Origin of the sequence: Candidatus Microbacterium colombiense (assembly GCA_029203165.1) — a bacterium.
Classification (GTDB): Bacteria; Actinomycetota; Actinomycetes; order Actinomycetales; family Microbacteriaceae; genus Microbacterium; species Microbacterium colombiense.
Genome location: CP119308.1, coordinates 57345 through 508160, shown reverse-complemented (window position 1 = coordinate 508160; position 450816 = coordinate 57345). Strand labels below are relative to the sequence as shown.

Annotated in this window: 453 protein-coding genes, 4 tRNA genes and 4 pseudogenes (2 of these 461 running past the window's edge); 236 read left to right on the top strand and 225 right to left on the bottom strand. The window is 68.3% G+C overall.

Annotated elements, in window-relative coordinates; translation table 11 throughout:
* Together P0Y60_02565 and P0Y60_02560 are read right to left on the bottom strand one after the other, a co-directional pair.
* A protein-coding gene (locus P0Y60_02565; GenBank protein ID WEK61666.1) for a sugar ABC transporter substrate-binding protein crosses the window boundary here: on the bottom strand, positions 1-736 show its 5' portion. The gene continues 524 nt to the left of window position 1, outside the view; 736 of the gene's 1260 nt are visible here — the first part of the coding sequence; the start codon lies at positions 734-736; its stop codon lies beyond the left edge, outside the window.
* Positions 737-779: 43 nt separating this feature from the next.
* Positions 780-3272, bottom strand: coding sequence for a glycoside hydrolase family 97 catalytic domain-containing protein (locus tag P0Y60_02560; GenBank protein WEK61665.1), 2493 nt, complete (start codon positions 3270-3272; stop codon positions 780-782).
* A gap of 9 nt (positions 3273-3281) precedes the next feature.
* On the opposite strand from P0Y60_02560, the gene P0Y60_02555 reads away from it, so the two are divergent.
* On the top strand, positions 3282-5441 hold the full coding sequence (locus P0Y60_02555) for an alpha-galactosidase (protein ID WEK61664.1): 2160 nt from the start codon (positions 3282-3284) through the stop codon (positions 5439-5441).
* 136 nt (positions 5442-5577) lie between these two features.
* Here the strand turns inward: P0Y60_02555 and P0Y60_02550 are convergent, their stop codons facing one another.
* On the bottom strand, positions 5578-8289 hold the full coding sequence (locus P0Y60_02550; protein ID WEK61663.1) for a glycoside hydrolase family 97 catalytic domain-containing protein: 2712 nt from the start codon (positions 8287-8289) through the stop codon (positions 5578-5580).
* 217 nt (positions 8290-8506) lie between these two features.
* On the opposite strand from P0Y60_02550, the gene P0Y60_02545 reads away from it, so the two are divergent.
* The 4 genes from P0Y60_02545 to P0Y60_02530 are packed head-to-tail and all read left to right on the top strand — an operon-like array spanning position 8507 to position 10786.
* Positions 8507-8878, top strand: a complete 372-nt coding sequence (locus P0Y60_02545; protein ID WEK61662.1) for a PadR family transcriptional regulator — start codon at positions 8507-8509, stop codon at positions 8876-8878.
* Positions 8879-8880: 2 nt separating this feature from the next.
* Complete coding sequence (locus P0Y60_02540; protein ID WEK61661.1) at positions 8881-9252, top strand: DUF1048 domain-containing protein; 372 nt, start codon at positions 8881-8883, stop codon at positions 9250-9252.
* A complete protein-coding gene (locus P0Y60_02535; GenBank protein ID WEK61660.1) occupies positions 9249-10022 on the top strand; it encodes an ATP-binding cassette domain-containing protein in 774 nt (257 codons plus the stop codon). The genes P0Y60_02540 and P0Y60_02535 overlap by 4 nt, the downstream gene beginning before the upstream one ends.
* Positions 10019-10786 (top strand): ABC transporter permease, encoded by a 768-nt coding sequence (locus tag P0Y60_02530; protein ID WEK61659.1) that lies wholly within the window; start codon positions 10019-10021, stop codon positions 10784-10786. Before P0Y60_02535 ends, P0Y60_02530 begins: the two co-directional genes overlap by 4 nt.
* Positions 10787-10906: 120 nt before the next feature.
* Here P0Y60_02530 and P0Y60_02525 read toward each other — a convergent pair whose 3' ends face one another.
* From P0Y60_02525 to P0Y60_02510, 4 genes are all read right to left on the bottom strand, one after another.
* The gene (locus P0Y60_02525) at positions 10907-11827 is read right to left on the bottom strand and encodes a glycine betaine ABC transporter substrate-binding protein (GenBank protein ID WEK61658.1); all 921 of its coding nucleotides are present in this window, start codon (positions 11825-11827) and stop codon (positions 10907-10909) included.
* A gap of 84 nt (positions 11828-11911) precedes the next feature.
* A complete protein-coding gene (locus P0Y60_02520; protein WEK61657.1) occupies positions 11912-12922 on the bottom strand; it encodes a proline/glycine betaine ABC transporter permease in 1011 nt (336 codons plus the stop codon).
* Positions 12922-14226, bottom strand: a complete 1305-nt coding sequence (locus P0Y60_02515; protein WEK61656.1) for a glycine betaine/L-proline ABC transporter ATP-binding protein — start codon at positions 14224-14226, stop codon at positions 12922-12924. The genes P0Y60_02520 and P0Y60_02515 overlap by 1 nt, the downstream gene beginning before the upstream one ends.
* A gap of 351 nt (positions 14227-14577) precedes the next feature.
* Positions 14578-15789 (bottom strand): methyltransferase, encoded by a 1212-nt coding sequence (locus P0Y60_02510; GenBank protein WEK61655.1) that lies wholly within the window; start codon positions 15787-15789, stop codon positions 14578-14580.
* A gap of 87 nt (positions 15790-15876) precedes the next feature.
* On the opposite strand from P0Y60_02510, the gene P0Y60_02505 reads away from it, so the two are divergent.
* The 5 genes from P0Y60_02505 to P0Y60_02485 all read left to right on the top strand — a co-directional run bounded on the left by P0Y60_02505 (position 15877) and on the right by P0Y60_02485 (position 19711).
* On the top strand, positions 15877-16812 hold the full coding sequence (locus P0Y60_02505; GenBank protein WEK61654.1) for an ABC transporter ATP-binding protein: 936 nt from the start codon (positions 15877-15879) through the stop codon (positions 16810-16812).
* Positions 16805-17605: an ABC transporter permease subunit gene (locus P0Y60_02500; GenBank protein WEK61653.1), complete on the top strand. Its 801-nt coding sequence runs from the start codon at positions 16805-16807 to the stop codon at positions 17603-17605. Before P0Y60_02505 ends, P0Y60_02500 begins: the two co-directional genes overlap by 8 nt.
* 134 nt (positions 17606-17739) lie before the next feature.
* The gene (locus tag P0Y60_02495) at positions 17740-18126 is read left to right on the top strand and encodes a GntR family transcriptional regulator (GenBank protein WEK61652.1); all 387 of its coding nucleotides are present in this window, start codon (positions 17740-17742) and stop codon (positions 18124-18126) included.
* The gene (locus tag P0Y60_02490) at positions 18123-19025 is read left to right on the top strand and encodes an ABC transporter ATP-binding protein (GenBank protein ID WEK61651.1); all 903 of its coding nucleotides are present in this window, start codon (positions 18123-18125) and stop codon (positions 19023-19025) included. The genes P0Y60_02495 and P0Y60_02490 overlap by 4 nt, the downstream gene beginning before the upstream one ends.
* Positions 19025-19711, top strand: a complete 687-nt coding sequence (locus P0Y60_02485) for a hypothetical protein (GenBank protein WEK61650.1) — start codon at positions 19025-19027, stop codon at positions 19709-19711. The genes P0Y60_02490 and P0Y60_02485 overlap by 1 nt, the downstream gene beginning before the upstream one ends.
* Positions 19712-19842: 131 nt before the next feature.
* On the opposite strand, the gene P0Y60_02480 is transcribed toward P0Y60_02485, so the two are convergent.
* Complete coding sequence (locus P0Y60_02480; protein ID WEK61649.1) at positions 19843-20424, bottom strand: helix-turn-helix domain-containing protein; 582 nt, start codon at positions 20422-20424, stop codon at positions 19843-19845.
* Between the two features lie 74 nt (positions 20425-20498).
* On the opposite strand from P0Y60_02480, the gene P0Y60_02475 reads away from it, so the two are divergent.
* Positions 20499-21827 carry an MFS transporter gene (locus tag P0Y60_02475; GenBank protein WEK61648.1) on the top strand — a complete coding sequence of 443 codons (1329 nt, stop codon included), beginning with the start codon at positions 20499-20501 and terminating at the stop codon, positions 21825-21827.
* Between the two features lie 75 nt (positions 21828-21902).
* Positions 21903-22358: a GyrI-like domain-containing protein gene (locus P0Y60_02470; protein WEK61647.1), complete on the top strand. Its 456-nt coding sequence runs from the start codon at positions 21903-21905 to the stop codon at positions 22356-22358.
* Positions 22359-22373: 15 nt separating this feature from the next.
* Here the strand turns inward: P0Y60_02470 and P0Y60_02465 are convergent, their stop codons facing one another.
* The 3 genes from P0Y60_02465 to P0Y60_02455 are packed head-to-tail and all read right to left on the bottom strand — an operon-like array spanning position 22374 to position 26730.
* The gene (locus P0Y60_02465) at positions 22374-22592 is read right to left on the bottom strand and encodes a hypothetical protein (GenBank protein ID WEK61646.1); all 219 of its coding nucleotides are present in this window, start codon (positions 22590-22592) and stop codon (positions 22374-22376) included.
* A gap of 59 nt (positions 22593-22651) precedes the next feature.
* Positions 22652-24157 carry an ABC transporter ATP-binding protein gene (locus tag P0Y60_02460; protein ID WEK61645.1) on the bottom strand — a complete coding sequence of 502 codons (1506 nt, stop codon included), beginning with the start codon at positions 24155-24157 and terminating at the stop codon, positions 22652-22654.
* Between the two features lie 29 nt (positions 24158-24186).
* Positions 24187-26730 carry an ATP-binding cassette domain-containing protein gene (locus P0Y60_02455; GenBank protein ID WEK62844.1) on the bottom strand — a complete coding sequence of 848 codons (2544 nt, stop codon included), beginning with the start codon at positions 26728-26730 and terminating at the stop codon, positions 24187-24189.
* Positions 26731-27210: 480 nt separating this feature from the next.
* Between P0Y60_02455 and P0Y60_02450 the strand changes: the two genes are divergently transcribed.
* From P0Y60_02450 to P0Y60_02435, 4 genes are all read left to right on the top strand, one after another.
* Positions 27211-27840: a sigma-70 family RNA polymerase sigma factor gene (locus tag P0Y60_02450; GenBank protein WEK61644.1), complete on the top strand. Its 630-nt coding sequence runs from the start codon at positions 27211-27213 to the stop codon at positions 27838-27840.
* A complete protein-coding gene (locus P0Y60_02445; GenBank protein ID WEK61643.1) occupies positions 27837-28295 on the top strand; it encodes a hypothetical protein in 459 nt (152 codons plus the stop codon). Before P0Y60_02450 ends, P0Y60_02445 begins: the two co-directional genes overlap by 4 nt.
* Positions 28296-28344: 49 nt before the next feature.
* Entirely contained in the window at positions 28345-29907 is a 1563-nt protein-coding gene (locus P0Y60_02440; protein ID WEK61642.1) for a S8/S53 family peptidase, read from the top strand.
* 62 nt (positions 29908-29969) lie between these two features.
* Positions 29970-32393: a CHAT domain-containing protein gene (locus tag P0Y60_02435; GenBank protein ID WEK61641.1), complete on the top strand. Its 2424-nt coding sequence runs from the start codon at positions 29970-29972 to the stop codon at positions 32391-32393.
* A gap of 245 nt (positions 32394-32638) precedes the next feature.
* On the opposite strand, the gene P0Y60_02430 is transcribed toward P0Y60_02435, so the two are convergent.
* A complete protein-coding gene (locus P0Y60_02430) occupies positions 32639-33082 on the bottom strand; it encodes a hypothetical protein (protein ID WEK61640.1) in 444 nt (147 codons plus the stop codon).
* 95 nt (positions 33083-33177) lie between these two features.
* Here P0Y60_02430 and P0Y60_02425 point away from each other — a divergent pair, with 95 nt between their 5' ends.
* The gene (locus P0Y60_02425; GenBank protein WEK61639.1) at positions 33178-33735 is read left to right on the top strand and encodes a TetR/AcrR family transcriptional regulator; all 558 of its coding nucleotides are present in this window, start codon (positions 33178-33180) and stop codon (positions 33733-33735) included.
* 68 nt (positions 33736-33803) lie between these two features.
* Here the strand turns inward: P0Y60_02425 and P0Y60_02420 are convergent, their stop codons facing one another.
* On the bottom strand, positions 33804-34142 hold the full coding sequence (locus tag P0Y60_02420; GenBank protein ID WEK61638.1) for a hypothetical protein: 339 nt from the start codon (positions 34140-34142) through the stop codon (positions 33804-33806).
* A 32-nt stretch (positions 34143-34174) separates the two neighbouring features.
* Between P0Y60_02420 and P0Y60_02415 the strand changes: the two genes are divergently transcribed.
* A complete protein-coding gene (locus P0Y60_02415) occupies positions 34175-34720 on the top strand; it encodes a GNAT family N-acetyltransferase (GenBank protein WEK61637.1) in 546 nt (181 codons plus the stop codon).
* Between the two features lie 162 nt (positions 34721-34882).
* Here P0Y60_02415 and P0Y60_02410 read toward each other — a convergent pair whose 3' ends face one another.
* From P0Y60_02410 to P0Y60_02390, 5 genes are read right to left on the bottom strand one after another with little or no spacing between them, the layout of a single operon-like run.
* Positions 34883-35656 carry a DeoR/GlpR family DNA-binding transcription regulator gene (locus P0Y60_02410; GenBank protein WEK61636.1) on the bottom strand — a complete coding sequence of 258 codons (774 nt, stop codon included), beginning with the start codon at positions 35654-35656 and terminating at the stop codon, positions 34883-34885.
* Positions 35657-35693: 37 nt separating this feature from the next.
* On the bottom strand, positions 35694-36551 hold the full coding sequence (locus tag P0Y60_02405) for a class II fructose-bisphosphate aldolase (protein WEK61635.1): 858 nt from the start codon (positions 36549-36551) through the stop codon (positions 35694-35696).
* Positions 36548-37480 (bottom strand): 1-phosphofructokinase family hexose kinase, encoded by a 933-nt coding sequence (locus P0Y60_02400; protein WEK61634.1) that lies wholly within the window; start codon positions 37478-37480, stop codon positions 36548-36550. The genes P0Y60_02405 and P0Y60_02400 overlap by 4 nt, the downstream gene beginning before the upstream one ends.
* Positions 37477-38433, bottom strand: a complete 957-nt coding sequence (locus tag P0Y60_02395; protein WEK61633.1) for an ROK family protein — start codon at positions 38431-38433, stop codon at positions 37477-37479. Before P0Y60_02395 ends, P0Y60_02400 begins: the two co-directional genes overlap by 4 nt.
* 22 nt (positions 38434-38455) lie before the next feature.
* Positions 38456-39355 (bottom strand): SIS domain-containing protein, encoded by a 900-nt coding sequence (locus tag P0Y60_02390; GenBank protein ID WEK61632.1) that lies wholly within the window; start codon positions 39353-39355, stop codon positions 38456-38458.
* Positions 39356-39704: 349 nt separating this feature from the next.
* On the opposite strand from P0Y60_02390, the gene P0Y60_02385 reads away from it, so the two are divergent.
* Genes P0Y60_02385 through P0Y60_02375 form a run of 3 tightly spaced genes read left to right on the top strand, consistent with a single transcriptional unit; the run spans position 39705 to position 42881 of the window.
* Positions 39705-40949 carry an extracellular solute-binding protein gene (locus tag P0Y60_02385; GenBank protein ID WEK61631.1) on the top strand — a complete coding sequence of 415 codons (1245 nt, stop codon included), beginning with the start codon at positions 39705-39707 and terminating at the stop codon, positions 40947-40949.
* 31 nt (positions 40950-40980) lie between these two features.
* Entirely contained in the window at positions 40981-41952 is a 972-nt protein-coding gene (locus P0Y60_02380; protein ID WEK61630.1) for a sugar ABC transporter permease, read from the top strand.
* Between the two features lie 2 nt (positions 41953-41954).
* Positions 41955-42881 carry a carbohydrate ABC transporter permease gene (locus tag P0Y60_02375; GenBank protein ID WEK61629.1) on the top strand — a complete coding sequence of 309 codons (927 nt, stop codon included), beginning with the start codon at positions 41955-41957 and terminating at the stop codon, positions 42879-42881.
* Here the strand turns inward: P0Y60_02375 and P0Y60_02370 are convergent.
* A complete protein-coding gene (locus tag P0Y60_02370; protein WEK61628.1) occupies positions 42874-44013 on the bottom strand; it encodes an ROK family protein in 1140 nt (379 codons plus the stop codon). The genes P0Y60_02375 and P0Y60_02370 overlap by 8 nt on opposite strands.
* A gap of 180 nt (positions 44014-44193) precedes the next feature.
* Here P0Y60_02370 and P0Y60_02365 point away from each other — a divergent pair, with 180 nt between their 5' ends.
* Together P0Y60_02365 and P0Y60_02360 are read left to right on the top strand one after the other, a co-directional pair.
* On the top strand, positions 44194-45234 hold the full coding sequence (locus P0Y60_02365) for an ROK family protein (GenBank protein ID WEK61627.1): 1041 nt from the start codon (positions 44194-44196) through the stop codon (positions 45232-45234).
* A gap of 113 nt (positions 45235-45347) precedes the next feature.
* Positions 45348-45941 (top strand): short chain dehydrogenase, encoded by a 594-nt coding sequence (locus P0Y60_02360; GenBank protein WEK61626.1) that lies wholly within the window; start codon positions 45348-45350, stop codon positions 45939-45941.
* Between the two features lie 122 nt (positions 45942-46063).
* Here the strand turns inward: P0Y60_02360 and P0Y60_02355 are convergent, their stop codons facing one another.
* Positions 46064-46363: a chorismate mutase gene (locus P0Y60_02355; protein ID WEK61625.1), complete on the bottom strand. Its 300-nt coding sequence runs from the start codon at positions 46361-46363 to the stop codon at positions 46064-46066.
* Positions 46364-46424: 61 nt separating this feature from the next.
* On the opposite strand from P0Y60_02355, the gene P0Y60_02350 reads away from it, so the two are divergent.
* Positions 46425-47627: an AI-2E family transporter gene (locus tag P0Y60_02350; GenBank protein WEK61624.1), complete on the top strand. Its 1203-nt coding sequence runs from the start codon at positions 46425-46427 to the stop codon at positions 47625-47627.
* A 281-nt stretch (positions 47628-47908) separates the two neighbouring features.
* On the opposite strand, the gene P0Y60_02345 is transcribed toward P0Y60_02350, so the two are convergent.
* From P0Y60_02345 to P0Y60_02305, 9 genes are all read right to left on the bottom strand, one after another.
* Positions 47909-48829 (bottom strand): ABC transporter substrate-binding protein, encoded by a 921-nt coding sequence (locus P0Y60_02345; protein ID WEK61623.1) that lies wholly within the window; start codon positions 48827-48829, stop codon positions 47909-47911.
* Positions 48830-48930: 101 nt separating this feature from the next.
* The gene (locus P0Y60_02340; GenBank protein WEK61622.1) at positions 48931-49665 is read right to left on the bottom strand and encodes an ABC transporter permease; all 735 of its coding nucleotides are present in this window, start codon (positions 49663-49665) and stop codon (positions 48931-48933) included.
* The gene (locus tag P0Y60_02335) at positions 49662-50345 is read right to left on the bottom strand and encodes an ABC transporter permease subunit (protein WEK61621.1); all 684 of its coding nucleotides are present in this window, start codon (positions 50343-50345) and stop codon (positions 49662-49664) included. The genes P0Y60_02340 and P0Y60_02335 overlap by 4 nt, the downstream gene beginning before the upstream one ends.
* Complete coding sequence (locus P0Y60_02330; GenBank protein ID WEK61620.1) at positions 50342-51232, bottom strand: ATP-binding cassette domain-containing protein; 891 nt, start codon at positions 51230-51232, stop codon at positions 50342-50344. Before P0Y60_02330 ends, P0Y60_02335 begins: the two co-directional genes overlap by 4 nt.
* A 64-nt stretch (positions 51233-51296) precedes the next feature.
* Positions 51297-51599, bottom strand: coding sequence for a DUF427 domain-containing protein (locus tag P0Y60_02325; GenBank protein ID WEK61619.1), 303 nt, complete (start codon positions 51597-51599; stop codon positions 51297-51299).
* A 210-nt stretch (positions 51600-51809) separates the two neighbouring features.
* Entirely contained in the window at positions 51810-53249 is a 1440-nt protein-coding gene (locus P0Y60_02320; protein ID WEK61618.1) for an NAD(P)/FAD-dependent oxidoreductase, read from the bottom strand.
* Positions 53250-53504: 255 nt separating this feature from the next.
* Entirely contained in the window at positions 53505-54881 is a 1377-nt protein-coding gene (locus P0Y60_02315; protein ID WEK61617.1) for an MFS transporter, read from the bottom strand.
* 191 nt (positions 54882-55072) lie between these two features.
* On the bottom strand, positions 55073-56167 hold the full coding sequence (locus P0Y60_02310) for a beta-propeller fold lactonase family protein (GenBank protein WEK61616.1): 1095 nt from the start codon (positions 56165-56167) through the stop codon (positions 55073-55075).
* Positions 56168-56184: 17 nt separating this feature from the next.
* Positions 56185-57471 (bottom strand): adenylosuccinate synthase, encoded by a 1287-nt coding sequence (locus P0Y60_02305; protein ID WEK61615.1) that lies wholly within the window; start codon positions 57469-57471, stop codon positions 56185-56187.
* 224 nt (positions 57472-57695) lie between these two features.
* Here P0Y60_02305 and P0Y60_02300 point away from each other — a divergent pair, with 224 nt between their 5' ends.
* A complete protein-coding gene (locus tag P0Y60_02300; GenBank protein ID WEK61614.1) occupies positions 57696-58622 on the top strand; it encodes a DMT family transporter in 927 nt (308 codons plus the stop codon).
* A 52-nt stretch (positions 58623-58674) separates the two neighbouring features.
* Here P0Y60_02300 and P0Y60_02295 read toward each other — a convergent pair whose 3' ends face one another.
* A complete protein-coding gene (locus P0Y60_02295; protein WEK62843.1) occupies positions 58675-59352 on the bottom strand; it encodes a cyclic nucleotide-binding domain-containing protein in 678 nt (225 codons plus the stop codon).
* A pseudogene (locus P0Y60_02290) lies at positions 59338-59541 on the bottom strand (mechanosensitive ion channel). Before P0Y60_02290 ends, P0Y60_02295 begins: the two are co-directional and overlap by 15 nt.
* Before the next feature lie 177 nt (positions 59542-59718).
* On the opposite strand from P0Y60_02290, the gene P0Y60_02285 reads away from it, so the two are divergent.
* From P0Y60_02285 to P0Y60_02250, 8 genes are all read left to right on the top strand, one after another.
* Entirely contained in the window at positions 59719-60417 is a 699-nt protein-coding gene (locus P0Y60_02285; GenBank protein WEK62842.1) for a Pr6Pr family membrane protein, read from the top strand.
* A 350-nt stretch (positions 60418-60767) separates the two neighbouring features.
* On the top strand, positions 60768-61733 hold the full coding sequence (locus P0Y60_02280; GenBank protein WEK62841.1) for an AAA family ATPase: 966 nt from the start codon (positions 60768-60770) through the stop codon (positions 61731-61733).
* A 17-nt stretch (positions 61734-61750) separates the two neighbouring features.
* Entirely contained in the window at positions 61751-62638 is an 888-nt protein-coding gene (locus P0Y60_02275; protein ID WEK61613.1) for a DUF58 domain-containing protein, read from the top strand.
* Complete coding sequence (locus tag P0Y60_02270; protein WEK61612.1) at positions 62625-63113, top strand: hypothetical protein; 489 nt, start codon at positions 62625-62627, stop codon at positions 63111-63113. The genes P0Y60_02275 and P0Y60_02270 overlap by 14 nt, the downstream gene beginning before the upstream one ends.
* Positions 63104-64090 carry a VWA domain-containing protein gene (locus P0Y60_02265; protein ID WEK61611.1) on the top strand — a complete coding sequence of 329 codons (987 nt, stop codon included), beginning with the start codon at positions 63104-63106 and terminating at the stop codon, positions 64088-64090. The genes P0Y60_02270 and P0Y60_02265 overlap by 10 nt, the downstream gene beginning before the upstream one ends.
* Positions 64087-65142, top strand: coding sequence for a VWA domain-containing protein (locus P0Y60_02260; protein ID WEK61610.1), 1056 nt, complete (start codon positions 64087-64089; stop codon positions 65140-65142). The genes P0Y60_02265 and P0Y60_02260 overlap by 4 nt, the downstream gene beginning before the upstream one ends.
* Complete coding sequence (locus P0Y60_02255; protein WEK61609.1) at positions 65139-65888, top strand: hypothetical protein; 750 nt, start codon at positions 65139-65141, stop codon at positions 65886-65888. The genes P0Y60_02260 and P0Y60_02255 overlap by 4 nt, the downstream gene beginning before the upstream one ends.
* The gene (locus P0Y60_02250) at positions 65888-66991 is read left to right on the top strand and encodes a hypothetical protein (GenBank protein WEK61608.1); all 1104 of its coding nucleotides are present in this window, start codon (positions 65888-65890) and stop codon (positions 66989-66991) included. Before P0Y60_02255 ends, P0Y60_02250 begins: the two co-directional genes overlap by 1 nt.
* Before the next feature lie 15 nt (positions 66992-67006).
* Here P0Y60_02250 and P0Y60_02245 read toward each other — a convergent pair whose 3' ends face one another.
* The 4 genes from P0Y60_02245 to P0Y60_02230 all read right to left on the bottom strand — a co-directional run bounded on the left by P0Y60_02245 (position 67007) and on the right by P0Y60_02230 (position 70435).
* The gene (locus tag P0Y60_02245) at positions 67007-68002 is read right to left on the bottom strand and encodes a hypothetical protein (protein WEK61607.1); all 996 of its coding nucleotides are present in this window, start codon (positions 68000-68002) and stop codon (positions 67007-67009) included.
* A 66-nt stretch (positions 68003-68068) separates the two neighbouring features.
* Positions 68069-69037: an alpha/beta hydrolase gene (locus tag P0Y60_02240; GenBank protein ID WEK61606.1), complete on the bottom strand. Its 969-nt coding sequence runs from the start codon at positions 69035-69037 to the stop codon at positions 68069-68071.
* Positions 69038-69174: 137 nt separating this feature from the next.
* On the bottom strand, positions 69175-69882 hold the full coding sequence (locus P0Y60_02235) for a hypothetical protein (GenBank protein ID WEK61605.1): 708 nt from the start codon (positions 69880-69882) through the stop codon (positions 69175-69177).
* A gap of 58 nt (positions 69883-69940) precedes the next feature.
* Positions 69941-70435, bottom strand: coding sequence for a MarR family transcriptional regulator (locus P0Y60_02230; GenBank protein ID WEK61604.1), 495 nt, complete (start codon positions 70433-70435; stop codon positions 69941-69943).
* A gap of 62 nt (positions 70436-70497) precedes the next feature.
* On the opposite strand from P0Y60_02230, the gene P0Y60_02225 reads away from it, so the two are divergent.
* From P0Y60_02225 to P0Y60_02195, 7 genes and pseudogenes are all read left to right on the top strand, one after another.
* A complete protein-coding gene (locus tag P0Y60_02225) occupies positions 70498-70866 on the top strand; it encodes a VOC family protein (protein WEK61603.1) in 369 nt (122 codons plus the stop codon).
* 101 nt (positions 70867-70967) lie between these two features.
* On the top strand, positions 70968-72401 hold the full coding sequence (gene argG / locus P0Y60_02220) for an argininosuccinate synthase (protein ID WEK61602.1): 1434 nt from the start codon (positions 70968-70970) through the stop codon (positions 72399-72401).
* Positions 72402-72643: 242 nt separating this feature from the next.
* Positions 72644-73264 (top strand): TetR family transcriptional regulator, encoded by a 621-nt coding sequence (locus P0Y60_02215; protein ID WEK61601.1) that lies wholly within the window; start codon positions 72644-72646, stop codon positions 73262-73264.
* Entirely contained in the window at positions 73261-74082 is an 822-nt protein-coding gene (locus P0Y60_02210; protein ID WEK61600.1) for a hypothetical protein, read from the top strand. Before P0Y60_02215 ends, P0Y60_02210 begins: the two co-directional genes overlap by 4 nt.
* Positions 74079-75912, top strand: a pseudogene (locus P0Y60_02205) (YhgE/Pip family protein). Before P0Y60_02210 ends, P0Y60_02205 begins: the two are co-directional and overlap by 4 nt.
* Before the next feature lie 131 nt (positions 75913-76043).
* Positions 76044-78707, top strand: a complete 2664-nt coding sequence (locus tag P0Y60_02200) for a penicillin acylase family protein (protein ID WEK61599.1) — start codon at positions 76044-76046, stop codon at positions 78705-78707.
* 50 nt (positions 78708-78757) lie between these two features.
* Positions 78758-79519: an alpha/beta hydrolase gene (locus P0Y60_02195; protein WEK61598.1), complete on the top strand. Its 762-nt coding sequence runs from the start codon at positions 78758-78760 to the stop codon at positions 79517-79519.
* A gap of 133 nt (positions 79520-79652) precedes the next feature.
* On the opposite strand, the gene P0Y60_02190 is transcribed toward P0Y60_02195, so the two are convergent.
* The 7 genes from P0Y60_02190 to P0Y60_02160 form a co-directional block, all read right to left on the bottom strand.
* Positions 79653-79946 carry a hypothetical protein gene (locus P0Y60_02190; protein ID WEK61597.1) on the bottom strand — a complete coding sequence of 98 codons (294 nt, stop codon included), beginning with the start codon at positions 79944-79946 and terminating at the stop codon, positions 79653-79655.
* A gap of 802 nt (positions 79947-80748) precedes the next feature.
* Positions 80749-81138, bottom strand: coding sequence for a monovalent cation/H(+) antiporter subunit G (gene mnhG / locus P0Y60_02185; GenBank protein ID WEK61596.1), 390 nt, complete (start codon positions 81136-81138; stop codon positions 80749-80751).
* Positions 81135-81404 carry a monovalent cation/H+ antiporter complex subunit F gene (locus P0Y60_02180; GenBank protein WEK61595.1) on the bottom strand — a complete coding sequence of 90 codons (270 nt, stop codon included), beginning with the start codon at positions 81402-81404 and terminating at the stop codon, positions 81135-81137. Before P0Y60_02180 ends, mnhG begins: the two co-directional genes overlap by 4 nt.
* Entirely contained in the window at positions 81401-81985 is a 585-nt protein-coding gene (locus tag P0Y60_02175; GenBank protein WEK61594.1) for a Na+/H+ antiporter subunit E, read from the bottom strand. The genes P0Y60_02180 and P0Y60_02175 overlap by 4 nt, the downstream gene beginning before the upstream one ends.
* A complete protein-coding gene (locus P0Y60_02170) occupies positions 81982-83535 on the bottom strand; it encodes a Na+/H+ antiporter subunit D (GenBank protein ID WEK61593.1) in 1554 nt (517 codons plus the stop codon). Before P0Y60_02170 ends, P0Y60_02175 begins: the two co-directional genes overlap by 4 nt.
* The gene (locus P0Y60_02165) at positions 83532-84071 is read right to left on the bottom strand and encodes a Na(+)/H(+) antiporter subunit C (GenBank protein WEK61592.1); all 540 of its coding nucleotides are present in this window, start codon (positions 84069-84071) and stop codon (positions 83532-83534) included. Before P0Y60_02165 ends, P0Y60_02170 begins: the two co-directional genes overlap by 4 nt.
* On the bottom strand, positions 84071-87016 hold the full coding sequence (locus P0Y60_02160) for a Na+/H+ antiporter subunit A (GenBank protein ID WEK61591.1): 2946 nt from the start codon (positions 87014-87016) through the stop codon (positions 84071-84073). The genes P0Y60_02165 and P0Y60_02160 overlap by 1 nt, the downstream gene beginning before the upstream one ends.
* Before the next feature lie 222 nt (positions 87017-87238).
* Between P0Y60_02160 and P0Y60_02155 the strand changes: the two genes are divergently transcribed.
* A complete protein-coding gene (locus tag P0Y60_02155; protein ID WEK61590.1) occupies positions 87239-88732 on the top strand; it encodes a hypothetical protein in 1494 nt (497 codons plus the stop codon).
* Positions 88733-88790: 58 nt separating this feature from the next.
* On the opposite strand, the gene P0Y60_02150 is transcribed toward P0Y60_02155, so the two are convergent.
* Positions 88791-89852, bottom strand: a complete 1062-nt coding sequence (locus P0Y60_02150; protein WEK61589.1) for a LacI family DNA-binding transcriptional regulator — start codon at positions 89850-89852, stop codon at positions 88791-88793.
* Positions 89853-89912: 60 nt separating this feature from the next.
* On the opposite strand from P0Y60_02150, the gene P0Y60_02145 reads away from it, so the two are divergent.
* Positions 89913-91148 carry an MFS transporter gene (locus P0Y60_02145; GenBank protein ID WEK61588.1) on the top strand — a complete coding sequence of 412 codons (1236 nt, stop codon included), beginning with the start codon at positions 89913-89915 and terminating at the stop codon, positions 91146-91148.
* 37 nt (positions 91149-91185) lie between these two features.
* Complete coding sequence (gene nucS, locus P0Y60_02140; protein WEK61587.1) at positions 91186-91881, top strand: endonuclease NucS; 696 nt, start codon at positions 91186-91188, stop codon at positions 91879-91881.
* A gap of 21 nt (positions 91882-91902) precedes the next feature.
* Here nucS and P0Y60_02135 read toward each other — a convergent pair whose 3' ends face one another.
* Complete coding sequence (locus tag P0Y60_02135) at positions 91903-92241, bottom strand: response regulator (protein WEK61586.1); 339 nt, start codon at positions 92239-92241, stop codon at positions 91903-91905.
* A gap of 165 nt (positions 92242-92406) precedes the next feature.
* On the opposite strand from P0Y60_02135, the gene P0Y60_02130 reads away from it, so the two are divergent.
* Positions 92407-93072, top strand: a complete 666-nt coding sequence (locus tag P0Y60_02130; protein WEK61585.1) for an HAD hydrolase-like protein — start codon at positions 92407-92409, stop codon at positions 93070-93072.
* A 106-nt stretch (positions 93073-93178) separates the two neighbouring features.
* On the opposite strand, the gene P0Y60_02125 is transcribed toward P0Y60_02130, so the two are convergent.
* The gene (locus tag P0Y60_02125) at positions 93179-93385 is read right to left on the bottom strand and encodes a cold-shock protein (GenBank protein ID WEK62840.1); all 207 of its coding nucleotides are present in this window, start codon (positions 93383-93385) and stop codon (positions 93179-93181) included.
* Between the two features lie 676 nt (positions 93386-94061).
* On the opposite strand from P0Y60_02125, the gene P0Y60_02120 reads away from it, so the two are divergent.
* The gene (locus tag P0Y60_02120) at positions 94062-94847 is read left to right on the top strand and encodes a GntR family transcriptional regulator (protein WEK61584.1); all 786 of its coding nucleotides are present in this window, start codon (positions 94062-94064) and stop codon (positions 94845-94847) included.
* Here P0Y60_02120 and P0Y60_02115 read toward each other — a convergent pair whose 3' ends face one another.
* The 3 genes from P0Y60_02115 to P0Y60_02105 form a co-directional block, all read right to left on the bottom strand.
* Entirely contained in the window at positions 94848-95762 is a 915-nt protein-coding gene (locus P0Y60_02115) for a class C sortase (protein WEK61583.1), read from the bottom strand.
* Between the two features lie 91 nt (positions 95763-95853).
* Positions 95854-97338: a SpaH/EbpB family LPXTG-anchored major pilin gene (locus P0Y60_02110; protein ID WEK61582.1), complete on the bottom strand. Its 1485-nt coding sequence runs from the start codon at positions 97336-97338 to the stop codon at positions 95854-95856.
* Positions 97339-97381: 43 nt separating this feature from the next.
* A complete protein-coding gene (locus tag P0Y60_02105; protein ID WEK61581.1) occupies positions 97382-100645 on the bottom strand; it encodes a hypothetical protein in 3264 nt (1087 codons plus the stop codon).
* A 371-nt stretch (positions 100646-101016) separates the two neighbouring features.
* Between P0Y60_02105 and P0Y60_02100 the strand changes: the two genes are divergently transcribed.
* From P0Y60_02100 to P0Y60_02090, 3 genes are all read left to right on the top strand, one after another.
* The gene (locus tag P0Y60_02100; GenBank protein ID WEK61580.1) at positions 101017-101835 is read left to right on the top strand and encodes a shikimate 5-dehydrogenase; all 819 of its coding nucleotides are present in this window, start codon (positions 101017-101019) and stop codon (positions 101833-101835) included.
* A 127-nt stretch (positions 101836-101962) separates the two neighbouring features.
* Positions 101963-103807 carry a substrate-binding and VWA domain-containing protein gene (locus tag P0Y60_02095; protein WEK61579.1) on the top strand — a complete coding sequence of 615 codons (1845 nt, stop codon included), beginning with the start codon at positions 101963-101965 and terminating at the stop codon, positions 103805-103807.
* A gap of 7 nt (positions 103808-103814) precedes the next feature.
* On the top strand, positions 103815-104819 hold the full coding sequence (locus P0Y60_02090) for a hypothetical protein (protein ID WEK61578.1): 1005 nt from the start codon (positions 103815-103817) through the stop codon (positions 104817-104819).
* A 129-nt stretch (positions 104820-104948) separates the two neighbouring features.
* Here P0Y60_02090 and P0Y60_02085 read toward each other — a convergent pair whose 3' ends face one another.
* A complete protein-coding gene (locus tag P0Y60_02085; GenBank protein ID WEK61577.1) occupies positions 104949-106541 on the bottom strand; it encodes an amidohydrolase in 1593 nt (530 codons plus the stop codon).
* A complete protein-coding gene (locus P0Y60_02080; GenBank protein WEK61576.1) occupies positions 106538-107782 on the bottom strand; it encodes an MFS transporter in 1245 nt (414 codons plus the stop codon). The genes P0Y60_02085 and P0Y60_02080 overlap by 4 nt, the downstream gene beginning before the upstream one ends.
* Before the next feature lie 183 nt (positions 107783-107965).
* Between P0Y60_02080 and P0Y60_02075 the strand changes: the two genes are divergently transcribed.
* Together P0Y60_02075 and P0Y60_02070 are read left to right on the top strand one after the other, a co-directional pair.
* Positions 107966-108568 (top strand): TetR/AcrR family transcriptional regulator C-terminal domain-containing protein, encoded by a 603-nt coding sequence (locus P0Y60_02075; protein WEK61575.1) that lies wholly within the window; start codon positions 107966-107968, stop codon positions 108566-108568.
* A gap of 115 nt (positions 108569-108683) precedes the next feature.
* Complete coding sequence (locus tag P0Y60_02070) at positions 108684-110405, top strand: cytochrome c biogenesis protein DipZ (protein ID WEK61574.1); 1722 nt, start codon at positions 108684-108686, stop codon at positions 110403-110405.
* 9 nt (positions 110406-110414) lie between these two features.
* Here the strand turns inward: P0Y60_02070 and P0Y60_02065 are convergent, their stop codons facing one another.
* Positions 110415-111668: a sodium:proton exchanger gene (locus P0Y60_02065; GenBank protein ID WEK61573.1), complete on the bottom strand. Its 1254-nt coding sequence runs from the start codon at positions 111666-111668 to the stop codon at positions 110415-110417.
* 337 nt (positions 111669-112005) lie between these two features.
* Positions 112006-112611: a TetR/AcrR family transcriptional regulator gene (locus tag P0Y60_02060; GenBank protein ID WEK61572.1), complete on the bottom strand. Its 606-nt coding sequence runs from the start codon at positions 112609-112611 to the stop codon at positions 112006-112008.
* 94 nt (positions 112612-112705) lie between these two features.
* Here P0Y60_02060 and P0Y60_02055 point away from each other — a divergent pair, with 94 nt between their 5' ends.
* Positions 112706-113524: an SDR family oxidoreductase gene (locus P0Y60_02055; GenBank protein WEK61571.1), complete on the top strand. Its 819-nt coding sequence runs from the start codon at positions 112706-112708 to the stop codon at positions 113522-113524.
* 92 nt (positions 113525-113616) lie between these two features.
* Here the strand turns inward: P0Y60_02055 and P0Y60_02050 are convergent, their stop codons facing one another.
* Together P0Y60_02050 and P0Y60_02045 are read right to left on the bottom strand one after the other, a co-directional pair.
* The gene (locus P0Y60_02050) at positions 113617-114579 is read right to left on the bottom strand and encodes a LacI family DNA-binding transcriptional regulator (GenBank protein WEK61570.1); all 963 of its coding nucleotides are present in this window, start codon (positions 114577-114579) and stop codon (positions 113617-113619) included.
* Positions 114580-114663: 84 nt separating this feature from the next.
* Positions 114664-115110: a hypothetical protein gene (locus tag P0Y60_02045; protein ID WEK61569.1), complete on the bottom strand. Its 447-nt coding sequence runs from the start codon at positions 115108-115110 to the stop codon at positions 114664-114666.
* A 338-nt stretch (positions 115111-115448) separates the two neighbouring features.
* Here P0Y60_02045 and P0Y60_02040 point away from each other — a divergent pair, with 338 nt between their 5' ends.
* Entirely contained in the window at positions 115449-115730 is a 282-nt protein-coding gene (locus tag P0Y60_02040) for a hypothetical protein (GenBank protein WEK61568.1), read from the top strand.
* A 486-nt stretch (positions 115731-116216) separates the two neighbouring features.
* Here P0Y60_02040 and P0Y60_02035 read toward each other — a convergent pair whose 3' ends face one another.
* From P0Y60_02035 to P0Y60_02015, 5 genes are all read right to left on the bottom strand, one after another.
* Complete coding sequence (locus P0Y60_02035) at positions 116217-116537, bottom strand: hypothetical protein (protein WEK61567.1); 321 nt, start codon at positions 116535-116537, stop codon at positions 116217-116219.
* Between the two features lie 1019 nt (positions 116538-117556).
* Entirely contained in the window at positions 117557-118090 is a 534-nt protein-coding gene (locus P0Y60_02030; GenBank protein WEK61566.1) for a hypothetical protein, read from the bottom strand.
* A 134-nt stretch (positions 118091-118224) separates the two neighbouring features.
* Positions 118225-118701, bottom strand: coding sequence for a hypothetical protein (locus tag P0Y60_02025; protein ID WEK61565.1), 477 nt, complete (start codon positions 118699-118701; stop codon positions 118225-118227).
* Positions 118702-118742: 41 nt separating this feature from the next.
* Positions 118743-119093: a hypothetical protein gene (locus P0Y60_02020; GenBank protein WEK61564.1), complete on the bottom strand. Its 351-nt coding sequence runs from the start codon at positions 119091-119093 to the stop codon at positions 118743-118745.
* Between the two features lie 118 nt (positions 119094-119211).
* On the bottom strand, positions 119212-119685 hold the full coding sequence (locus P0Y60_02015; protein ID WEK61563.1) for a hypothetical protein: 474 nt from the start codon (positions 119683-119685) through the stop codon (positions 119212-119214).
* A gap of 252 nt (positions 119686-119937) precedes the next feature.
* Between P0Y60_02015 and P0Y60_02010 the strand changes: the two genes are divergently transcribed.
* The 6 genes from P0Y60_02010 to P0Y60_01985 all read left to right on the top strand — a co-directional run bounded on the left by P0Y60_02010 (position 119938) and on the right by P0Y60_01985 (position 126779).
* A complete protein-coding gene (locus P0Y60_02010; GenBank protein ID WEK61562.1) occupies positions 119938-121449 on the top strand; it encodes a mannitol dehydrogenase family protein in 1512 nt (503 codons plus the stop codon).
* Positions 121446-122450 (top strand): L-idonate 5-dehydrogenase, encoded by a 1005-nt coding sequence (locus P0Y60_02005; protein WEK61561.1) that lies wholly within the window; start codon positions 121446-121448, stop codon positions 122448-122450. The genes P0Y60_02010 and P0Y60_02005 overlap by 4 nt, the downstream gene beginning before the upstream one ends.
* A 41-nt stretch (positions 122451-122491) precedes the next feature.
* A complete protein-coding gene (locus P0Y60_02000; GenBank protein WEK61560.1) occupies positions 122492-123886 on the top strand; it encodes an MFS transporter in 1395 nt (464 codons plus the stop codon).
* A 79-nt stretch (positions 123887-123965) separates the two neighbouring features.
* Positions 123966-125195, top strand: coding sequence for a D-galactonate dehydratase family protein (locus tag P0Y60_01995; protein ID WEK61559.1), 1230 nt, complete (start codon positions 123966-123968; stop codon positions 125193-125195).
* On the top strand, positions 125185-125829 hold the full coding sequence (locus tag P0Y60_01990) for a bifunctional 4-hydroxy-2-oxoglutarate aldolase/2-dehydro-3-deoxy-phosphogluconate aldolase (GenBank protein ID WEK61558.1): 645 nt from the start codon (positions 125185-125187) through the stop codon (positions 125827-125829). Before P0Y60_01995 ends, P0Y60_01990 begins: the two co-directional genes overlap by 11 nt.
* A complete protein-coding gene (locus P0Y60_01985) occupies positions 125826-126779 on the top strand; it encodes a sugar kinase (GenBank protein WEK61557.1) in 954 nt (317 codons plus the stop codon). The genes P0Y60_01990 and P0Y60_01985 overlap by 4 nt, the downstream gene beginning before the upstream one ends.
* 125 nt (positions 126780-126904) lie before the next feature.
* On the opposite strand, the gene P0Y60_01980 is transcribed toward P0Y60_01985, so the two are convergent.
* Together P0Y60_01980 and P0Y60_01975 are read right to left on the bottom strand one after the other, a co-directional pair.
* Positions 126905-127597: an ABC transporter ATP-binding protein gene (locus P0Y60_01980; protein ID WEK61556.1), complete on the bottom strand. Its 693-nt coding sequence runs from the start codon at positions 127595-127597 to the stop codon at positions 126905-126907.
* Positions 127594-128664 (bottom strand): ABC transporter permease, encoded by a 1071-nt coding sequence (locus P0Y60_01975; protein ID WEK61555.1) that lies wholly within the window; start codon positions 128662-128664, stop codon positions 127594-127596. The genes P0Y60_01980 and P0Y60_01975 overlap by 4 nt, the downstream gene beginning before the upstream one ends.
* Before the next feature lie 165 nt (positions 128665-128829).
* Here P0Y60_01975 and P0Y60_01970 point away from each other — a divergent pair, with 165 nt between their 5' ends.
* A complete protein-coding gene (locus P0Y60_01970; GenBank protein WEK61554.1) occupies positions 128830-130014 on the top strand; it encodes a histidine kinase in 1185 nt (394 codons plus the stop codon).
* Positions 130011-130637: a response regulator transcription factor gene (locus P0Y60_01965; protein ID WEK61553.1), complete on the top strand. Its 627-nt coding sequence runs from the start codon at positions 130011-130013 to the stop codon at positions 130635-130637. Before P0Y60_01970 ends, P0Y60_01965 begins: the two co-directional genes overlap by 4 nt.
* 21 nt (positions 130638-130658) lie before the next feature.
* On the opposite strand, the gene P0Y60_01960 is transcribed toward P0Y60_01965, so the two are convergent.
* From P0Y60_01960 to P0Y60_01945, 4 genes are all read right to left on the bottom strand, one after another.
* Positions 130659-131639 carry an ester cyclase gene (locus P0Y60_01960; protein WEK61552.1) on the bottom strand — a complete coding sequence of 327 codons (981 nt, stop codon included), beginning with the start codon at positions 131637-131639 and terminating at the stop codon, positions 130659-130661.
* 66 nt (positions 131640-131705) lie between these two features.
* Entirely contained in the window at positions 131706-133121 is a 1416-nt protein-coding gene (locus P0Y60_01955) for an FGGY family carbohydrate kinase (GenBank protein WEK61551.1), read from the bottom strand.
* A gap of 59 nt (positions 133122-133180) precedes the next feature.
* Positions 133181-134335, bottom strand: coding sequence for an FAD-dependent oxidoreductase (locus P0Y60_01950; protein ID WEK61550.1), 1155 nt, complete (start codon positions 134333-134335; stop codon positions 133181-133183).
* Between the two features lie 29 nt (positions 134336-134364).
* On the bottom strand, positions 134365-135804 hold the full coding sequence (locus P0Y60_01945) for an amino acid permease (GenBank protein WEK61549.1): 1440 nt from the start codon (positions 135802-135804) through the stop codon (positions 134365-134367).
* 146 nt (positions 135805-135950) lie between these two features.
* Here P0Y60_01945 and P0Y60_01940 point away from each other — a divergent pair, with 146 nt between their 5' ends.
* From P0Y60_01940 to P0Y60_01915, 6 genes are all read left to right on the top strand, one after another.
* Positions 135951-136691, top strand: coding sequence for a GntR family transcriptional regulator (locus P0Y60_01940; GenBank protein WEK62839.1), 741 nt, complete (start codon positions 135951-135953; stop codon positions 136689-136691).
* Complete coding sequence (locus P0Y60_01935) at positions 136688-137347, top strand: HAD family hydrolase (GenBank protein WEK61548.1); 660 nt, start codon at positions 136688-136690, stop codon at positions 137345-137347. The genes P0Y60_01940 and P0Y60_01935 overlap by 4 nt, the downstream gene beginning before the upstream one ends.
* Positions 137348-137534: 187 nt before the next feature.
* Positions 137535-138392, top strand: coding sequence for a helix-turn-helix transcriptional regulator (locus P0Y60_01930; protein ID WEK61547.1), 858 nt, complete (start codon positions 137535-137537; stop codon positions 138390-138392).
* Between the two features lie 166 nt (positions 138393-138558).
* Positions 138559-139476, top strand: a complete 918-nt coding sequence (locus P0Y60_01925) for an ABC transporter ATP-binding protein (GenBank protein WEK61546.1) — start codon at positions 138559-138561, stop codon at positions 139474-139476.
* Positions 139477-139488: 12 nt separating this feature from the next.
* Entirely contained in the window at positions 139489-140544 is a 1056-nt protein-coding gene (locus tag P0Y60_01920) for an iron-siderophore ABC transporter substrate-binding protein (GenBank protein ID WEK61545.1), read from the top strand.
* Complete coding sequence (locus P0Y60_01915; protein ID WEK61544.1) at positions 140541-142673, top strand: iron ABC transporter permease; 2133 nt, start codon at positions 140541-140543, stop codon at positions 142671-142673. The genes P0Y60_01920 and P0Y60_01915 overlap by 4 nt, the downstream gene beginning before the upstream one ends.
* A 216-nt stretch (positions 142674-142889) precedes the next feature.
* Here the strand turns inward: P0Y60_01915 and P0Y60_01910 are convergent, their stop codons facing one another.
* The 4 genes from P0Y60_01910 to P0Y60_01895 are packed head-to-tail and all read right to left on the bottom strand — an operon-like array spanning position 142890 to position 149090.
* Positions 142890-143894 (bottom strand): hypothetical protein, encoded by a 1005-nt coding sequence (locus P0Y60_01910; protein ID WEK61543.1) that lies wholly within the window; start codon positions 143892-143894, stop codon positions 142890-142892.
* A complete protein-coding gene (locus P0Y60_01905; GenBank protein ID WEK61542.1) occupies positions 143891-144214 on the bottom strand; it encodes a PadR family transcriptional regulator in 324 nt (107 codons plus the stop codon). The genes P0Y60_01910 and P0Y60_01905 overlap by 4 nt, the downstream gene beginning before the upstream one ends.
* Before the next feature lie 47 nt (positions 144215-144261).
* Positions 144262-147231 (bottom strand): aminotransferase, encoded by a 2970-nt coding sequence (locus tag P0Y60_01900; protein WEK61541.1) that lies wholly within the window; start codon positions 147229-147231, stop codon positions 144262-144264.
* Complete coding sequence (locus tag P0Y60_01895; GenBank protein WEK61540.1) at positions 147228-149090, bottom strand: MOSC domain-containing protein; 1863 nt, start codon at positions 149088-149090, stop codon at positions 147228-147230. Before P0Y60_01895 ends, P0Y60_01900 begins: the two co-directional genes overlap by 4 nt.
* 323 nt (positions 149091-149413) lie before the next feature.
* On the opposite strand from P0Y60_01895, the gene P0Y60_01890 reads away from it, so the two are divergent.
* From P0Y60_01890 to P0Y60_01850, 9 genes are all read left to right on the top strand, one after another.
* Complete coding sequence (locus tag P0Y60_01890; protein ID WEK61539.1) at positions 149414-151039, top strand: ABC transporter substrate-binding protein; 1626 nt, start codon at positions 149414-149416, stop codon at positions 151037-151039.
* 4 nt (positions 151040-151043) lie between these two features.
* On the top strand, positions 151044-152015 hold the full coding sequence (locus tag P0Y60_01885) for an ABC transporter permease (protein WEK61538.1): 972 nt from the start codon (positions 151044-151046) through the stop codon (positions 152013-152015).
* The gene (locus P0Y60_01880; protein WEK61537.1) at positions 152012-152899 is read left to right on the top strand and encodes an ABC transporter permease; all 888 of its coding nucleotides are present in this window, start codon (positions 152012-152014) and stop codon (positions 152897-152899) included. The genes P0Y60_01885 and P0Y60_01880 overlap by 4 nt, the downstream gene beginning before the upstream one ends.
* On the top strand, positions 152896-153765 hold the full coding sequence (locus P0Y60_01875; protein ID WEK61536.1) for an ABC transporter ATP-binding protein: 870 nt from the start codon (positions 152896-152898) through the stop codon (positions 153763-153765). The genes P0Y60_01880 and P0Y60_01875 overlap by 4 nt, the downstream gene beginning before the upstream one ends.
* The gene (locus P0Y60_01870; protein ID WEK61535.1) at positions 153762-154514 is read left to right on the top strand and encodes an ATP-binding cassette domain-containing protein; all 753 of its coding nucleotides are present in this window, start codon (positions 153762-153764) and stop codon (positions 154512-154514) included. Before P0Y60_01875 ends, P0Y60_01870 begins: the two co-directional genes overlap by 4 nt.
* The gene (locus P0Y60_01865; protein WEK61534.1) at positions 154511-155554 is read left to right on the top strand and encodes a P1 family peptidase; all 1044 of its coding nucleotides are present in this window, start codon (positions 154511-154513) and stop codon (positions 155552-155554) included. The genes P0Y60_01870 and P0Y60_01865 overlap by 4 nt, the downstream gene beginning before the upstream one ends.
* A 40-nt stretch (positions 155555-155594) precedes the next feature.
* Positions 155595-156647, top strand: a complete 1053-nt coding sequence (locus tag P0Y60_01860) for a P1 family peptidase (GenBank protein ID WEK61533.1) — start codon at positions 155595-155597, stop codon at positions 156645-156647.
* Positions 156648-156716: 69 nt separating this feature from the next.
* On the top strand, positions 156717-157790 hold the full coding sequence (locus P0Y60_01855; protein ID WEK61532.1) for a C45 family autoproteolytic acyltransferase/hydrolase: 1074 nt from the start codon (positions 156717-156719) through the stop codon (positions 157788-157790).
* 20 nt (positions 157791-157810) lie between these two features.
* Entirely contained in the window at positions 157811-158830 is a 1020-nt protein-coding gene (locus P0Y60_01850) for a LacI family DNA-binding transcriptional regulator (protein ID WEK61531.1), read from the top strand.
* A 19-nt stretch (positions 158831-158849) separates the two neighbouring features.
* Here P0Y60_01850 and P0Y60_01845 read toward each other — a convergent pair whose 3' ends face one another.
* The 7 genes from P0Y60_01845 to P0Y60_01815 all read right to left on the bottom strand — a co-directional run bounded on the left by P0Y60_01845 (position 158850) and on the right by P0Y60_01815 (position 164294).
* The gene (locus P0Y60_01845; GenBank protein WEK61530.1) at positions 158850-159236 is read right to left on the bottom strand and encodes a GntR family transcriptional regulator; all 387 of its coding nucleotides are present in this window, start codon (positions 159234-159236) and stop codon (positions 158850-158852) included.
* Positions 159233-160279 carry a hypothetical protein gene (locus tag P0Y60_01840; protein WEK61529.1) on the bottom strand — a complete coding sequence of 349 codons (1047 nt, stop codon included), beginning with the start codon at positions 160277-160279 and terminating at the stop codon, positions 159233-159235. Before P0Y60_01840 ends, P0Y60_01845 begins: the two co-directional genes overlap by 4 nt.
* Positions 160280-160373: 94 nt before the next feature.
* Positions 160374-161174 (bottom strand): siderophore-interacting protein, encoded by an 801-nt coding sequence (locus P0Y60_01835; GenBank protein WEK61528.1) that lies wholly within the window; start codon positions 161172-161174, stop codon positions 160374-160376.
* Positions 161175-161238: 64 nt separating this feature from the next.
* Complete coding sequence (locus tag P0Y60_01830) at positions 161239-162342, bottom strand: magnesium and cobalt transport protein CorA (protein WEK61527.1); 1104 nt, start codon at positions 162340-162342, stop codon at positions 161239-161241.
* A gap of 53 nt (positions 162343-162395) precedes the next feature.
* Complete coding sequence (locus tag P0Y60_01825) at positions 162396-162812, bottom strand: hypothetical protein (protein WEK61526.1); 417 nt, start codon at positions 162810-162812, stop codon at positions 162396-162398.
* 390 nt (positions 162813-163202) lie between these two features.
* Complete coding sequence (locus tag P0Y60_01820) at positions 163203-163670, bottom strand: heme-degrading domain-containing protein (protein WEK61525.1); 468 nt, start codon at positions 163668-163670, stop codon at positions 163203-163205.
* 27 nt (positions 163671-163697) lie between these two features.
* Positions 163698-164294: a helix-turn-helix domain containing protein gene (locus tag P0Y60_01815; GenBank protein WEK61524.1), complete on the bottom strand. Its 597-nt coding sequence runs from the start codon at positions 164292-164294 to the stop codon at positions 163698-163700.
* A 125-nt stretch (positions 164295-164419) separates the two neighbouring features.
* Between P0Y60_01815 and P0Y60_01810 the strand changes: the two genes are divergently transcribed.
* Positions 164420-164986, top strand: coding sequence for a hypothetical protein (locus P0Y60_01810; GenBank protein ID WEK61523.1), 567 nt, complete (start codon positions 164420-164422; stop codon positions 164984-164986).
* A 10-nt stretch (positions 164987-164996) separates the two neighbouring features.
* Here P0Y60_01810 and P0Y60_01805 read toward each other — a convergent pair whose 3' ends face one another.
* Together P0Y60_01805 and P0Y60_01800 are read right to left on the bottom strand one after the other, a co-directional pair.
* A complete protein-coding gene (locus P0Y60_01805; GenBank protein ID WEK61522.1) occupies positions 164997-165221 on the bottom strand; it encodes a PLDc N-terminal domain-containing protein in 225 nt (74 codons plus the stop codon).
* A 118-nt stretch (positions 165222-165339) separates the two neighbouring features.
* Positions 165340-165422 (bottom strand) — tRNA-Leu (locus P0Y60_01800).
* A gap of 266 nt (positions 165423-165688) precedes the next feature.
* On the opposite strand from P0Y60_01800, the gene P0Y60_01795 reads away from it, so the two are divergent.
* Genes P0Y60_01795 through pknB form a run of 7 tightly spaced genes read left to right on the top strand, consistent with a single transcriptional unit; the run spans position 165689 to position 174546 of the window.
* Positions 165689-166405, top strand: a complete 717-nt coding sequence (locus P0Y60_01795) for a DUF3662 and FHA domain-containing protein (protein ID WEK61521.1) — start codon at positions 165689-165691, stop codon at positions 166403-166405.
* The gene (locus P0Y60_01790) at positions 166402-166926 is read left to right on the top strand and encodes an FHA domain-containing protein (protein ID WEK61520.1); all 525 of its coding nucleotides are present in this window, start codon (positions 166402-166404) and stop codon (positions 166924-166926) included. Before P0Y60_01795 ends, P0Y60_01790 begins: the two co-directional genes overlap by 4 nt.
* 7 nt (positions 166927-166933) lie before the next feature.
* Positions 166934-168235 (top strand): protein phosphatase 2C domain-containing protein, encoded by a 1302-nt coding sequence (locus P0Y60_01785; protein ID WEK61519.1) that lies wholly within the window; start codon positions 166934-166936, stop codon positions 168233-168235.
* On the top strand, positions 168232-169617 hold the full coding sequence (locus tag P0Y60_01780) for an FtsW/RodA/SpoVE family cell cycle protein (protein WEK61518.1): 1386 nt from the start codon (positions 168232-168234) through the stop codon (positions 169615-169617). The genes P0Y60_01785 and P0Y60_01780 overlap by 4 nt, the downstream gene beginning before the upstream one ends.
* Positions 169614-171068: a penicillin-binding transpeptidase domain-containing protein gene (locus tag P0Y60_01775; protein WEK61517.1), complete on the top strand. Its 1455-nt coding sequence runs from the start codon at positions 169614-169616 to the stop codon at positions 171066-171068. Before P0Y60_01780 ends, P0Y60_01775 begins: the two co-directional genes overlap by 4 nt.
* The gene (locus P0Y60_01770; GenBank protein ID WEK61516.1) at positions 171065-172816 is read left to right on the top strand and encodes a protein kinase; all 1752 of its coding nucleotides are present in this window, start codon (positions 171065-171067) and stop codon (positions 172814-172816) included. The genes P0Y60_01775 and P0Y60_01770 overlap by 4 nt, the downstream gene beginning before the upstream one ends.
* A gap of 38 nt (positions 172817-172854) precedes the next feature.
* On the top strand, positions 172855-174546 hold the full coding sequence (pknB, locus tag P0Y60_01765) for a Stk1 family PASTA domain-containing Ser/Thr kinase (protein WEK61515.1): 1692 nt from the start codon (positions 172855-172857) through the stop codon (positions 174544-174546).
* 27 nt (positions 174547-174573) lie between these two features.
* On the opposite strand, the gene P0Y60_01760 is transcribed toward pknB, so the two are convergent.
* From P0Y60_01760 to P0Y60_01750, 3 genes are read right to left on the bottom strand one after another with little or no spacing between them, the layout of a single operon-like run.
* Entirely contained in the window at positions 174574-175206 is a 633-nt protein-coding gene (locus tag P0Y60_01760; protein WEK61514.1) for a gamma-glutamyl-gamma-aminobutyrate hydrolase family protein, read from the bottom strand.
* On the bottom strand, positions 175203-175358 hold the full coding sequence (locus P0Y60_01755; protein ID WEK61513.1) for a hypothetical protein: 156 nt from the start codon (positions 175356-175358) through the stop codon (positions 175203-175205). The genes P0Y60_01760 and P0Y60_01755 overlap by 4 nt, the downstream gene beginning before the upstream one ends.
* A 29-nt stretch (positions 175359-175387) precedes the next feature.
* Positions 175388-176182: a class E sortase gene (locus P0Y60_01750; GenBank protein ID WEK61512.1), complete on the bottom strand. Its 795-nt coding sequence runs from the start codon at positions 176180-176182 to the stop codon at positions 175388-175390.
* Positions 176183-176275: 93 nt separating this feature from the next.
* Between P0Y60_01750 and P0Y60_01745 the strand changes: the two genes are divergently transcribed.
* Entirely contained in the window at positions 176276-176515 is a 240-nt protein-coding gene (locus P0Y60_01745; GenBank protein WEK61511.1) for a cell division protein CrgA, read from the top strand.
* Between the two features lie 295 nt (positions 176516-176810).
* Here the strand turns inward: P0Y60_01745 and P0Y60_01740 are convergent, their stop codons facing one another.
* Positions 176811-177698, bottom strand: a complete 888-nt coding sequence (locus tag P0Y60_01740) for a rhomboid family intramembrane serine protease (protein ID WEK61510.1) — start codon at positions 177696-177698, stop codon at positions 176811-176813.
* Between the two features lie 21 nt (positions 177699-177719).
* Positions 177720-178277: a peptidylprolyl isomerase gene (locus tag P0Y60_01735; GenBank protein ID WEK61509.1), complete on the bottom strand. Its 558-nt coding sequence runs from the start codon at positions 178275-178277 to the stop codon at positions 177720-177722.
* 169 nt (positions 178278-178446) lie between these two features.
* On the opposite strand from P0Y60_01735, the gene P0Y60_01730 reads away from it, so the two are divergent.
* Together P0Y60_01730 and P0Y60_01725 are read left to right on the top strand one after the other, a co-directional pair.
* On the top strand, positions 178447-178947 hold the full coding sequence (locus P0Y60_01730) for a DNA helicase (protein WEK61508.1): 501 nt from the start codon (positions 178447-178449) through the stop codon (positions 178945-178947).
* Between the two features lie 56 nt (positions 178948-179003).
* Positions 179004-179465 (top strand): YbaK/EbsC family protein, encoded by a 462-nt coding sequence (locus P0Y60_01725; GenBank protein WEK61507.1) that lies wholly within the window; start codon positions 179004-179006, stop codon positions 179463-179465.
* A gap of 16 nt (positions 179466-179481) precedes the next feature.
* On the opposite strand, the gene P0Y60_01720 is transcribed toward P0Y60_01725, so the two are convergent.
* Positions 179482-179904: an NUDIX hydrolase gene (locus tag P0Y60_01720; protein ID WEK61506.1), complete on the bottom strand. Its 423-nt coding sequence runs from the start codon at positions 179902-179904 to the stop codon at positions 179482-179484.
* 43 nt (positions 179905-179947) lie between these two features.
* Positions 179948-181546, bottom strand: a complete 1599-nt coding sequence (locus tag P0Y60_01715) for an amidohydrolase (GenBank protein WEK61505.1) — start codon at positions 181544-181546, stop codon at positions 179948-179950.
* 118 nt (positions 181547-181664) lie between these two features.
* Between P0Y60_01715 and P0Y60_01710 the strand changes: the two genes are divergently transcribed.
* On the top strand, positions 181665-182111 hold the full coding sequence (locus P0Y60_01710) for a hypothetical protein (protein ID WEK61504.1): 447 nt from the start codon (positions 181665-181667) through the stop codon (positions 182109-182111).
* A gap of 62 nt (positions 182112-182173) precedes the next feature.
* On the top strand, positions 182174-183289 hold the full coding sequence (locus P0Y60_01705) for a Xaa-Pro peptidase family protein (protein WEK61503.1): 1116 nt from the start codon (positions 182174-182176) through the stop codon (positions 183287-183289).
* Positions 183290-183362: 73 nt separating this feature from the next.
* Here the strand turns inward: P0Y60_01705 and P0Y60_01700 are convergent, their stop codons facing one another.
* Positions 183363-189383: a GH92 family glycosyl hydrolase gene (locus P0Y60_01700; GenBank protein WEK61502.1), complete on the bottom strand. Its 6021-nt coding sequence runs from the start codon at positions 189381-189383 to the stop codon at positions 183363-183365.
* A 190-nt stretch (positions 189384-189573) separates the two neighbouring features.
* On the opposite strand from P0Y60_01700, the gene P0Y60_01695 reads away from it, so the two are divergent.
* Complete coding sequence (locus tag P0Y60_01695) at positions 189574-190605, top strand: LacI family DNA-binding transcriptional regulator (GenBank protein WEK61501.1); 1032 nt, start codon at positions 189574-189576, stop codon at positions 190603-190605.
* Here P0Y60_01695 and P0Y60_01690 read toward each other — a convergent pair.
* Positions 190568-191497 carry a hypothetical protein gene (locus tag P0Y60_01690; protein ID WEK61500.1) on the bottom strand — a complete coding sequence of 310 codons (930 nt, stop codon included), beginning with the start codon at positions 191495-191497 and terminating at the stop codon, positions 190568-190570. The genes P0Y60_01695 and P0Y60_01690 overlap by 38 nt on opposite strands.
* A 147-nt stretch (positions 191498-191644) precedes the next feature.
* Positions 191645-193555: pseudogene (gene ilvD, locus P0Y60_01685) on the bottom strand (dihydroxy-acid dehydratase).
* Positions 193556-193632: 77 nt separating this feature from the next.
* Here ilvD and P0Y60_01680 point away from each other — a divergent pair.
* Positions 193633-194460, top strand: coding sequence for a helix-turn-helix transcriptional regulator (locus tag P0Y60_01680; protein WEK61499.1), 828 nt, complete (start codon positions 193633-193635; stop codon positions 194458-194460).
* A 25-nt stretch (positions 194461-194485) separates the two neighbouring features.
* Here the strand turns inward: P0Y60_01680 and P0Y60_01675 are convergent, their stop codons facing one another.
* A complete protein-coding gene (locus tag P0Y60_01675) occupies positions 194486-195091 on the bottom strand; it encodes a hypothetical protein (GenBank protein ID WEK61498.1) in 606 nt (201 codons plus the stop codon).
* Between the two features lie 202 nt (positions 195092-195293).
* On the opposite strand from P0Y60_01675, the gene P0Y60_01670 reads away from it, so the two are divergent.
* Both P0Y60_01670 and P0Y60_01665 read left to right on the top strand, forming a co-directional pair.
* Positions 195294-195674, top strand: a complete 381-nt coding sequence (locus P0Y60_01670; GenBank protein WEK61497.1) for a hypothetical protein — start codon at positions 195294-195296, stop codon at positions 195672-195674.
* Positions 195675-195884: 210 nt separating this feature from the next.
* Complete coding sequence (locus P0Y60_01665; GenBank protein WEK61496.1) at positions 195885-196337, top strand: hypothetical protein; 453 nt, start codon at positions 195885-195887, stop codon at positions 196335-196337.
* Positions 196338-196340: 3 nt separating this feature from the next.
* Here the strand turns inward: P0Y60_01665 and P0Y60_01660 are convergent, their stop codons facing one another.
* The 14 genes from P0Y60_01660 to dnaA form a co-directional block, all read right to left on the bottom strand.
* On the bottom strand, positions 196341-196637 hold the full coding sequence (locus P0Y60_01660) for a hypothetical protein (GenBank protein WEK61495.1): 297 nt from the start codon (positions 196635-196637) through the stop codon (positions 196341-196343).
* A gap of 77 nt (positions 196638-196714) precedes the next feature.
* Entirely contained in the window at positions 196715-197557 is an 843-nt protein-coding gene (locus tag P0Y60_01655; GenBank protein WEK61494.1) for a hypothetical protein, read from the bottom strand.
* Between the two features lie 382 nt (positions 197558-197939).
* Positions 197940-198012: transfer RNA gene (locus P0Y60_01650), tRNA-Ala, on the bottom strand.
* Positions 198013-198038: 26 nt separating this feature from the next.
* Positions 198039-198112 (bottom strand) — tRNA-Ile (locus P0Y60_01645).
* Positions 198113-198198: 86 nt separating this feature from the next.
* Positions 198199-199128, bottom strand: coding sequence for a DUF4097 family beta strand repeat-containing protein (locus tag P0Y60_01640; GenBank protein ID WEK61493.1), 930 nt, complete (start codon positions 199126-199128; stop codon positions 198199-198201).
* The gene (locus P0Y60_01635) at positions 199125-199814 is read right to left on the bottom strand and encodes a response regulator transcription factor (protein ID WEK61492.1); all 690 of its coding nucleotides are present in this window, start codon (positions 199812-199814) and stop codon (positions 199125-199127) included. Before P0Y60_01635 ends, P0Y60_01640 begins: the two co-directional genes overlap by 4 nt.
* A complete protein-coding gene (locus tag P0Y60_01630) occupies positions 199802-201070 on the bottom strand; it encodes a sensor histidine kinase (GenBank protein WEK61491.1) in 1269 nt (422 codons plus the stop codon). Before P0Y60_01630 ends, P0Y60_01635 begins: the two co-directional genes overlap by 13 nt.
* 145 nt (positions 201071-201215) lie before the next feature.
* Positions 201216-201620: a DUF3566 domain-containing protein gene (locus tag P0Y60_01625; protein WEK61490.1), complete on the bottom strand. Its 405-nt coding sequence runs from the start codon at positions 201618-201620 to the stop codon at positions 201216-201218.
* Positions 201617-204178 carry a DNA gyrase subunit A gene (gyrA, locus tag P0Y60_01620; protein WEK61489.1) on the bottom strand — a complete coding sequence of 854 codons (2562 nt, stop codon included), beginning with the start codon at positions 204176-204178 and terminating at the stop codon, positions 201617-201619. The genes P0Y60_01625 and gyrA overlap by 4 nt, the downstream gene beginning before the upstream one ends.
* 61 nt (positions 204179-204239) lie before the next feature.
* A complete protein-coding gene (gene gyrB, locus P0Y60_01615; protein WEK61488.1) occupies positions 204240-206330 on the bottom strand; it encodes a DNA topoisomerase (ATP-hydrolyzing) subunit B in 2091 nt (696 codons plus the stop codon).
* Positions 206331-206448: 118 nt separating this feature from the next.
* Positions 206449-206961, bottom strand: a complete 513-nt coding sequence (locus tag P0Y60_01610; GenBank protein WEK61487.1) for a DciA family protein — start codon at positions 206959-206961, stop codon at positions 206449-206451.
* A complete protein-coding gene (recF, locus tag P0Y60_01605; protein WEK61486.1) occupies positions 206954-208138 on the bottom strand; it encodes a DNA replication/repair protein RecF in 1185 nt (394 codons plus the stop codon). The genes P0Y60_01610 and recF overlap by 8 nt, the downstream gene beginning before the upstream one ends.
* A gap of 57 nt (positions 208139-208195) precedes the next feature.
* Positions 208196-209338 carry a DNA polymerase III subunit beta gene (gene dnaN / locus P0Y60_01600; GenBank protein WEK61485.1) on the bottom strand — a complete coding sequence of 381 codons (1143 nt, stop codon included), beginning with the start codon at positions 209336-209338 and terminating at the stop codon, positions 208196-208198.
* Between the two features lie 490 nt (positions 209339-209828).
* The gene (gene dnaA / locus P0Y60_01595; GenBank protein ID WEK61484.1) at positions 209829-211256 is read right to left on the bottom strand and encodes a chromosomal replication initiator protein DnaA; all 1428 of its coding nucleotides are present in this window, start codon (positions 211254-211256) and stop codon (positions 209829-209831) included.
* A gap of 319 nt (positions 211257-211575) precedes the next feature.
* Between dnaA and rpmH the strand changes: the two genes are divergently transcribed.
* From rpmH to P0Y60_01545, 10 genes are all read left to right on the top strand, one after another.
* Positions 211576-211713: a 50S ribosomal protein L34 gene (gene rpmH, locus P0Y60_01590; protein WEK61483.1), complete on the top strand. Its 138-nt coding sequence runs from the start codon at positions 211576-211578 to the stop codon at positions 211711-211713.
* Between the two features lie 6 nt (positions 211714-211719).
* On the top strand, positions 211720-212076 hold the full coding sequence (rnpA, locus tag P0Y60_01585) for a ribonuclease P protein component (GenBank protein ID WEK61482.1): 357 nt from the start codon (positions 211720-211722) through the stop codon (positions 212074-212076).
* Entirely contained in the window at positions 212073-212423 is a 351-nt protein-coding gene (yidD, locus tag P0Y60_01580; GenBank protein WEK61481.1) for a membrane protein insertion efficiency factor YidD, read from the top strand. Before rnpA ends, yidD begins: the two co-directional genes overlap by 4 nt.
* Before the next feature lie 3 nt (positions 212424-212426).
* Positions 212427-213497, top strand: coding sequence for a membrane protein insertase YidC (gene yidC / locus P0Y60_01575; protein WEK61480.1), 1071 nt, complete (start codon positions 212427-212429; stop codon positions 213495-213497).
* Positions 213494-213985: a DNA-binding protein gene (locus tag P0Y60_01570; protein ID WEK61479.1), complete on the top strand. Its 492-nt coding sequence runs from the start codon at positions 213494-213496 to the stop codon at positions 213983-213985. The genes yidC and P0Y60_01570 overlap by 4 nt, the downstream gene beginning before the upstream one ends.
* Positions 213986-214019: 34 nt before the next feature.
* Positions 214020-214643 (top strand): 16S rRNA (guanine(527)-N(7))-methyltransferase RsmG, encoded by a 624-nt coding sequence (gene rsmG / locus P0Y60_01565; protein WEK61478.1) that lies wholly within the window; start codon positions 214020-214022, stop codon positions 214641-214643.
* An 893-nt stretch (positions 214644-215536) separates the two neighbouring features.
* The gene (locus tag P0Y60_01560; GenBank protein ID WEK61477.1) at positions 215537-216463 is read left to right on the top strand and encodes a ParA family protein; all 927 of its coding nucleotides are present in this window, start codon (positions 215537-215539) and stop codon (positions 216461-216463) included.
* The gene (locus P0Y60_01555) at positions 216463-217425 is read left to right on the top strand and encodes a ParB/RepB/Spo0J family partition protein (GenBank protein WEK61476.1); all 963 of its coding nucleotides are present in this window, start codon (positions 216463-216465) and stop codon (positions 217423-217425) included. Before P0Y60_01560 ends, P0Y60_01555 begins: the two co-directional genes overlap by 1 nt.
* A 63-nt stretch (positions 217426-217488) precedes the next feature.
* Positions 217489-218937 carry a sugar porter family MFS transporter gene (locus P0Y60_01550; GenBank protein ID WEK61475.1) on the top strand — a complete coding sequence of 483 codons (1449 nt, stop codon included), beginning with the start codon at positions 217489-217491 and terminating at the stop codon, positions 218935-218937.
* Between the two features lie 9 nt (positions 218938-218946).
* Positions 218947-219282 carry a tryptophan synthase subunit alpha gene (locus P0Y60_01545; GenBank protein WEK61474.1) on the top strand — a complete coding sequence of 112 codons (336 nt, stop codon included), beginning with the start codon at positions 218947-218949 and terminating at the stop codon, positions 219280-219282.
* Between the two features lie 214 nt (positions 219283-219496).
* On the opposite strand, the gene trxA is transcribed toward P0Y60_01545, so the two are convergent.
* From trxA to P0Y60_01525, 4 genes are all read right to left on the bottom strand, one after another.
* Entirely contained in the window at positions 219497-219820 is a 324-nt protein-coding gene (trxA, locus tag P0Y60_01540) for a thioredoxin (GenBank protein WEK61473.1), read from the bottom strand.
* 66 nt (positions 219821-219886) lie between these two features.
* Positions 219887-220861, bottom strand: a complete 975-nt coding sequence (trxB, locus tag P0Y60_01535; GenBank protein ID WEK61472.1) for a thioredoxin-disulfide reductase — start codon at positions 220859-220861, stop codon at positions 219887-219889.
* A gap of 130 nt (positions 220862-220991) precedes the next feature.
* Complete coding sequence (gene murJ / locus P0Y60_01530) at positions 220992-222626, bottom strand: murein biosynthesis integral membrane protein MurJ (protein ID WEK61471.1); 1635 nt, start codon at positions 222624-222626, stop codon at positions 220992-220994.
* Positions 222619-224775: a DUF6049 family protein gene (locus tag P0Y60_01525; protein WEK61470.1), complete on the bottom strand. Its 2157-nt coding sequence runs from the start codon at positions 224773-224775 to the stop codon at positions 222619-222621. Before P0Y60_01525 ends, murJ begins: the two co-directional genes overlap by 8 nt.
* A gap of 106 nt (positions 224776-224881) precedes the next feature.
* Here P0Y60_01525 and P0Y60_01520 point away from each other — a divergent pair, with 106 nt between their 5' ends.
* The 3 genes from P0Y60_01520 to P0Y60_01510 all read left to right on the top strand — a co-directional run bounded on the left by P0Y60_01520 (position 224882) and on the right by P0Y60_01510 (position 229519).
* Positions 224882-226381, top strand: coding sequence for a methyltransferase (locus P0Y60_01520; protein WEK61469.1), 1500 nt, complete (start codon positions 224882-224884; stop codon positions 226379-226381).
* A 29-nt stretch (positions 226382-226410) separates the two neighbouring features.
* The gene (locus tag P0Y60_01515) at positions 226411-227466 is read left to right on the top strand and encodes an LLM class flavin-dependent oxidoreductase (GenBank protein ID WEK61468.1); all 1056 of its coding nucleotides are present in this window, start codon (positions 226411-226413) and stop codon (positions 227464-227466) included.
* Between the two features lie 97 nt (positions 227467-227563).
* Positions 227564-229519: a carboxypeptidase regulatory-like domain-containing protein gene (locus P0Y60_01510; GenBank protein WEK61467.1), complete on the top strand. Its 1956-nt coding sequence runs from the start codon at positions 227564-227566 to the stop codon at positions 229517-229519.
* A 47-nt stretch (positions 229520-229566) separates the two neighbouring features.
* Here the strand turns inward: P0Y60_01510 and P0Y60_01505 are convergent, their stop codons facing one another.
* From P0Y60_01505 to P0Y60_01455, 11 genes are all read right to left on the bottom strand, one after another.
* Complete coding sequence (locus P0Y60_01505; protein ID WEK61466.1) at positions 229567-231312, bottom strand: alkaline phosphatase family protein; 1746 nt, start codon at positions 231310-231312, stop codon at positions 229567-229569.
* Between the two features lie 93 nt (positions 231313-231405).
* Positions 231406-232449, bottom strand: a complete 1044-nt coding sequence (locus P0Y60_01500; protein ID WEK61465.1) for an ABC transporter ATP-binding protein — start codon at positions 232447-232449, stop codon at positions 231406-231408.
* Positions 232449-233249, bottom strand: a complete 801-nt coding sequence (locus P0Y60_01495) for an ABC transporter permease (protein WEK61464.1) — start codon at positions 233247-233249, stop codon at positions 232449-232451. Before P0Y60_01495 ends, P0Y60_01500 begins: the two co-directional genes overlap by 1 nt.
* Positions 233250-233251: 2 nt before the next feature.
* Positions 233252-234079 (bottom strand): ABC transporter permease, encoded by an 828-nt coding sequence (locus P0Y60_01490; GenBank protein WEK61463.1) that lies wholly within the window; start codon positions 234077-234079, stop codon positions 233252-233254.
* On the bottom strand, positions 234076-235158 hold the full coding sequence (locus P0Y60_01485) for a polyamine ABC transporter substrate-binding protein (GenBank protein ID WEK61462.1): 1083 nt from the start codon (positions 235156-235158) through the stop codon (positions 234076-234078). The genes P0Y60_01490 and P0Y60_01485 overlap by 4 nt, the downstream gene beginning before the upstream one ends.
* A gap of 40 nt (positions 235159-235198) precedes the next feature.
* Positions 235199-235669, bottom strand: a complete 471-nt coding sequence (locus tag P0Y60_01480; GenBank protein ID WEK61461.1) for a DUF3830 family protein — start codon at positions 235667-235669, stop codon at positions 235199-235201.
* Positions 235666-236424: a gamma-glutamyl-gamma-aminobutyrate hydrolase family protein gene (locus P0Y60_01475; protein WEK61460.1), complete on the bottom strand. Its 759-nt coding sequence runs from the start codon at positions 236422-236424 to the stop codon at positions 235666-235668. The genes P0Y60_01480 and P0Y60_01475 overlap by 4 nt, the downstream gene beginning before the upstream one ends.
* Complete coding sequence (locus P0Y60_01470) at positions 236421-237911, bottom strand: aldehyde dehydrogenase family protein (protein ID WEK61459.1); 1491 nt, start codon at positions 237909-237911, stop codon at positions 236421-236423. The genes P0Y60_01475 and P0Y60_01470 overlap by 4 nt, the downstream gene beginning before the upstream one ends.
* A 115-nt stretch (positions 237912-238026) precedes the next feature.
* Positions 238027-239052, bottom strand: coding sequence for an Lrp/AsnC family transcriptional regulator (locus P0Y60_01465; GenBank protein WEK61458.1), 1026 nt, complete (start codon positions 239050-239052; stop codon positions 238027-238029).
* Positions 239053-239223: 171 nt separating this feature from the next.
* Positions 239224-239865, bottom strand: coding sequence for a hypothetical protein (locus P0Y60_01460; protein ID WEK61457.1), 642 nt, complete (start codon positions 239863-239865; stop codon positions 239224-239226).
* A 128-nt stretch (positions 239866-239993) separates the two neighbouring features.
* The gene (locus tag P0Y60_01455) at positions 239994-242528 is read right to left on the bottom strand and encodes a metallophosphoesterase family protein (protein WEK61456.1); all 2535 of its coding nucleotides are present in this window, start codon (positions 242526-242528) and stop codon (positions 239994-239996) included.
* Between the two features lie 186 nt (positions 242529-242714).
* Between P0Y60_01455 and P0Y60_01450 the strand changes: the two genes are divergently transcribed.
* The gene (locus P0Y60_01450) at positions 242715-243008 is read left to right on the top strand and encodes a hypothetical protein (GenBank protein ID WEK61455.1); all 294 of its coding nucleotides are present in this window, start codon (positions 242715-242717) and stop codon (positions 243006-243008) included.
* Between the two features lie 13 nt (positions 243009-243021).
* Here the strand turns inward: P0Y60_01450 and P0Y60_01445 are convergent, their stop codons facing one another.
* Entirely contained in the window at positions 243022-243627 is a 606-nt protein-coding gene (locus P0Y60_01445; protein ID WEK61454.1) for a cyanamide hydratase, read from the bottom strand.
* Positions 243628-243675: 48 nt separating this feature from the next.
* Here P0Y60_01445 and P0Y60_01440 point away from each other — a divergent pair, with 48 nt between their 5' ends.
* Positions 243676-245103, top strand: a complete 1428-nt coding sequence (locus tag P0Y60_01440; protein WEK61453.1) for a CCA tRNA nucleotidyltransferase — start codon at positions 243676-243678, stop codon at positions 245101-245103.
* A 1-nt stretch (position 245104) separates the two neighbouring features.
* On the opposite strand, the gene P0Y60_01435 is transcribed toward P0Y60_01440, so the two are convergent.
* Positions 245105-245518 (bottom strand): PIN domain-containing protein, encoded by a 414-nt coding sequence (locus P0Y60_01435; protein ID WEK61452.1) that lies wholly within the window; start codon positions 245516-245518, stop codon positions 245105-245107.
* The gene (locus P0Y60_01430) at positions 245505-245834 is read right to left on the bottom strand and encodes a hypothetical protein (GenBank protein WEK61451.1); all 330 of its coding nucleotides are present in this window, start codon (positions 245832-245834) and stop codon (positions 245505-245507) included. Before P0Y60_01430 ends, P0Y60_01435 begins: the two co-directional genes overlap by 14 nt.
* 106 nt (positions 245835-245940) lie before the next feature.
* On the opposite strand from P0Y60_01430, the gene P0Y60_01425 reads away from it, so the two are divergent.
* The 3 genes from P0Y60_01425 (at position 245941) to P0Y60_01415 (ending at position 249397) form a co-directional block, all read left to right on the top strand.
* Positions 245941-247263: a GAF domain-containing protein gene (locus P0Y60_01425; GenBank protein WEK61450.1), complete on the top strand. Its 1323-nt coding sequence runs from the start codon at positions 245941-245943 to the stop codon at positions 247261-247263.
* Positions 247264-247377: 114 nt separating this feature from the next.
* On the top strand, positions 247378-248928 hold the full coding sequence (locus P0Y60_01420) for an aldehyde dehydrogenase (protein ID WEK61449.1): 1551 nt from the start codon (positions 247378-247380) through the stop codon (positions 248926-248928).
* 70 nt (positions 248929-248998) lie between these two features.
* The gene (locus tag P0Y60_01415) at positions 248999-249397 is read left to right on the top strand and encodes a DUF779 domain-containing protein (GenBank protein WEK61448.1); all 399 of its coding nucleotides are present in this window, start codon (positions 248999-249001) and stop codon (positions 249395-249397) included.
* 18 nt (positions 249398-249415) lie between these two features.
* Here P0Y60_01415 and P0Y60_01410 read toward each other — a convergent pair whose 3' ends face one another.
* The 11 genes and pseudogenes from P0Y60_01410 to P0Y60_01360 all read right to left on the bottom strand — a co-directional run bounded on the left by P0Y60_01410 (position 249416) and on the right by P0Y60_01360 (position 261050).
* Positions 249416-250171, bottom strand: a complete 756-nt coding sequence (locus P0Y60_01410; GenBank protein ID WEK61447.1) for an ATP-binding cassette domain-containing protein — start codon at positions 250169-250171, stop codon at positions 249416-249418.
* Positions 250168-250965, bottom strand: coding sequence for an ABC transporter ATP-binding protein (locus P0Y60_01405; GenBank protein WEK61446.1), 798 nt, complete (start codon positions 250963-250965; stop codon positions 250168-250170). The genes P0Y60_01410 and P0Y60_01405 overlap by 4 nt, the downstream gene beginning before the upstream one ends.
* A complete protein-coding gene (locus P0Y60_01400) occupies positions 250962-251822 on the bottom strand; it encodes an ABC transporter permease (GenBank protein ID WEK61445.1) in 861 nt (286 codons plus the stop codon). Before P0Y60_01400 ends, P0Y60_01405 begins: the two co-directional genes overlap by 4 nt.
* A complete protein-coding gene (locus P0Y60_01395; protein WEK62838.1) occupies positions 251819-252781 on the bottom strand; it encodes an ABC transporter permease in 963 nt (320 codons plus the stop codon). Before P0Y60_01395 ends, P0Y60_01400 begins: the two co-directional genes overlap by 4 nt.
* A gap of 51 nt (positions 252782-252832) precedes the next feature.
* Positions 252833-254044, bottom strand: a pseudogene (locus P0Y60_01390) (ABC transporter substrate-binding protein).
* 313 nt (positions 254045-254357) lie between these two features.
* Positions 254358-255053 (bottom strand): DUF1684 domain-containing protein, encoded by a 696-nt coding sequence (locus P0Y60_01385; protein WEK61444.1) that lies wholly within the window; start codon positions 255051-255053, stop codon positions 254358-254360.
* Between the two features lie 83 nt (positions 255054-255136).
* Positions 255137-255652: a DUF2087 domain-containing protein gene (locus tag P0Y60_01380; protein ID WEK61443.1), complete on the bottom strand. Its 516-nt coding sequence runs from the start codon at positions 255650-255652 to the stop codon at positions 255137-255139.
* Position 255653: 1 nt separating this feature from the next.
* The gene (locus tag P0Y60_01375; protein ID WEK61442.1) at positions 255654-256793 is read right to left on the bottom strand and encodes a hypothetical protein; all 1140 of its coding nucleotides are present in this window, start codon (positions 256791-256793) and stop codon (positions 255654-255656) included.
* Between the two features lie 183 nt (positions 256794-256976).
* Positions 256977-258104 carry a YcaO-like family protein gene (locus P0Y60_01370; protein WEK61441.1) on the bottom strand — a complete coding sequence of 376 codons (1128 nt, stop codon included), beginning with the start codon at positions 258102-258104 and terminating at the stop codon, positions 256977-256979.
* Between the two features lie 898 nt (positions 258105-259002).
* Entirely contained in the window at positions 259003-260085 is a 1083-nt protein-coding gene (locus tag P0Y60_01365; protein ID WEK61440.1) for a hypothetical protein, read from the bottom strand.
* Entirely contained in the window at positions 260082-261050 is a 969-nt protein-coding gene (locus tag P0Y60_01360; GenBank protein WEK61439.1) for a hypothetical protein, read from the bottom strand. The genes P0Y60_01365 and P0Y60_01360 overlap by 4 nt, the downstream gene beginning before the upstream one ends.
* A 161-nt stretch (positions 261051-261211) precedes the next feature.
* On the opposite strand from P0Y60_01360, the gene P0Y60_01355 reads away from it, so the two are divergent.
* The 4 genes from P0Y60_01355 (at position 261212) to P0Y60_01340 (ending at position 263679) form a co-directional block, all read left to right on the top strand.
* Complete coding sequence (locus P0Y60_01355; GenBank protein WEK61438.1) at positions 261212-261604, top strand: hypothetical protein; 393 nt, start codon at positions 261212-261214, stop codon at positions 261602-261604.
* Between the two features lie 89 nt (positions 261605-261693).
* Positions 261694-262704: a hypothetical protein gene (locus tag P0Y60_01350; protein WEK61437.1), complete on the top strand. Its 1011-nt coding sequence runs from the start codon at positions 261694-261696 to the stop codon at positions 262702-262704.
* Positions 262701-263300 (top strand): GNAT family N-acetyltransferase, encoded by a 600-nt coding sequence (locus tag P0Y60_01345; protein ID WEK61436.1) that lies wholly within the window; start codon positions 262701-262703, stop codon positions 263298-263300. The genes P0Y60_01350 and P0Y60_01345 overlap by 4 nt, the downstream gene beginning before the upstream one ends.
* Positions 263301-263322: 22 nt before the next feature.
* On the top strand, positions 263323-263679 hold the full coding sequence (locus tag P0Y60_01340; protein WEK61435.1) for a hypothetical protein: 357 nt from the start codon (positions 263323-263325) through the stop codon (positions 263677-263679).
* A gap of 39 nt (positions 263680-263718) precedes the next feature.
* On the opposite strand, the gene P0Y60_01335 is transcribed toward P0Y60_01340, so the two are convergent.
* Genes P0Y60_01335 through P0Y60_01325 form a run of 3 tightly spaced genes read right to left on the bottom strand, consistent with a single transcriptional unit; the run spans position 263719 to position 266084 of the window.
* Positions 263719-264834 carry a DUF6226 family protein gene (locus P0Y60_01335; GenBank protein ID WEK61434.1) on the bottom strand — a complete coding sequence of 372 codons (1116 nt, stop codon included), beginning with the start codon at positions 264832-264834 and terminating at the stop codon, positions 263719-263721.
* Positions 264831-265451: a class I SAM-dependent methyltransferase gene (locus P0Y60_01330; GenBank protein ID WEK61433.1), complete on the bottom strand. Its 621-nt coding sequence runs from the start codon at positions 265449-265451 to the stop codon at positions 264831-264833. The genes P0Y60_01335 and P0Y60_01330 overlap by 4 nt, the downstream gene beginning before the upstream one ends.
* Before the next feature lie 42 nt (positions 265452-265493).
* Positions 265494-266084 carry an Lrp/AsnC family transcriptional regulator gene (locus P0Y60_01325; protein WEK61432.1) on the bottom strand — a complete coding sequence of 197 codons (591 nt, stop codon included), beginning with the start codon at positions 266082-266084 and terminating at the stop codon, positions 265494-265496.
* Positions 266085-266235: 151 nt separating this feature from the next.
* On the opposite strand from P0Y60_01325, the gene P0Y60_01320 reads away from it, so the two are divergent.
* From P0Y60_01320 to P0Y60_01300, 5 genes are read left to right on the top strand one after another with little or no spacing between them, the layout of a single operon-like run.
* Complete coding sequence (locus P0Y60_01320; protein WEK61431.1) at positions 266236-267822, top strand: ABC transporter substrate-binding protein; 1587 nt, start codon at positions 266236-266238, stop codon at positions 267820-267822.
* Positions 267823-267832: 10 nt separating this feature from the next.
* Positions 267833-268894 (top strand): ABC transporter permease, encoded by a 1062-nt coding sequence (locus P0Y60_01315; GenBank protein ID WEK61430.1) that lies wholly within the window; start codon positions 267833-267835, stop codon positions 268892-268894.
* Positions 268891-269802 (top strand): ABC transporter permease, encoded by a 912-nt coding sequence (locus P0Y60_01310; protein WEK61429.1) that lies wholly within the window; start codon positions 268891-268893, stop codon positions 269800-269802. The genes P0Y60_01315 and P0Y60_01310 overlap by 4 nt, the downstream gene beginning before the upstream one ends.
* Positions 269799-270647 carry an ABC transporter ATP-binding protein gene (locus P0Y60_01305; GenBank protein WEK61428.1) on the top strand — a complete coding sequence of 283 codons (849 nt, stop codon included), beginning with the start codon at positions 269799-269801 and terminating at the stop codon, positions 270645-270647. The genes P0Y60_01310 and P0Y60_01305 overlap by 4 nt, the downstream gene beginning before the upstream one ends.
* The gene (locus P0Y60_01300) at positions 270640-271479 is read left to right on the top strand and encodes an ATP-binding cassette domain-containing protein (GenBank protein WEK61427.1); all 840 of its coding nucleotides are present in this window, start codon (positions 270640-270642) and stop codon (positions 271477-271479) included. The genes P0Y60_01305 and P0Y60_01300 overlap by 8 nt, the downstream gene beginning before the upstream one ends.
* A gap of 46 nt (positions 271480-271525) precedes the next feature.
* Here P0Y60_01300 and P0Y60_01295 read toward each other — a convergent pair whose 3' ends face one another.
* The 6 genes from P0Y60_01295 to P0Y60_01270 all read right to left on the bottom strand — a co-directional run bounded on the left by P0Y60_01295 (position 271526) and on the right by P0Y60_01270 (position 274689).
* Positions 271526-271897 carry a hypothetical protein gene (locus P0Y60_01295; protein ID WEK61426.1) on the bottom strand — a complete coding sequence of 124 codons (372 nt, stop codon included), beginning with the start codon at positions 271895-271897 and terminating at the stop codon, positions 271526-271528.
* Positions 271894-272385 (bottom strand): hypothetical protein, encoded by a 492-nt coding sequence (locus P0Y60_01290; protein WEK61425.1) that lies wholly within the window; start codon positions 272383-272385, stop codon positions 271894-271896. The genes P0Y60_01295 and P0Y60_01290 overlap by 4 nt, the downstream gene beginning before the upstream one ends.
* A gap of 115 nt (positions 272386-272500) precedes the next feature.
* Entirely contained in the window at positions 272501-272902 is a 402-nt protein-coding gene (locus P0Y60_01285; GenBank protein ID WEK61424.1) for a hypothetical protein, read from the bottom strand.
* A 9-nt stretch (positions 272903-272911) separates the two neighbouring features.
* Positions 272912-273814, bottom strand: a complete 903-nt coding sequence (locus P0Y60_01280) for an alpha/beta hydrolase (GenBank protein WEK61423.1) — start codon at positions 273812-273814, stop codon at positions 272912-272914.
* A 54-nt stretch (positions 273815-273868) separates the two neighbouring features.
* Positions 273869-274243 carry a hypothetical protein gene (locus tag P0Y60_01275; GenBank protein WEK61422.1) on the bottom strand — a complete coding sequence of 125 codons (375 nt, stop codon included), beginning with the start codon at positions 274241-274243 and terminating at the stop codon, positions 273869-273871.
* The gene (locus tag P0Y60_01270; GenBank protein WEK61421.1) at positions 274240-274689 is read right to left on the bottom strand and encodes a hypothetical protein; all 450 of its coding nucleotides are present in this window, start codon (positions 274687-274689) and stop codon (positions 274240-274242) included. Before P0Y60_01270 ends, P0Y60_01275 begins: the two co-directional genes overlap by 4 nt.
* 151 nt (positions 274690-274840) lie before the next feature.
* Here P0Y60_01270 and P0Y60_01265 point away from each other — a divergent pair, with 151 nt between their 5' ends.
* The 11 genes from P0Y60_01265 to P0Y60_01215 all read left to right on the top strand — a co-directional run bounded on the left by P0Y60_01265 (position 274841) and on the right by P0Y60_01215 (position 282326).
* A complete protein-coding gene (locus tag P0Y60_01265; protein ID WEK61420.1) occupies positions 274841-275179 on the top strand; it encodes a hypothetical protein in 339 nt (112 codons plus the stop codon).
* Positions 275180-275255: 76 nt separating this feature from the next.
* Positions 275256-275906, top strand: coding sequence for a GNAT family N-acetyltransferase (locus P0Y60_01260; protein WEK62837.1), 651 nt, complete (start codon positions 275256-275258; stop codon positions 275904-275906).
* Positions 275907-275930: 24 nt separating this feature from the next.
* Positions 275931-276260, top strand: a complete 330-nt coding sequence (locus P0Y60_01255) for a hypothetical protein (GenBank protein ID WEK61419.1) — start codon at positions 275931-275933, stop codon at positions 276258-276260.
* A 79-nt stretch (positions 276261-276339) separates the two neighbouring features.
* Positions 276340-277383 (top strand): iron-siderophore ABC transporter substrate-binding protein, encoded by a 1044-nt coding sequence (locus P0Y60_01250; GenBank protein WEK61418.1) that lies wholly within the window; start codon positions 276340-276342, stop codon positions 277381-277383.
* Positions 277380-278411 (top strand): iron ABC transporter permease, encoded by a 1032-nt coding sequence (locus P0Y60_01245; GenBank protein WEK61417.1) that lies wholly within the window; start codon positions 277380-277382, stop codon positions 278409-278411. Before P0Y60_01250 ends, P0Y60_01245 begins: the two co-directional genes overlap by 4 nt.
* Positions 278408-279460 carry an iron chelate uptake ABC transporter family permease subunit gene (locus tag P0Y60_01240; protein WEK61416.1) on the top strand — a complete coding sequence of 351 codons (1053 nt, stop codon included), beginning with the start codon at positions 278408-278410 and terminating at the stop codon, positions 279458-279460. The genes P0Y60_01245 and P0Y60_01240 overlap by 4 nt, the downstream gene beginning before the upstream one ends.
* Positions 279461-279614: 154 nt before the next feature.
* Positions 279615-279983 (top strand): 30S ribosomal protein S6, encoded by a 369-nt coding sequence (gene rpsF / locus P0Y60_01235; protein ID WEK61415.1) that lies wholly within the window; start codon positions 279615-279617, stop codon positions 279981-279983.
* A gap of 5 nt (positions 279984-279988) precedes the next feature.
* The gene (locus tag P0Y60_01230) at positions 279989-280504 is read left to right on the top strand and encodes a single-stranded DNA-binding protein (protein ID WEK61414.1); all 516 of its coding nucleotides are present in this window, start codon (positions 279989-279991) and stop codon (positions 280502-280504) included.
* Between the two features lie 56 nt (positions 280505-280560).
* Positions 280561-280815, top strand: coding sequence for a 30S ribosomal protein S18 (gene rpsR / locus P0Y60_01225; protein ID WEK61413.1), 255 nt, complete (start codon positions 280561-280563; stop codon positions 280813-280815).
* 11 nt (positions 280816-280826) lie between these two features.
* Positions 280827-281279, top strand: coding sequence for a 50S ribosomal protein L9 (gene rplI, locus P0Y60_01220; GenBank protein ID WEK61412.1), 453 nt, complete (start codon positions 280827-280829; stop codon positions 281277-281279).
* Positions 281280-281603: 324 nt separating this feature from the next.
* Positions 281604-282326 carry a GntR family transcriptional regulator gene (locus P0Y60_01215; protein WEK61411.1) on the top strand — a complete coding sequence of 241 codons (723 nt, stop codon included), beginning with the start codon at positions 281604-281606 and terminating at the stop codon, positions 282324-282326.
* A 168-nt stretch (positions 282327-282494) separates the two neighbouring features.
* Here the strand turns inward: P0Y60_01215 and kynU are convergent, their stop codons facing one another.
* The 9 genes from kynU to P0Y60_01170 are packed head-to-tail and all read right to left on the bottom strand — an operon-like array spanning position 282495 to position 290911.
* Entirely contained in the window at positions 282495-283772 is a 1278-nt protein-coding gene (kynU, locus tag P0Y60_01210) for a kynureninase (protein ID WEK61410.1), read from the bottom strand.
* Complete coding sequence (locus P0Y60_01205; GenBank protein WEK61409.1) at positions 283769-284800, bottom strand: amidohydrolase family protein; 1032 nt, start codon at positions 284798-284800, stop codon at positions 283769-283771. Before P0Y60_01205 ends, kynU begins: the two co-directional genes overlap by 4 nt.
* Positions 284801-284806: 6 nt before the next feature.
* A complete protein-coding gene (locus P0Y60_01200; protein WEK61408.1) occupies positions 284807-285331 on the bottom strand; it encodes a 3-hydroxyanthranilate 3,4-dioxygenase in 525 nt (174 codons plus the stop codon).
* Positions 285328-285792 (bottom strand): RidA family protein, encoded by a 465-nt coding sequence (locus P0Y60_01195; GenBank protein WEK61407.1) that lies wholly within the window; start codon positions 285790-285792, stop codon positions 285328-285330. The genes P0Y60_01200 and P0Y60_01195 overlap by 4 nt, the downstream gene beginning before the upstream one ends.
* On the bottom strand, positions 285789-286592 hold the full coding sequence (locus P0Y60_01190) for a fumarylacetoacetate hydrolase family protein (GenBank protein ID WEK61406.1): 804 nt from the start codon (positions 286590-286592) through the stop codon (positions 285789-285791). The genes P0Y60_01195 and P0Y60_01190 overlap by 4 nt, the downstream gene beginning before the upstream one ends.
* Positions 286589-287644 carry a 4-hydroxy-2-oxovalerate aldolase gene (gene dmpG, locus P0Y60_01185; protein WEK61405.1) on the bottom strand — a complete coding sequence of 352 codons (1056 nt, stop codon included), beginning with the start codon at positions 287642-287644 and terminating at the stop codon, positions 286589-286591. The genes P0Y60_01190 and dmpG overlap by 4 nt, the downstream gene beginning before the upstream one ends.
* Entirely contained in the window at positions 287641-288579 is a 939-nt protein-coding gene (locus P0Y60_01180; protein WEK61404.1) for an acetaldehyde dehydrogenase (acetylating), read from the bottom strand. The genes dmpG and P0Y60_01180 overlap by 4 nt, the downstream gene beginning before the upstream one ends.
* Positions 288576-289406 carry a fumarylacetoacetate hydrolase family protein gene (locus tag P0Y60_01175; protein ID WEK61403.1) on the bottom strand — a complete coding sequence of 277 codons (831 nt, stop codon included), beginning with the start codon at positions 289404-289406 and terminating at the stop codon, positions 288576-288578. Before P0Y60_01175 ends, P0Y60_01180 begins: the two co-directional genes overlap by 4 nt.
* Entirely contained in the window at positions 289403-290911 is a 1509-nt protein-coding gene (locus tag P0Y60_01170) for a 2-hydroxymuconic semialdehyde dehydrogenase (protein ID WEK61402.1), read from the bottom strand. The genes P0Y60_01175 and P0Y60_01170 overlap by 4 nt, the downstream gene beginning before the upstream one ends.
* Before the next feature lie 83 nt (positions 290912-290994).
* On the opposite strand from P0Y60_01170, the gene P0Y60_01165 reads away from it, so the two are divergent.
* From P0Y60_01165 to cofD, 11 genes are all read left to right on the top strand, one after another.
* Complete coding sequence (locus tag P0Y60_01165) at positions 290995-291963, top strand: LysR substrate-binding domain-containing protein (protein WEK61401.1); 969 nt, start codon at positions 290995-290997, stop codon at positions 291961-291963.
* 124 nt (positions 291964-292087) lie between these two features.
* Positions 292088-293701 (top strand): hypothetical protein, encoded by a 1614-nt coding sequence (locus P0Y60_01160; GenBank protein ID WEK61400.1) that lies wholly within the window; start codon positions 292088-292090, stop codon positions 293699-293701.
* A 96-nt stretch (positions 293702-293797) separates the two neighbouring features.
* Positions 293798-295300 carry a DHA2 family efflux MFS transporter permease subunit gene (locus P0Y60_01155; GenBank protein WEK61399.1) on the top strand — a complete coding sequence of 501 codons (1503 nt, stop codon included), beginning with the start codon at positions 293798-293800 and terminating at the stop codon, positions 295298-295300.
* 53 nt (positions 295301-295353) lie between these two features.
* The gene (locus tag P0Y60_01150) at positions 295354-296478 is read left to right on the top strand and encodes an ABC transporter ATP-binding protein (protein ID WEK61398.1); all 1125 of its coding nucleotides are present in this window, start codon (positions 295354-295356) and stop codon (positions 296476-296478) included.
* 55 nt (positions 296479-296533) lie between these two features.
* Positions 296534-297694, top strand: coding sequence for an ABC transporter substrate-binding protein (locus P0Y60_01145; protein WEK61397.1), 1161 nt, complete (start codon positions 296534-296536; stop codon positions 297692-297694).
* A gap of 2 nt (positions 297695-297696) precedes the next feature.
* Entirely contained in the window at positions 297697-299568 is a 1872-nt protein-coding gene (locus P0Y60_01140) for an iron ABC transporter permease (protein WEK61396.1), read from the top strand.
* Positions 299569-299719: 151 nt separating this feature from the next.
* The gene (locus P0Y60_01135) at positions 299720-300712 is read left to right on the top strand and encodes a TIGR03557 family F420-dependent LLM class oxidoreductase (GenBank protein WEK61395.1); all 993 of its coding nucleotides are present in this window, start codon (positions 299720-299722) and stop codon (positions 300710-300712) included.
* A complete protein-coding gene (gene cofE / locus P0Y60_01130) occupies positions 300709-301509 on the top strand; it encodes a coenzyme F420-0:L-glutamate ligase (GenBank protein ID WEK61394.1) in 801 nt (266 codons plus the stop codon). The genes P0Y60_01135 and cofE overlap by 4 nt, the downstream gene beginning before the upstream one ends.
* Entirely contained in the window at positions 301506-302519 is a 1014-nt protein-coding gene (fgd, locus tag P0Y60_01125; GenBank protein WEK61393.1) for a glucose-6-phosphate dehydrogenase (coenzyme-F420), read from the top strand. Before cofE ends, fgd begins: the two co-directional genes overlap by 4 nt.
* 7 nt (positions 302520-302526) lie before the next feature.
* Positions 302527-303210: a 2-phospho-L-lactate guanylyltransferase gene (gene cofC, locus P0Y60_01120; GenBank protein ID WEK61392.1), complete on the top strand. Its 684-nt coding sequence runs from the start codon at positions 302527-302529 to the stop codon at positions 303208-303210.
* Entirely contained in the window at positions 303207-304316 is a 1110-nt protein-coding gene (gene cofD, locus P0Y60_01115) for a 2-phospho-L-lactate transferase (protein ID WEK61391.1), read from the top strand. Before cofC ends, cofD begins: the two co-directional genes overlap by 4 nt.
* On the opposite strand, the gene P0Y60_01110 is transcribed toward cofD, so the two are convergent.
* Genes P0Y60_01110 through P0Y60_01100 form a run of 3 tightly spaced genes read right to left on the bottom strand, consistent with a single transcriptional unit; the run spans position 304306 to position 307132 of the window.
* A complete protein-coding gene (locus tag P0Y60_01110) occupies positions 304306-305085 on the bottom strand; it encodes an ATP-binding cassette domain-containing protein (GenBank protein WEK61390.1) in 780 nt (259 codons plus the stop codon). The two genes, cofD and P0Y60_01110, sit on opposite strands and share 11 nt — an antisense overlap.
* A complete protein-coding gene (locus P0Y60_01105; GenBank protein ID WEK61389.1) occupies positions 305082-306152 on the bottom strand; it encodes an iron chelate uptake ABC transporter family permease subunit in 1071 nt (356 codons plus the stop codon). Before P0Y60_01105 ends, P0Y60_01110 begins: the two co-directional genes overlap by 4 nt.
* The gene (locus P0Y60_01100; protein ID WEK61388.1) at positions 306152-307132 is read right to left on the bottom strand and encodes a putative F420-0 ABC transporter substrate-binding protein; all 981 of its coding nucleotides are present in this window, start codon (positions 307130-307132) and stop codon (positions 306152-306154) included. Before P0Y60_01100 ends, P0Y60_01105 begins: the two co-directional genes overlap by 1 nt.
* Before the next feature lie 230 nt (positions 307133-307362).
* Between P0Y60_01100 and P0Y60_01095 the strand changes: the two genes are divergently transcribed.
* Genes P0Y60_01095 through P0Y60_01070 form a run of 6 tightly spaced genes read left to right on the top strand, consistent with a single transcriptional unit; the run spans position 307363 to position 313236 of the window.
* A complete protein-coding gene (locus P0Y60_01095) occupies positions 307363-308328 on the top strand; it encodes an alpha/beta fold hydrolase (protein WEK61387.1) in 966 nt (321 codons plus the stop codon).
* Positions 308325-309731: a dihydroorotase family protein gene (locus P0Y60_01090; protein ID WEK61386.1), complete on the top strand. Its 1407-nt coding sequence runs from the start codon at positions 308325-308327 to the stop codon at positions 309729-309731. The genes P0Y60_01095 and P0Y60_01090 overlap by 4 nt, the downstream gene beginning before the upstream one ends.
* 1 nt (position 309732) lies before the next feature.
* Positions 309733-310707, top strand: coding sequence for an LLM class flavin-dependent oxidoreductase (locus P0Y60_01085; protein ID WEK61385.1), 975 nt, complete (start codon positions 309733-309735; stop codon positions 310705-310707).
* Between the two features lie 41 nt (positions 310708-310748).
* The gene (locus tag P0Y60_01080) at positions 310749-311576 is read left to right on the top strand and encodes an ABC transporter ATP-binding protein (protein ID WEK61384.1); all 828 of its coding nucleotides are present in this window, start codon (positions 310749-310751) and stop codon (positions 311574-311576) included.
* Entirely contained in the window at positions 311573-312406 is an 834-nt protein-coding gene (locus P0Y60_01075) for an ABC transporter permease (GenBank protein ID WEK61383.1), read from the top strand. Before P0Y60_01080 ends, P0Y60_01075 begins: the two co-directional genes overlap by 4 nt.
* Positions 312403-313236 carry an ABC transporter permease subunit gene (locus P0Y60_01070; GenBank protein WEK61382.1) on the top strand — a complete coding sequence of 278 codons (834 nt, stop codon included), beginning with the start codon at positions 312403-312405 and terminating at the stop codon, positions 313234-313236. Before P0Y60_01075 ends, P0Y60_01070 begins: the two co-directional genes overlap by 4 nt.
* An 86-nt stretch (positions 313237-313322) precedes the next feature.
* Here the strand turns inward: P0Y60_01070 and P0Y60_01065 are convergent, their stop codons facing one another.
* From P0Y60_01065 to P0Y60_01055, 3 genes are read right to left on the bottom strand one after another with little or no spacing between them, the layout of a single operon-like run.
* Positions 313323-313580, bottom strand: a complete 258-nt coding sequence (locus P0Y60_01065) for a type II toxin-antitoxin system RelE/ParE family toxin (protein WEK61381.1) — start codon at positions 313578-313580, stop codon at positions 313323-313325.
* Positions 313577-313846, bottom strand: coding sequence for a type II toxin-antitoxin system Phd/YefM family antitoxin (locus P0Y60_01060; GenBank protein ID WEK61380.1), 270 nt, complete (start codon positions 313844-313846; stop codon positions 313577-313579). The genes P0Y60_01065 and P0Y60_01060 overlap by 4 nt, the downstream gene beginning before the upstream one ends.
* Positions 313847-313875: 29 nt before the next feature.
* Positions 313876-314844, bottom strand: coding sequence for a YafY family protein (locus P0Y60_01055; GenBank protein ID WEK61379.1), 969 nt, complete (start codon positions 314842-314844; stop codon positions 313876-313878).
* A gap of 109 nt (positions 314845-314953) precedes the next feature.
* Between P0Y60_01055 and P0Y60_01050 the strand changes: the two genes are divergently transcribed.
* Positions 314954-315886: an alpha/beta hydrolase gene (locus tag P0Y60_01050; protein WEK61378.1), complete on the top strand. Its 933-nt coding sequence runs from the start codon at positions 314954-314956 to the stop codon at positions 315884-315886.
* Between the two features lie 57 nt (positions 315887-315943).
* Here P0Y60_01050 and P0Y60_01045 read toward each other — a convergent pair whose 3' ends face one another.
* Complete coding sequence (locus P0Y60_01045; GenBank protein WEK61377.1) at positions 315944-317020, bottom strand: ABC transporter substrate-binding protein; 1077 nt, start codon at positions 317018-317020, stop codon at positions 315944-315946.
* A 202-nt stretch (positions 317021-317222) separates the two neighbouring features.
* On the opposite strand from P0Y60_01045, the gene P0Y60_01040 reads away from it, so the two are divergent.
* Genes P0Y60_01040 through P0Y60_01020 form a run of 5 tightly spaced genes read left to right on the top strand, consistent with a single transcriptional unit; the run spans position 317223 to position 321540 of the window.
* Positions 317223-318227 carry an alcohol dehydrogenase catalytic domain-containing protein gene (locus tag P0Y60_01040; protein WEK61376.1) on the top strand — a complete coding sequence of 335 codons (1005 nt, stop codon included), beginning with the start codon at positions 317223-317225 and terminating at the stop codon, positions 318225-318227.
* 33 nt (positions 318228-318260) lie between these two features.
* Complete coding sequence (locus tag P0Y60_01035; protein WEK61375.1) at positions 318261-319460, top strand: CaiB/BaiF CoA-transferase family protein; 1200 nt, start codon at positions 318261-318263, stop codon at positions 319458-319460.
* Entirely contained in the window at positions 319460-320323 is an 864-nt protein-coding gene (locus P0Y60_01030; GenBank protein WEK61374.1) for an amidohydrolase family protein, read from the top strand. Before P0Y60_01035 ends, P0Y60_01030 begins: the two co-directional genes overlap by 1 nt.
* Positions 320324-320353: 30 nt before the next feature.
* The gene (locus P0Y60_01025; GenBank protein ID WEK61373.1) at positions 320354-321196 is read left to right on the top strand and encodes a hypothetical protein; all 843 of its coding nucleotides are present in this window, start codon (positions 320354-320356) and stop codon (positions 321194-321196) included.
* Entirely contained in the window at positions 321193-321540 is a 348-nt protein-coding gene (locus P0Y60_01020; GenBank protein WEK61372.1) for a hypothetical protein, read from the top strand. The genes P0Y60_01025 and P0Y60_01020 overlap by 4 nt, the downstream gene beginning before the upstream one ends.
* A gap of 440 nt (positions 321541-321980) precedes the next feature.
* Here the strand turns inward: P0Y60_01020 and P0Y60_01015 are convergent, their stop codons facing one another.
* Complete coding sequence (locus P0Y60_01015; protein ID WEK61371.1) at positions 321981-323339, bottom strand: hypothetical protein; 1359 nt, start codon at positions 323337-323339, stop codon at positions 321981-321983.
* A 102-nt stretch (positions 323340-323441) separates the two neighbouring features.
* Positions 323442-324425: a hypothetical protein gene (locus P0Y60_01010; protein ID WEK61370.1), complete on the bottom strand. Its 984-nt coding sequence runs from the start codon at positions 324423-324425 to the stop codon at positions 323442-323444.
* A 555-nt stretch (positions 324426-324980) separates the two neighbouring features.
* Between P0Y60_01010 and dnaB the strand changes: the two genes are divergently transcribed.
* From dnaB to P0Y60_00990, 4 genes are all read left to right on the top strand, one after another.
* Positions 324981-326324 carry a replicative DNA helicase gene (gene dnaB, locus P0Y60_01005; GenBank protein WEK61369.1) on the top strand — a complete coding sequence of 448 codons (1344 nt, stop codon included), beginning with the start codon at positions 324981-324983 and terminating at the stop codon, positions 326322-326324.
* A gap of 124 nt (positions 326325-326448) precedes the next feature.
* Positions 326449-326661: a hypothetical protein gene (locus tag P0Y60_01000; GenBank protein WEK61368.1), complete on the top strand. Its 213-nt coding sequence runs from the start codon at positions 326449-326451 to the stop codon at positions 326659-326661.
* A 59-nt stretch (positions 326662-326720) separates the two neighbouring features.
* Positions 326721-326969, top strand: a complete 249-nt coding sequence (locus tag P0Y60_00995; GenBank protein WEK61367.1) for an EamA family transporter — start codon at positions 326721-326723, stop codon at positions 326967-326969.
* Between the two features lie 113 nt (positions 326970-327082).
* On the top strand, positions 327083-327643 hold the full coding sequence (locus P0Y60_00990; protein WEK61366.1) for a dihydrofolate reductase family protein: 561 nt from the start codon (positions 327083-327085) through the stop codon (positions 327641-327643).
* A gap of 25 nt (positions 327644-327668) precedes the next feature.
* On the opposite strand, the gene P0Y60_00985 is transcribed toward P0Y60_00990, so the two are convergent.
* The 4 genes from P0Y60_00985 to P0Y60_00970 all read right to left on the bottom strand — a co-directional run bounded on the left by P0Y60_00985 (position 327669) and on the right by P0Y60_00970 (position 330776).
* Positions 327669-327896 (bottom strand): RNA-binding S4 domain-containing protein, encoded by a 228-nt coding sequence (locus P0Y60_00985; protein WEK61365.1) that lies wholly within the window; start codon positions 327894-327896, stop codon positions 327669-327671.
* A 53-nt stretch (positions 327897-327949) separates the two neighbouring features.
* Positions 327950-328711, bottom strand: coding sequence for a hypothetical protein (locus P0Y60_00980; GenBank protein WEK61364.1), 762 nt, complete (start codon positions 328709-328711; stop codon positions 327950-327952).
* Positions 328712-328786: 75 nt separating this feature from the next.
* A complete protein-coding gene (locus P0Y60_00975; protein ID WEK61363.1) occupies positions 328787-330136 on the bottom strand; it encodes a HAMP domain-containing sensor histidine kinase in 1350 nt (449 codons plus the stop codon).
* Entirely contained in the window at positions 330099-330776 is a 678-nt protein-coding gene (locus P0Y60_00970) for a response regulator transcription factor (GenBank protein WEK61362.1), read from the bottom strand. Before P0Y60_00970 ends, P0Y60_00975 begins: the two co-directional genes overlap by 38 nt.
* Before the next feature lie 95 nt (positions 330777-330871).
* Between P0Y60_00970 and P0Y60_00965 the strand changes: the two genes are divergently transcribed.
* From P0Y60_00965 to P0Y60_00950, 4 genes are read left to right on the top strand one after another with little or no spacing between them, the layout of a single operon-like run.
* A complete protein-coding gene (locus tag P0Y60_00965) occupies positions 330872-331291 on the top strand; it encodes a helix-turn-helix domain-containing protein (GenBank protein WEK61361.1) in 420 nt (139 codons plus the stop codon).
* A gap of 20 nt (positions 331292-331311) precedes the next feature.
* The gene (locus tag P0Y60_00960; protein WEK61360.1) at positions 331312-331758 is read left to right on the top strand and encodes a hypothetical protein; all 447 of its coding nucleotides are present in this window, start codon (positions 331312-331314) and stop codon (positions 331756-331758) included.
* Between the two features lie 14 nt (positions 331759-331772).
* Positions 331773-332018 (top strand): hypothetical protein, encoded by a 246-nt coding sequence (locus P0Y60_00955; protein ID WEK61359.1) that lies wholly within the window; start codon positions 331773-331775, stop codon positions 332016-332018.
* On the top strand, positions 332015-332347 hold the full coding sequence (locus tag P0Y60_00950) for a rhodanese-like domain-containing protein (GenBank protein ID WEK61358.1): 333 nt from the start codon (positions 332015-332017) through the stop codon (positions 332345-332347). The genes P0Y60_00955 and P0Y60_00950 overlap by 4 nt, the downstream gene beginning before the upstream one ends.
* 11 nt (positions 332348-332358) lie before the next feature.
* On the opposite strand, the gene P0Y60_00945 is transcribed toward P0Y60_00950, so the two are convergent.
* The 12 genes from P0Y60_00945 to P0Y60_00890 all read right to left on the bottom strand — a co-directional run bounded on the left by P0Y60_00945 (position 332359) and on the right by P0Y60_00890 (position 342648).
* Complete coding sequence (locus P0Y60_00945; protein ID WEK61357.1) at positions 332359-332742, bottom strand: PIN domain-containing protein; 384 nt, start codon at positions 332740-332742, stop codon at positions 332359-332361.
* Entirely contained in the window at positions 332730-332996 is a 267-nt protein-coding gene (locus P0Y60_00940) for a hypothetical protein (GenBank protein ID WEK61356.1), read from the bottom strand. The genes P0Y60_00945 and P0Y60_00940 overlap by 13 nt, the downstream gene beginning before the upstream one ends.
* A gap of 41 nt (positions 332997-333037) precedes the next feature.
* Positions 333038-333238, bottom strand: a complete 201-nt coding sequence (locus P0Y60_00935; GenBank protein WEK61355.1) for a CDGSH iron-sulfur domain-containing protein — start codon at positions 333236-333238, stop codon at positions 333038-333040.
* The gene (locus tag P0Y60_00930) at positions 333235-334278 is read right to left on the bottom strand and encodes an iron-containing redox enzyme family protein (GenBank protein ID WEK61354.1); all 1044 of its coding nucleotides are present in this window, start codon (positions 334276-334278) and stop codon (positions 333235-333237) included. The genes P0Y60_00935 and P0Y60_00930 overlap by 4 nt, the downstream gene beginning before the upstream one ends.
* A 114-nt stretch (positions 334279-334392) precedes the next feature.
* Entirely contained in the window at positions 334393-334842 is a 450-nt protein-coding gene (locus P0Y60_00925) for a carboxymuconolactone decarboxylase family protein (protein WEK61353.1), read from the bottom strand.
* 236 nt (positions 334843-335078) lie between these two features.
* The gene (locus tag P0Y60_00920; GenBank protein ID WEK61352.1) at positions 335079-335840 is read right to left on the bottom strand and encodes an aldolase/citrate lyase family protein; all 762 of its coding nucleotides are present in this window, start codon (positions 335838-335840) and stop codon (positions 335079-335081) included.
* Between the two features lie 33 nt (positions 335841-335873).
* Positions 335874-336671, bottom strand: a complete 798-nt coding sequence (locus P0Y60_00915; GenBank protein WEK61351.1) for a carbon-nitrogen hydrolase family protein — start codon at positions 336669-336671, stop codon at positions 335874-335876.
* Complete coding sequence (locus P0Y60_00910; protein ID WEK61350.1) at positions 336668-337585, bottom strand: LysR family transcriptional regulator; 918 nt, start codon at positions 337583-337585, stop codon at positions 336668-336670. Before P0Y60_00910 ends, P0Y60_00915 begins: the two co-directional genes overlap by 4 nt.
* Before the next feature lie 2 nt (positions 337586-337587).
* A complete protein-coding gene (locus P0Y60_00905) occupies positions 337588-339273 on the bottom strand; it encodes an ABC transporter ATP-binding protein (GenBank protein WEK61349.1) in 1686 nt (561 codons plus the stop codon).
* Positions 339270-340115, bottom strand: coding sequence for an ABC transporter permease (locus P0Y60_00900; GenBank protein WEK61348.1), 846 nt, complete (start codon positions 340113-340115; stop codon positions 339270-339272). Before P0Y60_00900 ends, P0Y60_00905 begins: the two co-directional genes overlap by 4 nt.
* A complete protein-coding gene (locus P0Y60_00895; GenBank protein ID WEK61347.1) occupies positions 340112-341065 on the bottom strand; it encodes an ABC transporter permease in 954 nt (317 codons plus the stop codon). The genes P0Y60_00900 and P0Y60_00895 overlap by 4 nt, the downstream gene beginning before the upstream one ends.
* 5 nt (positions 341066-341070) lie before the next feature.
* Positions 341071-342648, bottom strand: a complete 1578-nt coding sequence (locus tag P0Y60_00890) for an ABC transporter substrate-binding protein (GenBank protein WEK61346.1) — start codon at positions 342646-342648, stop codon at positions 341071-341073.
* 263 nt (positions 342649-342911) lie between these two features.
* On the opposite strand from P0Y60_00890, the gene P0Y60_00885 reads away from it, so the two are divergent.
* The 8 genes from P0Y60_00885 to P0Y60_00850 are packed head-to-tail and all read left to right on the top strand — an operon-like array spanning position 342912 to position 349309.
* Positions 342912-344378 (top strand): adenosylhomocysteinase, encoded by a 1467-nt coding sequence (locus P0Y60_00885; protein ID WEK61345.1) that lies wholly within the window; start codon positions 342912-342914, stop codon positions 344376-344378.
* On the top strand, positions 344375-345688 hold the full coding sequence (locus P0Y60_00880) for an amidohydrolase family protein (protein ID WEK61344.1): 1314 nt from the start codon (positions 344375-344377) through the stop codon (positions 345686-345688). The genes P0Y60_00885 and P0Y60_00880 overlap by 4 nt, the downstream gene beginning before the upstream one ends.
* Entirely contained in the window at positions 345685-346113 is a 429-nt protein-coding gene (locus P0Y60_00875) for a cupin domain-containing protein (protein WEK61343.1), read from the top strand. Before P0Y60_00880 ends, P0Y60_00875 begins: the two co-directional genes overlap by 4 nt.
* A 32-nt stretch (positions 346114-346145) precedes the next feature.
* Positions 346146-346994: an ABC transporter substrate-binding protein gene (locus tag P0Y60_00870; GenBank protein WEK61342.1), complete on the top strand. Its 849-nt coding sequence runs from the start codon at positions 346146-346148 to the stop codon at positions 346992-346994.
* Positions 346991-347857 carry an amino acid ABC transporter permease gene (locus P0Y60_00865; protein WEK61341.1) on the top strand — a complete coding sequence of 289 codons (867 nt, stop codon included), beginning with the start codon at positions 346991-346993 and terminating at the stop codon, positions 347855-347857. Before P0Y60_00870 ends, P0Y60_00865 begins: the two co-directional genes overlap by 4 nt.
* Positions 347854-348591, top strand: coding sequence for an amino acid ABC transporter ATP-binding protein (locus P0Y60_00860; GenBank protein ID WEK61340.1), 738 nt, complete (start codon positions 347854-347856; stop codon positions 348589-348591). The genes P0Y60_00865 and P0Y60_00860 overlap by 4 nt, the downstream gene beginning before the upstream one ends.
* A gap of 37 nt (positions 348592-348628) precedes the next feature.
* Positions 348629-348808 carry a hypothetical protein gene (locus P0Y60_00855; GenBank protein WEK61339.1) on the top strand — a complete coding sequence of 60 codons (180 nt, stop codon included), beginning with the start codon at positions 348629-348631 and terminating at the stop codon, positions 348806-348808.
* Between the two features lie 60 nt (positions 348809-348868).
* Positions 348869-349309, top strand: a complete 441-nt coding sequence (locus tag P0Y60_00850) for a hypothetical protein (GenBank protein WEK61338.1) — start codon at positions 348869-348871, stop codon at positions 349307-349309.
* A gap of 99 nt (positions 349310-349408) precedes the next feature.
* Here P0Y60_00850 and pnuC read toward each other — a convergent pair whose 3' ends face one another.
* Positions 349409-350113: a nicotinamide riboside transporter PnuC gene (gene pnuC, locus P0Y60_00845; protein ID WEK61337.1), complete on the bottom strand. Its 705-nt coding sequence runs from the start codon at positions 350111-350113 to the stop codon at positions 349409-349411.
* A 12-nt stretch (positions 350114-350125) separates the two neighbouring features.
* The gene (locus tag P0Y60_00840; protein WEK61336.1) at positions 350126-350644 is read right to left on the bottom strand and encodes a GNAT family N-acetyltransferase; all 519 of its coding nucleotides are present in this window, start codon (positions 350642-350644) and stop codon (positions 350126-350128) included.
* 222 nt (positions 350645-350866) lie between these two features.
* On the opposite strand from P0Y60_00840, the gene P0Y60_00835 reads away from it, so the two are divergent.
* Positions 350867-351118 (top strand): ribbon-helix-helix protein, CopG family, encoded by a 252-nt coding sequence (locus P0Y60_00835; GenBank protein ID WEK61335.1) that lies wholly within the window; start codon positions 350867-350869, stop codon positions 351116-351118.
* The gene (locus tag P0Y60_00830) at positions 351115-351492 is read left to right on the top strand and encodes a type II toxin-antitoxin system VapC family toxin (protein ID WEK61334.1); all 378 of its coding nucleotides are present in this window, start codon (positions 351115-351117) and stop codon (positions 351490-351492) included. The genes P0Y60_00835 and P0Y60_00830 overlap by 4 nt, the downstream gene beginning before the upstream one ends.
* 22 nt (positions 351493-351514) lie before the next feature.
* Here the strand turns inward: P0Y60_00830 and sigJ are convergent, their stop codons facing one another.
* Complete coding sequence (sigJ, locus tag P0Y60_00825; protein ID WEK61333.1) at positions 351515-352447, bottom strand: RNA polymerase sigma factor SigJ; 933 nt, start codon at positions 352445-352447, stop codon at positions 351515-351517.
* 127 nt (positions 352448-352574) lie between these two features.
* On the opposite strand from sigJ, the gene P0Y60_00820 reads away from it, so the two are divergent.
* Together P0Y60_00820 and P0Y60_00815 are read left to right on the top strand one after the other, a co-directional pair.
* On the top strand, positions 352575-353327 hold the full coding sequence (locus tag P0Y60_00820; GenBank protein WEK61332.1) for an NAD-dependent epimerase/dehydratase family protein: 753 nt from the start codon (positions 352575-352577) through the stop codon (positions 353325-353327).
* A 48-nt stretch (positions 353328-353375) separates the two neighbouring features.
* Positions 353376-353816, top strand: coding sequence for a hypothetical protein (locus P0Y60_00815; protein WEK61331.1), 441 nt, complete (start codon positions 353376-353378; stop codon positions 353814-353816).
* A 10-nt stretch (positions 353817-353826) separates the two neighbouring features.
* On the opposite strand, the gene P0Y60_00810 is transcribed toward P0Y60_00815, so the two are convergent.
* On the bottom strand, positions 353827-354744 hold the full coding sequence (locus P0Y60_00810; GenBank protein ID WEK61330.1) for a DUF808 domain-containing protein: 918 nt from the start codon (positions 354742-354744) through the stop codon (positions 353827-353829).
* A 155-nt stretch (positions 354745-354899) separates the two neighbouring features.
* Between P0Y60_00810 and msrB the strand changes: the two genes are divergently transcribed.
* Both msrB and msrA read left to right on the top strand, forming a co-directional pair.
* A complete protein-coding gene (msrB, locus tag P0Y60_00805) occupies positions 354900-355373 on the top strand; it encodes a peptide-methionine (R)-S-oxide reductase MsrB (GenBank protein WEK61329.1) in 474 nt (157 codons plus the stop codon).
* The gene (msrA, locus tag P0Y60_00800; GenBank protein WEK61328.1) at positions 355370-355915 is read left to right on the top strand and encodes a peptide-methionine (S)-S-oxide reductase MsrA; all 546 of its coding nucleotides are present in this window, start codon (positions 355370-355372) and stop codon (positions 355913-355915) included. Before msrB ends, msrA begins: the two co-directional genes overlap by 4 nt.
* Positions 355916-356012: 97 nt before the next feature.
* Here the strand turns inward: msrA and P0Y60_00795 are convergent, their stop codons facing one another.
* Entirely contained in the window at positions 356013-356813 is an 801-nt protein-coding gene (locus P0Y60_00795; protein ID WEK61327.1) for an alpha/beta hydrolase, read from the bottom strand.
* Positions 356814-356889: 76 nt separating this feature from the next.
* On the opposite strand from P0Y60_00795, the gene P0Y60_00790 reads away from it, so the two are divergent.
* Positions 356890-357177 carry a type II toxin-antitoxin system prevent-host-death family antitoxin gene (locus P0Y60_00790; protein WEK61326.1) on the top strand — a complete coding sequence of 96 codons (288 nt, stop codon included), beginning with the start codon at positions 356890-356892 and terminating at the stop codon, positions 357175-357177.
* Positions 357174-357602 (top strand): PIN domain-containing protein, encoded by a 429-nt coding sequence (locus P0Y60_00785; GenBank protein WEK61325.1) that lies wholly within the window; start codon positions 357174-357176, stop codon positions 357600-357602. Before P0Y60_00790 ends, P0Y60_00785 begins: the two co-directional genes overlap by 4 nt.
* 11 nt (positions 357603-357613) lie before the next feature.
* Here P0Y60_00785 and P0Y60_00780 read toward each other — a convergent pair whose 3' ends face one another.
* The gene (locus tag P0Y60_00780; protein ID WEK61324.1) at positions 357614-357979 is read right to left on the bottom strand and encodes a DoxX family protein; all 366 of its coding nucleotides are present in this window, start codon (positions 357977-357979) and stop codon (positions 357614-357616) included.
* A gap of 155 nt (positions 357980-358134) precedes the next feature.
* Between P0Y60_00780 and P0Y60_00775 the strand changes: the two genes are divergently transcribed.
* Positions 358135-358482 (top strand): helix-turn-helix domain-containing protein, encoded by a 348-nt coding sequence (locus tag P0Y60_00775; protein ID WEK62836.1) that lies wholly within the window; start codon positions 358135-358137, stop codon positions 358480-358482.
* 87 nt (positions 358483-358569) lie between these two features.
* Here the strand turns inward: P0Y60_00775 and P0Y60_00770 are convergent, their stop codons facing one another.
* A complete protein-coding gene (locus P0Y60_00770) occupies positions 358570-360036 on the bottom strand; it encodes a catalase (protein WEK61323.1) in 1467 nt (488 codons plus the stop codon).
* Between the two features lie 67 nt (positions 360037-360103).
* Positions 360104-360523 (bottom strand): Fur family transcriptional regulator, encoded by a 420-nt coding sequence (locus P0Y60_00765; GenBank protein WEK61322.1) that lies wholly within the window; start codon positions 360521-360523, stop codon positions 360104-360106.
* Positions 360524-360667: 144 nt separating this feature from the next.
* Between P0Y60_00765 and P0Y60_00760 the strand changes: the two genes are divergently transcribed.
* Together P0Y60_00760 and P0Y60_00755 are read left to right on the top strand one after the other, a co-directional pair.
* On the top strand, positions 360668-361066 hold the full coding sequence (locus P0Y60_00760) for a hypothetical protein (GenBank protein ID WEK61321.1): 399 nt from the start codon (positions 360668-360670) through the stop codon (positions 361064-361066).
* Positions 361067-361131: 65 nt separating this feature from the next.
* Positions 361132-361338 (top strand): hypothetical protein, encoded by a 207-nt coding sequence (locus tag P0Y60_00755; protein ID WEK61320.1) that lies wholly within the window; start codon positions 361132-361134, stop codon positions 361336-361338.
* Between the two features lie 7 nt (positions 361339-361345).
* Here P0Y60_00755 and P0Y60_00750 read toward each other — a convergent pair whose 3' ends face one another.
* The 10 genes from P0Y60_00750 to P0Y60_00705 form a co-directional block, all read right to left on the bottom strand.
* Positions 361346-363400: a hypothetical protein gene (locus P0Y60_00750; GenBank protein WEK61319.1), complete on the bottom strand. Its 2055-nt coding sequence runs from the start codon at positions 363398-363400 to the stop codon at positions 361346-361348.
* 163 nt (positions 363401-363563) lie between these two features.
* A complete protein-coding gene (locus tag P0Y60_00745; protein ID WEK61318.1) occupies positions 363564-364535 on the bottom strand; it encodes a glycoside hydrolase family 130 protein in 972 nt (323 codons plus the stop codon).
* 23 nt (positions 364536-364558) lie between these two features.
* Positions 364559-365401 carry a carbohydrate ABC transporter permease gene (locus P0Y60_00740; protein WEK61317.1) on the bottom strand — a complete coding sequence of 281 codons (843 nt, stop codon included), beginning with the start codon at positions 365399-365401 and terminating at the stop codon, positions 364559-364561.
* Entirely contained in the window at positions 365398-366294 is an 897-nt protein-coding gene (locus P0Y60_00735; protein WEK61316.1) for a sugar ABC transporter permease, read from the bottom strand. The genes P0Y60_00740 and P0Y60_00735 overlap by 4 nt, the downstream gene beginning before the upstream one ends.
* Positions 366295-366298: 4 nt before the next feature.
* Positions 366299-367570 carry an extracellular solute-binding protein gene (locus P0Y60_00730; protein WEK61315.1) on the bottom strand — a complete coding sequence of 424 codons (1272 nt, stop codon included), beginning with the start codon at positions 367568-367570 and terminating at the stop codon, positions 366299-366301.
* The gene (locus tag P0Y60_00725) at positions 367567-368595 is read right to left on the bottom strand and encodes a LacI family DNA-binding transcriptional regulator (protein ID WEK61314.1); all 1029 of its coding nucleotides are present in this window, start codon (positions 368593-368595) and stop codon (positions 367567-367569) included. Before P0Y60_00725 ends, P0Y60_00730 begins: the two co-directional genes overlap by 4 nt.
* Before the next feature lie 182 nt (positions 368596-368777).
* A complete protein-coding gene (locus tag P0Y60_00720) occupies positions 368778-369746 on the bottom strand; it encodes a squalene cyclase (GenBank protein WEK61313.1) in 969 nt (322 codons plus the stop codon).
* Between the two features lie 118 nt (positions 369747-369864).
* Positions 369865-370791, bottom strand: coding sequence for a DnaJ domain-containing protein (locus P0Y60_00715; protein WEK61312.1), 927 nt, complete (start codon positions 370789-370791; stop codon positions 369865-369867).
* A gap of 177 nt (positions 370792-370968) precedes the next feature.
* On the bottom strand, positions 370969-371613 hold the full coding sequence (locus P0Y60_00710) for a YigZ family protein (protein ID WEK61311.1): 645 nt from the start codon (positions 371611-371613) through the stop codon (positions 370969-370971).
* Between the two features lie 124 nt (positions 371614-371737).
* Positions 371738-372724, bottom strand: a complete 987-nt coding sequence (locus tag P0Y60_00705) for an aldo/keto reductase (GenBank protein WEK61310.1) — start codon at positions 372722-372724, stop codon at positions 371738-371740.
* Positions 372725-372922: 198 nt separating this feature from the next.
* Between P0Y60_00705 and P0Y60_00700 the strand changes: the two genes are divergently transcribed.
* Both P0Y60_00700 and P0Y60_00695 read left to right on the top strand, forming a co-directional pair.
* The gene (locus tag P0Y60_00700; GenBank protein WEK61309.1) at positions 372923-374419 is read left to right on the top strand and encodes an MATE family efflux transporter; all 1497 of its coding nucleotides are present in this window, start codon (positions 372923-372925) and stop codon (positions 374417-374419) included.
* A gap of 163 nt (positions 374420-374582) precedes the next feature.
* Positions 374583-375011 (top strand): hypothetical protein, encoded by a 429-nt coding sequence (locus P0Y60_00695; protein ID WEK61308.1) that lies wholly within the window; start codon positions 374583-374585, stop codon positions 375009-375011.
* 115 nt (positions 375012-375126) lie between these two features.
* Here the strand turns inward: P0Y60_00695 and P0Y60_00690 are convergent, their stop codons facing one another.
* Positions 375127-375603: an Lrp/AsnC family transcriptional regulator gene (locus P0Y60_00690; protein WEK61307.1), complete on the bottom strand. Its 477-nt coding sequence runs from the start codon at positions 375601-375603 to the stop codon at positions 375127-375129.
* 112 nt (positions 375604-375715) lie between these two features.
* On the opposite strand from P0Y60_00690, the gene P0Y60_00685 reads away from it, so the two are divergent.
* Positions 375716-376936: a PLP-dependent aspartate aminotransferase family protein gene (locus P0Y60_00685; GenBank protein WEK61306.1), complete on the top strand. Its 1221-nt coding sequence runs from the start codon at positions 375716-375718 to the stop codon at positions 376934-376936.
* Between the two features lie 48 nt (positions 376937-376984).
* On the top strand, positions 376985-377539 hold the full coding sequence (locus P0Y60_00680; GenBank protein WEK61305.1) for a hypothetical protein: 555 nt from the start codon (positions 376985-376987) through the stop codon (positions 377537-377539).
* Positions 377540-377569: 30 nt separating this feature from the next.
* Here P0Y60_00680 and P0Y60_00675 read toward each other — a convergent pair whose 3' ends face one another.
* The gene (locus P0Y60_00675) at positions 377570-378052 is read right to left on the bottom strand and encodes a hotdog domain-containing protein (GenBank protein ID WEK61304.1); all 483 of its coding nucleotides are present in this window, start codon (positions 378050-378052) and stop codon (positions 377570-377572) included.
* Between the two features lie 128 nt (positions 378053-378180).
* On the opposite strand from P0Y60_00675, the gene P0Y60_00670 reads away from it, so the two are divergent.
* On the top strand, positions 378181-378795 hold the full coding sequence (locus tag P0Y60_00670) for an ATP-dependent Clp protease proteolytic subunit (GenBank protein WEK61303.1): 615 nt from the start codon (positions 378181-378183) through the stop codon (positions 378793-378795).
* On the top strand, positions 378792-379385 hold the full coding sequence (locus P0Y60_00665) for an ATP-dependent Clp protease proteolytic subunit (GenBank protein WEK61302.1): 594 nt from the start codon (positions 378792-378794) through the stop codon (positions 379383-379385). Before P0Y60_00670 ends, P0Y60_00665 begins: the two co-directional genes overlap by 4 nt.
* A 159-nt stretch (positions 379386-379544) precedes the next feature.
* On the opposite strand, the gene P0Y60_00660 is transcribed toward P0Y60_00665, so the two are convergent.
* From P0Y60_00660 to P0Y60_00640, 5 genes are read right to left on the bottom strand one after another with little or no spacing between them, the layout of a single operon-like run.
* On the bottom strand, positions 379545-379916 hold the full coding sequence (locus P0Y60_00660) for a helix-turn-helix transcriptional regulator (GenBank protein WEK61301.1): 372 nt from the start codon (positions 379914-379916) through the stop codon (positions 379545-379547).
* 59 nt (positions 379917-379975) lie between these two features.
* On the bottom strand, positions 379976-380875 hold the full coding sequence (locus P0Y60_00655; GenBank protein WEK61300.1) for a helix-turn-helix transcriptional regulator: 900 nt from the start codon (positions 380873-380875) through the stop codon (positions 379976-379978).
* 57 nt (positions 380876-380932) lie between these two features.
* Positions 380933-381406, bottom strand: a complete 474-nt coding sequence (locus P0Y60_00650) for a MarR family transcriptional regulator (protein ID WEK61299.1) — start codon at positions 381404-381406, stop codon at positions 380933-380935.
* A 17-nt stretch (positions 381407-381423) separates the two neighbouring features.
* Positions 381424-382083 (bottom strand): GTP cyclohydrolase II, encoded by a 660-nt coding sequence (locus P0Y60_00645; protein ID WEK61298.1) that lies wholly within the window; start codon positions 382081-382083, stop codon positions 381424-381426.
* 27 nt (positions 382084-382110) lie between these two features.
* Positions 382111-382995, bottom strand: coding sequence for a DMT family transporter (locus P0Y60_00640; protein WEK61297.1), 885 nt, complete (start codon positions 382993-382995; stop codon positions 382111-382113).
* A 129-nt stretch (positions 382996-383124) separates the two neighbouring features.
* Here P0Y60_00640 and P0Y60_00635 point away from each other — a divergent pair, with 129 nt between their 5' ends.
* The 4 genes from P0Y60_00635 to P0Y60_00620 all read left to right on the top strand — a co-directional run bounded on the left by P0Y60_00635 (position 383125) and on the right by P0Y60_00620 (position 386570).
* Positions 383125-383961, top strand: a complete 837-nt coding sequence (locus P0Y60_00635; GenBank protein WEK61296.1) for a sulfurtransferase — start codon at positions 383125-383127, stop codon at positions 383959-383961.
* 113 nt (positions 383962-384074) lie between these two features.
* Entirely contained in the window at positions 384075-384752 is a 678-nt protein-coding gene (locus P0Y60_00630; protein WEK61295.1) for an acyl-CoA synthetase, read from the top strand.
* Positions 384749-385108: a hypothetical protein gene (locus tag P0Y60_00625; GenBank protein WEK61294.1), complete on the top strand. Its 360-nt coding sequence runs from the start codon at positions 384749-384751 to the stop codon at positions 385106-385108. The genes P0Y60_00630 and P0Y60_00625 overlap by 4 nt, the downstream gene beginning before the upstream one ends.
* Before the next feature lie 28 nt (positions 385109-385136).
* Positions 385137-386570 (top strand): MFS transporter, encoded by a 1434-nt coding sequence (locus P0Y60_00620; protein WEK61293.1) that lies wholly within the window; start codon positions 385137-385139, stop codon positions 386568-386570.
* Between the two features lie 189 nt (positions 386571-386759).
* Here the strand turns inward: P0Y60_00620 and purB are convergent, their stop codons facing one another.
* Positions 386760-388142: an adenylosuccinate lyase gene (purB, locus tag P0Y60_00615; GenBank protein ID WEK62835.1), complete on the bottom strand. Its 1383-nt coding sequence runs from the start codon at positions 388140-388142 to the stop codon at positions 386760-386762.
* Between the two features lie 23 nt (positions 388143-388165).
* Positions 388166-388678 carry a low molecular weight phosphotyrosine protein phosphatase gene (locus P0Y60_00610; protein WEK61292.1) on the bottom strand — a complete coding sequence of 171 codons (513 nt, stop codon included), beginning with the start codon at positions 388676-388678 and terminating at the stop codon, positions 388166-388168.
* A gap of 171 nt (positions 388679-388849) precedes the next feature.
* On the opposite strand from P0Y60_00610, the gene P0Y60_00605 reads away from it, so the two are divergent.
* Positions 388850-389113, top strand: coding sequence for a hypothetical protein (locus tag P0Y60_00605; protein ID WEK61291.1), 264 nt, complete (start codon positions 388850-388852; stop codon positions 389111-389113).
* On the top strand, positions 389110-390390 hold the full coding sequence (locus P0Y60_00600) for a hypothetical protein (GenBank protein WEK61290.1): 1281 nt from the start codon (positions 389110-389112) through the stop codon (positions 390388-390390). The genes P0Y60_00605 and P0Y60_00600 overlap by 4 nt, the downstream gene beginning before the upstream one ends.
* A gap of 91 nt (positions 390391-390481) precedes the next feature.
* Here the strand turns inward: P0Y60_00600 and P0Y60_00595 are convergent, their stop codons facing one another.
* The 3 genes from P0Y60_00595 to P0Y60_00585 are packed head-to-tail and all read right to left on the bottom strand — an operon-like array spanning position 390482 to position 391507.
* Positions 390482-390886 carry a phage holin family protein gene (locus P0Y60_00595; protein WEK61289.1) on the bottom strand — a complete coding sequence of 135 codons (405 nt, stop codon included), beginning with the start codon at positions 390884-390886 and terminating at the stop codon, positions 390482-390484.
* 34 nt (positions 390887-390920) lie between these two features.
* Positions 390921-391304: a type II toxin-antitoxin system death-on-curing family toxin gene (locus P0Y60_00590; protein ID WEK61288.1), complete on the bottom strand. Its 384-nt coding sequence runs from the start codon at positions 391302-391304 to the stop codon at positions 390921-390923.
* Positions 391301-391507 carry a ribbon-helix-helix protein, CopG family gene (locus P0Y60_00585; GenBank protein ID WEK61287.1) on the bottom strand — a complete coding sequence of 69 codons (207 nt, stop codon included), beginning with the start codon at positions 391505-391507 and terminating at the stop codon, positions 391301-391303. Before P0Y60_00585 ends, P0Y60_00590 begins: the two co-directional genes overlap by 4 nt.
* 100 nt (positions 391508-391607) lie before the next feature.
* Here P0Y60_00585 and P0Y60_00580 point away from each other — a divergent pair, with 100 nt between their 5' ends.
* The 4 genes from P0Y60_00580 to P0Y60_00565 all read left to right on the top strand — a co-directional run bounded on the left by P0Y60_00580 (position 391608) and on the right by P0Y60_00565 (position 396347).
* A complete protein-coding gene (locus P0Y60_00580; GenBank protein WEK61286.1) occupies positions 391608-392675 on the top strand; it encodes a histidinol-phosphate transaminase in 1068 nt (355 codons plus the stop codon).
* A gap of 104 nt (positions 392676-392779) precedes the next feature.
* The gene (gene pdhA, locus P0Y60_00575; protein WEK61285.1) at positions 392780-393907 is read left to right on the top strand and encodes a pyruvate dehydrogenase (acetyl-transferring) E1 component subunit alpha; all 1128 of its coding nucleotides are present in this window, start codon (positions 392780-392782) and stop codon (positions 393905-393907) included.
* Positions 393904-394884, top strand: coding sequence for an alpha-ketoacid dehydrogenase subunit beta (locus P0Y60_00570; GenBank protein WEK61284.1), 981 nt, complete (start codon positions 393904-393906; stop codon positions 394882-394884). Before pdhA ends, P0Y60_00570 begins: the two co-directional genes overlap by 4 nt.
* A gap of 125 nt (positions 394885-395009) precedes the next feature.
* Positions 395010-396347 carry a dihydrolipoamide acetyltransferase family protein gene (locus P0Y60_00565; GenBank protein ID WEK61283.1) on the top strand — a complete coding sequence of 446 codons (1338 nt, stop codon included), beginning with the start codon at positions 395010-395012 and terminating at the stop codon, positions 396345-396347.
* Between the two features lie 142 nt (positions 396348-396489).
* Here the strand turns inward: P0Y60_00565 and P0Y60_00560 are convergent, their stop codons facing one another.
* Positions 396490-397710: an ROK family protein gene (locus P0Y60_00560; GenBank protein WEK61282.1), complete on the bottom strand. Its 1221-nt coding sequence runs from the start codon at positions 397708-397710 to the stop codon at positions 396490-396492.
* 100 nt (positions 397711-397810) lie between these two features.
* On the opposite strand from P0Y60_00560, the gene P0Y60_00555 reads away from it, so the two are divergent.
* The 16 genes from P0Y60_00555 to P0Y60_00480 all read left to right on the top strand — a co-directional run bounded on the left by P0Y60_00555 (position 397811) and on the right by P0Y60_00480 (position 412412).
* Positions 397811-399154 carry an ABC transporter substrate-binding protein gene (locus tag P0Y60_00555; protein ID WEK61281.1) on the top strand — a complete coding sequence of 448 codons (1344 nt, stop codon included), beginning with the start codon at positions 397811-397813 and terminating at the stop codon, positions 399152-399154.
* On the top strand, positions 399151-400122 hold the full coding sequence (locus P0Y60_00550) for a sugar ABC transporter permease (GenBank protein ID WEK61280.1): 972 nt from the start codon (positions 399151-399153) through the stop codon (positions 400120-400122). The genes P0Y60_00555 and P0Y60_00550 overlap by 4 nt, the downstream gene beginning before the upstream one ends.
* The gene (locus P0Y60_00545) at positions 400122-401000 is read left to right on the top strand and encodes a carbohydrate ABC transporter permease (GenBank protein ID WEK61279.1); all 879 of its coding nucleotides are present in this window, start codon (positions 400122-400124) and stop codon (positions 400998-401000) included. Before P0Y60_00550 ends, P0Y60_00545 begins: the two co-directional genes overlap by 1 nt.
* 48 nt (positions 401001-401048) lie before the next feature.
* Positions 401049-402728 carry a glycoside hydrolase family 13 protein gene (locus P0Y60_00540; GenBank protein WEK61278.1) on the top strand — a complete coding sequence of 560 codons (1680 nt, stop codon included), beginning with the start codon at positions 401049-401051 and terminating at the stop codon, positions 402726-402728.
* A gap of 123 nt (positions 402729-402851) precedes the next feature.
* Entirely contained in the window at positions 402852-403838 is a 987-nt protein-coding gene (locus P0Y60_00535) for a zinc ABC transporter substrate-binding protein (GenBank protein WEK61277.1), read from the top strand.
* A complete protein-coding gene (locus tag P0Y60_00530) occupies positions 403835-404695 on the top strand; it encodes a metal ABC transporter ATP-binding protein (protein WEK61276.1) in 861 nt (286 codons plus the stop codon). The genes P0Y60_00535 and P0Y60_00530 overlap by 4 nt, the downstream gene beginning before the upstream one ends.
* A gap of 38 nt (positions 404696-404733) precedes the next feature.
* Complete coding sequence (locus P0Y60_00525) at positions 404734-405585, top strand: metal ABC transporter permease (GenBank protein WEK62834.1); 852 nt, start codon at positions 404734-404736, stop codon at positions 405583-405585.
* A gap of 62 nt (positions 405586-405647) precedes the next feature.
* A complete protein-coding gene (locus P0Y60_00520; protein WEK61275.1) occupies positions 405648-406064 on the top strand; it encodes a transcriptional repressor in 417 nt (138 codons plus the stop codon).
* An 89-nt stretch (positions 406065-406153) separates the two neighbouring features.
* Positions 406154-407143: a permease gene (locus tag P0Y60_00515; GenBank protein ID WEK61274.1), complete on the top strand. Its 990-nt coding sequence runs from the start codon at positions 406154-406156 to the stop codon at positions 407141-407143.
* Positions 407136-407930, top strand: coding sequence for a TIGR03943 family protein (locus P0Y60_00510; protein ID WEK61273.1), 795 nt, complete (start codon positions 407136-407138; stop codon positions 407928-407930). Before P0Y60_00515 ends, P0Y60_00510 begins: the two co-directional genes overlap by 8 nt.
* Positions 407920-409776: a hypothetical protein gene (locus P0Y60_00505; protein WEK61272.1), complete on the top strand. Its 1857-nt coding sequence runs from the start codon at positions 407920-407922 to the stop codon at positions 409774-409776. Before P0Y60_00510 ends, P0Y60_00505 begins: the two co-directional genes overlap by 11 nt.
* Positions 409777-409783: 7 nt before the next feature.
* Complete coding sequence (locus P0Y60_00500; GenBank protein ID WEK62833.1) at positions 409784-410500, top strand: DNA-3-methyladenine glycosylase; 717 nt, start codon at positions 409784-409786, stop codon at positions 410498-410500.
* 116 nt (positions 410501-410616) lie between these two features.
* Positions 410617-410853 carry a 50S ribosomal protein L28 gene (gene rpmB / locus P0Y60_00495; protein ID WEK61271.1) on the top strand — a complete coding sequence of 79 codons (237 nt, stop codon included), beginning with the start codon at positions 410617-410619 and terminating at the stop codon, positions 410851-410853.
* Positions 410853-411023, top strand: coding sequence for a 50S ribosomal protein L33 (gene rpmG / locus P0Y60_00490; GenBank protein WEK61270.1), 171 nt, complete (start codon positions 410853-410855; stop codon positions 411021-411023). Before rpmB ends, rpmG begins: the two co-directional genes overlap by 1 nt.
* 3 nt (positions 411024-411026) lie before the next feature.
* Positions 411027-411332: a 30S ribosomal protein S14 gene (gene rpsN, locus P0Y60_00485; protein WEK61269.1), complete on the top strand. Its 306-nt coding sequence runs from the start codon at positions 411027-411029 to the stop codon at positions 411330-411332.
* 255 nt (positions 411333-411587) lie between these two features.
* Positions 411588-412412, top strand: a complete 825-nt coding sequence (locus P0Y60_00480; GenBank protein WEK61268.1) for a DUF559 domain-containing protein — start codon at positions 411588-411590, stop codon at positions 412410-412412.
* Positions 412413-412502: 90 nt separating this feature from the next.
* Here the strand turns inward: P0Y60_00480 and P0Y60_00475 are convergent, their stop codons facing one another.
* Positions 412503-413324 (bottom strand): alpha/beta fold hydrolase, encoded by an 822-nt coding sequence (locus tag P0Y60_00475; GenBank protein ID WEK61267.1) that lies wholly within the window; start codon positions 413322-413324, stop codon positions 412503-412505.
* 207 nt (positions 413325-413531) lie between these two features.
* Positions 413532-414593, bottom strand: a complete 1062-nt coding sequence (locus P0Y60_00470) for an LLM class flavin-dependent oxidoreductase (GenBank protein ID WEK61266.1) — start codon at positions 414591-414593, stop codon at positions 413532-413534.
* A gap of 132 nt (positions 414594-414725) precedes the next feature.
* Between P0Y60_00470 and P0Y60_00465 the strand changes: the two genes are divergently transcribed.
* The 3 genes from P0Y60_00465 to P0Y60_00455 all read left to right on the top strand — a co-directional run bounded on the left by P0Y60_00465 (position 414726) and on the right by P0Y60_00455 (position 417862).
* A complete protein-coding gene (locus tag P0Y60_00465) occupies positions 414726-415310 on the top strand; it encodes a TetR/AcrR family transcriptional regulator (protein ID WEK61265.1) in 585 nt (194 codons plus the stop codon).
* 181 nt (positions 415311-415491) lie between these two features.
* Entirely contained in the window at positions 415492-415779 is a 288-nt protein-coding gene (locus P0Y60_00460) for an HU family DNA-binding protein (protein ID WEK61264.1), read from the top strand.
* Between the two features lie 97 nt (positions 415780-415876).
* Complete coding sequence (locus P0Y60_00455; GenBank protein ID WEK61263.1) at positions 415877-417862, top strand: cytochrome c oxidase assembly protein; 1986 nt, start codon at positions 415877-415879, stop codon at positions 417860-417862.
* Between the two features lie 3 nt (positions 417863-417865).
* On the opposite strand, the gene P0Y60_00450 is transcribed toward P0Y60_00455, so the two are convergent.
* The gene (locus P0Y60_00450) at positions 417866-418936 is read right to left on the bottom strand and encodes a hypothetical protein (GenBank protein ID WEK61262.1); all 1071 of its coding nucleotides are present in this window, start codon (positions 418934-418936) and stop codon (positions 417866-417868) included.
* A 115-nt stretch (positions 418937-419051) separates the two neighbouring features.
* Between P0Y60_00450 and P0Y60_00445 the strand changes: the two genes are divergently transcribed.
* Positions 419052-420449 (top strand): AAA family ATPase, encoded by a 1398-nt coding sequence (locus P0Y60_00445; GenBank protein WEK61261.1) that lies wholly within the window; start codon positions 419052-419054, stop codon positions 420447-420449.
* Between the two features lie 14 nt (positions 420450-420463).
* On the opposite strand, the gene P0Y60_00440 is transcribed toward P0Y60_00445, so the two are convergent.
* Together P0Y60_00440 and P0Y60_00435 are read right to left on the bottom strand one after the other, a co-directional pair.
* A complete protein-coding gene (locus tag P0Y60_00440) occupies positions 420464-421111 on the bottom strand; it encodes a biliverdin-producing heme oxygenase (protein WEK61260.1) in 648 nt (215 codons plus the stop codon).
* A gap of 82 nt (positions 421112-421193) precedes the next feature.
* Positions 421194-421508 (bottom strand): DUF2470 domain-containing protein, encoded by a 315-nt coding sequence (locus tag P0Y60_00435; protein WEK61259.1) that lies wholly within the window; start codon positions 421506-421508, stop codon positions 421194-421196.
* Between the two features lie 86 nt (positions 421509-421594).
* Between P0Y60_00435 and P0Y60_00430 the strand changes: the two genes are divergently transcribed.
* The 5 genes from P0Y60_00430 to P0Y60_00410 all read left to right on the top strand — a co-directional run bounded on the left by P0Y60_00430 (position 421595) and on the right by P0Y60_00410 (position 426222).
* On the top strand, positions 421595-422875 hold the full coding sequence (locus P0Y60_00430) for a serine hydrolase (protein WEK61258.1): 1281 nt from the start codon (positions 421595-421597) through the stop codon (positions 422873-422875).
* Positions 422876-422913: 38 nt separating this feature from the next.
* The gene (gene corA, locus P0Y60_00425) at positions 422914-423930 is read left to right on the top strand and encodes a magnesium/cobalt transporter CorA (protein WEK61257.1); all 1017 of its coding nucleotides are present in this window, start codon (positions 422914-422916) and stop codon (positions 423928-423930) included.
* Positions 423931-424050: 120 nt separating this feature from the next.
* Positions 424051-424626, top strand: coding sequence for an isochorismatase family protein (locus P0Y60_00420; GenBank protein WEK61256.1), 576 nt, complete (start codon positions 424051-424053; stop codon positions 424624-424626).
* Positions 424627-424788: 162 nt separating this feature from the next.
* Positions 424789-425439 (top strand): aquaporin, encoded by a 651-nt coding sequence (locus tag P0Y60_00415; GenBank protein ID WEK61255.1) that lies wholly within the window; start codon positions 424789-424791, stop codon positions 425437-425439.
* 48 nt (positions 425440-425487) lie between these two features.
* On the top strand, positions 425488-426222 hold the full coding sequence (locus P0Y60_00410; GenBank protein ID WEK61254.1) for a GPP34 family phosphoprotein: 735 nt from the start codon (positions 425488-425490) through the stop codon (positions 426220-426222).
* Between the two features lie 9 nt (positions 426223-426231).
* On the opposite strand, the gene P0Y60_00405 is transcribed toward P0Y60_00410, so the two are convergent.
* Positions 426232-427182 carry an NADP-dependent oxidoreductase gene (locus tag P0Y60_00405; GenBank protein WEK61253.1) on the bottom strand — a complete coding sequence of 317 codons (951 nt, stop codon included), beginning with the start codon at positions 427180-427182 and terminating at the stop codon, positions 426232-426234.
* Between the two features lie 86 nt (positions 427183-427268).
* On the opposite strand from P0Y60_00405, the gene P0Y60_00400 reads away from it, so the two are divergent.
* Both P0Y60_00400 and P0Y60_00395 read left to right on the top strand, forming a co-directional pair.
* A complete protein-coding gene (locus P0Y60_00400; protein ID WEK61252.1) occupies positions 427269-427919 on the top strand; it encodes a TetR family transcriptional regulator in 651 nt (216 codons plus the stop codon).
* A 12-nt stretch (positions 427920-427931) separates the two neighbouring features.
* Entirely contained in the window at positions 427932-429020 is a 1089-nt protein-coding gene (locus tag P0Y60_00395; GenBank protein WEK61251.1) for a Zn-dependent alcohol dehydrogenase, read from the top strand.
* Here P0Y60_00395 and P0Y60_00390 read toward each other — a convergent pair.
* The gene (locus P0Y60_00390; protein ID WEK61250.1) at positions 428966-429586 is read right to left on the bottom strand and encodes a hypothetical protein; all 621 of its coding nucleotides are present in this window, start codon (positions 429584-429586) and stop codon (positions 428966-428968) included. The genes P0Y60_00395 and P0Y60_00390 overlap by 55 nt on opposite strands.
* Positions 429587-429614: 28 nt before the next feature.
* Here P0Y60_00390 and P0Y60_00385 point away from each other — a divergent pair, with 28 nt between their 5' ends.
* The 5 genes from P0Y60_00385 to P0Y60_00365 all read left to right on the top strand — a co-directional run bounded on the left by P0Y60_00385 (position 429615) and on the right by P0Y60_00365 (position 433186).
* Positions 429615-430040, top strand: coding sequence for a hypothetical protein (locus tag P0Y60_00385; protein ID WEK61249.1), 426 nt, complete (start codon positions 429615-429617; stop codon positions 430038-430040).
* 88 nt (positions 430041-430128) lie between these two features.
* Positions 430129-430896, top strand: coding sequence for a GntR family transcriptional regulator (locus P0Y60_00380; GenBank protein WEK61248.1), 768 nt, complete (start codon positions 430129-430131; stop codon positions 430894-430896).
* Positions 430897-431021: 125 nt separating this feature from the next.
* Complete coding sequence (locus P0Y60_00375) at positions 431022-431408, top strand: hypothetical protein (protein ID WEK61247.1); 387 nt, start codon at positions 431022-431024, stop codon at positions 431406-431408.
* Positions 431408-432142, top strand: a complete 735-nt coding sequence (locus tag P0Y60_00370; protein ID WEK61246.1) for an RES domain-containing protein — start codon at positions 431408-431410, stop codon at positions 432140-432142. Before P0Y60_00375 ends, P0Y60_00370 begins: the two co-directional genes overlap by 1 nt.
* A gap of 237 nt (positions 432143-432379) precedes the next feature.
* The gene (locus P0Y60_00365) at positions 432380-433186 is read left to right on the top strand and encodes a sugar nucleotide-binding protein (protein WEK61245.1); all 807 of its coding nucleotides are present in this window, start codon (positions 432380-432382) and stop codon (positions 433184-433186) included.
* Between the two features lie 23 nt (positions 433187-433209).
* On the opposite strand, the gene P0Y60_00360 is transcribed toward P0Y60_00365, so the two are convergent.
* The 7 genes from P0Y60_00360 to P0Y60_00330 all read right to left on the bottom strand — a co-directional run bounded on the left by P0Y60_00360 (position 433210) and on the right by P0Y60_00330 (position 440076).
* The gene (locus tag P0Y60_00360) at positions 433210-434037 is read right to left on the bottom strand and encodes an SDR family NAD(P)-dependent oxidoreductase (GenBank protein WEK61244.1); all 828 of its coding nucleotides are present in this window, start codon (positions 434035-434037) and stop codon (positions 433210-433212) included.
* Between the two features lie 80 nt (positions 434038-434117).
* Positions 434118-434801 carry an SGNH/GDSL hydrolase family protein gene (locus tag P0Y60_00355; protein ID WEK61243.1) on the bottom strand — a complete coding sequence of 228 codons (684 nt, stop codon included), beginning with the start codon at positions 434799-434801 and terminating at the stop codon, positions 434118-434120.
* 149 nt (positions 434802-434950) lie between these two features.
* On the bottom strand, positions 434951-435874 hold the full coding sequence (locus P0Y60_00350) for a DUF1295 domain-containing protein (GenBank protein ID WEK61242.1): 924 nt from the start codon (positions 435872-435874) through the stop codon (positions 434951-434953).
* Between the two features lie 17 nt (positions 435875-435891).
* Positions 435892-437718, bottom strand: a complete 1827-nt coding sequence (locus tag P0Y60_00345) for an AMP-dependent synthetase/ligase (protein ID WEK61241.1) — start codon at positions 437716-437718, stop codon at positions 435892-435894.
* A 109-nt stretch (positions 437719-437827) separates the two neighbouring features.
* Entirely contained in the window at positions 437828-438874 is a 1047-nt protein-coding gene (locus P0Y60_00340; GenBank protein ID WEK61240.1) for an NAD(P)-dependent alcohol dehydrogenase, read from the bottom strand.
* 121 nt (positions 438875-438995) lie between these two features.
* Entirely contained in the window at positions 438996-439898 is a 903-nt protein-coding gene (locus tag P0Y60_00335; protein WEK61239.1) for a helix-turn-helix transcriptional regulator, read from the bottom strand.
* A 104-nt stretch (positions 439899-440002) separates the two neighbouring features.
* Positions 440003-440076: transfer RNA gene (locus tag P0Y60_00330), tRNA-Gly, on the bottom strand.
* Positions 440077-440177: 101 nt separating this feature from the next.
* On the opposite strand from P0Y60_00330, the gene dcd reads away from it, so the two are divergent.
* Genes dcd through P0Y60_00315 form a run of 3 tightly spaced genes read left to right on the top strand, consistent with a single transcriptional unit; the run spans position 440178 to position 441704 of the window.
* Positions 440178-440783 carry a dCTP deaminase gene (dcd, locus tag P0Y60_00325; protein WEK61238.1) on the top strand — a complete coding sequence of 202 codons (606 nt, stop codon included), beginning with the start codon at positions 440178-440180 and terminating at the stop codon, positions 440781-440783.
* A gap of 1 nt (position 440784) precedes the next feature.
* On the top strand, positions 440785-441261 hold the full coding sequence (locus tag P0Y60_00320; protein ID WEK61237.1) for a hypothetical protein: 477 nt from the start codon (positions 440785-440787) through the stop codon (positions 441259-441261).
* Positions 441262-441269: 8 nt separating this feature from the next.
* On the top strand, positions 441270-441704 hold the full coding sequence (locus P0Y60_00315) for a GNAT family N-acetyltransferase (GenBank protein ID WEK62832.1): 435 nt from the start codon (positions 441270-441272) through the stop codon (positions 441702-441704).
* Between the two features lie 91 nt (positions 441705-441795).
* Here P0Y60_00315 and P0Y60_00310 read toward each other — a convergent pair whose 3' ends face one another.
* Positions 441796-442632: a hypothetical protein gene (locus P0Y60_00310; protein ID WEK61236.1), complete on the bottom strand. Its 837-nt coding sequence runs from the start codon at positions 442630-442632 to the stop codon at positions 441796-441798.
* Positions 442633-442735: 103 nt separating this feature from the next.
* Here P0Y60_00310 and P0Y60_00305 point away from each other — a divergent pair, with 103 nt between their 5' ends.
* Entirely contained in the window at positions 442736-443302 is a 567-nt protein-coding gene (locus tag P0Y60_00305; GenBank protein WEK61235.1) for a MarR family winged helix-turn-helix transcriptional regulator, read from the top strand.
* Between the two features lie 18 nt (positions 443303-443320).
* Here P0Y60_00305 and P0Y60_00300 read toward each other — a convergent pair whose 3' ends face one another.
* Positions 443321-444244 (bottom strand): cation diffusion facilitator family transporter, encoded by a 924-nt coding sequence (locus tag P0Y60_00300; protein ID WEK61234.1) that lies wholly within the window; start codon positions 444242-444244, stop codon positions 443321-443323.
* A gap of 68 nt (positions 444245-444312) precedes the next feature.
* Between P0Y60_00300 and P0Y60_00295 the strand changes: the two genes are divergently transcribed.
* Both P0Y60_00295 and P0Y60_00290 read left to right on the top strand, forming a co-directional pair.
* On the top strand, positions 444313-444588 hold the full coding sequence (locus tag P0Y60_00295) for a DUF1778 domain-containing protein (protein WEK61233.1): 276 nt from the start codon (positions 444313-444315) through the stop codon (positions 444586-444588).
* A complete protein-coding gene (locus P0Y60_00290; protein WEK61232.1) occupies positions 444485-445081 on the top strand; it encodes a GNAT family N-acetyltransferase in 597 nt (198 codons plus the stop codon). The genes P0Y60_00295 and P0Y60_00290 overlap by 104 nt, the downstream gene beginning before the upstream one ends.
* 48 nt (positions 445082-445129) lie before the next feature.
* On the opposite strand, the gene P0Y60_00285 is transcribed toward P0Y60_00290, so the two are convergent.
* Genes P0Y60_00285 through P0Y60_00275 form a run of 3 tightly spaced genes read right to left on the bottom strand, consistent with a single transcriptional unit; the run spans position 445130 to position 448038 of the window.
* Entirely contained in the window at positions 445130-446536 is a 1407-nt protein-coding gene (locus P0Y60_00285; protein ID WEK61231.1) for an MFS transporter, read from the bottom strand.
* On the bottom strand, positions 446533-447093 hold the full coding sequence (locus tag P0Y60_00280; GenBank protein WEK61230.1) for a DUF3253 domain-containing protein: 561 nt from the start codon (positions 447091-447093) through the stop codon (positions 446533-446535). The genes P0Y60_00285 and P0Y60_00280 overlap by 4 nt, the downstream gene beginning before the upstream one ends.
* A 51-nt stretch (positions 447094-447144) precedes the next feature.
* Complete coding sequence (locus P0Y60_00275; GenBank protein WEK61229.1) at positions 447145-448038, bottom strand: Lrp/AsnC family transcriptional regulator; 894 nt, start codon at positions 448036-448038, stop codon at positions 447145-447147.
* A 221-nt stretch (positions 448039-448259) separates the two neighbouring features.
* On the opposite strand from P0Y60_00275, the gene P0Y60_00270 reads away from it, so the two are divergent.
* Positions 448260-449582 (top strand): MFS transporter, encoded by a 1323-nt coding sequence (locus P0Y60_00270; GenBank protein WEK61228.1) that lies wholly within the window; start codon positions 448260-448262, stop codon positions 449580-449582.
* Positions 449579-450816: the 5' portion of an amidohydrolase gene (locus tag P0Y60_00265; protein WEK61227.1), read on the top strand. The gene runs 430 nt beyond the window's last position; only the first 1238 of its 1668 coding nucleotides appear in the window; it begins with the start codon at positions 449579-449581; its stop codon lies beyond the right edge, outside the window. Before P0Y60_00270 ends, P0Y60_00265 begins: the two co-directional genes overlap by 4 nt.

Genomic DNA, 450816 nt, shown 5'->3' with positions numbered 1-450816 from the left:
GCGTCGGCGACGAGCCGTCGGCGACGAGGTCGGTCCAGAACTGGATGCCCTCCTGGGTCTTCGGGTCGTCGTACCCCGAGGCGCCGTCTTCGATGATGTGCCCTCCGGCCTGGGCGACCGTGTTGTAGAAGCCCTCCTGACGGTTCAGCGGAGCGGCGATCCCGTACACGCCGGCGTCGGCGTCGGTCAGTGCTGCGGACGCTGTCTTGACGTCGTCCCAGGTCCAGTCCGCGGTCGGGTAGTCGACCCCGGCGGCGTCGAAGAGCTCCTTGTTGTACCAGAGCCCGATCGTGTCGAAGTCCTTCGGGAGGCCGTACAGCTCGTCGTCCAGCGTGAACAGGTCGACCAGCGCTTCAGGGTAGACGCCGAGATCGACGCCGGCATCCTCGATCGCATCGCTCAACGGGAGCAGCTGGTCGTTCGCGGCGTAGACCTGGAACCGGTCGCCCAGCATCCAGAAGGCATCGGGGGCCGTGCCGCCCTGCGCGCCCACCTGCAGCTTGGTCCAGAAGTCGTTCCACGGGTTGACCTGCAGGTCGACGGTGATGCCGGGGTTCTCCTTCTCGAACGCGTCGATCAGGGCCTGCATCGTCTCGTCCTGGCTCCAGACCCCGTACGTCAGGGTCACGTCGCCGCCTTCGGCGTCACCGCCCGTCGTGGCGCCGGAGGAGCATCCGGCGAGCAGGGCGATGGCAGCGAGAGCCGCCACACCGGAGGCTGTGGTCGATCTGCGCATGTGTTCTTCTCCTCTAGGTCAGCCTGGCGTCTCTGCCAGGTCGTCAATCAGCGAGTCGCAGCGTGAGCCAGTCGACGTGCGTCTCTTCGGCCGCACCGGGGGAGGTGCGGAGTTCCAGGGTCGTGATGCCGTCGACGTCGATCTCGAAGGGTGTCGGGACGCTCCCGCCGGTGAGGGCGAAGCGTGCCACCACCTCGCCGTCGAGCACGATCTCGGCGTGCGCGTCGGCCGCCGGAGTCTCGTCGTCGACGGCCACCGATCCGGTCAGATGCCGCGGAGCACCGGGGATCGCGAACACGACCGACGATGACTGCGCGACACCGAGCCCGTCGGCGAACACCTCGCCGCGCACCGTGAGCGCGGCGCCGTCACGGGGATCGCCCCCACCGTTCGCGAGACCGCGCTCGACCGGACCGATCGCGTTGCTCGTCGACAGGAAGGCCGCGTCCGACAGGTCATGCGGTTCGCCGGCCAGCGGAGCGACGATCCGCACGTGAGAGACCACCGGCACCCCGTCGTGGCCGGGCTTCTCCAAGGTCGCGACCACGAGCGTGCCCGGAGCGACCGGCACCGTGGGGGCGGCCGACCAGGTGCGCTCGCTCACACGGGACGCCTCCCATCCGAGCGGAAGGCGGATGCTCTCGGCATCGGTGTCGATGATGACGCGGTCGCCGGTGAGCATGAGCAGCTCGTCGGCGCGGGTCGGCGCGGGCAGGGGGGTTCGGGCGGAGGCACGATGCACCTCTGCGCCGGCGGGCACGACGATCGCGACGAAGCCGCCCCGAGGGGCGAGCACGACATCGATCAGGCCCGCGGCATCCTGCAGGCGGTCCTCGACCAGGCCCCCCTCGCCGTCGCGGATGATCCAGACCTCGGCGGGGCCGTCGACCAACGCGCTCGGGTCGAATGAGACCGTGGCGCCACCGGGCTCCGCGCCGATGCAGCCGACGAACCAGCGGTCGCCGTGCCTCCGCGCGAGGGTCGCGTGCGTGTCTGGGTGCCCGTCGAGCAGCCGCACCTCGTGCCACGTCGGCGCCAGGTCAGCGAGGAACCGGGCGGCGAGCGGCCGCGTGCGGTACTGGTCGGGGTCATCCGCGAAGTGCGTGATCCCGCTCTCGTAGACGATGCCGAGCGCCAGTTCGTGGGCGTCGCTCGTCTCGCGCTCCGGAGCGCTGAAGGTGACGGGGGTGTAGTCCATCGACCCCACGACATTGCGCGTGAACGGCTGGATCACGTTGTGCGCCGCCGTGAGCGGGGTGCCGTAGAAGACGTAGTACTCCGCGCCGCGGATGCCCTCGTAGCTCACGACGTGCGGGTGGGTGCGCGCCCAGCCCCGCGGGATCACCGATCCGTGGAAGTTGACCGCGAGTCCGACTCGTGCCGATTCCTCGATGATCGCGTCGTACCAGCGGTAGCGCTCCTGCGCCTCCGACTCCATGAAGTCGACCTTGATGCCCGCGACGCCCCACGAACGCCAGAGCGCCAGCTTGCGCAGGCTCTCCTCGCCGTCGAGGTCACTCCACGAGCTCCACAGATGCACCTGGATGCCGTGGACGCTGGCATACGAGACCAGTTCCGGCACCCACGCCGCGTCCCATCCGCAGTCGACGAGCACGTGCTCCCAGCCCTGCTCGGCAGCGAAGTCGGTGAATCGCTTCTGCACGTCGAGGTACGCACCGGAGTACTGGCTCGACCACCATGACCATGCGGCGCGGCCGGGGCGGGCGACGAAGGCCTCGGAAGCCGCGGCCGGAGCGAGCTCGTCGACGAGGGTCGATGCGACGACCTCGGCCAGGGAGCCCGCGATGCCCACCCGCCAGGGGGTGAGGTGTGCGCCCTCGACCTCGATCAGGGCGTCAGCCGGCACGATCCGGAAGTGCTCGCCGTCGTATGCAGCATGTGCGCCCGAGGTGCGACCATTGATGTCCGCCTCGGAGATCAAGAGGAATCGGCCGGGCGAGACCTCGAGCAGCAGCGGGAACCCGTAGTCTCCGGAGGCGAGGCCGTCGAGGTCGGCGCCGTAGCGCGGCGTCTCGTACCAGGTCTGGTAATCGAGCACCCAGGCGCGCGACTCGGCGGCGACGATGACGCGGGTGTGCTCGGCACCCAGCCCACGGGCGTCGGCGGGAAGCCGATAGCGGAAGGCGAAGCCATCGGACGAGACGCGGATGACGACCGCCCACTCCCGCTCACCGGTGCGCAGCACGACTGTGGTCTCGATGTGCGTCCCGCTCTGTGCGCCGGTCGCCTTGCCGAACGCGGCCGTCCATTCCTCGCGCACCTCGCGCTCGGTCGACGTGACGATCCGGGCGCCCGCACCGAGGTCTGCGCCATCGACCTCGAGGCCGAGCGGCATCGTCGCGAGCATCTCGCCGGCGACGTCCCACACGAGCGTCGGGCGCTCAGCGGTGGCGGTGAGGACGGCACGGCGCTCGCCGTGGATGACGTCCACGACGGTCTCGGATAGGGCATGGGTCACGGGAAGGACTCCGTTGTCGATCGGGTTCGAGTTGCGGTCTTCGATGAGAATACGCATCATTAATTCATGACGTCAAGTATCAAACTTCACGATGCTCAGAAAGTCGAGAGCGCACCGGTGCATCTGCGCAACGGCGGCGTGAGCGTGCTGTTCGCGACCGATGCGTTCGGGGCGCCCTCGATCGTGCACTGGGGATCAGCGCTGCGCGACGCCGACGTCCCCGGCATGCTCGCCACCGCCGAGCCCGCCGTGATGAACAGCTCCTTCGACACCGCGCGGTCGTTCTCGATCGCCGCAGGCCGCGCGCACGGCTGGTCGGGCACCCCCGCGATCGAGGCGCACACCGGCGAGCGCATCCTCGACGGGTTCGCCCTGATCAGCGGCACGGGCGACGGTGAACGCGCGCGCTTCGTGCTGCGCGAGGCCTCCGCCTCGGTCGAGGTCGCCTTCTCATACCGGCTGGATGCGGCGGGCGTGCTGCACGCCGCGGTCGAGGTGTCGAACATCGGCGTGGATCAGCGAGTCGATGTGACGGCCGCCAGAGCACTGGTGCCGCTGCCGAGTCGCGCCGCGGAGATCCTGGACTTCAGCGGTCGATGGACGAACGAGCGCCTCCCACAGCGCGCCCCGATCAACGACGGCACCTGGGTGCGGTCGTCTCGCCGCGGCCGACCAGGGCATGATTCATCGTTCCTCACGCTCGCGGGCACCGAAGGCTTCCGCTTCCGGACCGGCGAGATCTGGGCGGCCCATGTGGCGTGGAGCGGCAACCAGGAGATGCTCGTCGAGCGCCTGCCCGAAGGGGCGGGCGTGCACCGCTCGACCCTCGGCGGCGGCGAGCTGGTGGATGCGGGCGAGATCGCGCTCGCGCCGGGCGAGACATACGCATCCCCCGAGATCGTCTTCATCTGGAGCGACGCCGGGATCGACGGCATCACCGCGCGCCTGCACACCTCGATGCGCGCCCGGCCGAGTCATCCGCAGACCCCGCGACCCCTGCTGCTGAACACGTGGGAGGCGGTGTACTTCGACCACGACCTCGAGACACTGACCCGACTCGCGACGACCGCGGCCGAGGTCGGGGTCGAGCGCTTCGTGCTCGACGACGGCTGGTTCCTCGGGCGTCGCGACGACCACGCCGGGCTCGGCGACTGGTCGGTCGACCCCGACGTGTGGCCGCAGGGCCTGAAGCCGCTGTCAGATCGCGTGCACGCCCTGGGCATGCAGTTCGGGCTGTGGTTCGAACCCGAGATGGTCAATCCCGACTCCGAGCTGGCCAGGCAGCATCCGGAATGGTTCCTGCAGGAAGAACCCTCGCTCGCCTGGCGGCACCAGTTCGTGCTCGACCTGTCGCGCGACGAGGTGGTGGAGCACCTGCTCGACCGGCTCGACCGCGTCATCGACGAGAGCGCCGTGGACTTCGTCAAGTGGGACCACAACCGCGACCTGCACGCCGCGATCGGCGCCGGTGGGGCGCGACGGGTGCACGCGCACACGCTGGGCTTCTACCGCCTGCTCGACGAGCTTCGCCAGCGGCATCCGAATCTCGAGATCGAATCGTGCGCGAGTGGAGGCGCCCGCACCGACCTGGGCGTGCTCGCCCGCACCGACCGCGTCTGGGCGTCGGACTGCAACGACCCGATCGAGCGACAGCAGATCCAGCGCTGGACACAGACGCTGCTGCCCCCCGAACTCATCGGAGCACACATCGGTCCGGGCGAATCGCACACGACCCACCGCCACGCCGACTTCTCGTTCCGTGCCATCACCGCCCTGTTCGGCCACGCCGGACTGGAGTGGGATCTGACGACCGCGACCGACGACGAGCGTGCCGCGATCACGACGTGGACGGCGCTCTACCGCGAGCTGCGCGGCCTGATCCACTCGGGTGTCACGGTGCGCGGTGACGACGTCGACCGGGGTGCCCTGCTGCACGGGGTCGTGGCGCCCGACGCCTCCGAAGCGGTGTTCGCCTGGGTGCGCGTAGAGACCAGCGGAACCGCGAACACGGCGCGCGTGCCGCTCCCCGGACTCGACGCGACGAGGCTGTACCGCGTGCGCGCCCGGGAGGAGATCGGTGCGGCCAGCCGCCACCAGGTGGCCGACCCCGCCTGGCTCCGCGCCGACGGCGATCTCACGCTCACCGGCGCTGCCCTGGCGCAGGGCCTCCCCCTGCCTCTGCTCAACCCCGGCCAGGCGATGCTGCTGCACCTGACCGCGGTGTAACCCCAGCCTCAAGAAACACGCTCAGCCTCAAGAAACACGCCCAGCCTCAAGAAACACCTCCCGCCGCGAGAAACACGCTCCTGCGTGATGTCTCGCCGCAGGAGGTGTTTCTCGCGACGGCCGCCCGTCGTCGCGGCTACTGCCGGACGACGATCCGGTCGACGTCGGGCCCCGTGCCACCGGCCGCATCGATCGTGATGGTGTTCGCACCCGCGGTCAGCGGCAGATGCACCGTCTGCGTGCTCACGTCGTTCGCGTTCGCCGTGACCGGGAACGCCACCGTGATCGGCGATCCGCCGTTGACGCGCACCTGAGCCGTACGAGCGGTCGCTGCCGTGTAGCGGATCTGTACGGTGGTCGATCCGGCCGTCAGCGCCTGCACGCCGGCGAACACCAGCGTCGACGCACCCGTGAGTCCCGTGACCTTCTGCCCGGAGCACTCCGCGCCCGTGCAGGAGGCCGTCACCGCAGTGCCCGTGCGGGTATTGCTCGCCGATTCGGCCTCATACGAGCGCAGCACGATGATGCGGTCGATGTCAGGCGCGTAACTCGATCCGCCGATCGTGATCGTGTTCGCGCCGGCCGTCAGCGTGACGGGCACCTCGACGTCGCGCACGATGTCCCATCCACTCGGGTTTCCCGCGTTCCCCTTGCCTGAGCGCGGCGGCGAGACCGTCTGCGCCGTGCCGCCGTTGACCGACACCGTGAACGAGCGGGGATCCTCGGCGAGGTATCCGACCCGCAGCACGTAGGCCCCGGCGACCGGCGCCTGCACGGCGTTGAACCGCACGGTCGCCCCGTTGCCGAGACTGCCGACCTTCGAACCACCCGAGCATCCGGGGCAGGACGCGACGCTGGCACCACCGGCGAGCGTGTTCCCACTCGCCTCCGCCTCGAGCACCCGGTCGCTCGTGCCGCTGAACGGCAGCGGGTTCGCGCTGATGTGCACCGTGAGTCCGCCATGCGCCCGGATCGGCACGGCCAGTGTCGTCGCCGAGGTCACCGAGAGCGTCTGCGTGACGATCTGGCGGTCGTTCGCACCGTCCTTGAACAGGGTCGCGGTGAACGTCCCTGCTCCGAGGAAGGTCAGCGGGATGCTGGTCGTGCGAGCCGCGTCAGCGACCGATCCGATGTACCACTCGCTGCCGGACCGTCGCGCGATCGTCGCGAAGTCGTCAGGGAATCCCTCCACGAGCTTGCTCTCGTCCCACACCGTGGGGACCGCGCTGAGCAGATGCCGCCCGACCCAGGTCTCGTACGCGGCAGCCGAGTCGGCGAAGTGCTGCATCGCCGAGCTGAACAACACGCTCTGAGCCAGTTGATGCGCGTGCGTGGTCAGCAGGTTCGGGTTCGAGAAGATGACCGGGGTCATGTCCATCCCGCCCACCGCATTGCGCGTGAAGGGGTAGGTCGCACTGTCGACGGCCGTCGGCGGACGCCCGTACTTGTACTGCTCGTTGCCCAGGATCGCCTCCGTGGTGATGATGTTCGGATAGGTCCTGTTCTCACCCGAGGGCTTGGTGCTGCCGTGGAAGTTCACGAGCACGTGCGCCTTCATGGCCGCCTTCGCGATCCGGTCGTACAGGGCCATCGTGTCGAGCCGGTCACTCTGCATGAAGTCGATCTTCACGCCGGCGACTCCGCGGTTCGCGACGGCCTGCATGGCGGTGTCGAGCTGCGCCTGGGTGAAGTACGACCCATCCCCGTTGACGTAGTCGCCCTTGTTCTTCCAGATGAAGATGCCGATGTCGCGCTTCTTGCCGTAGGCGACGAGTTGCTCGATCGATCCGTCGGCGTCGTTGTAGCAGCAGTCGACCGTGACGAACTGCATGTTCAGCTGTTCGGCGATGTCGATGTACTCCTTCTGGGAGCGCACCATGTCGTCGCCTTCCGAGGCTTTCTCCTCGTTCGACCACCACGACCACAGCGCCTTGCCCGGACGGATCCACGACGTGTCGGTGCCCGCCGCGGGCGCCGGGTTGAGGTCGGTGATGAGGCTGGTGTTGACGATCTCGTCGAGCGCGGAGCTCACCGCGATCGCACGCCACGGGGTCACGAACGATCCATTGGTCGCCACCTGGGTGGCAGCGGTCGACGTGTTGAAGACGTCGTTGTCCGGGCCGGGCAGTTGCACCTTGAGCGTGCGGTTGCCGTTGCCCTGCGCGTCGAGCCGCGTCGCCGGATACGTCGGGTTGACGTACACCGCCGCCTCGGAGATCAGCGCCCAGCGGGCGTTGTTCGCGATGCTCGCCAGGGTCGGCATCGAGAAGTGCCGGGTGCCCATCGATGCGGCCGACACGTACGGGTACGCATCTTCGTAGTCGCGGGCGCTGCGGTAGTCGCTCGCCCAGAGACCCGTGTCAGCGGGGAGGGCGAAGGTCGTCGCCTCGCGCGTGATGGTGGTGCTGCCCACGCCCGAGACCTCATAGCGGAAGGCGACGCCGTCGTCATGCGCCTGCACCACGACGGCGAGCTGGGCGCTCCCCCGGTGGTAGCGCAGGGTCATCTGATTGGCGGAGGAAGAGACCGACCCGTTGAAGTGCTCGACCAGCGTGTAGTTCTGCGTGACCGCGGTGTTGGTCTCCGAATCGAAGGCGAGTGAGGTCGAGAGGTCGGAGGCAGCGGTGACGACCCCCATCTTCGACGACGCGATCACGGTCACGCCGTCCTGAACGACGGTGTACGTGAGGGTTCCGTCGTTCTCATTGCGGACGGTGAGGGCGGTTCCCCCATCAGGAGATGTCACCGTGTGGTCCGTCACGGCCGCTGCCGGAGATGCCAGCACCAGCCCTCCGGACAGGACGAGTGCGGCCACCGTGGCCAAGGACAGACGTCTGAGTGCAGCCATCATGGCTCCTTCCGCCATCGCATCGTCGCGCTGGCGGGATTATCTTTCCAAGGTTAAGTTACATCGTCAAGTAAAAAGAAGTGGCACCACAGCTCCGCCATCCGCCACGCGCATCCGAAGAAGTTCAGTATTCAGTGTTGCTAAGTACCGGTACTCAGTGTTACTTTGTACCGGTACTCATCATCACTGAGTACCAACGGACGAAGGAGGGAGCACCATGGGAAAACAGATGACCGAGATGCTCAAGGGCACACTCGAGGGCATCGTGCTCGCGCTCGTGGCCGAGCAGCCGGCGTACGGATACGACATCACCGCACGACTGCGCGAGCACGGCTTCACCGACATCGCCGAGGGCACGATCTACGCCCTGCTGGTGCGGGTCGAGCAGCGCGGACTCGTCGACGTCGAGAAGGTGCCGAGCGAGAAGGGGCCGCCCCGCAAGGTCTACTCCCTCAATCCGCAGGGTCGCGCAGAGCTCGAGGAGTTCTGGAAGACCTGGGGGTTCCTCGCCGGACGCATCGAGCACCTCCGCGCGACCGGCACGACAGACACGACCGGCACCACACACACCACCAGCAAGGAGAACTGATCATGGCTGCCAGATGGATCGAAGCGCTCACCGGATCGCTCGAGCAGAAGAAGCAGTACCGCGACGCGAAGAAGCGTCTCGACGCCCTCCCCGAGCCGTACCGCGGCGCGGCCGAGGCGTTCGACCGATACTTCATGTACTACGGCGGCATCACCGACGGCGACACCCTCGTGCAGATGATCGCCGACCACGCCGACCTGTGGGAGCGCGCCGCGATCGACGGCACCCCGGTCAGCGCGATCGTGGGCGACGACCCGGTCGAGTTCGCCGAGAACTACACCCTCGCCTACGGCGGGAAGCAGTGGATCGACAAGGAGCGCGCACGCCTGATCACGGCCGTCGACAAGGCGAAGAAGACGGAGGAACGATCATGACGGAGGCAGCGATCTCGGTGCGCGGCATCGAGAAGTCGTACAAGGATCTGCACGTGCTGCGCGGCGTCGACTTCGACGTGCAGCGCGGCAGCGTCTTCGCCCTGCTCGGCTCGAACGGTGCGGGCAAGACCACGATGGTCCGCATCCTCTCGACACTGCTGACGGCGGATGCCGGCACCGCGGCGGTGCACGGGATCGACGTCGCCGCGAACCCGCTGCAGGTGCGCGAGAAGATCTCGTTGACCGGGCAGTTCGCGGCGGTGGACGAGATCCTCACCGGTCGCGAGAACCTCGTGCTCGTCGCGAGACTGCGCCACCTGCCGTCGCCCGCCGCCGTCGCCGATGAGTTGCTGACGCGCTTCCGCTTGACGGATGCCGCGTCGCGCAAGGTCGGCACCTACTCCGGCGGCATGCGGCGACGGCTCGACATCGCCATGAGCCTGGTCGGGCATCCCGAGGTCATCTACCTCGACGAACCGACCACCGGCCTCGACCCCGAGGGACGCATCGAGGTGTGGGACGTCGTCAAGGAGCTCGCGAACACCGGCACCACGGTGCTGCTCACCACGCAGTATCTCGATGAGGCGGAGCAGTTGGCCGACCGCATCGCGATCCTGCACGAGGGACGCATCATCGCGAACGGCACGCTCGCCGAGCTGAAGACGCTGCTTCCGGCGGCGAAGGTCGAGTACGTCGAGAAGCAGCCGAGCCTGGAGGAGATCTTCCTCACCCTCGTCGGCGCCCCGGTCACGAAGGAGGACGCAGCATGAGCACGCATTTCGTCGCCGACACCGCGACACTCACCGGCCGCTCGATGCGGCACATCTTCCGCAGCGCCGACACCATCATCACCACGGCGGTCACCCCGATCGCGCTGATGCTGCTGTTCGTCTACGTCTTCGGAGGAGCCCTGCGCCAGAGCACCGGCGCAGAGAACTACGTGAACTACCTGCTGCCCGGCATCCTGCTCATCGCGATCGCCTCCGGTATCGCCTACACGGCGTTCCGGCTGCTCACCGACATGCAGAGCGGCATCTTCGAGCGGTTCCACTCCATGCCGATCGCGCGATCCAGCGTGCTGTGGGCCCATGTGCTCACATCGCTCGTGGCGAATGGCATCACCCTGGCGATCATCTTCGGCGTCGGCTTCCTGATGGGATTCCGCACCGGGGCGAGCCCGCTGGCGTGGCTCGCGGCGATCGGCATCCTGCTGTTGTTCACCCTGGCCCTGACCTGGCTGGCGATCATCGCGGGCCTCAGCGCGAAGACGGTCGACGGGGCGAGCGCGTTCTCGTATCCGCTCATCTTCCTGCCGTTCATCAGCTCGGCCTTCGTGCCGACCGACACCATGCCGGGCCCGGTGCGGTGGTTCGCCGAGAATCAGCCGGTGACCTCGATCGTCAACACGATCCAGGCGCTCTTCGCCGAGAAACCGGTGGGGACCGACATCTGGGTCGCACTCGCCTGGTGCGTCGGCATCCTCGTGGTCGCCTACGTGTTCGCGATGCTCGCCTATCGCCGGAGGATCAGTTGATCGGCGCCGTGACCCCCGCCCCGAGGGAGGCGAATACCCCGAGGTAGGACGGATGCTGTCATCCACTCCTACCCCGGGGTATTCGCCTCCCTCCGTGCGTGCACGGAAGGGCTACTCAGGTCAGCTGGTGACGACCCAGTCGAACTGGTCGCCGTACTGCTCGAGCCATGCGTCGACGGCATCCGCTTCCTGGCCCTCGCCGAACTCGTTCACCACGAGGTCTTCCAGCGCGCCGTACTGCTCGTCGTCCAGCTGGATCTGCTTGATCAGCTCGGCCGCCTCGGGGAACTCCTCCGCGAAGCCCTTCGTGCCGAGGAAGTGCAGCCCCTCGGCCTCGCCCATCGCGCCCTTGGGGTCTTCGAGGTCCTTCACGGGGAACGCGTCGTTGGCCCAGAACGGACGCCACAGGGTCACGACGACATCCTCCTGCTTGTCGGTCGCGGTCTTCAGCTCGGTGAGCATCGCCGCGGTCGACGAGGTGACCAGCTCGTATTCGCCGTCGAGGCCGTACTCGGGCAGCATCTTCTGGGTCTGCTTCGTGAGGCCGGCGCCCGGCTCGATGCCGTAGATCTTGCCGTCGAAGTCGGCACCCTTGCCCTGGAGGTCTTCGATCGAGGTCAGGTCGGAGTACTCCGGCACCGCGAGCGTGAGCTTCGCGTTCGCGTAGTACTTGCCGAGGTCCTCGATGTCGTCGCCGTAGGTGTCCATGTACTCGGCGTGAGTGAGCTCGGGCCAGGCCGACGGGTACATGTCGACGTCGCCCTGCGCGAGACCGGTGTACAGCGGACCCGCCTCGGTGAGCGTCTTCATCTCGACCGTGTAGCCGATCTTCTCGAGCTGGTCCTGCAGCAGGTACGCCGTGCTCAGGCCGTCGGTCCACGAGGGCAGGAAGCCCAGCGTGATCGTGCCCTTGTCGCCCGAGCCGCTACCGCCGTCGCCCGTGCCTCCGCCGGTTCCGCCCATGCCGTCGCCGCTGCAGCCGGCGAGGGTGAGGGATGCTGCGACGCCGAGCGCCGCGATGGTGACGATGTTCTTCTTCATGGTGATCTCTTCCAGTTCCGTATGTGTGTGCTGTGTGTGTTGCAGGTGCGCCCGAAGGCGCGGGGGTCAGAGGGGCGGGGGGGGTCAGGGGGCGGCGACGGGAGCGCGGTGCGGGGATGCCGCATCCTGCTCCGCCCCGTCGACGCCGTCGTGAGCAGCGCCGTGAACAGCGGCGCCGTGAGCAGCAGCCTCGCCCGCAGCGGCTGCCGCGTCGAGTCGGCGCTGGTCGCGACGACGGGCGAGCAGGCCCAGCAGTGACGAGGAGTTCTGACCGGCCGCGCCCAGCGCCGCCGTCACCCGGTCGAGGAACACGGCGATGAGCACGACGCCCAGCCCCGCTTCCACACCCTTGGGGATGTTGATGGTCGAGATCGCCTCGACGACCATCTTCCCGAGTCCGTCTGCGCCCGCCATACCGGCGATGACAGCCATCGACAGGGCGAGCATGATGACCTGGTTGACCCCGGCCATGATGGTCGGCATCGCGAGGGGCAGCTGGATGCCGCGCAGGATCTGCCCCGGCTTCGCGCCGAACGCCTGCCCTGCCTCGACGGTCTCGGAGTCGACGCCGCGGATGCCGAGCTCGGTCAGCCGCACACCGGGAGGCAACGCGAAGATGACCGTGGCGACGAGTCCGGGCACCACGCCGATGCCGAAGAACACGATGGCCGGGATCAGGTACACGAACGCCGGCATGGTCTGCATGAAGTCGAGCACGGGCTTGAGCACCGCGCGCACCGACGCGTTGCGCGCCGACCAGATGCCCAGCGGCACCGCGATCAGCACGGCGACGATCGCGGCGACGAGCACCAGCGCGAGCGTCTGCATCGCGGGCACCCAGAGGTTCATGGCCACGATCAGCCCGAACGACACCACGGTGCCGATCGCGAGCTGCCACGAGCGCACGACCCAGGCGATGAGCGCGGCGAGCACGATGATCACGATGAAGTGCGGGCTCAGCAGCGCGCGAGTGAGCGCGTCGACGAGGAAGTTCACCACGAACGACACCACGTCGAGCAGGCCGTCGAGGTTGGTCTTGATCCAGTCGACGCCGGACGCGACCCAGGTACCGATCGGAATGCGGAAACCGTCCATCAGCGCACCTCCTCCGCGGTCGGGGCCGTGGGAAGCGGCTCGGCGGTCCACCCGTCATCCAGCACGGCGTCGATCTCGGCCTGCGGCATCGGGATCAGGGGCAGCGTCAGCTCCCCCGTCGCACCCGGTCCGGGGCCCAGGGCGGCGAGCAGGGTGATGCGGGGGATCACTCCGGTCAGCCGGCCTTCGGCATCCACCACCGCGAGCGGCAGCGGCGACTCGACCGACGGCACGAACAGATTCATGAGCACCTCGTCCTCGCTCACGCTCTGCGGCACGGGCTTGAGGATCGACGCGAGCGTCGACACCCCGTTGCGCACGAGCTTCACGGCCTCGCGGTCGGTGACGATACCCAGCAGCTTCCGGTCGCGGCCGGTGACGTAGGTCGCCGACATGAACGCGTCGCGCATCTGACGCAGGGCCGTGCGGGGACCGGCGGTCTCGGGGACGACGGGGCGGGCCCGCTCCATCACGTTGGCCGCGGTGAGCACGCGGGCGCGGTCGACGTCCTGCACGAACTGCTCGACGTAATCGTTCGCGGGGTCGGTGAGGATGTCTTCCGGGGTGCCGATCTGCACGATGCGACCGTCGCGCATGACCGCGATCCGATCGCCGAGGAACATCGCCTCGTTGAGGTCGTGGGTGATGAAGACGATGGTCTTCTGGAGCTTCTGCTGCAGTTCGAGCAGCTGCTCCTGCATCTCGCGGCGGATGAGCGGGTCGAGTGCGCTGAACGCCTCGTCCATGAGCAGGATGTCGCTGTCGGCGGCGAGCGCACGGGCGATGCCGACGCGCTGCTGCATGCCGCCCGACAACTCGGAGGGCAGCTTCTCGGCCTGCCCTTCGAGACCCACGAGGCCCAGGATCTCCTCGGCCTTCGCGAGGCGCTCGGCCTTGCCGATGCCCTTGAGCTCGAGCGGGTAGGCGACGTTCGCGGCGACCGTGCGGTGCGGCAGCAGGGCGAAGTGCTGGAACACCATCGAGATGCGGTCGCGACGGATCTCCCGCAGACGGGAACTCGGGATGCCGGTGATCGAGTCGCCGTTCACGACGACGGATCCGTCGCTCGCCTCGTGCAGACCGTTGAGCATGCGGATGATGGTCGATTTGCCGGAGCCCGAGAGGCCCATGATCACGAAGATCTCTCCGCGGTTCACGGTGAAACTGGCGTCGATGACGGCTGCTGTTCCGGAATCGGTGACGTCTGCTCTGCTCTCACCGGCCTTCAGTCGACGGACGGCGTTGCTCGGATTCTTCCCGAACACCTTGTACAGATTGCGCGCTTCAAGAGCGATTTCGGACACGTTTCCCCCGCGGCTCGCCTTCGGGTGGCTGAGCCTGCTTCGGTTACGCCCGGGTGATCCTCCCGGCCGTTTCGACATGATGCTGTGGCGGCGCGGACGGCGGATTTAGGATCCACCGCGATAGAGAATCGACCATACGCCCACGCCTCTTCGCAGCACAGCTCATCGAAAGAAGGACGTGACCGCGGACTGGTCTTCGGACCGTCAGGCCCGCATTCCAACGTAACGAAATGGCCGGTCAGGGGCAAATCCGGTGCGCGCGAGGGGCGGCGCTTTCACCGTCTGACCGGGGATTGCATAGGGTTCTGTCAGTGTTCCGTGCATCACCCCGACGGGCGCGTCGATGCGGCGTCAGCGGCGGCGGATGCTGCGCGTGACCGTGAACTTCGAGGTGCGCTGCAGCTGCTCGGTGGGACCGATCAGACGGGTCAGTTCGGGGCGATAGGCGAGGGAGGAATTGAAGACCGTGAGCAGCTCACCGCCCGGTCGCAGCACCCGGGCCGCGGCCCCGAAGAGCCTCGTCGCCGCGCCCGTGTGCACGCTGTTGCCGAGGTGGAACGGGGGGTTGAGCAGCACGACGTCGGCGCTCGCATCGGGCAGGTCCGACGCGGCGTCGTCGTGGGTGACCGTGATGCGGTCGGCGAGACCGTTGCGCGCAACCGTCTCGCGGGCCGAGGCGACGGCCGCGGCGGAGCGGTCGGTCGCGATCACGCGCACATCGGGGTGCGCCCGGGCGTACGCGACAGCCAGCACACCGGTGCCGCAGCCGAGATCGACGACGGTGCGCGCCGGGTGGGCGTTCACAACTCCGGAGAAACTGCCGCTGTCGGCCGGATTCGGCCCCGATTCGGCCGGATTCGGGGAGTTCTTGAGGAGTTGTGAACGGTCGGCGTCGAGCACCTCGAGCAGCACCCGCGTGCCGATGTCGATCCGAGGCCCCGCGAAGGCCCCGCCGTGCGCGACGACCGTCATGCCGTCATGCACCGCGGTGACCGGGTAGGGCGGAGCCGCCGGCACCTCCCGCGGCTCTTCGGCGATCACCAGCCGCGACTTGCGCTCGGCGCGCTCGGCCTGCACCCGGTCGAAGCTGCGACCCAGCACCTCGTTCTGCGTGAGCGTCATGTGCTTCACGCGTCCTCCGGCAATGAGCACCACGTCAGGCGCGGCCCATCGGGCGACAGCGTCGGCGATCTGCTCGAGCTCCGCGAGCCCCTTCGGCAGTTGCAGCAGCACGAGGCGGGCGCCGGTGAGCAGAGCCGCATCGAGTTCGTGGGGGCGGAAGCCGTCGAGTTCGAGCTGCTCGGCATTGCGCGCGAGCGCACGGCGCCCCGTCGCGAGATCCTGATGCACGCGGATTCCGTGCAGCCCCGCGTCGGCCAGTGCAAGCGTGATCGCCCCGTACTCGTCGCCGATCACGGCGATCTCGGTGCCGCCGAGCCCCCGCTCAGAGACGGCGGCGACAGCGCGCGCGATGAGCAGCAGGTCGGTCGCGTCGTGCGCCTGCAGGTTGTCCGCCTCGACGTCGGGCCAGCGGCGCAGGCGGCTGTAGGGGAACTCCGGCACCAGCCCACTGTACGCGGCGCACGCGCAGGCTCTTGACGCCGACCAGCCCCGTGCATACGCTCCGGAGAGCGGGAGAGGGACGGCACCATGAGCGCTGCGATCGAGATCACCGGGCTGCACAAGAAGTACGGCCACCACACCGCGCTGCACCGGCTCGATCTGCGCGTGGCGCCCGGCACGGTCTTCGGACTGATCGGCCCGAACGGCGCCGGCAAGACGACCACCCTGCGCACCCTGGTCGACATCATCCGACCGACCTCCGGCACGGCTCTGGTGCTCGGCGAGGATCCGCGGCGCGGCGGCGCGGCCCTCCGGCGCCGGATCGGATACGTGCCGGGCGAGCTGCATCTCGACGGTCGCGTCACCGGTCATCGCCTGCTCGCGTTCTACGCCGAGGTGTCGGGCCCGGTCGCTCCCGGCGCCGCGCAGCAGCTCGCGGAGCGGATCGGTGTCGATCTCACCCGCCCCGTGCACACCCTGTCGAAGGGCAACAAGCAGAAGCTCGGGCTCATCCAGGCGTTCATGCACCACCCGGAACTGCTCATCCTCGACGAGCCGACGAGCGGCCTCGATCCGCTCGTGCAGCGCGAGTTCCTGCAGATGGTGCGCGAGGCACGCGACGCCGGGCAGACCGTGCTGCTCAGTTCTCACGTGCTCAGCGAGATCCAGCAGACCGCCGACGAGGTCGCGGTGCTGGCCGACGGACGCATCGTGGCCGACGGGGATGTGGCGTCGCTGCGACTCGGCGCGGTGCGGCGGGTGCGTGCGTCGATCGCGTCAACGGATGCCGCCGGCATCCACTCCTCCTTCGCCTCGGTGCCCGGTTTCGGCGGGGTCGAGGCGCAGTCACGCGACGGCCTCGTGCACCTCTCCGGCACCGTCGACGGCGCGATCGATCCGCTGCTGAAGCACCTCGCCCGATTCGAGGTGCGTGACCTCACGATCGAGGAGCCCGACCTGGAGGAGTCCGTGCTGCGGCTGTACGGGGAGGCCGCGCAGGAGCGCGGTGACGGACATGAGTAGCGCGCTGCCGGTGTTCCGTCGCAGCATCCGCGAGTCGTGGCGTGGCGTGCTCGGCTGGTCGGTCGGCGTCGCCGCGGTGCTGTTCCTGTACCTGCCCCTGTACCCGAGCTTCGGCACCGGCGGGGAACTGCAGAGCATCATCGACGCACTCCCGAAGCAGCTGGTGCAGACGATCGGCTACGACCAGATCTCCACAGGCGCCGGCTACACGCAGAGCACGTTCTACGGCCTCATCGGGTTCCTGCTGCTGACGATCGCCGCGGTCATCTGGGGTGCCGGTGCGATCGCCGGTGCCGAAGAGTCCGGCCGCCTCGAACTCGACCTGGCCCACGGCATCGGTCGCGTCAGCTACGCCGCCGAATCCGCGCTCTCGGTGCTCGTGCGCCTGGCCTGGCTGGGCGCCTTCGCCGGGGTGCTGGTGTGGGTGATGAACGAACCGGCGAAGCTCGGCATCGATCCGCCGCGCATCATCGGGGCGAGCGCCGCCCTGGTCGGACTCGCGTTCCTCAGCGCCGCCGCCGGCCTCTTCGCGGGTGCGCTCACCGGGCGCAAGGTCTGGGCGACCGCTGTCGGCGCCGGGATCGCGGTGCTGGGCTACGTGTTGCAGGCCGTGGCGAAGCAGTCCTCCGACGTCGAGTGGCTGAACGCACTCTCGCCGTACGCCTGGGTATACCACCGGTCACCCCTGCTCGACGGTGTGGATCTCGGCGGTCTCGCGCTCGTCTGGGGGATCGCGCTCGTGCTCGCCGCGGCATCCGCCCTCGTGCTCGAGCGTCGCGACATCACGGCATAGCCCGCCGCACATCCGCCCGGGATCCGCGCGGATCATCCGCCCCGAAACTGTGCCCGCCACACACGCCCTTGACACCCTTCGGGTTGCATGGTTAGTTAGTCGAGTAAGTAACCCACTAACCGACCGGAGGACTCGTGATCGAAGAAGGCAAACCGCTCTTCCTCCAGATCGCCGAGCAGATCGAGGACTCGATCGTCGACGGCTCGCTCGCCGAAGAGGCGCAGGCTCCTTCCACGAATGAGCTCGCCGCGTTCTACCGCATCAATCCAGCCACCGCAGCCAAGGGAGTCGCCATGCTGACCGACAAGGGCGTGCTGTACAAGCGCCGCGGCATCGGGATGTTCGTGGCCGACGGCGCCAAGGAGATCCTCCTCGGCGAGCGTCGGGCCGTGTTCGCCGACCGCTACCTCGACCCACTCCTCGCCGAAGCCCGCACGCTCGGGCTCAGCGCCGACGACCTCGCGGACCTGCTCCGGCAGCGCGCCGCACACACCATCGCAGAAGGGAAGAACCCCGCATGACCACCGTCATCGAGGTGCAGAACCTCACCAAGCGCTACAAGGACAAGCGAGCGCTCGACGACGTCTCGCTCACGATCGAGGGCGGCGCGATCTACGGCCTGCTCGGACGCAACGGGGCCGGCAAGACGACGCTGATGTCGATCCTCACTGCTCAGAACTTCGAGTCGTCCGGCACCGTGCGCGTGTTCGGCGAGCACCCCTACGAGAACTCGCGCGTGCTCGGCCGCATCTGCTTCGTGCGAGAGAGCCAGAAGTACCCGGACGACGCCTATCCGAAGCACGCGTTCAAGGCTGCGAGCCTGTTCTTCCCGAACTGGGACCAGGCCCTCGCCGACGAACTCGTCACCGAGTTCCAGCTGCCCATGAAGCAGACGATCAAGAAGCTCTCCCGCGGGCAGCTGTCGGCGGTCGGCGTGATCATCGGCCTCGCCTCGCGCGCCGACCTCACGTTCTTCGACGAGCCCTACCTCGGCCTCGACGCGGTCGCCCGGCAGATCTTCTACGACCGGCTTCTCGAGGACTACGCGGAGCACCCGCGCACCGTCATCCTCTCGTCTCACCTGATCGACGAGGTCTCCAACCTCATCGAGAAGGTGATCGTGATCGACAACGGCACGATCCTCCTGAACGAAGACACGGATGCCGTGCGCGATCGCGCGGTGACCGTCGTCGGCGATGCCGCCACAGTGGACGCCTGGGTGGGCGGCCGCGAGGTGCTTCATCGAGAAGCGCTCGGCCGCGTGGCATCCGTCACCGTGCTGGGCGCACTGTCCACCGAGGAGCGAGCCGAGGTGACATCGGCGGGTCTCGACCTGGCGCCGGTGTCGCTGCAGCAGCTCATCGTGCGACTCACCCAGAAGGCCGACGCGCGGTCGGCCGTGAAAGAGGAGGTCCGCTGATGCGACGCACGCTCAACGTCATCCGCCTGCAGCTCATCAACCGGCAGACGTTCATCTGGGTCCCGCTGATCATCCTCGGTGCGGCGACGGCCCTCTCGATCCTCATCTACGCGATGATCCCGACCGACGGCCCGAAGTACGGCGGCGGGGGTCAGGCTCCCCTGTGGTACTTCTTCGCGATCGGCATCTCGGCCATGACGCTCACGTTCCCGTTCTCGCAGGCCATGAGCATCACGCGGCGGGAGTTCTTCGCGGGCACCATGCTCACGGCGATCCTGGGCAGCGCGTTCCTCGGGGTGATCTTCCTGATCGGCGGCGGGATCGAGATGGCCACGAACGGCTACGGCGTGAACGGCTACGTGTTCTACCTGCCGTGGCTGTGGCAGGCCGGACCGGTGGGGGCCTTCGTGGTCTACTTCACGCTCGCCCTGCTGCTGTTCGTCGTCGGCTTCACCGGCGCCACGATCTACAAGAGCTGGGGGCCGCTCGTGCTCACCGTCGTGGGTGTGGGGCTCGGGCTGGTGCTGGTCGGACTGGTGTTCCTCGCGACGCGGCTCGAGCTGTGGATGAGCGTGTGGCGCACGATCGGCGACCTCGGAGCCCTGGGCCTGGCCCTCTGGGGACTCGTCGTGGTCGCCGTGCTCACCGGGGTCTCGTTCCTCGCCTTCCGACGGGCGATCCCCTGAGCTCACTCGCCTGAGCTCACTCGCCTGGCGGGCGAAAGTCCGGATCATCCGCTCTCGGCGCGGCGCGTTCTCACGCGCCGCGCCGATCGCGTTGCGGATCGTCGCCGTTTCGGCACCCGCCCACACCGAGCTCAGATCCGGTCATCGGCGGCCAGGAGGTCGATCTGCCACGCACGACTGTCGGGGTCGCCGGCGTCATGCGCCTCGACCGCCTCGGTCATCACGTCTTCGATGCGCTCCACGAGTGCATCGAACTCGGCCCCGGTCAGTCGCACCGAGCGCTGGGAGAATGCCGCATGGGTCTCGGTGGTGCGCCCGCTGATGTACTCGGGAGTCCAGGCGAGCACGCGGCGCAGCATCTCGTGATGCTCCTCTGCGAGCGCGTTCATCATGACCCCACCGAGTACCTCGTCCGGCACAGGGTTCTCCGGCCCGCCGAGGCTCAGCGCCTGCTTGCGCAGGGCCCATACGCGATCGCGGCGGTCACGGGCGCGCTCCGGCGCCTCTTCGATCAGCCCCGCGTCGGCGAGCACCCGCAGGTGGAAACTCGCACTGTTGGCCGCGACACCCAGCGCCTCGGCGATGTCGGCCGCCCGCAGGTGCTCGCGCTGACGGAACAGATGCAGCATCTCGCGGCGGAGCGGATGCGTGTACGCCTTGAGCATGGCCGATGTCATCCACACCGGATCGGGTCGCTTCTGCTCCTCGCTCATGGCGCGAGTCTATCCGCACTCACAATTGCGCAATAAGACTTGCGCAATTGTTCTTGCGCATTTACTCTCAAGGCATGACCACCGTGACCGCGCACCGCCTGTGGCGCAACACCCGCTATCTGATCTGGCTCGTGAGCGACACGAGCAAGGGCATGGCCGCGGCACTGTTCGGATTCGCGATCCCCCTGCTGGCCCTGATCATCACGAACGACCCCGCCCAGGCCGGCATCGTCGGCGCCGCGGCGATGGTCGCCCGCCTGCTCGCGACGCTGATGGGCGGCATCCTTGCCGATCGGCATCCGCGCATCGCCCTGATGCTGTGGGGGTCGCTCCTCGGCATACTGCTCGCCGGCGCGTTCACGGCGCTCGCCCTCACCGACTCGCTCACCTTCGTGACCCTGCTGGTGATCGACGTGCTGCTCGCGGCGCGCAGCGGCCTGTTCGACGTCGCGGGCGAGAGTGCGATCAAGGAGATCGTGCCCGACGACGCCATGGGCCGCGCGCAGGCCGCGAACCAGGGCCGGGATGCCGCGCTGCAGCTCGCCGGCGGCCCCCTCGGCGGACTCCTGCTCGGCGTGGGCGGCTGGCTGATCGGCGTCGCCATGACCGTCTGTCATGTGATCGCCGCGCTCACCGCGTGGATGCTGGAGCGCGGCCGCTCGACCGCTGCGGGCGAAAACGGAGACGAAGCGCCCGCGCTCCGGCGCGCCGCGCTCGAACACGCCGCCCCCGCGGCAGATGATCCCGGTTTCGACACGGCATCCGTGTGGCGGGAGATGCGCGAGGGTTTCACCTGGCTGCTCTCGCGCCCCGATCTGGGTGGAGTGCTCGTGATCACCACGATGATCAACCTGGGGTTCAATGCCGCGATCACGACCGTGATCTACGCGTTGCAGCAGGACGGATACTCAGAACTCATGATCGGCACGATCTCGGCGGGGATCGGGATCGCGATGCTCGTCGGAGCGTTCGTGGCACCCCTGCTCGTGCCCCGCATCGGTGCCGGCGTGCTCACGATCGCCGGTCTCGCGGTCGCCGCCGTCGCCGTGATCGGGCTCTCGTTCGTGACGACTCCGTGGGCGATCATCGCCGTGCTCGGCGGCGCGGTGCTGCTGCTGCCGTCGCTCAACGCCGGGATGATGGGCTACTTCATGGTCGCGACCCCGACGCATCTGCTCGGTCGGGCAGGCAGCGCCGCGGGCGTGCTGGGCATGGGCGCGATGCCCCTCGCACCGCTGATCGCCGGCTTCGGCCTCACGGTTCTCGGTCGCGACGGGACGATCCTCATCTGCGCGGCGCTGTGTCTGATCGCGGTCGGCCTGGCCGTCGGCAACCGGGCCCTCCGCGCACTTCCGGTCGAATCACGCTGGGCGGAACACGCGAGGCAGTACGAGGTGGGCTGACGCGGCCGCCGCCGTGTCGGTGCGCTGGACTATCGTGGGCGCACCACCCTCCCCGCGGAAGAGAGCGAGACACCGATGTCCGAGATCGAGATCACCGAGAAGCCCCTTCCCGCCGTGCGGCTGGCGGCCCTCACCGAGACGGTGGCGACGCAGCCCGAAGTCGCCGGGGTCGTGGGCCCGCTGTTCGACCGCGTCGCCGACGCGCTGGCTCCGGCGGGAGCCTCGTTGGCGACACCGATCGCCGAGTACGACATGGACGAGAACGGCGTGCGCATCACGGCCGGCTTCGTGTACGACGGTCCGGCGCTCGACGGCATCGACATCGTGGAGTTGCCCGCCGCCGCGAGCGCCGTCACCGGCCTCCACCTCGGCGAGATGGCGACGATCGATCGGAGCTGGCAGGCACTGTACGACGCGATCACCGTACGCGGAGCCCACGCCGAGGGACCATGCCGCGAAGTGTACGTACGAGCGGAGTCCGAAGACCAGCTCGACTGGATCACCGAGCTGCAGCAGCCCGTCGTCAGCTGACCGCCCGGCCGGGCGTTACAGCGCGCCGGTGAGAGCCGCGATGCCGAGCAGCACCGACACCAGTGCGAGCACGAGGGCGATCGAGATCAGCACTACGTGCACCGTGAGGAACGGCGTCGCCTTGCCGTTCTCGTCGCGCGCACGCGGGTCGTTGGCAACGCGCTTGTAGAACCTCGGCCAGACGAGGGCGTTGAAGGCGGCGTTGAGAAACAGCACGATGGCGAGAGGGATCACCCCTCCACGGTATCGGCTCGTCGTCCGTGCCGTGGCGAGTCTGCCAGCGGCGACAAGAGTCAGTCCCAGTGGGCAAAAAGCAGCGTCGCGCGGCTGTGACGCACGCAGGCCGCGAGGATCTTCTCCCTTGTCTCACCGTCGAGAGTAGCGATCGATTCATCGAGGATCAGCACGTCAGGTTCGCGGAGCAGCGCTGCCGCGATAGACACCCGTGTTCGTTCCCCCGTCGATAGCCTCCATCCCCCTTCCCCCACGGGCTGCGCAAACCCCGCGGGCATGGTGTCCAACAGGCTGCCGAGCCCGAGCTCGATCATCAGCGCGCGAGCACGGGTTTGCAGCGAGTCGCTGGGCGGCCATTCGACCCCGCTCGCGACATTGAACAGCAGGCTATTTCCAAACATGTGGTCGTCGTCTGCCTGTAGAACGCGCGTGATGACGACACCATCGCGACGTCTGACAACTCCTCCGGTCGGCTCCCGCTCTCCGGAGAGGACCTCGCCGAGCGTCGTCTTTCCAAACCCCGAAGGGGCGCTGATGAGCAGTCGGTCACCGTCACGGATGACGATGTCCACCGGGCGCGTGAGCCCTTGGCCCAGTGCGAACGTCGCTGTCACGTGACACGCCTCGAGCAGCGTATCTTCGTCCCAGGAGTGCTGATGAACAGCGCCAGCCAGGGCGGCAATTTGGGAGACCTCGGACGACGTCACCGTGAAGCTCTCCAACTCGCGGAGGCCGTGCGCTGCGTCCATGGTCGCTGCTGTGTCCACGATCACGGCAGCGAGCCTCTCGATGCCGGAGGTGGCCAGGAGCGCTATCCCAATCCCGGCCGCGATGGTCCCCGGCGCCCCCGGATCGGATCCCCCCAGGAAGAGGATGAGGACAACCGCGACGAGCGCCGCGGTTGGCAGCACCGACGCAATGACGGCGACCGCATCCACTCGGCCGGCGAGCCGGCGGTACTCCTTCAGCTCAGCATCGATCTGCGTTGCACTCGCATAGCTCCGGTCGAGGATCTGGGTGGTCTCGAGCCCGAGCAGTCCCTCCATGGACTGCGCTGTAATAGACAGGCGCGACGAACGCCAGTCACGCCTGGCCCGGACCAGCGCTGCACCGAGGACCATCAACAATGCGACGGCGACGCCCACCGTCCCCACCATGAGAACGGGGAGTCCCGAGACGAGGATGAGGACACCGGCCGCCCCGACCTCGAGGCTCCCCAAGATCCAGCCGACGCTTGCGCGAGCGAGGAAGTCACCCACGACCTCTACGTCGAGCGCTTTGGACAGGGCCGATCCAGGCCCGATCGACTTCACCCGATCCGGGGACGCCGTTACTGAGGAGACGAGCGCCCGCCGTCGGTACAGCGTTCCTACCCGGGCCCCAAAGGTACCGGCAGCGGTGCCGGACGACGCTCGCAACAGGACGAAGGCGGCCATCAGTAAGGCGAAAATCCTCCAGTCCACCGCCTTGCCGTCGTAGAGGTTCGATCCAACCCATCCGACGGTGACAGCCAGGACCGCGATTGCGCACATCTCCAGCACGATGGAGACGACGAGCCATGACACGTTGACAGACCCACGGCGCACGACTCCACTCATGAGTCAACGGAGCTGTCAGGGGCGCCGTGTCGCGCGCTCACCGATGAAAGAGATGCGAGGTCGACGCGCTTCCATCCGTGAGGCCGTCGCTCGGAAGAGCGCGCAAGTCTGCGGAAACGGCTGGTCTCATCGGCAAGCAGTTTGCGAGGATCATCGAACTCCACCACTCGTCCACCCTCCATCACTACGACGAGATCGAACGTGGCAGCATCGGACATCTCGTGCAATGCGCAGAGCACCACTGATTCTGACCAGACTTCTCGTATGGCGCCGAGCGTGGCGGTACGTTGCTTTCGCGGCAACCCCCGCAGGGCCTCATCCAGCACGACCACCGACGCATCCGGTCGTCCAAGCGCTCGAGCCAGTCGCACTCGCTGTGCTTCACCGTCCGAGAGAAGCGCTCCTCCTTCGCCCACCTCCCGACGCGCAAAGGCCTCGGGATCGTCCACACCAACCAGAGACAACCGTGATTCCACAGACGAGGAGAGCCTCGACCCTGCAAACGCGACGTTGCTCCGCACCGTCGCTCCCCACAGCCACGCGGTCGGTGCCGCCCAACTTGATCCGGCGGTGTCTCGCCGGTCAGCGCGACTGACCGTTCCCGCACTGGTCTCCGTCGTTCCCAACACGACGGACAAGAGCGTCGACTTCCCAGATCCAGTCGCGCCCACCACCGCCACATGAGCACCGTGAGGAATCTTCAGGCTGACGTCGCGCAGGACATCGACAGATCCGTTTTGAACGTGAACCTCTTCCAGGACGATCGCCGACTCCGCGTCGAGTCTCGCAGTGGGGCACTGCCGTCCGATGCGTACCGCATTGAGCGGGCCGCTTTGCCGCAGCAGAGTTGAGCGCACAGAAGGGAACGTTTGCAAGACCTGTGCGCATGTCGAGCCCGCATCGATGATCAGAATCCCCAGCACCATCACCAGAAGAGTGAGCCCTGCGCTCTCGCCGGCGACATCGTGCAGGCACCAGGCGAGGGCGAGGACGGCCACAGAGCCCGCGATCGCTCGGGAGAGTCCGGTCAGGAAGTTCAGTCGCTGCAGTGCGCTCTGCCACCCCGCGGCGAGCACATCATGCTCAGCGAGAAGCGCGGACGCGACGCCCTTCTGATGGAGCGCTTGGGCTCCGAGCAGGGCATCCGACACTGGGCGGGCGAGACACCCGCTGAGGGTCTGCGCCCGAAGGTCCGCCTGCGCAAGAGCGCGCGAGAAGAGCCAGGGGATCGAAACGGCGGCGAGGAACAGCATGCTGACCGCAAGCATGGCTTGGGGGGCGGCGAGCATCACTACAGCCATCGCGATCGTGGCGATGAAAGCAGCAGTCAGGATCTGCATGGCGCGGCTCGGGAACTCTCGAAGGCGATGGGTGCTGTGAGCTCGGAACACGATGTCAGACACCGGCCGAGACCGGATGAACGACGCGGGGAGCTTGCTCGGCGCCCGCATCCATGCTCCACGCACGTGCACATCCAACTGTCGCCCGAGCGCAAGCGAGCCCACGGTGGCGACTCCCCGCAATACGGTCAGCCCCAGGATTATCGCGATCATCAGACCGAAATGCAGGCCGTCGGGACCGAGCATCGACCGGAACCCGAGGAGTTGAAGTGCGTTCGCGACGGCGGTTGCGAACGCGATGAGGATAAGCGCGACCGGCAACCAGCTGACCCGTTTCACCGCCTCAATCACAGTCCGATACGGATTCGGCTCCGGTATGGCCAACTCAGCACGCGTCTGCGGTTCCGCCGCGTCGGCGTTCCACGACTTGGCCCTCAGTAGAACGGCTCCGCGAAGAGTGACCTGCCCGCTAGAGACGTCGTCCGGGATGACACACGACCACGAAGAACGCTCCAGGCTCGTGCCCCGGGATACGACGTGCTCCCGCAGACGCGCATGCAGCACCGCGCTGCGCGTGAAGCGAGCACTGCCACGCTCCTCCGACCGCAACGCGGCGTCAAGGGCCGCGAGGCCGTGCGGCCCCTCATCTTGCAGCGCGAGCGCGACCAGATCCGCCGCAGAGTCGCGAGCCACTCCGACGGCAATCGCGCGCCTGAGAAGGCCCTCTCGAAACTCGGGCCCGCTCGCCCACGCGCGCCACATCTCCGTCGGCACTTCGAGGTCGTGTCTATACAACTCAGTCGCGAACTGTCTGGGTGGAAGACTTCTTCGACCCGACGCCGGGTCCATCAGGGCGACACGTCGCCGTCCGCGCCGCCAGGCCACCACGAAGTGAGCGAAGCCATCAGGGAGCACCGTCACGACGATCCCCGGAAAATACTCTTCCGGCACGGCGAGTATCTGCTCGGCCGGTACGACCATCTGAACCGCGTCGAGTCCGGCCGCCACCGCCACCGCCTCGATACTGTCGATGGAGGTTCCGTCGATTCCGGTGTTGCACATCGCGCGGAGACGCTCGTACGGCGCCGGAGCCGAGAATCCCCGCAGCAATGAGGTGAGGGCCGCTGGACCACAATCCAGCCACGATGTCTGAACGACCTCCGGCGGGTTTCTCCGATACCGTGCCACTCTTGCCTCCATCAGAAAATGAGACCGGGTGGCCCGCGCGCGAAGCGGCTCGACCACCCGGCTCCCCCACGACGGATGCGCAGGGGCTAAAGCTTCAGTAGTGAACGTCAGTTGGTCCTCGAGAAGGGCCCAGCCTTCACATCGGTCTTTGCCTGCATTGCACACCCCCTTTCACCTGTTTCACGGATCGCGCACCAAGGCGCGCGATGGTAGTCGAAAGCCAGTCGCCCCTCGAGCCCAGCCTTGGTCTTCGCCTCGGCTCTGGGCGTCACAGACCATGCCTCCCTGTCAACTGAATACCGCAATCCCCCGGTGTTGCCAACCCTTTTGAGGCATCCGATGCCGTGTGACGACATAGTGCCGTCTGACGATGGCATCGGATCATTCAGATGACGTGGTCGCATGATTGCCGCCCGAGGAGAGACCTGTTGACGCCGGATGTATCACCAAACCCTTGCCGTGCTCCTGGTAGGTGTGATCACAATGGGCTTCATGATCGACGGTGCACCCGGCGCCGCTCTCGATCCTGCATCGGACGACGGCACCGCTCGCTGGCAACGGGCCTCGGCCCTGTTCGATGCATGGCATGAGGGCGACGGTCACGCAATGGACGAGCTCGTGCGTCTCATGACGCCCGTGCTGTGGCACGTCGTGCGCGCCTACGGACTCGAACGCACACTCGCCGAAGACGTCGTGCAGACCACCTGGCTGCAGCTCGTACGGGGTCACGGATCGATCGCCGACTCGAAGGCCGTGTCCGCCTGGCTCACGACGACCGCCCGCCGCGAGGCCTGGAAGGTCGGCAAGGCACACGGCCGGATCGACACCGCCGACTCCGACGACCTCGACGTGCTCCTTCCGGAGCAGGCGTCCGCCGAAGAGCACGCCGCGATCGGCGATGAGAGACGGCGCCTCTGGATGGCCGTGCGACGCCTGGCCGAACGCTGCCAGCGTCTGCTGCGCGTCATCGCCTTCGAGGATCGCCCGGATTATGCGCGCCTCGCCGAGGAGCTCGCGATGCCGGTGGGAAGCATCGGTCCGACGCGGCAGCGCTGCCTCGCGAAGCTCCGCGACCTGCTCGAAGCCCCGACGGCCCCGACGCCATCGAGAGGTGTCGCATGAGCGAACATGAGGATGCCGAGATCTTCGCCCAGTTGCGCGCACTCTGGGCAGATGTCGACCCGGTGCCCGCGACCCTGATCGATCGGATGGTCGCCGCGGTCGCGGCAGACGGGTTGATCCACGAGTACGCGCTGCTGACCCTGGTCGAGAGTGAACTGGGTCCGGTGAGGGGAGATGCCGATGCGCTGACCCTGCAGTTCAGCGACGGCGTCACCAGCATCCTGCTGCATGTGACGACCTCGGCATCCGGACGCCGACGCGTCGACGGGTGGGTCGACACCGCGGCCGCCGAGATCGCGCTCGTCCAGGGCGAGAGGTCTCGCGCGACGGAGCCCGCCGAAACCGGACGCTTCTCCTTCGACGACGTACCACCCGGACTCACACGGGTGCATCTGACGACGACCGGCGTAGATGGGGGACCCCGCACGCTGTCGACGCCGCAGTTCGAGATGTAGACCGCCTTCGGGCATAGGGGCGGGGCCACCCGCACGGAGAGGATGACCGATGGAGCAGCCCAAGGGGTGGACGTGGAGAGACCGCGCGGAAGGCTCGATGCAGCGAGGGGCCGCGCTCGATCCGAGCCTCGAGCCTGTTGGCGGCATCCGAGCTTTTCCGACCGCGTACCTTCCGGAACGACTGTTGATCACGCAGGACCTCGACGACAACGAGGCCTTCGATCGTGAGATCCGCACGCTCCGCGATTCTGCGGACAGCTTCGGCTGGCTACTCGAGATCGAGCAGGGCGACGGCACCTTGCGCGAGCTCGTCCCCGGGGTGCCGGGTTTCCTGCGCGCGCGCCTGACCACGCCGGACCAACCGAGCCGCGGGGAGTCTCCGGTCGCACCGGATGCGTGGAGGGTTCTGCAGCGGGCACGCCGCATGTCGAGATCGACGATGCCGCGCACAAGCCTTGAGCACGTGCTCTCGATCGACCCCGTCGGGCTCAATCCCTTCAGTCATACGAACCCGTTCAGCCACACGAACCCGTTCAGCCACACGAACCCTGCGGGAGGAGAAAGGGGTGGGGGTGGTAGCGAGGACTACCTCGCCTCCGGTCGCGGGGGCCGACAGCCTGTGAGCTGGGTAGGGCCCGCACCCCAGCGGAAGTCCGCACCTCGCAGAGGACGCAGACCAGTCGTCGCCGTGCTCGACACCGGGTGCGGAGAGCACGAGTGGCTGCCGGATGACATCGTCACGCGTGACGTCACACTCGACGGGGCACCCGTCGGCGTGGTCGACGACGCAGACCCAGAGCGCTTCCCCGACCTGTACGGGCCGCTTGATGGCGGCATCGATCCGGTCGCCGGCCACGGCACGTTCATCGCCGGCATCGTGCGGCAGACGGCGCCTGACGCTGACATCCTCTCGATCCGTATGGCCGGGGGGCTGGGCGTCGTCGATGAGAGCACCTTCCTGACAACGCTCGCCCAGGTCATCGAGCTGCTGCGCAGACACCGCGAGGACCCGAAGACCGGTCATCCCATCGACGTGCTGAGCCTCTCCCTCGGCTACTACCACGAGACTCCGTTCGATGGACTCTTCACGCTCACCCTGAATGCCCTCCTGTCCACGGCACGGGAACTCGGATGCGTGGTCGTCTGTTCGGCTGGCAACGACACGATCGACCGACCCTCGTTCCCCGCGTCGCTGTGGGATTGGCCGGGCGCCGACAACGGGATCGGGCATGACACGAACGCTCCGCTTCTCGCCATCGGCGCACTGAATCCGTCGTCTCGGACGGTCGCGCTCTTCTCGAACGTCGGCCCCTGGGTCCATGCTTATGCGCCCGGAGCAGCCGTGGTGAGCACCTCTCCGACGTTCGTCGGCGGTGAACAGGCTTCGACGCGAGCCGACTTCGATGCGCTGCACCGCGAGACGATCGATCCCGACGACTATCGCGGCGGGTTCGCGGTATGGAGCGGGACTTCCTTCGCTGCTCCCTTCGTCGCGGGACGGATTGCCGCTCGCCTCGGCACTGTGCCGCTGAGAGGTGTCGGGTCGGAGGTAGCATCCGCAGCGGTCATCGATGTGCTCGCGGACCTTCCCCTCTCGAAGGGAGGCGCCTGAGCCGCAGCCCTCAGAGGTGATGGGTGCTTCCGCGGCGAGCGCACACCGGGCATGCTGATCAGATGATTCTGTCCTCTGAGGAACTCCACCGTCGCGGGGTCGAGGCAGCGAACGCACGTCGGTTCGATCGCGCTCGACGCGCGCTGGATCTGGCCGCTGCGCGTACCGAGGACCCTGACCTCCGTGCCCGCATCGATGGAACGATCGCGTACGTCCTCGACCAGACCGGTGAGCACTCCTCCGCGGAAGCGCTGTCGCGCGAGCTGCTCCGACGCGAGGGACTGAGTGCGAACACGATCGCGCTCTTGAGTGGCCAGCTCGGAATCCTCCTCATGCACGCCGGGAATCTCGACAGCGCCGACAAGCTGCTCACGCGCGCGATCGACACCATCCCTCGTGGGACGATCGAGTTCGCGAACCTCCTGATGAGCCGATCCATGGTCTTGATGCAACAGCATCATCTCGACCGGTGCGCCGCGGACCTCCTCGATGCAATCGAGGTCTTCGAAGCCACGAACGCCATGGAATCCCTCGCGAGAGCCCGCCACAACCTCGGCTACACCGCGCTCCTCCGCGGCGACCTCGTCGCCGCCCTCCAACTGATGTCCGAATCTCGCCCCGTGTTCGCCGAAACGAGCGAACTGGCCACGGCGATCAGCGACCTCGATCGCGCTGAGGTGCTTCGTGACGCCGGACTGACCACCGAGGCAGAAGTCCTGCTCGGCGAGGTAGTCAAGCGATTCGGCGCCCAGCGCATGCGGCAGGCGCGCGGGGAAGCTGAGTACCACCTCGCCCGCTCCCTCCTCCGCCACGACCTCGTCGCCGCCGAGCGCACCGCGACCGCCGCAATGCGTCGCTTCACAGCACTGCGCAGCGACGGGTGGGCCGCACGATCCGAAGCGCTGCGCCTGGAGGCACGCACCCGCGCGCTACCTGATTCACCACCACCAGCTGCGGATTTCTCGGTCGCCACCGCCGCGCTCGTGCGGAACGGATCTCACGCCGAGGCGACGGCACTGCGCATGGTCGCACGTCTCGCCGGCCACGGGCGAATGCCCAAGATCACTCAGGACGACCCCACCCCGCTCCAACTGCGAGCCCACGAAGTACGCGCGCTCCGTGCCGTGGGCCGGGGGCGCAACACCGAGGCTATGCGCGCCGCGGCCGACGGCCTCGACCTGCTCGCAGGATGGCAGCAGTCGTTCGGTGCGCTCGACCTGCAGGCCTCGGTGGCGATGCAGGGGAGCGAGCTCGTCTTCGCCGGGCTGACTGCCGCCGCCCGCACCCGCGATCCGGAGACGCTGTTCGCCTGGTCCGAGCGCGCACGGCACCTCAGCCAGCAGGTCGCGCCGCTACGCCCTCCGCACGACGACGCCCTCGCGACGGATCTCGCGGAGCTGCGGATGCTGCGCGCCGACCTCGCAGGTCACGACTGGACGACCGATGCCCGCGTGCGTGTGCTGCGCGATCGGGTGCGGGAACGGCAGTGGTCCTCGACCCGCTCCGGGGGCACGAACGAACGTGTCGACCTCGCCGAGACCACGGCGCTGCTCGATGCGGATACCGCGGTGCTCGCCTACGTGTTCACCGGCACGGCGCTGCACTGCGTCATGGTGACGGCATCCGCCGCGCGCATCGTCGACCTGTCGCTGTCACGCGTACGGGCGGCGCTCGATGGACTGCGCGCCGATCTCGATGTGGCCGCGCTCACCCGCGGCGGGCTGATGGCCGAGGTGATCGCCCGCTCGCTCGACGCACGCCTGGCCGTGCTCGATACCGAACTCGTGGCCCCCGTGCGGGGGTCGGCGCGGCGGCTGGTCGTGACCTCGCCCGGCATCCTGGCCGGAGTGCCGTGGGCGATGCTCCCCGGGATGCACGGCACCCCGTTCACCCTCGCGACGTCGGTGTCGCGGTGGAGCGCCGATCGTCGGCGCCCCCTCGAGGAGAGCAGTCGTATCGGATTCGCCGCGGGTCCGCGCGTGCCACGCGCCGGTGAGGAGATCCGGCAGGCCGCCGCGGCGTGGGGCGCATCCCCGGTGCAACTGCACGGACCGGAGGCGACCGTCACCGCGGTCACGGCACTCGCCGGCACCACCGATCTGCTGCACATCGCCGCTCACGGCCGACACGCGGTCGACAACCCGTTGTTCTCGGGCTTCGAGCTCGCCGACGGCACCCTGTTCGGCTACGACGTCGATCTGATCCCGACGGCGCCGGCGACGGTCATCCTGTCGGCGTGCGAGCTCGGACGCTCGTCGGTGCGATGGGGCGAAGAGGCTCTGGGCATGACGAGAGTGTGGCTGCACGCCGGCACCCGATGCGTGATCGCGGCGCCGGTCGTGGTGCCCGACGACGTGGCGAGCGAGTTGCTGAGCGCGGTGCACACCGAGCTCGCGCGCGGAGCGGATGCGGCGACAGCACTCGCACAGGCCTCCGCGGAGACCGGGCACCGCGCTCCGTTCCAGTGCCACGGCAGCGGATTCTGAACTTTTTCTCCATTCGGTGTATCACCGGGGAGGGTGCCCGCTCCTGATCTTCGGAAGGTGTCATGCGGAGGGCCCCGGAGGTACGGGGCGCAAGGGAGGCGCAACAACGGAGAGTCCTGTGCACTGGGGAGTGCGGGATGACACGGACATCGACTACTCAGAGGGACGCGCGGTATGCAGCCGCGGCACCCTCGCGAAGGCCTCGGCGTGTTGGGGACGCCGAGGCCTTCGTTCTGCCCCGGCGATCAGGATGCTGCCGCCCCGCCCTGCAGAGTCGTGATCTCCGCACGAGCGGCCGCCACGATCTCATCGTTGGTGTGCGCGTGACCCCAGAGCCCCCATCCACCGGGGGTCGCTTCGATGAGTGAGACCCAGGTGCGCTGAGCGAGCGAGTCGTCTCCCGCTGCGCGCGCGACGAGATCGGTCAGTCGTCGCACGACGGCGATCTGCTTCTCACGGTCGAGGGCTCCCGCGTTCGTCAGCACCTGCACCCGCACATGGTTCGAGGCGCCATCGACGTTGGAGATGCTGCCCTCGGGGAGCTCGTGCACGAATGCGGCGGTGTTGATGCGGAACATCGGGATGTCGGGCACCTGCTCGACGTCTTTCACCGTCGCCGCGGCCTCGACGGCGAGCGCGTGCACATCGGCGAAGGTTCCGACGGTGGCGTAGATATCGATCATGGGCATGGTGACGCTCCTTGCGGTCGGGACCCATCATGAATATGACGGTCGTCATAGACGATAGAATATGATTATCGTCATAGTCAAGAGAAGGAGGCGACATGGTCACCGACGCACGCGATCGCATGGTGCGCACCGCTGCCCTCCTCTTGGCGAAGCGGGGCCTCCAGGGAGCATCCTTCTCCGAAGTTCTCACCGCCTCGGGTGCACCGCGCGGGTCGATCTATCACCACTTCCCCGAGGGGAAGGACCAGTTGGTGACCGAGGCTCTCGCACTCGCCCAAGCACGCGCCTTGGCAGCACTCGAAGAGCATCGCGACCGACCCGCCACAGAGATCGCGCAGGCGTTCGTGCAGCTGTGGCGCGACGTGCTCGTCGCCTCCGACCACCAGGCAGGATGCGCGGTCGTCGCTGTCACGGTCGCCACAGAGGACCGGGCCCTCATCGAGACCGCGGCGGCCGTCTTCCGCGACTGGCAGGACACTCTTGCCGATCTTCTCCGCACGGGAGGCGTGTCCGCCGATCGCGCCGCCTCGCTCGCCGCGCTTCTCATCGCCGCGAGCGAAGGGGCGGTCATCGTCGCCCGAGCGCAGGGCTCACTCCAGCGATTCGACGCCGTCGCCGACGAGCTGATCGGCGCCGTCGCCTCAGCGAGCTGACCCCGTCGCACCTCACCCGCCCGCGCCCGACATGAAGGAGATCTCGACCAATCGCGCGATCGCCAGCCTCAGACACTCGTCGCACCGTTGATCACGACGGTCGTGGCGATCGTGGTGATCACCACGACGGCAAGCCCCGCTGTCGGCACCCACCAGGTCTCTTTGCCGCGCGCGTGGAAGACCAGGATGAGCACGCTGGACAAGACGACGCTTCCCAGACTCACCCACAACTGGGCCCGCCACGCTCCAGCCACGGCGTCGTACGCACACTCATCTCCGCATCCGGCGATGAGGAGCGTCTGCATCAGCACCCAGTAGCCTGCTGCTCCCGCGACCAGCACCTGCACGATCAGCAGGCCGAGAGCCACGGCGCGGGAAGTGGGGCTCTTGTGCACGGGCACCGTCATGACGGTAGACCCTACCCCGCGAGCAGCACCTCGTGACCGATCTCGCGGAGCGCGGCGACGGCATCGGCCCCGGCGACACCGACAGCGGACCGCACCCGCACCGCATGAGAAGCTGGACCGTGATCGAATTCCGGCCAGCCGACCCTGCCGATGCCGAGGACATGACCGAGGTGCAGAACGCAATCTATCGCGCGGGACTCCGGGCGAGCCCGGTCGATGTCGCTGTGATCAGAGAGCGTTACCTTGCTGTCGAGCACACCGTCGCGTGCACTGTCGCTGTTCAGGGCGGCCGCGTCGTCGGTTTCCAGTCACTCAAGCGGGCATGGCCGGACAACCCGTACGACGTGACCGTGGGGTGGGGGATCATCGGCACCCACATCCACCCGGATGCTGGACGCAGCGGCATCGGGCGCCGGCTCTTCGCCATCTCGCTGTCAGCGGCGAGGGCCGCCGGGCTGCGACACATCGACGCGACGATCGGTGCTGACAGCGCACCAGCACTGGCGTACTACTCAGCCATGGGCTTCGCCCCGTACCGAGAGGGAGACGGCGCCATCCCGCATCGCCTCGACCTCTAGGCGTACTGACGATTCCGTCGACGCGCCGTCACGCGACCTTCACACCAGGCCTTGTCGCCACGCACGCTCCGTGCTCAGCTCGACGAGATCGCCGACTTCTCCTGCCCGCGTCCCTCACGCGCAGGATGCAAGCCTGACCCGATCAAGCGCAGTCCGCGCTCCCTACCCCGCGAGCAGCACCTCGTGACCGATATCGCGGAGCGCGGCGACGGCATCGGCATCGGCCCCGGCATCCGTGAGCACGGTCGGGAAGAGTTCCACGCCGCCGACCGCCGCGAACGCGACGACGCCGAGCTTGCTGCCGTCCGTCACGACCACCGCGCGGCGGGCGCGCTCGGCCATCATGCGGTTCACGGCGGCTTCGCGCTCGTCGTGCGTGGTGGCGCCGGATGCGGCATCCATCCCGTTCACGCCGATGAAGGCGATGTCGAGTCGCACACCGCGCAGCAGCTGTTCCACGAAGGGCCCGACCAGTTCGTAGCTGCGCGAGTGGATGACGCCGCCCGTGACGACGACCTTGATGTCGGGGCGCGTGGCCAGCTGCGCGGCGATGTTGACCGCGTTGGTGACCACGGTGATGCCCGCGGCCAGGTCGTCGCGTGCGGCGAGCGCCGCGGCGATCGCCGTCGTGGTGGTGCCGCCCGACAGTCCGACGACCATGCCGGGTGAGACGAGGGCGGCCGCGGCCTGGGCGATGCTCGCCTTCTGGTGGGTGCGCAGGTGGCTTTTGTAGCGGATGGGCAGCTCGTACGCGACGGCCTGCGCCACCGCACCGCCGTGGGTTCGGGTGAGCAGACGCTGCTCGGCCAGAGAATCGAGATCGCGACGGGTGGTCGCGGCCGAGGCGCCGAACTGGTCCACCAGCTCATCGACCGTGACCTCGCCCGCCTCGGCGAGCTGGTCGAGGATCGCATTCAGGCGAGCGGCGCGCTTCATGACCGCCCCCGGAAGAGCGGCGGCAGGTCGCGGGGTCTCATCCCGCCACCGTATCGTCCTCGGCGAGGGCGAACAGGCGCAGCAGCCGCGCCGCCTCCATCGACAGCGCTTCGCGCGCCGGCACCAGGTACTTGCGCGAGTCGACCAGGCGGTCGTCGGCCGCGAGCACCGAGCGGACGGCGCGGGTGAAATGCCCGTTCAGATGTGTCGACACGTTGATCTTCGTCATGCCGGCGCGCACGGCATCGGCGAGCACGGCGTCGGAGACTCCGGATGATCCGTGCAGCACGAGAGGCACGGGCAGCGCGGCATGCAGGCGACGGATCAGATCGAGGTCGAGCGCCGCCGTGCGGTCGAGCATGGCGTGCGATGATCCGACGGCCACGGCGAGGGCGTCGACCCCGGTCGCGGCGACGAACGCTCGCGCCTCGTCCGGATCGGTGCGTACACCGGGCGCATGCGCACCGTCCTTCCCGCCGACCTCGCCCAGCTCGCCCTCGACGTAGACGCCCGCCGCGTGCGCGCGCGTCACGACCTCGGAGGTGACCGCCACATTCTCGTCGTAGGGGAGCGCTCCGCCGTCGAACATCACGGAACCGAACCCGAGGTCGATCGCCTCGTCGACCAGCTCCGGCCGCTCGGCGTGGTCGAGGTGCACCGCGACCGGGAGCACGGCGCGGCGGGCGATCGCGAGGGTCGCGAGTGCGATCGGCTCGAGTCCCCCGTGGTAGTCGGCGCAGTTCTGCGAGATCTGCAGGATCACCGGCAACTGCGCGAGCTCGGCCGCGCGCACCAGCCCCTCGGCGGTCTCGAGATGGATCACGTTGAACGCGCCGATCCCGCGGCCGTCGGCGGATGCGGTGGAAACGAGGTCGCGGGCGGAGACGAGGGTCACGAGAAGTCCTTCGGGACGGGGCGTGAGACACGCAGGTGTGAGGCGAGCTCGGCCCAGCGGGGGGAGATGTCGCCGGCGAGAGGCATCAGCACGGCAGCAGCCGACCAGGCCGTCGCTCGACGGAGGATCTGCTCGGCATCGCGCTCTCCCTCCGCGTAGAGCACGGTGCACGCCGCCACCGCGGCATCGCCGGCGCCGGTCGGGTTGCCCGCGAGCGGTTCATCGAGGCGGGCATGGACGAGGTCGGATGCCGTGACGGCCAGCATCCCCTCGGCACCGAGCGAGAGCAGCACGAGCTCGGTGCCGCGCTCGATCAGCGACCGCGCGCCGGCGACCGGATCGGCGATGCCCGTGGCCTCGGCGAGCTCGGCGCGGTTGGGCTTGAGGACGGATGCTCCCGCGTCGGCAGCGCGAAGCAGCGCGGGGCCGGAGGTGTCGACGATCACGGGTACGCCGGCGTCGCGGCCGACCCGGATCAGCAGCGGCAGCAGGCTCTCGGGGGCGCCGGGAGGAAGGCTGCCCGAGACGACCAGCACCCGTGCGCTCGGGAGGGAGTCGACGACCGCGGCGAGCAGCGCCCCCCACTCCTCGTCGCTCGGGTTGACGCCGCGCTCATTGATGACCGTCGTGTCGCCGAGTGCGGCATCGACCACCGCGATGCTGCGCCGCGTGTCGGCTGCGACCGGGATGAGCGAGTGAGGGATGCCGCTGCGCCGCAGTTCCTCAGCGAACTCGTCACCGGTGCGGCCGCCCACGGTCGTGATGGCGTGCACCGACGCACCCTGAGCGTGCGCGACCCGCGCCACATTGAGCCCCTTGCCGCCGGCGCGCACGGCACCCGCATCCGCGCGGTGCGTCTCACCGACCCTCAGACGCTCGACGTGCCAGGTGAGATCGAGGGCGGGGTTCGGGGTGACGGTGAGGATCATGCGACCTCCCGCGCCCGCAGCGCCGCCCCGAGCAGCCCGGCGTTGCCCGAGAGCTCCGCCGGCACGAGCACGGGCAGCCGGTGGAAGCTCAGCCTGGCCGCGAGTCGGGTGCGGAGCTCGTCGAACAGCGACCCGCCCGCCCGCGAGAGCCCGCCGCCGATGACCACAGCCTCGGGAGCGATGACCGCGGTGATCTGCGCGAGCGAGAGGGCGAGGGCATCGAGCGCCGAGTCCCAGATGTCCCTGGCCGCCGGGTCACCGGTCGCCGCACGGGCGATGACATCCTTCGCACCGTTCGGGGCGACGCCGGTGGCCTCGTGATAGCGGCGGGCGATGGCTCCGGCCGAGGCCACGGCCTCCAGGCATCCGCGTGCACCGCAGGGGCAGATCGGCCCCTCGGCGACGGGAGAGTGCCCGATCTCGCCGGCGTATCCCCCGGCGGTGTACGGCACGCCGTCGACCAGGATGGCGCCCGCGATCCCCGTGCCGATCACGAGCACCACGGAGTTCTCGTAGGCGCGGGCACCGCCGAGCAGATGCTCCGCCCAGCTGGCCGCGCGCACGTCGTGATCGAAGGCGACCGGGAGTCCGAGACCGCGGCTCGCCAGCTCGCGGAGGGGAGAGTCCTGCCACCCCAGGTTGCTCGCGAACACGCCGATCCCGGCATCCGCATCGACGATCCCGGGCACCACGAGCCCCGCGGCCTGCGGCACGACGGCGGGATACGCCGCACGCAGTTCGGCCGCCAGCACGCCCAGTCGCTCGATGATCGGCGCGGTGCGGTCGCCGTCGACGACCGGCGTCGGCGTGCGCCGCAGGCCGAGTGTCGTGCCGTCGGCGTCGAACAGCGCCGATTTGATGTCGGTGCCGCCCACGTCGAAGGCCAGCACCGGGGCGCCGGGGCCCAGCGTGCGCACGGCGGCGAGCGCCTCCCGCTCAGACCTGGTCATCATCGGTTCCGATCAGACGTCGATGTCATGCGTCCAGGATGACGGAACGGGTGAGGTTGCGGGGCTGGTCCGGGTCGAGTCCGCGCACGAGGGCGCGCTCGAGGGCGACCCGGTGCAGACGCACGAGGTCGGCCATCGGATCGATCGGATGCTCCACGAATCGTGAGCCTGTCGCCTCGACCTGCGCGGCGAGGCCCTCCGGCGCGGCGCCGAACTGCCAGGTGACGCGGCCGGGAGCGGCGATGGCGAGCGGACCGTGCCGGTACTCCATCGACGGGTACGACTCGGTCCACGACTGCGACGACTCCCGCATCTTCAGCGCCGCCTCATGGGCGAGCCCGACGGTCCATCCCCGACCCAGGAACGTGTACTGCTCCGCGTCGCGCAGCTCTTCGTCCTCCAGAGGCGCCGCGAGCACCGCGGCGGCATCCTCGATCGCGGCGGTGAGGTCTTCGCCGAGCGAGGCGCGGAAGAGCGCGAGCGCGGTGGTGGCGAAGCGTGTCTGCACGACCGACTGCTCATCGGCGAAGGGAAGCAGCACCGCGTCGTCGACGAGCGAGACGAGCGGCGACTCCGGGTCGCCGATCACGCCGATCGTCGGAACGCGCCCCTTGATCCGTTCCACCAGTTCGAGGACCTCGGTGGTGGTGCCCGAGCGGGTGAGTGCGACGACGGCGTCGTACCCGCGGTCGACGAAGGCCTCGGATGCCGCGAACGCATCGGTCTCGCCCTGCCCCGCGCTCTCGCGCAGGGCGGCGTAGGACTGCGCCATGAACCACGAGGTTCCGCATCCGACGACGGCGATGCGCGCTCCGGCGACCGGAAGAACAGCCTGCGCGTCGCGCAGATCGGCAGCCGCCGCCCAGGTCTCGGGCTGCGAAATGAGCTCTTCGCGCATGTGCGCGCCGGGCGACGATCCAGTCATCGAAGTGCCTTTCTGGTCAATCTTTGCGTGATTGTGATTGTTTTGGCCTGCAGTCGATCATAGTATGGCGTCCATGATCATCCGCAAAAGGATTTTCTTGATTTGTTTATTCGCCTGACAAATAATCGAACAAGTTTCATCACCCGGAGTCAAGCCCTATCGGCTCCGAACCCCGAGCTCGACCGGCTCGAACGATCGCAGATGCCACCCGGCGAAGCGATCACCACGCACTGTCGCGTGAAGTGCTTTGCGACTGTGCACCGCGCCCCCTCCACCCACAGCAGAGACCTCCTCACGGAGCGATCTCGGGTGGAGCGGCAACCCACACACAGTGAGGAATGCAACACACATGAAGAAGTCACTGCGATTCGGCGCTGTCGCTCTTGCGGCAACCGCCACACTCACGCTCGCTTCGTGCGGCTTCGGCGGCTCCACCGGCGACAGCGGCGACGCCGGCGGATCGACGACACTCGACCTGCTCGTGCCCAGCTACTCCGACGGGACCAAGGCGAACTGGGAGACCGTGATCAAGGGATTCGAGAAGGCGAACCCCGACATCAAGGTCAAGCTCGAGGTGCAGTCGTGGGACAACCTCGAGAAGGTCGTCTCCACCAAGATCCAGGCGAATGAGGCTCCCGACATCTACAACGGCGGTCCGTTCGCGGGCTTCGTCGGCGATGAGCTGCTCTACGAGGTCAAGGACGTCGTCTCGGATGACACCTACTCCGACTTCCAGGACTCGTTCCTCGCGAACGCCGAGGTCGACGGCACGGCGTACGCTCTGCCGCTGATCGCCTCCGCCCGTGCACTGTTCGTCAACAACGCCCTGCTCGACCAGGCCGGCGTCGAGGCGCCGACCGATTGGGACTCCCTGCTGGATGCCGCAACCAAGGTGTCGGCACTCGGCGGCGGCGTCGCCGGCTACGGCATGCCGCTCGGCTCCGAAGAGGCGCAGGCCGAGGCGGCCGTGTGGCTGTGGGGCGGCGGCGGTTCGTTCGGCGATGCATCCGACATCACGATCGACACCCCGGAGAACCTGGCCGGTGCCGAGCAGATCAAGAAGATGATCGACGCCGGTGCGACCCAGGCCGACCCGGGCTCGACGCAGCGCTCCCCGCTGATGGACATCTTCATCCAGGGCAAGATCGGCATGCAGGTCGGACTCCCGCCGACGGTGGGCCAGATCGCCGAGGGCAACCCCGACCTGGACTACTCCATCGTGCCGATCCCGACCAAGGACGGCTCGCCCTTCACGCTCGGTGTCATGGACCAGCTCATGGCGTTCCAGAACGACGGCGACAAGCAGGAGGCGATCAAGGCGTTCTTCGACTACTACTACTCGGCCGACGTGTACGTGCCGTGGGTGCAGGCCGAAGGCTTCCTCCCCGTCACCAAGTCCGGCGCCGAGCAGCTCTCCGGTGAGGAGGCACTCAAGCCCTTCCTCGACGTGCTGCCCGACGCGCAGTTCTACCCCTCGACCAACCCGAAGTGGTCCGCCACCGACGGCGCCTTCAAGTCGCTGTTCGGGCAGCTGCAGTCGAAGCCGGCACAGGACGTGCTGACCGAGATCCAGGCACAGGTCGACGCGGGCTGACGCCCGCCGATCGGAGAGGTTCGGGTACACCATGAGCCAGAAGACAGAGTCCTCGAACCTCGCGGGGGCGGCCACCGGCCGCCCCCGCACCCCGAGCGCCGACACCGCGAAGCGCGGTCGCCCCGGCGCGAAGGACCTCATCCAGGCGCTGCCCTGGATCGCACCCGCACTGGTGCTCATCATCGGCGTCGTGCTCTTCCCCGCCGGCGTGATGTTCTACAACTCGACGCGCGACATCTCGCTCTCGGGCCTCGACAAGGGCTCGGTCGGGTTCGACAACTTCGCCACGGTCTTCGCCTTCGCCGAGTTCTGGCCGATCTTCTTCCGCACGATCGTGTGGGTCGTCGCCGTGGTCGTCTTCACGGTCGTGATCTCGCTCGGTCTCGCGCAGATCCTGAACAAGGCCTTCCCCGGCCGGCAGATCGTGCGCATGGCCGTGATCGTGCCGTGGGCGGCATCCGTCGTGATGACGACGATGGTCTTCTACTACAGCCTCGAGCCGTACTTCGGGGTCTTCAACAAGTTCCTGTACGACATCGGACTCTCCTCCGACTCGGTCGGTTACGGGTGGACCAAGAACCCGACCACGGCGTTCATCTGGTCGATCGTGATCGCGATCTTCGTCTCGCTGCCGTTCACGACCTACACGATCCTCGCCGGGCTCCAGTCGGTGCCGGCCGATGCGATCGAGGCGGCGAAGATGGACGGCGCCGGCCCCACCCGCACCTACTGGTCGATCGTGCTGCCGCAGCTGCGCAGTGCGTTGGCCGTCGCCATCCTCATCAACATCATCAACGTCTTCAACTCGCTGCCGATCCTCAAGGTCATGACCGGATCGATCCCCGGATACGGCGCCGACACGATCATGACCATGATCTTCAAGTACATCGAGTTGCAGAAGAAGGTCGATGTCGCGAGCGCCCTGTCGGTGGTCGCCTTCCTGATCGTGATCCTGATCGTCGCGGCCTACGTGAAGATCGTCAAGCCCATGAAGGAGGTCTGATCGTGACCGTCACCGAGACAGAGCTCGTCACCACCGCAGGCCGCGGCGGCCGCAGCATCCCGCCGATTCCCGGACGCAAGCGCCGCTACACCGTCGATCAGGTCACCCTGCCGCGCGTGATCCTGCGCACCGCCGCCGGCTTCCTCGTGCTCGCGATCTTCGTACTGCCGTACCTCATCATGTTCTTCGGCTCCGTGAAGACGAAGTCCCAGATCCGCTCGGTCGACCCCACCTATCTCCCGACCGAGTGGCACTGGGAGAACTTCATCACGATGTGGTCGACGCCCGAGACTCCGTTGCCGTACAACCTGATCTCGACGATCGTCATCTCCGTGTTCGCGACGCTTCTCGTGCTGGCCGTCTCGCTGCCGGCCGCGTACTACACGGCGCGCTTCACGTTCCCCGGCCGCATGGTGTTCCTGTTCCTCGTGATCGTCACGCAGATGCTGCAGCCCGCCGTGCTGACCTCGGGTCTGTTCCGCCAGTTCACGACGCTGGGCCTGGGCGACACGTGGGTCGCCATGATCTTCATCAACGCGGCGTTCAACCTGTCGTTCGCCGTGTGGATCATGCACTCCTTCTTCGCAGGCATCCCGAAGGAGATCGACGAGGCCGCGCAGATCGACGGCGCCGGACGCTTCACGGTGCTCTTCAAGATCAACCTGCCGCTGGTATGGCCGGGCATCGTGACCGCGATCGTGTTCACCTTCGTGGCGTGCTGGAACGAGTTCGCGGCATCCCTCGTGATCCTGTCGACCGACAAGAACCAGCCGCTCTCGGTCGCCCTGACCAAGTTCGTGGGTCAGTACGAGACGAGCTGGCAGTACGTGTTCGGCGTCTCGATCGTCGCGATCCTGCCGGTGGTCATCCTGTTCATGCTGATCGAGAAGCGCCTCGTCGGCGGCCTGACCGCCGGCAGCGTCAAGTAGAGGGGCTCCACCGCACGCCGAGCACCGAGGTGAGCGCGGCCTGGGCGGCCCCCGCGGAGAGCGCGCCCCGCGTATCGGCATATCGCACGGGGACGACGGAGGTGCCGCGGGCCGGATAGTCCGCCTCCCGGCGCACGAGATCGAGGAAGCGATCCCCGAGCAGGGTGGCCGGGCCGCCGATCACCACCTCGGTGGGGTCGAGGAGGGCGCTGATGAGCTTGATGGCCCGGGCCAGAGCGCGAGCGCCCGCGTCGAGGTGCCGTTCATCGGCGGATGCGGCGAGCGCAGCGACCTCGTCGGGGTCCATCGCGTCGGTGAACTCCGCCCCGAGCAGGGCCGAGAGGGATGCCGCCGACTCCAGGCATCCGGTGCGACCGCATCGGCATTCCCGCGCCGTGTCGCCGAATTCCACCTGCACATGGCCGATCTCCCCTGCCCGATCGCGCGGGCCCGGTGCGAGTTCGCCGTCGAGCGTGACAGCCGCGCCGACTCCGCCGCCGAGGTGGATGAACAGACGGTAGCCCGAGGGGGATTCGTCTCTGCCGGCTTCCGCGATGGCTTCGGCGTCGACGTCGTTGATCAGCAGCACCGGGGCGCCGAGCAGTGCTTCGAAGCGGTCGGCGAGAGGCACGTCCTCCCAGGCGAGCTGCACGCTCTCGAGCACCGAACGGCCGTCGGTGGTGCCGGGCAGCTGCACGCCCGCGCCGATCACGCGGGAGCCGTACTCGGCGGAGACCGCGACGAGCGCGGCGTCCAGAGCCTCGTCGCGCGTCTCGGCCGTGTAGGAGACGCGGCGGGCATCGAGCTCGGCACCGTCCAACGCGACCAGGGAGACGAGCGCATGGGTGGGCTGGATCACGAGCACGAGGATCAGGTGGTGGCTCGCGTCGATGCTCAGGGTCGTCGCACGTTTTCCGCCCGTGCTGGCCGCCTGCTCGCCGTCGACGACGAGCCTGCTCGCGATGAGTTCGGCCACCAGGGAAGAGGCCGTCGCTGCGGTCAGCCCCGTCGCCCGGGAGATGCCCGCGCGCGTCTGCGTGCCGGGGCTCCGGAAGACGAGTTGCAGTGCACGCCGCAGGTTGGCGCGCCGAACGGATGCCTGGGTGTCGAGGGCATCGTCGCTGTTCAGCATGGGTTTCCGTTCCGGCACGCATCGGGCGAGCGCGATTGACAGATCGTATGGCACTCCGTACGCTCAGCGTAGTTAGTTTATTCACTGAACTTAGTGGTCTGCGCGCAGTCCGGTGAACAGTGTCGCCGCCTGCGAGGGAGCATCGTGCACTACCCCCAGATCATAGGACGCCCGCCGATCGTGAACTCGCATGCCCACGGCATCCGTCTTCGCAACCGCACCCTCGTGCTGCGCACCCTGATGCAGCACCCGACCGTCAGCCGCGCCGATCTCGCCCGTCTGACCGGGCTCGCGCGCCCCACCGTCTCGGAGCTCGTGAAGGGACTGCTCGACGAGGGTGTGCTCCGCGAGAGCGGGCAGAGCCGCGACCCGCGCCCGGGAAAGCCGGCCGTGATGCTCGAGTTCGATCAGCGCGCCGTGCAGGTCATCGCCCTCGATCTCAGCGCGACCGATCGCATCGAAGGGGCACTCGCCACCCCTGACGGACGCCTCGCCCACCGGCTCGTGCGGCCGACCGCCGGCGACCCCGGCCGCGCCGCTGCGGCGCTGGTGACCGAGCTCACCTCGCTCGCCGGCCACCCTCCGCTCGGGATCGGCATCGGCATGCCCACCGGAGCCCCCGCCCTGCTCGGGCTCGGCGCACTCCTCGCCGAGGCGAGCGATGCGCCCGTGCACGTGTTCGACGACGCCGACCTCGCCGCCGACGCCGAGCTGCGGTTCAGTCCGGTCGACACCGACTTCCTGCTCGTACGTCTGGGCGGCCGCATCGGCACAGCGATCAGGGCGTTCGCCGACGACGGCTCCCCCGTCGAACGTTCGACGGGAGCCCGCGAGCTCGCCCACGTGATCGCGGGTGGAGACCCGGGCGAGGACTGCCCCTGCGGACGGGTCGGCTGCGTGCACGCCTGGGCATCGGTGCCTGCGCTCACCCGGCGCCTGGAGCAGCAGCCGGATGCCGCACGCGACGACGTGCTCGCCGCCGCGGGTGGTCGCCTGGGCACCTCGCTGTCGGTCATCGCCGCCGCGGTCGACCTGCCGATGATCGTGCTGAGCGGGCCGGAAGCGATCGTGGACTCCGCCCTCGTCACCGCCGCGGCATCCGCCGTCGCCGCGGCGTCGCACCCCTCTCTCGGGCCGGTCGTGCGTGCCTCGGCTCTGACCCACGCCGTACTGCAGGGCGCAGCCGCCCGCGTGGTGGCGGCGGAGTTCAGCGCCCGCTGAGCTCGCGCCTGTTGAGCCCGGGCTCGTGGGATCCGGTCCGCGGGCCCGGTCGGGATGCGAGACTCGAGGAGGCGTCCGCGCGGATGCCGTGACCGACCGAGAGGGAATCCCGCATGAAGACACTCGTCATCGGAGCGACCGGCAGCATCGGCGCCGTCGTCGCGCGCACGTTCGACGAACGCGGACATGAGGTCGTACGGGCATCGCGCGGCGGCGACGTCTCGGTCGACGTGACCGACCCGGCATCCATCGCCGCGCTGTTCGCGCAGGTCACCGATGTCGACGCGGTCGTCGTGGCCGTCGGATCCGTGCCGTTCAAGCCCCTCCTCGAGCTCGACCGCGACGACTATGTGGCCGGCTTCACCGGCAAGACGCTCGCTCAGATCGAGGTCGTGCGCCAGGCGCTCGCGCACATCAACGACGGCGGCTCGATCACCGTGACGAGTGGCGTGCTCGCCCGCGAGCCCATCGCCACCGGCGCCGCGGCCGCCATGGCGAACGGAGCACTCGAGTCGTTCGTGATCACGGCCGCCGCCGAGGCGCCGCGCGGCATCCGCATCAACGCGGTCTCGCCCGATGTGCTCGCGAACTCCCCCGGCTACTTCGCCTCGTTCCCCGGGCACCGACCGGTCACCGACGAAGAGGTCGGCACGGCCTACGTGCGCGCGGTCGAGGGCGTGATCACCGGGCGCGTCCTGGCCGTCTGACCCGCTCCGGGTGACGAATCGCCGAGCGGATGACGGATCGCCGACGAATCGGACGAATCTCTCCGTGAATCGTCATCATCTCCGGGATCCGTCGCCCCGATGCGGTCGCGTCATGCCGAGGCTCAGCGGCCTTCGGCTGCTTCCGTGTGGTGGCGGATGACCTCGGCGACGACGAAGTTGAACCACTTCGCGGCGAACTCGGGATCGAGGTGCGCCTCTTCGGCGAGCGCTCGCAGACGGGCGACCTGCTGCTCCTCGCGGCCGGGATCGGATGCCGGCATCGCATGCTCGGCCTTGAGGTGGCCGACCTGCTGCGTGGCACGGAATCGCTCGGCCAGCATGAAGATGAGCGCGGCGTCGATGTTGTCGATGCTGGCGCGGAGTCGGAGGAGCTCGGACTGCGGGTCAGGTGCGGCGGTCATGCCCCTACTCTAGAGCCGTCAGAACCCGCGGTCCCGACGCGGGCACCGCTATCGTGAGCACATGAGCAACGAAGAGCCGTCGGCATCCGCGCCCGCCCAGAACGCGGCCGTCTCCGCCGAGACCGCCGATGCCGCCGCACCGGCCGCGGCATCCGTCGAGACGCAGGCACCGAGGCGCGCGGTCGTGATCGAGCCGATGACTCCGAGCAGATCGTTCTGGACGCGCATCGACCGCCCCTTCGTCTTCGGCTTCCTGGTGACGCTCGGTGGGCTCGCCGCCTTCGTGCTGGGCCTCGCGCTCACCAACCTCTCCACCGTGCTCATCTACATCGCCCTCGCCCTCTTCGGCGCGCTGGGGCTCGACCCGTCGGTGCGGTTCCTGGAGCGACGCGGTCTGTCACGCGCCATCTCCGTGCTCGTGGTGATCCTCGGCCTCATCGTGGTCGTCGCACTGATCCTCTGGATGGTGCTGCCGATCGTGATCGAGCAGATCGCCAGCTTCGTGCGCTCCGTGCCCGGGATGGTCCGCGACTTCCAAGCCAGTGACATCTACGCCACCCTGAACGATCAGTTCGGTGATCAGTTCCAGGGCATCGTCGCCGATGTGCAGAAGTTCCTCACCGATCCCGGCAACATCGCCAGCATCGGCGGCGGCGCACTGCAGGTCGGCGCCACCATCTTCAGCGGTCTCTCCGGGGCGATCATCGTGCTGGTACTCGTCCTCTACTTCCTCGCCTCGCTTCCCGGCATGAAGACGAGCCTGCTGCGCCTCGCTCCCGCGCGCGACCGTGCACGCGCCGCAGACATCACCGATCAGATCACCGACTCGGTCGGTGGCTACGTGATGGGAATGGTCGTCCTCGCATTCATCAATGCGATGCTGACGCTGGTGCTCTACATGGTCATCGGACTGCCGTTCCCGCCGCTCATGGCGACGGTCGCCTTCTGCATCACGCTGATCCCTCTCGTCGGATCGGTGATGTTCTGGGCCATCGGCACGGGCATCGCCCTGTTCACGAACCCGATCGGCGCGCTGATCTTCGGCATCGTCTATCTGATCTACATGCAGATCGAGGCCTACGTGATCACGCCTCGCGTCATGAACAAGGCGATCTCGATCCCCGGTTCGCTCGTCGTGATCGGTGCCCTCGCGGGAGGCACGCTGCTCGGACTGCTCGGCGCCCTCGTCGCGGTTCCGGTCGCGGCATCCATCCTGATCATCATCAAGCAGGTCTGGGTGCCGCGGCAGGACGCCCGGATCTAGCCCGTCGCCCGCCTTCGCCGCCTGCCCTGCCCGGTGCCCCTGCCCCCTGCCGTCGAAACCCCCGCCTGTCGTCGAAACCCCCGTCTAGATGCGCAGCTGCGCGGGGGTCTGGACACCACAAGGGGGTCTGGGCGACACAAGGGGGTCTGGGCGACACAAGGAGGTCGGGACGCGAAGAGCCGGCGCGCCCGAGGCCCCGACCCGACGCCCGAAGCCCGGGGCTGAACGCAGAAGTGCCCGGGGCCAGCGGCCCCGGGCACTTCGATGATGCGGTCAGGCGATCAGATCAGGCCCTGATCCTTGAGCCACTGTGCAGCGATGTCGGCCGACGACTTCTGGTCGACGGTGCTCTGCACGTTGAGTGCCACGAGCTCTTCGGCGGTCAGCTTGGCGCTGATCGCGTTGAGCACGTCGGACACGTCGTCGGCGATGTCGCTCGACACGATCGGCACGACGTTGGAGGCCAGGATCAGGTTCTCCGGGTCTTCCAGAGCAACGATGTCCTGCGTCTGGAACGACGGGTCGGCGGTGTAGATGTCGGCCACCTGGATCTCGCCGGCGAGCAGCGACTCGAGCGTGGTCGGACCGGTCGCCGAGAACGTCAGGTCGACGCCGTAGACCTCCTTGGCCGCGGCCGGGCCGTACGGGCGCTGCTCGAACTCCGGCGCCGCGCCGATCGTGACCGGGCTGGTGACCTTCGAGAGGTCGCCGATGGTCTTGAGGCCGTTCTCGTCGGCGAAGCTCTTGAGCACCGTGTAGGTGTCCTGATCGGATGCTTCGGCGAAGTCGAGTGCGGTCAGGCCGTCGGGCAGCACATCCTGCAGTGCCTTGTAGACGTCGTCGGGGCTGGTGACGTCGATGCCGTCCTCCGACAGGTACTCCGCGAGGCTGCCGGTGTACTCGGGGAAGACGTTGATCTCACCGGACTCGACCTCGGGCATGTACGCGTCGCGCTGTCCGATGTTGAGCTTCTTCTCGACCGTGAAACCGGCATTCTCGAGCGCCTGCGCGTAGATCTCGGCGATGATCTCGTTGGAGTAGTACGCCTGCGAGCCGACAACGATCGTGTCGCCGTCGCCCGATCCCGAACTCCCCTCCGAGGGGGACTCGAGCGGATTGCCACCGCAGGCGGACAGGACGAGTGTTGCCGCGGCGACCAGGCCGACGGCGAAGACGGAGCGCTTGCCTCGTGCTGTGAACATGGGATTCCTCTTCTCTGGGACTGCTGGGACTTCTCTGTGGTTGGTGCGGGCTGTGGTTGGTGCTGGCTGTGGTTGGTGCGGGCCGTGCTGGGGCTGCGCGCTCAGGCGGCGGCCGTCGCGGGGGCCGGTGCCGGTGTGAGCCGACGGGTGCGGCGACGCGCGGGACGCCCCGTGCGCAGGCCGCGCGGGACGGCGGCATGCTGAGCCGCGGCGAGGAGCAGATCGACGACGAGCGCGAGCACCGCGACGATGAGGGCTCCACCGAGCACCTGATCGAAGCGTCGCAACGGAATGCCCTGGATGATCGGATACCCGAGCCCGCCGAGATTCACATACGCGGCGATCGTCACGGTCGCGATGACCTGGAGCAGAGCGGAGCGGATACCGCCGACGAGCAGCGGGAGCCCGAGGGGAACCTCGACCTTCCAGAAGATCTGCCACTCCGTCATGCCCATGGCCCGTGCCGAATCGATCACGCGACGATCGATCGCCTCGAGACCGGTGTAGGCGCCCGCGAGCAGCGACGGGATCGCGAGCAGCACGAACGTGATCACCGCGGCCTGAGGCACCCGGAGCACACCGAGCAGGAGCACGAGCAGGATCATCAGGCCGAACGCCGGGATCGCGCGTGCGGCGCCCGAGACGGCGACGGCGATCTCTCGACCGCGGCCGGTGTGGCCGATGAGCCAGCCGAGCGGAAGCGCGATCGCCGCGGCGATCAGCACCGAGATCGCCGTGAGCGCGAGGTGCTGACCGAGCAGGACGGGCAGCGCGTAGCGGCCCTCCCACTGCGCGGGGGCGAACATCCAGGCGAAGGCATCCGCGAAGAGATTCATGCGGCGGCCCTCACGGGGACGGCGGCCCGCGCTGTGGAGACGCGGCTGGCGGCCGTGGTCCACGGCATCAGCGCACGGCCGATGAGCAGCAGGATCAGGTCGAGGATCAGCGCGATCACGACGACCGCGACGACACCCGCGAACACCTCGGCGATGATGCGCCGCTCGAGTCCGTTGGTGAAGAGGTAGCCGAGGTTCGTCACACCGATCAGGATGCCGACGGTGGCCAGCGAGATCGTGCTCACCGCCGTCACACGGAGCCCCGCCAGGATCACGGGCCCGGCGAGCGGGAACTCGACCGCCCAGAACCGGCGGAACGGCGCGAAGCCGGTGGCGGTCGCTGCCTGGCGGACGCCGTCATCGACCGAATCGAGTCCGTCGGACACGGCACGCACCAGGATCGCGATCGCGTAGATCGTGAGCGCGATCATGAGGTTGGCCTCGCTGATCGCCGAGTATCCGAGCGTCGCGGGCAGCAGGATGAGCAGCGCGAGCGACGGGATCGTGTACAGCAGACCGGTGAGCACGATGATCGGGCCCCGTACCAGGCGGTAGCGCCAGGCGACCCAGCCCAGCGGCAACGAGAGCACGAAGCCGATCACGATCGGCACGATGCTCTGGCGCAGATGCACGAGCGTGAGCTCGAAGATCAGGCCGAGGTTGTCGGTGACCCAGTTCACGGCGAGCCGTCCTGAGCGGCACCGGCTGTCGCGGCACCGGCTGTCGCGGCATCCGGAGCTTCGGCGGCATCCGGCGCACTGACGATCGCTCCCTGCGTGCGTCCCTCCGAGTCGACCACCACGGTGCCGTGGGGCGTCTGCTTCAGGTGCAGCGCGCGTCGTCCGCGGTCGGCACCGATGAACGCGGCCACGAAGTCGTCGGCCGGGTTCTCGATGATCTCGCTCGGACTGCCCACCTGCACGATGCGGGCGCCCTTGTCGAGGATCACGACCTGGTCGCCGAGCAGGAACGCCTCGTCGATGTCGTGCGTGACGAAGACGACCGTCTTGTCGAGCTCGTGCTGCAGACGCAGCGTCTCCTGCTGCAGATCGGCGCGCACGATGGGGTCGACCGCGCCGAAGGGCTCATCCATGAGCAGGATGTTCGGATCGGCTGCCAGGCCACGGGCGACGCCGACGCGCTGCTGCTGACCGCCCGAGAGCTGACTCGGGTATCGATCGGCGAGCGCCTGGTCGAGGCCGACGGTGTCGAGCAGGGTGCGCGCCCGCTTGTGTGCCTCGGGCTTCTTGACGCCGGTGAGTCGCAGGACGGTGGCGACGTTGTCGATCACCGAGAAGTGCGGCATGAGGCCCGAGTTCTGCATCACGTAGCCGATACGGCGGCGCAGCTGCACGGGATCACCCACGAGCACGTTCTCGCCGTCGATCTCGATGTCACCCGAGGTCGGTTCGACCATGCGGTTGATCATGCGCAGCAGGGTGGTCTTGCCACAGCCGGACGAACCGACGAACACGGTGGTCTTGCGCGACGGCAACACCAGGTTGAAGTCGTTGACGGCGACGGTGTCGTCGGGGAACTGCTTGGTGACGTTACGGAATTCGATCATGGCTGGTCTCCAGTCGGTCGATCGACGAGGCGTGCGTCGGCGCCGCGGCGCCGGCAGACGGAGGTCACTGCGAGATCTCGACGCTCGGGTCGAAGGCGACGAAGCCGGAGAAGTCCCTGCCGACGCGGTCGAATGCGGTGGGATACGGCGTCGGGTAGGACCAGGCGAGGTCCTTGTGGAGCGTGCCGTCGGCCTGGACGGAGAAGTACTGGGCCGCGCCCTTCCACGGACACGTGTACGGCGTGGGGCTCTCGACGAGCACACCGGACGTGATCGATGCGGGTGGGAAGTACCAGTTCCCCTCGATCTTCACGAGATCGCTCTCTGCTGCTTCGGCGATGACGGTTCCTGCGAGTACAGCCTTCATGGTCCTGCCTCCTCGGATTCGGGTTCGAGCGTATAAGAGGTCTGCGACATCCGCGCCGGGCTTGCGCGAAGCGTCGTCAATATGAGAAACAATCGGCTGCTCCGTCCAGGCGCGCAGAGATGACCCCGTGGGTCGTCTGCTGTTCGGAGCGGATGCCGGAACGGATGGCGCACAGCCCCGCCCGTTCCCGGCATCCCCGACCCCGTGAGGTCACGCCGACTGCCGCCCGTAGCCCTCGAGCAGGCGCAGCCAGACCTCGCTGATCGTCGGGTACGACGGCACCGCGTGCCAGAGCCGCGCGATCGGCACCTCGCCGACGATCGCGACCGTCGCCGTCTGCACGAGCTCGGCGACCTCGGGACCGACGAAGGTCGCACCGATGACGACGTCACGGTCGGTGTCGATCACGAGTCGCGCCTGCCCGGCGAAGCCGTCCTCGTAGAGGCTCGCTCCGGCGACCCAGCCGAGGTCGTAGTCGACGACCTCGATCGCGTGCCCCGCCTCGCGCGCGGCACGCTCGGTCAGACCGACCGAGGCGACCTCCGGGAACGAGAACGTCACCTGCGGAGCCGCTGCATGATCGGCAGTGGCGACGTGCCGCTGCCAAGGCCCGTCGAGCACGTCCTCACGCGTCGCCCGCGCCACGATCACGTCGCCGGCGGCACGCGCCTGATACTTGCCCTGGTGCGTGAGCAGCACGCGTCCGTTCACGTCGCCGACCGCATAGAGCCAGTCCGATCCGGGTACGCGCAGCGTGTCATCCGTCTCGATCCACTTGCCGGGCTCGAGACCCGCGATGTCGAGTCCGATGTCGCCGGAGCGCGGAGAGCGACCGGTCGCGGCGAGCACCTCGGCCGCCACGACGGTCGAGCCGTCGGCGAGGGTGATCGTGACTCCGTCGTCGCCGCGGTGCACCGAGGTGGTGCCGGTGCCGGTGCGCACGTCCACCCCCAGCTCGCGGAGTCCCGCTGCCACGCGCTCTCCGGCGAACGGCTCCATGGCGGCCAACAGCTCACCCCGGGCGATCAGGGTCACGGTCGAACCGAGAGCGGCATACGCCGTGGCCATCTCGACGGCGACGACGCCGCCGCCGATGACGGCGAGCGAATCGGGCAGATCCTCCGCGCTGGTCGCCTCGCGGCTGGTCCACGGCGACGACTCGCGCAGTCCGTCGATCGGCGGGATCACGGCATCCGATCCCGTGCTGATCGCGACCGCATGACGGGCATGCAGCACGCGCGTGCCGCCGTCGGCATCCGTCACGGTCACCTCGCGTTCGCCCGAGAGACGCCCATGGCCGCGAGCGAGATCGATACCCGCCGAGTCGAGCCACTTGACCTGCCCGTCGTCCGACCAGTTGCTCGTGAACGAATCACGGCGATCGAAGACGGCGCGCACATCGAGCTTTCCGGTGACCGCTTCGGCGGAACCCTTCACATGCTGCGCCGCACGGAGTGCCTGGGCCGAGCGCAGCAGCGCCTTCGACGGCATGCACGCCCAGTAGGAGCACTCTCCGCCGACCAGCTCGCTCTCGACGATGACGGCCGTCAACCCGCCCTGCACCGCGCGATCCGCGACGTTCTCGCCGACAGGCCCTCCGCCCAGCACGATCAGGTCGTACTCGTCGGTGCGTGTGTTCTCGTCGCTCATGCCCTCAGCCTCTCGTCACCGGTCGTCATGTTCAAGACCAACGTCGAAAGCAGGGGCGGATGTTCCCGCGCGGGTGGGCGCCCTGCGCGTGCGCGCTGCAGGGAGGTCGGGCGCCCTACGCGTGCGCACTGCAGGGAGGTGTGCGGGCGCCCTACGCGCGCGCACTGCAGGGAGGCGGTCGGGATGCAGGGCGAAACCCGCGTTTCCGCCCTGCATCCCGCACATATCCCTGCGTCACGTACGAGAATCCCTGCGTCACGCGCGCGAGCGGGGCGCGAGCCGGGGCGACAACACTGCCGCGGCGACCGCGATCGTCCCGGCGAGCGCGAACACCGCCGTGAACGGGTCGGTGACCGAGGCCAGCGTCGCGAAGAGGACTCCCGTGATCGCGAGCGCGAGTGCACTGCCGAACGAGTCGGCGACCGTCATGGCCGAGCTGTTGAACCCCTGATTTTCGGGCGTCGACATCTCGAGCGTCAGCGCGCTGGTCCGGGGACTCATGAACCCCATGCCCGTGCCGGCGATGATCCAGGCGACGATGATCACCGCGGCATCCGCTCGGAAGGCCGCAGTGACGAGGGCCAGGGCGATTCCGACGAGCACGAGCACCGTGCCGATCCGCACCGCGAGGATGCTCGACAGGCGAGCGCCCATACGCCCCTGCACGGTGGCCGCGACCGACCAGGCGAGGGCGCCGCCGGTCAGCGAGAGACCCGCGAGCGTCGGGGTCACCCCATAGCGGTCGGTGAGCAGATACGGGATGTAGACCTGGGTGCCGAAGAACGCCGCAGCCGCCAGACCGCGCACCAGCAGCACCGACGGCAGACCCCGGCGAGCGCGCAGAGTGCCCGGGGGGAGGAGCGGCCGCACCGCGATCAGGGCGATGACCACCGCGACCGCGGCCAGCAGGGGACCTGCTCCCGGCACATCTCCGAGCAGGTTCAGTCCGAGCACGGCGACGGCGGCCAGCACCGACCAGCCGAGTCGGCCGAACGCCCACGGTGTCGACGCGTCGCCATCGTTGCGCGAGAGTCCACGCAGCGCGGGGACCACCATGAGCAGAGCCACCAGCACGAGAACGACCACGCCGAGGAACACCCAGTGCCAGCTCCACAGCTCGGTCACGGCTCCCGCCACGGTCGGACCGATCAGCGAGGGCACGACCCACGCCGCCGCGAAACCGGCGAAGATCGCGGGCAGGAGTTCGCGCGGGTACACCCTTGCAACGACCACGTACAGCGCGACGGTGAGTGCACCGCTGCCGAGACCCTGGGCGAAGCGGCCGGCGACGAGGACCTCCATGCTCGGCGCGAAACCGGCGACGAGCAGTCCGATCACGAAGACGACGACCGAGGTGTACAGGGGCTCGACCGGTCCACGGCGATCGGCCCAGTTGCCCGCGGTCACCATGCCGATCACGCCGGTGGCGAGAGGGCCGGCGAAGGCGAGCGCGTACAGCCGTTCCCCACCGAGGTCGGCGCTGACCACGGGCATCACCGTCGTCACCGCCAGCGACTCGAACGCGCCGAGGAACACGAGGGCACACGCGCCGATCGTGATCCAGAGGTACGCCGCGCTGAGAATGCCCGGCGTGCGGCCCGTCGTCGGCGTCACGCCGGTTTCTGTCGTCATGGGTTCGACCGTAGAACCTCAACAAAGGTTGAGGTCAAGCGCCGCGGTTCACAACTCCTCAAGAAGCGTGCGGCGCCACCGGCCTGAGGCCCGGAAACACGGCGATCCGGCCGGCGCCGGCATCGGCAGGCGCGCATTCTTGAGGAGTTGTGAACGCGAGAGGGGCGTGCCTGAACGCGAGGGGGCGCGCCTCAGCGCACGGGAAGGAAGTGCGTCGGCGCAGGCACTGCGGCCTCATGCCGGATGCCGAGCGGCGCACCTGTGCGATCGTCGAGGTCGAGCAGGGTGATCGTGTCGGAACGCTGCCCCGCCACCAGCAGCTTGCCCTCGTACACGAGGTGGTGCCGCGGCCAGTCGACGCCCGAATCCGCCAGCGCGACCGACTCGAGAGACTCCCCACCGCCGCGCACACGCAGCGTCGCGATCGTGTTGCTGCCACGGAGAGCCGTGTAGAGGAACGCACCGTCGCGGGTGCGGGCGAGCTCGGCCGGGAAGTCCGCGCCGACCTGGGCGATCGGGCTCGACAGTACCGACGAGACCACGCTCCAGGTGCCATCGACGCCCGCGGCGAGCGTGAAGACCTCGCACGAGTACTCGGTCACCACATGCAGGTGCCCGCTGGGGTGCACGACCATGTGACGCGGTCCGGTGCCCTGCGGGAGCACGACCTCATGATCGAGGGCGAGCCCGCTCGCGTGAGCGCGCCAGATGCGCACGACGTCGAATCCGAGATCGGTGGTCGCGATCCGACCGTCCGGAAGGAACGCCGCGGCGTGCGCGTGCGACTCCCGGCCCTCCACACCGTAAGGATCGGATGCCGCGACGCCGACGCCGGCGGGAGTCGTCTCCGGTTGCGGTTCGCCGAGTAGGGCCGCACGGAGGGCAGCAGCCTTGTTGCCCGCATCCGCCACCGGACGCCCCTCGGCATCCAACGCGATACGCACCACGCGGCCGTCGCCGTAGCAGCTCGCGATCAGCGCAGAACCGTCGGGCGCGACGGCCACGTGGCACACGTACTGTCCGGCCTCGACCGGGTCTCCGAGCGGGGTGAGCGATGTCTCGCCGGTGCGCGCGAACGCCTGCACCGCAGCGTCGCCCTCCAGCGCCGCATACACGACGTCGAGGCGCGGATGCCGGGCCAACCACGACGGCGACGGCGTGTCCGTCACCGCGCCGCGGTAGGCGAGAGTCGAGGCCTCGCGGCCCGAGTCGCCGGCAAGCAATCCGATCCCCTCGGCGGAACCCTCCATGCCGGGGCCGTAGCCTCCCAGCCAGAAACGCGTCATCTCAGCGGCGCCGCGCGTCAGTCGAGCAGGTCGTGACGCACGACGACCTGGTCGCGCTCCGGGCCCACACCGATCACGGAGATGCGCGTGTTGCTCATCTTCTCGAGCGCCAGCACGTAGTCCTGCGCGTTCTTCGGCAGGTCGTCGAAGCTGCGCGCGACCGAGATGTCTTCGCTCCACCCGGGCAGGTATTCGAGGATCGGCGTTGCGTGGTGGAAGTCGGTCTGGTTCACGGGCACCTCGTCGAAGCGCTCACCGTCGACGTCGTAGGCCACGCACACGGGGATCTGCTCGAGTCCGGTGAGGATGTCGAGCTTGGTGAGCACGAGGTCGGTGATGCCGTTGACCCGGGTCGCGTAGCGCGTGATCGGGGCGTCGTACCAGCCCACCCGGCGCGGGCGCCCGGTCGTGGTGCCGAACTCGAAGCCGCGCGAGCGCAGCCAGTCGCCCTGCTCGTCGAACAGCTCGGTCGGGAAGGGGCCGGAGCCGACGCGCGTCGTGTAGGCCTTGACGATGCCCACGATGCGATCGAGCGAGCCCGGTCCGACGCCGGAGCCCGTCGCCGCGCCCCCCGCCGTCGCCGACGACGAGGTCACGAAGGGGTAGGTGCCGTGGTCGACGTCGAGCATGGTCGCCTGGCCGCCCTCGAACACGACGACTTCGCCGCGGTCCAGAGCCTCGGCGAGCAGGTAGCCCGTGTCGGCGACCATCGGACGCAGACGTTCGGCGTACGAGAGCAGGTCTTCGACGATCTCGTCGGTGGTGATGGCGCGGCGGTTGAAGATCTTCACCAGCAGGTGGTTCTTCTGGTCGAGGGCGCCCTCGACCTTCTGGCGCAGGATGTTCTCGTCGAACAGATCCTGCACGCGGATGCCGACACGGTTGATCTTGTCGGCGTAGGCCGGTCCGATCCCGCGGCCCGTGGTGCCGATCATGCGCTTTCCGAGGAAGCGCTCGGTGACCTTGTCGAGCGTGCGGTGGTACTGCGTGATGATGTGCGCGTTGGCGCTGACGCGCAGGCGCGAGACGTCGATGCCACGGGCCGAGAGCGCCTCGAGCTCGAAGAAGAGCACCTCGAGGTCGATCACGACACCGTTGCCGATCACCGGGTTCACGCCCGGGGAGAGGATGCCGGAGGGCAGCAGGTGCAGCGCGTACTTCTCGTCGCCGACGACGACGGTGTGCCCGGCGTTGTTGCCGCCGTTGAACTTCACCACCCAGTCGGTGCGCTCACCGAGCAGATCGGTGGCCTTGCCTTTTCCTTCGTCGCCCCACTGCACGCCGACGATAACGATTCCTGGCATGGGTGTCCCCCCTGCTTTCGCCGGGTTTGCACCGGCCGATGAGCTGGCCCTCTTCGGGCGATCCCATCTTATCGGCAGGCTCGGACGCCCCCTTCCGGTCGCGATATGACAGCCCACACGGCGGTGAGAGCTGACATATCGCGACCGGAGGATCGTCTGAAATGCGACGAGGGGTGTCACCTCCGCTGCTCGCCGATGTCGGACACCCCTGTCAGGATCGAAGGATGTCAGAAGTCCCCTCCGGTGCGCCCGGCCGCCCCGGCACGAAGACGCAGGGGCCGCTCGTGCTCGTCGCGGCCCTGGTCACGGTCGTGCTGTGGGCATCCGCGTTCATCGGCATCCGCGGCGCCGGCCCGCACTTCGATCCCGGTGCCCTGGCGTTGCTGCGCATGGCCGTGGGCAGCGTCGTGCTCGCGATCATCGCGGTGCGGCACGGCATCCGCATACCGGCGAAGCGGCACTGGTGGCTCATCGCGGTGTGGGGCGTCGGCTGGTTCTGCATCTACAACCTGGCCCTCAACGCCGCCGAGCGCACGCTCGACGCCGGCACGGCCGCGATGGTCGTGAACCTCGCACCCCTCATGGTCGTGATCTTCAGCGGGCTGTTCCTGCGCGAGGGCTTCCCGAAGCCGCTGGTCATCGGGGCGCCGATCGCCTTCCTCGGCGTCGTGCTGATCGGCATGAACTCCTCGACGAGCGCGGGGCCCGACATCACCGGACTGCTGCTCGCCCTGCTCGCCGCGGTGATGTACGCCGGCTGCACGCTCGTGCAGAAGCATCTGCTCAGCGCCGGGGCCGACGCGACGACGCTGACGTGGTTCGGCGCCCTCGCGGGGACCGTCGCCCTGCTCCCCTGGACGGGCAGCCTCATCGAGGCCGTGCAGACCGCCCCGCTCGACGCCACGCTCTGGGTCGTCTACCTCGGCATCTTCCCGACGGCGATCGCCTTCACGACCTGGGCCTACGTGCTTCAGCGCAGCAGCGCGGGCCAGACGTCGGCCACGACGTATGTGGTGCCGGCCGTCGCCATCCTGATGTCGTGGGCGATCCTCGGTGAGGTGCCGACACCGCTCATGTTCCTGGGCGGGGCGCTGTGCCTGCTCGGAGTCCTCGTCACACGCCTGCGCTGGGGGCACCGGACTCGTCGCTGAGAAGCACGCGGATCACCTGAGAAGCAGCCGGATCATTCGAGAAGCACGCGGATCAGCGCAGTCCGCTCTGCCCGCGCCCCGGCGACCGACGTTCCGTCACCGCCGCCCGCGAGAGCCCGAGCGCGGCGAGCGCATCGGCGGCGAGCTTGCGCTTGAGCTCCAGCGCCTCACCGATCTCCGCCGCCAGACGCGGGCGGGTGCGGATCAGCGCATCGACGGTCCCGAGCGGCACCGAGAGCACGGTGAGGATGTCGGACGCCACCGTGAGGGCCTGCGTGCGCTCGCGCGTCAGAGCCGTGTGGCCGATCAGGTCGCCGGGCTCGGCCGATCCGAAGTCGATCCGTCCCCCGTCCGCCTCCAGCGCGAGGGTGGCACGACCCGAGACGATGATCATCACGCGGTCGGGCACGATGCCCGACCGCAACACGATCTCGCCGATGCCGTACCGCTCGAGGCGGGAGGTCGCGAGCACCTCCTCGCGATCCTCGTCGCGCAGATGCAGTGTCGGTCCGACCCGCTCGATCGCCTCGACCAGTCGCGAGGGTTCGGCGATCGGGTCGCTGGAGTCGCCGTCGAGCGCGAATCCGCGCCGACGCGAGGCGTACCAGAGCCAGGAGAGGTAGAGGGAGAGCGCCCGTTGCGCCTCGGCGGGGGCGTGCACGGGGATCGTGACCTCGTACGCACCCTTGCCGAGGTAGTCGACCTCGGCGCGCTCGTCTTCCAGCCTCATCGGCAGCACATCGGCGATCTCGGTCAGCAGTGCCATGACCTCGTGCGGCGGATCGTCGGTGGTGAATGTCACCGTCGTCGTGGCGGAATACGTGCCGGTCGGTGCGCTCATGTTCGTGAACGACGCCCCCGACAGCGTCGAGTTCGGCACGATCTGGATGCTGTTGCCGGTCTGGATGTGCACCGCACGCCAGTTGACCTCGTGTTCGTGGTCACCTTCGCAGCGGTCTCGCTCATCCTGCCCCTGTCACGACGCCTCGGACCGACGCCCTTTGTGCAGGAGACTACCGATATTCCGGGATGTCGATCCAGCAATTTCCCTCGAAGGTCGTCTCTCCCTGCCCGCTACAGTGGCGGCGGAGGCATGATGACGACCTGGTGGCCCTTTCTGCGCATCGCCGCAGCCCTTCTCGGCACGGCGGCGCTGATCCGTCAGATCTCGATGTCGATCGACAATGCCCTGGCGGCGACGACCGCGTGGGGCAGCCACGTTCCCACCGTCGTGGCGAACTTCTTCAGCTACTTCACCGTGCTCTCCAACATCGGCGCCGTGATCACCTTCGCGATCGGTGCGATCTGGATGCTGCGCGCGCGGCGCGAGAACACGCCAGAGCCGCGGTGGCTCACGCTGCTCTTCGCCTGTGTCAGCACGTACATGATCGTCACCGGCATCGTCTACAACCTGCTGCTGCGCAACATCCCACTCGATGGCGTCTCCGAGGTGTGGACCAACGAGAGCCTGCACGTGATCATCCCGTTGCTCATGCTCGCCGATGTGCTCTTCGCTCCCCGCCGCCGCGCGCTCGGCTGGTCGGCGGTCGGGATCGCGGCGATCTTCCCGATCGTCTGGGCCGTGTACACCCTGCTGCGGGCGAACTTCATCACCGCCCCGCTCAGCGGCAACCCCTGGTGGTACCCCTACCCGTTCCTCGACCCGAACCAGGTGCCGGGCGGATATCTGGGAGTCGCGGGGTACATCGTCGGCATCGCGGTCGCGATCATCGCCGTCGCCGCCGGGGTCGTCTGGGTCGGCCGCCGCCGCGGCATCCGCGTCGCCTCCGAGTAGGCACACCTGCACGACCCGCACTCGGATGCACGACCGATGCGCGGGATCGGTCGTGCATCTGTTCTCCGGTCGTGCAAACGTGCCCGGGGCGGCCCGACGTCAGGCGCACCGATTACGCTGGTCGGCGGAGGGGCCGCGCGGCCCCGGTGTGGACGAGGGAGACGAAGAGAACGATGAACGAACCCGACCTGCACAATCCGCCGACGGCATCCGCACCGCCGCCTCCGCCCGCGCCTCCTGCCGCCGCATCCGCTCCCGCACCCGCCGCGCCCGCCGCTCCCGCCGCGCCCGCCGCTCCCGCCGCGCCCGCGCCCAGCGCACTCGCGAAGGATGCACCGACCGCGGCCGAGATGTCGCGCGCCGCCGAGGTTCTGAAGATCGTCTCCGACTCGTACTCGGCCAAGATGGTCGGCCAGGAGCGGCTGCGCACGAGCCTGCTCGTGTCACTCATCGCCGGCGGCCACATCCTGCTCGAGAGCGTGCCGGGGCTCGCGAAGACCACCGCCGCCAGCACACTCGCCGACACCGTCAAGGCCCAGTTCAAGCGCATCCAGTGCACCCCCGACCTGCTGCCCAGCGACATCACCGGCAGCCAGATCTACGACTCCGCGACGGGCTCGTTCCGCACGGTGCTGGGCCCGGTGCACGCGAACTTCGTGCTGCTCGACGAGATCAACCGCTCCAGCGCCAAGACGCAGAGCGCCATGCTCGAGGCGATGCAGGAGCACCAGACCACGATCGGCGGCGAGGTGCATCACCTGCCCAAGCCCTTCCTCGTGATCGCGACGCAGAACCCGATCGAGCAGGAGGGCACGTACGAACTGCCCGAGGCGCAGATGGACCGCTTCCTGCTCAAGGAGATCGTGGAGTACCCGAGCCCGGCCGAGGAGTTCGAGATCCTCAGCCGCATCGACTCCGGCGTGCTCGATCCCGACCGTCATGTCACCAGCGCCGTCTCCCTCGACGATGTGCACCTGTTGCAGGACGTCGCGAGTCGCATCTACGTCGACCCCGCGATCCGCAACTACATCGTGTCGATCGCCTACGTGACCCGCAACCCCGCGCCGTACATCGGCGAGGAGCGCGCACGCTTCATCAAGTACGGAGCCAGCCCGCGCGCCAGCATCGCTTTCCTGCAGGCGTCCCGCGCGCTCGCGCTGCTCAAGGGGCGCGCGCACGTGCTCCCCGAAGACATCCGCGAGCTCCGTCATCTGGTGCTGCGCCACCGCGTGCTGTTGACGTTCGAAGCCGACGCCGAGGGCATCCGCAGCGAGGAGATCATCGATCAGATCTTCGGCGCGGTGCCCACCCCCTGATCCCGGTTCTCCCGCACATGGCCAGTCTGATCGCGCAGGTGAAGAGCAAGCTCTTCATCCACTCGTCGCGCAAGTCGATGCACGCGCTCGACGGCGCCTACGCATCGCTGCTGCACGGACGCAGTCTCGACTTCGAGGATCTGCGCGCCTACGAGTACGGCGACCAGGTGCGCGACATCGACTGGCGCGCGACCGCCCGCCTGGGCACCCCGCTCGTCAAGCGCTCCCGGGCGACGCGCATGCACACCGTCATGTTCGTGGTCGACACGGGGCGCTCGATGACCGCCCTCGCCGCCGACGAACGGCCCAAGCGCGACCTCGCCGTGCTGGCGACCGGCGCGCTCGGCGTGCTGTCGCTGCGACACGGCGACGACTTCACCGCCGTCTACGGCGATGCCGCCCGCGTGCGCCGGCTGGCTCCCGGTCGCAGCGAGGGTGCGCTCGAGCACGCATTGCGCACGATCGACCGAGCCATCGAGCAGAGCACGGCCCCGAGTGACCGCGACGCGTTGCTCTCGTACGTCACCCGCACGATCTCGCGCCGGATGATCGTGGTCGTCGTCACCGACGAGACCCCGATCACACCGGAGACGGAGCGGATGCTGCGGCGCCTGCGCGTGCAGCACGATGTGCTGTGGCTCACGGTGCGCGACGCCGAACCGGTGCTCGATCACCCCACCGGACGCACCCGCAGCGATGTCGACAGCCGATGGCAGGTGCCCGACTTCGTGCAGGGCGACCTCGGCATCGTGCGCGAGCTGACCGCGCAGACGCAGGCCGAAGCCGTGCACCTCGCCGACGCCCTGACCCGTATGGAGATCAGCCATGCGGTGCTCGACGGGCAGGACGACGCGGTCGCGCAGCTTCTGCACCTGTTGAACCGGAGGTCGAATGCCCGGTTCTGATGAGCTCTACCCGCCGGCGCAGTACGGCTGGGGATGGATGCTGCTCGCCATCGGCATCCTCGTGCTGCTGGTCGCCGCCGCCTGGCTCGTGATCGTGCTGACGAGACCGCGCCGCGCCGTCGCAGCGCCCGGCTCCGGGGGACCGGTGCCGTCGACGGGCGACGTGCTCTCGCAGCTGCGCACCGAGTACCTCGACCGCATCCAGCGGATCGAGACCGACTACCGCGAGCGCCGGCTCACACCGCGCAACGCGAACCTCGAGCTGAGTCGGGTCGTGCGCACCTTCGTCAACGAGTACAGCGGGCTCGAGGCTCCCGTGCTCGCGCTCGACGATCTGAAGTCCCGCGGCGTGCACCCCGCGCTGATCGACGCGATGAGTCGTCATTACTACCCGAGCATCTTCCGCCAGGGACCACCGATCGATCCGATCGCCGGTGCCGCCGCGGCGCGAACGGTGGTGCACACGTGGCACTAGCGAACTTCTGGATGATCCTCGTCGCGATCGGCGTGGTCGTGGTCGCCCTCGGCGTCGGCCTGGTGCTGGGTCTTCGTCGGTCCGGTCGCTCCGCCGAGGCCGAGACCGCGCGCATCGCCCGCGCCGAGCGTCTGCGCGCATTGCCCAGCTTCCGCGACGCACTCCTGCGGCGCGTGCTCGCCCTCTCCGGCATCCTCGCGCTCGGTGCCGTCGCGGTGATCACGGCGGGGGTCGTGGCGGCGCGGCCGATGTCGTCGCAGACCGTTCAGCCGGTCAACACCAGCCGAGACATCATGCTGTGCCTCGATGTCTCCGGGTCGATGACCGAGGTCGATGTCGAGGTGTTGAGCGTCTTCGAGGAGCTGCTCGACGATTTCGAGGGTGAGCGCATCGGGCTGACGATCTTCAACAGCTCTCCCGTGCAGATCTTCCCGCTGACGGATGACTACGACTTCATCCGCACGCATCTGGCGAGCATCAAGGAGAGCTTCGACTACGTCGACGAGGTGCCCGAGCACTGGGTCGGCACCCTCAACGGCAACGGCGCCTCGCTGATCGGCGACGGGCTCGCGGCCTGCGCGATGGGGTTCGACCGCCTCGACGACGAGCGATCGCGCTCGGTCATCTTCGCCACCGACAACGAGGTGAACGGAGCCTCGATCGTGACGTTGGAGGAGGCGGCGGCGTATGCGAAGGACAAGGGTGTTCGCGTCTTCGCCCTGAACCCGGTGCAGGGCAAGGATGCAGAGGTCAGCGCCCAGCTGGCCGCCGCGGCCGAGGCGACCGGTGGCGCGGCGTTCGGGCTGCGTGACACCACGACCGTCGCCGACATCGTCACCCAGGTGCAGGAGCAGGAAGCCACCGCACTGCGCGGCGAGGCGCAGATCGTGTGGACCGATACACCGAACCTCTGGATCGTCGTGCTGTCGGTCGCCGTGCTGGGGTTCATCATCGTGGTCTGGAGGGTGCGACTGTGATCTTCCAGCCCGTCCTGCACCCTCTGCTGCTGGTGCTGCTGTTCGCGCCGATCGTCGCGCTCGTCGTCTGGCTGCTCGTGCGCGTCCCCCGCTCCTCGACGGGTGCGCCACCGCCCGCGTCGGCCGCGGTGCGGCACCGATCCCTGTGGGCGCTGCGTCTGGTGATGGTGCTCGCCTGCCTGGCGATGCTGTTGCGCCCCGGCATCCCGGGTGGCGCGACGCAGACGCTCGCGACAGACACCGACATCGTGCTCGTGGTCGACACCACCGCCAGCATCGTCGCCGAGGACTGGGACGGCGACCGTCCGCGTCTCGACGGCGTGCGGGCGGACGTGCAGGCGATCGTTCAGCAGTACCCCGGTGCGCGCTTCGCCCTGCTCACCTTCGATGCGGCCGCCGAGCTCCGGATGCCGCTCACGACCGACACCACTGCGGTCATGGGTTCGCTCGAGGTGCTCCGGCCCGAGGTGACGAGTCTGTCTCGCGGCAGCTCCATCGGCATCGCCGCCCCCCTCCTGGCCGAGACGCTGAAGAGTGCGGCGGAGTCGTCACCGGAGCGCTCGCGCATGGTGTTCTACTTCGGCGACGGCGAGCAGACCGTCGATTCCCCACCGGAGTCGTTCTCGGCGAGCACGAAGTACACCGACAGCGGCGCGGTCTTCGGCTACGGCACGGCCGAGGGCGGACCGATGCGCATCACCACGGGCGGCGTGGCCGGGGGCGGATCGGACTACATCGAGTACGAGGGCTCCGATGCCCTGTCGACGATCGACGAGACGAACCTGAAGCTCGTCGCGGGTCAGCTGGATGTCGAGTATCAGCACCGCACAGCGGATGCCGCACCGACGCTGCCCGACGCCCCGTCGACGACCACGAGCTACACCGAATCCGGGACGACCGGCAAGGTCACCGAGCTGTACTGGATCGCCGCGCTCGTGATCGTGGCGCTCCTCGGCTTCGAGCTCACACGGGCGACCATGCTCATCGCGCGGCTGCGTCAGCTCCGCGCCCCACGCCCCGACGGCCCGGCACGCAGAGGAGGCGCGCGATGACCCTCGACTCCTCGCACGTTGCCGCCGCGCTGCTCGCGTCGAACCGCCGGCGCCGCCGCATCCGCCGATGGATCGCGATCGGCACGCTGCCCCTCACTCTCGTCGCGCTGCTCTTCGTCGGCAAGCTGCTGAGCATGTACGCCTTCGCGCATCAGGCGATCACCGCCTACGTGGTCGATGACTACGCCGCATCCGAAGGGGCGGCCCGCGGGCAGGAGTTCCTGAACTGGTTCGAACCGTACAAGGCGCCGTTCAACGTGGGAACCGCGCTCGCGGGAGCCGAACAGTTGCCCGAGGCCCGGGCGAAGCTCGAAGAGGCGCTCGATCTCGCGCGCGGCCTCGAGGTCTGCGGCGTGCGCATCAACCTCGCACTCGTGGTGGAACGCATGGGCGATGCCGCCCGGGCGGACGGCGACGGCGCGGGTGCCGCGCAGCTGTATGCCGAGGCGCTCACGATCACGGTCGAGACGCCGGACGCATGCAACAGCGACGAGGCGCAGCAGCAGTCGTCCGACCCCCAGCGCGACATGTCCGAGACCCTCGACGAGGCGGAACAGCGTCTCAAGGAGAAGCAGCAGGAGCAGCAGCAGCCCCCGCCGGCCGAAGAGCCGGACGAGCAGGAGCCCCAGCCATCGGAGGACAAGCTGCAGGATCTGCAGGACAAGCTCGAACAGGGCACGCAGGAGCGGGATCAGCAGCAGAACAGTGACGACCCCGGCGGTTCGGGAACGGACAGGCCATGGTGATGGATCACGAGAAGCAGCGCGCGCGGTACATCGCTGGGACCGAGGGGGCGCCGCCCCTTCCCCCGCCCGGTGGATACAAGGGTGCGCGCCGACAGCAGGGTCCGGAATCCTGGGTTCCTCCCCTGCCCGTCACCGACCCTTCGGTTGCCGCCGAGAAGCAGCCCGCGAACGCCATCGGGTGGATCGCTCTGCTCGCCGCCATCCTGTTCGCGCTGATCCTGATCGGTGCACTGCTCGCCGGGGGCACCGATCTGCTCTACGGCGCGACGATGCTCGCCCTGCAGCTCGTGATCGTCGCGGTCATCGTCGCGGCGCTGATCTCGGCCCGCGGTCGACGACTCGGCGCTGTCGCCCTGGTGATCACGATCCTGTTCAACGTCGCGACCGTCGGCGGCATGAGCGCGCTGCAGACCTCGGCCTCGGGGAACTACGACGGGGTCAAGACCGAGCAGCAGAAGCACGAGGAGGCGTACCCCGGCATCAAGGGCACGGCGTCGCAGAACGTGCTGAACCAGCAGTCGCTCGAAGAGGTGCGGGCCGCGGCCGACAGCCTGTTCGCCGACATCCGCACGCGCCTGAGCGAACGGTTCGGGTACACCTGGGTGCCGGTGGGCGACGAGGACCTGCGCCCGGAGCGCAACGGCTACGGCGGGGAGTCGATGCTCTTCGAATACACCTCGGTCGGGTGGGCGACGAACGAGCCGATCCAGGATCCGGCGCGCAAGGCGGAGGTCATGCGCGTGATCGACGAGGTCGTCATCGAGCACGGACTGTGGAATCTGTACAGCTTCAACGATCCGGTCAACTCCAGCGTCGATCCCTCGATGATCGCGAAGCTCTACGGCAGCGACGACCCGCGCACCCAGCACACGTGGGAGTACTACACCGAGAACTACCCCGAGCCTCTGCGGTTCTACGCGAACATCTACGACCTCTCGAACGATCCGACCGGAGACTTCCTGGTCGCACGTGAGGCCCAGAACGCCCGCACGGGCGAGCCGTTGGAGGGTCTGCAGCTCGCCGTGATCGCCAGCGCCGTGCTGCGCGAGTCCGACCGTGCCGAATTCGAGAAGAAGCTGCAGGAGTACCCGGGGTTCGAGTGACCGTCGGGCCTCGCGTCAGTGCGCGAGGCGCAGCAGCATCCGCGCCACGGTGAATCGCATCTGCCCCCGCGGCGTGCGCGGGTCGTAGCCGAGCTGATCGATCACGGCGATGAGCCGGTCCTGCACGCTGGAGTGGTGACGGCCGAGGCGCACAGCGGCTGCACGCACGCTCTGCTCGTGGACCACCGCATCGAGCAGCTCCCGAGTGCGGGCATCGAGCCGCTCGAGCGCGGCGGCGTCGGGATGCATCGCCCCGGAGTCGGCCGCGGCGGCGATCAACAGGAAGGCACCGAGGTCTTCCGCATCGACGACCGGCTCCTCCGGCGAGGTCAACCGCACGGCGATCAGCGCGTCGGACCACGATCCCGCAAGCTCCGCCCCGGTTCCGGCGCTGCCGATGCCCAGGCGCAGATCGTCGGCGCCCTCCCAGGCCTCGGCGGGGGTGGCATCGGCGGCGATGATGGTGGCCCGGGTGAGCCCGTGACGCGTGGCGACCACGGCGGACGGATGCCGCAACGCCGGTGCCGGATCGGGCGGCGAGGCGATCACCCGCACCGCGCCCACGGGCAGCCGCAGCCGGCTCAGAGCGGCCGATCGTTCGCCCTCGCCCGCGAAGGAGCTGATCACCAGCTCGACCGCGCTCTCCGCGTCGCCGGTGCGGCGGGCACGCAGGATGCCGAGGGCGAGCGTGAGGCGCTCGAGGATCATCGCGTCATTCGTGTGCGGCTCTCCCTCGCGCTCGATCCAGGCGACGGCATCCGTCCCGCTGTCGCGCAGCATCCATCGCTCACCCGGATCGACGGGCTCGATGCGCACGCCGTCAGCGCGCACGCGGATGATCTGACGCGCATCGCGCTGCCCCACCGTGGCTCCGCTGAGCACCGCCGCACCCCGCAGCATGCTCTCGACGCCGACCGAGCGCGCCACGAGCGTGTCGAAGTAGGAGACGACCTTGAGGGTCTCGCTCGCATCCGGGTCGAGGGCGGTGAGCCGCCCCAGCAGATCTTGCATGTCGGGCTCCATCGCACGGGGATTCCACCCTATGGGGTCGACCGGCGACCCCATAGGGCATCGGAATCAGCCGAGCAGCCGGTTCACCCAGTCGTTCCGGGCGGCGAGCATCGCCTGGGCGACGGCGGCGTGCGGCGCGAACATATCGAATCCGTGGAATCCCCCGGCCCAGACGTGCAGCTCCGCCTGAACCCCGGCCTCCCACAGCTTCGTGGCGTAGGCGACATCCTCATCGCGGAAGACCTCGGCGCTGCCGCAGTCGATGAACGCGGGCGGGAGTCCGGTCAGATCGGTCGCGCGAGCAGGGGCGGCATAGATCGACACGTCGTCCGTGCCCTTGCGGTCGCCGAGCAGCGCGCTCCATCCGGTGATGTTGGAGCCGCGATCCCAGACGCCGATGCCGTCGATCTGCTGCGTCGAGACGCTCTCGTCGCGGTCGTCGAGCATCGGGTAGATGAGCAGCTGGCCGATGAGTGCCGGGCCGCGACGATCCCGGGCGAGCAGGGTCGTACCGGCGGCGAGGCCACCGCCGGCGCTGCCCCCGCCGATCAGGATGCGGGTGGCGTCGATGCCGAGCTCCGCCGCGTGATCGGCGGTCCAGACGAGCCCCGCGTAGCAGTCCTCCACCGGGTAGGGGTCGGGGAACTCCGGCGCCAAGCGGTACTCCACCGTGACGATGACCCCGTTGAAACGCTCGGCCCAGTCGAGGAAACCGACGACGCCGAGCCACCGGTTGCCGATGATCATGCCGCCGCCGTGCGTGTGGAAGAAGCCGGGGCCGGTGCCGGTGCGCCCCTCCTTCTCGATCACGGTGACGACGATGTCATCGCCCTCGTGACCGGCGATCGTGACGTCGCGACGGGTGAAGCCGCGGTCGGCGAGCACGGCGAAGATCTCGTCGTCGGCGCTCACCGGGTTCTGGCGCAGCAACGGGATCATCTCGGGCGTCAGCGTCGAGGGCAGCTGGTCGCCGACGAGGGCGAGTGCCGCCTCCAGTTCCGGGTCGAACGGAGGGCGGAGGGTCGTTTCGGTCATCAGAACTCCTTTGTTCTCGGTCGCCACGGCGGCGGCTTCCCGCCAGACTCCTGCACGTCGCCCCTGAGCGTAACCCGCCAGCCGCGGTCGATCCGCAGCGCCGGAGCCGCCGGTTGGCGGGGCCGTGTCGGCCGAGGTCAGGAGGAGAGGGCGAGGCCCGCGGCGAGCGCGAAGCCGAGCACGGTCGCGAGCCCCGTCGACTCCTTCGCCTTCTGCTGCGCCTCGGGGATCATCGAGTCGACGAGCATCACCAGCAGGGCGCCGGCTGCGAAACCGCTCGCCCCGGCGCGGAACTCGTCGCCCGTGGCACTGGCGAGGCCGAAGCCGGCGACCGTCGCGAGCGCGCAGATCACGGCGACACCGGCCCAGAGCCAGAGCACCCGCGAGCGGGCCATTCCGGACTGCAGCAGGTCGGAGGCCGAGCCGATCGACTCGGGCAGGTTGGAGACGAGGATCGCGACGACGAGCGCGACACTCACCGGTTCGCCCGAGGCGAGTCCGATGCCGAGGACGAGTTGCTCCGGGATGCCGTCGAGCAGTGCCCCGACGGCGAGCTGACCGCCGCCGGCCTGCTGTTTCGCCTTCGCCGCCCTGGCGTCGAGGATGCGGTCGGCGATGTAGTAACTCAGTGCCCCGGCGGCCACGCCGGCGACGAGCGGGATGGGACCGGCGAGCGCGAGGCCCTCCTCCCAGAGCTCGAAGGCGATGGATGCCATCAGGGCGCCTGCACCGAAGCCGAGGACGATGCCCAGCCACCGCGGGGGCCATTTCCGGAGCAACGCGAGCACCGCACCGATGAAAAGTGGCGCCGCCGCGACCACACCCCAGAGCACTGCTTCGGCCATGTCCTACCTCCGTGGGCCACTCTCCCACTTCGGCGGCCTGCTGTCAGGGACGACCCGCCTACCCGGCGTCGTCGGTGCTGTCGGGGTCGCCGCTGCCGGCGCCGCTGCCACCGCTTCCGGCGCGCAAGGAGGTGATCATGCTCTGCAGTGCCGCGAACGCGTTCGCCTGCTCGGTCGAGGTCATGCGTGCCAGCATCCGCTGCTCCACCGAACGCACCGCAGCGCTCGCCGTCGCCAGGCGGCGGCGTCCGCGCGGTGTGAGGCTGGTCGGCAGCACCTTGCCGACCGGAGCCTCGGACGGACGGGTCACGAATCCGTCGCGCTCGAGGTTCTGCAGGAGCACGTTCATCGACTGCCGCGTCACGAACGCACCGCGGGCGAGCGCGGAGTTCGAGAGCCCGGGGCGCTGGGCCAGCAGCTCGAGGCAGGAGTAGTGCGTGATCGTCATGCCGAGGGGCCGCAACACGTCTTCCATCGCGGAGCGGAGGGCACTCGATGCCTCCTTCAGCAGATAGCCGAGCGAGGTCTCCAGGTCGATGCCGTCTTGACTCATGTCAGTATTCTGACATAGATTGACTCATGTCAGAAAACTGACACCGAGAGCAAGGAACTCACATGCCCGTCACCGGCCCCGACTTCATCTCCCTTCAGGCACGCGACCTCGCCGCATCGCGGGCCTTCTACGAGAACTACCTCGGCCTCGTCCGCTCCCCGGCCGGCCCACCGCACGCCGTCGTCTTCGACACAGCGCCGATCGCCTTCGCCCTCCGCGACCTCGCCCCGGGAACCGACCTCGACTCCGTCAGCCAGCCCGGCATCGGCGCGGCCATCTGGCTGCACGCCACCGATGTGCAGAGCATCCACGACGCCCTGGTCGCCGACGGCCACACGATCGTCGCCGACCCGATCGACGGACCCTTCGGCCGCACGTTCACGTTCGCTGACCCCGACGGCTACCGGATCACACTGCACGACCGCGCCTGAGACACGGCCGCACCCTGGCCACGTCGCATGACGCCCGGTGCGCCGGGCCCGAGCGTCATGCGGCACAGGGCGACACGCCGCCCGCCGATAGACTGGGGAGCATGTCCAAGGTCCTCCAGTCCCTTCCCGTCGGCGAGCGCGTCGGCATCGCCTTCTCCGGAGGACTCGACACCTCCGTCGCCGTCGCCTGGATGCGCGAGAAGGGCGCTGTGCCCTTCACGTACACCGGCGACCTCGGCCAGTACGACGAAGACGACATCGCATCGATCCCCGGGCGCGCGCTGGAGTACGGCGCCGAAGCCTCGCGCCTCGTCGACTGCAAGACCGCGCTGGTCGAAGAGGGACTGGTCGCGCTGTCGTGCGGCGCCTTCCACATCCGCTCCGGCGGCAAGACCTACTTCAATACGACACCCCTTGGTCGCGCTGTCACCGGCACCATGCTCGTGCGTGCGATGAAGGAAGACGGCGTCGACATCTGGGGCGACGGCTCCACCTACAAGGGCAACGACATCGAGCGGTTCTACCGCTACGGCCTGCTCGCCAACCCGCGCCTGCGCGTGTACAAGCCGTGGCTCGACGCCGACTTCGTGACCGAGCTCGGCGGCCGCAAGGAGATGAGCGACTGGCTCGTCGCCCGCGACTTCCCGTACCGCGATTCGGCGGAGAAGGCCTACTCGACCGACGCGAACATCTGGGGTGCGACGCACGAGGCCAAGACCCTCGAGCACCTCGACGTGTCGCTCGAGACCGTCGACCCGATCATGGGCGTGAAGTTCTGGGATCCCTCGGTCGCGATCGAGACCGAAGACGTCACCGTGACCTTCGAGGCCGGTCGCCCGGTCGCGATCAACGGCGTCGAGTTCAGCGACCCCGTGGCATTGGTCATGGAGGCCAACACCATCGGCGGACGCCACGGCCTCGGCATGAGCGACCAGATCGAGAACCGCATCATCGAGGCGAAGTCGCGCGGCATCTACGAGGCCCCGGCCATGGCACTGCTGTTCATCGCGTACGAGCGTCTCGTCAACGGCATCCTGAACGAGGACACCCTCGCTACCTACCACGAGCAGGGCCGCCGCCTCGGCCGCCTCATGTACGAGGGACGCTGGCTCGAGCCGCAGTCGCTCATGCTGCGCGAGTCGATCCAGCGCTGGGTCGGCCTCACGATCTCGGGTACCGTCACGATCCGCCTGCGCCGCGGCGACGACTGGACGATCCTCGACACGGTGTCGCCGAACCTGTCATACGGCCCGGAGAAGCTGTCGATGGAGCGCGTCGGCGACGCCGCCTTCGGCCCGGTCGACCGCATCGGCCAGCTCACGATGCGCAACCTCGATATCGCCGACTCGCGGGCACGCCTCGAGCAGTACGCCGGACTCGGCCTGGTCGGCGGCGCGACGGGCGAGCTCGTCGGACGCGTGACGGCGGGTGAGTCCGGCGAGATCACCGGTTCCGTCGAAGAGGTCGACGAGACGCTCGCCGGGGCCGTCGACTCGGCATCCGAGGGCGCGGCCTTCGACTCCGGCACCGACTGACGTTTCTGCCAGAAGGGGGCGGGTGCTGCGGCATCCGCCCCCTTCTGCGTGCGTGGTCTCGCCCGGCGCGCGTTCATAACTCCTCAACGCCGGGCGGCTGGGATGCCGTGGCGCCCGCCGTTCCGGAGAATTCCGGCGACACTCCCCCGAAGTTTGAGGAGTTGTGAACGGCGGGCGTGGAGCACCTGTGAGTACGCCGAACTATCTTGCACATGGTTGTGCACTATAAGTACGATGGAGGCATGACAACCCGCGCACCCCGCCGCGATGCCGTCGAGAACCGCGCCGGCATCCTCTCCGCCGCCCGCACCGCCCTCGCCGTCGACCCTCATGCCTCGATCGACGTGATCGCCCGTACCGCCGGACTCTCCCGCCGCACGCTCTACGGCCACTTCGACGACCGCGAGGCCCTCATCCGCGAGCTCATCGCGCACGGAGCGCAGCGTTTCAACGCGATCGCCGCGACCGTGACCGATGCCGACGCCCGCCTCGCCCTCGCCCGCCTCGCCGCGCTTCTGTGGCAAGAGGCGGCGCACGTGCAGGTCGCCGCCGCCCTCGCGCTCGACGAAGCGCACGTCGAGCACACCGCCGCCGCCCTCGCCCCCCTGCGTCTCGCCCTCGCCGCCCTCGTGCAGCGAGGTCAGGAAGACGGCAGCTTCCGCACCGACCTCACGGCTCCCACGCTCGCGCGCCTGATCGAGGAGATGGCGCGCGCCGTGGTGTCGCGCACCGATGCGTCCAGCGCCCAGGCCGAAGGCATCGCCGTGCGGACAGTTCTGAGCATCGCCGGGCTCTCCTGGCACGAGGCCGAGGCACTGTTGACGGCGCATCCCGATGTCGCGACGCAGGAGGACGAAGCATGAGGATCACACTCCACAGCGTCGACAAGGGCCGCGCGCTCCCGACGACCAGCCTCGAGTTCCACAGCGGGGCCGTGCGCTACGCCCTGGCCGAGACCGAGCAGCGTCCGACCGTCCTTGGCCTGATCGCGAGCGGGCGGATGCGGCCGAACGCCGGTCGCGTGACGATCGACGACACTGCCGACGCGAAGGCCCTCCGCCGCCGTGTCGCCCTGGTCGATGCGCCCGACGTGAGCGATCCGCATGCCGACATCGCGCTGTCGGGCGTCGTCGGCGAAGAGCTGATGTTCGCCGGCGTGGGTGCGACGCCCGTGCACGCCCGACGCTGGCTCACGCAGCTCGGATTCGCTGAGCTGGCATCGGTGCCGATCGGCAACATCGACCCCGCGGTGCGCGTGCGCATCCTCTGCGAGCTGGCCGTGCTGCGCGAGGGCGTCGACGGTGTCGTGCTGGTGTCGCCGGACCGTCACGGGGGAACCCCCGACGGATGGTGGCGCATCGCCGCGGAATTCGCCGACCGCGGCTACGCCATGCTCGTGATCATCGGCGGATCCGCCGCCGTCGCCCTCGAACGGATGCAGGAGTTCGAGGCGATCAACGCCTCCGGCCCGCAGCCCAGGCTTGATGAGGTCGAGGCCGAGGTGGAGCCCCCGTCCGAAAACGGAGACGACTCTCCCCCGGATGAGCATGTCGCCGATGAACACGCCGACGCGGATGCCGTCGACCTCGGTTTCGACACCGACACAGACCCAACCCCAGCCCCAGCCCCAGCCCCAGACACAGACCCAGCCCCAGACACAGACACAGGAGCCGAACGATGAAGGTTCCCGCCATGATCGCCGCCGAGCTGCGGCGCCTCACCGCGAGCAGGATGGGTGTCATCGCACTCATCGCCCTCGTGTGCGTGCCGATCCTCTACGGCGGCCTGTACCTGTGGGCGAACCAGGACCCCTACGCGAAGTTCCCCGAGGTCCCTGTCGCCCTGGTGGTCGACGACGAGGGCGCGCCGGCCCCGACCACGGGCACGGAGGCGTCGAGCGACACCGTGAACTACGGCGAGGACGTGGCCGACAACCTGATCGAGGGCAACGCGTTCGACTGGCAGCGGATGACGGCCGACGAGGCCGCCGACGCCCTGCGCGACGGCAGCGTCGACTTCACCGTGACGATCCCCGCCGACTTCTCCTCCGCCCTCACCTCGGCGGCAGGCAATGACCCACATCAAGCCCGGATCGACCTCGAGACGAACGACGCGAACAATTACCTCGCCTCCTCCATGGGCACGCAGGCCGTCGAGAAGATCCGCAGCTCGGTGGCACAGATGGTCGGCAGCGAGGCCGCTGAACGTCTGCTCACGGGTCTCAGCGACGTGCGCGACAGTCTCGTGACGGCCGTGGATGGGGCCTCCCAGCTCACGGACGGCGCCGACAGCGCGGCATCCGGAAGCACCACGCTGGCCGACGGCACAGCGCAACTGGCCGACGGCACGACGAAGCTCGCCGCGGGCGCGCAGACCCTCGCCTCCGGCGCCCAGCAGGTGAGCGCGGGCAACCGGCAGCTCGCCGACACCGCCGATCGCGCGGGAGCTGCGGTGCAGCAGGCAGCCGATGCCCTGCCGCAGGTGCGCACCGACATCGAGGCCGCCCTGACCGAGCAGGGGCTCAGTGCCGACGAGATCGCCCAGGTGCTCGACGCGCTCGACCCCCTGGCCGCACGCCTGCAGGACGGCAACACCAAGGTGCAGACGGCGATCGGCAAGGTCGACCAGCTCGCGGCCGGTGCGGCATCCCTCGCCTCGGGTGCGTCCGACCTCGCGGGTGGCGCGAAGACCCTCGCGTCGGGAGCCGCCGCCGCGAACGACGGCGCCGCCCAGCTGCGCGACGGCTTGAAGACCCTCGCCTCAGGCACCGCCGAACTGCGCGACGGTCTGTCCGACGGGGTCGATGCGATTCCGGCATCCACCCCCGACCTGCGCTCCCAGCAGGCCGACACGATCGCCGACCCGGAGAAGGTGTCGAGCGACAAGGTCGCCTCTGCCGAGGACTACGGCGCGGGACTCGCCCCGTTCTTCGCCGCGCTCTCGGCCTGGATCGGCATCTACGCGCTGTTCCTGATCGTGAAGCCGATCTCGCGCCGGGCGATCACGGCGCTGCACTCGCCGATCCGCATCACGCTCGCCGGCTGGCTTGACCCCCGCCATGCTGGGCGCCGTGCAGATGGTCGGCCTGATGGGCGTCCTCGCGATCACCCTCGGCTTCACCTTCGACAACCCGATCGGCACGCTCGGTGTGATGATCTTCGCCTCGGCGACGTTCGCCGCGATCATCCTGGCGCTCAACGTGTGGCTCGGATCGGTCGGCCAGTTCCTGGGGCTCGTGCTCATGGTGCTGCAACTGGTGACCGCAGGCGGCACCTTCCCCTGGCAGACGCTGCCGGCCCCGTTGGCCGCGCTGCATCACGTGCTGCCGCTGGGCTATGTGGTCGATGCGATGCGCCAGCTCATGTACGGCGGGAACCTCGGCCGCGCCGGATGGGACCTCGCGGTGCTGGGCATGTGGCTGGTCGGCGCGCTGCTGCTCGCGATGCTCGGCGTGACACGCATGACGCACCGCCGCACGCTGCGCGATCTGCAGCCGAGCCTGATCGGGTGACGCTCCGTGCGCAGGGGACGACTCCCCTGCGCACGGACACCTGTGGGTATGATGCGAGGGCGCGTCCCGAAACGCGTGCTCGGACTCGGTGGAACCGAGTCCCTCGTTCTCCCCCGAAAGAGTTCTCGACGATGACGACAGACTCGCAGCCCGTTGCTGACGCACCCCGCCGTTCCTGGTGGCCACGGGTTGGGCGCATCGCCTTCCTCGTCGTGGCCGGCATCGTGGTCATCGCGGTCGCCGCCGCATTCTTCGTGACGTGGACGATCCAACGCTCGTTCCCTCAGACCTCGGGAGCCGTGACCTTGGACGGACTCGCAGCCGAGGTCACGGTGCAGCGCGACGACCGCGGCATCCCCACCATCACCGCCGACACGACAGACGACCTCTTCTTCGCCGAAGGATTCGTGCACGCGCAGGACCGCTTCTTCGAGATGGACTTCCGCCGCCACGTCACCGCGGGCCGTGTCGCCGAGATGTTCGGCGAATCCCAGGCGGGCACGGATGCGTTCCTGCGTACGCTCGGCTGGCGCAAGGTGGCCGAAGCCGAGGTCGCGGCGATGGACGAGAAGACCCTCGGCTACTACGAGGCCTACGCCGACGGCGTGAACGCCTACCTCGCCTCACGGTCGGGCGCCGAGCTCTCCCTCGAATATGCGGTGATCGGCATACAGAACCCGGACTACTCCCCCGAGCCCTGGGAGCCCGCGGATTCCGTCGCCTGGCTCAAGGCGATGGCCTGGGATCTTCGCGGCAACATCGAGGACGAGACCGAGCGCGCCCTGCTCGCCGCTGAGCTGGATCCCGGCGAGACCGCCGATCCCGACACCGCCGTCAGCACCTCACAGATCCTCGAGAAGCTGTACCCCGCCTACCCGTTCGAGGAGAACCCGGTCATCGTGCCGAAGATCTCGACGGTCCCCGCCGTCGAGACCGACGCGACCGCCGCGTTCACGACGCTGCAGGACGACGGCGGAGTGCAGCAGGCGAGCACGAGGGTGGAATGGGAGCAGACGTCGAGCGTCATCGAAGCCGCCGGCATGCTGGTCGGCGATCTCGGAGAAGGCATCGGATCGAACTCCTGGGTCGTCTCCGGCACCCTGACGGAATCCGGGATGCCGCTGCTCGCCAACGACCCGCACCTCGGATCGTCGCTCCCCTCCGTCTGGTATCAGGTGCAACTGAAGTGCTCGACCGTCGACGAGTCCTGCCCGTTCGACATGGGCGGATTCTCGTTCTCCGGACTGCCCGGCATCGTCATCGGACACAACCAGACCGTCGCCTGGGGGTTCACGAACCTCACGACGGATGTCACCGACCTCTACGTCGAGAAGATCGAAGGCGACCAGTACTGGCGCGACGGGGCACTCGTGCCGCTGGAGGAGAGCACCGAGACGATCAAGGTCGCGGGCGGCGACGACATCGAGTTGACCATCCGCTCCACCGTGCACGGCCCGATCATCTCGGGACTCACCGACGACTTCACCGCCCTCGCCGACTCCCCGGGCGGGGGACTCCTGGCCGGCGGCGCAGAGTCCGATGCGCCGGCGACCGAGGGGGTCGAGGGCGAGTACGCCGTGAGCCTGCGCTGGACCGCACTCGATCCCGGAACGGCCGCGACCTCGATCTTCGCGCTGTCGACCGCACAGACCTTCGACGACTTCCGCGCGGCCGCCTCACTGTTCGACGTGCCGGCGCAGAACCTCATCTACGCCGACACCGAGGGCAACATCGGCTACCAGGCGCCCGGCCGCCTGCCGATCCGCGGGGCAGGAGACGGATGGATGCCGCAGCCGGGGTGGGACAGCAGCTACGACTGGACCGGGTTCATCCCGTTCGAGGACCTTCCCGTGTCGTACAACCCGAGTTCGGGGTACATCGTCACGGCGAACAATGCGATCGTCTCGGACGAGTACGAGTACTTCCTCTCCAGGGACTGGGACTACGGGTATCGCGCGGCGCGGATCACGCACCTGATCGAGCGCAGTGCGGCGGCCGCGCCTCTGACCGCTCAGGACATGCGCGACATCCAGATGGACAGCGAGATGTGGATCGGCAAGCAGTTGGCGACCGCGCTGGGCGACGTCGAGGTCACCGGGGCCGGACCTCAGGAGGCGGTCGAGCTGCTGCGGTCCTGGGACGCGCAGAACACGGCATCCTCTGCGGCGGCCGCCTACGCGAACGTGCTCTGGTCGAACCTCGTGCAGAACATCTTCTCCGAGCGCGATCAGCCGCTGCCGATCAGTCATCAGAGCCGCCTCTTCACGGTGGTCTCGGCCATGCTCGACGACCCGTCGGATGCGCTGTGGACCAACGAGAACCTCGATGTGTCTGGCAAGGACGAGATGCTCGCACTGTCGGCCGAGCAGTCCTACGACGAGCTGTCCGCGTTGCAGGGGACCACGGTCGCGCGGTGGAACTGGGGAACCCTGCACTCGATCACCCTCCGCAGCTCCACACTGGGGTCGTCGGGCATCGCTCCCATCGAGGCGCTGTTCAACCGCGGACCTTTCCCGGTCAGCGGCGGAGCTTCGGTCGTGAACGCCACGGGATGGGAGCTCGGCGAGAGCTACGCGACCACGACGGTGCCGTCGATGCGCATGGTGATCGACATGTCCGACCTCGACGCATCCACCTGGAACCACCTCACCGGGGCCTCCGGCCATGCCTTCCACGAGCACTACATCGATCAGACGGAGGACTGGGCCGCCGGCATCCAGAAGCCCTGGGCGTTCTCCTCCGATGCAGTGGATGCCGCGACGATCGACACCCTGGTGCTGCGCCCGGCGGGTTGAACGGGCGCGCGGTCGGCGGGCCGCACAGGAATCTCGACTAGCGTTGACAGGTGCCGACCAGTTATCTCGCCCCGAAGGGCACCCCCGTCACGCTGCTCGAGTTCGAACACGGTGGATCGACACTGATCGCCGAGGCGTTCGGTGAGGGGCGGCACACGTTCCTGCTGCTGCACGGGATCGGCATGGGGCGCAGCGTCTACCTCGACGTCGTCCAGCGACTGCGCGGACGCGTGATCGCGCTCGACCTCCCGGGTTTCGGTGAAGCACCCGAACCCACGCGCACCCTCACGATGGAGCGACATGCCGACCTCGTCGCGGCATACCTGCGGCACGTCGATGCGGGACCGGTGGTCGTGATCGGGCACTCGATGGGGAGCCAGATCGCGGCGGAACTCGCAGCACGGCATCCGACTCTCGTCGAAGGTGTGGTGCTGGCCGGGCCCACCGTGAACAAGGCGGCCCGCAACCTCGGGGCGCAGGCGAGCTATCTGCTGCGCGATCTGGTCGGCGAACGCCCACTGGTGATCTGGCGCGGAGCGCGCGAGTACCTCCGGGGCGGGCCGCACCTGTTCCGCAAGATGCGCGCGACGATCGCCCACCAGCCCGAGAAGGCCTTCGCCCGCATCGATGCACCGGTGCTGGTGCTGCGCGGCGAGAGCGACCCGCTGGCACCGATGAGCTGGTGCCAGGAGATCATCGACGAGATCCCCGGCGCCGACCTCCAGGTCATCCCCGACCACGGTCACGGCACGCTGATCAGCGACTCCGAGCCGGCCGCGCGCCTGATCCAGGGCTTCGCCGACCGGCTGTAGGCGCGGCCCGCCCGCCCCGCCGTTCACAACTCCTCAAGACCAGACGGCCGCTCTGAGGCGGCTCGCGTGATCACGCAGTTTTTGCGGCCCAAGACTCCCGCGCTGAGCGACGCTTGAGGAGTTGTGAACGGAATCATGCCGTGAACCTCGGCCCAAGCGTCGAAATCACACCCTGCAACATGTCGCGAACCGTGCTGTCGTCCCGAAGGATCTCGGTCGCGAGCGGGCGAATGGTGACGTATCCGAGCCGCGCGGCGGCGATGTCGCGGCGCCGATCCTCCACCTGTTTCCCCCACCCCTCGTGGAACTCCCTGCTGTCGCACTCGATGATCAGCCATCCGTCCACCAAGAAGTCCACCCGCCCGACGCCGGGCAGCTGCACCTGCGTCTCGAAATCGACTCCGAGCGACCGCAGAAGCAGGCGCACATACGTCTCCGGACCCGACGCCGCTGAGGCATCCACCAACCTCGCCAGCGCTCGGAATCGCGAAGGAAGAGCGAGGAGGACCTCGTCGATCTGCTCCCGCGTCAGGACGCCATGATGAGCGAGGCTGTCGAGTGTCGCGAGGGCCGCTCGTGGCGCCTGGCACCGCATCGACTGCCTCACGGCGTCCATCAGCGACGCCGCGTGGAGGGGTGCCTCTGCATCTGCCACGGCATTCCAGTGCACCACCACATGCTGCGGGTCCCCGGGGCGGATCCGCGATGTCCCCGGTTCGACGAAGACGTGAGTCTTGCTGCAGCGGTGTACGAAGACGCCCAGAGTCTTGAGGAGCGACAAGCACGACAGCCGACCTCCGATACGGACGGCCTCGATCACTTCCGGATTCGCGGACGTGCGGAGGTAGCGATCTCTTCGCACACGGATCAGGTGACCACGACGAACGGCGTCGGTGATCTCCCGACCCGACATCCCCACGACACGCAGGTCGGCCCGTGTGAAAACTGTGCGGTCATACGTGTCTGCAACGCGCTGCGCGACGGACTTACTCTTCGGGGGCACCTCCGAAGTGTGCAGAACTCTGGGGTGAGCCGGGGCGCGAAACGCCCGATGCGCACAACCAGCTCGCGGCCCGTCGGTGTGCAGGAGGAGTGGTGCCGCTCAGGACTGGTTCACAACTCCTCAAAAACCGGCGCTGAGGGACTGACTTCGGGGCTGAGGCCGCCCATTCGCTGGAAGTTTGAGGAGTTATGAACTGACGGACGCAGGCCCCCGACAGCGCGGGCGACTAGCCGGCGGCGGGCGGGGTCTGCTTCGAATCGGCCAGCTCGTCGACGACCAGCACGCGCTGCTCGGTCGTGCCGTTGCGGTAGGCCTGGCGTCCGACCATGTGGGCCGAGAGCGGCGCGGTCGCGAACTGCATGAGCACGATCGGGGCGACCAGCACGAGACCGAGCAGGATGCCGCCGACGCTGCGCTGCGACAGTGCGATGGCGAGGCAGATGAAGACCAGCCCGAGCACCTGGGGCTTGGTCGCCGCATGCAGGCGTGAGGGCACGTCGCGGAAGTGCAGGAGTCCGACGGCTGCCGAGAGGCACAGCACCGCGCCGAGCAGGATGAGCACGAGCACCGCCACATCGATCACGGCGTCGGGGATCAGAAGGCCGAAGACGTTCATGGTGCCGTATTGTCCCTTCTCGCGACGAAGCGTGCGACCGCGATCGAGCCGAACACCCCGATCGCGGCGATGATCAGCAGTACCGGGATGTTGCGGGTGTGCCCGTTGATCGCCATCTCGGCACCGAGCACGCACATCACCTCGGTGAGCAGCACGTCGGAGGCGACGGCGCGGTCGAGGATCGAGGGCCCGCGCACGATCCGCACGAGCGTGAGGATGGCGGCGATGCCGAACACCACCATGATCGCGATCAGGAGCACGTTCATCGAGCACCGCCCTTCAGCGATCCTGCACGCTCGTCAGCCCGGAGAGCACGATATTGCGCCGGGCTTCCGAGTGCGCGCACGATGCGCCGCTCCCAGACCAGCACACCCTCGCGCTGCTTCTCGACGTCGCTCGCGTTGCGCACGCCGATCACGTGCAGGTACAGGATGCGGCGGTCGCGATCGGCTTCGACGACGAGCGACCCGGGGATCAGTGAGGCGGTGACGGCGACGTGCGTCATGACCAGATCGTCGGCGTAGCGCAGCGGTACCCCGATGATCGCGGCGCCAGGCTGACGGCGGAAGTCGAACACCTGGATGGTCACGTACAGCGCGCCCTGCAGCACTGCGAACAGGAACTGCACGACGAAGAGTGCCGCGTACCAGATGTTGATCCGTCCCGAGAGGGCGACGGTGGGCAGCCGGAAGACGCGCGTCACGAAGATCGCGACCACGAGTCCGGTGAGGAAGGACAGCACCGTGAACTGCGCCCACAACAGCATCCACAGCACGACGAGCCAGGCGAGGAACGGCAGCTGGGACCCGATGTCCCGCCAGAGGTGGCGCTTGCCCGCGGCGCTCATCCGTCGACCTCATCCTGCAGCTGCACCAGGCTGACCGGCTCGAGCAGCGTGGCACCGATGCGGTCGCAGAGCGCGTACAGCGGTCCGGCGAAGACCGTGAGCGCGACGGTGACCGCGACCATGCCCGCCGTGGCATACGTCATGATCTTCGGGATGCGGCGGCGCTCCTGCTGCTCGTCTGCCGCGGGTGCATTGCCCAGGTACGAGATGCGTCCTTCGGTCTCGCTCGAGTCCTCCTCCTCGCGCCAGAAGGCGAGGTTCCAGGCGCGCATCAGCGCGTAGAGCGTGAGCAGGGAGGTGACGATGCCGCCGACGATCAGCACGATCATGAGGGGCGTGCCGACGGATGCCGCGGCCTCGAAGAGCGCGAACTTGCCGATGAATCCGGAGAACGGCGGCAGTCCGCCCAGGTTGATCGCGGGGATGAAGTAGAGCACGGCGATCACCGGTGCGACTTTCAGCAGCCCCTTCACGCGAAGGATCGACGTACTGCCGGCGCGACGCTCCACCAGACCGACGGCGAGGAAGAGGGTGGTCTGCACGACGATGTGGTGAACGATGTAGTACACCGTCGCGCCGATCGCCGCAGGGGTCGCGATCGCCAACCCGAAGATCATGTAGCCGACGTGGCTGACCAGGGTGAACGACAGGATGCGTTTCAACTCGGCTTGTGCCACGGCGCCGAGCACCCCGACGATCATGGTTGCGAGCGCGATGATCAGCAGCAGGGTGTCGATGCTGTTGTCGGCGAAGAGCTGCGTCTCGGTGCGGATCAGCGCGTAAACGCCGACCTTCGTCAGCAGGCCGGCGAACACCGCGGTGACGGGGGCCGGAGCGGTCGGGTAGGAGTCGGGCAGCCAGAAGGACACGGGGAAGATGGCCGCCTTGATGCCGAACGCGACGACCAGCATCAGGTGCAGCACGAGCTGCGTCTCCTGCGGGAGCTCGGTCATCCGCTCGGCGATCTGCGCCATGTTCACGGTGCCGAGCGCCCCGTAGATCATGGCGATCGCGGCGAGGAAGAGGATCGACGAGACCAGCGACACGACGATGTAGACCGCGCCGGTGCGGATGCGCGACTCGGTGCTGCCGAGCGTGATGAGCACGTACGACGCGACGAGCAGGATCTCGAAGCCCACGTAGAGGTTGAACAGGTCACCCGCGATGAAGGCGTTGAAGATGCCCGCCGCGAGGATCAGGTATGAGGGGTTGAAGATCGAGATCGGGGTCTCGTCGGTGCCGTCCGCGACACCCTGGCCGATCGAGAAGAGGAGTACCGCGAGCAGCACGATGCTCGAGATCAGCACGAGGAGGGCGGCTAGCCGATCGACGTAGAGCACGATGCCGAAGGGCACCGGCCATCCGCCGACCGAGACCGCGAGCGGCTCACCGGCATCCACGGCCACGAGCAGCACGGCGGCGATCACCGAGACCGCTGCGAGGGTCAGTACGGTGACGGCGACCTGCAGACGGGCATTGCGCCCGAAGATGAGGGTGATGGCCGCGCCGAGCAGCGGCAGCCCGACGAGCAGGGGGACGAGCGCGGTCACGGGCGGTCCTCCTCATCGTTGCCGGTGTAGGGGCGGGACGGGAGGTCGGTGGGGGCGTCGTCCTGAATGGCGGAGTGGTCTCTCATGTGAAGCACGGTGATGGGAGCGGTCTGCACGCCCACGAAGTCGGTCGTGGCCTCGTCGTCGTCCGTGTCACCCTCGTCGTCCATGAGGTCTTCGTCGGCGTCGGTGCGCTCGCGCAGAGCGATGTCGGCCTCGTCGTCCTCGACCGTGTCGGCCTGACCGAGCTGCCAGGAGCGGTAGATGAGGGCGAGGAGGAACGCGGAGACGGCGAACGTGATGACGATCGCGGTGAGGGTGAGCGCCTGCGGCAGCGGGTCGCTCACATCGCCCTCGGCGTCGTAGAACGGCGCGTTACCGGGAACGCCCATCACGATCAGCAGCAGCAGGTTGGTCGCGTTGCCGAGCAGCAGGAAGCCGATGAGCACGCGGGTGAGGCTGCGCTCGAGCATCGCGTACACACCGCACGCGAACAGGATGGCCATGATCACGATCAGGGTCAGCGAGACATCCATCAGACGCTCACCCCCCGCTCACGCATGTCCTGCGCCTGACGGTCGACCTCGGCGCCGAGGCTGCGCAGCACGTCGAGCACGAGGCCGATCACGACGAGGTACACGCCGATGTCGAAGATGGTCGAGGTGACGAACTCCATGTGTCCGATGCCGGGGATCTCCCACTCCCAGAACGAACTGGTGAGCGGCGCGAGGCCGAAGAAGAGGGGGATGACGGCCGTGCCGACCGCGAGGATCAGACCCGCGCCCAGGAGGCGTCCGGCATCGGTCGGGGCTGCCGCGCCGAGCTCCCAGCGTCCACCCGCGATATAGCGCATGACCAGGGCCATTCCCGCGACGAGACCGCCGGCGAATCCGCCGCCGGGGAGGTTGTGTCCGGCGAAGAGCAGGAAGATCGACACGACGATGATCGTGTGGAAGAGGATGCGGACGATCACCTCGAGCAGGATCGACCGGTTCTCGGGTTTCATCTTCTGACCGCCCACGAGCCACGCACGGGGGCTGGCCTGGTTCTCGACGGTCTGGAAGCGGATGCCCTCGGTGGTCTCGACGAGCGGCCGGCTGCGCGCGGCCTTCCTGGTCGCGCGGGGCAGCGTGCGCGTGGCGGCGAGCAGGTCGGCGCGGTGGGTCACGAAGACGAGGGATGCCACGCCGGTCGCCGCCAGCACGAGCACCGACAGCTCGCCCATGGTGTCCCAGCCACGCAGGTCGACCAGGGCGACGTTGACGACGTTCTTGCCGTGTCCGATCTCGTAGGCGAGCTTGGGGAACGCCGCCGAGATCGGGTCGGCGACGCGGGACTGGGTGGCGACGACGGCGATCAGCGCCATCGTGAGGCCGACACCGATGCCGAGGAGAGCGCGCGGGATGCGGCCGACCGAGGCATTGTGCTCGCCCATGCGGGCGGGAAGCCGGCGCAGCACGAGGGCGAACGTGACCATCGTGACGGTCTCGACGAGGATCTGGGTGAGCGCCAGGTCGGGGGCGCCGCTCGTCGCGAACAGCGCGACCATGCCGAGCCCGGTGACCGACACGAGCACGACGCCGGTGTAGCGCTTCTGGGCACGGACGGCGAAGATGCCGGCCGCCGCCATGATCGGCGCCACCACGATCTGGGCAGGCGTGTGCCAGGCGGACAGCTGGAATCGGTCGATGTCGCTCGCCACGAGAGCCGTGACCTCCGCGGCGACGAACACCACGAAGATCGTGCCGACGTACACCGGCAGCGAACCGCGCTGGGTCAGGGTCGTGCTCAGCACGGACAGTCGGTCGACGCCGCGCACGACGAGGTAGTACACGTCGGCGGCGGTGAACGGGATGAGACGGGCCTTGCGGTCCCAACCGGTGCGGCGGGTCAGGAGGAACAGGCCGAATCCGAGCAGGATCGAGAGGATCGAGATGCCGAGCGCCGGTTCGAACCCGTGCCACAGGGCGAGGTGGCCGGGGCCTTCCGTCGCCTCCCCGGCGGCGTCGAGGCCCGGGGTGGCGGTCACCGCATATCCGTGCAGGGCGACGTCGAGCGCCGGGGCGCCGATGCCGGCGGCGAGCGTCGCACCGGCGAGGATGATCGGCGCCGAGAGGAAGCCCACCGGCGGGTCGGGCCATGCAGTGTCGGGCAGGCGGTCGCCGCGCTCGTCGCGCTTGGTCCAGAACGCTCCCCACAGGAAGCGGACGCCATATGCCGCGGTGAGCATGGAACCGAGAACCACGCCGATGATCGCGATCAGACCCCAGGGCGAGCCGGCCAGGGCGTCGTCGAGGAGGGCGGTGAGCGTCGACTCCTTCGCCACGAATCCGAGCGTGGGCGCCACGCCTGCCATGGACGCGACCGAGATGAATGCCGCGGTCGCCATGACCGGTGCCTGCCGACCGACCCCGGAGAGCTCGTTGATGTCACGGGTCGACAACTGCCGGTCGATGACTCCCACGATGAGGAAGAGCGCCGACTTGAACAGCGCGTGTCCGATCACGAGCGCGAGGCCGGCGAGAGCCGACGCCTGGGTGCCGTAGCCGACGACGATCGCGAAGAAGCCGAGCTGGCTGACGGTTCCGAAGGCGAGGATGCGCTTGAGGTCGGTCTCGCGCAGCGCCTGGATGCCGCCGAGCAGCATCGTGATGATGCCCAGGCTGATGACGATCGGGCGCCACGGGCCGCTGAATGCGAAGATCGGGGCGAAACGCGCGATCAGGTAGATACCGGCCTTCACCATCGCAGCGGCGTGCAGATAGGCGCTGACAGGAGTGGGCGCGGCCATCGCTCCGGGCAGCCAGAAGTGGAACGGGAAGAGCGCCGACTTGCTGATGGCGCCGATCAGGAGCATCACGATCGCGGCATCCACGATCGGACCGGTGGGCGCGAGCGCGAGGATCTCCCGGATGCTGGAGGTGCCGGCGTCGACGACCAGCAGCACGACGCCCACGAACATGACGAGCCCGCCGAGGGTCGTCACGAGCAGCGCCTGCAGCGCGGCACGACGGCTGGCCGCGCGCCGTCGGTAGTGGCCGATCAGGAGGTACGAGAGGATGCTCGTCACCTCCCAGAACATCACGAGCATCACGAGATCGTCGGTGAGGACGAGACCGTACATCGCTCCGGCGAAGCCCAGCAGCACTGCGGCGAACTGGCCGATTCCCGCGGAGTCGTCGTGGAAGTACCAGCGGCAGTACAGCAGCACGAGCGCGCCGACGCCGGTGACGATGAGCGTCAGCACCCAGCCCAGCACGTCCATGTTCATGGAGAGGTTCAAGCCGAGCTGCGGAATCCACTCGACCGACTCGAACGGCGTGGCCGCGGGGTCGAGCACCTGCGGCGTCATCACGAGCGCGTGCACGAAGGCGGCGGCGGGAACGAGCGCGGCGATCGCGAATGCCTGCGCGCCCAACCAGCGCACCAGCACGGGCATCAGCAGCGACCCGAGGAGGAACACGGCGAGGAGCGTCAGCATATACGCGGCTCCTTGGGGCTCGTCGGCCGGGAGGCGGCACAGGCGGGCAGGTCACCCCTAGTTTACCGGGCGATTGAGGCGTTGAGGTGCGCGGTCTTCGATCAGCAGGCGGTGAAATGGCTCGTTTCGCCGCCCTGACGCAACATTCTGCCTATCGAAATCGGCGAAAAGAGATCATTCAGACGGCATCTCGGCCCGGCGGGCCGTGGCAGAGTAGCGGGCATGACACGGGTGTGGGTGCGCGAGCTGACCGGGTGGCTCGCCGCCCTGGCTCTCGCCCTGATCGTGAGCGCTCAGGTCGCGGCATCCGCTCGCTCCGAGCTGCTGTTCCGAGACGGCGACTCCCTCATCGTGGCGATGTTCGCGCAGTCAACGCTGTCGGGTTCCCCCTCGCATTGGGCGATGTCGAGCGTGCTCTTCCTGCCCGAGACCGCCGTGTTCGCCGGCCTGGATCTGCTCCTGCCGTTCGATGTGAACGGCCTGCTCGCTGCCAACGCCGTCGTGAACCTGCTCCTGTTCTACGCGGCGCTGCGGATGGCGGCGGGCAGACGCCGCAGCGGCACAGCGCCGGTGGCGTGGACGCTGATCGCGACGGCGGCCTTCGGGGTGCTCGCGATGACCGAGACCTCCGCCTCGCGGGATGCCCTCGAGCTGGCCTCACTGCTGCTCACAACCACCTACTACTCCACGACGGTGATCGCGGTCGTGCTCGCGGTCGGACTGATCCGCCGATTCGTCGCGAGGGAGAAGCGCGGAATCGGCCTGCTCGTCGCCTTGGCGGCGGTGGCGACGCCGGCGACGCTCTCGAACCCCCTCTTCGCGGTCTGGGCGACCGTTCCGCTCGCGGTCGTCCTGGCGTTCCTGGCACGACGCCCCGCCTCCCGAAGACGGATGCTGCTGCCGCTCGCCGTCCTGATCGGCGGCACCGCACTGGGCTTCGTCGGACGCATTCCGTTCGCGGCATGGATCGCGAACACCGGGGCCGGTTATGCCCAACCCGAGCGCTGGGTCGAGTCCGTCGGGTACTACGCCGGACTCCTCGGCGACCGCCTGTCGACGCCTCTGGGCATCATCGGCACGCTCCTCACGGCGACGCTGCTCGTTCTCGCGGTGATCCGCTCGACCCGCGTCCAGGAACCGTCCGAACGCGTCGCCGCCCTGGCCGCATGGGTGATCCCGGTGCTCGTGCTCCTCGGCGCCATCGCGCTGGGCACCCACGCGGCCCGCTACCTCCAACCACTCGCGTTCGCCCCGGTGCTCGCGCTCGTCGCGGCCCCGCGTGCACTCCCGATCATCCGGGCCCGCCTCGTGGTCGCGGCCGCAGCCGTCGTGCTGGTGGTCGGATCCCTGGTCAGCATCCCTCGTCTTGCCTCCGCCGCTCAGGCAACCGATGCCGACCTCACCTGCGTGACCGACTGGGTCGACGCCTCCGGCCGCACGGGCGCCGGCCAGTTCTGGACCGTGCGGCTCCCCAAGCTGCACCTCGATGATCCGGCCCAGCTCGTACAGGTGGATCACCAGCTGAACGGATACGCCTGGTTGGTGAACCGCACCGATCTCGACGTCGGCGAAGTGTCGTTCCTGATCGAGGATGCGCAGACCGTGACCTGGCAGCTTCCGCTCGAGATCGAGCCCGATCGGGTCATCGACTGTGGGCGCTACCGGATCCTCGACTTCGGCTCGAGACCCCTGCCACTGGGCCCGCCGCACAGCTGAGCCCGCCACACAGCTGAGCCCGCCACAGAGCTGAGCCACCCGGCGCAGCGTCACCCCGTCATGAACGGGGCGGAGCCGTCGTCTCTCCGGCGCGGAACCGGCAGGTCAGGTGCTGCGTGATGCCCTGCTCGCCCCGCAGCATCCGGGCGACCTGCTCGCCCGCCGCTCGCCCCTTCTCGACCGCGGGTTGCACGCTCGTGGTGAGGGTCTGCGCGCCGAGGCCGTCGACCGCGATGCCGTCGAAGCCTGCCACGGAGACATCCTCCGGCACCCGCAGCCCCAGCTCCTCGGCGGCCCGGATCACGCCGACCGCGAGCAGATCGCTCTGGGCGAGAACGGCAGTGGGACGTGTCGCTGGATCTTCGAGCAGCATCCGTCCGACGATGAGCCCCTCGTCGATCAGGCTGCCGGCGGCCGAGATGGCCGGCGCATCCGGGAAGATCTCGCGCATGCCGGCGAGGCGGTCGATGGTCACGTCGACCGTGGCGGTCGCGAGACGCTCGTCGGTCAGCAGCCCCCGCTGACGCTCGGCATCCGGCGACAGCGTGACGAGCGCGACGTCGCGATGCCCGAGATCCCGCACATGCCGGGCGACATCCGCGGCGGCGGCGGTGTTGTCGAGGGTGATGCGCGGGATGCCGTCGCCCGCGTCGCCTTCGATCACCACGACGGGGAGCCCACGGCCGCGCACGACCTCCAGCGAGGCGCGCGTGCGTCCCGAGCATCCGATCAGCACGAAGGCGTCGACCGGTGCGCTGGCCAGGGCGGACCCGTCTTCGCCCGGCTCATCACGCATCAGCAGGATGCCGGCACTGAGCTCGGCCAGGCCATCGGTCAAGCCGTCCATCATCGCCGTCGTCACCGGATCGAGGAACGCGGCGCGGAGATGACCTTCCAGCACGACCGCGACGATCCCGCTGCGACCGCGACGCAGCGACGCCGCGCGGGGATCCGGACCCGCGTATCCGAGCTCGGCCGCCGCGGCGAGGACGCGTTCACGGGTGGCCGCGGCCACCTTGGCCTTGCCGCTGAAGACCACGGAGGCCGTCGAGGTCGCCACTCCCGCCTCGCGTGCGACATCAGCGATCGTCGCGCGCCGGGGCGTCTCATGACTGCTCATACTTCGAGGATAGCTCTCTTTCGTCACCCGGAGTCGAATCGATTCGATAAGCTGTGCGACATGGAACCCGTCCTCACTCGCTCCCAGTTCGTGCGCTGGCGCGCCGCCATCTTCGCGATCTTCTTCGCGAGCGGCCTCTCGATCGCCACCTGGGCGTCGCGCGTACCGAGCATCAAGGCCGACCTCGGTCTCGACAACGCACAGGTCGGGATGATCCTGCTGGGCATGGGCGCGGCTTCGATCATCGGCATCTCGACGAGCCCCGCGGTGATGGCGCGCACCGGTGCGCGGCGCGGCATGCTCCTCACCATCCTGCTCTTCGCGATCGGCATCACCCTCGTGGGCCTCGGGGCGACCGTCTTCACCTCGATCCCCGTCGTGCTCGCCGGCATGGTGCTGTTCGGCTTCGGCAACGGCAGCCTCGACGTGATGATGAACGTCGAGGCGACCGCGATCGAGCAGCAGATGGGCAAGACGATCCTTCCGGTGTTCCATGCGTTCTTCAGCTTCGGCACGGTCATCGGGGCCGGCATCGGCGCCCTCGCCGCACACCTCACGCTGACCGTGGCCACGCACGCCGCGATCATGGGCGCACTGATCGCGGTGCTCGGAGTGGTGTGCTTCACCCAGGTGCCGTCGCGCGAGGCCGCGCTCGATCCCGCCGAGACCGAGAAGCCGCACTGGCGCGAGCGGATGCACGTCGCGCTCGAAGCCTGGCGCGAGCCGCGCACCTACCTGTTGGGCGTCGTCATGCTCGGCATGGCGTTCGCCGAGGGCGGCGCGAACGACTGGATCGCCCTGGGCACCGAACAGGGGCACGGGTTCACCACCGGAACGGGCGCTGTCGCGCTGGCCGTGTTCTCGGTCGGCATGACCGTCGTCCGACTGTTCGGCGGGCCCCTCGTCGACCGCTTCGGCCGCGTCGTCGTGCTGCGGATCCTCGCGGTGGCCGCGGCATCCGGAATCCTTCTCTTCATCCTCGCCCCGAACCTTCCCCTGGTGCTCGTCGGCGCGGCACTGTGGGGCATCGGCGCCTCGCTCGGTTTCCCGCTGGGGATGTCCGCCGCGGCCGACGACCCCGCGAAGGCGGCCGCGCGCGTGAGCGCCGCCGCGACGATCGGCTACGTGGCCTTCCTCGGCGGACCCCCGGTGCTCGGATTCATCAGCGAGCACATCGGCCTGCTCAACACGCTGTTCATCCTCGTCGCGCTCGTCGTGGCGTCGGGTCTGTTCTCGGGCGCTGCCCGCCCGCTCCGCGCCGACGAGAAGACACCCGTAGCGGCCCCGGCGGACTGAGCGCATGCCGCACCCCGGATGCCGTTAGGCTCGACGGATGCGTCTCGTCATCGCCCGATGCTCGGTCGACTACACCGGTCGGCTCAATGCCCATCTCCCGCTTGCCACGCGCCTGCTCGTGCACAAGGGGGACGGGAGTCTGCTCGTGCACTCGGACGGCGGCAGCTACAAGCCTCTGAACTGGATGAGCCCGCCCTGCTCCCTCGCCCCCGAAGAGCCCGGCGAGGAAGAAGCGAGCGCCGGCGTCGTCGAGGTCTGGCGCGTCACCCACAAGAAGACGGGCGATGCGCTGCGCGTGCAGATCTACGAGATCATCCACGACTCCTCGCACGAGCTCGGCATCGACCCCGGACTGCAGAAGGACGGCGTCGAGGCAGACCTGCAGCGCCTCCTCGCCGAACAGGTCGACCGGATCTCCGAGGGCGCGACGCTCGTGCGCCGCGAGTACCCGACCGCGATCGGCCCGGTGGACCTCCTCGTGCGCGACGCCGACGGTGCAGCGATCGCCGTCGAGATCAAGCGTCGCGGCGACATCGACGGCGTCGAACAGCTCACCCGTTACCTCGAGCTTCTCGGCCGCGATCCGCACCTCTCCCCCGTGCAGGGCGTCTTCGCCGCGCAGGAGATCAAGCCTCAGGCACGCGTGCTCGCCGAGGACCGCGGCATCCGCTGTCTGGTGCTCGACTACGACGACATGAAGGGCATCGAGTCCGGCATCCCGCGTCTCTTCTGACCCGCCGCCAAGACGCCCCCGTCATCGCACCGGGATGAGCCGTCGCGTCGGGCCCTCCAGCCGCGCGATCGCGATCTTGACCTCGGACAGCTCGTGCTCGACGCCGCCGATCCGCTCCTCGACCCGATCGATCCGCTCCTCGATCCGGTCCATCCGCTCCTCGACCCGATCGATCCTCGCGTCGAGTCTGCTCTCCAGTGCCGCGAACTTCTCGTCGATCCGCGCGTCCATCCGCTCGAACCGCTCATCCATCTGCGCGAATCGCGCATCCATCCGGCTGACGATCCAGCCGCACGCGCTCACGAGGCCGACGATGATCGACACCGCGCACGCGAGCATCGTGATGACTTCCACCGACACGAACACCCCTCCATTCTCACGCGAGGGTCTGAGCCTGTCATGCCCCCGAGGCGGGGGTTGTCGCCTCTGACAGGGATGGGGGACAACCGGCTCGATCGCCCATCGGTGCAGGAGCACACCCGGAAGGGAGAGATCACCGGTCCGCCGTGCCCATAGGCTGGAGGCATGGCCTCTTCCCCCTACTCCTGCGTGCTGTGGGACGTCGACGGCACGATCGTCGACGCCTCGGTGGGCATCCTCCGCCGGCTCAACGTCGCTCTGACACACTTCGGGAAGCCGGCACCGACGCGGGAAGAGCTGACCCACTGGATCGGACCGCCCATGTTCCAGTCCTTCCAGGACCAGGCGGGCATGACGCCCGTCGAATCGGCCGAAGCGGTCGCGTTCTACCGCACGCTCGGCAAGGCCGACGGGTACACGACCGACGTCGCGACCTACCCCGGGGTGACCGGGCTGATCGAAGAACTGCACGCTGCGGGGGTGCCGCAGGCCACCGCGAGCTCGAAGCCGGAGAATCAGGTCGACGCGCTGATCGATCATTTCGGGCTGCGTCCGTCTTTCCTCACGACCGTCGGCGCGACCCCCGACGAGTCGACGCTGGCGTCGAAGACCGACATCGTGGCCGAGGCGCTGCGACGGCTCACGACACTCGGCGCCGACGTCTCGCGCCCCGTGCTCATCGGAGATCGTCACCACGACGTCGAGGGCGGCAACGCCAACGACGTGCCGGTGATCTTCGTCGAGTGGGGCTTCAGCGAGCAGCACGAAGGCGACGATGCGGCGTTCCGCGCATCCACCGTCGACGAACTACGCGCCCTGCTCCTGCGCTGACCGACGCGCGGCCGCACGTCTCGAACCAGGCCTGAAAGCACAGAACTCCCCGCCGGACGCCGCGATGATGCGGCTCCCGGTCGGGGAGTTCAGTGCATTGTCCGGCTCAGAGAGCGCGGATGTTCTCAGCCTGCAGGCCCTTGGGGCCCTGCGCCACGTCGAACTCGACTCGCTGGTTCTCTTCAAGAGACCGGTAGCCGGATGACTCGATGGCGGAGTAGTGCGCGAAAACGTCAGCGCCGCCGTCGTCGGGGGAGATGAAGCCGAAGCCCTTCTCCGAGTTGAACCACTTAACCGTGCCCTGGGTGCTCATGTACTGCCTGTTCTGCTGGGTGAAGAAGCCGACGCAGGGATGCCCCGACATCGCTAACGCTAGTGGAGGAGGCGCTGAGGGGAAGAGCAGGTGACAGAAGGTAACCCAAATGTTGCATGAGCGGAATCGGCGCGACACGCCCGGGCGGACCGGAGCCCAGCCTCGGACGCTCCGAAGGCGCCCGGAAAATGGTGTGGCCCTCACCGCGGGGGGAGCGATGAGGGCCGAAGACGACCGGAGGGTGCGTCAGATTCCAGCATAGACCCTCTTTTCAATCTTTGTCCCCCAAATGGGGGACAAAATCGAAAAATGATGCGAAGATGGTCGACAGCGGCCCCCTCGAATAGTCCATTGGGGACTGAACTACTCGAGAGGGCCCAATCGCATGCACGGATCGTCAAGCCTCTGGGGAAGGCTGCCCGTCTTCTGGGGATGACGGTGACGATCTGATCCCCTTGTGCATGCACCTTCACCATAGGGGAGGAAGCCCGAGCCCGCCATGGAATCTTGTTCCAGACGGCGGGGTCGGCGAAGGTCGGGGAACTGATCCGCAAGGATCGCAGGTTTCGGGAGGAGACAGGGCGAACAGCACGGAGGCACCTCCGTCGCCCGTCTCCCCCGAATCCGCGAGTTGTGGGCCTATCCAGACCACGATTTCGAATCTATGATGGCGCCTGTGTTGAGAGACTCCTCCCCGCAGTTCCGCGAAGTTTCGGGCAACGCCGACCGACGCAGACTGGCCCTTCTTCTCCGCGCGGCCATCGTGCGCGGAAACTTCCCCGATGGGAAGCTCCCCCGCGAGCACGAGTTGATGCGCGACTACGGCGCCAGCCGGGCGGTCGTGCGCGACGTGCTTCAAGACCTCAAGACCACGGGAGTGGTCAGCCGCGAGCAGGGCGTCGGAACGCATGCCGACATCGGTTCGGTGTTCGGTCTCTACGAGTTCCACGGTGTCGATGTCATTCCGGAGCAGTCCACCTATCCCCGCGTCGTCGATCGCACGATCATCGCCACCCCGCCCGTCGCACTGGTGCGGATGCCGGGTTGTGGTCCTCAGGTGCTGCGCGTGGAGTACCTCGCCGCCCCGGGCGACTACGCGAGTGCCGTGTCCACGAACTACTTCGTGCTGCCCAAGAGTGCGGCCCTGGAGACGGCGCCTTTCGGGCACAACATCTACCAGTTCCTGCACAACGGGGGCCTGACGCTCTCGTCGTCGGAGTTCCTCATCGGTGCGATGCTCGCAGACGAGTCGGTCGCCCGTCGGCTCAGTGTGCTTCCCCTGAGCCCTCTGCTCAGCCTGGAGCAGGTCATGTACGACGAGTCGGGAACTCCTCTGTGCTTCTCGACCGTCGCACTCCGTGCCGATCGGGTCGCGTTCTTCTCCCGTGTCGGACGAAGCGGTGACGGCGACGCTCTGCGACCACTGAACGAGAGCGTCGTTCCCGACCTCGGCTTCGGCTGATCAGCGACGCGTCGGGCGCGGTCGTGCGATGGTGAACGCGATGCCGAGCCCTCCGACGAGCACGGCGATCGCGTCCCATGGGATGCCCGGAGGTGCCGACGCCGCGAGCGCGGTCTCGGCATCCGCACCTGCAGCAGTGGTGACCCGTTCCCCTCGAACAAGCAGACGATGGGTGTTCACCCCGGTGGGCGTGCAGGTCAGGAGGGTGACGTAGTCGTGGCCCGCGACCTGGCGGAGGTGATCGCCGTCGTCCGGCAGGACGGTCTCGATGCGATCGACGCGATAGGTCAGGGTCTCCCCGGCGACCTCGATCGTGAAGAGATCGTCGATCCGCACCTCATCCAGTCGAGTGAACAGACTCGCGCCGGGGATTCCCGAGTGACCGGTCAGCACCGAGTGCGTCCCCGCCCCTCCGACAGGCAGACCAGAACCGTAGAGGTGCCCGATGCCGCGTGCCAGGGTGGCATCATCCGTGCCGTGATACACCGGGAGATCGACACCGATCGCCGGGATGCTGATCCGCGCCATCGGCGCATCGGCGCGCAATGACAGCTGCGAGAGGTAGTCCGTGCGCCCGTCTTCGAGATCGTCGGATCCGCCCTGCGCGTTCAGCACGTAGGGATCGCGCAGCGGGCCGTCGGGAAGGCTCGCGTTGTAGTCGACGGCATCGGCCCGGAGCTGAGCGAGCTCTGTCTCGCCGGTCAGGTCGACCACCTGCGCGTAGCCGGAGACGACGGATGCGTGGGTCAGATCGCTGATCCACGTCGCACCGGAAGGGTATGCGATGAGGCCGGCCCCGAAGACCACGACGAGGGCGACGACGACGCTGGTGGGCGACCACCGCCGTCCGGAGCGCGCGTGAGAACGCTGTTCCTCAGAACGACGTGGAGCATCGCTGACCACTGTATCGACCATCGCGCATCCTTCTCGATCGAAAGGTGAGGGGGCGGCCGGGGAGAAGGCCGCCCCCTCGGGTGACGGTGTGGGGTCCGTCACCAGTGGGAGATCACGCGTTCCGGCGTCGCTTGACGACGAGGAAGACGATGCCACCGGCGATCAGGCCGATGCCCACCAGGTACAGCAGGCCGGAGCCGGTACCGCCCGTGAACGGCAACTGGAAGCCGCCGTTGTGGGGCACGTTCGTCACGGTCAGATCGATGCCGGCTGCGGTCGTCGCCGCCGAGATCGTGAACTCGATCGGCTGCGCGAGGAGTTCGTATCCGTCCGGCGCCTGCACCTCGACCAGGAAGTACTGCAGGTAGCCTGCATCTCCCGGCGCGACTGTGGCGCCGTTGGCGAAGTCGCTGTAGCGCAGCCCGGCGATCGTGAGCGTACCGTCGGCGGCGGTCACCTCGAACTCGGTCTCGCCGTCGAGTGCGACAGGGTTCGTCTGCGCTGCGGCGTCGCTCGCGGAGGTGAAGACCTGGAACACGGCGCCGGTGAGCGGCGCGCTGTTCTCGCCGACCTTCTCGAGCGTGATGTTGCCCCAGCGCGTCTCGACCTCGGGGGTCGTGGTCGGACCGCCCGGTTCGCCGGGCTCGATGTCGAGGGAGGCCGCGTTCGGGTAGATGAGGGCCTGGTTCGCGATCTCGCCGATCGTGTTCACCGTGGTGACGATGTCGACGACGACCTGCGTCGTGTTGTTCTCGGCGAGCACCACCCGGCCGGCTGCGGTGAACTCCACCGTCACCGCGTTCGTGCCGGCAGTATGGACGATCGTGTAGTCGGTACCCTCGGTGATCGACGTGCCATCCGCGAGCGTCACCGTCGACGCCACGTAGTCGAGCTTCGGGTCGAGCACATCGACGATCCGGAAGCCGTCGATCGGATCGACGTTCGGGATGTCGGACGTGATCGTGAACGTGACGTGATCGCCCAGCTGAACCGCATCGGCATCCTCGACGGTCTTCGTCGCGGTGGTGATCGCGTTCTTCGGGTACACGTGCACGTCGTACAGCCACGCGTCCAGGTTCTCGGGATCCGTGAGCGGCACGGACACGAGGAACGGCGCCGACGGGGTCACCCCGGCCGGGAAGCTCGTCTCCTCGACCAGGTACAAACCGACGGGCAGACCGGTGAATGCCGCTTGGCCCGCGGCATCCGTCACCAGCGACGAACCTGTTGCCAGCGCGAACCCGGCGTCGGTGATCGAGCCCTCAGCGTCAGCCGCGTCGAATACATCCGACAGCGTGGAGGCGTCCGCCCATCCGCTGTTCGTCGACAGATCGATTCCGGTCACCTGCCGCACCTGGAACCCGACCCCGGCCAGCGGAGTGAGACCGGTCGTATCGACGGGTGTGCCGTTGTTCGGCAGGCCGGTCGGCGAATCGGGCGCCTGCAGCTTGTGCACCGTGATGGAGCCGATGGCGTCCGGATCGACCAGTGGTGCGGCCGACGCGGGTGCAGCCGCAGCCAGCCCCAGAGCCACCGCGATGGCCCCGGCCAGGAGACCGGCCCCGAGGCGCCGCCTCGTCGTGTTGATGGTTGTCATTTCTTCTTCCCCTCGTGTTCGGGTCTGGTGAGCGCGTGAGTGATCACGCATGTGGTTCGTGGATGTCGACGGATGCTCTCCGCCGCTGTCGCACGATGATGAAGGCTCCGGCGAGCGCGCCGGAGACGACCAGCGAGATGCCGATCAGATAGATGCCTGCGACGCCGGGGCCACCGGCATCGGGCAGGTCCAGGGCGGGAACGTCTTCGACGCGGATCGTCGCGACACCGTCGAGGTCGACCATGGTCACGTTCGTTCCGGCCGTGATCCCCAGAGTCACGTCTCCCGACGGTGCGACCGTGAAGGGAATCCGCTGCGACAGCAACGCGAAGCCGCCGAGCGCGCGCGTCTCTTCCAGCCAGTACGTCCCGGCTGTCAATGTCACGTCCCGGAACAGTCCAGTGACGGGAGCTCCGCCCGAGAGTGCGGGCGACAGAGGATCCACGAGCGCGATCCCTCCGGTCGCGGCGCCGAAGATCGCCCATTGTGAACCGTCCATGGGCACCACCGATCCCGTCGACGCTTCACCGACCTTCTGGATCTGCACGGGCGATGGTGTGATCTGGGTCGTCGTGCAATCCGTCGGGCAGGGCTGCGGAGGCGTCGGCTCGCCCGGCGTGCCGCCCGCGGCGGTGGCCACATTGCGCAGAGTCGATGACCAGGCATCGTCCCGCACCGTCACGCGGTAGGTGAGCGTCGCGGTGGCTGACGGCGGCAGCACGAACGGGCCGGCCTTCAGCACGTTTCCCGCCGGATCCGCCACCGGAACCGCTGCACCGGCAGTGATGGCCAGCTGCGCGGAGCCGGCGACGAAGACCGCGTCGTCGAGCACGTCGGAGAGGTCATCCGTCAACACGACCGCCGTCACCGGTGTCGCCGAGGTGTTCGTGGCGGTCACGCGGTACGTGATCTCGTCACCCGGTTGCACGGTCGACCCGGCATCGAGCGCATCAATGCCGCGGAACGCCTGTTTCACGATCGTCCACGTCGGGATCGGGATGTTGGTGAAGACGCACACGATGTGCGAACCCGGCTGGGTCGCCGGCGGCATCGTGACCGTACCGCTCGTTCCGTTTCCGTCTGCGATGACCGCACCGCCCGCGCTTGCGTTCCGGCATTCCCAACTGCTCCGGTAGTTCGCCGGCAACGTGCCACCGCTCGGAGTCTCCGTGATCGTGTACGTGCGTCCTGGCACTCCGACCACGGGGCCGGCGGACGCTGCCGGAGAACCCTGGAGCCCCGTACTCGTTCCCGACGTCGTTCCGCTGTTCCCCATCGCGACGCCGTTGCCGGTGATCGTCACCGTGAACTGATCGCCCGCCGTGTGGCGATCCGCGATGTTCTTCTGCGCGGTGATCGTGCCCGGCAGGCTGCACGAGGCGAGGTCGTTCACCGTGGTGTTCGTCGTGCCGTTCGGATTCTGGATGATCGCGTTCGAGACCGCTGCACCGGAGTTGGGATCGATGCGGGTCAGCACTCGGTTCGATACGCCGATGTGCTGCGTGTAGAGGTAGCCATCGCTGCCGAAGGCCATGCCCTGGAAGCCTGCGGTCGACGGTTCGAGGTTCGCGAGAGGCCGGGTCGTGGCCACACTGCCGTCCGTCGGGAGCGTCTCGATGACGAGAAGTCGATTCCCCGTCGGCGTTCCGTTGCCCGAGGAACTGGAGATGTACGCGCGACCCTGGCTGTCGAAGGTCAGGTCGCTGTAGGTCGATCCCGTGATCGGCGCCGGCAGACGGAACCGCTCACCGAGCGAGGTGTTCGTCGCCGTGTCGAAGGCGTAGAAGACCTGCTGGGATCCGTCGTTCGCCCCGACGTAGTAGAGCCCGTTCGACGGGTTGACGGCGCCCATGTAGAGAGTCGCCGCCGCCGCTTCAGGGATCGTGCCCGCCAGGTTCGAGGTACCGGTCGTCGTGTCGTAGCGGTACACCAGCTTCGATCCCGACTGCGACACCGCGAACGCGTACCGCCCATCGGCCGAGATGCCGAGACCGTTGAGCATGATCGGCAAGCCCGTCGCGAAGACCCCCTCCTGCACCGTCGCGCCCGTCGTGCGGTTGATCCCGAGGATCGCCGCCGTGGTCACGGTGGAGGTGACGCCGTAGACGACATCCGCCGTGCAGCGGAACCCCGCCGAGAACGCCGCTGTCGTCGTGCTCAGGTCGTTGGCCGGGTTGGGATCGCGCTCGTTGCCGATCACCCGTGCGGTGTTCGTGAGGAGACCGGTCGTTCCGGCGGCCACCGTGCCATTCACGGTGATCGTCTTGGTCGCACCGACCGTCAGTCCGGCGAGCGCGCATCGGAGAGTGCCCGTCGTGACCACGCACCCCGCTGTGGGAGAGGAACCACCCGTGATCACGCCAGGCAGGGGGTCGGTCACCTGGAAACCGGACGAGACGCCGGGGCCGTGGTTCGTGACAGTGAGGGTGTAGGTGATCGCCGCACCGGGCGCGTAGACCGCAGGGCCCGTCTTCACTATGCCCAAGTCGACGTCGATCCCGGCGACGGCCGTGCCGTCGTTGTTCGCGGATGCGGGTCCGGTGGTCGTCGAGAGGAGTGCGAACGTCGGCGCGGCCGATGTCGGATTCGCGATGGACACCTGGTAGATCGTTCCGGTGGTGTTGGCGGACAGCCCGATGTTCCCGTTCCCGTAGACCCACTGCGCCCCATAGGCCGTGTTGAGCCCGAGCCCCGTCGCCCAGGACGCGACCTGACCCGTCGTCGGATCGATGCGATACATCGCATCATTACTGAACATGCCCCAGAGGAATCCGTCCTTCCACACCAGGTCTGAGAGGTTCGGCACGGCGGCGGACAACGTGATCGCGGTCGCGGCACGCGTCGTCGTGTTGATCGCCCAGAGCTGGTTCGAAGAGGCCTGCGAGCCACGCACATAGAGCACGTGAGCCGTGGCACCCGATCCGAACGTCCCCTGGTTGAACACCTCTCCGACGGGAGGAGCGATCAGCCCTGACACGGCGCCGAGAGAGGTGACGACTCCGCCCTGTCCGATTCGAAGGAGGACCGTGCGCGAGCCGTCGTCGCGGCGCAGCCCGTAGAGATAGTTGTCGGTGGTGTTGTATCCGATCGCGTTGTAGCCGATGCCCGATACGGCGCCCTCAGGCTGGAAGGAGATCGCACCGGCGCCCTGAACCGCCGAGTAGAGGCGCGTCGGATCATCCTGGGCGACGAAGACGCGTCCCACGGACGGGTCGAACGGGTCTCCGGGTGCGGCGATGGCCGCGGTGGGCGACAGGAGCGCCGCCGATCCGAATCCGGCGACCGCGAACGCCGCCACCAGTGTCATCGCGAGCAGCCGACGTCGGGCCGTGACTCCTGTGCTGCCGCCGCGTCGGTCGCCGACTACGGCCGACCTCCATCGCGAATGCGCGCTTGTTCTCATGCTCTCTCCCCAGATCCGTTCCGCAGTCGAATGCCGGCATATCGGCATCCATGACGCCGCCAGCATCACTGCGTGCAAGAACGTATCCGCCGCGTCACCCCGCCGGGGCGGCGCCGAGGTATCGCCTTGGTTACGCCGGAATATCGTCCGGATTCATGCGGATGTTCAGAGAGATCAGCCAGTATTTCGGCCGCGCTCGCATCCCCCCTTCTGGGGGTTGGACAGCTCCTGCGCCGGGGCCGCCGGCGAGCTGCGCACGCGAGTAACCTGGGGCGGTGACCACGCTCAACAAGGACATGACGCTGTGCATCTCGCTCTCGGCGCGGCCGAGCAACAACGGCACCCGTTTCCACAACCACCTGTATGAGGCGCTCGATCTGAACTGGATCTACAAGGCCTTCGCGCCCACCGATCTGGCCCAGGCGATCGCCGGGGTGCGCGGCCTCGGCATCCGGGGCTGCGCGATCTCGATGCCGTACAAGGAAGACGTGATCGCGCTGGTCGACCGCATGGATGCGTCGGCGACGGCGATCGAATCGGTGAACACGATCGTGAACGACGACGGCGTGCTCACCGCGTACAACACCGACTACTCCGCGATCGCCCAATTGATCGAGCGGAATACCCTCGACGCCGCCTCGTCGGTCCTGCTGCGCGGTTCCGGCGGAATGGCGAAGGCGACGGCGGCGGCGTTCCGCGATGCCGGATTCGAGAGCGTCACGATCGTGGCTCGGAACGAGGAGGTGGGGCGCGGCCTCGCCGATCTGTATGGCTTCGGCTGGCGGGCCGACGTCGACGGCGTCACGGCGGACATCCTGGTCAATGTCACACCGATCGGCATGGCGGGCGGATCCGATGAGCATGCGCTGTCGTTCCCGCGCGAGGCGATCGCCGGGGCCTCCGTCGTGTTCGACGTGGTGGCGCTCCCGGCGGAGACGCCGCTGGTGAACGCGGGCCGCGCTGCGTCCAAGACCGTCATCACCGGCGCAGAGGTGGCGACCCTCCAGGCGCTCGAGCAGTTCGTGCTGTACACCGGCATCCGCCCCTCGCCCGCGCAGGTGCAGGCGGCCGAGGAGTACATGCGGGCGCAGTGAGCGCCCGCATGCCCCGCCTCGCAGGGCTCACACAGCTCCAAGAAGCGGCAAGCTGCAGGGGAGCACGGCGATCGTCTGACCGCACGTTCTCGTGCCGGGCCGCGAGATATCTGGGTAGCCTAGGCCCATGACCGCGCACCGCATCGCACGATCGTCGTCCGCTCGCCGCCGCACGCCCGCCGTGCTCGCGCTCACCGTGGTCACCGCCCTGGTGCTGGCCGCCTGCACCGGCAGCGACGACACCGGCACGACCGACGGCACCGGTCAGGGCTTCCCCGACGACGGCTGCACGCACATCACCGTCGCCACCTCGTCGGAGAAGGTCAACATGCTCGACGAGCTGGCCTCCGCCTTCAAGGACTCGCCCGAGCACAAGGGTCTCGACACCTGCGCCACGGTGCGGCCGACGAATGTGTCGTCGGGCAACGCCGCGCGATATCTCACCTCGGGCGACGAGTGGCCCTCGGACGACCCCGAACTGTGGCCGACACTGTGGTCGCCGGCATCCACCGTCTGGACCGACCGCGTCGCGGCTGCCGCCTCGCAGAACGTCGTCGGCGAGCCCGCGTCGTTCACCCGCACCCCCGTCGTGTTCGGCATGCCCCAGCCGATGGCCGAGGCGCTCGGCTGGCCCGACCAGCCCATCAGCATCACCGACCTCGAGGGCCTGTGCCAGGATCCTGCCGGCTGGGGCAGCGTGGGCAAGGACATCTGGGGTGCGTTCAAGATCTCGAAGACCAACCCCAACACCTCGACGACGGGCCTGTCGACGATCCTGATGCAGTCGTACGAGGCATCCGGCAAGGCGGAGGGTCTCACCTCGGCCGATGTGGATGCCGCAGCCGACTTCTCCCGCGTCTTCGAGGAGTGCGTGATCCACTACGGCGACACCACGGGCAACGTGCTCTCGACGCTCTACGACGAGACGCAGAACGGGGCGGACGGATCGGCCTACGTGTCGGCGGTGGCGCTCGAGGAGACCTCGCTGCTGAACTACAACACCGGAAACCCCGACTCGCACACCGTGCAGCCCGGCGAGACGCTGACTCCACCCAAGACCAAGCTCGTCGCGGTCTACCCGGAGGGCGGTTCGATGTGGTCGGACAACCCGGTCACCGTGCTCGGCGCCGACTGGGTGACCGCCCAGCAGCGCACGGCCGGCGAGGCGTTCGCCGCGTTCCTGCAGACGACCGCCGCGCAGAAGATCCTTCCGGACTTCGGGTTCCGACCGCTCGACGAGTCGGTGCCGCTCGGTGATCTGTTCACCGCGAACTACGGCGTCGATCCCGCGCAGCCGGCCGTCACCCTTCCGAAGCCCGACGTCGACGTGATCTCGACCGCGATCGACCAGTGGACCCAGGTGCGCAAGCCCTCATCGGTGCTGGAGCTCATCGACATCTCAGGCTCGATGGACGACCCGATCGGCGACGGACGCTCCCGCCTCGACGGCGCCATCGAAGGCGCGCAGACGACGCTGGGACACTTCCGCTCCAGCGACGAGGTCGGTGTCTGGGCCTTCACGACCGGGGTCTCCTCGCGTGCCGGTGAAGGCATCGAGGTGCTGCGAGACGTCACGGCGCTCGGTTCCGACGGCGAGAAGCTCGACTCCTCGCTCGCCGATCTCCGTTACGCCCAGCGCAACGGCACCCCGCTCTACGACGCGATCCTCACCGCCTATGAGGCCATGAGCGAGCGCGCGGAGCCGGGTCGGATCAACGCGATCGTGGTGCTCTCGGACGGTGAGGACACCGACTCGACGACCTCGCTCGACTCGCTGATCGCGAAGATCGGGAAGAGCTCGGGCGAGGGCGGCGGCGACGCGCCCGTGCGCATCTTCCCCATCGCCTACGGCGAGGGCGCCGACACCTCCGCACTGCAGCGCATCGCCGATGTCACGGGCGGTCAGATGTTCGACGCCTCGAACGCCGAACGGATCGACCTCGTCTTCGCCTCCGTCATCAACAACTTCTGAGGTGCGGATGAACATCGCCGCAGCATCCGGGAACAGCCTGGTCGACGACGCCCTGTCGGGCCTCCAGACGAACAGCGTCTACGTGTCGCCCGAGGTCGCCGGCGCAGCGAAACTGCAGGCGGCACTGGAGAGCACGGTGCCGGCCGACGGATCGATCGCCGTGGTCGTGCTGCCCGCGGATGCGAAGCTCGACAACCCCTACTCGACCTGGGTGCTCGACCAGATCACCGGGTCGTCGGGATACAAGACGGTCGTGATCGCGCTCGACGGCGACCTGCAGGCGGATTCGGTCGCGATCGACGGCGACGAGGCCATGCGCATCGCCAACCAGAACGAGACGGCGGCCGGGGGCGACGTGCAGACCGCGCTCACCGAGACCGTGCAGCAGATCTCCGCCGAGATGCCGGATGCTCCGTCCGGCGGCGACGGCGCGGCCGGACTGCTGGTGCCCGGCGTCATCGGCGGCGTGGTCGTCGTCGCCGTCGCCGTGACCGCCATCGGCGTGCTCGCCCGCCGGCGGCGCAGGGCCCCCGTCGCGATCGAGGGCGGCATGCCCCCGGCGATCCGCGCGCGCGTGGACCGCCTGCGCGAGCTGCGGGTCGACTACGCGGGACTTCCGGGCCATCCCGTCGCCGCGGAGACCGCCACAGGCATCGATGCGCTCGCCTCGCACGTCGAGCAGCTGTTCGCACGGCTCGGCGCGAAGGCCGGCGAGCACCAGAGCTCGCTGGCCGAGGCCGAGTACTCCGACAAGCTGGCACGGCTCGTGGCGGCGCTCGACCGCGACTACCTGCTCGATCTGCTCACGCATCCCGAGCTGTGGGACGCGCCGGACGAGCGCATCGGCGAGGTGCGCGAGGCTCTCACCGCAGTCTCGACGCAGATCGTCGACAACATCAAGCAGGTCAACGCGCGCAAGGGCCTGATGTTCCAGGTGTCGCTCGACTCGCTGATCGGACGCTCCGAGCTGCGCGATTGGGAGCGTCAGTTCAAGAGCAACTCCGGGGAGTGATGCGGCGTCGGGCCTAGCGCTCGTGCACGACTTCGGACCTCGGCCCCGACACCCCGCGCAAGCACCGGATGCCGCGGAGTGTCGGCCGCGGCATCCGAAGTTGTGCTCACCTGCCGCCCGGCGCCGCGGTCAGCGCTCGTACGCCGTGCGGCCCGCGATCACCGTGCGCACGACGTTCGCCGTGAGCAGCGACGCGGGCCCCGAGGCGAACGGGTCGGCGTCGAGCACGATGAAGTCGGCGGCGTACCCCTCGGCGATGCGACCGTGAGACCCACCCTCACCGATGGATGCCGCGGCATCGCGGGTCGCGTGCGCGATGGCTCGCCCGAGCGGCAGCGCGTACTGCGGATGCACCGCCGGCACACTCGTGTCCAGCGCCGACGCCCTGGTCGCCGCGACGTACATGTTCGCGAGCGCCTCGAGGGGCGCCGTCGGCGCGTCGGTCGAGAAGGCGAGCAGCGCGCCGGCATCCTCGTACTCCGGCCACGCGAACGCCCGATCGACCCGGTCGTCGCCGAGCTGGGCGGCCCAGTTGGCGAAGATCGCGGGGTCGGCGTGCACGGGCTGCATCGACGCGGTCACCCCGAGCCGCGCCATCCGCTCGGCCGTGCCCGGGGCCGCATACTCCAGGTGCTCGATCCGGTGGCGGCGGGGGATGCCGCCGTTCACCGCGATGGCGTGCTCGATCGCATCAAGCGCGAGCGTGCTCGCGTCGTCGCCGATCGCATGCATCGCGATCTGCAGCCCTGCGGCGTCGGCGGCGGCCACCACGGGCAACAGACGCTCGGCCGGCCAGATCGGACCAGCGTTCGATCCGTCGGCATACGGTGCTGTCATCGCGGCGGTGCAGGCGTCGATCGTGCCGTCGAGCACCAGCTTGATGCCGATGACCCGCACGCCGGCGCTCTGGGCGGTCGCCTGCGCTGCGGCACGAGCGACCTGCGCGAGATTCGCCTCATCGTCTCCGGTGTTGCCGACGAACCAGTGCGCCGCGATCCGCAGCGGGAGGGCGTCGCGCTCGGCCGCCCGCCCCAACGCCGCGAGTCCGAGCTCGTCGAACGCCATGTCGACGGCTCCCGTGACGCCGGCCGCGAGGTACGAGGCCACGACCCGATCGACGCCGGCGTCGCGCTGCGCGTCGGTGGCGGTCGCGTCGCGGTGAGCCCACGCGTACTGCTGCGCGGCCGTCTCGTAGAGCATGCCGGTGGCCTCGCCGTCGGGACCACGTTCGATGCGTCCGCCGATCGGATCGGGGGTGTCGCGGGTGATGCCGAGCTCGACCAGCGCCGCGGTGTTGACCCAGCAGGAGTGGTAATCGTTCGCGTCGAGATACACCGGGATGTCGACGACCACGGCGTCGATCATCGCGGCGGTCGGGGCGCCGCCCGGGATCGCGTCGAACAACCAGCCGCGCCCGCGCAGTGCGTCGGTGGCCGAGTGGTGCGCGGCCACCAGCCGCTCCTGGATCGCCACGAGCGATGCGGCATCCGTGAGGCCGACCTGTCCGAGTGCGTCGCCCAACATCAGCAGATGGGTGTGGGCGTCGATGAAGCCGGGCAGGACGGTGCGGCCGGCGAGATCGACGACGGCATCGGCGCCGGGAGCATCCACCTCCGCTCCGACGAAGACGAAGGTGCCGTGTTCGACGACGACGGCCTCGGCGGGGAGCCCCTCGCCCTCGTCGAGGAAGAAGCGGGCATTGCGGTACAGCGTGCGGGTCATGCGACGGTCGCCGGGATCGGGGTGTGCAGGGAGCGTTCCGCGCGAGTCGAGGCGAGCGCGACGGCTCCCGCCGGGATCGCCAGCACGAAGCTCGCGACACCGAGCGCGGTCGCGAAACCCTGGTAGCCGAGAAGGCCGACAAGCGCGGCGCCGATCACCGGGGTGAGCGCCGAGCCCACGAGGTAGACGGCCAGAAGAGGACCCGACCACCGACCGTCGGCGTCGAGCGCTGCGGAGGTCGCGACGAAGTACATGAACGCGATGGCATAGATCGTGTTCCAGGCGATGAACACGACGATGAACCCGGTCGGGTCGGTCACGAAGCCTTCGACGATCTTGAGCACGCCGCCCAGCACGAGCAGCACGATGAGCGGCACGGCGCGACCGAGGCGGGACCCGACGACCATGAGCAGGAGAGAACCGAGCAGACCCCCCGCGGTCGCTCCGCTGAGTGCGAGGCCGAGTCCCTCCGGGGTGAGTCCAGCCTGGTCGGCGCCCATGATCCCGGCCATGGCCCACAGCGAGTCTTCGCTCACCGCCCACAGCGCGAACACGACGAGCAGCACGAACCCGGCGATCGTGGTGGTGCGAGAGCGCGCCGGTGAGACGCGGACCGCGCCGGTGGGCGGCACCTCGATGGGCATGGCCTCGGCGACGGCGGCCGCAGCCTGCGGGTCGGCGACGGGAGCGGACGGCAGCCAGGCGGAGACGACGATGCCGATCACGCTGAACAGGGCGAGCGTGCCGAACACGTCGATCGGTGCGAGCCCGATCAGCGGGATGACCGCGAGCACGATCGTGATGATGCCGCGGTTGGCGAGTCCGTTGAACCCGGCGACGCGGTCGGGATTGCGGAAGGCGGCGAGCGCGGCCCCGGATGCGGCGACCGCACCACCGGCACCGATTCCGCCGATGAGCAGAGCGGGCACCATCACGGCGGGGAGGAACGCGGCGGCGGCGAATCCGAGCGCGGCGATCGCCAGGCCGGTGCGCGCGACGGCCAGGCGGCGCGGCCCGGCGCACAGTGGTGCGATGCTCAGTCCGGTCACGGCCGTGAGCAGCAGGGTCGCCGTCACGAGCCAGCTCGCGGTGAGCACATCGATGCCGAGGCCGGTCTGCGCGGCGGTGATCATGTAGGGCGAGAGGTTCACGCCGAGATAGCCCGCGATGCCGATCGCGAATGTGGCGGTGGCGGTGGGCAGTCGGAGCGGGACGCGGGTGCTCAGGTCGGTGATGGTCATGAGACTCCAGGAGGGGTGGGGCACGACGATGTGCGCGGAGGGTGGTGCTGGAGAGTGCGGTGGAGCATCCGATCCGAAAACGAATGGTGTTCGTAAACGAATGGTGTTCACTATTATGCACAGGAGGGGCACTCGTGGGAAGACCCCGATTCACGGAGATTCGATCGTCGAAGGAGAGGGTCCATGCCCCGGCCGTCCACCCCGCTGCTGTCCCCCGAGATCATCGGGGCGGCCGCCCTCTCGCTCTCGAAGGCGGGAGAGCCGTTCGGGGTCAACGCGATCGCACGTGAACTCGGCGTGCGCCCCTCCTCTCTCTACAACCACGTCGGGGGGATGGACGAGATCGTCGAGCTGATGCGCGGCCGGCTCGTGGAGGACTACCGCGTGGAACCGGACGAGGACCCGTGGGACGTGCATCTCGTGTCGCTCCTCCGCTCGCAGCGCCGGATGTACGCGGATCATCCGCTGCTGGTTCCGCTGCTCGTGGGCAAGACGATCACACACCCGGCCGTCATCGCCGCCTACGACGACCTGGCGACCGTGCTGCTCGACGGCGGATTCCCGGAAGAGGAGATCCTCGCGGTGATCGCCGTGATCGATGCGTTCGCCATCGGCTTCGGCCTCGACCTGGCCTCACCCGATGACGTGTGGCAACCGCAGGACGAGACCCGCACACTCGGGCGGATGCTCGACGGCGCCGAGCGCGGCACCGCGCGGTCGGATCGCACGTTCGAACTGGGGCTGGAGCTGCTCGTCACGTCACTGAGGACGCACCTCAAGGGATGAGCACGATTCGCACACGCGGGTTTTCTGACACCCGAAACCCGTATTCGCGCGCCACAGATCCAATCCGTTCCGCAGATCGTGACGAACAGCTGGCATCGACCATACGGGGGATCCCATGCTTGCTCTCATCGTCATCGGCTTCCTCGGAGGACTGATCACCGGCATCTCGCCGTGCATCCTTCCGGTGCTCCCGGTCATCTTCCTCACCGGCGGGGCGCAGTCCGCGCGCACCTCCACCTCCGACGACGGACCGCCACCCGCATCCCGCTGGCGGCCGTACTTCGTCATCCTCGGACTGGTCACCTCGTTCACGATCGTGACCTTGATCGGCTCGGTCATCCTGGGAGCGCTCGGACTGCCGCAGGACATCATCCGGTGGGTGGGCATCGGGGTGCTGATCCTGATCGGCGTGGGTCTGCTGATCCCGGCGGTCGAGCGACTGCTCGAGAAGCCCTTCTCCTGGATCCCCCAGCGCCAGGTGAACAACCAGCGCAACGGATTCGCGGTGGGCCTCGCCCTCGGCGCGGTGTTCGTGCCGTGCGCCGGTCCTGTGCTCGCCGCGATCATCGTGGCGGGATCGACGGGACGCATCGGCCCCGAGATCATCGCACTGACCCTGTCGTTCGCGATCGGTGTCGCCATCCCGCTCCTGGCCTTCGCCCTCGCCGGGCGAGGGCTGGTCGAGCGCATCCGCGCGTTCCGCGGTCGCGAGCGCGGCCTGCGCATCGCCGCCGGTGTCGCGATGATCGCGCTCGCGATCGGACTGGTCTTCAACGTTCCCGCCGCGCTGCAGCGACTGCTCCCGGACTACACCTCGACGCTGCAGGAGCAGCTCGCCGACAACGACCAGGTGCAGGACGCGCTCGACCTCGGCGGCATCGTGACCGACGAGAACAAGGATCTCGACAAGTGCACCAACGGCGCCGACGTGCTCGAGTCGTGCGGCACGGCCCCCAGCATCAAGGGGATCGAGTCGTGGCTGAACACTCCCGACGGGCAGGGCATCGATCTCGAATCGCTCCGGGGCAAGGTCGTGCTGATCGACTTCTGGGCGTACTCGTGCATCAACTGCCAGCGCAGCCTGCCCCATGTCGTGGCGTGGGATGAGGCCTATCGGGACGATGGCCTGCAGGTCATCGGCATCCACTCTCCCGAGTACGCATTCGAGAAGAACGCCGACAACGTGCGCGCCGGAGCAGAGAACTTCGGTATCGAGTATCCGGTCGCGCTCGACAACAACCTGTCGACCTGGACGAACTACCGCAACCGCTACTGGCCGGCGCATTACCTGATCGATGCCGAGGGCACCGTGCGGCACATCTCGTTCGGCGAAGGCCACTACGCCGCCACCGAGAAGCTCATCCGCGAGCTCCTGGAAGATGCCGACCCGGGCGTGCAGCTCCCGGCCGCGACCGACGTGAAGGACGACACTCCCGACATCACGGCGATCACCCCGGAGACCTTCCTCGGGTGGACCAAGCAGGTCAACTACGCCGGCAAGACGGACTACAGCGGAGGCGACGACACCTACTCCTTCCCGAAGGATCAGCCCGCCGACACCTTCGCGCTCGACGGCGACTGGACCATCGAGACTCAGTACGCCACGCCCACGGGAGACCAGGCGAACATCCGCCTGAACTACACGGCGGCGGAGGCGCGGGTCGTGCTCGCAGGCAAGGGCACAGTCACCTTCACGGTCGACGGCGGAAAGACGCAGACGATCGACGTCGACGGCACGCCTGACTCCTATCGCCTGCTGAAGGATGCCGCGACCACCGGCACGGTCGATCTCACCGTCGGCGCAGGCGTCGAGGTCTACTCCTTCACCTTCGGGTGATGCGGCACCTCACGGTGAGACCCGCTCCGCCTCTGCGCTCGGTTGCAGAGGCGGAGCGGTTGTCCGGAGGAAGGGTGCACGCAAGGTGGGGACGATCTCCCGGCGATTGATCACGAGCAGGATGACCGCGACGGCGATGTGGATGGCGGAGAGGACATATCTCCCTCCGGTGTCCGTCACGAAGAACTGCACGAGGAACATCGCGGCAAGAGACACGGCCGACCACAGGTGGAACCTCAACGCGATGATGATCGCGACTCCCATCACGGTCTGCGAGCCCGTGAGCACGAACTCCTCGATCTGGCGGGTGTCCAGCGGGAGGTCACCGCCGCCGCCACCGAAGTAGTGAGCGATCGGCAGGGAGCCCACGAGCAGGCTCCACTGATTGATCTTCGACGCGATGAGCGTGCCGATCGCTGCCGCTCCCCATCCGCGCAGCGCGAACATCACCGCGATGATGAACTCGGGCGCCTCGGACGCGAGAGGCGCGAGCCACTGCACCAGGAAATAGCTGTCGATGCCCAGCGAGGATCCGGAGGCGACCAATGCCTCGGCGAACGGCTCGGCGCACGCGAGGATGATCACCGCGGCCCCGACGAACAGGCTCATCACGGTCAGGCGACGCACACGGCCGGGCATCTCGGCGATGAGCTTGGCCGGTCCGACGAATTCCTCTTCCGCATCGCTGTGCGTCTGACTCGCTCTCCAGAGGTAGTACACGAACATGGCGATGAGCACGAGCCCGAACCAGATCGGGATGTGGCCGAGGAGGGGAATCGCGAAGGCGACGACGGCGAGCACGGCAAGGAAGCCCACATCCAGGCGAGACTCCTTCGGCAGCCGCAGGAACCGGGCGCGCGCGGGGTTTCCTCGCCGCAGCCCTCGGTTGGCGACGAGAAGGGCCACGATCACCACGAGCGGCCACCCGAATCCCAGCAGCAGTCGGTTCGAGCCCGTCATGTTGGCCGCGGCGAACTGCTCGTAGGCAGGTTCGGAGCCGGATCGGTAGGCGTAGTACAAGTCGACGGCGTACTCGGGAAGCACCGCGATGAGCGCGAGAATCGCTATCGCCAGCGCCCCGGAGATGTCCTTCTGAGCGGCCTCTGCCGCCCAGGCCAGCAGGAAACTGGCGGCGACGACGGCGGCACCGAAGATGAGGAGATCAACGACAGGGTTCAGGTGAATCCCCAGCACGCGCAGGACGATCGCCGGCGCGGCGATGAGAAGACAGACGCCGATACGGCGCAGAAGGGCGGAAGGCATGAAGCGACTCCGGTCGGTCACGACCGAAGCGGGTACAGCGAACTTCGGCCTGGGCGGGCCGAAGGTCTCGCTCATCCCCCGACACGACGCCGTACGGATGGGGTGCCGGGCGATCACCGTGAACGCCAGTATGTCGACACCTCCGCGGGCCGACCTGCACCCGGAGCTACTCCCCTTCGATGGAACCAGCCTGGCCGATGAGGCCGACCGAACCGGCTCCGGAACGCACATTGACAGGGTTTCGGCGCTCCGAACGCCGGTATCCCGGGGTAGCGGCGAGCAGATTCATATGATTTCGCCTTACCTCAACCGCGCCCCGGTCAGAATCCCTGGCTTGCTAGCCCGCCGCTTGCAGTCCTCGCCAGAAGATGTCGCTCGCGGTCATCACGAGATCATCGACCGGAACGCCGTCGAGCAGCCCGCCTGAGGCGAGGGTCGCGATGCCGTGGAAGGTCGCGAAGGCGGTGAGCGCGATGCGCTGCGCATCGCCGGGGCCGATCGCCCCGATCGTCTGGGCGGAGTCGACCACGCGCATCGTGAGCTCCATGGACGCGTGCCCGGCCTCGAGGAGCTCGGCGCGTGCGTCGGGGGCGTGCTTCAGGCCGAACATGAGCGACAACAGTGTCGGTTGCGCCAGCGCGAAGGCGACGTACCCTCGGGCGAGCTCGTCGAACCGGCGGCGTACTTGCGCCGCCGTCACGACGTCTCCGGATGCCGCCTCGGCGAGCGCGGCGCTCAGCCGGTGGAACCCGTCCTCGGCGAGCGCGTCGAGCAACGCCTGCTTGTCGCGGAAGTGCCGGCTCGGCGCCGCATGGCTGACACCGGCGTCACGTGCGAGCTGGCGCAGCGAGAGCGATTCGACGCCGTCGACCTCGATCGTCGTTCGGGCAGCTTCCAGCAGGGAACGACGCAGATCGCCGTGGTGGTAGCGCTGTTCGGGCACGAATCCATCCTACAAGCGATGTTGGCATTGACAACAAGAGGGCGAGGTGTGCACAATGATGTCACTGACAACATTGATCGGAAGAGGCAGCACCATGACGCTCGACCTTCGCGGGGGAACCGCACTCATCACCGGCGCGAGCTCGGGACTCGGCGTCGACTTCGCCCGCCGCTTCGCCGCCCGGGGATCCGATCTGGTGCTGGTCGCCCGCCGCGCCGACCGGCTGGAGGAACTCGCCCGTGAGCTGCGGGCATCCACCGGGGTCACGGTGGAGGTCGTGCCCGCAGACCTCGGAGTCACCGGAGCCGCATCCGCACTCCACGACGAACTCGAGCGCCGCGGCATCCGCATCACCTCACTCGTGAACAACGCCGGTTTCGGATCGCACATCGCGTTCGACCAGGCCGACCCCGCACGCACGCGCAGCGAGATCCAGCTGAACGTGCTGACGCTCGTCGAACTCACCCGAACCTTCCTGCCCCAGCTGCTCGAGGGCCACGGCGCACTCGTCACGGTGGCGAGCACCGCGGCATATCAGCCGACGCCGGGCATGGCCGTGTACGGCGCGACCAAGGCGTTCGTGCTCAGTTTCACCGAATCGCTCTGGGCCGAGGCCCGCGGCACAGGGCTCCGCGTGCTCGCCGTGAGCCCCGGCTCGACCAAGACCGAGTTCTTCGACGTGGTCGGCACGGACGCCGCGTCGGTCGGTCGGCAGCAGACTTCCGAGCAGGTGATCGACACGGCCTTCCGCGAATTGGACCGCGCGAACGGCAGGCCCAGCGTCGTCTCCGGCGGCGTGAACCACCTGCTGGCCCTGGCGACGAGACTGCTCTCGCGCCGGGCCCTCACCCGGATGAGCGCGCGACTGCTCGGCGAGGTGCGCTTGGGCGCTGACGCCCCACCACTTGCGTGAGGGGTCAAGACACGCCGTTGACGGGCATTCTGGCGCGGCGTTTCGTGACCCCTCACCGCGTTGGGTGAGGACTCGCACGAAGCGCTTTCTGGTCAGGCGCGCGGAGCGGCGGTCGACGCCCGCACGATCAGCTGCGAGCTGAGCGTGGCGACGTCGCTGATCACGACCCCCGCCATCGCCTGCAGAAGCAGATCGACGGCGAGCGCACCACTGCGCGCGATCGGCATGCGCACCGTGGTCAGCCCCGGGGTGACGGCGCCCGCCAGATCGATGTCGTCGATGCCCACGATGCTGATGTCGGCGGGGCAGCGGCGGCCGAGCTCGATCAGGCCTGCCTCCAGCCCGAGGGCCACGAGGTCGTTGTAGGCGACGACCGCAGTCGCGCCACTCGCTGCCGCCGGTGCGGCCGCCGCGCGGCCACCCTGGATCGAGGCGGCGTGATGGCTGAGTGGCGTGAGGCGGATGCCGTGGCGCTCGCACGCCCGCGCGATCGTGTCGGCGCGACGCAGGTCGGCCCAGGATCCGCGGGGGCCGGCGGCATAGGCGATGTGCGTGTGCCCGAGGGCGGCGAGGTGCTCGATGGCCTGACTCGGGCCGTGCTCGGTGTCCATCAGCACGCAGGAGGCGCCGTCGATCTGCCGGTTCACCACGACGTACGGGGTGTCGCCGACCAGGTCGAGCACATCGGCGTCGGGCAGGCGCGGCGAGCACAGCAGCATGCCGTCGAGCTTGCGTGCCTGCTCGATCTGCTCCCGCTCGCGCCGCAGGTCTTCGTCGGCGTCGAACAGCACGATGCGGTGACGGCCGTGCCACGCCTGGCCCTGGATCGCCTTGAGCAACGTGGCGTACACGGGGTTGGAGACATCGGGCACGACGACGCCGAGCGTGCGGGTCGCGGTGGCCGACTGCGGAGTCGCATATCCCAGGTCGGTCGCCGCTCCAAGCACCCGCTCCAGCGTGGCAGGGGCAAGGCGATCGGGTTCGCCGAAGGCGCGTGACGCCGTCGCGATGGACACGCCTGCGCGCTTCGCAACGTCGGTCAATGTCGCTGCCACTGTCGCCTCCCCCTCATCCCGCAATCCTATGATCGCGACCGAGCACGAGATTGCGAAACCTTTGTATCGGACCCGGTTCGAAGCTCAGCGCGACGGCAGCCCCAGGGCAACACGCATACGACGCGCAAGACGGAGCACCGCGTTCCGTCTCCCCACTGTCACCGGAAGCGAGATCATTGTCCACGCGGAGACCCGCTTCACCTCGATCATACGAATACTTCCGAACGGCGGCACAAAGCCGAGAGCGAACCCCACGACTCCGGTGTACTTATCGAAATCGACGGCCTCCACGTCTCCCTCTTCGAACCGGTGGACGCGCAGCCAGGAGGTGACGACGACGGAACCGGGACTGATCGTCATCCCTAGGAACAGGGAGCGAACGCACGCAGCCGCACTGATCGAAACGACCGACGCAGCAAGCCACCAGTGCTCTGACCCGAACGACAACAGCAAGAGGAATCCGCTCCAGAACCCGCCCACTATGAGAGCGAGAACCTGAGCCCCTCTCGCTGGAATCCTCACCTCTTCCATTTCTTACCTGCCCTGTTCTCGTGGTCAACGACTCATTCCTACGGCCACCCGCGGGTACCTTCGGACTCGGCACGGCGAACGGCTATGACCAGCCGATGATGCGCCGTTTCCCACAACAATGATGGCCTGTCTCCCTGCTGCACCATCTGAAGGCACAGTTACTCGAGGAGGGACTCTGGGCGCCGGTCGCGCCGGTTGCTGGCAGCCCGTCGAGGCCCTGTGCCCGCACCGAGCTCGGACCCGACCCAACGATTCAGCACCTCGGAAGTGCGACGCGCGGTTCGCCGATTGCAGACGTTCCCATGCAGCGGTACGGACTTACCGCTTCGCATCTCGGCATGGACGATGCCACTCTGAAGGACTCCCCCGCCGACCTGCCATCCGGTGACGAACAGGACCCCGAAATACGCCTCCTCCCGGAAGCGAGCGATGTCGGTCTTCTTGTAGACGCGGCGAGTCCACCACGACGTGACGATCAGCTCGTCCTCAGTGACACGAACCCCTGTGAATCGAAGACGCACCCAACACCACGTGCAGATCGCCATCAGCACGATCATCACGCCGATGACGAATCGGGGAATCTCATCGCCCGCCGTCATCAGCGCGATCAGCGGCGCTAGTCCGAAGAAGCATGTAGCCGGCACAAGTCGCCGTCCGCGCTCGGCGACACTCTGCTGGCGTATGGGGCTCGACCCAGGCCGCATACGCAATGAGCCTCCCTACTCGAAATCTATAGGCCAGCCGTTGTTCGTGCTCGAGGCATACACGGATATGGCCTTCGCGATTTCGTTCAACGTGTTGGCTACCGATTCGAGGTGGTAATACTGGGCCCGACGAGACATGCTCAACGCGTCAGAGACTAACTTGTGCCGTAGTTCTTGACCTTCCGCACCTTCGCTCCACGTGCAACTCCCCGCCAGGTCTGCCTGCAACCTATCCACGTCAACCAGCAACTCCCAGGCCTCGGTGGACGTCGCCCACTGCGGATCGGACAGAGGAGGTAATCGATACCCTTCCGACAAGCGATCCGCAAGGAGATCGACCTTTTCGAATCGTTCTCCGGTTCCAAAATTGCATCTGCAGCCTCACCAGAAAGTTAGCCTTGTTTACCCGATGGTATGTGCCCGCGATGTCGCTGTCGTCTCGGCCCGGTTCGCCACCACCGTGCCGATCGCGAACGCGCTCATACCCAACGGTTGACCGTAAGGGTCGTAAAGCTGCATCGCACCGTGATTCGTACCGTTGCCGGTCACGAGCATGTGCCCGAGCAGATTCGGATACTGCCACGACGGCGTCGCCCCCAACGTCACAGACACACCACCGGGCAGCGCGACCGACCGCGTCAGCGCTCCACCGATCTTCGTCGCAAACGGCACATCATCACCCGCGGCATACAGGTACGTCGTCGTAACGGCTGCGCCGAACATACTCATTCGGACCTCTAAGAGCCGCGATCTTCGAGAGTCGAGCCAAGTTCCAAACGTGCCCACGAGCTCGTCGTGGTTCGCAGTTCGATTCGGCAAGGTATGACCCCCTGCAGAAGAATCCTGTCCGGAGATGTATCGATGGATTCGAGGACAATCTCACCCATACCGGCCTCGTCATCGACGTCAAACGAATCCACTCCCCCGGCTCGGAATATCAGTTGACGTCTGACCCAACCAGTTCGTCGACTGCTTTCGCTCGCGCCGAAAATTATCCTGCGGCTCAGAAGCCTTCCCCGACTGAGATCAACGTACCCCGCAAGTGAGAGAATGCCGCACCGGAGATCGATCGTGGTGAGGTCGAATACAGGATCATCGATCTCGTCTAAGGATACTACGAACGGCGACATTGGATTACCTTAGGTAGCGGGCCGAAATTGGTGACACAAACTGCCGGTGGCAGTTAAAGAACGTGTAAAAGCGCATACTTCTGTGAGATCCTTTCACACGCGCACGCCAAGTATTTATCTGCCAATGCGACCGATTATTCCACCATTTATCGCCGTGAGGCTTCTGGTCGAAGTGAATACGAAAGCTTCGTTGTCCGACTTGGAAGGGACGCGCTGCGGTGGTGGAGCATGCGACTGTTCTGAGAATAGCCCCTGCACCGCCTCCGATCGCAGCATCCAGAACGGCGGTACCCGCGAGGCGCGGCCAACGGAATCGCTCGGAGAAACCGTTGCTGGCCGCATAGGTGGCTGCAGTACGCCAGAAACTCTCCCAATCCCACGCAGCCTTACCTGAGAGGTCGTTGCTTCCGATGGGGTCGGTGGGCCAGACGTAGTCGTTGTCTACGCCGCTCTCGAAGCTGATGCGCCTATCCGCGTCACGTACGAAAGCGGCCGTGGTTCGATCCGTTTATGGACGTTGCACGACGGCCCATGACATCGTATGCGAGAGCCAGGTCTCCTACCTTTATGGCGTTGCCCGTGACGTCGAACGCGGTGAGAACATTAGTCCGTTCACTCGGCGCGACCCGCGAGCTCGGGGAGCACCTTCAGCCCTGCAAGCGCAAAGTCCCGAAAGACACGCTCCAGCCGAGGGTCCTTCGCAACGGCCGTAAGGGTCTTTACTGCAAGCCCTTCGTTCCAGAAGTACGTCGCGTGCGCGGAGAGTATCCGCACCCCTGCGAGGGGATGATCCGTGAGAGATTCAATTTCTGCCCGACCCTCCGGCGTCTCGGCCAGCCTCCGGGCATATTTCTCCTGCTTTGCGAGCAGACGGTCAGCCGATCGCATCGACACCTTCGCCGACCATTGCTCAAGTATCGAAAGATACTCGGCCGCAATATCCGTTGCCGTCCTCTCTGGGACGCGACCGTGTCGCAACCGAAAGACTACCGCGGACGTGACGAGCACGCTCGTCAAAGCCATCGCAAAGATCTTGTACGCCCAGTCACCGGGAAGAAAGACAATCAGTGCGAACCCCAGCGCGGAGCCCCAGAGGAGTCCGCTACTCCATAGCTCAGAAAAGAATCTGCTAAAGATTGGTGTCACTCTCCATCTGTTTATGGCAAACCCGATGCGATTCCCCAGACCCCAAGCCCAACGTGCAGTTGAGACCGCTCCGTTGGCTATCACCAAACGATTGAACGAAATGACCTCCGCGCTCCACAATGAGCCTGCCCTGGTCAGGAAGTCCGATCATAGTCTCCTTTCAGCACAGCGATTCGGTGCCTCACATGTGCATCAAGCCGAGCGAGATACTTTTCTACGCCGCCTTCTCCACGCGACGGTAGCATCGAGAAGCGGAGAGCTTCGTACTCGCCGTCACTGTCCCAGTCATCGATCTCGCTTTCGATGTAAAACCCGGCCTCGTCGAGCGTGTCCCACGATCGACGAACATGCAGCAGCCGAGCGATGAGGATGGTTTCGCTCTCTCGCGCGGTCAGTTCCGCTGCGCCAACGAGGTCTTGCAACAGGTAAGGAACATAGGAGCTCTCGTCGTGAAACAGTGAGGCGATTCTCACTTCGCCAGGCTCCATTGCGCACCCCGCCACCATCCTGCTCAGTTCGATTGAAATGACGTCTTCATCGCTGAGAAGAGACCCAGCCCGCAGATGCATGAGTGCGGGAGGGGTCAGCAGATCAGGGCCGAGGGTGTCCAAGATCCAGTTCAAAATCGCAGCCTCTTCCAGGGGATCGACTTTCAGCGGCGAAAGAATCGACGAATGAGATCAGGCAGCCCCAGCGTCAGCACTGCGGTCTCATTTTCGGTCACGATTTGCAGCTCGGGCGCCCTGAGAGCGGGAGAACGAGCGAGGCTATACCGTCCTTCTACATACGCTCGAGCAACGTCGACGAGAGTATCCAAGTACATGTTGATCTCGGATGCCGATGCGTCCTCGTCGAAGCGATTCCACGAGAATCCCTGATCAGTATCCACGGCAAACCATCTCTCACCAGGAGTCTGAGCGAGCGCCCAACGTCCGTTGAGCTCGGCGCGAAAGTGGGCCCTGTCGCCACGAACCTCAATCGACTCAGCGACTTCGGGGTTCACGGCTTCTCGTCTCACGAAATGGTTCACTGCTTCGTCTGGACTCATTTCCAGCTGCCCCACATTCTCCAAGTCCGCCCCGTCGGATCATACGAGCGCCTTAGTGCCATCCTGCCCGGCCCTACACAAGCCCGACACCGATCATGATGACAACGTCCGCAACTGCGTATGTGAGGGCGTATTCGACGATCACTCGCCGGCGCTCCGGGGGCAACTTAGGAAGACGTTCTTCGAAAATCTCGGGATCTGTCGACGAGTGTTGACCGCTGATGTCGTCGTGGCTCTCAACAGGCTCGCGTTGACGTCCGACTTGGACGCGGCCGATCACCAGTCGAACCGCCGCGGTCAACGCCAGAGCGACGCCAATTCCGACAACCAAGACTCCGGGGATCCTCCAGCCATCGCCCGGAAGGCACTTCTCCGCCCACCCCAGCAGCCAACCACCGCTGACAAGCAAAGCCGCCACTCCGGCGACCCCCGCGACCCACAGAGGCGTCGCGTTCGCAAAGCTCCTCCTGAGCCCGCTGTCGTCTCGGTAGACGGCGCGCGTAAGCAGTATCAACCATGAGTTGAGCACGGTTGCCGCGATCCCCATCCCGAAGCCTAGAAGGTACGAAAACCCCGAGGGAATACAACTCGAATCCACAATCACATCACCTGGAGAAGACAGTACCTTCCACGTGACCACCAACACCGAACGCAGCAGGAGCACTGCCCGTGGAGCGAACTCTGTGGACCCGCCGTGAAACGGGTTGACAAGTTTGTACAACTCATACACACTTCTTTACATGACGATCATCGCCGATCACCCCCAGTGGTGCGCCGAAGCCCGTGAGGGGAACACCCCATGAGCATTCAGGCCACGCTCGGCCGCGCGTCGTCCGGCACGACCACCCCTCTCGCCGCCCCCTCGTCCGCCGGCATCCTGCACCTGGGCCTCGGCAGCTTCCACCGCGCCCACCAGGCGGTGTACACCGCCGCCGCCCTGCAGAGCAGCGGTGGCGACTGGGGCATCATCGGCGTCGCCTCGCGCTCTCGCACCGTCGTCGACGCCCTGCATGCGCAGGACCTGCTCTACTCGGTCGCCACGATCTCGCCCGTCGGCACGTCGCTCATCATCCCCGGCGTGCACACCGACGCATTCGTCGGCGCCGCCCAGCCCGAGCGTGTCGTCGCGCACCTCGCCGATCCGGCGATCCGCATCGTGACCCTCACGGTGACCGAGAACGGCTACAGCTACTCGGCGGCGACCCAGCACCTCGACCTCGACGATGCGCTCATCCAGGCTGATCTGCGCGGGGGCGCACCGCTCACCACGATCGGACAGCTCGCCCGCGGGCTGCAGGCGCGCGCCGCGACCGGTGGCGCTCCTCTCTCCGTGCTCAGCTGCGACAATCTCTCCGCGAACGGCGCCCACACCGAGAAGCTCGTGCGCGAGTTCCTGCACGCGCTCCCGCAGAACGAGGGTGCCGAGACGCTGGCCTTCCTCGACCAGTCCGTGACCTTCCCCTCGAGCATGGTGGACCGCATCGTGCCGTCGACCACCCCACAGATGCGCGAGCAGGTCAGCGCCCTCCTGGGTGTGCGCGACGAGGTGCCCGTACCCGCCGAGCCGTTCACGATGTGGGCGATCGAAGACCGCTTCGCCGGCGGTCGCCCCGCATGGGAAGCGGGCGGTGCGGTGTTCACGAACGAGGTCGGCCGCTACGAGCAGATGAAGGTGCGACTGCTCAACGGCACCCACTCCCTCATCGCCTACCTGGGTGCCCTGCGCGGTGTCGCGACGATCCCCGAGGCCATCCGACTCGACGAGATCGAGGATGCCGCACGCACCATCCTGCGCGGAGAATACGAGCCCTCGGTCGACGTGCCCTCCGGCGTCGACATCCGCGACTACGAGACCCAGCTGTTCGAGCGCTGGGGCAACACCGCGCTCGGCCACCGCACGAGCCAGGTCGGCACCGACGGTTCCGTCAAGCTGCGCCAGCGCATCCCCGAGCCCGCGATGCTCGCTCTGCGTGGCGGCGAGATGCCGCACCTGATCGCGCTGACCGTCGCCGGTTACCTGTCGTGCATCGCCCCGCTGCCCGGATTCGATCCCGGACTGCACGCCGCCGCGATGACGGATGCCGCCCGCGAGCGCCTCGCCGGATTCGCCGCGACCGCGCGCGACGGCCACCAGCTGGCCGAGCGTGTGATCGCCGAGCTGCAACTGTTCGGTGATGAACTCGCAGGACAGGACACGTTCATCGCCCGCGTCGGCGAGCTCGTCGACACGATCCAGCGCCGCGGCGTCGACGCTGCCATCTCCGACGCGGTCTCGGCGTCGCACATCATCACGAAGGAGGGACGGCCATGAAGGCTCTCGCCATCCACGGCAAGGAAGACATCCGCTGGGAGGACCGCGAGGTCCCCACCCCCGCTGACGGCGAGGTGCGCCTGCGGGTGAACTTCGTCGGCATCTGCGGCTCCGACCTGCACTACTACTTCCACGGCGCCAACGGCGAGTACACGATCCGCGAGCCCCTGACCCCCGGTCACGAGCTCTCCGGCGTCGTCGACCTCGACCCGTCCGGCCGCCTGGCGCCCGGCACCCCCGTCACGGTGCACCCCGCCCGGTACGGCCCCTCGGTCGCCGGTCTCGAGGAGCACCCGCACCTGCGCCCCGGCGGCGACTATTTCGGCAGCGCCGCGGCGAACCCCCACCGCCAGGGCGGCGCCTCTGAGCTGCTGATCGTCGAAGACCACATGGTGCGTGTGCTGCCCGCCTCGCTGCCGCTCGAGCGCGCCGCGCTGGCCGAGCCCCTCGCCGTGGCGATCCACGCCGTGGGCCTCGCCGGAGACATCACCGGCAAGCGCGTTCTCGTCGTCGGCGCCGGACCCATCGGCCTGCTCGTCGTCGCGGCCGCCCTGCATGCGGGCGCCGGTGTCGTCGGTGCCAGCGACGTGCGGCCCGAGCCCCTCGACCGCGCGACGGCGCTGGGCGCGACCGAGGTCTCGCTCGTCGGGCGCGACACCATCGAGAACGAGTCGTACGACGTCGTCTTCGAGTGCTCGGGCGTCGGCGTCGCGCTCACCCAGGCCGTCCGCGCGGTCCGTCGTGCCGGCACCGTGGTGCAGGTCGGCATGCTGCCCAACGCCGACATCGGAGTGAACCTCGCGCCGATGCTCGCGAAGGAGCTCACCATCCGCGGCGCCTTCCGCTTCTCGACCGAGATCGACGATGCCGTCGCGATGCTCGCCGAGTCCGACGCACTCGACCCCGTCGTCTCTCACGTCCTCCCGGCATCCGACGCCGTCCAGGCCTTCGAGCTCGCTCGCGACTCGTCCGCCTCGGCGAAGGTCCTGCTCTCCCTCTAGCGCTACCCCCACCCTGTTCCTGGTCCGAAGGAGTACCTCCCATGTCAGAACCGCAGACGACGGCACAGGCCGTCGACGACCCCACCGCGAAGAGGTCCGTCAAGGATCTGGTCCGCGCCGCCATCTCCGGGTGGCTCGGCACGGCGCTGGAGTTCATGGACTACCAGCTCTACTCACTGGCTGCCGCGCTCGTCTTCGCCGATCTGTTCTTCTCCTCGGAGAACCCCGCCGTGGCGGTCGTCGCCGCGATGGCGACCTACGGCGTCGGCTACGTCGCCCGCCCGGTCGGCGCATTCTTCTTCGCACGGCTCGGCGACAAGACCGGCCGCACGAAGGTGCTGTTCTACACGATCCTCCTGATGGGTCTCGCCACCACCCTCATCGGCTTCCTGCCGACGTACAACCAGGTGGGCGTGCTCGCGCCGATCCTGCTCGTGCTCCTGCGTATCGCTCAGGGCTTCGGAGCGGGTGCGGAGATCTCGGGCGCCGGCGTCATGCTCGCCGAGTACGCACCGGCGAAGCGCCGCGGCATCATCGCCTCGCTCGTCGCGCTCGGCACCAACTGCGGAACCCTGCTGGCTTCCGGCATCTGGGCGATCCTGCTCGTCGCCTACAGCGAGCAGGAAGTCATCGACTGGGCCTGGCGCATCCCGTTCATCGGCAGCGCGATCATCATGCTCTTCGCGATCTGGGTGCGCTTCAACCTCAAGGAGACCCCGGTCTTCGAGGAGCGCGAGGATGTCGTCGACGGCAAGGCGCTCTCTCGCGAGGAGACGATCCAGCTCGCCACCGAGACCGGTGACGTGCGCACGCTCGAGGCGATGAACCGCAAGCCCTGGAAGGCGTTCTCGATCGCCCTGCTGCTGCGCTTCGGCCAGGCCGGCAACTCCGGCATGATCCAGACCTACCTGATCAGCTACATCACCGTCGTGCTGCTGCTCGACCGCTCGATCGGCGTCAACGCCGTGATCGTGTCGTCGCTCGTCGCCTTCATCACCGTGCCGCTCTCCGGCTGGCTCGGCGACAAGTTCGGCCGCAAGCGCATGTACATGATCTGGGCGGTCATCGCGCTCATCGTCATCATCCCGACGATGCTCATGATCAGCAGCGGTGTCACCCTTCAGGTCTTCATCGGCTACGTCGTGCTGCACAACCTCGCCGTGATGAGCTTCGCGTCGCTCGAGAACCTCACGCTGCCCGAGCTCTTCGGCGCCCGCAACCGCTACACGTTCACGGCCATGGCCCGCGAGATCGCGGCCATCGTCGCGACCGGTGCGGGTCCCGTCATCGCCGCCGCCTGGGTCTCGGCCGTCACCGGCTCGTTCATCCCGATCATCATCATGCTCTTCATCTTCACGCTGAGCGCACTGATCGCGTCGATCTGGATGCCGGAGGTCGCCGGTCGCGATCTCACCGACCCGCGCGACGCGATCTGACCGGACCGACACCCACTCGGGGTGCGGACGCCCGAACGTCCGCACCCCACACCTCGACCCGCACCACCAGGAGAACGCCATGACCATCGAGCTCGTCGACGTCAACATCACCAGCCCCGGCCGCAACTTCGTGACGCTGAAGATCACGACCTCCGACGGCATCACGGGTCTCGGTGACGCCACCCTGAACGGCCGCGAGCTCGCGGTCGCCTCCTACCTCGCCGACCACGTCGCCTCGATGCTCATCGGACGCGACGAGGACCGGATCGAAGACACCTGGCAGTACCTCTACCGCGGACCGTACTGGCGCCGCGGCCCCGTCACGATGGCCGCGATCGCCGCGGTCGACATGGCGCTGTGGGACATCAAGGCCAAAAAGGCCGGGATGCCGCTGTACCAGCTGCTCGGCGGCGCGAGCCGCGAGGGCGTGCGGGTCTACGCCCACGCCTCCGGCACGGACTACGCCGCGCTCAAGAACGCGATCACCGGCTACGAGGAGCTCGGCTACACAGCCGTGCGCGTGCAGACCGGCGTTCCCGGCCTCGGCCAGATCTACGGCGTCTCGGCCTCAGGCCCCGGTGTGCGCTACGACTACGAGCCCGCCAAGCGCGCGGCCGACGGACGCCCGAGCGAGGAGCGCTGGGACACCCGCCAGTACCTCAACCACATGCCCGGGGTGTTCGCCCAGATCCGCGAGGACTTCGGCACCGACCTGCGCATCCTGCACGACGGCCACCACCGCATGTCGCCGATCGAGGCCGCCCGCTTCGCGAAGGACATCGAGCCCTACGACCTGTTCTGGCTCGAGGACTGCACGCCCGGTGAGGACCAGTCCGCGCTGCGGCTCGTGCGTCAGCACTCCACCACGCCGCTCGCGATCGGCGAGGTGTTCAACTCGGTCTACGACTACCAGACCCTCATCACCGAGCGCCTGATCGACTACGTGCGCTCGGCCGTCACCCACACCGGTGGCATCACGGCGATGAAGAAGCTGCTCGACTTCGCGGCGATCTACGGCATCAAGTCGGGTATCCACGGCCCCACCGACATCTCGCCGGTCGGCATGGCCGCGGCCCTGCACCTCGACCTCGCGATCCACAACTTCGGCATCCAGGAGTACATGCCCCACAACGAGCAGACGCTCGAGGTGTTCCAGACCTCGTTCACGTTCGACAAGGGCTTCCTGCACCCGGGCGACAAGCCGGGACTGGGTGTCGAACTCGACGAGACCGCCGCGGCCGGATACGACTACACGAAGGCGTACCTGCCCGTGAACCGCCTGCTCGACGGGACCGTCCATGACTGGTGAGAACGCCCGCGTCGCCCTGCCGGCACGCACGGTCGGGTCGCGACTGATCGTCGTGGCACGGGCGCAGCACGCCGAGGACTACGACGCCGTGCTCGACGTGCTGGTGGATGCCGGCATCCGCAGCATCGAGCTGACGCTCACGACGCCCGGCACCTTCGACCGGTTCACCGCGCTGCGCGACCGGTATGACACGGTGGCCGACCTGGGTGTCGGCACCGTCACGAACAGTACGGACATCGGCCGCGCGGTCGACGCCGGAGCCCGCTACCTCGTCACCCCGATCACCTCGACCGCGTTCGTGCAGCAGGCGACGGATGCCGGTGTGCCGATCGTTCCCGGTGGACTCACCCCGACCGAGCTGTTCGCATCCTGGTCGGCCGGCGCATCCGCCGTGAAGGTGTTCCCCGCAGGTCAGGTCGGCCCGGGGTACCTGAAGGACCTGCGCGGACCGTTCCCCGATCTCGTCGCCGTGCCCTCGGGTGGCATCGACCTCGCGGGTGCCGCCGCCTGGCTGGATGCCGGCGCGGTCGCCGTGAGCGTGGGTGGGCCGCTGCTGGGCGATGCGTTCGCGGGCGGCGACCTGGTGGCGCTGCGCGATCGCGCGCAGGCGTTCGTCGAGGTCTGCGCCCGGTGAGCGCGGCGTCGGTCGTCACGCTCGGCGAGACCATGGCGCTCGTGCGCACGACCGAGATCGGCTCGCTGCAGCACGCCCACGGACTCGCGCTGGGCGTCGGCGGTGCCGAGAGCAACGTCGCGATCGGCCTGGCCAGACTCGGTGCGGCCGTGTCATGGCTGGGCCGCGTCGGCGACGACTCGCTGGGCGAACGCGTGCGGCGGGAGATCCGCGGCGAGGGTGTGGTCGTGCACGCCATCGTCGATGACGGCGCTCCGACCGGGCTCATGGTCAAGGAGCGGCCGTCTGCGGCATCCACTGCGGTGATGTACTACCGCGCGGGCTCGGCGGGATCCCGCGTCGCGGCCCATGACCTGCCCGAGGGGTGGGTGGAGCGCGCATCGCTGCTGCACGTCACCGGCATCACGCCGCTGCTGTCGGCGACGGCTCGCGCGGCGGTGCTCTCGGCAGTCGACCGCGCACGGGCCGCCGGGGTCACGGTGAGCTTCGACATCAACTACCGGTCGGCGTTGGCCACTCCGGCCGCCGCCGGTCCCGTGCTGCGGGAGATCGCCGAGCGCGCCGACATCGTGTTCGGCGGCGATGACGAGTTCGCGATCCTGTACCCCGAGACGTCGCCGGCCGACGCCGCCGCCCTGCTGCGGGATGCCGGGTGTGCGACGACCGTCGTGAAGCAGGGGCCGGACGGCGCGACCGTGTACGCATCCGGCGTCGTGACGGCATCCCCCGGCTTCGTCATCGACCCGATCGACACGGTCGGGGCGGGCGATGCCTTCGTCGCCGGGTACCTGAGTGCGCTGCTCGAGGGCTTCGATGTCGCGTCGACCCTGCGCCGCGCCAATGCGACCGGGGCCATGGCCTGCCTCACCCCCGGCGACTGGGAGGCCGCGCCCACGCGCCGCGACCTCGAGCGCTTCCTCGCCGGCGACGCGGACCCCGTCCGGCGCTGAGGTTCAGGTCACGGGCGTCCTCGCCGGGCATCATGCAGGGAGAAGTACCGGATGCAGGGAGCATCCGCCGAGAACCCCCTGCATCACGAAGTTCTCCCTGCACCATGCGGATGCCGAGCGCCGGGTCACGCCGCGACCGGAGCCTCCACGAACCGGCCGTCGACGAGATGGACGACCCCGTGCATGCGCGGCAGGTGCACCAGGTCGTGGGTCACGAGCAGCGTCGAGGTGTTCCGCTCGTCGGTGAGGCGCAGGATGAGGTCGATGATGCGCGCTCCCCGTTCCTGGTCGAGGGCGCTCGTCGGCTCGTCGACCAGCAGCACACTCGGGTCGTTCATCAGCGCTCGGGCGATGTTCACCCGCTGACGCTGCCCACCGGACAGTTGGTGCGGTCGCTTGTCACCGTGGTCGGCGAGTCCGACCGCATCCAGCAGCGCATCCGCACGGGTCACGGTCTCACCACGTCGGCGACGACTGCCGGCGGCGCCGAGCTCGTTCATGACCGTGAGCTGCTCACGGGCCGTGAGCGCGGGGATCAGGTTCGACTGCTGGAACACGATCCCGATGCTCTCGCGGCGCAGTTCCGTCGCGTCGCGAGCGCTCAGCTCCGTGGCATCGATGTCGTCGATGAAGACCTGGCCGCTATCGGGACGGATCAGTGTGGCCGCCACGGCGAGGAGGCTCGACTTGCCCGACCCGCTGGGCCCCGTGATGCCCGTGACGGTTCCCGGGTGAGCGGTGAGCGAGACACCGTCGACCGCGGTGACGCGGCTGTCGCCGTCGGGGAATGTGAGGGTGATGTCGTTCAGGCGGATCATCGGTTGCTCCCGAGGGCGGTGAGGGGGTCAGCGGAGGTGACGGAACGGAGCGCGAATGCGGCTCCGGCAAGGCCGAGGATGATCATGATCGCACCGGGGAGCACGGTCGTGATCGGACTGAGGAGGAAAGGCAGCGCGGTGCCGGCGAGCGTGCCGAGTATGACCACGACGCCCAACCCGATCCCGATCCCCGCCAGCAGCACGATCAGTGCCTGACCGAGGGCGTCGCGCACCAGCGACGGTGTGCTCGCACCGAGCGCCTTGAGCACGGCGATGTCGCCCTTGCGCTGCATGGTCCAGACCGTGAAGAACGCGCCGATCACGAGTCCGGAGATCCCGAACAGCATCCCGACCATCAGCAGCAGCGAGCCGATCTCGGACCGGAACGCGCTCAGCGCCAGGAGCGACCCCAGCGTGGACTCCGAGACCGTGCCGTTCGCCACGTCGGCAGCATCCCACTCCGGGCTCCCGGTCACGGCGAGCACGGTCGCGTACGCATCGGGATTGCCCGTGGATGCCGAGTAGTCCTGCCAGTCGTGGAGCGTCATCTGCACGACAGGAGTGTGGCTGTACCAGCCGTCGCCGCCGATCGTCTCGACCGTGTAGGCGGAACCCCCGATCGTGACGTCTTCTCCGATCTTCACGCCGAGCGCATCGGCAGCGGGATCGGACAGGCCGAGCCGCCCGTCGACCGCGGGGGCGGTCGCGTCGAACCCCGGCTCCACGCCGAACACGGCGATCGCCGCGCGGACTTCTCCCGCCTCACCGCGGGTCTGGCTGATCCCGACCGGCCGGGCGCTCGCGACCCCGGCCGTCGCCGCCCAGTCCGTCGCCTGCTGCTCGGTGATGGCGGAGTCGGCGAAACTGGGGGATGTCTCGCCCGTTCCAGGCGCGGAGAACACGATCCGATCGGCCGGCAGGCCGACGACGGCCGAGATGTTCTGCGTCGCCAGACCGCCCGTCAGACCGCTGAGGAAGCCGACAAGAACGGTGATGAGCGCGACGACGGCGCCGATCAGGAGGAATCGACCTCTGGCGAAGCGCAGCTCACGGAGTGCGACGAACATGGTGTGTGCCTTTCCTGCCGCCGAACGCGACGACCCTTCCACTCTCCTGCGCCGCCGGGGATCGGTCATCGGCCGCCGGAACACTGTTTCCCACCCGAGGTGTGCACCGGCAGATCCTCCTTTCAGACGATGACCGGAGTCGGGCCGCGGCGTAGAGTTCAGCCCATGCCACACACCGCACTGACCCCGGTCTTCGTGGGTCTGCGCACCGGCCTGCACGTGCTCTTCGTCGCCCTCGCAGGTCTCGTCGTCGTCCGAGCCCTGGTCGCCCCGACCGATGCGAGCATCGCCGTGATCGCCGTCACGATCGCGCTCGTCGTGACGTACGCCTTCGGCGCGGTGCTGACCCGCACCACCCGCGCCCGGGGCGTCTCGCCGCTGGCGTGGTTGGCGGTTCTGACGATCGAATGGGCCGTGCTGCTGTGGATGATCCCGGATGCCGCCTACCTCGTGTTCCCGCTGTTCTTCCTCTACCTCCACCTGCTCGGGCGCTGGTGGGGGTCGGCGGCGATCCTGGTCTCGACGATCATCGCGATCTGCGCGCTCGGCATCCACAGCGGATGGACCGTCGGCGGAGTCGTCGGCCCTCTCGTCGGCGCGGGGGTCGCGTTGCTGATCGGCCTCGGTTATCAAGCACTCGCCCGCGAGGCCGAACAGCGCGAAGCGCTCGTGGCCGAACTCCTCGCGACGCGGGGTCAGCTCGCGGCGACGGAGCACGAATCGGGGGTGCTCGCCGAACGCGCCCGGCTCGCTCGCGAGATCCACGACACGCTCGCACAGGGCCTCTCCAGCATCCAGATACTCCTGCACGCCGCGGAACGCGCCGACCCTGGGCGCCCGGGCATCGAACACATCCGCCTCGCCCGCGAGACGGCCGCGGCGAACCTCGTCGAAGCACGACGTTTCATCCGCGAGCTCACCCCGCCACAACTCGACGACCAGACCCTCGGCGGAGCACTCCGCCGTCTCGCCGGCACCCAGTGGGCGAGTCGAGGACTCGACGTACAGGTGCGCGTCTCCGACACGGTCACGCTGCCGATGCATCTGCAGACGGCGCTGCTCCGCATCGCCCAGGGTGCGATCGCGAACGTGATCCAGCATGCGCAGGCCACGACGGCGACCATCACCATCGCGATCGATGCGGACCGGTTGCATTTCACGGTCACCGACGACGGAACCGGATTCGACCCGGTGCTGACGTCGAAGGATGCCGCGGAGAAGTCGGACTCGTTCGGTCTGCAGGCCACGGCCGAGCGTGTGCAGCAGCTCGGCGGCACGCTCACGATCGATTCGCCGCCCGGCCGGGGAACGACCCTGGCCGTCGATCTCCGGGTGACGGAGCTCGCATGATCCGGCTCGTGATCGCCGACGACCACCCCATCGTGCGCGCGGGGCTCAGCGCACTGTTCAGTCTGGAGCCGGACGTCGAGATCGTCGCCGAGGCGGGCGCCCCGGATGAAGTCGTCGAACTCGCCGAGCGGTTGAGCCCCGACGTCGTGCTCATGGACCTGCAGTTCGGCGCGAACACGACCAGCACCGGCGCCGACGCCACCCGGTGCATCCGCGCACTCGATGCCGCCCCGTACGTGCTCGTGCTCACGAACTACGACTCGGATGCCGACATCCTCAGCGCTGTCGAGGCCGGCGCCAGTGGTTACCTTCTGAAAGACGCTCCTCCGCACGAACTCATCGCCGCGGTCCGCGCGGCCGCTGCAGGAGAGAGCGCGCTCGCTCCGGTGATCGCCTCACGGCTCCTCGACCGCATGCGCGCGCCGCAGATCAGTCTGAGCAGCCGCGAGATCGAGGTCCTCGAGCTCGTGGCCGCCGGCAGCTCCAACACCGACGTCGCGAACGAACTCTTCATCAGCGAGACGACCGTGAAGTCGCACCTCGCGCACATCTTCTCGAAGCTCGACGTCATTTCTCGTACGGCGGCCGTCTCCGCTGCCCGCCGACGCGGCATCCTCCGGTAACTCGCGGGCGCACTGCCGCCCTCAGTAGATGTTCGAGGGGCCGACCGGCTCGTCGCCGCGCATGCTCGCGATCTGCGTGCGCAGGGCGATGTCGTCCCACAGTCGCACCTCTTTCACGATGCGGCCCTGGTGCAGCGTGAACTGCGAGATGCCGAGCAGGTCGATCGGCTTGCCGGTGAGCGGTCCGTAGTTCGGGACGCCGGTGTAGTCGCCCACGAACTTCCATGTCACCGCGACCCGCAGCCCGGCATAGCGCACGTCGTCGTTCACCTGCACGTCACGCACCTCGAACTGTCCGGCCGGGAACGACTCGAGCAGCGAGAGCAGGGCGCGGCGATACCCCTCCGGTCGGATGATGTGCCGGTTGCCCACCGTGATCAGCGTGAGGTCGCGGTGGAAGTACTGCTCGACCAGGCTCAGGTCGCGCTCGTTCCACACCGTGCGGATCAGATCGAGCACGGTCTGCACCTCGGTGCGGTGGTCATCGGGACGCGGCCCGGAGTCGCCGGCGGCGATAGGGTCGGTCGGCGCGGCATCGGCCCAACTCGCGACGTATCCGCGGAAGAGGTGCTCACGCGCCAGCTCGTCGGGGTCGAGACCGTCCTGCAGCGCCTCGGCGAGCGTGTCGCGTACGACCCACTCCTCGACCATGCGTCCGCGGCGATACAGGCAGTTCGCGATGGTGCGGCTCCACCGCGGCGACAGCAGGTCGCCGACCACCACGAGGTGCGAGCTGAGGAAGGCGTCGTCGCCGCGCTGCTCCCAGATGATGTCTTCGGTCTGGCTCACGCGATCGGGTGCTTCGGCGATGCGCATCAGCGTGCCCTCCAGCACTTCGTCGCGCGTCGTCGCGGTGCCGAAGCCGCCGTGCACGATCGAATCCGGCTCGTAGTTCTCGCGGATGAAGCTGATCGAACGGTCGACCCAGATGAGATCGGTGACCTCGCGGATGAAGTCGTCGGGGTCGGTGTACGGCTGGTGGGCGGCGGGGTCGAGGGTCACGCGGTGCTCCTGGATGAGGGGTGGGATGTCGAGTGGTGGGATGTCGAGGGGTGGGATGTCGAGGGGTCAGGAGAAGGAGTCGGCCACGGTGCGCCAACGTGCGGAGAACTCCTCGGCGCGGGCGTCGGACCACTGCGGCTCGAAGGTGTGCGACGGCGTCCACGACACGATCGCGTCGTCGAGAGCGAGCTCTGGATTCATGGCGCAGCGGGCGAGCGCGGCAGCCCCCAGTGGAGTCGCATGCTGCGAGGGGTATATATCGACCGGGATGCGCATGAGGTCGGCCACGGCCTGCATCAGCACCCGGCTCTGCGTGAGTCCGCCGTCGACCCGCAACCGCTGCAGAGGCTGCCCGAGATCGGTCGCCATCGCGCGGGCGAGCTCGGCGACCTGGGCCGCGATGCCATCGAGCACCGCGCGTACGAGGTGTTCGCTGCCGGTCGACAGGGTCATGCCGGTGAAGGTCGCCGTGGCATCCGGTCGCCACCACGGCGCCGCGAGACCGGCGAGCGCCGGCACGCACAACACGCCCTGCGCATCGTCGGCGGCGACGCGATCGAGATCGGCGGCCGTGTCGATGAAGGTGAGCTTCTCGAGCCACTGCACGGCGGATGCCGCGGTGTACACCTGTCCGTCGAGGCAGTAGGTCGTCTGTCCGCCCTGCTGCCAGGCGACCGACGATGACAGGTTCGCCGAGGAGCGCACGGCCTCGTGCCCGGTGTTCGCGAGCAGGAATGCCCCCGTGCCGAAGGTGCACTTCGCCTCGCCCGGGCGCAGGCAGTTCTGTGCGACGAGTGCGGCCTGCTGGTCGACGATCAGTCCGCCCACGGCCGCCGTTCCGCCGAACGCCGTGGTCGAGCCGGCGATGTCGTCACAGGCGAGGATCGTCGGCATCCGCTCGTCCGCGAGTCCGAAGAGGTCGAGCAGACCGGCATCCCAGGCCGCGGTGTCGAGGTCGAGCACGAGCGAACGACTGGCGGTGGAGGCATCCGTCACGAACTCCCCGGTGAGCTGATGCAGTAGCCAGGTGTCGGACGTCGTGACCACACCCTCGGTCGTGACGTTCCGCCGTAGCCACGCCTGCTTGGGCGCGCTGAAGTAGGGATCGAGCACGAGCCCGGTGCGTGCGGCGATCTCGTCGGCATGATCGCGCAACTCGGTGCAGACGGACTCGGAGCGACGGTCCTGCCACACGATCATGTTCGACAGCGGAAGGCCGGTGTCCGGGTCCCACGCGAGCACGGTCTCACCCTGGTTGGCGAGGGTGACGACATCGATGTCGATGTTCGCCTGGTTCACGGCGACCCGACCGGCGCGCAGCACCGAGTCGAGCACCGCCTGCGGGTCGTGCTCGACGCCCCCGCCCGGCAGGTAGGTCGGGCGCACCGACACCTCGCTCAACGCCCGCACCTCGCCGGTCTCGTCGACGACGACGGCCTTGGTGCCCGAGGTGCCCTGATCGATCGCCAGAACCGTGGTCATGTGGTGTCCTTCGTGTGGTGTGCGACGCGGAGTCCCTGGATTCTCCTCCGCCCTCGCGGTCAGTGCGCGGTGAGATCGTGGTGGTCGGCAGTGCGGCGCCACCAGGGCCCTGCGGCTGTCGGGACCTCGGCGACCGTCGGCGCACGCAGCTCGCCCACCTCGATGCCCAGCGCAGGCAGCAGTTCCGAGACGTAGTCGGCGATGCCGAGGGATGCCGTGAGCCCGGTGGAGCGGATCGCCGCCACGTTGATCAGGCGCTCGTTCTGCGCGGAGTGACCGATCACGTAGTTGCTCCCACGACCGGCCGGTCGGAGACCCGCGTAGGCGGCGATCGGTTCGAGTCCGGCGAGCGGGGGATACTGCAGCACGGCCTTCGCGAGGATCTCCTCTCGGGCCTGGGGCCGCACCGACCAGTCGTCCTTGTCGTCGAGGTCCACCGCGGTGGGACCGGCCACCACCTTGCCGTCGAGCGTCGGGAACACCAGCACGCCCTTCGTGCGCGCCGTCGGCACGGGCAGGATGATGCGGTCGAGCCTGGCACCGTCGGGCAGCTCGAACACGAAGAACTCGCCCTTGCGCGGATAGATCTCGAACGAGTCGTCGCCGATCAGGCGCGCGATCTCGTCGGCGCGCAGTCCCGCCGCGTTGATCGCCGCGGCGACCTCGAACTGCCGGCCGTCATCGGTGCGCAGCACGAGACCATCGTCGATCGGGGTGATCTCCACGACGCGCGCCTCGACCTCGACCCGCGCTCCGGCCGCCACCGCAGACGCGGCGAGCGCGAGTGCGAAGGCGACGGGGTCACTGACCGATTCTCCCGGCACGAGCAGGGCGCCGTCGGCATCCCGCACCTCGACGGCCACCCCGTTGGCCTCCGCGTTGGCCGCGAGCTCCCGCACCGTCTCGTGGTCGGCGTCGCCGTGCGGCACGAGCTCCGCGCCGGTGTGCAGCACCGGCACCCCGAGCGCCTCGAGGATCGCGGGGCGGATGCGCGCCGCCCGCAGGATGAGCTCGGTCTCGAGCTCGCCCGGCTTCGAGTCGAACCCCGTGTGCAGCACTCCGGAGTTCGTGCCGCTGGCCCCCAGGGCGAGAGCGGGCTCCGCCTCGAGGAGCACGGCATCCACCCCACGGTGCGCGAGGGTGTAGAGGAGTGCCGATCCCACGATGCCTCCACCGATGACGGCGACGGGACGGGACGGGGAGTGCGAACGCATGGTGCTTCTTCTTTCGATGGGGAGCGGGGTCAGCGGACGGGGGTGACGGTGTCGTCGTCGAAGCTGCGGTCGACGTCGGCCATGTCGGGCATCGTGAGGCCGTTCCTGCCGCGGGTGACGATGAGGTAGATCAGGTAGGCGATGCCGATGACGAGCATGATGCCCACATAGAGCCGGGGTTGTTCGAACGACACGTCGCGGAAGATCAACAGCTCGTAGACGAGCCAGATGCTCGCGAGGATCAGTACCGGCACCTCCCAGCGTCCGAGCGTGAAGCCCTTGCTCGCAGGCAGCGACCGCCGCTTGACGATGTAGAGCAGCACGGTGCCCGCGTAGATGATCGCCGGCAGCAGGGTGGCCGCGGAGAACAGGATGAAGAGCGCATCGCTCGTGCCGCTGAAGAACGCCAGGATCGCCTGGGTGATCAGGAAGTAGCCGATGGTCGCGGCGACCGGCGTGTGCCGGCTGCGGTGCACGCGGCGCAGCACCTGCCATGCGGGGAAGCGCTCGTCGCGCGACATCGCCCAGATCAGACGCGTGCCGCTGAGGGTGATCACGAGGCCGCACGAGAAGATCGAGATCACCACGAGCACAAGCAGCCCCTTGCCCACGACCGGACCGAGCACCGAGGTGATGACGGTCGCGACGGGTGTCGCCGACTTCGCGAGCTCGGTCGTGTCTCCGGCGAGCGCGGTCACCGCGATGAGGAACAGCATCCCGAGCACGCCGAGCGCGATGACCGCCTGCACCATCGCGCGGGGGATGACGCGTTCGGGGTTCTTCGTCTCTTCGGCGAGGTTGGCGGCGGATTCGAAGCCGACGATCGTGAAGGCCCCGAGGAGGAAGGCGAGCGGGAACGGCCCGGCGTTCGTGAGTCCACCGAAGTCCCAGTAGGCGGCCTCGGCGACCGGGGCGGTCGCGAACAGCTGTGAGAAGTCGAGACGACCGAGCGCCGCACCGACCGCGAACAGCAGCACGGTGATGCCGATCATGCCGATGATCTGCACGGTGACGGCGACCTCGTTCACGCGGTTGGTGGCCTTCGTGCTGAGCGCGACGAGGATGGCCTGCAGCAGCATGACCACCGCGGTGATGACCCAGCAGTTCGCGGGCGTCGGGCTGTAGCCGAACAGCTCGGGCAGGATCGTGGCGGCGATCGTGTAGTCGACGGCGACGACGACGATCACGAGGAATGCGAAGGACACCCAGCCGGTGAGCCATCCGAGGATGGGGTTCGCGAGGCGTGACACCCATTGGTAGGCGTATCCGCTGATGGGGATGCGCGCGGCGAGGGCTCCGAAGATCAGGGCGACCATCGTCTGGCCGACCACCGCGATGGGCCAGGCCCAGATGCCGCGCGGTCCGCTGCTGTTCAGCACGGCGCCGTAGGTGGTGAAGATGCCGGTCGCGATCGAGACGAACCCGAAGGCGACGGCGAAGGAGGCGTAGAGACCCAACTCGCGCTTCATGCGCGTGCCTGTCTGCCCGGACGATTGCGTGGATACAGCTTCGGGTTGTTCCATGACTCGACCTTCTTTGGACAGGTTGGTCTAGACCAATTTGGTGTATACCAAGGTACGCTAGGGGTGTGCCGGGTAGCGTGTCAAGAGTGAGCATGGACACGGCGGAGGAATTCACCCCGGGGAGACCCGGCGAACCCGCCTATCTCCGCATCGCCGGCGAGCTGCGCACGCGCATCGCGGCGGGCGAGTTCCCCCTCGGCTCACCGCTCCCGCCCGAGCGAGAACTCTGCGTCGAGCTCGGGGTCAGCCGCATGACTCTCCGGCGCGCACTCGGCGTTCTCGAACAGGACGGCCGCGTGCATCGCGATGCCACCCGCGGCACCTTCGTCTCGGAACCGCGGGTGCAGCTGCGCCTCGGATCGTTCTCGCAAGAGGTCGCGCGCGCCGGGCGGCACCCGGGCGCCGAGCTGTTCTGGGCCGAGGAGCGCGCGGCAGATGCGGCGGTCGCGGCCGGCCTCGACGTCGCCGTCGGCCACCCCGTCTACGCCCTGCGCCGTCTGCGCCGCTCGAACGACGAGCCCCTCGCGGTCGAGACCACGTATTACCGCGCCGACCTCGTGCCCGGCCTGCTCGACGGCGACCTCGGAGGCTCGCTGTGGGAGGAGGTGCGCCGCCGCTTCGGCCTGAGGGTGACCCGCACCTCTGCCGAACTCGAAGTCGTCGTGCTCGACGCCGAGACCAGCACGCATCTCGGATCCAGGCACGCGTCCGGCGGCCTGCAACTGACGCGCCGCACTTTCGTCGACTCGGGAGCCTGCCTGGAGTACGCGGTCGACGTGTACCGTGCCGACCGCGTCTCGCTGATCATCGAGAGGTCGGTCGACGAGGAGTGATCACGGTCTTCGACCTCGACGGGGTGCTCAGCCGCTCCGACACGATGGCGACGCTCGTGTTCGCACGACTCCGGGCGCGGCCCTGGCTGATCGTCCCCGTCGCCGCACTCGCGATCGTCGCCGCCCTCGCCCGCGCCGATAGCACCCTGCGCCCCCGCGTCAACCGCGCGATCGTCGCGGTCGTCCTGCACGGCGTCGGGGAGCAGCGCTACCGACAGCTGGTGCAGCGCGTCGCCGTTCGGCTTGCCCGACGCCGCGGCAACGCCTCGGCATCCGTGATGCGCGAGCTGCGCGCGGCTCTGGGAGACGGCGACTGCGTCGTGTCGACCGCGACGGAGCACGCGCTGGCCGTGCGCTACCTCGAAGAGATCGGCCTGACCGGCGTCACCGTGCACGCCTCGACGTTCACGTTCGGCGCGCAGGGCCCGAGGTTCGCCTGGCACAACGTGGGGTCGAACAAGGTGGAGTCGTTCCGGCGCGCGCACCCCGACGAGCGCATCGGCACCTTCTACACCGACTCCGCGACTGACCTCCCGCTCGCACGCCGGAGTGCGCGTACGGTGCTCGTCGGCGCATCCCGCCGATCGATCCGCGAGTTCCGGCGCGCCGGAGTGCCCGTCGAAGTCTGGAGAGGCGCTCACCTGCAGGGGTCCTGACCCGAGGGGCGTCACATCTGGTCGCTTCGAGCATCCTGAGGCGACCATTCACGACCTCACCCCGGCGAGAGCGTCACGAATCGCCGCATCGCCCGACAGGATGCGACCATCTGCGACCGCTCAGAGAGGAAGAGAAGCGAGAACGAGGTCGGGAGTACCCTACGAACGGCTTCCGTAGACTTTCCCCATGGACCCGACAGGCGCGGTGACACCGGGGCGCGGCGCCTGGTTGCGGGAGGAGAACACGGTGGTGCTGCACGATGTGCAGGTGCCGCACGAGATTCCCGCACCCTTCGCGATCCTCTCCGAGAGCGCCTTCGTCGCGGTGCCGCTCGAGTTCGATCCGCACAGTCACCCTCTGCACGAGCTGGTGTGGGTGCGTGGAGGCGCGATGACCGTGCGGCTCGACGATGCGCTCGTGACCGTGCCCGACGGCCACGGACTCTGGATCCCCGCAGGCATGATGCACTCGGGGCGGATGACCGCACGCACCGTGCTGTACGACGCGATGTTCGACCCCGACCGCTCCCCGGTCGACTTCGCCGACGCGACCGTGATCGCGATCACTCCCCTGCTGGCCTCGCTGCTCACGCATCTGGAGGGATCGCACCTCGACGATGATGCCCGCACGCGCGCCGAATCGGTGGTGTTCGACGTGCTCGCCCCCTCGACGCAGCAGCTCTCGCTGCAGGTGCCGAACGTCGCGCGCCTCGATCCCATCGTGTCGGCGCTGCTCGCCGACCCCACCGACGATCGGATGCTGCGCGACTGGGCCGACCTCATCGGAGCGAGCGAGCGTACCGTCGCCCGGCTCTTCCGCGCTCACACCGGCCTGTCGTTCCTGCAGTGGCGGCAGATCCTGCGCGTGCACCACGCACTGTCTCTGCTCACGGAGGGCCTGGCGGTGCAGGAGGCGTCGGAACTCATGGGCTACGCGCAGTCGAGCACGTTCATCGCCTCGTTCAAGCGGGTCATGGGCGTGACGCCCGGCGCATATCTGGCGTCGATCGCGGCCGGGCGCTCGACGCCCGCGACGGCTGTCTGAAACGCCGTATCGGGTGGCGTTGGGCGTTCATTGCGGACGACCGACCCTCGATCTAGCCTGGTGAGGCAAGGTAACCCTAAGAACGGATGCCGCTCTCGGCCTCCTGCGTAGCCGCCTCGGCGGCTCGGGTCCTGCACCTCCCGTCTCCCGATGCAGGGTTCCCTCCATGGCTGCTGCCCACCGATCGTCTGCCACCGCGCAGACCGGCTCGCCCTCCCCTGAGGGATCCCGCACACCCTCGCGACTCTCCGGTGACGACCTCACCCTCGGCTTCGATCGGCAGCCGGTCGTCGACGGCGTCTCGGTCGAGCTCCTGCCCGGACGCGTCACCGCACTCGTCGGTCCGAACGGGTCGGGGAAGTCGACCCTGCTGCGCGGTCTCGCCCGGCTGCATCCGCTCTCCCGCGGACAGGTCGTGCTCGGCGCCGCAACCGACGAACGCGATGTGTCGACGCTGCGCGCCCGCGACTTCGCGCAGGAGGTCACCCTCTTCGCCCAGTCGCGCGTCGCCCCCCAGGGGCTCAGCGTGCGCGAGGTCGTGTCGTTCGGGCGGCATCCGTACCGCCGCCGCTTCGCCGGGATGAGCGATCAGGACCGAGCCGCGGTCGACACGGCCCTCCGCGCGACGGGCGTGCACGGCATGGCCGAGCGGGCGGCCGGTGAGCTGTCGGGCGGCGAACTGCAGCGCGTGTGGCTCGCGGCCTGCCTGGCGCAGGAGACGGGCGTCGTACTGCTGGATGAGCCGACCAATCACCTCGATCTGCGGTACCAGGTCGAGACTCTCGATCTGATCCGCGACCTCGCCGACACCCACGGCGTCGCGGTCGGCGTCGTGCTGCACGACCTCGACCACGCGGCGCGCGTCGCCGACGACCTGCTCCTGATGAAGTCCGGTCGCATCCTGGCGACGGGCGCCCCGATCGATGTGCTCACCGCCGAGAACATCAGCGCCGCCTACGAGCTGAGCGTCGATGTGAGCATCGACCCCCGCACCCATCGGCTGCGGATCGATCCGGTCAGTCGCCACACCCCGCGGCTGCACGAGTCGACCCCCGCCGCTCCCCCTGCCACCGAACGTTCCTGAGAGGACACCTCCATGCCCCGCACCCGCCTCCTCGCGGCCGTCGCCGTCGCCGGCATCGCCGCGCTCACGCTGACCGCCTGCGGCACCACCGACGTCAGCGCCGGTGACGACACCGCAGACGCCGTGTCGTCGCAGAGCTGCACCGACGACACCACGACGACCTCCACGGGTCCGGTCTCGTTGACCGACAGCCTCGGCCGCACCGTCGAGCTCGACAAGCCGGCCGAACGCGTCGTCGTACTCGAATGGCAGCAGACCGAAGACCTGCTGTCACTCTGCGTGACGCCGGTGGGCGCGGCATCCACCGCCGACTACACGACGTACGTCAGCGCCGAGACGCTGCCCGACAGCGTGACCGACGTGGGCGAGCGCGGGGAGCCCGACCTCGACACGCTCTACGGCACCGACCCCGACCTCATCATCATCGAGGCATACAGTGCCGATGACGAGCTGCTCAAGAAGCTCGAAGAGCGCGACATCCCCGTGCTGGCGACGATCGGGGCCGACGGCACCGGGCAGATCGCCAACATGAAGAAGGTCTTCTCGCTGATCGGCGAGGCGACGGGTCGCACCGAGCGCGCAGACCAGGTGCTCAGCGAGTTCGACCAGCACCTGGCCGACGCCAAGGAGAAGGTCGCGGATGCCGACCTCGCCACCACCGACTTCGTGTTCTTCGACGGCTGGATCGAGAGCAGCAACGTCGTCATCCGCCCCTACGGCGAGGGCGCGCTGTTCACCGAGCTGGGCGAGGAGCTGGGCCTGACCGGCGCCTGGACGAACGAGATCAACGAGTCCTACGGCAGCGGCGGCGTCGACCCCGCGTACGGCCTCGCGCAGACCGACATTGAGGGGCTGACCGCCGTCGGCGACGCGAACCTCATCTACTCGAACGACGGCACGGCCGAGAGCTACGTCACCGAGCTCGAGAAGAGCTCGATCTGGACCTCGCTCCCCGCGGTCAAGGACGGCCGCGCCTTCGAGTTCCCCCCTGGCGTCTGGGGCGCCGGCGGACCGCGTTCGGGAGAGCAGGCGATCGACGCCTTCGTCGACGTCATCGTCGGTAAGTGACCACGACCACCACTCTCACCACCGCCGACCGGCGTTCCGACAACGGAACGCCGGTCGGCGGCGAGACGGTCACCACCCGCCGCACCCTGCTCGGCGGCTTCGGCCTGCTGCTGGCGCTCGTCGTGGCAGTGGCGGCGGTCGGCCTCTGGCACCTGACCCAGGGCACATCGGGAGTCGGCGGCACCGACCTGCTGCGCGCCCTGCGCGGCGAGGAGGTCAGCGTCGGTGGCGTCTCCGCCGGCGACATCTTCCTCGGCTCGCGACTGCCGCGACTGCTCGCCGGCATCGCTGTGGGGTTCGCGCTCGGGGTCGCCGGCGCGCTCCTGCAGTCGGTCACGCGCAACGCTCTGGCCTCACCCGACACGCTCGCGGTGACCGCCGGCGCCTACTTCGCCCTCACTGCGGTCGCCGCCTTCGGCCTGTCGGTGCCCCTGTGGGCCTCGAGCGGCGTGGCCTTCGTTGGCGGTCTGCTGGCGGCAGCCCTCGTGCTCGGACTCACCGGCCGCGCGGCCGGAACCACCACGACGCGTCTGATCCTCGCCGGATCCGCGATCGCGATGGCTCTGGATGCCGGCACGGCGATGCTCCTCATCCTGTTCAAGGAGAACACGACCGGTCTGTTCGCCTGGGGCAGCGGATCACTCGGCCAGCTCAACCTCGACGCCTCGCTGCGTGCCGCGCCGATGATCGTCGCCGTGCTGCTGATCGCCCTCCTCCTCTCGCGTCGCCTCGATGTGCTCGGACTCGGCGAAGACGCCGCGTCGTCGCTCGGAGTTCCGGTGCGCTCCACGCGTGGGGCGGCCGTGCTGTGCGCCGTGCTGCTCACCAGCACCGCCGTCACCCTCGCCGGCCCCATCGCCTTCGTCGGACTCGGCGCCCCGGTGCTGGCGCGACTGCTCGCGCACCGCGTCACGGCACTGCGTCGCCACATCTTCCTCATCCCGACCGCCGGTCTCCTGGGCGCGCTGCTCATCCTGCTCGCTGACGTCGCGCTGCGGGCGATCCTCGGCGCCGAGGGTGCGACCTCCATCCCCACCGGCATCCCGACCGCGTTGCTCGGCGGCATCGTCATCGTCATCCTGGCTCTACGCATGCGCGACGCGGGGGCGGCCCGAGCGATCCGTGCGGTGCGCTCCACGTTGCGCACCCGACGGCGTTTCGTGAACGTCGCACTGATCGCCATCGCGGCCCTGGTCGTCACGATCGTCGTCGCGCTGCTGGCGGGCAGCCTGTGGCTGCGCACCGGCGACATCCTGCTCTGGCTGCAGCAGGGGGCACCCGACCTCGTCACCCGCGCGCTCGATGAACGCGCTCCGCGGATCGCGGCGGCCGTGCTCGCCGGTGCCGCCCTCGCCCTCGCCGGAGTCGCGGTGCAGGGGACGGTGCGCAATCCGCTCGCCGAACCCGGGTTGCTCGGCATCACGGCGGGGGCAGGGCTCGGCGCCGTCATCGTCGTGACCACGGGAATCGGTGGCGGTGGGCGCCTGATGCTCATCGCCTTCGCGATCGCGGCCGGCCTGCTGACCTTCGGCCTCATCACCCTGCTCGCCTGGCGCGGAGGGCTGCTGCCCGACCGATTCGTGCTGATCGGCATCGGATGCAGTTATGCGATCAGCGCCGTCACCGCCTTCCTGCTGCTGCGCTCCGACCCGTGGGAGACACCGCGCATCCTCACCTGGCTCTCCGGCACGACGTACGGGCGATCACTGCCCGACGTGCTGCCCGTGGCCATCGTGCTGCTCGTCGCGATCCCGGTCCTGCTGAGCATGCGGCGCCAACTCGACCTGCTCGCGATCGACGAGGACACGCCCCGCATCCTGGGCGTTCCGCCCGAGCGCACCCGGCTCGGCGTGCTCGCGCTGGCGGCGGTGCTCGCCTCGGTGGCGGTCGTCGCCGTCGGAACGGTGGGATTCGTCGGACTCGTCGCCCCGCACCTCGCCCGCACGCTCGTCGGCTCCCGCCACGGACGCGTGATCCCCGTGGCGATGGTGTTGGGAGGGCTCCTCGTGCTGGTCGCCGACACCCTGGGCCGCACGCTCATCGCACCGTCGCAGCTGCCCGCGGGGCTCATGATCGCGCTCGTGGGCGCCCCGTACTTCGTGTGGCTGCTGCGTCGGATGCGCGAGTAGTCGAGGGGCAGCCCGCGCGCCGCCCATTCACGACGCCCTCCCGCCGCGAGGCGTCGCATCTGGTCGCTTCGAGCATCCTGAGGCGACCACTTGTGACCCCACCCAGGGGTGAGGTGGCACGAATCGCCGCTTCGCCCGACAGGATGCGACCATCTGCGACCTCTCAGGAGGGGATGCGGCAGACCCGTACTGCCGCAGACCCACCCCGTACGGGCGTCAGCTCTCGAGCGGCTCCGGGCGGTCGAGCCCGCGGTACGGCTCGAGCCGGCTCTCGAACTCCGCCCGATCGGCGCTCGCCAGCAGCCCGTTCGCGCCGTACATGAAAGAGATCGAGTTCGGGAGCGAACCGTTCTGTGCCGACTCCTCCGCCTGCTCGGTGAAGCGCCCGTCCTGATCGAGCGACAAGTCCTGCAGGCTGAACATGATCCACTGTCCGGTCGGGCCCTCGAGCATGCCCGAGACGATCACCGATTCCTCAGGGGTCGCCGCGCCGAACGTCTCGATGCGGTCGGCCGCGGTCATGTACGACGCGTCGTGATCGAGCGTCAGATCCGTGAATCCATGACGTGCCGCGACGGTCTCGACGATCCCCAGCATCCGCTCCTTCTCTGCCCACGTCGCCGGCACGCTCGTGGACTGCCGGCCGCTCACGTTGAGCACCTGCAGCAGCGACGGCCCGCCGTAGTAGTTCTGCGCGGGGAAGGCGACCTGATCGCCGTTCCCCGTCGGCGCTGCGGCCCAGTCGAGTCCGAACTCGGTCGTGAGGGCCGCTTCGATCTCGGCCATCAGCTCCCGGCCATCCGCCTCACCCTCCTCCAGCGTCGGGCCGTCGAGCACGTCCTCCGGATCGAGCTCCGGGATGCCGGGATAATCGCGCCAGAACACCTCCCGGTCGCCGGACTCGGTGGCCTCGACCGTCACGACTCCCCGCGCGTCGTTCGCGATGGCGACGGCGATGGCTGCCGCGGGAACCCCGACCACCAGCACGCCGGCGCCGATCAACGCCACCGCCAATGCGCGGCGAGGGGTGAACGACGAGCGCCACGAGCGCGCGCCTTCGCTGATCGCCGCGACGAGAGCGCCGATCACGACCTGGCGGGGCGGGATGCCGACCTCCTCGGCACCGGCGAGGTCGGCGAGCCATTCCTCACGGCGCACGGCCCGTCGGTCGCGCGGGAGGAACCCGGCGGCGACGCGGATGAGCGTCTCCGCCGCGCTCATGCCGAGCCTCCGAATGCCAGGCGCGGGCTCGGCACGGTCACCACTCGACGCTGACGGGCGGCGATCACCGCCGCGGCTTCGGCGCGGCCCTCGTCGGTGAGTCGGTAATAACGTCGGCGCGGACCGGTGTGGTCGGAATCACCTTCCCACTCGCCGACGAGCCACCCGAGGTCTTCGAGCCGCGACAGGATCGGGTACACGGTGCCCGGCGCGCGCTCGACCGCCTTCGCGAGGGCGAGCCCCCACACCGGCTCGGCCGACCCGAGAAGAACCTGCACCACGTCGAGGGTGGGTGCCGTGACCCGTGTCAGCTTCGCCATGCGCTTATTCTATATATGCAGAACAAGTGCGCAAGAGGCTGGTTGCGTCAGCTCACCCCCGCGAGCGCCCGGGAGAGGGCAGCGACGAAAGCGTCCACATCCTCACGCTCGAGACACAGCGGCGGTTTGATCTTGAGCACATTCTGATGATCGCCTGTCGGCTGCACGATGACGCCGAGGTCGCGCATCCGCTCGCACACTCCGGCCGTGTCCGGCGTCGCCGGTTCACGGGTCGTCTGATCGATTACCAGCTCGATGCCGAGGTATAACCCGGAGCCATGGACGGCGCCGATCAGCGGGTTGCCCAGAGCGAGCACCTGCTCACGCAGGTACTCACCGATCGTGCGCGCGTTCTCCTGCAGACCCTCGTCGCGGATGATGTCGAGCACGGTCGACCCGACGACGCTGGAGAGCGGGCTGCCTCCCGTCGACGCGAAGAAGTAGCCCTCACGGCGATACGCCGCGGCGATCTCACGCGTCGTGATGACCGCCCCGAGCGGATGCCCGTTGCCGATGGCCTTCGCCACCGCCACGATGTCGGGCACGACGCCCTGCTGCTCGAAGCCCCAGAACCATTCGCCCAGACGCCCGAACCCGACCTGCACCTCGTCGGCGATGGCGAGACCACCGTGCGCTCGCACGGCGGTGTACACGGCGTCGAGGTAGCCGTCCGGCAGTGGGACACCGCCCGCGTTGCCGAAGAACGACTCCGCGATGAACGCGCCCGGCGCACGGCCGCTCGCGGCCAGACGCTCGATCTCGGCGACTGCGTCATGCGCGTAGCGATCGGCTTCGACACCGCGATGCACGCCCCGGTAGGCGTTCGGCGCGTCGACCGTGTGCACCCAGTCCGGCCGCGTCGCGAGGGCCGCCGGGTTGTCGGCCACCGAGGTCGAGACCGCATCGGCGAGGTCGGTCCACCCGTGATACGACTCGCGGACGGCGAGCACATCACGTCGCCCGGTCGCCGCGCGGGCGAGGCGCAGCGACAGATCGACCGCTTCGGAGCCGCTGTTGACGAGGAACACGGTGTCGAGTGCGGCGGGGGTCAGCGCTGCGAGCCGTTCGGCGTACTCCACGACGGCCGGATAGTGGAACCTCGAGTTGGTGTTCAGCGTGCGGAGCTGATGGCCGGCCGCCGCCGCGACGCGCGGGTGCGCGTGGCCCACCGCACTGACGTTGTTGACCATGTCGAGGTAGACGCGGCCATCGGTGTCGATGAGGTACTGCTTCCATCCGCGGGCGACCACCGGGGGCGCCTCGTAATAGTGCTCCTGCACCTCGGCGAACACCGCGCCTCTGCGGGCCAGCAGCTCGGCGGGATCCGCGCGTTCGACCGGAGAGGGGCGACCGGGCAGCAGCGCCGTCGGATCGGCCACGACGGCGAGCCACGCATCGGCGAGAGCCGCCGGGACGAACTCCGGCACGATGCCTTCCGACGCTTCCCCCACGTCGGCATCGCGCACGACACGGACGAAGACGCGAGTACGCGCGGTCCCGATGACCGCGCCCCGTTCGACGGCGCGATCCCCCTGATCGACCTCCGCGTCGAGCGGGCCACCGATCGGTGTCGCGCCCAGCAGTTCGAGGAGGACGCTCCGCGCACTCTCGGCATCCCTCAGCGCAAGCCCGCGCGATGTCCGGGTGAGGATGCCGCTCCAGGGAGCGACGAGGGTGGCCTCGCCATCGAGGAAGACGTCGACGCCGGTCGCGACCGTCTCGGGGGCGGACTGCGCATGTCGGGACGCCCGCGACAGACGGGCCTCGCCGAATCGGGTCGTCACCGCGCGCGCGTCGGAGAGGAGGGCCTCCCGCACGACCCACGACTCGATCGCGGGGTCGAGCCAGGTGCCGTCTTCGAAGGCGGGACTGTCGGCCGAGAGGTCGACCGAGACCACGGCATCCGAAGGGACCCCCGGCATCAACGCGCCGTGGCGAGGGAGGTCGGCGACGGGTGCCGGAAGATCCAACGCGCGCAGCACGAGACGCGTCGCGACAGCCAGGGGCACCGATGTCGCCGCCGACAGGATCCGCTCCTCCTGCTGCAGATTCCCCCGGGCGTAGGCGTTGTCGGGCTCACGCGTCACCACGTGATGTCCGCTCGCGACGAGGTGCACGCCACGCAACACCACGAGCGGCCAGAGCGCCGCGGCCTCGCTCCCGGTGAGCGGGCGCTCCCGATGGTAGGCCCGCAGCGCGCGCAGGGCAGCGGGGAGGTCGATCCCTTCGTGATGCAGGAGGGAGGCGATCGTGATCGCCAGGCCGGCGACGGGCCAGGTGCGGTTGAGGTCGCCGAGGTCGATCACACCATCGGGAACACGGAGACGGGGGTCGCTCCACACCACGTTGTCGTCGGTGAGGTCGCCGTGCACGGCCTGCACCGGAAGTTCGTCCTCGACCGGCTCCAGCGCCGCCCAGGCGTGCTCCGCGATCTGCGCGAGGCGACCCCGGAGCACCGCATCGTCGAGGTGCGCGAAGAGTTCGGGTAGCACCACGCGGGACTGACGCAGATCCCACTGATGCGGGCGCTCCACCCCGGGGGCATCGAAGTCTGCGAGGGCGAGATCGACCTGGGCCGCGAGAGAGCCGAGCGCCTCGACGGCGGCGGCGCCGAGGTGCGCACCCCCGGACAGTGTGCCCCCGTCGAGGAAGTCCAGAAGGCGCACGTGCAGCACCGTGCCGGCGTGGGGCACGCGGGCGACATCCTCCCCGTCGGTGGTGGCTCTCGCCTGCGGCACCCGGATCCCGACCGCGGTGCGCGACAGGTGCGCGGCCGCCGCAGACTGCGCCGACACCTCGGCGAGCGACGTCACGGGGTTCGCGATCTTGAGCAGCAGCCTCTCGGCGCCGACCGTCACCAGGAAATTGCGATCCTCATGACTGCCGAGGCTGCGCGCCTCGCCGACGACGCCGAAGTGGTCCGCCGCGATCCGCACGGCGTCCGCCTCGGTCAGCTGGGGCGGGGCCGGAGGAACGAGCGAGGTCGAGTGAGAGGCCGTCGGCGTATCGGTCGTCATGATGCTCCAAGGGGGTCGAGGGATGATGCGTCGGGAGGCCCGTCGAGACGCAGCGCGGTGAGCGGCGCTGCGCTGCACGCGAGCACTCGCCCGGGACCTGCATCGAAGAGGGGGTCGTTGAGGTACTCGAACTCTCCCGCTGCCACCGCGCGCACGCACGTTCCGCACACGCCGACGCGGCATTCGCTCGGCCAATCGAGGCCGGCCTTCTCCGCAGCGTTCAAGAGGGTTCCCGCGCCCGGCTCCCAGACGAACGCGCCCGCTGAGGAGTCGACGGGCAAGGGGCCCTCCGCGCGGGGGCTTCGCGGAGGACCCCAGTCAGGGGTGGCGGGCGAGTAGAACGCGTCGACGCGGATGCGGTCGGCGGGGAACCCGAGGGCCACGAGCATGTCGCGCACACCGGCCGCGAACGCGCCGGGTCCGCACACGAAGGCATCGGCGCGCGCGAGATCCAGATCGGCCATCGCAGCACGGAGCGCATCGGCATCCGGCCGCCCCGCGACCGCGGTGAAGCCCACCGACTCGGTCGGCGGTGTCTCGCGCGTGAGATGCAGCGACGCCCGTGCGTCGGAGAGATCGCCGATCGCTCGGCAGGCCTCGGCCCACAACGGCAGCGACGTGGTCGAGCGCTCCGCGTGCACGACGCGCACGCGCCCGGCCTTCGACTGCGCCGATCGGGAACGTAGGAGTGCCGCTGCCGGGGTGATGCCGATGCCGGCGGTCACCAGCAGCAGATCGCGGTCACCATCGTCGGCCTCCGCGGTGCCGTGCGGTCCGCTCACCACGATGTCGGACCCCACCGGGCGGGATTCGTGCAGCAGCGTCGACAGCCGCCCGTCGCGCTTGACGCTGATGCGGAACCGACCGGGCTCGACGCCCGAGATCGTGTACGAGCGCCAGTTCGGAGCGGGTTCCTGCGGCAGGTGGAGCCGCACGTGCGTTCCCGGTTGCGCGGCGTGCAGCAGACCGAGCGGATCGTGCATCCAGAAGCTCACGACGTCGTCGGACTCGCCGACCCTCTCGACGATCTGCGCCGTGCGCGGCCAGCCCGACTCCCCCGCCGGGGCGGGGTCGATCGTCGACCCCGTGTCGAGCACCTCGTCGCCGGCGCGGAGTGTGCCCCCGCGCACGACGCGCGCATAGACGCCGCAGAACATGTGGCCATAGCGCGCACCGAGCAGAGCGGGGATGTTGAGATCGGAGACCCCGTCGACGGGACGGATGGTGGTGGCGCGACAGCGGTCGGTCGGCTGGAAGATCTCGAGCTCGACCTCGCCGATGCGGATGCGGCGTCCGATCAGGGCGAACTCCCCGAACGGCTCGAGGCCCGTCAGATAGAGGTTCCCGCGCACGCGCCGGCGATCGACGGGCTCGCCGGCCTCGCGCCCGAGCGCTTCGAGGGTCGCCAGGTTGATGATCGACAGGTGCGCTCTCGGCCAGTCCCAGAGCCCGGCCGAACCGGTGGTGATCAGTCGCGGATCGGCTCGTCCCTCGTCCAGTGCGCTTCGGAGGAGGCCGTCGATCGCCCCCGTGTCGGGCATGGGGGCAGCACCGAGCCGGGCGGATGCCGCGCGCCCGTCCGCCGACGTGATCGTGAGATGCGGGGCGTCGGTCTCGGCATCCGCGAAGTCGACGGCGATGCGGGCGATCTGCTCGTGGCGCGCGAGGTGGAAGAACTCCTCTCGCGGTCGCCAGCCGCCGCCGTCGGGGATCGACGACTCACGGGCGATCGCGAAGGACCGGTCCCAGCGGAGTCCACCGCCGGGTTCGAGCCGCACCGGGTCGGGCGTGGGCACGCCGGCGAGGCCCTTCACGGGATAGCGCACGACGCTGTCGAGAACGATGCGGTTCGCCTCCACGGTGCCCTTCCTGCTCGGTGGTGTCGTTCGATCGCCGGGATCGAACGCGCACACGGCGGATCGAATGCCGGAACGATCCGGCTCGATCGCACTGTAGCGAGGTCGACGGACTTTCGTCAACCATGCCGGAACGATCCGATCCGCGAGATTACGGGAGTGTTTCGATCCGAAGTCATCGCAGATCCACTCTTGACGGCAGGCTTGACGACGGCTAGCTTGCAAGAGCGCCGGAACGATCCGGCAGAGTCGCCGACTCGGACCGCGCACGACTGTGGCACCTACCCGCACCACTCCCGCACCATCGACCCTCGAAGGACTCCGACATGCGCACGAAGATCCCCGCGATCGGTTTGGCACTGACCACCGCACTGGTCCTGGCCGGCTGCTCGGCCTCGACCACACCCGACTCCGGCACCGCACCCGAGGCGAAGACCGGCTTCCTCGCCTCCGCCGACACCGCCCTCCCGACCGGCGGTGCCCTGACCGTCGCCGTCGACTACGACAGCGTCGAAGCAGCCGGCCTCGACCCGCAGCTGGCCGACACCGCCCGGTCGTGGATGATCCTCGGCCTCTCCTACGAGACTCTCGTCGGGTTGGACGAGAACTTCGCGCCCACCCCTGGCCTCGCCGAGTCCTGGGAGGAGAAGAGCCCCACCGAGTACGTCTTCACGCTGCGCGAGGGAGCCACGTTCTCCAACGGGCGTGCCGTCACCCCCGATGACGTCGCCGGGAGCTTCGAACGGCTCAAGACGATCGGCGGCGCGTGGTCCGCGCAGGCGAGCGTGATCTCCTCGGTCGAGGCGACCGGCGACAGAGAAGTGACCCTCCACCTCTCGAAGGCGTACTCTCCCCTGTTCGGCCTGCTCGCCCACGTCGCGACCTCGGTGCTCCCCATCGCCGAGATCGACGCGGGCGAGATCGACCTCAAGACCGACGTCGTCGGCAGCGGTCCCTACACTCCCACCGCCCATGTGCAGGATCAGTCCTGGACGTTCGAGCGCAACACGCACTACAACGGCACGGAGTACTCGCCCGACACGATCACCCTCGACGTCGTCCCCGACGAAGCCGCCCGCTTGGCCGCCATCCGCGACGGAAGCGCCGACTACGTCATCTTCAACAACCCGGATGCCGCCTCCCTTCTCGCGCAGACGGCGGCCGCGACCGTGGTCAACCAACAGAACACCGACTTCTTCTACCTCGTGCTCAACGGGGCCGATCCCGATTCCCCTCTCGCCGACGAGCGTGTGCGGTTCGCGATCAACGCGATCGTCGATCGTCAGCAGATCTCCGACGTCGCCCTCGCCGGCAACGCGAAGCCCACCGCGCTCACCCCCTTCGCACTTCCGGATGCCTGTGACCCCGCCGAGCTGCCCTCGGCCACGATCAGCGACGACGAGATCCGCGACCTCCTGAGCGATGCGGGTGCGGAGAACCTGAGCCTCACCCTCAAGACCTGGAACAGTGAGGCCGGCCCCGGCGCGATCGCTCAGGTGATCCAACAGCAGCTCGCGGCGTTCGACATCGATCTCGACGTGCAGATCCTCGATGACGGCATCTGGGGCGAGGCGTTGTACGGCGACCCGGCGGTGCCCGCGGATGCCGATCTCAGCATCAGCTGGTTCGCGGGATACGGCGATGCGTCGTTGGTCACCAACTGGTGGAACACCGACACCGCCGGCTTCACCGCACGATTCATGGCTCCCACCCCCGAGATCAACACCCTCATCACGGAAGCTGCCGAGACCCCGATCGGTGCGGAGCGTGCCGACGTCTTCACCGAGCTCTGCGCGGCGGTCGACGAGAACGCCCAGATGGTCGCGCTCGTGAACCGTCCCGGTCAGATCGCCTTCCGCTCCGACGCCCTGAGCCCGACGATCTCCACCAACGAGGGCTACGGGAACGTGCTGCGCTTCGCCTCCGACTTCCGTCTGATCGAGGCAGAGTAACGCCATGCGGATTCTGCGAATGCTGCCGGGGAGGCTGGTGACGGCCCTCGCGGTCGTCGTGGGCGCGTCGATCCTGATCTTCGTCGCCGTCCGCAGCCTCCCCGGCGACTTCGCCCAGCTGCTGCTCGGGCCGCTCGCCTCGGACGCGGCCAAGGACGCGATCCGGGAGACGTTCCGCCTCGATCGCAGTCTGCCCGAGCAGTACTGGGCGTGGATGACGTCGGCGTTGCACGGCGACTTCGGGATCTCGGTCGCAAGCCAGAACCCGGTCCTCGACGAGTTCGCACTGCGGGCTCCCACGACCGTGCTGCTCGCCGTCATGGCGATGATCATCACGCTGGCCGTCGGCATCCCGCTGGGGATCTACGCCGGCACGCGGCCGGCACGCGGGCGGTCCGCGATCACCGGGCGCCTCCTGGGCAGCATCGGCATCAGTGTTCCCGAGATCGTCCTGGGCTCGCTGGTGGTGTACCTGTTCTCCCGCTTCGACCTCGGCCTGAGCGTCACCGGCTTCGTCTCTCCGCGCGACGACGTCGGCGCAGCGTTGGTCTCGTTGCTCCTGCCGGCGCTCGTGCTCTCGGTGTTCTGCGTCGCCGCGACGGCACGCACCACCCGCGATGCGGTGATGGGTGTGCTCGTCGAGCCCCACATCCTCGCCGCGGTCGCGCGCGGTGAACGTCCGGCGTTCATCGTGCGGCACCATGTACTGCGCAATGCGCTCATCCCCGTCTTCACCTTCACGGCGACGATCTTCGCGTACCTCCTCGGCGGTGCCGTGCTCGTCGAGAGCGTGTTCTCGGTGCCGGGGCTCGGTTCGTACCTCGTGCAGGGTCTCGGTCGCCGCGACATCGCCGTGGTGCAGACGGGAGTGCTGCTCGCGACCGTCATCTTCGTGCTCTGCAGCCTCGTGATCGACGTGGTCACGGCGCTCGTCGATCCTCGCATCACGCCCGGACGGAAGAGAGGCCTCGCATGAGTTCGCCCGTTCCCCCCGCCACCGGCCTGATCGGCGTGCGCGCCCGGCGCCTGTCGACGACGTTCCGAGGCATCGACCTGCTCGGCCGCATCGCGCTGGGCGTCCTGGTCGGCATCCTGCTGATCGGTGTCGCCGGCACCTTCCTCCACATCGGGGGCGACTCGTCGACCATCGTCGGACCCCGACTCGCACCGCCCGCGCCGGGGTGGCCGCTGGGAACCGATTCGCTGGGCAGGTCGCTGCTGCCCCGCCTGTTCGAGGGCATCGCGACCACGCTCGCCCTGTCGGTCCTGGCCGTCGCCATCACCGCGCTCGTGTCAGCCACGGCGGGCATGATCGCCGGCTACCACGGCGGTCTGGCCGGCGGCCTCATCATGCGCATCGGCGACATCCTCTACGCGTTCCCGGCCATCGTGCTCGCGATCCTCGTGGCGACGGCGGTGGGACCGGGCGTGACGACGGCGGTTGCCGCGATCGTGCTGGTCACCGTGCCGCTCATGACGCGGATGGTCGGCCAGGAGGCGCGGTCGGTCGCCGGGCGCGACTTCATCACCGCCGGGATCATCGCCGGCGTCAGCACGCCCCGCATCCTCGTGCGCCACGTGCTGCGCAACGTCTCGGGCACGATCGCCGTGCAGGGCACCTATGCGCTCTCGGTCGCGATCCTCGTCGAGGGCGGACTGAGCTTCCTCGGATACGGCGTGCAGCTGCCGGCATCCTCCCTCGGCCTCCTGATCCGCGAGGGCGCGATCTACATGGTGACCTCGCCCACACTGCTGCTCGCTCCCGGCGTCGTGCTGGTGATCGCGATCCTCGCGATCAACATCCTCGGCGACAGCCTGCGAGATCTGTTCGAACCCCGTGAGACGAGGAGCCTCGAATGACCTCCCCCGCACAGTCACCGGCTTCTCCGGTGGTCCACGCGATCGAGATCACCGACGTGGTCGTCGAGTACGTCCGTCGGGACGGTGGTCGCGTGCGCGCACTCGACCACGCGACGCTCGAGGTGGCCGCCGGTCGTCGAATCGGGCTGGTCGGCGAGTCGGGGTCCGGTAAGTCGACCGTCGCCGCGCTCCTCTCCCGGCTTCTGCCCGCCAACGGCTCGGTCACCTCCGGTCGTGTCGCGGTGAACGGCCGCGACGTGCTCGCCATGGACTCGGCCGAGGTGCGGGCGCTGCGGCGCGACGTCGTCGGGATGATCCCGCAGGATCCGGTGTCGTCGCTCGATCCGACCATGAGGATCGGTCGCCAGCTGCGCCTCGCTCTTCCCGGGATCGTGACGTCGGATGCCGACGCGGCCGAGCTGCTCGATCGTGTGCGCATCCGCGACCCCCGCGGCGTGCTGCGACTCTTCCCCCATCAGATCTCCGGTGGCATGGCCCAGCGCGTCGTGATCGCGATGACCCTCGCCCGGAATCCTCGCGTCCTGGTGGCCGACGAGCCCACCGCGGCGCTGGACTCCAGTGTGCGACACGAGGTCACGAACCTGCTGTTCGAGATCGCCGACGAACAGGACACGACCGTCGTCTGGCTCAGCCACGACCTGCGGTCGGTGGGCCGGTGGTGCGAACGCGTCGCGGTCATGTTCGACGGCGCAGTCGTCGAGGAAGGCCCCGCCGGTACCGTGCTGCAGAGCCCGACCCACCCGTACACGATTGCCCTCGCGGGGGCTGACCCGGCGAGCGCCCGCCCCGGCGAACGGATCGAGACGGGCGTCATCGCCCAGGCACGGAAGGGGGCTCGTCCATGAGCGCCGTCATGACGTTGGATGCCGTCTCCTGCACGTTCTCGAGCGGATGGGGGCCGACGCGCCGCCGGGTCGAGGCGATGCGAGACGTGTCCTTCGAGATCCACAGCGGCGAGACGCTCGGGCTCGTCGGGGAATCCGGCTCCGGCAAGTCGACGACCGGTCGCGTGGCCCTCGCCTTACAGAAGCCCACCGGTGGACGCGTGCTGTTCGAGGGCGAGCCGTTGGGCACCCCCAAGTCCGCGCGCGGTCGCCGTCAGCTCGTTCCGCAGAACCCGCTGTGGTCGCTCGATCCTCGGCTCCCGGTGGCCGCGTCCATCGCGGAACCTCTCGCTGCGTTGCAGGGCGGCAGTCTGCACGCGCATCGCGACGCGGTCGAGAACATGTTGAGCGCGGTGCGTCTCGATCTGTCCCTCGCCGACCGCTACCCCCACGAGTTGTCTGGCGGGCAGCGCCAGCGCGTCGCGATCGCACGATCGCTCATCACGCATCCGCCGTTCATCGTCTTCGACGAGGCCGTCAGCGCACTCGACGTCTCCGTCCAGACGCAGATCCTCAACCTGCTGCGCGACCTGCAGGAGGAGCACGGCTTCGCGGCCCTGTTCATCTCCCACGACCTCGCCGCCGTGCGCTACGTCGCCCACCGCATCGCCGTGATGCGCCTCGGCGAGATCGTCGAGCTCGCCGACACCGAGCGGTTCTACGCCGAACCGGCCCACGAATACTCCCGCCAACTCCTGGAGGCACTATGACCCATTCATCCGGCACCGCCGCCCCGCGACTGGCGGGCGTCCCCGATTGGGGGCCCCGCACCCTCAACCGCGACGTCTCGCTCACACCGATCCAGGGAAGCGCCGACGACGTCGTCGCCTATGACTTCCCCGGCGTCGAGGTGGGCGTCGCTACCTACCCCGAAGGACCCACCGGGTGCACGGTCGTGCATGTGCCGGCCGGCGCGAGGATGGCGATCGACGCGCGCGGCGGAGCGATCGGCATGAGCAGCGGTTACGAGTACTTCGCCCACGCGATCTGCCTCGCCGGCGGATCGGTATACGGGCTGTCCGCCGGATCCGGGGTGGCCGACGAACTGCGCCTCCGCAACGGCAACCGCGGCACCGTCGACGACCTCGCACTCGTGTCGACCGCGGTGATCTACGACTTCTCTGCGCGGGCGACGGCCATCATCCCCGATGCGGCACTCGGACGCGCCGCGGTGCGCGACGCCACCCACGGTGCGGTGCCGGTGGGTCGCATCGGTGCAGGGGCCTCCGCCTCAGCGGGCAAGATCGACTACGCGAGAACCGAGATCACGGGGCAGGGCGCGGCGTTCGGTCGCATCGGCGACGTGCGGGTGCTCGTGGTGACGGTCCCGAATCCGGTCGGCGTGATCGTCGACCGCACGGGCGCCGTGGTCCGCGGCAACTTCGATGAGCGGGACAGCACACGCTCCCGCCTCGAACCCGCGTACCTCGCAGCGATCGAGAACGCCCAGGCCGGTGGTGCGCGTCCCGAGGCGCAGCGGGGCAACACGACGATCACCACCGTCGTGACGAACGTGCGGCTGAGCGAGCACGAGCTCATCCACTTCAGCCGTCAGGTGCACTCGTCGATGAACCGCGCCATCCAGCCCTTCCATACGGCGCTCGACGGCGACACCCTGTTCGCGCTCACCACCGACGAGGTCGATCTCGTCCCGGGGTCGACCGACGGATCGGCATCCGTCGACTCTCTCGCGCTCGGCGCCTTCGCCTCCGAACTGGCATGGGACGCCGTCCTGTGCGCCGCCCGTTGAACCGGCAGCCCCACCGTCCGACCCCCTCCGAGGAGACAGCATGACCTTCATCGATCCGGCAGTCGCCGATCCCGATGCTCCCCACCGCCTGGTGCCCCTGCCGGTCACGGGCGATCGCATCGGCAACGACGACCTCGAACTCGTGCCGACCCACGGCGTCGGACGCGGCCAGGTCGCCTTCGACTTCCCGGGGGTCTCGATCGGCACGGCGGAGTACGCCGACGGCCCCACCGGCGCGACCGTGCTCGCGTTCGATCGCGGGCTGCGCACCTCGGTCGACGCGCGCGGCGGAGCGATCGGCATCATCGGACGCTACGAAGAGGTGAATGACGCCATCTGCTTCGCCGGCGGCTCGTCGTACGGACTCGCCGCCGCGACCGGTGTCGATGAGGAACTCCTCGCGCGCGCCGAGGGGCGGGTCGGCTGGCAGGCCCTGCGCTCGACCTCCGGCGCCGTCATCTTCGACCTGGCCGCACGGTCGACGGGGATCATGCCGGATGCCGCGCTCGGCCGCGCCGCCCTGCTCGCCGCCCGCACCGACAGCGTCGCCGTTGGCCGGGTCGGCGCGGGCGTCTCCGCATCCACCGGCAAGATCGATCCGTCGCGCACCGAGTTCTCCGGACAGGGCGTGGCCTTCCGTCAGATCGGCGAGATCAGGATCCTCGTCCTCACCGTCGTCAACCCGGTCGGCGTGATCATCGACCGCTCGGGTGCCGTGGTGCGGGGCAACTACGACGCCGAGTCGGGTACCCGCCGGCATCCATTCACGGACTACGAGCAGGCGCTCGCGACCGGGACAGCACCGACGACCTCCGCCGGGAACACCACCATCACGGCCGTCGTCACCAACGTCGCGCTCGACGACAAGGAGCTGCGTCTGTTCGCGCGGCAGGTGCACTCGTCGATGCATCGCGCCATCCAGCCCTTCCACACCAACCACGACGGCGACACCCTGTTCGCGCTGACGACCGACGAGATCACGCTCCCGCCCGCCGGCAGCACCCGACTGGGCGAGCAGGCGGTGAACTCGATCGCACTCGGCACGATCGCCTCCGAGGTGGCGTGGGATGCCGTGCTGCGTGCGGCGACATGACGACGCACTCCCGTTCCCTTCCCGCCGCCTTCGGCCCGCGGGATCCCCACGATCTGAGAGGAACCTTCCATGGCGATTCGCCGCTTCGAGACCGATGAGGTCGATCCCTTCGCGCGCGGCGTGGAGATCGGACGCTTCAGCGCAGACGGGATCGCGTGGAATCTGCGCAGCTACCGCGAACTCTTCGAGGTGGTCGGCGTCGCCGCCGCCGACCTTCCCCGCATCGGTCTGACCGCTCTCGAGAACATCGAGCGGTGGTCGCCGCCGCTCGGTGCGGAGGCGCGCGGCCTGGCCGAGGGCGCCGGCGTCGAGCCGTGGGAGATCGGGGTGCTGAACGCGCGCACCGAGATCCTCGCGACGGTCGGCGCGATCGGTGAAGGGGAGTGCTCGACCGTCGTCACCCTCGCCGACGGTCGCGCACCATGGACCATGCAGACGTGGGACTGGCACGACGTGTCCAATGCCGATCAGCTGGTGGTGCGGGCACGCGTGCGCCCCGACCGGGAGGTCCGCTACTTCACGGAGTTCGGCATCCTCGGCAAGGTCGGTGTGAACGATGCCGGCCTCGGCTCGCACTTCAACATCCTCAACCACGACGACGACGGCGACGGGATCGGCGTTCCCGTGCATGCCGTGGCCCGCGGGGTGCTCGACGGCGCCGACGATATCGACGAGGCGATCCGTATCGCCCGCTCCGCCCAGGTGAGCGCATCCACGGTGCTCACGGTCGTCTCCGGCGGCGCGGGTGGCGGACGAGCCGTGTCGATCGAGCTGAGTCCGAGCGGCGCAGCCGTCGTCGAGCCCGATGACGACGGCCTGCTCGTGCACACCAATCACTTCCTCGCCGACGCTCTCGCCGAGGGTGAACTGGTGCCTGCGACCTCGAGCACCTTCCCCCGCCTGACCCACCTCCGCGACCGCAGCGAACTCCTGCGCACCGCCGATCCCGTCGCCCGCGCGCAGGCGATGCTCGTGCACGAGTCGGATGGCGCCGCCGTGTGCTGCCACCCCGATCCCTCGCTCACGTTCGAGCACCGGTGGCAGACGCTCCTCACGATCGGCATCGATGTGGAGGGCGGACACCTGGAATTCCACCCGGGCGGACCCTGCACGGTGACGCGCGAGGAATGGCAGATCTTCTGAAGGGAAGGGTTTCTGAGACAATGGCGAAGACTCGGGAGGGACGCGTGGCATCGGCGACGATTGTGGATGTGGCGAAGGCGGCCGGCGTGTCCAAAACGACTGTGTCCGATGCCCTTCGCGGCGGCGGGCGGGTCTCTGAGGAGACGCGACGTCTCGTTCTCGACGTCGCCGCATCGCTCGGTTACTCGATCAACCGGTCGGCGCGGTCGCTGCGCACGGCGACGACCGGCGCCATCGGCCTCTACATCCCCCAGGTGCTGGTGCGCAGCGAGCACTACCTCTCGTTCGTCTACGGCGCCGTCAACGAGGCGGCGCAGCGTGACTACGACGTGACGCTCATCGTCGCGGGCAACCGGGAGCGGGCCGCTCACGTGCCGCACGTCGACGGTCTCGTGCTGATCGACCCGGTCGACGGCGACGAGACGCTCGATCGACTCATGGCGACGGGGCTGATGACGGTGTCGTCGGAGCACTTCCCCGGCGGGCGCGAGCCCTCGGGGGTCGTGTGGTCGGATCACGCCGCCCAGGCGATCGACCTGCTCGATCATCTGTCGGCCGAGGGGGCGACGGCACCCGCGTTGATCGCATCGACGACCGTGTCGGAGTGGTCGCTCAACATCCGCAACGCGTATGTCGACTGGTGCACCGCGCGGTCGATCACGCCGGTCATCGTCGAATCGCCCTTCGGCGCGTCACCGGAGGACCTGCGCCGAACGGCCACCGAACTGCTCCAGGCTCACCCCGCGACCGACGCCCTGGTCGCGGCCGGTGACGGCGTCGCGGCGGCGGTCGCTCCAGCGATCACGGCCACCGGATTGCGGATCGGCACCGATTTCCTGCTCGCCTCGTGTGTCGACAGCCAGGCCAACGAGGCGCTGCATCCACCGATCACCTCGGTCGACGCGCGTGGTGGCGATGCGGGTGCGGCCTGCGTGCGGTTGCTGATCGACCTGTTGGAAGACGTCGTGGAACCCGGCACCTCGATCGAGCTGCCGCTGTTGCGGCACACGCGCGCGTCCACGCTGCGCAGCGCCAACTGACGTCGCTGCTCGACGTCGGTTACTCGACCGCAGCCTCGCCGGCATCCGCCCGCCACACCACGCGCAGCACGTCGACCACATCGTCAGGGTCGGCGCCTGCGTCCATCGCCTCCGTCACCAGTTCACGGATGTGCCGCAGCACCGATGCGGGGAGCAGCGCGGCCGACTCGGCGACGCGGGTGCCCGCTGCCGTGCGGCTGATGACGAGTCCGTCCTGTTCGAGCATCTTGTAGGCCTTGGCGACGGTTCCCGCGGCGACTCCGAGGTCGCTCGCCGTCTGCCGCACTGTGGGCAGCCGCTCTTTCGCGCCGAGCCTGCCCGACACGATCAGTCCGCGCAGCTGCCGGTAGATGTCCTGCGTCGGACTGCTCTCGTCTGCGGTGGCGAGGATCGATGACGCCGTCATCGGGCGACCTCGGCCTCGGATGCCGCCTCTGCGCGATCCGACGAGCGCGTCGCCTTCGCGCGACCCGCCTGACCGATGACCAGCAGCAGGAGCACGAAGGCCACGACCTCGAGCACCGGCGCGCAGCGTCCTGCGGCGAGCGCGAGCTCGGAGTGCCGCCACATCACCTCGAACATCGCCCCATCGTTCTGTCCGTCGATCGTCAGGCCCGAGACCCCGCCGGCGCTGGCGATCAGCCGCCAGGCCCCTGCCAGCGCGAGCAGCAGGCCCGCCGTCGCGATCCGCACGGCGTCGCGCGCGGCGGCGCGGCGCTCCTGGCGTTCCACCACGACCGTCTCGGGGCGGATGTACGGTCGCGCTGCGGTGAGATGGAGCAGCGCCCCCGTCGCGGCCACCAGCAGCGCGGCGCAGATCAGCACCGGGATGCCGAAGGTCCAGCCGTAGAAGTTGAGGCGCACCGGGTCGATCTCGGGAGCGTTGTTGATGGGGATCTCCAGCCAGGCGGATTCGCCGTTGCTGCCCACGTAGGCGACGAGTCCCGCGGCGATCGTGGTCACCAGCACCGCCGCCAGCGCGACCGCTCCCCCGATGAGGGTGGCACGCGGGACGAAGGTCCTCCAGGTGCGGCGCTCACCGGTGACGACGGGCACGACCGGCCGGGCCGCGCTCCGAGCGGCGACCGCGGCGATCACGGCGAGCGCGAGCCCGGCCGCGAACACGGGGGTCGCGAAGCGCCACCAGGCCGTGATCCCGTACAGGTCGAGCACGTACCCCCGCAGCACGTTCTCGACGCCGAACACGACGATGACGACAATGGCCGCGGTCGTCAAGGCGATCCGGACGGCGCGGTAGCCGCTTCCGGCCGGGAGGCCCGTCGACCGCGGCGATGATCCGGCCGCGTCGGCGACATCCCGCGGGCGCGACGCGACGATGGCGATCCCGCCCGCCACGATCACGGCGATGAAGAGCGAGAACAGTGGCAACGAGAACGCCGCTCCGGCAATGTCGGCCAGGCCGAACGTGAGTACGCCACTCAGCGACATGTCGCCTCCGATCAGAAGAGTTGTGTCATATGTCTATCACAACTTGTTCCGAGAGAGCGATACAAGTTCGCTGAGGTCGAGCGCCGCGCGCGACCTACTCGATCTGCCCGATCGGCTCGCGCTTCTCGGCCTGGAACTGATCCTCGGCCCGGCCTCGAGCCCAGTACGCCGAGATCGACAGGGACTCCCGAGGCACCTCGCGCTGCTTGAGCAGGGCGCGCACCTCCTTGATGGTTCCGCGTTCCCCGTGCGCGAACACCTGCGGATGCCCGTCGGCCCAATCGAGATCCGACAGAGCGGCGAGCGCCTCATCATCGGTGCGCATCCAGCGCAGGGTGACCCCCGACGGGACGGCAGGAAGGATGCGATCGGCGTCGCCCGCGACGGTCAGAACGATGTGGCCGCGCGCGGCGGCATCCATCGCCTCGATCGCCGACGAGATCGCCGGCAGCGCGGTGTGATCTCCGACGAGAAGGTGCCAGGGCGCCGCGGGGTCGGGGCGGTAGCCACCCCCTGCGCCACTGATGACGAGAGTGTCGCCCACCTGCGCGGCGCGCGCCCACGGGCCGGCGACGCCCTCGTCGCCGTGCACGACGAAGTCGATCACCACGCGACGCTGCTCCGGATCGGCCGAGCGGATCGTGTAGGTGCGGCGGGTCGGCAGCTTCTCGGGGCTCTCCTCGCGAAGCTGCGTCAGGTCGTAGGGCGGAACGAGGCCGTGACGCGGGTCGGCGAACAGGATCTTGACGTACTTGTCGGTGGAGAAGTTGTCGTTGTACGCCTCGTAGCCGTCGCCCCCGGCAGTGATGCGCACCAGCTCGGGGCTCACCTGTTCGACCTGCTGCACCGTGAGGACGGCTTGGGTGGGGACCTTGCGAGGCTGCTCTTGAGACATCACTTCTCCGGGAGTCGACGTACGGTGCTTCCAGTCTGCCCGTCAGGCGGCGGGGTCGGGCCGTCTACATCCATTTCTGTCTCTTGAAGATGACGTACAGGATCAGCGCGAAGGCGATCATCCCGCCGACCGCGAGCGGGTACCCGAAGGCCCAGTGCAACTCGGGCATGTTGTCGAAGTTCATGCCGTAGATCGCGCCGATCAGCGTCGGCGCGAAGAGGATCGCCGCCCATCCCGAGATCTTCTTCATGTCTTCGTTCTGCCGCTGGGCCACGAGGGTCCCGTTCACGGTGAGGATCTGCGACAACGACTCCCGCAGCTCCGCGACCTGCGTGCTGGAGCGGCTGAGATGATCGGCCACATCCTGCAGATAGGTCTGGAGCGGGCCGGGGATGCCGTAGCGATCGAAACCCTTGCGCAGGGCGCTCAACACATCGGCGAGCCCCGAGGTCGCCTGCTGCAGGTCGATCACCTCCTGGCTCAACCGATAGATCCGCTCGGTCACGCCGGCGTCTCCGCTGAAGACCTGCCGTTCGATCTGCTCCAGGTCGATCGCAAGACCCCGCAGCACCGGTACGTAGCCGTCGACGATCGCATCGAGCAGCCGGTAGACGACGGCCTCGGGTCCGTGGTGCAGCAACTGCTCATCGGCGAGCAGGGTCTGGTCGCCGCGATCGGCGGCACCCGATGCGTCGGCTGCGTCGAGCCCGTCGATCCACCGTCCGTCCTGGCAGAAGATCGCGACGGCCTGCGGACGCACCAGGATGTGGAACTCGGCGAAGTCGACATCCTCCGCCGCGTCGATGTACCAGGCGGAACGGACGACGAGGAAGAGCGCGTCATCGTAGCGCTCGAGCTTCGGACGTTGCCCCGCGTGCAGCAGGTCCTCCACGAGCAACGGATGCAGGTGCCACGCGCTCGCGAGCTCGGCGATGTCCTCCGGCGTGGGGGTCGGATACAGCAGAAGCGCCGTGCGCCCGGCATCCGCTTCGATGAACGCGCTTGCGTCGTCGACGGAGGTGCCGCCCGGGGCCAGCACCAGATGCCCGTCGTCCACGTAACGTGTGCGGCGGCTTGAGATGCCGTCGGATGCCACGCCGCCCGAGGGTCGTCGACGGAAGACTCCGCCGCGCCGGGGGTTCGCCTCGTCTCGTGATGGCTGCACCATGGCGGCCCCTTTCCCTCGCTCCGTAGTCTGCCGCAAGGGACCCGCTCGTCAGGTCAGAGCGCGCTCGGCACCGGAACCGCGCGATGATTCTCAATGGCGAGCACCAGGATCGCGATCCCGGTCAACCCGCCGAGAACGAGCGCGAGCATCGATGTCAGGGACTGTCCCGGAACGGCGACCGGCTCTCCGAGGCTGACCGCATGCGAGAACATCACGACGATGAAGACGATCGCCAGCAGGATGCTCGGGCGACGACGACGGCTCCACACGAGCAGGGCGATGAGGGGCCCTACGGTGCCGAACAGCACCAGCATCGAGACAACGGCGATGGTCACGATCGCCGGGTCGATGCGCGAGATGCGCGGCGGCGTTCCCAGCATGAGGAGAACGGCGGATGCCGCGCTCAGCACCGAGATGACGATCACGCCCGCCACGAATGTTTTACGGTAGATCTCGCTCAGAATCTGCATGAAGGTGAATCTCTTTCGCTCAGTACGTCGAAGGCCCACTCGCGCCTACTTCCCAGCATGGGCAAGCCCCCGGGGGTTCTGGGGAAACCATACCGAGGGCTTGCTGCGGCGCCGATGGCACTGTTCACCGTGGCCATCGTCAGAAGCCGGGATATCTGTCCGGCGTGCCCGCGCTCACAGTATTCACCCGATATCGCGCCCCTATTGCGCGAGCGGCCAATTCCTTACCGACGTTTCTCACATCGATTGTGAACGGCCAGTCGGCGGCGGGCGCGAGCAATACTGAGGGGACGGCTGGGAGGCGTTGATCCGGGGGGATGGTCGTGGGGTGAATGCGCGCAGGAGCGGAGGGGCTCCCGCGTGTGTTCACCCCGCTTTCGCCATCGGTGCCTAGCGGGCGCGCAGTTCCGTCAGCGCCTGCACGACGAGGTCGTGGTCGTCAGCGGACGGCAGCCCCGAGACCGTCGCCACCGCGACGACTCCCACCCCGGACACGCGGATCGGAACCGCCCCGCCCGCGACGGCGTAGACCGCCGGGTCGAGCCACCCCGGTTCGAACATGTCCCGTCCGCCGGCCGCCACGCGCGCTTCCAGCAGGGCCGTGCTCGTCTCGAAGCGCAGAGCCGTCGCCGCTTTGCGCCGCACCCACTCGTCGTTGTCGGCGGTCGCGCCCGGCATCGAGGCGTGGAACAGGATGCCGCCTGCCGTGCGCACATCGATCGCCACGGGATGCGACCCGGCCAACGCATGCTCCGCGATCGCACGGCCGAGATGCCAGGCATCCGCTCGATCGAATCGTGTGAGCTCCAGCTCGAGATGCTCGGCCTCGAGCCGCTTCAGCCATCCGTCGTCGCTCATGTTCTTCCTCTCGCCGGGTCTGTGACCTCAGTGGTGTCGGGGCGCGACGACCGAGCGGAAGCCGGCCTCGAGCGCGGCTGACAGCGTCGCCGCGTCGCTGAGATAGCCGTTCACCATCGCGCCGTCACGCAGGATCATCAGTTGGTCGGCGACGGATGCCGCGGCATCCGCCCCTGCATCCGTCGCCACGGCCGCGAAGTACTCGCGCATCCATCCGCGGTGCGCGTCGACCGCGAGGCGAACCGGATCGGCCGGGTCGGCGAATTCCGCAGCGGCATTGATGAACGCGCACCCCCGGAAGCCGGCCGTGCAGCTGGCGTCGCCGATTCCCGCGGCGAGCGCGGCGAGGATCGCGGTCGACTCCCCCGCTTCGGCGACGCCGGTCATCCACGCCTGCTCGCGCTCTGCCTGCTGAGCGAGATAGGCGACGACGAGGTCGCTCTTCGTGCGGAAGTGGCGGTAGAACGTCACCTTCGTGATGCCGACGCGCTCGATGATCCGATCCGCGCTCGTGGCGCGGATGCCCTGGCTGTAGAACAGCTCGTTCGCGGCATCCAGGATGCGGGCACGCGTGTCGGTGCGCGGGGTGGTGGCCTGCGTGGGATCGATGGCGTCAGCGTGCATGCGTGCTCCGGTCGGGTCCGCCGGCTTGCGCCGACACGGTTATGAGTCTACGGTTCTTCATGTAGACGTACTAGTAACTCTACAGGGCTGTATGACCACTCGACCTCCACGAAAGAGACATCCTCATGACCACCTCCGCACCGGCCGCAACCACATCGCTCAGCAGCTCCCTGCGCACGCTGTACATCGTGCGCGTCGCGTTCACGCTCGTCTGGGTCGCCCTCCTGTTCGCCACCGGTGGCAGCGCGGGGCCCTTCCTCACCGTGCTGCTGATCGCATACCCGCTCTTCGATGCCGGTGCGGTGCTGTGGCAGCTGCGCGCGCGGCCCGACGCCGACCGCTCCGCGACCAGCGAGTGGATCAACGTGGTGGTCAGCGTGCTCGTCGCGATCGCGCTCGGTGTGGCATCGACCGTCTCCCTCGCCGCGGCCCTCGCCATCTGGGGTGCGTGGGCGATCGGCGCCGGCATCCCGCAGCTGATCTCGGCGATCCGCAACCGTCGTTCCGGTGGACAGGTGCCGCAGATGCTCAGCGGAGGGATCTCGGTCTTCGCCGGTTCGGCCTTCCTGTTCCAAGGCATTCAGGGGTCGGAGATGATCGTTGGCGTCGGCGGCTATGCGGCGATCGGCGCCGTGTTCTTCGCAGTCTCCGCCATCCGTCTCAGCATCCTCCTGCGCCGGGAAGCCCGCTGAGGCGGGGGGATCACGTCTGGGTCGCGCGCCGCGATCGATACGTCTGCGACGTGAACCACGACACGGCCCCGAGCAGCGGGAGGAGCAGGATGGCACACGCCCACAGGGCGGCCGCTCCTCTGCTTGGCAGCGGGGTGCGCACCCACGACACCAGCGCGACGATCGTCAGCACGAAGACGGCGAAGAGCGCGGCGCTGAGCGCGATGTCCATCACGGACGGGAGCAGTGGATTCATGGGACGGCCTCTCCGGTTCTCTCCCCGGTATCCGGTCACCGTATAGAAGAATGCCCCTCAGACGAGAAAAGACCCGGTTCCCAAAGGACCGGGTCTTTCTTCACAACTCGACTCGCTGTGCGCGAGGGGGGACTTGAACCCCCACGCCCGTAAGGACACTGGCACCTGAAGCCAGCGCGTCTACCATTCCGCCACTCGCGCGAGTGTCTCGCTCCGAAGAACTCAACTTCCCGAGCATATCACCCGTCCGCGCGCACGAGAAACCACGCCCGGCATGAGACATCACGTCAGGTGTGGTGTGTCGCGGCAACAGCTGTGTCTCGCCGCAGCACCGCCGCAGCACCCCCGCAGCACCCCCGTAAGACCCCCGGAACACCCCGGATTACGCGCCACGGAGCCACTCCGGGGCGCACTTCCAGGTCACCTGGCTACGATGGCCCTACCGGTCGGCATGCCAGAGGAGCCCAGTGGGACTACTTGACAGCTTTGAGAAGGGTCTCGAGCGCGCTGTGAACAGCGCCTTCGCGAAGACCTTCCGCAGCGGCATACAACCGGTGGAGATCGCTTCGGCGCTCCGCCGCGAGGCCGACACGAAGGCCGCGGTCGTGAGCCGCGACCGCATCATCGCGCCCAACAGCTATGTCGTGCGCCTCAGCCCCGACGACGCGGAGCGGATGCGCGGACTCGGTGGCGCCCTCACCGACGAGCTGCACGCACTGCTCACCAAGCACTCCAAGGCACAGGGCTACAGCTTCTCCGGCCCCCTGTCGATCGCGCTCGAAGCCGACGACAAGGTCGCGACCGGCACGGTGCGCGTGAACTCGGGCACCGTCGAGGGTCGCGTCACCTGGCAGGCCGTGGTCGACGTCGACGGCCGCCGCCACTCCATCACGCGTGCCCGCACGGTGATCGGCCGCGGGACGGATGCCGACATCACGATCGCCGATGCCGGATCCAGCCGCAAGCACGCCGAGATCCTCTGGGACGGCGAGCGCGCCATGATGCGCGACCTCGGCTCGACCAACGGCACGAAGGTCGACGGGCAGAAGCTGCGCGAGGCCGCCCTGCCCACCGACACCACGATCACGATCGGTCGTACCGACCTCGTGTTCAAGATCGTCCCCGTCGCGACGCCTTCGCGGCCGACGGATGACTCCACCCGGGCGTTCGGAGCACTGTCGTGAGTGAACTCGTCCTCCTGCTGCTGCGCATCGGTTTCCTCATCGTGCTGTGGTTCTTCGTGTTCGGAGTCATCTACTCCCTGCGCGCCGATCTGTTCGGCGTGAAGGTGCGCAAGCTCCCCGTCGAGGCGACGGCCGGCGCTCCTGCCGCTGCGGCGAGCGCTGCCCCCGCCGCTCCCGTCTCGCGCCCGGCATCCGCGAAGCCCTCGACCGGCCCCGCGACGATCGCGACCGCCAAGCGTCTGGTGATCACCTCGGGCCCCAAGGCGGGCCTGGAGCTTCCCCTGGGCGCCGACTCCCTCACGATCGGCCGCTCCAGCGAGTCGGCACTCGTGATCCGCGACGACTACACCTCGAGCCACCATGCGCGCCTGATGCTGCGCGGAGACGCCTGGGCGATCCAGGACCTCGACTCCACCAACGGCACCTTCGTGGCGGGCCAGCGCGTGACGGGCTCCCCCGTGTCGCTCTCGCTCGGCACGCCCATCAAGGTGGGCGCCACGACCTTCGAGCTGCGAGCCTGACGCCGGCATGGTCTTCGAAGGCTCGAGCGCCGCGATCTCCCATACCGGGAAGGTCCGGTCCAACAACCAGGACTCCGGCTATTCCGGCGCGAACCTGTTCGCCGTGGCCGACGGCATGGGTGGTCACGCGGGCGGCGATGTCGCCTCGAGCATCGCGGTCGAGCGACTGAAGCCTCTCGACCAGGCCTACGCCTCGACGGATGACGCGCAGGCGTCGCTGCAGGCCGCGGTGACGACGGCCGCGGGCGATCTGATCCGCGCCGCCAAGGAACGTCCCGAGCTCGCGGGCCTGGGCACCACGGTAAGCGCGATCATCATGGTCGACGACTACGCCGTGATCGGCCACATCGGCGACTCGCGCATCTACCTCTACCGCGACGACGCGCTGACCCAGATCACGGCCGACCACACCTTCGTGCAGCGGCTGGTCGACTCGGGCCGCATCACCCCCGAAGAGGCCCGGTATCACCCGCGTCGCTCGGTGCTCATGCGCGTGCTCAGCGACATGGACTCCGATCCGGAGCTCGATCTCTTCGTCATGCCCACGCAGCCCGGCGATCGCTGGCTGCTGTGCTCCGACGGACTCTCCGGCGTCGTCGACGAGACGCGTGTGCTCAAGGCCATGCGCCTCGGCGTCGCCCCGGGCCGCACGGCCGACAACCTGCTCAAGCAGGCCCTCGACGGCGGAGCACCCGACAACGTCACGATCGTCCTGGTCGACGTGGGCGGTCAGCATCCACTGTCGTCCGGCACCGCGACCATCGTCGGTGCCGCATCGAACCCCTCCGGCGTCCTGGTGCCCTCGCTGCGCCCCGCCCGTTCGAACTGGTTGCACCCGGTGCGCCAGGCGGCCAACGAGCCCAGCCACTTCGAGCCTGCCGCCGAGTACCTCGAGGAGCTCATCGAAGAGGATCGCCGCCGCGCCAAGCGCCGACGCCTCGGATGGATCGCCGGGGTGCTGGTGGTCATCGCGATGCTCGGCTTCGCGGCGTTCGCGGCCTACAGCTGGACGCAGACGCGCTACTTCATCGGCGCCGATGACGACAGCGTGGTGATCTTCCAGGGCGTGCAGCAGAACATCGGGCCGATCATCCTGTCGACCCCGGTGCAGGACACCGACATCCTGCTCGCCGAGCTGCCGCAGTATCAGCGGTCCTCGGTCGAGCGCACGATCTCGGCCCGTTCGCTGTCGGATGCCATGGCCATCGTCGACCGGCTACGTGCCGGTGCGGATGCGAACGCGATCCCGTCACCGCTCCCCACGCCCACGCCGACGCTGACCGAGACCCCCGCGGGAGATGCCGGATGAGCACCGACGTCGCCGCCGACACCAGCGTCATCAAGGCGCTCAAGCGCATCCGCCTGCCTCAGACGCAGCGCAACCGCGAATTCTGGCTGCTGCTGTTCGCCCTCGCGATCGCCGGTGCCTCGCTGACCCTCGTGCAGCTGGGCGCGCTCGGCGTGATCGATCCCGTCGTGCTGGGCATCGGCGGCGGACTGGCCGTGCTCGCCTTCGCCCTGCACTTCGTGCTGCGCGCCGTGGCATCCGATGCCGATCCGTTCGTGCTGCCCATCGCCACCCTGCTCTCGGGCCTCGGCATCGCGATGATCTACCGCATCGACATCGCGTTCAAGAACACCGGGTGGGACGCCTATTCCACCAAGCAGCTGGCGTGGACGGCGATCTCCCTCGCGGGCGCCATCGCGGTCGTGATCGCGTTGCGCAACTACCGCATCCTCTTCCGGTACACGTACATCTTCGGCCTCGCCGGCATCCTGCTGCTCCTGCTGCCGTTCGTGCCTGGTCTGCGCATCCCCGATGCGAACGCCGCGGTGTGGGTGTCGCTCGGGGGCGTCTTCGCCTTCCAGCCGGGTGAGCTCGCGAAGATCTGCCTGGCGATCTTCTTCGCCGGCTACCTGGTGCGCACGCGCGAGAGCCTCACCTCGGTGGGAACCCGCTTCCTCGGCATGACCTGGCCGCGCATGCGCGAGCTCGGCCCCGTGCTCGTGGTGTGGGTGATCTCGCTCGGCATCATCGTGCTGCAGCGCGACCTGGGAACCGGAACCCTGATCTTCGGCATGTTCGTGGCGATGCTCTACGTCGCGACCGGCAAGACGAGCTGGGTCGTGATCGGTCTGACCCTCGTGGTCGCCGGCGTCGCCGTGGCCACGCAGATCCTCAGCTACGTGCGCGGCCGCTTCATCAACTGGCTCTTCCTGTTCGATCCGAACCAGGTCGACCCCGACGGTGCGGGCTATCAGCCCATGCAGGGTCTGTTCGGTCTCGCCCGCGGCGGGTTGATCGGCACCGGATGGGGCCAGGGGCGTCCCGAGGTCACCCCTCTCGCCCACAGCGACTACATCATCACGAGCCTCGGTGAAGAGCTCGGGCTGATCGGCCTGTTCGCGATCCTCTGCCTCTACATGGTGTTCGTGAGCCGTGGCGTGCGCATCGGGCTCGCCGGTCAGGACGACTTCGGCAAGCTGCTCGCCACCGGGCTCTCGTTCACGATCGCATTGCAGGTGTTCATCATGGTCGGCGGCGTGACCCGTGTGATCCCCCTGACCGGACTCACGACGCCGTTCCTGGCCGCGGGTGGCTCCTCGCTCGTCGCGAACTGGCTGATCGTCGCGCTCCTGCTGCGCATCTCCGACGGCGTGCGCCGCCAGCCGAGGGTGGTCATCGGATGACCCGCGAACTCCGTCGCCTCAGCGTCGTGATGCTCTTCATGTTCATCGCGCTGTTCGCCGCGACCAGTTGGATCCAGGTCGTCGAATCCGACACCCTGGCGCAGGATCCGCACAACAAGCGCACCCGGCTGGACAGCTACCAGATCCAGCGCGGAGCGATCATCGTCGACGGCGTCGCGATCGCCACCTCGGTGCCCAGCGACGACCAGTACCAGTTCCAGCGCGTGTATTCGGATGCCGCGATGTGGGAGCCGGTGACGGGCTACTTCAACCCCGCGCTGGGCTCTGCCACCGGCATCGAGCAGGCCATGAACAGCGACCTGTCGGGCACCGGATCGAACGCATTCTTCGCCGAGATCGAGCGGATCATCTCGGGGCAGCCGCAGCGCGGCTTCAGTGTGGAGCTCTCGCTCGACACCGCTGCACAGCGCGCCGCTTACGAAGCTCTCGACGGGCTGCAGGGTGCGGTCATCGCGATCGAGCCGAAGACCGGCCGCATCCTCGCCATGGCGTCGACGCCCGGGTTCGACACGAACCTGCTCGCCACGCACGATGCGAATGCCGCGAACTCGGCCTACGACCAGCTGGTCGCCGACCCGTCGAAGCCGCTCTCGAACCGTGCGATCGCGGGAGATCTGAACCCTCCCGGGTCGACCTTCAAGATCCTCGTGGCCGCCACCGCCTTCGCGAGCGGTGACTGGACTCCGCAGTCGACTCTGCCGAACCCAGCCTCGTACACCCTGCCCGGGTCGTCGAACAAGGTCTCGAACGCCTCGGGCACCACCTGCGGCAGCGGATCGACCGTGACGATCGCGGATGCGGTGCGCCTCAGCTGCAACATCCCGATGGCGGAGCTCGCAGTCGAGCTCGGCGACGACGCGATCCGCGAGATGGCGGAGAAGTTCGGCTTCAACAAGAGCTTCGAGACGCCGCTCGAGTCGACCCCCTCCAGCTACCCCCGCGCACTCGACGATGCGCAGACCGCGCTCACCGGGTTCGGCCAGGGACAGGTCACCGCGACGCCGCTGCAGATCGCGATGGTCGCGGCGGGAATCGCCAACGACGGTGTCGTGATGAACCCGCACATGGTGGATGCCGTGATCGGCGACGACCTGTCGGTGATCCGCGCGTTCGACAACAGCGAGTTCGGCCGTGCGATGGAAGCGGATGTCGCGAACGACGTGACGGCGGCCATGGTCGCGAGCGTCGCAACGGGCGCGGCGCAGGGTGCAAGAATAGACGGGGTCGACGTGGCCGGGAAAACCGGCACGGCGGAGAACGGTAGCAAGCCGCACACGTTGTGGTTCACCGGTTTTGCGCCGGCGAACGACCCGGCGGTCGCAGTAGCAGTCGTCGTCGAAGACGGCGGCGGTCAGGGACAATCCGGATCCGGCGACACCATCGCCGCTCCGATTGCGAAGAAGGTCATAGAGGCGGTGCTGGGCAGATGAGGCCGACGCAGGGTGTGTCGTTCGGTGGTCGCTACGAGCTGTTGTCGCGAATCGCGATCGGCGGCATGGGCGAGGTGTGGGAGGCGACGGATCACGTCATCGGACGTGTGGTCGCCATCAAGATCCTCAAGGACGAGTACATGGGGGACCCCGGGTTCCTCGAGCGCTTCCGGGCTGAGGCTCGGCACGCCGCTCTCGTCAACCATGAGGGCATCGCCAGCGTGTTCGACTACGGCGAGGAGAACGGCAGCGCCTACCTCGTCATGGAGCTCGTGCCGGGTGAGGCCCTGTCGACCATGCTTGAGCGCGACGGTGCGCTGAGCGCCGACAAGACGCTCGACTTCGTCGCCCAGACGGCATCCGCTCTGCAGGCCGCCCACGCGGCCGGTCTCGTGCACCGCGACATCAAGCCCGGAAACCTGCTGATCACGCCCGACGGCCGCGTCAAGATCACCGACTTCGGCATCGCCCGTATCGCCGACCAGGTGCCGCTGACGGCGACCGGTCAGGTCATGGGAACGGTGCAGTACCTGTCGCCGGAGCAGGCGTCGGGTCACCCGGCCTCCCCCGCCACCGACACCTATTCGCTCGGCATCGTCGCGTACGAGTGCCTCGCCGGCAAGCGCCCGTTCACGGGTGAGTCGCAGGTCGCGATCGCGATGGCGCAGATCAACGAGCAGCCGCCGCCGCTTCCGCCGACGGTGCCGATCCCGGTGCAGAACCTCGTCATGGCGATGATCGCCAAGAAGCCGAGCGATCGTCCGTCCTCCTCCGCCACTGTGGCGCGCGCCGCCCAGGCGCTGCGTCGCGGTGACCTGAACTCGGCCGCGATCGCCGTGCCCGCGATCGCGACGGGCGGCATCGCCGGCGACGACGACGCAACCCGCCTCCTCACCGCCACGGGCGATGACGGCACGACGCGCATCCTTCCGACGACCGCGTCCTTGCCGACCGGTGCCGACGACGACGAAGACGAGAAGCCGAAGAAGAAGCGCAGCCCGTGGACGTGGCCGCTGATCGCGCTCATCGCGCTGCTGGTCATCGTGCTCGGTGGCACCGTCTTCGCGCTGATGAATCAGGGCGCCGGTGACGACGACAAGCCGTCGAACACCCCGACCCAGTCGTCCACTCCCCCGGAGACGCCGAGCGAGACCCCCGACCCCGGCCCCACGCGGGTCGACGTCAGTGCGCTCAACCTGAACGGCATGGACTGCGCGACCGCGACGAAGACGCTCACCGACAATGGCTTCGTGAGCGACATCGCCTGCGTGAACGGCGACCCCGCTCCCTCGGATTCCGAGGTCGGTCGTGTCTACAACGTGGAGCCCACGGGCAACGTCGACGTCACGCGGGCGATCACGCTCACGGTCTACTCCGCGCGCACGGCACTCCCGGTGCCGAGCGACCGCCCGACGATCACGGGTGACCCGGTCGCCGGCAGCACCGTGAAGATCGCCTGGGGTACCGGGTTCACCTGCCCCAGCGGCACGACGCTCTCCGGCTACACGGTCTCGCTGCAGAACGGCACGTTCGTCTCGGGCGGCCCGACCTTCCCCGCCACCCAGCGCAATGCGGATGTCGTGGTCGGCACGGCCGTCGGGCAGCAGCTCATCGCGACGTACCAGGGCCTGTGCTCCGGTGGGACCGACCAGCGCACGTCGGATGCCTCCCCGCCGCTCTCCGTCACCATCACCGCTCCCGTGGTCGACCCCGGCGAGGGTGACGGCGACGGCGGCGCACAAGGGTAGCCTTATTGCTCAGTCACAGTCGTTCCAGGGGGTAGTCGGTGTCCACAGAGCCACGCGTTCTCGCGGGTAGGTACCGCGTCGGCGAGCTCATCGGGCACGGCGGCATGGCGAAGGTGTACCGCGGTCAGGATCTGACGCTCGGCCGCGAGGTCGCGATCAAGATCCTCGACCCCGATCTGGCCCGTGACACGGCGTTCCGCACGCGGTTCCGCCTCGAGGCGCAGGCAGCCTCCCGCATGTCGCACCCGTCGATCGTGCGCGTGTACGACGCGGGCGACCCCTCCAACGGCGAGAGCCCGTCAGACGACCCGCCCTACATCGTGATGGAGCTCATCAGCGGCACCCTGCTGAAGGACATCATCGCCCGGGGTCCGGTTCCCGTCGAAGACGCGGTGCGCTACACCGACGGCATCCTCGAAGCGCTCGACTACTCCCACCGCGCCGGCGTCGTGCATCGCGACATCAAGCCCGGCAACGTGATGGTCACCGACAAGGGCCAGGTCAAGGTCATGGACTTCGGCATCGCGCGCGCGGTGTCGGACTCGTCCTCCACCGTCGCCGAGACGACGCAGATCATCGGTACGGCGGCATACTTCTCCCCCGAGCAGGCGAAGGGCGAGCCGGTCGACGCGCGCGCCGACCTGTACTCCACCGGAGTCGTGCTCTACGAACTGCTCACGGGACGCCAGCCGTTCCGCGGTGAGTCCCCGGTCGCGGTCGCCTACCAGCACGTCAGCGAGACTCCGCTGGCACCCACCGAGGTGAACGAAGACTCCCCCGGCGCGCTCGACCCCGTTGTTCTGCGGGCGCTCGCGAAGGATCCGTACCAGCGCTACCCGGATGCCGCGCACTTCCGCGCCGCACTCGACGGCGCCGTCACCGGTATCGCTCCCAGCCGCAAGCAGCTCGGTGCGCTGACGAGCGAGCTGTACGGCCCGAGCCCCCGTCAGGCGCAGGAGACAGCACGGTCGCTGCGGCAGTTGAGCACCGACACCACGATGGCCCGCACGCAATCCGGTCCCCCGGTGGCGTGGATCTGGGCGGGCGTCGCCCTGCTCGCCGTGCTGCTGGCCTCCGTGCTGTTCTGGGTCTGGACGATCAGCATGCGCCCGGCCGAGGTGCCGGCCACTTCCCGCGTGGTCCCCGACCTGGTCAATGTGTCGTCGGAGCGTGCGCAATCCGATCTCTCCGATCTCGATCTCACGACGAAGATCGTGATCGAGACCAGTACCGACATCACCAAGGGCAACGTGATCCGCACCGACCCCGAAGCCGACGAGACGGTCAGCGAGGGCGACACCGTCACCCTCTACGTCTCGTCCGGCGTGGAAACGGCCACGGTGCCTCAGCTCGAGGGCCTGTCACTCGCGGATGCGAAGAAAGCCCTGGCCAGCGCCGGTTTGGAACTGGGCACGGTCATCCAACGCAACGACAAGTCGATCAAGGCCGACACGGTGATCTCGGCCAGCGAAGACGAAGATGCCGAGGTCGCGCCGAAGTCGGTGATCGACCTGGTCGTGGCGAGCGGCAAGGTCACGCTCACCGACCTCGCCGGGTGGACGCTCGCCGCGGCGACCACCAATCTCGAGGATCTCGGACTCACCGCGACACCCGTCGAGGCACCGGACTGCCCGGCGACCGATCCGGCGACGGTGATGTCGATGTCGGTGGCGCCGGGAGACGTGCCGATCGGTTCTGCCGTCGAGCTGCGTTACTGCACCGGCGAGTAGCTCGCGCGACGAGCTCAGCCGACGAGCTCAGTTCGCCAGTGGATGCAGCGCGTCGGAGCGGGCGACGGCGTCGGAGTCGCCCACCGACTCCAACCAGTTCGCGAGCAGGCGATAGCCTCCCACGCTGAGCACGCTCTCCGGATGGAACTGCACCCCGTGAATCGGGAGGCTCGTGTGGGAGACAGCCATCACGGTGCCGTTCTCGGTGCGCGCCGTCACCCGCAGTTCGGCGGGCAGATCCCTCTCGACGAGAGCGAGCGAGTGATAGCGGCCCACGTCGAGGGGTGAGGGGAGCCCGCCGAACAACACCGATCCGTCGTGTCGTATGGCCGAGGTCATGCCGTGCATGAGTTCGGGGGCCTCCGTCACGGGAGCGCCGAACGCCGCCCCGATCGCCTGGTGCCCGAGGCAGACCCCCAGCAGCGGCCGTCCCGTACGAGCCGCGATGCGGACGGCATCGATCGAGACTCCCGCGTCGGCCGGGGTACCGGGCCCGGGGGAGAGCATGAGCGCATCGAAGGCGGGAAACAGGCGCTCGAATTCGTCGGCATCGACGGCATCCGATTCGATCAGGAGCGTCTCGGCGCCGAGCTCATGCAGGTAGCCGACGAGGGTGTGCACGAAGCTGTCGTGATTGTCGACCACGAGCACCCGGGTCATTCGAGGTCGATCTCACCGGGGGAGACGATCGGGCTCACCCAGGGGAACACGAAGTAGAACAGCGCGTAGAGCACGGCCGCGATGACGACCAACAGGATCAACACCCGCACCCACCAGGGGCCGGGCAGCAAGCGCCAGATTCCGGCGTACATCAGAGTTCTCCCTCGTCGCTTTCCACAACCTACACCGAAGGCGCGGCCGGGGGCGGCGGCGGATCGGTCAGGGCGGTGGGCGGTCCTTCGGCGCGAGGCTGGAAGCTCTCGAACACGCCATAGGCGACGATGCGCTCGGCGAGCGAGTACAGCGGTGAGCAGGCGGTGAGGGTGATGTACCGCTCGCCGGTCGAGACCTCGGGCATCTGCGGCACGTCGGCGAGCACATCGGTCTGCGTCGGCTTGACGTACTCGAGCGTGCGGAAGCGGTAGGTGAACCAGCCGTCGGGCGTCTCGACGACGATCGCGTCGTTGAGCTGCAGCTTGTCGAGCTGGTTGAACGGCTTGCCCCAAGTCGTGCGGTGCCCGGCCATGGCGAAGTTGCCGACCTCGCCCGGCATCTTCGAGTTCGTGTAGACGCCGATGCCGAGGTCGTCGAGCGTGCGCGCGCGGCTCGTTCCGCCGTAGATGCCGAAGTTGTAGTCGGCACCGAAGCGCGGGATGTGCATCTGGCCGAGCTTCTCGGTGTCGGCGGGAGCCTTCGGGATCACGGGCTCGTACTCGGTGGTGCCGTCGTCGGTCTCGACGAGCGGAGGCAGCTCGGGCGCCGGGCCCGCAGCCCACTGCGCGGAGACCGCTGCGCCCTCTTCGTTCTTCTGCGCGGCGATGATGATGTCGCCGATCCACATCTGCCACGAGACGAACAGCAGCACGAGCACTCCCGCGGTCAACAGGAGTTCGCCGAGCACGCTCGCGAACGTCGCCCGGGATCGAGGCCGGGAACGATGCGGGCGTCGCCCCCCAGGCACGACGGATGCAGTCATGGCCGAGATCTTATCCCGCGGTGCTGAACGGATGCCGAGGGGCTCCAGAATCCGGCATCCATGAACAAGGGGACTGTTGGGTAGAATGACGGCATGGCACGAGACCGCAAGAGTGAAGAACCCGCCGTCGAGCGCGCCGAAGGCGAGGCAGCTCCCAACGCCGTATGGTTCAAGCCGGTGATGGTCGGCTTCATGTTGCTGGGCCTGGCCTGGATCCTCGTGTTCTACATCTCGGGCATGCAGTTCCCGATTCCGGGACTCGACAACTGGAACCTGGCGATCGGTCTGGGCATCGCCCTCATCGGTTTCCTCATGACCACGCGCTGGCGCTGACCCGCACCACGCACTTCCACGAAGGGGCCCCTCGCAGAGCGATGGGCCCCTTCGTCATCCCCTATACCTACGCGGTGAGGCTGGACGGCCGTCCTGGGGAGTGGGAACTCCCGGGAGTGAGCATCGGGAGGGGACCCGCGAAGCGGGGAGGGCACCCGCTCTGCGAACGAAGGGAGTTCACACTCCCCAGGACCCCACAGACCCTCAACAAGTTATCCACAGATCTCTCCACAGTCTGGGGAGAATTACACCGGTGTTATTCACAGGGGTTGAAAACCCTGTTAACAAGTCAGGTTCAGGCCGAGAGCAACAGTGGTGGTACGAGGAACACCACGGCGAGCAGCAGCACGACGGTCGCGCTCAACAGCACGATCTGCCAGGTGCGCTGTTCGCGACGCCGAGTGCGGGTGTAGATGAAGGCGATCAGCGCGCCGACGATGGCCCCGCCGAGGTGGGCCTGCCAGGAGATGCCCCCGGCGAAGAAGCCGAAGGCGAAGTTGATGCCGAGGATCACCAGGATGCCGGTCACGTTCGCTCCGATGTGGCGGCCGATGATCAACAGGCCCGCCATGAGGCCGAAGATCGCACCGGATGCGCCGACCGTGGGGTTGCCGGGGGCGATGAGGGCGACCATCACGGATCCGCCCAGACCGCTGATCAGATAGAGCGCGAGATACCGGGCACGGCCGAGCATGGGCTCGAGGCTCTGCCCGAGCATCCACAGCGCCAGCATGTTCAGCGCCAGGTGCACGAAGCCGCCGTGCACGAAGAGCGCCGTCATCAGGCGCCAGGGCTCGAAGGGGAGCGCGAAGAGGTTCGGGTACAGGTAGGGCGCATAGAACCAGAGCGCCTGCTTGATCGGCCCGTCCAGCCCGGGGATCAGCTGCACGAGTCCGATGAACGACGTGACTGCCAGCAGTACGTACGTGACGATCGGTCGGCCGCTGCGCACGGCGGCGACGGATCCCCGGTTGCCCCAGCGGCGCTCAGCACGCTTCTGCGCCGGGGTGCGGTTCTTGCGTTGCTCCTGCATGCACTCGGGGCAGATGACCCCGACCGCCGCCTGAGTCTGACACTCGGGGCAGATGGTGCGCATGCAGCGTTGGCAGAGCACGAAGCTCTGCCGATCCGGATGCCGGTAGCAGAAGTTGTCGCGATTGCTCGTGAACTCAGGCGTCGTCATCCGGATCGGCCGCAGCTGTCGTCAGGCCGCGACGATGTCGATCGACTGCAGCACGACCGGCTCGACGGGCTTGTCGCCCGCACCGGTGGGAACAGCGCCGATCGCGTCGACGACGGCCTTGGAGGCGTCATCGGCGACCTCGCCGAAGATCGTGTGCTTGCCCTGCAGCCACGGCGTCGGGTCGGTCGTGATGAAGAACTGCGAACCGTTCGTGCCCTCGGGCTTGCCCGTGATCGCGTTGCGGCGCAGGCCGGCGTTGGCCATCGCGAGGATGTACGGAGCGTTGAAGTTCAGCTCCATGTTGATCTCGTCGTCGAAGTTGTAGCCGGGACCACCGACGCCCTGACCGAGCGGGTCGCCGCCCTGGATCATGAAGTTCGGGATGATGCGGTGGAAGATGACGTCCTTGTAGAGAGCGCCCTCGCCCGGCTTGCCGGTGGCGGGGTGCGTCCACTCCTGGGTGCCGTCGGCGAGGCCGACGAAGTTCTTGACCGTCTTCGGGGCGTGGTCGCCGAAGAGGTTGATGACGATGTCACCGTGGTTGGTGTGCAGGGTTGCGACATGAGAGGCGTGAGGCATGCCCTCATTCTCGCAGAGCTTCCGATGAGTTGTCCCTGTTGTCCGCGCAGGACGAACGGGAAAGGTACAGGTCGGGCGGCGAGTTGGCAAGGGTGCGCGTTTTCCCACCTCGCACCCGGACTCGTCTGGCAAGATGGGGAACCCGCACTCCAATCGACAGGAGAACATCGTGAGCCTCAGCCGCAAGCGGAAGAAAGAACTGCGCCGACTGCAGAACGACGCCACCCAGCTCTGGGAGTCGCAGCAGGTTCTGGTCGGTCATGCCGCAGATGTCGCCCGAGAGGCCAGCCGTCAGCTGGGCAACCTCGGCCGCGAGCAGGTGGTCCCTGTCGTGCAGGACACCTACAACCGCAAGGTCGCGCCGGTCGTCGACCGCGGCGTCAAGATCGGCAAGCACGTCGTCGACGAGCGCGTCGTGCCGATCGTCGGCGGTGTCGTCGGCAGCGCCCTGACCGCGTGGGACGTCGCGAACGCCAAGCGCCACGGCATCGAGAAGCAGGTGCGCAAGGCCACCAAGCCGCAGAAGAGCGGACCCGGTCTGGGTTCGGTCGTCGCCATCATCCTCGGCGCCGCAGCCGCGGTCGGCGTTCTGTACGCCGCCTGGCAGGCACTCCGCGCCGACGACGAGCTCTGGGTCGCCGACGACCCGCTGTCTGCTCCCGACGCGTGACTCCGTCTGATCTCCCCTCCGCCGCTTCGGGTGCCGGAGGGGATCAGCATGTCCGGGTGAGGGAGGCCGCGGCCGCTCGTGGGCTCGCGGTCGACATCCGTGAGCGCCCGCAGGCCGGAAGTCTCTTCGAGGCGGCTGAGCTGTTGGGCATTCCGGCATCCGGCATCGTGAAGACGCTCGTCGTGAAACGCGCCGACGACACGTATCTGTTCGCGCTCGTGCCCGGCGGCCGTTCGATCTCCTGGCCCAAGCTGCGCGCGGTGGTCGGGGTGAACAAGCTACGCCTGCCCGAGCCGGAGCTCGCCCTCGCGGCGACCGGATACGAGCGCGGAACCATCGTGCCGATCGGCAGCACGACCGACTGGCCGATCTTCGCCGACGAGTCGATCGTGGGTCAACGCATCGCGATGGGCGCGGGAGCCCACGGCTACAGCCTGTTCGTGGATGCCGACGATCTCATCGCCGCCTATGGCGCGACCGTCGCCGACATCTCCGTGCCTGAGGAGCGTCGGGACTGACGGCAGGTCCGACCGCTCAGTAGATGCCGGCCATCCGCATCGCGATGTCGACCAGCTTCACCCGTTGCAGTTCGGCGACGGCACGACGTGAGAACCATTCGGCCATGTCGGTGGAACCGTCGGTCTCGAACCGCAGCTTTCCCCCCGTCACCTGCGCGCGGTAGACGATGCGCAGGGTGTGCAGGGGCTCGGCGGCCTTCTGCACGCGCTGCGTGGCGGGGATCACACGGGAATGGATGCCGAGGAGCTCGCCGACCTTGACGCTGTAGCCGGTCTCCTCGCGGAGTTCACGGCGGACGGCGTCTTCCGGCGATTCGCCCGGTTCGAGGCCACCGCCGGGCATGGTCCAGGCCACGCGTCGACCTTCGGTCCAGCGCGCGAGCAGCAGCCGGCCGTCGTCATCGGTGACGACCGCGTATGCCGCGACACGCAGGTCCATGGATCACACACTATCGGGCGCCCACGACACCGCCGTCCGTGTGTCAGATCACCCGCGATCCGGCGACGTAGGTGGCGACGACCGCGGTGTTCGCGAGGTCTTCCGCCGACACGGTGACCGGGTCACGGTCGACGACCAGGAAGTCCGCGAACAGTCCGGGCACGAGAGCACCGACCTCGTTCTCGCTGAACAACTGCCAGGCGGCGTTGGTCGTATGGCCCTGCAGGGCCTGGGTTCGCGTGACCGGCGTGCCGCCCGGCATCCGATACCCCCTACGCGTGGTGCGGGTCTCCGCCACCGCCATGTTGCGGAACGGCTCGTTCGGCGTGACCCACCCGTCGTTGTGGAAGGTCGCGCGGTGGCCGGCGGCGAACGCTGCTCCGGCGTCGGCCCAGGCACCGCCGTGCTCCGGACCGAACAGGTCGTCGACCAGCACTTCGCCCCAGTACGTGATGTGGTCGACGAACAGGCTCACCGTGACGCCGAGCGCGGCCGCGCGATCGAACTGGGCGGGAGTCATCGCCCCGCAGTGCTCCAGCCGGAACCGGTGATCGCTCAGACCGTGACGGGTGATGATCTGCTCGTACACGTCGAGGGTGGTGTCGATCGCCCGGTCGCCGTGCACATGGCATGCCAGCTGCCATCGCCCGGCGGCGTACGGCTCGGCGATCTCCTGCAGCTGCTGCGCGGTGTAGTTCGCGTGCCCGATGTGGTGCGGCTCGAGGCCGAGATCACGCGTGGCCGGTGTGTCGAGGTAGGGGAAGGAGGTCGCGATGTTGCCGACCCAGGGCGAGCCGTCCGACCACGTCTTCACCCCGGTCTGGCGGAACCACGGGTCGTCGTCGTCGGCGCGCGGGCTCACGGTGCCGCCGGGGCGCGACATCTCGTACCAGCGCAGCCGCAGGGGGAGCGCACCCTGGCCGCGCAGCGCCGCGATCAGCGGGTTGAGCTCGGCATTCCAGGAGAGATCCGCGACGGTCGTGATGCCGCGCGCGGCCAGATCTCGCAGATGACCGGTGAGCAGTTGCGGCAGGTGCTGCTGGGCGGCCGCGAGAAGCGGAGCGAGGATCATCTCCACCGCCGCCGCTTCGAGGGCGACCCCGGAGAGCTCACCATCGGCATCATGGCCGAACGACGCGCCCACGGGGTCGGGTGTCGCGCGGTCGACGCCCGCGGCCCGCGCTCCCGCGGTGTTGAAGTAGGCGGAGTGGCCCGAGTTGTGGATCACCACGAGAGGCACGTCACCGGCGAGCCCATCGAGCAGTCGGATGTCGGGCTCGGGGAGCCCACGCTGCAGCAGCGCATCCCAGCCGTTCGCGAACACGGCGGCGCCGGCGGCAGAGGCGACGGCGGTGCGGAGAGTGGAGAGCACGGCATCGGCATCCGGCACGACCACCGGGCGGATGTCGACCACGAGATCGGAGAGGACGATCGCCGAGAATCCGGGGTGTCCGTGGGGCTCGATCAGCCCCGGCATGACCCAGCCGTCGAGCGCGACGGTCTCGGCATCCGGGAATCGAGCGTGCAGCTCGGCGGTCGAACCGATCGCGACGACGCGGCCGTCCTCGACGGCCATCGCCTCCGCCCGGGTGTCGACGGTGGGGCTGAGCGGACGGATGCGGCCGGTGAAGACTGTCGTCATGGCGTCAGTCTGGCAGGGACGGGCGCGGCCGGCCACGGGATCGATCACGAATCGAGAAGCGCGGCGGGGCGCGGCATCCGTACGCTGAATCCCACACCCACCGCCGAGAGGATGCACCATGGCCGAGGACACCAAGAACTTCACCGCCGAAGAGCGCGAGGCCATGCAGGCTGCCGCCAAGGAGGCCAAGACCCGCCGCTCGCGCGCCAAGCAGTCGCCGGAGGAGCTGCGCGCCGCAGGCGAGGCCGACATCAAGGCGGCCATCGAGAAGCTCACCGCCGAGGATCAGACGCTGGCATCCGACCTGCACGCCCTCGTCTCGGAGGTGGCGCCCGAACTCGTGCCTCGCACCTACTACGGCATGCCCGCCTGGGGCCGTGACGGCAAGGTGCTGTGCTTCTTCCAACCGGCCAGCAAGTTCAAGGTGCGCTACGGCACGTTCGGCTTCGAGCCGATCTCGAACCTCGACGAGGGCACGATGTGGCCCACCGCCTACGCCATCCTGGACTTGACATCCGCGAACCGGAAACTTCTCACGGAGCGCATTCGTCTCGCCATCAGCTGACGATCGGCGGTCGGAGCAGACAGGCGCAGACACGGCCGGAACCCCGCAGTAGCGTGGATGCCGTGACCACTCCGCCCTTCGCCTCCGCCGTGTATTCCGCCCGTCTCGATCGTGCCGCGGCCCTCGCCGCCGAAGCCGGGCTCGACGCCGTCATCGTGGGCCCCGGACCCGACCTGCAGTACCTGGTCGGCGTCGAGGGCGACACGATCGAGCGCCTCACCGCACTCGTCCTCGGACCCGATCTCACACCCACGGTCGTGGTGCCGCGCATGGAACTCGCGAAGGTGCGATCCACCGCCGTCGGCGCGCTGGGTTTGCGCATCGCCGACTGGGTCGACGGTGAGAACCCCTACGACCTGGTCGCGGATGCCGTCGGAGGTGGCACGCGAGTCGCGGTGTCCGATGCCCTGCCCGCGCTGCATGTGATCCCGCTCGCGGAGCGGCTGGACGTGCGGATCGAGCTCGCGACCCCCGTGCTGCGCGAGGGACGCATGATCAAGGATGCCGCCGAGATCGCGGAACTGCGGCGCGCCGGTGAAGCGATCGATCGCGTGCACCGGCGGGTGCCGGAGTGGCTGCGGGCCGGACGCACGGAGCGCGAGGTCGCCGCCGACATCGCCGAGGCCATCGTCGCCGAGGGACATCGCAGCGTCGAGTTCGTGATCGTCGGCTCCGGCCCGAACGGCGCGGATCCGCACCATGAGGTCTCGGACCGCGTCATCCGGTCCGGCGAGATCGTCGTCGTCGACATCGGCGGGGCCGTGCCCAGCGGCTACAACTCCGACAGCACCCGCACCTATGCGGTCGGCACCCCCGACCCCGCCGCCGCCGAACGGATCGCGGTGCTCGTGCGAGCGCAGCAGGCCGCGGTGGATGCGGCGCGGCCCGGTGCCACGGCATCCGACGTCGACGCAGCCGCCCGCACCGTGCTCGCCGACGCGGGACTGGGCGACGCCTTCCTGCACCGCACGGGTCACGGCATCGGCGTCTCGGTGCACGAGGAGCCCTACATCGCGCCGGGCAACGACCTGGTGCTGCGCGAGGGCATGGCCTTCAGCATCGAGCCCGGTGTCTACTTCGCCGGCGAATGGGGCTCCCGCATCGAAGACATCGTGGTGCTCACGGCCGACGGCTGCGAGCGCCTGAACGTCGCCCCGCACACCCTCACCATCGTCTGACGCAGCGCACGGAACGACGAAGCCGCCCACCCGAGGAGGGGTGAGCGGCTTCGTCGGTGAAGACCTGCGGGGGTCAGGACTCCACTCGGCGTCGGCGGATGACCAGCACGCCACCTGCGGCGAGCAGCATCAGCACCAGGGAGATGAGCACGACGGGGATCGCGCCTCCCGTTCCGGCCAGACCGTCGCCACCGCCGGCTGCCGCGGTCACCCGCAGTGCAGCCTCGGCGCTCAGACCGGAGTCCGCGCCCTCGACGATGAGCGTGTGGGCGCCCACCGGTGCGGATGCCGGCACGGTCACGGTGACCCGGAATGCTCCGGTTCCGTCTGCCGTGACCTCACCGAGGCGGATCGGGTCGGAGTGCAGCGTGATGGTGACCTTCTCGCCCGAGGCGAAGCCGCGGCCGGTCACCTCCAGGCTTCCACCCTGCACCACGCTCTTCACACCGAGCACGACCTCTGCCTCGAGCACCGGGGTGCCACGGACGTCGAGCGTGAGGGGCGACGACTCGGAGCCGCGGTACGCATCCGGGTCGGACGGCACGAACCGGGCGACGAACGTGTGGCTTCCCGAGGTCGCGATCAGCACGTCGGCCGTCGCGGTTCCGGCCGTGACCGTCGCCGATCCGACGATGGTGCTGCCTTCGAGGAAGTCGACCTTGCCCGCGGCGCCGGCCGGGGTGACCGTCGCCGTCAGTGCGATCGACTCACCGGCGACCGGGTCGTCGGAGCCCGCGGCCAGCGTGACCGAGGTGCTCTGCGGCGTCGAGGCCTCGGCGGTGACCCGGAGAGACGCTCTCGCTTCGACGTTCGAGACGTCGCCGAGCGCCACCACGGGGTGATCGCCATCCACGGCATCCTCCGGCACGATGATGTCACCGCGGATGCCGCCGTCGCCGTCGGCCTCCACGACCACCGGCTCCTCGTCGTCGATACGGATCGAGACGTTCTCATCGGGTGCGAAGCCGGTACCGGTGATCTCCACCGTGTCGCCGGGACGCGCCTGCTCCGGTGCCGTGATCTCCGGCGTGTAGCTGGGCTCCGGATCCTCGACCACGATCTCGAGCGTCTTCGCGGCCGACTGCACACCGTCGTCCGCCGTGACCGTCACCGTGAAGGTGCCCGCCGTGGCGTAGGTGTGGCTGGAAGCGACGACTCCGTCGACGACCTCGACCGCGGTGATGGCCGAACCATCGCCCCAGTTGACCGTCGCGGTGGTGTCTCCGGCGCCGCCGGTGACCGTGGCGAGCGTCGCGTCGAACTCCTCGCCCGTGATCTGACCCGACACGGTGCCTGCCGTGACGCTCAGCGGCGCAGCAGCGGCACGGTCGCCGTCCGACGCGATGGCGAAGATGTGCACGCGTCCGTCGTTCAACGAACCCGCCTCCTTCGGCATCGTCAGCGACTCGACGACCTTCGGGGCACCCACGTCATCCACATCGATCGTGACCGGTGCGGTGGCGTAGATCGCCGTGTTCTTGATGCTCGACTCCGCGCCCGTCCCGGAGAGGCGTCCCTCCGAGATGGTGAGCACCGTGTTGCCCTCGTAGGGGTTCCCCGATGCGCCGACCCAGTCGCCGAGGCTGATCAGCACGCGCTGCTCCGTCCCGTCGGTGAAGTGCAGCACGGCCTCCGAGTCACGGTTGCTCTCGGTCGCGGTTCCGATGAACGAGAGCTTCTTCGCACCGTCTCCGAGCGAGATGCGCACGGTCTGACCCTCACCGGTGATGTTGTCGGGCGCGCCCGGTGCCACCTCCGGCAGGTCGTACGTCAGCTCGGTACCAGGGATCGTCAGGGTCTCGCCCTGCACGAAGCCGTCGGCGACGAGCTTGTCGCGGAAGTAGCCGTGACCCTGCGAGTCGCAGTTCGCCGCGGTGACATCGAGGTCGCCGATGCAGACGTTGTTGAAGGCGCCGACCAGCGTCTCATCGCGGTAGACCGTCACCGATGCCGTGGTCTGAGCCACTGCGCCGTTCGAGTCGCGCACCGTGATGGCCGCCGAGTACGTTCCCGGAGCCGTGAAGGTGTGCGGTGCGCTCACCTTCCACCCGCCGAGGTCGTCCTTCGCGAGCTTCACGTCGGTCTGCTCGGTGCCGTCGCCGTAGTCGACCGTGACGGTGTAGCCGGCGGCATCCGTCTCGGTTCCCACGATCGTCGCCAGGGATCCGGTGAACGCGGTGTCGACCTTCACGCGCTGCGGCGCACCGGCCGAGATCGCGAGCCCGTCAGCGGCCGAGGCCGAGGCGAACAGTTCGACCTCCGAGAGCGACAGCGCCGCACTCGATGACGTGAGCGTCAACTTCACGCTCGTGTAGCCGTCCTGACTCTGCGCCGAGAACGGCCGGGTCTGCGAATCCCACGTGAACGATTCGCCCTCGCGGCTGTCGATCTCGGTCCAGGTCTTGCCGTCGACCGAGCCCTCGAGCGTCCAGCTCGACGGAGCATCCGCCTTGGCAGCGCTGGTCAGCGTGTACTGACCGATCGAGACGGGTCCCGACTGCGAGGTCCACAGCAACTCGGTCGAGTCGCCCGCGAACGTCACCTTCGAGGTCATGTTGTCGTCGATCAGCGAACCGACGGGAGTGCCGTCGGTCGCCGTGAGGGTTCCCCGGCCGACCTTGGTGGCGTCGACGAGTGTGGTGGGCACGTCGAGCCTCTCGCCCAGATCCTTCGCGCCCCAGGCGGACGGTGTCGCGCTCATCGTGAAGTCGAGCGTTCCTCCCTCGCGCACCAGGTCGCCGTCGAAGGTCGTCTGGTCGATGGCGGTGCCGTTGATGCTGACGCCTGCGACGTAGTCCTTGCCCGCCGACGCACCGGGTGCGTTGATGACCAGGTCGGTGTCACCGATCGAGAGCGTCGCGCTGTCGAACAGCGGCGTGCCGATCGTGTAGTTCCCCGATCCGACCTCGAGCGGGTAGAAGCCCAGCGCCGAGAAGACGTACCAGGCCGAGAACTCGCCGTTGTCCTCGTCGCCCGGGTAGCCCTGGCCGATGTCGGATCCGACGAACAGACGGTCCTGGATGTCGCGGATGAGCTCCTGCGCCCCCGAGGGGTCGCCCGCCTCGGCGAGCACGTAGGGGATGTGGTGCGCGATCTGGTTCGACATGCCGAGCATGCCCAGTCGCACATCGCGAGCCTCACGTGCTTCGTGGATGCCGGAGTGGTCGGCCTTCTCACGGGTGGTGAGGAAGTCGTGCATCACGTCGACGAGTCCCTGGCGTCCGCCGTAGAGCGCGGCCAGACCGTCGACATCGTGCGGGGCGTGGAACCCGAACGTCCAGGCGCTGGCCTCGGTGAAGGCACCGCCCCACGCCTTCTTGTCGAAGTCCGCCCCGGCGGTCCAGCTGCCATCGGCGTTGCGCGAGGTGAACGTGCCCGCTTCGGGGTTGTACATCTCGACGTAGTGCTCGGCACGTGCCTCGAAGTAGGTCGCTTCCTCCTTCAGCTGCGCGACACGGTCCTTCGGCGTCTTCGGGTCCTCCGAGAGCGCCTTGGCCATCTCGGCGATGCCGAAGTCGTTGATGTAGCCCTCGAGACCCCACGATGCACTCTCGTGCGTGCTCGCCTCGGTGTAGCCGAGGAAGATCGACTGGCCGAGTCCCTTGCGTCCGACGGCGTTGGATGCCGGGAGCACGGTGGCGTTCTTGACCGCCGCGTCGTAGGCCTCGAGCGCGGTGTCGGTGCTGAGCGCACCTGCGAGGTAGGCGTCGGCGAAGGCGACGTCGGAGCTCGTGCCCGTCATCAGGTCGGCGTAGCCGGGGGAGGACCAGCGCGCGACCCATCCGCCGTCACGGTACTGCTGCACGAAGCCGTCGACCAGTTCCTCGGTCACGTCGGGGTAGAGCAGCGAGTAGAGCGGCCAGGCGGTGCGGTACGTGTCCCAGAAACCGTTGTTGACATAGATCTTGCCGTCGACGATCTTGGCGTTGGTCTGGGTGTCGCTCGCCGATCCGCTGGTGGCGGAGACGGGGCTGGCGTACTTGTAGACCGGCTTGGTGGCCGTTCCCGTGTTCTCGAACTGCGAGTTGGGGTAGAGGTTCAGGCGGTAGAGGCTCGAATAGAGGGTGACGAGCTGGGTGTCGCTCGCGCCCTTCACGTCGTGCACGACGCTGAGTCGCTCGTTCCACGCATCGCGAACGGCCTTGTGAGCGCGGTCGAACGAGACGCCCTCGAGCTCGAAGCCGTGGTTGGCCTTCGCCTGATCCTGCGAGATGAACGACGACGACAGGCGCAGCTCTACCGTGCGGTCGGTCGTCGTGTCGAACGCCGCGTAGCGCGCGGTGCCGTTGCGGTCACCACGGGTGGTGGCGCCGGATGCGGTGGGCTGGCGGTCGAACGTGCCGTACACGAACATGCGTGTGCGACCGGGCCAGCCGGAGCCGCCGTCGACCCATCCTGAGACGGTGTCGCCGGAGACGGTGAGCTTCGAGTTATTCACGAGCTGGTCGATAAGCACGGAGCTGGCGTCGCCGGTGAACTCGAAGCGATAGATCGCGCCGTGGTCGGTCGCGGTGACCTCGGTGTTGATGCCGTTGTCGAACTCGACGCCGTAGATGTCGGGCCGCGCGGTCTCGTTCTCGTGGTGGAACGTGAGCTTGCGGTCGTTCAACGACGACGTGGGGTTGGCATTCGCGGCGGGAAGCACGGCGATCTGGTTGCGGTCACCCATCCAGATGCTGGGCTGGTGCGAGAAGCCGATGCCGTTGAGTGCCGGCAGGTTCTGCGCGGTGTTCGCCCGCTGGTACTGGTAGATCGTGCCCACGTTGTCGGCGTTCGTCATCGGAGTGATGAAGTTGAACCCGTTCGGCCAGGCGGTCGCCGGCAGGTTGTTGCCGCGCGAGAAGCCGCCGGTCGAGTTCGTGCCGCGGCGGGTGTCGACGTACGACACGAGTCCGTCGGAGGTGTCGAGCTCTTCGGCCGCACCGATCGCGACGTCGTCGAGCCAGCCGCTGAAGGCGGTCTCACCGGTGGGCACCTCGACGCCCTTGACGTCGGTGCCGGGGTGGTCGTAGGTGAAGAGGATGTCGTCGACCGTGCGTCCGGCGAACTGGCCGAGGTCGACCGTCACCTTGTTCCACTGGTTCGGCCACAGCACGTTGGCCTGGCCCTGCTGGCGGGCGCTCGCGCCGTAGCCGTAGGAGTCGACGGCGCCACTGGTGGAGAGCGTCGTGCCGTCGTCGAAGGTCAGGTCGACCGCGACGAAGGTGGCGGCGTAGGTCTGCTCACCGTCGAGGTTGGGGAAGACGAGGTACGACAGCTGGCTGTCGTCGTCGAGCGCGATGCCGGCGTCGTCGTACAGCACGCTCGTCGAGGAGGCGGGCCCGGCGTCGAGGTGGCGCCCGGTGTACTGCAGCGCCTTCGTGCCGGTGAAGCCCACGCCCGTCTTGGCGGTGTCGGAGCTGGTGGGCCCGTTGCCGATCTGCAGCTTGAGGTCTGCGGGCTCCGGAGTCGCGCCGTCGACGGCGATCGGCTCCCAGCCGGCCAGCTGCACGATGTTCTTGCTCGGCGTCTTCGTCGCGAGCACATCGAGGCGGTAGTACGTGTAGGCGGTGCTCGCGGTGGCGAGCGTGAAGGAGCGCGTCTCGCCGCGGCCCGTGAACAGCTCGCCGCTGCGCTCGTCGACGGTCACCCAGTCGGTGCCGTTGTTCGAGCCCTGCACGCGGAAGTCCTTGGGGTCGCGGTCGGGCTCGTCGTTGCCGGAGGTGAGGATGTAGCGCACCATCGGCTGCGGAGCCGCGAGCTGGTACTGCACCCACGCCTTGTTCGTGAAGGCGAGCCACTTCGACGAGGCATTGCCGTCGGCGACGAAGGTGGCGGCTTCGTTCGGGGTGTTCTGAGCGGATGCCGTCACCGCGGTGACGCCGCTGAGCACGCTGCCCGGCGCGAACTGGCTGCCGGTGACGTTGACCGCCTTTCCGGTGCCGGTCAGCACGGGTGCGGCGTCGCCGGTCTCGAAGGATGACGAGAATGTCGATCCTGCGGCCGCTGATGCCTGCACCGGCGTCAGCATGGCCATGCCCACCGTCAGGGCGACGCCGGCCGCTGCCCATGATCGGCGCGCGGGGCGTTGATTGCTCGGGCTGGGGACCCTCATGGTTGCTCCTCAAACTCCACTGCTGTGTGTCGTCCGTCTGCCGCGGGCCTTCCGATGAGACCGCGTGACGATATGACATCGCTGTCATATGATGAGGACGCTACCACAGCGTTCGCGATCCAGGGAAGGTGCATCTGCATCGGACGACCGCGATAATGAGCTATCCGCCCCCGGCGGGCAAGGGGGACGCATGACACGCACCGATGACGAGACCGCTCCGCGGCCGACGCTCGCACAGGTGGCTGCCCGCGCCGGAGTCAGCCTGAAGACGGCATCCCGCGCCCTGGGCGGCGAGTCGTACGTGAGCGAGAAGACCCTCGCGAGCGTGCTCGCGGCGGCCGCCGAGCTCGACTATCAGCGCAATGCCGCCGCCAGCCTGCTCGCCAGTGGCCGCCTGGCCGATTCGATCGGGCTCATCACGGGAGACTTCACCAACCCCTTCTACTCCGCGCTGGCGCAGGCGGTCGAAGACGAGATCCGTCCTCGGGGCATGCACCTCTCGGTCGCGAACTCCCGCGAGTCGGCCGAGCAGGAGGAACGCGTCGCCCACGACCTCGCCGACCGCCAGACCAAGGCCGTCATCACCGTCTCGGCCATGACCGATCACTCCGACTACGCGCAGCTGCAGGCCCGCGGCATCCCCGTCGTGTTCGTCGACCGCCCGGCCGAGCATCTCGATGCCGACTCGGTCGTGTTCGACAACCGCGAAGGCGGGCGCTTGGCGGCGCGGCATCTGATCGAAGCCGGACACCGCCGCATCGCATTCATCGGTGACTACGCCTGGCTGCCCACGTACCGGCAGCGCCTGGCCGGAATGGGCGATGTGCTCGACGCTCTCCCTCCCGGTGAGGGTTCCGATTGGCGAGACCTTCTCCGCACGGACGCGCACGACGTCGCGTCATCGCGGGACTGCATGCGCGAGCTGCTCGCCCTCGATCATCCGCCGACGGCGGTGGTCGCCGGGAACAACCGCATCCTGCTCGGCGTCATGGAGGAGATCTCCGATCACGACGGGGCTTCCCCCGCGGTGATCGGCTTCGACGAACCGGAGTGGGCTCAGGTGCTGGGCATCAGCGTCGTGACGGGCGACGTCGAGGCTCTCGGACGCCAAGCTGCCCGCCTCGCCGTCGCTCGTCTGAGCGACCGCACCCGCGCCTACGAGAGCGTCGTGATCCCGATGCAGCTCATCTCCCGGCGGTCGACAGCCGCGTCTGTGGGTTGAGCGCCGACACGGCCTCGTCGACCGAGACCAGATCGGCCATCGTGACCGCACCCTGCATCGATCCGGCGATGCGAAGAGCGGCGAGCGCGGTCAGCCGGCCGGTGGCCTCGGATTGGCCGGTTCCCGCCGCCTGCTGACGCTCGCCGGTGCGGCGATTGCGCGCCACGACGTGCCACTCGTCGCTGCCGAGGTGCGGGGCGATCCCGAGGACGCCCCGGAGCGCAGGCAGTCGACCGATCAGCGCGAGGGATGCCGTCATCGCCGCCGAGCCGAGCGTCAGGTAGGACCGGATGGTCGGCGAGCCGGTCGGAGCCAGCAGGATGTGGTCAGGGAAGTCCGCTCGCAGGTACCGGCGGGTGCGGCCGTCCGGGCCCTCCGCGCGCAGGCTCGAACGGAGATTGCGCACGGTAGCGCCCTCCGGAGGCCGGTGCAGATCGGTGCCCACGAGTCCGGCGGTCCAGGCGACCGCGGCCGGTCCGTGCTGTTCGCCGCTTCCGAGCATCACGAGCACGTCGATCTCGTCACCGGGTCGGCTCTCGATCGCAGAGGCGAGCACCGTGGTCAGCCCCGGTGCGAGGCCGGCGCCCAGGACGACGGGTCCGGATGCCGCCTCGCGCACAGCCTCGAGATAGGCGCCGGTCGCGGAGATGTCGACGAACGGGGTGGGCGCGACGGCGACGGCGAGTTCGACGCGCTCGATGCCGGACGCGTTGATCACGACGTCGTGGGCTGCGGCGAGCGCGGGCAGCGAGCTGAGGTCGCCGCGCAGATCGAGGCGGACCCCGTCGGACGCGGCGCGGCTGGCCGACGTCACCTCATGCCCGCCGTTCTCGAGTTCCCGGCGGATCACGGTACCGACGGCGCCGCGCGCCCCGAGCAGCAGTGCCTTCATCGGATGCTCGTGAGGGGTGAGGGGTCGGTCATGATGGCTCCTTCTCGCCCACGCACGGTGCGCGGGCGACCTCCATGATGGATCCCGGCAGGTCGCGGCATCCACCTCGTTTGCCGTTTCTGCAACAGGGGAGCGATGGATGCCGCGTCAGACCAGGGCGGCGGCGCTCCGCTGCTCCTGCTCCCGCAGTGCGCGCTCGACAGCCTCGACGTCGCGCACCGCACCGCGGTCGGCCGAGGTTGCCATGGCGGCGTAGGCGCGCAGCGCCAGCGACACGGGGCGGGTGCGATCCACGGGGCGGTAGCCACCGGCATCCAGAAGGCGTGCGCGACGCTCCGCGAGCACCGCATCGTCGACCCGCAGGCTCATGCCGCGCGAGGGGATGTCGATGTCGATGATGTCGCCGTCCTCGACCAGCGCGATCACGCCGCCGGCCGCCGCCTCGGGCGAGACGTGGCCGATCGAGAGACCCGAGGTGCCGCCCGAGAAGCGGCCGTCGGTGATCAGCGCGCACACCTTGCCGAGCCCGCGGCCCTTGAGGAACGAGGTCGGGTGCAGCATCTCCTGCATGCCCGGGCCGCCCTTGGGCCCCTCGTAGCGGATCACCACGACGTCGCCCTGGCGCACCTTCTTGCCGAGGATCTTCGCGACCGCCTCCTCCTGCGACTCGCACACCACGGCGGGGCCGGAGAACGACCAGGATCGACGGGTCGACGCCCGCCGTCTTCACCACGGCGCCGTCGACGGCGAGGTTGCCGCGCAGCACGCCGAGGCCGCCGTCGACCGAGTAGGCGTGCTCGACGTCGCGGATGCAGCCGGTCGCGGCATCCGTCGTCGAGGCGCGCCCAGCGCTCCGACTGCGAGAACGCGGTCGAGGAGCGCACGCCGCCGGGAGCAGCGTGCCAGAGTCTCGCGGCCTCGTCGTCGCCTTGCCGCCGCGGACGTCCCAGTCGTCGAGCCACGCGCCGAGCGACGTGGCGTGGACGGTGCTGCACGTTCTCGTCGAGCAGGCCGCCGCGGCGCAGCTCGCCGAGCAGCGCGGGGATGCCACCGGCGCGGTGCACGTCCTCCATGTAGTACATGCGGCCGTATGCCGGGTTGGGAGCGACCTTCGCGAGGCACGGGCACGCGGCGCGAGACGGCGTCGATCTCGTCGAGGCCGAAGCTGACGCCGGCCTCGTGCGCCGCGGCGAGCAGGTGCAGGATCGTGTTGGTGGAGCCGCCCATCGCGATGTCGAGCGCCATGGCGTTCTCGAAGCGCGGCGGAGCTGGCGACGCTCGCGCGGCAGCACGGAGGTGTCGTCGTCGTAGTAGAAGCGCTTGGTGATCTCGACCGCGAGCTCGCCGGCCTTCTCGTACAGGGCGCGGCGGGCGGTGTGGGTGGCGAGCACCGAGCCGTTGCCGGGCAGCGCGAGGCCGAGCGCCTCGGCGAGGCAGTTCATCGAGTTCGCGGTGAACATGCCCGGAGCAGGAGCCGCAGGTCGGGCAGGCGTTCTCCTCGATGCGCTTCATGTCGGCATCCGACACGGTGTCGTTCGCGGCCTCGGAGATCGCGTCGACCAGGTCGAGGGTGCGCACCGTGCCGTCGACGAGGGTGGCTCGTCCGGCCTCCATCGGTCCGCCCGACACGAAGACCGTCGGGATGTTCAGGCGCAGGGCGGCCATGAGCATGCCCGGGGTGATCTTGTCGCAGTTCGAGATGCAGACGAGCGCGTCGGCCTGATGCGCGTTGACCATGTACTCGACCGAGTCGGCGATCAGGTCGCGCGAGGGCAGCGAGTACAGCATGCCGCCGTGGCCCATCGCGATGCCGTCGTCGACCGCGATCGTGTTGAACTCGCGCGGGATGCCGCCGGCGGCGGAGATCGCGTCGGAGACGATGCGCCCGACCGGCTGCAGGTGGGTGTGACCGGGGACGAACTCGGTGAAGCTGTTCGCGACGGCGATCATCGGCTTGCCGAAGTCGGCGGGGTTGACGCCGGCGGCGCGGAACAGGGCACGGGCTCCTGCGGCGTTGCGGCCGTGCGTGACGGTACGGGAGCGAAGGGGGGTGGGCATTGTTCCACCCTGCCCTCGCGCGCGGTGATCCGGAAGACGGCGCTGACACTAGTAGTGGGAGCACTAGGTTTGTACGCATGGCCAGCGACGAACAGCAGCGGAAGGAACTCGGGGCCTTCCTGCGCGCCCGTCGCGAGCATCTCGACCGCGCCGACTTCGGGCTGCCCCCGGCCGGACGCGGCCGCACGGTGGGGCTCCGCCGCGAGGAGATCTCGTATCTGTCGGGCGTGAGCGTCACCTGGTACACCTGGCTCGAGCAGGGGCGCGGCATCAATCCCTCACGGCAGGTGCTGGATGCCGTCGCCACCACGCTGCACCTCACGATCACCGAGCACGACTATGTGCTGCGCCTGGCGGGATTCGCTGCGGCACGACCCGGCGGAGGAGAGGCCGTCGAGACGGCACCGGCGCACGTGCAACGGTTCCTCGACGCGCTCGACGAGCACCCCGCCTACGCCCTGGCCCCCGACTGGGGCGTCGCCGGCTGGAACGCGGCCTATGAAGCGCTGTATCCGAACGTGGCACAGACCCCGCCGGAGCAGCGCAACCTGCTGTGGCTGATCTTCACCGATCCGTACGTGCGCTCCCTGCTCGACGACTGGGATGTCACCAGCCGCCGATTCCTCGCCGAGTTCCGCGCCGAAGCCGGCCCGCGCCTGGGTGACCCCCGCTACCGCGACCTGGTGTCACGGCTGATCGAGGCCAGCCCGGAGTTCCGTGAACGATGGGAGAGTCACGACATCCGCGGCTTCCAGTCACGGGAGCGCGTGTTCCAGCATCCCGAACTCGGCCGGCTGGTCTTCGAGCACCACCAGTTGCGCCCGTCGGATCAGACCGACATCCAACTCGTCGTCTACACGCCCGACGATGCGACCCGCGAGCGCTTCGGGCGCCGCGGACGCTGAGTGTCGGGCGCCATCTGCCTGCGCGTCAGGGCCAGTACGGCTTCGCCCGCTCGGTGAGCTCACGCATCGCCGAGCCGTCGAGCACGATACGGGTCTCCTCGACGCCGAGGGCCGGCCACTGCACCACGAGCTCGATCGGCCCCGCCGGGGGCGCCGGCCACAGCCACAGGTGATCACTGCCGGCGTAGGAGCTCCCTCCGCCTCCACCGCCCTGCTGCTGGCTGTGCAGAACGTGCCCCTGCGGCTCGGCCATCGGATCGCCGACATCGGAGTACGGCGAGTCGGCCAGCAGCTTGTCACCGTTGCCGAGCACCATTCCGTACCGGAGCCGACCGGCCTGCCCCGAGGGGCCCGAGAAGGGGAGGTACTCCAGGAATGTCGCGCACAGCTCGTTCCACTCCGTCAGCGGCATCCCGTTCCGGCGAAGGCGACGATCCACCCGCAACTCCACGCCGTCGCTGTAGACCGCGACGACCACCAAAGCGATGGCGAGATGATCGGTCACCGCCAGAGTCTCCGAGACGGGGAGGAGTGCGGGCAGCTCATCCTGAGGACTGCTCCACCACCGGGGCGAGTTGCTCTCGCTCTCCTCGGGCTCGGTGATCTCCGGGTCTGGCGGGAAGAAGTTCATGCTGCCAGCAGATCATGGGCGCTTCGCGGCACGCAAGAGTGCTGCGGGATACGGGCACACGCAGGAACATGGCACGCGCCGATTCCCTCCGGGATATGACTTTCCCCCCGTTCTCGGGGTAGCCCACCGGCCGGTGATCCACTTCAGTGAGGGAGGGTGTGGCCATTCGGTCGACCATGGACATCCACGTTGGAGGATCCCGATGGAGTTTCTCGTCTCGGCGGCACTGGCGATCGTGGGTGGCATCCACCTTCTTCCGCTGACCGGAATCCGCGGCTCCGCCGCCCTGACCCGTCTGTACGGCGTTCCGATCGATGAGAAGAATCTCGAGATCCTGATGCGTCACCGAGCGGTGCTGTTCGGGATGCTCGGTGCGTTACTGGTCTACGCCGCGTTCGTACCCGAGGTCCGGACGATCGCCTTCATCGCCGGTTTCCTCAGCGTGGTGTCGTTTCTCGCTCTCGCCGGCGCGGCCGGAGGAGTCAATGCCAAGATCCGACAGGTGGTCATCACCGACGTGATCGCACTCGTCATCCTCGTGATCGGCGTCATCGCACACACCTGGATGACGTTCGCCCCGTGATCCGCGGAGTTGTTAACAGGGTTGTTAACACCTGTGGATGACTCGTCTTCGGCAGATCGAGACAAAGAAAAAGGCTTCGAGCGATGCTCGAAGCCTTGATCAAACTTTCTCAACACAGTGTGGATCCTAGGAGATTCGAACTCCTACGCTTACCAAGGACCAGCAAAGCCCTTGGCTGGTTTACTATCGGTTCAACGGAGAGGGCGCCTCATGGAGGATCTGATCGAGCAGCTGCTCGACGGAGATATTTGGGTGGTTGTTGGAGCGATCATCGTCACTGTTGCGGGATCTTCGGCAGCAGCTGCCGGTATCAACAGCTTCGCCGAAGGCCGCCGTGCCGCGAAAGGATTCCGTCGAGAGGTTCGAGATCGCGCTCTCACCGCCGTTGGGGATGCCTATACCACCTATCTTCGACTTGGCGGGATCGTTGGCGGTCCAACTGCCACCGCTAGCGAGGAAGCCGACGGTGCTCTATTCAAGGCCACCTCGACGGTACACTCTCGAGTCGCCGCTGTCGGGGACGCAGCCACATATTCTCTCGTGAGCGACTTCGTCGCAACGGGAGAGCTATACGCCGGTCACAACGAAGACACGAGCGTCAGCGACCTGGACGGTAAATTTGATTCCCTCATCCGCAAGCTGAACGAGGGAATCCCCAGGTAGTCATCAGTGCTCGATGAGGTCGTCGACCTTGGAGGTAGACACGGTCATCGAGCCAAGCCTCTTCGATGAAGCAACCAAGTAGTCCGTCAGCCTCGGCGATGAACCTACCAGCCGCACATGGTGAACCCCTCGACTATCAAGTCTGCGCACAAACTCGTCAGCAAACGACTGTGCAGCGCTCGCTACAGCTCGGGCATACACCGTTACCTCATCCGCACCGCGTAGATCAGCGCTGTCCACGAGCGCATCAGCGGCGGCCCGGGTTCCAGCAAGGCGAGGAAGCGTGATATCAGCGTTCATTCTCGACTCCTTACGATACTTACGCTCACGCTATCAAGGATTCCTACATGTTCGCTGGTCATTTCTAGGTTCGAAGACTATCTACGCGCAGGTGGCGCTCGGAAGGTCCCAGAGACCAGCGTCCCATCGAAGCGGCCATCAATCCGTTGATGAACGCGGCCGGTGACCGGATGAGCGTTGACTACGGCCTCACCCGACAGCAACGAAAGCTTCCCGGCAAGCCCCAGTACGATCTGCTCCTCCACCGACGAGAGACCGTACCCACGCCCCTTCTCGTTAGTCGCTGAGACGCCCGGCGTCAACGCGAGCCGGATCGCTGATGCATCGTCAGTTGCTCCCTTATGAGCAAGCGATGATTGGAGTCCCCGGCCCGCATCACCCAACGCAAAATTGAACCGCTGCTGGCGTGGATAGTGTTGCGCAAGCCCGAAGGCATACTGCTGGCCCGAGTGATATCCGACGTTCTCACCCGCCTCGCACAGTGCCGCACCCAGGGCGTCAGCTGCTTCCGGGTTGTGTCGCGCAGCAAAGTCGACAACGGCGGTCGCGAGCTCCTGAGCCTGCTCGACGCTCTCGACCCGCATGAGCGGCACAAGGCTGCTTCCCAGATGCCTTTCTCTAACGACGGGGAAGTTGTGCTCAGAGCCGATCTCATCGAGGAGATGGCTGAGATGGGCCCGCGCGAGGTAGTTGGCGATCGAAGAGTCTTCGGGTGCCACCACAGATAGGTCCGAATTCTCCCGGGACCAGGAGTGAAGTCTCGCCGCCAACGCAACGATGCCATCAGGTTCCACGAAGGTCACACGCCTCAGGCAAACGACGTCTGGGGTCGCAGTCGTCGTCACTGAAGCTACTTTCGATGCTTTGAGGTTGCCAAGGAAACGCACCTCTGCAGAGGATGAACCAGCGGAGTCGCCCATCTGGCCTCCTTTCATACCGATTCTCGCATCAGAACACTGCTCGGTGTCGCCGCGTCGCGCGCGAAGGTCGGACTCAGACCGCGAACCGGGCTGCGAAGCCCCGGAGCTGAGTATCTGTCTACTCGTCTCGTCTAGTCGCTGCCTAAGCAGCTCACAGTCCGATAGACACCGAAAGAGGTGATAGGACTTGCCGGTCGGGGATCAAATGCGACGACAGGCGCCCTCGTTTGAGACGCTACTGCCCAGGGTTACTAGCATCACTATCGCTCGGGTCGCGATCCGGCCACCTACCCGAGCTACATTCCACCGCGACGAGAGCTGCGGCAACAGAACAGGAAAGCCCCGCACGAGGCGGGGCTTCCTGAACTGTCTCAACACAGTGTGGAGCCTAGGAGATTCGAACTCCTGACATCCTGCTTGCAAAGCAGGCGCTCTACCAACTGAGCTAAGGCCCCGTGAGGGAAATATTGAATTGAAAGTGTGGGGCTACCAGGACTTGAACCTGGGACCTCTTCATTATCAGTGAAGCGCTCTAACCACCTGAGCTATAGCCCCGTCAACCTCCGAAACTTTACCCGAGTTTCACGGAAATACCGAATCGAGGGTGACCACCCCGGAGGATGCTCGCCCTCGACCGCGGATCAACCGGCGGGACGGATGGTGACGGTGCCTGCCGAGAGTTCGACGTCGATGGCCCGTCGGGCGCTGGACGCCTGCTCGACCTTGGCATTGAGCGTGCCCGCGCTGACGTCCTGCGTGATGCGGTACTCGACGTCGGGCACGGTGAGATCGAGCGATCCAGCACTCACATCGATCCCCGTCCGCGTCGGCGCGGAGCCCGTCAGCTCGACGCGCAGGTCGCCGGCCGACACACCGAGGTCGGCCTCGTCGACACCGTCGAGCAGCACATCGGCGCGTCCCGCACTCATGTCGACATCGAGAGTCCGCGCCGAGCCTTCCACGTCGAGCGCACCCGCGCTGACGGAGATGGCGAGGTCACCGAAGTCGCCGGCCACATCGAGGCTGCCCGCGTCGAGGCTGAGGTCTGCCGAGAGCGCCGGACCCCGCAGGCTGTCGGGCAACGTGAGCACCGCCACCTCTTCGTCACCGAACCAGCTCTTGAACCACCAGCCGAACACCCCGTCCGGGCTGCGCACGATCAGCTCATCGCCGTCGCGCTCGAAGTCCCACGCCGAACCTCGGGAGTTGGTGACCGAGAGCTCCGCCTCGTCGACGTCGCCGAACTCGATGCGCATGCTGCTCGCATCGACATCGAGATCGATGCTGTCGATGCCGTCGACGGCCACCGTCTGCACCGAGTCGGGTCGACTCGATGACAGCAGGTTCCCCGCCGCCGCTGCGGCGGCCGTGCCCCCGGTGCCGAGAAGCGCGAGCCCGCCGACCACGGCGGTGACGACCATGATCGCGGTGGCACCCCCGGACCGGCCCGAGGGCGGGGTTCCCTGCGGCGGCACGGGGCCACCGGTCGGTGCGGATGCCGGAGGACCGGCGACGGGCGGGGGAGTGAGCGGCGTGTGGCCGCCCGGGATGTCGTTCTGCTCGGTGGTCATCGTGCCACTCCTGTCTGGCCGGTCGGCGGCGTCGGGCCGCCGGTGTTCTCGATGTGTGCGAGGGCGGCGAGCACGCGGCGGTTGCCCGACTCGTCCTGCTCGAAGCCCAGTTTCTGGAAGATCGCGGTGATGTTCTTCTCCACGCTCGCCTCCGAGAGGAAGAGCAGCGCGGCGATCGCCTGATTCGACTTGCCCTCGGCGATCAGTGCGAGCACGGTGCGCTCGCGCTCGGTGAGCCGGAGCATCCGATCATCTCTGTTCCTGCGGGTGAGGAGTTGTGCGACGACCTCGGGATCGAGCACCGTCGCCCCCTCGGAGATGCGGTGCACCGACTCGAGGAACTCCGACACGTCGGCGACCCTGTCCTTGAGCAGGTATCCCAACGGGCCGCCCTGCGCGGCGATGAGATCTGATGCGTAGCGCTCCTCGACGTACTGCGAGAGCACGAGGATCGCGAGCGTCGGATGCGTCGACCGCAGGCTCAGCGCCGCACGGATGCCCTCATCGGTGAACGTCGGAGGGAGCCGCACATCGAGGATGCAGAGTTCAGGGACGGTGGTCGCGACGGCCTCGGCCAGTCCGGACGTGTCAGGAAGGGCGGCGACGACGCTGTGCCCGGCGTCTTCGAGAAGGCGCACGAGGCCCTCCCTCAACAGGACCGAGTCCTCGCAGATCAGGATGCGCATGGCACGTTCACCTCCAGGCTGGTCGGACCGCCCTGCGGGCTGTCGAGACGGAAGGTGCCGCCGGCGGCGAGCACGCGGTTCGCGATGCCGTCGAGGCCGCCACCCGGCTGCACCTGCGCACCGCCCATGCCGTTGTCCTCGACACGCGCCCACAGGGTGTTGCCCTCGCGGATGCGCACCGTGACCCGAGCCTCACTCGCCCGCGAATGCTTCGCAGCGTTGGTGAGCGATTCTGCGATCGAGAAGTAGACGGCGGCCTCGGCCTCGCGGCTGCAGCGGCCCTCCATCCGCACGTCGAGGTTCACCGGGATGTGCGATCGTCCGGCCAACGCCGACAGGGCTGCATCGAGGCCACGGTCATCGAGCACCGAGGCGTGGATGCCGCGGGCGAGCTGCCGCAGTTCCGTGATGGCCGCCTTGGTCGACGTGTGCGCTTCGGAGATCAGTTCCTTCGCGGTCTCCGGGTCGCTGTCGATCTTCTGCTGCGCGAGCCCGAGCGTCATGCCGACCGACACGAGTCGCGGCTGGACGCCGTCGTGCAGATCGCGCTCGATGCGGGTGCGCTCCAGGTCTGCCGCACGAACGGCCCCCTCACGCTGCGCGGTCGAGGTGCGCACACGCTCGGTGAGCTCGGTCTCGCGGCTGCGGATGACGATCGCCAACGCGAGCGTGCGGTGCAGCAGAGCCAACCCGATCATGCCGACGACCGAAGCCGCGATGCCGAGGATGCCGACCAGCGGGGCCCAGGCGACGGGGATTCCGTTACCGCCGAAGGGCCCGAGCACGGCTTCAGCCGAGGTGAGAGGCGCGAAGGAGATGAAGACCGACCACACCAGTGCCCAGAACAGCCGCAGAACGATGAAGCCCAACACGGCCGCAATGGCGAAGTTCGCGATGGCCCGCCACATCCGCCCGTCGATCGCCTGGCGTCCGAGTGCGCGCAACCAGCCGCCGAAACCCGGACGGTCGCGCGGACGCAGCCGCAGAGGGGCGAGGGGCACACGGTAGAGCGAGCTGACGCGGGTGACCTCGAACCATCCCACGCCGAACAGGGCGTAGACGAGGCCGACGAGCAGCACGATTCCGATGCCGGCGGCGAAGAGGAGGCCGAGGCCCGTGCCGAGCAGTCCTCCGAGGGTCGAGAAGATGACGCCGCCGATGATCCCGACGCCGGCGAGATGCAGGACCGTCGTGAAGATTCGCCGCGGTGGCTTCGCGGACACGGCCGTCGGCGGGGGCGCTGTCTGAGTGGTCATGGTTCCAAGGTACGGGCGGCCAGATCGCGCCGATACCGAGTCATCCGGACACCTGCGTTCGGGTTTTCCCTACCCCGGACCGCCGGAAACGCCGAAGGGGCGGATGCCGCAGCATCCGCCCCTTCGAACGATCGGTCTGAGTGGCTCAGTTCGACATGAAACCGACGAGCAGTCCGCCCGTCACCTTCACGGCGAGGTTGTAGATGCCGGCGATCACGGCGCCGAGCACGGTGAAGACGATCAGGTTGAGGATCGCGACGACGGCGGCGAACGCCATCACCTGCGGCAGACCCACGAGCTCGGAGAGCGGGATCGCACCGTCGGAGAAGCTGCGCACGAACTCATCGGCCGTGGCCATGATGTCGGTCGCCTGGAGCACCAGGAAGATCAGGAAGAACGACACCATCGTGACGACAGCGAGCGCCACCGCTCCGAGGAACGAGAGCTTCACGGCCGACCAGAAGTCGACGTAGACGAGACGCAGGCGGACCTGCTTTCCACTTGTTTTGCGCGTGGACTTCTTCGCCAGCTTGTCGGCTACTGTGCTCATGCGTCCGTACTTTCCTCAGGGTTCTGTGTCGTCTCAGGGGCTTCGGATTCCCCCTCCGCCTCCGTGGCGTCCTCGTCGCTTGCGAGGCCCCGCTCACTGTTGCGGGCGATGGCGAGGATACGGTCGGCTTCCGTCGTCCGTGCGAACACCACTCCCATGGTGTCTCGGCCCTTGGCGGGCACCTCGGCCACGGCAGAGCGTACCACCTTGCCGCTGGACAGAACCACCAAGACCTCGTCGTCATCCGCGACGATCAGACCACCCGCGAGAGTGCCCCGATCGTCGTTGAGCTTGGCGACCTTGATGCCCGTTCCGCCGCGTCCCTGCACGCGGTATTCCTCGACCGCGGTGCGCTTCGCATAGCCACCGTCGGTCACCACGAACACGAACTTGCCGGGTGCCGCGACGGATGCCGAGAGCAGGCAGTCGGTGTCGAGCTTGAACTTCATGCCCCGCACACCCGCGGTCGCGCGACCCATCGGACGCAGGGCCTCATCGGTCGCTTCGAAGCGCACCGACATGCCCCGACGGCTGATGAGGAGGATGTCGTCCTCGGCGTTCACCAGGAGCGCGCTGACCAGCTCGTCCTCATCGTTCAGGCGGATCGCGATGACGCCGCCCTGACGGTTCGTGTCGTACACGTCGAGACGCGTCTTCTTGACCAGACCCTCGCGCGTCGCCAGCACGAGATAGTCGGCGACGGCGTAGTCGCGGATGTCGAGCACCTGAGCGATGCTCTCATCGGGCTGCAGCGCCAACAGGTTCGCGACGTGCGTGCCCTTCGCGTCACGGCCGGCCTCGGGCACCTCGTAGGTCTTCGCGCGGTAGACGCGACCCTTGTCGGTGAAGAACAGCAACCAGTGGTGCGTCGTGGTGACGAAGAAGTGCTCGACGATGTCGTCGGCGCGCAGCTGCGCACCCTTCACTCCCTTGCCGCCGCGGTGCTGCGAGCGGTAGTTGTCGCTGCGCGTGCGCTTGATGTAGCCCTCACGCGTGACGGTGACGACCATCTCCTCTTCGGCGATGAGGTCTTCCATCGAGACGTCGCCGTCGAAGCCGTGCAGGATGTGCGTGCGGCGATCGTCGCCGAAGCGGTCGACGATGCCGGTGAGCTCTTCGCGGATGATGTCGCGCTGCAGCGACTCGTCGGCGAGGATCGCCTTGAACTCGGCGATCTGGGCCTCGAGCTCGTTGGCCTCGTCGAGGATTCGCTGCCGCTCGAGGGCGGCCAGGCGACGCAGCTGCATCGCGAGGATGGCCTCGGCCTGATCGTCATCGATGTCGAGCAGCTTCTGCAGTCCCTCGTTCGCCTCCTGCGCGGTGGGCGAGCGACGGATCAACGCGATGACCTCATCGAGCGCGTCGAGCGCCTTGAGGTAGCCGCGCAGGATGTGCATGCGCTTCTCGGCCTTGGCGAGGCGGAACTGCGTGCGCCGGATGATCACCTCGATCTGGTGCGTGATCCAGTTCGTGATGAATCCGTCGATCGCGAGCGTGCGCGGCACGCCGTCGACGATCGCCAGCATGTTCGCGCCGAAGTTCTCCTGCAGCTGCGTGTGCTTGTACAGGTTGTTGAGCACGACCTTGGCGACGGCATCGCGCTTGAGCACGACGACCAGGCGCTGACCCGTGCGGTCGGACGACTCGTCGCGGATGTCGGCGATGCCGGTGATCTTGCCGTCACGGGCGAGATCGCCGATCTTCACCGCCACGTTGTCGGGGTTGACCTGATACGGCAGCTCGGTGATCACGAGGCACGTGCGGCCCTGGATCTCCTCGACGTTGACGACGGCACGCATCGTGATCGAACCACGACCCGTGCGGTACGCCTCCTGGATGCCCTTGGTTCCGAGGATCTGCGCGCCGGTCGGGAAGTCGGGACCGGGAACGCGCTGGATCAGCCCGTCGAGGAGCTCCTCACGGGGGATACCGGGGTTGTCGAGCGCCCAGAGCGCGGCATCCGAGACCTCGCGCAGGTTGTGCGGCGGGATGTTGGTCGCCATACCGACCGCGATACCGACCGAGCCGTTGACCAGGAGGTTCGGGAAGCGCGCCGGCAGCACCGTCGGCTCCTGCGTCTGACCGTCGTAGTTGTCCTGGAAGTCGACGGTGTCTTCTTCGATGTCGCGCACCATCTCGAGCGCGAGCGGAGCCATCTTCGTCTCGGTGTATCGGGGAGCTGCGGCGCCCATGTTGCCCGGAGAGCCGAAGTTACCCTGCCCGAGCGCCAGCGGGTACCGCAGCGACCACGGCTGCACCAGACGGACCAGGGCGTCGTAGATCGCCGAGTCACCATGGGGGTGGTACTGCCCCATGACCTCGCCGACGATGCGCGCACACTTCGAGAACGACTTGTCGGGGCGGAATCCACCGTCGTACATGCCGTAGATCACGCGGCGGTGCACCGGCTTGAGTCCGTCACGGACATCGGGCAGTGCGCGGCCCACGATCACGGCCATCGCGTAGTCGAGATAGCTGCGCTGCATCTCCGACTGCAGGTCTACCTGGTCGATCTTGCCGTGATCGTGGTCCGGCTCCGTGCGTTCTTCGTCAGTCATGTGTCAATCTCTCTGTGTCGCGTCCTCGTCTGACATCCGTGGGGCTCGAAGCCCTGCGGAATCAGATATCGAGGAAGCGGACGTCCTTGGCGTTGCGCTGGATGAAGCTTCGACGGGACTCGACGTCCTCGCCCATCAGCACACTGAAGATCTCGTCGGCGGCGGCGGCATCCTCGATGGTGATCTGCTGAAGGGTGCGGGTGGAGTGATCCATCGTCGTCTCCCACAGCTCCTTCGGGTTCATCTCACCGAGACCCTTGTAGCGCTGGATGCCGGCATCCTTCGGGATCCGCTTGCCGTTCTCGAGACCGTGCTTCAGCAGCGCGTCCCGCTCGTTGTCGCTGAACACGTACTCGTGCGCGGAGTTCGACCACTTGAGTCGGTACAGCGGCGGCATGGCGAGGTAGACGAAGCCGGCCTCGATGAGTCCGCGCATGTAGCGGAACAGCAGCGTCAGCAGCAGCGTCGTGATGTGCTGGCCATCGACGTCGGCATCAGCCATGAGCACGATCTTGTGATAGCGCGCCTTCTCGATGTCGAACTCTTCGCCGATGCCCGTGCCGAAGGCCTGGATCATCGCCTGGACCTCCTTGTTGCCCAGTGCCTTGTCCAGACGCGCACGCTCGACGTTGAGGATCTTGCCACGCAGCGCGAGGATCGCCTGCGTGTGGGGGTCGCGACCCTGCACGGCGGAACCGCCGGCCGAGTCACCCTCCACGAGGAAGATCTCGCTGATCGACGGGTCCTTGCTGGTGCAGTCCTTGAGCTTGTCGGGCATGGCCGCCGACTCGAACACGCTCTTGCGGCGCGCCGTCTCGCGGGCCTTCCGTGCCGCCATGCGCGCGGTCGCCGCATCGATCGACTTGCGGATGACGTTCTTGGCCTGCGCCGGGTTGCGTCCGAACCAGTCGCCGAGCTGATCCCCGACGACCTTCTGCACGAAGGCCTTCGCCTCGGTGTTGCCGAGCTTCGTCTTCGTCTGGCCCTCGAACTGCGGCTCACCGAGCTTGATCGAGATGACGGCGGTCAGACCCTCGCGCACGTCGTCGCCGGAGAGGTTGTCGTCCTTCTCCTTGAGCAGGTTGTTGGCGCGCGCGTACTTGTTGACGAGCGTCGTCAGGGCCGCGCGGAAACCTTCCTCGTGCGTTCCACCCTCGTGGGTGTTGATCGTGTTCGCGTAGGTGAACACGTTCTCGGTGTACGAGGTGGTCCACTGCATCGCGACCTCGAGGGAGATCTTGCGCTCGGTGTCCTCCGACTCGAACGCGATGATCTCCTCGTTGACGACCTCGGCGTGACGCACCTTGTTCAGGTACTCGACATAGTCGACCAGTCCGCGCTCGTAGAGGAACACGTCCCCCGGCTGCTTCGCGACGGTCTCGCCGTCGACCTCGACCTCGTACGTCGACGATGCACGCTCGTCGTTCAGCTCGATACGCAAGCCCTTGTTGAGGAACGCCATCTGCTGGAAGCGGGTGCGCAGGGTGTCGTATTCGAAATCGATCGTCTCGGTGAAGATCGAGGCATCCGGCCAGAACGAGATCGTGGTTCCGGTCTCGTCGGTCTCCTCACCCTTCTCGAGCTTCTGCTGCGGAGTGCCGCCGTCGGCGAAGCTGTGGCGCCAGACGTGACCCTTCTGCTTCACCGCCACGTCGAAACGCGTCGAGAGTGCGTTGACCACGGAGGAACCCACACCGTGCAGGCCGCCGGACACCGCGTACGCTCCGCCGCCGAACTTTCCGCCCGCGTGCAGAATCGTCAGCACGACCTCGACCGTCGACTTGTTCGGGTCGGAGGAGTGCGGGTCGACGGGGATGCCGCGGCCGTTGTCGACCACACGCACACCGCCGTCGTGCAGGAGCGTGACCAGGATCGTGTCGGCGTAACCGGCCAGAGCCTCGTCGACGGAGTTGTCGACGATCTCGTAGACGAGGTGATGCAGTCCGCGCGGACCGGTCGATCCGATGTACATACCGGGGCGCTTGCGCACCGCTTCGAGACCTTCGAGGATCTGGATGGAGTCGGCGCCGTACTCACCGGGCTGCTGTGCCTTGGGTGCGGCCGACGCCTCTCCGGTCACTGCATCCGCCGGAGCGGCGGGGGTTCCCCCGGTGTTCGATTCCGTCTCGTCAGCAGGGGATTCAGGCGTCATCAGAGGGCATTCTCCACATCGATATCACGAACTCCCATTCTAGCCGGGTTTTGTCGTGAAATGCCGCTCAACGGCCGCGTGTGGCCCTCTGAGACGTTCGGACCCTGCCGATGGTGTCCTACCCGTAGGTATCGCGCGGGCCCCGCCCTGGAACGGCTCTGGGGCCCCATTTCCAGGAGGGAACGTCCGGTCCGATGAAGCGGAGGTTCTCCACACCGGCATCCGGGTAGCGCCGCCCGATCTCCGTGACGATGGTCGCGCGCATGTACTGGAGGTTCTTCGCCCACGCCGTCGAATCGCACTTCACCGTGAGGAGGCCGCGCTCCAGCGAGACGGGCTCCGAATGCTTCGCGGTGTCGGCCCCGGCGAGATCGGCCCACTGTCGTACGAGGTCTTCGCGGGCGAGTGTGGTCTGCCAACCGGAGTCGCGCGTCAGCTTGTCGAGCACATCCCCGAGGGAGCCCGGATCGCGACCCGGTGTGAACGGGGCGTTGTCGTCGTCGGTGACGAGGCGACGTTTGCGCTTCCAGGAGTTGGAACTCGGCTTGAGGCCACGGAGCCGGAGATAGGTCGCAACCGTCTCGGGAGCATCGGATACCGCGGGAGCAGGATCGGTGGAGATGTCAGCCATGTGTCGCCTCCTCCCGTTCGTCGCTGATGGTTCCCGCGGTGATCCGCACCACGTGAGCGTGGAGCACGTCAGGAATATCCTCCTCCACGGCCGCAGTGACCACCACCTGCTCGTAGCCGGCGGTGAGAGTGGCGAGTCGCTGGCGGCGATCGGCATCCAACTCGGCGAACACGTCGTCGAGGATCAGCACCGGGTCGCCCGCGGGGGATTCACTGCGCAGCAGTTCCGCCGATGCGAGCCGCAGCGCGAGGGCGATCGACCAGGATTCGCCGTGCGAGGCGTAGCCCTTCACCGGAAGTGAGCGCACGCGGAGAATCAGGTCGTCACGGTGGGGACCGGTGAGGGTCAGCCCGCGCTCGAGCTCGTTCGAACGTTTCGCGAGCAACGATGCACGGAACATCTCGCTGATGTCACCGGTGGAGACCGCAGCGGGATCCACATCGCCCTCGCTTCTGTCCGCGTCGTCCTCCGGGTCGGCGCCGCGCACGGACAGGGCCCACTCGAGCCGCGGCTGGTGGTCGGCACCGGCGATCGCCTCGTAGGCATCGGCGACCGGCTGCTGCAGATCGGCCGCCAACCGCTGGCGGGCGGCGATGATCTCGGAACCGAGGGCGACGAGCTTGTCGTCCCACACATCGAGTGTGCTGAGCCCTTCGCCCTTGATTCCGCGGGCTCGTGCCGACTTCAGCAGCGCATTGCGCTGCTTGAGCACCCGGTCGTAGTCGCCGAGGACGGCCGCCAGACGCGGCGTGCGCTGGATCAGCAGCTGATCGACGAAGCGTCGTCGTGACGAGGGATCGCCACGCACGATCTGAAGATCTTCCGGAGCGAAAAGGACGACGTGCGCATATCGGGGAAGTTCGTTGGTCTTCGACGGGGAGCCGTTGATGCGCGCCTTGTTCGAGCCCTGCCGATTCAGCTGCACCTCGGCCAGGACCTTGCGTTCACCGTGCGAGAGGCGGGCGCGGATGATGGCGTACTCCTGCCCATCGCGCACCATCGGCGCATCGGACGACACGCGGTGCGACCCGAGTGTGGCGAGGAAGACGACCGCTTCGGCCAGATTCGTCTTGCCCTGTCCGTTGAGGCCGACGAGCACGTTCGGACCGGGGTGCAGTGCGAGTTCCGCGGTCGCGTAGTTGCGGAAATCGACCAGACTCAGGTGCTCCACAATCACGGAGTCAGCCTACCTTCGGCCTCTGACAGTCCGGTTCCGGGGAGGAGCGGACGAGAATCAGCGCAGGAGGAGGTTGGGCTGGAGCAGGTACTTGAACGAGTCGAGCCCGGCCTGGTCGACCGAGGTCTGGCTCGTGATCAGCACGGGGCTCAGCTTGTTCGCGTTGTCGCTCGAGGTGAACGTCACCCGCACGAACTCGCTCTTCACCGCGCCGAGTGCCTCGATCAGATACTGCGGGTTGAGGCCGAGCGTGACCTCTTCGCCGCCGTTGAGGATCGCATCCACCGACTCGGAGGCGCGGGCGTGTTCGCTGCCCGATGCGTCCATCGTGACGCCGTCGCTCGAGAAGGTGAAGCGCAGCGGGGCGGCGCGATCGAGCACCAGAGCGACGCGTCGCACGGCCTCGACCAGGTCGGCCGTGTTCACGACGGCGTAGTGATCGGTCTGCTCGGGGAACAGTCGACGCACGGGCGGGAAATTGCCCTTGATCAGGAGGGATGTCACCGTCTTGTTGCCCGAGGTGAACGCGATGATCTCGCGATCGCCCGCACCGGAGAACGAGATCTGGATCGTGCCCGCGTGACCGAAGGTCTTTCCGACCTCGAGCAGGGTACGTGCCGGCACGAGGGCTGTCGCCTCGACGGCCTCCCCATCCCACGGAACGTCGCGGAGCGAGACGCGGTAGCGGTCGGTGGCGACCAGGCTGAGATTGTGTCCCGAGACTTCGAGCTGCACACCCGTGAGCACCGGGGTGACGTCGTCTCGGGAGGCGGCGAAGCCGACCTGGGAGATGGCGGTTCCGAAATCGTCAGCCGGAACGACGCCGGATGAGCCGGAGACCTCGGGGATCGACGGGTATTCCTCGACGGGCATGGCGGCGAGGGTGAAGCGAGCGGAGCCGCACGTCACGGTGATGCCACCGTCATCCTCGACGGCGATCTCGATGGGAGCGTTCGGGAGTCGGCTGGCGATGTCGGACAGCAGGCGACCGTGAACCAGGATCGTGCCCGGGGTCTCGACGGTCGCCTCGATGGTCGTCCGTGCAGAGGCCTCGTAGTCGAATGCGGAGAGCGTGAGGCCTGATCCGTCGGCTTCGATCAGCACACCGGCCAGGATCGGCTGCGGGTTCCGCTGGGGAAGCAGCTTGACAACGAACGACACTGCCTCGCTGAAGACATCGCGGTTGACCTGAAACCTCACGGGTGCTCCCTTGTCTTCGTTCTGCGACGATCTGTCGTCTGTCCCTGTGCAGGGCTTCCCATGCTAGCCCCACAGCCCCGCTGATCCCTACGCCCACGGGTTTTGGGATTCGGATCTCGCCGTTCGTCTGTTCTGGTGATCGGATCGCGGTCTCTTCGGGTTAACTCCTTAACGGTGTTAACAGCTGTGGATACTGTGGATAACTCGGTGGATATCAAGCGCGAGTAGGGAACTACACGCTTGTCAGTTGTGGAATCCCTGAGGAATACGCGGATGGGGAGACTCGGGGCCCCCGGTCGTCTCCCTGTAGTTATCCACAGGTTCGGTCGATCAGCCCACATTCGTCCCTCTTTGCAGGCGGATCATCCACAAGTTATCCACATGTGCATAGAAGCATTTATCGGAGCCGGATTTTCGTGTCAAGTAGGCCGAAAGGGGGACACAGCACCCTTTCGGATGCCGTGCCCCCCTCGGATGCAGGCGTTGCGCGTCAGCGTCTGCCGAGCTGCGTGGTGATCTCGGTGACCTGGTTGTAGATCGACCGACGCTCCTTCATGAGCTCGCTGATCTTCTTGTAGGCGTACATCACGGTGGTGTGGTCGCGGTTGCCGAAGAGCTGTCCGATCTTCGGCAGCGACAGGCTCGTCCGCTCGCGGCACAGGTACATCGCGATCTGACGGGACGTCGCGATCTGCTGAGACCTGCTCGATCCGTACAGGTCGTCGACCGTGAGCTTGAAGTACTGCGCGGTCGCCGTGATGATGTCGGTCGGCGAGATGATGTTGTCCTCAGCCGTGTCGATGATGTCGCGGAGCACGGTCTGCGCGAGAGAGATGTCGAGCGCCGACCGGTTCAGGCTCGCGAAAGCGGAGACGCGGATGAGTGCACCCTCCAGCTCGCGGATGTTCGACGACACCACGGTCGCGATGTATTCGAGGACCTCGTCCGGGATGTGGAGCGCCTCGCTCTGCGCCTTCTTGCGGAGGATCGCGATACGCGTCTCCAGGTCGGGTGCCTGGACATCGGTGATCAGGCCCCACTCGAACCGGCTGCGCATCCGATCCTCGAACCCCGTCAGATGCTTGGGCGCGACATCGCTGGTGATCACCACCTGCTTGTTGTGATCGTGGAGCGTGTTGAAGGTGTGGAAGAACGCCTCCTGCGTCTCGGCGCGACCCTGGAGGAACTGGATGTCGTCGATGAGGAGGATGTCGACCTCGCGGTACCGCGCCTGGAATGCGGCTCCGCGGTTGTTGGCGATCGAGTTGATGAAGTCGTTCGTGAACTCCTCGCTCGACACGTACCGCACCTTGACACCCGGATAGAGGGACTGCGCGTAGTCGCCGATCGCGTGGAGGAGGTGTGTCTTGCCCAGGCCGGAGTCGCCGTAGATGAACAGCGGGTTGTACGCCTTCGCCGGCGCCTCGGCCACCGCGACCGCTGCCGCGTGGGCGAAACGGTTGGACTGGCCGATCACGAAGTTGTCGAAGGTGTACTTGGGGTTCAGCCGTGACTCATGGCGCATCGGCGTCGGCTGCTCCATGGGGGAGTCGACGCGCATGTGCTCCTGACGGGAATGATCCTGCCGGGCGAAGTCGCCGTCCTGTCGACCGAAGTCGCTCACGGCGATGGGGGCGGTCGGCTGTTCGGCCAGTTCATGGTTCACGACCACGCGGAACGCGGTGACCTCGTCGCCGATGTGCGTCAGTGCCTCCATGATCGGCAGCCGCAGGCGCTTGTTGATCTGCGCCGCGGTCAGATCGTTCGGCACGTCGAGGTAGAGGGTCGCCGCCATCACGCCGGCCGGAACCGCCAGGCTCAGGAAGCCCTGCAGCTGAGGGGTGACTCGGTCGTCCGCCTCGAGCAGCTCCTGCACCGTGGTCCAGATCGGAACATCGGGCTGGGCTGGTGTGGACATGACGCTCCGGGCGGGGTCTCGATGAGGGTTCCCCGATGCCGCGGTCCCCTGTGGATAACTTGCTCTGCCACGGTAGTCATCCCGGCCGTGAACGGCAACCTGCCCTTGAAAACACGCGAGCGTGTTGTACCGCGAGTGTGGTCGTGGGTTGTGGATAATGGCTGTGCGGTTCCCGATGGACGGACGCTCCCCAGCGCGCAGATTTGCTCTGCGCGCCGCCAAGACGTACCCTTACTTGGTTGACTTATGCCATTTTTTTGGCAGTTCCCCATGTCTCCGGTCGCAGTGAATCCGGTGGCAGCATTCCCGGAGTGATTCCATGAGCAAGCGCACCTTCCAGCCCAACAACCGTCGTCGCGCCAAGAAGCACGGCTTCCGCGCCCGTATGCGCACCCGCGCCGGCCGCGGCATCCTCGCCGCTCGTCGCGCGAAGGGCCGCACCGAGCTCTCCGCGTAGTCCGCTGTGCTCGCCCGGCCGTTTCGGTTGACCCGCGGGAGCGACTATCGTCTGGTCGTTCGTCGTGGTTCCCGTTGCGGTGGGGCGCGCGTCGTCACGTCGATGTTGTCGACGGGCGAGAGCGGAACCGTCAGGTTCGGCTTCATCATCAGCAAGCAGGTGGGGAACGCCGTCGTGCGCAACTCCGTACGTCGTCGGCTCAAGGCCGTCTGCGCGGAAGCGCTGTCGAGCGTCCCTGAGGGCACGGATGTCGTCATCCGTGCCCTTCCTGCGTCTGCTGCCGCGACGTACGCCGAATTGAGCGCCGATGTGAATCGGTGCCTCGGCAGGTTGCGGTCGTCCTCCCTCGCGGAGTCACGATGACCGCGCTCCCGGCATCCTCGATCGGAGACGCCCAGCTGCGTGGCACCGGCGTGCTGCGCAGCATCCCGCTGATCCCCCGGAATCTCGTGCTGGGATTCCTGACGGGGTATCGGGCGGTGATCTCCCCGATGTACGGAGATGTCTGTGCGTACTATCCCAGCTGTTCCGCCTACGCTGTAGGGGCAGTGCAACAGCACGGCGCCGTGCGGGGAACCCTGGTCTCGGCATGGCGCATCCTTCGTTGCAATCCCTGGACTCGCGGAGGCGTCGACGACGTCACACCGCACAAGCACTTCCGTTACGACCTGACTGCTCGCGGTTTCGTCGTCCCTGCCCGAAAGGACTGATCAGTGGGTCTCGATCTCCTGCTCGCCAGCGCGACTCCGTCGCCGGCGCCCTCTTCCGGAGGTTTCGATCTGATCGGAACGATCCTCTGGCCGCTGAAGTGGTTGGTCGAGCTCGTCCTCGTCGCCTGGCACTGGCTTCTCACTGCGGTCGGACTCCCCGCCGCCTCCGGACTCACCTGGGTCCTGTCGATCGTCGGCCTGGTCATCGTGGTGCGTGCTGCGCTGATCCCGCTCTTCGTGAAGCAGATCAAGAGCCAGCGAAAGATGATGGAAATCGCTCCTGAACTGCGAAAAGTTCAGGAGAAGTACAAGGGCAAGAAGGATCAGCTCTCTCGCGAGGCCATGAGCCGCGAGACCATGGCGCTGTACAAGAAGCACGGCACGACGCCGATGTCGAGCTGTCTTCCGCTGCTCGTGCAGATGCCTGTCTTCTTCTCGCTGTTCAGCGTTCTGAGTGACGTCACCAAGCACCATGCCGCGGGAATCGGTGGCGTCGGACTCCTCAACGCCGAGCTCACCGAGCAGTTCTACGACGCCAAGCTCTTCGGAGTGGCTTCGCTGCACGAGACGCTGGGCAACGCAGTCGACGCCAACAACACCACTGCGATCATCATCCTGGTCACGCTGGTCGTGCTCATGATCGGTTCGCAGTTCTTCACCCAGCTGCAGATCATCTCGAAGAACCTGTCGCCCGAGGCCAAGACCGGCCAGGCGTACCAGATGCAGAAGATCATGCTCTACGTGCTGCCGCTGGGCTTCATCTTCTCGGGTGTCTTCTTCCCGCTCGGTGTCGTCGTGTACTGGTTCATCTCGAACCTGTGGACGATGGGCCAGCAGTTCCTCGTCATCCGCGAGATGCCGACGCCCGGATCCGAGGCGGCCAAGGCACGCGAAGAGCGCCTGGCACGTAAGGGTAAGGCGCTCGATGCCTCGGGCAAGGTCGTTCCGATGGCCGTCTATGAAGCCGAGCAGCAGCGCAAGCTGGAAGAGGTCGAGAAGGCCAAGGCTGAGGCCCCCAAGCGTCAGCAGCCCGTGGGTAAGAAGCGTGCGAAGAAGAAGGGGAGCGCCTCATGACCGAGATCGTGACGGAGAGCGTCGAGCCCACTGTGGCGCAGCTCGAGAACGAAGGCGACGTCGCAGCGGATTACCTCGAGGAGCTCCTCGACATCGCTGACATCGATGGCGACCTGAACCTCGACGTTCGTCAAGGTCGTGCGTACGTGTCGGTCGAAGCGGAGGATGGCGGCCTGGCGCTGCTCTCCGCACCCGACACCGTGCAGGCGCTTCAGGAACTGACGCGTCTGGCCGTGCAGAACAAGACCGGTTCCTTCTCGCGTCTGATCCTCGACATCGGTGGATCACGCGACACGCGTCGCCGCCAGCTCGAGACGTTGGTGGAGGCCGCTGCTGCGAAGCTCGACGAAGGATCGTCGCAGGCCTCCCTGCCCGCGATGTCCAGCTACGAGCGCAAGCTGGTGCATGACATCGCATCAGACCGCGGCCTCGTTTCCGAGTCGTACGGCGAGGGTGCCGACCGCCACACGGTGCTCCGCCGTCGTTGATGTTTCACGTGAAACATCTCGCGGGAGTGCTTTCGTGAGCGATCTCGAAACCGAGCCGGCTGCGGCGAGCGACCTCTTCGGCGGTCGCATCGACGTCGCGCGGGCGTTCACGGCGGCACTTGCTGCACAGGGCGAGGAGCGTGGGCTGATCGGCCCGCTCGAACTGCCTCGGCTCTGGACCCGACACATCCTCAACAGCGCCATCGCCGCTCCGCTCTTCCATGGATCCGTTGCCGACATCGGTTCCGGGGCGGGGCTGCCTGGACTGGTGCTCGCGATCGCGCGTCCCGACGTTCATTGGACGCTGATCGAGCCCATGGAGCGACGCGTCACCTGGCTCACGGAACAGGTGAACGCGCTCGGGCTCGACAACGTCGTCGTGTATCGCGCCCGCGCTGAGGATGTGCGTCCGCCCGAAGGATTCGATGTCGTCACGGCCCGCGCCGTCAGTGCGCTCCGTACGTTGATCCCTCTCACCGCGCCTCTCGTGCGTGACGGTGGAGAGCTGACCCTGCTCAAAGGCATGAATGTGTCGAACGAGATCGATGCCGCGCAGAAGCAGATCACGAAGTTCCGACTGTCGAACGTGCGCGTCGAGGTACTGGGCGAAGGCGTCCTCACGGAGACGACGCGGGTTTTGCGGGCGGTCGTTCGCTAGTTTCCGGGGTTGATGTTTCACGTGGAACATCGATCTCGCCTCTTGTCGCCTTTCGCTGCCGGGTGGAGCGGTGTTCCCTTCATTCGCAGAACGGGCACCCTCCCCGCACGCGGGGGCCCCTCCCGATGCTCACTCCCGGAACTCCGCTCCACCCTGGTGTCGTTCCGCCGGAGGTTCGTCGGTTGGGAGTGGTTGTTGTGTGGCTGGCTACTTGCTTTGACCCGGCGCCGCGGCTGATGTTTCACGTGGAACATCGATCTCGTGTTGGTTGCTTGTGCTGCCGGGTGGAGTGGAGTTCCCTTCGCTCGCAGAACGGGCGCCCTCCCCGCACGCGGGGGCCCCTCCCGATGCTCACTCCGGGAACACCACTCCACCCTGGTGTCGTCTCCATGAGGTTCGCAGGGCGGGGAGCTCGTCGCAGATGTCGGGGGATATCGTTCCATTCGACTGTGCTGCTCTGGGGTGGATGTTTCACGTGGAACACTCGTGTCGCTTATTGTGACCTTGGCTGCCGGGTCGAGAGGTGTTGCCTTCGCTCCCAGAATGGGCGCCCTCCCCGCAAGCGGGGGTCCCTCCTGATGCTCACTCCGGCAACACCACTCCACCCTGGTGTCGTCTCCATCTGGGGTGGATGTTCACGTGGAACATTGCTTGCTTGTCTTGCGCTGGGGGGCTGCCGAGTGGAGTGCTTGTCCTGGGGTTCCATGCATAGGGGAGTGCGCCATGACGCTGGGGGATATCGCCTTGGCTCTGCGGCGCACTGCGGCGGGATGTTTCACGTGAAACGTTGTGTGGTGCGTGAATATCTGGGCATCTGTGGTGCTGGGGTGGGCATATCGGAGGGGAACGTCCCTGCCAGCGATTAGAGTGGAATGCGGCCCCGAAAGGAGTGGATGTTTCACGTGAAACAGTCCGAAAAGGCATCCTCGAACGAATCGTTCGGTATGGATACACCGCTCGCGCGGGAACTCGCAGACCTCTCCGCCCGTCGGCGTGCACTCGAATCCACCCAGGTGGAGTTCTCGGGGGACACACGCGTACTCACAGTGTCGAACCAGAAGGGTGGCGTCGGCAAGACGACGACCGCTGTCAACATCGCGTCAGCCCTCGCGGGGCTCGGCGCGAAGGTCCTGGTCATCGATCTCGACCCACAGGGCAACGCCTCCACCGCACTGGGCGTGCCGCACAGTGCCGACGTTCCCAGCGTTTACGACGTCCTGATCGAGGAGTTCCCCCTCGCTGACATCGTGCAGCAGAGTCCCGAAGACTCGAACCTGTTCTGCGCTCCGAGCACGATCCATCTCGCTGGTGCCGAGATCGAGCTGGTCGCGCAGGTCGCCCGCGAGCACCGCCTGCGTCGGGCGCTGGAGGACTACCTCGTCGACAGCCCGATGGATTTCGTGATCATCGACTGCCCGCCGTCCCTCGGTCTCCTCACGATCAATGCGTTCACCGCTGCGTCAGAGGTGTTCATCCCCATTCAGTGCGAGTACTACGCGCTGGAGGGTCTGAGCCAGCTACTCGGCAGTATTCAGATGATCCAGAAGCATCTGAACCCCTCGCTTCACCTCTCGACGATCCTGCTCACGATGTTCGACGGCCGCACACGCCTCGCGCAGCAGGTCGCAGACGAGGTTCGCACCCACTTCCCGACCCAGGTGCTCCAGACCGTCATCCCGCGCTCGGTGCGGGTGTCGGAGGCACCGAGTTTCGGACAGACCGTGATCGCCTACGATGGGCAATCGGCCGGTGCCATCGCCTATCGCGAAGCCGCCGTCGAGATCGCGTCGCGCACAGCGACGCAGAGCAAGGAGAAATGATGGCGAAGCGCACTGGACTGGGTCGAGGCATCGGCGCTCTCATCCCCACCACCGATCAGTCGGAGCGGCCCGTCGACGTGTTCTTCCCGGGTGCGAGTCTTCGTCCGAGCCCGGAGACCACGGCACCGGTCGTCGAGTCCGATCTCGCGGAGGTTCCCGGCATCCACCTCGTGCAGGTTGACCCGCAGAAGATCGTCCCCAATCCTCGTCAGCCGCGTACGCACTTCAACGCCGAAGACCTTGCCGAGCTGGTGCACAGTGTTCGCGAGTTCGGCGTGCTGCAGCCTGTCGTCGTGCGCAAGAACGCCGACGGCGAGTACGAGCTCATCATGGGGGAGCGGCGCACACGCGCTGCTCGTGAGGCCGGCCTCGAGTCGATTCCCGCCATCGTCCGCGACACCGCGGACGAGGATCTCCTGCGTGACGCCCTCCTGGAGAACCTGCACCGCTCCGAGCTGAACCCGCTCGAAGAGGCGTCGGCCTATCAGCAGCTGCTCGAGGACTTCGGAATCACCCAGGAGCAGCTCGCGACCCGCATCGGCCGCTCGCGTCCGCAGATCAGCAACACGATCCGTCTGCTGAAGCTCCCCGTGCCGGTGCAGCAGCGCGTGGCAGCGGGAGTGCTCACGGCGGGTCATGCCCGTGCGATCCTCAGCCTGGAGTCTCCCGAGGCCATGCAGCGCCTTGCCGACAAGGTCGTCAACGAAGACCTGTCCGTGCGTGCCACGGAAGAGGCCGCGAAGAATCTTCCGGCATCGGCCGGCACGACGTCGAAACCGACACCGGGAGCACGACGCGCCTACCTCGACGAGGTTGCAGGAAAGCTCGGCGACCGACTCAACACTCGCGTCAAGATCGCTCTCGGTGCACGAAAAGGTCAGGTCACAATTGATTTCGCGTCGATCCAGGATCTGAACCGAATCCTCGACGAGATCGGCGAAGAGGGCTACGGCAAGAGCTGATCCCGCCCCGATCGGGCGTCGACAGGCCTAGACTCGCGTCTACACGACGTCGGGGAGGACATCATGTCGGCCACACCATCGGGTTCCGCTCTGAGGGGCCGCGTGATCGCGATCAGCATCGCTGCTGCGCTCGGCGGCTTCCTCTTCGGTTTCGACACCGCCGTGATCAACGGCGCCGTCGATGCTCTCGCCGGATCGGCATCCGGATTCGATCTGGGCGTCGGGCTCAAAGGCTTCGCGGTCTCGTCGGCCCTGATCGGCTGCGCGGTCGGTGCGTGGTTCGCGGGGCCTCTGGCCAACAAGTACGGGCGCATCCCGATCATGGTGGTCGCAGCGGTGCTCTTCCTGCTGTCGTCCATCGGGTCGGGCCTGGCATTCAGTGTCGTCGACCTCATCATCTGGCGAGTGGTCGGCGGACTCGGTGTGGGAGCCGCGTCGGTCATCGCCCCGGCCTACATCGCGGAGGTCTCGCCGGCGCACATGCGCGGACGCCTGGGATCCTTGCTGCAGTTGGCGATCGTCACCGGCATCTTCGTGGCGCTCCTCTCCGACGCGATGCTGGCGGATGTCGCAGGTGGCGCTGCGGAGCCGCTGTGGGGCCTCTACGCATGGCGATGGATGTTCATCGCCGAGGCGATCCCCGCGGTCGTCTACGGCATCATGGCGCTGCGCCTCCCCGAGTCTCCGCGCTACCTCGTCGCGAAGGGGCAACTCGACAAGGCATCCGAGGTGCTGACGGCTGTCACCGGAACGGTCGATGTCGACGCGAAGATCAAGGAGATCACCGGCACGATCAACACCGAACGTGGGGAGTCGTTGCGCGACCTCCGTGGCAATAGATTCGGGCTGAAACCGATCGTGTGGGTCGGCATCCTGCTCTCCGTGTTCCAGCAGTTCGTCGGCATCAACGTGATCTTCTACTACTCCACGACGCTCTGGCAGTCCGTCGGATTCGGCGAATCCCAAGCGCTCACCATCACGGTGATCACGTCGGTGACAAACATCGTCGTCACGATCGTCGCGATCCTGCTTGTCGATCGCGTCGGCCGACGCATCATGCTGCTCGTCGGCTCGGTGGGCATGACGGTCTCGCTGGGATTGATGGCGCTGGCCTTCTCGTTCGGCACGCTCGACTCGGCTGGCGCGGTGACCCTCCCCGACCCCTGGTCGACGGTGGCCCTCATCTGCGCCAATGCTTTCGTCGTGTTCTTCGGCGCGACGTGGGGACCGTTGGTCTGGGTGCTGCTGGGAGAGATGTTCCCCAACTCCATCCGTGCCGGCGCACTCGCGGTCGCCGCGGCGGCTCAATGGGCGGCGAACTTCTTCATCTCGACGACCTTCCCCGCGTTCGCGCAGATCGGCCTCCCGTTCGCCTACGGGTTCTACGCCTTCTTCGCCCTGCTGTCGTTCTTCTTCGTGTACTTCCAGGTCGCCGAGACCAAGGGCAAAGAGCTGGAGGAGATGAGCGACGAGGTCACCGTGCAGCGCCGACCACGTCGCTCGCGCGCGTAGGCTGGAGGCATGACCGAGTCCGTCCCGCGCCGCGCCAGCCTGGAAGTGCTGCGCGCTGAAGCGGCCGACGAGCTGGCGGTCATCGTGCAGGAGCGGCTGCTCGGGGGAGAGGATCCGTGGGAGTTCATGGAGGAGCTCCCCAGCGTCGACGAGCTCGTGGTCTACCTTCTGCGGGCCGACAACATCACCGCGAACGACGGCGTGCGGCCGAATGAAGCCCGCCACTACCGGGTTCTTCGGCAGATCGCGCTGGAATACCCCGATCTGACGAACGCGGTGTGGGGTCTGCTCGACGAGAAGCAGCGCTATCGACGCTGGGACCCCTCGGTCGCCGACGCATCCTGATCCATTCCGGACTCGCTTCCCCTCTTCGGTCCCCGCGACCGGCGACGATTCGCCGAGGAGATGACGATTCGCGGAGCAATCGCCCCAAAACCTCGGCGAATCGTCACAGTCTCGGCGAATCGTCGCGACGTATGCCGGGGGAAACGACGTATGCCGGGGAATGACGAAGGCCGCCGCCTCCCGGAGGAGACGACGGCCTGTGCGTGTCAGGAGATCAGCCGATGAAGGCGGCGAGGTCCTTCTCGAGCGCGAACTTGGGCTTGGCGCCGATGATGGTCGTCTTGACCTCACCACCACTGAAGACCTTCATCGCCGGGATCGACGTGATCTGGTACTTCATCGCCAGCTCGGGATTCTCATCCACGTTCAGCTTGAGGATGGTGATCTTGTCGGGGTTGTCGGCCTGGATCTCGTCCAGCACCGGGGCGACCATGCGACACGGGCCGCACCACTCCGCCCAGAAGTCCACCAGCACGGGACCGTCGGCCTGCAGAACGTCCTGTTCCCAGGTCGCCTGGCTCGTAGCCTTTGCACTCATCAGAGTTCTCCTTGATTCGAGGTTCGCCTGCTACAACAGCAGACGAGGTGAAACTGTTCCCGCCGACTAGGCGGTGAGGATCTCGGCGGCCTCGGCTGCCGGGAACTCGACCGAGGCGTCGTCAAAATCCGCGAGGAAGTGCTCCGCGTCGAGAGCCGCGACCGTTCCCGAGCCGGCAGCCGTGATCGCCTGGCGGTAGGTGGGGTCGATCACGTCGCCCGCAGCGAAGACGCCGGGGACCGAGGTCTTCGACGAGCGGCCGTCGACCCAGATCGTGCCCTCGGCCGTGAGCGTCAGCTTGTCGTGCACCAGGTGGGTGCGCGGGTCGTTGCCGATCGCGATGAAGACACCGTCGAGGGTCAGGTCGCTCAGCGTGCCGTCGACCGTGGAGCGCAGCTGCACGCCGGTGACAGAATCGCCACCGAGCACCTCGGCGACCTCGCTGTTCCACACGAACTCGATCTTCTCGTTCGCGAATGCACGCTCCTGCATGATCTTCGAGGCGCGCAGGGAGTCCTTGCGGTGGATGACGTAGACCTTCTCCGCGAAACGCGTGAGGAAGGTCGCCTCCTCCATTGCCGAGTCGCCGCCGCCGACGACCGCGATCGTCTTCTCACGGAAGAAGAAACCGTCGCACGTGGCGCACCACGAGACGCCGTAGCCGGAAAGACGCTCTTCGCCCTCGATGCCGAGCTTGCGATATGCCGAACCCGTCGCGTAGATGAGCGACTGGGTCTCGTGCTCTGCACCGCTGCCGAGGATGACCTTCTTGACGGGGCCGTCGAGCTGGAGCTCGATGACGTCGTCATAGACGACCTCGGTGCCGAACTTCTCGGCCTGTTCCTGGAACTTGGCCATGAGCTCGGGGCCCTGGATACCCTCGGGGAACCCCGGGTAGTTCTCGACCTCGGTGGTGTTCATTAGCTCGCCGCCGACCTCGACCGAGCTCGCGATGAGCAGCGGCTTGAGGTTCGCTCGGGCCGCGTAGATGGCAGCCGTGAATCCGGCGGGGCCGGAGCCGATGATGATGACCTGACGCATGTGCTCTCCGTCTTAGAAACTGCAGTCGAATGACCTTCGAGTGCTTCAACCCATGGTAGCCGCGAGGCATTCCCTCACCAGGGTCTCGCGCCGCGCTGTGAGACGCCTCAACGGCGGGATCAGCGACCGGTCAGCGACCGGGCAGGAAGCGCCGTACGAGGGAGCCGGCGACCGTGAGTTCGGGGGCGCGCATCAGAGCGAGGATGCCGATGTAGACGACGACCACGACCAGGCCGATGAGGGCTGTGCCGATGGCGCCGAGGAGTTGGCCTCCGACCATCCATCCGTCTGCGGCACCGGCGAGCACGTAGACGCCCCATCCCGCGAACCCGGCCGGGATGCCGGCCACGGCGAAGCGTGCGATCGTCAGCAGCCAGGATGTGACCTGCAGTCCGCCAAGTCTGCGGTGCAGCAGCCACGTGGCCACGAGCGTCTGGACCGTCGTCGCGATCGATTGACCGAGAGCGATCGCGGCGGCGAGTGAGGTGAGAGGGATCACTCCGGCCTCGAGCAGACCCCACGCCGCCAGGGTGGTCGCGACGATCAGCACGCACTGGAAGATCGTGAACCAGAACGGCGTGCGCGTGTCGTCGTAGGCATAGAACGTGCGCTGCACGATGAAGAGGATGGTCAGCGGGATCAGGCTCAGCAGGTAGCAGAGCAGCACCAGAGAAGCGGACTGGGCGGCATCGGCTGCCGTGACCCCCTCGGCATCCTTGGTGAAGACCCGCGATGCGGGAACAGCCGCCGCCGCGACCGCAGCCACCGCCGCGACGATGAAGAAGAGGAGAGTCCGGATGCTGCGAGAGATGTCGGCACGCACCTCGCCATCGCGTCCAGCCGCCGCGTGCTCGCTGATCTGCGTGAAGTAGGGCGTTCCGATCGAGAGCACGATCACGGAGTAGGGCAGCATGAAGATCAGCCAGGCGTTCGCCGTGACCGTCGCCGAAGCTCCCGCGCCGGCCGCCTCGCTGACGATGAATCCCTGCAGCATCCCGGCGGCGAGGCTCGCGAACGCCATCAGGAACGTCCACCCCGCGAGGCGCCCCACGGTGCCGAGCCCGACGCCGCGCCAACGGAAGTCAGGCTTGAGGGCGAGTCCGGTTCGGCGCCAGAACACCAGCAGGATGACGGCCTGGAGCGCGATGCCCAGGGTCGCCGTGCCACCGAGGGTGTTGATCATGGCCGGCGTCCACTCCGCGGCATTCGTCGATACCGGAGCGAACACCGCGCCCAGGATCAGGAAGCCGATGATGGAGACGATGTTGTTGACGACAGGAGCCCACGTGAACGGGCCGAAGATGCGTCGAGCGTTGAGAGCTTCGCCCAGCAGTGCGTAGAGACCGTAGAGCAGGATCTGGGGGAGACACCAGTACGCGAGGGCCGTCGCGAGCGCGATGATCTCGGGGGTCGCCTTCCCCGCGGCCAGATGCACCAACCAGGGTGCCGCGGCCGTCGCGACTCCGGTGACCGCGACCAGGACCACGGTGCCCAACGTGAAGAGCTTCGAGATGAAGGCGTTGCCTCCGTCGGCATCCGCCGTCGCCTTCACGATCTGCGGCACGATGACGGCCGTGAGGATGCCCACAGAGATCAGCGAGAATACACTGTTGGGCAGCTGGTTCGCGAAGGTGAAGGCATCAGCGGGGCCGGACTTGTACGAGCCGATGACGCCGACCAGCACGATGCTGCGCAGCAGACCCGTGACGCGCGACACCATGGTGCCCGCGCCGATGATGGCGCTCGCGCGACCGAGGCTACTCATTCTGCTTCTCGGGCGAGAGGGTGTCCGGGGCGTCGTTCACAGCATCCTCTTCCTGCACACTCGCCTCGTTCCGTCGGCGCCGCACGGTGCGCCACACGCCGAGGCCGATGAGCACGACGATGAGTCCGCCGAAGACGGCGAGCCCGATCGTCTCCCATTCGGCGCGGACGGCGACGCGTACGCTGTCGGTGCCGCCGATGGGCACGCCCGTAGGGCTCGACAGGCTGAGTCGCAGGGTGAGCTCGCCGCTGCCGACGCGGGCGGCGACGGGCACCTTGACGCGCGTGCTCGAGTTGGCGGGCACCACGGCTTCGGTGACGGGCTCGACGTCCAGGCGGAGGTCGGTCGGGATCACCGTCAGGCGCACGGTCACGGGCCAGGGCAGGTCGTTGCGCACCCGGAAGGGGAGGTCTGCCGCGGCGGTGAGGAGCTGGATGGTGCTCGACGGCGGGATGCTCACGGCCGCGAGAGTCTCGCGGGTCGCGGCACGATGCTCGGTGACCCCGTCGAGGAATGACGAGGCGCGCACACCCACGGCGAGGGTGCGGAGCATCCGGATGCGCTCCGGGCTCAGCAGCACCTGCGAGTCGGCGAGGATCGTGGAGAAGCTGCCGAGCGCACGCTCGTCGGCGAGCAGATCCGTGACCGCGGCCGCGCGAGAGGTGTCGGGTTCGGCGGTGAGCTTCACCGCGGTCGCGGCCGTGGCCCGCAGCTCGGGCAGACCGAATCCCATCGTGTCGGCGGTGGAGATCGCATCGCGCAGGGCATCGGCATCGCGCGTCTCGTCACGGTCGAGCCCGACCAGCAGCGGCACCCCCGGAGCCTTCGTCGCCGCGAGATAGAGGTGTGCGCTCGCTGCCGCGAGCCACCGCTGCCGGGTGACGGAACTCGTGGAGTTCGCCGCACGCGTCAGGGCGTCGGATGCCGCGTCGTCGGTGATCAGGAGTTCGGAGCCCCCGGCCGTGCCGTGAGCGGCGGTCGCGTCGCCGACACTGCTCGAGGGGACGACGGTGATCGCCGGGCCGTCGAGATAGGTGTCGAAGGTCTTCAGGTCGGCCTGGGTGACATCGCCGCTGGGCCACAGGATGCCCTCCTGCGCGCCGTCGAGGGCGGAGAGCTCCGCATCATCGGGAAGTGCCGGAGCGTCGGTGGGAGCCGGCGTGGGGGACTCGTCGGATGCCGGGCCGTTCGTCGCGGTCGGGGTGGCGGGGGTGGACGGGAAATTGCGGGGGTCGAGGAACGGCGACAGCGTGGTCGGCTGTAGGGGCGCCGGCAGCTTCGCGTGCGCCTGCGCGGTTGCATCCGCGTCTGCGAACTGGAGGGAGAATCGGTCGTTCGGGAGGTCGTCGAGTCGGCTGAGCCAGTCGGTCGCCGACGCCGGAGCCGCGGTGCCCAGCACCCGGATCGCCGCCAGGATCGCCGGATCGATCGCGAGGATCGCCGCGGTGCCGACGATGCCGTCGAGCTGGGCGGTGAGGGCGCCGTCCTCTGCCGTGAGCGCGGAGAGCTCGTCAGCGGTGAGCAGAGCGCCATCGGTGGCGGTGGCGGTGATCGGCACGAGCACGCCGACCTTCGCGCTCTGGCCCGTCGTGACCACGAGCACGCTCGTGGCGGAGGCATCGCGGTCGACCAGGTCGTCTGCCTCGGCGGTGCCGGTGTCGGCTCCGTCCAGCTCGGCGCGCAGCGGATAGACGCCGGGCTTGATGGTGCCGAGGGCCTCGTTCGGGATGGAGATCGTCGTCGTCTCCTCCTCGCCGGCATTCACCTCCGTGGTCGACTCCGACCCGAGTGAGGAGAACTGCCCCGCTGCCTCGCCGTCGTCGAGCCAGCTCGTGACGGCGGCATCGTCGGCGAGCGGCGTGCGATTGATCTCGACCTGCACCCGACCGCTCGACAGGGTGGAGTCCGTGTCGTTCTGCACGGTCACGATGGCCGTGGTCGAACCGTTCGGCGATACGGTGCCGCGGGCACCGGCGGAGACATGGATCTCGACGGTCTTCTCATCGCCCGCTTCGGCGTCGGTTGCCGCGATCGCACCCGTCGGGGCGACGAACCCACAGGCACCGAGAGCGATCGCGAAGACCGCGGTCCTGCGCGTGAGCCGCAGGAGGCGCGCGCGGAGGCCGGTTTCGGGGGTGATCGCGGTCATGAAGGTCTTCCTCGAACGCCCGGGATGGGGCTGATCGTGAGTACTGACCTTGTGATTCTAGGAGGCCGGAGGAAGGAGAACCCTGAAGACGCGTAGAGTGACGGCCGTGTCCGACACCCCCGCACCCGTTCCCGAGCCCGTGCAGTGCGCTGCTTTCGCCGCCGATCTCGACGCCGCCGACCTCCGATCAGAGCCTCTGCGGCGGCTGTGGGGAGAAGAGGCCGACGATGCCCTGGCCCGGGGGATGCGCGAACCGATCCTTCGCGCCATCGCCGGCGACACCGGGGTGCTGGCGACGCTCGGCCGACTGTTCGTGCTCGGCATGCCGCAGCCGGTGCCGACGGTCGCCACCGCGCTTCCGCGCCTGGGAATCGACGGACTCGTCTCGCTCGGACTCGCGGTGGCGGATGCCGACACCGTGAGCCCCGTCGCCCTGCTCCGGCCGCAGTCGTTCGTCGATGCCGACGGCGTGGGGGAATGGTGGATCGCGAGCGATCTGGATGAGGTCGCGCTCGACGGTGCGCTCCCGGCCGATCACGTGCTGGGGGTCGGCGGGGCTTCGCGCACGCTCGCGGAGATCGTCGTGCCCATCGAGGTGGACCGCGCCCTCGACCTCGGCACCGGGTGCGGCATCCAGGCACTGCTCGTCGCTCGTCGGGCGGGAACCGTGATCGCGACCGACATCTCGGCGCGGGCGCTCGCGTATGCCGAGATGAACGCCCTCATCAACGGTGTCGGGAACATCGAGTTCCGCCGGGGGAGCATGTTCGAGCCTGTCGAGGGCGAGGCTTTCGACCTGATCGTGTCGAATCCCCCGTTCGTCATCACCCCGCGCGGCGAGCATGTGCCGGAGTACGAGTACCGCGACGGGGGACTGGTGGGTGACGCGCTGGTCGAGCTCTTCGTGCGCACGGCACCGATGTTCCTCACCGCGGGCGGCATCGCGCAGTTGCTCGGCAATTGGGAGTCGCGCGCCGGCGTGACAGGTCTCGCTCGCCTCGAGGCCTGGGTGCCGACCGATCTCGACCTGTGGGTGGTCGAGCGCGAACAGCTCACCCCGTTGGCGTACGCGGAGCTGTGGATCCGCGACGGTGGCACCACCCCGCGCGACGCGGCCTTCACCCCGCTGCTGACCGCCTGGCTCGACGACTTCGCCGCGCGCGACGTGTCGTCGATCGGCTTCGGCTATGTGCTGCTGCGCCGAGGCGTCGGTACGCCCCTCCGGCGTACCGAACGGCTCGCACAGCACGTCTCGGGGGTCGGAGAGGCACTGGGCACCGGCCTGCACGGGCATGATCTGCTCGACGGCGGCATCCCGGCGACGCTGATCACGGCGTCCGATGTCACCGAGGCGCGCCACCTGTTGCCCGGCAATGACGACCCGAGCGTGATCGAACTGCGCCAGGGCGGCGGCTTCGCGCGCACCATCAACGTCGACCCCGCGCTCGCCGCATTCGTCGGCGCCTGTGATGGGGAGCTCACCGTCGGTCAGATCGCCGCGGCGCTCGCGGACCTGTTCGAGGTGCCTCTCGCGGATCTCTGGGCGGAGATGGAGCCGCGCATCCGGGCTCTTGTGCTCGACGGCTTCCTGGTGCCGGCGGAATAGTTCGCGGCATCCATTCGTTCGCATAGATCATGAAGGCTTTCGGATTCCTCTCTTTCGGGCACTACGCCGATGTGCAGGGCTCGGCGACCCGCACGGCGGGCGACATGCTGAAGCAGACCATCGCGATCGCCGAGGGTGCCGATGAGATCGGTGTCAACGGCGCCTCGGTGCGTGTGCACCACTGGGCACGCCAGGCGGCGTCGCCCATGCCGCTGCTGGCCGCGATGGCTGCACGCACGCAGCGCATCGAGGTCGGCACCGGTGTCATCGACATGCGCTACGAGAACCCGCTGCAGTTCGCGGAGGAGGCGGCTGCGCTCGATCTGATCGCCGACGGACGCATCGCGCTCGGCGTGAGCCGTGGGTCACCCGAGACGGCTCTGCGCGGGTACGAGACCTTCGGCTACCTCGACCAGGAGGATCCGGAGCGCGGTGGCGTCCTCGCCAGAGAGAAGTTCGACATCTTCCTGCGGGCGATCGACGGTGAGGGACTCGCTCCCGGCGACCCGCGGATGGTGGGTGCCGGCCGGTACCTCGCGATCGAGCCGCAGTCGCCGACGCTGCGTGATCACATCTGGTGGGGATCCGGCTCGCGCGCGACCGCCGAGGAGACCGGGCGCAAGGGGCTCAACATGATGAGTTCCACGCTCGTGACCGAGGCGACCGGGCAGCCGTTCCACGAGTTGCAGCGTGAACAGATCGACCTGTTCCGGACCGCGTACAAGGATGCCGGTCACACCGGTGCTCCACGCGTCTCGGTGAGTCGTAGCGTGTTCCCGCTGATCTCCGACATGGACCGCGCCTACTTCGGGCTGCGCAGTGAGGAGAACGGCGACCAGATCGGTGTGATCGACGGCTTCCGCTCGACGTTCGGTAAGACCTACGCGGCAGAGCCTGATGTGCTGATCGAACAGCTGAAGAAGGATGAGGCCGTGATGTCGGCCGACACCCTGATGCTGACGATCCCGAATCAGCTGGGTGTCGACTACAACCTGCATGTGCTCCAGGCGTTCGCCGAGCACGTGGCTCCCGCCCTGGGGTGGAAGCCGAACACGGAGGGCGCCGTGCAGGGCTACGCGATCTGATCTCCCGGGCCGGGTACCGAGGTGCCCGGCCCGGGTCCACGGGGTCGACTCCATATCCATCCTGTGGCATTCCGGTATACCGGAGTAGCCTGTGCGCATGCGTGCGCGTGGCAAGGGCACTCTCGTCGGAGCAGTCGTGGTACTGACGGCGGCTCTGCTCGCCGCGCCCGCGTCGGCGGCCACCACCACCACCTGGGCGACCTGGCAGCCCTTGACGGGCACGGGCGGCGCCTACACGACCACCGTCGCCATCGCCGCACAACCGGCCGTGACGGCGACGATGACGAGCGACTCCCGCGCCGGCCAGGTGGGTGTGATCTCCGGGGCATCCGTGTGGTTGGCGCAGGGCACGCCCGTCGGGGCGAAGTACGGTTCGAGCCTGAATCAGCCCTACCTGAACCTGCGGCCCAAGGCGGACAACGCGTCGAGCCCGTCGACCACGACCTACTCATTCCCCGCACCGACGCCCGCGTCGGGGTGGGCCTTCGTGTTGGGCGACATCGACGCCGATGCGGTGCGCATCCACGCGATCGGTGCCGACGGGCAGGTACTCACCGCGGCCGAGCTCGGCTTCCAGGGCGGGTTCAACTACTGTGCCCCCGGAATCGTGGGAAAGCCCTCCTGCACAGGCGCCGCGGATGACGTGCCCGTCTGGAACCCGGCGACACTCACCCTCACCGGCAACGCGGCTGCGGCCGACACCAGTGGCGCGGCCGCCTGGTTCGAGCCGAACGTGCCGATCCGTTCCCTCAGCGTCGTCTTCACCCGTCGCGCCGGGTTCCCGGTGTACCAGACCTGGTTCGCCTCCCTGACCCGTGACATCACGGGTACCGTCACCGATGTGGTCGACGGCCCGCTCGAGGGCGTCGCGCTGACTCTGGTCGACGCCAACGGCACGGTCGTCGGCACGAGCACGACCGGCATCGACGGCTCCTACGCGTTCCCCGGGTTCGTCGCGACCGACGGATACCTCGTGCGCGTGAGCCCTCCGGCCGGGAAGATCGCGACGGGAGCGACCGTGCAGGCCGCCGACCTCACGGATGCGGATGCCGTCGCCGACTTCACCGTGCGCGACATCGTGCCTGTCGCAGTCTCGGGGCAGGTCACCGACGACGACGGAGACCCTGTGCCGGGCGTGACAGTGACGATCGACGGCCAGACCGCGACCACCGATGCCGATGGGCGCTACCTGTTCGATTCGGTTCCGGTGGGCACGCACACCGCGACGATCACCGCCCCTCCTGGATACACGATCACCGATGCTCCTGCGCCGTTCACGATTCCCGCCGACAGCGAGGTTCCCATCGAGAACATCGACTTCGAGCTGGCCGAGAACCCCGCACTGAGCGGTACGGTGACGTCGAACGGCAGCGGCGTGGCGGGAGTCACCGTCACGGCGAGCGGTGCGGGAGGCACCCGCAGCACGGTGACCGATGCGAACGGCACCTACTCGTTCCCACGACTGTCGGCGGGAGACTACGACATCACGATCACGACTCCGGGCGGCTACGTCGCCGACGGACCCGTCACCCGCGCCGAGGCGGTGGGTGCGGATGACATCGACGACGTGGACTTCGCGCTCGCGCGCCTGGGTGCTTTCGACGGTGTCGTGCGCACCGCCGGCGGCGATCCGGTCGGTGGAGTCGGCATCCGGATCACGGGTCCGACAGGGCCACAGCAGCAGACGACCGATGCCGACGGATCATTCGGGCTCGGTGCCCTCCCGCCGGGTACGTACACGCTCACGGTGGTCGCGCCGGACGGGACGACGATCGTCGGCCCCGCGACGCGCACCGTGGTGATCACGGCTGCGGGTGAGGCGGTCGCGGATCAGGACTTCACGCTCTCGGCCGTGGTGGTCACGCCGAGCCCGACTCCGACACCGACCGACACCGCGAGTCCGACCCCCGGCGTCGGCGCCGGCGGCGGTCCGCTCGCCGGTACCGGACTCGGACCCGAGACGTTCGCGTGGGCCGCCGCCGGCGGGGTCGTGCTCATCCTCGGTGCAACGCTGCTGATCGTGTCGCGCCGGCGGCGTTCGAAGCGGGAGTGATCCGGCGCTGGGCGCCGCGGTCGAACGGGGCGGTCAGCGGTCAGCGGTCAGCCCTTCGGCGGTCCGAAGAGCTCCTCGCCGTGTTCGTGCAGCAGGCGGTAGGCGTCGGCGAAGGTCTCGGGCTCCGGCTCGTCCGGACGGCCATAACGTGCGATCAGCAACCCCAGTAGTCCGCGGGCAGGGGGAGTGAGCGGCCTCTCCTGATCCTTCTCGCCGGGGTGGGGTGGATTCTGCTCGGGATTCGGCGGCGTGTAGGCGGGGGTCGTGATCGGCCAGTCGGCGGGATGCCGCGGCTGGGTGAGGTTCACGACGTTCATGAGCGTGTTGGCCGACTGGTCGCGGTCGTTCAGCGGCTTCAGCCCGTGCAGGCGCGAGAGCGTGGCTGTGACGGAGCCGTGGTGCATCTCGTCGTGGATGATCGAGCCGCGCCGCGTGTACGCCGATACCGCGATCGCCGGCACGCGGCATCCGAGTCGGTCGAACGTGAAACCCATCTCGCCCGCACCGGTGTCGGGAGTCGGTTTCGTGGCGGAGGGAGGCGGCACGTGGTCGTAGCATCCGCCGTGCTCGTCGAAGGTGATCAGCAGCAGGGTGTTGACGGCGTTCGAGCCCCTCGGCGAGGCGCTGGTGCGCACGGCCTCGTAGATGTCGTGGATGAGTCGATCGCCCGCGCGCACATCGGAGATCGCGCTGTCGAACACGTCGGAGCCGTCGACCGCGCTCTCCCGCACCGAACCGAACGGGGGGTGGAAGTCGTTGTGGTCGTAGACCATGCGCGGCTCGATGAACGCGTAGGCGGGGAGGGTGCCGTTCTTCGAGTCGGCGTAGAAGTCCTCCATCGTGCCGAAGTGCTCGGTGCGCCAGTACTTCTCGAGCACCGCGGCGTGCAGCATCCCCGTGAACGAGACGAGCTGGATCTTGTCGATGTAGACCTTCCACGAGACGCCCGCGTCTTCGAGCCGGTTGAACACCGTCGGGGCGGCGGGAGCGTCGAGCCACTTGCGGTACCCGCCGCCGGCCTGATTGGTCACGAAGCCGTGCGAGGTCGAGGCATGGAAGAACGAGCGGTTGCAGAAGGTCTGGGAGGGCACTCCGGCGTACCAGTGGTCGAACACCGCGAACTCGGCGGCGAGGGTCGACAGCACCGGCAGCATCTCGGGCGAGAACGAGCCCATGATGTGTCTGGTCTCGTCGATCGACGGTTCGACGCCCCTGCGAAGTCGGCGCAGGTTGACGTGGTAGTCGGTGAGGAACCCCGCCATGGTCGGTTTCGTGCCGTGCGCGGGAGCATTGAACGGCGCGTGCATGCCGTCGACGTAGAGGTCGGCGTTGGATGCCGGGTCGATCGTGTCGAAGAGCTGCGTGTTGACGTGCGGGTACTCCTCGCCCGGATCCGGGTCGGGAAGGCTCATGATGCGGTCGGTGTCTCCCCCGTGCACATGCGCGGGTACGATGGTGCCGTCGGGCGCGGTGTTGCTGTGGTCGCCGAACGCGAGTCCGTCGAAGGTCTCGCCGCTGGGGAGGGTGTCTTTCGCGTACAGGTAGCCGAGCAGGTTGTCGAAGGAGCGGTTCTCGCCCATCACGACGACGACATGGTCGAAGCCGGGCTCCTTACGGGGGGTGAGGGCGGCGAACGGATCGGGCTCGGTGGCGAAGCCGCGGCGGTCGTTCGCGGCCATACCGGCGCCGATCGCTGCACCTCCCGCCCCGCCGACCACGGCGCCGGCGAGGGCGGCGCCGCCCATCTTGAGGAATCCTCGGCGTGAGGTGTCGGAGTGCTCGTCGGCGGTCACGCCCCGATCCTACGACCGAGGATGGCGAGGCCGCAGGGTTCGGCGTCCCAGGACGGCGCTCGCGGCCGGGGGTCAGGCAACCCGACCCGGGGGTCAGGCAGCCGCGATCCAGAGGACCGCGCCGTCACGCCAGCCGAGGCCGGCGGTGCCGAGGGCGATCGGGGCCTCGTGCCGTGGACGCACCACGCGCAGCCGGCGACCGGCGAGCTCGACGATGTAGACGATGTCGGCACCGCGGTAGACGTGCGTGACGACCTCGACGGCCACGGGCGCATCGCTGCCCACGGCGGGAGACAGTCGCAGATCCTCCTGGCGCAGCACGACCTCGCCGACCCCGTCAGGGCCTTCGGCGGTCAGCGGTACCTGGATCGCCGTGCCGTCCAAAGTGGCAGTCGCGCCCGCGCGCGTCGCAGGGAGCAGGTTCGCCGCGCCGATGAAGTCGGCCGCGAAGGGGGTGCGCGGGGCGCCGTACAGATCGGCGGGCGCACCCTCCTGCTCGATGACGCCGGCGTTCATGAGCACGATCCGGTCGGACAGGCTCATCGCCTCCTCCTGATCGTGCGTGACGAATACCGTGGTCAGGCCGAGTGTGCGGTGCAGCTCCTTCAGCTCGACCTGCATGTCTTCGCGCAGACGGGCATCGAGGTTCGACAGCGGCTCGTCGAGCAGCAGCACCCGCGGCTCGAAGGCGATGGCGCGGGCGAGTGCGACACGTTGCTGCTGACCGCCGGAGAGTTGCGCCGGCATCCGATCGGCGAGGTGACCCATCTGCACCCGCTCGAGCGCGCGAACGGCGAGTTCCTTCTGCTCTGCCTTCGACTTCTCGCCGGACATCCGCAGGCCGAAACGCACGTTCTCGACCACGCTCATGTGCGGGAAGAGCGCGTAGCTCTGGAACATCATGCCCAGGTGGCGCTTCTCGGGCGGGAGCTTGGTGACGTCCTGCCCTGCGATCTCGATGGTGCCGCCGCTCGGCGACTCCAACCCCGCGATGCAGCGGAGGAGTGTCGTCTTGCCGCACCCGGACGGGCCGAGCAGGGAGACGAACTCCCCCGACTGCATCGAGAGGTCGATGCCTTTGAGCACCGACGTTCCCTTGAAGTCCTTGGTGAGTGAGGTGATGGTGAGTGTTGTCATCAGACGAACAACCTTCCCAGGCCGATGATGCGTTCGAGCACGATCATGAGGACGACGGTGAGCAGGACCATGAGGGTCGAGACTGCCGCCACGGTGGGCGACGTGCTGAACTCCAGCTGGCCGTAGATGGCGATGGGCAGGGTCTCCAGCTGCGGAGTGCGCAGGAAGAGGGCGATGACCGCATCGTCGAAGGAGATGTTGAAGGCGAAGAACGCGCCGGCGGCGATGCCGGGGCGGGCGATCGGGAGCACCACCAGGCGGTAGCGGTTCCAGGCGCTGGCGCCCAGCGTGCGGGCGGCCTCTTCGGTGAAGTGGTCGGCCCTGGTCATGACGCCCGTGACGGTGCGCATGACGTAGGGGATCGCGATGACCACGTGGATGGCGATCAGCACCCCGACGTTCGGTGCCCCGATCGTGAGAGAGGAGATCGAGAGGGCCCCGATCGCGAGGATGATCGTGGGGATCGTCAGGGGCGACATCAGCAGACCCTGGATGGCGGCGCCGCCCGGAACCTTGAACCGGGTGAGCGCGAGGGCGGCTGCGGTGCCGATGGATGCGGCGACGATCGCCACCGTGATGCCGACCATGAGGCTCAACCGGAAGGGCTCGAGATAGGTGTCGGAGGTGAGTGCCTCGACGTACCAGTCGAGCGTGAAGCCCTGGCCGGGGAACGTCAGGAAGCGGTTCTCGCCCACGGATGCGCCGGCGACGACCATGAGGGGGACGAGCATGTACAGCGTCACGACGACGCCGAGCACGATGGCGAGGACCCTGCCGAGGATCGGAACGGAACGGACCATGGTCACACCTTCTGCTTCCCGAGTCGGGATGTCGCTGCGAGCACGAGCATGACGCCGGCGAACAGCAGCACGGCCTGCGCGGCCGCGAACGACCAGTCGAGGTTGGTGGTCGCGTCGACATAGATCGTCTGGGCGAACACGGGGATCTGCGCCCCGCCGATGAAGCGCGGGGTGATGAACGAGCTCACCGAGAGGACGAAGACGAGCGAGGCACCGGCGACGATGCCGGGGACGGCGAGGGGGAGGACGACGTGCCGGAGGGTGCGCCAGAAGCCGGCGCCGAGCGTGCGCGATGCCTCCTCCAGCTGCGGAGTGATGCCGGAGATGACGCCGAGGATGCTCAGCACGGCGAACGGCAGGAGCACCTGCACCATCGCGATCACGACACCGGTCTCGGTGCCGAGGAAGCCCTGGGTGCCGCCGACGAGGAACTCGGCGCCGGGGATCTTCATCAGCAGACCGGACGGGCCCATCAGCACCACCCATCCGAACGTGCGGACGACGACGCTGGTCATGAGCGGCAGGATGACGACGATCAGGAGGAAGGAGCGCACCTTCGATCCGGCACGCGCCATCACGTACGACAGGGGGATGGCCAGGACGAGGGTGATGACCGTCTGGATCACCCCCAGGCGGAGCGAACGCAGCGCCGCCTGGAGGTGATATTCACTCGTGAACAACCGGGTGAAGTTGTCGAGGGTGAACCCGCCTGCCGACGATTGCACGCTCATGAGGAGCATGCCAGCCACCGGGGTGATGAAGGCGAGCGTGAGCAGCACGATCGCCGGCAGGAGCAGGAGCCAGGGCTCCCTACGGGTTCGGACGCTCATTTGGTGATCAGCGCATTCCACTCGTCGGTCCAGGACTGACGGTCGGCCGCGATGTCGCCGGGCGCGTAGACCACCACGTTGTCCAGCTCGTCACCGGTCAGCACCGCATCCGCGGCGTCGCCCGAGAGCTCGGCCTTGGTGTTCACCGGGGAGTACCGCATGTTCTCCGCGAAGACGGTCTGCGCTTCGGGGCGCAGCTCGAAGTCGATGAAGAGCTTGGCGAGCTCCGGGTTGTCGCGACCCTCGACCACGTTCGCCGTGATGAGGGATGCCGTGGCCCCCTCCTCCGGAACGATGAACTCGACCGGCAGCCCTGCGTCCTGCAGCGTGCCGGCGTAGTCCATCGCGTAGGGAGCGATCCAGGTCGCGCGCTGGGCGAACGCGGTCTGCAGATCGGGCGAGGTGGGGACGACGATCGCGTCACCGGACGATGCCAGGGCACCGAGGTCGGCGATCGCCTGGGACGGGTCCTCGATGCCGCCGCCGAGTGCGTCGGCGACACGGAGCATCGAGAGCACTCCGTACGTGTTCGAGAAGTCCGTGAGCGCGACATGCCCTGCATAGGCCTCGTCGAACAGATCGAGCCACGAGGTGGGAGCGGGGGCATCCGCCTCGGTGTTGTAGACGAGCCCGATCGGGGCGAGTTGGATGACGGGTCCTTCGCCCCGCTCAAGACCGGCGGTCGCGAGGTCGATGAGGTCACCGGACTCCGAGAGCTCGTCGGCAGCGATCGGGGCGATGAGCCCGTCCTTGGCCGCGGTGAACTCCTGGCCGCCGGAGAAGTGCACGACGTCGATCTGCGGGCTCGCCTTCTGGGCGGTGACCTGCGCGAGGGCGTCGGCGCTGTACAGCGTGATCAGTTCGACCTTCGCACCGGTCTCCTCCTCGAAGGGATCGACGACGGCCTCGATGAAGGCCTTCTCCCAGTCGCCACCGAACGAGGTGACGACGATGGTCTCGCCGGCGAACTCCTTGTCGCCTCCTGATGCTGCGCTGTCATCACCGGCTGAACAACTGGCGAGGACGAGGGCACCGGCGGCGACGAGCGCTCCGGTCGTGAGAATTCTTCGGGTATTCATGCACTGCTCCTTCGGGATGGGTCCAGCACGGAATGGACGCCTAGACCAGGCGTCCGATGGTGAGCTGCTTCGCTCCGTCGATGCGGATCGCCGCGCTCTCCTTGGCGAACTCCGCCAATCCTTCGGTGATGCCGCCCCAGATGTTGACGGGTGTCCATCCGAGCGGGCCGAGAGTACGTGCACCACGATCGTAGAAGACTCCGATCTCGTACCACTCGAACGGCAGGCCGCCCATCTGCATCGGACGCTGCCAGTACCACTGCAGATCGCCCGGTGCGGGCACGACCTGCTGGTTCTCGAACGGCACCTTCTCGGGGTCGAAGTTCTGCGCCTCCTCGGGCAGTCCGACCATGACCTCGGGTCCGGCGTACATGGCGTGCATCGCCTGCATGGTGACCGGCTTCTCCAGCGCACCCCACATGGCTTCGCACGTGCGAGGGGCGAGGTCCTCGAACAGGGTGGCGACGGCGCGGACGCCGTTCTCGTACTCGAGGAAGACCTGCTTGGTCATCGTGTTCCTTTCTCCGCAGTGGCGTGTTCCACTGCTCGTTCACGGGCGGCCGAGACGAACGCCGCGAACAGCGGGAGCTCCTCTGCGGCCTCGACGGGGTCGATCATCTTCTCGGGATGCCACTGCACCGCCCAGAAGGGCCAGTCGCCGTCGGCCTCGACTGCTTCGACGATGCCGTCCGGCGCCCACGCGACCGGGTGCAGACCGGGGGCGGGGATGTCGACGGACTGGTGGTGGATGGTGTTCACGACGCGGTCGCGCACGCCGTACAGGGCGGCGAGTCGGCTGTCCGCCGCGAACGAGACGGGATGCCTGGCCGAGAGCTGCTCATCGGCACCGCGCACGGGGTGATGGTCATCGGTGGAGGGGATGTCGACGATCAGGGAGCCCCCGAACGCGATGTTGCTCACCTGCATGCCACGGCAGATCGCGAGCACGGGCAGGCCGCGCTCGCGAGCGCCGAGCGCGAGAGCGATCTCGAACTCGTCGCGGGCCGGGTCATACGTCTTTCCGGTCTGCGGCTCGGCGCCGTAGCGTGCTGGATGCACGTCTTCGCCGCCGGAGAGCACGAGTCCGTCCAGGCGGTCGAGCACGTCGTCGACACCCGCGGTCGGCGGCAACAGCACGACGGCTGCCCCTGCGGCCTCGATGGGCGCGGAGTACTCGGTGCCGAGGCTGTGCGCGGGTCGCCCCGTGCCCAGGTCGGTGTCGATGAAACGGCGCCACGTGGTGATGCCGATGAAGGGACGGGTCACGAGAGTGCGATCCAGGTGGTCTTCAGATCGGTGAACTTCTCCATGGCGTGCAGGCTCTTGTCACGACCGAAGCCGGAACCCTTGACCCCGCCGAACGGGATCGTCATGTCGCCCTCCTCGAAGCAGTTGACCCAGACGATCCCGGCGCGCAGTCGGCGCGAGAGGGTGTGCACGGCGTTCAGGTCATTGCTCCACAGCGCCGCGGCGAGCCCGAACTCGGTGCCGTTGGCGATCGTGAGTGCGTCTTCCACGTCGTCGTAGGCGATGACCGAGAGCACGGGGCCGAAGACCTCGCGTTGGGCGACCTCGTGCGCAGGGGTCACTCCGAGCACGACCGGGGCGAAGTAGCTGCCGCCGTCGACGGCGGAGAACCGTTCCGCGCTGCCGGCGGCGAGCACGCCGCCTTCCGCCTGGGCGCGCTCCACGAAGCCCGCGATTCCCGCAAGCTGCTTCTCGCTCACGATCGCACCCATCGAGGTGCTCACATCGAAGGGGTCGGCGGGAAGGCTGTTCCGCGCCACATCGGCAGCGATCTCCATGGCGCGTTCGTGCTGTGCACGTGGCACCAGTAGGCGGGAGGATGCGGTGCACATCTGCCCCTGGTTGTAGAAGCAGCCGTCGGCGGTGGCGCGCACGGCCTTCTCCAGATCGGCATCCGGCAGCACCAGACTCGCGGTCTTGCCACCGAGCTCGGGCCAGACGCGCTTGCCGTTGGATGCCGCGGAGTAGCCGAGGAACCGGCGGCCCACCTCGGGTGAGCCCGTGAAGGTCACGACGTCGACGTCGTGGTGCTCGCCGAGCGCACGGCCGGCGATGTGTCCGGCACCGGGGACGACGTTGAGCACTCCGGCGGGGATGCCGGCGTCGTGGGCGAGCTCCGCGAGGCGGAGCGCCGAGAACGTGGTGTGCTCGGCGGGCTTGAGCACCACGCTGTTACCGACCGCGAGCGCGGGGGCGAGCTTCCAGGCGGTCATCGTGAGCGGGAAGTTCCATGGCACGACGGCCGCGACGACACCGGCGGGCTCGCGGGTGACCAGAGCCAGACTGTCGGGTGCGGTGACGGGCATCTCGTCGAGGACCTTGTCGGCGGCCTCGCCGTACCAGCGGAAGCAGTTCACGACAGCGCGGAGCTCGGTCTGCAGTGCCTCGCGCACGGGCTTGCCCATCTCGAGCGAGATGGTGAGGGCGAGCTCTTCCGCGTTGTCGTGGATCCTCTGCGCGAAGGCGATGAGCAGCTGGCCTCGTTCACGGGGCGCGATGCGCGACCACACGCCGGAGTCGAAGGTGCGGCGTGCGGAGCGCACGGCCCGGTCGACGTCGGAGACCGAGGCGGCAGAGATCTCGGGGAGGGCCCGACCGTCGCGAGGGCTCGTCGGGGCGAGGGGCTCCGCCGAACCGGCCTCCCAGCTGCCGTCGATGAACATGCGGGTGCGCAGGCGCAGGGTCGCAGCGCGATCCGCCCAGTCGTCTCCAGTTGCCGTGAACACGGTCGTCCTCTCCCGGGGTGAAGGCCCCTGGAGAGATAGTCGCCCTAATTCGCCACTGCGTCAAGCTCTAGCGAACGATCTCGCCACTTCTTTACACGCTCGTAACAGAATCGGCCTACAAGCGGATGGCTCCCGTCGGCATGTCAATGGCCAGTGCCTCGGGTGCCTCGTCAACGATGAGCGACCCGCGCAGCACCGGCGTGATGACCACGAGCGACTCGACGACCTCGAGGCCGTCGTGTCCCGCCACGGCAGGACCGGTGAGGAACCGGTAGAACTCGTCGGCGTCCTTCACCAGCACGTTGGCGAGCAGCTGCGAGGTTCCGGTGGTCGCCGCGATGAACTTCACCTCGGGGGCAGCCGCCAGCGCGGTGCCCACCTTCTCGAGGCGGTCCATCGGTACGCGCAACCACACCAGGGCCTCCAGGCCCAGGCCGAACAGGCTGGGCACCACCTCGGTGCGAGGGTGCATCAGGCCGCGCCGGTTCAGGGACTCCATGCGCCGGCGGGTGGTCGTGACATTCAGGCCGAGGGCGCGCGCGAGCTGGGCTACCGGCATCCGCCCGTCCTTCAGCAGGAGCCTGATCAGCGCCTCCTCGTCTTCGCTCAGTGCATCGGCGGGGTCGACCTCCGAGCCCGAGGACTCGTCGAGCATCCGTGCCTGCGCATCGGTCAGCACACCGGCGCGCCAGTCGTGTCCGGAGCGGAAGAACTTCAGCACCGTGGTCACGTTGATCGACGCGATGCCCTCCAGCTCGGGGAAGTCGGTGAACAGCAGCTCGCGGATCGACGCGTCATCGCGCGGCAGCAGCATCCCGGCGATGTCGCTGCTTCCCTCCAGGACCGACACGGAGGAGGCATCGGATCGGCGCGCCAGGGTGCGAGCCACGTACCAGAGGGCATGGGGCTCGGTCGTGATGCGGAAGAGCACGGCGCGGGCATGCAGCACGCGAGCGGGATCGACGTAGGTCGAGACACGCACCAGCCCGCGATCGAGCAGCCGCTGTCCTCGACGGGCCACGGTGCGCTCGGGCAGATCGACCACACGGCCGATCTCACCCCACGAGGCGCGCCCGTTCACCTGCAGGGCCGCAGCGACGATCCGATCGGTCTCGTCGGCCATCACATCGTTCGCGGGCACGGGCTCTCCTTCGGCGGGACGGACTCGGTCGAAGGTTATCTCACGTGCGGGGTAGCCTTCCGGCACACAACTTCGGAGATGGCGGAGGACACGCCGCCCAGGATGCCGAAACGACGGTGTGTCGTGAGTGGCATCCGAAGTCGTGCTCGGGCGCGGCGCAGCCGAGTCGGATCAGATGTCGCTGAAGTCGTTGCCGCCGCTGCTGATGCGGGTGATGACGTCGTCGGTGATCTGCAGGGTGATGTACTCCACGCCGACCTCGCCCGGATGCACGAGCGACACGGTGTCCGGTACTTCGCGCATGCCGATCTTGAGGTAGTCGGCTGTGCCGTCACCGTCCTCATCCCACTCGTCCTCCGCGCCGGCCGCGACAGCATCCGCACGCGTCGAACCGATGCCGAGTCCTTCCGGTGTGAGGAACGTGACCCCGGGGGCATCTGCCGACACGACCACGTCGAACCGAGTCTCACCGACCGTGGCCTTCGTTCCGTCCCAGTCGAATCCGGCGTACACGCTGCCGTACGGACCCTCGACGCTCCCTTCGGTCGGTGCCGATCCGAAGGCGTCGGTGAGGGCGGCGATCGCCGCGTCCGAATCGGCGTAGCCGATGACGGCGCCTCCATCGATCGCGAGGCCTTCGACCGAGACCTCCACGGTGCGGTCGGAGGGCGTGGGGGTGGCCGACGGCGAGGGGAGCGGCGACGACGACGAGGGCGTCGCAGCCGGCCCATTCGCTGGGGAACAGGCAGCCAGCGAGAGACCGATCACCGCGACGGTGGCAGACAGGAGGACGACGCGAATCCGACGGTGCATGGCACGAGCCTAGGGTGCGCAGGGGTGGGAGATGCCCCTGCGTGCGGCACGATCTGGAATCGTTACGGGCCGGAACGCGAGAGGGCGCCGCCGGGCCGAAGCCCGACGACGCCCACGGATGCCGTCGACTACTCGGCGTCCACCTCTGCAGGCTGACGGCGGCGGCGCATCGCGAACAGGCCGAGACCCAGTGCGAGCAGCACCACGGCGCCGATGATGTACGGCATGCTGTCGGCCCCGGTCGTGGCGAGGTCGCCGTCGGTCGCCCCACCGGTGCCGGGCGTCTCGTTGCCACCGGTGGATGCCGCGGTGACGGTGAGCGAGGTCGTGACCTCGGTGCCGTCGGCGCGGATCACGGCGAGCGTGTGCGTGCCGGCCGGAGTGGATGCCGGGATCGTGAGCGCGCGGCTGAAGGCGCCGTCGGCATCGGCCGTGACCGTACCCAGGTCGACCGGGTCGGACCGCAGCTCGAACCGCAGCTCGGCGTCGGCCGGGAAGCCGCTTCCGGCCACGGTGAGCTTGCCACCGGCCGCGACGGATGCCGCACCCAGTTCGATCTCGGCGGGAACCTCGGGCTGGGTGACGGGAGGCGTGACACCCTTCTCGGTGACCCACTTCTCACCGGCATCAGACTTGGTCACCGTGAAGGTGTCGTAGACGGCGCCGACGGGGAGGTCGGTCGTGGAGTTCTCGGTCTTCTCGGCGAGGTACGACTTGTAGACGAGCTGGTTCTTCGACACGTCGATCACCTGGTACGTCGTGACGCCCTGACCGCGCAGCACCTGGGTGGCGCCGTTGTTGGTCCAGACGTTCTTCTCGGGCGTCTCGAGGTCGTAGTGCTTCGCGCCGGAGTTCGACACGACGTACACCGGGCCGGTGGTGAGACCGGGGGTCTCGGTGGCGTCGGTGTTCAGGTAGCCGCGTGCGTACGTGTGGTCGTGACCCATGAGCACCAGGTCGATGTCGTTGCGCTGGAAGACGGGCACCCAGTCGGCGCGCAGCTTCGGTTCGTCGCGACCCTCGGAGGCGGAGAAGACCGGCTGGTGGAACGTGACGACGTTCCACTTCGACGGGCTGTTCTGCAGCAGCAGGTCGAGCCAGGCGCCCTGGAAGCGGATCCACAGCTCCTCGCCCTTCGCCAGCGGGCACTCCGCACCCGAGCACGACGGGAGTGCCGGGGGCGTGAGGAATGTCGCATCGCGCGTCGCGTTGAGCGTGATGAACCGGACGTCCTGATAGTCGGTGTAGTACGCCGTCTCGGCGGCGAAGGCGCTCCAGTGGTCGAACAGCGCGCGGTACTGCTTCGCGACGTCGGTGTCACCCTTCGCGAGGTCGGCGAGGTCGCCGATCGAGCTCGTCGACGGGTTGTTGCGCGGGTACTCGAACGCGGCCTTCCATGCCGTGAGCAGCTTGTCGCCGGAGTACTCGTGGTTGCCGGGCGCCGCCATCACGTTGGTGCGGACCGCGGAGTCCTTCATGCCCTTGAACCAGTTGACCCACTCGTTCTCGTTGCTCGAGGTGTTGATCAGGTCGCCCGCGTGCACGGATCCGATCGAACGCGGGGCGTTCGCCTCGGCCTGCTTCACGACGCTCGGCCACGTCGTGTCGAGGCCGATCTGCGCGTCGCCGTAGTAGATGAACTGGAAGTCCGTCGCGTTCGGGTCGGCGGTCGTGAACTCGTACCAGTCGCTCCAGCTGCCGGCGAGACCGACGCGGTAGCGGTACTCCGTGGCCGGCGTCAGGCTCGTGACCGTGGCCGAGAAGTGCTTGTTGGGGTTGCCGTTCACGACGCCCGCGTCATAGGCGTCGATCGTGCGGGTGTCACCGCCGGCAGACGGGGCGATCTCCACCTGGCCCGAGGTGTGCGAGGCGTCGCCGGCGAGCCAGCTGAACGACTGCGAGATCTCGGGGTTCTCAGTGGGGGTGAGGATGACGCGCGTGGGCGGGGCGACCACGGGGGTGCTCGGGTCGGATGCCTTGATCAGCGTCAGCGACGACATGTCGAAGTAGATGTCGGAGCTGGTCTCACGGTCCTGGAACAGCGAGACGGCGATCGTGTTCGTGCCGTCGTGCAGCAGTTCGCCCTCGGCGCTGAACGTGCTCGTGAGCGGGTCGCCGTTGGAGTCGCCGGCGTACTCGACGTTCTTCGTGTCGGTGATGCGGCCGTCGACGTAGCGGGCGACCTCCTCGCCGTTGATCCACACGATGATCGCGTCGTCGTAGGTGATGGTGCTCTGGAGCGCGGCGACCTGCTCGGCCACACCGGTGCCGAGTTCGAAGGTCGTGCGGAAGAAGTACGTGGGCACGGTGGGAGCCTTCGTGCCGTCGAGGTAGTGGTTGAGGAGCGTCTTCGGCGTCTGCGGTCCGACGGCGCCGAGCTTGCCGTTCTTCGCGCCGAAGGATCCGGCTGCGGTCTTCCAGGCGCTGTCGTCGTAGGCGGGGAGCGTCCAGTCGCGCAGGGCCGAGGGCGCCGGCGAGGGGTCGGACCCGTCATCCAGGTAGTGCCACGCGGTATCGCCGGTGATCAGCGAACCGGTGGGCACCTCGGGGTCGGGTGCGGCGAGGGCCGCGGGGGCGACGACGGCGCCGCCGAGCAGGGCGAGGAGCGCGACGGACGTGAGTCCGTGACGCCGCCACCGCACCGCAGGGGTGGGGGAGGTCATGTCTGTCCTTTGTGGGGTGGGGTTTTCGTGCTCAGCCGCACGGGGCCCCTTCAGCCCATCGAAGCGGGATGACCACGGGCTGACCTCCGAGCGTCCGGCAGATGAACGGATGCTCCGGCATCCGTCACCACCACCCGGAATGCGAGTGCCCGAGCAGTCCTGAGGACGCATCGGTACCCTGAGGCCATGAGCTACGCCGGAGGAGACTCGGTCGATGCCCGCGTCCGGGCGGTCGAGGCGCACTTCCGCGCCAGGCAGACCCGGTTGTTCCTCGGGTTCGCGCTGATCGAGGGGCCGGTGCTGCTGATCCTCGCGGTCGCGATCTACGGCTTCGAGGTGATCGACTCCGACGTCGGCATCTGGCTGCTCGTCGCGGTCGCCCTGGTCGGCGGGTTCCTGATGAGCGCGCTCCTGGTGCGCCAGATGCAGGCACGCACGCAGGCCATCGCCCAGGCCAGGGGTGAGAACCCGCTGTTCTGAATCGGCCCCCGGATCAGGGCAATCGATCGAGCGGGTGGTTCTCCAGCTTGCCCACGACTCCGCCGGTGACCAGCCGGTGCGCGGAGGTGTGCGGTTTGCGCGTCGCCTGATCCACGACGCCGTCACCGAACTCGCGCGCCAGCTCCAGGCGCGGGTACTCGGCCAGCACCTCTCGCAGGAAGCTCGCGGGAAGGACATCGGCCCGCGCGCCGGAGATGTCGAGCGCCGTGCCGATCTCGAGCAGGTAGCCTTCGGTATCCATCGCCGGATCGACCGACGGCCAGTTGTGCCGGATGATGACGTCGAGCGCGCGCCGGCTGCGATCCGTCTCCCACCCTGCGCCGGTCGTGAGCGTCACGGCGACGTGCCCGCCCGCCTCTTCGTACGACAGATTCACGTTGTCGAACTCGGGCACGATGCCGATGTCGTGGAGCATCGCCGAGACGTACAGCAGCTCGTGATCGATGCCGACCCGCCCTTCGACGACGGCGAATGCCTCAGCCCACAGCCACGACCTCACCACATGGTTCTGCATCGACTCGGAGTGATAGTGCGCCGCCAGGGCTCGTGCCGCACGGGCTGCGGGCGTGGCGGGAGGCGTGAAGGTGCTCAGCTGCATGATGGGCCTCACATTACCTCCGCGACCCCGCCCGGTACGCTGGAACCCATGCTCAACATGGCTGACGGCCTCGCTCGTCTCGGTGCACTGGCCGAGAATCCGGTCGTCCGCACCCTCGCGGCGGCGTTCACGGATGCCGGTTTCGACCTGGCCGTCGTGGGTGGTCCGGTGCGCGATGCGCTGCTCGGACGCGAGACCCACGACCTCGACTTCACCACGAACGCCTCGCCCGACGAGATCATGAAGATCGTCAAGCCCGTCTCCACCGCGCAGTGGGACATCGGCCGGGCCTTCGGCACGATCGGTGCGCGCGTGCAGGGCGAACAGGTCGAGGTCACGACCTACCGCGCGGACAGCTACGACGGCATCACCCGCAAGCCGACCGTCGAGTTCGGCGACTCGATCGATGGCGACCTCGTGCGCCGCGACTTCACGGTGAACTCGATGGCGCTGCTGGTGCCTTCGGTCAAGCTGGTCGACCCGACCGGAGGCGTGGAAGATCTGGTCGCCGGTCTCCTACGCACCCCGGCCGACCCGGCGATCTCGTTCGGCGACGACCCGTTGCGGATGCTGCGCGCAGCGCGCTTCAGCGCTCAGCTCGGTTTCCGCGTCGAGGAGACGACGGCCGACGCGATCGCCCAGCTGCGCCAGACCCTCACGATCGTGAGTCCCGAACGCATCCAGTCGGAGCTCGTGCGGCTCATGCAGAGCGACGACCCGGTGCGGGGCATCCGCGTGCTGGTCGACAGCGGCCTGATCGACGAGTTCCTGCCCGAGGTCAGCGCCCTGCGGCTCGAAGTCGATGAGCACCACCACCACAAGGACGTCTACGAGCACTCGCTCACGGTGCTGAGCCAGGCGATCGCGCTCGAGACGTCACGCAATCCGGGCGCCGCACCGGACGTGGCGCTGCGGATCGCGGCGCTGCTGCACGACATCGGCAAGCCGCGCACGCGCAAGCTCGAAGACGGCGGGGTCGTCACCTTCCATCACCATGACGTCGTAGGCTCGCGCATGGCCCGCAAGCGGATGCAGGCGCTGCGCTTCGACTCGGCGACGACGGGTGCGGTCGCGACGCTGATCGAGCTGCATCTGCGCTTCTTCGGCTACGCCGAGGGCGCCTGGACGGACTCCGCCGTGCGCCGCTACGTGAGAGACGCCGGGGATCAGCTCGAACGCCTGCACATCCTCACCCGCGCCGACGTGACAACGCGCAACAAGCGCAAGGCCTCACGGCTCGCCGGTGCCTACGACGACATCGAGTCGCGCATCACGGCGCTGCGCGAGCAGGAGGAGCTCGACTCCATCCGTCCGGAGCTCGACGGCAACCGCATCCAGACCGTGTTGGGCATCTCGCCCGGTCGCGAGGTGGGCGAGGCCTACAAGTTCCTGCTCGAGCTGCGGCTCGACGAGGGCGTGCTCGGACCCGAGGTCGCAGAACAGCGCCTGCGTGAGTGGTGGGCGTCGCGCAGCTGAGTCAGCGCAGCGTCGGCCCGGATACCCGCAGCGTAGGGGTGACGATCTCGACCTGGTCGGCGACGAGCTCGAAGTCCTTCGCGTTGAACGTCATGAGCCGCGCGCCGAGCGAGTGGGCGTGCCCGGCCAGCATGATGTCTTTGCTTCGGGCGTGTGCCGGTCGTCGCTCGGCGACGCGGGCCGCAAGCTTCGCATAGCTCTGCGCAGCAGCGACGTCGAACGGTAACCATTCGGCACCGAGGTTGGCCTCGATCCAGGCCAACCTCGTCGTGCGTTCACGGCGATGCTCGTCTGTTGCCGCGGCCTCCACGCCGAACTCCAGTTCCGCATAGCTGATCGAGCTCAGCACGATCGGTTCGTCGGGGAGCTCGATGAGAGAGAGGTCGACGAGCGCTGACGTGTCAAGCAGAATCACGAGGCTCCCACGGGTTGCGGAAATCTTCGTCATCGCCGTCGCCACGGATATCGGCTAGCCACGCCTCGGCATCGACGGGAGGGGCGGGGTTCGCCTCGATCCAGGCCATGACCTCACCGCCGCGGACCGACCAGCGTCGCTCCGGCAGTCGTCGGGCCAGGCTCGCCTCCAGGCCACTGTCGGGTCCGTCCTCGTTCACGGACCGCAGGAGCAGCTCGCGCACCTCGGCCTCCATGGATCGGGAGTTCCGCTTGGCGCGCGCCTTAAGTGCAGCGACGACCTCATCGCTGAGATTCCGGATGGTCACCGTGGCCATGTTCGCCTCCTGACAGCAGAATGCTAGCACTCGGACCCCCATTCCCCCGAGGCATCCCGGCCAATACACTGGCATGAAGCTCCACCGTCGATGATCGGAGACTGCCGTGTCTGCGTCGTGGCACGACTCCCGGGACGCCCATCCGGCGACATCCCGCCTTCTCATCGAGCGCGCGCACGAGGAACTCCTCGCCGGAAACCTCGACGATCAGCGGCTCGCGCAGGTACGACCGCTCGTTCGCGAATCGTGGGAGCGCTCGTGGCGCGGACGGGTCGGCCCCGAGGCGGCGCCCGTGCTGGAACTCGCATCGGATGAGCTCGACGCCTACCGCCGCGCCCATCCGCTCGCGACCGCGATGGACATGATCCGTGCGCTGCTGCTGCCCGGGGAGTCGGAGGACTCCGGTGTCGTGATCGCCGTCGGAGATCAGGCCGGGCGGCTGCTGTGGATCGAGGGCGACCGACAGCTGCAGTCGCTCACCGACGGGATGGGCTTCGTGGCCGGGGCGAACTGGGCGGAGGATGCCGTGGGCACGACCGCTCCGGGAACCGCGCTCGCACTCGGACAGTCGGTGCAGATCCGCGGCGCCGAGCACTACAACCGGCTCGTGCACCCGTGGTCCTGCACGGCCGCCCCGGTGCGCGACCCCGAGACCCAGCGGGTGCTGGGAGTGATCGACATCACCGGCGGATCGGAGGTCGTGAGCCCGCAGGCGAGGCTGCTCGTCGACGCCACCGCCCGCGCCGTGGAATCGGAGATGCTCGTCGCGCGTCTGCGCTCGCGCGCCGAGACACCGCCACGATCGCATACGGCCGGTGCGCGCCTGAAGGCGACGGCGCGCGCGACCCTGCATGTGCTCGGACGTGATCGCGCCCGGCTCGAGACCGAGTCGGCGCACGAGGAGTCGATGATCGAGCTCAGTGCCCGTCACGCGGCGATCCTGTTGATGCTCGCCGTACACCGGCAGGGGCTCTCCGCCGAGCGTCTGTGCGAGCTCGTCTATGGCCCCGGCGTCTCGCCCGACACACTGCGGCCCGAGATGGTGCGGCTGCGCAAGGTGCTCGAGCGCACCGCCCCCGACCTCGTGCCCGAGTCGCGCCCGTACCGGCTGCCGCTGCCGCTCGACACGGATGCGCACGACGTGCTGTCGCTGCTCGACCGCGGCGCGCATCGGGTGGCGCTGACCGCGTATCGCGGGCCCGTGCTTCCGGAATCGACCTCGCCCGGCGTCGAGGAGTTCCGCGAGACCGTGCGCGCCGGCCTGCGTGAGGCGATGCTCTCCGAGGCGAGCCTCGACGTGCTCCTGGCGTACGCCGAGATCCCCGAGGGGCAGGCGGATGCCGAGATCCTCCGTCTGGCGCTCGAGATGCTGCCCGCACGGTCGCCCAAGCGCGCGAGCCTGGTCGGCCGCATCGAGCGCGCGCAGTAGCCCCGGCATCCTCCGCAACTTCTCGCAACGTTGCGCACCGGGGTGCAACCCTCGGCGACCTACCTTCGGAGGACACGCCGCTGCACCGACGCGCGGCCCGTCGAAGGAGCAACGATGACCATCGTCGAAGAAGACGTGTCCACCGCCTACACGGCCCCGGGTCAGCCGGGAGCCGCCGCGAACTACCGCGCCCGCTACGGTCACTACATCGGCGGCGAGTTCGTCGACCCCGTCAAGGGCCAGTACTTCGAGAACGTCAGCCCGGTCAACGGCAAGCCCTTCACCGAGGTCGGCCGCGGCACGAGCGAAGACATCGACCGCGCGGTCGATGTCGCCTGGCAGGCCTTCGCGGGCTGGGGCAAGACGAGCCCGGCGGAACGCTCGGTGGTCCTGAACAAGATCGCCGACCGGATCGAGCAGCACCTCGAGGAGATCGCGGTCGCCGAGACCTGGGAGAACGGCAAACCGGTGCGTGAGACGCTCGCCGCCGACATCCCGCTCGCGATCGACCACTTCCGCTACTTCGCCGGCGTCCTGCGGGCGCAGGAGGGCGGCATCAGCCAGCTCGACGAGAACACGGTGGCGTACCACTTCCACGAGCCGCTCGGGGTGGTCGGCCAGATCATCCCGTGGAACTTCCCGATCCTCATGGCCGTGTGGAAGCTCGCCCCGGCGCTCGCCGCAGGCAACTGCGTCGTCATCAAGCCGGCCGAGCAGACTCCGGCATCTCTGCTGTTCCTGTTCGAGATCATCGGCGACCTGCTGCCCGCCGGTGTCGTGAACATCGTCAACGGGTTCGGCATCGAGGCCGGTGCGCCGCTGGCGCAGCACAAGCGCATCCGCAAGGTCGCCTTCACGGGTGAGACCACGACCGGTCGCCTGATCATGCAGTACGCCTCGCAGAACCTGATCCCCGTCACGCTCGAGCTCGGAGGCAAGAGCCCGAACGTGTTCTTCGAGGACGTCGCCCGCGACACCGCCGATCCCTTCTACGACAAGGCTCTCGAGGGATTCACGATGTTCGCGCTCAACCAGGGCGAGGTCTGCACCTGCCCGTCGCGCGCGCTCATCGCGAAGTCGATCTACGACGGCTTCCTCGCCGACGGTCTCGCGCGGGTCGGCAAGGTCGTGCAGGGCAACCCGCTGGACCCCGCGACGATGATCGGCGCACAGGCGTCGAACGATCAGCTGGAGAAGATCCTCAGCTACATCGACATCGGAAAGCAGGGTGGCGCCCGACTGCTCACGGGCGGTGAGCGCGTCGACCTCGGCGGTGACCTCAGCGAGGGCTTCTACGTGGCCCCGACCGTTTTCGAGGGCACGAACGACATGCGCATCTTCCAGGAGGAGATCTTCGGGCCCGTGCTCTCGGTCACGTCGTTCGACGACTTCGACGACGCGATCTCGATCGCCAACGACACGCTCTACGGTCTCGGCGCCGGTGTCTGGAGCCGTAGCGGCGATACCGCCTACCGCGCCGGCCGGGCGATCGAGGCGGGTCGTGTGTGGACGAACACCTACCACCAGTACCCGGCGCACGCCGCGTTCGGCGGATACAAGCAGTCGGGCGTGGGCCGGGAGAACCACAAGATGATGCTCGACCACTACCAGCAGACGAAGAATCTGCTCGTCTCGTACGCGGAAGGGCCCATGGGCTTCTTCTGAGTTCGACCTCCGGGCGGATGCTGCGGCATCCGCCCGGATTCATCGGTGGACCTCGGAGGAAGGCGGAATCATGGTGAGCATCGGAACCTATCAACGGGTCGACGTGACGGATGCCGCGGCATCCCTCGTGCGGGATCTGACCGTGCAGCACGGCCCGCTGATGTTCCATCAGTCGGGGGGATGCTGTGACGGCTCGTCGCCCATGTGCTACCCGGTGGGCATGTTCATCACCGGGCCGGGCGACGTGCTGCTGGGCGGGCTCGACGTCGGACTGGATGCTCCGGTCGAGATGTTCATGTCGAAGTCGCAGTTCGAGTACTGGAAGTACACGCACCTCACCGTCGACGTCGTGCCCGGTCGCGGCGCGGGGTTCAGCGTCGAGGGACCGACCGGCATGCGGTTCCTGATCCGCTCCCGCATGCTGAACGAGGCCGAGCTGGAGTACTTCGGGCTGGGCTCGGCTGGGTAGCGATCGTCGAGGGGGGAGTCAGCGGGGGAGCCGGGGAACGGCGTCGACCAGGGCCCGCGTGTACGGATGCTGCGGGGCGTGCAGGACGGATGCCGTGGCGCCCTGCTCCACCACGCGGCCGCTCTGCAGCACCACCGTGCGCTCGCAGGCCGAGGCGATCGCCGTGAGATCGTGCGACACCATGATCAGCGACAGGCCGTTCTCGCGGCGCAGTCGGTCGAGCAGCTCGAGCACCTGCACGCGTGTGGTGACGTCGAGCGCACTGACCGGCTCATCGGCGAGCAGTACCCGCGGCCGCGACACCACGGCCCGGGCGATCGCGATGCGCTGACGCTGTCCACCCGAGAACTCGTGCGGGTACCGGCGCGCGACATCGGCGGGAAGCCCGACCGATTCGAGCGCTTCGGCGATCCGTCCCTGGGCATCGGCGCCCGACGCCAACCTCAGCGAGCGCAGGGGTTCCCCGATGATGCGGTCGATGCGCTGACGCGGGTCGAGCGAAGAATACGGGTCTTGGAACACCGGCTGCACACTCGCGCGGAAGCGCCGCATCTGCGCACGATCGCGCAGTGCGAGCGGCTCCCCGTCGAACAGCACCTGGCCGTCGCGCGGGGCTGCGAGCCCGAGCAGGAGGCGCAGGATGGTCGACTTGCCCGCCCCGGATTCCCCGACCAGGCCGAGCGACTCGCCCTCATCCACGTTCAGCGACACGTCGTCGAGCACCGACCGCGAGCCGTAGGAGAAGCCGGCGCCGCGCACCTCGAGCAGGGTCATCGCTCAGCCTCCCCGGCATCGAGGTACGCGTCGAGCGCGCGGGCGCTGTCGACCAGCATCCGCGTGTAGGGCTCGGCAGGGTTCTGCAGCACCCGGGCGACCGGACCCTCTTCGACCACGAGACCGTCGCGCAGCACGACGATGCGCTCGACCATGCGCGACACGACCGCGAGGTCATGGCTGATGAACAGCAGGGCCATGCCGCGTTCGGCGACCAGCCGCTCCAGAAGAGTCAGCACCCCGTTCTGCACGGTCACGTCGAGCGCGGTCGTCGGCTCATCCGCGATGAGCAGCTTCGGCTGTGCCGCGAGGGCGATCGCGATCGCGACGCGCTGGCGTTGCCCGCCGGAGAGCTCGTGCGGATAGGCGCGGGCGATGCGGGGCTCCGACAGCGCGACCTCGTCGAGCGCCGCCCCCACTTCCGAGCGCAACGCCGCGCCGCGAAGGCCGAGGTTTCGACGCAGCGGCTCGGCGATCTGCCGGCCGACGCGCATCAGCGGATCGAGCGCGGTCAACGGCTCCTGGAACACGATCTGGGCGATCGGTCCGCGCAACGGGCGAAGATCGGCATCCTTCGCTCCGACGACCTGGTGTCCGTCGAGCAGTACCGATCCGGATGCCGTGAGCGCTTCGGGCAGCAGGCCGGTGACCGCGAGGGATGTGAGCGACTTTCCCGAACCGGATTCGCCGATCACCCCCAGCCGCTCTCCGGGCGCGAGTGTGAACGAGACGTCGCGCACGAGGGCGCCCGACGCGGAGCGCACAGTGAGACCCGCCACCTCGAGAATGCTCATCGGCTCCTCCGGCGGGTCGGGTCGGCAAGATCGCGCAGGCCATCGGCGAGGAAGTTCACGCCCAGCACGAGGGCGATGATCGCGATGCCGGGGGCGATCGCGCCGACGGGTGCGGTGAGCACGGTTCCCTGCGCCTCCTGCAGCATGCGACCCCACGACGCGTTGGGCGGCGGTGCGCCGAGTCCGAGATACGACAGGCTCGCCTCGGCCAGCACGGCGGCGCCGAACTGCAACGCCAGGCTCACGGCCAGGGTGGGTGCGATGTTGGGCAGCACGTGCTGGCCCACGATGCCGAGCACCGAGGTGCCGCTCGTGCGTGCGGCGGTCACGAACTGCTCCTGCAGCACCCGGCGTGCCAGGATGCGCGTCAGGCGGGCGACGACCGCCGACATGGCGAGGCCGATCGCGAGCACCGCCGACCACAGCGATGCCCCCTGCACGGCGACGACCAGCATCGCGAGAAGCAGCACCGGGAAGGCGATCACGACGTCGAGCCCGGCCGATAGCGTGTCGTCGACCCAGGGGCGAGCGAAGGCGGCGAGGAGCCCGATGATGATTCCGATGACCGCGGCGATCGCCACGGAGACGAGCCCGACGACGAGGGCGATCCGCGCACCGGACATGAGCTGCGACAACAGGTCGCGTCCGAGGCGATCGGTGCCGAGCAGATGCAGGGCGCTCGGTCCTTCGAGTCGGCTGCCGCTCGTGTCGGACAGCGGATACGGCAGCCACACGAGCGAGACGAGGGCGGTGAGCACGATGAGTCCGGTGAGCACGAGCCCGATGAGCAGGGTCGCCTTCGGCCGGCGGCGCACGCGCACCGGACCGGTGATCAACTGCTCGGCGACGCGGCTCATCGGTTCCCCGAGACGCTCGTGCGCAGGCGCGGATCGATCAGTCGCTGCACGATGTCGGCCGCGAAACCGACGAGCAGCACGAACAGCGTGCTCACCACGAGCACGCCCTGGATGACCTGGAAGTCATGCTGTTCGATGGCGGAGAGCAGCAGGCTGCCGAGTCCCGGAAGGGTGAAGACGCTCTCGACCACGACCGCGCCCAGCAGGGTCGTCGACAGCTCGATGCCGAGGATCGCGACGACCGGCACTGCACCGTTGCGCAGCCCGTGACGCAGCAGTGCCTCCGGCGTGCTCGATCCGCCGGCGCGGGCGGTGCGCAGGTAGTCGCTGCCGATCACGTCGAGCGTCGCGGACCGCACGTAGCGGCTGAGCGACGCGCTCATGACGATCACGATCGTGATCACAGGGAGGGCGAGGGAGCGCAGGGCATCGGCCGGATCCTCCCAGTCGTCGCGGGGGAACCCGCCGGAGGGCAGCAGGCCGAGGGCGAGGGCGAAGATCCAGACGAGCACGACGCCCACCCAGAACACCGGCACGGCGACGCCGAGCTGCGCGAAGCCCGACAACGCGATGCCGTACCAGCGGTCCGCCTTGACCGCGGCGGTGATGCCGATGATGAGCGAGACGAGGAGGGCGACCCCGAAGGCGATCAGCGTGAGCGGGAGGGTCACGGCGAGACGGTCGGCGATATCGGGGCCGACCGGGCGGGAGCTGAGGAACGACTCACCGAGGTCGAGGCGCAGCAGCTGCGCGACCCAGGTCGTGAACTGCTGCAGGAGCGGCTGATCGGAGCCGACCTGTGCGCGGGCGGCGGCGATCTGCTCGGGCGTCGCGTTGACCGACAGCAGGGCGTTCGCGGGGTCGCCGGGCAGCAGGCGCAGCAGCACGAAGATCGCGATCATGGCGACGACGAGCGACACCGCGAGGAACGCGAGACGACGCAGCAGGTAGGCGAGCATGAGGTTCAGGATGACGAGGGGGATGCCGACGCGCGGCATCCCCCTCGCGCGTCAGGACTTGACGATGTCGTAGGCGAAGAACTGGGAGTTCAGGCCGTTGACCGGGTACCCGCTGAGGTCGCTCGAGGCGACCACGATCTGCGGGTACAGGTACAACCATACGCTCGCGGCATCCTCCGCGATCTTCTCGTTGACCTGCTTCAGAAGCGCCGTCTGTTCGTCGGTCGTGGGAGCCTGCTCGGCCTCCGAGACCCACTTCTGCACGTCGGCGTCGTTGTAGCCCCAGTAGAAGTCGGGGTTGCCGTACCAGACCACGTCGCGATCGTTCACGTGCTCCTGGAGGGTGGCCTCGAAGTCCTGCTCCTTGAACACCTTCGTGTACCACTCGTCGGCGCTGATCGTGTTGATCTCGACGGTGATGCCGACCTCGGCCAGCTGCGACTGCAGGAACTCCGCCACGGCGGGATGCGGGTCGTAGCTCGGGGTGTCGAGCGTGAACGTGAAGCCGTCGGCGTAGCCGGCCTGCGCGAGCAGATCCTTCGCCAGATCGACGTCGTAGGGGTTCACCTTCGTGAGGTCTTCGTACCAGGGGTCGGTCGGGGGGACCATCGATCCGATGAGCGTGCCGTAATCGCCCCAGATCGACTCGAGCAGCTTCTTCGTGTCGATCGCCGAGTACACGGCCTTGCGCACGAGGGTGTTGTCGAACGGGGCGACGCGGTCGTTGAACGCGAGCAGCTCCTTCGTCGTGGAGGTGCCCTCGCTCACGACGTAGTCGTCGGTGTCGAACTGGGCGAGCGAGTCGGGGCTCTGCACGCTCGTGATGACGTCGATCTCGCCCGTCAGCAGGGCGTTGTTCTCGGCGGTCGCGTCGGTGAAGTACGTGTAGACGACCTCACCGTTCTTGGCGGGCTCACCCCAGTAGTCGTCCCAGCGGTCGAGCGTGAGGGTCGAGCCCTTCTTCCACTCGTCAAGCGTGTACGGGCCGGTGCCGTCTTCCGAGGATGTGATGTCGCCGGCCTCGTCGTTGACGATCCAGACGTAGCTGAGGTTGTACAGGAACGAGATCGACCGCTGCGAGAGGGTGAAGACGACCGTGGTGTCGTCGGGCGTCGCGATGTCGGAGATCACGCCGAAGCTCGACTTGCGCGCCGACACGGAGTCCTCCGCGGTGACGGCCTCGACGCTCGACTTCACGTCGGCGGAGGTGAGCGGGTCGCCGGAGTGGAAGGTGACGTCGTCGCGGAGGGTGATCGTGTAGGTGAGGCCGTCGTCGCGACACCTGAGCGTCTTCGGCGAGCAGCGGCTCGACCGCGCCGTCGTCGGTCAGGCGGTAGAGGCCCTCGTAGACGTTGCCGGTGAGCGCCTCGGTCACGCCCTGTCCGCCGCCCTGCGTGTTGCTGAGGTTGGTCGGCTCGTAGAGCGACCCGATGAAGATCGTGGCGTCTTCGCGTGCGCGGTGGCATCGGCGGCGCCCGACGCGCAACCGGCCACGAGGGCGAGGGTCGAGACAGCGCCGATGGCGCCCAGAAGGCGTGTTCTTCTCATGGGTACTCCAGGGTGAGAGTGTGCGGCGTCAGGCCGCGTAGATGTCGAAGCCGTCGCGGAACACGACGTTCTTCTCGCCTGCTCGGATCGGCAGGGGGAAGCGGTTGGATGCCGGCGGGAGCGGGCAGTTGTACTGCGCGGAGAAGCCGCACGGCGGCACGAACGCGCGGTTGAAGTCGAGCACGACCGTGCCCTCGTCGTCACGCAGTTCGACGAAAAGGAATCGTCCCGACCCGTAGGTCTCGGAGCCGTTCGTCTCATCGCCGAACACGAGCAGCAGTGTGCCGCCGTCGTCGAACGCGGCGAGCGTGTACTCGCGGCCGTCGAGCTCGAGGTGGATGTCGCCGGGAACGACGAGCTCGCGCGTGCCGCCGTTGTCGCGGATGTGCTCGAACGGCACGGTGCGGTTTCCGGCGACCGGGGTGAAGCGACCCTCGAGCACCCAGGCGGGGTCGTAGTCGTAGGTGTCGATGCGTTCGAAGGAACGGATCGCCGGAGCATCCGCGTCCCACACGCGCAGACCGTGCTCGGAACCGCCGGTCTCGATGTTCTTGCGCTCGATCGGCGTCACCTGCACCGAGGCCGCCGCGGCATGACGCTCGGCGTCCAGATCGGGGCGCTCACCGGTCCAGCGGGTCTCGGTCAGGGCGAGGTTGCCCGTCGCCGAGGTGACGGCGGCGCGGCGATCGGCCTGCCAGAGGGTGTGTGCTTCGCGTTCAGACATCACCTTCCATTCTCGGGCATGCAGAACGGGGTGGGCCCGGTCTCGTCACTCTGGGTAACGCGAGACGAGAGCGCCGCGTCCGCTCACTCGGCGGCGGCGATCGGCCCGCTTCCGGTGAGCGCATACTCGCTTCCGTCTGAGCGTCGTTCGACGAGTTGGTAATCCACGAGGTATCTGCGCAAGACCGCGACATCCTCGGAGTAGGGCAGGAGCCGTTCGTTCAGTTCCCGCTCGGTGAGGACGTCGTCGGCGCTGATCACGCTGCGCGCCACCAGGGCGAGAAGCTCCCCGCGTTCTTCGAGATTCGCGGGGTACTGGCGGATGCGCGTCCCGTCGAGGAACCGCTCGATTCCCTGCTGCCGGGGAACGGCCACCGCGTCGAGAACCGATCGAAAGACGTCGGGCTCGAACGACTGCGTTGCGGCGTTCACGAGCCCGCCGTGGACGAGTGCTTCCGTCACTCGTACGCGCTTCGACGGTGAGAGCCCCGCTGTGGCGGACTCGAGGGTGGCGCCGAGCATCAACTCGGCTGCAATGCGTCGCGTCTCCGGGTTCGCCAGAATCGCCACCAGCGGTCTCCACTGGTTCGAAGATTCCATCTCAGACTCCCTCTCCCACTTCTTCGGCTTCCACCCTGACCCCGCGGTGCAGGCCCCCGACGAGCACAGCCAGGTAGAGCATTGCCGAGGCCGTAACTCCCCATCCGATTCCGAAATTCTGGCCTACGATCGCGACCACGGGAGCCACCATTGCGACGATCAGCGAGTCGGCCATGGAGACTATCGAGCCCGCTGTTGCTCGGATGCTGTTCGGGATGCCCTCATGGAACAACCCTGACACGAGGACTTGCAGGGCGCCATGGAGCGCAACATGGAGAATGAAGGCCACCCAGATGAACACCGCGCCGTCAGCAATCGCAAATATGATCGCCGCCACCACATTGAGCGCCGCGACTGCAGCCACATGCGTCACTCGAACCTTGAGAACTCGGAGTATCAGTGGGCCGAAGATGTTCGCCGCGTTCAAACCGATGTAGCCGAACGCAAGGAAGACCAGAGACACCTGATCGAACTTGATCTGCCAAAGCAAGAATGGTGCCACAGCGGCCGCGTTGGTAACGACGAGGAGCCACGCATGCGGTGTTCGTGCAGTTCCCAGCGCCTGACCAAGGAACGAGCGGAGCGGGATCTTCACGATATCGGCCTTCGTGTCCCGGAATGTGGCGATCGCAACTCCAGCGGCGACGAAGAACGCGATGGCAGCAACCCAGATTCCCTGAGGCCACACGGCGAAGAACGAGATCCCGATTGCACCACCCAAGATCCCTGCTGAGGCGGCGAGATACGATATTCGACCAAATGCTGCGGCGATCCTATTGGCGTCTATTGCCTGAATCTCGTTTACGACCAGCGCGTTTGAGGTTCCGCTCATTGCGGCAACGGCAACGCCTGCGGTCACCTGTGCCAGCAGGAGGGTCGGCTCGTTCAGGTTCAAGAAGAACAACACGAATGCGACTATTCGGAGGAGATTCCCGAGCTGCAACGCCAACTTGTTCGAGTACCTATCGAACAGGATTGCGAACGGAAGCTCAGCAGCCGTCACTGCGATATTGAAAACGGCAGTCATGACTCCAACGAATGCCAACGAGTAGCCGACTGCCTGAAAGTAGATCACGTCGACGGATGCGAAGCAGGCCACACCGGCGGCACTCAGCATTATGAACGCGTATGCACGTTTCAAGGTCGATCCACTCTCTACATGAACAGTGAACCGCGGTACTGAATGCGCGGCTCGGGGTGGCTCAGAAACGCGGCAAACTCCGTGAATCGGTGGCAGGCTTCGAAGTAGGTCGCATCGCTCACGCTTGCGCCGCTCATCAGAACCTTGGATACGGCGAACCCGGGTTCGTTGACCAGCGGGAACTCATATGCAGCCAGCCCCTGCCGAGCTGCGGAATCGATGAGGTCGTCCACTGACTGGGTCTCCACGAAGAGTTCTCGCGCACGTTCGAGGCTTTGCGTGCTTTCCCCGGCGGTGAAGAGGTTCGGCATCGCCTGGATGGCTTGCCCGCTGAACCATAGGTGGATTCGGGAGCAATGTGACCGTGAAGGTTCCGGTATAGCAACGCATCGCTTCTGTCATGTCCGGCGGCAGCGTCGAGAGCTTGATGTGGACCGGTGTAGCGCCGGTCCTTGCGTAGTACCAGAAGGCATCGCGCTCCACGATCTCGCGAAGCGCCTGCGTTCGAGCATCCTCAGCCGTAGCTCCGGAAGCTGCGCCGTTCGTGCTTCCGGCGACGATCGTTGAGTAGGGGTCACTCAAGTACGGGCACAGTGCAAGGTTCGCGGGAATCTGAACTGCTTGAGTGGTGTGGAGATCTATGGCATCCATCCACTCAAGGACGGTGTCGTTTGTCAACGGCACAATCGAAGGATGCTGATCAACCACCGGGAAGCCAAAGACGGCCCCCGTGTTGATCGCTCCATCGATCGCACTTGACGTGCCCACCACGACCTGACGTCGATCCGCGGTCGCCAGGGCGTAGCGCTCGAATGCCTCCCCCAAGCAACTGGCGAGCGCCTGTTCCGGGCTGAACCCCTTGCCGCCCGCGATCTCGCAGTGCTGGACATCGGCGCTTGTGCGGATCGGGGCATTGACGAGCGACACGGACGTCGCTTCTGGAACAGGGACAGGGTTGCCCACCACCGAAGCAAAGCCGAACGCCCAGCGATTTCGGCGAACGAAGGCCTCGGCGCTGACTGAGCGTTGCCCGCCCGTGTCCGCAATTGGTGACTCCACTTCGTTGGCTTTTCGCGAGATTGTCCGCAACGCGGGCGGGGTAACGGACTGGCGCGATCCTGCGCACTTGGAGCAGTCCGACGCCGCGACGACACATGACCAGTTCTGAGCACCGTAGGCGTTCGTAAGGGCGATTGATAGATCGTGGATGCGGTGGAGGCTGATGATCAGGATCGAGGCGCTGAAGTCAGAGAAGACGGAGTTCTCATCGCCGCGGTAGAAGTGGTCGATGAAGTCGGCGATCGAGGCCACGCAGCGATCGCATCCGTCGCGTTGATCTTGGCGGACAAGCGCCCAAGTGTGAACTCTCGCTCCTAGCCGCCTTACCTTTGCGTCAGTGGGCGCCGAGTCTGCAGCGACTCTGAACCGGGACCTCGCCACGGCCGCCACACCGAGCTCATCGCAGATCGCTCGGTAGGCGCCGTACAGCTCTTCTTTCATCCCTGCCTCCTTTTGGCTATGTGCATGGGAGGGGACGGACACGAATGCGTCCGTCCCCTCGTCTTGCGTGACTACTTCGTGGGGCCGTAGCTCTGCTTCTACTGACGGCCGGCGAAGACGCGGTTCGGCTTCGAACTCAGGACGCGAGACTTGATCATTTCGAACTCCTTATCCAATAGACGCTCTCTCTGTGTGAGGCACGTCTCTCTCTAGATGGGACTCGGAGCGCGACGGTCGCGCCCGAATGGTTGTCAACCCAAGGAACTCAGTCTCGGTCGGTCATGAGTCGGATGCAGCGAGTTCCGGCGACGTTCCCCAGCACTAGGGGACGGCGATCAGGACTCCGTCGGGCCGACGCGGAGCTCGCGTCGTTCGAGCTCGCGTCGCCTCGACGTGAACCGTAGGTAGGCGCATCCGCCTGCGTAGGCCGATCCGGGCGGGATGCTCCTACGCCGGCTCGATCGCCTACCTCCGCGACCGGAACGGGATCATGCAGCTGAATAGGCGCAACGGCTTGCAACCCCATCCGGTATACCATTCCGGTATGCGCCGAGTAGCGTCAGTCCCCAGCTGACCGCGGGCGCGGCGGCTCAGCCGCCATGCGGAGGGGGAGTCACATCCACCTCTGATCCCGAGGGGGGATGGGGTGGGTCGCTGATCCCCAGAAAAGCACCCACCCCCACAATCGGCGCGGTCGGCCGTGTCGGTCTCAGCGCGTGCGCATCCAGGCCAGGGCGATGCCGAACAGCACGATCATGACGATCGGCAGCCATCGGCCCCGACGCTTCAGGCGTCGGCCCTGCGACGCGACCCCCGGTGGCGGGGTGAGCAGGCCGACCGGGGGAGCGAACGGGAGCAAGGCTACGGCGCCCGTCGCGGCATCCGACTCCAGACGCTCGTCGCGCCAGCGTGCCCACTGGTCGAACTTCGTGAGCAGCGCGCCGACGGCGCCGAAGAGCCAGGCCCAGGTCGCAGGATCGAGGGTGGACACCTTGCGTTGCGTGTAGAGGAACAGCCAGTCGTCGACGATCTCGACGTCGAGCTGGGCCGCGTTGTCGATGAAACGCGCCATGATGTCGGGCGTGAACAGATAGAGGGCGTCGCGTTCGTAGCCCGCCGGGCAGTACAGGGTGAAGTGCTGGTCGAAGTCGCCCTCGAGCGACAGACGCTGCTCCTTCTGGAACGATGCGGGCAGATTCGACCCGAACCCGTTGTTGCCCTTCGCGTCGAGCACGATGTTCGGCAGGGGCACGTCGAGCTTCACGGCCACGTAGCCCCAGCGGTATGTCGTCGAGTTCTTCCCCGACTGCACCGTGTACTGGTAGTTGCCGAACTCGACGAACCGAGGCCGTGACCCGCGCACGAGATCGGTCGCGAGGCGCGATCGTCCGAGGCTGAAGATCATGCCCGGCAGCGGAGGATCCGGGAGCCTGGCCTCGTAGCTCATGCCGTTCACCTGCGCGAAGCGGCTGAGCCGGTACCGGCGCTCGCGGCCGTTGCGAACGCCCATCCAGATGAGCAACCCGGTGGCGGTGAGCACCAGGGCGATCAGGATCAGCGGAATCGCCTCCGCTCCCGGTGCGTCCGACATCGCGGCCAGGCTGAAGATCAGCGACAGGCTCGTCGGGATGAGGATGAGCGCGACGACCACAGCGATGATGATCCCCATCACCGTGCCGGCGGAGGCCGTGCGTGTGCCGCGGGAGCGCAACTCCGCCGTGAACGCCCGCACTGCGGCCGGATCGACGGGGTCGGTCAGGGGGCGTGAGTCGAAGGTCGGCGGCGTCGTCATCGGTTCAGCTCGTCGGCATCCCAGGTGAGGTCGGCGCCTTCGGCGATCGGCATCGCCTCGAGCCGAGGGTCGTCGCAGATCGCCCGGACGAGGTCGGCCGAGCCCGCGACGATCGTCGAGTCGAAGTCGATCTCGCTCACCATCACCCACGCCCGGTCCTCGGGCCAGAGGATGTTCGGATGCTGCGCCGACGGCGCGAACCCGTGCTCCTCACCGATGCGATCGCGCCAGGGCGCATCCAGCACCCATTGCGGATCGGCGAACGCGCGCGGCGCTGCGGAGAACAGCACATGATCGCGCCCCGGCAGCTGGAGGCGTGCGCCCTCCGAGATCTCACGCGAGAGGATGCCCTCCTGCCAGGTGGGCTTGCGGAACACGTTGTTGAACGGGTCATGCGTGCTGCGATTGAGCATGGCCTGGTGGTTCGGGTCGTCGGTGAAGGTCAGGAATGCACGCGACGGCGTCTCGCCGAAGAAGCCCACGAGTCCGCCGCGCCCCTCCCACAGGGCGGCGAAGCCGGCATCCGGCGCGCGCGTGTGCACGACGAGGTGTTCCGCGATCGCCGCGAGATGCGCGGGGCTGAGCTCGCCCTCCATGGGGGCGGTGAACTCACGCCCGTCGGGAGACACCCGGGAACGCCAATCCTCGTCTGCGGGGGTACGGACGATCCGTTGCCACTGCGCGAGCGGATGCAGGACCGTGCCGAACGCGGCGGCGGTGTCGGCCCACGTGGTCGGTGCGTCGACGAACTGCTCGACGAGTCGGGCGGTCTCCTCGCTGGGCAGCTTCTCCCACTCGGCATACGTGGGAACCGGGCGATCGGGCAGCGACCGGACATCTGCCGGATGGAAGACCCGGGCGTAGGCGGGATACCCGCGCGGGACGACTCCGTGCATGCTCGAGTACCCCTCGTCGAGCTGCTCCCGCAGCCACGCGGCGATGCTCGGGTTCGCGATCCACTCCATGCGATCCACGGTACCGGGGTGCGGGATGCGCGGGGGAGCCGCCGAGCGTGCCCGCGCGCCGTCGTCATATCTGAGGACGAATATCCCCCATTCAAGGGGAAGACGTATCCAAGAATACGAGCCAGGCTGAGGATGCCCCGTTCCGTATCGGAGGAACCGCAGTGCCACACCGTCTTCGCAACGCTCTAAGACTTGCCGTACCTGCACTGGTGTTGTCTCTGAGTGGAGTCGCAGCCCCGGCTGCGGCCGGCGCGGCCGATTTGCAGGACGACTTCGCGGCTACACAACCGGTGAGAACGAACTGGTGGGTCCTCGCGGTCTTCGCGTGCGCGGCGGTCCTCGCGATATTCACTCCTTGGGTGGCGGTCGTGCATATCGCGCTGGTCGGCTTCGCCTCCTTCCGGCTGATGCGACGTCCCCCTCGGCTCGAGGCCACGATGTTGATGATCGCGATCGCGCTCCTCGTTGTGTCGTTCACAGTGATCGTGATGACGGGCGCGCTGGCCCTCGGATTGGAATCGACTCAGAGCGGGACATCGGTACAGCTGCCGTGAGCCCTTCACGGCCGAGCGTGCCCGCGCATCGGGGGCGCCGTGCCCTATGATCCCAACGTCGATGGTGTGATGTTCTGAGGGGATCTCGCGTGGTGAATCAGGCTCCGATGGTGACGGGCGAGCGGGTCTTCCGCCGGAATCTGCTGAGGGCGACCATCGGGTCGCTCGTGCTGTCCGTGGTGTTGTCGGCCGCGGCGCTGTTCATCATCCCGCAGTTCCTCCCGTTCCTGATGGACCGTCAGACCCGCGGGCTGATCGTCGCGGTGGCCGCGGTCGCGCTGACCGCCGCCGTCTGGTCGGGGGCGTTCTGGTTCCGCAACATCCGCGTCGTCGTCGGCGCCGATGCGGTCGAGATCGGGCGCCCGGGCAATCGCGAGACCTATTCGCGCGCCACGACCGCATTCCGATCCAAGATCACCGAGCATCGGACGAACGGCCTGCGCAGCGGCACGACTCGCGCCCTGGTGGTGCACAGTGCCGGGCGGGAGATCACGATCGAACTTCCCGGATACTCCCGGGCGACGTTCAACGAGCTGATCGCGGCACTCAACCCGATCACCCCGGCGCACGTCGACCCGGTCGAGGCCGCGCGTGCCCGCGCAGCGCTGCCCACCTCGTTCCGTGTCGATGCCTCGCGCGAACGGGGCTTCGCCGCGAAACTCACGATCGTGGCCGTCATCGCCTCCGTGGTGACGCTCGCCGTCGTCGCGCTGGCCTTCACGCCCGGATTCCTCGACGGGGAGCTGTCGGCGCTCATCCTGCTCGCGCCGATGTCGGCCGTCGTCGCGATCGGGTTCGCGATCGGCGCGGCACAGCGTCGCCGGGTCGCGCGTTCCGCCCCCGAGCACCTGTCGATCAGCCACTACGGTTTGCGCATCGGTGACGTCGATCACCCGTACGACCAGCTGACGCGCATCTGGGTCACACCGCCCGCCTACGCCACGAAGCGCCTGAAGCTCGACCGCGCCGCAGGCCGCAGCATCACGCACATGCTGGGCTCGTCGCGCATCGAGATGACCCCCGAGTACTCGGTGTTCCTCGACGCGCTGCACGCCGAGACCGCACAGCGGCCGGGGCTGTTGTCGCTGGACCTGGAATGACCGCCTCATCAGGGGTGGGGTTCTCGTATGCCCCGGAGTATCCGATCCGCACCGAGCGTCTGCTGCTGCGTCCGATCACGCCCGCCGATGCGGTGGCGATGCACGCCTACAAATCCGATCCGGACGTCGTGCGCTACGTGCCGTACGACCCGCTCGATCTGGCCGACGTGGAGCGGCGCATCGCGACGACCTGGGCGAACTCGCGCTTCGCGGCCGAGGGGGATGCGATCTGCCTTGCCGTCGAGGAGCAGGAGAGTGGCACACTGATCGGCGACGTCGTGCTGTTCTGGCGCAGCGAGACCGACCGCTCGGGCGAAGTCGGATACATCTTCGACCCCCGGTTCTCGGGGCGCGGCTTCGCCACGGAGGCCGTCGAGGCGCTTCTTGCGATCGGCTTCGACGGGCTCGGATTGCACCGGATCGCCGCCCGGATCGACGAGCGCAACACCGCTTCGATCCGCGTCGTGGAGCGGATCGGCTTCCGCCGCGAGGCCCGTCTCGTCGAGAGCGAATGGTTCAAGCAGGAGTGGACGACGATGCTGATCCACGGTCTGCTCGCGGCGGAGTGGCGCGACCGCGCGGCGATCGAGGGCTGACGGCATCCCCCATAATCGAGGGGTGACTGCCACTGCAACGCTCCCTTCCCTCGACGGCCGCCGATTCCGGATGGTGTCGTCCACGACCTCGGCGGTCGACCCCGCCGCACCCAGCATCTTCGAGTACTTCGAACGCGACGGAGCGATCTGGGGCGGATACGAGGGTGACACGGTCACGTTCGGCAAGTTCGTCGGCACCCGCACGGGTGACACGATCTGGGTCTCGTTCGTGCACGTGCTCGTCGCCGACGGCTCGGTCGTGACCGGCGACGGTGAGAGCGAGCTCGAACTGACCGACGACGGCGGCATCCGCCTCGTCGAGCACTACGAGATGCACGGCCTTCCCCAGCTCAGCGTGTGCGAGGAGATCGCCGCCTGAGCCGCGCTCGCCCTCAGGCGCAGGCGCACCGGATGTGCGTCAGGAAGGCGTCGTGCGAAGGGTCCACGCCGGCCACCAGCCGTCGGCGAGATTCCGGAGCGCCTGCGCGGCGTGCTCGAGTTGCTGCGGAGTGCGTGCGGGGTCGGGTTCGCTACTGGTCGTGCGGTAGCCGCCGTCGAGGGAGCACAGCTGCGTGAAGTGCCATCGACGGCTTCCGACCGGGAACCTCTCCCGCAACCCGCCGGCCGCGATGGCCAGGAGGTCCGCTTCCAGCTGATCGGCCACCGTCTCGGCGGACTCGTCGCATGCATCGCACGAACACTGTGGCGCATCGGTGTGGAACAGGGCGCCGGCCGTAATCCGCGCGGACTCCACGGTGGCCGTGATCGTCACCGGGGCGCCGGTGGAGGGTCGCAATGCCACCCGCGTCTCCGGGCCCACGGTCTGCCGATCGACGTCGACCACGTAGTGTGCGGCCAGGTACGCGACCACGGCGTCGAGGTCACACAACAGCGGGGCGAACCGTTCCGGGTGGGAGAGCCGCGAGTACGCCTCCTCCGGGGGTGGGCCATCCACCCACCGGTTCCCGTAGGGGATGATCTGGCCGTCGCTGTCGCGGTACTCCCGATCAGGGAAGGGCGGTCGTTCGAATGCCGCCGTGGGCACGCTCAGAGTCGGGTGGGATTCGAGGTGCGCGAGGTCGTTCATCTCCTGATCGTCCCGATCGGCCTGATCCCACGTGGAGAGCATCTCCACGAACGGCTCTCGATGCTCGGGCTGCTCCACCATGATGCGCACCAACCCTGCCACCGGGATCGACCGTGTCGCGGTGCCCACCTGAAGTTCGCCGGCCATGCTCCACGTCGCGGTGGGATGCACCACGGCGATCACGTTCCCCACGAATCGCGACGCCGACTCGGCCAGCTCCGGCGTCGACAGTACCTCGGGGTGAGCGGCCAGGAACGACCACAGCGCCGACACGTCGCCTACGAGATCAGTGGGATCCGTGCCGTTCTGCTGCAGGAACGACGCGAACCGTTCGAACCCCTCCACGAATCGGGTCGGGGGAGGGAGTTCAGGACTCGGCCAGGACAGCGTGGCGGACGCCGCCGCCGGCACAGGTCCCGCCGGCGCGGGAAAGAGGTCTTCGGTCATCGCGTGCTCCCGTCCCCGTGCGGCATCCGTCGTTCGCCGATGATCGTGCCGACCGTGCGCTCGCCGCGGGCTTCGCGGACGTGCGTCTCCACCACGTCGAAGCCGGCGGCATCGAGCAACTCCCGCAGGTGCGCGACGGGCCACCGGTAGGCGCGCGCCACCGCATGGTCGAACGGTTCGACGATGGCTCCGCTGAAGAACCCGAGGACGAGCCGCCCGCCGGGTCGAAGCACGCGCGCGAACTCCGCGATCGGCGTGGAGATGGCCTCCGGTGCGTGATGGATCGTCGAGAACCAGGAGAGCACGCCGGCGAGTGATCCGTCGTGCTCGTCGATGTCGTCGATGCTCCCGAGATCGAAGCGGATGCCGGGATACATCGATCGGGCGCGCTCGATGAACAACGGGACGAGGTCGATCCCGCGAGCGTCGAGCCCGCGCTCGACCAGATGATCCGTCCACTGCCCGGGGCCGCAGCCGGCGTCCAGCACCGGCCCGTCGATCCCTGCGGCCCAGGTGTCGACGATCTGCCGGTCGGACGGATGCACGGCCGACATCGAGCCGAGCAGCTCGGCGTATTCCGCAGCGCGCGCCGAATAGGCGGCAGTCGTGGTCGTCACCTCATGAGGCTACCGACGAGCGCCGCGCAGCGCCGGCGCAGATCAGCGGGGCGGAAGAGTGTCGCGGCCGGGGGAGGCCGGCGTCCAGCGCGTCATGCCCAGCAGCGCGCTCGTGCTCGCACGCTCGGGAAGGTCGGCGGGCAGCAGGTACGGGCGGCGGATCACCTCGTCGAGCACGACGACGCTCACGACGGTGCGCACCTCGGGCAGCTGAGCGATGACGCCGGTCGAGAATTCGTGCACGCCGCTCACGTCGACCGCGCGGATCAGCAGCATGGCGTCGTGCTCGCCGGTGGTGATCGCACACCACTCGACGTCGGGCATCTCCATGACCCGTTCACGGAAAGACGCCCATGCCTGCGGCAGCACGGTGACGAACACGAGCGCCCCGATCGAGAGCCCCGCCTTGGCCTGATCGACCCGGGCGCTGAACCCCGTGATGACGCCGTCGTGCACGAGTGATTCGACGCGCGTGTACGCATTGGCGCGGGAGATCCCCACCTTGTCGGCGAGAGCGGCGATCGAGACGCGACCGTTATCACGCAGCACATCGAGGATTCTGTACGCGGTCTCGTCCAGAGGAGTGGCATTCCGTCCAGAATGCTTCGACGGTTCGGCATCCTTGCTGGACATATTGCTCTCCACATCCGAGGTTCTGGACAGACCATGATCGTGATCTGCATCCTTGCTGGACACATCGTCGCATATGATGCGAATCTGATCACCGGTCGTCCACATCTGGATCGACTACACCCGAATGTACTCCTCGCCTTTGGAGGCCCTCATGTCGTCACGCCGAAGCACGTCGGTCATTGCGCTCGGAGCCGTCGCGCTCCTCGCGCTCGCAGGTTGCTCGGGAGGGAACTCGGCCAACAACGGCGACCAGTCCTCCGGTTCTGACTCGCTGGTCATCGACACCGCGTTCTCGATCGAGACCACGGATCCCGGTCACACCTACGACCCCACCGGCAACATGATCGCCAAGGCGCTCTACGAGACGCTGGTCGACTTCAAGGGTTCCGACGTCTCGACGCCGATCCCGGGTCTCGCGTCGTGGGAGCAGAACGACGAGGCGACCGAGTTCACCTTCACGCTCGAGGGTGACCGCGTCTTCTCCGACGGTTCGCCGATCGAGGCGAAGGACGTCGTCTTCACGCTCCAGCGCATCCAGGGCATGGAAGACGCCAAGCCGAACTTCCTGCTCGGCGGCCTCACCATCACCGAGGTCGACGACAAGACGATCCAGTTCACGTCCGAGACCCCGCTGCTGCAGCTGCCCGCGATCCTCGCGAACCCGGCGCTCGGCATCGTCAACTCCGACGTCGTGATCGAGAACGGCGGCACCACCGACGGCAGCGACACCGCGCAGAAGTTCCTCGACGGAGCATCCGCCGGATCCGGCCCGTTCGTGCTCGACACGCTCGACCTCAGCTCGCAGGTCGTGCTGACCCGCAACGACGAGTACAACGGCGACGAGGAGTCGGCATACAAGCGCGTCGTCGTGCGCAACGTCTCAGAGAGCGCCACGCAGCTCGCCAACCTCAAGGGCGACGACTCCATGGTCGCGATGGACCTGAACGGCGACCAGGTCGCGGGCCTCGGCGACAGCATCAATGTCGACTCGGTGCCCTCCGGCCAGACGATCTTCCTGCTGCTGAACCAGTCCGAGGCTGTGGCCGGTGACCTGGCGAACGTGAAGATCGCCGAGGCGATCCGCTACTCGCTCGACTACGACGCACTGCTCGAGCTGGCCGGTGCCGGTTCCGTGCAGGCGACGGGCGTCATCCCGCCCGGATTCGAAGGCGCCCTCGACGGCGGCGTGACGCAGGACCTCGACAAGGCCAAGGCCGCGCTCGAGGAGGCCGGTTACACGGGCCAGACCCTGAAGCTGCAGTTCCCGAACGACTACCCGGTCGGCGGCGTGGAGTTCACCCCCCTCGCCGAGCGCATCCAGGCACAGCTCGAGGATGCCGGCATCACGGTCGAACTCGCACCCGCGCCGTTCGCCACCGAGCTCGACGCCTACGTCAACGGCACCGAGGGCTTCGGCCTGTGGTTCTGGGGCCCGGACTACGCGGACTCCGCGAACTTCCTGCCCTTCGCTCCCGGTCTGAAGGTCGGCCTGCGTGCCGGCTGGGCTGCCGAGGCGAACCCCGAGATCGCCGGTATCGCCGCAGGCGCCGCCAGCGCGACGGATGCCGACACCCGCACCAGCGCGTTCACCGAGTTCGCCGAGGCCATGCAGGCCGAGGGGCCGTTCGTTCCGCTGATCGTCCCGGGCCGCAACATCGCGGCTGCGGACAGCGTGACCGGCGCCGTGTACAACTCCGTCTGGGAGATGGACATCGCCGAGATCACCCCGGCCGGCTGAGCGGTACTCCATGACGACAGTGGCGGTGCAGAGGCAGGCGCAGAGGCGCCGTTCGCCTCTGGTCGGATACCTGCTGCGGCGGATCGGGACCTCCCTGCTCCTGTTGGTGGGCGTGACGATCGTCACGTTCCTGCTCACCAACCTGGTGCCGGGAGACCCGGTCTCGGCCGCGCTCGGTGAAGGAGCGTCCCAGAACCCGGCGACGCGTGAGGCGTTCATCCGGGAGCACGGACTCGACCAGCCACTGTTCATCCAGTACTTCATCTATATGGGGAACCTGCTGCGCGGGGACCTCGGCACGTCGCTGGTGACCGGACGCCCGGTCACCAGCGACCTCGCCACCGCGGTACCCGCGACGATCGAGATCGCCATCGGCGCGATCATCCTCAGCCTCGTCGTGAGCATCGTGCTCGGCACGCTCGCCGCCTACCGGCGCGGACTGGTCACCGACCAGGTGATCCGCGTCGTGACTCTGGTCGGACTGAGCGTCCCCACCTTCTGGCTGGCGCTCGTCAGCTTCTACGTCTTCTTCCTCGAACTGCGCATCGCCCCCGGATCCGGTCGCATCTCGCCGTCGATCACTCCGCCGCCGCGCGTGACCGGCCTCTACACGGTCGACTACCTGCTGAACGGCGACGCGGTCGGCTACTTCGATGCCCTCGCCCACCTCGCCCTTCCCGTGATGGTGCTCTCGCTCGTGACGATCGGCCTGCTCACCCGTTTCATCCGCACGTCGGTGCTCGAAGTGCTCGGTAGCGACTACGTGCGCGCCGCCCGGGCCAAGGGCCTTCCCGCGATGCGCGTGATCCTCGACTACGTGCTGCGTGGCGCCTCGCTGCCGATCCTCACCGTCGTCGGTGTGGCCTTCGGCGCCCTGCTCTCGGGAACCGTGCTCGTCGAGTCGGTCTTCGCGTGGCCGGGCCTGGGCACCTACGCCTACAACTCCGCCGCGAACCTCGACCTGCCCGGCATCATGGGTGTCGGTCTCGTGGTCGGGCTCATCTATCTCCTCATCAACTTCGTCGTCGATCTGCTGTACGGCGTCCTCGACCCGAGAGTGAGGATCGCATGAGCCGCATCGCCGCAGCCACCCCGGCCGGACGCTTCCGCTTCCGGTGGCCCCGCGCCTGGCGTACCCCGCTGGGCATCATCGGCACCGTCATCGCCGGCGCCTGGATCATCGTCGCCTTCACGGCGCAGTGGTGGGTGCCGTTCGGCCCCAACGCCCAGGTGCTCCCGCGGTTGCAGGAGCCCGGCATCGACACGCTGCTCGGTACGGACGGCAACGGCCGCGACATCTTCTCGCGCCTGATGACCGGGGCGACCGTGAGCCTGCCGCTCGCCCTCATGCTCGTGATCGCCGCCATGATCATCGGCACGGTCATCGGCGCGCTCGCCGGCTACTTCGGCGGCTGGGTCGACGAGACGCTGATGCGCATCACCGACCTGTTCATGGCGTTCCCGACCGTCATCCTCGCGATGGTGGTCGCCGCCTCGCTCGGACCGTCGCTGTTCAACGCCGTGATCGCCGCGATCGTGGTGTCGTGGCCGCAGTACTCCCGCGTCACCCGCAGCATCGTGCTCGGACTGCGAGGGCAGAACTACGTGATCGCCGGACGCCTGCTCGGCCACTCGCCGCTGCGCACCCTGTTCGTCGACATCCTCCCGAACATCGCCGGCCCCGTGCTGGTGCTCGCGACGCTCGACATCGGTGCCGCCATCCTTCTCCTCTCCGGACTCTCGTTCCTCGGTCTCGGTGCGCAGCCGCCGACGGCCGAATGGGGATCGATGATCTCCGGGGCGATGCAGAACTTCGACGCCTGGTGGCTCGGAGTGTTCCCGGGTCTCGCGATCCTCACGGTGGTGCTCGCGTTCAACTTCCTCGGAGACGCGATGCGCGACGTGCTCGACCCCACGGCCGAGATCGCCCACGAGAAGCAGGCCGACCACAAGGCGTCCGCGACGGGAGTCGCCGCATGAGCGCGCAGAGCACGACGGTTCAGGATGCCGCGGCGCCGCGCGACGTGGCGTTGAGCATCCGCGACCTCACGGTCGACATCGGGCGACCGCTCGTGAAGGGCGTCTCGCTCGAGCTCCAGGCCGGCCGCATCCATGGCCTCGCCGGCGAGTCCGGATCCGGCAAGACGCTGACCTCTCTCGCGGTGCTCGGACTCCTGCCGCGCCAGGCGAAGACCGGGGGATCGATCCGCCTCGACGGTGACGAGCTGGTCGGGCTCGGTCGCCGCTCGCTCAACCGCATCCGCGGGAAGCGCATCGCGATGATCTTCCAGGATCCGTCCGCATCCCTGCATCCGCAGCTGCCCGTGGGCCGTCAGCTCACCGACCACATGCGCGTGCATCTCGGACTCAAGGGAGCGGCTGCCCGTGCGCGTGCCGTCGAACTGCTCGAGATCGTGCAGGTGCCGAATCCGACCGAGGCGCTCAAGCGCTACCCGCATCAGTTCTCGGGGGGCCAGCGTCAGCGCATCGCGATCGCCTGTGCTCTCGCCTGCGATCCCGAAGTGCTGTTGGCCGATGAGCCGACCACGGCGCTCGACGTCACGGTGCAGGCCGGCATCCTGACGTTGCTGCGCGACCTCGCGACCGACCGTCAGCTGGCCGTGCTGCTCGTCACGCACGACCTGGGCGTGATGAGCGCGATCGCCGACGAGGTGGCCGTCATGAAGGACGGGCGCATCGTCGAGCACGCCGATCGCGCGACGCTGTTCCTCGATCCTCAGCACGAGTACACGCGCACGCTGCTCGCAGCCCTTCCGGGTTCGCGAATCGACGAGGCGCCGGAAGGGCAGGCCGCAGATGAGTGAGGTCACCGTCCTCGACGCGCAGGGCATCGTGGTGCGCTACCCCGGCAGCCCTCCCGTGGTCGCCGTGAACGGGGTGTCGATCAGCGTCGCCGCGGGTGAGACCGTGGCGCTCGTCGGCGAATCGGGCAGTGGCAAGTCGAGCCTCGCCCGCGCTGTGGTCGGCATCGAGAAGACCGCCGCGGGAACCGTGCGCTTCCGCGATGCTCCCGTCGCGCCGCTCGGCATCCGCCGCCGGGCGACCGCGCTCACCGGCATCCAGATGGTGTTCCAGGATCCGTCGACCTCGCTGAACCCGCGGCGTCGGATCGGCGACCAGATCGCCGACGGCATCGCCACGGCACGGGCACGGGGAGCCGCCGGTTCGACCGTGGAGGAGTGGCTCGAGCGTGTGGGGCTGCCGACGAACGTGGTCTCGCGTTTCCCGCACCAGTTCTCGGGCGGTCAGAAGCAGCGCATCGCGATCGCCCGGGCGCTGGCGGCACGACCGTCGCTGCTCGTGGCAGACGAGCCGATCTCGGCGCTGGATGCCTCCACCCAGACCAGCGTCGCCGGTCTCATGCGCGACCTCGTCGCGGAGTCGGGAGCGGGGATGCTGTTCATCTCACACGACCTCGCCGTGGTGCGCCGCATCGCCGACCGCACCTTCGTGATGTTCGCGGGGCGTGTGCTGGAGTCGGGTGCGACCGACCGTGTGTGGGCCGACCCGCAGCATCCCTATACGCGTGCGTTGCTCGCCGCGATCCCGGAGCCGGACGGGTCCGGGCGCATACCGGTCGCCCCGACGACCGAGGAGCGCATCGTGTGGTCGGAGATCCCGCCGGTTCTGAACTGACTCGTGCGCTGAGACGGGCAGCACAGGGCTGGTGCGGGGGCACCGTTCATAGCGTTGCTCTGTGGACGATGTCCGCGTCGTCGTCGAGACGGGTGTACGCGACGTGATCGCCGGAGATCGTGTACCCGATGAAGCCGGTCACCCCGCTGCTGGTGGATCCGTAGAGCTCTTGCGCTCCGCCGGCGCGGATCGCGTCGATGACGGCGACGAGCTGGGGGAAGTCAGTGGGGTCGTCGAAGGGCTCGGCATGCACGATCCGCGCGACATGAATGCGCACGGAGTCGTCGGCGAGCTCGAGAGTGAGCGTCCGTGAAGCAGTGGGGGCGGTGAGCAGAACGATGCGGGCATCCGCGCGGATCGTCACGACGGACTCGCCGTAGCGCGTGCGTAATTTGGTGGTCAGGTCGGATGGCGTCATGACATCTCCGTCAGTGCCCGCGATTCATCACTGCGTGCGGGTGATTCGTCGCGCGCGCTCTGCTTCTCGCGCCGAGCCGGGAAGAGGAGCACGAGCCCGGTAGCTGCAAGACAGCAGGCTGTCCAGAGCCCGTGTCCGGGGATGCCGTCGGCGCTGCCCCATTGGATCCAGAAGAATCCGGAGTCCGCGAGAGGGAACGCGAGAGCGACCGTCACGATCGCCACCGCTCCGAGAGGCACTCGAGGAACGACGCGTGCGACCACGAGCGCGACGACGATCGCGGCCATGACTGCCCACAGTGTGAGGAGGGGCATGAGGTCGAAAGAGGACATGGCCGCAGAGCACGCCGGATTCATCTCCGTCCAGCTCGCGCCCACACAGGGAGCCCAATACGTCGCCGTGACCCACACCGTCCAGAGCGATGCTCCGATGAGTACGCCCGCGCTCGCGAACCGGATCCACCCGTGGATGCGTTGTGTGTTGCCCATGGCGTGGATGCTACCCCGCGGCCCAGCGGGCTGGCGAGGCCCCGCGGCCCAGCGGGCTGGCGGGCTGGCGAGGCCTGACCGACGGGTGTCGCTTTGACCCTCTCGGACGCGTCAGCTATTCGCTGCTCCGCCGTGATCTGATTTCGGCGCGAGCTGCCCAAGCTGAGGTGATCGCCGCAATGACTGCCACGCTCGTCGTGGTCGGAACGAGCGGAAAGTCCTCGGCGCTACCCAGGCAGATGAGACAGAGCGCTGCGGCGATGACCGCCGCAGCGCCGCCGCTGGCGGACAGAGCGATTCCAGGGCGTGAGGAGAGCAGCCGCACGAGCAGGTGGGTGATACCGCGGATGGCGATTCCTGCGGCTATGCCGATACACGCGAACATCGGGATCACCCAAGACAGAATCACCCAGTTCGGATCTTCCGATCCTTCGACGCGGCTTGTTCCTGCCAGCAGGACCGCGACCGCTGTACCGATGATGAGCCCCGCGAGGCCGGCGGCGAGTGTCGGCTTCACGATGTCGCCTCAGAGGGTCCGCTGGCGAAGTGTCAACACCGCGTCGCTGAATCCCGCGGGGTCTTCCTGAGGGGTGTTGTGACCGGCGCCAGGCAGCACGACGCGCTCGAAGCTGCCAGAGAAGTGGGCCGCATCCTCGGATGAGTCGAACCAGCCGAACCCATCTGCTCCGCTGTCGACGGAGACCGTGGGCACCGAGATGGCAGGCCTCTGCGCGAGACGACGCTCCAGGTCTTCGTAGCGCGGATCCCCCTCGGCCAGTCCGAAGCGGTGCCGGTACGAGTGGACCGCCACGTCGACGAAATCCGGGTTGTGCAGGCTGGGGGCGGATGCCGTGAACGCCGTCTCTGCCTCGGCCCACTGCGGAGACCACTCGCGCCACAGTGAACGGCACAGCTCTTCGCGATACTGTGCGAGACCTCGCCGCCCCCGCTCGGAGTGGAAGTAGTACTGATACCAGTCCAACTTCTCGTCGAGAGGAGCGGCCGGTTCGACGGACCCGGCGATGTCTTGGATGGCGTACCCGGAGACCGTCACCAAGCCGTCGATGCGCTCGGGGAACAGCGCGGCGGAGACGCAGGCCGCACGCCCACCCCAGTCGTACCCCGCGACGATCGCCTTCTCGATGTGCAGCGCGTCGAGGAGATCGATCACGTCCTGGCCGAGCGCCGCCTGTTGACCGGAGCGCATCGTCTGGTCCGAAAGGAACCGCGTCGGCCCGTAGCCGCGCAGGTACGGCGCGATGACCCGGAGCCCCGCCTTCGCCAGCCGAGGGGCGACATCGTCGTAGGAGCGCACATCGTAGGGAAACCCGTGCAGGAGGACGACGGTCCGCCCGCCCGGCTCGCCGATCGTCTCGTATCCGACGCGCAGCAGAGGGGTGTCGATGAATTCGACCTCACTGATCGGCATCCCGCACCCTTCGCTCGACGGAGTCACGCCCGTGCTCCCCAGGGTATTGCGCCGTCACAGCGCGGTGACTCCCAGGAACGCGAGCGGCGCAGATCCCCACCACAGAGCGGGCAGGGATCCGATCGCGCAGGCGGCGGCGAACACCACCGCGACGATCACCCATTTGCGGCGTGGTGAGGGAACCCCTTTCGTCAACGCGATGATGCAGATCACCAGTCCGGCAATCGTTGGCCCTTCCAGTAGCAACCACGCTCCTAGCCAGATTGGGTAGAAAAACAATGTGATGCTCTGTTGGAAGAGGTATACAGGCAGCCACACCGCGGCCCAAAGCACGACGTGCGCTGTTACCGAACCAACGACGAGCGCTAGCCCCAGGTTGGTGAGCCTTCTCGATGCTGGAGGTGGAGGGAGTTCATCGACGTCGATCACAGAGCGATGGTGAGGGTGGCCAGCAGTGCTCCGTCGGCGTCCGTGACGGTCACGACGGTGCCCGGGTAGGAGCCGATGCCCGCGAGGCCGAGCGCGAAGGTGAGTGTTCCGGGCTCGACGATGGCGCCGGAGACGAGGCGTGCACCACGTGATCCTGATCGGCTCTGCGACCAGGATGCCGGGATCGAACCGGACGAGTTGATCGCCCACTGGTTCGCGGTTCCGTCGATGTTCACGTCCACGGTGACGCCCGCCGGCAATGTCTGGGTCGTCGTGAGGTACAGCGTGAACCGCGTGGCACTGCTCGTGTCGGCCGTGACGGCCACCGGATCGACCTCGCTCGCGGCGGCCAAGGGCGCCGCGACGGCGACGGCGACGATCGGTGTGGCCCAGACGGCACCGATCACGGTTCGACGGGAAACGGTGCGATCGTCGGGCGCAGGCATGGCGAAAAGGTATCAGCCCGCGGTGACCGGCCAGGACGCGGTGGGAACGGGATTCCGTCACATGTGAGGGTGCGGCCTTCGGGATCAGCGCTCAGACAGAATGGCAGGCTGAATCGAATCAGGATGACCGCTTCGACACAGGAGGTGCGGTGTGAACGAGTTCGGCGAACCTCCGTCGAGAGTCTCGGTCGGTGACGGTCTCATGGCAGCACATGTCTTCGTCGCCGTCATCGGAGGACTGTACGTGCTCAGCATGATCATGAACGTCGACGGTTGCTCGGATCGTTGCGACTATCCCACCCTGGAGTATGCGACCCGCGCGTTTTGGACCTTGGATCTCACGGTGCTCCTGGGCGGATCGCTCGCCTATGTCCTGCTGCCGTCGCGAACCCCGAGGGCGTGGTTGGTGCCCGGCATCGGTGTGGCCATCACGGCGGTCGCCCTGGTCGTCACGATCATCGCGATCGACAGTGCCCTTGTGCTGGGATAGCGTCTGGCATCCGCGCGCCAGAGGCGTGCACGTAACGAAGTGTGGCGAGCGTGCGGGGCACCCTAGGATCGCCCACATGGATCTGCAGAGCATCTGGCCGCTGTTCGGCCTCGAGATCGAGACACCTCACCTGATAGTTCGGCCGGTTCGCGATGCCGATCTTCCCGGATTGGTTGAGGCTGCGCTCGACGGCGTGCACGAGCCGGAGCGGACGCCCTTCGGCTTCCCCTGGACGGACGCCTCCCCGGATCAACTGCCGACCAACCTCGCACAGTTCCAATGGAGTCTTCGCAATCAGGTCTCACCGCACAACTGGACAGTGCCCTTCGCCGTTCATCACGAAGGACGGGTCATCGGCGCGCAGGATCTCGCGGCCTACGGCTTCGCTGACCGGCGCACCGTGAACACGGGCTCGTGGCTCACGCGATCGGCGCAAGGGCGAGGTTTCGGGACCGAGATGCGTTCCGGCTTGCTCTCGTTCGCGTTCGACACCCTCGGCGCCGAATGGGCGGAGTCCAGCGCGGCGGCCTGGAACGAGGCATCTCTTCGCGTATCGAAGAAGCTCGGATATCAGCCGAATGGTGTCACTCGGGTCTCGCCGCGCGCCGGAGAGCCCGTCGATGAACAGCGTGTGCGACTGAGCCGAGCTGACTTCGTCAGGCCAGACTGGTCGGTCGAGATTCGAGGCGAGGATGCTGCGCTGAGACAGCTTGGCATCGAACCGTAGCGCGAGGTGTGCGAACCGAAACGTATGGATCAGCGAGACAGTGAATCCCGCGGCCTCTGGGTCGTGTTGTTGTGGGGCGCGCAGATCGCAACCGCACTGGTCGTGTGGGTATCTGTCTGGCTCCGGGTGTTCAGCGTGGCGGGGTGCGACTCCGACTGCGATGTCGACGTGCTGTGGACCGCCATCGAATCCTTCGGTTGGGCCTGCATCGCCATCGTCGTGATCGCAGGGTGCGCGTCGCTGCTCCTGAGGCGATGGCGCAGGGCATGGATCATCCCGGTCCTCGGAATCGCACTGATCGCTCTCGGAGGGATCGTCGCGCACAGCGTGAGCAGTCAGGCTCTGGGCTACTGATTCTCGTGACGGCTCGTGTGCGACCGGAACCGTATGGATACGCTTAGGCAACCCTTATCTCACGGAACAGGTCCCCTCCATGCCTCTCTCCCGATCGAAGGCGCTCACCGCCTTGCTCACCGCCGCCCTCGCGGCCACCGTTCTGACCTCCTGCGCGACGCCTGCCTCGACCACCGACGACTCGGCGCCCGCCGCCGACGCCGGCGCGTTCCCGGCCACGGTCGAGCATGCCTACGGCGAGACGACGATCCCCGAGCAGCCGCAGCGCATCGTCAGCGTCGGCTACACCGAGCAGGACACGCTGTGGGCCCTCGGCCTCGAACCCGTCGGCGTGACCGACTGGTACGGCGACCACGAGTTCGCGTCCTGGCCCTGGGCTGACGAGGCGCGCGGAGACTCCGAGCCCGAGGTGCTCACGACGAGCGACGGACTCGACTTCGAGGCGATCGCCCTGCTCGACCCCGACCTCATCATCGGCACCAACGCCGGCATGACGGAGGAGGACTACGACCGCCTCTCCGACATCGCGCCGACCATCGCGCACTCGGGCGACTACTCCATGTACTTCGAGCCGTGGGACGTGCAGACGCTGCAGATCGGCGAAGCCGTCGGGCTGGCCGACGAGGCGCAGAAGCTCGTCGACGACATCGACGCGCAGTTCGCCGATGCGGCATCCGCCCACCCCGAGTTCGCCGACTCCTCGATCGTGTTCCTCCAGAACGCGATCTACGACGGCGCGGCGATCGCCTACCAGGACGGCCTGAGCACCGACTTCCTCACCGACCTCGGCTTCACGATTCCCGCCGACATCGACGCCTACGCCCCGAAGGACGACTCCGGTGGTCAGGCATACATCCCGGTCGAGAACCTCGACGTGCTGAACGCCGCCGACGTGCTCATCTGGGGAACGGAATCGGATGACGACATCACCGCGCTCGAAGCACAGCCGTTCGTCACCGCGATCGACGCCATGAAGAACGACAAGGTCGTCTACACCGACGGCACCACCGCCGGCGCGATCTACTTCACGTCGCCGCTGAGCCTGCCCTATGTCTTGAAGACCCTCGTGCCCGCGCTCGCCGACGCAGTCGCCGGGAACGGGCCCGCTCACACCGCGGAGTGATCCCCGCCGCACGCACGACACGCGACCCGCACCGGTCATCACCGGGGCGGGTCGCGATCGTCGTCGTGCTCGCACTCGTGGCTCTCGGCGTCGCATCGGTGATCGGCCTCACGGTCGGCACGAAGTTCGTCGGTCCGAGCACGGTGCTCGATGCGATCCTGCGCTTCGACGGCAGTGACCTGCAGCTCGTCGTGCGGGAGTCGCGCATCCCGCGCACCGTGCTCGGCATCGTCGTGGGTCTCGCGCTCGGTGCCGCCGGTGCCGTGATGCAGGGGCTCACCCGCAACGCCCTCGCCGACCCCGGGATGCTGGGCGTCAACGCCGGCGCATCGGTCGCCGTCGCCATCGCGGTGGCGGCTCTCGGGCTTCGCGACTTCCCCCATCTGATGGCGTTCGCGCTCGTCGGGGCGCTGATCGCGACCATCGGCGTGGTGCTGCTCGGCGCCGCGGGCGGCGGAAGCCCGGTCACCCTCGTGCTGTCGGGCGTCGCCTTGGCCGCGGTGCTCGGCGGCGTGACGACCGCGCTCGTGCTGCTGAACCCCACGGCGTTCCTGCAGATGCGCAGCTGGGAGTCGGGCGCGCTCGCGGGACGCGACCTGTCGGTGCTGGGCTTCGCCGGTCCGGCGATCGCAGTGGGTCTCGCCCTCGCCCTGCTGATGACGCGCAGCCTCGACGTGCTCGCGCTCGGACACGACACGGCTGCCGGCCTCGGGGTGAAGATCGGCGCGCTCCGTACCGGGGCGGTCGCCGCCGTGACTCTGCTCGCGGGCACGGCGACCGCGGTCGCGGGTCCCATCGCGTTCCTCGGCCTCGCCGCCCCACACATCGCCCGCGGCGTCGTCGGATCGTCGCAGAAGGCGATCGTGCCACTGGCCGCGGTGATCGGCGCGATCGTGGTGGTGCTGGGCGACGTCGTCGGTCGCGTGATCATCGCGCCACAGGAAGTGCCGGTCGGCATCGTCATGGCGTTCGTCGCCGCACCGTTCCTGATCTGGATCGGCCGACGGAAGAACCCGGTGCAGATGTGAGCGACACGAACCGCACCGAGAGTCTGCGCGCGGCGCGCTCCCGCATCCGTCGCGCTCGTCGCCCCCTCGACCGCCGCAGCCGCTGGGCGATGGGCGCACTCGGCGCCGTGCTGGTGGCCTCCTTCCTGGCGAGCCTGTCGATCGGCGACACCGTGATATCACCGGTCCGGGTGATCGAGGCGCTGTTCGAGACACAGGGCGGCATCCACATGGTCGTCGTCGACTGGCGACTGCCGCGGGCGCTCGCCGCGGTGTTCTTCGGCGCCGCGCTGGCTCTGTCCGGCACGGTGTTCCAGACCATCACCCGCAACCCGCTCGGCAGCCCCGACGTGATCGGACTCACCACCGGCGCCTACACCGGCGCGCTGATCGTGATGACGACCGCCGGCGGATCCGGCATGAGCGTGGCGATCGGCGCCGTGCTCGGCGGATTCGGCACGGCCGCGCTGGTCGCCCTGCTCGTCGCCGGGCGCGGGGCGCTGGGCTATCGCATCGTGATCGTCGGCATCGGGGTGAGCGCGGTGCTCGCCGCCCTCAACGCCTGGATGCTGCTGCGCGCCCGCCGGGAGGTCGCCGTCTCGGCGGCGATCTGGGAGGCCGGTTCGCTCAACGGCGTCGGCTGGGAGCAGGCGCTGCTGCCGATCGGCGTGGTCTCGGTGCTCATGATCGCCCTCTGGTTCGCTCGGCGTGGACTGTGGCTCGTCGAGCTCGGCGACGACATCGGTGTGAGCCTGGGCGGACGCATGGGCCTCACGAAAGCCGGGCTCGTCGCCCTCGCGGTCGGGCTGATCGGCGTGGTCACCGCGGTCATCGGACCCATCGCCTTCGTCGCGCTGTCCGCCCCGCACCTCGCCCGACTCATCGTGAAGAACGGTCCGGCACATCTCTTCGCGACCGCCATGACCGGTGCCGCACTGCTCTCGCTCGCCGACATCATCGGTCAGAACGCGGTGCCGAAGCATGCGCTGCCCGTGGGAGTCGTGACGCTCGTGCTCGGCGGCGTCTACCTGATCTTCCTGGTGGCGCGCACCGCGAGACGGCGGTTCTGAGCATCCGTCATTCGCGCCACGCCCGCCTCTGAGTTAGACTGTGAAGGTTGTCTGCTTGGTGGCATCGATCTGATGCTGCAGGAAGGCACGTTCACACACCCTCCTGCTCCCGGGAAAGTCCCGAGAGCCGTTCTAGTCCGAAGGAGGTGGGTAAGTGACGCACCAGTACGAACTCATGGTCATTCTGACCCCCGAGATCGACGAGCGCCAGGTAGCCCCTACGCTCGACAAGTTCTTGAAGGTCATCACCGAAGACGGTGGCTCGATCGACAAGGTCGACATCTGGGGTAAGCGCCGTCTGGCTTACGAGATCCAGAAGAAGAACGAGGGCATCTACGCCGTCGTCAACTTCACCGCGACCAGCGAGGCCACGCAGGAGCTCGACCGTCTGCTCAAGCTGAACGAGCAGATCATGCGCACCAAGGTGCTCCGGTCTGAAGAAGCTCAGGCAATGGTCATCGCCGAGGCGAAGCGCTCCGACGAGAAGGCAGCCCGCAAGGCCGCCAAGGCTGCGAAGGCCTAAGTCTCATGGCCGGCGAAACCGTCATCACCGTGGTGGGAAACCTCACGGCCGACCCCGAGCTGCGTTACACGCAGAACGGGCTGCCGGTGGCGAACTTCACCATCGCATCCACGCCGCGCAACTTCGACCGTGCCGCGAATGAGTGGAAGGACGGCGATGCGCTGTTCCTCCGCGCATCCGTCTGGCGCGAGTTCGCGGAGCACGTGGCCGGTTCGCTGACCAAGGGCATGCGCGTCATCGCGCAGGGCCGTCTGCGTCAGCGCTCCTACCAGGACCGCGAGGGCAACCAGCGCACGGCGATCGAGCTGGAGGTCGACGAGATCGGCCCCTCGCTCCGGTACGCCACCGCGCAGGTGACCCGTGCAGCCTCGAACGGTGGTGCCGGCGGAGCCGGTGGCGCCGGCGGCGGGCAGTCTCGCCCCGCACAGGTGTCGGAGGAGCCGTGGTCCACGCCCGGTTCTTCGACCAGTGCAGATGCCTGGAGCACTCCGGGCAGCTTCGGCGACGACACCCCGTTCTGATCAAAATTCTGGATGCACGCCAGCGCGTCGCATCCGCTCTTCACTAAGGAAAAACCATGGCTGGAAAGTCGAGCGGCGACCGCCGCAAGCCGCGGAAGGGTGGCAAGCCCACCGCTCCCGCGAAGTCCATCCGGGTTGGTGTCATCGATTACAAGGATGTCGCCACCCTCCGCAAGTTCGTCTCGGAGCGCGGCAAGATCCGTGCCCGTCGTATCACCGGTGTCTCGGTGCAGGAGCAGCGTCTGATCGCCACGGCGATCAAGAACGCGCGCGAAATGGCGCTCCTGCCCTACGCTGGCGCCGGCCGGTAAGGGGTATCGAGATGGCAAAGCTGATTCTCACGAACGAGGTCGCCGGGCTGGGTAGTGCCGGTGACGTGGTCGAGGTCAAGAACGGGTACGCCCGCAACTACCTCATCCCCCAGGGTTTCGCTACGGCGTGGACCCGCGGTGGCGAAAAGCAGGTCGCATCGATCCAGGCCGCGCGTCAGGCACGCGCGATCCACGATCGTGACGACGCTGTCGCACTGAAGAACGCGCTCGAGGGCACCAAGGTCCGTCTCGCCGTCAAGGCGGGCGCCGCTGGTCGCCTCTTCGGTTCGGTCAAGACCGATCACGTCGCCGACGCTGTCGCGGCTGCCGGTCTCGGTTCGATCGACAAGCGCAAGGTGCACATCACCGCGCCGATCAAGTCGACCGGTGACCACGAGGCCACGGTTCGTCTGCACGACGACGTGACCGCAGTCATCACGCTGCAGGTCGTCGCCGCCAAGTAAGGCGCGACACCTCTCGAACGCCCTCTGTCCTTCGGGACAGGGGGCGTTCAGCGTTCCCGGGCGGCTTGTGTGCGCGGCGTGTGTGCGTGCGGCGTGTGCGGCGTGCGGCGTGCGTGCGTGCGGCGTGCGGCGTGCAGGGAGAAGTTCGTCGTGCGGGGAGCATCCGGGGTTTCTGCCCTGCAGCCCGCGCGTCTCCCTGCATCGTGCACGCGGATGCCGGGGGTGGGGCCGGGTGCCGCTGCCGGTGTTGGGGCCGGATGCCGACGCGCCGACTTTTTGGATCCAGAATGCAGATTCAGGCTGATGATCCGATACTCTCGCTGCATGGTGCAATCAGGAAACGCCGCCGTCTCGCCGCAGCAGCGGGCCGACGCGCTGCAGAAGCTCGCGCAGCGGCACGGGGCCGGATACCGGTCGGTCGGTGCGATGGCGTACGACATCATCCGAGACGCGATCCTCGACGGAACCCTCCCTCCCGGCATGAAGCTGCGCCAGGAGACGTTGGCGGAGTCCATCGGTATCTCGCGGCTGCCGATCCGTTCCGCACTCATCCAGCTCGAGGCCGATGGGCTCGTGATCTTCCACGCTCGCCGCGGTGCGATGGTGCGCGCGCTCTCGGCCGAGGAGGCGAGCGAGGTCTACCACCTGCGCACGCTGCTCGAGAAGGATGCTCTGCGCCTGGCGATGGCCGAGATCACCCCGGAGCGGCTGGAGCGTCTGCACGACCTCGCCCGCACGGCCGACGACATCTCGGAGGGCGGCGAGTTCGTCGAGGCCCGCACCGAGTTCTACGCGACCCTCTACGACGCACAGGCGCGACCGGTGATGTGGGAGATGATCGAGCAGCTCCGCCTCAAGCTCGGGCGCTACGTGCTGGGCTGGCGTCTGGGAACGCAGGGCGAGCACGACCATTCGCACGGCGAGCTCATCGACGTGATCGCCACGGGCGACGTCGACCGGGCGCTCGGCGTTCTCGAATCGCACCTCGACCGTGTGCGCGACGGTGTGATCGCCCTGTTGGATGCCGCCGCAACCGACAACGCCTGACGTACCCTCCGGTACACCTGCACGCCCCGAACACACTGGAACGACCCGGATGCCGAATCGGTCGTGCAGGTGTGCCGGGGTCGTGCAAGTGTTCCCGGATGACGGGTCGGGGCAGACGGGGCAGACGGGGCAGACGGGGCAGACGGGGCAGACGGCGCGGGGCGGGGGTCAGGTGACGGTGCCGCGGCGGGCGAAGCGCGGCTCGCGCCACTCGCCGCTGTCGAGCACGTCTTCGAGCGCGTCGATCGCATCCCACACGTCGGCGTACGAGGTGTAGAGCGGCGTGAAGCCGAACCGGATGAGATCGGGTGCGCGGAAGTCTCCGATGACGCCGCGGGCGATGAGTGCCTGCATGATCTCGTAGCCGCTGCCCACGCGGAGCGACACCTGACTGCCGCGTCGTGCGGATTCGCGGGGCGTGACGACCTCGACGCCCCACCGCGGGGTCAGGCGTGCGTCGACGAGTGAGATGAAGAGCTCGGTGAGGCGCAGGCTCTTCTGGCGCACCTGGACGAGGTCGACGTCGGCCCAGATGTCGAGGCTGGCCTCGAGCGCCGACATCGACAGCAGCTGCGGGGTGCCGACGCGGAACCGCTCGATGCCGGGCGCGGGGGCGTAGCCGATCGCGAAGTCGAACGGGGCGGCGTGCCCGTGCCAGCCGGTGACGGCGGGACGAGCGTCGCCCTGATGCCTCTCGGCCACCCAGATGAACGAGGGCGAGCCGGGCCCGCCGTTGATGTACTTGTAGGTGCATCCGACCGCGAAGTCGGCATCCGCGCCGTTCAGGTCGACGGGTACTGCGCCGACGCTGTGGCACAGGTCCCACACGACGATCGCCCCGACCGCGTGCACCTTGCGCGTGACCTCGGCCATGTCGTGCATCCGACCGGTGCGGTAGTCGACATGGGTGAGCACGACGATCGCCACATCGTCATCGAGCACGTCGTCGAGTGTCGGACCTTCGTCGGCGATCAGTCGGCGTTCGAGCGGATCCCCTGCGCCAAACAGCTCCTGCACGCTCTCGAGCACGTAGAGATCGGTGGGGAAGTTGCCGCGCTCGGCCACGATCACCCGGCGACCGGGGCGCAGGCGGGCAGCGGCCGTCGCGGCCTGGAAGAGGCTCGACGACGTCGAATCGCCGAGCACGACCTCGCCGGGAGCGGCGCCGATGAGCGGAGCGAGCCGGTCGCCGACGGTCTGCGGCTTCGTGAACCACCCGGCATCGTTCCAGCTGCGGATGAGGCCGGTGCCCCACTCCTCGGTGATCACGCGCTGCACGTGCGCGGCGGTGCCGCGGGGAAGGGCCCCGAGGGAGTTGCCGTCGAGGTACACGACGCCGTCGGGGAGGGAGAAGCGCGCGCGGAAGGCCGCAAGGGGATCGGCCTCGTCGAGCGCGACGCAGGTGTCGCGATCCACGGCGGGGCGGTCGGTCGTGGGGGTGGTCATGACGCGGTCGTCCGTTCTGTCTCGGGGGCGGAGTCTTCTCGACCCAGGAAGCGCAGGGCATTGCCCCGGCGGATCGCGGCCCGCTGTGCATCGTCGAGGAAGTCGGCCCGATCGACGACGCGGCCGACGGGACGCTCGCCGAGCGGGTAGGGGTAGTCGCTGCCGACCATCACCTGCGAGGCGCCGAGCGTCTCGACCAGCACGCGCAGCGCCGCCGGGTCGAACACCACGCTGTCGACGCTGAAACGGTCGAGATATGCCGAGGGCGGGCGCTCGCTCACGCCGATCAGGTCGGGTCGCTGGGCCCAGGCGTTCTCGAAGCGGCCGAGCCAGAAGGCGAAGGAGCCCCCGCCGTGCGCGAACGCGAGCCGCAGCGTCGGAGGAACCCGATCGAACACGCCACCGAGGATCATCGCGATGATCGACAGGTGCGTCTCGGCGGGCATCCCGGTCAGCCAGCGCGCCATCCACCGGTCCAGGCGCGGCGAGCCGGCCATGTCCCACGGATGCACGAACACGGGGATGCCGTTGCCGGCGCAATGCTGCAGGAAGGTCACGATGCCCGCGTCGTCGAGGTCGCGGTCACCGACGTGGTTGCCGATCTCGACACCCGCGTGGCCCGACGCGATCGCACGGTCGGCCTCGGCGCAGGCGGCATCCGGGTCCTGCAGCGGTACCTGGGCGAAGGGGATCAGCCGTCCGCCGCCCGGTTCGCAGATCTCGAGCGCGAGGTCGTTGAAGATGCGCGCGACCTTGACGCCCGCATCGCCGGACTTGTCGTACGAGAAGAAGACGGGCGTGGGGGAGACGACCTGCATCTCGACGCCATCGGCATCCATCGCCTCGAGACGCACCGCGGCATCCCAACAGTCGTCGCCGACCCGACGGAACTCGGTGTCGCCGAGCATGATCATCGCCTCGCGTTCGGAGTCGACGCGCAACGACGGCCAGAGCCCTGGCCCGACCTGCGTGGACAGGTCGGGCCAGGAGCTCGGAACGAAGTGCGTGTGGACGTCGATCGTGCCCAACGGGCTTCAGCCCTTGCCGGGGTGGACGGCGCCGCACTGCGGGCAGGTGCGCCCCTCTTCGCTCTCGTAGAAGTCGCGGAACACCGGTGGCAGATCTTCGACGATGTCGCGCACCTGCAGCTCGACCTCGTGCACCTTCGCGTTGCAGTTCGGGCAGAACCAGGCGAACTTCTCGAGCGTGCCCTCCTCGCGGATGCGCTCGATCACGATGCCGATGGAGCCCTCTTCCGGGCGCTGTGGGGAGTGGAAGATGTTGCCGGGCAGCAGCCACATCTCGCCCTCGCGGATGTCGATGCGCTGCAGACCGTCGGGCGTCTGGATGTTCACGTGCATGCTGCCGCGGTACTGGTAGAACCACTCCTCGTAGGGATCGAAGTGGAAGTCGGTGCGCTGGTTCGGGCCGCCGACGACCTGCACGATGAAGTCGCCCATGGGCGCCCAGGCGGCCTTGTTGTTCACCGGCGGCTTCAGGAGATGCTCGTTCTCCTTGATCCATGCGGGGAAATCGATGACGGGTGGGATGGTGCTCATTTCTCCTCCTCGAGAGTGGCAGCGGTGATGCGGTCGGTGGTTTCGGGGCGTCGTGCGATCGCCTGGATCTCGATGCGCAGATGCGGATGCGGCAGGGCGTGCACGGCCACGGTGGTGCGGGCGGGGCCCTGCTCGTCGAAGAACTCGGCCCACACCGCGTTGTAGGCGGCGAAGTCGTTCATGTCGACGAGGAAGCTCGTGGCCTGCACCAGATCGTCGAGGGTGCACCCGGCCTCGGTGAGCACCGCGCGGATGTTCTCGATGACGGCGCGGGTCTGCACCGCGACGTCGAGTCGGGTGGCGCCGAACTCGTCGGCTTCGGCGCCGGCGATGGTGTTGTCGGGGCGGCGGCTCGACGTTCCCGAGACGAAGACGAGATCGCCCGCGACCTTGGCATGCGGGAAGCGCCCGCGCGGGGTGGCCTTGCCGGCGACGAGGATGCCGCGATTCTCGGTCATCATGATCCCTCCGTCGCGAGACGATCCGCCCGGTCGATGCAGCGGATGCCGATGCGTCCGACCCCGGTGATCGTGGCTTCGACGAACCCCTGTGCGGGGAGGGCGACCGCGGCTGTCGCGGCCCCGGCGAGCAGCACGTCGCCGGCCCGCAGGGTGAAGCCGTGGGCGGCGGCGAGCCGCGCGGCCGCGCCGACCGCACGCCGAGGATCGCCGAGGATCGCCGAGGTCGAACCCGTCGCCACGAGTCGGCCGTCGATCTCCATCTGCACGGCACGGTTGTCGAGCGATCCGGCCTCGGCGCGCGACACCCACGGGCCGATCGTGTACGCCGCGGCCGAGGCGTTGTCGGCGACGACGTCACCGAGGCTGAAGCGGAAGTCGCGGAACCGGGAGTCGATGATCTCGAGCGCGGGGGCGACCGCGACGACGGCGTCGCCCAGAGCTGCCGCATCTTCGGTGCCGTCGATGTCGCGCCCCAGCAGGAAGGCGATCTCGGGCTCGATCCGCGGATGGATGGCGGACCGGGTGTCGAACACCTCACCGTCGTCGAGCCGCATCCCGTCGGTGAGGGTGCCGATGATCACGTCATCCACGCCCATCTGCTGCGCCTTCGCCCTGCTCGTGAAGCCGAGCTTGAGTCCGGTCCTGCGCTCGCCGCGGGCGAGCCGCCTCGCGATCAGGGCGTGCTGCGTCGCATAGGCCGTGTCGAGGTCGACCGATCCGGCAGTGGAGGGCTGCGTGATCGAGGTGACGGTGCGCTGTGCGGTGTCGAGCGCCGCCGCGAAGACGGTGTCGGCGCTCATGATCCGCTCCCGGTGGAGGCGGCGGCGGAGGTGGAGGTGGCGGCGACGAGGTCGAGCGCGACGTCGACGATCATGTCCTCCTGGCCGCCGACCATGCGGCGACGACCGAGCTCCACCAGGATGTCGCGGGCATCGATCCTATGCCGCGCGGCCGCGCGCTCGGCGTGCAGCAGGAAGCTGGAGTAGACCCCGGCGTAGCCGAGTGTGAGCGTCTCGCGATCGACCCGCACCGGGCGGCGCTGCAGCGGACGCACGAGTTCTTCCGCGGCGTCCTGCAGCGTGAAGAGATCGCAGCCGTGCTGCCAGCCGAGCAGATCGGCAACCGCGATGAAGGCCTCGATGGGGCAGTTGCCCGCCCCCGCGCCCTGACCCGCGAGCGAGGCATCGACGCGGTAGGCGCCGTGCTCGACGGCCGTCACGCTGTTCGCGACGCTCAGCGAGAGGTTCTCGTGCGCGTGGATGCCGATCTGCGTGTCGGCGTCGAGCACCTCACGGTAGGCGTCGACGCGTGCGGCCACGTCGTGCATCGTGAGGCGCCCGCCGGAATCGGTGACGTAGACGCAGTGCGCCCCGTACGACTCCATGAGCTTCGCCTGCGCGGCCAGTCCCTGCGGATCGTTGAGATGGCTCATCATGAGGAAGCCCGAGACATCCATGCCGTGCTCCCGCGCCCAGCCGATGTGCTGCGCGGCGACGTCGGCCTCGGTGCAGTGCGTGGCCACCCGCACGCTCGTGACACCGAGGTCATGTGCGCGGGCGAGGTCGTCGATCGTGCCGATGCCGGGCAGGATCAGCGTCGTGAGTGTGGCGCGTTCGAGCACCTCGGCCGCTGCTTCGATCCACTGCCAGTCGGTGTGGGCGCCCTGGCCGTAGGCGACGCTGGAGCCGCCCAGGCCGTCGCCGTGCGCGACCTCGATCGCATCGACGCCTGCGGCTTCGAGCGCGCGGGCGATGTCGCGCACCTGGTCGAGCGTGTAGCCGTGGCCGATGGCGTGCATGCCGTCGCGCAGCGTGACATCTTGCACGTAGACGCGGGGGGATCCGGCGGTCATGCGAGCACCTCCGTGCGGTCGGCGACGAGTCGCTCAGCGGTGCGCAGGGCGGCTGAGGTCATGATGTCGAGATTGCCCGCGTAGTTCGGAAGATAGTGGCCGGCGCCCTCGACTTCGAGCAGCACGGTCACCCGCGTGCCGTGGAACGCGCGGCCCAGTGCGGGCACGAACGGCTCGTCGACTGCGTCGAACTGCACCTGCTGCTTCAGCCGGTAGCCGCCGACGTACTCCTGCACCGCGGCGACCGTCTCATCGACCGAGGCGCGGACGGCGTCGCGGTCGAGGGCATCCGGCTCGCCCTCGACCAGGCAGAACACCGTGTCGCGCATGATGAGCGGCGGATCCGCCGGGTTCAGCACGATGATCGCCTTGCCGTGCTCGGCGCCGCCGATCTGCTCGATCGCCCGGGCCGTGGTCTGCGTGAACTCGTCGATGTTCGCCCGGGTTCCCGGACCCGCCGACTTCGACGCGATCGAGGCGACGATCTCGGCATAGGCCACCGGCGCCACGCGGGACACCGCCGCGACCATCGGCACGGTCGCCTGCCCGCCGCACGTGACCATGTTGACGTTGGTCGCGCCGAGGTGGGCGTCGAGGTTGACCACCGGCACCACGTAGGGGCCGATCGCCGCGGGGGTCAGGTCGACCATGATGCGACCGGCGTTGCGCACCAGCGCATCGTTGCGCGCGTGCGATCCGGCCGAGGTCGCATCGAAGACGAGCTCGACGTCGGCGAACTCGGGCATCGCCAGCAGGCCGTCGACACCCTCGTGAGTGGTGGCGACGCCGAGTCGGCGCGCGCGGGCGAGACCGTCGGAGTGCTCGTCGATGCCGACCATGGCGACGACGCGGAGCGTGGTCGAGAGCCGCTTGACCTTGATCAGGAGATCGGTGCCGATGTTGCCCGACCCGATGATGGCGATGCCGACGGTCATGCCGCGGCTCCTTCCGCTGAGGCGATGGATTGTGCGGCCGTGAAGTCGGCACGAACCTCGCCGAGGCCTTCGAGACGGGCACGGTAGACGCCGGCGGTCGCGGCGACCATCGGTCCGAGCGCTCCGGAGAGGATGACCTCGCCGGCGCGGAGAGGCTGGCCGTGCCGGGCGACAGCGCGGGCGAGCCACGCCACCGCGATGACCGGGCTGCCGAGGCAGGCGGCGCCGGACCCGGTCGACAGCGGGTCGCCTTCGCGATCGAGGCTCATCCCGAGGGTGGTGAGGTCGAGGCCGTCGAGCCGCCGCGGGGTGGTGCCCAGCACGACCGCGCCGCTGGACGCATTGTCGGCGATGGTGTCGGTGATGCGGATGTCCCACCCGGCGACGCGCGAGTCGACGACCTCGATCGCTGGCAGCACGAACTCCGTGGCGCGCAGTACGTCGGCGACGTGGGTCGTCGGTGACTCGAGGTCGTGGCCGAGTACGAACGCGACCTCGGCCTCGACCCGCGGCTGCAGGAACCGGCCGATGTCGAGTGGTTCGCGGTCGGCGACGATCATGTCGTCGAGCAGCACCCCGTAGTCGGGGGAGAAGACGCCGAACTGCGCCTGCACCGCGGTCGAGGTCAGGCCGATCTTGCGGCCGACCATGCGGCGTCCGTCGGCGACGCGACGGGCGACACCGAGCGACTGTACGGCGTACGCGGCATCCTGATCCGTCTCGCCGAGCAGATCGCGCACCGGGGCGCACGGCGTTCCCGTCTCGGAGGCGCGATGCAGTCGCTCATCCGCATCGCGCACGGCATCCGATTCCCGAGCGGCGTTCACAGCTGCACACAGACGTTCGTCGGCTCGGTGTAGAACTCGAGCGAGTGGTGCCCGCCCTCGCGGCCGATGCCCGAGAGCCCGACGCCGCCGAAGGGGCTGCGCAGATCGCGTAGGTACCAGGTGTTGACCCACGACATGCCGGTGCGCATCTGCTGTGCCACGCGGTGGCCGCGGGTGAGGTCGCTGGTCCAGGTGACGGCGGCGAGGCCGTACTCGGTGTCGTTCGCCAGCGCGATCGCCTCGTCTTCGGAGTCGAAGGGGATGAGGGCGGCGACGGGGCCGAACACCTCCTCCCGCACGGTGCGGTGCGAGTTGTCGAGCCCGGTCCACAGGGTCGGTTCGATCCAGGAGCCGCCGTCGAGTCCGTCGCCGAGGGTGGGGATGCCGCCGCCGGCCAGCAGCGTCGCCCCCTCCTCCTGGGCGAGGGCGAAGTACGAGAGCACCTTGTCGCGGTGGGCCTGCGAGATGAGGGGGCCGGTCGTGGTGGCCGGGTCCTCGGGGCGTCCGAGGCGCAGGCGCTGGGCCTGTTCGGTCAGGCCGGCCGCGACGTCGGCGAACACGGCCCGCTCGACGTAGATGCGCTCGGTGCACAGGCACACCTGGCCGGTGTTGAGGTAGGTCGAGCGGGCGAGGCCCGCGACGGCGGCATCGAGGTCGGCATCGGCGAAGACCACGGCGGCGTTCTTGCCGCCCAGCTCGAACGACACGGGCCGCACCCGCGGGGCGACGGCGCGCATGATCGTGGAGCCGGTCGACGATTCGCCGGTGAAGGTCACGCCGTCGATGCCGGGGTGCCGGGTCAGGGCCTCGCCGGCCGAGTCGGCGCCGAAGCCGTGCACGACGTTGACCACGCCCGCGGGTACCCCGGCCTCGGCGAGGATCTCGGCAAGCAGGGTGGCCGACGACGGCGTCTCCTCCGACGGCTTGATCACCACGGTGTTGCCGGTGGCGAGCGCGGGGGCGAGCTTCCAGGTGAGCAGGAGCAGCGGGAGGTTCCAGGGCACGATCACGGCGACGACACCGAGCGGCTTGCGCACCGCGTAGTTCAGCGCGCGCCGCCCGTCGGGCAGTTCGGTCAGGAACGAGTCGAGCCCTGCGGCCGAGACGGTGTCGGCGAACGAGCGGAAGTTCGCTGCGGCGCGGGCGACATCCAGATCGCGCGCCAGCGCCTCGGGCTTGCCGGTGTCGCCCACCTCGGCGGCGACGAGTTCGTCGGATCGGCGGTCGATCGCATCGGCGACGCCGCGCAGCAGCCTCGCCCGCTCGGCCACGGTCATGCGGCCCCACGGTCCGTCGAAGGCCGCGCGGGCGGCGGCCACGGCGCGGTCGATCTGTTCGGTGCCGGCCTCGTGCACCTCGGCGATCAGCGAGCCGTCGACGGGGCTCAGCTTGCGGAACGTGCGGATGCCCTCGACCCGCTCGCCGGCGATCATGTTGTGGATCGCCTGGGGTGCCGCGTGTGGCTCGGCGGCACGGAGGGGAGGCGTCAGCGTCTCGGAAGGCATGCGCTCAGGCTAAGAACCTCAGAGGGATGCCGACAAATACTCTCTTGATGCATTGCCATGCCCATACGGCTATAGTCCCGAGCATGGCCACCGATCGACTGCTCGACGGCCGGGTGAAGATCCGGCACCTCGTCCTCGTGACCGCCATCGCCGATGAGGGAACCCTCGTGCGCGCTGCCGAGTCACTGCACATCACCCAGCCCGTCGTCACCCGCGGTCTCCGCGAGGTGGAGGACGTGCTGGGTGTTCCCCTGTTCGAGCGGATGCCGCGCGGCGTCAAGCCGACCCAGTACGGGCACTCGTTCATCGAGCGGGCCCGCTCGGTGCTCGCCGAACTGCGCGCGGCGGGGGAGGAGGTTCGCCTCCTGCAGTCCGGCCAGCTCGGCACGGTCACCGTCGGCACCCACCTCGCGGGATCGAACCTGCTCCTGCCGCGGGCCATCGCCGCGCTCAAGGCGGAGCATCCGCGTCTCACCGTCGTCGTCCGCGAGGGAACCCCCGACACGCTGCAGCAGCTGTTGCTCGCCGGGGACCTCGATCTGACAGTCGGCCGTCTCTCGCCGACCGTGCCGGTTCGGCTCGAGCAGGAGCGCCTGCACCAGGAGCCGATCCGGCTGGTCGCTCGCGCCGGGCATCCGGTGCTCGGAGGTGTGAAGGCGAACTCGCTCGCCGAGTTGATCGCCTACCCGTGGATCTTCCCGGTGGCCCAGACCGCACTGCGGGCCGAGCTCGAGGCGGTGTTCTTCCATGAAGGGCTGCCGCTTCCGCCCGACCGCGTGGAGTGCACCTCGATGCTCACGCTGCGCACGCTGCTCATCTCGACCGATGTGATCGCCGCCCTGCCGATGTTCATCGCCGTCGACGATCGGGAGCTGCGGATCCTGCCCACGCCCCTCAGCTCGATCCGCCGTTCGGTCGGCGTCACCCTGCCCAAGGATCGGGCGCCGTCGCCCGCGGCGGCCGCGCTGCTGACGCATCTGCGCGACGAAGGCGCACGCCTGGCGGAGTTCGAGCGGGAGTACGCGCAGACGGAGTCGCGCCCCCTCGGCTGATATGTCCGAATGGTCATAGCTCTGACCCGTATGGATATTGGACAGCATCGCTCCCGCAGGGTGAATCTGATGAGGACGACACGACGTCGTGACGATCCCACCCGATTCAGCCAATGGAGGCGACATGGCCGGCTCTCCCTACGTGCCCGATGCGAAGAAGTACCGCCCGGAGGATTTCCAGCGCGTCGAGGGTGAACCGGGCGATCCCGATCCCGCGACCTGGGGGATGCAGCCCGACGGCACGTTCCTGCCGCCGGCGCACACGCCCTCGGTGCCGCGCGACGTGTTCGTCGACTGGCCGGGGCAGCTCGACTACCGCGACCCGGAGACCTACTCCCTCAATGCGACCGCCGAGGCGTTCTACCCGATCGTGGTGAACACGAGCCACTCGTGGCAGTGCATCTACGACTGGGACGGCCGGCGCCTCATGCTGCACTACGGCGGCGGCAACCACTGGAAGCTGTACGACATCACCGACCCCCGCGACCTCACGATCGTCGACGAGGAGCAGTGGGGGTGGGATGACCCTCGCCCTCAGTTCGGCGCCACCACCGTGCAGTGGAACCAGAAGCTCGGCACCTACATCGCCATCCAGGCCAGCGAGACCCCGCGGTACTTCCTCAAGGGACGTGTCGCGAACAAGTGGATCGATGACACGGTCGAGGGTCAGCTGAAGGAGTGGGAGGGCCTGCGCGGCTTCCGCACCTGGCAGATGGACGGCCCGAGCCCGCGCGACTGGACGCTCATCACCGAGGTGTCGACCGACCCGAACCATGGGCCGGACGAGATCCAGGAGGGCAACGGCGTTCTCGACCTGCCGGTCTACTACGGCGACAAGTACCTGTTCGTGGCGACCGCTCCCGACAACACCTTCACGAACCAGCCGTACAAGACCACGCTCTGGACGGCGGGGCACGCAGCCTACGACGTGTCCGACCCCGCGAAGCCCGAACTGCTCTCCACCTGGTGGGTGCCGGGGTCGCGCGCCGGCGAGGAGGCCGACTCGGAGTACCTCGAGGGCAACGACCGCTGGAACAACAAGACGAGCTGGTTCGGCTCGCGCATGGGCGTCTTCATGCCGCGGTCGGTCGAGTCGGGCTATCGCTACGCCTACGCCGCCCAGGGTGGTCAGGGCTTCTTCGTGCTCGACGTCTCGGACCCGGCGAACATCCACCACGTCGGCTGGTGCCCGCTGCCCACGAGCGTCGCCGGCACCGAGGGTGACAACGTCGACACCACCCAGGTCGAGGAGTCCGGCTACGTGTACGTGTCGGGCTACCCGATGAACACCGACTGCTACGAGCCGGCCAAGGAGATCTACCAGATCGACGTGAGCGACCCGACGCAGCCACGCGTCGTGCGCACCCTGCCTCGGCCGCTGCCGCCCGCAGAGGCGAAGTTCACCGACTGGGCGCAGCGGCGCGGATCGTTCGGTCCGAAGCGCTCGGGCTACTTCACCAACACGGGAACGCCCCACGGCGGAGTCATCCCCTACGCGTTCTACGCCGCGGGACTGCAGATCTTCGACGTGCGCGACCCGGAGGACCCGAAGGTCGGCGCGTACTTCGTGCCGCCGATCGGACTGAAGGACGACGACGATCTGGCTGCCCCCGTGCACGGCATCTTCGTCGAGTGGGACCGCAACCTGATCTGGCTCTTCGCCAACCACGGGATCTACGCCGTCTCGACGCCGCTGCTGGGAGAGCCGGTCGTCGGCATCCCCGCCTCGGACGGCTAACCACTCGGAACGACTCCGGTGTCCGTCCTCCCACACGGGGCTGAGCGGGCGGACACCGGCACCCCGGCCCGCATGACCTTCTTCTGAAAGCGACCCATGAACCAGAACGTCCGACCATGGCCGGCCCTGTGGGCTCTGTGCATCGGCTTCTTCATGATCCTCGTCGACACGACGATCGTGGCGATCGCCAACCCGGTCATCCTCGCGGCCTTCGACGCCGATCTCACGACGGTGATCTGGGTCACCAGCGCCTACCTCCTGGCGTATGCGGTTCCCCTGCTGATCACGGGTCGGCTCGGCGACCGCTTCGGTCCCAAGCGGGTCTACCTCGCCGGGCTCGTCGTTTTCACGCTCGCGTCGCTGGCCTGCGGGCTCGCCGACAGCATCGGCATGCTGATCGCCGCCCGCGCCGTGCAGGGATTCGGTGCGGCGCTGATGACGCCGCAGACCATGGCGATCATCGCGCGCATCTTCCCGCCGCGCGGTCGTGGCCAGGCGATGGGCGCGTGGGGTGCGGTCGGCGGGTTGGCGACGCTCGTCGGACCGATCCTCGGCGGTGTGCTCACCGACACGGTGGGCTGGGAGTGGATCTTCTTCGTGAACGTGCCCGTCGGCATCATCGCCTTCGTGGTCGCGTGGCGCCTGGTGCCGGATCTTGCCGGACACCCGCACCGGTTCGACTGGATCGGCGTCCTGCTCTCCGGCGGTGGCCTGTTCCTCCTCGTCTTCGGACTGCAGGAGGGCGAGGTCTACGACTGGGGAGTGATCGCCGGCCCGATCACGGTGTGGGCGCTGATCGTCGTCGGCGCCGTCCTCCTCGTGCTCTTCGTCGTCTGGCAGCGGTTCAACCGCGCCGAGCCCCTGATGCCGCTCAGTCTCTTCCGCGACCGGAACTTCTCGGTCGCGAACGCCACGATCTTCCTCGTGGGCGTCGGCATCACGGCGATGCCCGTGCCGCTCGCCTTCTACTTCCAGGTCGCCCGGGGCCTCGACCCGACGCTCGCCGCCCTCATGCTCGCTCCGATGGCGGTGGTCTCGGGCGTGCTCGGTCCGCTCGTCGGCAAGCTGAGCGACCGGATCGGCCCGCGATGGGTGACGTTCGCGGCCTTCGTCATCTCGGCGGTCGCGATGGCCTGGTACGCGTCGACCATGACACTCGACGCTCCGTTCTGGCTGCTCCTGTTCCCCTCCGCCCTGCTGGGCGTCGGCGTCTCGGGGATGTTCGGACCGCTGGCGTCGACGGCCACACGCAACCTCCCGCACACGCAGGCGGGAGCGGGATCCGGGGTCTACTCCACGACCCGGCAGATGGGCTCGGTGATCGGATCGGCGCTGCTGGCGGTGCTGATGAACCTCACCCTCGCCGCGCACATCACCGGCTTCGCGCCGGGCGCGATCCATCCGGGCAGCGACCTGTCGGCGAAGGACGGGGCGGGGCTCGCGGCCGCGATGTCGCAGTCGCTGCTGCTGTCGGCCATCGCGTTCGCGGTGTGCGCCGTCGTGGTCGTGTTCTTCGAGAAGCCACGGCCGTGGGGTGCACCGGCCACGCAGCCGGTCCCGCAGACGGCGGGCTCAGTCGCACGAGAGGGACGGTCATGACGGCACTTGCAGTGGATCCAACATCCAGAAAATCGAAGGACGAGAGGACTCGGATGACCGCGGAATCCGGCGGCGGTCGACTGGTCGTCGACGCGCTCAAGAAGGACTACGAGCTGGATGGCGAGGCCGTTCCCGTCGTCAAAGACGTCACCTTCACGATCGAGCCCGGCACGTTCTATTCGCTCCTCGGCCCGTCGGGCTGCGGCAAGACGACCACCCTGCGGTGCGTCGCCGGACTGGAGCGCAGCAACGGCGGTGTGATCTCGCTCGACGGCCGCGTGCTCTCGACGGGAGCCGAGCACGTGTCGCCCGACAAGCGCGACATCGGCATGGTGTTCCAGAACTACGCGATCTGGCCGCACATGACGGTGTTCGCGAACGCGATCTTCCCGCTGCAGGTGGCGGGCTCCCGCCTTCCGAAGCAGGAGGCGCGCAAGCGGGCGATGGAGGCACTCGAGCTGGTGCAGCTCGACCACCTCGCGCAGCGACCCGCGACCGCGCTGTCTGGCGGCCAGCAGCAGCGCCTCGCCCTAGCTCGCGCGCTCGCCCATCGCCCGCGGCTGCTGCTGCTCGACGAGCCGCTGTCGAACCTCGACGCGAAGCTGCGCGACACCATGCGCAACGAGCTGCGCAGCCTGCAGCGCAGCCTCGGCATCAGTGCGCTCTACGTCACTCACGACCAGTCCGAGGCGCTGTCGATGTCGGATCGCGTCGCCGTGATGAACGGCGGACGGATCGTGCAGGAGGCGACGCCGCGCGAGCTCTACGACCAGCCCGCCGACCGATTCGTGGCGGACTTCGTGGGTCGGGTGAACATGACCCCCGCGCGGGTGATCGAGCGGGACGGCGCCGGGGATGCGGTCGTCGAGGCCCTGGGTACCCGGTTGCACACACCCGTGCCCGACGGTGTCGCGGCGGGCGACGAGGTGACGCTCACGTTCCGGCCCGAGACCGTGCGCTGGCACGAGACCGCGATCGAGCGTCCCAACGTGCTTCCCGTGCGCATCGTGCGGGTGGAGTTCCTCGGCGAGATCGTCGAGTACGAAGCCGAGGTGCTCACCGCCGGCGAACCCGTCGGCACGATCGTCGGCCGCGGTGCTCCGCTTCAGACACCCCCCGAGGGCGGCAGGGTCTTCCTCGAACTCGTCCCGCACGCCTGCCGCGTGCTGGCTGCATGACGTAACCCGCACCACACCCGAAATCACACCTGATGTCAGAGAGGACATCCAGATCATGAAGAGAACCTTGGGAGCGATCGCCACGACGGCGGTCTTCGCGCTCGCGTTGAGCGGATGCGGCACGCCGTCCGACGCCGCGAGCGGTGACAGCGCGCTGAAGGGCGATGCCGCCTCGGCCACCTGCGATGCCATGGAGGTCGGAGCGATCACACGCTGCGAGAACTTCTACGACGACTACTGGCCCGAGATCGACAAGCAGCTCGACGCGCTCTACGAGCAGGCGAAGAAGGAGGACGGCGGCACGCTGGTCATCTGGGACTGGTACGAGCTCTCGCCCGACGTGATCGCCCAGTTCAACGAGCGCTTCCCCGACATCAAGGTCGAGACCCGCGGTCTCACCTACAACCTGTCGTCGGCGATCATCTCGGCCAAGGCCACGGGCTCGCGCAACACCGATGTCGTGTCCGGCTCGATCACCTCGATGGGCGCGATGTACGACGAGGGCTTCTGGGAGAAGGTCGACTGGGCCAGCTTCGGCGTGCCCGAGGAGTTCCTCACCATCGGCGCCCCCGAGCTCATGCCCGACAGTGTCAACGGCACACTGATGCAGTACAACACCGAGAAGGTGGAGTCGGTGCCCGAGACCCTCGACGGACTGCTCGACCCGGAGTACAAGGGCAAGGTCTCGGTCGCCGGGTACAACGCCGTCGTGTTCGCCGGGTACGGCATGGCCGAGGGCGAAGACAAGATGCTCGACCTGATCGATGAGCTGACCTCCTCCGGCACCATGAAGCTGCTCGAAGATCAGGGCGCCCCGCTGTCGAGCGGCGATGTGCCGATCGCGCTGAACCAGACGCTGTTCAACCCGAACCCCGCGCTGCAGGTGTCGCCGTTCGAGCACGCCGGCGTGTGGGCGCAGTTCTCGGGCGTCAACTCCGACGCCAAGAACAAGCCGGGTGCGGCGCTGTGGACGCTGTGGAACGCCTTCGATCCGGACTGGATCGCGCTGCGCATGACGGATGAGCGCTTCGCCAGCACGCAGGTGCCGTACGCGGGGCTCCCGGCCGCGACCTTCGCCGAGGCGACAGGCCTCATGAAGACCAACTCCGATGCGCTCCTGCTCGGCCTCGACAACGGTGCGGAGACAGAGACGCAGGCCACTCGTGACGATTGGCAGGCGATGATCAACGCCGCCGACAAGGCGCTGAACGGATAACGATGTTCAAGGCAGGACGGACCACGGGGCGCAGGCGTCCCACCTCGATGACGATCGCGATGGTCGTCGCGGGCGCAGTCATCTTCATCCTTCTCGCGGTACCGCTGATCGTTCAGGTGATCACCGCGTTCCGTGGTCCGTTCCTGCCCTTCGGGGTCTCCTCGGCGAAGTGGGGGATCGAGAACTTCGTCACCCTGTGGCAGCTTCGCGAGGACTTCTGGGGCGTGCTCGGCGCCACTGGTGCCTTCGTCGGCGGATCCACTCTGCTCACGCTGCTGATGGCGTTCGGCCTCGCGTGGGTCACGGTGCGCACGGATGCGCCACTGCGTCGACTGATCTCGGTGCTGGTGATCGTGCCCTACATCATCCCGCCGATCGTGAAGGCGCAGGCCTACCTGCTGATGCTGTCGCCCGAATCGGGCGTGCTGAATCAGCTGCTGCGGCTGCTGCCCTTCGCGAGCGACGTGCCGATCGATCCCTACGCGTTCCCGACCATGATCTTCATCCAGGCGCTCACGAACGTCACGTTCCCGTACCTGATGATCGTGCCGATCCTCACGAACATGGACGGCTCGCTCGAGGAGTCGGCCCGGGTGTCCGGTGCCTCCTGGCCGCAGACCCTGCGCCGGGTGACGCTGCCCATGCTGTGGCCGGGGCTGCTCGGGGTGACCGTGCTGACGTTCATCCTCGGACTCGGCAGCCTCGAGGTGCCGTTGCTGTTCGGCCAGGAGTCGGGCCGCAGCATCTTCGCCCTCAAGCTCTGGACCCTCATCAGCTCGAACGCGGGGGAGCTGCCGCAGTACGGGCTCGCCGCCGCGTGGGGGCTGGTGTTCCTCGTGATCACGACCATCGCCTTCGCGGTCTACCTGAGAGCCACCCGCAATGCGGAGCGAAGAGCCTCGGTGTCGGGCAAGGGGTTCCGGCCGTCCACGATGCAGATGGGGCCGTGGAAGATCCCGGTCATGCTGCTCGTCGCCGTGTTCATCCTGCTGACCGGCATCCTTCCCCTGCTCGCGCTGCTCTGGGCCGCGATCACGCCGTACCCGGTGGCGTTCTCGTTCGACGCGATGCTGAGCCGCACCGACTTCGGCGCGTTCGGGGTGGTGCTCGCCGATCCGGAGTTCTGGGTGTCGCTCGGGCGCACCGTGATCATCGCGGGAGGCAGCGCCACGATCGCCGTGGTGTTCGCGACCGTGCTGGCCTACGGCATCGCCCGCAGCAAGAAGACGCGCTGGGTGAAGGCGCTCGACCTGTTCGCCTCGTCGTCGGTCGCGATCCCCGCCACCATCGCCGGCTTCGCGATGTTCCTCACGTTCATGGTGATCAACCCGTACATCCCGATCGCCGGCACGCTGCTGGCGCTCGTGATCGCGTACTCGTACCGCGTGTCGATCGCCTACCGCTCCTCCTACAGCGCGACGCTGCAGATCCGACCCGAGCTGGAGGAGGCCGCGCTCACCAGCGGCGCCAGCCGCTTCGAGGGCTTCCGTCGCATCATCGCGCCACTGCTGATGCCGACGGTGATGGCCGTGTGGATCCAGATGTTCATCCTCGGCACCAACGAGTTCACGCTGCCGGCGTTCCTGGCGACGCCGTCGTCGCGCCCGCTGTCGATGTACATCTACGCCATGATCAACCCGCGATCGGCGCAGCTCTACGCGCCTGACCAGGGGGCGGCGATGGCGCTGATCTTCACGCTCATGGTGTTCGCGATCGGCTACGGCCTGCAGTGGGCGCTGTCGCGTCGAGCGATCGGACGCACGCGCAAGCCGGTTTCGGCGGGACTCCCGGCGCTCGCCGCGACCCCGGTGGCGGATGCCGACGCCTCGGCGACCGCGACCCTCGCCGTGCAGCGCCAGCGGCAGCGCCGCTGACCCGCCTCGCGCCCCGCCCTCCCCACTGACTGGCGGGGGCGAATGGGCGGAGGTGGGGCGCGACGCAGGGTGCCGCGGGGCGGTCTTGACTTTTGGATCCAGTATCCATTCAATAGGTACAACAGCGACGACGCAGAGGTGAGGAGGCCGCATGCACATCGGATACGCCGCGATGCTCGAGCAGGTGCAGCCCTCCGCGGTGATCGAGAACTGCGTCGCCGCCGAGGCCCACGGGTTCCGAGGCATCATGGCCACGGACCACTTCCAGCCCTGGCTGCCCCGGCACCGGGCATCCGCGCACGTGTGGACCATGCTCGGCGCGATCGGCGCGCACACCACCGGTGACCTCGGCCCCGGGGTCACCACCCCCGGATTCCGCACGCATCCCGCGGTCGTGGCACAGGCCGCCGCCACCCTCGCCACGCTGTATCCCGGCAGGGGCTGGCTCGGCGTCGGCTCGGGCGATGCGTTGAACGAGCACATCACGGGCGACTACTGGCCCGAACCGGCCGAGCGCATCGACCGCATGTTCGACGCGGTCGACCTCATCCGCAAGCTCTTCACCGCCTCGGTCGCCGGGCGCGACACCCGCCACCGCGGCGAGCACTTCCGCATGGAGTCGACGCGGTTGTGGACCATGCCGCCCACCGCGCCGCCGGTCTACGTCGCGACGGCGGGCCCGGTCGCCGCACGTCGCGCCGGCCGCAGCGCCGACGGGCTCATCACCGTCGCGGCCGACATCGATCGCCTCGCCCCCCTCGTCGCCCGCTTCGCCGAGGGCGCGAAGGAGGCGGATCGTGATGCCGATGCGATGCCCAAGGTGCTCCAGGTGCCGCTCTCGTGGGCGCCGACCGAGGAGCAGGCGCTGGCGAACGCGCTCACCGAATGGCCCATCGCCGGTCTCCGCATGCGCCGCGGCGACGTGCGCTCGCCCTACGACTTCGAGCAACTCGTGCGCGGGGTGACCGCCGACGACATGCGGGCCAACCTGCTCATCTCGGCCGACCCCGACGTGCACCGCGCCCGGTTGCAGCGCTACGCCGACCTCGGATTCACCCGCATCTACCTCCACAACGTGGGGCCGAATCAGAAGGAGTGGCTCGAGGTCTTCGGCCGAGACGTCCTGCCGAAGGTGCGCTCATGAACGCCCCGGCGATCACCGTCTTCGCGCTCACCGGCATCGGCGAGGTGCATCCGGGCGACGACCTCGTGCGCCTGATCCTCGCCACCGGCGTCGAGTTCATGCACGGCGACATCGTGGTCGTGACCTCGAAGATCGTCTCGAAGGCGGAGGGCCGGTACGTCGAAGCCGCGGATCGCGAAGCGGCGATCACCGCCGAGACGGTGCGCGTCGTCGCCTCCCGCACTTTCGACGGCCACACCATGCGCATCGTCGAGAACCGCCTGGGCATGGTGTCGGCTGCCGCCGGGGTCGATGCCAGCAACACCCCCGACGGCTGGATCCTGCTACTGCCCGAAGACCCCGACCGGTCGGCGCGTGCGCTCGCCGCGGGGTTGCGCGCGGCCACGGGTGCCGAGGTCGGAGTGATCCTCAGCGACACCCTCGGGCGGCCCTGGCGCGAAGGGCAGACCGACGTCGCGATCGGCGGCGGCGGCGTGCACATGATCGCCGACCTCCGCGGAACCACAGACCAGGCGGGCAAGGTGCTCAGCGTCACGACCCCGTGCGTGGCCGACGAGCTCGCCGCGGCATCCGATCTCGTCAAAGGCAAGGCGAGCGGCAACCCGGTCGCGGTGGTGCGCGGGCGTGCCGATCTGGTCGGGGCGCTCGACCTCCCCGGTGCCTCGAGCATCGTGCGGCCCTCGGAGCGCGACCTCTTCTCGCTCGGCACCGCCGAAGCACTCGATCAGGGATACCGCGACGGATACGCCGCCGCCCTGGCAGACCTCAGAGAACACGAACAGAAGGATGCGACATGACACTCACCCTCGGATACAAGGCCAGCGCCGAGCAGTTCGACCCGCGCGAACTCGTCGAGATCTCGGTCGCCGCCGAGGCACACGGCATGCAGTCGGTGTTCGCCAGCGACCACTTCCAGCCGTGGCGTCACACGGGCGGGCATGCCCCGTTCTCGCTCACGTGGATGGCGGCGGTCGGTGAGCGCACGTCGAGCATCCGCATCGGTACTTCGGTGCTCACTCCGACGTTCCGCTACAACCCGGCCGTGCTGGCACAGGCCTTCGCGAGCCTGGGGTGCCTGTATCAGGACCGGATCATCCTCGGCGTCGGCTCCGGCGAGGCGCTGAACGAGATCGCCACCGGATTCCGGGGCGCGGGCGAACAGGAGTGGCCCGAGTTCAAGGAGCGCTATGCGCGGCTGCGCGAGTCGGTGCGGCTGATGCGGGCGCTGTGGTCGGGCGAGCGGGTGAACTTCGAGGGCGAGTACTACTCCACCCATGACGCCTCGATCTACGACCGCCCCGAGGGTGGCATCCCGATCTACATCGCCGCGGGCGGTCCGATGGTCGCGCGCTATGCGGGTCGCGCGGGTGACGGTTTCATCTGCACATCGGGCAAGGGACAGGAGCTGTACGTCGACCAGCTGCTGCCTGCGGTGAAGGAGGGGCTGGAACAGTCGGAGCGCTCGTTCGAGACGTACGACCGGATGATCGAGATCAAGCTCTCGTACGAGGAGACCCGGGAGGCGGCACTCGAGAACACCCGCTTCTGGTCGCCGCTGTCGCTGTCGAAGGAGCAGAAGCACGACATCACCGACCCGGTCGAGATGGAGAAGGCCGCCGACGCGCTGCCCCTCGACACGATCGCGAAGCGCTGGATCGTGGGCAACGATCCGGATGCCGTCGCGGCCGACATCCAGCAGTACATCGACTGGGGCTTCAACCACCTCGTCTTCCACGCGCCCGGTCACGACCAGCGGCGGTTCCTGCAGCTGTTCGAGCGCGACATCGCTCCGCGACTGAAGGGCTGACGGGGTCATGATCCGCGAGGCGCGCCCGGCGCCGGCCCGTGACTGGGTGGTGGTGATCCCCGTGAAGCGTGCGGAGATCGGCAAGTCGCGCCTGCGCGTCGCGGGTGTCGACCGGGAGTCGCTGGCACGGGCCGTCGCGCTCGACACGGTCGAGGCCGCCGCCGCGTGCGAGCGTGTCGCCGAGATCATCGTGGTGACGAGCGATGAGGTGACCGCCGTGGCGCTGCGCCTGATCGATCGCGTGCGCATCGTGCGGGATCGCGGCGAGGGGCTGACCGCGGCGATCGAGACGGGCATCGCGGCCGCTCCGCTCGGCCGACCGCGGGCGGTGATGCTCGGCGACCTGCCCGCCCTGCAGCCGTACGAGCTGTCACGGGCGCTCGCCTTCGCGGCTTCGTATCGCCGGGCGTTCGTGGCGGATGCCGAGGGCGTCGGCTCGGTGCTCGCCACCGCCCAAGCCGGGATCGCCCTGCACCCGAGGTTCGGGCATGCATCGGCGGATGCCCACCGCGAGTCGGGCTTCGTCGAGGTCGGGTTCCCCGTACTCAGCGGACTGCGGCGCGACGTCGACCTCGCCGAGCACATGCTCGTGGCGCGACGCTCCGGCCTCGGCCCGCGCACGGGTGCACTCGTCGACCGGTCGGTGACGAGTCTGCCGCTGGTGAGCACGCCGCTGGTGATCGCCTCATGATGTCGGCATCCGATGCCCCGCGCATCGTGGTGCTCGCGGGCGGAGTCGGCGGGTCGAAGTTCGTCCTCGGCGTGCGCGAGGCGGCTCGGCGACGGTGGCCCGATGGCGCCGGCGGTTGTCGTGCCCGGATCACCGTGATCGCCAACACCGGTGACGATGTGTGGCTCAGCGGACTGCGGCTGCAGCCCGACGTCGACTCGATGATCTACGCACTCGCCGGCGTCAACGACACCGAGCGGGGGTGGGGACGCACCGGCGAATCGGAGCGCGTCGCCGCCGAGCTGCACGCGTGGGGTGCGGGGTGGCCGTGGTTCACCCTCGGCGATCTCGATCTCGGCGCGCACATCGCCCGCACGGGGTGGCTGCGCGATGGCGCCTCGGTCACCGAGGTGGTCGGTCGGCTCGCGTCACGGTGGCCGCTCGGCATCCGCCTGCTGCCGATGACCGACGCCGAAGTCGACACGCACGTGATCACCGACCAGGGGCGCATGCACTTCCAGGAGTGGTGGACCCGGCACCGGGCGTCGCTGCCCGCGCGGAGCTTCGAGTCGCCGGGCATCGCCGATGCCGCGCCCGCTCCGGGTGTGCGTGAGGCGCTGGCCGAGGCGGATGTCATCCTGTTCGCGCCGTCGAATCCGGTCGTCTCGCTGGGTCCGATCCTCGCCGTGCCGGGGATCGCCGAAGCTGTGCGAACGGCGCAGGGGGCGGTCGTCGGGGTCTCGCCCATCATCGCCGGAGCGCCCGTGCGCGGCATGGCCGACGCCTGCCTCGCCGCGGTCGGCATCCCCGCCACGGCTGATGCGGTCGGGCGGCACTACGGTTCCCGCTGCTCCGGGCTGCTCGATTCCCCAAGCACAGCTTCGGAGATCGCGACCTCCACGCCGCCGCATCCGTCCCCCGCCCGGCGCGCCGCGGACGAACTCAGAAGCCGTGCCCGGGGCGGGCTGCTCGACGTATGGCTGATGGCGGAAGAGGATGCCGCGCTCGCCGCATCCGTCGAGGAGGCGGGGCTTCGGGCCGAGGTGCATCCGCTGTGGATGCGCGACCTCGAGACCTCGGCCGCGCTGGCGGATGCGGCTTTGGATGCGACAGCCCTCAGGGCGTGAACACGATCAGCGGGCGGGTGCTGCCCGGCCGCTGCAGCACGTCGGCGTCGACGTGCCAGACGCGGGCGATGAGGGCGCGCGTGAGGACCTCTTCCGGAGCCCCGGCCGCCTGCACGCGACCGTCTGCGACCACGATCACCCGATCGGCGAACGCCGCCGCGTGGTTGAGGTCGTGCAGGGCGGCGAACACCGTCATGCCCTCGCCGGCGAGCGAGCGCAGCAGCGTGAGTGCATCGAGCTGCGCACGGATGTCGAGGTGATTCGTCGGCTCGTCGCACAGCAGCAGCGACGGCCGCTGCGCGAGTGCGCGGGCGAGGTTCACGCGCTGGCGCTCGCCGCCCGACAGGGTCGCGGCGTCGCGATCGGCGAACGCGAGCGCACCGGCGCGGGCGAGTGCGGCGTCGGTGGCCACGGCATCCGCATCCTCGCCCTCGAACGACAGCCACCCGCGATGCGGCAACAGCCCGAGGCCGACGATGTCGCGGCCGGTCATGCCCTCGGCCGCCGTCCACTCCTGCTCGACGAGCGCCACCCGCCGCGCGCGCTCGCGACGGCGCAACGCCGACAGCGACGTGCCGTCGAGGTCGAGCGACTCTGCCTCACCGCGCAGCGTGCCGGCGATGAGTCGCAGCAGCGTGCTCTTGCCCGAGCCGTTGGGCCCGAGCAGTGCGGTGACCGATCCGGCGGGGGCTGAGATGTGCATCCCGTCGATGACCATCCGGGCGCCGTGGCCGAAGCGCAGGCGGCGCACGTCGAGCCCGCCGGTCATGACTGCCTCCGCCGCATCCGCAGCATCAACATCGCGAAGACCGGACCGCCGATGAGCGCCGTGACGATACCGACCGGGAGCTCGCGCGGGTCGAACACGGTGCGGGCGATCGTGTCGGCCCAGATGAGGAACACGGCACCGGCGAGGAACGACACCGGGAGCAGGGCGCGATGCCGGGCGCCGACGACCGCGCGCACGGCATGGGGCAGGATCAGCCCGACGAACCCGATGGATCCGCTCACCGCGACCAGCGCTCCGGTGAGCAGGGCGGTGCACACGAACAGCAGCACGCGCAGTCGCGTCACCGGGATGCCCAGGGCTTCGGCGGCGGTGTCACCGAGCACGAGACTGTCGAGGGGGCGGGCCGACGCCAGTAGGGGGACGGCGCAGACGATCACGGCGATGCCGGCGAGTGCGGCATCCGACCAGTCCGCTCCGCCGAGCGAGCCGAGCAGCCAGCTGAGGATCTCGCGGTAGCTGTCGTTCGTGGCGCTCCAGAAGATCACGAGGCTCGTGAGTGCCGCGAGCACCGCCGACACCGCCAACCCGGCGAGCACCACCGCGGTCGACGAGGCGGAGCCTGCGGCGCGGGCGAGTCCGAGTGTCAGGGCGAGAGCGAGCAGCGCGCCGGCGAACGCGGCGAACGGCAGGGCGACCGCGGCGCCGAGCACGATGACGATCACGGCGCCGGTCGATGCGCCCGACGAGAGCCCCAGCAGGTACGGGTCGGCGAGCGGGTTGCGGGTGAGCGCCTGCATCACCGCGCCGCAGAGGGCGAGGCCGCCTCCGACCGCGGCCGCGGTGAGCACGCGGGGCACCCGCCCCTCCCAGATGATCGCGTCGCGGATCGGCGTGAGTCCGCTCTGCGCCCCGGTCAGGTGCGCCCACACGCTCGCCGCGAGTTCGGCGGGGGTGATGTCGGCGGGCCCGATCGCGACCGCGGCAACCACAGTCGCGGCCAGCGCGAGCAGCAGCACGGCGATCGCGGATGCCGTGCGCCGACGCTTCCCCGTCGCATGCGCCGCCGCGCGGGGGAGCGCCCTCGGCAGCCAAACCGTGACGCTCATCATTCCCCGAGCTGGGCGACGATCGACTCGACGGCGTCGACGTTACGGATCCCGGCCTCGGTCGAGGGGAAGTCGACGATCACGTAGCGCTCGTGCACCACGGCGTCGAGCTGCGCGGTGACGGGATTCGCCGTGAGCTGGGCGATCTTCGACGCCGCGGTGTTCCACGTGGCATCGACCAGCACGATCACATCGGGATCGGCATCGGCGATCCGCTCCCACGAGGTCGAGGTCCAGGTGTCGTGCACGTCGGCGAACACGTTCTGCAGTCCCGCGGCGGTCAAGATCATCTGCGGCGCGCCGATGCCTGCCCCGACGAAGGGCTGGTCGGTGCCGGAGGAGTACCAGACGGCGTCGAGGCCGCGGTCGTCCGGCACGATCGCGTCGAGCTCGGCGCGCTGCGTCGCGATGAGGGCGGTCGCGGAATCCTCTTCCCCGAGCAGTTCTCCGGCTTCGGCGAACCCGTCGAAGACCGTGTCGAAGGTGAGCGGGTCGGGCATGTAACCAGGGGCCTTGCACGCGGCGGGGGCGACGTAGGTCGTGATGCCGAGCTTCTGCAGCTCGGCGCGCTCGCCGGCGCCGTCGACGGAGAAGTTCGATTCCCAGCCTGCGAACACGAGGTCGGGCTCCAGCTCGAGCGTCGCCTCGTTCGACGGCACCTTGTCGGAGACGACCGTGATGCCGTCGGCCTGGTCGGCGAGGTCGTCGGGCACGGGGCCGTCGGAGAACGCGGAGCCGATGATGCGATCGCCGGCTCCCAGCTCCAGGGCCAGCTCCAGCGTCGACGACTTGATGGTCAGGATGCGTTGCGGCGGGGCGTCGAGGGAGATCTCGGTGCCGCAGTTGTCGAGGGTGCGGGCGGCGTTCTCATCCGATGCGGCGGCGGGGGTGGTTGCGGTCGAGGCGCAGCCGCCCAGGGCGGTGGCGAGGAGGAGGGCGAGGGCGGGGGCGACGCAGAGCGCGCGGGTGGTGGCAGGCATGGTTCTCCGGACGACGTGGATGAGAGGGGCGCGGATGAGCGCGGTCGCAGTCCAGGTCGGGACCACCATGCGCCGGCCAATCGGGCCGACGGGATGCCGCCATGCTAGCGCGGATACTGGATCCAAATCAATACTGGATTCTGGATCCAAAATGGGTGAAGATGGAGATCGCCGCACAGAAGCGGCTGAGATCGCCCGATCGCGAAGCCGCGATCCGCCGAGAGGAATCCATGCAGACCACACCTGTCTCGTACTTCAGCGAGGGTCACCGCATCTCCGCCGTCTGGCGCACCCCCGACCACGACGGTCCCTACCGCGCCATCGTGCAGGGACCCGGTTGGCTCGGGCTGAAGGATGCCACGCTCTACGTCCGCTATCACGAGGCGCTCGTGGCCGCCGGCTTCGCGGTGCTCGTGATCGACTACCGCGGCTTCGGCGACTCCGAGGGTGACCGCGGGTACCTGTCGCCGGCGTGGCAGCTGGAGGATCTCCGCAACGCCGTGACGTACCTCACCACCCGTGACGACGTGATCGCCGATGCGATCGGCGTGTTCGGCACCGGGGGGACGGGCGGCGGCAACGCGGTCCTGCTGGCGGATGCCGATCCGCGCATCAAGGCGGCGGCGAGCCAGGTGCCCGTCGCCGACGGTGAGGACTGGCTGCACCGCATGCGCAGCGAGTACGAATGGCTCGACTTCCAGAACTCCCTCGCGGAAGACCGCCGTCTGCGCGTGACCACGGGAGAGGGGCGGATCGTGCATCCCCGCGAGGAGATCATGATTCCCACCGCCGAACGCCGCGCCACGAAGATCAAGGCCGACGTCGACGACCGAATACCCACCGCCGTGCCGCTCGCGTGTGCCGAGGGCATCATCGCCTACCGCCCGATCGAGGCGGCCGCCCGGCTCACGACGCCGCTGCTGGTGATCGGCGTGGAGGGCGATGCGACCACGCCGACCGATCACGCCGAGGCGCTCTACGAGGCCGCGCGCGGTCCGAAGCAGCTGATCATGCAGCGGCACACCACCCACTACGCCGCGTACGACACGTACTGGGAGCAGACCACCCCGGTCATCGTCGAGTGGTTCGACCGCTACGTGCGGCCCGCACACCTGGTGCATCGGAGCACCCCCTCGCCCGCGATCGGCGAGTCCCAGAGCACAGAGTCCGTTCAGAAGCAGGAGGTCACGCGATGAGCGTGGAACTGAAGATCACCGGCGGCACCGTCGTCACCCCCGCAGGACCGGTCGTCGCCGACCTGCTCGTGAGTGACGGGAAGGTCGCGGGCATCGTCGCCGCCGGCACCGACATCGCCGCCGACCGCACGATCGACGCGGCGGGCAAGCTCGTGCTGCCCGGCATGGTCGACGTGCACGTGCACACCCGCGAGCCCGGCTACGAGCACAAGGACGACATCTACACGACCAGCCTGCAGGCGGCCGCGGGTGGAGTGACCACCATGTTCGGGATGCCGAACCTCAAGCCCCCGACGACCGATGTCGCCACGCTCACCGACGTGTTCCATCGGTACGAGGAGTCGTCGATCGTCGACTGGAATCACAACCCGGCACCGACGAAGTTCGGCGAGATCGCGGGCATGAGCGAGATGGGCATCCGCGCCTACAAGATCTACATGGTCGTCGACACCGGGCGAGACTACCCGCACCCGTCAGGCACCGGCATCCACAATCACGGGCACCTGCTCGAGATCATGGATCACATCGCCCAGACCGGCAAGCGGTTCATCGTGCACCCGCACGACCAGGCGCTGATGGACTACATCGAAGGCGCGTACCTCGCCCGCGGCGAGAACACCCCGGAGGGATACGCCTCCGCCTACGCCGCCCGCGAGGGTGTGATCTGGGACACCGCGATCGACGTCGTGCTGCGGCTCGCCGAAGCATCCGGCTGCCCCGTGCACATCGCGCACATCCAGACCCGCCGCTCGATCGAGGCCGTGCGCCGTGCGAAGCAGAACGGCATCGACGTCACGTGCGAGGTCAACCACTGGGCGCCGTTCCTGTCGACCTGGCACGACGTCGAGACCCTCGGTCCGTACGCGCTGAGCTACTGGGTGCCCGATGACAACCGCGCCGCGGTCTGGGAGGGCATGCGCGACGGCACGATCGACATCGCCGCCAGCGACCACGCCCCGCACACGCGCGAGGAGAAGGAAGTCGGGTGGACGCAGATGTGGAGCTCTCACACCGGCACCCCCGGCATCCAGTATTACTACGAGCTCATGCTCGACGCCGTGAACAAAGGCGAGCTCGACCTGCAGCGCGCGATCGACATGGTCGCCCACATCCCCGCCGCCAAGTTCGGCCTGGAGGGTGTGAAGGGATCGCTCACGATCGGGGCGGATGCCGACATCGTCATCGCCGACCTGGCCGATGAATGGACCATCACGAACGACGGCGTGCTGTCGAAGATCGGCTGGACCCCGTACGACGGACGCACCATCAGCGCCCGCATCCAGCGCACGCTCGTGCGCGGTGTCGACGTCTACGTCGATGACGAGGTCATAGGCGATCGCACATTCGGAAAGCTCGCCGCATCGGCGGAAGACAGGGCGGCATTCGCCGCAGAGAGGAACTGACATGAAATTCGGACTGCTGCTGCCACACTTCGGCGAAGAGGCGAGCAAGGAGAAGCTGCTCGAGGGGTCGAAGCTCGCCGAGAGCTTCGGATTCGACTCGGTGTGGGTGCGCGATCACCTGGTGTTCGAGCCGCACGGCGAGATGGAGAAGCCGAACCGCACGTTCTACGACGCGCTCACCACGCTCACCGCGATCGGTGCGGTGACCGACAAGATCGAGCTCGGCACCGGATCGCTCATCCCGTTCCGCCACCCGCTCGTCACGGCGCTGATGGCCGGCACCATGACGCAGCTGCTCGGCCCGCGCCTGATCCTCGGCTTCGGGGCCGGCACCTTCGACCACGAGTTCGACGCGATCGGCTGGGGCGACCTCGACCGCGTCGAGATGGTGCGCTCGAACGCCGAGATCCTCAAGCGCGTGTTCACCGAGAACGACGTCACCTACGACGACGGCATCTTCACCTTCGACAACGTCACGATCGAGCCGAAGCCCGTGGGCGGCCGCATCCCGTTCTGGTACTGCGGCGCGACCCCGCGATCCGCCCGCCTCGCGGCCGAGTTCGCCGACGGATGGATGCCGGGCCGCACCGGTCTGCTCACGATGGAGAAGCGCATCAAGACCATGCGCGACATGACGGATGAGAACGGCCGGCCGATGCCGACCATCGCCGTCATCCCTCCCACCTCGATCGAGGACACTCGTGAAGAGGCACTGAAGCACGTGAACATCCCGGGCCTTCTGGCCTGGGCGAACAAGGCGAAGTTCGCCGTGAAGCCGCCGTCCGGCAGCTTCGAGACCGTCGAAGACCTCGAGGGGCAGCTGATCGTCGGCGACCCCGACCAGGCCGTCGAACAGATCAGGCGGTTCGAGGAGGTCGGCACCGAGCATCTCGTGTTCGACTTCCGCTTCAAGTTCGATCGGTTCTTCGAGCAGATCGAACTCCTCGGCACCGAGGTGCTTCCTAAGCTGCGATGAGTCGCGCACCGGCGCGCGACGATGAGGACGAGAGGTCGACGATGACTGACGTGAAAGACACCGCTCGAGTATCGGCAGATCCGCTGATCTCGGTCACAGGGCTCTCTGTGAGCTATGACGTCGCGCGCACGGGGAAGAAACTGATCGCCATCGAGAACGTCGATCTCGACGTGTTCGAGGGCGAGTTCATCACGGTGCTCGGCCCGTCGGGATGCGGAAAGACGACGTTCATGAACGTCATCGCCGGTCTCGTCGCGCCGAGCACCGGCTCGGTGCTCATCGACGGGAAGCAGGTCGACGGCCCCGGACCCGACCGGGCCGTCGTCTTCCAGGACTACGCGCTGCTGCCCTGGCGCACCGTGTTCGACAACGTCAAGTTCGGACTCGAGATGCAGAAGGGCCTGCGAGCCGAGGGATGGCGCGAGCGTGTGCAGGAGGCGATCGACATGGTCGGTCTGAAAGGGTTCGAGTCGTCGTATCCCCGCGAGCTCTCCGGGGGCATGCAGCAGCGTGTCGGTCTCGCCCGGGCGTTCGTCGCGGAGCCGCGGATCCTGCTCATGGACGAGCCTCTCGGCGCGGTCGACGCCCTCACCCGCGAGGTGATGCGCGACGAGATCGACAAGCTCATCGAGGCGACGGGCAAGACCGTCCTCTTCATCACGCACTCGATCGAAGAGGCCATCCTGCTCGGCGACCGCATCGTCGTGTTCAAGAGCCACCCCGGCGCGATCAAGGAGATCATCACGACCGGGTTGGAGCGACCGCGGTCGGAGCGCGCCGTGCAGCATGACCCACGCTTCCTCGAACTCCGCGACCACCTGTGGGCGGCGCTCGAAGACGAGGCGACGGCGGCAGCGGTGTCGAAATGAGCTCACTGCTGGCCGCCGGGCCGAACTACGGCAAGGGCGGAGTCGGCGCCTGGCTCGCCGGTCTCAGCACCCGGGGCAAGGCGGCGGTCATCGCGATCGAGGTCGTCGTGCTGTTGGTGCTCTGGCAGCTCGTCGTCGGCGTCTTCGGATGGATCAACCCGGTCTTCCTCCCTCCGCCGCTGTCGATCGGGCAGGGCTTCGGCGAGATCGTGTCGAGCGGGGCGCTCGCCTCGAACGCCGGCATCTCGGTGCAGGCGTGGCTGCTCGGTTTCGCGCTCGCCGTGGTCGTCGGCATCCCGGTGGGTCTGCTCATGGGGTCGTCGCTGCCCGTCGATCGGGTCGTCGGACCGATCGCGTGGACGATCTACGCGACCCCGTCGATCGCCTATCAACCTCTCGCGAAGGCGTGGTTCGGCTTCGGCATCGGACCCGTGATCTTCCTCGTGACGATCAGCGCCCTCTTCCCGATCCTGCTCAACGTCGCGGCCGGGATGCGCACGGCCAACCCGTCGATCATCCGCGCGGCGCGCGTGTACGGCGCGGGGCGGCTGCGGCTGTACCGCTCGGTGTACCTGCCCTCCACGGTGCCGTTCCTGTTCGCCGGGCTCCGTCAGGCCGTCGTGCTCGCGACGATCGGCATGGTCGTCGCCGAGCTCGCGGGCTCGGCCAGCGGTATGGGCGCGCTCATCATCCGCGCGTCGAACACGTATCAGACCGATCAGGCGTTCGCGGCGATCGCGGTCGTCGTGCTGTGGAGCGTCGGCATGACACAGGTGGTGACCGCCGTCGAGCGGTGGGTCGCCCCCTGGACGCGGAAGGCGAAGCGATGAGCGTTGTCTCGGCGACCGGAACCGTCCGCATCGTGCGCCCGCGCCGGGTGGTGCGTGCGGGTGAGGGACGCTGGGCCCTGTTGTTGGTCGGCGTTGTCGCTGTCATCCTGCTGATCTGGGAAGCGGTGGTGAGCTGGTTCGGCTGGGTGCCCGCGACGTTCCTGCCCGCGCCGAGTGCGATCGGGGTGGCGTTCGGCGGGTTGATGGTCGACCCGGAGTTCTGGTCGGCCTTCGTCTTCAGCGTCACGAACCTGCTCATCGGTCTCGCGATCGCGATCGTCGTCGGCGTGGTCGTCGGCCTCGCGGTGGGCTGGTCGCCGGTGCTGCGCTTCATGGTGGCCCCGTTCCTGTGGGTGCTCTACTCCACGCCCAAGGTCGCGCTGGCGCCCCTGTTCATCCTCGGTCTCGGCCTCGGGAGCGAATCGAAGATCGCCCTGGTGATCCTGCTGGCCGTGTTCCCGATCCTCCTCAACACGATGGAGGGAGCGGTCACCGTCAGCCCCTCGCTCGTCAACGCGGCCCGGGTGTACGGGGCGAAGGGCATCGGCCTCGGCTGGAAGGTCATCTTCCCCGCGACCCTGCCGTACAGCCTCTCCGGCATCCAGCGCGGCGCAGCCCTCGGGTTCACCGGCGAGGTGCTCGGTGAGTTCCTCGGGGGAACCGGCGGCCTCGGCCACCTGCTCGAGTTCGCCGCGTACCAGTTCCGCATGGACGAGGCGATCGCGATGGTCGTGGTGATGGTGATCATCGCGAACCTCACGCTGCTGCTGATCTCGGTGCTGCGGCGCCGGCTCGCGCCCTGGTACGACGAGCGCAGGATCGTCGGCTGACCCGGCACCCACGACTCCGACCCCCGTCTCATGCGCGGCGGGGGTCGGTTCGTCCTCTCCGCGATCGGGTCGATTCACGTCGGCGGTCAGCGATAGATCTCGCGGCGATGACCGGCGGCGAGCACGAGCACGACGAGGCGATCGTCTTCGATGTCGTAGATCACCCGGTAGTCGCCCACCCGGACCCGCCAGGCCCCATCGCTGTTCACGAGCATCTTCGCGGCCGGCGGCCTCGGTTCTTCGGCGAGGAGTTCGATCGCGGCCTGCACGCGACGGCGGGCGTGTGGATCCAGCTTCCGCAGCTGCCGCCCGGCTGCTGCGGCGATCTCGATCCGGTAGCTCACAGGAGCCCCAGCTCGGCCTTCACCTCTTCCCAGGGCACCGGGAGTGATTCGGTCTCTGCGGCCTCTCGGCGAGCCGCGACAGCAGCTGCCGCGTCTTCGGCATCCTCGGCGATCTCGCGAAGTCGATCGAATTCATCCGCGTCGACGATCGCCACGACACGGCGACCACGACGGGAGAGGAAAACGGGTTCGTGGGTGAGATGGGCACGGTCGACGAGCGCACCGAGTTGGCGCTTGGCATCGGAGACAGGCAGGACATCAGACATTCTTCAATAGTATGAAAAGATCAAAACGATCACAATGATCTTTTTGTGAGGTTTCGGCCGAGCTGAGCGATCGTATCGGCGAGGTCGTCGGGCTCGATGACGGTGACGGGAGCCGTGAGCGCGATCTCTGCGATCGTCATCGCGAGCCGCCCGAGGTCCTCGCTGCGGAGGCGCACGACGCAGTGGTCCGCCTCCACCGTCTCCACCGAGTGGTCGGCCCAGCGGAGAACGCCCTCTAGCTCTGCGAACGGGGCATGGATGATGACCCTCGCCTCCTGGAATCGGGTCGTGATGCCGATCGCTTCCGCGACGAAGGCAGCCGCCCCTCCGCCGGGGATCTCGCGCGGAGTGAAGTGCGTGCCGATCGGTCGCGGCTGCTCCATCCGGTCCAGGCGGAAGGAGCGCCAGTCGTCGCGGTGCCCGTCCCAGGCCACGAGATACCACCGCCGGCCGGCCGTCACCAGCTGATGCGGTTCGATCCGTCGGTGAGTGCGCGCGTCAGCGTTTCCGCGGTAGTCGACACGCACGTGCTCGTGATCACGGCATGCAGCGGCGAGCACACTGAGCGACTCCGGATGGATGCTGTCGTCATCCGCCACGCGGCGCAGGGGAGAGATGCTCGAGTGCAGCGCCGACACGCGGCGACGCAGCCGATGGGGCAGGAGCGCCTCGATCTTGGTCAGCGCGCGGAGCGACACCTCCTCCATGCCGTCGATGGCGGCCTCGGCGGCGGCCCGCAGTCCGATCGCCACCGCGACGGCTTCGTCGTCGTCAAGGAGCAGGGGCGGCACGTGCGCTCCGGTCGCCAGTCGGTACCCGCCGTATCGCCCCGAGGTGGAATCGACCGGATAGCCGAGCTCGCGCAGACGGTCGAGGTCGCGACGCACCGTGCGCTGCGTGACCTCGAGCCGTGACGCGAGTTCGGCGCAGGGCCAGAACCGATGGGTCTGCAGCAGCGACAACAGCTGCAGCGCGCGGGTGGTGGCGTCGTTTCGCATGACTCCAGACTGCCGAGCATCCCGGACATCAGGTGTCCACAATGCTTCGTACGGTCTGAGCACACGCCGATCCGATCCCGCGTTCGGCGCAGATCCCAGAGGAGCATCCATGAATCCGTCCGCCTTTCCCGACCCCACCCGCATCGCCGTCAACGGCGTCGAGCTCGAGGTGTTCGAGGCCGGCCGCCACAACGCCGGCAACCCGGTCGTGCTGTGCCACGGATGGCCGGGCCATGCCACGTCATGGCGCCATCAGGTTCCTGCTCTCGTCGAGGCGGGGTATCACGTGATCGTGCCGAACCAGCGCGGCTACGGCGCCTCGTCGCGGCCGAGCGAGGTCACCGAGTACGACATCACCCACCTCACCGGCGATCTCGTCGCCCTTCTCGACCACTTCGGATACGCCGATGCGACCTTCATCGGTCACGACTGGGGTGCCATGGTCGTCTGGGGACTGGCCCTGTTGCACCCCGAGCGCGTGCGCCGGGTCATCAACCTGAGCCTGCCGTACCAGGAGCGCGGCGAGCTCCCCTGGATCGAGTTCATGGAGGCCGTGCTCGGGCAGGACTTCTACTTCGTGCACTTCAACCGTCAGCCCGGAGTCGCCGATGCCGTGTTCGACGAGAACGCCGCGCAGTTCCTCCGCAACCTGTACCGCCAGAACGAACCGGCACGGGAGCCCCAGCCGGGCATGGCGCTGATCGAACTCGCCAGGGAGGAGACGCCGCTCGGTGAGCCGGTGATGAGCGACGAGGAACTGGCGGTCCTCGTGTCGGCGTTCGTGACGTCGGGGTTCACGGGCGGCATCAACTGGTATCGCAACCTCGATCGCAACTGGCATCTGCTCGCCGATGTCGACCCGATCATCGGCAAGCCCGCGCTCATGATCTACGGCGAGCGCGACTCGATCCAGCAGTCCGAGTCGATCGCGCAGTTCGTCCCGCAGGTCGAGGTCGTCACCCTCGACAGCGGGCACTGGATCCAGCAGGAGGTGCCGACCGCGCTCAACCACACGATCGTGAGCTGGTTGCAGCGCGCGTGAGACGCGAAGAGGCCCCACCGCCATGCGCAACGGTGGGGCCTCTTCAGGGTCAGCCGATCACGGGTAGGTGAGCGTCTCCGGCCCGGCGTTGTCGAGGCCCAGCAGCTCCTGTGCCTTCAGCAGGTACGCCAGCTGCCCCGCGTCGAACTCGAGCGGTTCGAGCTTCTGCGTCTCGATGGTCGTGTCCCACGCTTCGTCGTCGAAGTACAGGTTGGGGCAGGCCAGGTGTCCGTCGAGGATCCACGGGCTGTCGGACTCACGCAGATCCTGGATGTCGAAGTCGTTCGCCTCGTAGATGTCGAGCGCTTCGTCGGCGTTCTCCGGGAACTCGCCCGGCGCCGGTGCCGTCATGAAGTCCGTGGCCTTGAGTGTGGCCCGCAGGAATCGCACCAGGGTGTTCGGGTTCTCCTGTGCCCACTGGGTACCGGCGATCTGCACGTCATTGGCCCAGTTGCGCAACGACTCGACGACGATGTTCGCCCCGTGGTCCTCGAGCGCAGCGCGGTCATCGGCGTAGAACGGCTGCAGGGTGATCTTGTCGTTGACGAAGAACTCCGTCCACGATTCCGAACCCGGTCCCGGGTAGACGATCTCGGCATCGATCGACGAGACGTCCCACCCTTCCTCGGCGAGCACCTGGGCCCGCTGGAACTCGGCGGGGTCGCCGGGAGTGCCGGCGAGCACGATCGAGGTGCCGTCGAGATCCTCCACGCTCTCGACATCCGACTGCACCGCGAAGTCGAAGTTCTGACGGCAGTAGTGACCCGAGACCAGGTCGATCTCGACGCCACCGCGGATCGCATCGATCACGGTTCCGGTGGACTCGACGCCGATGTCGGCGCTGCCGCTGGCGACCGCGGCGGTGACGTTGTCCGCCGTGATGACCTCGACGGTGAGGCCCTCGTCTTCGTAGTAGCCGAGGTCGGTGGCGAGCACGAACATCGAGTACATCGTGATGTCGGGGAAGGGGATCGCCACGGTGAGGCTGGTCTGCTCGGCTGCGCCGGGCTCGCCGTCGCCGAGGTCGACGGGTTCTGACGGTGCCGGCGTCGCCGCAGCACAGCCGGCCAACAGCGTCACTGCTGCGGCGCCACTGAGGGCAGCGATACCGAATCTGGTTCTTGTCGTGCGCATGACTCTCCATTCGGGACGGTGCGTGCGACCCCCCGCGGAGAGGGGCGCCTCACGCGGATTTTGGGATACGGTATCCAATTTAGGGTCGAGTGTCCATCGTTTGCGCGATATCGTGCGAGAACCGGGTCTGGACTCCATCGAGGAAAATTGGATACAGTATCCGAAACGGTTCCGACCGAATTCCCCCGACGAAGAGGTGAAGATGCGTGCTGCAGTGTTGACCCGCCATGATCTGGGCGGCCTCGCGGTCGCCGAGACGGCGGTTCCGACACCGGGCGATGGAGAAGTCCTCCTGCGCGTCGACACCGTCGGCATCAACCAACTCGACCTCAACGTGATCGCGGGCGTCGGCCCTGGCGCGCAGGCGCAGCTACCTCGCATCCTCGGACTCGACCCCGCGGGCGAGATCGTCGCGGTCGGGTCGGGCGTCGAGCAGGCGCGGGTCGGTCAGGCGGTCGTGGTCAAACCCAACGTCGCCTGCGGTGCGTGTGCGCGCTGCCTCGCCGGAGACGAAGCCGACTGCCCCGCGCAGACGGTCGTCGGGGTGCATCGCGACGGGGGAGCAGCCGAGTACGCCGTCGTGCCGAGCCGCAACGCGATCGACCGACGAGGACTGGATGCCGCGGAGGCAACCGCCGTCGTGCACAGCGCATCGATCATCATGAACGCCGTGCGCACGGTCGCCCTCGGCGCCGGGGAGCGGGTGCTCGTCACGGGCGCCGGCGGCACGCTCGGTCGCGCGGCAGTGGGGATCGCCCTGGGCCGCGGCGCACAGGTGGTGGCCGCATCCCGTCGGCCGCTGCAACCCCTGGGCGAGGAACGGATCATCACCGCGCCGGATGCGGATGCTCTGGCCGTCGCGCTCGCGGCGGTCGACGGCTTCGACGTCGTGATCGATGTGTCCGGGCATGCGCCGACCCTGGCGGCGGGGATCGCCGCGCTGCGCTGGGGTGGCCGGGCGGTGTTCTGCTCGGCATCCGTCGATGTCGACCTGCACATCGACGCCCGCGACTTCTATCTGCGCCGCAAGAAGCTGTTCGGCGTGGCCAGCGCGCGCTACGACGATGTCGCCGACGCCCTGGATCTCGCCGCGGCCGGGGTGCTGCCCGCGCTCGTGGGTCGGCGCTACGCTCTGCACGACATCGGCAGGGCCTATCAGGAGTTCCCCCGCAAGGGGGAGGGGAAGGTCGTCATCGATGTGCGCTGACCGGATTCCCGCTCGAAGAGGAGACAAGTCGTGATGAGTTCTGCATCGCCCGGCGCCGGAGCGCTGGCCGGGATCCGCGTGGTCGAACTGGGGCAGTACATCTCCGGCCCCTACGCCGCGAAGCTGCTGGCCGACCTCGGCGCCGACGTCGTGAAGGTCGAATCCCCCGAGGGTGACCCGATGCGCCGATGGGAGGGCCGCGCGACGATGAGCCCCCAGTTCGCCGCCTACAACCGCGGCAAGCGCGGGGTCGTGCTCGACCTCAAGAGCGACGACGGGCTCGCGGCGGTGTTCGCCCTCGTCGCGGATGCCGACATCGTGATCGACAACTTCCGCCCCGGCGTCGCCGAACGGCTCGGCTTCGGCCCCGTCGCCCTGCACGCCCACAACCCCCGCGTGATCACCTGCTCGATCACGGGCTTCGGTCCGACCGGCCCCTCGGCGAAGCGACCTGCCTACGACACGGTGATCTCGGCGGTCGGCGGTATGTACAGCCAGGTGGTGCCGGCATCCACCATCCGTCCGCTCGGCCCGGCGTTCTCCGACCTGCTCTCCGGCATGTCGGCGGTGCAGGCGGTGCTCGCCGCGCTGCACGCCCGTGACGTGAGCGGTGAGGGTGAGCATGTCGAGGTCACGATGGTCGGCGCCCTGCTCGATTTCCTGACCGAGTCGGCCTCGGCGTTCCTCGAGACCGGGCAGATCTCCTCTCCCGACTCGCGACCGCGGCGGGCCCAGGCGTATGCGTGCCGCGGGTCCGACGACAAGGCGTTCGTGATCCACATGTCGGTGCCCGAGAAGTTCTGGACCGGCCTGCTCGACGTGCTCGAGCGGCCCGACCTGGCGGACGACGAGCGCTTCGCGACGCGGGAGGCGCGAGTGCGCAACTACGACGAGCTCGACGTGGTGCTCAAGGCGATCGCGGCCACCCGTCCGCGGCAGCACTGGCTCGATCGCCTCGCCGCACACGACATCCCGCACGGCCCCCTCAACTCGGTGGGCGACCTCTTCGACGATCCGCAGATCGCCGCGATGGGTCTGGTCGAGCAGATCGACGGACCGGATGGCGCCCTGCGCGTGCCCGTGCCCAGCATCCGTTTCGCACGCAGCGGGCGGCCGGCGCTGCGCTACGCCCCCGCTCTCGGCGCGGACACCGAGGCGCTCACGGGGTTGCGCGTCGCATCCGAATCCGAACCGGCGAACGAATCCGAACCGGTGAACGAAGGAGCAGCCTGATGCCCGGCATCGACGACCTGGTGGCGATCGACGTCCACACCCATCCGCAGACCGAGGAGTTCATCGCCGCGATGGGCCAGCGGCACACGCAGATGTCGGCGCACTTCGGACGGGAGCGCCCGGTCGTCTCGTTCGCCGAGCAGGCCGACCAGTACCGAGAGCGCAAGATGATGGCCGTCATCGTGAACTCCGACTCCGAGACGACCAGCGGCATCAAGGGCGCTCCCAACGAACTGCTCGGCAAGGCGCAGCAGGATCACCCCGACGTGTTCCTCGCCTTCGCGGGCATCGACCCGTGGAAGGGCGAGGCCGCGGTCGCCGAGATCCGTCGCATGCACGCCGAGTACGGCATCAAGGGGGTCGGCGAACTCAACCCTTCGCGGCAGAAGTTCCTCGCCAACGACCGGCGCTTCTGGCCGATCTGGGAGACCTGCGCCGAGCTCGGGCTGGTCGTGATGTTCCACTCCGGCTTCCCCGGCGCCGGGGCAGGAACCCCCGGCGGTGGTGGCTACCGGTTGGAGAACGCTCGGCCCGTGCCGTACATCGACGACGTGGCCGCCGAGTTCCCCGAGCTGAACATCATCAGCGCCCACCCCGCCTGGCCCTGGCACCTCGAGAACCTGGCGATGGTCTGGCACAAGTCCAACGTCTACCTCGACCTGTCCGGCTGGGCGCCGAAGTACCTGCCCCCCGAGGTGGTGCGCTACGCCGACTCGCTCATCTCCGACCGGGTGCTGTTCGGATCGGACTGGCCGGTGATGACCGCCGACCGATGGATGACCGAGTTCGACGCGCTCGGCCTCAAAGAGGAGTCGCGGCGCAAGATCCTGCTCGACAACGCGCGGAAGCTGTTCCGACTGTGATGACTCTGACCGTGAAGAGGGGAGCCGCTCGTGGCTGAACTGGTGATGGCCGCGGCGACCCCGCACAACCCCCTGCTCTGGCGGGCGATGCGCGAGCCTGTGCCCGACGACCTGATCGCGGTCGAGGCGAACTTCCGCCGCATCCGTGAGGCCGTGGCGGAGTCAGAGGTCGACGTGCTCATCGTGCTCGGCACCGACCACGTGCGACAGTTCTTCTCAGACAACTCGCCGGCGTTCATCGTGGGCAAGGCCGCGTCGTATCACGGCACCTACGAGAACGAGGTGCGCACCTTCGGCATGGAGTACGCCGAGCTGCAGGGGCACCCCGAGCTGGCGACGCAGATCACCGGACGCGAGGTGCTGCCCGAGGCCATCGACTTCTCGGTCTCGCACGAGTGGCGCCTCGACCACAGCTTCGTGCTGCCGCTGCAGTACGTGCGCCCGGAACTCGACCTGCCGATCGTGCCGATCCACGCGAACTCCATCCTTCCGCCGCTGCCGACCGCCGCCCGCTTCGCCGCGTTGGGGCATCACCTGCGCACCGCGGTGGAGTCGTGGGACAGCGACGCCCGCGTCGGACTGCTCACCTCGGGGCACATGGCGACGGATGTCGGAGGGCCCCGCACCTTCAACGGTTCGCCCGACCCCGCGTTCGACGCTGAAGCCGTGGAGTGGATGCGCACGGGCGACCTCGACGGCGCGATCGCCGGATGCCGGTTCGACCGCATCATGGCGGCCGGCAACGTGACCTATCAATACGTGAACATCGTCGCCGCGCTCGCCGCGATGCAGGGCCGACCGGCCGAACTCGCCGAAGCCACGACCTCGCGCTTCGCATCGAGTCCGTTCTTCCTGTGGAGGGCCGCAGCATGAGCCGGTACATGATGAACAAGTTCATCCGCGCAGTCGAGATGAGCACGGCGAACGTCACCGCCTACGTCGCCGACACCGAGGGCTTCGTCGACGGGTGGCTGGACGGGGAAGCGGGGCCGGATGCCGTGACCGACGACCGGGTGCTCACGCCCGAGGAGCGCACGGCCTTCGTCGAGCGGGACTACGGCGCGCTCTACGGGTTGGGCGCGCACCCGTACCTGCTCTGGCACTTCACCGAAGCGGTCTACGAGCACGAGTACACCGAGGGCTTCGGCTGGCGCGAGCTCGTCGAGAAGTACCGTGCGGCGATCATCCCGCACGGCGAGGTCGACGACATCCCCTGACCCTGCCCGGCACACCCGCACGACCCGGACACACCCGCACGACCCGGATGCCGAATCGACCGTGCGCGTGTACCGGGGTCGTGCAAGTGTGTCCGGATCGGGTGCCGATGCGGGGCGAGCGTGTGCGCGGCTCACGTGCGGCGTGCAGGGAGAAGTTCGTCGTGCAGGGAGCATCCGAGGAATCCGTCCTGCATCCCGCATTCCTCCCTGCAGAACGAGCGGGCCGCATGGTGTGCGGACCAGGATGCCGGTGCATGGTGCACTCCGAGTCCGGGCACGGCGGATGCCCCGTGGTGTGAGCCACGAGGCATCCGCGATGTTGCGCGGGTCGCGCTTGTCGACGGGGACGAGCTCAGAATCCCGCCACCGTCTCGGCGAGCCCGCGCGCCGGCGGTGCAGGGTCTCCTCCCCCGAGGACTCCCGCAACGCCGGGGCTGGGGCTACGCCATCGAGCGGCGACGCAGCAGTGCGATCCCTCCGAGGACGAGCAGCAGTGCTCCCGTCGCGATCAGGCCGGCATCGGCGGAACCGCCGGTCATGGCGAGTCCGGATGCGGGGCCGGTGGCGGCAGCACCCGATGCCGAGACGGCGCCGGCAGCGCCGACGATCGTTCCGGGGTCGGTTCCGGGGTTCGTTCCCGGGTTCGTTCCGGGGTCGGTGCCCGGGTCAGTTCCGGGGTCGGTGCCAGGATCGGTTCCGGGATCCGTGCCCGGGTTCGTTCCCGGCACTGTGGTCGTGCTGTCTCCGAGGAGGGAGATCGCGTTGCCGCCGATCGTGATCGGCAACGAGATCGGCAGGCCCAACTGGGTTCCTCCGAGGATGCCGTCGTCTCCGGTGGTGGTGTTGCCGGGGGTGGCCGGTGCCGGGGCGGGTGCTCCGGTTGTTCCGGTTCCGGTGGAGGAGCTGTCTCCGAGGAGGGAGATCGCGTTGCCGGTCGCCGTCACGGGGGCGTTGATGGGTGCGGTGATCTGGGTTCCTCCGAGGATGCCGTCGTCTCCGGTGGTGGTGTTGCCGGGGGTGGCCGGTGTCGGGGCGGGTGCTCCGGTTGTTCCGGTTCCGGTGGAGGAGCTGTCTCCGAGGAGGGAGATCGCGTTGCCGGTCGCCGTCACGGGGGCGTTGATGGGTGCGGTGATCTGGGTTCCTCCGAGGATGCCGTCGTCACCGGTGGTGGTGTTGCCGGGGGTGGCCGGTGCCGGGGCGGATGCTCCGGTTGTTCCGGTTCCGGTGGAGGAGCTGTCTCCGAGGAGGGAGATCGCGTTGCCGGTCGCCGTCACCGGTGCGTTGACCTGGAGCAGTGCCTGGGTACCCGAGAGCAGCCCGTCGACACCGCCTGTGGTCACGGACGGCACCCCAGCCGCCGGCGGGGCCTGGGGAGCCGCGCTCTGGGAAGCGGCGGCCGGGGTGCTGGTCGAAGAGGAATCAAGAAGGCTCACCGCGTTGCCCGACACGGTGACGGGAACGTTCACGGTGACCACGGCCTGGGTACCGGATGCGGCGCCGTCGGCGCCGCTGGTCGACGCGGCGGGAGCCGGAGCCGGAGCGGGAGCCGGCGCGGGAGCGGGAGCCGGTGCGGCGGGAGCCGGTGCCGGTGCGGGAGCTGTCGAAGCAGCATCCCCGAGGAGCGAGACCGCGTTACCCAGCAGCGTCACGGGTGCTGAGATCACCGCCTCCGTCTGAGTGCCGGACAGCAGTCCGTCGTCTCCGGTCGTCTCGGCCGCATTCGCGACCGTTGCGCCGAGAAGGGTGATCCCTCCGGCGAGAAGCGTGCCCCAGAGGGCCCGCTTGATGTACGTACGCATGATGGTTCTCCTGACATGATCTGGGGTGTCTGATGGGTGCGCGCGAAGTGAGTGCGCGCGCAGCACAGCATCTGCCGTTCTGGGGAACGGCGTGACGACCCGTCAGTCAGGGGAGACGTCGGTGTCGGCGATGGGCGACGTCGGAAGAACGTCGTCGGAGGCGCCGAAGACCTGCTCGACCGCAGGCGGGGCAGGGATGCCCGTATCGCTGGGGCCCGCAGGGGCAGGGCCCACTCCTCCACCGGATCCGGCAGAGGAGGAGGAAGGCAGAGAGGTTCCGTTGAACGGAATCGGCGGCGCGACGGGCGCGGAGTCGCCGACGGCGGATGCGGATGCGGGAGAGCCCGCCGTGACCGCGGTCGTCGCAGTGCGGCTCGCCTCAGCATCCGCAACGCCTGACAGGCTGACGCTCGACGTGTACGCGAGACCTTGACCCGCAGCCGTTCCGGGATCCGCGAGCGGACCATCGACCGCGGGAGTGGTCGGGGCCGGTGTCGTCGGATCAAGGCCCTCGAGCACCGGCGGGACGACGGCATCCGTCACACCGCCGATGAGTGCAGTGGTGTCGTCGACGATGCCGACCACATCGCGCACCACCGTCGGTACGCCGAGGTCGTCCACGAGGCTGCCGATGACCGGGAGTGCGGCTACGGCATCCAGCACCGGGGTGGTGATCTGCGACACCGGGTTGTTCTGCAGGACTGCCGTGACCGGCTTCACGATCTGTTGCGTCGTCTCGGTGACGGTGTGCACGACGGGTGCGGTCGCCGGTCCGACGACGGGCACCTTCGCGACGGTGTTGCTCACCGTCGCGACCACCGCGGGGGCGACCTGCTGCACCGGTGCGACGACCTTGGTCACGACCGGGGCGACCACCTGTTGCACGACGGGAGCGACGGGAGCGGTGACGGCCTTCACGGTGTCGCCGACCAGAGACGTGAGCGGGGAGAGCGGGCTGTCATCCTGTTCATCGGCGTGGGCTGAGCCGCCGCCGATGAGGATCGTGATGGCCGCCCATGCGGTCACCCCGATGGCACCCCAGAGGACGCCGGCAGGAACGCCGTGTCGGGTGGCCCGAACGTCCACGTCGACCTCCCCCTCCGAAGGCAACGTACATCGGCGCAGCTGCGTCGATTGGGGGTGACAATACTCGCCCGCAACCCCCCTGTCTAGGGGGTTTTCGCGGCGATGCGGACCGTGTCGTACGGTGACGCGCCCGGGAGAAACCCGGCTTGACTTTCCCCAGGTTCTACACATGCCCCCGCGAATCGATCAACCTTCAACGAAGTATTGAAGCTGTTTCCCATCCACAGGCTGGGGAAACGATAAACACCAGTTCAGGCGCTGTAAAAAACTTGCGAATCATCACCCTCCACCGGGTTATCCACATGTGTTGTGCACAGACACTCTGACTTTGTCCGCACGCTCTCCACAGGGTTATCCACAGGCTGTGTTGCGTGTGGAAAGCGCCGCTCGTACCGTGGTCGAGCGACCGAATGTCGGGGGCGTCTGGTTCGCTGTGCAAGTGGCCTCCGGACGGCCGATGCGCGTACAGCCCCGCTTCCCGTGGCGGCGCATCGAAGTCAGCCAGGTCGCATCGAAGGGAGCAGTGTGTCGATCGCAGACATCTCAGAAGATCGCATGGGTAGCAAGCGCGCTCCTGAGCGCACCCCTCCGCACGACCTCCTCGCCGAGCAGAGCGCACTGGGCGGAATGCTCCTGTCGAAGGATGCCGTCGCCGACGTGATCGAGACCCTCCGCGGGGCCGACTTCTACATCCCGAAGCATGAACTGATCTTCGAGGCGATCCTCTCGCTCTACTCGCACGGTGAGCCGACCGACGTGGTGGCCGTCACCGACGAGTTGATCAAGACCGGTGAGCTGAGCAGGGCCGGCGGCGCCGACTACCTCCACACGCTCACCTCCATCGTGCCGACGGCCGCGAACGCCGGGTACTACGCCGGCATCGTCTCGGAGCGCGCGATTCTCCGCCGTCTCGTCGACGCCGGCACGCGCATCGTTCAGCTCGGCTACGCCGGTGAGGGCGACGCGACCGACATCGTCAACACGGCGCAGGCCGAGATCTACTCGATCACCGGCTCGGAGACCGCCGAAGACTACGTGCCCCTCCAGATCGCCGTCGATGCCGCCCTCGAAGAGATCGAGGCGGCCAGCGGGCGCGACGGGTCGATGACCGGTGTTCCCACCGGATTCAAGGAGCTCGACGAGCTCACCAACGGCCTCCACGGCGGTCAGATGATCGTCGTCGCCGCACGACCCGCCATGGGTAAGTCCACGCTCGCGCTCGACTTCGCGCGTTCGGCATCCATCGGTCACAACATCCCCTCCGTCTTCTTCTCCCTCGAGATGGGTAAGAGCGAGATCGCGATGCGTCTGCTCAGTGCCGAGGGGCAGATCCCGCTGCAGAACATGCGTAAGGGAAACCTCGACCCGCGCGACTGGACGACGGTCGCCGCCACCCGCGGCCGCATCAATGACGCGCCGCTCTACATCGACGACAGCCCCAACATGACGCTGGTCGAGATCCGCGCCAAGTGCCGTCGGCTCAAGCAGCGCGAGGGCCTGCGCATGGTCATCATCGACTACCTGCAGCTGATGACCTCGGGCAAGCGTGTCGAGTCGCGTCAGCAGGAGGTCTCGGAGTTCTCGCGAAGCCTCAAGCTCATCGCCAAGGAGCTGCAGGTTCCGGTTATCGCCCTGTCGCAACTGAACCGTGGTCCCGAGCAGCGCACCGACAAGAAGCCCGCGATCAGCGACCTGCGAGAGTCCGGATCCATCGAGCAGGATGCCGACATGGTCATCCTGCTGCACCGCGACTCGGTCTACGACAAGGACGTGCGTCCGGGCGAAGCCGACCTGATCGTCGCCAAGCACCGTAACGGTCCGACCGCGACCATCACCGTCGCGTTCCAAGGCCACTACTCGCGCTTCATGGACATGGCGCCGGGCGGCGACTTCAACTGACCCTCGGACTCACGTCGTCGATGATCAACTAACCGTGAATTGCAGGGCCCAGGCGCAGCAATTCACGGTAAGTCGCGTCGACGCCGTGTAGGGAGAAGTGCAGACCGCAGGGTGAATACGGCGGATGCTCCCTGCATCCCGCACACCTCCCTGCATCCCGCACACCTCCCTGCATCCCGCACACCTCCCTGCGCCGTGCGTCACACCGGAGTACCACGCGCTGGTCGACGGGCTCAGCGTGATCGTGCAGGAGCGAGGTCAGAGCGTCGTGCAGTTGGCGAGCGAGGTGGGCGAGATCGAGACCCTGCTCGCCGCGCATCCGGTCGTCGCCGACTGAGAGTGTGATTCGACCGGCGGGTGGTGTGGGAACATCGCCCGAGTGAGAGGACGGATGCCGTGGCCAGAGCGTTGCCCCTGATCGCGCATGCGACCGCGGTGGTGATCTGGGCGACGACCTTCGTGGTGTCGTCGAGTGCGCTGGCGCAGATGTCGCCGGCCGTGCTGACGGTGGTGCGCTTCGTGCTCGCGGTCGCCGTGCTCGTGCCGCTGGCCGCGCGTCGTCCGGGACTGATCGCGACTGCGAGCAGCGAGCGCCACCATCCGCCCTTCTCCCAGAACCGACGCCACGGTGATGCTGTCTCATGACCGAACATGCTGTTCCTTTCGTGGGTGACGCGCTAGGACCAGCATGGCCGCACCGTGCGGATCCATGGGAAAAGGGTGCCGCAACGCGGTCGGATCGGGGTAACGTCGCCCCCATGGGTCGGCTCATCTACTCCATGATCACCTCGCTCGACGGCTACGTCAGCGGCCCCGACGGCGGCTTCGACTGGGGCGTCGATCCCGACCTGCACGTATTCATCAACGAGCAGTTCAGCGATGTGGGCACCTATCTGTACGGCCGTCGGATGTACGAGACGATGGTCTATTGGGAGACCGCCCACCTCGAACCCGACCAGGAGCAGATCGGCATCGACTACGCGCTCGGGTGGCAGAAGGCCGACAAGGTCGTGTTCTCCCGCACGCTCGCCGAGGTCTCGAGCGAGCGCACCCGGATCGAGCGGGAGTTCGACCCGGCAGCGGTCGCGCGGTGGAAAGCCGAGTACGATCACGACCTGACGATCGACGGGCCCACGATCGCCGCGGAGGCGATCCACGCCGGCCTGGTCGACGAATTCCAGCTGTTCATGGGGCCGCGGATCGTCGGCGGAGGCCGGTCATTCTTCCCGACCGGCGTGCATGTCGACCTGGAGCTCATCGACGAGCAGCGCTTCGCCAGTGGTCTGATGTTCCTCCGCTACGCCGTTGTAGGCGGCTGAGCGCGGCACCCGCCCGATGCGGTCGTCAGGGGCGAACGCGTGCCGCGCGTCCTTCGAAGGCGACGACATCGCCGTCGCGGAGCTGGCGTCCACGGCGCCGGTCGACCTCGCCGTTCACGCTCACGTAGCCGTCGATGATCGCCTCCTTGGCGTTGCCGCCGGAGTCGAGCAGACCCGCGAACTTCAGGAACTGGCCGAGGCGGATGACCTCGCCGCCGATGGAGACTTCGTCGATCGGATCGGAGTTCGTCATCCTTGAATGCTAACGGCCCGCGCGACGATCGATCCGCGGGGTGGCGGGATCGATCAGTCGTCGATGCCGGTTCCGACGACCGCGAACGCCGCGTCGAGGTCGATGTCGATCGAACGGTTGTCGGTCGTGAGCACCGAGACGTCGTACGGGCTGACGGTGTCGTCGTCGACGTCGAGGTCGGTGATCAGCCCCTCGGCCTCGGCCAGGGCGGCGGCGACCAGCGCGCGGATGGCGTCGTCGTCGAGGGTGAGGGCGGGACCGGTGTCATCGCCGTCGGCCGGGTCGGTCGATCGCACTGCCGTGGCGAGGACGTCGTCGACGATGACCTCGGTCTCATCGCCGGTGCTCGTGGTCAGTTGCACCTCCCATGTGCCGTCGCGCTGGGCGTCGATCGATGTCACGTCTCCGTCGGCAGCGCCACGGGCGGCGTCGGCGATCGCGACGAGTTCGTCGGCTGACGCTGTGCCGACGTCGGCCGTGGCTCCGCCGGTCGAAGAGCTTTCGGCGGGAGCATCGTCTCCGCGATCCTCGCCGCGCTGGCCGCCACGATCCTGGTCGTCGTCGTGCCGGATACCTTCCGACTGGGAGGAGCGGTCGTCGTCGCCGCCGAACTCGTCGCCGATCGCGGCGCCGACGGCGATGCCGCCACCCGCGAGCACGACCGCAGCAGCGATGCCTCCGCCGATGAGCAGTGCGTGGCGGCGGCCCGGCTTCGCGGCGGGCGCCGGCGCGGACTCGGGGGCGGGGGTCTGACCAGATGTGGGGATCTGGTCAGGGGTGGAGGTCTGGTCGGGGGTGGGTGTCTTGTCGTCCATGTGAAGATCGTCCCGCGCGAGCGCTGAAGCCATCCTGAAGCCTCCTGAAGGGCTCTTCAGCAAACAGGAAGCGCGTCAGGAAGAGGCGAGAGGAAGGGTGACCACGAACCGCGCGCCGCCCCAGCGGGAGTCGTCGACGATCACGGTGCCGCCAGCTGCGGCGGCGATGCCGCGCACGATCGCGAGTCCGAGTCCGCTGCCGCCGGCATCCCGACTGCGGGCCTCGTCGAGCCGCACGAAGCGTTCGAAGACGCGCTCACGTTCCTCCGGAGGCACCCCGGCTCCGTCATCCTCGATCGTCACGAACACATGCGCGCCGGAGGGCTCCACGCCGATCGCCAGGCGCCCGCGGCTGTGGCGGGCGGCGTTGTCGGCGAGGTTGCGCAGCAGCTGGCCGAGCAGACGCGGATCGCCGTCCACGCGCGCGGCACGGATGCCGGCTCCGTCGACATCGAGGCCCGCGGCGCGGAGCCGGCGCACCTCACTGAGGGCGATGTCGTCGAGGTCCACGGGCTCGGTGTGCCCGCTCGCTCCTTCGTCGAGTCGGGCGAGCAGCAGCAACGACTCCACGATGCCCTGCAGCCGGAGACCCTCCTCGGAGGCGATCTCGGACAGCTCGCCGATGCTGGTCGCGTCGGGGTGCGCGTGCGCGAGCTCGGCATGCTGCCGGATCGTCGCGAGGGGGGAGCGCAGTTCGTGGGAGGCGTCGGAGATGAAGCGTCGCTGCGCTGTCGCGGAGGCGTCGAGGCGATCCAGCATCCCGTTCATGGTCGACGCGAGGGCGGCGATCTCATCCGCGGAATCCGGCACGGCGATGCGTTGATGCAGTCGCTCCGCGGTGATGCCGTCGACCTCTCGGCGAATCCGGGTCACCGGACGCAGCGCGCGACCGACCACGAGCCAGGTCGTCACCGCGACCAGGAGCAGGAGCAGCGGCACGGCGACCGCGAGGAGGGTCGCGACCGTCGTCAGGGTCTCGGCGCCGTCTTCGACCGAGACCGCGAGCACGAGCGTCTCGTCGTCGTCGAGGTCGTCCGACACGATCAGCATCGGCTCACCATCGATCGTCAGGGTCTGCGGGTCGTCGGAGAGGGGGAGCGGCGTCGACCCGAGCGCCTCGCGGGCGTCTTCGCTGGCCGCCCGCACGGTCCCGTCGCTGCCGATGAGCTGCACGATCTCGTCGTCGAGGGAATCGACCGCCCGCCCGCCGGGGCCGTCGTCTCGCTCGGTGAGCTCGGAGAGGCGCTGCTCCGCCGCACGCTCGGCGCTGCTGTGCACGCTGGCGCTGAGCACGCCGTAGAACGAGAACGCTCCGATCAGCAGGGCGACCGCGACGACGAGGGTCGCGCCGAGGGTCGTGCGTCCGCGTACCGAACGCCAGCTGCGCTCAGCCACCGTCGGCCGCCAGTCGATATCCCGCGCCACGGATCGTCTCGATCGCCTCGCGGCCGAACGGCTTGTCGACTTTGCGACGCAGATGCCCGACGTAGACCTCGACGATGTTCGGGTCGCCGTCGAAGTCGTCATCCCAGACGCCGTCGATCAGCGCGCGTTTCGAGAGCACCTGGCCGCGGTGGCGGAGCAGATACTCGAGCACCGCGAACTCGCGGGCGGTCAGCGGTACGGGCGTCTCGCCGCGCCACACCCGATGGGCGGCAGGGTCGAGTCGCAGGTCGCCCGCTTCGAGGATCGTGGGTCGTGCGACGGCGCCGCGTCGCACGAGGGCGCGGATACGGGCGACGAGGATCGCGAACGAGAAGGGCTTCGTGACGTAGTCGTCGGCGCCGGTCTCGAGCGCCTCGACCTGATCCCACTCGCCGTCCTTCGCGGTGAGCATGAGCACCGGCGTCCAGTTCTCCTCGGCGCGCAGTGCCTCGCACACCTTCCATCCGCTCATCCCCGGCATCATGAGGTCGAGCACGATGGCGTCGTAACGGGTCTCCCGCGCGCGCCAGAGCCCGTCGACGCCGTTGTGCGCGACGTCGACGGCGAAGCCTTCGGCCTCGAGCCCACGCCGGACGCCGTCGGCCAGACGCACCTCGTCGTCCACCACCAGGATCCGCATTCCTCCAGTGTGGCGGCCCGCGGCTGAATCGGGGCTGAAGCGGTGTCGTCATCGTCGACGTCAGGCCGCGACGCGGCGGCGAGTAGCCTGAACGGGTGCCCGATCTGCCGCCGTTCAGCCCCACGATCACTCTGCTGACCGTGGTCGCGGCGTGGCAGGAGGAGTTCGCCCAGGTGCTGAAGCCGCTCGGTCTGACCTCGCGCAAGTACGCGCTGCTCGGACACATCCGCGCGATGCCCGGCATCTCGTTCAGTGAGCTGGCGCGCCGCTCGCGCATCACGGCGCCCAGCGCGCACGTCGCGGTCGCTGCCTTCAAGGGCGACGGACTGGTCGAGGATGCCACGGCGCGCGCCGGTGCGGCCTCGCAGCTGCAGGTGACAGCGGCCGGGGAGCGGTTGCTCGCCGATGCTGCCGTGCGGATCGCAGAGCTGGACGAACGGTTCGCCGCGCAGCATCCGGTGCTCACCGAGGCGTTGCGCACGCACATGAGGGAGGTCATGGCGCACCGCGAGTAACCTTTAGATAGACTAAAGGTGTGGAACAGTTCCTTCTCGCCGCCCATGTGCTGGCCGGCATCCTCTTCATCGGACCCGTGGCCGTGACGACAAGCCTCTTCCCCCGCTTCGTGCCGCGGGCCGCCGGCGACACCGTCGGCGCCGAGCGCGGTGGTGTCGACGTGGCCCGGCTGCTGCATCGCATCACCCGCTCCTACGGCATCCTCGCTCTCGTGGTGCCGCTCGTCGGGCTCGTGCTCGCGGGCGTGCAGGGCAGGTTGGGCGAGATCTGGATCACGATCGCGATGGTGCTGACCGCGGTCGCCGGAGGGCTCCTGGCTCTGAGGATCGTGCCCGCGCAGCGCGATGCGCTCGCCAGGCCGCCCGGAGTGCAGGGGGTGCGGTCGATGCGGATGCTGACCGGTGTGTTCAACCTGCTGTGGGCGATCGTCGTCGTGCTCATGATCGTGCGTCCGGGTGCCTCGTGAGGCCGCTGTTGCGGATGCTCGAGCTGCTCTCCGTGCTCGAGCTGCTCAGCATCGTGGTGCTGCTCGTGAACCTCATGACCGTCCACATCGACGGGGTCGCGTCTGTGCTCGGGCCCGTGCACGGCACGCTCTATCTCGCCGTCGCCGTGACGGCACTGCTCGGGCGCGACCTGATGCTGCGCACCCGCCTGATGGCGCTGATCCCGGTGCTCGGTGGGGTGCTCACGTTGATCAACGTGCGAAGGGAAGCTCGTCGGTGAGCGTGCGCCACTTCTTCCGACGACCGCCGACGGTGAGCGCCGCCGAGGCGATCGATCTCATCGCGGCAGGCGCCGTGGTGGTCGACGTGCGTCGGGAGCAGGACTGGCGGCGCCAGCACATCCCCGGTGCGATCCACCTGCCGTTGGCGGAGCTGGAGCACAGGGCGGACGAGCTGCCGGACGACCGATTGCTGATCCTGTTCTGCACGGGCGGTCTGCTCTCCACTGGAGCGGCGAATCTCCTCGCCGAACTCGGTTTCGACGCCGCGAGCATGACGCGCGGGCTGATCGATTGGCGCGCGGCCGGGGGAGCCCTCGTCGCGGAGTGATCGCGCCCGATTCAGAGGAGCAGGTCCCTCTGGCGTGCGACGGCGGCCAGCCGATGGTCGAATGTGGCGAGCGGCACGCCGTGATGCACGGCTGCGGCGAGCACGCAGGTGTCGGGCATCTTCAAGGAGTGCTCGGCGCGCAACTGTGCCAGCGTGAGCGAGTCGCCGTCGCCGAGATCTGCCACCTCCACGCCGATCGAACGAAGGTCGCGCCACACCTCCTCTTCGCGGTTGCGCTTCGCCGGGCCGACGAGCACCTCTGCGAGCGTGAGCGAATGCACGAGATAGGGCGGCTGTTCCCGCTCGAGGATCGCGACGGCCGACTTGTGATGCGCATCGCGGTCGTCGAGCAGTCCGATCAGCACGCCGGCATCGACGACGATCACTCGTCCCACTCCGCGCGGAGCTCGTCGAGATATCCGCTCCCGTAGTGCGCGGAGTGCTTGCCGGCGAGAGCCCGGATGCGGTCGGCGCGATATGCGTCGGCGGCTTCCCGGTGTTCTTCGATGGACTTCGCGCCTTCGTCCAGCAGGTGCAGGATCAGCGCGCTCTCACGATCCTCGTCGGGCCATCGCGTTCGCGCCACGTCCAGGGCATGCAGCACCTGCGGGGTGTGCGTGATGTGGGTCCGAGGACTCTTCGTGGGCATAGCGCAAGTGTAACACCAGCACTACAGGTGCAGCACCGGGGTCACGCGTCGGTGCGGAAGCCTGCCGCCTTGTGCGTGCCGTCGCAGAACGGCTTGATCGTCGAGAGTCCGCATCGGCACAGGGCGATCGTGCGGCGGGGGTTCTCGATGGGGTCGCCGGCTTCGTCGCGCAGGTCGAAGGCTCCGCGCACGAGCAGCGGACCATCGGGGTAGGGCGTGATCGTCACGTCGCCGTCGCTCACGAGGTCCCGTCCGTTCGGAGAGAGGACTCGCCCCGCGTCCAGCTGTCGAGCATGTGGCCGGCCGCCCAGCCGTCGACGGTCAAGCAGGCGGCGGCGCCGAACATGATGTCGGGCAGCAGTTCGGAGTGATCCTCGGCCAGAGTTCCGGCGAGGTCGCGCGCGGCGATCTGCTCGTGCACGGCATCCGCTTCGACATGCTCGTCGAAGTAGTCGGTCACCTCCTCGCCGTAGCCCAGGCGGCGCAGGCCGTCGCCGTAGAGTCGGTTCGGGATCGACGACGTCATCTCGAACGCCGCCAGGTGCCCCACGATCGCACCGACAAGCCGCCGGTTGATGCCGAACATCGACATCACGTTGTGCGAGGCGAGGGCGATCGCGGGCACGTCATCGAGGTACGCGCCATAGGTGTCGTCGAGTCCGGCGCCGCGCATGGCCGCCGCGAACATGCTTGCGTGCACGCGGTCAGGGCGCCCGCCGCCGTACTCGTCGGACTGGATCTCGACGAGGGCCGCCTTCGCGCGACCGTGCAGGCGGGGGATCGCCCAGGAGTGCGGATCGGCCTCGTGCAGCGTGTAGATCGAGCGCTGCAGGAAGAACTCCTGCGACTGCTCCCACGTCGCCTTCTTCGCGAGGTAGCGCGACAGGCTTGGTCCGGTGTCGGCATCCGCCAGCGCGAACAGCGCCCGACCCACCGCATCGACCGTGGGTTCCGGGGTCTCCGGTGCCGGAACGCTCGCGCGCAGGGCCGCCTCGAATGCGGCCTCGATCAGGCCGCGGGTCGCGACGAGATCCGGCGCCCACTCGAGGTCGGCGTCGAGTTCGGGAAGAGAGCCGTACGACGACGCGTAGAGCAGGAACAGCGCGAGCTGCACGTCGTCATCGCGCACGACGTCGGGCGTCTCGGCGAGCGCGTGGCGAGCCAGAGTGACGTGGTCGGTCTCGTCCCCGCCCGTGAGCCGTCGCAGGATGGCGTCGCTCAGAGGGCCGCGCGCGGAGAAGCCCGGGCGCGCAGTGGTGGGGTGGAGGGTGGTCGAGCTCACGGGGAGGCTCCCATCGGTCGGATGAGAGGCAGTCTCGTTCGGGGAGATCGTTCCGGGAAGGGACTTGACGGGTGGTGCCCGGATGCGGCAGGACGCGGGCCCTGCCGCAACCTGTCAGGCTCCGACGGGGTAGTGGCTGCTGATCGCGATGCGGTTCCAGCTGTTGATCACGACGACGAGCCAGGTCACGGCGGCGATCTGCTTCTCATTCAGGATGCCGTCGACATCCACCCCGCGGTCGGGGAGGCGGCCGTGGTCGCCGATCTGGGTCACGCGCTCGGCGATCTGCAGGGCGGCCTGCTCCTCGGCGCTGAAGTACTGCGACTCCCACCAGCCCGCGAGCACCGCGAGGCGGTCGGCGGTCTCCCCGGCCTTCACCGCGTCGGCGGCGTGCATCTTCAGGCAGAACGCGCAGCCGTTGAGCTGCGAGGCGCGGATCTTGACCAGCTCGACCAGCAGTGGCGACAGTCCGGCATCCACCCCCGCCTCGGCGGCCTTCGCGCTGAACTCCAGCATCGCCTGGTACGGGGCCGAGTACACCTTGCCGATGTTCACGTGCGACACGTCATCTCCTTCGTTCCGGGGCGCGTCTGCGCCTCCACCAGGTATGACGGCGCAGGTGGCGGAAGTGTGACGTGCGCGTCGTTCACAACTCCTCAGAAAATGGTGGCTGCGGCCCCCGACAGGCCGGATGCGGGCGAATCTGGCGCGTTCTTGAGGAGTTGTGAACGGGGCCGGGGGCCGCGCAGGACGACGCCCCCGCGCCGGGGGCAGCGTGGGGGCGTCGAGTCGGGCGGGCGTCAGGAGGCGACCGGCACCTGCGCGTTCGAGATCAGGCCGTCCATCAGCGCGCGGGCATTGCCGTAGCCCTCCGAGATCGCGGCGTGCTGCATGGTCAGCAGCACGTAGTCGGCGTTCTCGGCGATCGCGAACTCCTTCTCGATCGTGGTCCAGGCGGGCAGTACCCACGGCTTGTCGTTCGCGCGGGCTGCGGCGATGACCTTGCGGAAGTCGTCGAAGTCCGCCTCGGTCTGCTTGTAGGCACCGCGGCCGCTCATCGCCGCCAGGTCGCCGGGGCCGATGAAGATGCCGTCGACCGTCGGCAGTGCGGCGATCTGCTCGATGTCGCGCAGCGCACCCGGATCCTCGACCATCGGGAACACCTTGATGTCGCGGTCCTGCGCGGCGATCCACTCGTCCGAGTAGCCGCGGTAGTTCATGGTGCGTCCACCGGCCAGGCTGCGCGAGCCGAGCGGCGGGAACTTCGCGAAGTCGGTGATGCGCTTGGCGTGCTCCAGCCCCTCGATGTGGGGGATGATCACCCCGTCCGACCCGAAGTCGAGCGCCTGCTGGATCGCGCCGCGTTCGGGCACGAGCACCTTCGACAGAACTTCGAGTCCGAGGCTCTTGAGCAGCGGGATGAAGCGCTCGAGGATCGACAGGTCGAACGAGCCGTGCTCGATGTCGAGCACCACGAAGTCGTAGCCGAGCCCGGCGACGATCTCGCCGATCGCGCTGCTGCCGTCCGAGAGCCAGGCTCCCTGCTTGAGCGTGTGAGACATGATCTTTCCTTTCAGTTCTGTGGGGCGACGGCGTCAGGCCGAGGCGACCACGGTGAAGCGACGGTTGGCGAGTGAGGGGTTGACGGCGCGCACCTCGGCGACACGCTGCGGGGTGGCGTCGGCCACGGCGATGCCGCTGCGCTCACCGATCTCGCCGAGGGTGATGCCCATCGGATCGACGATGATGCTGCCGCCGGTGCCGATCGACGGCCCCTGCGAGACCGCGGCCACGTAGAGCGTGTTCTCGATCGCACGAGCGCGGGCGAGCGTGTTCCAGTGGTCCTCCTTGCGGGCACCCGGCATCCACGCCGCCGGATACAGCAGCAGGTCGACGCCCGCATCCGCATGTTCCCGGGCGACTTCGGGGAACCGCAGGTCGTAGCAGGTCAGCATCCCGACGGTCACGTCGTCGATGGTGAACGTCACCGGGCCGGCGATGTCGCCGGGGCGGATGTGGTCGGACTCGAGGAAGCCGAACGCGTCGTACAGATGCAGCTTGTGATAGACCCGCGACAGTCCGTCTTCCGGTGTCACGAGCACGAGCGTGTTGTACCCGCGCGGCTCACCCTCGATCGTCTCGAGCATGCCGGCGACGATCGCGACGCCGGTGCGCCGAGCGAGGTCGGCGAGGCCGGTGACGAAGGGGCCGTCGAGCGATTCGCCGTGTGTGATGAACTGCTCGTCGAGCTTCGGCACGTCGAACATGGCGAACTCGGGGAACACCACCAGTCGCGCACCGGCGGCAGCGGCATCCTCGGTCAGGCGCGTGATCTCGGCGAGATTGGCGACCTTGTCCTCTCCTGAGACCATCTGGCCGATCGCGAACTTCATGATTCTCCTTCAGTCGGGGTGATGCTCTCCAGGTCGGAGAGCTCGGTGATGCAGTGGCGCACGAACGAGCGCCCCACGGAGTCGAGGCGTCGCTCGAACCACGAGATCGACGCGGTGAGCCCCACCGAGGGGTTCACGAGCCGGCGGTAGACGACATCGTGCGGATGGATGTCGGACAGGGAATCGGGGATGAACCCCACGCCCATTCCGGCCGAGACCATGGCGGCGTGATCCATATACGACCCCATCACCTCGTGCGTGCGCGGCGAGAAGCCGGCGCGCATGCAGGCGGTCACGATCGCGTCGTACCCGGCGGGGTTCGCCACGCGCGGCCCCTGGAGGATGCGTTCGTTGCGCAGCTGGGCGAAGCTGATCTCCTCCTCCTCGGCCAGAGGGTGATCGATCGGCAGGCAGGCCAGGTACTCCTCGCCGAACAGCGTCGCCGACGACAGATCCTTCAGATCCGGCTGGGTGAGCAGGATGGCCACGTCGATCGATCCCTGTTCGAGCTCGTCGATCAGCAGGGAGGTCGCGATGCTGCGCACCTGCACGTTGGCGGCCGGATGCTCGCGGATGAACCGCCGCACCGCCCTGGCCGGCCGGCTGTACATCATGGCGGGCACGATGCCCACGCGCACGCGACCGAACTCGTGACTGCGCTCATCGTCGAGCAGCTGCGTGATGTGCTGCATCGCCTCCAGCACGCGCCGGCAGCGGAAGTAGAACTCGCGCCCCGCCTCTGTCGGAACGATCGGCCGCATCGTGCGGTCGATCAGCGCGACCCCGACATCCTTCTCCAGCCGCGAGATCTGCTGCGACAGCGCGGGTGGGGTGATGTAGAGACTCGCGGCGGCCTGCTTGAAGCCGCCGGCGTCGACCAGCGCGACGAAGATCTCCAGCCGTCGTGTCTCCATGATCAGCCCTTCCTCAGCGCGAGCCGCTCGGCGCGGCGCACCTGCTGGATCTCGGGATCCGGCACCGGAGCCGCCGCGATCAGGCGCCGCGTGTACTCGTCGCTCGGGTGGTGCAGCACGTCTTCCGTCGGGCCCTCTTCGACCACGTCGCCGTGCCGCAGCACCACGACCCGGTTCGAGAGGGTCTCCACCACCGACAGGTCGTGGCTGATGAAGAGGCACGAGAAGCCGAGCTCGCGCTGCAGGGCCAGGAACAGATCGAGCACCTGCGCCTGCACCGACACGTCGAGAGCCGAGGTGGGCTCATCCGCGATCATCAGCACGGGGTCGGTGGCGATCGCGCGGGCGATGCCGATGCGTTGACGCTGACCGCCCGACAGCTCGTGCGGGTAGCGGTCGGACCAGTCCGGGTTCAGCTGCACCTGCTCGAGCAGTTCCTTCGCCCGTGCGCGCCGGGCGCGGGGGTCGCGCACCAGCCCCTGCCACAGCAGTGGATCGGAGATCGCCTGTCCGATCGTGCGCCGCGGGTTGAGCGAGGACGCCGGATCCTGGAACACCATCGTCACGTGCCGTCGCAGTTGCCGCAGTGCGCGTCCTGGCCGACCGGTGATGCGCTCGCCGCGCACCTCCAGCACGCCCTCGGTCACGGGGAGCAGCCCGATCGCGGCCTTGCCGATCGTCGACTTGCCCGATCCGGATTCGCCGACGAGCCCGACGATCTCGCCGCGGGCGACCTGCAGATCGATGCCGTTGATGGCCTGGAACCCGGGCCGCCGCCACCGACCGGGGTAGCGGATCACCGCATTCTCCAGCCGCAACACCGTCTCGGGCAGCGGGGTGGCCGCGGTCACCCCGTCGATGCGCAGCTTATTGCGCGCGGCCGACAGGAAGTCGTCGGCCTTGCCCAGGTGCGGCACCGCAGCGAGGAGCGCCTGAGTGTACGCCTCCTGGGGGTCGCGGAAGAGATCGCGGCTGGGCGCGCTCTCCACGACCTTCCCGTCCTTCATGACCACGACCTCGTCGGCGACATCCGCCACCACGCCCATGTCGTGCGTGATGATGAGCACCGCCATCCCCATGCGATCCTGCAGCTCGGCGATCAGATCGAGGATCTCGGCCTGCACCGTCACGTCGAGCGCCGTGGTCGGCTCGTCGGCGATCAGCAGATCGGGCTCCGACGAGATCGCCATCGCGATCATCGCGCGCTGACGCTGGCCGCCCGACAGTTGGTGGGGGTAGTGGTCGACCTTCTCCTCCGGCGCGGGCATGTGCACGTCGCGCAGTAGCTGGATCGCGCGCTCCCTGGCCTTCTTGTGGTCGAGCTCGTGGTGACTGGTGAGAGCCTCGACCAGCTGATGCCCGATCGTGTACACCGGGTTCAACGCGGTCATCGGCTCCTGGAAGATCGTCGCGATCCTCGACCCGCGCAGCGGTCGCAGACCCTTGTCCTTCAGAGGTACGAGGTCGACGCCGTCGAACAGGATGCGCCCGGTGCGTCGCGCGTTGGGGGGAAGCAGATCCAGGATCGACATCGCCGTCACCGACTTGCCCGACCCGGATTCGCCGACGAGCGCGAGCGTCTTGCCCCGGTCGACGCCGAACGACACGTCGTATGTGACCTGGCGCCAGCCGTCCGGCGTCTGGAACTCGACGGACAGGCCGTCGACCTGCAGCAGCGGTTCGTTCATGAGCGCTTCTTCGCTTTCGGGTCGAGGAGGTCGCGCAACGCATCGCCGAGGATGCCGAAGGCGAGGATCGTCAGCACGATGACCGCGCCGGGGACCAGCAGCACGTGCGGATCGGTGGTCAGATACCGCTGCCCCGCGGCGACCATCGAGCCCCAGGACGGGGTGGGCGGCACGACACCGAGGCCCAGGTAGCTGAGCCCCGATTCCATGAGGATCGCCGCGGCCATCGTGAGCGAGAACTGCACGATGATCGGCGCGGAGACGTTGGCCAGCACCGTGCGGAACAGGATCACGACGGTCGGGGCGCCGAACGTGCGCGCCGCGTCGACGTACTCCTCACGCTTGGTCGAGAGCACCTGCCCGTACGTGATGCGGGCGAAGATCGGCGCGAACAGCACACCCATCGCGATGATGAGCGTGATCGGCCCTGGCCCGTAGAGGGTGACCGCCAGCAGCGCGAGCACGATCGGCGGGAAGGCCAGGATCACATCGACCACGAGACGCATGGTCACGACTTCGGTGAGCCCGTTGAAGTACCCGCCGAGCAGGCCCAGGAGCGTGCCCAGCACGGTCGCGAGCAGGGTGGCGCCGAGGGCGATGAACAACTCGACCTGAGCGCCGAACATGATGCGCGAGAGGATGTCGCGGCCGAGCTCATCGGTGCCGAGCAGGTGCCCGGGGCTGAACATCGGCTGCAGCCGGAGCGCCACGTTCTGGGAGATGGGGTCGTACGGCGCCAGCACGGGGGCGAACGCCATGAGGACGATGATCACCACGAGGTAGACCACCATGACGGTCCGCAGCGGCGTGATGGCCTGGCGGATGCGGGGGCTGAGTTTCATGCTCGCCTCACTCGGGGGTCGAGGATTCCGTAGGTGATGTCGACGATGATGTTGATCGCGATGAACAGCAGCGCGATCACGATCACGACGCCCTGCACGACCGGGTAGTCGCGCGTCGTGACGCCGTCGACGAGCAGGCTCGACAGGCCGGGGTAGTTGAACACCCTCTCGACCAGCACGGTCGAGCCGAGCAGGGTGCCGAAGCCGATACCGACCACGGTGACGACCGGGGTGAGCGAGTTGCGCAGCACGTGGCGGCGGAACACCGTGAACGGTGCCAGGCCGACCGACTTCGCGGTGCGCACCCAGTCCTGCGTCTGCACCTCGAGAACGGCGGATCGGGTCATCCGCGCGATCTGCGAGGCGAACCCGACCGCGAGCGCGATCGCCGGCAGCGTGAGACTCGCCAGCGACCCCAGGAGGTCTTTCGATGGGTCGACGTAGCCTCCGGCGGGGAACCACTTCAGTGTGATCGAGAACAGCAGGATCAGCACCGCGCCGAAGACGAACACGGGAAGGGCGACGCCGATCGAGCTCAGGGCCGTGACGAGCGTGTCGACCCAGCCGCCGCGACGGGCGGCGATCGCGCCCATCGTGACGCCGATGACGATCGACAGGATCGTCGCGTAGGCGACCAGCATGAGGGTGCGGGGCAGTCGGTCACCGATCGCTTCGAGCACGGGCTGCGAGGTGCGGAACGAGTCGCCGAGATCGCCGGTGAACACGCCGCTGAGGAACGAGAGGTACTGCGTGAGGAGCGGCTGGTTGAGTCCCAGCTGCTCCCGCAGCTTCTCGACGGCCTCCGGGCTGGGCGCCCCGCCGTCGCCGGTGCTGAGCAGCAGCACGGCGGGGTCGCCCGGAACGAGTTGGAGTGCGGAGAAGATGAGGGTGAGGACCAGCAGGACCAGTCCCACCCCCATCGCCACGCGCTTCGCGATGAAGAGCAGCACGGGTCCTACTTCACGGACGCGTGTGCGAGGTTGAGCGAGCTGTAGAACACGAGGAACCCGGGCAGGGTCTCGAATCCGCTCACCTTGTCGTTGTAGGCGTAGGCCTGCTCGCGGGTGTTGATCGATGCGAACGGCACCTCTTCGGCCCACAGGTCGGCGACCTGCTGGTAGATCTCGTGCTTGGTGTCGTCGTCGCTGGCCCGCAGGCCCTCCTCGATGAGACCGCGCAGCGTGTCGTTCGAGTAGCCCCAGCCCACGTTGAAGTTGCGGCTGTCGACGACCCAGTTCAGCAGGTACGACGGGTCGGTCACGACGCCGGCGTCACCCGAGACTGCGAGGTCGTACTCGCCCGCGTTGCCCTTGCTGACGCGGGTCGACCAGTCGGGGGCGTCGAGGGTGACGTCGATGCCGATCGCCCGCAGGTCCTCCTGCACCGACAGGGCGTTGTCCTGCAGGAACGTGTACTGCGAGGTCGACAGCAGCGTGGCCGAGAAGCCGTCGGGGTAGCCGGCCTCGGCGAGGAGATCCTTCGCCTTCTCGGGGTCGTAGCTCCACAGATCGGCCGCGGCCGGGTCGTAGGCGGGGTCGTCCTCCGGGATGACGATGCCGTTCAGCGGCGCGCCATTGCTCTGGAAGGCGGCGAGCACCGCGTTGTCGCGGTTGAGCGCGTAGGCGACGGCCTGGCGCACCTTCGGTTCGGCGAACGGGCCCTCGGTCACGTTGAACTGGACGTACTGGAAGGGGCCCTGCTGCGCGTCGACGGTGAGACCGGCATCGGTGACGCGCTGGAAGTTCTCCCACGGCACGTACTCGATCATGTCGACGTCGCCGCTGAGCAGCGCGTTGGTGCGGGCCTCCCCGTCGGGGTAGAACTTCACCTCGATCGTGTCGAGCGCCACGTCTTCGGCGTCGTAGTAGTTGTCGCTCTTCTCCACCGTGAGCCCGATGCCCTGTTCGAGGTCGGTCATCTCGAACGGGCCGGCTCCGACCCAGTTCGGGGTGTCGGCGTTGAGCGAGGCATCCGGCACGATGGCGGCGAACGGCAGGGCGAGGTACTGCAGGAACGCGGTGTTCGGCTGCGCGAGGGTGATCGTCACGGTGTCGCCGTCGATGGCGATGTCGGTGATGTCCTTCAGCCCGGCGGCGAGCTGCGAGCCGTTCTCCGGGTCGCGATAGTAGTCGAGCGAGTTCTTGACGTTCTCGGCGGTGAGGGCCGAGTCGTCATGGAAGGTGAGGTCGGGACGCAGGGTGAAGACGTAGCTGGTGGGGTCGGTGGTGTCGACCGACTCGGCGACGCCGGGCACGACGGCCCCGCTCTCGTCGTAGGTCATCAGACCGCGATGCACCATGGTGAGCAGCTGGTTGACCGCGCCGCCCTGCTGCATTCCGGTGATCGGGGTGGCGGGCTCGGCGGAGAGGCCGAAGACCAGAGTCTCGGAACCGCCGTCGCCGGAGTCGGCCGAACTCCCGGAACCGCCGCATCCGGCGAGGACGAGGATGGATGCCGCGCTGAACGCGACGGCTCCGATCCACCGGCGGGTTGCGCGGCTCTCGTGCCGGCTGACGTGCTGTGAAATGGGCATGACAGAGTCCTTCCATGGTGACGCGGCACCATCGTTCGAATCTCACGAAGCACGGAGCGTCACCATCGACGGCTCCGCTGCTCGTCGGGTTTGAGGGTCTCGGGGGGTGGAGTGAGACCTTTCGTGATTGATTATCTCCGCCTGCCACATAAGCAGCTAGTTCGATTTCTCAGGGGGAGATAACAGAATGCTTAACCACCCCTTCTGACCAGGGGTTCTTCTCGGGGGATCGGCCGATGCCCGCAGGCGTCTACGCTGAACGAGTGAACGACGCGACCATGACCGCGGAGCGGCTGGTGCGCCGCTTCGCCCGCGAGACCAATCTGCTCGTCGCCGGCCGGAGGTTCTCGGTGTCGGGGACGGATGCCGTCGCCGATGCACTGCGTCAGCTGCTCGCCTCCCTCGGCGCCCATCTCGATGCCTCTCTCGATGCCTCCCTCGATCAGGCTGGCGTCGTCTTCGCCCCCGGCGATGCGGTCGACATCCGGATGGACGGGCACCCGTTGCCCGTGCGCGACACCGCGGAGAAGCGCGTGGATCTGGCCGGCGCGCACATGACCGTCTCGACCGATCTCGCGCGGGCGCTCCGGGAATCCCTCGTGGTGCGCGGTGTGCGGATCGGCATCGCCATGGTGCTCGAGCCGAAGACCGCGCAGCTCGCGCTGCTGCTGCGCGACGCCGGCGCCGACGTCGCCGTCTACGCCCATCCCGATGAGATCGATGTCGAGGTGGCAGCCGTGCTCCGCGCTCGCGGAATCCCGGTGGACGGCGATCCTGCGCTGTCGGGAGCGGCCGAACGCGCGGCGGCCGTGGCCTTCCTGCGCCGGGGCCTCGATCTGCTGCTCGACGACGGATCGCACGTCATCCGGCTCGCTCACGAGGAGGGACTCGCCGCGTCGTTGCGCGGAGCCGCCGAGGAGACCACGAGCGGACTCGCGCCGTTGCGGCGCATGCAGCGCGACGGGGTGCTCGACATCCCCGTGATCGCCGTGAACGACGCGCAGACCAAGACGTCCTTCGACAATCGCTACGGCACCGGGCAGTCGTGCGTGTTCGCGATCGCGGATGCGCTGGATGCCGTCGGCATCGCCATGCGCGATCAGCCGGCGGTCGTGGTCGGCTACGGCCCGGTGGGCGAAGGTGTGGCCGCGCATCTGCGGGCGCTCGGCGCGCGCGTCTCGGTCGCCGAGGCCGACGCCGTGCGTGCCCTGCGCGCGGCGCATGACGGATACGCCGTCGCATCCTTGCGCGAGCTGGCGCCCGGGGCGCTCGTGATCTCTGCGACCGGCGCTCCGCACACGGTCGGCGCCGACGTCGTGGCCACCGCAGCGATCGTGGCGGTCGCCGGCGGGGTGCCGCACGAGGTCGATGTCGACCTCACGAGCCTGCGGCCGTATGCCGGGGCGCACGGCGAGACCTCGCCCCACGTCGACCGGGCGGGTGACGGCGCACTGCTCATCGCACGGGGAGGATGCGTGAACCTCGCGGCCGCAGAGGGCAACCCGATCGAGATCATGGACCTCTCCTTCGCCGTGCAGCTGGGGGCCGTCGCACATCTGCTCACGTCGACGCTTCCTCCGGGCGTGCACGCCTTTCCGGCCGCTGCCGACCAGGAGATCGCCGCTGCCGCGCTCGCCGTGCGGGGAGAGCACCTCGACGAACCCAGCAGGGCCCAGGTCGCGGCGCAACGCGAGTGGCGGTCGCCGCGATTCGCGGGAGTGGACGCATGAGCGCCGTCACCGTCTTCTCAGCCGGACTCGTCGTTCCGATCACGGCGCCGGCGATCGTCGACGGCGCCGTCGCGGTGCGCGACGGGCGCATCATGCACGTCGGCGAGCGCGCGTGGGTGCTGCACTCGCTCTCGGAACGCGGCATCACCCCGACCGAGGTCCATTGGCCCGGCGTGCTGACGCCCGGCCTCGTGAACGCGCACACCCATCTGCAGTACACCGGCATGGCCGAGGTCGGCCGCGGCCAGTACGAGGGCTTCGACGACTGGGCGCGCGCCTTCGATCCGGTCTACGAGGAGGGCCGCGACTGGGCGGCGGATGCGGCGGCCGGCGCCGAGCAGGCCCTGCGTTTCGGCACGACGGCCGTGGCGGACGTCGTCACCGACAGCTCCGCGGCGACGGCGCTGCACGATGCCCGGTTGCACGGCATCACCTACTGGGAGGTGATGAGCTGGACGAACGACGACTGGGCGCGCACCGGTCGCGCGCAGGTCGAGCAGGCGCTCGATGCCCTTCCCACGCCGCCCGGCACCGGTCTCTCCCCGCACGCCCCGTATTCGCTCGACATCGAACCGCTGCTGGAGATCCCCGACATCGTGCGCGAGCGCGGCGGGCGCATCCACATCCACCTCGGCGAGGCCGCGTTCGAGCGGGAGTTCGCTCACGAGCATCCGCAGGCCTGGCACACCGCCGGCCTCGCGAGCTTCCAGGCGCTGCGTGAGGCGGGCTTCGGCACGAGCGCGACCGAGTTCGTCGACCAGCTCGGCGTGCTCGGTCCCGACTGCCACATCGCCCACGGCGTGTACATGAGCGCGCGCGACCGCGCCGTGCTGCGCGAGCGGCGCACGACCGTCGCCCTGTGCCCGCGGTCGAATGCCGTGATCGGCCTCGAGGAGCCGCCGATCGCGGCGTATCTGCGCGAGGGCAGTCCGATCGCGGTGGGCACCGACTCGCTGTCATCCAGCCCATCCCTCGACGTGCTCGCCGACGTGGCCCAGCTCGCCCGCATCGCTCGGGCGCAGGGGTACACCGACCGCGATCTGCACGCACGCCTCCTCGGCGCCGCCACCCTCGGGGGCGCGCACGCGATGGGCATCGACGTAGGGCCCGATCGCACCGGCTACCTCGCGGTGGGCGCACTCGCCGACCTCACCTTCTTCGACGTGCCGGCCGGCCCGGACGCGGTGGCCGATCTCGTCGAGAGCGGTGCCGGCCGCGCAGCCGCCACCGTCGTCGCCGGCGAGGTGCGATACGCGGCCGAGTCGTTCGACCTCACCACGCTCACGACCGCACCTGGAGGACTCCGATGACCCAGCGCCCGCACACGGCAGAGCGGCTGGACCTCGCCGCGCACCCCGAGGGCGGCTGGTTCCGCCGCACCTGGACGAGCCCGATCCCGGTCGAGACTCCGAACGGTGCACGCCCCGCGGCGACCTGCATCCACTACCTCCTGCTGCCGTCCGAACGCAGCGAATGGCACGTCGTCACGAGCGACGAGATGTGGCTGTGGCACGGTCCCGGTCGGCTCGAGCTGAGCCTCGGTGGCGACGGCGCCGAACCCGGCACCGCCACCACGATCGTGTTGGGACCGGAGGATGCCGCCCAGGTGCTCGTGCCCGCCGGCGTCTGGCAGGCGGCCCGGCCGCTCGACGACGCCGAGGTACTCGTCTCGTGCGTCGTATCCCCAGGTTTTGATTTCGCCGATTGGCGACTCGCCGCATCGCCTAATCTGTAACCGAACCCGTCCTTCCTCCCTCAGGAGTCGCCGTGCCCTTCGCTCCCTCCCTTCGTCGCGCCGCCACCGCGGTCGCGGCCATCGCTGTCGTCGCCTCTCTGGCCGCCTGCAGCCCGTCCACGTCGACCGATGCCGGCTCCTCCGATGGTGCCCTGCAGACGGTGACCGCCGGCAAGCTCACCATCGCCACCGGCGAGCCGAACTACGAGCCGTGGTTCGTCGACGACGACCCCTCGAACGGTGAGGGCTTCGAAGGCGCGGTCGCGAACGCCGTCGCCGAGCAGCTCGGGTTCTCGGCCGACGACATCGTGTGGGTGCGCACGACCTTCGACGGCGCGATCGCCCCGGGTCCCAAGGACTGGGACATCAACCTGCAGCAGTTCTCGATCACCGACGACCGCAAGAAGGCCGTCGACTTCTCCTCGCCGTACTACACGACCACCCAGGCGGTCGTGGCCGAGAGCGACTCGCCCGCCGCATCGGCGACCACGATCGACGAGCTGAAGAAGGCCACCGTCGGCGTCGCCAGCGGCACCACGAGCTACACGGTCGCCAAGGCGCAGCTCGGCGAAGCCAACCTCAGCGTCTTCAACTCGGTCGACGACGTCGTGCTCGCCCTCAAGGGCGGCCAGATCGACGCCATGATCACCGACCTGCCCGGTGCGTTCTACGTCGTGGGTGCCCAGCTCGACGACGGCGTGGTCACCGGCCAGTTCGCCGAGGCCGACGGCGGCGACGAGTTCGGCATCGTGCTGCCCAAGGGATCGGCACTCACGACGTCCGTCACCGAGGCGGTCGACGCCCTGCGCGAAGACGGCACGCTCGACGAGCTGCAGCAGAAGTGGCTCAGCGACGCGGTCGACGTGCCCGTCCTGAAATGACCTCACAACCCGTCGAGACGGCGTGGCAGCCGAGCGAGCTCGAGCTGTCGCGCCGCGCTCTGCGGCGCCGGGCGACGACCCGGTCGGTTCTCATCGCGTTCGGCAGCAGCGTGCTGCTGGCCGGGGTGCTGATCGCCGTCGTCGTCAACACCCCCGGCTGGGCGATCGTCCGCGAGACGTTCTTCGATCCGCAGATCGCACTCAAGAGCATCGGACCGATCTTCCAGGGCCTGCTGCTCAACCTCCTGGTGCTCGTGATCGCCGCGGTGTGCGTGGCGATCCTCGGCACGCTCCTCGCCACGATGCGTTCGCTGCGCGGGCCGGTGTTCTTCCCGCTGCGCGCGCTCGCCGCGGCCTACACCGACTTCTTCCGCGGTGTGCCATTGCTGATCGTGCTGTACCTGGTCGGCTTCGGCATTCCGGCGCTCATGATCTTCCCTCGCATGCCCGCCATGTTCTGGGGAACCATCGCTCTCGTCATCACCTACTCGGCGTACGTCGCCGAGGTGCTGCGAGCCGGGATGGAGGCGGTGCATCCCTCGCAGCGCGTGGCTGCTCGCTCGCTCGGTCTCTCGCATGGGCAGACGCTGCGCATCGTCGTGATCCCGCAGGGCGTGCGCAAGGTCGTGCCCGCGCTCATGAACGACTTCGTGTCGATGCAGAAGGACGTCGGTCTGATCTCGGTGCTCGGCGCCGTCGACGCGGTCCGCGCCGCGCAGCTGCAGGTGGCTGAGAGCTACAACTTCACGCCGTACATCGTCGCGGGGCTCATGTTCATCATCCTCAGCTGGCCGATGATCCGGTTGACCGACGTCGTCACCTCGCGCCTCAACAAGCGCGAGCAGGCCGGAGGAGTCGTATGACCGTTCCCGTGATCGAGGCCCGCGGCGTGCGCAAGCGCTTCGGCGACCACGACGTGCTGCGCGGCGTCGATCTCGCCGTCGACGCGCACGAGGTCGTCGTGCTGATCGGCGCATCGGGGTCGGGAAAGTCCACGCTGCTCAAGACGATGAACCTGATCGAGCAGATCGACGACGGCCAGATCTTCCTGTCCGGCGATGACATCACCGATCCGCGGGTGGATGCCGACGGCGTGCGCGCCCGCATCGGGGTCGTCTTCCAGCACTTCAACCTGTTCCCGCACCTCACCGTGCTCGACAACGTGACCCTGGCCGCGCGCCGTGTGCACGGGATGTCGGCGTCCGATGCGCGCGAGCGCGGGCGCACACTGCTCGACACGCTCGGCCTCGGCGTCAAGGCCGGTGAGTACCCCGACCGGCTCTCGGGCGGTCAGCAGCAGCGCGTGGCGATCGTGCGCGCGATCCTGACGCAGCCCGAGGTGCTGCTGCTCGACGAGATCACGAGCGCGCTCGACCCACAGCTGGTCGGCGAGGTGCTCGACCTGGTGCGCGAGCTCAAGCGGCAGGGCACGACGATCGTGATGGCGACGCACGAGATGTCGTTCGCGCGCGAGGTCGGCGACCGCATCGTGTTCCTGCAGAACGGTGTGATCGTCGAGCAGGGGCCGCCGTCGCAGGTGTTCGATGCACCGCAGCAGGCCGCGACCGCCGAGTTCCTCTCGCGCGTGCGGCACTGAGACGAGTCGCTCGCAGAAGAATGCCTAGGCTGGAGTCATGACCAAGAACTCCCTCTGGACCGTCGTCGGTGTCATCCTCGCCGTGGTGATCGCGTGGTGGTTGGTCAGCGCGCTCTTCTCCGTGCTGTGGTTCATCGCGAAGCTGGCCATCGTGCTGGTGGTCGCGGCGGGTGTCTACTTCTTCCTGCGGTCGGTGTTCCGCCGCGACGCGGACTGAGCTCGCGCACGTTGCGCTCCTGAACCTCACGATCCTGCGCTCTGCGTCGTCGACTGGGGTATGAGACGACTTCACATCATCGCCCTCGCCGTATCGACCGGACTGGGCCTCTTCGTCGGCGGATGGGCGTACTTCGCCGCTGCCAGCTTCTACGCCTCGTTCCCCGGCGTGCTCGGCTCGTGGGTGTCGGTCGACGGTCCCTTCAACGAGCATCTGATCCGCGACGTCGGGGCGATGTACCTCGCGCTCGCCGCAGCCAGCATCGGTGGACTGATCTGGCGCAGCACGGCGGTGTTCCGCATCCTCGGCATCGCCTGGACCGTGTTCGGCCTGCTGCACTTCCTCTACCACGCCACGCACCTGCACCACATGCCGGTCAGCGACGCGGTCGGCGAGATGATCGCCCTGGGCGTCAGCCTGGCGTTGGGCGTGGTGCTGCTGATCCCTGGGCGGATGCCGTCACCGGGCCGCGCAGCAGACGTTCACGCTGCAGGGCGATGAGCAGGATGCAGGGCCGGATGCCGGTTTTCTCCCTGCATCCGGCCCCGCGCCCTGCGAACGGTACGCAGCGGCGGCAGTAGCAGACGCAGCGAAGACGCGTCAGCCGCGTGGATGCCGCGGGCTGGGGTCGGGCGGCAGGATCTCGACCGGTGCCACCAAGGCCTTCGCCTGCGCGCGCCACCAGATCACGAACCCGGTCGCGGTGAACAGTCCGTAGAAGACGTACATCAAGCCGGTGGCGTAGTACCCCGAGCTGAACAGCAGCGGCACCCCGACCACGTCGACGGCGATCCAGACGAGCCAGAACTCGGTCCAGCCCCGTGCCATGCCGTAGGTGGCGAGCAGCGAGCCGACGAAGGTCCAGGCATCGGCCCAGACGGGCTCCCACGAGCCGAGCGCGCGGAACAGCGGTGTCAGGGCGACCGTGCCGACGATCATCACGAGCACCATGCCGATACGCGCGCTCGTCGGTGCCCACCGCGGTGTCACGGTGCCGCCTGAGGCATTGCGCCAGCGGACCCAGCCGTAGATCGCGACGGCGATGAACATCACCTGGCGTCCGGCCTGGCCCAGCAGGTGCGGCAGCGAGTGGTCAGGGCTCAGGATCGATCCGAGGAACACGGTCAGCAGCAGCAGGTTGCCGATGATGCCGACGGGCCACGCCCAGATCTTTCGGCGCATGCCCCCGATCGCACTCGCGAGTCCGAAGACGTTGCCGACGACTTCGCGCACCAGAAGGGTCTGCCCGCCGGGCAGCTGCCACTGGGAGTTGAACGCGTCGACGAGCCATTGCAGCGCATCCATCGTGTTCTCCGTTCAGGATGCGGTCGTGGGAGCGGGGCGCTCATCGAGGGTGAGCTGGAGCAGGCTCAGGTCGAGCCAGCGGCCGAACTTGGCGCCGACCTGCGGAAGGCGTCCGACCTCATGGAAGCCGAGTTTCTCGTGCAGACGGATCGATCCGATGTTGCCGCTCTCGACGGCCGCGACCATGACGTGCACCCCGCTCGACCGCGCCAGCGCGATGAGCTCTTGCATGAGTGCCTTGCCGACGCCGCGTCCCTGCTGGTCGCCCCGCACGTACACCGAGTGCTCCACGGTCTGACGGAACCCGCTGTGCGGACGCCAGTCGCCGAAGGAGGCGTAGCCGACCACGCCGGTCTCATCGGCGGCGACGATGACGGGGAATCCGCGATGAGAGCGTTCCGCGAGCCAGGCCGCGCGGTCGTCGATGTCGACCGGATCCTCGTTCCAGATCGCGGTCGTGTGCACCACGGCGTGGTTGTGAATCTCGGTGATCGTCTCGAGGTCGGCGACGACCGCATCCCTGATCTGCACTGGGTCTCCTGCATCTGCGCTTCGGGCGCGCATCGCTGACGTTAGCAGGATGCACTCCTTCTGCACGGTCGATGACGCATGCCGGCTTGTCCACCGTCGTCGGCGGTGGGGCGCGGTCAGGCATCGCAGGCCGTGCGATAGCCGGAGGATGGGTGGATGCTCCGTTCGGCGTTCCGGGTTCATTCGCCCCGCTCCACTTACATGATGTATATTCGTTACATCATGAGCCTTGTGCGTACCCAGATCTCGCTGAGCGACGACGACCGTCGCGTGCTCGATGCGGTATCGCGGCGCACGGGGCTTTCGATGAGTGCGCTCATCCGCCAGGCGATCCACGCGACCTTCGGCCAGGGAGGTCAGCAGGAGGCGACGCGTTCGGCGCTCGCCGCGACGTTCGGCGCTGTGCCCGGTGACGTCGACGGCGCTGAACTCGTCCACGGTCTCCGATCCGGTAGGCGGCTGGGCGGCTCGTGATCACTCTCGTCGACACGTCGGTTTTCATCGACCACACACGCGGGGTGGTCGGAGCCCAGGCGGCGCTGATCGCCGCGGTCGAAGAAGGCCCTCTGCACTCGAGCGAGATCGTACGCACCGAACTGCTCGTTCTCATCCGGGAGAGCGAACTCGCAGCCGTTGCACCGTTGCTCGAGCAGGTGATCTGGCACCCGATCGATCGTCAGGTCGCCGAACGTGCAGGCGAACTCGGGCGGCGTTGGCTCCCGGCGTTCTCCGGTATCGACGCCGCCGACTTCATCATCGCCGCGACGGCCGATCTCCTCGGTGCGCGCGTGCTCACGCGCAACGTGAAGCACTTCCCGATGATCGACGGGCTGGCTGTCCCATATTGATGATCGAATCCCGTCGGCGTCGTCACCGCCGGGATTCGTCGTACGAACCCTCGCTCCACGAGGTCAGCTTCGCGGGGTTCAGCACGATCCACAGCCGCCGGACCCGGCCCTCTTCGATCTCGAGGTTCATGACCGAGGCGACCTGACCATCGGCGCGGAAGACGAAGGCGAGTCCGTCTCCGGTCTGCCGTTCTTCCGCTACGAGGTTCGGGTTCTTGCCGGCGATCCCGAGCAGGAAACGCGCCACGTTGTCGGCTCCGGTGACGATGTTCAGCGCCGCGCGCACCACACCGCCGCCGTCGCTGCGCAGCTCGACGTCGGGAGCGAGCACGCGCACCAGCTCGGAGACGGCGCCCGTGAGCGTCGCCGCCCGGAACGCCCGCACGACGCGGTCGTGTTCGGCGCGCGGCACGACGGTCGCACGGTTCTCCCGCACATGACGGCGTGCGGAGGTCGCGAGTTGGCGCACGGCAGCGGGCGATCGACCGAGGATCTCCGAGATCTCGGGGAACGGCACGTCGAAGATGTCGTGCAGCACGAAGGCCACGCGCTCCGACGGTGTCATCGCCTCGAGCACGACGAGAAGCGCGGTCGACACCGAATCCTCGAACGTGACGCGCTCCAGGGGATCGTCGAGGTCGGGGGACGTCACGCTCACCCGACCGATGCCCGAGAACGCGTCGACGGGGATCGGCTCCGGGAGCCACTGCCCCACGTACTGGTCGCGGCGCCGTCGAGCGGAGGTCAGCAGGTCGAGGGCGATCCGACTCGCGACGGTCGTGAGCCACCCGGCCGGATTCAGGATGCCGCTGCGCTCGGCATCCGTCTGCCGGTACCAGCGGACGAAGGTCTCCTGCACCACGTCCTCCGCATCGGCGAGCGTGCCGGTCATCCGGTAGGCGACCGACAACAGTCGGCGGCGCTCGTCGAGCGCGTCGTGCGGATCGTCGACCACGGGTTCTCCTCACAGGGGTGCATCTCGCAGACTACGACCTGCGGCAGACACCTCACACGTCGAGGCCGTGGGTCGTCATCTCTGTGACAGGGTGAGGATCGACCCACCCCGAACGAGAGGGACACGGATGAGGATCGCCGTCGCAGGAGGTACCGGCACCGTCGGCCGCTTCACCGTCGAGGCCGCGCAGCAGGCCGGGCATGAGGTCATCGTACTGTCGCGCGCGAACGGGGCGGATGTGCTCACCGGCGCGGGTCTCGCCGACGCACTCGGCGGGGCGGATGCCGTGATCGACGTCACGAATCTGACCACCCTGTCGGCGGCGAAGGCGCGGTCGTTCTTCGACACCGCGACCCGGAATCTGCTGGCCGCCGAGAAGTCGGCGGGGGTCGGGCATCATGTCGCGCTGTCGATCGTGGGGATCGACGGCATCGACGCCTCGTACTACGCCGGCAAGCTCGCCCAGGAGAGGGCCGTCGCGGCGGGCGACGTGCCCTCCACGATCGCGCGCGCCGGGCAGTTCCACGAATTCGCCGGGCAACTACTGTCGGGCATGCGGGGCCCGTTCGCGTTGATGCCGAAGACCCTGATGCGCCCTGTCGCCGCGCGTGAGGTCGGTGCGCACCTGGTGCGGGTGGCCGAGGCGGGGCCGGCCGGTCGGGCGATCGATCTGGTCGGACCGCGAGACGAGGAACTGGTCGACGTCGCCCGGCGTCAGCTGGCCTTCGACGGCATCCGTCAGCGGGTTCTCGGCGTGCGGCTCCCCGGGAGCTACGGCGCGGGCCTCTCGTCGGGCTCGCTGCGGGGCGAGAGCGATGCGCAACAGGGCTCGATCACCTTCGACGAGTGGCTGCGCAGCGCCGACCACACGCTCAGCTGACGCAGCATCCTCTGGAGTTCGTCTGCTCGAGTGTGCTCTCATGGGGCCATGAGCACTGTCGATCCCACCGCTGCCCGTGGCGCCCGTGCGGCTCGCATCCCGACCGGGAGGGACCTCATCATGCCCGGTCTTCTCGCGTTCATCGGCGGAGGTGCGCTGACCTTCTCACTCCTGGCCCTGGCGGCGGTGCCGTCCGGGGAGGACGTCTCGCGGAGCACGGTATCGCTCTTGCTCAGCGCGCTGGGTCTTCTGCTCGGGGGGACCATGGCGGTGGTGGGGCTGATCATCTGGGTGCGATCGTCGACCAGGAACCCGCGGATCCTGGGATGGGCCGGACCGCTCGCTCTCATCCTGACGGGGGCCAGCGGTGGCATCTACTTCGCGACCGGCGGTCTTCTTCTGCCGTTCGTGTTGTTCGGCGCCAGCATCCTCTGCCTGCTCTTCGCTCTCGTCGCGCGCCAACGTCATCTGCCGATGAGCGGCCGCTGAGCGAGGCTGATCAGACGTGCACGTCGGCGGGGGACTCCTCGCCCTCGTGGAAGTTCGCCTTCTTGCCCAGCAGGCGGGCGATCCCGAGCACCACGCCGACGATGATCATGCCGGCGATCAGCCCCGCGACCGCGCTGAACAGCGTGTCGCCGATCCAGACGATCACGCCGCCGAGCGGTTCGAGCAGGTCTTCGATGCCGTGGAGGATGTCGGCTCCGGCGTGCACGCCGACCTCGCCGAGATTCACGAGCAGCAGGTGTCCGCCGACCCAGAGCATCGCGACGGTTCCGAGCACGCTGATGAAGCGGAAGACCGCCGGCATCGACCGCACGATGCGGGTGCCGGTGTGACGGATGCGCTGCACCGGGTTCTTGGCCATCTTCAGGCCGATGTCGTCGATCTTCACCAGCAGGGCGACCGCACCGTAGACGACGCCGGTCATGATGAGTGCGATCACCGCGAGGATCGCCAGGGTCGTCCAGATGTCGAGTCCGGCCTCGAGGTTCGCGAGGGAGATGAGCATGATCTCGGTCGACAGGATCAGGTCGGTGCGCACCGCGCCCCACACCAGCTTGTTCTCGTTGCGCGCGCCCTCGTCGGCGTGGCCGTGTTGCACGCCGAACCACTCCAGCACCTTCTCGGCGCCCTCGAAGCACAGGTACGCGCCACCGAGGATCAGGAGGTAGGGCAGCACCCAGGGGGCGAACGCGGTGAGCAGGAGCGCGATCGGGATGATGATCACGAACTTGTTCGCCAGCGATCCGACGGCGATCTTGGCGACCACCGGCAGTTCTCGCGCGGGCGTGATGCCCTGCACATACTGCGGAGTCACGGCGGCATCGTCGATCACCACCCCGGCAGCCTTGGCCGAGGCCTTCATCGCAGCGCTGAGAATGTCATCGACGACCGCGAGCAGTCCAACCGACATGTATGTCTCCCCGGGGTGTTGTGTGCAGACGTGACACTCTATCCATTCCGCAGAAACTCACAGCCCGCTCCCAGCCCCGGGGGACCAAAACGTGGCGTCGCCTGGTTGTGATGAGAGACGCCGCAGCCAGCCGCGTCGGACAAAGGAGCCAGATCATGTCGAACGACTACCGCAAGACTTCCGAGGCCGTCAGCGACCTCACGCACCTCCAGTACGAGGTCACGCAGGAGGACGGCACCGAGCCGCCGTTCCGCAACGCGTACTGGAACAACCACGACGACGGCATCTACGTCGACGTGGTCTCGGGCCAGCCCCTGTTCTCGTCGACCGACAAGTTCGACAGCGGCACCGGATGGCCGAGCTTCACGAAGCCGATCGACGCGGAGTCCGTGACCACGCGCACCGACCGCTCGCTGTTCATGAAGCGCACCGAGGCGCGCTCGACCGGGGCCGACAGCCACCTGGGACACGTGTTCGACGACGGTCCCCGCGACGCCGGGGGCCTGCGCTACTGCATGAACTCCGCCGCTCTCCGCTTCGTGCCGGTCGACCGGCTCGAGGAGGAGGGGTACGGTCGCTACAGCCCCCTTTTCTCCGCATCCACCACTGACACCGAGGAGCAGTCATGACCGACACCGGAAACATCACCCGCACCCCCGGGACCGAGACCGCCGTCCTCGCCGGTGGCTGCTTCTGGGGCATGGAGGATCTGATCCGCCGCCAGCCCGGAGTGCTCGCCACCCGTGTCGGCTACACCGGCGGCTCGAACGACCACGCGACCTACCGCAATCACCCCGGCCACGCCGAGGCGGTCGAGATCGTGTTCGATCCCGCCCGGACGACGTACCGCGACATCCTCGCGTTCTTCTTCCAGATCCACGACCCCTCGACGAAGGATCGTCAGGGCAACGACCGCGGGTCGAGCTACCGTTCGACGATCTTCCCGCTCAGCCCCGAGCAGGAGACCATGGCGCGTGACACGATCGCCGACGTCGACGCCTCCGGACTCTGGCCGGGCAAGGCCGTGACCACGATCGAGCCCGAGGGTCCGTTCTGGGAGGCCGAGGAAGAGCACCAGGACTACCTGATCAAGTACCCCAACGGCTACACCTGCCACTTCCCGCGCGCGGGATGGGTCCTGCCCCGCCGCGAGGAGACCGCCGCGGTCTGAGCCGGCTCACCGAAGGCCCTCCGTCTCACGACGGAGGGCCTTCGGCGTGGCCGGGGCGGTTTGCATGCCCGGGGGCGGCGCCGGCGAAGCCGAGCGGTCAGCCCTCGGCGAGGAAGGCGAGCGCGGCGTCCTTGAAGTCGCGTGAGCCGGGGGCGTTGAAGTGGTTCCGGTTCGGGATCTCGAAGAAGCGTCCCTGCGGGGCTGCGGATGCCAGGGCGCGGGATCCCTCGATGATGGCGTCCTTCGACCCGGTGGCGAACAGGATGGGCCGGATCGGCGCATCCGCCGGGTCGGGGTCGATCGTCTGGAACGCGCGCATCCCCTCGGCGAGGGCGAGGAGCGCACGGAGGTCGTTGCCGGGCACCCGCTCGGTCAGGGCGATGTAGTTCTGGGTCGTCTGATCGGTGACGGGCGTGCCGTCGGAGATGTACCGGCGCACCTGATCGAGGTCGAGCCGCGCCAGGGGAGTGCCCTCCGGCGCGCCGCCGAGCACGGCCCGGCCGATGCGCTGCGGAAGATCGCGCACGACTTCCCAGCCCACCCGTGCTCCGAGCGAGTAGCCGAGGTACACCGCATCGTCGACGAGGTAGGCGTCCATGACCGTCTCGACGTCTGTCGCGAGTGTGCGGATGCCGTAGTCCGCGGGCTGATGCGGCTTCTCGCTGAGGCCGTGGCCCCGCTGGTCGAGGGCGAGCACGCGGTAGCCGACCTTCGTGAGCTCGCGCACCCAGCCGGTGAGCACCCAGTTGTCGCGGGCGTTCGACGCGAATCCGTGCACGATCACGACGACAGGGGCATCGAGCTCACCCCACGTGTACGTCGCGAGACGGGTTCCGTCGGCGGCGTGCACCTGCTGCGGGGCGGGCATCTGGTTCAGGTCGGAGAGGGGAACAGCCACGGCATCCATTCTCCTCCCGTCGGATTGCTCCTGACGCAGAGATGTACGCAATTGTACGGAGGTGTACAATTCACTCATGTCGATCATCAGCGCGAGTGACGCGCGTCAGAGCCTGCCGACGCAGCTCGATCGAGTCGAGGCGGGGGAACAGGTCTCGATCACGAGACACGGGCGCGTGGTCGCGGTCCTCGTGCGGCCGGACGTGCTGTTGGCGACGCGCTCGCCGGAGGCATGGGCGGCCGCCGACCGTATCGAGGAGCTGCTCAGTCGGGCGCGCGCCGAGCCGTTGATGCGAGCATCGATCAGCGAGAGCAGAGCGGACGAGCTGCTCGAGTCGATTCAGGATGACCGGTCGTCGCGGTGATCACGGCGTTCGACGCCGACGTCCTGATCTACGCGGCAGTTGCTGGGCATCCGCTCGGGGATCGGGTGGCCGCGCTCTTGAATGTCGAGCACCCGGAGCGGAGAACGGCGCAGACGGCCATCGGGTCGGTCCTCCTCCTCCCCGAAGTGCTCGCGAAGCCGCTCCGCGCCGGCGTCGATTCCGGCGAGTCTGCGGCGCTGGTCAGCCTGCTCAGTCGCCTCGACCTTCGACCGTTCGATCAAGCGACGGCGCGGCTCGCACTTGCCCTCGCGGTGGCATACGGGCTGCGCGCCGCCGATGCCGCGCACCTCGCCACTGCCGTGGCGGCCGGCGCTGATCGGTTCCTCACGAACAATCGCAAAGACTTCCCGAAGCACATCGCTGAGATCGATGTCGTGTACCCCGACGAGCTACCGCCGCTCTGACGCGCTGAGCGTCAGGCGACGACGAGGAAGCCGAGCACCGCGCTCGCGACCGCCAGCAGGGCGAGCACCAGGGCGGGAGCGAAGGGCTCCTTGCGGCGCAGGTGCACGACGGTCGCACCGATCATGATGATCGCGAGCCCGGTGCCGGCGATCGGGGTGAGGATCGGTGCGATGCCGGTCAGCAGCGGCAGGATCAGACCGATGGCGCCCACGACCTCGACTCCGGCGATGAGCTTGACCACGGGGGCGGAGAAGTCCTCGGTCCAGGTCAGGCCCCGCGCGGCGAGCGTGGGCTTCGGCGTGACGAGCTTCATGCCGCCACCGCCCAGCATGGCGAGGGCCAGCAGGCTGTTGACGATCCAGAGGGCGATGAGCACGAGGGAACTCCTTGGTTCTGTTCTGTGACCTTGTTACGATCAGTAACCAAGAATGGAGTACGCGGATGGTGGATGCAAAAGGCACATCGGTGTCACTGACGCACATCGATGAGCGTGCACTCGCCGGATTCCCCGGATACGAGAGTTCCTGCTCGCTGGACGAGAGTGCCGGACGCGCGATCCGCGAGGTGCTCGACCGGGTCGGCGACAAGTGGTCGCTGCTCGTGATCGCGACGCTCCGCGGCGACCGGCTGCGCTTCAGCGAACTTCTCAAGCACATCCCGGGCATCTCCCAGAGGATGCTGACGCTCACGCTGCGCCAGCTGGAGCGCGACGGGCTGATCACCCGGACCGCGTATGCCGAAGTGCCGCCCCGGGTGGAATACGAACTCACACCCCGGGGCGGCACGCTCATCCCGATCGCTCGCACGATCGGCGACTGGGCGATGGAGAATCACGCCGCGATCGAGGAGTCCCGCGCCCGCTACGACGCCGCGCGCTGAGCCCCGCCCCCTCCCATCCCCCGAGTGCACGGACGCGTACCACTCGACAACAGGTCGTGCACTCGGCGGGATGGCGGGAGGGGTGGATCAGACGCGGGTGCGCAGCGCCTCGCCGAGCGCGGCATCCACGTTCGTCCAGTACTGGAAGAAGCGCTCGCGGATGACGTCGATCGTGATGCCGCGGCCCTGACCGGTCAGCGTGTCGAGGAAGCGTGCGCGCTGCACGTCGTCGAACACGTCGCGGTAGAGCGTGCCGGCCTGGCCGAAGTCGTCATCGTCGGCGTGCAGGGTCGCCGCCGCGCGCATGAGCTCGCCGTCGGACTCCCAGCTCGCCTCGACGCCCGCGGCCGGGTCAGCGACCGGACCGCCGGCGGCACCGTACGAGTTCGGGGTGTACACCCGCTGCTGCGCGCTCGAGAAGTGGTACTGCATCTGCCCCTCGTGCATGTAGTTGCGCGTCTCGGCCGCATGCGGCTGGTTCACCGGCAGCTGGTTGTAGTTCGCGCCGATGCGGTACCGCTGGGCATCGGAGTACGCGAACACGCGCGCCATGAGCATCTTGTCCGGCGAGATGCCGGTGCCGGGCACCTGGTTCCCCGGGGAGAACGCGGCCTGCTCGATCTCGGCGAAGAAGTTCTGCGGATTGCGGTTCAGGGTGAACGTGCCCACCTTGATGCGCGGGTAGTCCTTCTTCGACCAGGTCTTGGTCAGGTCGAACGGGTTGAAGCGGTAGTCCGTCGACTCGGCGTACGGCATGATCTGCACGTACACATCCCACGAGGGGTTCTCGCCGCGGGCGATCGCATCGAACAGGTCGCGGCGGTAGTGATCGGCATCCGACCCGGCGAGCTGCTCCGCCTCGGCGGCATCCATGCTCTCCACGCCCTGGTGCGAGAGGAAGTGGTACTGCACCCAGAACCGCTCACCCGCGGCGTTGACCCACTGGTACGTGTGCGAGCCGTAGCCGTTCATGTGGCGCCAGCTGCGGGGGAGTCCGCGGTCGCCCATGAGATAGGTGACCTGGTGTGCGGTCTCGGGGGAGAGGGTCCAGAAGTCCCACTGCATGTCGGCATCGCGCAGGCCCGAGTCGCCCAGACGCTTCTGGGAGTGGATGAAGTCGGGGAACTTCATCGCATCGCGCAGGAAGAAGGTCGGGGTATTGTTGCCGACCACGTCGAGGTTGCCCTCGGTCGTGTAGAAGCGCAGCGAGAAGCCGCGCACGTCGCGCCACGTGTCGGGGGAGCCCTGCTCGCCGGCGACCGACGAGAAGCGCAGCAGCGTCTCGCTCGTCGTGCCCGGCTGGAAGACGGCGGCCCGGGTGTACGCCGACACGTCCTCCGTGACGACGAACTCGCCGAATGCGCCGCCGCCCTTGGCGTGCGGGTTGCGCTCCGGCACCCGCTCGCGGTTGAAGGAGGCGAGCTTCTCGACGAGGTAGCGGTCGTGCAGGACGGTGGGTCCATCGGCGCCGACCGTGAGGGAGTGTGCGTCGCTCGCGACCGGGGTGCCGGTCTGCGTGGTCGTCGCGGGATGCGGGGTGTTCGGATTCGTCATGATCTTCTCCTTCTGCGCGCAGGCGCGACGAACACCCCTGCCCGGATGGGCGGGCGCGGACGTCGGACTACGCGGCGTTCTGGCAGCTGGGGCACAGGCCCCAGAAGGTGACTTCGGCTGTCTGGACGGTGAATCCCCCGGCCGAGGACGGGGTGAGGCACGGCGCTTCGCCGACGACGCAGTCCACATCGCCGACCGCACCGCAGGAGGTGCAGACGACGTGGTGGTGGTTGTCGCCGGTGCGCCGCTCATAGAGGGCTGCGGATCCTGCCGGTTCGATCCGGCGGATGAGTCCCGCCGTCGTCAGGTCCGCGAGGATGTTGTGCACCGACTGGATCGACGTGGTCGGCAGCACCACGGATACGGCGCGGAAGACCCGCTCCGCATCCGTATGGGCCATGGAGTCCAGTGCCTCGAGAACGGCGACGCGGCCCGCGGTCGCCCGTAGCCCGGCGTCGCGAAGCGCCGAGTCGAGGTCTGTGTCCATGTCTTCGACCCTACCTTCTATTTTGAGTTATTCAAAAGAACGGCGTGTCGGGGGCGTCGCCGTGGACGCCGGGGTCTGACCGCGCGGCGATAGGATCGCCTCACATGCCCACACAGACCCCTCCGCTCGATCGTCAGGCCACACGTGCACGTCGTTGAGGTCGTCGGCGTCGTGGGCGAGATCATCGGCTGGGTCGGTCTGATCGCGGGGGTCCCGCTGGCCCTCATCGCCGTGCTCATCCGGAGTGCGCAGGGCACGCACCGCCCAACGCCGGTGACCATCCTCGAGGATTTCGAGGACAACGCCGTGGCGCTGTGGACGGTCGGTGATCGCACGCACACGCGATACCTGTCACCGGACGAGGTGCGGCATCTCCTCGCGCTGCCCACGCCGTCGGGCTTCGTCTCCGACCGTCATCCGGAGCAGATGCGTCTCGACGCACGCGCGCCGTCGGAGCGGGCGTGCACGACGATCGCGATCGTGATGCTCGGTGCGGCGGTGGTCGGCTTCGCGGCATCCGTGCTCCCTCTGTTCTGGAGCTGAGCGGAGCGGAGGCAGCGCCGACGCGGCGACGGGTCTCGTGCCGCGCCGTGCGTAGGCTCGCCTGCATGACGATCGAATACCTCGGCACCGTGGTCTCCGCGATGTGGCTCACCGTCGCGATCCTTTCGGGCGGGTTCGCGCGCACGCGCAACCGCTCGGCCTGGACGTGGTTCCTCCTGACCCTGTTCTTCGGGCCGTTCGCGGCGTTCCTGCTCGTCGTCTGGCCGGTGGTCGACCGTCGACCCGTCACCCCGCCGCCGACGGCTCAGTGAGCTCGCGTCACCCGCGCGTGATCGTGAATCCCGCCCCGCGCACCCGCACCTTCCCGCCCTGCACGGCCTGACCGCGCTGAGCACCGTCGGCGTCGTACGCCGTGCCGTTGCCCCGCGCCAGTGCGGTCACCCGCTGCTCCGACCGTGACCCGTTGGCGTACAGAACAGCCGCGCCGGAGGTCGTCGCATACACCGCGGTGACCACGCGCGGCTGGATCACCAGCGCGTCGAGTCGCACGTCGCCGCGGCTGGTGCAGCGCACCACGAGCGGACCCTCGGGTAGGTCGCCGCCCAGCAGCTGCGGCACGAGCGCCCCGTCGGCCTCGGTCAATCCGCGGTCGCCGGTGCCGCCTGCCGCGGTCTTCGTGCTCCACACCGTCCGTCGCCCGCGGAGCACCTCCCACACGGCGTCGCCGGCGCCCGCGGCCTGGCGCCAGACGAGCCCGTGCAGGATGCCGCCGGCCTCGGTCACGTCGAACTCGGCCCACTCGCCCTTCGCCAGCCGCACATACTTGCCTCCGGAGAGGTTGCCCTCGCCGATCCACGCTCCGCCCGCCGGCGTCTCGACCACGGCCCCCGGTGACAGGCGGGCGGACTCGGCCTCGAGCACGCGCAGCCCGGTGAACGACGACAGCCCGGTGATCGAGCTCGCGATCTGGGCGATGTCGCGGTTCGCGTCCAGCAGCAGCATCGTGAGGAGCCCGTGGATCGTCGATTCCGCGCCGGAGTTCCGGTTGACGCGCCCGTCGGTCTCGACGCCGTCGAACGTGACGCCGGTCGTCGGGTCGTACACCGGGATGCCGGCGGTGTTCGCACCGAAGAACCAGCCGGCCGCAAGACCGGCGAGCACACGCAGCCCGTCGCCGCCCACCGCTGCGGCCTGCACCGCGCCGGCCACCCGGCCGTGCGCACCGTAGGCGATCTGCGCCTCGGCGGGAATCGGGGCCCACGCGTTGTGGGGTCCGCCGCTCGCCAGCACCTGCGGCGTGAAGCGCCCGGCATCGGCGATCGCGGCGCTCGTCCAGTCGCGGCGCCGCAGCAGCCCGCCCGCGCGCGCCAGGGCTTCCGGAGCCGCCGCACCCCACGCGTGCCAGAACCCGAGGGAGCCGGTCCACGGCAGCACGGCGCCGAACGGCCAGCCCTTCGCGGGGTCGCTGGCCATCGCCGCGACGCCCTCGCCGTAGGTCTGCAGGGCTCGGCGGCTGCGGGAGTCTCCGGCTTCTGCCGCGGGGGCGAGTCCGAGCATGGCCTCGGCTGTGGCATCCGCCCCACCCGCGATCAGCCAGGCGGGCAGCTTCCTGCCGTCGCTGCGCACCCACTGCCCTGCGCGCGACAGCGACTCACGCCCGAGGGCATCGAGGCACAGGTGCAGACGCTCGAGCAGGAACGCGGCGAAGGCCCGATCCGTGCGGCGGAATGCGGCATAGCCCTCGCCGAACGCCCACACGCTGCGCGCGAGCCAGTACGACTCGGCAGAGTCCGAGGGGTCGGGCAGCTCGACCGGGATCGCGCTGGGGTTGAGCGTGCCGTCCTCCTGCTGCCACAGCACCACGCGCCCGGCGTTCGCCCCGCCGGTGGTCTGCAGGAACGCGAGAGACCGCAGCACGTCGCGGGCCTCGTCGCGGCTCTGCGCGTCGCCGGTCGCCTTCCAGTCGCGCAGGAACACGATGGCGGCGCGGGCGATGTCGTCGGCGTTGTACGCACCCTGTGTCCAGTGCCCGGTGGCCGCATCCCGTGTGCCGCCGCCGACCGGGCGGTAGCCGCCGGCGCCGTCGGTGTCGGCGTACGTCCACGGTGCCCGCACGACCGGCTGTGTGTCGATGCCGAAGGTCGTGTGCGTGGCACTCGCCGCCACCGGGACCTCGGCGAGCAGGAACCGCAGATGCGCGAGGTTGGTGAGACGGCGCCCGCGCGCCGAGCCGCGTGCCACCCCCTCTGCCGGCAGCAGCGAGCCGCCGGTCGCTGCTGCCCCGTTCGACGCGAAGGCCGCGTCGACGGGGAGGAGGGCGAGGGCGGATGCCGTCGCCGCGATGGTCAGGAACGAACGTCGTGAGGTGTCCATGTCGTCACTTCTCTGTGTCGGTGGATGTGGGTGTCGGTGGAGTTGGAGTTGGAGTTGGAGTGGGGCGACGATTCACGGAGCCGATGACGATTCACGGAGGAATCGGGGTGAATCCTCCGCGAATCGTCATGGTCTCGGCGATTCGTCGGGGTGCGGAAGTCAGTCAGTCGCGCAGCGCGCGACCCCAGGACTCGGCGGGATCGTGGATGGCGACGGCGAGAGTGGTGTCGGACTGCCCGTAGTACGCGAACCACTTGTCGTGGAACTTCACCAGACCCTCCACGAAGGTCACGTTGGAGACGAGCCCGTGCATGTCTTCGAACGTCTGCGGACGCAGCCAGGGCTCCTGCATCCGCCCGATCACCCGGGTGGGCTCATCCGGATCGATCGCGATCTGGCCGCACCGGTAATCCACGTCGACCGTGCCGTCGTCGTGCACGACGCGCGTGGCACCGTTCGTGAGGAAGACGAGCAACCCGTTGTCGGCGACGACCGGCGACGTGCCGATCTCGACCAGAGCTTCGTCCCACGTGCCCGGTGTCGGGGAGTACATCGGGTCGGTGTCGGCGGTGCCCGGGGTCCAATGGATCAGGTCGTCGCTGGTGGCCCAGTAGATCGCGCCCTCGCCGAAGTACATCCACCACTTGCCGTGCATCTTCTGAGGCACGATGACGCCGGCCTTCGACCAGTTGAAGCCGCGCGGGTCGACGGTCTTGAACGTGTCGAAGTCCTCGAACAGCGGTCCGTGCTTGGTCCAGGTGCGCAGATCGGGCGAGGTCGCCAGGCACAGCTGCGCGCTGTGACGGTCCCACCCCGTGTAGGTGAGGTAGAACGTGCCGTCGATCAGCGCGATGCGCGGGTCTTCGCATCCGTACCGTTCGTAGTCCTCCGAGGGGGAGAGGATCGGGGCGTCCTCGCGGGTGAAGTTCACGCCGTCGCTCGAGCGGGCCATGCCGATGTGCGACACGATGTCGTCGGCGTGCGCGCGGTAGAGCAGCACGACCTCGTCACCGTCGACGAGCGCCGCGGGGTTGTAGAGGTTGGCCGACTCCCAGCTGTCGCCGCGCGGACGCAGGATCGGGTTGCCCTCGTAGGGCGTGAACGGTCCGAGGGGGAAGGATGCTCCGGTGAACATGGATGTCCTTTCTGGGGATGGGATCAGCCCTTGACCGCGGCACCGAGATCGGTGGCGGTGAAGAAGCGTTGGAAGACGACGAACAGGATCACGACGGGGAAGGCGAGCGCCGTGGCACCCGCGAGGATCGCCCCGTTCGGGTTGGCCGTGGACTGCGCCACGTTGGAGATGTAGTTGGCCAGCGAGACGGCCAACGGTTGGAGCGTGGCATCCTTCGTGATCAGGAACGGCCACAGGAACTCGTTCCACGGCCCGATGAAGGTGACCAGCACGACCGTCACGAGCACCGGCTTGATGAGCGGGATCGCGACCGAGGTCAGCAGGCGGATCTCGCCCGCGCCGTCGATGCGCGCGGCCTCGAAGATCTCCACCGGCAGCGCCTTGAAGAACTGCACGAAGATGAACACCGCCGTCGTGTTGATCAGGAACGGCAGGATCATGCCCATGTACGAGTCGCCGAGGCCGTAGTTGCGTGTGATCTGCACGTAGAGCGGGATCATCAGCAGCTGGAACGGCACCATCTGCACGAGCAGCATCAGCACCCAGATCACGCCGCGGCCCCGGAAGTCGAGGCGGGCGATCGCGTAGCCCGCGAGCAGCCCGAACACCACGGTTCCCAGCAGCACACCGGCCGTGAAGATCAGCGAGTTGAGCAGCGAACCCATCAGGTCGATGCGCGAGTCGATCGCGATGAAGTTGTCGACGGTCCAGCCGCTGGTGGGCAGCAGTTCGCTCGGCGAGTTCGTCGGGTTCTCCTGGAAGGCCCCCACGAGCATGAAGTAGAACGGGAAGGCGAATCCGATGGCCGCAGCCGTGAGCAGGATGATGCTCAGGATGCGCGGCAGTGACCGTGTACGTCTCATCATCGCTCCCTGGTGGCGCGGTTGGCGGCGAGTGACAGCATCCCGACGAGGATCACCAGGATCATGCCGATCGCGGCGGCGGTGTCGGGGTTCTGCTGCTGGATGCCCAGCTGGTAGATGAGCAGGACCGGGGTCGAGGAGGCGCCGTCGGGGCCTCCGCCGTTGGTGAGCAGGTAGGGCTCGGTGAACAGGTTGGCGCCGGTGATGATCGAGAGGATCAGCACGAGCGTGGTGGCACTGCGCACCCCGGGGATCGTCACGTGCAGGAAGCGCTTGAGGGCACCGGCGCCGTCGGTTTCGGCCGACTCGTACAGCTCCTTGGGCACGTTCTGCAGGGCGGCGAGGTAGAGCAGGATGTAGAAGCCGAGCTGCTTCCAGGTGACGTAGAACGCGATCATCGGCATCGCCAGCCCGCTGTTCACGAGCCACGACGGGTCGGGGGCGAGCGGTCCGAGGATGGTGTTGATCAGGCCGTTGCCGGAGAACAGCAGCATCCAGACGCCCACCAGCGACACGCTCGCGGTGAGATACGGCACGTAGAACGCGACGCGGTAGGCGGCGACCCAGCGGATGCCGGTGTTCAGCGCGGCCGCGAGCACGAGCGACAGCACCGCGGTGAGCGGCACGTTGATCACCAGGAACACGAGGGTGTTGCGGAACGAGCCGAGCACCCTCGGGTCGGTGAGCACGGTGACGAAGTTGTCGAACCCCACGAAGGGACGGTCGACCTCGACGTTCGGCGCGGTGAAGAAGTAGTCGTGGAAGGCGATGTAGACCGCGAACGCGAGCGGATACGCGAAGATCGCGATCACGAAGACGAAGTACGGCAGCGCGAAGAGGCCGCCGATCGGTTGCGCACCCAGCCATCGGGTGCGCAACCGCCGGTTGTCGGTCATGAGGTCACTCGGCGACGAGCGTGTCGATCTTCGACGCGGCGTTGCTGAGGAAGTCGCCCACCGACTCCTTCGCGAAGATCACCGCGGAGGAGTACTCGTCGCGGAAGGCCTGCCAGGCCTCGACCGAGTTGGGGATGCTGGGCACGTCGGCGGTGTTCTCGGCCTGCTCGGCGAACGCCACGTAGTTCGGGTTCGCGGCGAAGTAGTCGGCGTAGGCGTCGGTGAGCCCGGTGCGCATCGGCATCTGTCCGGTGGCCTCGAGCAGGGCACCGTCGTTGTCGACGTTCGTCGAGAACTGCAGGAACTCCCACGCCGTTCCCTGGTTCTCGCACGAGGTGAACATCGACACGCTCTTCGAGTCGGCGAAGGTCGTCGGGTTCTCGCGTCCGTCGCTGGTCGGCACCGGCATGAAGCCCACGTCGACGGTGTCGGCGTACGAGGGGATCGCCCAGGGGCCGGCGAGCTGCATGGCGGTGGTGCCGGCCGACATCGCGTCGTCGGTGGATGCCTCATTCGGCGCGAGCTTGTCCTTGTAGATGGTCGCCCAGAAGTCGGCGACCGTCGTGCCGGCATCCGAGTCGAAGGTCGATGCGCCGTCTTCGACGAGCATCGTGCCATCGGTCTCGGCGAGATAGAGCGGGTAGAAGTCGAACCAGGGCTGGTAGAACTCGCTGGTCGGCGCCGGCCAGATCGCGCTCTGCACGCCCGAGTCGACGATCGCCTTCGCCCCGTCGAGGAACGCGTCGTACGTGTTCATCTGCGGGTCTTCCGGGTCGATGCCCGCGGCTTCGAACAGTGCCTTGTTGTACATGACCATCACGGGGTTCGACTTCCACGGCAGCTGGTAGTAGCTGCCGTCGGTGGCGTAGGCCTCGACGTCGCCGCTGCGCTCGGTGATGTAGTCGCTGCCGCCGTCGAGCGTGCTGAGGTCGACGAGTCCGCCCTGCTTGACCCAGCCGGAGACGGCTGCGGGTGCCACGTTGTAGACGAGGCAGGGTGCGGTGCCCGCCGTGATCGCCGCGGTGATGGCCTCCTCCGAGGAGGAACCCGCGGGGATCTCCTGGGCGGTGACCTTCTCGTCGGGATGCTCCGCGTTCCAGGCCTCGACGACCGCGGTGCCCCAGGCGACCTCCTGCTCGTTGTTCGAGAGCCAGACCTTGATCGGACCCGTGGCCTCGGCGGAGCCCGAGTCGGAGCCCCCGCCGCCGCCCGCGGAACAACCGGTGGCGACGAGTGCGAATGCGCCGACGAGTGCGACTGCGCTGATCTTCTTCATGGTGTCCTCCTCGACACAGTGGGTGGAACGGTCGACGACGCGGTGCTCTCACGGAAGTGCACGACGTTGCAGTCGACGATCTCGGTGCGCGGTTGCGCCCCGAGGATGTCTGCCCGCAGAAGGCGGGCGGCGGCGCGACCTCGCGCCGCGGGATCCGACGAGACGCTGGTCAGCGCCGGAGAGAGGTGCGCCGACAGGTGGTCGTCGTCGAAGCCCGAGATCGCGAGATCGTCGGGGATCACGAGACCCTGCGAGCGCGCGAACGACAGCCCGGCGATCGCCATGGTGTCGTTCGAGTACAGGATGGCGGTCGGGCGGTCGGGCAGCGCCAGGAGCTGCGCCGTGAGCGCGCGTCCGCTCGCGGCGGTGAAGTCACCCTCGCGCAGCAGTGCGTCGTCGCCGATCGTGGCGATGTAGGCGTCGGCGCGGGCGCGGGAGTGCACGTAGTCGAGCGGACCCGAGACGTGGGCGATGCGTTCGTGTCCGGCGTCGCGGAGGTGCGCGATGAGCTCACGCACCGGGGCTGCGTCGTCGGTGCGCACGCAGGAGAACGCGCTGGGCTGCTCGTAGGCGCCGACGAGAACGGTGGGCAGGCCCAGGTCGTCGAGGAACGGCACGCGCCAGTCGTCGTCACGGAGATCGAGCAGCAGGGCGCCGTCGGCACGTCCGTGGGTCAGAGCGCGGTAGGCGCGTTCTTCGGCCTCGCGGTCGGGAACGACCTGGAGGATCAGCGCGGTCTCGGTCTCGGACAGCACCGATTCGACGCCGGCGATGAAGGCCGGGAAGAACGAATCGTTCGCGATGACCTCGGGGTCGCGGGCGAGCACGACAGCGACCGCATTCGCGCGGCGCGTGGCGAGGGCCCTGGCGCTCTGGCTGGGCACCCAGTTCAGCTTCTCGGCTGCGGCGAGCACCTTCGCCTTCGTCTCATCCGAGATGGGGCGATTGCCGCTCAGCGCGTGCGAGACGGTGGCCTTGGTCACGCCGGCCTCGCGGGCGACATCGGCGATCGTCGTGCGGCTCATGCCACCTCCTCGTGGGGATCGACCCACTCGACGGTGGGCACGGCAGCGAGTGTAAACCGGTTTGATTGAGCCTGTCAACGGGGTGGCGGAGGTTCCCCAGGTGTGGGGGAATCAGCATCCGGCCGGCGATCGGGCGGCGTGCGGTCAGCGTGTGAGGAGGCGTGCGGCGGCCGGTGAGGCCGTCAGTGGGCGGAATCCCACCAGTCGAGAACGCGCGTTCCGAACAGCGTCAGCCAGCGTGACGGGGCTCCCTCGGGAGCGTCGACGACGAACCAGGTGCGACCGAGAAGCGGCGCGCCCTGGCTCCAGGTTCCGTCGGATCTGCGGGCCGCGCGCACCAGCGCCACCGCCTCGGAGAGCCGCTCATCCGGCCGGCGTCCTTCGTGCAGCGAGACCGCGCGGAAGTGGTCGAGCGCCGTCAGCGCACTGAACCGGTAGCGATGCGGATACGTGAACTCCCGCACGAAGTCGCCCACCCTCTCGCCGGTCGAGAGCCGGTGGAGCAGTCGTCGCTCCAACAGATACTCCTCCCCACCATGGCGGGCGTCTCTCACCGAATCGTCGCCTGTGAGCTGTTCGTAGACCAGGAGCTCCCGCACCGCGTTGAGGGTCGAGTGGAACGACGAGCGCGTCGACCGCCCCTCCTCGGCCTCGCAGTTCCATCCGCCGTCAGGCAAGCGATGGTCGACGAACCACCGCGCGAGCGCGCTCATGTCCACGCCGAGCCAGGCCCCGGTCGCGAGCGTGAACGCGTTGATGCACACGTCGACCTCGCCGCCCCAGTAGGGAAGATCCTCATACTCCCAGCGGCTGTTCGCGGCCAGCTTCTCGGCGGTGCCCCGCAGCGCGGATGCATCCACGCCGGTGTCGCGCAGCTCCTTCAGTGTCCAGGTCGTGGCGGTCCAGGGCTGACCCGGCGCCTCGGCCTCGGCGCTCTCGAAGAAGCCGGCGGGGAAGTACGCGCCTCCGGCCCATTGCCCGTCGGGGTCTTGCCGTTCGAGTAGTGCGGCGCCGAATCCCTCGGTGGCCACACGCGCCCTCGTCGCCTGCCAGACCTCGGGTGGAGCGCCGGTGAGATCGCGCTCCACCTGCCATCGCAGGCTCGGGTCGGAATCGAGGAGCCAGGCACGCACATCGGTCGAGATCGCCATGCGCGGAACGCTACTCCTGGCGGGCGACACCGGGAAGGCGGTGCTCAAGACGGCCGTGCGCAGACGGCCGTGCGCAGACGAAGCGGCTCAGACGAAGCGGCTCAGACGAAAAAACGGCTCAGACGAAACGGACGGTCTGCTGCAGGCGGGTGCGCACGTCGAAGAGCTCGTTGCCGCCGATCGGTCGAGCACCCGTCCCACCCTGACGCAGCACCATCGCGAGCGCGCTGCGACGCACCACCACGACGGGAACCCCGCGGCTGCTGCCGAGGGGTGTCACGGGCTGTGCAAGGTCGTCATCCGGCAGCACGATGATCGCTCCGCCGAACCGCACCTTGGCGGCCTTCGCGACGGCACGCATGCGCGCGTGCGTGGCGGTCACGGGGGCGCGAGTGCCCAGGCTCGGACCGGTGATCTCACCGCGGCGGAAGCCCACCACCCCGCCGAAGTCCTCCGACATGATCCCGTAGAGACCCGACGGGCTGAGCACCACGTGGTCGAGCTTGTCGTCGGCATCCGCGCCTGCGGCCACGTCGTGCCACACCGTGAAACCCATGCCCAGGTCGGAGACCGTGCGCGCGGTCGCCTCTTCGGCGAGGGCGTCGGCGAGCATGCGGCGCAGTTCCCGCGGAGCGGACCGCACGAGCGCCGGGTCGTACGGATCGGGAACATCGACGCCGCGGCCCGCCCACTCGCGGATCAGCACCAGGTAGCGCTCACGACGCCAGCCGCCCGGATGCCCGTAGGAGCGGGCGCGGGGACGGGTGTCGGCGCGGGCGGCGGTCGGACGCCATCCGCTCCACGTGCTCTCGGTCGTCGTGCCCGAGGCGACGCCGCTGCGGCGGTCGTACGACGCGCGGGCCTCGGCGGTGCCGACCAGTTCCCACGCTCGCTGCACCTGGATGAAGATCGCCGCATCGCCGCCGGTGTCGGGGTGCGTCTGGCGCAGCCGCAATCGGTACGCGCGGCGCAGTTCGGCGTCGTCGACCGCGGGGTCGACCTCGAGGATCTCGTACGCCGACGCGGAGAGCGGGCTGTCGAACATCGCTCTCCTTTCAGGGCGCGGACACCCAGCGTATCCGCCGTCGCTTGTGCTTTCCCCCGGCACCCCACTGTTCCCGTCGCGATATGGCAGCCTATTCGCGCGTCTTGGGTGTCATATCGCGACCGGAGCAGGGGTAGGGGGTTGCCGGCTCACGGGGCGGGGGCAGGGCGGCGGGGCTCAGACGTCGACGATGCGTTCGGCTCCGACGGCGGGCATGACGGTGCCGGCGGATGCTGCGGCGAGGTCGGCCGTGAGGCGGGCGATCTCCGGCGCGGGCACCCACAGCTCCAGCCTCGCGAGGCGGCCGTAGCTCGGCTCGCCGAGGGCCGCGCCGTGGTGGCCGACCCAGTCCCGCAGCAGATTGTCGTAGCGTCCGGCATCCGCGTGGGAGACGTCGATCGTCATCTGCGTGAGGGCCTTGCGGTGCACGAGGGCGGTGAGGTCGAGTGTCTCGGAGACGGCCGTGGAGTACGCGCGCACGAGGCCACCCGCGCCGAGCTTCACGCCGCCGAAGTAGCGGGTGACGACCGCGACGACATCGGTCAGCTCCCGCCGGCGCAGCACTTCGAGCATGGGCACGCCCGCGGTGCCCGAGGGCTCCCCGTCGTCGGAGGAACGTGCCTGATCCCCGAGCAGTCCGGTGATCATCGCGGTGCAGTTGTGATTCGCATCCCAGGCGCGCTTGCGGATGCCGGCGATCACCGCATCCGCCTCATCGACGGAGCCGACCGGCGCGACCAGGGTGAGGAACCGCGACTTGCGGATCACGATCTCGTGCTCCACGGCATCCGCGATCGTCGCGGGGTACACGCGCGCACTCATCCCCCCACGGTAGCCCGCACGGCCGCCTCCACACCCCGCCCGTCCCCCTGCTCCCGTCGCGATATGGCAGCCTATTCACGCATCTGTGCTGTCATATCGCGACGGGAGGTGGGGGCTGGAGCGCTCAGCGGTCGACGAAGGACATCTGCTGGGGGTTGTACCGATCGCCGGCGACGCCCACGCGGGTCGCGAGTGCGGAGAGATCGTCGACCTCGTCGGCGGACAGGGCGACCTGGGTACTGGCGGCGTTCTCGGCGATGCGGGAGGTGCGTCGCGTTCCGGGGATCGGCACGATCCAGGGCTGACGGGCGAGCAGCCAGGCGAGCGCGATCTGGCCCGGCGTCGCGCCCTTCGCGGTCGCGAGCGCGGCGACGTGGTCGACCAATGCCTGGTTCGCTTCGCGGTTCTCGGTGGCGAAACGCGGGATGGTGGAGCGGATGTCGCCCGCGGCGAAGTCCGTGGAGGCGCCGACGGTGCCGGTCAGGAAGCCCTTCCCGAGCGGGCTGAACGGCACGAATCCGATGCCGAGTTCGGCGAGCGTCGGCAGGATCTGCGTCTCGGGATCGCGCGTCCACAGCGAGTACTCGCTCTGCAACGCCGTCACCGGATGCACCGCATGGGCGCGGCGGATCGTCTCGGATGACGCCTCGGAGAGTCCGAGATGGCGCACCTTGCCCTCACGGACGAGCTCGGCGACCGTGCCGGCGACGTCTTCGATCGGAACCTCCGGATCGACGCGGTGCTGGTAGAAGAGGTCGATCACGTCGGTGCGCAGGCTTCGCAGCGATGCCTCTGCCACGCGCCGGATCTGATCGGGCCTGCTGTTGAGCCCGACACTCTTGCCGTCTTCGATGCGCCATCCGAACTTCGTCGCGATGACGACCTCGTCGCGGATCGGAGCCAGCGCCTCCCCGACGAGCTCCTCGTTCACGTAGGGGCCGTAGACCTCCGCGGTGTCGAAGAAGGTGACGCCGTGCTCGGGGGCGGAGCGCAGCACGGAGATCATGTCGTCGCGGCTCCCGGGGTTCGGTCCGTAGCTCTGCGACATGCCCATGGCGCCGAGTCCGATCGCCGAGACCTGGAGGCCCTGCCCGAGTGTGCGCGTGTGCATGGTTCGTCCTTTCGTGGAGCGCCGATGTGATCGGTGGCGCCGTTAGTGCGACGCTACGCGCGGTGCGCACGAAGAGGGAGGGCCTGGTGTGCCCCCTCAGCCGGGCTACCGGAGGCGCCAATGGATGACAGGTGCCGAATCGATTCGATAGGCTGGAGCCTCCCCCGATCCGCACTCCAGTCCTGCGAGCTCCTCCTCATGGCCACCTCCCTCACCACGGGCCGCCCGTGGCGTGTCATCCTTGCCTTCTCCATCCCCCTGCTGCTCGGCAACGTCGTGCAGCAGCTGTACCAGTTCGCCGACGCCATCGTCGTCGGCCGCCACCTCGGCGTCGACGCCCTCGCGGCCGTCGGCGCGACCGGCGCACTGCTCTTCCTGCTGCTCGGCTTCGCCTGGGGTCTGACCAGTGGGTTCGCGATCCCGATCGCCCAGGCGTTCGGCGCGCGCGACGATGCCGCGGTGCGCCGGTCCGTCGCGACCGGGGTGATCCTGACGGGCATCACGAGCGTCGTGCTGACGGTGGTCGCGCCGCTGATCGCCGCGCCGCTGCTCGCCCTGCTGCAGACGCCGCCCGAGCTCATGGCCGATGCCACGGTCTTCACGCAGATCAGCTTCCTCGGCGCGGGCGCGACGATGTTCTTCAACTACCTGTCGGCGATCATCCGCGCGATCGGAGACTCCCGCACGCCGCTCGTGTTCCTCACCGTGTCGTGCGCGCTGAACGTGGGGCTGGTCGTGCTCATGGTCGGCCCGCTCGCATGGGGTGTGGCTGGCGCGGCGCTCGCGACGGTGATCGCGCAGGCCGTCTCAGTGGCGCTGTGCCTCGAGTTCGTGCGCCGCCGCCTGCCGATGCTGCACCTGCGTCGGGCGGACTGGCGCGTCACACGCGCCGACATCTCCGAGCACCTGCGCCTCGGTCTGCCGATGGGCTTCCAGGCCTCGATCATCGCGATCGGCACGCTGACCGTGCAGGTCGCGCTCAACACTCTGGGCGCCGAGGCCGTCGCGGCCTACACGACCGCATCGCGCGTCGACAGCCTCGCCGTCGCGCTGCTCTCCTCGCTCGGACTGGCGGTGTCGATGTACGCCGCGCAGAACCACGGCGGACGTCGACCCGATCGCATCCGCCGTGGTGTGGTCGAGGCGACCTGGATGGCCATCGCCGCCGGCATCGTGCTCGGCGGTCTGCTCATCGCCTTCGGTGCCCCGATGGTGCGCCTGTTCATCGGCGAAGGCTCCGACGAGGTCGTCGATCTCGCCCACCTCATGCTGATCGTGAACGGATGCGGCTACTGGGCGCTCGGCATGCTGTTCGTGCTCCGTGGCGCGCTGCAGGGGCTGGGCCACACGCTCGTGCCGACCGTGACCGGCGTGATCGAACTCGTGATGCGCGTGGTCGCGGCCGTGGCGCTCGGGGCGATGATCGGCTTCACCGGGGTCGCGCTCAGCAACCCGCTGGCGTGGGTCGGAGCGATCGTGCTGTTGGTGCCGGCGTACATCCGCGCGCACCGGGCGCTCGGGCGCATGCCGGTCGACCCGATCGACGCGACCGAGACCTCGGCCATCGCGATCGTCGGACCGAGCGACGGTTCCATGGTGGTCGATGCGGTGGTCACGCAGCCCATCGCGGTCGCGCGGTCGTCGCGGCTTCGCCGACTGATGCTGACCCGACCGAAGAGCCGCACGCGGCGCTGATCCGGCCGTTCGATCGGGCCCGATCGACCCCGGATCGGGCTGCGCTCGCGGAGTATCAATATCCTCCTGCAGGATGACGCGAATCGCACCTGAGACGGATGGGCTTTCGTCGACACTTTCCTAATGTGGAACCAGCGGATGTTCCGCAGACCGGGGGGTCAAGATGTCGACATTGGGAGTTGCCAACGGATTGGCGGCCGTGATGGTGCCGATGGGCATCATCGGGGCGGCGCTCGCCGCCGTGTGTGCGATCGTGGCGGGGGTCGCGATCATGCGTGGAGCCGGGGGGCTCAGCGGCGGCGCGGTCGGGCTGTGGATCCCGTTCGCCTTGATGAGCTTCACGGCCTCCTTCGCCAATCAGTGGCTGCCGTTGATCGCCTCGGGCGCGGCGCTCGCCGCGATGCTGATCCTCGGCGGAGTGGTGCGAGCCATCATCGCGGTCGCCGACGGCGGGCGGCCGTCGCGTCGGTCGGCTGCGGTTCCGGTGTCGGCTGCAGCGCCCGTGTCGGCGCCTGCACCGGTGTCGCCGATGGCGCAGATGCGGATGCCGGCGACGGCGACATCAACGATCGCGGTCGTCTCGACGCCCTGATCTCCTGCGTCGGCGGTTCACAACTCCTCAAGAACCTGCTCGCCTCGCCCGCCCGCGGTCGGAATCCCGGTTGCCGGTCGTCGTGCGCGGCACGGTCTTGAGGAGTTGTGAACGCTCAGCGTGTGAGCAGGCCTACGCCGTCGCGCAGTTCGAAGACGAGCTGCGTCTCGGTGCCGCGCACGACCGGATGGATCGTGATGTGTTCGAGCACGATGTCACGCAGCGCCGTCGCGTCCTCCACGGCCACGTGCACGAGGAAGTCGTCGACGCCGGCGACGTGGAACACCTGCAGCGCGCGGGGGATGCTCGCCAGTGCGTCGAACAGCGCCGTGACCTTCTGCCCCGTGTGGTTGGCGAGACGTACCTTGATGATCGCCTGCAGCGGGAAGCCGACGGCGGCCTCATCGAGGCGGATGCGGGTGTCGCGGATGATGCCGCGCTCGCGCAGCGAACGTACCCGGTGCGCGCAGGTCGACTCGGCGAGGTTCAGGCGATGGGCGAGTGCCTTGTTGGTGATGTCGGCGTCGCGTGTGAGCACGGCGAGCAGTTCCAGGTCGATCTCGTCGAGCGGGGAGCCTTGTGCTTTGGGCAACAGTGGTCCTTTCGTGCGGCCGATCATTGCTCAGAATAGCGAATCAGGCCTAAGAACTGGTGGATGCTGTCGTTCAGAGGCAATATTCCCGTGATTCAGGCAACGTGGAAGCATGACTGCACCGCTGCATCCTGACACCGTCGCCGTGCACAGCGGCCGTTCCGACCTCGAAGGGCTCGGAGTCCACGCGCTCCCGATCGACCTCTCGACGACGAACCCACTGCCCGACATCGAACGCGGCGGCGACTCGTACGAGGCGATGGCGACCGGCGGCCGTCCGCCCGCTGACGGCAGCATGGTCTACGCACGCCTCTGGAACCCGACGGTCGCGCGCTTCGAGGATGCGCTGGCTGAGCTCGAGCAAGCCGAGGCATCCGTGGCGTTCGCCTCGGGCATGGCCGCGATGACCGCGGTGATCCTCGCGCACACGGGTGCGACGGGGCTCCGGCACGTCGTCGCCGTCCGTCCGCTGTACGGGGGCACCGACCACCTGCTCGGCTCCGGTCTGCTCGGCGTCCAGACGACCTACTGCCACCCGGATGAGGTGGCGCGCAGCATCCGTCCCGACACGGGGCTCGTGGTGCTCGAGACGCCGGCGAATCCCACCCTCGAGCTCGTCGACATCGCCGATGTCGTGCGGCAGGCGGGCACCGTGCCCGTTGTCGTCGACAACACGTTCGCGACGCCGGTGCTGCAGAACCCGATCGATCTGGGCGCCGCGATGTCGCTGCACAGCGCCACGAAGTATCTCGGAGGGCACGGCGACGTGATCGCCGGCGTCGTGGCCTGCAGCGAGCAGACCGCCGAAGCCCTGCGCCGTGTGCGGGCGGTGACGGGCGGACTGCTGCATCCACTCGGCGCGTACCTGCTGCACCGCGGCCTCACGACCCTGCCGGTACGGATGCGGCAGCAGCAGGAGAACGCGCGCCGGATCGTGCAGTGGCTGATCGACCGGCCGGAGGTCGACGAGGTCTTCTACCCCGGACTCGACGGCGACCCGCACGGCATCCTCGACCGGCAGATGCGTGGCACCGGCGCCATGATCGCGATGCGCATGCGGGGCGGCTTCGCCGCGGCAACCGAGATCACGACGGCGACCCGGCTGTTCACCCACGCGGTCTCGCTCGGGGGAGTGGACTCGCTGATCCAGCATCCCGCCGCGCTGACCCACCGGCCCGTCCCGCCCGAGGCGCGCCCTGCTGCTGACGTGCTGCGCCTCTCGATCGGCCTCGAGAACGCCGATGATCTGATCGCCGACCTCGCTCAGGCGTTCGGGAGTCTGCCCGCCACTGTCGGCGCCTCACCGCTGCCGGACGAGGTCGTGCGGGCCTGAGCGCCGGTTCGGCGGTCTTGTTGCTCCCTGCGGACCTCGCCTAGGGTCGTGACCGTGCCCCACCAGCCCTTCGCCGATCTGCGCGTCTCCGGCCGGCCATCGCTCTCCCATGTCGACCTCGGGGAACTCGACGGGTTCCGCTTCTCAGACGGACTCGGTTTCCCGCCGTCGTATCGCGGATACGTTCGTCACGCGGGCTGGGCGCGTCTCGTCGGACTGTGGTTGATCTACCCGCCGGTGCTCGCCGGCTGGGCGGACGGTCTGTCCGGGCGCGGTGGCGCGCTGACGCGGCGGTTCCGCGAGGCCTATGAGGACGGCCACGTCGAGGAGTTCGATTGGATGGTCGAGCCGGACGGTTCCTGGGAGCTCGTGGCCTCCCTCGACGTCTTCGGGTGGAGCGAGAACGGCGATTACCTGCTGTGGGATACCTCCTCGCGCACACCGGACGGTGAGTTCCCCGTCTGGGTGTCGTGGGGCGGCAACGCGCTCCACCGCGCGGGCGCGGATCTCCACGAGGCTCTCGTCATGATCTGCGGCCGCGTTGCGAGCTGGACGAGCGAATCCGGGGATGAATTGCAGCCGCTGGAGCCGTCGCCTCTGTGACGGGCCGCCCGACGACGCGCCGATTCGGGGTCAGCCCGGGAGGCGGATCGTGCCCGTGGCGAGACGCTCTGTCGGCATGCGGTCGCGGTTGTATGTGATCTCGTCGTAGCCGTGCGGGGTGGGCACGCCGTCATCGTCGAGACTCACGAACACGATCTTCTCGATCGTGAGGATGCGCTTGCGCGTGATCATGTTGCGTGCGACCGCCCGCATGGTCAGCGAGGTGGTGCCGAACTGCGTGGCCTGCAGGCCGATCTCGATCAGGTCGCCCTGCACCGCCGACGCCTCGAAGTTGATCTCGGAGATGTGCTTGGTGACGGCGCGGTAGTTGCCCAGCTGCACGATCGCATAGATCGCGGCCTCTTCATCGATCCACTTCAGCAGGCTCCCCCCGAACAGTGACCCGTTGGCATTGAGGTCTTCGGGGCGTACCCACTTGCGGGTGCGGAAGTTGAGTCCGTCTTCGGACCATGCCGACGGTTTCGGTGTCTTCTGAGACTTCTGTGGGGCCATGATCCGAGGCTAGGAGCGTCGTGAGTCCACCGTGTTACGACGAGTTTTCGTGGGCGCGTCTGCTGCGGGCAGAGCGGCCCAGGGCAGAATCGTGCCAACGGCTGCCGATGGCGACGGATGCTGAGGGCATGAGCGAAGACACCCCCATTCCGCAGTTCGGCGCCGAAGCCCGTCGAGCCCTGTTCCACGAGCGTGTGCTGGTGCTCGACGGAGCCCTCGACGACGACAACGGCACGCTGCTCATGACGCAGATGCTCACGCTGTCGGCCGAAGACCCCGCCACCGACATCGCCCTGTGGATCCATTCCCCGGGCGGATCCGTGCCGTCGATGCTGGCGATCCGCGACATCATGCGGCTGATCCCGAACGACGTCACGACCCTCGCACTCGGACTCGCGTGCAGCGCCGGGCAGTTCCTGCTCTCGGCGGGCACCCACGGCAAGCGGCGGGCGCTGCCGCATGCGCGCATCCTCATGCATCAGGGGTCGGCGGGCATCGGCGGTTCGGCGGGCGAGATCGAGACCCAGGCCGACGACCTGCGCCACATGCGCGACACCGTGCTCGGGCTCATCGCCGACGACACGGGTCAGCCGGTCGAGCGCATCTTCGAGGACTCGCTGCACGACCGCTGGTACACCGCGGCGCAGGCGCTGGAGTACGGATTCATCGACGCGACCGTCGGCTCGATCGCCGAGGTGATGCCGCGCAGGCGTGCCCGCGTCGGATTGGGGGCGGGCGCATGAGCGGCTACACGATCCCGAACGTGATCGCGCAGCATCCGCGCGGGGAACGCATCATGGACGTCTACTCGCACCTGCTCGCCGAGCGGGTCATCTATCTCGGCACCGGCATCGACGCGGGTGTCGCGAACGCGCTGATCGCGCAGTTGCTGCACCTCGACGCCGACAGTCCGGAGACCGGCATCCAGTTCTACATCAACAGCGAGGGCGGCGACCCGGGCGCTGCGCTGGCGATCTACGACACGATGCAGCACATCCGTCCGCGCATCGCCACGACCTGCGTCGGTCAGGCGATCGGACCGGCCGCGTTGCTGGTCGCGGCCGGAGCGCCGGGGGAGCGGTCGGCGCTCGCGCACGCGCGCATCGTGCTGCATCAGCCGGCCGGCCAGTCGCGCGGGGCGATCCCCGACCTGATCCTCGCGGCCGACGAGGTGGTGCGGGTGCGATCCGACATGGAGGCGATCCTCGCGCGGCACAGCGGACGCACGGTCGAGGAGCTGCGGGCCGACACCGACCGTGACCGCGTGTTCACGGCATCCGCGGCGCGGGAGTACGGGCTGATCGACACCGTGCTGGGGGCGCGCGGCGACTGAGCGGGGCCGTCGGGGCCGACGGGGACGTCGGGGGCTTTCGGGTGGCGGGTGCCTGTTCGCTGTGCAGGGAGAAGTTCACGATGCAGGGCGGATTCCGTCACATCACCGTGCGTCCTGGACCTCTCCCTGCACGGCGTGCGGCGGGCCGGCTGCCGCGGCTCAGGCAGCGAGGGCGAAGGCCCCGGCCGACACCGAGACCACGGCCGCCACCGAGACCGCGGCGGATGCCGGGACTGCGGTCGACCGCAACTCCTCGGCCACGGCGCTGGTCAACTCGATCAGGCTCGTGTCGAGAGCGCCGGCGATCGCCGCGATCATCTCGCTCGACGGCTCCTTGCGTCCGCGTTCGACCTCCGACAGGTACTGCGGCGAGACGCCGGCCTTCTCGGCGGTCTCGGTGAGCGTCTCGTCACGGTCGTGTCGTCGTCGGCGCAGCTGGTCACCGAGCAGGTGGCGCCACAGCGGCTCGGGGTCGCTGAGGCGGGGGCGAGCGGTGCGGGGTACGCGCGGGAACGGGACGATGTCGGCCATGCCTCACGATAATCCGCGGCATCCGGCGGGTTCGAGCCGTTCTGCTCAGAGCAGAAAGCTCACACCTCGGTGCGATCCGGAGCGGGGGCGGATTCGTCGGTGGGCGCGGCGGCTGCCGCCTCGGTCGCCGCCCAGCTCGCGAGCATCGTCAACTTGTCGGCCGAGGCGGTTCCGGGCTCGACGGTGTAGGTCGACAGCTGCAGCCCGGGGTCGGCGGGCAGCTCGAACGCCTCGTAGGTGAGTTCCAGCTCGCCCACGACCGGATGGTTGATGCGCTTCACCCCGGTGCGGTGGAACCGCACGTTGTGCGCCGCCCACAACGACCGGAACCGGTCGCTTCTCGTCGACAGCTCGCCGACGAGGTCGGTCAGCCTCCGGTCGAACGGGTTGCGGCCGGCCTCGCCCCGCATGGCGGCGACGAGTTCCTGGGTGTTGCGGTCCCAGTCGACGTAGAAGTTCGGGGCTGCGGGATTGAGGAACGCGAAGCGTGCACTGTTCGGCTGCGGCTCGGCGAACACGGGGGCGTAGAGCGCGCGACCGAGCGCGTTGCCGGCCAGGTAGTCGAAGTAGCTGTTGCGCACCAACGCCGGAGCCCCGGTCATCGCATCCAACAGGCGCAGGATGCTGGGTCGCAGCACTTCCGACTTCTTGCGGGGCGTGCGCGCCACGGGCGAGGTGTTGGCCGTGCGAGCGAGGTCGAACAGGTGCGCGGTCTCGGCCTCGTCCAACTGCAGGGCCCGGGCGAGAGCGTCGAGCACGCTGTCGGATGCCCCCGACAGGTCGCCGCGTTCGAGGCGTGTGTAGTAGTCGACGCTCACGCCGGCGAGCAGGGAGACCTCTTCGCGGCGCAGCCCCGGCACGCGCCGGTTTCCACCGAAGGTCGGGAGACCGGCCTGATCAGGGGTGATGCGTGCGCGCCTCGTCGAGAGGAACTCGCGCACTTCGCTGCGGGTGTCCATGAGGTCGACGCTACGCCGTCCGTGCGGCGAGAGGGAGGTACTGGTGGTACCGGGGAGCTAGAGCGCAGCGGTCACGCCGGGCAACAGCTTTCCGAGGATCGCGCCGAGCTGATCGCGCTCCTCGGCCGTGAGCGGATCGAGCACGAGTTCGCGCACCTGCTCGACGTGCACGGGGGCCGCGGTGCGCAGCATCTCGCGACCGGCCTCGGTGAGCGCAGCCGACAGGGTGCGCTTGTCGGTGCTGCAGGAGGTGCGTGAGACCCAGCCCTTCTCCTCGAGCGAGTCGAGCGCGTGGCTCAGCCGCGACCTGCTCAGGCCGGCGATCCGGGCGAGCTCGGTCATCGTCACGACGCCCTCGCCCTGACCGGCGAGCGTCACGAGGATCGCGTACCGCGCGTGGTTGAGGCCGACCTCGTCCTTCAGCGTGCGGTCGAGAACCTGCGGCAGCAGCTGCACGAAACGGATGACGGGGAGCCAGGTCTCCATCTCGGTGTCGTCGAGCCGCCGCGGGTGCACACGCTCCGCTGTCATGGTGCGCTCCTCGGGGGTCACGCCGCTGACAGATCGAGCGTGTGGGAGGTGTGATCCCGCTTGGCCTGCAGGTAGCGGGTGTTCGCCTCCGACAGGTGCACCTCGGTGCGCACGCGTTCGGTGACCGCGATGCCCAGCGCTTCGAGCTGCACGGCCTTGTCGGGGTTGTTGCTCAGCAGGCGGATGCCGTCGACTCCCACAGCGCGCAGCATCTGGGCGGCGACCGTGTAGTCGCGCTCGTCCTCGCCGTGGCCCAGCGCGACGTTGGCTTCGTAGGTGTCGAGTCCGGCATCCTGCAGCGCGTAGGCGTCGAGCTTGGCGTAGAGGCCGATGCCGCGGCCTTCCTGCCGCAGGTAGAGCAGGAAACCACCCTCGTCGGCGATGCGTTCGGCGGCTTCGCGCAGCTGCGGGCCGCAGTCGCAGCGTTCCGATCCGAAGACGTCGCCCGTCAGGCATTCGCTGTGCGGGCGCACGAGGGGCGCATCGCCGCCGTCGGCCGCACGCTCGAGTGCGGCGCGCCAGTCGCCCAGGCCGAGGAGGAGGTGTTCGCGGCCGTCGACCAGTCCGTCGAAGGTGACGACGTCGGCCGTGGTGGAGAATCCGTCACCGAAGCGCAGCGGCACACGCACGCGCGTGCGCTCGGTCGCGACCGGAACGACGGTTGAAGTTTCAATCATGTGGGGTGAAACACGCCGCGATCGTTTCTATTCCCGCCGTCGGCGCACGAACTTCAGCTCGCTGGCCAGTATGCCGAGCACCACGAGCGCGCCGCCGATCAGCGCGGTCACGGGCAGGCGCTCGCCGGCGATGCGTCCGATGACGCCCGCCCACACCGGCTCACCGGCGTAGATGATCGTCGCGCGCGTGGGCGAGACCGACTTCTGTGCCCAGTTCATCGTGAGCTGGATGAGGCAGCTCGCCGCGCCCAGACCCACCGCACAGCCGACCCAGATCCACGAGAACTCGGGGAACCCCTCCCCGACGACCGGCATCGTGAGCAGCCCGAGCACACCGGCGGTGAGCAGCTGGATCACGGTGATGCGGCCGAGGTCGATCTTGCCCGCGAACACACTGATGAGGATGATCTCCGCCGCGATCGGCAGGGTGCTGATCATGGTCGCGATCTCGCCCGTGCCGAGGGTGAGGGCGAACGCGTCCGGACCGGCGATCAGCAGTAGGCCGACGAACGCCAGACCCGCGCCGACGAACGCCATCGTCGGTGGACGCTTGCGGAACACCGCCCACTGCGCGAACGGCACGAGCGGCACGTACATCGCCGTGATGAAGGCGGAGGTGCTGCTGTTGATCGTCTGCAGTCCGAGGGTCTGCAGGCCGTAGCCGAGGTAGATCATCACGCCGATCGCGACACCCGCGCCGATGTCGCGCCAGCGGATGCCGCGCAGCACGCGCCGGAAGATCACGACGCTGATGAGCCCGGCCACCAGGAAACGGATGCCGACGAAGAACCAGGGACCCGAGTGCTGCATCGCCCAGTGCACGAGCAGGAACGTGCTGCCCCAGACGGCGGTGATGCCGATGAGGGCGGCCTCCTGCGGGCGGAGGCGCATCCAGCGCAGAGTGGAGGGCATGGAAGAGGCCCTTTCTCGACGGTGTTCTCGACGGTGCCGGATCGAGCCTAGCGCCGAGACGGTGTGACGCTCGACGTCAGAAACGGTCATCCGCGCCCCCCTGCCGAGGCGACTGGGTAGCCTCGCAGAATGAGCAACTTCACGACCGTCGATGAGCTGAACGAGCTGCTGACCGGAGGCGCGCCCGTGCGCGTGCTCGACGTGCGGTGGCGGTTGGACAAGCCCGACGGTCACGCGGAGTACGCGAGCGGGCACATCCCGGGTGCGGTCTACGTGCCCCTGCATGACGAACTGGCCACGCACGGCGAACCATCGGAGGGCCGCCACCCGCTGCCTTCGACCGAGAGGCTGCAGACGGCGGCGCGGCGCTGGGGTGTGAACGCCGGCGATGTGGTGGTCGCCTATGACGATGCGAAGGGCCTCGCCGCGGCGCGCGCCTGGTGGCTGCTGCGCCAGGCCGGAGTCGACGTGCGGGTTCTCGCGGGCGGCATCCGTGCGTGGATCGCGGCCAACCTCCCGCTCGCCACCGACGATGTCACGCCCGACGCGGGCGACGTCGTGCTCGACGAGATCGGCGGCGAGGCGCTGTCGATCGATGAGGCCGCCGCGTTCCCGGCATCCGGCGTGCTGCTCGACGTGCGCGCGCCCGAGCGCTACAGCGGCGAGACCGAGCCGCTGGACCCTGTGGCCGGGCACATCCCCGGTGCCGTGAACCTCCCGACCGGGTTGCACCTCGACCCGGAGGGCAGGATCCTCGACCGCACCACGGTGCTGAAGACGTTCGAGAGCGTGGGTGTGGTTCCGGGCTCCTCCGTCGCCGCCTATTGCGGGTCGGGCATCACCGCCGCGCACACCGTGCTGATCCTCGACGAGGTCGGCATCGAGGCGAAGGTCTTCCCCGGTTCGTGGAGCCAGTGGTCGAACACCCCCGGACGCCCGATCGCCACCGGCGACCAGCCCGGCTGAGCGACGGCGGCACCGCCGCCCGTACCGAAGCGAGGTCACCGCGACCGGCGGCGGCATCCACTCCGCGCCCCCGCGTAGACTGGGGGGAACACCCCGGAGGACTCTGCATCGTCATGTCTGCCCCTGCTCGCGCGTTCACCGCGCGCCACGTCCAGTTGCTGCGCGCGCTGTTCGCGGCCGCCGCTGCGCTGATGATCACCTTCTCCTCCGACCACTCGGCCCCGGTCGGACTGGCCGTGTTCAGCGGCTTCGTGCTCGTGACCGCCCTGGTGCAGATCCTCGCCGCGTGGCTCGTGCTGCCTGCCGGATCCCGCTGGCCGTCGGTGCTGCAGGGGGCACTGGGCATCGTCGCGGGCATGGTCACCGGCATCCCGATGTGGCGCACGGATGACCTCTTCTTCATCGTCGTCGTGACGTGGGGCCTGCTGACGGGTGGGATCGAACTGCTCGCCGGGTTCCGCGCGCGCCGCACCGCCGACCCGCTCGCACGCGATGCGATCACGGTGGGCGCCTTCGGCGTGCTGCTCGCGCTGGCGCTGCTGCTCATCCCGGCCGGATTCCTGCAGGAGTACACGATCGACAAGGCCGGCACCTTCGTGCTGTCCGGCATCATCCTGGGCGTCGGCATCTTCGGCGGATACGCGGCCATCGTCGCGGTCTTCCTCGGCATCGCCGGCCTGACCCCGCGTCGGGCGGATGCCGTGGCCACCGCCACCGCATCCGACGACGTTCCCGACGACACGGCAGCTGCCGCACCGTCGACGACTGCCGAGCTCGGAGGAGACCGATGAGCGACGAGAAGCCGACCCGTCGGGACATCCTGCGTCCGCTGCACCTGCTGGGGATCGCCCTGGGGTGCGGTGTCTTCGCGATGGTGGTGACCCTGGTGACGACCGGCGCGTTCACGCTCCGGGTCAACACCGCGATCGCCAACGGCACATACGACGGCCTCACCCCCGTCGTGCTCGGCCTCGTCGTGGGCGGCGGCGCGTTCATCGCCACGCTGCTGATCCTGTCGATGCTGATCCTCGCCGTCGACCCGGCCGCGGTGACCAAGACGGTCGACCGTCCGGTGCTCTACGACCCGGAGCCCGAGAGCGGCACCGACGCAGCCTCCGGCGACGCGGCCTCCGACCGCAAGGAATAGTCGTGCGTCGCCGCGGCTTGTGCCTGAGGTGACCGCCTCCGTCGACCGCGCATCCGTGGGACTGCGCTCCGCCCGCGGACCGGTGCTCGGGGCGCTGATGCTCTCGACCGGACTCATCGCGATCGACGCGACGATCCTCGCGACCGCGGTGCCCAGCATCGTGCGTGACCTCGGCAACTACCAGCAGTTCCCCTGGCTGTTCTCGGTCTATCTGCTGGCGCAGGCCGTGAGCGTTCCCATCTACTCGCGCTTCGCCGACACGGTCGGCCGCAAGCCGATCATCCTCCTCGGCATCTCCCTGTTCCTGCTCGGGTCCATCCTCTGCGGCTTCGCCTGGAACATGCCCTCGCTGATCGCGTTCCGCGTCATCCAGGGCCTCGGCGCCGGTGCGGTCGCACCGATGGCCATGACGATCGTCGGCGACATCTACACGGTCGCCGAGCGCGCCAAGGTGCAGGGATACATCGCGAGCGTGTGGGCGGTCTCCTCGGTGGTCGGCCCCGCGCTGGGCGGCCTGTTCGCGCAGCTCGACGCCTGGCGGTGGATCTTCTTCGTCAACGTCCCGCTGTGCCTGCTCGCCGCATGGATGCTGCTGCGCAAATACCACGAGAAGAAGCAGACGCAGCGCCACCGCATCGACTACGGCGGAGCGGTGCTGCTCACGCTCGGACTCACCGGCCTCATCCTGGGGATGCTCGAGGGCGGCAACGCCTGGGCGTGGATCTCGGTGCCCAGCGCGATCTGCTTCGGTGTCGGCATCCTGGCGCTCGCCGCATTCGGATGGGTGGAGCGGCGGGTCGCCGAGCCGATCGTCGACCTGCGACTCGCGGCGCGCCCGCTCATCCTCAGCACCACGATCGTCTCGCTCGGTGTGGGAGCGCTGCTGACCGGCATCACCAGCTTCGCGCCCGCGTACCTGGAGGGGTCGATCGGGATCGTGCCGCTGCTGTCGGGGCTCGCCGTCGCCGCCCTGACGCTCGGGTGGCCGATCGCCGCGGCCAACGTCGGCCGACTGTACCTGCGCATCGGGTTCCGTCGCACGGCGCTCATCGGCATGAGCATCACGACGACCGCCGCGCTCGTGCTCGCCATCGTCTCGCCCTGGCCGAGCCCGTTCACGGTCGCCGGCATCGCCTTCGTGCTCGGCTTCGGGCTGGGCTGGACCGCCGCGCCCACGCTGATCGCCGCCCAGGCCTCGGTCGGATGGGGCGAGCGCGGCGCGGTGACCGGCATGAACGCCTTCGCGCGGTCGGCCGGAAGCGCACTGGGGGTCGCGGTGTTCGGGGCGATCTCGAACGCGGTGATCGCGCAGGGCGCGGGGCCGGACGACCCCGGCACGATCGTGGACGCCTCGGTCTGGGTGTTCGTCGGCGCCGCGGTGACCGCCGTGCTCACGTTGATCGCGGTGACGTTCATGCCGAAGGACGCGGTCCAGAGTCGATCGGGCGAAGTCGGGGCCTAGTTCGGTCGGGTGCGGCTGGTGGTGCTTGGCGTTCATAACTCCGCAAGAACGACGGGTCGCACCGACGCCGCGCCCGTAGTTCCGCGGGGTGCGAGCGCGCGGTCGCACGTTTCTCCGGAGTTGTGAACGTGCACCCGGGCGCACCGGGGCGTACCGGGGGCACCGGGCGCCCGGCGACCACCGCCGGAATCAGCGGGCGAGGCGTTCCGCGATGCCCGTGTACGTCGCCGGTGTCAGCGCGAGGAGGCGCTGCTTCGCGGCGTCGCCGATCTCCAGACCCTGCACGAACTCGGCCAGTTCCGCTCCGCCGACGCGGTGTCCGCGGGTGAGCTCCTTGAGCAGCGCGTAGGGGTCGCTGATCGTCGAGCGGCCGGCCACGACCTCGGCACGGATCACGGTCTGGATCGCCTCGGCGAGCACTTCCCAGTTCACGTCGAGGTCGGCCAGCAGCACGTCGCGCGAGAGCGAGATCTCGTTGAGCCCGCGGCGCAGGTTGTCGAGCGCGAGCAGCGAGTGCCCGAACGCGACGCCGATGTTGCGCTGCGTGGTCGAGTCGGTGAGGTCGCGCTGCAGGCGGCTCGTGACGAGCGTCTGCGAGAGCGAGCCGAGCAGGGCGCCCGAGAGCTCGAGGTTCGCCTCGGCGTTCTCGAACCGGATCGGGTTGATCTTGTGCGGCATGGTCGACGATCCGGTGGCACCCGCCACGGGGATCTGCGCGAAGTAGCCGAGCGAGATGTAGGTCCAGATGTCGGTGGCGAGGTTGTGCAGGATGCCGCCGGCGTGACGCACGCGGTCGTAGAGCTCGACCTGCCAGTCGTGCGACTCGATCTGGGTGGTGAGGATGTTGAAGCCCAGGCCGAGCCCCTCGACGTACTCGCGGGCGATCGTCGGCCAGTCCGCGTCGGGGTCTGCAGACAGGTGCGCCGACCAGGTGCCGGTCGCGCCCGAGAACTTCGCCAGGTAGTCGGATGCCGCGATCTGGTCGCGCACGCGCTCGAGACGCCACGCGAACACGGCGATCTCCTTGCCCATCGTCGAGGGCGTGGCGGGCTGGCCGTGGGTGCGGGAGAGCATCGCGGCGTCCGCATGCTCGACCGCGATCTCACGCAGCTTGGCGATGACCCCGTCGAGGGCGGGCAGCCAGACGCTCTCGACCGCGCGCTTCACGGTGAGGGCGTACGAGACCGAGTTGATGTCCTCGCTCGTGCATGCGAAGTGGGTGAGCTCGGAGATCGCATCGAGCCCGAGGGTCGAGAGCCGATCGCGCACGAGGTACTCGATGGCCTTGACGTCGTGACGCGTGACGGCTTCCTTCTCGGCGAGCCAGTCGATCTCGGTCTGACCGAAGTCGCGGTACAGCGCGCGCAGGCGCTCCTTGTCGGCATCCGACAGCGGAGCGGTCTCGAACAGCGAGCGATCGGTGAGGGCGATCAGCCATTCGACCTCGACCTCGACCCGGGCGCGGTTGAGGCCGGCCTCGGAGAGGAAGTCGGCGAGGCCCGTGACGGCGGCGCGGTAGCGACCGTCGAGGGGGCTCAGGGGCTGCGGCGGAAGCGAAGGCTGGAAAGTCAGGGGAGTCCTCCTGATCGGGCCCGTCAGATACGGGGAGTGCGGGGGAGTCGTAGGGCGGGTTCGAGCTGGCGGAACAGGCCCCGAGTCGACGCCTCAATCATACCGAGCACGGAATCGAACATGTCGGTGCCCGCGTAGTAGGGGTCGGGCACGTCGTGGGTCGTCGCATCCGGGTCGAACGCGAGGAGGAGCGTGACCTTGCCCTCTTCGTCTTCGTTGTGCGCCCATTCCCGCAGGATCCGCTCGTGCGTGCGGTCGAGGGCGACCACGAGGTCGTTGTCGGCGAAGGAGAGCTGGGTGAACTGGCGTGCGCGATGCTGCGAGCCGTCGTAGCCGCGGCGGGCGAGCGAGTCGATCGTGCGGTGGTCGGCGCGCTCGCCGAGGTGCCAATCGCCTGTGCCGGCGCTCCGTGAGACGATGCGCGATCCGAGTCCCTGCCGTTCGGCGAGATCGCGGAAGACCACCTCGGCCATGGGCGAGCGGCAGATGTTCCCCGTGCAGACGAAGATCACGCGGAAGGGATCCGGGGATGTCACCCGTCCATTCTGCCCGCAGTGTGCGCTCCTGCACAGTCGCGGGCGGGAAGACGGTCGGCTCGCGCGCGTCGATGGCTCACTGTTCCTGCACCGTCGCGGACGTCGTCGAACACTCCACAACCGCCGTGATCCCGGTCAATCATCCGGTGGTGGACTGAGGATGCTGGAGTCATGTACTCCTTCATGCTCGCCGAGAGCGGCTCGTCCGATCAGTTCTGGAACTGGTTCCTGGCCACGCGCGAGGTGGGCCGCGCGCTCACCGCCGTCGAAGAGGCCGCCGGTGGCCTGCGCGCGCTCGTGGCCGCCAGTGAGTGGCATGCCGACGGGGTGCGCGCGCTGCACGATCTGCTGCGGGGGTTGCAGTCTCGCGCCGAGACCACGATGGGCGAGCTGCATGTGCGCGCGTGGGAGCTGAGCCGGATGGGGGAGGCGTGAGCGAGGATCTCGACATCCGGTATGGCGGAGCGATCGCCGTCGACACCGAGATCCTGCGCGACATCGGCACGCGACTGGTGGCGTTGTGCACGCAGTTCGACGATGCGCGCACGGCTGTCGAGCGTGCACGCGAGATCGTCTCGCGCGACGAGCATTTCGACGGGTGGCTCGATGCGGCGACGTTGGGCGCGAGCGGTGATCAGCTGACGTCGTTGTCGGCGGACTGCCGGAGGGCGAGCGAAGGCACGCTGCTCATGGCCGACGCGTACGAGGTGGTGGAGCTTCGCGCACGGGCCGAGGCATTGGCGGTGACGGATGCCGCGGCCGCCGCCTCGGTGCAGGCGCGCATCGATCGGTTGCTGGCGGCCGATACTCGGGTGTCGGCGATGGTCGACTGGCTCGTGGACGAGTGGCGGGAGGGTCGTTTCGACGGTCTTCTGGGGCAGTTCGATCTCGGCGGATTCGTATCACCGCTGTTCATCGGCGGCGCTCTGGGCGGGGTCGTGACCGGGCTGGGGAAGGTGCTCCCCGGCATGACGCTGCGGGGCACCGCCGACCCCGTGACCGTCACTGCCGTGCGGACGACGACGCCCACCGGCGCACCGTCCGGCATCGCTGAGGCGTTCCGGCGCTTCCCGTCTGCGGCCGGCGCGCAGGTCAGGGTCGATCGCTACGTGATGCCCGACGGCACCCGTCGCTTCGTGGCCTACGTCAAGGGATCCCAATCCGTGGCGAACGGCGGTTCGGAGCCCTGGGACATGCGCTCGAACGTGCAGCTCTACGGGGGTGAGACGTCGGCGTCGTATCAGGCGACGCTCGACGCACTCGCCCAGGCCGGTGCGGAGCCGGGAGATCGGGTGGATGTCGTGGCCCACTCGCAGGGCGGAGCGATCGCGGCTCATCTCTCGATGGAGAGCGATTACGACGTGCAGGTGCAGATCACCGCCGGGAGTCCCGTCGAGCCCACGCTGCGTGATGACCAGGTGATCGTCCAGCTGCGGCATACCGACGACGTGGTGTCGGCCCTGGCGGCCGGTGGATCCCCGGAAGGCACCGGATCTTCCGACAGCTTCACGGCGGAGCGGGTGGGCGATCCGGCGCGCGGCTTCCAGGACCTCGCGTTGGCGCCGCACCAGCTCGAGGCGTACATCGACACCGCCGAGCAGGTCGATGAGTCGGGCGACGTGCGGGTGCGGGCGCTCGACGACTACTGGGCGGAGCTCGACGACGCGGTGGAGATCACGGCGACCGAGTACCGGGCCACGCGCGATGAGTAGTGGCGGCGAATAGTGGCGGTGCGGTGCGGCCGACGCTGTCGGTCAGTCGGTCAGTCGGTCAGTCGGTCAGTCGGTCAGTCGGGTGAGTCGGTCAGTCGCGGCGCGAGCGCTTGTTCTGCGGGCGCAGGATGAAGCCGAACAGTCCGTTGATCACCGAGATGATGATCGCGGCGAGCACGCCCCACCAGAAGTCGCCCACCGTGAGGCCCCAGCCGAAGCCGCTCGTGATCCAGGCCGTGAGCCACAACAGGAAGCCGTTGATCAGGAAGCCGATGAGACCGAAGGTGAGGATGTAGAGCGGGAAGGCGACGATCTTCACGACCGTCCCGATGATGGTGTTCACCAGGGCGAAGATCGCGGCGACGGCCAAGAGCGTCAGCACGAGCTGCAGTGTCTCGGCGGGCGGGAACGCGGTGATCTGCACCTGCAGGGCAGGGATCAGCGTCACGACCCAGAGGGCGAACGCGTTGACGACGACTCGGATGATGAAGCGCATGGTGCGATCAGTCTTCCACGATCGGCCGGGGATGTCAGCGGTTCGCGTCGTCGCGGCGCACGCGGTGGGTCTGAATGCGCCGCTCGGACTCATCGAGATCGATTGTGCCCGACGCGACTCCGACCACCAGGTCGAATGCGTCATCGGTGGAGAAGTCGTGCTTCCACCCGTTGATCCAGAGAAACGCCACGAAACTCGTCCAGGATGTGCGTTTGTTCCCATCGAACAACGGATGGTTCCGCGCCAGCGATTCCAAGAGGGCAGCGCCCTTGCGGTCGATCGTCGGATACGCGTCGTCGCCGAAGAGCGATGCGGCGGGCCGTGCCAGCGCGGACGCGAGCAGACCGGCGTCGCGTACGTGGAAGCCGAGACGGTCGACGATGAGCAGGCCGTCTTCCAACGTGAGGTACTCGGTCATGCGTCTTCGAGGCGCTCCAGGAGGACCCTGTCATTGCTGAGGACGAAGTCGACAGCGGAGTTCACCTCGGCGGTGCGCGAGGAGTCCCGCACGAACCGGTCGGCCGCTTCGATCAGGAGGGCGTGCTTGGAGGTGTGCCGTCGCGCGGCCAGCTCGCCCAGCTGCGCATCGAGGTCTTCCGGAAGCCGCACGGTCATCGCCATACCAAAATGGTACTACCGGGCCCTCGCCTCCGACAGGGATGCGGGAGAATCCCCGGCATCCGGGACCGCCGCCGCACCCCCGACTTCTAGACTCGTCACTGTGACCGAGCCGATTCTGCCCCGCATCCGACCAGCCATCGCCGCCCTCGCGCCGTATCGCCAGGGGAAGCAGGCCGGGCCCGACGCCTTCAAGCTGTCGAGCAATGAGAACCCGTTCGATCCGCTCCCCTCGGTCGTGGCGGCGCTGCAGCACACCACGCCGATCAACCGCTATCCCGATGCGACAGCCGGCCGGCTGCGGGCCCGACTGAGCGAGCGCTACGGCGTCCGACCCGATGAGGTGCACGTCGCCGCGGGCAGCGTCTCGATCCTCCACCAGCTGATCCTCGCCTCGGCATCCGTCGGCGACGAGGTCATCTACGCCTGGCGCTCCTTCGAGGCCTACCCGAGCCTTCCGCTGGTCGCCGGAGCGACCGGAGTGCAGGTGCCGCTCACGGCCGAATCCACGCATGACCTCGACGCGATGGCGGATGCCGTCACCGAGCGCACGCGCGCCATCATCCTCTGCACCCCGAACAACCCGACCGGCCCGATCATCACGAGCGCCGAGTTCGCCGCCTTCGTCGAGCGCGTCCCGGCCGATGTCCTGATCATCCTCGACGAGGCGTACGCCGAGTTCGTCACCGCGCCGGGTGCCGTCGACGGCCTCGCCGAGCGCGTCTTCGAGAGTCACCCGAACGTGGTCGTGCTGCGCACCTTCTCGAAGGCCTACGGGCTCGCCGGCCTGCGCATCGGCTACGCGATCGGCAACGAGAAGGTGCTCGACGCCGCACGCACCACCGGCATCCCGCTGTCGGTCACGTCCGCCGCCGAGAACGCCGCGATCGCGAGCCTCGACGCCGAGGCCGAGCTGCTCGAGCGTGTCGCGGTGATCGTCGAGCGACGCACGCTGCTGGTCGACGGACTGCGTGCGCAGGGATGGCAGGTGCCCGATGCGCAGGCGAACTTCGTCTGGCTGCCCACCGGCGCGCGCACCGACGAGGTCGCCGCCGCATTCGTCGCAGCGGACCTCATCGTGCGTCCGTTCTCGGGCGACGGCATCCGGATCTCGGTCGGAGAAGAGCCCTCCATCGCCCGCGTGCTGGAGGTCGCCGCCGCATCGCGGTGACTCCCGGCGCCTCCATCTCCACGCCGTTTCTCCGGGTTCCGCGCATTTACAAGGGCGTCCTAGGTATGCGTGACGTGGCATGCGGGCGCCGGTAGCGTGAGAACGTGATCACCCCCGAGACACCTCTTGTGCGCGTTCTGGACGAGACCGGACAGTTCGTCCCCTCCGCTGCCGCCGAGCAGTACCTGCCGTTGATCGAAGCGATCAGCGATGCAGAGCTTGAGCAGTTCTACCGCGACATGGTCGTCATCCGCGCCATCGACACCCAGGCGACCAACCTGCAGCGCCAAGGGCAGCTCGCGTTGTGGCCGCCGAGCCGTGGACAGGAGGCGGCGCAGGTCGGCTCCGGTCGCGCCGCCCGCGCGCAGGACACGATCTTCCCCTCGTATCGCGAGCACGCGGTGACGCGTATCCGCGGGGTCGACCCCGTCGACATCATCAAGCTGATGCGCGGCGTCTCGCACGGCGGGTGGGACCCCACCGACCCCAAGAACGGCAACACCCGTCTGTACACGCTGGTTCTCGGCTCCCAGGTGCTGCACGCCACCGGGTACGCGATGGGTCTCGAGTTCGACGGCAGGTCCGGCACCGGAGATGTCGACCGCGACGAGGCCGTCATCGTCTACTACGGCGACGGAGCATCCAGCCAGGGCGACGTGCACGAGGCCATGGTCTTCGCCGCGAGCTACCAGGCGCCCACCGTCTTCTTCCTGCAGAACAACCACTGGGCCATCTCGGTGCCGGTCTCGACGCAGTCGCGCGTCCCGCTCGTGCAGCGCAGCGCCGGCTACGGCATCCCCAGCGTCCGCATCGACGGCAACGACGTGCTCGCCAGCTACGCCGTATCGCGGGTGGCACTCGACGAGGCGCGCAGCGGACAGGGCCCCCGAGCGATCGAAGCGGTCACCTACCGCCTGGGCGCGCACACCACGAGCGACGACCCGACCAAGTACCGCGGCAGCGATGAGGAAGAATCGTGGGCGCGGCGCGACCCGATCCTGCGCATGCGCGCCTTCCTCGAGAACAAGGGTGCTGCGGCATCCTTCTTCGCCGAGGTGGATGCCGAGGGCGCCGACGCCGCGGAAGACCTCCGTGCCCGTTCGGTCGAACTCGGACCGCCGCCCGCAGGGAAGATCTTCGACCATGTCTACAGCGAGCCGCATCCGCTGATCGATGAGCAGAAGGCCTGGCGCGCACGATACGAGGCCTCGTTCGAGGGAGGACACGCATGACTCTCGAGACGATGCCCCTGAGCAAGGCCCTCAACGCGGGCCTGCGTGCGGCGATGGAGAACGACCCGAAGGTTCTGCTCATGGGCGAGGACATCGGGAAGCTCGGCGGCGTGTTCCGCGTGACCGAGCACCTGCAGCGCGACTTCGGCGACCGTCGCGTGCTCGACACCCCGCTCGCGGAGTCGGGAATCGTCGGCACGGCGATCGGCCTCGCGATGACCGGGTTCCGCCCCGTCATCGAGATCCAGTTCGACGGCTTCGTGTTCCCCGCCTTCGACCAGATCACCACGCAGCTCGCGAAGCTCACCAACCGACACGAGGGCGCGATCACCATGCCGATCGTGATCCGCATTCCGTACGGCGGGCACATCGGTGCCGTCGAGCATCACCAGGAGAGCCCGGAGGCGTACTTCGCGCACACTCCCGGACTGCGGGTGGTGTCGCCGTCGACGCCGAACGACGCGTACTGGATGATCCAGGAGGCCATCGCCTCGAACGACCCCGTGATCTTCATGGAGCCCAAGAGCAAGTACTGGCAGAAGGGCGAGGTCGACCTCGCCTCCTCCGCGGCGCCGCTGCATGCCTCGCGGGTGGTGCGCACGGGCACCGATGTCACGCTCGTCGGACACGGCGCCATGGTCACAACCCTGCTGCAGGCGGCCGCACTCGCCGAGGCCGAGGGAACCAGCTGCGAGGTCGTCGACGTGCGGTCGCTGTCGCCGATCGACTACGCGCCCCTGCTCGACTCGGTGCGAAAGACCGGTCGAATGGTCTACGCCCAGGAGGCACAGGGGTTCACGAGCATCGGCAGCGAGGTCGCGGCGACCGTGATGGAGCGGGCGTTCTACGCACTCGAGGCGCCGGTGCTGCGCGTCTCCGGCTACGACACTCCGTTCCCGCCCGCGAAGCTCGAGGGCGCGTATCTTCCGGATGCCGACCGCATCCTCGAAGCCGTGGACCGCTCGCTGGCCTACTGACACCGCTGTTCCATGTTCACAACTCCTCAAAAGCCGGCGCAGGGCGAGCTGCACAGACCCCTTCGGGCCGAATCCGGACCGTTTCTGAGGAGTTATGAACGAGGCACCCTCCGAAAGGACCGCTCATGAGCACGCAGAACTTCAACCTCCCCGACGTCGGTGAGGGCCTGACCGAGGCCGAGGTCGTGACCTGGAAGGTCGCCCCCGGCGACACGGTCGCCATCAACGACGTGATCTGCGAGATCGAGACGGCGAAGTCGCTCGTCGAGCTGCCGTCGCCGCACGCCGGCGTCGTGGGCGAACTGCTGGTCGCCGAGGGCTCGACGGTCGAGGTCGGCACGCCGATCATCACCTTCGTGACGGAAGCGGCCGGTGCCCCCGCCGTGGCCGTGGCGCCCGCTCCGGAAGAGGGCGGCGGCTCGGTGCTCGTCGGCTACGGCACGGGCGGCGGAGCGACCTCGCGGCGCAAGCGTCCGGCTGAGCGCCCCGTGCGCTCCTCGGTCGGCGTGATCGCCAAGCCCCCGATCCGCAAGCTCGCCCGCGACCTCGGTGTCGACCTGACGACGGTCGCGGCATCCGGTGCCGACGGCGAGGTGACCCGCGACGACGTCATGAAGCATGCGTCGCAGGCCAGTGTGTTCCGCAACATCGAGACGCCCGAATGGGGTGCCGTCCGCGAGGAGACCGTGCCCGCGCCGCAGAGCGCCCCGGTCGGACTCGCCCGTGGCATCGCCGCCCCCGCCGCTTCTGCCGGCGACGCCAGCCGCACCGAGTCGATCCCGGTCAAGGGCGTGCGCAAGGCCACATCCTCCGCCATGGTGCAGAGCGCGTACTCCGCGCCGCACGTGACGGTGTGGAAGGAGATCGACGCGAGCCGCACCATGGAGCTCGTCAAGCGCCTCAAGGCCTCGCCCGACTACGCCGACATCCGCGTCTCGCCGCTGCTGATCATGGCGCGCGCCGTGATCTGGGCCGCCCGCCGCACGCCGATGGTCAACGCCGCCTGGATCGAGACCGACTCCGGGGCCGAGATCGCGGTGCGCCACTACGTGAACCTCGGCATCGCCGCGGCCACACCCCGCGGCCTGCTCGTGCCGAACATCAAGGACGCTCAGGATCTCGGCATGAAGGAGCTCGCCAGGGCCCTGAACCGCCTCACGCTCACCGCACGCGAGGGCAAGACCAGCCCCGCCGATCAGCAGGGCGGCACCATCACGATCACCAACATCGGTGTGTTCGGGATGGATGCCGGGACGCCCATCATCAACCCCGGTGAGGCCGGCATCGTGGCGATGGGCACGATCAGCCAGAAGCCGTGGGTCGTCGACGGCGAGGTGCGTCCGCGCTGGGTGACCACGGTCGCAGGCTCCTTCGACCACCGCGTGATCGACGGCGACGGCATGAGCCGCTTCATCGCCGACGTGGCATCCGTTCTGGAGGAGCCCGCGCTGCTCGTCGACTGACACCGGCGTTCGACCGGCATCTCCGGCGTAGGTGATGACTCCGGCGTAGGCCGTTCGAGCTTGAATCGGCCTACCTTCGCGCGATCGCCTACGCCCGGACGGTGCGACACACGAGCGCAGCAAGGGCGGGGGATGCCGCGGGCTACGCCGAGGCGCGCAGCCGCTGCTCCGCGAGCAGGGGCACCGCGCGCTCCCGCGCGAGGCGGCGCGCGGTCGCCACGGCGCCGACCGACACCACTTCGGCGCCGAGCGTCGAGGCGAGGATCTCGGGCGCGGGCAGATGCAGTTCGTCCGGCAGGATGCGCCGGGCCGCGGCGAGCACGGGCTCGATGCTCTCGGCGACAGCTCCGCACACGATCACTCGGTCGGGGTCGTACATGCTCCCGAGCACGCCGACGATGCGGGCCACGGTGGCTCCGACACGGGAGGTCACGAGCAGGGCATCCGCATCGCCCGACGCCGCGAGCGTGAGCAGGAGGCGGGGATCGATGCGGTCACCCTCGACCAGTCGGCCGACTGCGCCGCCGGAGGCGATCTCGCCGGCGTCCATGGCCGAGCGCACCTGGTCCTGTACGGCGTAGCGGAGGCCGAAGGCTGAGCCGACGCCGACGATGTGGTCGAACACCACGCCCTCGCCGACGCCGCCGTGCGCGCCGTGCAGCACGTGCCCGTCGACCACCACGCCCCCGCCGAACCGCTCGCTCGCGAGCAGGGCGACGTAGTCGCGGCATCCGATCGCGGCGCCTTCCGCACCCTCCGCGATCGCGGCGAGCTGGGCATCGTTCTTGATCTGCACGACGGGCGCCCAGCCGCGCAGCGCCTCGGCGAGACCGGGGTTGGTGCGCTCCCAGAACCCGTCGGGATGCGGGGGCGAGATGCCGTCACGATTCACCGGCGCGGCCACGCCGATGCACACGGCCAGGACGTCGCCGCGCGCGTGTTCGGCCTCGGTCAACGCATCATCCATCCGTCCGAGGATGGTCTTGCGTCGCTCGGCGGCGGATTGCGAGGGATCGAGGTCGGTGCGGTGGTGCACGAGCGCGCGGTCGCGCAGATCGGCGACCGTGACGGCGAGGTGCGTGTCGCCGGCATCCACGCCGATCACGACTCCCAGCGCGGCCGACAGCACGAAGCGGCGGGAGGGGCGGCCGGAGCGGTAGCTTCCGGCGACGCGGGCGTTCGGGAGCTCTGTCAGCACGGCTGCGCCGACGAGCGTGTCGATCGCGTCGATGGCGGTGGAGCGGGTCATCGACGTGCTCGCCATCACCTCGGTCGCGGTGAACTCCCCGGTGGTCCAGGCGAAGTCGAGCACGGCACCGACGCTCGCGCGTCCGGTGCCCAGGTCTGCGGAGACTTCTGTCACAGGCCTTGACCTCCCTCTCATCCAATGAGAGAGTACCGTTCGACAAAGTAAATTCGCTCACTAGATTTAGTACGCGGATCTACATATCGAAAGGACGACGGTGTCTGTGAATCGAACACGCGCGGTGCGCTGGGTCGCCGGGGCCCTCGGGCTCACGCTCGTCGGGGCCGCTCTCACGAGTTGCGCAGCCGGCTCCGGGGCGGAGACCATCCGCTTCACCTTCAGCAAACGCGAGGCGATCGGCTTCATGACCGAGCTGGTCGCGGCCTACAACGCCTCGCAGGACGACGTGCGCGTCGAGATCGACACCTCGGGCGTCGACGTCGTCTCTGCCAGTTTCGTGCGGGGCAACCCGCCCGACATCATGCTCGCCAACTACAACTACGAGATCGCCCGCTTCGTGCAGCGCTGTGCGCTCACCGACCTCTCCGAGACGGATGCGGCGTCGGACATCCGCGACGACCTGCAGCCGCTCATGGATCAGTACGGTTCCTGCCCCGGTCGCACGAGCGCCCTTCCGTACTCCGTGATGGCGGCATCCGTCATCTACAACAAGGAGATCTTCGAGGCGCAGGGTCTCGAGGTGCCGAAGACCTGGGATGAGCTCATCGCCGTCTGCGACCAACTGAAGGATGCCGGCATCGACCCGTTCTACGCCACGTTCAAGGACGACTGGACCGTGGGTCAGGGCTGGTACGACTACACCGCCGGCGGCTCCGTCGACGTGATCGACTTCTTCGACGCACTCGCCCAGGAAGGCACGGGGGTCGGCCCCGACTCCGACGTGTCGTTCCAGAAGGACTTCGCCGAGCCCATGGATCGGATGATGCTGCTCGCCGACGAGTACACGAATGCGGATGCCGCGAGCCGCGGCTACGGCGACGGCAACCTGGCCTTCGCGAAGGGCGAGGCGGCGATGTACCTGCAGGGCCCCTGGGCTTTCAGCGAGATCGCGAAGACCGCGCCCGACCTCGAGCTCGGCACCTTCCCGTTGCCCATGACCGACGACCCCGCCGACCTCGGCGTGCGCGTCAACATGGACCTCGCGGCGATGATCCCCGAGGGATCACGGCATCAGGAGGCCGCCCGCGACTTCCTCGAGTTCCTCTACGAACCTCAGAACATCGAGGAGTACAACGCCTCCCAGCTCGGCTTCACCCCGACCGACGGCGCCCCGGCGCCCGATGATCCGCGGGTCGAGGGAATGATCGAGTACTACGACAACGGGCAGATCTACCAGGGTCCGTCCGTGCTCGTCCCCAAGACGCTCCCGATCTTCAACTACGCCCAGGCGATGGTGCTCGGCGCGTCCACCACCTCGACCCTGCGCACCATGGATGCCGACTGGGCGAGGATCGCGTTCCGCGCTCCGATCCCGTCGACCCAGGACTCGGCATCGGGCGACGCATCCGCATCCGGCGAGACAGAGGAGTCCGCGCCATGACGAACACCGCACTGCCGAACCCGGCAGCTCCCCGCATCACCAAGCCGAACACCCCGACCACCGACACCACGGCGATCGTCACCGGCGGGCCGCGCAAGCTCGGTCGGCGCACCCGCCGGGTCGAGCCGATCTACTATCTGTTCCTGCTGCCGACGCTCGTGCTCTTCACGCTCGCGATCACGGTGCCCGGGGTCATGGGCATCTTCTTCAGCTTCACCGACTCCATCGGGATCGGCGAGTGGAACTTCAACGGCCTGACGAACTACATCGCGATGTTCAGCGATCCGGCCATCCTGCAGAGCTACCTGTTCACGTTCGGCTTCTCGATCGCCACGGTGATCGTCGTCAACGTGGTCGCGTTCCTGCTGGCGGTGGGGCTGACCTCCCGCATCCGCTTCAAGACCGGGCTGCGCACCGTCTTCGTCATCCCGATGGTCATCTCGGGCATCATCATCGCCTACGTCTTCAACTTCCTGTTCTCCAACTCGATCCCCGCCGCCGGCGCCGCCACCGGCATCCCGTGGCTGTCGACGAGCCTGCTCGCGAACCCGGATCTCGCCTGGATCGCGATCGTGATCGTGACCGCGTGGCAGGCCGTGCCCGGCACGCTGCTGATCTACATCGCGGGCCTGCTCTCGGTGCCGGGCGAGGTGTACGAGGCCGCGAGCATCGACGGGGCGAGCAAGACCCAGCAGCTGACCCGCATCACTCTTCCGCTCGTCGCCGGCTACGTGGTGATCAACGTGATCCTCGGGTTCAAGGGATTCCTCAACGCCTACGACATCATCGTCGGACTCACCAACGGCGGGCCGGGAACCTCCACCCGCAGCGTCGCGATGACCATCATCGCGGGCTTCAACGGCGGCGACTACGCCTACCAGATGGCCAATGCGACGATCTTCTTCATCGTCGCCGTGCTCATCTCCCTGCTGCAGCTCTCGCTGACCCGCGGAAGGAACGCCCTCTGATGTCGACGCAGACCATCACCACCGTCACCGCCTCCGGGAAGAAGCCGCGCATCCGCATGGAGCGCGTCAACTGGTCCGGCACCATCATCCTGATCCTGTGCGCCGTCACCGTGCTGCTGCCGCTGTACGTGACCATCTCGATGGCGTTCAAGACCACGGAACAGGCCGTCGACGGGAACGCCTTCTCGCTGCCTGCCCCGTTCAGTCTGGAGGGATTCGTCGAGGCCTGGAACCTGACCAGGTTCCCCGTCGGCGCGGGCATCTCGCTGCTGGTCACCGCCGGTACCGTGATCGCGACCATCGTGCTCGCGGCGTTCGCCTCCTACGCGATCGTGCGCAACTGGGACCGCAAGCTGTTCCGCTACTCGTTCTTCTACCTGCTGGCGGCGATGTTCATCCCGTTCCCGGTGGTGGCGCTGCCGCAGATCCAGCTCACCGGGCGCGTGGGCCTCGACAACCCCTTCGGCGTGATCATCCTCGCCACGATGTTCCAGCTCAGCTTCAGCGTGCTGCTGTTCACGGCGTTCCTGCGTTCGATCCCGCTGGAGCTCGAGGAGAGTGCGCGCATCGACGGTGCCACGACCTGGCAGACGTTCTGGCAGCTCATCTTCCCGCTGCTCGCGCCGATGAGTGCCACGGTCGGCATCTTCGCGTTCCTGTACGCCTGGAACGACTTCATGATGCCGTCGCTCATCATCTCCGATCCGGCGTTGCAGACCTTGCCGGTGCGGCAGAACCTCTTCCAGAACCAGTTCAGCAACAACTACAACGTGTCGTTCGCCTCGTACCTGATGGCGATGGCCCCGGCGATCCTGGCGTACCTGTTCACGCAGCGCTTCGTCATGGAGGGTGTCACGCAGGGCGCCGTCAAGGGCTGAGACCTGGCGCCTCACCAGACCGCAACAACAAGAAGGAGCACCACCCCTATGACCGATGCGCTTCTCACCGCGTCCCACGAAGACGAGAAGACGGCCGCCTGGTGGCGGCAGGCGGCCGTCTACCAGATCTATCCGCGCAGTTTCGCCGATGCGAACGGCGACGGGCTCGGCGACATCCCGGGCATCGTCTCGCGCGCCGACTACCTGGCTGAGCTCGGCATCGATGCGGTGTGGCTGAGTCCGTTCTACCCCTCGGCGCTCGCCGACGGCGGGTACGACGTCGCCGACTACCGGAACGTGGATCCGCGCCTGGGCACCCTCGCCGATTTCGACGACATGGTCGCGGCTCTTCACGCGCGCGGCATCCGGGTCGTGGTCGACATCGTCCCGAACCACAGCTCCGACCTGCACGCGTGGTTCCAGGAGGCGCTCGCCGCCGGCCGCGGGTCGGCCGCCCGTGACCGGTACATCTTCCGCGAGGGCAGCGGTCCCGACGGCGCGGAACCGCCGACGGACTGGCGAGCGGCATTTGGCGGGAACGCTTGGGAGCGTGTCGCAGACGGGCAGTGGTACCTGCACAGCTTCGCCGTCGAGCAGCCCGACCTGAACTGGGACCACCCCGAGGTGCGTGCGGACTTCCTCCAGACACTGCGTTTCTGGTCGGACCGCGGCGTCGACGGCTTCCGCATCGACGTCGCGCACATGCTCACGAAGGACCTGACCGAGCCGCTGCCCAGCCAGGCGGAGCTGGACGCGATGGACCGCACATCAGGCCGGCATCCGCTGATCGACCGCGACGACGTGCACGAGATCTACGCCGAGTGGCGTGCCGTGTTCGACGAGTACGACCCGCCCCGTACCGCTGTGGCCGAGGCCTGGGTCGAGACACCCGAGCGCCGTGCGAAGTACGCCTCGGCGGAGGGACTCGGCCAGGCGTTCAACTTCGATCTGCTGGTCGCCGACTTCGTGGCCTCCGACTTCCGCCGCATCATCACCGACAACCTCGCCCAGGCGCATTCGACAGGATCGTCGACGACGTGGGTGCTGTCGAACCACGACGTGACCCGGCATGCCACCCGCTACGGCCTGCCGCCGCTGAACGGTCGTCAGATCAAGCAGGGCATCGAGTGGCTGGAGGCGGGAGGTCCGTCCAGCGGGGTGGACCGCGAGCGCGGGCTGCGTCGGGCGCACGCGGCGACGCTGCTGCTGCTGGGCCTGCCCGGCAGCACGTACCTGTATCAGGGCGAGGAGCTCGGCCTGCAGGAGGTCGCACAGATCGCGCCGGAGCACCGGCAGGACCCGGCGTTCTTCCGCGACGATGCCGGAGACGGGGTCGGACGGGACGGATGCCGCGTGCCACTGCCGTGGACCGCATCCGGTTCGTCCTTCGGCTTCGGCGCGGGCGAGGCGCACTTCCCGCAGCCCACGTGGTTCGCCGAGTATGCGGTCGAGGTGGAGGCCGCCGACCCTTCATCGACCCTGTCGCTGTATCGCGAGGCGCTGCGGTTGCGGCATCTGCTGCAGGCCGACGAGAACCTGGAGTGGATCGAGACCGGGCGAGCCGACGTTCTACGCCTCGCGCGGCCGAACGGGTGGCAGGTCGTGACCAACTTCGGCTCCGAGCCGTTCGACCTGGGCGCGGATGCCGCTGATGTCGTGCTGTCGACCTCGGCGCTCGCCACGGGCGCTCTTCCGGGCGACGCCACCGCCTGGATCGCACGAGCGTAGGCGATGGAGCGGAGGTAGGTCGATCCCAGCCGGATCGGCCTACCTCCGCGTCATCTCCTACCCCCAGACGAAGAACACACAGCCAATTTGATAATGGTTCTCATTAGCGTTTAGAGTGAGAGCATGAAGAAGCCCGTCGTCGCCCTCGCCCTCGCCTCCGTCGCAGCCCTCACCCTGGCCGGATGCACTGCCGCCCCTGCAGCGGGAGAGGGCGGCGACGGAGCGATCCAGGTCGTCGCGAGCACCAATGTGTACGGCGACATCGCCGCGCAGATCGGTGGCGACCGCGTCGACGTGACCTCGATCATCGAGTCCGCCACACAGGATCCGCACTCGTACGAAGCCACGGCCCGCGACCGGCTGACCGTGCAGAAGGCCGACCTCGTGATCGAGAACGGCGGCGGCTACGACGCGTTCGTCGACACGCTGCTGCAGGATGCGAACGACCCGCACGTCGTCACCGCGGTCGAGTACTCGCACGACTTCCCCGGCAACGAGGGCCATGACGACTCCGCTGACGAGGCCGAGCACGACCACGATCACGCCGAAGACGCCGAGGGCCACGAGGGTCACAACCACATCGAGGGCTTCAACGAGCACGTCTGGTTCGACCCGCACACGATGATCCACGTCGTCGAGGCGATCACCGACGAGCTGAGCGAACTCGACCCCGACGGCAAGGCCGACTTCGAGGCGAACGCGGCGGATCTCACGGCAGACCTCGAGGGCTTCGAGGCCGACCTCGCCGGGCTCCAGGCCGATGCCGAGGGCGTGAACGTCTTCATCACCGAGCCGCTCCCCGGCTACCTCGCCGCAGCCGCCGGTCTCACCGACGTCACACCCGAGGGTTTCGCCGAGTCGGTCGAGGAGGGCACCGACGTCGCCCCCGCCGTGCTGCTCGAGTCGCTGAACGTGATCGACAGCGGTGAGGTGGGTGCACTGCTCACCAACGCGCAGACCGGAGGCGCCGAGACTCAGCGGGTCGAGGCTGCCGCGAAGGATGCCGGCATCCCTGTCGTCGCCTTCACGGAGCTGCTCACCGACGGATCGTCGTACTCTGAGTGGATGCGTGACGCGATCCAGAGCCTCGCCGCCGCGATCCAGTCGTGAGCGCCGGCGCTGCCGCGCGCGCAGCGACGCCGGATGCCACGGCGAGCCCCGTCCTCGAGATCGCGAACGCGTCGCTGCATCGCGACTCCCGCGAACTCTGGTCGGGGCTCGACCTCTCGGTGCAGCCCGGCGAGTTCATCGCGGTGCTCGGGCCGTCCGGCTCGGGCAAGACCACCCTGCTGCGCAGCATCCTGGGCCTGCAGCCCCTGTCGTCCGGCACGATCCGTGTCGCCGGCGAACCGGTGCATCGCGGCAACTCGCGCATCGGCTACATCCCCCAGCAGCGTTCCCTCGCGCCCGACACCAGCATGCGCGCCCGCGACCTGGTCGCCCTCGGCGTGCAGGGCAGCCGCTTCGGGTTCCCGATCCCGCACCGCGGCGACCGCGCGAAGGTCGATCGGCTGCTCGAGGCCGTCGGCGCCGCGCACTACGCCGACCGGCGCGTCGGCATGCTCTCGGGCGGCGAGCAGCAGCGGCTGAGGGTCGGGCAGGCGCTCGCCGACGAGCCCTCGTTGCTGCTGTGCGACGAGCCCCTGTCGAACCTCGACCTCGCGAATCAGGTCGGGGTGACCGACATCATCGACCGCCAGCGCCGCGAGCGCGGTGCCGCGGTGCTGTTCGTCACGCACGACATCAACCCGATCCTGGGGCGCGTCGACCGCATCCTCTACATCGCGGGTGGACGCTTCCTGCTCGGCACCCCCGACGAAGTGCTGCAGACGCGCGTGCTCACCGAGCTCTACGGCACCCCGGTGTTCGTGCTGCGGGCGGGTGATCGCCTGGTCGTGGTCGGCGTTCCGGATGCCGAGCCGCACCACTTCCATGATGACGACCACGACCACGGAGGTGCCGCATGAACGTCGTGACCGGCACCGTCCTCTCCGGCATCGTGCCGATGGTCGACTGGAGTGACGTCTTCTCCTTCCAGGACTACGGCGAGCTCGTGGCCCTGCTCGCGAACTCGATCATCGCCGGCGCCGTGCTCGGCATCGTCGGCGGCCTGATCGGCGTCTTCGTGATGCAGCGCGACCTCGCCTTCGCGGTGCACGGGGTGAGCGAGCTCTCGTTCGCCGGAGCCGCGGCTGCGCTCCTGTTCGGTGGCAGCGTGGTGGTCGGTTCGCTCGGCGGAGCGCTGGTGGCCGCGATCCTGATCGGGTTGCTCGGCGCGAAGGCCCGCGACCGGAACTCGATCGTCGGGGTGCTCATGCCGTTCGGCCTCGGCCTCGGCATCCTGTTCCTGTCGCTCTACGACGGACGCAGTGCCAACCGCTTCAGCCTGCTCACCGGGCAGATCGTCTCGGTCTCGAGCCCTGACCTCGGATGGCTGATCGGCATCAGCGGTGTCGTGCTGGTCGGACTGCTGGTCATGTGGAATCCGCTGCGCTTCGACTCGCTCGACCCCGAGTCGGCCGCGGCGCGCGGTGTGCCGACCCGCGCGGTCAGCCTGCTGTTCATGGTGCTGCTCGGACTCATCGTCGCGGTCAGCGTGCACATCATCGGCGCGCTGTTGGTGATGGCGCTGCTGGTGACCCCGGCTGCCGCAGCGATGCGGATCACCGCGGGGCCGGTCGCTGTGCCCCTCCTGGCTGCGCTGTTCGGTTTCGTCTCGGCCGTCGGCGGCATCCTGCTCGCCCTCGCCGGAACCCTCCCCGTGAGCCCGTACATCACCACGCTGTCGTTCACGATCTACGTGGTGTGCTGGATCGTACAGCGCTCGCGTGCCCGCGTGCGGCGCGTGGCGGCGTGATCCCGGTCCGGCCTCACGTCCTTTCCCAGCCCTCGGCAATGCCCGCCGTTTAGACTCTCGGTATGGCTCAGCGGAACACCTGGCAGCGCGAACGCGTGCGCGAAGCACTCGCCGACGCGCGCGGTTTCGTGAGCGCGCAGAACCTGCACGCCTCGCTGCGCGACGACAACACCGGCATCGGACTGGCCACGGTGTATCGCGCACTCGCCGGACTCGCGGCGTCCGGCGATGCCGATTCGCTGCAGAGCCCCGAGGGCGAGGCGCTGTATCGGGCCTGCACGACGCAGGGCCACCACCATCACCTCATCTGCCGGTCATGCGGTCTGACGGTCGAGATCGAGGCCAAGGACGTCGAGCAGTGGGCTCATCGCACCGCGGCGCTGCACGGATTCACGGATGCTGCACACGTGGTCGACATCTTCGGCCTGTGCACCCCCTGCGCGAACAAGCGCGACGCCGAGCGGGCAGCGAAGGCGTGAGCCCCTCGACGAGCGCGGGGACCCGGCCCGAGGTGTCGCGTACGGGCTTCCGGCCCTCCCCCTCGCCCGCCGGTCGCTCCCACGGATCGGTGCGGCCCCCGCGGTCTCCGTGGATCGGGGTCGCTCTGGGTGCCGTGGTGATCGCGGCGCTGTTCCTGATCGATCAGTTCCTCCCCACACTCTTCTCCGCCTCGCTTCCCACGCGTGCGCAGGACGGCCTGACGCTGTCGCTGAGCGTGCTGATCGAGGCGCTGCCCTTCGTGATCCTCGGCGTGATCCTCTCGATCGTCGTTCAGGTGTGGCTGCCGGCCGATGCGATCCAGCGCTGGCTGCCGAAGCGCGCCTGGGCCCGCCGCGCCGTGCTCTCACTGCTGGGCATGCTGATCCCGGTGTGCGAGTGCGGCAACGTGCCCTTCGCCCGTGGACTCATGATGCGCGGCCTCGCCCCCGCCGAGGCGCTGACATTCCTGATCGCCGCGCCCATCGTGAACCCGATCGTGATCCTGACAACGCACGCCGCGTTCGGGTGGGACGGCGGCATCCTGGTGGCCCGCCTCGTCGGCGGCTACCTGATCGCGAACCTCATCGGCTGGATCTACAGCCGCCACCCCTCTCCCGACGCCCTGCTGACCGAGCGGTTCGTCGCGACCTGCGAGCGCGTCACCCACGAGCACGGCACCCCGGTCAAGCGCAGCCTGACCCAGTTCCTCGTCGAGCTGCGTGCGGTCATGCCGGCGCTGGTGATCGGTTCGGCGCTCGCGGGAGCCGTGCAGGTGCTCATTCCGCGCGACATGCTGCTCGCGATCGGCTCGAACCCCGTGCTGTCGATCGTCACCATGATGGTGCTGGCGATGACCGTCGCGATCTGCTCGAACGTCGACGCCTTCTTCGCCCTGTCGTTCGCCTCGACCTTCTCGTCGGGGGCGCTCGTGGCCTTCCTGCTCGTCGGGCCGCTGGTCGACATCAAGATGCTCGCCCTGATGCGCACGACCTTCACGGCCCGCACGCTGGCGGGCATCGTCGGCATCGTGGTGTCGGCCGCGTTCGTGATCGGGATCGGGGTGAACGTCCTTGTCTGAGCACGCTCCCTCTCGCGCCCGTGCCATCGGTTCCCGGTGGCTCGGCGTCGGGCTCGCCACCCTCATCGCGGTCGTCACCCTCGGTCTCGGCGTCACCGGGCGCCTGACGCTCTACATCAGCCCCGAGTCGGTCTGGTTCGCGTGTGCGGCCGCCGTCGTCACCCTCGCCGGAGCGATCTGGTCGTGCACCCTGCCCATCGGCGCCGAGGGCGATCACGGCCACGACCACGGCCACGGCCCCAGTGCGGATGACGCGGTCGAGGCCCCCACTTCGCCGCGCCGCACGCTCGCGACGGTCGGCGCCGTCACCGGCGGAGTCGTCGCCACGAGCGTCGTCGCCGCGGCGCTCCTGCTGCCGCCCGCCTCGCTCTCGGTCGAGCTGGCGATTTCGCGTGCGGGGGAGCAGACCGCGCTCTTCGCGGGCGCCGACACGGTGACCCTCGGCGTCGCCGACACGAAGACGTTCGGGATCGGCGACTGGGCGAGCGTGTTCGCCACGGCCACCAACACCGCCGCCTACGACGGCGCCGACGTCACGCTCACCGGATTCGTCACCCCCGGGGGATCGGGAGCCGACGGCGTCAACCTCACGCGTCTCGTCATCACCCACTGCGTGATCGATGCGCAGACCGCGATGCTGCCGGTCGAGGTCGATCCCAGCCAGTACAAGACCGGGCAGTGGGTCGAGGTGACGGGTACCGTACGGGCGGATGCCGATGGCGCGCTGCACATCGAACCGAGCGACGTCACAGCGATCGACGAGCCCGGGGACCCCTATGAGTACTGACGACGAGCGCCCCGAGCTGCCCGCCGTACCCCGCACGCGGGCCGAGTTGCGGGCAGCCCGCGAGGCCGCCGAGCAGGCCGAGGCCGAGCGGATCAGCCGTGCGGAAGCGCCCATGGATCAGAGCCCGTCGGATGTCGGGCCGGAGGTCGGTTCCGTGGAGGCGGCCGCACGGGATGAAGCCGTTCGCCGGGCCGGTGATCGCGAGGTCGCCGAGCAGGAGGCCGCAGCGCGCAAGATGGCCGCCTTCGAGGCCGCCGCTCGTGAAGATGTCGCGGCGACCGCGATCCCCGACGTGCCCCTCGCCCCGGAGCCCGTTATCATCGGCGCCCAACCGGAGTCGCCGGTCGTCGAGTCCCCTGTCGACGAGTCGCCTGTCTTCGAGTCGCCTGTCTTCGAACCCGAGAGCCCTGCCGACGAGCCGGAGCCGCCGTTCCCCCGGCAGGGATCCACCCGGACGACGCAGCCGACACGCACGCTGCCCTCTCGACGCTTCGTGCTCACGCTCGTCGCCGTGCTCGGCGTGCTGGTGCTGATCGGCACGGGATTCGGCATCGTGAGCCTGTTGCAGGGGCCGCGCGTCACGAAGGTGCAGGCTGATCCGCAGCATGCCATCGATTCTTCGGGCAGCCGCGTCATCCTCACCGCCAACCAGTCCCTCGGTGCGATCGACGCCTCGCAGGTCTCGGTCGAACCGGCGGCTCCGTTCACGGTGGATGCGGCGGGTCGCAGCATCGGCATCCGCTTCACCGTGCCCCTCGACGACGACACCGAGTACACGGTGAAGGTCGCCGACGTGGTGGGAGCCGGCGGAGGGCCAGCGGCCACGCTCTCGACCACCTTCTCGACTCCGGCGGCGAGCATCTTCCTGCTGCGCCGCGACGTCGACGGCGAGGACAAGATCTTCCGCACCGACCTGTCGGGTGAGAAAGCCGTGCCGGTGTACTCCACCGAGCAGATCAACGACTTCCGCGCGACCTCGTCGCAGCTCGTCGTGGCAGTGGAGGAAGACGACGGCTCGAAGCTGCTCGTCATGGACCGCGATGGATCGGACGAGCGCGAGCTCACGCTGCCCGGCACCGGATACGTCGGCGCGATCCAGGTCTCCGAACGCGGTGGTCTCGTCGGCTACAACTACTCCGACAAGGCGCTCAGCGACACCGAGGGGCGGGCCAGCGTGCTCGTGACCCAGTCGTTGAGCGGCGACGACGATCCGCAGGTGATCGAGGTCGGCGGCAAGGAGGCCAGCGTCTTCGCCTGGCAGTTCGTGCCCGACAGTGCGGCGGTGCTGTTCATCGACTTCGACGGCGCGCTGTCGCTGGTCGATCGCTCGACGGATGCCGGTGTGCAGTCGCTCGGGCTCGCGGCGACCATCCAGGGCGTCACGCGCGGCACCTACACCGCGATCGTGGAGCGACTGGACGGGGCCGTGGTCGAGCTGAACCTCGCCGATGGATCCGAGCAGCCGCTCGCGGCATCCGACCCCGACTACGGCACCGCGACCACGATCACCCCCTTCCCTGGCGGCACGTTGCGCCATGTCGTGGCGCGGGACGACAGCGGCATCCCCTCCGGACAGGCCATCGTGCGCGTCGGCGACGACGGCGTCGCACAGCCCCTCGTCGAGGTCGGCGCCGCGGACTCGATCCTGCAGGCCTGCGCCTCGCCGAGCGGACAGTATGCCGCGGTCGTGATCGCTCCCGACCTCGCGAACAACCCCTACGACGAGATGCTGCTGCCGTTGCCGCAGAACATGGAGACCCACCTGATCGACCTGCGCACGGGCGACGAGCTCGTCGCGCTGACCGGGTTCGACGTGTCGTGGTGCCAGACGGCCCCGCGTTTCTGACGTGACCGTGTCGGAGCGCGCCCTGCGTCGAGCGACGCGAGCGGATCTGATCGGATCCGCGGTCGATGTCGCCCCTCGACTGCTGGGCGCCGAGCTGCGCACCGTCGTCGACGCGCACGGAGGTGAGGCGGTCGAGGTGCGTCTGCGCATCACCGAGGTCGAGGCGTATCACGGCCAGGGCACGGGAGACGTGGCCGACCCCGGATCGCACGCACGAATGGGACGCACGAATCGCAACGCCACGATGTGGGGCGAGCCGGGGCACCTGTACGTGTACCTCAGCCACGGCATCCATTCCTGCGTCAACGTGGTCTGCGGACCCGAGGGGCAGGGCGACGGGGTGCTGCTGCGAGCGGGCGAGGTGGTCGTCGGGTCGGATGCCGCGGCCCTCCGGCGAGGCGCGGTGCTGCCGCTGAGCTCGACCGCACGCCGTGACCTCGCGCGTGGACCGGGCCGTCTGGGGCAGGCGGTGGGGCTGCGGCATCCGCTGCACGACGGCATCGATGCCGTGACGGGGGAGGACTTCCGCGGCGCGCGCGCCGAGCTCTGGCTGCGCGGCCCCGCGGTCGAGGTCGCATCGGGGCCGCGCGTCGGCGTCGCGGGAGTGGCGGGCACGGATGCGTTCCCCTGGCGCTTCTGGATCGCCGGCGATCCGACCGTCTCACCCTTCCGATGGGGGCGTGGGGCGCAGGACGCGGCGGGCGTGTCGACCGTGCTAAACTGACTCTTTGTCTGCGCACACTCCTGTGCGCAGTTCGCGTGCCGGCCCGCAAGGGGGGCATGCAGACAAGGGATCTTGGGTGGGGCCGTCCGGTCTCACGGTAATGAAGGAGTCACATCATGGCAGCAGTGTGCCAGGTGACAGGAGCTGTTCCCGGCTTCGGTCACAACGTCTCGCACTCGCACCGCCGGACGAAGCGCCGCTTCGACCCGAACGTGCAGAAGAAGACCTATTTCGTTCCGTCGCTCGGTCGTAAGATCACGCTCAACGTGTCCGCCAAGGGCATCAAGGTGATCGACGTCCGCGGCATCGAGAACGTGGTCAAGGACCTCCAGGCGAAGGGTGTGAAGCTCTAATGGCCAAGAAGGCTCAGGACGTACGTCCGATCATCAAGCTGCGTTCGACGGCAGGTACGGGATACACGTACGTGACCAAGAAGAACCGCCGCAACACCCCCGACCGCCTCGTGCTCAAGAAGTACGACCCGGTCATCCGTCAGCACGTCGAATTCCGAGAGGAGCGTTGATCAATGGCTAAGAAGAGCAAGATCGCTCGCAACGAGCAGCGCAAGGTCATCGTCGAGCGTTACGCAGAGCGTCGCGCCGAGCTGAAGAAGACCCTGGTCGACCCGAACGCCACCGACGAGGCCCGCGAGGCCGCACGCGTCGGCCTGCAGAAGCTGCCGCGCAACGCGTCGCCGGCTCGCGTGCGTTCGCGCGACGTCATCGACGGCCGCCCCCGCGGTGTCCTCACGAAGTTCGGCATCTCGCGTGTCCGCTTCCGTGACATGGCACACCGTGGCGAGCTGCCCGGCGTGACCAAGTCCAGCTGGTAAGTCTCAGCAGACAATGAGGGGCGAGGATCTTCGGATCCTCGCCCCTTTTGCGTGCCCTGGGGGTTGGGTTCGCGTTCGCGTTCGCGTTCGGGAGGAGTTCTCGTCGTTGGGCGGACTCTTGGGCTGAGATTTGCCGCCCAACGCAGAGATCTCCGCCCGAGCAGTTGTCATGCACAGACCTGGTCCGGGCGCGGTAGTCCACTGTTCATGGGTACGGGCAGAAAGAGGATGCCGTGCGGGAGGCATCCTCGATGGATGGACGTCGTGCGGATGCTGAAGGAGCGGCAAGGTGTGGGCCGCGTGGGGACTCTGCGCAGATCGGGGATCACCGCGCATGCGTTGCGGAGGGCCGTCGAGAGCGGTCGGGTCTTCTCCGTGTGCCGCGGCTGGGTCGCACTGCCGGACGCGGATCCGCTGCTGGTCGCTGCGGCGAAACGGGGAGTCGTGATCAGTTGTGTCACGCTGGCGGCACGCCGAGGCCTGTGGGTGACGTCCTCGTCGGAACCGCATGTGGCCGCGCCGCCGAAGTCGGGTCATGCGAAGGCGGCCACGGCGATCGTGCACTGGAGTCGGCCGGTGTTCCCGCGCGACCCCGATCTGCTCGAGGACTCGATCGAGAACGCTCTGATCCTCCTCGCGCGCTGCCAGCCACAGGAAGACGCACTCGCGACGTGGGAATCGGCATTGCGGACGAAGGCTGTCGATCCGCAGGTGCTCGCACGAGCTCCGCTGCACCCGTCGGCGCGGGCATTGCTCGAACTCGCGCGTCCGTTCTCCGACGCGGGAACCGAGACGATCTTCCACTCGAGGCTCCGTTGGCTGAGGATCGCGATCACGCCTCAGGTGTGGATCTTCGGGCATCTCGTCGACTTCCTGCTCGGGGAGCGGCTGGTCATCCAGATCGACGGCGGACATCACGTCGGAGCCCAGCGTTCGCAGGACATCGCGCATGACGCCGAGCTCACGATCCGTGGTTACCACGTGATCCGGATCAGCTACGAGCAGTTGATGCACCGCTGGCCCGAAGTCCAGGGGCGGATCTTGGTCGCCGTCGCGCAGCGGTTGCACCTCGCGACGTGAGAACTTCACGTCGGGCGGACTTCTCCGGCTTGGGCGGACTTCCTCGCCGGCATCCTCCGCCCAACGGTGAGTTATCCGCCCAACACCGGGTCAGGATGCGGTGGCGTGAGCGACGGCCCAGCCGAGGGCGTCGTCGGCGATCTGTTCCCAGCCGTCCTGGCTGACGAGCCGGTGGGTGCGCCCGGCGTACTCCTTGCGTTCGACGACGGCGGGGCTTCCGGTTGAACGGTACTTCTTCTCGATCGCGCGGACGATGGTCGGCGGCACGACGTGGTCGATCTCGCCGGCGATCAGCAGCAGCGGGGCACGGTCGGTGCGGGCGTAGTCGACGTGGGTCACGCCACCTTTCTCGTTCAGCACCGAGGTGACGCCTTCGAAGAAGACGCGGTTGTAGGAGTTGACTGCCGACTCCTCCCACAGGGCGTCGGATGCCGCGCGCGGCAGGTCGTTGCCGAAGGTGAAGTGGAAGTGGCGCTTCGAGAGCGGCTTGGCGCCGTTGCGGCCGAAGGGGTTGGAGAGGATGGGCGTGCCGGTCCACAGGGTCGAGAGGGGGAGTGCGGTGACACCGGCGGTCTGTCCGGGGGCGACGCCGACGTACGCGACGCCGAGGCCCCGGTCGGCGAGCATCTGTGTGATGACGCCGCCGAAGGAGTGTCCCATGATGATCGGCTTCACGGGGAGAGCACGGATGATGCGCTCGTAGTGGTCGGTGATCTGCGTCAGTCCGATGCCCTTCAGCGCGGATGGGTCTCGGCGGATGTCGGCGACCGTGCGGTCGTCGATGCCGGGCCACCCCGGCACGATGACCTCGTGGCCCTGTGCCCGGAAGCGCTCGGCCCAGGTATCCCAGCTGGTGGGCGTCATCCAGAGCCCGTGGATGAGGACGATGGGGGTCTTGGTGGTGGTGCTCATGATCTTCTTCTCTCTGTTCGACCCGGCGAAGTGCCGGAATGGGGAGTGCGTTGCATTGATAGTAGACCGAACGTTCTATCTACTGCAACTTATTCCCGGAACCAGAGGGAAAGGGAGGAGATCTCCCGCTTGGGAGGAGGAATTCGCGCGGATGCTCCTCCCAAGCCCGAGAACTCCTCCCGTTCGGGGCGGACCCCGGAGTGCGACTCAGGCGTCGCGCAGCGCCTCCAGCCGCCGCACGCGCGGAATGACCTCCTCGGCGAACCGCACGAGTTCGGGCAGCTGCGGTGAGAACTGCAGCAGGAACGTCGACACCCCGACCTCGGCGAAGCGGAGGAAGCGCTCGGCGACCTGGTCGGGCGTGCCGATCAGGTCGGGGCGCAGGCCGCGGTTCGACACGGAGTAGTCCTTCAGGTCGACCGCGGTGTCGAGCTGCGACTTGCTGACGAACTCCTGGTAAGAGGCGTAGGCGGGGCCGTCCTGCACGTTCGTGATGCGCTCGACCTCGGCGCGCGCCTCGGCTTCGGTGTCGCGCACGACCGCGAAGGCCGCCATGCCGAACGCCTCGAACGGGGTGCGACCGGATGCCGCGCGACGCCGGGTCATGTCCTCGACCTTCACCCGGAGCTCGTCGACGGTGCCGCCGTGCGTCAGGTAGGCATCCGCGAACGACGTGATCGTGCGGCGCCCTGCCTCGCTCTCCCCTCCCGCGTAGATGCGCGGTCGCACCTGCGGCTTGGGTTCGAGGAACGTACCGTCCAGCGTGTAGTAGTCGCCCGCATAGGAGAAGGGGGTCTCGCTCCAGAGCCCACGGAGCACATCGACGAACTCGATCGTGCGCGCGTAGCGGTCGTCGTGCGCGGTGAACACGCCCCCGTACTGCCTGGCCTCCTCAGCCCACCACGCCGAGACGACGTTGAGGGTGAACCTGCCACCCGAGATGGCATCGATCGTGGCGGCCTGCTTCGCGGCGAGGGCGGGGTTGTGGAAGCCGGGGCGAACGGCCGCCAGCAGCTCGAGTCGCGAGGTGACCGCGGCGAGCCCGGCGGTGATCGTCCACGCATCGAGTGCCGGACCCTGCGGGCCTTTCACGTCGTTGAGGTTGAGTTCGGGGATCAGTGTCAGGTCGAACCCGCCGTCTTCGGCGGCGCGGGCGATCTCGGCGAGGTGTGCGAAGTCGGCGGGCATCTGCTCGTCGGCGACATTGCGGAGCCATCCTCCGAAGATGGGGGTCCAGTATCCGAAGCGGATGTGCGGGGTGGCGGTCATGATTCTCCTCCTGCAGACATGCTGTCGACGCTAGGGGGTGCGGATGCCGCGGGCAGATCGACCTGCAACAGTCGGAAACCGGCTACGCTACCCGTAGACCAATCGTTCTGTCTATTCGAGCAGGAGGAACCCATGAGCACCCACACGACGAAGCGACCCAGCCCCGCCCGCGCACGCCTGATCGACGCGGCGACCCGGCTGTTCTACGAAGACGGCATCCACGCCGTCGGTGTCGACCGTGTGATCGCCGAGGCGGAGGTGACCCGCGCCACGCTGTACAAGCAGTTCGGTGGCAAGGAGAACCTGGTGCTCGCCTACCTCCGCGGCGAGGACGAGAACCTTCGCGCGATGTTCGCCGAAGCCGGTGCGGCCGTGACCGACCCGCAGGGCATGCTCGATGCCGTGATCGAGGGCATCGCGACCGACATCCGCCATCGGCACACCCGGGGGTGCCCGTTCATCAATGCCGCGGCGGAGTATCCGGATGCCGGGGGCCCGGTGCGCATGCTGATCGACGAGCACCGCGAGTGGTTCCGCTCGACGCTGCAGGAGGTCGCCGACGGGGCCGGGATCGCTCGGTCGGCAGAGCTCGCGGCATCCCTCGTGCTGCTCCGCGACGCCGCGCTGGTGGGCGGATACCTCGACGGCGAGGAGCGTGTCGTCCCCGCTTTCGCCCGCACAGCGCACGCGGTGATCGACGCGCATCGACACCTCTGAGGCCGTGAAACCTGTTAACAGAGTGACAAAAGTGGTGCAACACGCCCTGTAAATCGCCAAAACCCGCGAAATGACGCGGAAATGTCGGCTGTCGTTGATACATTCAAGGCGGTCACTCGACCAGGAGCATCCGCTCCGACACCCACAACGATGCGACGGGATCTCGTCGCTGGAGGATGACATGGCTGACAAGTCCATCACCAAGACCGAACTCGTCGCGAGCATCGCAAGCGCCACGGGCCAGAGCCAGGCCACCGTCTCCGGTGTCCTCGACTCGCTGTTCGCTACGGTCTCCGACGCTGTTGCCAAGGGCAGCAAGGTCTCGATCCCGGGCTGGATCTCGTTCGAGCAGGTCGACACCGCTGCCCGCACGGGCCGCAACCCGCAGACCGGCGCCGAGATCAAGATCCCGGCCGGCAAGCGCGTCAAGGTCACCGCTGGCTCCAAGCTGAAGGCTGCCGTCAAGTAATTCCGACGCACCTCTCGAAGGCCGCCGCCCCTCTCGGGCGGCGGCCTTCTGCGTTCCCGCGGCTTAGGCTGGAGGGGTGAGTTCCCGGGCAGATACGATGAGTCGGTCTTCGGCGTACCGCCTCACCGGCGTGGTGATCCTGCTCGGAGCCGCAGCCGTGGCCGTCGTGATCGCGCTTCTGATCGGCGGTGGTGCGAAAGCGCCGCTGCTGCAGGACCCCGGAGCGTTCGTCCTCTGGGGTACGCCGATCGCCAAACTCGTCATGAACATCGCCGCGGCGGCGATGCTCGGCTCTCTCGTGCTGGCACTGTTCGCACTGCGCAGCGGGGAGAAGTCGTTCGACACCGCACTGAACGTCGCCTCGATCGGAGCCGCCGTGTTCACGGTCGCCGCCGGGCTCGCGGGCTTCTTCGCCTTCATGGCGGCGTTCAACCCGCAGCTCAGCCTGGAGCGCGAGTTCGGCGCGCAGCTGGGCCGCTTCCTCCTGACTCTCGCCATCGGCCAGTCCTGGCTCATCACGACCGTGCTCGGAGCGATCATCACGGTCCTCGCGTTCGCCTGGCGCAGCTGGACGGCGACTCTGCTCACCGCGATCCTGGCCGCCGCATCCTTCATCCCGCTCGCCACGCAGGGGCACGCGGGAGACCTGGCCGGTCACAACGTCGCGGTCAACTCGATCCTGCTGCACACGATCGGCGCCGCGGTATGGCTCGGCGGTCTGCTGCTGCTCATCGTGCTGCGTGGCCGCCCCGACGTCGACACCCCTCGCCTGGTCGCCCGCTACTCCACCCTCGCCATCGCGGCGTTCGTCGTCGTCGCCATCTCGGGGGTCGCCCGCTCTGTCGTCGCACTCGGCGACTGGAGTCAGCTGGCCACGCCCTATGGTGCGATCCTCATCGCCAAGGTCGTGCTGCTGGGTGGCATGGGCCTGCTGGGCGCCTGGTACCGCGCCCGCCTCATCCCGAAGCTCGACGGCGAACGGGCCTCCCGCTGGTTCTGGATGCTGGTGCTGTGCGAGGTCGCTCTGATGGGGCTCGCCTCCGGTGCGGCCGCAGCCCTCGCCCGCACGCCCCCGCCCACCGGTGAGGAGTCGTTCGCGAAAACGCCCGCCGAGGTGCTGACGCGAACCGCCCTCCCGCCGGACTTCACGATCGATCGCTGGTTCACGTCGTGGGACATCGACATCCTGTGGCTCGTCGCCGCCGGGTTCGGTCTGTTCCTCTACCTCGCCGGTGTCATCCGTCTGCACCGTCGCGGCGACCGCTGGCCGATCCACCGCACCGTGTTCTGGGTGCTGGGCATGCTCATGCTGGTGTGGGTCACCGGAGGCCCCATCAACGCGTACCAGGAGTACCTGTTCAGCGTGCACATGCTCGGGCACATGATGCTCTCGATGGCGATCCCGCTGCTGCTGGTGAGCGGTGCGCCGATCACGCTCGCCCTGCGTGCCATCCACAAGCGCGACGACGGTACCCGCGGGGGACGCGAGTGGATCCTCTGGGCCGTGCACTCGCCGTTCTCACGCGTCGTCACGCACCCCTTCGTCGCGGCCGGCATCTTCATCTTCTCGTTGTGGGCGTTCTACTTCACCGACCTCGTGCGCTGGTCGATGTACGAGCATCTCGGCCACGAGTGGATGGTCGCGCACTTCCTCATCTCGGGGTACCTGTTCGTGATGAGCCTGGTCGGTGCCGACCCGGTTCCCTACCGCCTGCCGTACCCGGGTCGCCTCATCACCCTGATCGCGGTGATGGCCATGCACGCCTTCTTCGGCATGGCGATCATGATGCAGGAGGGCCTGATGGTCGCCGACTGGTTCGGGTCCATGGGGCGCGACTGGGGCCCCACCCCGATGGAGGACCAGTACATCGGCGGGGGCATCGCGTGGTCGATCGGTGAGATCCCCACGCTGATCCTGGCGATCACGGTCGCCATCCAATGGAGCCGCAACGACACGAAGCTGCAGCGCCGCACCGATCGGAACGCCGATCGCACGGGCGACGCCGAGCTCGAGGAGTACAACGCCAAGCTGGCGGCCATGGCGGAGCGGGATCGTCGTCAGGCCGAGCGCGAACGCGCCTGAGCCTCAGTCGTCCGGCGCGTCGTCGGGGGAGCCCACGCGGATCGACACCGAGCCGTCGGCGAGCATGACGATCGACCCGTTCACCTGGAAGGGGATGTCTTCCGAGACCGGAGCGACCGACCCGTCGAACAGGGACTGGATCTCGACCTCGACATGCGCCACACCGTCGGCGGTCGGGATCCTCCAGTCGCCGCCGTCCGGGGCGACCATCACGGAGGGCTGCTGCGCGATCGACCACTTCGGCAGGGACGCGATGCGATCGCTCACCTGCATACCGAACGGGCATGCCGTGGGCTGAAGGACCTCTTGCGTCGTGCACTGCGTGAGGAACTCCTCGACGCGCTCCTGCACGACGTCGAGGAACTTCTCCGTCGGCTCGGTCTGCACGTCGAGCGGGGTGATGGCCAACGGCTTGTCGGCGAGCACCCCGATGCCGCTGGCCTCGGAGATCTGCGTGTCGACGGTCACCGAGTAGAGCCCCGGCGTGAACACCAGCAGTGCGAGCGGGTCGAGGGCTTCGGCATCTGTCCCGTCGGCCGAGATCTGTCGGCGATCCACCTCGAACCCGTTCACGGCGAAGCGGTCGGAACCACGCACGGTGAGGTCGACCACCGCGAGCGGACTCGTGGTGAAGCGCCAGTTCGGGGCGACCCCCACCCATCCGTCCTGCGCGACGAGGAACGTCGTGGTGCCCGCATGCCCACCGGCATGGTACGCGACGGTGACTTCGGTGCCCTCGTCGACCTGCGTCTCCGACTCGATGGTCACGTCGGTCAACGGCGCGAGCGCGGCGTGCCGGAGCATCGCCTCGGATGCCGTGGAGGCGATGCCCGCCTGTGCGAGCGTCGCGCGGTCGATCGCCACTCCTGGCACGCGCAACGCATCGGCGGCACGGCCGGAGGACAGCAGGTCGAGGTAGCGGCCCACGAACGCGGACGGACTGTAGAACTGCTGGTACAGGGTCGCTCCGCCGGCACCGATCGCGGCGATCAGGAGCAGCCCGACGACCGTCAGCAGCGCGAGGTCGACGCCGAGACGAGAGCGCCGAGGCGCCTTCGTCTCCACCTGGTTCATGGCGCCAGTCTAGGAGGGCGTCCTGAGATGACGCCGAGCGCCGCGACGCGCGAGCCCATCCCGCGCCGTAGCATGGGGGAGCGTCCGCATCCGCCTGCTTCCCCGTGAGAGATCCGTGTCACTTCCCGCCCTGTCCGACGAGCAGCATGAGCTGTTCCGTCTCATCGAGGACACCGGCGAGCACGTCTTCATCACCGGCCGAGCCGGCACCGGCAAGTCCACGCTGCTGCAGTACTTCGCCTGGAACACGAAGAAGCAGATCGCGATCTGTGCACCGACGGGCGTCGCGGCGCTCAATGTCGAGGGGCAGACGATCCACTCGCTGTTCCGCCTGCCGATCGGGCTGATCGCCGACGGCGACATCGATCAGAACGATGCGACCCGGCGCATCCTGAACGCGATCGAGACGCTCGTCATCGACGAGATCTCGATGGTGAACGCCGACCTGATGGATGCGATCGACCGGTCACTGCGCCAGGCGCGCGGGCGCCGCGGAGAACCGTTCGGCGGCGTGCAGGTCGTGATGTTCGGCGACCCGTACCAGCTGGCGCCCGTCCCTCCCCGCGGGGATGAGGCACGCTACGTGGCCGACCACTACCGATCGTTCTGGTTCTTCGACGCGAAGGTCTGGGCCGGCGGCTCGGGCGGCGCGAACGGGTCATCCGACCAGCAGGGGCTCTTCGAGGTCGACACCCGCGCGCAGCTGCACGTGCGCGAGCTCGTGCAGATCCATCGGCAGTCCGACGACGGATTCAAGGCGATGCTGAATGCCGTGCGGTACGGCAGAGTCACCGCGGAGATCGCCGGAGTGCTGAACACACAGGGCGCCAGGACGCCCCCCGAGCCTGAGCCCGGCGAGGTGCCGATGATCACGCTCGCGACCCGCAACGACATCGTGAACGGCATCAACACCCGCCACCTCGCCGCCCTCCCCGGCAAGGAGCAGACCGCACGTGCAGAGGTCAGCGGCGATTTCGGCCGAGGGGAGGCGTCGCTGCCCGCCGAGTCGGAGCTGAAGCTCAAGGTGGGCGCGCAGGTGATGTTCCTGCGCAACGACACCGCGATGTCGGGAGAGCCGCCGCGGTGGGTGAACGGCACGATCGGCACGGTGCTGCGAATTCTCGGCAACGCCGTGCGTATCGACATCGACGGCGAGGAGGTCGACGTCGAGCCCGCCGTCTGGGAACGGTTCCGCTACGCGTACGACCAGAACACGAAGAAGCTCAGCCGCGATGTGGTCGCCGAGTTCACGCAGTTCCCGCTGCGGCTGGCCTGGGCGGTCACCATCCACAAGTCGCAGGGCAAGACCTACGAGCGCGCCGTGATCGACCTCGGCTCCGGGGCCTTCGCGCCCGGGCAGACCTACGTGGCGCTCAGTCGGCTGACCTCACTGGACGGGCTGTACCTGTCGCGCGCGCTGCGACCCCGCGACATCCGTGTGGACGAAGACGTGCGACGGTTCATGCGCGACGCCTGGCTCGCAGCGTCGACCCCCGAACTGCCCCAGGGGTGACGCCGTGCGCCGAGTCAGGCCGCGGCGCGCGCCCGGTCGAGGTCTTCGAAGAGCTCGGTGTTGAAGCGGTACGCGAGGAGCACCTCGTCGATCACACGCTCGCGCTCGGCGTCGTCCCACGGGGCGGCATCCAACTGCTCGCGGTAGACGTCCTTGAACGCGGACGGGTCGGCGATGTCGTCGAAGAGGTAGAATCCGATGCCGTTGGTCTCGAAACCGAAGCGACGGGCCATCACGCGACCGATGAAGATGCCGCCCGAGAGGTCGCCGAGGTAGCGCGTGTAGTGGTGGGCGACGAAGCCACCCACCCAGGTCGCACCGACCTGGTTGATGCGCTCGACGTAACGCTGCGTGGTGGGCAGGGCGACGATCTGCTCGCGCCAGTCGGCGCCGAGCAGGAACTCGAGGTCGGCTTCGAGTGCGGGAAGACGGGTGAGCTTGTCGCTCAGGAACACGGCGGCGACGGCATCCTGACGCATGCGGTCGCCGGCTCCCTCGAGGGCCTCGTAGATGAAGTAGTGCTGCGCGACGAGGGAGATGTAGTCCTCGCGCGAGCCCTCACCCTTGAGGAGGTCGGACATGAAGCCGGCGGTCTCGCTGCGGGAGTGCGATCCGGACGAGCGCTCGCGCAGGGCGGCGGAGAAGGAGAGGATCTCGGGCATGCCCTAAGTGTAAGGGTTGCCTAAGTCGACGCGAAACCCCGGAAATCCGATGAGGATCGGATGGATCCGGTGAATCGATCGCTCAGTCGTGCGGGCGTGGTTCGATTCCGAGTCGTTCGCAGGCGGCGTCGTAGAGCGCGACGACCTGACGACGCACGGAGGGGCGGTCGTCGATCGGGCCGCCCGGCCAGGCCACGTGCAGCTCGGAGGTGAGGCCGTTGCGGGTGATGTCCCACGTTCCGCCGTCGCCGTCGAACCCCGTCATCACCGACTCCGTGATCTCGTCCCCATCGGCGTCGGCGAAGGCGCGCGCGATGAGGATGTTGTCGTCGGTGTGGTCGCCGTTCATGTGACGCAGCACGGCGGCGATCACGTCGGCATCGAAGGAGTGGGGCACATTCACACCTTAGGCGGGTTCGCGCGGTGCGGACTTTCAGCATCCGCGTTCTAGACTCGGGAGACACATCCTCGGGGGTTCCTTACATGCAGCTTCTCTCGTCGCGCCGCTGGCGCGCCGCAGCGGCCAGTGCGGTCGTGCTCGGCCTGGTCCTCACCGGTTGCACCGCCGAGGACTCGTTCACCTACACGCCGCCCGCTCAGGTCGACGGCGCGCTCCCCGACGACACGGTCGCGACGATGCAGGCCGCGGTCGACAACGCCCTGGTGGCATCGGGGGCGACCGGCGCGATCGTCGGAGTGTGGGTGCCCTGGAGCGGATCCTGGGTGACCGGCGTCGGCACGCAGAAGCCCGACGGCGCCGCCGTCGACACCGACATGACCTTCCGCGTCGCGGATGTCACGCGCCTGATGACCTGCGACGTGCTCTACGCCCTCGCCGACGAGGGCACCGTCAAGCTGGATGCGACCGTTCCCGAGTACGTCTCCGGCGTCGCCGACATGAAGGACATCACGCTCCTCGACCTCTGCAACGGCACCAGCGGCGCAGGCTCCTCCGAAGCCACGGTGAAGTCGGCATGGCTCAACACCCCCGGCCGCGTGTGGGCTCCGCTGGAGCTCGCCGGCTACGGACTCGGCCGTGATCGCCTGGCCCCGCACACGACGTACCGCGATTCGGACGCGGGCTACCTCCTGCTCGGCCTCGCGCTGGAGCGGGCGTCGGGGATGTCGGCCTCCGAGCTGATCGCCGAGTACGTCACCGAGCCCCTGGGCCTGCCTGGCACGTCGCTGCCGAGCGTCGCGGCGGCCCCGCCGTCGAGCGGTCCGGTGCTGAACGGGCATTACCTCACGAGCGTCGACGGCGGCTACAACTGCGCGGCCCCGGTCGACATCACCACGCTCTCGTCGAGCAGCGGTTTCACCGACTCCGGAGTCGTCTCCACGATCACCGATCTCGGTCGCTATGCGCAGGCGGAGGCGGCTCAGGTGCTGCGCACCAAGGACAAGCCGGACCGCTTCGGTTCGCCCCTGCCGATCAGCTCGTCCGCACCGTCGTGGTATCAGGCCACGGGTGGTGCGTACCTGGTGGGATCCCTCGTGGGGCAGCACGGATGGACGCCCGGCTATGCGACCGCCGCGTACTCCGACCCTGCGACCGGCTTCACGGTGGCGGTCACGCTGAACGACTCCACCTTGTCAGGCAACATCGCCGCGTATCTGGCGTGGGAGCTCGCGGCGATCGCATCCAAGGCGCCGGCCGCCGCCGGCCAGACGGCTCCCGAGTTCGGGCTGCCGTTCACTGCGGAGCAGTATCACGCGGCGATCGCGGAGAAGGCGATCACGTGCGTGGCCCCTCCGGTGGAGTGATCCCGGTCTGACCGGGCGGACGTCCGGAAGGGGCGGCGATGGCGATCATCGACAACGCGATCTATGTCGACGGTGTGCGCACCGAGAATCCGCGGAGCCTGAGCGAGACGTTCGAGCGCATGCGCGAGCGGGGCGGCATGAGCTGGATCGGTCTGTACCGGCCCAGCGCGGATGAGATCCGCGAGGTCGCTGACGAGTTCGGCATCCATGCGCTGGTCGTCGAGGACGCCCTGTCCGGCCACCAGCGCTCGAAGCTCGAACGCTACGGCGACGTGCTCTTCATGGTGCTGCGGCCGGCGCGCTACCTCGACGAGGTCGAGGAGGTCGAGTTCGGTGAGGTGCACGTGCTCGTCGGTCCCGATTTCGTCGTGACGATCCGCCACGCGGAGTCCCCCGACCTCGGTCGGGTGCGGCGCAGGCTCGAGGGCGATCCCGCCCTCCTCTCCCACGGGCCGGAGGCCGTGCTGTATGCCATCCTCGACGAGGTCGTCGACGAGTACACGCCGGTGCTCGCCGGGCTCGAGAACGACATCGACGAGATCGAGAGCCAGCTCTTCGTCGAAGACGTCGACGCGACCCAGCGCATCTACGAGCTGGGACGCGAGGTCATCGATTTCCAGCGGGCGACACAGCCGCTGTCGGGGATGCTGGAGGCGCTGCTGCGCGGCTCGGAGAAGTACCAGGTCGACGAGGAGCTGCAGCGCTACCTGCGTGACGTGCTCGATCACACGCTGCGCGTCGCCGATCGGGCCACCACGTTCCGCACCGTGCTCGACAATGCACTGACCGTCGAGTCGACGATCGTCGCGCGGCGGCAGAACGATGAGATGCGCCGGATGACGGAACTCAGCATCCACCAGAACGACGAGGTCAAGAAGATCTCCGGCTGGGCGGCGATCCTGTTCGCGCCGACGCTGGTCGGGACGATCTACGGAATGAACTTCGATCACATGCCCGAGCTGCACTGGGTGCTCGGCTACCCGATGGCCATCGGCCTGATGCTCGCGATGGGCATCGGGCTCTACGCCGTGTTCAAGCGCAAGGGCTGGCTGTAGGGGCCTGCCGTCGGCGGATCGGGTGGCGGGAGACTGGTCGTCGGGAGACTGGCCGGATCCCTGCGCCGGATGGCGGGGGTGGGGGTTGCCCGTGCGGGCGTCGACGGAGACGATGAGCAGATGACCTCACGCTCCCGCACCGCTCTGCTCGTCATCGACGCCCAGGAGTCCTTCCGTCACCGGGCGGAGGAATGGGCCGACACGGCGAATCCGGATGCGATCGGCAACATCGCCCTGCTCGTGGAGCACGCACGCGCCGCCGGCGACGACGTGATCTGGGTCACCCACGCCGCTCCGGGCTCCGGTGGCGTCTTCGACCCCGCCCTCGGCCTCGTGCGGGTGATCTCCGACCTGCACCCGCGCGACGAGGAGTCGGCGTTCACGAAGACCACGATCAACGCCTTCGCCTCGACTCCGTTGCAGCAGCAGCTCGAGGCCGCAGGGGTCGGGCACGTCGTCATCTGCGGCATCCGCACCGAGCAGTGCTGCGAGACGACGGCGCGCGCGGCCGGTGACCTCGGTCTCGAGGTCGACTTCGTCACGGACGCCACCACGACCTCCGCGATCCCGGCGGCCGGCGGCCTCGCGGCCGTGTCAGGCGAAGACATCCTCCGCCGCACCGAGAGCGTCCTCTCGGCGCGCGGGTTCGCCACGATCGTGCGCACCCGGGATCGCGTGGCCACCGTCGCGCACTGAGGAACAGCGCAGCGTTCAGCTTTCTCCCAGAAATCCCGCGCGCCCCGCGCGTCCCGAGCCCGCGGAACCGATACATTGTGGTCGCGCGACAGGCGGGGGAGCCGGCCGAGTGCGCGGGCGATCATGCGGATCGCCCACCACCTCACAGAAATGGGTTCACTCATGACCGGTACCGCACGCAAGGCGCTCGCCGAAGCGCTCGCGACCTTCCTGTTCGTTCTCGCCATCATCGCGGCCGTCAACAGCGGCAACCCGCTGACACCCCTCGCGATCGGTTTCACGCTCGCGGTTCTCGTCTATTCGACGGGTCACATCTCGGGTGCGCACCTCAACCCGGCCGTCTCGGTCGGCGTCTTCCTGCGCGGTGGCCTGAGCGTCACCGACTTCATCGCCTACCTGATCGCCCAGCTCGTGGGTGGCGCGCTGGCGGCTCTGGTCAGCCTCAGCGTGTGGCCGGTCGGCGAGAAGGCCATGATCATCGAGGTCGGTCCGGCCTTCCTGGTCGAGGCACTGTTCACGCTGATCCTCGTCTGGGTCGTGCTCAACACCGCGACGTCGAAGGACACCGCGGGCAACTCCTTCTACGGCCTCGCCATCGGTGGCACCGTGTTCGTGGGTGCCGCGACCGTCGGTTCGATCTCGGGTGGTGGCTTCAACCCGGCCGTCGCACTCGGCCTCTCGGTGAGCGGCCACTTCGCGTGGAGCTCGCTGTGGCTCTACTTCGTCGCCCCGGTCGTCGGCGCCGTGATCGCAGCGATCCTGTTCCGCGTGCTCAACACCGACGACGCGAAGAAGATCGCCGTCGCCGAGTAGGACCGTCCTCGAAACGCCGCGCATCCCGACGGATGCGCGGCGTTTCTCATGTCCGGGGTATCCGTCGTGCGGGGGATGCGACGGGCCGACCCCGCGTCGTACCGTGGGGCCATGCTGATCGTGGAAGAGCTTCACCTGTTGCTGCTGCGACCCGACGGGCGCCTGGAGACGGCCGCCGCCTCCTATCGTCTGTTCGGCGAGGTCGCTGCGGTCATCGTCGATCTCGCGCTGCACGACCGGGTGGTCGTGACCGACGGGTCGAAGTCGGTGGTCGAGGTCGTGTCGTCCGCTCCGACCGGGCACCCGGTGCTCGACGGGGTGCTCGCCCGACTCTCCCCGATGAGCGGCAAGCGCCTGCAATCACTGGTCTTCTCGTCGAAGCTCGATCCGCTCGACGAGGTCGTCGCCTCGCTCGTGGTGCAGGGTGTGCTGGTGCACGGAGAACGCGGCTTCTTCGGGTGGGGCGCCGAACGCACACCCGAGTCCGATCCGGCTCCTGAAGCGCTGCTGCGCTCGCGTCTGGCCGCCGTGATCGCGGGTGCTCAGGTTCCCACGCAGGCCGATCTCACGTTGCTCGCCATCCTGCAGGGCCTCAACGCGGCGCATGCGATCCTGCGGGAGGAGTCCGGCCAGATGTCGTCGGGGCAGCTCCGGACGCGGATCGAGGAGCTCGCCTCGGGCTCGGCCGCGGGCGGTGCGGTATCCGGGGCGATGAACTCGGCGATCGCCGCAGCCATGATGGCGGCCATGACCCCGGTGATCGTCGCCGCGACGATCACCTGACCGTCGTCGTCAGGAGCCGGACGCGGTCGTGATCACGATCTTCCCGGTCGCATGCCCTGCGATCGAGCGGGCGTAGGCCTCGCGCACGCCGCCGAGCGGATGCACCGAGTCGATGGGCAGCTCGAGTGTGCGGTCGGCGAGCAGCTGCGCCACGATCGCCAATTCGCGTGGACCGGCGGTGGCCCCGCCGACACCGGCGACCGGATGCCGCTGCCGGGCCTCGTAGTCGGCGATGGTGTTGATCCGGTCGGGCGGAACCCCCAGGGCGAGGGCGAGGTCGACGGTGCCGTGACCCACCGTGTCGAGCACGGCGGTGAGCCGCCGCGGGCTGGTGCGCAACTGGTCGGGCAGGGCATCGCCATAGGTGAGCGGATGGATGCCGAGCCGCCGCAGCAGTGCGTGATGGCGCGGGCTCGCGGTGCCGAACACGAAGGCGCCGGTGCGGGCCGCGAGCTGAGCGGTGAGGATGCCGACGCCGCCGGCGGCACCGCTGACCAGCACGACGTCGGCGGCGGTGAGGTGCTGCGACTCCACGCTTGCCCACGCCGTGCGTCCGACGACGTTCACTGAGCCCGCGACCAGCATCGACAGCCCTGGGGGCACGCGGACGAGCAGTCGGGGGTCGATCACGAGGTGGTCGGCCTGCGCCTGATAGCGCAGCCCGCCGAAGACCCGATCGCCGACGCGCCATCCCTCCACCTCGGCTCCGGTGTCGGCGATCGTGCCGGCGAAGTCGTAGCCGTTGCCCGAGGGCAGGCTCCGTTCGTAGGAGTCGTGGAGCGGTTGGCCGCTGAACAGCTTCCAGTCCACCGGGTTCACCCCGGCCGCGGCGACCCGCACGAGCACCTCGCCGGGGGCGGGGAGGGGGATCGGTCGCAGCTCGACCTCGAGGACCTCGGGACCGCCGAAGCGACGGAAGACCACGCGGCGGGAGATGGCGTCCGGATCATCGACGATCATGCGCTCAGCATAGGAGGTGCGTGGCGGTCGTCCCGGCGTTGGACTTTTTCTAGACAGGTGTCTAGAAACAGGCGTACGATCGTTCCATGACTCGCGCCGAAGCGACCCCCGACCTGGCGTCCGTCCGCGACGGCATCCGGTCGTCCACCGACCCCCGCGCGACGGCCACACGAGCTCGACTGTTCGACGCCGTGCGGGACCTCGCCGACGACGGGTCCGAGGTCACGGTGCGCAGTGTCGCCGAGCGGGCCGAGGTCAGCCGGGCCACCTTCTACACGCACTTCTCCGGGGTCGACGATCTCGCCCTCCACCTGCAGGAGCAGGCGTTCCACGACATCGCCGAGGGATCCCGCCCGACGGATGCCGGTGCCGTCGACGCCACGCTCATGGAGCGCTCGCAGCGTGCCCTCATCGCGCACTACGCCGCCTATCGCTCGCTCTACGCGGCAGCCTTCTCGGTCGCCGTTCCCCGGGGTGCCGAGTCGCGGGTCGCCGCGTTGATGCGGGTCGAGATCCTCGCGCACATCCGCACCTTCGCGCACCCACCGGCGGGTATCGACGCCGACATCGCCGCGACCTACATCGCCCACGCGGCCACCGGCGTCATCGCCTCGTGGGTGCTGGGCGATCTCGAAGCGACGGAGGATGAGCTCGCGCGCCACCTGACGCAGCTCATGCCCCGCTGGATGCACAGCAGCATCCCCGCGGTCACCGGAGACGCCGATGGCCGACCCTGAAGGAGAGAAGCAATGAAGGCAACACTCGTCCGCGAGATCGGTGCAGGTTTCGTGAATGCCGAGATCGACATCGCGGCTCCGATCGGCCGTGAGGTGCTGGTCGATGTCAAGGCCTCGGGCCTGTGCCACACCGACCTCACCATGTCGCGCTACGAGATGGGCAATCCGCTTCCCGGCGTGTTCGGGCACGAGCTCGCCGGCGTCGTCACGCAGGTAGGTCCCGCCGTCACCGAGATCGCGGTGGGCGACCACGTGGTCGGCTGTCTCGTGCAGTACTGCGGAGCCTGTGAGAAGTGCCTGTCGGGCAAGGTCTTCCAATGCCTGCACCCCGAGAAGACGCTGCGTGCCGTCGGCGAGGCCCCGCGCCTCAGCGAGAACGGTGCCCCGGTCGGCCAGGCCTTCGGGCTGGGCGGCTTCGCGCAGCAGGCTCTCGTGCACGAGAACCAGGTGGTGAAGGTGCCCGACGAGGTGCCGTTCGCCCAGGCCGCGCTGCTCGGATGCGGCGTCGTCACGGGCGCGGGCTCGGTGCTCAACACCGCGAACGTGCAGGCCGGTGACTCGATCGTCGTGATCGGCGCGGGCGGTGTCGGACTCAACGCCATCAACGGCGCGCTGATCGCCGGTGCGACCACGATCATCGCGGTCGACATCGCCGACGACAAGCTCGCCAAGGCGCGGGAGTTCGGTGCCACGCACGTCGTGAACTCGAAAGAGGTCGACCCGGTCGCCGCCGTGCTCGAGATCACCGGTCGGGGTGCGGATGCCGTGTTCGACTTCGTCGGCACCAAGACCGTGGCCGAGCAGGGGCTGGAGATGGCGGCACCCGGAGGCGGTCTCTACCTGATCGGCGTGATCGATCCCACGTCGCACATCGACGTGCACCAGGTCGGTCTGATCGGCTCGCAGAAGCGCATCCAGGGCGTGTACATGGGCTCGACCACCGCGAAGCGCGACATCCCGATGTACGCCCAGCTCTACCTCGACGGACGCTTCGAGCTCGACTCGCTGCTGTCGAAGGAGATCGCGCTCGACGAGGTCAACGAGGGCTACGAGGCGCTGCGCGACCCGAACATCACGCGCGTGGTCATCACCTCGCTCTGATCGGAACAGGAGGGCTCTCGGAATCTGCGGATGCCGAGAGCCCTCGTCGTCTCACCCCGCGCTGACGGCGAGCAGGAACCACGCGGAGTGCGGGATCCACTGCTCGGCCCATCGCCAGGAGTCGGGCCCCTCGGCGGACTCCGCGGTGAGGAACGCGATGCCGCTCTCGTCGTCGGGATGACTCGGATGCCGTTCACGATCCCTCCCGGCACGTTGGGGAAGTCGGGGGAGTGCTCCACGTTGTGGCGTCCGCGCCCCTGCAGCATGCACACGTCGAACGGGTTGCGCCCGAGGACCCAGTGCACCTGGTCGGCGGCGAAGCGGCGCAACCGTGCGCGCAGCTCGTCAGAACAGTCAGCGAGCTCGGCCACGGCGCGGGCAGCGAAGGCGAGCGACCCGAGGTTCGCGTTCTCGCCCTGCCACCAGTATCCGGTGTCGTTCTGGTGCGGGAAGAAGAACGATTCGCGCACCTCTCCACCGCGCGGCTGCGCGCGTTGACGCGGGTAGCCGAACGCATTGGCGACGGCATCCGTGCGCGCCGTGCCGTATGGGGAGCGCGCGGGCAACAGGATCCCCGTCGAGGTGTGGACCCACGTGAGCGTGCTGACCCGGTTCCGCTCCGGCGTGATCGGCACCTCGATCTACAGTTTCGACTCACCCGTGCGCCGCCAGCTGTTCGAGGTCACGGGTTCCGGCGGCACGATGACCGTGCCCGTGAGCGGCTTCGACGGGCCGAGCACGGTGGTGCCCGCCGGGGTGCCCGAACCCCAACCGATCGACCTGCATCCCGACGGTTCCCCGCGTGCGCGCGGCGTGGGGGTGATCGAGATGGCCGAGGCGATCCGAGCCGAACGGATGCCGCGGGCGAGCGGAGCCCTGGCCTTCCACGTGCTCGACACCATGCTCGCGATCGAGGAGTCGATCGAGTCCGGTCGAGCCGTCACGGTGATCAGCGAGTCGGCGGCCGTCCCGGCGCTGGAACCCACGTGGGATCCGGGCTCCGGTCGCGTGGGTCGGTAGGGCCGAGGACTTAAAATGGTCATTACTGGTATGGTGCACACCTGCCGTGTACGGCGCAGAGTGGGACGACAGATCCAAGGGGGCAGGGATGACGAGCAGCATCAGTGAATCGCCGATCCGCGCAGATTATCCGGAGCCGCTGTGGATCCAGGCGGTGAATCTCATCAAGCTCGAGATCTCGTCGGGCCGGCTGGTCGAGGGCATGCGGCTCCCCCCGGAGCGCGAACTGTGCACCCAGCTCGGCATCAGCCGCGTGACCCTGCGCAAAGCACTGCTGCAGCTCGTCGAGGAGGGTGTGCTCAGCTCCTCGCACGGCCGCGGGTGGTACGTCGCCTCCGCGCCGGTCGCGAAGGAGTGGCCGAACAGCCTCGAGTCCTTCACCGAGACCGCCCGGCGCATGGGACTTGAATCGACCTCGGTCGTGCTGCGCGCCGAGAAGGCGCACGCGAGCCTCGACGAGGCTGAGGCCATCGGCGTCGCCCCGGGAACTCCGGTCTTCCGCCTCGACCGCATCCGCCTGCTCGACGGGGTGCCGATCGCGCTCGACGCCAGCGTCGTGCCCGCGGCCCTGCTGCCTGATGTCTCGCAGACCGACTTCGCCGTCGAATCGCTGTACGACCTGCTCGACTCGGCGGGTTCCGCTCCGCAGCGTGCTGACAGCACGATCGAGGCCCGAGAGGCCGATGCCCAGGCCGCCGAGGCTCTCGGCGTCGCGATCGGCAGTCCGCTGCTGATCATGCGTCAGCTCGCGCACAGTGCGGACGGCCGTGCGGTCACGCTCTCGACCATCCGCTACGTGGGGGAGCGCTACCGTCTGCGCACCGTCTTCACGCGAGGCGTCGGTCCCACCCGCTGACCCCGGGGGATTCCGAGAATGTAAATTTGCCAATTGACCTGATATCCACTGCCGGGGTTTCTTAGGTGGGATCCCAGTTGTTATTTTGTTTGTGATCGATACCGGCATCTCTGGTACCTAGATGCATGTCCGCAACCCTCGAGGCCACCAAACTCGCAGCCTTCAACGACTCGATCCGCCAGAGCCTGCCGCAGATTGTCGCGGACCTGCGGAGTCGGCTCGGCGCGAAGCTAGTCGCCTACATCGCCGATGTCACAGAGACCCGTGCGGTGCGCTCGTGGGTAGAGGGTGACCGGACACCTGCCCCCAATACGCAGCGCCGTCTGCGCCTGGCGTTCCAGGTCGCGACACTCATCGATCGGAGCGAGGGTGACGGAGTTGCTGCTACCTGGTTCCAGGGAATGAACCCGCAGCTCGGCGATCGCTCACCGGCGCGAGTACTCCACGAGGACCGAAGTGATGACGCGATGGCTCAGGTGCTCGCAGCCGCCAAGGGTTTCGTCGGCGCTTGATGGCCGGGCCGGAGCTGCAGCTGGTCGACGCGGCCGGCGCGACCGTCTGGCGCGTCGGCCGTGCCCCGGACCCGTGGGCGTGGATCGATCGTCACTATGCCGGCAAGGCGCGCTGGGATGATCCGGAGGTGACCTTCCGGACCACGTACGCCGCCGACTCGCTGTTCGGTGCCTTCGTCGAGCTGCTTGTCTACTCGCGCCCCGATCTCAACGGCGATGGATCGGACATGCTGGCAGGCATCGACGAGGATCCGGAGGACGCCGCAGAGTTCCCTGTCCCCGCCGCGGGTTCCATCGAACGGCACTGGGTCAACGGTCGCATGATCGGTGTCGCCTCGCTTGGCGGCGCCTACGTGGACGTACGTGCCGCCGCCACGGTCGCAGCGTTGCGACCGCAGCATCTCAAGTTCGCGCTCTCGCTCGGGTTTGATGACTTCGATGCCGCCGCGTTGAAACGCGCTCATCCACGCGCACTCACACATCGACTCACAGTCGACTTCTACGCCATGACCAATGATGATGGCACGCCAACTGTGGACGGCGTTCACTTCGGCTCACGTCACGGTGACGACATAGCCCTCTGGGCCATCTGCGAACGCCCGGGCGACAATCCTTCAAGCATGCATCTCGGAAATGTCGGTACACGCCTCGTTCGCGAAGACGATGACGAGCTGCTGCGCGCGATGGACCTTCACGGTCTCACCTGGCGCGACCAGAGAAACGGTGAGGGATGAGCTCGGTAGTGCAGCGCCGACTGCGCGACACGGACTGATAATCCTCGTCGGGGCGCGTCAGGCCAGGTGGCCGGCCAGGAAGTGGGCGCGGGCGACGGGCTGGTCGCGCAGCAACACGAGTGGCGATGCTCGCGATGCCGATCATGATGATGCTCGCGATGCCGATGCCGATGCCGATGCCGATGCCGATGCCGCTGTTGATGCCGTCGTTGATGGCTGTGTGACAGATTGGGAGGGATGACTCCTCCTCCTGTCCCAGGTCGCACCCTGCTCGTCGGCTACGGCGCGCTCGGTTCCGCTCTCGCCCCGAGGCTGCTCTCCGACGGCGGCGAGGTATTCGCGCTGCGTCGCAGTGACGGAGCTCTTCCCGAGGGGCTGCGCGGCATCCGGGCCGACTTGTCGAAGCCGCTCGAGGCGACGCTTCCCGAGGTCGATGCCGTCGTGATCACTCTCACGCCCAGCGGGGCGCAGGGGTATCGCGCCGCCCTGGAGCGCCTCGCCGACGCACTGCCCGTCGTCGCCGCGCGCACCGTGTTCGTCTCGTCGACCGGGGTGTTCGAGGGGTGGGAGTCCGCATCGCCGATCACCGAGCGCGACGAGCCGGCGCCGCACAGCGATCGTGCGCGCGAGCTGCGCGATGGCGAGCTCGCGGCGGTCGAGCTGCTCGACGCCGTCATCGTGCGCCCCGCCGGCATCTACGGGCCGGGGCGCGAGTTCCTGATCCGGCAGGTGCGGGAGCAGGCGACCGTCAACCATCGCCGCCGCACGAACCGCATCCACGAGCACGACCTCGTGCGCACGATCGACGCGCTGCTGCGGATGCCTGAGCCCCCGCAGGTTCTGCATGCGGTCGATGCGGCGCCCGCTCCGCTGAGTGACGTCGTCGCGTTCATCGCGCAGACGCTCGGCATGCCGACCCCGCCCGACGACGCGGCCGCCGGCGCAACCGGCACGGTGCTCGACGGTTCGCTGCTGCGCTCACTGCTCGGTGAACTCGACTACCCCACCTACCGTGAGGGCTATGCGGAGATGCTTCGCGGCTGAGGTCGCTCAGCCCGCGGGCGCCATCAACCGGCGGCGATCCACCTACGCGTGAAGCCGAGCACGCGGCTGCCGTCGATGTCGGCGAGCGATGCGCCCACGAACGCGGCAGCGCCGTCGGAGGTCTGCCAGCGGAAGCGGTACTCGTCCGACAGCACCGCGGCGGCGATCGCGGCGCCCGCCGACTCAGCGGTCTGCGCATTGGCGAATGCGCCCGAGGTGCGATCGATGTAGGCCTGCAGGAGGCTGCCGTAGGGGCCGCCGAGGTCGGGGCGCCGCGCGTTGTCGACGAAGTCGCTCGCGACAGCGGCGGGCTCGATCACGCTGATCCGGATGCCGAAGCGCTCGGCGACCGGGGCGAGGGACTGCATGAAGCCCTCGACCGCGAACTTCGCACCGCAGTACGTGTCGGCGAACGGCTGGCCCACCGCGCCGCCGACGCTCGTGACGGTGAGGATGCGACCGCTGCCGCGTTCGCGCATGCCCGGCAGCACGAGCTTGGTGAGGTTCACCGGCGCGAGGTAGTTCACATCGAGCTGGTCCTGCACGTCCTGCATGCTGGCCTGCTCCGCGGTGGCGACGCTGCCGCGCCCTGCGTTGTTGAGCAGCACGTCGATCCGGCCGAACTCGGCCTCGATCTCGGCGACGAGGGCGGCTGCCGCGTCGTGGTCGACCACGTCGAGGGTGCGGATATCGACCTCGACTCCCGCCGCCGTGGCCGCGGCGCGGAGCCGGTCGGCCTTGCTCACATCGCGCATGGTGGCGACGACGTGCAGCCCGTGGCGGGCGAGTTCGATGGCGGCGTGCAGGCCCATTCCCGAGGAGGTTCCGGTGATCAGTGCGAGGTCGGTCATGAGAGCACAGTTTCAGTCATGAGAGCAGAGTACGCGCGGGCCGGTGGTGTCGGGCGATACTCCGATACGCCGGTCGGCGGTTACAGCGCGGGGTCGAGCGCCCTGAGGGCGGCATCCATCTGCTCCGCCATGTGCCGATACCCGACGTCAGAGGGATGCAGGCCGTCGGCCGCCATCCAACTGTCGTCCGCGCCGGCGTAGTGCCCGTCGAGCCAGCGGCTGGCGCCGGGGATCCAGTCCGCGTCGATTGTTGCCGCGGCATCCGAGACCCAGCCGATGATCGTCGCGACCGAGTCGGGACGATCCTCCGTGTACCAGAACGGCTCCACGACGATGAAGCGCGCCTCGGGCAGGGCGTCGCGCAGACGTGTGAAGTCGTCGGTGATGGTCTCGCGGATCAGCTCGGAACGTCCGGCGAAGCTGAAGTTGTCGTTGAGGCCCATCGTGACGAAGACGATGTCGGGATGCTGCGCGATCACGAGCGCCGGCAGGTCATCCTCGCCGAAACTCGACCGGTGGTTGACGAAGCCCAGGCCGTTGACGCTCGGGTTGAACTCGCGCCAGCCGCGTTCCTCGCTGATGACGGTCGACCAGCGCAGCGACGGATCGCTCGCGCCCGTCCCGAGCGTGTACGAGTCTCCGTAGAACGCGACGAGGGGGCCGGTGCCCGGTGTGGCCGAGGTGTCGGGCGCCGGTGCGGCGCTGCACGCCGAGAGCCCGAGGGCGAGAGCGACCACGGACGCGAGTGCTCGAAGACGGCGCATGCTCCTTGTTCGGTGCCGAGCGCGTGGTGGATGGGGTGCGCTCGCGGATGCTGCTCCGGCGGCGGGAGGCGGCGGAGGGAGGGCGCGATCTGCCGCATCCGCGAGCGTGAGGCGACCATTTGCGACCCCTCCCCGCGGAGAGCGCAGCCCTAAGCGGCGCTCTCCCGCACGGGGGCCCGGGTGAGCCGCGGGATCAGTACCGGGGTGCTGTCGCGGTACGCGATGTAGTCGGCGCGATCCCCCCACTTCTTCTCGGCACGTGCTTCGAGCAGCGGGATGCCGCTCACCCGCGTGAGCAGCAGGATCACGAACAGCGGCGAGAGCAGCGCGACCCACTGCCATCCGACGAGCACGGGAGCCGCGGTGAGGAACACGCCCACCCACAGCACGATCTCGCCGAAGTAGTTCGGGTGGCGCGAGCGCGACCACAGCCCGGAGCGGATGAACTCGTGCTTGTGGGCTGGGTCCGCGCGGAACGCCGACTTCTGCGCGTCGGCGATGACCTCGATCGCCAGGCCGAGCGCCCACACGATGATCCCGACGATGCTCACCCATCCGAGGGGAGCGCGCGATGCGGCATCCGAGCTGATCGCGATCCACGCCGCCGCTGCCGTCAGCGACACCCATGCTCCCTGGATCACCCACACCTGCAGGAACCGCAGCGGCGAGCCCTTGATCTCGTCGAAGCGGCCGTCGGATCCGGCCTTGTGCACGCGGCGCGCCAGGAACGATCCGAGGCGCGCGGACCACAGCATCACCATCGCGGCGAGGATCCAGCTGCGCGCGTCGGGCATCGGGGTCAGCAGCACGAGCGCCACCGAGATCACGAAGAACGTGGCGCTGCCGGTGAGGTCGAAGAAGCGCTCGGTGCGCAGGATCATCGCGGGGATGAACGCGATGATCTGGATGGCGAACGCCGCGGCGACGGCGAGGGTGAACAGGGGGATGCCGCCGAGCGTCGCGCCGTTCTGGCTGCCGGCGACCGCGACGAGTGCTCCGATGGCGAGCGCGACGATGATCGCGATCAGCGAGGAGCGGGAGGACTTGGTGTTCGTGGGCGTCGGTGACGACATCGTGTTTTTCCTGATTCCTAGAGGTAGAGGTCTTCGACGGCGACGGCCGCGCGATCCAGCACGACACTGCGCTTGAGCTTCATGGTGGGCGTGACCAGTTCACGGTCGTCGAGGTCGGCGAAGACGACGCTGAAACGGCGCACCTGCTCGCTGCGCGCGACGAGGGTGTTGGCGGCGTCGACGGTGCGCTGCAGGTGAGCCCGCAGGGTCGGATCGGTCACCGGGCGGATGTCGGCGTGCGCGCTCATCGGCACGATAATGCCTTCGTCGGTCGCCCAGGCGAGGGTCTGCTCCGGATCGAGCACGAGAAGGGCGGAGAGATACGGCTTGCCCTCGCCGACCATCACCGCGTACGACACGAGGGGGTTCGCCTCGACGGCGGTCTCCCAGCGCGTGGGCACGATCGTCTTTCCGTTCGAGGTGACGATCACGTCTTTGAGTCGACCGTCGAGGATCAGCCGGCCCTGGTCGTCGAGTCGCCCGAGATCGCCCGTGCGGAAGAATCCGTCGACGAAGGCGGTCTCGTCGTGGGCGGGGTTACGGTAACCGCGGAAGACGCCGACGCCGCGGGCGAGCACCTCACCCTCGTCGCTGATGCGCACGGTGAGCCCGGGCAGGGGAGAACCGACGCTGCCCGAGGCGATGCGTCCGGGAAGGTTGCCGGTGAGCGGCGCGGTGGTCTCGGTGAGTCCGTACCCCTCGAGCACGGGAACCCCGATGCCGCGGAAGAAGAGCGAGAGCTCGGCATCCAGCGCCGCCCCGCCGGAGAGGATGTACCCGACACGCCCGCCCATGACGGTGCGGAGGCGTCCGAAGAAGAGCCTGTCGAAGAGGCGGTGGCGGAGGCTCAGGCCGATGTCGCGCGCGGGCTTTCCGCCCTCGTCGATCAGCTCGGCGCGGCGGCCCCACGCGATGGCGGTCTGGCGGGCCTTGGTCCAGACGCCCGCCAGCCCCTTGTCGGCCGCCTTGGTGGCTGCCGCCGCCTGGATCTTCTCGAGCACGCGCGGCACCACGACGAGGAAGGTCGGGCGCAGCGTGTCGAGGGTCGCGACGACGGTCGACGGGTCGGACAGGTGCGCGATGCGCATGCCGCTGGCCAGGCAGATCATCTGCAGCCCACGCGCCAGCACATGCGCGAGCGGGAGGAAGATCACGGTGTTTCCGCTCTCGTTCACGATCTCGCGGTACGCGGCGGCGATGTTGAGCACCTGCCCCAGGAAGTTGCGGTGGGTGAGCACGACACCCTTGGGTTCACCCGTGGTGCCGGAGGTGTAGACGATGGTCGCCGGGTCGTCCTGAGTGGCGGATGCTCGGCGGCTCTCGAGCTCGTCGTCGGTGACGTCGGCGCCACGGGTCACCAGATCGAGGATGCTGCCCGGAGTGCCGGCATCCATCGTCCAGGCGCCGAACGTGGTGTCGGGGGTCTGGTCGAGCGCCGCCTCGAGCAGTGCAGCGTGCTCGGTGGTGCCGCCGATCGCCAGCCGCACCCCGGCGTCGGCGATGATCGCGTTCACCTGCGAAGCCGATGACGTCTCGTAGATCGGCACGACGACGGCCCCGGCGTACCAGGATGCGAGGTCGGCGACGGCCCATTCGTAGCGGGTCGGCGCCATGATCGCGATCGGATCGCCGGCGCGGATGCCCTGGGCGATGAAGCCCTTCGCGAGCGCCTGGACCGTGTCGGAGAAGGTCTGTGTCGTGATCGGATGCCAGACCCCGGCATGCGCGTCCTCGACCTCGAAGGCGATGTGCGCGGGCGCCGTGGCGACACGCGCGACCAGCAGGTCGGTGACGTTGCGGTAGCCGTCGAGGTTCGCAAGCGGCGGGGTCGATGACTCGATCATCGGGGGCTCCTCTCGGGCGCGCCAGTAAGGCCCATCCTCTCGTGTTCGGAGCCGATGCGTATTCGGATGGGATGCTCTTCCGGCATCCCATCCGAATATCAGCGTCGAGTCACGCGGTGAGCGTCGACGTGTCGATGACGAAGCGGTAGCGCACGTCGGACGCCAGCACACGCGACCACGCCTCGTTGATCTCGGCGGCGGCGACGATCTCGACCTCCGGGGCGATGCCGTGTTCGGCGGAGTAGTCGAGCATCTCCTGCGTCTCGGCAATGCCGCCGATCATCGAACCGGCGTAGGTGCGGCGCCCTCCGATGAGTGACATCACCTGGAGGCTCATCGGCTCAGCGGGGGCGCCCACGTTGACGAGGGCGCCGTCGACGGCGAGCAGGTTCAGGAACGCGTCGACATCGATGGGGGCGGAGACCGTGTTGATGATGAGGTCGAGGCTGCCGGCGAGTTCGGTGAACGTGGCTGCGTCGCTGGTGGCGTAGTAGTGGTCGGCGCCGAGGCGCAGGCCGTCCTCCTGCTTGCGCAGCGACTGCGACAGCACCGTGACCTCGGCGCCCATGGCGTGCGCGAACTTCACCGCCATGTGTCCGAGTCCGCCCATCCCGACGACCGCCACCTTCTTACCCGGACCCGCGTTCCAGCGCTTCAGGGGCGAGTAGGTCGTGATTCCGGCGCAGAGCAGCGGTGCCGCCTTCTCGAACGGGATGGCGTCGGGGATGCGGAGCACGAAGTCCTCGATCACGAGGATGCTCGTCGAGTAGCCGCCCTGCGTGATGGTTCCGTCGCGGTCTTCTGCGCCATAGGTGCCGACCATGCCGTTGAGGCAGTACTGCTCATCGCCGGCGAGGCAGTTCCGGCATTCGCCGCACGAGTTCACCATGCAGCCGACACCGACGCGGTCGCCCACCCGGTGCGTCGTGACCTCCGAGCCGACCTCGGCGATGATCCCCGCGATCTCATGGCCGACCGCCAGGGGGTAGTGCTGGGGCCCCCAGTCGCCGTTCACGGTGTGGATGTCGGAGTGGCAGATCCCTGCCCAGCGGATGTCGATGCGCACGTCTTTCGGGCCGAGCTCCCGACGTTCGACGGTGCCGATCCGCAACGGAGCGGTCGGAGAGGTGGCGATGATGGCGGGGACGGTGTTCATGGGAGTCCTTCGATCGAGTGGATATCCAGTCAACGCGGATGCCGACGGATGAGGGAGACCCTGACGAGGGGTGCACTGCGAGGGCACCCTTCGCGTATCGCGAAGGGTCTGCCCCGAGCTGCTACGGGCGGACGTCCGCCGTGTCGGATCCTTCCACGACAACCGGCGCCGGCTGCTCGGCAGCCCACGAGGCGAGCAGTCTGAGCCGCTCGGCGGAGGGCGACCCCGGTTCGGCCGTGTAGATGGTCATGACGTTGCCGGGGTCGGCGGTGACGTCGAGTGCTTCGTAGGCGAGCACCAGTTCCCCCACGACCGGGTGCAGGAAGCGCTTGGTGCCGGCTCCGTGCGTGCGCACGTCGTGCGAAGCCCAGAGCGTGCGGAAGGTGTCGCTGCGTGTGGACAGCTCGCCCACGAGGTCCTGGAGGCCCTTGTCGTGCGGATCCCGACCCGCCTCGGCGCGCATCACGCCGACGCACATGCGCGCGAAGAGCTCCCAGTCGGGGTAGAAGTCGTGCGATGCGGGATCCAGGAACTGGAACCGAGCGAGGTTCGGGGTGCGCCCGCCGTCGCCGATCACGGGGGAGTAGAACGCGCGGCCGAGAGAGTTCGTCGCGAGCAGGTTGTGTCGCGCGTCTCGGACGAACGCGACCCCCTCCGTCATGGCGTCCAGCGCCCAGGAGAGACTCGGCCGAGGCTCGTGCGGTCTGGTCACCCGCCGGCGGCTGCGCCCACTGGTGGGGATGCCATCCGCCGCACGAGCCAGATCCAGCAGATGCGCGCGCTCGGCGTCGTCGAGCTGCAATGCCCAGGCGACGGCATCCAGGACCGAGGCCGAAGCGCCGGCGATCGCGCCACGCTCGAGCTTCGCGTAGTACTCCACGCTGACGCCGGCAAGGGTGGCGACCTCGCTTCGCCGCAGCCCCGCGACGCGTCGGTTGGAGCCGGCCGTGAGACCCGCGGCATCCGGAGTGACCCGCGCACGACGGGTCATGAGGAACTCGCGTACTTCGGCTCGGTTGTCCATGTGAGCCACGGTACGCCGCCGCCTGACGGTGAGGGAGTCTCTCTCAGGGCACCTCTGGATCGCGTTCGGTGAACGAGAAAGCCCCCGGGGAGACCGGGGGCTTGTGGAGGGACTGACGGGAATCGAACCCGCGCTATCTGCTTGGGAAGCAGAAGTTCTGCCATTGAACTACAGTCCCGTACCTGCATCCGAGGAGCGGGTCACGCCAGCCTACCCGCCACCCGCCGTATGGCCAAAGCGCCGAGAGCGCGTACGCACCGGGCCAACTAGGCTGAACCCGTGCTTCTCAGCGATCGCGACATCAGGGCCGAACTCGCATCCGGCCGTATCGGCCTCGAACCGCACGCGCCGGAGATGATCCAGCCGTCGAGCATCGATGTGCGCCTCGACCGGTACTTCCGGCTGTTCGACAACCACAAGTACCCGTTCATCGATCCGTCGGTCGATCAGCCCGAGCTGACGCGTCTCATCGAGGTCGATCCCGAGGAGCCGTTCATCCTGCACCCCGGCGAGTTCGCGCTGGGGGCGACCTTCGAGCAGGTCACTCTTCCCGACGACGTCGCCGCGCGGCTGGAGGGCAAGTCGTCGCTCGGGCGGCTCGGGCTCATCACCCATTCGACCGCCGGATTCATCGACCCCGGCTTCACCGGTCACGTGACCCTGGAGCTCGCGAACGTCGCGACCCTGCCGATCAAGCTGTGGCCGGGCATGAAGATCGGTCAGCTCTGCTTCTTCCGCCTGACGTCGCCGGCTGAGAACCCCTACGGGTCCGGCCCCTACGGCAACCGGTACCAGGGGCAGCGGGGCCCGACGGCATCCCGGTCCTTCCAGAACTTCCATCGGACCGATGTCGGAACGACCGACGTCGGAGCACTCGGAGGCTGACATGAGCGACGACAGCACGAACCCGCAGACCCCGCCGGCCGACGCTGTCATCCCGCCGCCTCCGCCCGAGACACCGATCCCGGAGGGGGTGATCCCCGACGCTCCCGCGATCCCGGACGCCCCGGCGATCCCCGAGGCCACGACCGTGATCCCGCCCGCTTCCGTCGACATCCCACCCGCGGATGCCGTGATCCCTCCCCCTCCGCCCGAGGCGATGATGCCGGCGACTCGGAGTTCGCGTCGCACGCCGGCGATCCTCCGGGGAGAGCAGCCGGCTGCCGTGGCGGACGACTGGGCCCGGCCGTCCATCGCGCCCGAGGTGCCGTCATCCGGCAGCTACCGGATCGTCTCCGCGCTGATCTTCGTCTTCCTGGTGGTGCTTCTGGTGGTCGCGGTCGTCCTGGGGGTCTTCCTCGCGACGACGACCTCGTTCCCCTTCTCGTCGGGTGCCGGGCTCCTCTCAGGCGTACCGCTCTGACCCGCGTGATGTGGGAGCTTCGGCCGAGCCGACCGGGCGATGCCGGATGGATCGCCGAACTCCGCGCGGTGGTGCTGCGACCCGACCTCGAACGATTGGGCCGGTACGACGAGGTGCGGGTTCGGCAGCGGTTCCTCGACGCGTTCGACGTCGCGCACACACACGTCATCGTGGTGGACGGAGCGGATGCCGGATCCATCGCTCTCCGCCGAGAGGATGACGCGGTGTGGGTCGAGCACTTCTACCTCGACCCTGCCGTGCAGGGGCACGGGATCGGGACCGGGGTGCTCGCCCGAGTGCTGACCGCGGGCGCAGGGGAGGCCTTCCGATTGAACGTGCTGCAGGGCAGCGCTGCTCGACGGTTGTACGAACGTCACGGTTTCCGGCTCGAGCGGGAAGACGCGATCGACGTGTTCCTCCATCGTCAGCCCTCTCCGTCGTGAGCAGGTCCCGGGATGCAGAAGAGGGGTGGATGCCGAAGCATCCACCCCTCTGTCATGCGCGCGTGATGCGCGTGTCGTACGGCCTGAATGGTCAGGCGTCGCGGCCGCGGGAGAACCCGGCGTCGAAGCCACGCTCATATGCGTGCTGGGCGACGCGGGCCACGCGGTGCGGGCCGTGACCGCGGTGATCTCCGCCGCGGTGGCCGTTGTCCTCAGCGCCGCGGTGATCGGAGCCGTCGTGTCCGTGGCGGCGGTCGTGGCCGGGGTGGCCATGACGACCCTGACCATGACGACCCTGACCATGACGACCCTCGCCGTGACCGCACTCGCCGTGGCGCACGTCGCCGTCGTGGAAGTCCGGACGCGGGCCGAACCCGTGACCGAAGCCGTGGTCGTGCTCCGACTCGGGATCGAATCCGCGGCCGGGGCCGAAGCCGCGACCGAAGCGGCGACCGAAGCCGCCCGGGAAGCCGCTACCGTGGCCGCGTCCGCCGAATCCGTGCCGACGTCCGCGGGGCAGAGGGGCCTCCTCGTCCCAGCCGAATGCCCGTGCGATCTTCTCGAGCGAGGCGAGAGTGGTGGCCATCTCCTCGTCGGGGACGGCATCCGAGACCTTCGAGCGGATGCCGTCGACGATCGCGCCGAGGCGCTCCTTCGCGGCACGACCCTCGTCGGTGAGTGTCCAGCCGTCGCCGTCCTGTGCGACCCAGCCGCGCTCGACGAGGCGGTGCAGCTTGTGCCCTGCGAGGGGGCGCGAAGCCGGCACGGTGCCGTCGATCACGTTCAGGATGCGCCAGTCGCGGCGACTCGCATGCTCCGCCTCGAAGGCGGTGGCGAACTCGTCGGCCATGAGGCGGTCGGCGGCCTTCAGCCAGTAGCCGAAGGGGCGGGAGGTGTTGTCTGTGTTCTGTGTGTCAGAGGTGTTCATGGGTAGTCCTTCGTTGTCAATGTGCATGTGAATGTCACTGTGCATGTATATGTAGTGTGACATGCGATAGCAAAGCATGTCAAGTCGCATGTAAAATCGACCTGTGACCTCCGACGACATCGATCCCTCCGACGCCATCGCCCAGGCGTTGTCCCGCCTCCGCGGTCGGCGCCCCGGCGAACGCGGCGCCGTGCGCGGAGACGGCGACCGCGGCCGCGGTGGGCCGCACGGGTGGCACGGCGGCCCGCACGGACACGGGCATGGCCACGGCGACCCCTTCGGTCATGGGCATCCCGGCCCGCCGCCCTGGATGATGGACCCCTCGGGGCGCGTCGGTGGCCCCGCCCGCATGCGCATGCTCGAGGCGCTCGCCGCGGCATCCACTCCGCTCAGCGTCAGCGCACTCGGAGAGGCGATCGGCGTCGATCAGCCACGAGCATCACGCCTCGTGCAGCAGGGGGTCGAGCGCGGTTTCGTGCAGCGGGAGGCTGACCCCGACGACGCCCGACGCACCCGCATCGCCCTCACCGACGAGGGGCGCCGCGTCGCGAAGGGGATGCGAGGGGAGCGGAAGGAGATGCTCACCGGCGCGCTCGCCGCGTTCACCGATGAGGAGCGCGCCGAACTCGCACGGCTGCTGACGAAGCTCGCCGACAACTGGCAGCGCTGACGTCACCGTCCGGCCGACCTACGGTGCGCCCTCCGAGAATCGCAGCGAGTCCTCATCGTCGACCGACAGGGAGAGCACCACGGTCTCGACGGCTTCGTGTTGCTCGATCCGCTGCTCGATCTCCCGCAGCTGCCGCGCGACGTCGTGCTCGCGCGCGTCACCGGCCAGATCGATCTCCGCGACGATGAACAGACGGTTCGGGCCGACGTACTCGATGTGCAGGTAGGTCACGCGCTCGATCTGCGTGAGAGCCAGCAGGGCATCGCCCACTCGTGCACGGAGTGTCGGTGAGGCGTTGGCCCCGACCAGGAACGCGATGTTGCGGCGGATCAGGATGATCGCCACCACCCCGAGCAGTACCCCGACGAGGATCGAGCCGACGGCATCCCATGCGGCCACACCGGTGACCTGGTGCAGCAGGATCGCGCCGCCGGCGAGTGCCAGGCCGACCAGTGCTGCCGCATCCTCGAAGAACACCGCACGCAACGTCGTGTCGCTCGTCTCGAGCACGAAGTCCCACGTCGACGATCCCCGTTCGCGGGCCAACCGACGGGACCGCACCATCGCCTGTGTGAACGATGCTCCTTCGAGCACGAACGAGACGCCCAACACGATGTACGCGACGAGGGGGCTCTCGACCGGACCCGTCTCGCCGAGCTCCTGGATGCCGTGCATGATCGACACGATCGATCCTGCGGTGAAGATGCCGAACGCCGCGATCAGCGACCAGACGAAGGCGTTGCGGCCGTACCCGAGCGGATGCCGTGCGTCCTTGGCCCGCCCGCCGCGTCGGTCGGCGATCAGCAGAAAGATCTCGTTTCCGGCATCAGCCCAGGAGTGTGCGGCCTCGGCGACCATCGAAGCCGACGAGGTGATGATCGCCGCGACGGTCTTGGCGATCGCGACCAGGATGTTGGCGAGGAACGCGATGATCACTGTCACGCGGTCAGGCTACTCCCGTGCACGAAAGGATCCTCGTCATGTACGGAGATCTGCCGTACACTCCGTTCATGGCTGCCCCTCTGAAGGATCGACGAATCGAGCTGCGCGTGACGTCTGCTCAGAAGGCGGCGATCGAGCAGGCGGCCGCGCTGCAGGGCCGATCGGTCACCGACTTCTCCGCCGACGCGTTGATGGAGCGTGCGGAAGAGGTGATCCAGCGCGATCGGCAGCTGCGGGTCGATGCGATCCAGTTCGACGCGTTCATCGAGGTGCTCGACCGGCCACCGCGGAGCATCGACCAGTTGCGTGACCTGCTCGCGCGGGAGTCCGTGTTCGTTGACTGAGTTCCTGCGTCCTCGGCCGCTCGCCGCCGGAGACAGAGTCGGCGACTTCCACTGCGGCCAGGAGCAACTCGACGCATGGCTGCGCGGGAGGGCTCGAGGCAATGAACGCTCAGGTGCCTCGCGCGCGATGGTGTCGATCACCCGCGACGGACGGGTCGCCGGCTACTACTGCCTGTCGTCCAGCTCGGTCGTCCGCGATGAGGTGCCGACGGACCTCTCCCGCCAGCAGCCCGACGCGATACCGGTGGTCCTGCTCGGTCGCCTCGCGATCGACGAGGCGTTCGCCGGGCGCGGGCTCGGAGCATCCCTCCTGCAGCACGCGACGGTGCGGGCCATCGAGGCCGCCGAGGCGATCGGCATCCGCGCGATCCTCGTGCACGCCATGACCGAAAAGGTGGTCCCGTTCTACGAGCGCTTCGGGTTCACGCGGTTCCCGGGTCAGGATCCAACGCTGTACCTCCTGTTGGCCGATGCCCGCAAGACGATCGTCTGACCGCGGAAACCCTGGTCAGTGGGACTCCGGGTCAGAGTGGAATCCGGGTCAGCGGGGAGCCTTCACCGGGAGCAGCAGCAGGAATCCGACGATCAGCACCACCATGATGCCCAGGATGCCGAAGGCGGTCTGGCTCGTCAGCACGATCAGGACCGTCCAGGCGCCGGATGCCATCCAGCTCGCCGCGCGGCCGGTCGTGGCGTAGAGGCCGAAGATCTCGCCCTCGCGTCCTGCCGGGGTGACCCGCGCGAGGAACGAGCGGGCTGCGGCCTGCGCCGGCCCGACGAACGCGCACAGGATGAGTCCACCGATCCAGAACACCATCGAGCCGCCGTCGCGCAACAGGAACACCGCGAGTCCGGCGACGATCATCGACCCGATCGAGGCGAGGATGATGCGCTTCGGTCCGACCCTGTCATCGAGGCGCCCGGCGAGGATCGTCGAGACGCCGGCGATCAGGTTCGCGGCGATGCCGAAGATGATGATGTCCTGCGTGCCGAAGTTGAACACGGCGGTGCCGATGATGGCCCCGAAGGCGAAGACGCCGCCGAGACCGTCACGGAAGACGGCGCTCGAGAGCAGGTACCAGAACGTGGGGCGGGTCTCAGGGTCGCGGTAGAGGCCGCGGATGTCGGTGACGAGCAGCACGTACGAGCGGAAGAATCCGACCTTGCGCTCGGGGCGGCCGAGCGAGGGCTCGGGCACGTTGAGGAAGATCGGGATGCTGAAGATGATCGCCCACACCGCGCAGCCGACGGCGATGAGTCGGTAGGCGAGCCCGTTGTCGGTCGACATCCCGAACCAGTCGAAGGTGTCGAGCACGACCACGATCACGAGCGCGATGATGCCGCCGAGGTAGCCGAAGCCCCAGCCGAGGCCGGAGATGCGGCCGACGTTCTTCGGATTCGCGATGCCGATCAGCATGGCGTTCGAGTTGACCGCGGCGATCTCCTGGAACACCGTCGCGGCGGAGATCAGCGCGACGCCCAGCCAGAACAGGCTCGGGGTCGGAGTCACGAACCAGAGGCCGAGCATGCAGAACACCAGCGCGCCGGTGCCGATGCCCAGCCAGAGCTTCTGACGCCCGGCGGCATCCGCCCGTTGACCGAGCACCGGAGCGAGCAGCAGGATCCCGAACGCGGCGATCGTCGACCCCAGCCCGAGCCCCGATGCCAGGTCGGCCTCGGCCGCGAGTCGGACGGGATCGTTCTCGTCGAGCGAGGCGATCTCCGGCGGCAGGAACCCGGCGCCCACGAGGTACAGCGCCGTGAACACGAACGTGAGGATGACCGTGTTGAACGGCTGCGTCGCCCAGTCCCACAGCGCCCAGGAATACACCTGCTTCTTCGGGGCTGGCGTCTCGCCGCGCAGTTCGAGCCCGATCACGCCGACAGCGCCGCTGTTGGCGACGGCCGGGGGCTCGGGAACGACGGGGCGAGATTCGGGATCGCTCATGCTCGCAGTCTGGCGGTGCCGGGTGAACGGGCGGTGACGGCGCGCCGGTCAGGATCCCCGGGAGCAGAGGGGCCCGACTGGCGACTGATGCGCATCGGTCCTCGGGTCTCGGCGATCTGCACCGGCTCGCCCTTCTGCGTCACGACCACGTCGCCGCGTGCCGCCAGCTCCCCGGTGACGCGGCGCACATCGGCCATCCGCGCACGCCACGCGTCGCCGCCGATCGCGCGGGCGACATCGCTCGGGCAGATCGACGACTCGACACGCTTGCGGGTCAGGGCGCGGATCGTCGCCGCCGCCCGCTCGGCGAACTCGGCGTCGGACGGCTCCTCCCACCACGGTGCGCCCCTCTCGCCGAGTGCGGTCTTCGCGTCGTGCACACGGCTCCGTGCGTCCGGTTCGGATGCCTTCACCGCCCGCCGCGCGGCCATCAGTTCGTCGACCAACTCCTGGCGCAGCTTCTCCGGGATCGAGGGGTCGGTCGCCCGCCACCGGCGTCCGCCCACGATGATGTGGTGTCCGTCGTCGGTGCGCTCCGGCTTCTCGGCATCCGTCATGCCTCCACCATCCGTCCCGTCGCGCGTCGACGCCACCCCCTTGCGCGGCCGCTACAGCTGCGGGGCGCGCAGCGTGCGCGCGTACTCCTCCTTGAGCACGGCGAGGTGCAGCCAGGCCTCGATACGCGTGACGCCAGGGAGTGACCGCAGCCGCTCCAGGCTCTCGTAGAGCGCCCCGGCGGACGGTTCGACGAGCGTGGCCACCGCATCGAAACGGCCGAGGGTGCGGGCGGCGAAGTCGACGCCGCGACCGGTGCGCAGCGCCTCGATCACGCTGTCATCATCGTGGTTCAGGTTCAGCCCGACGCCCATCGACAGCTGGCGGTGCGCGAGCCCGCGAGCCTCGACCGCGCTGATCTTGATCACTCCACCGTCGATCAGCCGCTGCACCCGTGTCGCCACCGCCGAGGGGGAGAGGCGCACAGCCTCACCCAGTGCGCGGAAACTGGTGCGACCGTCGACCTGCAACCTCTCGATCAACGCCTCATCGATCGCGTCGAGGGTCACATCGCCGTGGTACTCCGAGACGAAGAACCCCTTCACCACGGTCGAGTAGATGATCGTGTTGATGTCGAGCACCCCGGCGATCGCCCTGATCCGGGCCAGAAGGTCGTGCAGATCCTCCATCGAGCCCAGCCGCACCTCGGTCACGAGATCGTGCGACCCTCCGACCGCCGACACGAGCACGGTCTCGTGCATGTCGCGCAGATGCTCGGCGACGGCCTCGACCGTGCCGTCGGTGCGGATCGACACATGCGCGAGCACGTGCTGGCCCAGGAAGACGGGGTCGACGGCGGCCACCACGCGCACGGTGCGGTCGTCGAGCATGCTGCGCAGTCGAGCGGCGACGGCGGCCCGGGACTGCCCGAGGCGCAGCGACAGGGAGCGGATGCTCGCGCGTCCGTCCTCCTGCAGGGCTCGGATGAGTTCGGCGTCGAAGTCCATGGATTCGCCTCGTGGTCACTTTCCCGCGAACGCACGCCAGTCGGCGCGCATGTTCAGTGTAGGAGGTGAATGGATGGATGTGAAGGTGCGTATTGTCGGTTCTGGCTGTCAATACTCCAGTGAATGAGCATTCTCGCTGGAGTTCTGCCCTTGCCTGACCCCGCCGAGCAGCCGTAGCATCCTTCGCTATCCGACATCTTCCGCAAAGGAGCGGGTCTCACATGACTTCCACCCATACCAAGGCGCGACGCGCAGGCTTCGCGGCCTTCGTCGGCACCACCATCGAGTGGTACGACTTCTACGTCTACGCGACGGCCGCCGCCCTCGTGTTCGGTCCGCTGTTCTTCCCGAGCGGCGACCGGCTCGCCGAGACCGCCGCGGCGTTCGCGACGTTCGCGGTCGCCTTCCTCGTGCGCCCCCTCGGTGGCATCATCTTCGGCCACATCGGCGACAAGCTCGGCCGGCGCACCTCGCTGGTCATCACCCTGCTGCTGATGGGCGCGGCGACCGTGCTGGTCGGCTGCCTCCCCACCTACGAGAACATCGGCATCCTGGCGCCGATCCTGCTGATCCTCCTGCGGGCGGTACAGGGCCTCGCGGTCGGCGGCGAGTGGGGTGGCGCGGTGCTGATGAGCGTCGAGCACGCCCCCGAGAAGTCGAAGACCTTCTACGGCGGATTCACGCAGCTCGGCAACCCGGCGGGTGCCCTGCTCGCCTCGGGCATCTTCGCGATCATGTCGCGCGTCGGCGACGACTTCATCATGAACGGCGGATGGCGCATCCCGTTCCTGCTGTCGATCGTGCTGGTCGGCGTCGGCTTCTGGGTGCGGTACCGCGTCGAGGAGACGCCGGTCTTCGAGAAGAAGGTCGAGGGCCGCAAGCAGTCCATGCCGCTCGCCTACGCACTGCGCACCAACTGGCGTCCGATCCTGCTCGGCATCGGTATCCTGCCGATCTCGACCGGCGGCTACTACCTCGCCACCACGTTCGCGACCGCCTACGCCACGGGCGACACCATCGCGATCAGCGAGCAGGTCATCCTCGATGCCATGACGATCGCCTCCTTCGTGGAGTTCGTCGTGACCCTTCCCATCGCCTGGCTGGGCGACAAGTGGGGGCGCAAGAACGTGATGTACATCGGTCTGATCACCTCGGTGCTCACCTTCGTGCCGTTCATGCTCGTCATGCCGGGGCGCGTCGAACCGCTCATCTTCCTGTTCGCCTCCCTGGTGCGCATCGCCATGAGCGCCACCTACGCCCCGATCGCGGCGCTGCTCGCACAGATGTTCCGCCCGCAGTCGCGCTACACCTCCATCGCGCTGTCATACGGCGTCGGCGCGGCGATCTGGGCCGGCTTCTCGCCGTGGTTCGCGACGCAGCTCATCGCGTGGACCGGCAACATCTGGTCGGTGCTGGCGATGTTCGCCGGCATGGCCATCATCGCCGGCATCTGCACGAAGCTCGCCCCGCAGCATTCCGATGAGGCGCCCGTCACGGCCTCGTTCACCGCCCGCACCGACACGACCGCGAACAGGCTGCCATGAGAAAGCTCACCCCCTTCGACCGTTCCGCCCAGACCGAGCCGCGACTGATCACGGCCCGAGCGATCCACACCGCGGATGCCGCGTCGTCGACCGCGACGGCGGTGCTCACGGATCGCGGACGGATCCTCGCGATCGGCACCCCCGCCGAGTGCGAGGCCGCGGCCGAACGGGGTGGGTTCACCCCGGAGCGGGTCGACCTCGGCGATGCCGTGATCGTCCCCGGATTCGTCGACGCGCACGCGCACCCGCTGATGTTCGGGCAGATGATGAGCTGGGTGGACTGCGGGCCCGAGAAGGCCCGCAGCATCCCCGAGATCGTCGCCCTGCTGCGCGCCGCGGCGGCCGACCTCCCCGCGGGGCGCCCGGTGCGCGGCTACGGCTACGAGCAGCGCAACCTCGCCGAGAAGCGGCATCCCACCCGCTTCGAGCTCGACGAGGTCGCCTCCGACCGCGAGGTCTACCTCATGAACGCCTCGGGCCACGGCGGCGTCGTGAACTCGTTCACGCTCGACAGCAACGGCGTCGATCGCGAAACCCCGAACCCCGACGGCGGGGAGTTCTTCCGCGACGCCGACGGCGAGCTGACCGGCGAGCTCTCGGATGCCGCCTGCAACATCCTCACGGGAGTGCACGGTGTGAAGATCGGTCATCACGGCCCGAACTTCCACCTCGCCGACGAGCCGGAGGAGCACCTGCGTCAACTGGATGCCGCGACCCAGCGCTTCCTCGCCGGTGGCGTGACCTCGATCGGCGACTGCCAGGTCACGCGGCGCGAGTTCGACATGTACCTGCGCCTCGCCGAGGCCGGGCGCCTCGAACTGCGGGTGTCGATGTACCTGCTGTCGCATCTGCTCGACGAGGCGCTGGAGATGGGCATGGTCGGCCAGTTCGGCAACGCGCACCTGAGCTTCGCCGGCATCAAGTTCTACGCCGACGGCACGCTCGGTGGCTGGACCGCGTACTTCCCCGACGGTTACGTGGGTGACCCGTGCCGCACCGGCCAGCTGTACCACGAGCCCGCGGAGTACGCCGGCCTCATCCACAAGGCGCACGCCGCCGGCCTGCAGACCGCGACGCACGCCCAGTCGCCGACCGCGATCGAGATGGTCGTCTCGGCGATCGAGGCCGCGCTCGCCGAGCATCCGGATGCCGACGCCCGCCACCGCATCGAGCACTGCGGTCTGCCGACGCCCGAGCAGATCGAGCGGATGGCCGTCTCCGGCATCCGTCCCGT

Bases quoted from the DNA above. Each gene is read 5' to 3' on its own strand.
- P0Y60_00730 (WEK61315.1), bottom strand. From the start codon at position 367,570: ATGAAGAAGATCAGCGCAGTCGCACTCGTCGGCGCATTCGCACTCGTC.
- P0Y60_01195 (WEK61407.1), bottom strand. From the start codon at position 285,792: ATGATGACCGAGAATCGCGGCATCCTCGTCGCCGGCAAGGCCACCCCG.
- cofC (WEK61392.1), top strand. From the start codon at position 302,527: ATGATCCGCGAGGCGCGCCCGGCGCCGGCCCGTGACTGGGTGGTGGTG.
- P0Y60_00740 (WEK61317.1), bottom strand. From the start codon at position 365,401: ATGATGAGACGTACACGGTCACTGCCGCGCATCCTGAGCATCATCCTG.
- rpmG (WEK61270.1), top strand. From the start codon at position 410,853: ATGGCCAAGAAGGCTCAGGACGTACGTCCGATCATCAAGCTGCGTTCG.
- P0Y60_00550 (WEK61280.1), top strand. From the start codon at position 399,151: ATGACGAACACCGCACTGCCGAACCCGGCAGCTCCCCGCATCACCAAG.
- P0Y60_02095 (WEK61579.1), top strand. From the start codon at position 101,963: ATGACCGCGCACCGCATCGCACGATCGTCGTCCGCTCGCCGCCGCACG.
- gyrA (WEK61489.1), bottom strand. From the start codon at position 204,178: ATGACTGACGAAGAACGCACGGAGCCGGACCACGATCACGGCAAGATC.
- P0Y60_01305 (WEK61428.1), top strand. From the start codon at position 269,799: ATGAGCGCGCAGAGCACGACGGTTCAGGATGCCGCGGCGCCGCGCGAC.
- P0Y60_00635 (WEK61296.1), top strand. From the start codon at position 383,125: ATGAGCAACTTCACGACCGTCGATGAGCTGAACGAGCTGCTGACCGGA.
- P0Y60_00275 (WEK61229.1), bottom strand. From the start codon at position 448,038: ATGGACTTCGACGCCGAACTCATCCGAGCCCTGCAGGAGGACGGACGC.
- P0Y60_00545 (WEK61279.1), top strand. From the start codon at position 400,122: ATGTCGACGCAGACCATCACCACCGTCACCGCCTCCGGGAAGAAGCCG.
- P0Y60_01970 (WEK61554.1), top strand. From the start codon at position 128,830: ATGCCACACACCGCACTGACCCCGGTCTTCGTGGGTCTGCGCACCGGC.
- trxB (WEK61472.1), bottom strand. From the start codon at position 220,861: ATGCGTCAGGTCATCATCATCGGCTCCGGCCCCGCCGGATTCACGGCT.
- P0Y60_02475 (WEK61648.1), top strand. From the start codon at position 20,499: ATGACCACCGTGACCGCGCACCGCCTGTGGCGCAACACCCGCTATCTG.
- gyrB (WEK61488.1), bottom strand. From the start codon at position 206,330: ATGACGCCTGAATCCCCTGCTGACGAGACGGAATCGAACACCGGGGGA.
- P0Y60_02275 (WEK61613.1), top strand. From the start codon at position 61,751: ATGGCCAGTCTGATCGCGCAGGTGAAGAGCAAGCTCTTCATCCACTCG.
- P0Y60_01680 (WEK61499.1), top strand. From the start codon at position 193,633: ATGGCCAGCGACGAACAGCAGCGGAAGGAACTCGGGGCCTTCCTGCGC.
- P0Y60_00985 (WEK61365.1), bottom strand. From the start codon at position 327,896: ATGACGAACTCCGATCCGATCGACGAAGTCTCCATCGGCGGCGAGGTC.
- P0Y60_01780 (WEK61518.1), top strand. From the start codon at position 168,232: ATGAGCACCGACGTCGCCGCCGACACCAGCGTCATCAAGGCGCTCAAG.
- P0Y60_02215 (WEK61601.1), top strand. From the start codon at position 72,644: ATGACAACCCGCGCACCCCGCCGCGATGCCGTCGAGAACCGCGCCGGC.
- P0Y60_00405 (WEK61253.1), bottom strand. From the start codon at position 427,182: ATGATCGTCGATGATCCGGACGCCATCTCCCGCCGCGTGGTCTTCCGT.
- P0Y60_00470 (WEK61266.1), bottom strand. From the start codon at position 414,593: ATGACCGCCACCCCGCACATCCGCTTCGGATACTGGACCCCCATCTTC.
- P0Y60_01550 (WEK61475.1), top strand. From the start codon at position 217,489: ATGTCGGCCACACCATCGGGTTCCGCTCTGAGGGGCCGCGTGATCGCG.
- P0Y60_02065 (WEK61573.1), bottom strand. From the start codon at position 111,668: ATGCCTTCCGCCCTTCTGCGCCGTATCGGCGTCTGTCTTCTCATCGCC.
- P0Y60_01070 (WEK61382.1), top strand. From the start codon at position 312,403: ATGAGCGTTGTCTCGGCGACCGGAACCGTCCGCATCGTGCGCCCGCGC.
- P0Y60_01855 (WEK61532.1), top strand. From the start codon at position 156,717: ATGGCGATTCGCCGCTTCGAGACCGATGAGGTCGATCCCTTCGCGCGC.
- P0Y60_02445 (WEK61643.1), top strand. From the start codon at position 27,837: ATGAGCGAACATGAGGATGCCGAGATCTTCGCCCAGTTGCGCGCACTC.
- P0Y60_01455 (WEK61456.1), bottom strand. From the start codon at position 242,528: ATGACCTCCCCCACCCCTGCGGTGCGGTGGCGGCGTCACGGACTCACG.
- P0Y60_00380 (WEK61248.1), top strand. From the start codon at position 430,129: ATGACGAGCAGCATCAGTGAATCGCCGATCCGCGCAGATTATCCGGAG.
- P0Y60_00710 (WEK61311.1), bottom strand. From the start codon at position 371,613: ATGAGTGCGCGCGTGTACCCCGCGACGATCGCGGATGCCGTGGAGCAC.
- fgd (WEK61393.1), top strand. From the start codon at position 301,506: ATGACACTCACCCTCGGATACAAGGCCAGCGCCGAGCAGTTCGACCCG.
- P0Y60_00695 (WEK61308.1), top strand. From the start codon at position 374,583: ATGTCGACATTGGGAGTTGCCAACGGATTGGCGGCCGTGATGGTGCCG.
- P0Y60_01560 (WEK61477.1), top strand. From the start codon at position 215,537: ATGTTTCACGTGAAACAGTCCGAAAAGGCATCCTCGAACGAATCGTTC.
- P0Y60_02330 (WEK61620.1), bottom strand. From the start codon at position 51,232: ATGATCGAATTCCGTAACGTCACCAAGCAGTTCCCCGACGACACCGTC.
- P0Y60_00280 (WEK61230.1), bottom strand. From the start codon at position 447,093: ATGACGGATGCCGAGAAGCCGGAGCGCACCGACGACGGACACCACATC.
- P0Y60_01810 (WEK61523.1), top strand. From the start codon at position 164,420: ATGACCACCTCCGCACCGGCCGCAACCACATCGCTCAGCAGCTCCCTG.
- P0Y60_00480 (WEK61268.1), top strand. From the start codon at position 411,588: ATGGACGTCGTGCGGATGCTGAAGGAGCGGCAAGGTGTGGGCCGCGTG.
- P0Y60_01290 (WEK61425.1), bottom strand. From the start codon at position 272,385: ATGGGCAACACACAACGCATCCACGGGTGGATCCGGTTCGCGAGCGCG.
- P0Y60_00745 (WEK61318.1), bottom strand. From the start codon at position 364,535: ATGTTCACCGGAGCATCCTTCCCCCTCGGACCGTTCACGCCCTACGAG.
- P0Y60_00665 (WEK61302.1), top strand. From the start codon at position 378,792: ATGAGCGGCTACACGATCCCGAACGTGATCGCGCAGCATCCGCGCGGG.
- P0Y60_02385 (WEK61631.1), top strand. From the start codon at position 39,705: ATGAAGAAGTCACTGCGATTCGGCGCTGTCGCTCTTGCGGCAACCGCC.
- P0Y60_01445 (WEK61454.1), bottom strand. From the start codon at position 243,627: ATGCAGCTGAGCACCTTCACGCCTCCCGCCACGCCCGCAGCCCGTGCG.
- P0Y60_00340 (WEK61240.1), bottom strand. From the start codon at position 438,874: ATGAACACCGTCCCCGCCATCATCGCCACCTCTCCGACCGCTCCGTTG.
- P0Y60_02360 (WEK61626.1), top strand. From the start codon at position 45,348: ATGAAGACACTCGTCATCGGAGCGACCGGCAGCATCGGCGCCGTCGTC.
- P0Y60_00295 (WEK61233.1), top strand. From the start codon at position 444,313: ATGGCTGCCCCTCTGAAGGATCGACGAATCGAGCTGCGCGTGACGTCT.
- P0Y60_01570 (WEK61479.1), top strand. From the start codon at position 213,494: ATGACCGAGATCGTGACGGAGAGCGTCGAGCCCACTGTGGCGCAGCTC.
- P0Y60_02165 (WEK61592.1), bottom strand. From the start codon at position 84,071: ATGGATGTCTCGCTGACCCTGATCGTGATCATGGCCATCCTGTTCGCG.
- P0Y60_01190 (WEK61406.1), bottom strand. From the start codon at position 286,592: ATGAGCGCCGACACCGTCTTCGCGGCGGCGCTCGACACCGCACAGCGC.
- P0Y60_01045 (WEK61377.1), bottom strand. From the start codon at position 317,020: ATGCGCACGACAAGAACCAGATTCGGTATCGCTGCCCTCAGTGGCGCC.
- P0Y60_00675 (WEK61304.1), bottom strand. From the start codon at position 378,052: ATGGCCCCACAGAAGTCTCAGAAGACACCGAAACCGTCGGCATGGTCC.
- P0Y60_01715 (WEK61505.1), bottom strand. From the start codon at position 181,546: ATGACGACAGTCTTCACCGGCCGCATCCGTCCGCTCAGCCCCACCGTC.
- P0Y60_01805 (WEK61522.1), bottom strand. From the start codon at position 165,221: ATGAATCCACTGCTCCCGTCCGTGATGGACATCGCGCTCAGCGCCGCG.
- P0Y60_02280 (WEK62841.1), top strand. From the start codon at position 60,768: ATGTCGCGCGCCGCCGAGGTTCTGAAGATCGTCTCCGACTCGTACTCG.
- P0Y60_00320 (WEK61237.1), top strand. From the start codon at position 440,785: ATGAGCGACGACAGCACGAACCCGCAGACCCCGCCGGCCGACGCTGTC.
- P0Y60_01255 (WEK61419.1), top strand. From the start codon at position 275,931: ATGGATCAGCGAGACAGTGAATCCCGCGGCCTCTGGGTCGTGTTGTTG.
- P0Y60_01395 (WEK62838.1), bottom strand. From the start codon at position 252,781: ATGCTCGCCTACCTGCTGCGTCGTCTCGCGTTCCTCGCGGTGTCGCTC.
- P0Y60_01665 (WEK61496.1), top strand. From the start codon at position 195,885: ATGGAGGATCTGATCGAGCAGCTGCTCGACGGAGATATTTGGGTGGTT.
- P0Y60_00855 (WEK61339.1), top strand. From the start codon at position 348,629: ATGACCAAGAACTCCCTCTGGACCGTCGTCGGTGTCATCCTCGCCGTG.
- P0Y60_01785 (WEK61519.1), top strand. From the start codon at position 166,934: ATGGTCTTCGAAGGCTCGAGCGCCGCGATCTCCCATACCGGGAAGGTC.
- P0Y60_02430 (WEK61640.1), bottom strand. From the start codon at position 33,082: ATGCCCATGATCGATATCTACGCCACCGTCGGAACCTTCGCCGATGTG.
- P0Y60_00875 (WEK61343.1), top strand. From the start codon at position 345,685: ATGACCCAGCGCCCGCACACGGCAGAGCGGCTGGACCTCGCCGCGCAC.
- P0Y60_01100 (WEK61388.1), bottom strand. From the start codon at position 307,132: ATGCCTGCCACCACCCGCGCGCTCTGCGTCGCCCCCGCCCTCGCCCTC.
- P0Y60_02105 (WEK61581.1), bottom strand. From the start codon at position 100,645: ATGACACTGGTGGCGGCGTTCGCGGTCGCCGGATTCGGATCGGCGGCG.
- P0Y60_02420 (WEK61638.1), bottom strand. From the start codon at position 34,142: ATGACGGTGCCCGTGCACAAGAGCCCCACTTCCCGCGCCGTGGCTCTC.
- P0Y60_02305 (WEK61615.1), bottom strand. From the start codon at position 57,471: ATGCCAGGAATCGTTATCGTCGGCGTGCAGTGGGGCGACGAAGGAAAA.
- P0Y60_00270 (WEK61228.1), top strand. From the start codon at position 448,260: ATGACTTCCACCCATACCAAGGCGCGACGCGCAGGCTTCGCGGCCTTC.
- P0Y60_01420 (WEK61449.1), top strand. From the start codon at position 247,378: ATGACCATCGTCGAAGAAGACGTGTCCACCGCCTACACGGCCCCGGGT.
- P0Y60_02545 (WEK61662.1), top strand. From the start codon at position 8,507: ATGGGAAAACAGATGACCGAGATGCTCAAGGGCACACTCGAGGGCATC.
- P0Y60_01885 (WEK61538.1), top strand. From the start codon at position 151,044: ATGCGGATTCTGCGAATGCTGCCGGGGAGGCTGGTGACGGCCCTCGCG.
- P0Y60_00970 (WEK61362.1), bottom strand. From the start codon at position 330,776: ATGCGGATCCTGGTGGTGGACGACGAGGTGCGTCTGGCCGACGGCGTC.
- P0Y60_01745 (WEK61511.1), top strand. From the start codon at position 176,276: ATGGCACGAGACCGCAAGAGTGAAGAACCCGCCGTCGAGCGCGCCGAA.
- P0Y60_01385 (WEK61444.1), bottom strand. From the start codon at position 255,053: ATGTCTGAACGCGAAGCACACACCCTCTGGCAGGCCGATCGCCGCGCC.
- P0Y60_01910 (WEK61543.1), bottom strand. From the start codon at position 143,894: ATGAGCGCGGCGGAGACGCTCATCCGCGTCGCCGCCGGGTTCCTCCCG.
- P0Y60_00900 (WEK61348.1), bottom strand. From the start codon at position 340,115: ATGAAACTCAGCCCCCGCATCCGCCAGGCCATCACGCCGCTGCGGACC.
- P0Y60_00660 (WEK61301.1), bottom strand. From the start codon at position 379,916: ATGGCCGACATCGTCCCGTTCCCGCGCGTACCCCGCACCGCTCGCCCC.
- P0Y60_02085 (WEK61577.1), bottom strand. From the start codon at position 106,541: ATGACCCGCACGCTGTACCGCAATGCCCGCTTCTTCCTCGACGAGGGC.
- P0Y60_01260 (WEK62837.1), top strand. From the start codon at position 275,256: ATGGATCTGCAGAGCATCTGGCCGCTGTTCGGCCTCGAGATCGAGACA.
- P0Y60_00465 (WEK61265.1), top strand. From the start codon at position 414,726: ATGAGCACCCACACGACGAAGCGACCCAGCCCCGCCCGCGCACGCCTG.
- P0Y60_02500 (WEK61653.1), top strand. From the start codon at position 16,805: ATGAGTAGCGCGCTGCCGGTGTTCCGTCGCAGCATCCGCGAGTCGTGG.
- P0Y60_00375 (WEK61247.1), top strand. From the start codon at position 431,022: ATGTCCGCAACCCTCGAGGCCACCAAACTCGCAGCCTTCAACGACTCG.
- P0Y60_02520 (WEK61657.1), bottom strand. From the start codon at position 12,922: ATGGACGGTTTCCGCATTCCGATCGGTACCTGGGTCGCGTCCGGCGTC.
- P0Y60_01955 (WEK61551.1), bottom strand. From the start codon at position 133,121: ATGACCACGGTTCTGGCGATCGATCAGGGCACCTCGGGCACCAAGGCC.
- P0Y60_02525 (WEK61658.1), bottom strand. From the start codon at position 11,827: ATGAAGAAGAACATCGTCACCATCGCGGCGCTCGGCGTCGCAGCATCC.
- P0Y60_01050 (WEK61378.1), top strand. From the start codon at position 314,954: ATGAATCCGTCCGCCTTTCCCGACCCCACCCGCATCGCCGTCAACGGC.
- pnuC (WEK61337.1), bottom strand. From the start codon at position 350,113: ATGGATGCGCTGCAATGGCTCGTCGACGCGTTCAACTCCCAGTGGCAG.
- P0Y60_01640 (WEK61493.1), bottom strand. From the start codon at position 199,128: ATGACCACCGAGCAGAACGACATCCCGGGCGGCCACACGCCGCTCACT.
- P0Y60_00605 (WEK61291.1), top strand. From the start codon at position 388,850: ATGTACTCCTTCATGCTCGCCGAGAGCGGCTCGTCCGATCAGTTCTGG.
- P0Y60_02245 (WEK61607.1), bottom strand. From the start codon at position 68,002: ATGCAAGATCTGCTGGGGCGGCTCACCGCCCTCGACCCGGATGCGAGC.
- P0Y60_01965 (WEK61553.1), top strand. From the start codon at position 130,011: ATGATCCGGCTCGTGATCGCCGACGACCACCCCATCGTGCGCGCGGGG.
- P0Y60_00540 (WEK61278.1), top strand. From the start codon at position 401,049: ATGACCGATGCGCTTCTCACCGCGTCCCACGAAGACGAGAAGACGGCC.
- P0Y60_00430 (WEK61258.1), top strand. From the start codon at position 421,595: ATGCAGCTTCTCTCGTCGCGCCGCTGGCGCGCCGCAGCGGCCAGTGCG.
- P0Y60_01670 (WEK61497.1), top strand. From the start codon at position 195,294: ATGGAGTTTCTCGTCTCGGCGGCACTGGCGATCGTGGGTGGCATCCAC.
- P0Y60_02490 (WEK61651.1), top strand. From the start codon at position 18,123: ATGACCACCGTCATCGAGGTGCAGAACCTCACCAAGCGCTACAAGGAC.
- P0Y60_00755 (WEK61320.1), top strand. From the start codon at position 361,132: ATGACGATCGAATACCTCGGCACCGTGGTCTCCGCGATGTGGCTCACC.
- P0Y60_01695 (WEK61501.1), top strand. From the start codon at position 189,574: ATGACACGCACCGATGACGAGACCGCTCCGCGGCCGACGCTCGCACAG.
- P0Y60_01450 (WEK61455.1), top strand. From the start codon at position 242,715: ATGAGCTACGCCGGAGGAGACTCGGTCGATGCCCGCGTCCGGGCGGTC.
- P0Y60_01900 (WEK61541.1), bottom strand. From the start codon at position 147,231: ATGACGACCGATACGCCGACGGCCTCTCACTCGACCTCGCTCGTTCCT.
- P0Y60_01380 (WEK61443.1), bottom strand. From the start codon at position 255,652: ATGGAATCTTCGAACCAGTGGAGACCGCTGGTGGCGATTCTGGCGAAC.
- P0Y60_01440 (WEK61453.1), top strand. From the start codon at position 243,676: ATGCTCAACATGGCTGACGGCCTCGCTCGTCTCGGTGCACTGGCCGAG.
- P0Y60_00360 (WEK61244.1), bottom strand. From the start codon at position 434,037: ATGACCGACCTCGCACTGATCACCGGAACCTCCTCGGGAATGGGCCTG.
- P0Y60_01510 (WEK61467.1), top strand. From the start codon at position 227,564: ATGCGTGCGCGTGGCAAGGGCACTCTCGTCGGAGCAGTCGTGGTACTG.
- P0Y60_00765 (WEK61322.1), bottom strand. From the start codon at position 360,523: ATGGACACAGACCTCGACTCGGCGCTTCGCGACGCCGGGCTACGGGCG.
- P0Y60_02180 (WEK61595.1), bottom strand. From the start codon at position 81,404: ATGAACGTGCTCCTGATCGCGATCATGGTGGTGTTCGGCATCGCCGCC.
- P0Y60_00525 (WEK62834.1), top strand. From the start codon at position 404,734: ATGGTCGACTGGAGTGACGTCTTCTCCTTCCAGGACTACGGCGAGCTC.
- P0Y60_02115 (WEK61583.1), bottom strand. From the start codon at position 95,762: ATGGTCGATACAGTGGTCAGCGATGCTCCACGTCGTTCTGAGGAACAG.
- P0Y60_02455 (WEK62844.1), bottom strand. From the start codon at position 26,730: ATGGAGGCAAGAGTGGCACGGTATCGGAGAAACCCGCCGGAGGTCGTT.
- P0Y60_01080 (WEK61384.1), top strand. From the start codon at position 310,749: ATGACTGACGTGAAAGACACCGCTCGAGTATCGGCAGATCCGCTGATC.
- kynU (WEK61410.1), bottom strand. From the start codon at position 283,772: ATGACCACCCCCACGACCGACCGCCCCGCCGTGGATCGCGACACCTGC.
- P0Y60_01940 (WEK62839.1), top strand. From the start codon at position 135,951: ATGGACACGGCGGAGGAATTCACCCCGGGGAGACCCGGCGAACCCGCC.
- P0Y60_02110 (WEK61582.1), bottom strand. From the start codon at position 97,338: ATGACAACCATCAACACGACGAGGCGGCGCCTCGGGGCCGGTCTCCTG.
- P0Y60_02450 (WEK61644.1), top strand. From the start codon at position 27,211: ATGATCGACGGTGCACCCGGCGCCGCTCTCGATCCTGCATCGGACGAC.
- P0Y60_00920 (WEK61352.1), bottom strand. From the start codon at position 335,840: ATGTCTCACACGCTCAAGCAGGGAGCCTGGCTCTCGGACGGCAGCAGC.
- P0Y60_01500 (WEK61465.1), bottom strand. From the start codon at position 232,449: ATGACAACACTCACCATCACCTCACTCACCAAGGACTTCAAGGGAACG.
- P0Y60_01750 (WEK61512.1), bottom strand. From the start codon at position 176,182: ATGACTGCATCCGTCGTGCCTGGGGGGCGACGCCCGCATCGTTCCCGG.
- P0Y60_02125 (WEK62840.1), bottom strand. From the start codon at position 93,385: ATGAGCACCCAGGGCACGGTTAAGTGGTTCAACTCGGAGAAGGGCTTC.
- P0Y60_02240 (WEK61606.1), bottom strand. From the start codon at position 69,037: ATGACCGAAACGACCCTCCGCCCTCCGTTCGACCCGGAACTGGAGGCG.
- P0Y60_02200 (WEK61599.1), top strand. From the start codon at position 76,044: ATGACGACAGACTCGCAGCCCGTTGCTGACGCACCCCGCCGTTCCTGG.
- P0Y60_01160 (WEK61400.1), top strand. From the start codon at position 292,088: ATGGCCGGCTCTCCCTACGTGCCCGATGCGAAGAAGTACCGCCCGGAG.
- P0Y60_01280 (WEK61423.1), bottom strand. From the start codon at position 273,814: ATGCCGATCAGTGAGGTCGAATTCATCGACACCCCTCTGCTGCGCGTC.
- P0Y60_02285 (WEK62842.1), top strand. From the start codon at position 59,719: ATGACGACCTGGTGGCCCTTTCTGCGCATCGCCGCAGCCCTTCTCGGC.
- P0Y60_02130 (WEK61585.1), top strand. From the start codon at position 92,407: ATGGCCTCTTCCCCCTACTCCTGCGTGCTGTGGGACGTCGACGGCACG.
- P0Y60_01200 (WEK61408.1), bottom strand. From the start codon at position 285,331: ATGAGCACCATCCCACCCGTCATCGATTTCCCCGCATGGATCAAGGAG.
- P0Y60_01890 (WEK61539.1), top strand. From the start codon at position 149,414: ATGCGCACGAAGATCCCCGCGATCGGTTTGGCACTGACCACCGCACTG.
- P0Y60_01825 (WEK61526.1), bottom strand. From the start codon at position 162,812: ATGCAGATTCTGAGCGAGATCTACCGTAAAACATTCGTGGCGGGCGTG.
- rpmH (WEK61483.1), top strand. From the start codon at position 211,576: ATGAGCAAGCGCACCTTCCAGCCCAACAACCGTCGTCGCGCCAAGAAG.
- P0Y60_01090 (WEK61386.1), top strand. From the start codon at position 308,325: ATGAGCGTGGAACTGAAGATCACCGGCGGCACCGTCGTCACCCCCGCA.
- P0Y60_02485 (WEK61650.1), top strand. From the start codon at position 19,025: ATGCGACGCACGCTCAACGTCATCCGCCTGCAGCTCATCAACCGGCAG.
- mnhG (WEK61596.1), bottom strand. From the start codon at position 81,138: ATGAACGTCTTCGGCCTTCTGATCCCCGACGCCGTGATCGATGTGGCG.
- P0Y60_00395 (WEK61251.1), top strand. From the start codon at position 427,932: ATGAAGGCAACACTCGTCCGCGAGATCGGTGCAGGTTTCGTGAATGCC.
- P0Y60_00770 (WEK61323.1), bottom strand. From the start codon at position 360,036: ATGACGAATCCGAACACCCCGCATCCCGCGACGACCACGCAGACCGGC.
- P0Y60_00720 (WEK61313.1), bottom strand. From the start codon at position 369,746: ATGGCGATCTCGACCGATGTGCGTGCCTGGCTCCTCGATTCCGACCCG.
- P0Y60_01150 (WEK61398.1), top strand. From the start codon at position 295,354: ATGACCGCGGAATCCGGCGGCGGTCGACTGGTCGTCGACGCGCTCAAG.
- P0Y60_01835 (WEK61528.1), bottom strand. From the start codon at position 161,174: ATGTCTCAAGAGCAGCCTCGCAAGGTCCCCACCCAAGCCGTCCTCACG.
- P0Y60_01975 (WEK61555.1), bottom strand. From the start codon at position 128,664: ATGTTCGTCGCACTCCGTGAGCTGCGCTTCGCCAGAGGTCGATTCCTC.
- P0Y60_00450 (WEK61262.1), bottom strand. From the start codon at position 418,936: ATGAACCAGGTGGAGACGAAGGCGCCTCGGCGCTCTCGTCTCGGCGTC.
- P0Y60_00820 (WEK61332.1), top strand. From the start codon at position 352,575: ATGAGGATCGCCGTCGCAGGAGGTACCGGCACCGTCGGCCGCTTCACC.
- P0Y60_01180 (WEK61404.1), bottom strand. From the start codon at position 288,579: ATGACCGTCGGCATCGCCATCATCGGGTCGGGCAACATCGGCACCGAT.
- P0Y60_00880 (WEK61344.1), top strand. From the start codon at position 344,375: ATGAGCGCCGTCACCGTCTTCTCAGCCGGACTCGTCGTTCCGATCACG.
- P0Y60_00630 (WEK61295.1), top strand. From the start codon at position 384,075: ATGTCTGCCCCTGCTCGCGCGTTCACCGCGCGCCACGTCCAGTTGCTG.
- P0Y60_01990 (WEK61558.1), top strand. From the start codon at position 125,185: ATGACTGGTGAGAACGCCCGCGTCGCCCTGCCGGCACGCACGGTCGGG.
- dnaA (WEK61484.1), bottom strand. From the start codon at position 211,256: ATGTCCACACCAGCCCAGCCCGATGTTCCGATCTGGACCACGGTGCAG.
- P0Y60_02255 (WEK61609.1), top strand. From the start codon at position 65,139: ATGACCCTCGACTCCTCGCACGTTGCCGCCGCGCTGCTCGCGTCGAAC.
- P0Y60_01430 (WEK61451.1), bottom strand. From the start codon at position 245,834: ATGGCCACGGTGACCATCCGGAATCTCAGCGATGAGGTCGTCGCTGCA.
- P0Y60_02055 (WEK61571.1), top strand. From the start codon at position 112,706: ATGACGCTCGACCTTCGCGGGGGAACCGCACTCATCACCGGCGCGAGC.
- P0Y60_00955 (WEK61359.1), top strand. From the start codon at position 331,773: ATGCTCGAGCTGCTCTCCGTGCTCGAGCTGCTCAGCATCGTGGTGCTG.
- murJ (WEK61471.1), bottom strand. From the start codon at position 222,626: ATGAGTAGCCTCGGTCGCGCGAGCGCCATCATCGGCGCGGGCACCATG.
- P0Y60_00655 (WEK61300.1), bottom strand. From the start codon at position 380,875: ATGGACACCCGCAGCGAAGTGCGCGAGTTCCTCTCGACGAGGCGCGCA.
- P0Y60_01030 (WEK61374.1), top strand. From the start codon at position 319,460: ATGCCCGGCATCGACGACCTGGTGGCGATCGACGTCCACACCCATCCG.
- P0Y60_02340 (WEK61622.1), bottom strand. From the start codon at position 49,665: ATGAATCTCTTCGCGGATGCCTTCGCCTGGATGTTCGCCCCCGCGCAG.
- P0Y60_01880 (WEK61537.1), top strand. From the start codon at position 152,012: ATGAGTTCGCCCGTTCCCCCCGCCACCGGCCTGATCGGCGTGCGCGCC.
- P0Y60_02145 (WEK61588.1), top strand. From the start codon at position 89,913: ATGGAACCCGTCCTCACTCGCTCCCAGTTCGTGCGCTGGCGCGCCGCC.
- P0Y60_00595 (WEK61289.1), bottom strand. From the start codon at position 390,886: ATGCGCTTCATCATCCGAGTCGTCGTCAACGCGTTCGCCCTCTGGGTC.
- P0Y60_00810 (WEK61330.1), bottom strand. From the start codon at position 354,744: ATGTCGGTTGGACTGCTCGCGGTCGTCGATGACATTCTCAGCGCTGCG.
- P0Y60_00520 (WEK61275.1), top strand. From the start codon at position 405,648: ATGGCTCAGCGGAACACCTGGCAGCGCGAACGCGTGCGCGAAGCACTC.
- P0Y60_01055 (WEK61379.1), bottom strand. From the start codon at position 314,844: ATGCGAAACGACGCCACCACCCGCGCGCTGCAGCTGTTGTCGCTGCTG.
- P0Y60_00350 (WEK61242.1), bottom strand. From the start codon at position 435,874: ATGTCGTCACCGACGCCCACGAACACCAAGTCCTCCCGCTCCTCGCTG.
- P0Y60_00790 (WEK61326.1), top strand. From the start codon at position 356,890: ATGTCGATCATCAGCGCGAGTGACGCGCGTCAGAGCCTGCCGACGCAG.
- P0Y60_02090 (WEK61578.1), top strand. From the start codon at position 103,815: ATGAACATCGCCGCAGCATCCGGGAACAGCCTGGTCGACGACGCCCTG.
- P0Y60_01980 (WEK61556.1), bottom strand. From the start codon at position 127,597: ATGATCCGCCTGAACGACATCACCCTCACATTCCCCGACGGCGACAGC.
- P0Y60_02470 (WEK61647.1), top strand. From the start codon at position 21,903: ATGTCCGAGATCGAGATCACCGAGAAGCCCCTTCCCGCCGTGCGGCTG.
- P0Y60_02310 (WEK61616.1), bottom strand. From the start codon at position 56,167: ATGACGCGTTTCTGGCTGGGAGGCTACGGCCCCGGCATGGAGGGTTCC.
- P0Y60_01165 (WEK61401.1), top strand. From the start codon at position 290,995: ATGGCCACCGATCGACTGCTCGACGGCCGGGTGAAGATCCGGCACCTC.
- P0Y60_02235 (WEK61605.1), bottom strand. From the start codon at position 69,882: ATGGCCGAAGCAGTGCTCTGGGGTGTGGTCGCGGCGGCGCCACTTTTC.
- P0Y60_00310 (WEK61236.1), bottom strand. From the start codon at position 442,632: ATGAACACCTCTGACACACAGAACACAGACAACACCTCCCGCCCCTTC.
- P0Y60_02300 (WEK61614.1), top strand. From the start codon at position 57,696: ATGTCAGAAGTCCCCTCCGGTGCGCCCGGCCGCCCCGGCACGAAGACG.
- P0Y60_02435 (WEK61641.1), top strand. From the start codon at position 29,970: ATGATTCTGTCCTCTGAGGAACTCCACCGTCGCGGGGTCGAGGCAGCG.
- P0Y60_00735 (WEK61316.1), bottom strand. From the start codon at position 366,294: ATGACCGACAACCGGCGGTTGCGCACCCGATGGCTGGGTGCGCAACCG.
- P0Y60_02480 (WEK61649.1), bottom strand. From the start codon at position 20,424: ATGAGCGAGGAGCAGAAGCGACCCGATCCGGTGTGGATGACATCGGCC.
- P0Y60_00370 (WEK61246.1), top strand. From the start codon at position 431,408: ATGGCCGGGCCGGAGCTGCAGCTGGTCGACGCGGCCGGCGCGACCGTC.
- P0Y60_02345 (WEK61623.1), bottom strand. From the start codon at position 48,829: ATGTTCACAGCACGAGGCAAGCGCTCCGTCTTCGCCGTCGGCCTGGTC.
- P0Y60_01155 (WEK61399.1), top strand. From the start codon at position 293,798: ATGAACCAGAACGTCCGACCATGGCCGGCCCTGTGGGCTCTGTGCATC.
- P0Y60_02350 (WEK61624.1), top strand. From the start codon at position 46,425: ATGAGCAACGAAGAGCCGTCGGCATCCGCGCCCGCCCAGAACGCGGCC.
- P0Y60_01095 (WEK61387.1), top strand. From the start codon at position 307,363: ATGCAGACCACACCTGTCTCGTACTTCAGCGAGGGTCACCGCATCTCC.
- P0Y60_01950 (WEK61550.1), bottom strand. From the start codon at position 134,335: ATGCGTTCGCACTCCCCGTCCCGTCCCGTCGCCGTCATCGGTGGAGGC.
- corA (WEK61257.1), top strand. From the start codon at position 422,914: ATGGCGATCATCGACAACGCGATCTATGTCGACGGTGTGCGCACCGAG.
- P0Y60_01060 (WEK61380.1), bottom strand. From the start codon at position 313,846: ATGTCTGATGTCCTGCCTGTCTCCGATGCCAAGCGCCAACTCGGTGCG.
- P0Y60_01690 (WEK61500.1), bottom strand. From the start codon at position 191,497: ATGAAGGCACTGCTGCTCGGGGCGCGCGGCGCCGTCGGTACCGTGATC.
- P0Y60_01820 (WEK61525.1), bottom strand. From the start codon at position 163,670: ATGAGCGACGACGGATGGCTGAAGCGGCTCGAGGCCGAGCATCTCGAG.
- P0Y60_01310 (WEK61429.1), top strand. From the start codon at position 268,891: ATGAGCCGCATCGCCGCAGCCACCCCGGCCGGACGCTTCCGCTTCCGG.
- P0Y60_02225 (WEK61603.1), top strand. From the start codon at position 70,498: ATGCCCGTCACCGGCCCCGACTTCATCTCCCTTCAGGCACGCGACCTC.
- P0Y60_00700 (WEK61309.1), top strand. From the start codon at position 372,923: ATGGCCACCTCCCTCACCACGGGCCGCCCGTGGCGTGTCATCCTTGCC.
- P0Y60_01460 (WEK61457.1), bottom strand. From the start codon at position 239,865: ATGCACCGTCGGATTCGCGTCGTCCTCCTGTCTGCCACCGTCGCGGTG.
- P0Y60_00750 (WEK61319.1), bottom strand. From the start codon at position 363,400: ATGGACACCTCACGACGTTCGTTCCTGACCATCGCGGCGACGGCATCC.
- P0Y60_01545 (WEK61474.1), top strand. From the start codon at position 218,947: ATGACCGAGTCCGTCCCGCGCCGCGCCAGCCTGGAAGTGCTGCGCGCT.
- P0Y60_00415 (WEK61255.1), top strand. From the start codon at position 424,789: ATGACCGGTACCGCACGCAAGGCGCTCGCCGAAGCGCTCGCGACCTTC.
- P0Y60_00400 (WEK61252.1), top strand. From the start codon at position 427,269: ATGACTCGCGCCGAAGCGACCCCCGACCTGGCGTCCGTCCGCGACGGC.
- P0Y60_01485 (WEK61462.1), bottom strand. From the start codon at position 235,158: ATGAATACCCGAAGAATTCTCACGACCGGAGCGCTCGTCGCCGCCGGT.
- P0Y60_01135 (WEK61395.1), top strand. From the start codon at position 299,720: ATGCACATCGGATACGCCGCGATGCTCGAGCAGGTGCAGCCCTCCGCG.
- P0Y60_01360 (WEK61439.1), bottom strand. From the start codon at position 261,050: ATGGAGTGGATCGCGAACCCGAGCATCGCCGCGTGGCTGCGGGAGCAG.
- P0Y60_02390 (WEK61632.1), bottom strand. From the start codon at position 39,355: ATGACTGGATCGTCGCCCGGCGCGCACATGCGCGAAGAGCTCATTTCG.
- P0Y60_00335 (WEK61239.1), bottom strand. From the start codon at position 439,898: ATGGACAACCGAGCCGAAGTACGCGAGTTCCTCATGACCCGTCGTGCG.
- P0Y60_01740 (WEK61510.1), bottom strand. From the start codon at position 177,698: ATGACGACGCCTGAGTTCACGAGCAATCGCGACAACTTCTGCTACCGG.
- P0Y60_01925 (WEK61546.1), top strand. From the start codon at position 138,559: ATGGCTGCTGCCCACCGATCGTCTGCCACCGCGCAGACCGGCTCGCCC.
- P0Y60_01230 (WEK61414.1), top strand. From the start codon at position 279,989: ATGGCCGGCGAAACCGTCATCACCGTGGTGGGAAACCTCACGGCCGAC.
- P0Y60_02505 (WEK61654.1), top strand. From the start codon at position 15,877: ATGAGCGCTGCGATCGAGATCACCGGGCTGCACAAGAAGTACGGCCAC.
- P0Y60_00890 (WEK61346.1), bottom strand. From the start codon at position 342,648: ATGCCCATTTCACAGCACGTCAGCCGGCACGAGAGCCGCGCAACCCGC.
- P0Y60_01410 (WEK61447.1), bottom strand. From the start codon at position 250,171: ATGACCCTGCTCGAGGTGCGCGGCGCCGGCTTCTCCTACGGCTCGCGG.
- P0Y60_01315 (WEK61430.1), top strand. From the start codon at position 267,833: ATGACGACAGTGGCGGTGCAGAGGCAGGCGCAGAGGCGCCGTTCGCCT.
- P0Y60_02075 (WEK61575.1), top strand. From the start codon at position 107,966: ATGCCCCGGCCGTCCACCCCGCTGCTGTCCCCCGAGATCATCGGGGCG.
- P0Y60_01035 (WEK61375.1), top strand. From the start codon at position 318,261: ATGAGTTCTGCATCGCCCGGCGCCGGAGCGCTGGCCGGGATCCGCGTG.
- P0Y60_01860 (WEK61533.1), top strand. From the start codon at position 155,595: ATGACCTTCATCGATCCGGCAGTCGCCGATCCCGATGCTCCCCACCGC.
- P0Y60_00910 (WEK61350.1), bottom strand. From the start codon at position 337,585: ATGGAGACACGACGGCTGGAGATCTTCGTCGCGCTGGTCGACGCCGGC.
- P0Y60_02550 (WEK61663.1), bottom strand. From the start codon at position 8,289: ATGGCTGCACTCAGACGTCTGTCCTTGGCCACGGTGGCCGCACTCGTC.
- P0Y60_01250 (WEK61418.1), top strand. From the start codon at position 276,340: ATGCCTCTCTCCCGATCGAAGGCGCTCACCGCCTTGCTCACCGCCGCC.
- P0Y60_01830 (WEK61527.1), bottom strand. From the start codon at position 162,342: ATGGTGCAGCCATCACGAGACGAGGCGAACCCCCGGCGCGGCGGAGTC.
- rpsR (WEK61413.1), top strand. From the start codon at position 280,561: ATGGCTGGAAAGTCGAGCGGCGACCGCCGCAAGCCGCGGAAGGGTGGC.
- P0Y60_00670 (WEK61303.1), top strand. From the start codon at position 378,181: ATGAGCGAAGACACCCCCATTCCGCAGTTCGGCGCCGAAGCCCGTCGA.
- P0Y60_00420 (WEK61256.1), top strand. From the start codon at position 424,051: ATGACCTCACGCTCCCGCACCGCTCTGCTCGTCATCGACGCCCAGGAG.
- P0Y60_01270 (WEK61421.1), bottom strand. From the start codon at position 274,689: ATGCCTGCGCCCGACGATCGCACCGTTTCCCGTCGAACCGTGATCGGT.
- P0Y60_01655 (WEK61494.1), bottom strand. From the start codon at position 197,557: ATGGGCGACTCCGCTGGTTCATCCTCTGCAGAGGTGCGTTTCCTTGGC.
- P0Y60_01215 (WEK61411.1), top strand. From the start codon at position 281,604: ATGGTGCAATCAGGAAACGCCGCCGTCTCGCCGCAGCAGCGGGCCGAC.
- P0Y60_00570 (WEK61284.1), top strand. From the start codon at position 393,904: ATGACTCTCGAGACGATGCCCCTGAGCAAGGCCCTCAACGCGGGCCTG.
- P0Y60_00905 (WEK61349.1), bottom strand. From the start codon at position 339,273: ATGAACGAACCGCTGCTGCAGGTCGACGGCCTGTCCGTCGAGTTCCAG.
- P0Y60_01720 (WEK61506.1), bottom strand. From the start codon at position 179,904: ATGGACCTGCGTGTCGCGGCATACGCGGTCGTCACCGATGACGACGGC.
- P0Y60_00835 (WEK61335.1), top strand. From the start codon at position 350,867: ATGAGCCTTGTGCGTACCCAGATCTCGCTGAGCGACGACGACCGTCGC.
- P0Y60_01865 (WEK61534.1), top strand. From the start codon at position 154,511: ATGACCCATTCATCCGGCACCGCCGCCCCGCGACTGGCGGGCGTCCCC.
- P0Y60_01555 (WEK61476.1), top strand. From the start codon at position 216,463: ATGGCGAAGCGCACTGGACTGGGTCGAGGCATCGGCGCTCTCATCCCC.
- P0Y60_01085 (WEK61385.1), top strand. From the start codon at position 309,733: ATGAAATTCGGACTGCTGCTGCCACACTTCGGCGAAGAGGCGAGCAAG.
- P0Y60_01995 (WEK61559.1), top strand. From the start codon at position 123,966: ATGACCATCGAGCTCGTCGACGTCAACATCACCAGCCCCGGCCGCAAC.
- P0Y60_00625 (WEK61294.1), top strand. From the start codon at position 384,749: ATGAGCGACGAGAAGCCGACCCGTCGGGACATCCTGCGTCCGCTGCAC.
- P0Y60_01400 (WEK61445.1), bottom strand. From the start codon at position 251,822: ATGAGCCGCGTCGCCGAGCAGTTGATCACCGGTCCGGTGCGCGTGCGC.
- P0Y60_01525 (WEK61470.1), bottom strand. From the start codon at position 224,775: ATGACCGCGATCACCCCCGAAACCGGCCTCCGCGCGCGCCTCCTGCGG.
- P0Y60_01815 (WEK61524.1), bottom strand. From the start codon at position 164,294: ATGCACGCTGACGCCATCGATCCCACGCAGGCCACCACCCCGCGCACC.
- P0Y60_01710 (WEK61504.1), top strand. From the start codon at position 181,665: ATGGCCGAGGACACCAAGAACTTCACCGCCGAAGAGCGCGAGGCCATG.
- P0Y60_00990 (WEK61366.1), top strand. From the start codon at position 327,083: ATGGGTCGGCTCATCTACTCCATGATCACCTCGCTCGACGGCTACGTC.
- P0Y60_00505 (WEK61272.1), top strand. From the start codon at position 407,920: ATGAGTACTGACGACGAGCGCCCCGAGCTGCCCGCCGTACCCCGCACG.
- P0Y60_02320 (WEK61618.1), bottom strand. From the start codon at position 53,249: ATGAGCGACGAGAACACACGCACCGACGAGTACGACCTGATCGTGCTG.
- rpsN (WEK61269.1), top strand. From the start codon at position 411,027: ATGGCTAAGAAGAGCAAGATCGCTCGCAACGAGCAGCGCAAGGTCATC.
- P0Y60_00640 (WEK61297.1), bottom strand. From the start codon at position 382,995: ATGCCCTCCACTCTGCGCTGGATGCGCCTCCGCCCGCAGGAGGCCGCC.
- P0Y60_01000 (WEK61368.1), top strand. From the start codon at position 326,449: ATGCTCCCTGCATCCCGCACACCTCCCTGCATCCCGCACACCTCCCTG.
- P0Y60_00565 (WEK61283.1), top strand. From the start codon at position 395,010: ATGAGCACGCAGAACTTCAACCTCCCCGACGTCGGTGAGGGCCTGACC.
- P0Y60_00355 (WEK61243.1), bottom strand. From the start codon at position 434,801: ATGCGCCGTCTTCGAGCACTCGCGTCCGTGGTCGCTCTCGCCCTCGGG.
- P0Y60_00410 (WEK61254.1), top strand. From the start codon at position 425,488: ATGTCCGGGGTATCCGTCGTGCGGGGGATGCGACGGGCCGACCCCGCG.
- P0Y60_01140 (WEK61396.1), top strand. From the start codon at position 297,697: ATGTTCAAGGCAGGACGGACCACGGGGCGCAGGCGTCCCACCTCGATG.
- P0Y60_00345 (WEK61241.1), bottom strand. From the start codon at position 437,718: ATGATCGAGTCATCGACCCCGCCGCTTGCGAACCTCGACGGCTACCGC.
- P0Y60_02535 (WEK61660.1), top strand. From the start codon at position 9,249: ATGACGGAGGCAGCGATCTCGGTGCGCGGCATCGAGAAGTCGTACAAG.
- P0Y60_02005 (WEK61561.1), top strand. From the start codon at position 121,446: ATGAAGGCTCTCGCCATCCACGGCAAGGAAGACATCCGCTGGGAGGAC.
- P0Y60_02370 (WEK61628.1), bottom strand. From the start codon at position 44,013: ATGCTGAACAGCGACGATGCCCTCGACACCCAGGCATCCGTTCGGCGC.
- P0Y60_01755 (WEK61513.1), bottom strand. From the start codon at position 175,358: ATGTACGCCGGAATCTGGCGCTTGCTGCCCGGCCCCTGGTGGGTGCGG.
- P0Y60_01490 (WEK61463.1), bottom strand. From the start codon at position 234,079: ATGAGCGTCCGAACCCGTAGGGAGCCCTGGCTCCTGCTCCTGCCGGCG.
- P0Y60_02080 (WEK61576.1), bottom strand. From the start codon at position 107,782: ATGACCATCACCGACCTGAGCACCCGCGTCCCGCTCCGACTGCCCACC.
- P0Y60_01660 (WEK61495.1), bottom strand. From the start codon at position 196,637: ATGAACGCTGATATCACGCTTCCTCGCCTTGCTGGAACCCGGGCCGCC.
- P0Y60_02315 (WEK61617.1), bottom strand. From the start codon at position 54,881: ATGACGACAGAAACCGGCGTGACGCCGACGACGGGCCGCACGCCGGGC.
- P0Y60_02325 (WEK61619.1), bottom strand. From the start codon at position 51,599: ATGAAGGCTGTACTCGCAGGAACCGTCATCGCCGAAGCAGCAGAGAGC.
- yidD (WEK61481.1), top strand. From the start codon at position 212,073: ATGACCGCGCTCCCGGCATCCTCGATCGGAGACGCCCAGCTGCGTGGC.
- P0Y60_02400 (WEK61634.1), bottom strand. From the start codon at position 37,480: ATGATCCTCACCGTCACCCCGAACCCCGCCCTCGATCTCACCTGGCAC.
- P0Y60_02155 (WEK61590.1), top strand. From the start codon at position 87,239: ATGACACGGGTGTGGGTGCGCGAGCTGACCGGGTGGCTCGCCGCCCTG.
- P0Y60_00915 (WEK61351.1), bottom strand. From the start codon at position 336,671: ATGAAGTTCGCGATCGGCCAGATGGTCTCAGGAGAGGACAAGGTCGCC.
- P0Y60_00590 (WEK61288.1), bottom strand. From the start codon at position 391,304: ATGACCGAGTACCTCACGTTGGAAGACGGCCTGCTCATCGTCGACCGT.
- P0Y60_01735 (WEK61509.1), bottom strand. From the start codon at position 178,277: ATGCCTCACGCCTCTCATGTCGCAACCCTGCACACCAACCACGGTGAC.
- P0Y60_00865 (WEK61341.1), top strand. From the start codon at position 346,991: ATGACCTCACAACCCGTCGAGACGGCGTGGCAGCCGAGCGAGCTCGAG.
- argG (WEK61602.1), top strand. From the start codon at position 70,968: ATGTCCAAGGTCCTCCAGTCCCTTCCCGTCGGCGAGCGCGTCGGCATC.
- P0Y60_01495 (WEK61464.1), bottom strand. From the start codon at position 233,249: ATGGTCCGTTCCGTTCCGATCCTCGGCAGGGTCCTCGCCATCGTGCTC.
- P0Y60_02270 (WEK61612.1), top strand. From the start codon at position 62,625: ATGCCCGGTTCTGATGAGCTCTACCCGCCGGCGCAGTACGGCTGGGGA.
- P0Y60_00290 (WEK61232.1), top strand. From the start codon at position 444,485: ATGCGATCCAGTTCGACGCGTTCATCGAGGTGCTCGACCGGCCACCGC.
- P0Y60_00650 (WEK61299.1), bottom strand. From the start codon at position 381,406: ATGACAGCGGAGCGTGTGCACCCGCGGCGGCTCGACGACACCGAGATG.
- P0Y60_01760 (WEK61514.1), bottom strand. From the start codon at position 175,206: ATGACCCGGGTGCTCGTGGTCGACAATCACGACAGCTTCGTGCACACC.
- P0Y60_01295 (WEK61426.1), bottom strand. From the start codon at position 271,897: ATGACGCCATCCGACCTGACCACCAAATTACGCACGCGCTACGGCGAG.
- P0Y60_02045 (WEK61569.1), bottom strand. From the start codon at position 115,110: ATGGAAGAGGTGAGGATTCCAGCGAGAGGGGCTCAGGTTCTCGCTCTC.
- P0Y60_01040 (WEK61376.1), top strand. From the start codon at position 317,223: ATGCGTGCTGCAGTGTTGACCCGCCATGATCTGGGCGGCCTCGCGGTC.
- trxA (WEK61473.1), bottom strand. From the start codon at position 219,820: ATGAGTGCAAAGGCTACGAGCCAGGCGACCTGGGAACAGGACGTTCTG.
- P0Y60_02355 (WEK61625.1), bottom strand. From the start codon at position 46,363: ATGACCGCCGCACCTGACCCGCAGTCCGAGCTCCTCCGACTCCGCGCC.
- P0Y60_00860 (WEK61340.1), top strand. From the start codon at position 347,854: ATGACCGTTCCCGTGATCGAGGCCCGCGGCGTGCGCAAGCGCTTCGGC.
- P0Y60_02150 (WEK61589.1), bottom strand. From the start codon at position 89,852: ATGAGCAGTCATGAGACGCCCCGGCGCGCGACGATCGCTGATGTCGCA.
- P0Y60_02410 (WEK61636.1), bottom strand. From the start codon at position 35,656: ATGAAGCGCGCCGCTCGCCTGAATGCGATCCTCGACCAGCTCGCCGAG.
- P0Y60_02295 (WEK62843.1), bottom strand. From the start codon at position 59,352: ATGAGGCTGGAAGACGAGCGCGCCGAGGTCGACTACCTCGGCAAGGGT.
- P0Y60_00285 (WEK61231.1), bottom strand. From the start codon at position 446,536: ATGAGCGATCCCGAATCTCGCCCCGTCGTTCCCGAGCCCCCGGCCGTC.
- P0Y60_01015 (WEK61371.1), bottom strand. From the start codon at position 323,339: ATGCGTACGTACATCAAGCGGGCCCTCTGGGGCACGCTTCTCGCCGGA.
- P0Y60_01170 (WEK61402.1), bottom strand. From the start codon at position 290,911: ATGCCTTCCGAGACGCTGACGCCTCCCCTCCGTGCCGCCGAGCCACAC.
- P0Y60_01320 (WEK61431.1), top strand. From the start codon at position 266,236: ATGTCGTCACGCCGAAGCACGTCGGTCATTGCGCTCGGAGCCGTCGCG.
- P0Y60_01145 (WEK61397.1), top strand. From the start codon at position 296,534: ATGAAGAGAACCTTGGGAGCGATCGCCACGACGGCGGTCTTCGCGCTC.
- cofD (WEK61391.1), top strand. From the start codon at position 303,207: ATGATGTCGGCATCCGATGCCCCGCGCATCGTGGTGCTCGCGGGCGGA.
- P0Y60_02395 (WEK61633.1), bottom strand. From the start codon at position 38,433: ATGATGACCAGGTCTGAGCGGGAGGCGCTCGCCGCCGTGCGCACGCTG.
- P0Y60_01610 (WEK61487.1), bottom strand. From the start codon at position 206,961: ATGGCTGACATCTCCACCGATCCTGCTCCCGCGGTATCCGATGCTCCC.
- P0Y60_02010 (WEK61562.1), top strand. From the start codon at position 119,938: ATGAGCATTCAGGCCACGCTCGGCCGCGCGTCGTCCGGCACGACCACC.
- dmpG (WEK61405.1), bottom strand. From the start codon at position 287,644: ATGACCGCCGGATCCCCCCGCGTCTACGTGCAAGATGTCACGCTGCGC.
- P0Y60_01515 (WEK61468.1), top strand. From the start codon at position 226,411: ATGAAGGCTTTCGGATTCCTCTCTTTCGGGCACTACGCCGATGTGCAG.
- P0Y60_01110 (WEK61390.1), bottom strand. From the start codon at position 305,085: ATGACCGGCGGGCTCGACGTGCGCCGCCTGCGCTTCGGCCACGGCGCC.
- P0Y60_00460 (WEK61264.1), top strand. From the start codon at position 415,492: ATGGCTGACAAGTCCATCACCAAGACCGAACTCGTCGCGAGCATCGCA.
- P0Y60_01945 (WEK61549.1), bottom strand. From the start codon at position 135,804: ATGAAGCGCGAGTTGGGTCTCTACGCCTCCTTCGCCGTCGCCTTCGGG.
- P0Y60_00685 (WEK61306.1), top strand. From the start codon at position 375,716: ATGACTGCACCGCTGCATCCTGACACCGTCGCCGTGCACAGCGGCCGT.
- P0Y60_01635 (WEK61492.1), bottom strand. From the start codon at position 199,814: ATGCGCATCCTGATCTGCGAGGACTCGGTCCTGTTGAGGGAGGGCCTC.
- P0Y60_02555 (WEK61664.1), top strand. From the start codon at position 3,282: ATGACGTCAAGTATCAAACTTCACGATGCTCAGAAAGTCGAGAGCGCA.
- P0Y60_01630 (WEK61491.1), bottom strand. From the start codon at position 201,070: ATGACCACTCAGACAGCGCCCCCGCCGACGGCCGTGTCCGCGAAGCCA.
- P0Y60_01345 (WEK61436.1), top strand. From the start codon at position 262,701: ATGACCGCCTCATCAGGGGTGGGGTTCTCGTATGCCCCGGAGTATCCG.
- P0Y60_00475 (WEK61267.1), bottom strand. From the start codon at position 413,324: ATGAGCACCACCACCAAGACCCCCATCGTCCTCATCCACGGGCTCTGG.
- P0Y60_02250 (WEK61608.1), top strand. From the start codon at position 65,888: ATGGATCACGAGAAGCAGCGCGCGCGGTACATCGCTGGGACCGAGGGG.
- P0Y60_01675 (WEK61498.1), bottom strand. From the start codon at position 195,091: ATGAACTTCTTCCCGCCAGACCCGGAGATCACCGAGCCCGAGGAGAGC.
- P0Y60_00705 (WEK61310.1), bottom strand. From the start codon at position 372,724: ATGCACACGCGCACACTCGGGCAGGGCCTCCAGGTCTCGGCGATCGGA.
- msrA (WEK61328.1), top strand. From the start codon at position 355,370: ATGACCGACACCGGAAACATCACCCGCACCCCCGGGACCGAGACCGCC.
- P0Y60_01930 (WEK61547.1), top strand. From the start codon at position 137,535: ATGGACCCGACAGGCGCGGTGACACCGGGGCGCGGCGCCTGGTTGCGG.
- msrB (WEK61329.1), top strand. From the start codon at position 354,900: ATGTCGAACGACTACCGCAAGACTTCCGAGGCCGTCAGCGACCTCACG.
- P0Y60_02380 (WEK61630.1), top strand. From the start codon at position 40,981: ATGAGCCAGAAGACAGAGTCCTCGAACCTCGCGGGGGCGGCCACCGGC.
- P0Y60_00815 (WEK61331.1), top strand. From the start codon at position 353,376: ATGAGCACTGTCGATCCCACCGCTGCCCGTGGCGCCCGTGCGGCTCGC.
- P0Y60_02015 (WEK61563.1), bottom strand. From the start codon at position 119,685: ATGGGGATCGCGGCAACCGTGCTCAACTCATGGTTGATACTGCTTACG.
- rplI (WEK61412.1), top strand. From the start codon at position 280,827: ATGGCAAAGCTGATTCTCACGAACGAGGTCGCCGGGCTGGGTAGTGCC.
- P0Y60_00980 (WEK61364.1), bottom strand. From the start codon at position 328,711: ATGGACGACAAGACACCCACCCCCGACCAGACCTCCACCCCTGACCAG.
- P0Y60_01875 (WEK61536.1), top strand. From the start codon at position 152,896: ATGACCTCCCCCGCACAGTCACCGGCTTCTCCGGTGGTCCACGCGATC.
- P0Y60_02425 (WEK61639.1), top strand. From the start codon at position 33,178: ATGGTCACCGACGCACGCGATCGCATGGTGCGCACCGCTGCCCTCCTC.
- P0Y60_01625 (WEK61490.1), bottom strand. From the start codon at position 201,620: ATGAGCACAGTAGCCGACAAGCTGGCGAAGAAGTCCACGCGCAAAACA.
- P0Y60_02040 (WEK61568.1), top strand. From the start codon at position 115,449: ATGGACGATGCCACTCTGAAGGACTCCCCCGCCGACCTGCCATCCGGT.
- P0Y60_00585 (WEK61287.1), bottom strand. From the start codon at position 391,507: ATGGCGATGACCGTGCGGCTTCCGGAAGACCTCGATGCGCAGCTGGGC.
- P0Y60_01105 (WEK61389.1), bottom strand. From the start codon at position 306,152: ATGAGCGTCACGGTTTGGCTGCCGAGGGCGCTCCCCCGCGCGGCGGCG.
- P0Y60_02160 (WEK61591.1), bottom strand. From the start codon at position 87,016: ATGCTGACGCTCCTCGCCGTGTTCCTCCTCGGGTCGCTGCTGATGCCC.
- P0Y60_02530 (WEK61659.1), top strand. From the start codon at position 10,019: ATGAGCACGCATTTCGTCGCCGACACCGCGACACTCACCGGCCGCTCG.
- P0Y60_00715 (WEK61312.1), bottom strand. From the start codon at position 370,791: ATGTTCGACAGCCCGCTCTCCGCGTCGGCGTACGAGATCCTCGAGGTC.
- P0Y60_00850 (WEK61338.1), top strand. From the start codon at position 348,869: ATGAGACGACTTCACATCATCGCCCTCGCCGTATCGACCGGACTGGGC.
- P0Y60_00455 (WEK61263.1), top strand. From the start codon at position 415,877: ATGAGTCGGTCTTCGGCGTACCGCCTCACCGGCGTGGTGATCCTGCTC.
- P0Y60_00940 (WEK61356.1), bottom strand. From the start codon at position 332,996: ATGCCCACGAAGAGTCCTCGGACCCACATCACGCACACCCCGCAGGTG.
- P0Y60_01335 (WEK61434.1), bottom strand. From the start codon at position 264,834: ATGACCGAAGACCTCTTTCCCGCGCCGGCGGGACCTGTGCCGGCGGCG.
- P0Y60_02035 (WEK61567.1), bottom strand. From the start codon at position 116,537: ATGTTCGGCGCAGCCGTTACGACGACGTACCTGTATGCCGCGGGTGAT.
- P0Y60_01700 (WEK61502.1), bottom strand. From the start codon at position 189,383: ATGAGGGTCCCCAGCCCGAGCAATCAACGCCCCGCGCGCCGATCATGG.
- P0Y60_01770 (WEK61516.1), top strand. From the start codon at position 171,065: ATGAGGCCGACGCAGGGTGTGTCGTTCGGTGGTCGCTACGAGCTGTTG.
- P0Y60_01870 (WEK61535.1), top strand. From the start codon at position 153,762: ATGAGCGCCGTCATGACGTTGGATGCCGTCTCCTGCACGTTCTCGAGC.
- P0Y60_01905 (WEK61542.1), bottom strand. From the start codon at position 144,214: ATGGCGAAGCTGACACGGGTCACGGCACCCACCCTCGACGTGGTGCAG.
- P0Y60_02440 (WEK61642.1), top strand. From the start codon at position 28,345: ATGGAGCAGCCCAAGGGGTGGACGTGGAGAGACCGCGCGGAAGGCTCG.
- cofE (WEK61394.1), top strand. From the start codon at position 300,709: ATGAACGCCCCGGCGATCACCGTCTTCGCGCTCACCGGCATCGGCGAG.
- P0Y60_00365 (WEK61245.1), top strand. From the start codon at position 432,380: ATGACTCCTCCTCCTGTCCCAGGTCGCACCCTGCTCGTCGGCTACGGC.
- P0Y60_01480 (WEK61461.1), bottom strand. From the start codon at position 235,669: ATGACCAAGCAGGTCTTCCTCGAGTACGAGAACGGCGTCCGCGCCGTC.
- P0Y60_00725 (WEK61314.1), bottom strand. From the start codon at position 368,595: ATGAGCCGCACGACGATCGCCGATGTCGCCCGCGAGGCCGGCGTGACC.
- P0Y60_01775 (WEK61517.1), top strand. From the start codon at position 169,614: ATGACCCGCGAACTCCGTCGCCTCAGCGTCGTGATGCTCTTCATGTTC.
- P0Y60_01920 (WEK61545.1), top strand. From the start codon at position 139,489: ATGCCCCGCACCCGCCTCCTCGCGGCCGTCGCCGTCGCCGGCATCGCC.
- P0Y60_02070 (WEK61574.1), top strand. From the start codon at position 108,684: ATGCTTGCTCTCATCGTCATCGGCTTCCTCGGAGGACTGATCACCGGC.
- P0Y60_02210 (WEK61600.1), top strand. From the start codon at position 73,261: ATGAGGATCACACTCCACAGCGTCGACAAGGGCCGCGCGCTCCCGACG.
- P0Y60_00535 (WEK61277.1), top strand. From the start codon at position 402,852: ATGAAGAAGCCCGTCGTCGCCCTCGCCCTCGCCTCCGTCGCAGCCCTC.
- dnaB (WEK61369.1), top strand. From the start codon at position 324,981: ATGGGTAGCAAGCGCGCTCCTGAGCGCACCCCTCCGCACGACCTCCTC.
- P0Y60_02175 (WEK61594.1), bottom strand. From the start codon at position 81,985: ATGAGCGCCGCGGGCAAGCGCCACCTCTGGCGGGACATCGGGTCCCAG.
- rpmB (WEK61271.1), top strand. From the start codon at position 410,617: ATGGCAGCAGTGTGCCAGGTGACAGGAGCTGTTCCCGGCTTCGGTCAC.
- nucS (WEK61587.1), top strand. From the start codon at position 91,186: ATGCGTCTCGTCATCGCCCGATGCTCGGTCGACTACACCGGTCGGCTC.
- P0Y60_00645 (WEK61298.1), bottom strand. From the start codon at position 382,083: ATGATTGAAACTTCAACCGTCGTTCCGGTCGCGACCGAGCGCACGCGC.
- P0Y60_01415 (WEK61448.1), top strand. From the start codon at position 248,999: ATGGTGAGCATCGGAACCTATCAACGGGTCGACGTGACGGATGCCGCG.
- P0Y60_02000 (WEK61560.1), top strand. From the start codon at position 122,492: ATGTCAGAACCGCAGACGACGGCACAGGCCGTCGACGACCCCACCGCG.
- P0Y60_01020 (WEK61372.1), top strand. From the start codon at position 321,193: ATGAGCCGGTACATGATGAACAAGTTCATCCGCGCAGTCGAGATGAGC.
- P0Y60_01075 (WEK61383.1), top strand. From the start codon at position 311,573: ATGAGCTCACTGCTGGCCGCCGGGCCGAACTACGGCAAGGGCGGAGTC.
- P0Y60_01850 (WEK61531.1), top strand. From the start codon at position 157,811: ATGGCGAAGACTCGGGAGGGACGCGTGGCATCGGCGACGATTGTGGAT.
- P0Y60_02560 (WEK61665.1), bottom strand. From the start codon at position 3,272: ATGCGTATTCTCATCGAAGACCGCAACTCGAACCCGATCGACAACGGA.
- P0Y60_01845 (WEK61530.1), bottom strand. From the start codon at position 159,236: ATGACGGCGTCATCGATCCTCGCCACCGCAGACGAGAGCAGTCCGACG.
- P0Y60_00315 (WEK62832.1), top strand. From the start codon at position 441,270: ATGTGGGAGCTTCGGCCGAGCCGACCGGGCGATGCCGGATGGATCGCC.
- P0Y60_01405 (WEK61446.1), bottom strand. From the start codon at position 250,965: ATGAGCATTCTCGAGGTGGCGGGTCTCACTGTGCGCTCCGCGTCGGGC.
- P0Y60_01840 (WEK61529.1), bottom strand. From the start codon at position 160,279: ATGTCGCTGAGTGGCGTACTCACGTTCGGCCTGGCCGACATTGCCGGA.
- P0Y60_02230 (WEK61604.1), bottom strand. From the start codon at position 70,435: ATGAGTCAAGACGGCATCGACCTGGAGACCTCGCTCGGCTATCTGCTG.
- P0Y60_00440 (WEK61260.1), bottom strand. From the start codon at position 421,111: ATGCCCGAGATCCTCTCCTTCTCCGCCGCCCTGCGCGAGCGCTCGTCC.
- P0Y60_02540 (WEK61661.1), top strand. From the start codon at position 8,881: ATGGCTGCCAGATGGATCGAAGCGCTCACCGGATCGCTCGAGCAGAAG.
- P0Y60_01300 (WEK61427.1), top strand. From the start codon at position 270,640: ATGAGTGAGGTCACCGTCCTCGACGCGCAGGGCATCGTGGTGCGCTAC.
- P0Y60_01325 (WEK61432.1), bottom strand. From the start codon at position 266,084: ATGTCCAGCAAGGATGCCGAACCGTCGAAGCATTCTGGACGGAATGCC.
- P0Y60_01365 (WEK61440.1), bottom strand. From the start codon at position 260,085: ATGACGACGCCGCCGACCTTCGACTCACGCCCCCTGACCGACCCCGTC.